The following is a 461,373-nucleotide window of genomic DNA, read 5'->3' on the forward strand; positions in this document are numbered from 1 at the left end:
TAGTATTTACAACTACTGGATGTTCTTTATATTTACGAGCAAATTCTGTCCCAATTTCAACGTGACTACCTTCAACCTCACGGTCAATTGCTTTCCCCATATCATGTAAGAAACCAGCACGTCGAGCTAGTGCTACATTTTCACCAAGTTCACCAGCTAAAATTCCAGCTAACTTACCAACTTCAACTGAATGTCGAAGGACATTTTGCCCATAAGATGTTCTAAATTGAAGACGGCCCATAATTTTAATTAAATCAGGATGAAGATTTGGTGCTCCAATTTCATAAGCTGCTGCTTCACCATATTCACGAATCCGGTTATCCATTTCCAAACGGTTTTTCTCAACCAATTCTTCAATCCGAGCTGGATGAATGCGACCATCTGCAATCAATGATTCCAAAGTCATTCGAGCAATCTCACGACGAATCGGATCAAAGCCTGAAAGGACAACAACTTCCGGTGTATCATCAATAATAACATCAATACCTGTGAGGCTTTCAAGTGTACGAATATTGCGTCCTTCACGACCAATAATACGACCTTTCATGTTATCATCTGGCAAATGAACACTTGTTATCGTTTGTTCAGTGACATACTCTCCTGCCATCCGTTGCATAGCTTGTGCTAGCAAATCTTTAGCTGTCTTATCAGTTCTATCTTTGATTTCACGTTCTGCATCACGAATACGTGTTACAATTTCCTGAGATAATTTATTCTCAGTTTCCATCAAGATTACTTCGCGAGCTTCAGCAATTGTCATCGCTGCTACACGTTGTAGTTCTTCTTTTTTCTCTTCTTCAAGTTTTTCAACTTGTGTTTGACGCTCATCAATATGTTTAGATTTATCGGTCAGACTTTGTTCTTTACTATCAAGAACCTTCTCTTTAGTTGACAAATTTTCATCTTTTCGGTCAAGAGAAAAGGCACGTTCGGTTAAACGTGTTTCTAACTGTTTAAGCTCTTGTCTTTCAGATTTAAATTCTTGTTCAATTTCTTCACGATATTTTCTTGATTCTTCTTTTGCTTCCAAAAGCATTTCTTTACGACTCGCTTTTGTTTCACGTTCTGCTGTTTTCTTAATTGTAGAAGCTTCTTCTTCTGCTTTGCTTCGGATATTTACAGCTTCTTGTTCTGCATTTAAAAGAGTCAAGTCTGCATTTTCTTTCGCTGATTTTAACTTAAGCGAAATAATTACATAACCTAGTATCAAACCAATGAGGGTACAAACAATTAATAAAATAATATTAACCATCATATATACCTCAATTTTTATTAGTTTCCTCATGGAAAACTATAATTAAGTTTACCACAAAATGGCCTTTAAAACAATTCCAACACTTAAAAGCGTTAACAAAAATGATACCTAATTTAATTATTAATATCGTTATTTAGAAAAGATTGAAGATGACTATCCATTATACAAGCTTCTATTTTACTATACCTAACTTTTCGTAGTCATGTTAATTGAACCTACCAAATTCTCGTTTGTTTCATTCTGATACAGTCGATATCACTTGAAGTATATTTATAAGTAATCTATCTCGGAAAATTGAGCAATACATTATGATTATTATCAGAAACATTCTTTAGATGTTGATGAAGTCTCACAAACATCTGATTGTATTCAATAAGTCCGCTTTTGCCATCCTTAAATTAATTTTGTCCATTATAAGTTAACCCAACTATTCTTCCTTTTCTCTTTTAAAGAAATTTAAACCCTCGCACTTTTCAAAATCAGTAATTACAATACTTAAGGTAGATTTGGAAATAAAAAGTAGTTCTGCAACTACAAAAGCTTTATATTACAGCCATTTATGGAAATAAAGTACCTAATTTGATTAATACCCAATTAAACCTTCCTTTTATTTTATTCTTGTTTTTTATTACATATTAAGACACGTTTTTAAGTTTTGAACAATTGAATGCCTATCAAAAATTTTTATAGGACTATAGAAAAACAATACTGCCTATTTACCATAAAAATTAACATATTAGTCTTACAGAAATCTCACTAAAGAATTAACATGTCGAATAAGACAAAAGAACTCCAAAAATTTTTACAAATTAAACTTAGGAATACATTAAAATTCCCTTTTTTTAAGTCGAATTTCTATCGTCATTTACTAAAAATATTTATAAAATATCGACTTACGGATGAAAACGTAACAAAAGAAATGGCAATTCAAGAAACTATATCTCATATAAAAGAGGGCGATACGATAAATAGTTGGTGGATTTATGATAAATGAAAGCCCGTGAAAGATAAATGGTGCTCTAATCGAAAGAAGAATAATGGATATAACTTTTATTTGTAATGACACCGGTTTTCCACATAATAAAAGAAAAATTTCGATCGAATTGTTAATATGGTTACAATTTATGTGTGGTTGACTTTACTGACAAAGTAGCCTAATATTCTGCAAAATATTGTATCAAATACCTTTAAAGGAACTATTATTACAGTTTCTGTAAGTACGTTTTTAGCCGAACTTGTCATCATAGCTACTAGCTACTTATAATTTGCTCTGCATTTTCCAAAAGTGAAATGGTCAATACTCAATAATGACCTATTTTATGGTATGATAGTATCAAAAAATGAAGAGGAGTCTTTGCATGGTAAAAGAAGTTATTGTAGAAAGTTTTGAATTAGATCATACAATTGTCACAGCACCGTATATTCGATTAATTTCGGAGGATAAAGGACCTAAAGGTGACATCATTACTAATTTTGATATACGTTTAGTCCAACCAAATCATAATTCTATTGAAACTGCAGGACTGCATACAATTGAACATTTGTTAGCCAAACTGATTCGTCAAAGGATAGACGGAATGATTGATTGTTCACCCTTTGGTTGTCGTACAGGCTTTCATTTGATTATGTGGGGGCAACACTCTGCATCGGAAATTGCCAATGTGATTAAATCTTGTTTAGAAGAAATTGCTGATGAAATTACTTGGGAAGATGTACCTGGAACAACAATTGAGTCTTGTGGAAATTATAAGGATCACAGCCTCTTTTCTGCCAAAGAATGGGCAAAATTGATTCTCTCACAAGGTATCTCGGATGATGCTTTTAATCGTCATTTTATCTAAAAAAGATAGAGAATTTTCTCTATCTTTTTTCTGTCTTGACTTGATAATGTTTAGCAAAATAGTAGCACTGATAATCTAATGATTTATTGCATCAAAGCAGTCTCCAATATAGGCATTTTGATACATATGATAGCCCGCAAAGCCACCACCAGCAGTATAACCAATCAAACCATTTTTTGTATTTGTAGAAGCATCTGGGTCAAGCCCAACCATAAAATTACGAACATAATTATCAATCCATTGGAAATAATTTCTTTCAAAAGCCGCTGGAACCCGCTTTAGTTGTGCTCCCTCTTTTGAAATTTGCCAAACTTTAACAAGTTTATTCTTATAAAATACTTCCTTAAAAACCTCCGAAGAATATGTTGGGTAATCAAACGAAGTGTATCATTTACTGCCTGATTATGAACGATTCATCCTAAACGGTTAATATACGACCTAAACTGTCATAAAATAAAAAAGAGAAGTTTCCTTCTCTCTTTTTTAATAATCTAAACCGTCTGAATGTCCTTTGGCGTTACCCACAAAGAATCCAGTTTTGCAGTTGATAGAGAACAAATAAGTTCCGTCAGCTTTAAACATATTGTAGTAACCATTACCATTTACAATGTTTACTGGTTCTAAGATATAATTATTTCCTGAAATATAACCACGAGCTTGAGCTGTTGCAACAATTTTTTCTAGAATACCTGGGCTAAATAGCCAAGCAGGATTAGTTGTATCTGCGATCACAGCGCTATTATAAGGGACACGAGATAAATCTCGTTGAAGACCTGAATAGTTACCTGAAGGAATTTGTGTACTTGGAGCTGCATTATTGGTATTTGCAGATGAACCATTGTTAGTGGTTGAACCTGCAGCTTGATTAGCACTTGCAGCAGCGTTTGCTTGACCTTGTTGTTCTGCAGCATCAGCAGCTTTCTTATCTTCTTCAGCTTTTTTGCTTGCAGCCGCCTTTTCTGCCTCAGCTTTTTTACTCAATTGATCACGACCGTCTTTAATTGCCGATTGAATTAAGAGATCTAAACTTGGATTACCAGTATTAACTAAATCATCTTTCAAATCATCAAACTTGGCATTTGACTTAACGGTAGCGCTAATTTTCTTACCATCTTTAATGGCCTCAGTAGAGAATTTACCATTAACGGCCTCGATAGCTGTAACTTGCTTTTTCAAAGCATCAAATTTTTCTTTAGCTTTGTCGTAATATGCAGTACCTTTTAAATCTTTAAGAGCTGTTTCCAAATCGCCTAATTTTGCAAAAGATTCATTTTTCAACTTATCTTTTTTCTCATCAGTAAAGAAACCGGCATAACCATCTGTAAATGCTTTGTTTTTCTTTTTGGCTATTGCTGCGCTTGACGATTTTTCTTTTTTACTAGTAGTTTGTTTTGTTGAAGGATCTGTCTTTGTACTTGTGGATGACCCTTTTAGATAATCCATTCCAAAGAAGATAGCTAAGATTAATAGAATTAACGCGAGCAAACTTGCTAGAATTTTTTTCATCTTGCCAGAAGATTTTCTAGGTTTTTCATTATCAGCAAGAATACTTTGTCTTGACTCAGTTGATTCTGACACTGCTTCATTTTTATCTTCAGCAACTACTGGATCAGAAGCGAGAGTTGATGCACCAATTCCAGCACCAGCGCCAGCGATTGCTGCGCCAGCAGCACCTGAATCTTCTTCAGTTTGATTTGGCTCTTCTGAAATTATTTCTTCTTGTTCAGATTTCGACAGTTCTTCTCGTTGTTTTTTAATAAAGTTATCAAGTGTTTCTGTATCAAGCGTTTCTAAGTCAGAATATTTGGTATCAAATTTTTGTGATGCCACTTCTTCTCTATGCTGTTTAATATACTTATCAAGGATATTATCATTTTCAGTCACGCCTGCTTTGATTTCTGAATCCTTACGAACTGCTTCACCAACAGTCATATTTTTAGCTTGATCTATATCAAGGGACTGACCTTCTTGGTTAATTTCAAGATCTTTATTTTCTTCTGACACGATATTACCTCTCTGCAAGATTTCTCTTCACACGCTCACCATAAAATTGATATAAATCTACTTTTAAGGTGCCGTTATAAAGTTTACGTTTTTTATCCGCTTTTCTTCCAAATTTCTTTTCAAAATTTTCATCACTAGTTAATATGAATTGGCTCCATGTTTTTAGTGGTGCAAAGGATTGACCCATTTCATTATACAAAATGTCAACAGCTTTGTCATCCAGTAATCGTTCACCATATGGTGGATTAGAAATCAGTACTCCATTAACTTTATCAGTTTTCAAGTCTTGTAAACGCATCTGTTTAAAGGTAATGACATCTGCTAAACCTGCCTCAACAGCATTTTCTTTAGCAATCTCAATTAGACGGGCATCGATATCAAAGCCTGAAATATCTAATTTAACATCGTAATTAGCTTGTTCGTCTGCTTCATTTCTGACTTTTTCAACTAAGTCTTTATCTACCCAATTCCACTCTTCACAAGCAAATGAGCGATTAAATCCTGGTGCAATATTCATCCCAATTAAAGCTGCTTCAATACAAAATGTACCAGAACCACAAGTTGGATCAATCAAGGGCTTATCAGGGTACCAATTTGTTAAAGCTAAGATGGCTGCTGCCATATTTTCTTTAATTGGTGCGCCACCTTTTTGACTACGGTACCCACGCTTAAATAAACTTGTACCAGTTGTATCAATCATAATTGTCGCCACATCTTTAAGAATGGAAACTTCTAATTTGAACTCTGCACCAATCTCTTGTAGAGGGACACCCTCGGGACGATGGTAATGTTTCTGAAGTTTTTTAACAACAGCTTTTTTGGTAATAGCTTGAACACTCGGTTCGTTATGCAATTTAGATTTAACACATTTCGCTTTAGCAATTGGAAACTTAGCTCCCAGTGGAATATAGTCTTCCCAATCTAAATTGGTTACCCCTTGAAAGAGTTCTTCAAAAGTACGGGCTGGAAACTGACCAACGATAATTTTAATTCTATCGGCAGCACGTAACCATAAATTGGTTTTAATGATAGCTTCTACATCACCATCAAAAAAGACCTTACCATTTTCAACTTTACAATCAAAACCAAGGTTTTTGATTTCTTTTCCAACTACAGATTCAAGACCTGCGGCAACTGTTGCAACCAGTTTAAAATTTTGTTTCATTTCAAATTTCTTTCTCTTAATTAAATAAAAGCTAGCAATAGCTAGCTTAACCTATTATGCAATTTTCTATAAGCCATGTTTTGTTCCAGAGATGACTAGGTATCATCTCCTTCGATAATCATCTGTCTACCGTATAACAGTCAGAATAGCTCGTTCTTGTTTCCAATCTATTCCATGCCCCGACCAAAGTTTGGGTTGCTAGCTTGAGGGGTTTACCGCGTTCCATTTCCTACGTTTCCATAGAAACTGCGTCACTGTGGCACTTTCAGAAATACTAAAACATATCCGAAGACTTAGCTCGTTCTTTCGCCGTAATGCATTTCTGCATCCCTAGGCTTATTTTTTCGCCTAGCACAAACACTACCGGCATCACAGCCGGTGCTAGCATGGACTTTCCTCATAGTATTGAAATACTACGCGATTATCCAAAAATTGCACATTAGCTTATTACTCTACAATTTGTTTGCCAAAAACTTCTTTTTCAAGTCGGCTAATGCGTTTTAATATATCAAAATTAGTGGCTGTTTGAGTCACTCTAGTTGGTTGAACAGGAGCAGGACGTTCTTCTTGAATGTTACTTCGAGCTTGATTTCCTTGGCGTTTCAACTGTTCAATTTCAGATTTCAATCCTTCAATTTCAGCAATATATGTTTCATAATCTTTGATAACATTGTCTAAAAATTCATCAACTTCTTTTTTATCAAAGCCCCGCATACTTGTTTTAAATTCTTGTTCAAAAATGTCCTTTGGACTATAAATAATACTTGTCATTCTATACTCTCCGACCGGTCTTTCTTCTCTGATGTCAGAATTCTGATATCACTATTAATCATACAGAAAAACAAACTAAAAAGCAAGTATTAAAATAGTTATTACTATTAAAATAAGATTACTGATCTTCTACTATTTCATTAAGTCGTTCAAAGGTTAACGAATCAACTAAATAGCCTGGTTGTGCTTTTAAAAATTTAACTAGATACTTCAAATTTGTGACATTTTCTTCATCATAAAAGATGTAAGCTTTATCTGTATTATCCGCTAAAAACTGATTGTATTGTTTAAACTGGCCTGGATTTTCATATGACGGAAAACAATATTTAACAAAATCAACTTGACGAAAGACACGTAACTTATTCTGGTTACTCTCGTTCCAATTCTCACCGTGATTTTCAAAGATAAATATTGTTGCCAAATTAATAGGGTAATCATTTTTTAATTCTTGACAAACCTCAAGAGCCCAATATTCAAATCCTAAGTTACCAGTAAAGATAAACCATTCAATTCCTTCTTCTATATATGCAATAATATCTTTCTTTATAGCTATTTTGATATATGGAATTCGCTTATCTTTATCTTGAAATATTCCTAAATCGGAACTCCTATAGCCACTGATTAGAATTGCAGTCATTTTATGTAAACCTTTCAGAAATTATGATATAATAAGAATGCTTAAATTTCTCATTAAGTCAATGAAGATAGGAGAACAATGGTTAACTACCCTCATCATCTTAAACGGAAAAATGCAAGCCCTGTTCAAACAAAGAAAAAAGAGTCAAAAGTTGATTTTGCAAATCGTGGGATGTCATTTGAAGCAGCAATTAATGCCACAAATGATTATTACCTCTCTCGACATCTTGCTGTTATCCATAAAAAACCTACACCAATACAAATTGTCAAAGTTGACTATCCACATCGAAGTCGAGCCAAAATTGTCGAAGCTTATTTCAGACAAGCTTCCACTACTGACTATTCCGGTGTATATAAAGGGTACTATATAGATTTCGAAGCCAAGGAAACACGGCAAAAAACGGCCATGCCCATGAAGAATTTCCATGCACATCAGATAGAGCATATGGCTTCGGTTTTAGAACAAAAGGGAATTTGCTTTGTCCTTTTACACTTTTCAACTCTAAAAGAAACATATTATCTTCCAGCTGAAAAATTGATAGCTTTTTATCAAATTGATAAGGGCAACAAGTCAATGCCACTTGATTATATCAAAAAAAACAGTTTCCCGATAATTATTGGAGCCTTTCCTCAGGTTCCTTACTTAGATATTATAGAAGAAAATTTTATAGGCGGTGATTAAAATCAAAAATCCAACAGTTAGAAAAATACTAAAATATGCAATCGCAGGTATCCTTAGTTTTATCATTATTTCAATTCTTTTCGGCGGACTTTTATTCGCATTTTATGTAAGTTCAGCTCCAAAACTTTCAGAAACATCACTTAAGTCAACTAATTCCAGCTTGGTTTATGATGCAAACAATAAATTAATTGCTGACCTCGGGTCCGAAAAACGAGAAAACGTTACAGCTGACAGCATTCCGTTAAATTTGGTTAATGCCATCACTTCAATTGAAGATAAACGTTTCTTCAATCATCGAGGAGTGGACTTATATCGTATCCTGGGAGCAGCTTTCCATAACTTAACAAGCTCTAGTACTCAAGGTGGTTCAACTTTAGACCAACAGCTTATCAAGTTAGCTTATTTCTCTACTAAGGAATCTGACCAAACATTGAAACGTAAAGCTCAAGAAGTTTGGCTATCACTTAAAATGGAGAGAAAATATACTAAGCAAGAAATCCTAACTTTCTATATCAATAAAGTTTATATGGGAAATGGGAACTATGGTATGTTAACAGCTTCTAAAGCATATTATGGGAAAGACTTAAAAGATTTATCTTTTGCTCAACTAGCTTTACTTGCTGGGATACCACAAGCACCTAATCAGTACGATCCATATGCAAATCCTCAAGCAGCAACTACTCGCCGTAATGTGGTACTGCAACAAATGTATCACGATAAAAATTTAACTAAATCAGAATATGATGAAGCAATTAACACACCTGTCAATGATGGATTAAAACCCTTAAAACAGACTTCAAGTTATCCTAAATATATAGATAATTATTTGAAGCAAGCAATTGCACAAGTTAAATCCGAAACTAATAAAGATATTTTTACATCAGGTCTTAAAGTTTATACAAATTTAGTTCCTGATGCCCAACAACGTCTTTATGATATTTATAACACTGAGGATTATGTTTACTACCCTGATGATAAATTCCAAGTAGCTTCAACAATTGTAGATGTAACAAATGGACATGTAATTGCTCAGTTAGGTGGTAGAAATCAAGATTCAAATGTTTCATTTGGAACAAACCAAGCTGTTCTGACTGACCGAGATTGGGGTTCAACTATGAAACCAATTTCTGCTTATGCTCCAGCAATTGAATCTGGAACATATAATTCAACATCACAATCAACAAATGACTCCATCTACTACTGGCCTGGAACACAAACACAACTATATGACTGGGATCGTAAGTACAATGGTTGGATGACCATTCAAACTGCTATCCAACAATCACGTAATGTTCCAGCAGTTAGAGCACTTGAAGCTGCAGGTTTAGAAACAGCTAAATCATTCCTGAATGGTTTAGGTATTGACTATCCTGAAATGAATTATTCAAATGCTATCTCAAGTAATAACAGTGGTACTGGAGACAAGTATGGTGCAAGCAGTGAAAAAATGGCTATAGCCTATGCTGCATTTGCAAACGGTGGTACATATTACAAACCTCAATACATCAACAAAATTGAATTTAGTGATGGTACAAAAAAAGTCTTTGAAAATAAAGGCTCCCGTGCTATGAAAGAAACAACGGCCTACATGATGACAGATATGATGAAAACCGTTTTAACTTATGGTACAGGGGTTGATGCACAGATTCCTGGCGTTGTTCAAGCTGGTAAAACAGGAACTTCAAACTATACCGATGATGAGCTTGCAAAAATTTCGGCAGAAACTGGACTATATCCTGATTATGTTGGAACAATGGCTCCAGACGAGAACTTTGTCGGATTTACTAATAAATATGCCATGGCAGTTTGGACTGGTTATAAAAGCCGTCTAACTCCAGTGTATGGAGAAGGCTTGAAGGTAGCAACAAGTGTATACCGCAATATGATGGCTTATGTCACTGAAGGATATAGTGAAGACTGGTTAATGCCAACTGGTTTATATCGCAGTGGTGGCTTCCTCTATTTAAGTGGAACATACACCACTAATAATAATTATGGTAGTTCAGTTTACAATAACATCTATGGTAATTCAAGTAGCTCACAAGCTTCATCAGATTCAAATTCAAGTAATGCTAGTGCTTCTACACCTGAAAGTTCTGATTCATCGACTGCATCTGAAACAGATCCCAGTACTACGCCTCCTACGAGTGACACTACTCCTAGCGTAAGACCAGGAAATGGTAATGGAACAGCTGGTCAATAAATAAAAAAATCGGAGGAATGGCACTGCACCCCAATAGTGGGACAGAAGAAAAACACTCTTATGAAACCAATTTTCTGAATTGAACAGGAGATTGGTTTTTTAAATGACGTTGAATTCTAGTTTCATTATAAAATGTTATGTAATTTTTAACAATATTTGTTATACTAACTTTGTTGTGTTTTCTCCTATCTTGGAGATAAAAGGTTTCAGTCTTTAAAGCGGAGTGAAACCATTCAATACAGGCGTTATCTGCAGGTGTCCCTTTTCGAGACATTGAGCGGGTAATGCCTTTTTCAATACAAGCGAGATAGTAAGCATGTGATGTATAGACAGATCCTTGATCACTGTGTAATAGGACTCCTGATTCTAAATCAAGTTGATTAAGGGTATCAAGTACAAGATCATTGTCCTGTGTATCTGAAATAGTATAGGCCACAATTTCACGATTATAAAGGTCCATAATAGATGACAAGTATAAGGTAGTTTTTCCAAAGTTGAGATAAGTAATATCTGTAACTAGTTTTTGTAATGGTCTGGTTGCCTTAAAGTCACGGTCTAGCTTATTGTCTGTGACGTAGTATGGCCTACCTAATTTAGGGGACTTCTTTATTCTAGTGCGACATAGCCACCCTCTGCTCTTCATGATACGATAGACTTTCTTTACATTGGCATTAATCCCAAACTCTTTCTTTAGAAGACTTGTAATGGTTCTATAACCATATATAAACTTATATTTTAAGCAGAGCTCTTCAACTTTTTCGATAAGACTATCATGAATAGGAGGCTTGATATTAGATTTCCACCGATAATAGGTTGAGCGTGAGACCTTAAAACAGTCCAGAATAAAACCTAATGGATACTGATATCTGTAGTAATCAACAAGCTTGATGAGTGTTACTTTATCGATTTTCTCATCAAGCTTTGATACTTTTTTAAAAGTTCAACTTGTAGTTTTAATTGCTCAACTTCTGATAACTGTTCCATTCCTTGACCGTAAGTATATTGCTTACCTACAGGTTGATGAAAACGATACGTTTCTCCTTTTTGATACCAGCGCCACCATGTATATATCTGGCTTTTATTTTTAATACCAAGTCTATCCATAATAACTTTTTCGGGCTTACCTGATTTCTTCATTTCAATACAGGCTAATTTGGTTTCTAACGAGTAAGCTTTTTTGACCATAATAAAACACTCCTGATTCTATTTTACTAGAATTCTACAGGAGTGTTTTTCTTGTGTCTCATTTATTGGGTGCAGTGCCGAATCTCCGATTTTTTTATTTTGCTAAAGCTCCCATTGGGTCCCAAGGTGCTAATACCTGAGCTTCTCCTTCAAAAGCAGCTAATTCATTTTCTGCTAAAAATTCTTTTCGAACAACAATTTGATAAGTGTACTCATCCATCCAGGCATCTGAAGCAACAAAGTAGCCCTTTTCACCAACCTTATCTCCCCAAGAATTTTCTACCTTCCATTTAATTGGAGTACCATATTGATCTAAATCAACTCCTGTTAAAACCATAGCGTGTGTCATTAAACTTTCACTATAGTCTAGTCGACCAGCTTTATCTTGACTCAAAACAATATCCATACTTGATGTAAAATCATAAGTATTTGTTGCTAAGATTCCCTTTTGTCTATCCGATACTTGACCAACATCTGAACCAAACCAAACAGTTTCGCCACTTTCCATTTGTTTAATAGCTAATTCTTTGAATCTGTTCATCTCAACATTTAAGTAACGAACTTCTGGACCACCTACAACATTTCCAAGCATTTCAACCGTATATGCCTTTCCATATGGTTTATCAGCTGTTGGCGCATTAATAATAGAAACATAGTCAGATAGCTTTAATCCCACATATTTTTCATAGAATGCTTTAGGTGTAATTGCTTTTTCTGCTTGATAATTATTATCTTTATCACGGAATGCAAAGTCAAATTGACGAGGAGGTAATCCGAGGTTGATAGCTAAGAAATTGAATATTTCTGTTAGTAGTTCTTCTTTCTTATTCTGAATAGTCTCCTCTTTTTGACCAGACGAAATTAGCTCACGCAAAATTTGAGCATCTTGTCTCAATAACTTATTGAGATATTGATTCAATTCTCGACTATTACTTGATGAAATAGATTCTGGATAAACTGATTTTGGAACAACTCCATATTTGTCAAATAAAGCTACTACCATATCCCATTGACCACCGTCTTGTTGAGGTACATCTAAAAGAAATTTAACTTTACGACTAGTTAACTCTTGGTCTGCTGTTGCAATAACTTGTTCCATAAACCAATTTGATTTTTCATATTTATCCCAGAAGAATGTATGAGCTTGAGAAAGCTCAAAGTTCTCTAATTGGAAATCTGTGATTAATTTGTGACGGAATGTATTTAATGCGGCAAACATCCAGCATCTTCCGGATGCTTTTTGATTTGATACTTCATCCTTGGTTAAATCAATTGAAAAAGCAAAATTATTGTCAATTTCACTTTGTCTAGTTTCTAGTGATTTTAACAAGCCATTATGAGTAACTGCATTTTCTACTGCTGAAAATTTAGCATTTGTCTCATATTGATTGAACAATTTTTCTGTGAAGTTTTTTGTAAGTTCTGTCATAGTGTCCTCCATTTTTATTTACTCTTCTATTATATTCCTTATTTAAATTTCTTCAATACAAAAAAGTTAGGTTTCCCTAACTTTTTACTTTTTATTTCCAGAAATCATCAAAAATTGTAATTGGTAAATGCCGTTTATGTTTGCCTTTATTCCACCAAGATTCAATTTTATTCTGAGCATCTTTGCTAATTTGCTTACCTTCTAAATAATCATCAATATCATTGTAGTTTACCCCCAATGCTACCTCGTCAGCAATACCTGGTTTATTTTCTTCCAGATCCGCAGTCGGTACTTTTTCATAAAGTGATTTATCAGCGTCCAGCTCTTTCAATAAGGCTCTTCCCTGACGCTTGTTCAATCTAAACAATGGTAAGATATCTGCACCGCCATCACCAAACTTAGTAAAGAAAGCAGTAATATTTTCAGCTGCATGATCTGTTCCAATCACTGCCCCACTGGTTTGTCCTGCTATAGCATATTGGGTAATCATCCGTTGACGTGCCTTGATGTTTCCTTTGTTGAAATCAGAAACCACAACTCCTGCTTGTTCTAAAGCTTCAACTTGTGCATCAACTGCCTCTTTAATATTAACAGTTAATGATTGGTCAGGCATGATAAATGATAATGCTTTTTGAGCATCCGATTCATCCGCTTGAACACCATATGGTAAACGAACTGCGATGAATTGGTAACTACTGTCATTTTGTTCTGCTCTTAATTCAGCAATTGCAATTTGAGCTAATCGGCCCGCAAGGGTTGAATCTTGTCCACCAGAAATCCCTAAAACAAGTGTCTTTAAAAAGCTATGTTTAAGCATGTATGCCTTTAAAAAGTCCACAGATTTTCTAATTTCCTCAAGTGGTTCAATTGTCGGTTTAACACCTAGTTGTTTGATGATTTCCTCTTGTAATGTCATGTTAAGTCACCTGCTCCCAATGCTTCTTTACGAATTTTGTCAATGAGTGCCATTTTATTTTCCCAAACATCACGCGCTAAGTCAACTGGATAATCTTGCGGATTTAAAATACGTTTATACTCATCCCAAAGGTTATCAAATGCTCTGCGTGCATAATCTTGAATTTCTTTCAAACTTGGTAAATCATAGATTCGTTTACCATCCACAAAGATGTCAACCAAAAGCGGAACTGCATCGAAATCTTTTACGGTTTTATTGATATAAGTATAGGTCGGATGGAACATTTCAATTTCTGTTAAATGATTAACATCAATATCTGTAAAGGTTAGATAATCACCTTCTGATTTCCCTTTAGCACGACTTGTAATCCGCCATACTTGTTTTTTACCTGGAGTAGAGACTTTTTCAGCATTGTTGGAAAGTTTAATAGTATCACGCATGTTTCCATTATCATCTTCAATAGAAACAATTTTATAAACAGCACCTAAAGCAGGTTGATCGTATGCAGTGATAAGTTTTGTCCCAACACCCCAAACATCAATTTTTGCTTTTTGCATTTTTAAACTCAAAATCGTTTCTTCATCTAAATCATTTGAAGCATAAATTTTTGCATCTGGAAAACCAGCCTCATCCAATTGTTGGCGTACTTTTTTTGACAGATAAGCCAAATCTCCTGAATCTAAACGAACACCTAGGAAATTAATCTTATCGCCCATTTCCTTGGCAACTTTTATTGCATTAGGTACACCCACACGAAGCGTATCATAAGTATCCACAAGGAAGACACAGTCCTTATGACTTTGAGCATAAGCTTTAAAAGCTTGGTAATCATTGCCGTAAGTTTGAACTAATGCATGAGCATGAGTTCCTGAAACAGGGATATCAAAGAGCTTACCAGCACGTACATTACTAGTCGCATTTGCACCACCAATAACAGCTGCGCGGGTGCCCCAGATAGCAGCATCTAATTCTTGTGCACGTCTAGTACCAAATTCAAGTAAAGGTTCGTCTTCTATTACGGAACGAATACGCGCTGCTTTTGTAGCAATCAAGGTTTGAAAATTAACAATGTTCAATAAGGCTGTTTCGACAAGTTGACACTGCCCAAGAGGTCCTTCGATTTGAACAATTGGTTCATTGGCAAAAACTAAATCTCCCTCTTTAGCAGAGCGAACAGTCAATTCCAATTTCATATTTGACAAATAATCAAGAAAAGCCTGATTATAACCTAAGTCCATTAAGTAAGCCAAATCTGTTTCTGAAAATGATAAATTTTCCAGATAGTTTACGACTCTTTCTAAACCAGCAAAAACAGCATAGCCATTTTCAAATGGTTCCTTCCGAAAATAGACTTCAAAAACCGCATTTTTATTATGGATGCCTTGCTCAAAATAAACTTGCATCATATTTAACTGATATAAATCAGTATGAAGTGTTAAACTGTCATCTTTATACATTGAGGTGACTCCTTTAAATTATTGTTAATATTATAACACAATTTTGACAAGTCTTTAGTTCTCTTGGTTTATATATTAAAGTTTTTATAAAACGCCGATTGTAAAATTAAGCTAGACAAATAAAAAAGTCATTTGTGCTACACTCAAGATAGTTCCCGCAAAAGAATTATAAGGAGTGAAGACAAATGACCTATACCCATCTTACATCAAATGAACTTGCAATGATAGAGGCGTATTATAATAATCATCAATCTGTAGCTAAAACCGCAGTACTATTGAATAGATCTAGACAAACGATTCATAAAGTTTACCAATTTTTCAAAACAGGGCACAATGCTCTAGATTATTTCAATCAATACAAGAAGAATAAAACTCGCTGTGGCAGACGTCCTATTGTCTTATCAGATGAACAAACAGAATATATTCAAAAGAGGGTTGTTCAAGGTTGGACACCTGATGTGATTGTTGGCCGTGCAGAGTTTTCTATTTCTTGTTCTATGCGTACACTTTATCGTATGTTTAAACAAGGCGTATTTGAAGTGACTCACCTACCTATGAAAGGAAAACGTAAAGCCAACGGACACAAAGAAACTCGGGGAAAACAATCTTTTCGTCGATCACTTCGTGACAGAGGAAATGATTATTCTAAATTCAATCAAGAATTTGGCCACCTTGAAGGGGATACTATTGTGGGTAAAAAGCACAAAAGTGCTGTTATTACCCTCGTTGAGCGATTATCTAAAGTAATCATCACTCTTCAGCCAGAAGGCAGACGAGCTATAGATATTGAAAATCGTTTGAACCAATGGATGCAATCTGTACCTAAGCATCTATTCAAATCAATGACTTTTGATTGTGGAAAGGAATTTTCAAATTGGAAATCAATCAGTAATATAAATGATATTGATATCTATTTTGCAGATCCTGGTACACCATCACAAAGAGGGTTAAATGAAAACTCTAATGGTTTATTACGTAAAGATGGTTTACCAAAGCAAATGGATTTCAACGAAGTTGATGAATCTTTTATCCAATCTATTGCATCGAAAAGAAATAATATCCCTCGAAAATCATTAAACTATAAAACACCAATAGAAGTATTCTTGAGTCACATATGCAAAGAGGAATTGTCTAACTTAATTTGACAATTAATAAAATAAAAAAAGATGATAATTATCATCTTTTTATTTATTAAATCGTCTATTACAGTAGATCCCAAATGCGACAATCCAGACTGTGGCACCAATTGCTCCAATATATGTTGAACTTTGAAGGAACAATGAGATAAATACTAAGGCAAAGAAAACAAGTGTAATTGGAGTTGTAATTTTATAAGCTGGCATTATGAAACCATCTGGCATAAAGTCAGCAGACTGACGATATTTCCAATGAGCAATCATGGTAAGAGCATAGATAGCAATATATACACCTGATGATGATGCTGCAATTAAGGCAAAAGCATCAGAGATTCCAGGAATGATAGTAAAAATTGCTGATATACCAACAACAATTGCTGAAAAAATAATCGCACGACTTGGAACACCTTGTTTTGATAAGGTATTTAGTTTTAAATCTTTAGTTAATTTATTTGGATTTTCATTAGCTAATTGATACATATGACGTCCAGTTGAGTATAATACTGAGTTTAATGCAGATGCTGAAGACGTTAATACAACAAAGTTGATTAAAGCAGCAGCCCATTTGATACCAAGTAAACGAAAGACCATAACAAATGGTGACTGATTAACTGGTAAATCAGTCCAAGGAACAATTGCCATAATTGAAATTAGTGACCCAACATAGAAGATAACAATACGAACAGGAATATCTTTAATAGCTTTAGGTAAAACTTTTCTTGGATTAGCAGTTTCTGATGTTGTGATACCAACAAATTCAATGGCTTGGTAAGCAAAGAAAACCATTTGGAAGCCCATCAAGAATTTTAAGATACCATTCGGAAACACTGAGAAATGATTGCTAATATTAGCTAAACTAGCATGCCCTTCAGGTGTTTTAAATCCTGTCATGACCATAAAAATACCAGTTGCAATTAAAGATAAAATAGCCACGATTTTAATCATCGCGAACCAAAATTCTGTTTCCCCAAATAATCGAACCGCAATCAAATTGACTGATGCTAATATTGCAAGGAAAACTAACTGAATAAGCCAAGCATGCCAATGAGGGAACCAATACTGGACATAGGTACCAACGGCAGTAAGATCGGCCATACCGATACAAACTAATGAAACCCAATAAGAAAGACCGGAGAAATGTCCCCAACCTGGTCCAATATATTTTGTGATAAAGTTGATAAATGTGTGCTGATCTGGATCATAATACAACATCTCCCCAATAGCACGCATCATGAGGTACATGAAGACGCCTGTAAGGATATAAATCAATATAATTGAAGGTCCTGTTAAAGCAATTGAGCGACCCGCCCCCATAAATAAACCTGTTCCAATAGTACCTGCAATAGCAATTAATTGGACATGTCGATTCTGTAAACCACGAACCATCCCATTCTCAAGTTCATTATCTTCTGACTGTTTTTCTTTTGACATTCTTAACTCCGTTCAATAAAATATGATAATTATACTATATTTTCAGAAAATTGACAACATTAGCTAATCAAAAAGTATTGGTAAAGACCAATCACTTCTTCAATGACTGGTCTTTACTCTTACTTCTCTACTGGTAAATTTTCGATATAATGGTAAACACCTTGTCCTGCAATAGCACCATCACCCACTGCAGTTGTGATTTGTCTTAAATCTTTTTGTCGTACGTCACCGATTGCAAAGATTCCTGGCGTTTTAGTGCGCATATGGTCATCTGTTTCAATCCAACCTTCTGCATTACAGATACCCAAATCTTTAACCATGCTTGTCACTGGTATCATCCCAACATAGATGAAGACACCACCAAATTCAAGTTCAGTGACTTGCCCTGTTTTGACATTTTTTATAGCTACTGATGAAACTTTGATATCACTACCTTTTATTTCTTCAACAACTGAGTCCCAAATAAAGCTTACTTTTTCATTAGCAAAAGCACGGTCTTGCAAAATTTTCTGAGCACGTAATTGGTCTCTACGATGCACGACAGTGACAGACTTTGCAAATTGCGTCAAATAGATAGCTTCTTCAACTGCTGAATCTCCACCACCAACAACTAGTAGGTCTTGATTTCTGAAGAATGCACCATCACAGACTGCACAATAAGATACACCACGACTAGTATAAGTTTCCTCACCAGGTACACCTAAGAGCTTATATTTTGCCCCTGTGGCCACGATGACTGTCTTTGCATCATAATGTTCATCGTCTGCCCAAACACGTTTTACATTTCCTAAATCTTCGACCTTCTCAACAATCCCATAGATATGTTCGACATGGAATTTCTCAAGTGGTTCAAACATTTTCATTGATAACTCAGGCCCAGTAATATTGTCATAACCAGGATAATTTTCAATTTCTGAGGTATTATTCATTTGTCCACCTGGGGCACCTTGTTCAATAATACCAACTTTGAGATTACTTCTCGCTGCATATAAAGCTGCTGTCATCCCAGCAGGGCCAGAGCCAATTATTAGCGTATCATACATCTGTTTTTCTCCTTGTTTGTTTCTTTCATCATTTTATCAGTGTCTACATGCTAATGCAAAAATTATGATTTTAAGACTATCAAGATACTCATAAATGCAAAAGATACTATTGGTATCAGTAGGATGGCAATGGTGATCATTTCATAAAGAAAAGCTTGTTTTTCAGAAGCTGTTTTATCTTTCTTACTTCTAGCTCTTATCAACATCCAAAGGGAGCAAATAATGAGGACCGTAATTGATGATAAGAAAAGTCCTTGCACATAAAGACCAAATAATTCTTGTAACATAGCTTCCTTCTCCCACTTAACACTTTTTCTTTTTCCCGTCCTCTGACAAGAAAAAGCCCAGGTAAACCTAGACTTTACTATTATATCAAATTATTTGTAAAAAAAATAAATTATAAAATGGAATTTGAATATTTCATAAAGAATGCTTTGGTCCGTTCTTCTTTTGGTGAATTAAAAATTTCCTCAGGTGAGCCAGATTCAATCACTTTCCCTTGATCTAAAAATAGTACTTTGTCAGCTACTTGATAAACAAAATCCATATCATGACTTACTAAAATCATTGTCTGTCCTGATTGGGCGGCTAAGGCAATGGCTTTCTCTACTTCACCTACTAATTCAGGGTCTAGTGCTGAAGTTGGTTCATCTAATAATAAAACGTCTGGTTTCATGGCTAACGCACGCGCCAGGGCCACACGCTGTTTTTGTCCACCCGACAAATGTCTTGGGTAGTGATTTTGACGATCAGAAAGACCAACTTTTGCCAGTTCTTCCTGAGCAATCGCTGTCGCCTCTTTATCCGACATTTTTTTAACAACAGTTAAACCCTCTTTGACATTTGCTAGTGCTGTTCTGCGTTCAAATAAATTAAACTGCTGAAAAACCATAGCCAATTTACGTCTTAATAAGAGAATATCATCACCTGAAATTTTTTCTAAGTCAAATGTATTGTCGCCGATTGTTAGTAGACCTGAATCCGGTTTTTCCAAAAAATTTAAGCTCCTTAAAAATGTTGATTTACCAGCTCCAGATGAGCCAACTAAGGCAATAACTTGTCCTTTCTCAATGGTCAACGAAATATCGTCCAAAACTTTTTGTCCTGAAAAGCTCTTGCTTAAATGTGAGATGTTAATCATTAGCGTAGTTCTCCAATCATTTTATCACTGACTTGTTTCGGAGCCGGAATGGCCATTCGTCGCTCAATGTATGCGCCTAGCTGTTCGACAAAGAAACTAATTAACCAATAAACTAAAGCTACCGAAATATAGCGCTCAAAATAACGGTAATCCGACCCACCGAGAATTTGGGCTTGCGCAAACATTTCAACAATTCCTGCATTAAAGGCTAAAGATGTACCCTTGGTCAAGCCAATCAAGCCATTGATTAATGTGGGTGTCGCAACTACTGCCGCATTGGGAACGATAACCCTTTGATAGACTTGTTTATTGGACATACCCAGACTTTTAGCAGCCTCAATTTCTCCATCATCGACAGAAAGAATTGCTGCGCGAATAGTCTCACTCATATAAGCTGCCTCGTTAAAGGCAAAAGCTGTAATCGCAAAGAATGACGCAGGAATTGCATTTATATTCCAATTAAGCCCATATGTAAGGTTCAAATATTTTAGAAATAAAGGTATCCCATAATAGGTTAACATTAATTGAACAAGAATTGGTGTGCCTCTAAGAAAACTAACAAAGACCGCTTGAATCGGGTAGAGTACTTTTACACGGTTAATTTTTACAATAGCAAAAAGCAGTGCTAAAAGTAAGCCAATAATTGCACCAATGATTGTGAGCAACAAAGTAATTGGTAAGCGATTAATAATATCTGGAATAGCATCAAAGACAGCTCGCCAACTAAATAATTTTCCTTCTGGTATTTTTGCTGTTAACTGATGAAACCAATCCCATGAACTGGCTAAATATAAATGTGACATAGCAACTCCTTTTAATAATAGTACCCTATAGTCTATCATTGCCTCTTAAATCTGTAAAATATGAATATACTATGACCTTAATAGAAAAACCTTATCACCAACCAGTGACAAGGTTTTTAGTTATTTAATTGAGGAAACAAAGTCATCTTCAAAGAATTGGAGACTCAATTTTTTTAGTTGTCCAGATTTTTTTAGTTTCTTTAGTCTCTTATTGACGTAAATTTGTAGTTCTTTTCCTTTATCATCTTGAGAAAAGATAAAATACTCTAAGCCATCCTTTTCATCTCCTACTTGCCCTTTCAAGTTGGTTACTTTCAAATCAAATCCTTGGTCCTTAATTGCCGTTTTTAAAGAAATGGCATCATACAAAAGGAAATCTAATTGCCCATCTTCAAGCATTTGTAAACGTTGTGTATATGGTGTAGACGAACCAGCATACGTTAAACCAATCGGTTTTTTGTCTGGATTTTGTTTATTCCATTTTTCCATAATTTGCATATAGTTTGCTCCAGAAATTCCCTGCGTTTTCTTACCAGACAGGTCTTTCAAGTGTGATATATCTGTTTTGCCTTTAGTGGCTATTGCAAAATTAGATTTAGAAATTGGACTTGAAAAGAGATATTTTGCTTCTCTTTCTTTACTGAAGGCAAAGTCATTGGCAGCAATTTGGTAACGTCCCGCATCAATTCCTGTTAAGATTGATGGAAAAGCTACTGTTTGCACAGATAACTTATACTTTTTTGAGTCTTTGAAGACTGCTTTTAGTACCTCAATATCATATCCTGTGTCCTTTTTACCTTCTTTATATGTAAATGGTTTTGTCGCACTATCAGTGGCTACAATAACTTCTTCCTTAGTATCAGCCTTCACAGTTGAAATACCAATTGCCATTAGTAATAAAAGTATGCCCATAAATCCTGTTATCAATTTTTTCATTCTCGTAACCCCTTTTTTCTTATGTCACTATAGTAGCAAAAATTGAATTGTCTATCTAATACAGCTTTTCTATCAAGGCAATAATAAATTTTTATCACAAAAAAAGAGAGCCCTTTTGGACTATCTTTTTATTCAGATTAGAAACTTTGTTTCTTTGATTTACGTTCAGCACGACCCTTAGCACGGCCTTCCGCACGACGTTCTTTACGACGCTTTTCATCAACAACCCATTGAATTTTTTTCTTATAGGCTGGCTTAACTTTTTTCTTTTTCTTTTTAACAAGACCAATCATCTCAGTATCAAGCTTCTTATATGATTTTTCTCTTGATTGACGACGATCACGATCATAAGTATCTTCAAATTGCCCATTTTTCAACACTTTTGGTACAAACTGAATTCCTAATTTTTCAAGTTCTTTAATATCAGAATCATCACTAGGCTTATAAAGGGTGATAGCTGTTCCCGACATACCATTACGACCAGTACGACCAACACGGTGCACAAAGAATGATAAATCTTGGGGAATTGCATCATTGATTATGTGACTCACACCCTCAATGTCGATTCCTCGCGCAGCTAGGTCTGTCGCTACGATATACTGAAAGTCAAGCTTTTTAACTTGGTTCATAATCCGTTTACGTTCTCTTGGCGGAACACCACCATGAATTTTAGCTACTTTAAGTCCATTAGCAACAAGGAAAGAATGAAGTTCATCTGCTCTTTCTTTTGTATTAACAAATAGCATAGCTAAATAGGGATTCATGTTTTGGAGAATGGACAGAATCTGACTATTATTATCTCTACCTTTAGTTGACACTAACCAATTTTCGATGGTATCCGCAATCACTGTTTGAGTTTTAATTTGTTCAATAACTGGATTAGTTAGATATTTTTTCAAAAATGGTTGTAATTTTTGTGGGATAGTAGCTGAAAAGACTAAAATTTGTACCGCTTTGGGAAGAGCTGACGCAATTTTATCAACAGTGTCTAGGAATCCCATATCCATTGTCATATCAGCTTCATCAACAACAAATGTTGTTGCTTTATGAATTTCTAAATCACCTGATTTAACTAAATCATAAATCCGTCCTGGTGTCCCCACAACAATATGAGGTTGAGAAACTTTCAATTTTTCAATTTGACGGAGTTTATCTGTTCCACCAACATAGTTAACTAAACGAATTTCTTTATCTGAATGGCTTGCAATTTGTTTTGCTGCATCAAAAATTTGAGTAGCTAATTCACGACTTGGTGCCGTGATTAAAACTTGAACTTGTGCTAAATCTTCGTCCAATTTCTCAAAAATTGGCAACAAGAAAGTATGAGTCTTACCAGACCCAGTTTTTGATTCACCTACTAAATCACGACCAGAATTAACGATTGGAATAAGTTTTTTCTGAACATCAGTTGGTTCAGTAAACTTGATTGCATCCAGGGCATCCTGAATGTATTGTTTAAAATTATAATCTTTAAATGACATATTAACCTCTTTTTCTCTCATATTATAACATTAAAGCTAAAGACAAGCAAAATGCAGTGCATCATCTGCACTGCAAATCACTTTATAAATATAAAATTGCTAAAACAATTGAACTTGCAACTAAGCCAACTGACCATAAGAAGGCATCAACCTTCCATTCAGACCAACGGTCAGATTTGCCAGTTAGTCCACCTAATTCCAAGTGATGGTGGAAAGGAGTCATCCTAAAGATACGACGACCTTCACCAAATTTTTTCTTTGTATATTTGAAATAAGAAACTTGCATCATTACTGATGTTGTTTCGAAAACATAGACAATACCAATAATAAGTAATGTCCATTCTTGGCGTAAAGCAATTGAGATTGCTGCTAATAAAGCACCAAGCGCCAAACTACCAACATCGCCCATAAACACTTTAGCAGGTTTATGATTGAATAGGAAGAAACCAAGTAATGCACCAGTCATAACACCAATTAATAATAGGACATCAAACTGATTTTGGAAAAAAGCAATAAAACCATAGGCAATGAGCGAAATAACAACTGAGATTGAAGCTAAACCATCAATACCATCTGTTAAATTGACTGCGTTAGAAAAACCAACAACCCAAAAGAGTACAAATAAAACGTAGAAGATCCCTAATGGTAAGTGATAACCAAAGATATTTATTGCATCAATGCCGTTTGGTAAGACATGAAGGAAATAGAAAATTAAGCCTCCAATAATCTGTAATGCAAACTTTTGTCGAGCCGTTAAACCTTCATTTTTTTGTTTAAATATTTTCAAGAAATCATCAAAGAAGCCGATAAATCCGTAGATAACAACTACTGATAGAATCCCTGAAATCAGTCCAAAACTATTGCTTTGGCGATAAAATAGTAAAGCAAAAATAAATGATATTAGGGTCGCAACAAGGAGAAAGACTGTCCCACCCATCGTTGGTGTCCCAGCTTTTGCTAAATGTTGTTTAACATCTTCATGCATTTGTTGGCCACCAATTTTTTTCAATTGATAGTACTTTATAAAAAATGGCATGACAAGAGCAGTCAATACTAAAGATATGATTGCTGCTATGATAGTTAAAAACATGTTAATCTCCTAGTGTTATTGTTATTTTTTTAATTTTATGAAGTGCTTTACCAACTTCAATATTTTGTTTAATTACAGTTCCAGAATTCGAACCCTTATATTTTACTTCAATTCCTGTCCATTTGGCAAATTTTTTGACGTTTGATTTTGTCCAACCATACATATCTGGTAAAGTTGTAAATTTGTCAGTCAAAACCAGGATTTGTTTATTTTCAGTTAATTTCGTTCCTTTTGACTTAGAAACCTTAACAATTTTCTTACCTGTTCCCAAAACAACTGGTTGAATTAAATTACGCCGTAATTCATCAGCTGTATTTCCAGGATTTTGACCTATGAAATCAGGCAGCTTATATTCAGAACCGCTAGTGGCATCTGGAACTGGTTCAGTTAGAGTTTCTTGCATCAGATATGCTTCTTCTAGGACTGGATTAACCACATCTTGCCAAAACATCCCACTCCAGTGTTCTGGTTGTTGAATTGTTACATACATGACAAAATCAGGATTATCAGATGGGACCATTGCAACAACTGAATAAACATAGTTGGTTAGACCGCCATCAAGATAACCACTTCCATTTTCTGCAGCAATTTGGGCCGTACCAGATTTAACAGCTACAGGTAAATCTCCAACTTTAATAATAGGTCCAGTGGATTTTGAATAAAGTGTCCCAAATACAGGATCTGTTCCTACAGTGACCATATAATCTCTAGTTTCACTAGCAGCCCTTTTCGATACTGGTTTTCCGACCACTTCTTTTTGAGAAGTTCGGTAACTGCCATTGTTTGGATCATATATCTTGCTAATAAATTTTGGCTCTAGCATAACACCATCATTAGCAATTGCCGAGAAGGCTCTTAACATTTGAATTTCTGTTACAGAAATCCCTTGTCCAAAAGCACTCATTGCCTGTGTAACAATGTTATCACCTGGGAAAATACCAGATTCTTCATCCCCTATACCAAAACGAGTTGGGAATCCAAATTTAAATTTCGAAAGGTAATCAAGCCAAGTCTTTCCACCCATTTTTTGTTCTAACTTTGTCATCCCAACGTTACTTGAAAAGGCAAAACCTTGGGCATAAGTCATATATTGACCAGTTGAAATTCCTTCATTGACATTCCAGTCTTGAATAGTGGCATCGGCAATAGTAAGACCATTTACACTACTATAGACATCATTTGGCTCAAAAACACCATCATCAATTGAAGAGGCTAAAGTCATAACTTTCATTGTTGAACCAGGTTCAAAATTATTCTGATACAAGGCACTTTTCCAATTATAGTCTTTATTATTTAACCCTTCCAAAGTATCCGCATTATAACTTGGTCTTTGAGAGGTGGCTAAAATTTCCCCTGTCTTTGCATTTACCAAGGTAGCACTTGATAAGACCCCTTTAGTTTCTTTTTGGAAGACATCCATTTGGGCTTCTAAGAAAGTTTGAATTGGTTCTGAAATAGTTGTATAAACATCTTTCCCGTCAACTGCTTTCTTTACTGTTTTTCCTGTTCCAAGCAAAGTATTCCCATTCTTATCTTTTTCATAAGTAATAGTTCCATCTCGACCTGACAGTATATCATTCATGGAAGATTCTAAACCAGTTTTACCAACTAAACTTTTACTACCATCTTTGTTTTCATTTAGCGAAGCTAGTCCAATTAATTCAGAAGCAAATGTCCCATTAGGATACATTCTACCCGGACTAGTTGTAAAGGCAACACCTTTTATCTTAGCTTTTTCCATCTCACGACGAATGGTAGTCATCTTACTATAAGAAATACCCGAACCAGTTGTTCCAAAAGAAACTTGGAATAGGCCTTTTTGTTTTAGTTGCTTGATAACATCAGTCTTCTTCATTTTCAATTGCTTGTTTAAAATTGAAGCAACAGTGTCAAATTGTGATGGTTGAACATATAACTTTTCACCAGTTGCTGAAACAAACGATTTGTCTAAAACAGCATAAATACTATATGTCGTTGAGTCAATAGCTATTGCTATCCCATTTCGGTCATAGATTGTTCCACGTTTAGCTTGAACTGTTACCGTTTCTTGATAAACACTCTTCGCCCCTTCAGAAAGGTTAACACCAAATTTTTTATCAGTTCCAATAATAATCACAAAGTTAATGATAAAGACAAAAAAGAGAAAGATACTTAATATCATCATGTTTTGTCCAACATGTTCTCTGTTTTTCACAGGTGTTTTCCGATCACGTACGGCGTAATCAATAAAACCTTTAATAAACTTATTCATCTACTATTTGACCTTCTTAATATTATCATTCTGGATACTCAAACCACCTTTACCAGCAATATCAATAATACGATCACGTCGTGATAATTCATTAACTTCTTGTCGTGCATTATTGAGTTCTGTTTTTTTATCATCGATTTTTCTATTTAAAGCGGTAATATCTTGTTGCAGTTGCAATTTTCGACTCTGTAAAAAAATAATACTTACTGACATGGTAATAGCTGTCAAAATCAATGCAGTATAAAAAGCTTTCTCAACTCGAGAGAAAGTTCTTATTCTCTTTTGTAAGGCAGAAGTAACTTCTTGACTTCTTTTTTCATTATTCATAGTTTATACCCGAATTTTTCTTGCGACACGCAATTTTGCCGAGTGGGCGCGGTTGTTTACTTCTAATTCCTCAAGACTAGGCAGAATCGGTTTTCTTGAAACCAATTCAAATTTTGGTTGCAGATGTTCTGGAATAATTGGAATATTCTTTGGAACATCAACTGTACTTGCTTCTTTAAATAATTGTTTGGTTAATCGATCTTCAAGGGAATGGAAGGTAATGACAGAAATTCTTCCATCCAAAGCTAGGATATCCATTGCTTGTTGGATAGATTCTTCTGCAGCACCTAATTCATCATTAACCTCAATCCGGATTGCTTGAAAGATTTGTTTTGCAGGATGCCCTTTTTTCTTCAATTCCTTGGCTGGTTTAGCTGATTTGATAAGCTCCGCTAATTCAGCTGTCGTTTCAATCGGTTTAATTTCTCTGGCTTGTTCAATTTTTCTTGCGATCTGTTTAGAAAATTTATCCTCACCGTATCGGAAGAAAATACGCACCAAATCATTAAAGGCATAATGATTAACAACCTGATAAGCAGTCAATTCAGCTTCTGTGTCCATTCTCATATCAAGAGGTGCATCTTGACGGTATGAAAAACCACGTTCTCGTTCATCAAGTTGCGGACTAGAAACACCTAAATCATACAGAATACCATCGATTTCAGTAACACCTAAACTAGCTAATCTTGACTTAAGATTCCTAAAGTTATCTTTTATAAAAGTTACTTGTCCTTTATCAATAAAGGGTTTCAAAAAGACCTGTGCATTATCGATTGCTTTTTGATCTTGGTCAAAACAATACAAATGCCCATTTTCATTTAATTGAGATAATAAATATGCTGAGTGACCAGCACCACCTAGAGTAGCATCAACATAGATACCATCAGGCTTTACATTTAACATATCGACGGTCTTGTTAAGAAGAACTGTAATATGGTGGAATTCTTTTGTCATAACTTTAATTTTAACACATTTTAGTTATTAAGAAAACAAAAAGAAAAACTGTAAGCGCTAGACTATACAGTTCTATTTTTTATTCTCTGGTTTGACCATTGCCATTAATATAATACTTACTACTTGTCAGTGCCTCAAGACCCATGGGACCTCTGGCATGCATTTTTTGGGTAGATATTCCAATTTCAGCCCCTAAGCCAAATACAAAACCGTCAGTAAAGCGAGTCGATGCATTGACATAGACAACTGCAGCATCAACGAATTCTTGGAACTGCTCGGCTGATTCCAAATCCTTAGTAATAATTGACTCAGAATGATGACTACTGTAATGATTAATCCAGTCAATAGCTTCATCTAAAGATGAAACGATTTTAACTGACATAATATAATCTAGAAATTCACTAGCATAGTCTTCCTCTTTAGCCAGTTTTGCATTTTTAAATAAGGAGAGGGCTTTTTGATCGACACGAAACTCAACAGAATGGACCTTAACAATTTCTGTTTCTAATTGCGCGATAAATTTTTCAGCTATGGACTCATGAATGACTAATCCTTCAGCTGCATTACAAACACTAGGTCTTTGCGTCTTAGCATTTATAACAATTTCTGTCGCCATATCAAGATCCGCAGATTGATCGATATATATATGGACATTCCCAACCCCAGTTTCTATGACTGGAACTTTTGCCTTGTCCTTAACTGTCTGTATTAACCGTGCACCACCACGCGGAATTAACACATCGATATAGTCAGTTGCTTTCATTAATTCCTCTGCTAAAGCATGTGAAGGGTCTTCAAGTAATTGAATGGCATGTTCAGGAAGACCGGATGATTTTAGTGCTTTTTTTACCACACTAACTAAAGCCATATTAGAATTTAGAGCATCCCTGCCACCCCTTAAAATAATAGCATTGTTAGTTTTAAAAGCTAAACTGAAGGCATCAATAGTAACATTTGGACGACTCTCAAAAATCATAGCAATAACGCCAAGTGGAACACGTTTTTGAACAATCTTCAGACCATCAACATTTGTATAACCTTTAATCACTTGCCCAATGGGATCAGTTAGATCAGCAACTTGTTGTAGCCCTTGACACATGGCCAAAAGTCGGTCTTCTGTGAGTAAAAGTCGGTCGAGCATTATTTCGGAAATGCCATGCTCTTTCGCTTTTTCCATATCCATTTTATTTGCTTCAAGTATTGATGTGCTTTCAGCTTCTATCGAAGTTGCTAGTTCAAGTAAAAAATGATTCTTTGTTTGACTTGAAACTCTTAATAGTTGTTTACTTGCTTCTTTAGCTTGTTTGCCAAGTGTTTCAATAAGTGTCATACATTACTCCTAACTTTTAATAAACCAAGTTCCAATCAATTGACCTTCTAAGGCATTTAATATATCTCTTGGATTTGCACCATTCATTAGTACCATTTGACCATTATTTTCGAAAATAATTTGAGCTGATTGAATTTTGCTCAACATACCCCCAGTTCCGAACTTGCTACCAGCCCCACCAGCTTGAGAAATAATTTCATCTGTAATCTCATTAACTTGACTTCGAAGAATGGCATCATCGAAAATAGTAGGATTTTTATCAAACAAGCCATCAATATCCGACAACATGATTAGTAAATCAGCATTTGTAATTTTTGCAACAATTGCTGATAGTCGATCATTATCACCAAATTTTGTGGCATGGTCCATTTCATCCACACTAACAGCATCATTCTCGTTGACAATTGGTACAATTCCCATTGATATTAATGATTCAAAAGCATTAGTTACATTTAATAAACTTTCAGGAAAGACTACCACATCTTGCGTTAATAATATTTGCGAGACGTTAGTTTGATAGTGTGAAAAAATTTGAGAATATAAACTCATCATCGCCACTTGTCCAACACTTGATACTGCCTGTTGTTGTGCTAAATCGCTAGGACGCTTGTCCATCTTTAAGATATCGAGTCCAAAACCCATTGCTCCGGATGAGACTAAGATAACTTCTTTTCCTTTATTAACCAAACTTGAAATAACAAAGGCTAATTGATCAATTTTTTCTAAATTTATTTTTCCACTACTTTGGACTAGGGAACTTGTCCCGATTTTAATAACAATCCGTTTTACAGATTCAAAATTTCGTTTCTTCATAATTTGATTATAACAAAAAATCAGTCTTTGAGACTGATTTTCTGATTATATTCTCTTATTCTTTAATAGTATATAACTTATCCCAAAATTTCACCTTGATAATAAATTGACTAATACTCAAGATACTGACAGAAATGATAAAGAAAGTCAAATTGATTATCAAAGCTTGTTTTAAATAGAAAGATAGGAAAATCATTAAACCAATTAATGCACTACCAAAAATCATTGCACCCATCATTATTCCCATCATTAACCATTGACTGTTACCTCTGGTGAATAGTTGAGAGATGTCTTGCCAGTGTAAATTCAGATTATCGTAGTCTCTCTTAAACATGAACTGACCTTGAATCCAAGCTTGAATCATATAGCCAAGAGCAAACATTAGAGTAATAAAAATATTCAATTTTAGAACAAATAAGCTTAATATCAAATAGAAAAGAATCGGTACACTTACTTGTGCCAAATATAAGACAGTGAATTTTTGCAGTATAAAATTTTTCATATTAAATGGCAAAGCCTTGATGAAAGTAAAGTTTTCCTTTTCTAATGAAATTCCTACTCCTAAAAAGGTGGCTGGTCCTGTACCCATAACGGCTAGCATAAGACCAGCAATAAAAGCAAGACCAAAATAAGAAGGACTTAAGAAATGGCTGAGATTTGTACCACTACGTAATAAGGGTACGGCCAATGAAACAATAAATATAAAGGGCATAATGTAAGTTTGTGTAATCAGAACTGCATTTTGTATAGAGCCAAGATGATGCCTAATCATCACTTGTTTCAAACTTTCACCTGAATAATTTCTTTTTACAACTTTCTTCTTAGTAGAATCATTTACTTTAGGCGCACTATACAAGGCTTCTTGGAAATAACGTGGCATAATATTTTTCACAATTCCAATAGTCATTATGACGAAAATTAGAAGGGGAAGCCAAAAATTAAGTAAAGCTTGGCTAGAAAATGGTGATGAAATCACATGATAATAGCCTGAGAAAAATGGAATCTGACTTCTATCTAACAACTTATTCTGATTTATTCTATTATTATTTGTGATATTCAAAAAAATAATCAAGCCAATTGATCCTACAGCAGACAATGACATTAGGATAGTCGAAATTAATTTCCGCTTTGAAGATCTAAGGATAATTTTACCAACCCAAGAATTAATGTAGAGAGATAAGACTATTGAACTAATTAGCATAATCAGAAAAACAATCAGTGCTATTGGAATAGCCAAAGCATTTCCTAAAATTTGCCAATAAGCAATTATAAAGAGGGATAAGAGAGGCATTAAAAACATAGAGCCCATCCCGAGTGAAGAAATAGTCTTTGCCATATATATTTCTGATGATTTGATAGGCATGTGCACATACAGTTTCAAATCATTACTCTCATAAAAAATCGTATAGAGAGCTGTAAAGGAGGTAATGGTTGCCATAATGAAAAAGAGGGCAATATAGAAAGAAAAGTATCCAGGATACTTATTAAAATCTATCCCCAGAAACATGAAAATATAAACAAATAAAAACATTAGAACCATCATTGCTTGTTGCTTTAGTGTTTCTTTATAAGCCACATAATGGCGTTGTGGATTTTTTTCTTGTTTCTTTTTAATGGCAGCTATTGTTTGCGGACTGGAATAAAGTAAATTGATTTTAACTAACTCCCAGATTGTAGACCAATTCATAATCAGTCCTCCCCTTTAGCATGACGTCCTGCTAACTCAAGATAAATTGTCTCTAAGTCCTTATCCGGATAGTTTTCTTTTAGTTGATCCATAGTACCTAGGAAAATCATTCTCCCCTGTTTCAAGATAGCTATTCGATCACAAAGTTGCTCTGCCACAGATAAAACATGAGTTGAAAACAGGACTATATTGCCAGAATCAGCATGTTCCCTCATCATCGCCTTTAAATCAAAAGCAGCCTGCGGATCAAGACCAGTCAATGGTTCATCTAAAACCCAAATTGCTGGATTCGAAATTAGTGCTCCGATAACAATTGTCTTTTGTCGCATCCCATGGGAAAAACTATCTATTGTGTTATTAAGTTCCTTTTGCATATCAAATAATTGACTTAATTGGTCAATTCGCATCTCAGTATTCTGTGGGGTAACGCCATAAATTTTAGCTAAGAAATGCCAATATTCACTTGCAGTTAAATTTAAGAAAACATCCGGTGAATCAGGAACATAGCCAATCTGTTTTTTAATAACATCACGATTTTCATTTAGCACTTGTCCATTAACTAAAACTTCACCATAAGATGCTTCAATAATAGAAGTTAGAATACTTAAAGTTGTTGTCTTACCAGCTCCATTATGGCCAATTAAACCAAATATTTCGCCATTATTAATGGTTAAGTTCAAATCACTTAATGCTTCCTTCTGATCATAAATCTTGGATACATGTTTAAATTCAATCATCTTTACTTTTCACTCTCTATATCTTTCTTTTCAATTAAAGATTGTTAATCACTAAACCTACTTAATAGTTTTTTCAATGCTACAAAGGAATCTGGTAATTGCAAATCATTCAAAGCTAAATAATGGTCAACTTGATAATTTAATTGTTGAGCAACTAAAATGGGATTTTTATTTTTAATCAACTCATTAGAGGCTGCAAGTAAGTAACTTGAAAGTTGAGAATTATTTCTAGTATCTGGGTTATTAAATGCTAAAGTAATTTGTTTGTAGATATCCTGTCTTGCTTTTTCCATAACATCTCCATTTTTGTATCTTTAACTTAATACAACTCTATAAACTCATCATATGCTTTTTTCTATCTTTTGTCAATAATTCTTAATAGTTGGAAGCAACCAAAAAAGACTGGTTTTCCAGCCTTTTTATTTATTAATTGCTTGATTATAGAGATTTATACAAGTTAAGAGCATTATCAACAGTGAATCCATATTCTTCAAAGATACGATCTCCTGGCGCTGATGCGCCCCAAGTATCAATTGTTAATAATGTACCTTGTAATCCAACATACTTAGCCCAACCAAAGCTTGATGCAGCTTCAATAGCTAAACGCTTTGTGATATTTGAAGGAAGCACTTCTTCTTTATATTCGGCAGATTGCTCGTCAAAGATATTTTGTGATGGCATTGAGACAACACGAACATAAATATCTTCTTTAGCTAATGCTTCTTGAGTATCAAGAGCTAACTTCACTTCAGAACCAGTCGCAATAATGATACCATCAATTTCGTCTTTAGCTTCTGATAAGATATAAGCACCTTTGTTTAATCCTTCTTCTGCTAATTCTTTTGTCCCTTCCAAAACTGGTAAGTTTTGACGAGTAAGTACTAACATAGTTGGTTTTTCAGTTTCTGCTAAAGCACGTTTCCATGCGGCATTTGTTTCGTTACCATCTGCAGGACGGATAACGTTCAAGTTTGGCATAGAACGCACACTTGCCAATTGTTCGATTGGTTCATGTGTAGGTCCGTCTTCACCAACTGCAATTGAGTCATGCGTCATGACATACATCGTTGGTAAGCTTTGGAGTGCTGCCATACGGACTGCTGGTAAGAGATAGTTTGAAAAGACAAAGAATGTTCCACCGTAAACACGTGTTCCACCATGAAGGGCAATCCCATTCATGGCTGCTGCCATGGCAAATTCACGAACACCAAACCAGATGTTACGTCCTTCAAATTGACCAGGTTGGAAGTCTGTTTCAACTTTAACCATTGTGTTATTTGAAGCAGAAAGGTCAGCTGAACCGCCCCAGAATGATGCGACTTGTTCAGAAATTTGTTGGATAGCTTCTTGGCTTGACACACGACTCGCTTTTGAAGTTCCCATTTCATGCGCAGCTAATTCTACAGAAACCGCTTCTTTAGAAAAGGCTTCTTTGTATGCTTTAGCAAGTTCTGGATATTCAGCTTCATATTTAGTGAATAGTTCATTCCAAGCATTCTCAGCTTTTTCACCACGGATTTGTAAGCCTTCCGCAAAACGTGCTTTAACTTCTTCTGGTACAAAGAAGTCTTCGTAAGTCCATTTATAAGCATTTTTAGTAAATTTAATGCCTTCTGCGCCAAGTGGTGCACCATGGACTGCAGATGTGCCTTGTTTTTCTGAGCCAAAACCAATGATTGTTTTAACTTCAATGATTGTTGGTTTTTCTGTTTCCGCTTTTGCTTCTGTGATGGCTTGCTCGATAGCTTCTAAATCATTACCATCTTTGACAAGGATATGTTGCCATCCGTATGCTTCAAAACGGCCTTTGACATCTTCAGTAAAGGCTTTTGATGTTGGTCCATCTAGTGAAATGTCATTTGAATCATATAACATAACCAATTTACCAAGTTTCAAATGTCCAGCAAGACTTGCTGCTTCTTGGCTGACACCTTCCATAAGGTCACCATCACCATTTAAGGCAAAAGTATAATGATCAACAATATCAAATCCTGGTTTGTTATATTTTGCCGCTAGATGTGCTTCAGCCATTGCCATACCAACTGCGTTAGCAATCCCTTGTCCTAGAGGACCAGTTGTTGCTTCCACGCCATCTGTGTGGTTTACCTCAGGGTGACCTGGTGTTTTAGAGCCCCATTGGCGGAAGCTTTTTAAATCATCAATAGTTAGATTGTAGCCTGCAAGATGCAATAAGCTGTATAGCATTGCTGATCCATGACCAGCAGATAGAATAAAGCGGTCTCTGTTTGTCCAGTTACGACTTGTTTTTGGGTTTACGTTCATAAAATTGTTCCAAAGAACATAGGCCATTGGTGCTGCTCCCATTGGTAATCCGGGGTGGCCTGAGTTTGCTTTTTGAATCGCATCCATTGAAAGTGTGCGGACAGTATTTACTGCCAACTGGTCAACTGCATCGAATGTCATAATCTTAAAAAACCTTTCTGTTTTGCATCAAATAGTTTAATTTCCTTCAACTATTGTATCATATTTCATTTAAGTTTTCGTCATAAATCAGGATTGTGTCCGATATTATTTAGAAATTTAGTAATTTCTTGGTAATAACTTGAAACCTAGCCAATCTGTGACTGCTAGGTTTCTAAGAATTATTTTTTGAAGGATTCCCAGTCTTTCATAAATTGAGCAATACCATTTGTTGTCAAAGGATGTTTGGTCATCTTTTCAAAAATGTTTTCTGGTATAGTGGCAATATGTGCACCTAACTTAGCTACTGACTCAACATGTGCGGCATTTCTAATACTTGCTGCAATAATTTCTGTATCGAAACCATATAGATCAATAATTTCTCTTAATTCTTCAATCAATTGATATGGGTCTGATCCAATATCTTCCAAGCGACCAACAAATGGGCTAATATAGGTCGCACCTGCTTTCATAGCCATTAAACCTTGTGAGACAGTGAAGACTAAAGTAACATTAGTTTTGATTCCTTCTTTAGAAAGAATATTAGTTGCTTTCAAACCTTCTGTTGTCATTGGTATTTTGACAACGACATTTTTATGCCATTTTGCAAGAACACGAGCTTCTTCAACCATTTCCTTTGCTTTTAAACCAGTGACTTCAGCTGAAATTGGGCCATCGACAATCTCACAGATTTCTTTAATAACTGTTTCAAAATCTCTTCCTTCTTTTGAGATGATGGTTGGATTAGTTGTTACACCATCTACAAGACCAAGTTCATTAATAGCTTTGATTGCTTCAACATTTGCTGTATCTAAGAAAAATTTCATCATTTCCTCCAATTTTTGATTATGTACTTTTTCTATTTTTATTATATAACTGTTATCTAATACAGTAAAAGTCCAAGTCTTACACCATTCTGTGTTCAACTTTAGACTTTTTTGTTAAAGATAACTTTCCAGTTCATTTTTTTCTTTTAATTTACTTGCTAAAAATTCCTCCATCTCTTTTAATTCGTGACGTGAAGTATATGACTTCAGGTGAAAATAGGAAGATAATCTACTTGTTTTATGATTCCCATAAGAAATAATACAATCATAGGTGTCCTGCCCATCAACTGAATAAAATTGATAATTAAGATTATTGTCTAAGAACTTTTTTAGTGTCAATTTAATAAGCTCAATTTTAACAGGATTTTTTCCAATATCAAGGCCAATTTTTAATGGTTTTTGATGTTTTTCAATTGAAAAAATTAACAATTCAACTAATTCGAATTCCAATTCATTTAATGTTTCAGTATGTAAGCGAGCGTTATAATCAACCAGACCAAAAAGGTGGGGCATGACTAGATCGATTTTCATTCGATCTTCTTGTGAAAGCAATTGTTTTAAAGACTCACTATTTTTTGAATTCGAAACAATTGTCCCCTTTAAAAAATGAAGGTGAGAAAAAAAATGACTTAAGCCATAGATGACTTCTTCTTTTGTTTTTTCACCAATAATTTTGGCTTTCCTTAATATCCAAAGAGCTTCTGAAATTTTATCTGAAATTGGTCCCCCAAATCCCAAAATGTACTCCATCGAGGGAATGGGTAGGACGGTATGAGTGTGTAAAAATATGATTAAACATTGTGATTCAAAACGATCGAATTCAATTGCAAATCGACTCAGATAACGAATCATTAATCTTTCTAATCGTAAATAAAATACATTTTCTTGAAAATAATTAGCTAAATCAGTTTTTGCAATCCGTTTCTCTTTTTCAAAAAAGAATCGATGACGGGATATGGCTAACCATAAGGTCAAATCTTCTACCTGGGTAGTATCCAGAGGATGACCAGTCAATTTTTCTGCTAGATTCTTCAAATGACTATGATTAATAACATGCATGAAACTTTTTTTCTCAGACTGGCTCAGGCTTATGCTCAGCAATTTATAGAAAAAATAACGCCATTGCAATTCACTACCTTGTTGTTTGCCTTGTGTAATTGAAATATCAAACTCTACCAATAAGGTATTAATCAATGCTAGTTGTCTATTAAAAGTTGCTTCACTAATCATTAGTTCCTGCGAGAGTTTTGTAACATGAAACGTTTCATGACAACAAAAATATCGCAACATCTGATAGGGAATTGAATCTTCTAACAAGATTGAAATAAGGTCCGACCATGTAAAATGATAGTCTTCTTTTAATTTGATGCAATCATCAGTCAGTAATAAACGACAATTAATAGCTTTATTTTCAAAGAGATCATTGATATGCTCAATATACTTCAGAAGTGTCACTCTGGAAAGATTCATTGCGACTAAGCTATCTTTCAGCTGAATAGCTTCTTCTGAATCATATAACAATTTTAGCAGCTGATACTGAGCATTCCTTTCTTTGTTCATTAACTGTTCAATTTTCATTTTAGGCTCCTTTTTTCAAAAAGAGCCAACATTGCTTGATGTAATGTATAAGCTAATGTCGTTTTACCACTTGAATAGATAAAATCCTGAAAAGCTAATTCCACGTCCTTTAATTTGTGCTGTAGAGCTTGGGAAAGTTGATTTGTTAAAAGAAAATGATTTTCTCTTGAAATAATCTGCGCCCCCATAAGGATACCTGACTCTTTTTGTGCTATTAATTTTATCCAAATAGTAGAATTATCTTGATTTTTTATTTCTGTTTTATAAATAAGACTAACTAGATCATGGTATAAACTGCCTTCTTCTTCTGTTAAACCAACACTTGAAACATAATAACCAAAGTAATAGGAGCCCATAACTTTAGTAATCTCAATTTTGGGAATCCTTATACCTGCTAAATGATAAGCTAATTTTTCACCTGTTTTGATTGCTTTGTTAATTAAAGGATTGTAATAAGGCCCATTGATTGTTGTTAAATTTAATGCAATTAAATCACCTATTGCATAAATATCCTTGATTGGGGTTTGAAACTGGTCATTTACTTTTACAGTTCTATCAAAGTGACATAACTGATGTTCTTCCAATAACTCACTATTAGGTCTAAAATTAACGGCCAATATTACCATATCAGATGTAAATTCTTGATAAGTATCCGTAATGACAGTTAAAGAATCATCACTTTTTTGAATTTCATTGACTCTCGCATTCGTTTTAATCTTAACTGAACTTTTTTTTATATTTTCAAGTATGGGTACAATCATCTCTTTATCAAGCTGACTAAAATTAATATCATCAGTTGCTTCAAGGATTGTAACATCTTTACCAGCTAAATCTAAACTATAAGCTAATTCCAAGCCAATTATTCCAGCACCAATAATTGTTATACTTTGCTTTTGTTCAATCAATTCTAAACATTGCTTGGAGTCAGTAAATGACTTGGTCGTCATTACGCCTTCTATGTGGCTTCCTTTTATGTAATTAGATTTGGCAGTTGCTCCCATTGCACAAACTAAAGTTTGGTAAGTTTCCATTTTTTCTTGGCCATCAGGAGTGCGTAATTGGAGATATTTGTTATCTGTATGGATACGGATAACTTCTGCAGTGATTCTAACTATATTGAGCAAAGTTGTTGAACCATCATCCCATGTAGATTCTGACAGATGTTTTATTTTTTGTTGCAATAGCTCATTCAAGCCATTTGGGATGTACTCTGATTGCTCTTCCTTATCAATGATAACAATAAGATAATTTGGCAATAATGTTGCTAGCTTCCTTGCACATGCCATACCGGCAAATGAAGCACCAATGATATGTATTTTTTTCATATATTTATTATATAATTATTTTTCAAAAAGCACTAAAAGCTCAACCAAAGATTGAGCTTAATAGCTTAGTGATTAACTAATCGCTTGAAAGAGTAATACAGCCAAGACTGCTCCGATAACTGGGCCAACAATTGGAACCCAAGAATATGACCAGTCGGAATTTCCTTTATTTTTTATAGGTAAAATAGCATGTACAAGTCGTGGTCCTAAGTCCCTGGCTGGATTAATCGCATAACCTGTCGTTCCACCAAGTGAAACACCAATCCCAACGATTAAAATACCAACACTTAATGTTCCTAATCCTGGAGGCATTTTATATGTACCAATTGATAATATTCCTAACATTAAAACAAATGTTCCAAAAATTTCACTCAATAGATTAGATGTTGTATCTCTTAAAGCGGGTCCTGTTGCAAATGTTCCCAGAATGTCAGCGGCTTCTTCTGTAATCTCATAATGAGGCTTGAATTGTAAATAAACGAATAATTGACCAACAATTGCACCTAAAATTTGAGCAAGTGTATAAACCATCGCTGTTCCCCATGTAATAGTATGATTGAGTGCAAAACCAATACTTACTGCTGGGTTCAAGTGTGCTGGTGCTATTCTTCCTGAAATGAATGCAGCTACTGCAACTGCAATACCCCAGCCAATCGTAATAACAATCCATCCTGAATTATTATTTTTTGTTTTAGGTAAAACAACACCTGCAACAACACCATTACCTAATAAAATAAGCAATGCCGTTCCTAAAAACTCTCCAAATACATCCATTAAATCAATCTCCTATTTTCCTTTTAGTCCTGACAAGTCATTTGCTGACAATGTCTCACGTAATTCTTTTTCTTGCTCTTCTCTTTCTTGTTCAGTCCATTGGTAATGCTTTGCCATTTCATTAATGACTGGCGAAATAACTGCTTCAAGTTTATCACGCATAAATAGAATGTAATTTGTTCTTCTTAGTAAATAATCAGTTGGCGATAAGGCCATTTCGTAATCCATTGCATAGTGGAGTGAAATTGTTTCAGCTAATGATAACCCTTCCGCAGCTTTAATTTTACGTGTTAAAGCGTATACTTTAGGGGCATTTGAGCCGTAAAGATTTGCGATATAACGTGCTTCTTCCATAGTCAAACCGCTTAGAGTTCCTAATTGAGCATACGCTTCTATCTCAGAATCAACATTTGCAGGATTAATCTCACCACCAGAAACAGGATAAGTGGTAGAATTAATTAGTTTAAACTGACGATTATGTTCAGTTTTGAGCACATCTATTATTGTTTTTAGAGCTCCTTCTGCCATTTTACGATAATCAGTTATTTTACCACCGGCTAACGTAAATAGACCATTATCATCACGTTCAAAGCTTGAGCCCCTTGATACAGCTGAAGGATCTAATTCTTTTTCTGATGAGCTCGTTTCAACTGAATGAATGGCTTTTTCGACAGCTTCACGATTTGTTTTGTGCTCAACATACTCTTGAACTTTCTCAATAAGATTATCAAAGCTATCATCAGTTAGTTTGCCACTATTACCACCATTATAATCAGACGCACTATTACCAGATAATAATGGTCGTAAACCAGCCCATGAGCTTTCGATATCGTCAAGTGAAAGCTGAGCTTCAGGGAATCTTCTGTTGACAATTTCAAGCAAGTAGTCAACATCTTCTTGAGTAACAGTTGGATTTTCTAAATCACCTGTATAGTCAGTATCCGTAGTTCCAAAATAGGTTTTTTCTTCTCTTGGAAGAACAAAGACCATACGTCCGTCATTAAGTCCAGTATCAATATAGACAGGTTGTGATACATCTAATTTTTGACGGTCTACAACTAAATGTACTCCTTTTGTAGGACGCATTTGTTGAATTGGATCTTCAGTTCTTGAAAAGTTTCTTACTGTATCACTCCAAGGACCAGTTGTATTTATCACAACTTTCGCATTAATCTGAATTTCTTCTCCAGAAAGTAAGTCCCGAGCAATAATACCAGTAATTTTACCATTATCATTACTAATGAAATCTTCTGCTTTAACATGGCTAGCAATTAAAGCGCCATCACGATTTGCACGTTTAATATTTTCAATGACAAGTCGAGAGTCATTGTTTCTAAAATCAAGGTAAACACCACCACCCAAAAGATTTTCTGATTGTAAATCAGGTTGGCGTTTCAATACTTCCTCTTTAGACAAGACCTTGTTCGCTTGTGGAGTATTGGTCACACCAGCTAACAAATCATATAGGTCCATAGCCACTTTAAGTCGAAACATACTAAATGTACTACCAGGTTCATCATAGACTGGCAATAACATTGGATCTGGTTTAGGAATATGAGGAGCAATCTGTTGAACAACGGCACGTTCTGATACCGTATCAGACACGACTTCAACATCAAATTGCTTGAGGTATCGTAAACCACCATGAACTAATTTAGTAGATCGACTTGAAGTTCCCTCAGCAAAATCTTGCATTTCAATGAGTCCAGTGTCTAAACCGCTTGCTGCAGCTTGTAAAGCCACACCTGCTCCTGTAATCCCCCCTCCAATGATTAGTAAATCTAAGGAGCGTTCTTGCATCTTTTGAAGTGCTAATTGTCTTGTTTCTCGTGAAAATTCCATTCTTTCCTCCTAATTATTCATCCTCGTCTGTAGCAAATAATTGTGTTGCTTTAACTGCTTTCTTCCATCCCTTGTATAACTTTTCTTTTCTTGATTCATTCATACTTGATTTGAAGAGCTTACCAGTCGCATTTAATTCTTTCAGAGAATCTAAATCTTCCCAATAACCTACCGCCAATCCTGCTAGGAAGGCTGCACCGAGAGCTGTTGTTTCTAAATTTTTTGCTCTAGCAATATCGATTCCGAGAATATCAGCTTGGAACTGCATTAGTAAATCATTCATTGCAGCACCCCCATCAACACGAAGTTGAGGAATATCAATTCCAGATTCATCTTGCATAGTATCAATAACATCACGGACTTGATAGGCAATAGATTGCAGTGTTGCCTTGACAAAGTCCTCTTTTGTGGTACCACGTGTCAAGCCAAAGACCGAACCACGTGCATTGGAATCCCAATATGGTGCACCGAGCCCAGTAAATGCTGGAACTACATAAATCTCATCATCACTTTTTGATAATTTGGCTAATTCTTCTGACTCAGGTGAGGTTTCAATCATACGTAATCCATCACGTAACCATTGAATTGCACTTCCCGCAATAAAGATTGAACCTTCCAATGCATAATAAACTTTACCATTAATACCGTAACCAATTGTTGTTAAGAGATTATTTTCAGATAATTGCATCTCTTCACCGGTATTCATAATAATGAAAGAACCAGTTCCGTATGTGTTTTTAACCATCCCTGGTTCAAATGCTAATTGTCCAAATAAAGCAGCTTGCTGATCCCCAGCCATACCCGAAATTGGTATTTCTCCACCATAAAAATGGAAAGGAGCTGTTTTCCCATATATTTCTGAATTTGATTTAACTTCTGGCAACATTGCTTTAGGAATATTTAAAATAGAAAGAATCTCATCATCCCACGATAAATCTTTGATATTATAAAGCATAGTACGAGCTGCATTAGAATAATCTGTTACATGAACCGCACCGTCAGTTAATTTCCAAACCAACCAAGTGTCAATAGTACCAAATAATAGTTCACCTTTTTCAGCACGTTCTTGCGCCCCGGGTACATGGTCTAGAATCCATCTAATCTTTGTTGCTGAAAAGTACGCATCGATGACCAAACCTGTTTTTTCATGAATTAAGTCAATATGACCATCTTGTTTTAATTGATCTGCGATTGGCGCTGTTTGTCGAGATTGCCAAACAATAGCATTGTAAATCGGAAGTCCTGTTGCCTTGTCCCAAACAACTGTTGTTTCACGTTGATTGGTAATTCCGATTGCTTCAATTTGTCCAGGTTTGATACTTGATTCAATAAAAGCACCTGCAATAACAGATTGAACAGAATTCCAAATTTGGTTAGCATTGTGTTCTACCCATCCTGCTTGTGGAAAGATTTGAGGAAACTCTTTTTGGCTACTAGCAATTTTCTCGCCTTTTTTGTTGAAAATAATAGCTCTTGAGCTAGTAGTTCCCTGGTCGATGGCCATAATGTACTTTTCTTCTGTCATGAAATTTAACCTCCAAAGTAAGCGTTTTCTTTTTGATGATTCTATTATAACTGAATTTTATATAAAAGTATTATCAAAATATTAATAAAGATGGAAAATTCGTGATAAAAAGTTCGAAAATGTTATCAGAATGCTCATTTTGTTGAAATTAGCATATCACAATCAAAAGCAATTTCTTTTGATTATATTAATTGTCAAATTAAGTTAGACAATTCCTCTTTGCATATGTGACTCAAGAATACTTCTATTGGTGTTTTATAGTTTAATGATTTTCGAGGGATATTATTTCTTTTCGATGCAATAGATTGGATAAAAGATTCATCAACTTCGTTGAAATCCATTTGCTTTGGTAAACCATCTTTACGTAATAAACCATTAGAGTTTTCATTTAACCCTCTTTGTGATGGTGTACCAGGATCTGCAAAATAGATATCAATATCATTTATATTACTGATTGATTTCCAATTTGAAAATTCCTTTCCACAATCAAAAGTCATTGATTTGAATAGATGCTTAGGTACAGATTGCATCCATTGGTTCAAACGATTTTCAATATCTATAGCTCGTCTGCCTTCTGGCTGAAGAGTGATGATTACTTTAGATAATCGCTCAACGAGGGTAATAACAGCACTTTTGTGCTTTTTACCCACAATAGTATCCCCTTCAAGGTGGCCAAATTCTTGATTGAATTTAGAATAATCATTTCCTCTGTCACGAAGTGATCGACGAAAAGATTGTTTTCCCCGAGTTTCTTTGTGTCCGTTGGCTTTACGTTTTCCTTTCATAGGTAGGTGAGTCACTTCAAATACGCCTTGTTTAAACATACGATAAAGTGTACGCATAGAACAAGAAATAGAAAACTCTGCACGGCCAACAATCACATCAGGTGTCCAACCTTGAACAACCCTCTTTTGAATATATTCTGTTTGTTCATCTGATAAGACAATAGGACGTCTGCCACAGCGAGTTTTATTCTTCTTGTATTGATTGAAATAATCTAGAGCATTGTGCCCTGTTTTGAAAAATTGGTAAACTTTATGAATCGTTTGTCTAGATCTATTCAATAGTACTGCGGTTTTAGCTACAGATTGATGATTATTATAATACGCCTCTATCATTGCAAGTTCATTTGATGTAAGATGGGTATAGGTCATTTGTCTTCACTCCTTATAATTCTTTTGCGGGAACTATCTTGAGTGTAGCACAAATGACTTTTTTATTTGTCTAGCTTAATTTTACAATCGGCGTTATCATATTTGCTAGATATAGTTGTCATTAATAATATTCATTAATCGTCATAATGTTAAACTTCTCTGACTTTTCACAAAACTTAAAATTACCTTGGCTCCAGTCTAGGACAAATTCACCTGATGAAAGTAAATAAGCGAAGACAAGTTACCTTGTCTTCACTTTTTATTTCTGCCTATAAGGATTAATTATTCATTAATAGCTTCTTTTGAATGGTCAATAATCTTGCCTGAATAAATATCAATGCTATAACTGTACTCATCCTTACCATTTTCAAATTCGACTTCATAGACTATTTTATCATCGTCTTTATCTTTTTGACAGTTACATTTTTTGAGTCTACGTCTTTAACTTTAGCCTCATCAAATACAATCTTTTTAGCCTTCTTCTCTGAAATTTCTTTTTGACTGGTTTGCTTAGGCTGTTCATTTCCATTAGCACTTTTTGAATTGGTACTTTGACAAGCACCTATACTTAAGAGTGATAAGGAAGTCATTGCTAGGAGTATATATTTTTTTCTCACCATACGATACCTTCGTTCTCTTATTTATTTCAATATACTAAAATATTAATCATTAATCTAAGAAAAGCATTAGAGATTAGGGGCTATTAAAAATAAAAAACTAGGATTTAACCTAGTTTCTCTAATGTTATGACTCAGGATTATCTAATGAGCGACCATGGAGTCCTTTCTCCCGTTGAACCTGTTTTAATTTTTCAGGAGTTACATCATTGCCTTCTTCATCAACCACTTTGATACCTTCAATGTGGTGACGGACTGAACGACGGTATCCTTCGATATATTCTTGTCTAAGTTCTGCCTGTTCGACTTTTTCTGGACCAGTTAAGCCTTCTATTTTTTTCTTTCTGGCTAACTCATTGATGCGTTCGATTTTTTTAGGATCCATCAACATTACCTTCCTTCTACTATTTTGTATTGAGTTTATTAAAGCTTGCGACACTCTTGGCTTTCTCAACCAAACTTACTAATAAGGCTAGACGATTGGCTTTAAGTTGAGCATTATCTGACATAACCATTGTGCTATCAAAGAAGTTTACAATATAGTCATTTAAGGCAAACAATTGATTAATTTTCTCACTAGCATTGCCATGTAGATCTAGTGAATTCACGGCTTGATATAATGCTTTTTCTTGATCATTTTCCAATAGCGATGAATCAACGACAACTTGCTCTTCAGCTTTTTCAGCCAGGTTAAAGGCACGAGACAAGTTTTCAACAGCTGATTTATATGTAGAACCCTTAGAAGCTTCAACTAGTGCTTGAGCTGTTTCGAGCATTTGTGGAACTTGGAAGATAGTGCTTGCGAGGACGGCTTCTTTGATGTCTTTTGGAATGGCTGCGCCCATCATCTTTTCAATCCGTGCAGAGATAAAATCCATGACTTGACTTTGATTGTCATAGCTTAAGCTGTCAAATGGAAGATTGTAGCAATTAGCAATTAATTGGTCTAATGGAATATTCCAGTGAAAAGCATCAAGGATACGAACAATCCCTTGTGTCGCACGGCGAAGAGCATATGGGTCGTTTGATCCACTTGGAATAAGTCCAACTGAGAAGAATGATAAAAGTGTATCTAATTTATCAGCTAAGGCAAGGACAGCACCTGCTTTGCTTTCAGGTAGTTCACCTTCAGCTGAATTTGGTAAGTAGTGTTCACGGATAGCTTGCGCAACCTCTGGGTTTTCACCAGCAAGTAGGGCATACTTTTCACCCATTAAACCTTGTAACTCATCAAACTCACCAACCATACCAGTTAATAAGTCAAACTTATAAATTTGACTAGCACGAGCAAGTACTTGACTATCTTGACTTGACAAATCTAATTCTTGGGCAAGAGAGTCTGCAATCACACCTGTCCGCTTCATATGATCTCTCAATGAACCAATTTTTTCATGGAATGTCACTTGATCAAGTTTATTAACCAAATCTTCAATCTGTAATTTTTGGTCCTCACGCCAGAAAAATTCACCATCTTCTAGACGAGCAACAAGTACTTTTTCATTTCCTTTAATGACATTCTCAATATGTTGGTCATTACCATTTCTGACTGAAATAAAGTTTGGTAATAACTTACCAAATTGATCACGGACTACAAAGTACCGTTGATGGTTTTTCATTGAAGTGACAAGTACTTCTTCTGGAACTTCTAAGTATTTTGAATCGAAGCTTCCCATAAATGCAGTTGGAAACTCAACCAAATTTAGTACTTCATTCAATAAATCTTCATCAATATCAACTTTGACATTAAATTTAATTTCTAATTCATGAATTTGGTGAACAATCATTTCTTGACGTTCTCTAGCATCAGCAATGACATATACACGCGCAAGATCTTGTTCATAAGAATTTGCTGAGGCAATGGTTGTTTCTTCTCCTAAGAAGCGGTGACCACGTGATACACGGCCAGATGAAATATCTAAAAAGTTCATATCAAGAGCTTGATCATCCAATAATACAGTTAATGTATGTACCGGACGAATATACTCAAAACTATTTGAAGCCCAGTGCATTGATACAGGGAATGATAAACTTGCTAGTACTTGCGGAATTCCCTGTAAAACTTCTTCTGTAGCTTTTCCTTCTTCATGCTTTGTCACATATACATATTCTTCGCCCTTAATTTCACGGAACTCAATGTCATCTGTAGTTAGACCTTTTCCACGAACAAACCCTTGGGCAGCTTTTGAATAATCACCTTCAGCATCCAAAGCAATTTTCTTTGAAGGTCCTTTGAAATCTTCTGTTAAGTCTGACTGTTTATCAGCAAGACCGGTTACTCGTACAGCTAATCGTCGAGGAGTAGAAAATGTTTGAATAGTTTCAAATGTTAATCTGTTTTCTGTTAAGAAAGCAGCCATTTTTTCACCAAATTGTTTTTCACTTGAACTAACAACATACGCTGGCAGTTCTTCTAATCCTAATTCTACTAATAAATTTTTTGTCATTATTCTGCCTCCTCTTTAAGCAAGTCAGCACGACTCGCTTCATCCAATAATGGGAAACCTAATTTCTTACGTTCAGCAACAAATGTTTTAGCAACAATACGAGCTAAGTTCCTGATTCTTGCAATGTAACCTGCACGTTCAGTAACTGAAACGGCACCGCGAGCATCAAGTAAGTTAAAAGTATGAGAACATTTCAACACATAATCATAAGCTGGGTGAACTAGTCCTTCTTCAAGGGCACGTCCTGCTTCTTTTTCAAATTTTTCAAAGTTTTCTAAAAGCATTGCTTGATCAGAAATTTCAAAGGAATATTTTGAGTGTTCATATTCAGGTTGCAAGAAAATTTCGCCATATTTTACACCTGGTGCCCACTCAATATCATAAACTGAATCAACCTCTTGAATATAAGAAGCTAATCTTTCTAAACCATATGTAACTTCTGAAGTCACAGGACTAGTTGCCAATCCACCAACTTGTTGAAAGTAAGTAAATTGTGTAATTTCCATCCCATCTAACCAAACTTCCCAGCCAAGTCCTGCTGAACCGGTTGAAGGATTTTCCCAGTTATCTTCAACAAAACGAATGTCATGTTCAAGAGGATTAATACCAAGTTTTTCAAGTGATTCTAAATAGAGCTCTTGAATGTTTGATGGTGAAGGTTTCATAACAACTTGGAATTGATGATGTTGATAAAGTCTATTTGGGTTTTCACCATAACGACCATCTGCTGGACGCCGACTTGGTTCAACATAGGCAGCATTCCAGGGTTCAGGACCAATTGCACGAAGGAATGTATATGGACTCATTGTCCCAGCCCCTTTTTCATTATCATATGCTTGCATCAGCATACAACCTTTGTCATTCCAATATTGTTGCAAGGTTAAAATAATCTCTTGAAAGGTTAGTTTGTTACTCATTTTTGCCTGCTTTCTAATGTGTCTTACTAACAGATAATACTATATCAACAACTATAGTCTATCTCATTAAAGGAAATTTTGGTATCAGAAAAGGATGCAACCACACCAACTCCTATACCATTACTGGTATAGGGGCGTTGATACGCGGTTCCACCCTAGTTTTTCACTTCATTAATTTGTTTAATTGTAATAGAAAGTGCCATCAAATTATCATATTCATCTAGCTTCCACCACCTCTAGACTCGCTTAAGAAACCTTAATAATTTACTTCTTTCTTGTAAATCATTGTAGCATAATTCCGTTTGCTTGTCTATTGCTACTAGAGTCCAGCTGAGAATTATTTGCTAATGTAGCCGTTCGGTTTAATGACTTCGTCAATCAATCTATTTTCTTCGATTATCCTAATTGTTAGAGCAATGGTATAGAATGGAAACAGTAGCATGGCAGTGATTTGGGTATGACAAAGTAAGACAAGCCCAATCAGTTCCGGACAAATATTTAAAAAATAATTTGGATGCTTAATATAACGGAATAACCAGTGATCGACAAATTTGTGATTTGAAACTATCATTAGTTTTACTGTCCAAATACCAGATAAGAGTTGTGTAACCTTGTACAAGACAAATATGGAAAATGTTATTAGGACCATTCCAATTATCCCCTGATTGTCTAGCTTAATCATTTTTAAATAGGCTTCTAAGCTAGCAAAAAAATAAATCATTATATGTAGCAAAGTAATAAATTGTGAATTCTTGATCCCAAATTCTCTTCCACCTGCTGCCTTAATAGCTTTTTCATTAGCAATCGATATTTTTAAAAAATATAATCTGATTACAAATAAGCAAAGAACAATAAACAATACCACTTTTCAAAACTCCTTTAAGTCATCATTACTTTGACGAGTATATTAAAAAGTTAGCAACTAAGTCAAATCAATAATAAAAAGCCCAGTTAAAAAACTGAACTTTTTGATTTAGTCTTACTTAAAAATCTTTTGTATCAGGATCAGGAATTTCAGTCATTCCATCAAGATTTTTAATTGTTTCAGCATCTTCTTCACTTAATTCAATATCAAAGAAATCCATATTTTCTTTAATTCGATCTTCATGAACTGATTTTGGAAGTGGTAAAAATCCTTGGTAAACTGACCATGCAAGAGCTAATTGCGCTACTGTTTTACCATATTTTTCTGCTAAGGCTTGCATTTCCTCATTTGTAAAAATGTCACCTTGTCCTAGTGGACCCCATGCTTCAAGGATAATGTTATGTTCTTTACAATAATCAACTACTTCAGTTTGATAACATCCTGGTGCTAAGCGAATTTGGTTAACAGCGGGGGCAATTTTAGCGGTTTCAGCTAAAGCTTCTAAATGATGAACTAAGAAGTTACTGACGCCTATGGTTTTTACTAAGCCAGCATCAACAGCTTCTTCCATATATGACCATGCTTGGGCATTAGCTTCTTTCCAATTATCACGGTATGCTTTAGGATTAGGCCAGTGAACCAAGTATAAATCGACGTAATCCAGTCCTAGACGTTCAAGTGAAGCAGCTAAGGCTTCTTTAGCTTTATCATAAGAATGTGAGTCATTCCAAAGTTTAGTAGTAACAAATAATTCTTCACGAGGGATACCACTATCTTTAATTGCTTTACCGACACTAACCTCGTTTTTATAAACAGCAGCTGTATCAATATGACGATAGCCAGCTTTGATAGCAGCCAAAGTTGATTGGTAAGCTTCTTCACCATCTGCTGCTTTAAAGGTTCCAAATCCTAATAATGGGATTTCCAAACCATTGTTCATTTTTAAAGTTTTAACCATAGAATAGCCTCCTTATTTTAGAAATATTGTATCATAATTTTAATAATAACTCCTCAAAAAAAACTGAGTCGTCGACTCAGTTTTTATGCTTGATATACCTTTTTTCCATCTAAAAAGGTAGCTTTTAATTCTAATTCTTGATCTAAAACGATAAAGTCAGCCGCATATCCTTCTTTAATCTGACCACAGACATCGTCGATTCCGACGGATTTAGCTGGTACATAAGAAGACATGTGAATAGCTTGTTCCGCATTTGCAATGCCCCATTCAACTACGTTTTTGATACCATCTTTCAATTTAAGAATAGATCCAGCTAAACTGCCATTATCTTTCAAACGAGCTGTTCCGTTTTCAACGATAACTGGAAATTCGCCGAGCATGTAATCTCCATCTGCTGCACCACCTGCTCGCATACAGTCGGTAATCATAGCAACTTTTTCGTAGCCTTTTTGTTGCATTAGAATATCACAGGCAACTGGATTAACATGGTGCCCATCACAAATTAGTTCAGCAAAGGTTCCTTCAATATTATACATCGCTCCAACCATTCCTGGTTCACGATGGTTTAAACCACGCATACCATTATAGGCATGGACCCAGACACTAGCACCTGCCTGAACCGCTGCTTGTGCTTCTTTGTAGGTTGCATTTGAGTGTCCTAGTGCAACTGTGACACCTTCTTTGGTAACTGTCGAAACAAACTCTTCAACTCCTTCACGTTCAGGAGCAAGAGCAATTTTCTTAATTAATCCATGTGCAGCTTCTTGCCATTGTGCAAATTCTTCTAATCTTGGATTTTTCATATAAATTGGGTTTTGTGCCCCTTTATATTCTTCTGTAAAATAAGGTCCTTCAAAGTATATCCCTTGAATCTTAGCACCTTTTACAGAGTCCGCTACAGAAGCAATTGTTTCGGAAACCTTTTTCAACTGTTCGAAATCAGAAGTTAAGGTTGTCGGCAAGAATGATGTCACTCCTGTCGATAATAATCCCTCACTCATTTTATGGATACCTTCGGCAGAATTATCCATCACATCTGCTCCAGCAAAACCATGAATATGGGTATCAACTAACCCTGGAGCAATTTGATATCCTGTATAATCAAGAATTTCTACCGATGAATCAACAGATTCATGCCATTGTCCAAATTTCTCATCTGTAATTTCTAAATAACCTTTATCTTTTCTATGATCTGAGTAGTAAAAACAATCTGCTTTAATATAGCTTGTCATCGTAAGTCCTCCCTTTTTCTACATTATACGCCTATTCTAAAAATTTGTAAATGGTATATACCGATTCAAATATTAATTTTTATTATTAATAAGCATCTTTAATAATTCTTACTTTTCTTGTATAATAGAGCTTGTCAGTATTCAAAGAAGTATTAGGAGATAAGTATGAAACAGGAAAAAACAGAACGACTCTTTCTCGTTCTAAGCGTAATCACCTTGATTATTGCGGGTGGAATTTATTTTATTTTTGGTGACATGGCTAATGTTAACTCAAGTGAAAATGCAGTGCAGCCTACCCATAAAGTCGTCAGCAAAAATAATAACCTTTCAGAAGCTGTTGACCTCATAGCTAACGCCGAGAAAAATCCAAGTAAGGATGCTATTGAAAAGGCACAGAAGAAACTAGACAAGCTCAAAAACACAGATACAAAAAAACAACTTCAAAAAAAATTAGACCAAATCAAGAGTGATTTTGAGACCTATGAAAAAGCTCAAAAAGCTGTTGAAGAAACTAAAAATAATCCGACAACTGAAAATAAAGATTTAGCTCAAGCAGCAATTGATAAAGTTAATGATGAAAAGAAAAAAGCTGATTTACAAAGCCAATTAGATGCTATTGTCATTATAGATACCACTGTGATTGAATCTGATTCAATTCCCAGTGTACCTGCTACTGATACTACAGTAGACGCGGGTCAAGCTCCAGCCGAGAGTTATATTCCTCAAGCACCAGCTTCCGCACCAATTGTACCCACACCACCAGCACCAGAAACAAGTGCACCTGCTACTGATACAACAAATGGAACAGGTACTGATGGAACAACAGGAACTTCTGGTCAATAGTTAAAAAAAGCTGACTCAATCAATTGAGTCAGCTTTTTTGTTAGGCTTTTTCATATCCAAGGAGAATACCTTCTTCTTCAGCATAGAAACTGCATAAACCAGATGTTTCAGCTACTTCCATTGTTGCTGTAGGGTATTTCTCTTTAAGATTCTCTAAAATTTGTTGACAGATCTTCTCATTTTTACGATGACAAATAAATGTTTTGCCACCTTCATAGCCAGCTTTTTTCATTTCATCAACTATTGATAAAACAGCTTTCTTCTGACCACGGGCTTTCTGTAGTAATTCTAGTCTTCCTTCCTCACTGGCACAACCTACCATGCGGATGTTCATTAAACCAATGACTTTTCCTAAAAGTTTACTAACACGACCATTTTTAACTAGATTATCTACTTTTGCTAAGGCAAAGACTAAGCCCGTCTTGTTTTGATAAGCTGTGATTTCTTCAACCACTTGTTCAAATGAAAGTCCTTGAGAAATTAATCTTTCCAGTTCTAAAACGATTAAATCCATTTCTCCACCAGCAGACAAAGAGTCAATTACGTGGATATTAAGATTTGGATTCTCTTCCAATAACATTTCTTTACCGAGACGAGCACTGTTATTACTTCCTGATAAAGTACCAGTGATGGTAATCGCAATGACATTATCTGCTCCTTTAAAGGCCTGCATAAAAGCATCTGGGCTTGGGCAACTAGATGTAGCAGCTTCGGAAGTAGCATACATCTTAGTCATCATATCATCTACGTCGAGAGCAAAATCATCTGTAAAAACTTCTTGCCCAATTCTAATTGTTAAAGGCACGCGCTCAAATTCTATTTGATTATCACTGTTTTTTAAGGCTAATAAATCACAGCCTGAGTCAGCTACAATTTTCCAAGTCATATTTTTTCCTCTTTCGTTCTGATATGCTTTTAATCTATTGACATTTTAAAGCTTTTCACCTAAAATTATATCATCATTAGCCTATTAATAGCTAGTAAAAATAGTCCGATGTCACAGTTGAAAGGAAAGTGTAATGACCGATAAAGTAATCGCTAAAAATTCCTTAAATAATTTAATGAAATTTAATAAAGAAACTCGGCAATTAACCAGGGAATCCCTAGAAACTGCCCTATTAAATCTTCTCAATCAAAAATCAATTGCTCAGATTTCAATTTCTGAACTTGTATCCAAGGCCGGAGTGTCGAGAAATGCATTTTATCGCAATTTTTCATCGAAAGAAGAAATTTTAGAAAGCTATTTATCTGGTGTATTGCGTCGTATTTTTAAAGGAATTAAGTCATTTGATTTAAATACACAGGCCAGTCAAGCTTGGCTTTACCTTTTTACTGAAGCAAAAAAAGAAGAAACACTTTTTAAAGCTATTTTCAAACAGCATATGCAACAATTGCTAACACAGATGGTTACAAAACGATTAAAAGCCTATCAACGTTGGAAAAAGGCTAAACAATCCCATTATTCACGACTCTTTTGGAGTAATGCCATTGTCTCTGTTTTATCGACTTGGATAAAAGATGGTATGAAGACGCCAGCTGAAGAAATGGCTAAAATGGGCTTACCTCTTTTACCATAAGAAAACCAGTTCAGAACTGACTCATTATGATGAGTTCTAATTCTGACTGGTCTTTTTTTATTTCAGTAAGGCATACTTATCAATCGCTTCTGCCACCCCTGCTTGGTCACAATGACTGGTAATATGATTTGCTAGGACTTTGATTGATTCACTGGCGTTGCCCATTGCTACGCCTGTACCTGCAAAGGTCAGCATCTCTATATCATTTGGCGCGTCGCCGATGGCCATCACTTCTTCAGCAGAGCAATTCAAATCATCAGCCAAAGCCTTAAGAGCATAGGCCTTTGTGACGTCTTTAGGCATAACTTCAAGAATATAGTCTTGACTGCGGACAACACTGAAATCCTCCACAAGCTGCGAGCGAACTGCTTTTTCAAACTGATCCAAAATTTCTGACGGTCCCATATACATGGCTTGGAAAATGATTTCTGGCTTTTCTTCTAATGATGAAGTGGCAGTTTCTTTCACCTTAGTAAAAACTAATTCTCCATCCATAGCAACTAAATCTGGAACATTGTCACCTAGAACATAATAATTTTCTTCCGTTGTCAACGTTAAGTGAACTTCTGGATAAGCACTACTTAATTTTTCAAGTTTTTTGACATCGTCAATCGTTAATTCATGATGATGAATTAAGTTCCACTCCAAACTGGTATAAGTGCTACAGCCATTATTTAATATCAGAAACTCATCTTCAGATAAGTACAGCTGATCGAAGTAAGGTTTTGTTCCACTTTTCGGACGTCCAGTACATAGAACTATCTTAGTGCCATTAGCAGTCGCTTCCTGAATCGCTCTAATATTTTCTTGCGGAATTTCTTTCTTACTATTTAATAAAGTTCCATCCAAATCGATGGCAATTAGTTTGATCATTTTTCTAACTCACTTTCCTAATAGGTAACTCATTTTTCACATACAATTAAGTCTACCTTTTAAGTGTAACATTTTTAAAAAATCAGTCAAACAACTATCTATAATTTTCAATCATATCTAAAAAGGAACCTCAACATGAGGTTCCTTTTTTTAATTCTTTTCAATGGTAAATTTGGTGCCTTTCAATGCACGTTTTAAGGCAAAGCTAAGGGGTTTTCCTGTTACTTGGGCAGTGCCTTTTTCCAAATCGACCGAAACTGCTTCAACACCTCTGACTGCTGAAAGTTTTTCAGTAACTGTATCTACACAGCCCTGACATTTCATTCCTGTAATTTTATATGATTTTTCCATTTTATTTCTCCTTTAATGGGATTGCTTTAAGTCTAAGAGCATTTAAGACGACTGATACAGAGCTAAAACTCATAGCGAGGCCGGCTAACATTGGGTTTAATAGGGGCCCACCAAATAAATAAAGCACTCCCATAGCAATAGGTATCATTAAGATATTGTAAATAAATGCCCAGAATAAATTTTCTTTAACAACTTTAATAGTTGCCTGACTGAGTTGAATGGCCTTCACTAAATCGAGCATCTGCGGTTTCATCAAGATGACATCCGCCGCTTCAATAGCTATATCTGTCCCAGAACCCAATGAAATCCCGATGTCTGCAGCAGCTAAGGCAGGGGCATCATTTATCCCATCTCCAATCATGGCTACTGTATGTCCATCCTTTTGCAGCGATGCTATGATGGCTTCCTTCTGATCTGGAAGAACCTGACTATAGACTTGGTCAATTCCAACAGCGTCAGCAATTTCCCTTGCCGTGTCTTCTTGATCCCCCGTCAGCATAACTGTTTTGATACCACGCGCTTTTAGAGCTTGGATCGTTGCTTTACTATCTTCCTTGAGTTGGTCAGCCACATTAAAGCTTGCCACTAATTGCCCATCTTTCGCCATATACATGAGACTTGAGTCTTCAACTGTCAGACCATAATCTTCCATCAAACGACTATTTCCGACAAGGATAGCCTGTTTATCAACCATCCCTTTCACCCCTAGTCCTGTGATAGACTCAAACTCAGTAACTGGTAAAAGATTCAAATTTTCTTCTTTTGCTTTATTAAGAATAGCTCTGCTGATAGGATGTTCGGAGTCCTGCTCTACTGAAGCCATTTCAACCAGAACCGATTGTTCATCTCCACTAAATATGGTTAATTTTGTTAACACAGGCTTTCCTTGAGTAATCGTTCCTGTTTTATCAAAAACGATTGTATGGACATGATGAAGGTTTTCAAGGTAATCTCCACCTTTAAACAAAATACCATTTTCTGCTCCGCGTCCAGAACCAACCATAATGGCTGTTGGAGTAGCCAAACCAAGGGCACAAGGACATGCAATAACTAGAACTGCTATTGCAGTTGTTAATGAAAAGGTGAAGGTCTCTTTCATGACGAAGAACCAAAATATGGCTGTTAAAAGAGCTAAAATCATCACTATTGGTACAAACTTCCCAGAAACGATATCAGCAATTTTAGCAATAGGGGCTTTATTGCCTTGCGCTTCTTCGACCAATCCAATAATTTGTGCCAAGAAGGTTTCATTTCCAGTTTTAGTGACCTGAACCGTTAGACTACCTTGTCCATTAATTGTTCCGGTGTAAACAGGGTCTTCTTGATTTTTTTGGTTAGGTTTACTTTCACCTGTCAACATAGATTCATCAATATATGATGACCCTTGGACAACTTGACCATCAACAGGGACCTTTTCACCGGGTTTAATTAATACCAGATCACCAACATGAATGCTTTCAACTGGCACTAATTTGGTCGAGTCATCTTTGATTAAATGAGCTTCATTGACCTTTAACTGCAACAATTTTGAAATAGCTTGTGATGTGCTACTTTTCGACCGACTTTCGAAATAGTTCCCTAATGTGATTAAGGTTAGGATAACTACTGCTGATTCAAAATACAAATGACCAGCATAATGGAAAGCTCCTCTAAAAACTTGAATAAAGCCAAAGATGCTATAGAGTAAAGCTGCTGAGGTGGCTACTGCCACTAAACTATCCATGTTAGGATGACCTCTGAATAAGGCCCTGAAACCATTTGTATAGTATGATTTGCCCATATAGATAACTGGCAAGGTAAGAAGTAATTGAAGCCCTACAAAAAATTTAGCATGTGTAATTGGTGATAAAAACTGTGGCAGAGGAAGTCCTACCATTGGTCCCATAGCTATATAAAGCAAGGGAATGGTAAATAGAGCAGACCACACAAACTGATGCCATAAAGCTCTAGCATGTTCTTCTTGACGAACTGGTGTAGATTGACTATTTTCAGGATGATAAGGACTAGCTTTATAACCTGCTTCTGAAACTACTCTCTCGATGGTTTCAGATGTAATCGGAGCTTCAGAATTAATTGTTAACTTTTCAGTTGTTAAATTAACTGAAGCTTGATCAACATCAGGTAAGTTTTTGACGGCATTTTCGACAGTTAAAGCACAGGAAGCACAGGTCATCCCCTCAATCAAATAAGTATCTTTAGTCATAAGTCATCTCTCCTTTGACATGGCAGGCACATTGTCCCGGTACACAGTTACAAGCAACTGATTCAACCGTTTTCTTTCCTTGTAAGAGTGAAATAAATAATGCCACTTCTTGGGAAGTCATTGGTAAGTCATCTAATAGTTGGTAAATAATATCACTATGTTGTCGTTGACAAATTTTATCAAAGTCTTCTCTTATTAATGCCTCTTGATAAACTTTTGGTCCTTCAATAGCTCGATACAGATAAGCGCGCCCATCTCTTTTACTCGTTACCAATTTTTTATCAACTAATCTTCCTAGCAAGGTTTTAATAGTAGATGGAGACCAGTCAAACTTTTCTTGCAAGATTCTTATGATATCACTACTCTTTTGTTCTTCACTGGCCCAGAGCACTCGCATGACTTCCCACTCTGAATTTGATATTTGAGTCATAATTCCCCTTTCTTTGTTTACATTTGTAAATTTATTCTAACACAACGGTCTACATTTGTAAACTAATTTGCCTTAAAAAAACTCGAACTGGATGATTATTATCGAGTTCGAGTTTTTTGTATTTACAATTAATCTTTTTGATCAAGGTTACGAAGAAGTTCATCAATTTTATTACCATAAGCAATAGAATTATCTTTTTCGAAAATCAAATCTGGAATTTTATACATAGAAAGGCTTTTACCTAATTCACGTTTAATCGTTCCAGTTGCTTTTTCCAAACCAGTTTGGGCTTTCTGATTATCTGAGGCTAAGTCACTCATTAGAGTATAGTACACTTTGGCAGCAGATAAATCACCAAGCATTTGAACTTCTGTAATGGTAACTCCTTGAACACGTGGATCACGAACTTTTTTTTGTAAAATGTCATTCACTTCACGTTTGATTTCCATTCCAACACGGTCAATACGATGATTTGCCATAAGAAATTCCTTTCTAAAACTATCTGTCAATCTTATTATGGTTAACAGATTAGGAGAGACGATTCCTCTCGACTTTGAGCCTAGTGGGGTGATTAGGAAGACCGCAATATGGCGGCTTCCGTCTACCAAAGAGAGACTTCAGTCTCCTTTGGTAGTATCACTTACGAATAACTTCTTCCATAATATATGCTTCTAAGATATCATCCATTTGAAGGTCATTGTAGTTTTCAATCATCAAACCACCTTCTTGGGCATTACCGACTTCTTTAACATCATCTTTATAATGTTTAAGACTGCCTAATTTACCATCAAAAATAACAACACTATCACGAATTACGCGGACGCTAGAGTCACGAGTGATTTTACCACTTGTAACCATAAATCCACCAATTGTACCAACTTTGGATACTTTAAACGTTTCACGAACAATAGCTTCACCAATGATTCTTTCTTTGTAAACTGGATCAAGTTTACCTTTCATTGCTTCTTCTACTTCTTCTATCACTTTGTAAATGATGCTGTGAAGACGAATTTCTACTTCGTCAGCGTCAGCTTGTTGACGAGCTTGAGGTGTAGGACGAACGTTGAAACCAATAATAACAGCGTTAGAAGCCTCAGCCAATGTGACATCAGACTCATTGATAGCACCAACAGCCGAATGGACAACATTTACACGAACGCCTTCAACTTCAATTTTAAGAAGTGATGTTGCGAGAGCTTCAACTGAACCTTGAACATCAGCTTTGATGATAACATTAACAGTTTTAATTTCACCTGCTTTAAGGGTATCAAAGAGGTTATCAAGGCTAACACGTTGTGTATTTTGACGTTGTTTTAGAAGGGCACGTTTTGCACGTTCTTCACCAGCTGCACGCGCTGCTTTTTCATCTTCATAAACAGCAAAGTGATCACCCGCCATTGGCGTTTCATTCAACCCAGTGATTGAAACTGGTGTTGATGGTAATGCATATTTAACGCGACGCCCTAGGTCATTTGTCATCGCACGAACACGACCGAATGTATTCCCAATAACGATTGGGTCTTGAACATGAAGCGTTCCTTGTTGAACTAGAAGAGTTGCAACAGCACCTTTACCTTTGTCAAGACGAGCTTCGATAACAGTACCAATGGCACGGACAGTTGGATCAGCTTTAAGTTCTTCAACTTCTGCTACTAATAAAACAGTTTCTAAAAGTTCATCAATATTTTTATTGAACTTGGCAGAAATTTCGACAAATTCACAGTCTCCACCCCAAGCAGTTGAAATAATTCCATGTTCAGCTAATTCAGAAATAACACGTTCTGGATTTGCTCCTGGTTTATCAATTTTGTTAATAGCAACAATAATTGGAACTTCAGCAGCTTTTGAGTGATTAATTGCTTCAATTGTTTGAGGCATAACACCATCATCGGCAGCAACAATTAAGATTGTAATATCAGTTACAGATGCTCCACGAGCACGCATACTTGTAAAGGCCGCGTGTCCAGGTGTATCTAAGAAAGTAATCTTCTTACCAGCTTCTTCAATTTGGTAAGCTCCAATATGCTGAGTGATACCACCCGCTTCACCTGTAGCAACACGTGAGTTACGTAATGTATCTAAAAGAGTTGTTTTACCATGGTCAACGTGTCCCATGATTGTAACAACTGGTGCACGTTCAACAATGTTTTCTGGGTTAAGGTAAGTTTCGTCTTCGAAGAAACGTTCAATATCGGCATTATCAACTTCAACTTTAGCAATCGCTTCTATACCATAATCTACCATTAACAATTCAATAGCATCTCCATCAAGAGATTGGTTTTGAGTTGCCATAATTCCCATCATGAAAAGTTTTTTAACAATTTCAGCAGGTTCACGTTTAATACGTTTTGCAATTTCAGCAACTGTCATACCTCCAGTATACTCAAACTCTTTTGGCAATTCATGGAATTTACGCTCTGTTACTGGTTTTGGAGCTGAATTGTTATTTCTGTTGTTTTTACCTTTTTTAGGTCTTTTATTCCAGTTACTATTTCTTTGATTTCTCACTTGGCTCTGATTATTCCAACTTTTCTTATTTTGCTTTGGTCCATCTTCAGTTCGAGGGCTTTCACCTTGACCTTTTTCTGGACGGGATTTTTTACGACGTTTATCAACAGGTTTGGCAGTACTTGTTTTAGCTACTTCAGGAATACCTTGGCTAACCTTTGCTGTCGGTTTTACTTTTGGTGTTTCTTTTTCCAATCTTGCTTTTTCAGCTGCTTCTTTAACTGCTAAACGTTTTGCTTCTTCCTGCGCTTTTTCAGCTAATCGCTGTGCTTCTTTAGCTTGACGGAAGTCATCTTCTCGTTTACGAGTGTACTCAGCATTTTGTTCTGCTTTTAAAGCTGCTGCTCTTGCTTTGAAATCAATCTTGCCAGCTGCTGGTTTAGAAGCTGTGTTTTGATTGTGATTACCTTGGAAACGATCTCGATTATTATAATCTTTTTTGAATCCTGGTTTGTTATCTCTAGATTGATTGCCATCTCTAAATGATTGACGATTATCTCTAGACTGATTTCCTTGTCTAGTGTTACCTAGTTGATTGTCTCGGTTTGAAAAACCACCTTGCTGACGACTTCTGCTTTCCCCTTGACGACCATTAGTCGCTTGTTGTCCGTTCGCTCTTCTGGCATCCTGCTCTTTAGCTCTAGCTTCACGTTCAGCTTTAAAGTTACGACTCTTTGGTCTTGGTGTTGCTGATTGAGAACTTAATGGTGAACTTGCTACTTGCTCGTTAGTCTTATTTAACACATCTTGCTTCACAACTTCTGCAGTTTTCGTATTTTTTACTTCAGCTTTTTTTTCATTCGATTTTTCAGTTTTTTGAACTGAGTTAGAAACTTTCTTTTCAACAGGATTTGATTTTTGAAGTTCAGATTTTTCAACTTTTGGCGTTGAAAAACTTGAAATTATTTTCTTTGCGTCCGAATCTTCAACACTTGAAGCATGACTTTTAACGTCTAAACCTAAGTTTTTTGCGTGATCCACAACTTCTTTACTTGTTTTACCAATTTCTTTGGCAATTTCATGTAATCTTCTTTTTGACAATTTGTGTCCTCCTACTCGTCTATTCCATAAGAGTCCTCATTTTCTTTGAAAATCCAGCGTCTGCAACTGCAACAACTTTACGTGGTTTGCCTAGTGCAGCACTTAATTCCAGTGCATTAAACACTGTGGAGACTTCTACATTATAATATTTACTTTTATCTGTTACTTTTTTTGTCACATTTGGTCCAGCATCATTTGCTAAGAAAACTATATTAACTGCTTCATGCTGAATAGCTTTCACAACCATCTCTTCCCCAGAAATAATTTTCCCTGCTCGTTGAGCGAGACCGATTAGATTGGACAATCTTTGTAAATTATTCAAGACCTAACTCTCTTCTTTTTACTTTGTGATCAACATAAGCAATCAACTCATCGTAAAAACTTTCCGGAACGTCCATAGAGAAACTACGATTAAAGACTTGTTTTTTCTTTGCCTGCTTTGCCTCCGCATTATCAAGTTTAATATAGGCACCACGACCATTTTTCTTCCCTGTCGGGTCAATAAATATCTCGCCTTCTTTTGTTTTAACAATACGAAGCAAATCACGCTTATCAATTATTTCACCTGAAACAAGTGACTTACGTAAAGGTATTTTTTTTTCTTTAGGCATAAAACACCTCTTTTCTTATTCTTCCTCGTTTGTAGGAGCGATAGTCTCTTCTACAAGCTCAGTTGATTGGTTTTCTTGCTCAGCTTCCATGCGCTCATAATCACTAGCAGATTTAATATCAATTCTGTAACCAGTTAGATGAGCTGCTAAACGAACGTTTTGTCCACGACGGCCAATCGCAAGTGATAATTTACTATCCGGAACAACGACCGTTGCACGTTTAGAATCAGCTTCATCAAACAATACCATATCAACTTCTGCTGGTGCAATAGCATTGTAAATGAATTCTGCTGGATCATCAACCCATTGGATAACATCGATGTTTTCTTCAACTGGAATTTCAGCTCCGGCTTTTTGATCAAAACGTTTTGGATGGAATTTACTAATAACTTTTTTAATGTTGCTACCACCCCGTCCAACAATAGTACCAATAGCGTCAACATTTGGGTTATGGCTACGCACCGCAACCTTAGTACGATCACCAGCCTCACGTGAGACACTCATAATTTCTACAGTTCCATCAAAAACTTCTGGAATTTCTTGTTCCATGATGCGCTTGATAAATTCTGGATGGCTCCGGCTAACAAATACATTGACGCCTTTAGGATTGTTTTCTACTTTGTAGACATAAACATCAATTCGATCATGTGATTTGAACGTTTCACCAGGAATTTGATCTTGATGGGATAACTGTGCCTCAAGCGAACCTAGGTTAACATAGATAAAGCGTTGGTCAAAACGTTCAACCGTACCCGTCATAATTTCACCTTCATGTTCTTTGTACTCATTGAAGGTTACTTCACGCATTTGACGTCGCATTTTTTCCATAATTGTTTGTTTAGCAGATTGAGCTGCAACCCGTCCAAATTCTGCTACTGACTCTTCAAAACGGATTTTGTCGCCTAATTCATAAGCTGAACTAATTGCCAAGGCATCTTTTAGACCAATTTCTAAACGGCTATCAAAAACTTCCTCAACTACTTCACGAACTGTGAAAACTTGGAAATCTCCAGTTTTTTCATTAAACTCAATAACACATGATTCAGACTGACCATAACGACGTTTGTAAGCAGATTTTAATGATTCAGTTACTGCCTCAATTATATCACTTTTATTAATGTGTTTTTCTTCTTCCAAAATGCGGAAGGCTTCTAGCATTTCTTTGCTCATAATTTTTACGTTCTGGTTAAAAATCCAGAACAAATTTCCTTTCTGAGATAAATTGCAAATCTCTCAAAAGCATAATAACAGTATACTCTTACAGCTTTACTGCTAGACGTGCTTTTGCAACAGATTGATAAGGGATTTCAACAGTCTTCTGACGATTTTTCTCCAAATAGTTAATGGTTAAAGTTTGGCCATCAAATGCCACTAAATCACCTTGAAAGACTTTGATTTTGTCGATTGCTTTATAAAGACTAACATTGATGTAAGAACCAACAGCATTGGTAATACTTTCAGCGGTTTTCAATGGTCTTTCTAAACCAGGGCTAGACACTTCTAACATGTACTGTTCAGGAAATGGATCTGGTGTTATCTGATCGAGTACTGGACTGATAATTTCAGTTAATGCCGTAGTATCTTCAACAGTAATCCCTCCATCCTTGTCAATAAGAATACTTAAAACGTAGTCGTTTCCCATTTTTTCATATTCAACATCGACCAATTCAAAAGGTGCTAGGATTTTAGGCGCTACCGCTTCTGTAACGGTTTCAATAATTGATTGATTAGCTATTGTCATGACCTCCTTTTTAATTAACTAGAACTAAAGAATATGTCCTCGTTACAAAATTTCAATACAAAAGTGGCGAGAAGTTTTCCCACCACCTTTCTGTATTAGTTACTTGTATTATACCACAAAAACAGGGTAATGCAAATGATATTGCTATTTCTGCTAAAATTTGCACATTAAATAAAAAAATGACCAAATTATCAAGGACATTTTTTATATTCTATAATTTTGTGGGTGTATAGTGGGCGAACCACTTCATAACACTGATATATCAGCAGGATAAAGGAGAGGAGGGGATTCGAACCCCCGAGCCCTGTTAAGGACTACACGCTTTCCAAGCGTGCGCACTCGGCCACTATGCGACCTCTCCATAAGGAAGTTGTCTTAACAACTTCTAAATAGTTAAAATTGTGCTTCTAGGCGGTAAATAACTTGGCCTAAACTTGAGAATTTTGCTTCATATTCGGTCATCACATTATCCGGATAATCACTTGCATGTAAATCGAGCCAAACTTGATTAAGTGTCATGCCATACTGTGACATACTAGCTAGACTATATTCAAACAAGCCACGATTATCTGTCTTAAAGTGGACTTGACCGTTTTCTGGTAAAATTTGTTGATAAGTCTTTAAAAAGTCCTTATAGGTTAAGCGACGTTTTTCATGTTTGGTTTTTGGCCATGGATCAGAAAAATTGAGATAAAGTAAATCAATCTCACCATCATCAAAGTAGTTGGTTAAACTTGAGCCATCAACCCTTAATAATTTCACATTAGAAACACCTGATTCCAATACCTTATCCAGTGCATAACTAAGGACAGAGAGTTGAATATCGATTCCAATGTAATTAATATCAGGATTTTTTTGGGCCATTCCAGTCACAAATCCACCCTTACCAGATCCTACCTCAATATGAATCGGATTATTGTTTCCGAAAACTTCTTTCCAATGTCCTTTAGACTCTTCAGGTGTCAAAATGACATAATTTGGATTGTTTTCAAGATGCTCTTCGGCACCTTTTCGTTTTCTAACTCGCATTATTTCTTTCTAAATATCTCTCTAAAACGTCGTAACGCATAAATTTCTTGGTTAACATGTTCCATATCTCGTTGATCAAAACATCTCAGGATTTGAGTCAAATAAGACAACTGGCCATACCATACAATCTTACTCATGACTTTTTCATTGTTCTTATAGCCATAATAAGATAACCATTCTGGCCAACGTGATTGTGGAATGTAATGGCTTAATAAATAAGCAACATCATACATTCTGTCAGTCAATCTAACAGAGTCCCAATCACATAAATAAATCATGCCACTAGTTGTAATAACCCAATTACTATGTTTAATGTCACCATGAACAATAGTTGCTACTTCCGCTCTAAAAGCAGGAAGGCTTTTTTTCAATTCTTTAACAATATCTTGTAGATAAGAATTTTGTTGAATTTGAAATGGTGCGTTTTGTTCAAAATCAATTAATAAATCGTAAGGGTTCTCAATTTTATAGTTTAGTTGCAAGAGTTGATTAACTAACTGCTTCGATTTATGAAGGCGACTTAAGATCTGAACAATCTGTTTGCTATTCATGTCTCCACGATTCAAAATTCTGCCATCCAACCATTCTTGAGCACTCATCATATCTCCGTTACCCAAGCGTTTTGCCCACAATAATTGAGGAGCAATTTGTTCTTTTGCTAAGGCCGGAAGGATTGGTGTGGTATTCAATTTAATAAAAACATTATCACCATTCGGATATGTTCCCTTATAAGCTTTCCCACTTTTCCCTTTTAAGGGCGTTAATGTTAGGTCCTGATCTGTTGTTGTCAAACTGTCGCCCTCCTTTTCTATTTCTAATCACTTATTCTTATTTTACTTGTTTTGACTTACTTAGTCAATTATGTTCTTTAACTTATAAGGCAAATAGAGATTGCCCATTACCCCAAAGAAGATAGTCATGATTACAGCATTTATGAAATTGCCTGTAAATCCAATCTCTATGATCAATAAAACCAAAGATAGCCCTCGTAATAATTTGAGTAAATCAGCTTTCTTTTGCTTACTATCTTCCGGATATAAAATTGATAAGTAATGATAATCAAAATGATGATATAGTGACAGCAATTGAAATAATAAAAGGTAGTCAAAAATCAACGCCAAAGCCATTGATAAATAATCATTACTAATAAATATTAGTGATAATAATGCTAAAAAGGTTAATCTAATATAGAGACCAAGATAATCTGAGCTTCGCAAAAAAGCACGCGCAAAGAGATTGAGCCAATGTGAGCCTGATTTTTTTTCAACAGTTCTTAAAAGCGGATTTAAGTAAGATCTTTCTTTTACACTGGTGGATACACCCTTGACATTTACAAAAAGGGAATAAAACTTCAGAATTTGTTGCTTTCGTCTTTTCTCACTGACAATACTAGCATCCCAATTCAAGCCACTATCGGCCATCAGCGCAGCTACTTTCCTTTTCTGGATCAACCACTTCAAACCAGCTAAGAGTACCAACATGAGAACAAAGAGCGTCAGCGATAGGCCAAGTCTTGCGAAGATGGGGAATAGCAGAGCTAAACAAACGCTTTGAATCACAGTTCCACTAACAAATGAGTGACGCCCAGCTCTGTCTATATAGGTAATCAGTTGATTTTCTTTGGCAAGCAAGAACTGACGGTCAGCCTCTTCCAAATATGTCGCCACAGAGCCAACCTGTAATAAAAAGAAGGTTAAGAAAATTAGACAAATAATAATTGGCCAGTGATTTTCAGGAAAATGGCGCAAGAGTTGGCTATATTGATATAAAACATAGCCTAATAAAAAGACTAATACAAGCACAAAATGATCATTCAGAACATAGGGGAGGTACTTACGATGAAGTTTTTGAAAGTCCTGCTTTCGTTTTTTAAACAATTCTTCCATGATTAAGCCTCTTTGGTCAAGGCTAAGTATATATCATTTAGACTAGCCTGGTTATCACCAAATGTAGTTCGTAAATCGTCCAAAGTCCCTTGGGCACGGATTTGTCCATGATGTAAAATGACAAACCGATCACACATTTTTTCTGCAGAATCGAGAACGTGTGTACTCATCAAAATTGACTTGCCTTTCTTTTTTTCCTCGTCCAAATAGGCAATTAAGTCAGCAATTGCTAACGGATCTAGGCCAAGGAATGGTTCATCTAGAATAAATAACCTAGGATCAATAATAAAAGCACAGATAATCATTACTTTTTGTTTCATTCCTTTAGAAAAATGAACGGGATACCAATCCAATTTATCCTCCAAACGATATGTTTTCAATAAAGGTTTTGCTCGATCATGTGCTTCTTTTACTGGAATGTCGTAAGCCATGGCAATTGTTTCAATGTGTTCAGCCAAGGTCAATTCTTCGTAAAGACTTGGTGTTTCGGGTATAAAGCCAATTTTCTTCCTGTAGGCTGTTTTGTCATCTATCAAGGAGATGCCATCAATGGTAATGCTACCTTTATAAGGTCTTAACAAACCAATTATTTCATTGATTGTCGTTGATTTTCCTGCACCATTCAAACCAATTAATCCTACTAATTGACCAGCATCAACGGAAAAAGAAATGTCCTTCAAAACAGGGATATTAATATAACCACCTGTCAGATTTTCAATTTTTAACATAAGTACTCTTTCTAAAGTTTTCGTCTGATACCCATTATACCAAATTCAAATCAAGAAGGTGACAGAAAGATACCTTAATCCTCTCCAAGATTAGAGATAGTAATAATCATTTTTTTAAAATATTATAAATTTTTGATTCAAATCCAAGTTTAGTCTCTTGAAAAAGGGTGAAAGCGCTAAGCAAATAATTTAGATTATTTAAAGATTTTGATATACTAATAACAGTTACATTTATTAAATTAAGAAGCGTAGGTGAATAAGATGGATAACTGTATTTTCTGTAATATTATCTCAGGTAAGATTCCTTCGTCCAAAATATACGAAGATGACCAAGTTTTGGCTTTTCTTGATATCACACAAACCACACCTGGCCATACTCTTCTGATCCCAAAAAAACATGTTCGTAACGTCCTCGATATGGACGCCGAATTAGCTAGTAAAACTTTTTCACGTTTGCCTAAGATTGCTCGCGCACTGCAAAAAGCAACCGAAGCGCCAGCTATGAACATCATCAACAACAATGAGGAAATTGCTGGTCAGTCTGTTTTTCATGCCCATATTCATTTGATTCCACGCTACGGTTCTGAAGATGGAATTGACATTACTTATACAACACATGAGCCTGACTTTGAAGCTCTCGCCGTATTAGCCCAAAAAATCCATAAGGAGATAACCGAATGAGAATCAATTCACTGATTACTTTTGGCGTCGCTGCCTACACATCCTATAAAGCTTATGAAAACCGAGACAAAATCAAGACCGGCCTCAAAGAATCAAAAGAGTCAAAAGATGCTATTCAAAAGGATGTTGATCGCATTAAAGTAAACTTGGCCGTGATTAAATCTGAAACTAGTAAAATCGAAAAAATTAATAAAGATTTATCTTATAAATTTAGAGCATTTAATCAGGAAACTGAGCCCTTAATGCAACAAATTAAAGAGCGAATGGAAAAATATCAAGAAAAACCTGAAGAAAAGTAAAAGAGATCCGAAAGGATCTCTTTATTTCTTTATTATTGTACAGGCGCAACTGGAGTTGTACCTGTACTTGGTGAAACAGGAGTTATTGGTGCAGGCGCTGATGGCACTGGAGCAACCGGCACTGTTCCTGAAGTTGTAGGTTCACTTGATGGATAAGTTTGAACTGGAGCACTACTTTCTGGTGGGATAATCGTGATATTGTTATTTGAATTATAATTACCTTGATTAGTGTTGTCTGAATAGTTTGTATAATTATCTTCTTGAATTGAAGCAGGAACATCAGTTTGCTCCTTTTCAACCTTACTTGTTCCATTTAATTCTTCGATGGTAATTGCACTTGTTTTCAACACCGTAACTTCGGCTTTACCTAATTGTTTACGAATTTGATTTTGAATTTTAAGTAAGTGGTCCTCGGTAACAATTTGATAAGATCCACCATCTGCTAAGGTAGCATCTTCACCCTTTAGCTGGAATGCCTTTACTTTTTTCAGCGCATCAGAGTATGCCAAAAGTTTCGGAATAGTAGCTGATGATATCTCAATATTCGTTTGCATGTTGTTACTTACAGCATGCAAAATTTTTCGATAAGAGCTTACACTCTCTAAAGCTAAGATTTTTTGTAATACCTTTTGAATAACGATTCGCTGACGTTTTTGTCGTCCATAATCACCTTCAGGATCATCATAACGCATCCGTGCATAAACTAAGGCTTGTTCGCCATTAATTTTATGTGTCCCTGGTGCTACTGTGGCTTTATACTCAGGCTCATTCTCCGATATTGAAATTGGAAAATCAAATTCATTCGTAACCGTTATTCCACCTACAGCATCGACTAAATCAACCAACCCTTGCATATTGATGCGGACAAAATTATCAATCTTTATATTCAATAAATCTTGAATGGTCATTATTGCCATTTGAGCACCACCTGAGGCATATGCAGCATTTAATTTTGCTTCTTCACCATCCATTTCATTTCCTTCAGGTCCAGATAATTTAATTAAAATATCTCGTTCTAAACTTGTCATGGTCGTTTTCTTAGTTTTAGGATTGATTGTCACTAAAATCATAGAATCGCTATTTCCTGCCCACTTTGATTTTCTTTCAGCCGATCCTGTATCAACACCCATAAGCAATATTGAAAAAGGTTTTGTTTGTTTAATTGCTGTACTTTTCTTTCCACTAATTGAAAAATCTTTAAAAGTTTTTGCTAGTTCATCAGTTGAAAAGTGATATGCACTTGTTGCATAAACCCCCAAGGCTACAACCGTAGTAATTAAAATGGCCGATAACATGAGGAGTATTTTTTTTCCGATTTTCATTCGTTTCCTTACTTGTCTAATAGTTTGCCCATTAAATAGACATCTGAGTATTTTCCATTGTGTAGTTTTACTGCATGTTTGCGAGTGCCTTCAATTTCAAAGCCAAACGACTGATACAATTGAACAGCAACTTCATTAGCAATTTGTACTTCCAATTCAATCTTTTTAATTGAAGGTGTTTGTTCTGCCCAATCTAGGGCAATTGCCATTAGTTCTTTTCCCAAACCTTGTCCTCGAACTGAGACATCCAAAACAATAAAAAGCTCGCTAATATGATTAGTATCAACAGTAGAGCCTGATGACATGCTGATTAAGCCAACTACTTGCTCATTGACTCTTGCTAATAAACAAATACTGTCTACTTTGTCGTTTAATTGCTCAAGTGCATAACTAAGTTTTTCTTGGCTTATTTCCAAAATAGCTTGTGTTTCAGAAATAAAGTTGGTTTCTAGACTAAGTTTTCTTAGGAGATTTTGAATTGCTGGCGCATCACTAGCTTGTGCTTCTTCAATACTAAGCTCATAAGTTGGCATCGAACATCTCCTCAGCTATCGCTTCTGATCTTTTCCCGTGAGACTTTAGAGTAACAGAGCGACCAGAATCGACTTTGTCAATAATAATTTCTAAGAAGTCATTAAGCAAGGAAGCATCAAGCAACTCTCCCCATTCAATAACTGTAACACCTTGCCCATAAATGAATTCGTCCAGATCAATTGAGTCTGGGTCGTCACCAATTCGATAAACATCCAAATGATACAAAGGAAAACGGCCTTCGTATTCTCGAACAATTGTATAGGTAGGACTTTTTATCATTTGAGCAATGTTCAACCCTTGCGCAATACCTTTTGTTAAAGTTGTTTTCCCAGAACCTAAGTCACCTGTCAGAACAATAAGATCTTCTTTTTGTAAAGCTTGTCCTAATCGTTTACCAAAGGCAATTAGTTCATTTTCATTTTTAGTATAAAACATAAAGTTATTATAGCATTAATCAAATTTTCTTCCAAGAAGAATTTGTTTAGAAATAAAAAAAGAGATGGCAAAGCATCTCCCTCGTTAATTATAAAATGGCTAAAATGACAAAGTTTAGGATGAATAGGAATGTTGCTCCCCAAAGGATTGGGTGAACTTCCTTAGCTTTTCCTTTAACAATTTTCACTAGGCAATAGAAAATAAATGCGCCAGCAATTCCGTATGAAATTGAATAACATAAAGCCATGAAGAAAGCTGCAAAGAAGGCTGGTAGCGCATCTTCGAAGTTGCTCCAGTCAACGTCTAAGAATGATGAAACCATCATTACCCCAACAATAATCAAGGCTGGTGCAGTTGCCGCAGCGGGAACAATACCGACTAAAGGCAATAGTAAAATTGAAAGTAAGAAACATACTGCAGTTGATACAGCTGTCAGACCTGTACGACCACCTTCGGCAATACCTGCTGCAGATTCAACATAAGTTGTTGTGTTTGATGTTCCAAATAATGCACCAATTGATGTTCCAATTGCATCCGCAAAAAGGGCTCGGTCCATTTTTGAACTAAATCCTGTACTGTTTTCAAGTGCTTCTTCGTCAGCTTCTGTGAATATTCCTGTACGACGTCCAGTACCAATAAAAGTACCAATTGTGTCAAAAGTATCTGACAAACTGAAAGCAAAGATTGTCATTAAGACGAGAGGTAAACGACTTGAATCTTTAAAGAGAGATCCCATGCCACCAAATGCTGCTAAGAAAGTTGTGCCAAGTTCTTTGAAAGCTTGACCAATATGATTTGCTCCAAAGTTGACTGCTGAAAGATCAACTACACCCATTGGAATACCAACAAGTGTTGTCACGATAATTCCAATTAAGATGGCTCCACGAACATTTTTGATAACTAAGACAGCCATTAAGAGCAAACCAAAAATCGCTAAAAGAACACTTGGTTCTGTAAATGTTGAAATAGCAGGTACAACGCCTCCATTTGCATTTACTGAAAATACACCATGAGCAAACGTTTTGGCAGTTGCTTTCGCAGGTTCAACGCCATTTACAGCAACAATATTTTGTGCTGATAACGAGAAATCAATAATATTTGCATTTTTGAAACCAAGGTAGGCTACAAAGACACCAATACCACCACCAATTGCATGTTGAAGGCTAAGCGGAATAGCTTTGATAATGCTTTTACGGAATTTAGTTACCGTGATAAAGATATTAAATAAACCACAGATAAATACCATACCTAGTGCTTCTTGCCAAGTAAAACCTAGACCAAAGACAACGGTATAAGTAAAAAAAGCATTTAATCCCATACCTGGAGCAAGTGCGTATGGTACATTAGCAAATAATCCCATTATCAAAGTCGAAATTGATGCAGCAATGATTGTCGCTAAGAAAACTGCCTTAGTTGGCATACCTGCAGCACCTAAAATACTAGGGTTAACAAACAGAATGTAAGACATGGCGAAGAAAGTTGTCAAACCTGCAACAATTTCAGTTGAAACAGTAGTTCCACTTTCTTTTAACTTAAAAAATTTATCCATTTTAATGGAGTCTCCTTAAAAATTATAAAACTAAATCAAAAAAGCGTCATCACTACTGATGGGCTTCGTCAATAAGTAAATTATTATCGTTTTATGAACGATGTAACTATTATACTATTTAATCGTTCAATCTTCAATAATCATTTCTTAGTTTTTATATTTTTTATCCATAAATCTTATTTTTTCCTTTATATAAGCATAATATTTGTTATAATCTAGCTATGACTAAAAAGATTATTGCAATTGATTTAGATGGTACTTTACTCCGTTATGATAGTACCATCTCCAACTACACAAAAGAAGTTATCAGTAAAGTTCAAGCAAAAGGACATCAGGTTGTTATTTCAACGGGACGACCTTATCGTATGGCTTTAGATTATTATCTTCAACTTAATTTGAAGACACCAATGATTACATTTAATGGTGCCTTAACTCATATGCCTGAACAAAAGTGGGAATATGAACATAATGTTACATTAGAAAAAAACTATTTATTAGATATTTTAAAACATAAAGACGATTTTCAAATGGATTTCATTGCTAGTGAATATCGTAAGAACTTCTATATTACCATGGAAAATCGTGATAAAATTGATCCTCAATTATTTGGTGTCGAAGAATTAACAGAGGGTATGACCTTAGAGATTCCCAAAATCACTCGTAACCCTAATGCATTATTGACACAAACTCATCATCAGGATAAATATGCTTTAGCTAAGGAAATGGAAGCTTTCTTTAAGCACGAGATTGAAGTTGATTCTTGGGGAGGCCCACTCAATATTTTAGAAGTTTCTTCTAAGAATATCAACAAAGCTTACGCACTCAATTACCTACTCCGCATATTTAATAAGGATCAAAATGATTTGATTGCCTTTGGCGATGAACATAATGATACTGAAATGCTCAGTTTTGCAGGAACAGGTTATGCTATGAAAAATGCTAGTCCAGTTCTTTTACCATATGCTGATCAACAGTTAATCTTTACTAATGAGGAAGATGGCGTTGCTAGAAAACTGGAAGAGCTTTTCTTATAAAGGCAAACGAAACCACTTTTTATTCTAATCGTGGTTTTTTGTTCGCATATTTTCGAGAAATTACAAGCGTTTTCTGAAAGCGTTATGTATTTGTATGCTTTATTTTTGAATATTTTTTGTTCAAAATCATAAGATAATATTATTTTTATCCTTAAGCTGATAATATCCTACTAAATTCTGAAAATTTTTTCATATTCTATAAAATTATTGAAAAAGGTATTGCTTTTTCATTGAAAACGTTTTAAAATAAAGACGTTCTTGAATTTCGTTTTTTTGAAAAAGAATTGCCAAAATTAATTTTGGAAGGAGATTATTCTTCTTCAAGTTAACGAAAAAAAATATTAAAGGAGGAAGAACAAGAATGGGTATCGGTATTATTATTGCCAGCCACGGTAAATTTGCTGAAGGTATTCATCAATCCGGTTCTATGATTTTTGGCGAACAAGAAAAAGTTCAAGTCGTAACTTTCATGCCAAACGAAGGACCTGATGATTTGTATGGACACTTCAACAATGCTATCCAACAGTTTGATGCTGATGATGAAATCCTTGTCCTAGCTGACCTTTGGAGTGGTTCTCCATTTAATCAAGCTAGTCGCGTTATGGGAGAAAATCCTGAACGTAAAATGGCTATCATCACAGGTCTTAACTTGCCTATGCTAATTCAAGCTTACACTGAGCGTCTTATGGATGCTGAAGCAGGCGTTGAAAAAGTTGCAGCAAACATTATTAAAGAGTCTAAGGACGGTGTTAAAGCACTTCCTGAAGAACTCAATCCAGTTGAGGTTGCTCCTACAGCAACTGCAGCTCCTGCTTTACAAGGTGCTATTCCTGAAGGAACAGTTATTGGAGATGGCAAACTTAAAATTAACCTTGCTCGTATCGACACTCGTCTTTTACACGGACAAGTTGCAACAGCATGGACACCTGCTTCAAAAGCTAACCGGATCATCGTTGCTTCTGACACAGTTGCTAAAGATGACTTGCGTAAACAATTGATTAAACAAGCTGCTCCTGGTGGAGTTAAAGCAAACGTTGTTCCAGTTAGCAAATTAGTTGAAGTTTCTAAGGATCCTCGCTTTGGTAATACACAAGCTCTTATCCTTTTTGAAACTGTTCAAGATGCACTTCGTGCTGTTGAAGGTGGTGTTCAAATTGAAGAACTTAATGTTGGTTCAATGGCTCACTCAACTGGTAAAACAATGGTAAACAACGTATTATCTATGGATAAAGATGATGTTGCTGCCTTTGAAAAACTCCAACAATTAGGAGTTGCTTTTGATGTTCGTAAAGTTCCAAATGATTCTAAAAAGAACTTATTTGAACTGATCAAAAAAGCTCACATTCAATAAGAACTTTCCTTTAGTTTAAGATTAAAAGGAAGCGTTTAATACTCAAATTTATCGAAATTTAAATGCTTAGATTTCGTTAGATACACTTCGAAAGGATAAGAAAATGTCAGATATTTCAATTATTTCTGCTATCTTGGTCGTTGTGATTGCCTTCTTCGCAGGTATGGAAGGTATCCTTGACCAATTTCAATTCCATCAACCACTTGTAGCTTGTACGCTTATCGGTCTTGTAACTGGTAACTTAGAAGCAGGTGTCATGCTTGGTGGATTTTTACAAATGATCGCTCTTGGTTGGGCAAACATTGGTGCTGCAGTTGCACCTGATGCTGCTTTAGCTTCAGTAGCTGCTGCTATCATCATGGTTAAAGGTGGTAACTTCACTTCTCAAGGTGTTGCAGTTGCAACAGCAACAGCTATTCCTTTGGCAGTTGCAGGTTTATTCCTTACTATGATTGTTCGTACACTTTCAGTAGCCTTAGCACATACAGCTGATAATGCTGCTAAAGATGGTAATATTGCTGGTGTTGAACGCGCTCACTTCATCGCATTGATGATGCAAGGTCTTCGTATTGCTATTCCAGCTGCACTTCTTATTGCTATCCCAGCTAGCGCTGTTAAAGATGCTTTAGGAATGATGCCTGACTGGTTAAACGGCGGTATGGCTGTTGGTGGTGGTATGGTTGTTGCCGTAGGTTATGCTATGGTTATCAACATGATGGCTACTCGTGAAGTTTGGCCATTCTTCGCTCTAGGTTTTGCTTTCGCAGCCTTAAGCGACTTAACACTTATCGCACTTGGTGTAATCGGTGTATCTATGGCCTTAATCTACCTCAACCTTTCAAAACAAGGTGGTAACGGTGGATCAGGTAACGGTGGATCAAACGATCCTATCGGCGATATCCTAGAAGACTACTAGAAAGGGGCCTAACATGACTGAACAAATTAAATTATCAAAAGCTGATCGCCAAAAAGTTTGGTGGCGTTCACAATTCTTGCAAGGTTCATGGAACTATGAACGTATGCAAAACTTGGGTTGGGCTTATTCTCTTATTCCAGCAATCAAGAAATTATACACAACTAAAGAAGATCAAGCGGCTGCGCTTACTCGCCACTTAGAATTCTTCAATACTCACCCTTATGTAGCTGCACCTATTATGGGTGTTACCCTAGCTCTTGAAGAAGAAAGAGCTAATGGTACTGATATCGATGATGCTGCTATTCAAGGGGTTAAAATCGGTATGATGGGACCTTTGGCCGGTATCGGTGATCCAGTATTCTGGTTTACAGTTCGTCCAATCTTGGGAGCTCTCGGTGCGTCATTAGCACAATCTGGTAACATCATGGGACCAATCATTTTCTTCCTTGGATGGAACATCATCCGTATGGCCTTCTTATGGTATACACAAGAATTTGGTTATAAAGCGGGTTCTGAAATCACTAAAGACATGTCTGGTGGTATCTTACAAGACATCACTAAAGGTGCATCAATCCTTGGTATGTTCATCCTTGCAGTATTGGTTGAACGTTGGGTATCAATCAAATTTACTGTAGATCTTCCTTCAAAACTTTTATCAAAAGGTGCTTATGTTGAATTCCCTAAAGGAAACATCAACGGTGCTGAATTAAAAGGTATTTTAGGACAAGCTATTGGTGGTATGAGCCTTGATAAATATCAAGCACAATCTCTTCAAGGACAACTTGATTCACTTATCCCTGGATTAATGGGTCTTGCACTTACATTCTTATGTATGTGGTTACTTAAGAAAAAAGTGTCTCCAATTACAATCATTATCGCTTTGTTTGTCGTTGGTATCCTTGCTCGTCTATTCGGTATCATGTAATAGACTTAAACCTGGGATTAAATCCCAGGTTTTTTTTGATAGGTTATATGATTACTCTTCATATGCTATAATATTTTTAACTCAATGAAGGGAGATTCACTTTGGCAAAATCAATGAATACTACGGTTGACTTCCAAACGAAGGCTACTTCTTACTTAGGTATGGGGGGCAAAGTTGGAAAAATTTTAGTTGGTGATAATGCATTTGAATTTTATAACGACAGAAATGTTGACGATTATATTCAAATTCCATGGTCATCGATCAATCAAATCGGTGCCAACGTTTCGGGTAAAAAAGTAAGTCGCCATTTTGAGATTTTCACCGATCAAGGAAAATTCTTGTTCGCTTCCAAAGATTCTGGAAAAATTTTAAAAATTGCTCGAGGTTATATTGGCAATGATAAAGTGATAAAACTTCCTACTCTGATTCAAATGATGATTCAAAAATGGTTTAAACGTAAATAAAAAACTGTTAGATTTTCTAACAGTTTTTTATAATTCCGTAAATGGGAATTTATCATCAATCCAATGACTAATTCGAGCCACTTGAAAAATTTTAAAGACTTTAAGTCGAATTTTTTCAACTATAAATGCTATCAGATAAATTATGATACTAACTCCTAATATCAAAAATGGATAGACCAGAATTGGTGCTTTAACAAATGGTTCGGCAAAATCTCGAATAACAAAGCGAACAAGTAAAGGATGAAGGTGAGCTAAATAAACACCTAATGTCGTTGGTGAGACAATTGCAATAAACTTTAGGAGAGCTTTATTATTTGGCATTTTCATTTTAGCAAAAATGATAAATAATGAAATGGCTCCCATACTAAGACTTGGTGAGACATACCAGTACCAAATGTTACCTACAATAAATTTCATACTGTAAGTAATCAACATACAGATAGTATAAATTGTTAATAATTTTTTTGTACTATATTTTTTTAAATCAATTCGATGTAAATACGCCCCAACGATATAGAGAATTATTAACCATGTCATTTCAAAACCTTTACTCAGTGAGAACTCATTAACACGATTATTCATTAGAGCTGGTAAGAATGAAAAGAATATGCCCATAAGTACAACAAGATTTCTTAATTGTACATCCGACATCGACTTAAGTCCACCGTTGATGACAGGCATAAAGATTAATAAGCCAAAATAAGCAGTCATGTACCAATATTCGCCACTGACTATTGGAAAAAATGTGTGCCGCCAATCATTTAAGGTCACATGGTAACCAAAAAGGGCAAAAACAGTGGTAATGGTGAAAGTATAAAAGAATACTTGTAACCAAATATTTAATAATTTTGAATATTTATATGTTGAGCAAGCTCCAACATAACCAGAAATTAAGGCATAACAATTTACTGCTCCATAAACTAATACTTGAATCACCCAAGTAACAACGAAATAAGAATCAGACTCACCGGCACCAGCAACTGAAGACCTTAAGCCACCCTTACCTAGAACATGGGTAATAACAATCATAAACATAGAAATAATACGGAGTAAATCAAGCCCATAGTGGTGCTCTCTTTTTCGTTTTTTTATCAATTCTGTCATGAAATAAGTTTATCATAAGTCTTATATTTATGCTATTTTCAACTATTCAGAGACAATTTTAGGGAAAGAGTTTACTTTTTTTCTTTTTTTGATATAATGATTTTATCGGATAAGTAATATTTACTAAGCTTTCAGGAAGTCTGTGGTCGCTGTGAACAGATAGATTAGCAATATGAAATTCTACCGACACATATAATCAGATATTAATTAAGTGCACAGATTGTGAAGCTGGATGGAACCGCGCAAAAGCGCTCCAGCGATAACATAATCTGTGCTTTTTATTTTATATACTAAAGGAGTAAAACTATGTTAGATTTAAAACGTATTCGTACCGATTTTGATCAAGTCGCACAAAAACTAAAAGTTCGTGGTGTCAAAGAAGATGTTCTTGCTAATCTTAAGGAACTTGATGAAAAGCGTCGTCATTTATTAATTAAATCAGAAGAATTAAAAGCAGAACGTAATATTGCTTCAGCTGCAATTGCTCAAGCTAAACGTCAAAAAGAAGATACTAATCAACAAATTAAAGATATGCAAAAAGTTTCTGCAGATATAAAAGCAATTGATACTGAATTAGCAGAAATTGATGAAAAAGTTACTGAAATCATCACAGTTTTACCTAATACACCTCATGACTCAGTTCCAGTTGGTGCTGACGAAGACGAAAACGTGGAAGTACGTCGTTGGGGTACTCCACCCGAATTTGGTTTTGAAGCTAAACCTCATTGGGAAATTGGAGAAAACCTCGATATCCTTGACTGGGAACGTGGAGCTAAAGTAACCGGAGCCCGCTTCTTATTCTACAAAAACTTAGGCGCCCGTTTAGAACGTGCCATCTATAACTTTATGTTAGATGAACATGGAAAAGAAGGCTACCAAGAAATTATTACACCTTACATGGTCAACCATGACTCAATGTTCGGTACAGGACAATATCCTAAATTTAAAGAAGATACATTTGAATTAAAAGATACAAACTTTGTTCTCATCCCAACTGCTGAGGTACCATTGACCAACTACTACCGTGGAGAAATTTTGGAAGGCAAAGAACTACCAATATACTTCACAGCAATGAGTCCATCATTCCGTTCTGAAGCCGGTTCTGCAGGACGTGACACACGTGGTTTGATTCGTCTGCACCAATTTCATAAAGTAGAAATGGTAAAATTTGCTAAACCAGAAGAATCTTATGAAGAATTGGAAAAAATGACAGCTAATGCTGAAAACATACTTCAAAAACTTAATCTTCCATACCGTGTTATTACACTCTGTACAGGAGATATGGGCTTCTCAGCAGCTAAAACTTATGATATAGAAGTTTGGATTCCAGCTCAAAACACCTACCGTGAAATTTCAAGTTGTTCAAACACTGAAGATTTCCAAGCGCGACGCGCTCAAATCCGCTACCGCGACGAAGCTGATGGCAAGGTTAAACTCTTGCATACCTTGAACGGATCAGGTTTGGCCGTAGGGCGCACCGTAGCAGCAATCCTTGAAAACTACCAAAACGAGGATGGATCTGTAACAATTCCCGAAGTACTACGCCCATATATGGGTGGGGCTGAAGTTATTGCACCAAAATAAAATAAACAAAAAAGACAAAGCCTTAGCTTTGTCTTTTTTGTTTTAATGGTTGTTTTGTATTAATTAGTATAATCTCCACCAGGTACACCATAGTACTCTTCTAAGGTTTTGCCAGATTTAGCGATGTCAGCTGCTTCTTTACCAACATAACGAATATGCCAGCTCTCTGCCTGATAACCCGTAGAGGACTCCTTACTAGGCAAATAACGCAAAATGAAACCATAATCAGGCGCATGTTCCAAAAGCCACTGAGATGCTTGTGGTTCTTCTAATAAATTTCCCTGACCATCAAGGATATCAAAAGCCAAACCGGATTGATGCTCACTGTAGCCAGGTCTTGCAGAATAGCGATCTGCTTGAGCTTGTCCGTCCCGATTGACATAATTTTGATAGAGTTCTGTCTGTGTATCATAGGACCTGAACCCACTATATTGCTCACTAACTGAAAAACCTTGATTTCTCATCGCAGCTAAAACTTGTAAGAAAGCTTCCTTAGCTTGAGGGTCCTCCCCAGGATTATAGTTCTTATCTAATGGGTGTTGTTTATTAACAATAATTACTGGTCCATATTTTCCTTCTACACTATAATAAGAACCGTTGTTTGTAACCTTAGCAGACTTACTGTTTTTGCTAGCCACTTTCATTTTCGACTGTGAAGATTCTGTAATTTTTTCAGAATCTTTCGTTTTACCTTGTGATTGGTTCTGTTGACATGCTGCTAAAGTGAACAAAAGAGGAATTAAGAGTAAGTAAGAATATTTTTTCAAGCAAGGACCTCCTAGTCATCAAAAAAATCCTTATAAAAAGGATTTTAAAATAGTCTAAATTTATGATAACGTTTTTCCACCAATTGGTCTAGTGTCAATTTTTTTAATTCTGTAAATTCTTTGATCAACTGGTCACGTAAGTTATCAATTATTTCAGATGAAAAATAGCCTCGTTCAGCTATAATATGATCAATCACCCCCATCTGCAATAACTCCCGAGATGTAATTTTCATTAACTGAGCCGCTTCGCTGGCGCGCGAGCCATCCTTCCAAAGAATAGAAGCAAAACCTTCCGGACTCAAAACTGCATAAATGGTGTTTTCAAGCATCCAAACCTTATCAGCGACAGCTAAGGCCAATGCTCCTCCAGAACCTCCCTCACCGATGATTACAGCAATGATTGGAACTTTTAGGTCGCTCATTTCTAAGAGATTACGGGCAATAGCTTCTCCCTGCCCACGTTCCTCAGCACCAATCCCTGGAAAAGCACCCGCTGTATTAATTAAAGTGACAATTGGTCGCCCAAACTTTTCAGCCTGTTTCATTAATCGCAAAGCTTTACGATAGCCTTCAGGATGAGGCTGACCGAAATTGCGGTGGAGATTATCATGAAGGTTTTTACCTTTTTGAATCCCAATAATAGTAACAGGAGCCTGACCAAGGTGTCCAATTCCTCCAATGATAGCACCATCATCCGCAAACTGCCGATCACCATGTAATTCCATAAAATCTGGACAAAGCACTTTAGCATAGTCTAAAGCAGTCAAACGACTCTGATCACGGGCTTCTTTTAAAACTCTAGCTGTATCTGTCATTTGCTACCTCCATGTAAGTCAAGTAATTTGTCAATCGTTCGTCGTAAATCAGTTCGTTTCACAATAGCATCGACAAAGCCGTGACTTAAGAGAAATTCGGCTTTTTGGAAATCCTCCGGTAAATCCTGTCTGACGGTTGTCTCAATCACACGACGTCCCGCAAAACCAACCATGGACTGAGGCTCCGCTAAGATAATATCACCTTGCATGGCAAAACTGGCGGTCACCCCACCAGTTGTTGGGTCTGTCAGAATGGTCAAGTAAAAAAGCCCTGCTTTCGAATGCTTTTTAATGACTGCCGAGATTTTCGCCATTTGCATTAAGCTAAAGATTCCTTCTTGCATACGAGCACCACCAGAGGCAGTGAATATCACCAGTGGAAGAGATTCTTCAATCGCTAACTCAATTAATCTAGTTAATTTTTCACCAACAACCGTCCCCATACTAGCCATAATAAAATGACTATCCATAATTGCTAGGGCCACGTTATTTCCTTTAATTGATGCTTTACCAGTGAGAACAGCTTCATGTAAACCAGTCTTTTGTCTTGCTTGACTAATTTTCTTCTGATAATCAGGAAAATTCAAAGGGTCTTTGGTCTCAATATCATTAAACAACTCACTAAACGAGTCCTTATCAACAACCATTTCTAATCGTTCTTGAGCAGAAACCCTAAAATTATAAGAACATCGAGGACAAATTTTAGTCAATCCTAAATCTTTTTGGTAAATCAGATGTTTACAAGACGGACATTTAGCAAAGAGTTCATCAGGTACTTCTGGGACAAGATTACTAGTAGCACTGGACGCAGAATGATTAGGAGTGATACGAATATATTTGTCTTTTTTTCTAAATAATGACATATCTACTCCTATTCTTTATTATAGTTTGGTAAAAATGTTTCCATCAAAAATGACGTGTCATAATCTCCAGCAATAACTTGTTTATCAGCAATAAGATCCAATTGGAAATTAATATTGGTCGAAACACCTTCAATCTCCATCTCATAGAGAGCTCTTTGCATTTTCATCAAGGCGTCAAAACGATTCTCACCATGAACAATAACCTTAGCAATCATACTATCATAGTAAGGCGGGATGGTGTAACCCGGATAAACAGCTGAATCAACCCTTAGTCCAACCCCACCACTTGGCAAATATAAATCACTAATCCGCCCAGGACTTGGTGCAAAATTAAAGTCTGGATTTTCAGCATTAATCCGACACTCAATAGCATGCCCACGAAACTGAATATCTTCTTGTTTTAGCTCCAATGGGATGCCCGCAGCAATTTTGATTTGTTCTTTTACCAAATCAACACCAGTCACAAATTCAGTCACTGGGTGTTCCACTTGTATTCGAGTATTCATTTCCATAAAGTAAAACTGTCCACTAGCTTCGTCCAGTAAGAATTCAATGGTTCCCGCATTTTCATAACCAACAGCTTTGGCAGCACGCACCGCCGCATCACCCATTTCCTGTCTTAAGCTTCTCCCAATAGCAATTGACGGACTTTCTTCAAGCACCTTTTGATTATTTCTTTGCAATGAGCAATCACGTTCACCCAAATGAATAACATGACCAAAAGCATCACCTAAAATTTGTACTTCAATGTGTCTTGCTGGGTAGATAACTTTTTCCATATACATAGCACCATTACCAAAAGCACTGATTGCTTCTTGGGATGCAGAATTGAAGGCAGCAACTAAGTCAACTTCTTGTTCAACCTTACGAATGCCTTTACCACCGCCACCAGCTGATGCTTTAAGCATCAGTGGAAATCCAATTGAGGCTGCTAACTTTCTTGCTTCTTCAACTGTGTGAATTTGGCCATCTGAACCAGGAATGACAGGTACACTTGCCTTAATCATTTCAGCACGCGCATTAATTTTATCACCCATTTTATCCATAATGGATGCAGAAGGTCCAATAAACTTAATTTGCATTTCTTCACACATTGTTGCAAATTTTGAATTTTCACTCAAAAAACCAAAACCAGGATGTATGGCTTGTGCTCCAGTAATTATCGCTGCAGACAGCACAGCACTCATGTTTAAATAAGATTCAGTTGATTTGGCCGGTCCGATACAAATGGCTTCATCCGCCAAAACCGTATGAAGGGCATCCTTATCTGCCTCAGAGTAGACAGCTACTGTGGAAATTCCAAGTTCTCTAGCCGCTCGGATAATACGCACAGCGATTTCACCGCGATTAGCAATTAAGATTTTTTTAAACATAACTTCCCCCAGAGAGACTTTCTATTTTTTAGTTTCCAATTGCAAAGGTTAAGGTGCCACTTGCGGCTAATTTCCCATCAACTTCTGCTTTTGCCTCGACAACTGCAATAGTGCCACGGCGTTTAACAAATGTCGCAGTCATGATTAATTGATCACCTGGAACAACTTGTTTTTTAAATTTAACTTTATCCATACCTGCGTAGAAAACTAGTTTCCCTTTGTTTTCTTCTTTTGATAATTCTAGGACACCTGCTGTTTGTGCTAAGGCTTCCATGATAAGAACACCAGGCATTACTGGATAGCCCGGGAAATGCCCTTCAAAAAAAGGTTCATTGATTGTAACATTTTTCAAAGCTATAATCTGATCATCTGACACTTCCAATACACGGTCAACTAGAAGCATTGGGTAACGATGGGGCAAAGCTTCTTGAATAGCTTTAATATCGATCATTTAATTCTCACTAATCCTTTCCCAAATTCGACTAAGTCCTCATTGTTAACAAGAATTTCAGTTACTATTCCATCACATGGGGCTGGAACTTCATTCATCACTTTCATGGCTTCGATGATTAAGAGTGTTTGTCCTTTTTTAACCTGGTCACCAACTGTAACAAAATTGTCTTTCTCAGGTGCTGAAGATAAATAGGCAACACCCACTAAAGGACTATTCACTACCTGACCTTCTGCACTTGTTGATTCTTCCTCTGAAAGATTGCTTCTTGAGCTATCAAATGTCAATTCAGTCTCCGACTTTTCACTAAGTTGTTTTGATGGACTTTGTGGTACCTCAAATTCTCTTTTTTGATTTTCTATTTTAACTTCATTTTTACTAAATGAAATAGCTTCTTCTTTGGTTTGGTATGTAAATTCTTTAAGACTTGAATCATCAAATTGTGCCATCAAATCTTTAATATCTTTGATTTCCATTAATTATTCTCCCACTTTTTGAAGGCTAAAACAGCATTGTGTCCGCCAAATCCAAAAGTATTTGAAATAGCATACTTAATTTCTGCTTCTTGTCCTTGTCCCATAATGACATTTGCTTCAATATCTTCAGATAATTCTTGAGTTCCAGCAGTCATTGGGATGTAAGAATGTTGCATAGCTTCTAAAGTTGCAATAGCCTCTACTGCACCAGCAGCACCAAGTAAGTGACCTGTAAATGATTTAGTTGAAGAAACCGGAACTTGTTTTCCTAAAGTTGCAACAATGGCACTACTTTCACCTTTTTCGTTGGCTGGTGTAGAAGTTCCATGAGCATTTACATAATCTACTTGATTAGCTTCAATACCAGCTTCATTTAAGGCTAGTATAATTGCCTTACGCGCACCGAGACCTTCTGGATGAGGAGAAGTCATATGATAGGCATCACAAGTATTCCCGTAACCGACTACTTCAGCTAAAATAGTTGCTCCACGTTTTTGGGCATGCTCTAAACTTTCAAGCACAAGCATCCCAGATCCTTCACCCATAATAAATCCATTACGATCTTTATCAAATGGAATTGAACTGCGTTTTGGATCTTCTGTAGTAGATAAAGCCGTCAAAGCCTGGAAGCCAGCGATAGCAAATGGTGTGATTGCTGCTTCTGCACCACCGACAACCATGATATCTTGTAAACCAAACTTAATTGTATGGAAAGCATCACCAATGGCATCGTTTGAAGAAGCACATGCTGTATTAATTGATTTACAGATTCCTTGTGCTTTCAAACGCATTGCCACATTTCCAGCAGCCATGTTTGGTAAGGCTTTTGGTAATGTCATTGGTTTCAAGCGTCGTGGTCCTTTTTCATGAAGTCGAATAACTTGATCTTCAATTTCTTTAATCCCCCCAATACCTGTCGCTACTATAACACCAAAGCGATCTGGATCTAAACTATCTAAATCTAATTTAGCATTTTCAACAGCTTCTAATGAGGCATAAAGGGCATACAATGAATACATGTCAAAACGATTCAAATCTTTTCTGATAAAATATTTATCAAAAGGAAAATCATCTATTTGGGCCGCATTTTTCACTTGATAGTCACTGCTGTCAAATTTGGTAATTGGTCCAATCCCAATATTTCCTTCTTTCAAGTTAGTCCAAAATTCTGCTGGTGTATTTCCAATTGGTGATGTTACACCATAACCTGTAATTACAACTCTAGTTCCGTTCATTCTCATTCCCCTATACTTATTGCATGGTTACGCCACCATCAATGGCGATAACTTGTCCTGTAATATATTCTTGACTGGCTAAAAAGAGAGCTAACTGTGCTACTTCTTCTGGCTGACCAATGCGTTTCATTGGAATTTGACTTAAAATCGATGTTTGCATTTTTTCTGGTAGTGCACCGGTCATGTCTGATTCAATAAAGCCTGGTGCAATTGCATTAACAGTTACTTTACGACCAGCAACTTCACGCGCAACTGACTTTGTAAAACCAATTAAACCAGCTTTTGAAGCAGCATAGTTAGCTTGGCCAACATTACCTGTTAGACCAACAACGCTTGAAAGGTTAATAATTGCACCTTGTCGAGCTTTAGTCATGGGTTTCAAAACAGCCTGGGTCATATTAAAGACACCAGTTAAATTGATTTTTAGGACTTGTTCAAAATCCTCTTCTGTCATTTTTAAAAGAAGTTTATCATTGGTGATTCCAGCATTGTTAATCAAGACATCAATTGTCCCTAATGATTGACTAGCTTCTTCAACCATCCGTTTTGCGTCATTGTAATCTGACACATCACCAGAAATCGCCAATGCTTGTCCAGAATAATCTTTAAACTGACTTAATAAATCCTCCGAAATTTTTGAGCGACCATTAATGACAACATTAGCACCTGCTTTTGCAAATTGATGGGCAATTGCTAGACCAATGCCTCGTGTTGAACCTGTAATAAAAACATTTTTCTCTTTTAAATCCATTAATTTACCTTTCTATTGATTAAGATACTGTTTAAGACTCTCAACCGAGTCGATACTTATACATGATAAATTTTTGTCAATTTTTTTAACAAATCCAGTAAGTACTTTTCCTGGACCAATTTCAACAAAATGGTTAATTCCCATTGAACGAATGGTCTCAATACTGTCATAGAATCTAACTGGTTCCATTACCTGTCTAGTTAACAACTCCTTAATTCGACTTGATTTCATAACACTTGCTTCTGTATTACCTACAAGTGGAACCATTATCTCTTTGAAATCTTGTTTTTCAAGAACTTTTGCCAACTCTTGACTTGCTGACTCTAGCAGTGCCGTGTGGAATGGACCAGATACATTCAAAGGAATCATTCGTTTAACCCCTTCTTCTTTCAGCAATGCCAAAGCTCGTTCAACTGCCTCAACTTGACCACCAATCACAATTTGATTTGGTGTATTGTAATTAGCAGGAGCCACGACTCCTAAAGAAGACGCCTGCTCACAGGCAGTCTCGATTATAGATGCATCCGTGTTCAAAATAGCAACCATTTTACCAGTTCCGGCAGGAGCAGCTTCTTCCATTAATTGTCCTCTTTTTTGGACCAATTGCAGAGCATCTTCAAAAGAAAGTGCATCAGTAGCTACCAGTGCAGAATATTCGCCAAGTGACAAACCAGCAACTAAATCAGGATGAATCCCCTTTTCGACTAGGAGTCTGTATATAGCTACTGAAGTCGTTAAAATGGCTGGTTGAGTATATCTGGTTTGATTGAGCTTTTCTGAATCTTGATCGATTAAAGAACGAATATCATAACCCAAAACTGAATTGGCCTGCTCAAACGTTTCTTTAACAATTGGATATGTGTCATACAAATCTCTAGCCATGCCAACTGTTTGAGCACCTTGTCCTGCAAATAGAAATGCATGTTTCGTCATCTTTTTTCCTCTTTTTCCAGTCTAGATTCTGCTCACTGAAGCCCAGCGCTGTGCTTCTTTATTGATAACATCGGCAGCTGTGTAGAAAATATCTTCTAGAATTTCCTGACATGTCTCTTCTTTGTTGATTAAACCAGCTATTTGCCCAGCCATAACAGAGCCATTAACAACATCACCGTCAACAACCGCATCACGTAATGATCCCGCACCCATTTCTTCAATATCCTCAACCGTTTTTAAATCAGAAAGATATTCTTTTTCTGCTTTTGCATAAGCTGAAGTTAGTTTATTTTTGATTGAGCGAACTGGATGTCCAACAACTTGAGCAGAAACAACTGTATCAATATCTTTGGCCTTGAGGATTTTATCTTTGAAATTTTGGTGCGCATTTGATTCGGTTGCGATGGCAAATCTTGTTCCAACTTGCACCGCTTCAGCTCCCAGCATAAAGGCTGCGGCCGCGCCAGCTCCATCACCAATTCCACCAGCAGCAATAACGGGAATTGAGATTGCTTCTACAACTTGACGAACTAAGGTCATCGTTGTTAATTTTCCAATGTGCCCACCAGCTTCCATTCCTTCAGTGATAACAGCATCAACACCTAGTTTTTCCATTCGTTTTGCTAATGCAACACTTGGAACAACTGGAATAACTTGAATTCCTGCTGCATGAAGGCGCTCCATATAACGACCAGGGTTACCCGCACCAGTAGTAACTACTTTTACACCTTCTTCGATAACGAGATCGACAATGTCGTCTGCAAAAGGCGAAAGGAGCATAATATTAACTCCAAAAGGATTTGAAGTAATTGACTTTACTGTATCAATATTAGCTTTGACAACTTCCTTGGGTGCATTTCCCCCGCCAATAATACCTAAACCACCAGCATTTGAAACAGCCCCGGCTAAATCACCATCTGCTACCCAAGCCATACCCCCTTGGAAGATTGGATATTTGATATTTAATAATTCAGTAATACGTGTTTTCATTAATTTTTCCTACTTTACTCAAGAAAATAGTTTGATTATCAAACTATTATAAAAAAAGAAAGAGTGAGTTAGGTCCAATAAAGGGGCTAATCTCACCCACAAGTCAAAGATAATCTTATTAGTAAGCTAATTTTAGATGAACTTTTATCTGTTTTTCTTATTTAGTTTTTGATTCAACATAGGCAACTAAATCACCTACTGTTTTAATGCCTTCTTCAGTTTCAATTTGGATGTCGAACGCATCTTCAATTTCAGAGATAACTTGGAATACATCAAGTGAGTCAGCATCCAACTCGTCAAAAGTTGTTTCCATTTTCACTTCTTCTGCTTCTTTACCAAGTTCCTCAACGATAATTTCTTGAACTTTTTCAAATACTGCCATTTTTATTTTCTCCTTAAGTAATGTAGATGTTTTTTATAAATGTGCTAGGCACATGATATAACTAGATTTTAACAATTAGACTTCCCCATGTCAAACCTCCACCGAAACCGGCAAGCAAGATTGTTTGGCTACCATCTAATTTAATTTTCCCATTTTTAACTGACTCTGAAAGCAAGATTGGGATACTTGCTGCACTGGTATTTCCATAAGTCATCATATTCTCAAGAAATTTTTCTCGAGGTAAAGCGATCTTTTGAGCCATTTTATCTAAGATACGTCGATTGGCTTGATGGAAAAAAACATAATCAATTTCTTTTTTGCAAATAGCAGAGCTATTAATCAATTCAGAGACGCTTTTTGAGACATCTCGAATGGCAAAGTCAAAAATTGAGCGACCATCCATAGTCAAATAAGGATTTGACTGGCTAGTTTCAGAATAAGGTGAAGCCAATGGCTTCTGATCAGCTTGTAAACTCTGACCACGTGACCCGTCAGTATGTAGTGATTCAGCCAAAAAATGTTTTTCTTGACTCTCTTCAAGTAAGACCCCTCCAGCACCATCACCAAATAGTACTGCAGTCGTTCGGTCTGACCAATCAATTGTTTTTGATATAACTTCTGCCCCGATAACTAGTCCCTTTTTGTACTGTCCTGAAGCAATCAATTTCTCACCCATCGCTAAAGCATATACAAAACCACTGCAGGCAGCAGATAAGTCAAAGGCAAAAGCATGACTTGCTTTTATTTTCGCTTGAACCAAGGCTGCCGTAGAAGGCATCATCGAATCAGGCGTAATCGTTGCCACAATAATAAAGTCAATTTGATCTGAATTAAGTTTAGCTCCTTCGATTAATTGAAGAGCGACCTGACTAGCTAGATCACTTGTATTCTCATTAAAGCTAATAAAACGTGATTCAATTCCTGTCCGTGATTGAATCCACTCATGACTTGTATCAAGAATTTGACTTAGTTTATCATTTTCAATTTTTTGGTCTGGAACATAGTGTGCTACTTGACTGATTTTTGCAAAAGGCATTAAATCAAGTCCTCCAAGAATTGATGTAAGTTTTTGAGACCTTTCAATAGGGCTTCCATGCTTTCCTCATCCATACCTTCAGTCACATGACCGACCATATTTTTATGAAATTTAGCATGCAATCTATTGAGTAGTCTTCCCCGTTTTGTCAGAGATAAAAAAACGACGCGACGGTCGTTGACTGACCTTGTCCGATTAATATAACCTTTTGCTTCAAGTTTATTTAAACTAGTTGTGACTGTACCTAAGGTAACCATTAGTTCCCTAGCTACGTCACTTGGTGTGACATTGTCATATTTTCCGATAATCTCAATGGTATGCATTTCTTTTAGTGAAACATCGTTAAATTGACTAGTCTTTAAACTAATTTCTTCAATTACTAAAATCCTATTAAAGACGTCGACTAAGTAATCATTGATTTTATTGTATTCCAATTCTACACCTCCCAGCAAATAAGCTTTGATAGTCAAATTATATCAAACACCAAAGTATTTTGCAAGATGAGTTACTTATTGCCCCATAAAGTTAGGTCTTCTTCTTTCAGCATAGGCTATAACACCTTCTTTAAAATCTTCCTTAAAGGCTAGGTCTTTTTGGCTTTGCAATTCTTGTTTAGCATAAGCATCCCAATCTGAGAAATTACTTTGCCAAATCAACCCTTTCATTGCTGCATAAGAATTAGAAGATCCTCTTCTAAGTCGTTTTAGCAATTGTTCCAATGCTCTATTTAGTTTTTCAGGCTCTACAGCTTTATAGACAAAGCCATAATCAAAGGCTTTTTCAGCAGTAACGCTTTCACCTGTCATCACCAAATGAGTTGCTTTATTGACGCCAACAGCTCTAGTTAACAAGTATAAGCCTCCAGCATCAGGAGCTAATGCAACATTTACAAAAGCTTGGACAAATTTGGTATTAGTGCTTGCCAGACAAAAATCAACAGCTAAAGCAATATTGAATGCTGCACCAGCTACTGCCCCATCCGCAGCTAAGATAACAGGCTTGGGTAATTGCTTAATCTCAAAAGAGATATCTTGAACAAGCTCAGCTATTTTCACTAAAGAATTAACATCATCCTGCTCGACTGCTTCTTGCATTTGCACCAAGTCACCACCAACTGAAAAAATTTTCCCCTCAGCTTGGATAACAAGAAAACGAACTGCTTGTTTTTTTTTGACAATTGCTAGCGCATCTAAAATTTCTTGACACATGGGGATATTAAATCCATTGGCTACCTCCACTCGATTAAATGTAAGGTAGGCTGTATCTTCATCAATTTCAAAAAGAATATGCTGATAATTCATGACTTCTCACTTTCTAATACACAAATTATTTTATACTCAAATAATTTGATTATCAAACTATTTAAATGTATTTTACACTACTTGAAGAAATCATGCAAGAAAAATATAAATATTATTTTGAAATCTTTGCTAATTCCATACAAAAAAAGATAGAGAGTTAGCACTCTATCTTTTTTAAATATCCTCAATGACATCTTTCATTTTATCAAAGAAACCCTTTTTCTTAGGGCGTGAAATACTTTCACCACTTGCTGCGGCGAAGGCTTCCAATGCTTCTTTTTGTTGATCATTTAATTTTGTCGGTGTCACAACATTAATGGTTACATGTTGATCACCTTGGCCAGCTCCGCGAAGTTTTGGAGCCCCCTTGCCTTTGAGTCTAAAGACTTTACCTGTTTGTGTTCCTGCTGGGATAGACATTTCTACCTCTCCGTGCACTGTCGGGATATCAACATTTGCTCCCAGAGCGGCCTGAACAAAGCTGATGTTCATTGTGTAATAGATTGTAGAGCCATTTCGTTCAAACTGTTTGCTTGGCAATACATTTAAAATAACAAAAAGATCGCCATAAGGCCCACCATTTGTTCCAGCTTCACCTTGTCCTTGAAGGCGGATTTGTTGACCAGTTTCAACTCCTGCAGGAATTTTGACAGAAACTTTATGTACTTCTTTTTCATGACCTGTTCCGTGACAAGTTTGACATGGTTCTTTGATTTCTTTACCTGTTCCGTGGCAGACATCACATGTAACTTGGCGACGCATCATACCAAGTGGTGTCTGTGTGTCCACATTGATAACACCTGCACCATGACAGCGTCCACAGGTTACAGGACTTGTACCTGGTTTAGCTCCAGAACCATTACATGTTGAACAACTTGACTCACGGTTATAAGTAACCTCTTTTTCGGCACCAAAAACAGCTTCCTCGAAACTTAGATTGACACGGTATTGAAGGTCATCACCTTGACGAGGCGCATTAGGATTACGCATGCCACCGCCGCCGCCGAAGAAACTTGAAAAGATATCTTCAAAGCCACCAAAGCCAGCCCCATCAAAACCGCCACCAAAACCGCCTTGTCCTCCAAAGCCGCCTTGCGCACCAGCTGCACCATATTGATCATAGGCAGCTCGTTTTTGCGAATCACTTAATGTTTCATAAGCTTCTTGAACATCTTTGTATTTTTGTTCAGCTCCGGCTTCTTTGTTAATGTCTGGATGATATTTTTTAGACATTTTTCGATAAGCTTTTTTTATTTCATCCGAGGAAGCATCTTTTGATACCCCAAGACGTTCATAAAATTCAGTATTATTCATATATTTAGTTTCCTCCCTTCGATGACTAAGTCCTTAAGGCAGGTTAATTTCCTCTCTATGTTATAGACTACTTCAAATTTCACACAAATCATTTGATAGCCTTTTATTATGGTTGCCAAGAAATCCAATAATGATAGAAAGATTTCTTTTTAGTTGACCTATAGTAGCCAAAACAGACGGGGCGAGGCGCCCCGCCTTTTTGGAATACTACTATCGTTCGTTGAATTGAACTAGTTTTTGCCCCTCGCTTCCTATTTCTAGGCTCGCGGGATAAAACAGTCCACAGGACTGTTTTATTTTTCCGTGAATTCACCATCTACAACATCATCACCATTTGAAGCTTGGTCTGTAGATTGAGCGCCTTCAGCGCCTTCAGCACCTTGAGCTGCTTGTTGGGCTGCTGCAGCTTGTTCATACATCTTAACTGCTAATGCTTGAGCTTTTTCATTTAATGCTTCAAGTTTAGCTTTCATTTCTTCAAGGTTACCTGATTCTTGAGCAGCTTTTAATTCATCAAGAGCTGATTGAGCAGCATCGCGTTCTGTGTCGAATCCTTTGCCTTCGGTTTCTTTAATTGTTTTTTCAGTTGCGAAAATAGCTTGGTCAACTTCGTTTTTAAGGTCAACTTCTTCTTTGCGTTTCGCATCTGCTTCAGCATTAGCTTCAGCATCTTTCATCATACGATCGATTTCATCTTCACTCAAACCATCATTTGATTTAATAACGATATGTTGTTCTTTTTGAGTACCTAGGTCTTTTGCTTTAACAGAAACAATACCATTTTTGTCAATATCAAAAGTTACTTCAATTTGAGGGATTCCGCGTGGTGCAGCTGGAATATCAGTCAATTGGAATCGACCAAGTGTTTTGTTATCTGCTGCCATTGGGCGTTCACCTTGAAGTACATGGATATCAACAGCTGGTTGGTTATCTGCTGCTGTTGAGAAGACTTGTGATTTAGAAGTTGGAATGGTTGTGTTACGATCAATTAGTTTAGTAAATACACCACCCATTGTTTCAATACCAAGTGATAATGGAGTTACATCTAAGAGTACGACATCTTTAACATCACCAGTGATAACACCACCTTGAATTGCAGCACCCATCGCTACAACTTCATCAGGGTTAACTGATTTATTTGGTTCTTTACCAGTTTCAGATTTAACAGCATCAACAACAGCTGGGATACGGGTTGAACCACCAACTAAGATAACTTCATCAATTTCCGATAATGAAAGACCAGCATCTGATAATGCACGACGAACTGGTGTTTTAGTACGTTCTACTAAGTCACGTGTAAGATCATCGAATTTCGCACGAGACATACTCATTTCTAAGTGAAGCGGGCCAGCGCTACCAGCAGTAATAAATGGCAAGCTAATTTGTGTTTGAGTAACACCTGAAAGATCTTTTTTAGCTTTTTCAGCAGCATCTTTCAAACGTTGTAATGCCATTTTATCTTGTGAAAGGTCAATACCGTTTTCTTTTTTGAATTCTTCAACTAAGAAATCAATAATTTTTTGGTCAAAGTCATCCCCACCAAGTTTGTTATCACCTGCAGTAGCTAGTACATCAAAGACACCATCACCTAATTCAAGAATTGATACGTCAAAAGTACCACCACCAAGGTCAAATACTAAGATTTTTTCTTCTTTATCAGTTTTATCCATACCATATGCTAAAGCTGCTGCTGTAGGTTCGTTAACAATACGTTCAACTTCTAAACCAGCAATTTTACCAGCATCTTTGGTAGCTTGACGTTGTGCGTCGTTAAAGTAAGCAGGTACAGTGATAACGGCTTTTTCTACTTTTTCACCAAGATAGTCTTCAGCATAACCTTTAAGGTATTGAAGAATCATTGCTGAAATTTCTTGTGGAGTGTATTCTTTACCATTTGCAGAAACTTTTTCAGAAGTACCCATTTTAGATTTAATAGAAATTACTGTTTCTGGATTTGTCACTGCTTGACGTTTTGCAGCATCACCAACGATGATTTCACCATTTTTAAATGATACTACTGAGGGTGTTGTACGATTTCCTTCTGGGTTTGCAATAATTTTTGATTCAGTACCTTCAAGTACTGCTACAGCTGAGTTAGTTGTACCTAAGTCAATACCAATAATTTTAGACATAATTTATACCTCTTTACTTTTTTCTAATACTTGTCTAGTTTAACGACTTGGCGGTCGAAATAATAATTTCGATTTTATATTAATTAGCTGAGCACAGGCTGAAATCTTAGTGAGATTGGATAAATCATATAGGAAATCAGGATTTTCTATAGATTTCCTATTTTCTTCCAGATTTCTAACGCCCTTTGCATCCTAGTTGTAAACTACTACCATTGCTGGTCTTAACAAGCGTTCGTGGAGTTTATAACCCTTTTGAAAAACTTGAGCAATAGAATCAGCTGGATGGTCATCATCGGATGGCATAGTTTGAATAGCCATATGCAAGTTGTGGTCAAATGTTTCAACAGGGACTTCTTCAATGCCTTCTTCTTTAAGGGCATTAAGTAGACTTTCTTGAACCATTTCTATACCTTTTTTAACATCTTCTGTCAAGCCTTCAACAGCCAGTGCACGTTCTAAGTTATCTAGACTTGGCAAGATTTTTTTAGCAAGGTCTTGCGAACGATAACGTTGAATCGTTTGGCGTTCTTCAGTAGCTCGACGTTGGATATTTTGCATTTCGGCATGAGCTCGAAGGTATTTATTTTCAAATTCCTCAGCACGTTCCTTAGCTAAGTCAAGCTCACTTTTTTCAGGAGCTTTTTCCTCTTCAGGAACTTCCTCAACTGTTTGATCAGTGTCAACAACTTCTTCAGTTGTTTGATTTAAATCCTCATTCAGTTCTTCGTTCAGTTCTTCGTTTTTGATGTCATCATTTGTATGTTTTGACAATTCAAGCACCTCTTTTCATATCTGTATCTATTAAAATTCATTAACTTCATAGTGGTTACTATTAAGATAACGGTAGTAGTCTCGCAATTTCATAGCTAATATCCGTCCAACAACATTAATTAAGCTGACATTCCGACGATAATTCATGTCAATTGGACCAATCAAGCTGAGTAAACCAAACCCTCTATAAGGAATTAAGAATTTGTAAGTAAGTAAACTTAAATCGGCTAAAGCAGGTTCACTACTATCAGCTACCTGAACAGTAGCCATTTCATTCTCTGCCATCCCCTGCCTGATTGAAATTGCTAGAGCTTGTTCACTATCTAAGAATTGATAGGTTTCAATTCCCGCATATCCAAGAGCATTTACCTTCCCAGAAACAAAAATCGTTTCCTGAAAAAGACTACTGAAAATATAATCAAATAAGTCGGAAACATTATCCGTAATTATGAAATATTTCTGTAGAACTTGAGGGATTTCAGTCCTTAGCTTATAATGCACATCTAACAAATCCCGACCCGTCAGCCGTTCGTCAACAATTTCTTTTAACTTGAGCAAATCACGCGCCAAGAAATTTTTCGGAATTGCAAACTGAACAGTTAGTGCTTTGGAGTCATCTAAGTTTAAAACAGCTAAAGCATCATGCGTCGACAATTGAACGATGTCAAACCCCGTCAATTTTTGTCGTGCCGGTTCCACATCAAGAATGGCTACGCTGTAACCCGTAATTTCTGCTAGAACCTGACTGGCTTTTTTTAAGATATCCTCTAAATTGAAAGCTTCGAAATCAAAAGCTTTAACCATCTGATAAACATCATGTTCGTCAATGCTATCAAGACTCAAAGAATGCTCTACAAAAAATTTAAAGCCAGCTGGACTCGGCATGCGTCCGCTAGAAGTATGAGCTTTTTCAAGTAATCCCATTTTTTCTAGTTTAGCCATCTCGTTCCTAATAGTTGCACTGCTTGATTCGATACTGGCTTGGAGCGCTTTTGACCCAACAGGTTCATGTGTTTGAGTAAAGAGGTCAACAATTAGATTAAGAATTTCATTTTGACGTTCTGTTATCATTAACAATCCCCCTTTTTACATTAGCACTCTACTAGCTAGACTGCCAACTTATATTTCTATTATACTCTTAAAATGAACCTTGTCAAGAGAAAAACACAAAAGATTAGCACTCTTTTTTTAGAGTGCTAATCCCCTTAATCATATTTTGTTAAATCTTTTTCTTCAATAACTTTAATCAGTTTTGCAGCATAATTGTTATCATAAGAATAGATGTATTTTTCCAAAGACTGAGCAGGCAATTTATAACCTTCAAAAGTAGCTAATTCACGATATAGTTGCTGGTCCCAAACCTGTCCCTGACTTAAACTCGCAAAGTAATCCGCAATAGATTCTTTCCAACTTGGATAAGTTGCAAATTTTAATTTTGTGGTTGTCGGATTATTTAACACAGGTTTTGTCGTCTCTAAAATAACGTAATTATCACCAGGTTTTGCCAACATTGAAAAGAGATTATGATATTTTGCTGATAAGATACTTTGGCCACCTTGGCTATCAATTAAAATTTGACCAATGATAATTGAAGGACGAACTCCATAGGCTTTGGCATAGGGTTTAACTTCCTTAGCAACATCATCAATAAAAACCTTCTCTGAATAAGGCACCTTGATTAATTGACTGGAATTAGGTGTCTTAGCATTCATGATTAAAGGCATGATCATGGCAAAGATAAAGAAAAAGAGCAAGATTAAAAATGAATTTAATTTTAAACGTGATCTCATTGATTCTCCTTCAATAAGGTAATGTATTCTTCTAGCGTCAGCTTATGCCTAGCCATGTACTTAGCAGATGCTTTTCCCACATAACGGTAATGCCAATCCTCATAACCAACGCCTGTGATGTTCTCTTTCCCTTCAGGAAAACGCAGAACAAAGCCATAGTCAGCAGCAAGAGCAACAATTTGTTTAACTGTCTCAGCATGACTTTGATTCAGATAATTGGAAGTCCCCATATCCATGGCTAAACCAGTCATATGTTCACTGGCCCCAGCTGGTTGGGAATAGGTTTGTACTAACTTTTCAGCCTCAGCATCGGTTAAGTATGGGTTATTCGCCTTCTCTTGATCGATGTAAGACTGATAAAGTTGCGCTTGGGTATCGACACTTCGGTATCCTGAAATGACATGTTCTTCGGGGTCAATGGCTTGCGCAGCTGCTAGAAATCCGGCCGCATCCTCAACAATTCGTGAGTCTAACTGAATGCCATTAAAATCAGCAACTGTCGGATTCATTTCCTCTGTCGGATGGTCCCTATTAACTAGGACTAGTTCCCAGTCTTTCGGCGACACCTTAGGTAGCCCAGTAATTTTCTTGTTACTTGTTGTATGCTTTTTATCTTTGGTTAAATTAACTTTGTTCTGACGTATGGTCTGATTAGGATTATCTTCTCTAATAAAGAGGTACAGACCACTTAAGAACAAGAAAACAACAAGGATTTTTCCTGCTAATAGGACTAAGTTTTTATTTTTCATTTAATTCTTCTATCATTTGACGACCACGCAGACGGTAGGACATATCTCCGACTGTATTAATGGTAAATTTGCCGTCCTCAAAATCGACTACTGTGATACTACCATTATCAATGAATTGTTTTTGTCGGTTTGGATCAATCAACCACATGAAGGTCCCAATGGTCATTCCGTGACTAACAACAATGGCATTCCCACCACCACCATTTTGAATGGCTAAAGCAATTGCTTCAAAACCTTCATAAATCCGTTTACTCAATACTTCCCATGGTTCAGCCCAATTTGCTGTATCCACTTCGACAATACTTTGAGCTAATTCTGAATAAGGAACTTCTGACATATTTTCCTTGCCTTCAAAGGCTTTTGTCCGTGGTAGAACACCAAGGAACAATTCTGAGTCATAGGCACCATCTAAACTACCAAAGCACCACTCACGGATACGTTTGTCTCTAGTATAAGGTAGAAACTCATTTTCTGACTCACGTAAAACAATCTCCATCGTCTGCATAGTTCTGCCAGAGTCACTTGAAAAAGCCGCTTGAAAAGGAATAGCCGCATCTTTTAAGCCCAATCCTAGTTCTCTAATACCTTCTTCACCTTTTTTTGTTAATGGTGTGTCGCTCCAACCTTGGGCACGACCAATTGTATTAAACATTGTTTTCCCGTGGCGAGCAATATATAATCTTGTTTTTGTCATAGTAACCTCCAGATTCTCTTTAATATTATAGCATTAAATAGGGCTTTCAGACAATTAATCAAAGTTATTTGATTAGGCTAACTGAATTTTTAAGCATCATCAAAAAAAACACCTGCAAAAGCAAGTGTCTTCGATTTAATTTTTAAAACTATGGATTGGTGCCGGGATTTGTCCGCCACGGGCAATAAAGTCTGCTGATGAGTTCTCGTTAACGGACATTACAGGAGCTGTTCCTAATAGACCTCCAAACTCAATCATTTCTCCAACTTTACCCTTAGGAATAATCCGAACAGCTGTTGTTTTTTGATTAATAACACCAATGGCTGCTTCGTCAGCAATCATGGCAGCAATCGTTTGATAAGGTGTATCCTCAGGAATAGCAATCATATCTAAACCTACTGAACAAATCGCCGTCATGGCTTCTAATTTCTCCAGGTTCAGAGATCCATTCTGTACAGCTGCAATCATCCCCTCATCCTCAGAGACTGGTATGAAGGCACCTGACAGACCTCCGACCTGGTTGCAGGCCATTACACCACCTTTTTTTACGGCATCATTTAGTAAGGCAAGCGCAGCAGTCGTCCCATGAGTCCCAACCATTTCAAGACCCATCTCTTCGAGCACGCGCGCCACAGAGTCACCAACAGCTGGTGTTGGAGCAAGAGACAAATCAACAATCCCAAACTTAACGCCTAGACGCTCACTGGCCATTTGACCAACCAATTGACCAATCCGAGTAATTTTGAAAGCTGTCTTCTTAACTGATTCTGCCAACACATCGAAGCTTTCACCACGCACTTTTTCCAAGGCACGCTTGACCACACCAGGACCCGAAACACCGACATTAATCACGACATCTGCTTCACCAACACCATGAAAAGCACCCGCCATAAAAGGATTATCCTCAACAGCATTAGCAAAGACGACCAGTTTGGCTGCACCTAAGTCAGAAAGTTGAGCAGTTTCTTTAATGATACGGCCCATATCAGCTACCGCTGTCATATTAATTCCAGATTTAGTGGAACCAATGTTTACTGAGGAACAGACTTTTTGGGTCTCAGCGAGTGCTTTAGGAATAGAATTAATTAAAATCTCATCACCCTTTTGGTAGCCCTTTTGAACTAGAGCTGAGAAACCACCGATAAAGTCAACACCAATTTCATGCGCGGCTTTATCTAAAGCCTTGGCAAGCGGCAAATAGTCCGTCGCATTAGTTGCTGCTCCAATTAAGGCAATAGGTGTAACAGAAACGCGTTTGTTGACAATTGGAATACCTAATTCCGCAGCAATTGCATCCCCGACAGCAACTAAATTAGCTGCCTTAGTCACTACTTTATTGTAAATTTTTTCAGCTGCACGGTCAATATCAGGATCAATACAATCAAGGAGTGAAATCCCCATTGTAATTGTCCTAATATCAAAATGCTGCTCTTCAATCATGTCGATAGTTTCTCGAACTTGTTTGATATCCATTTAGGGCTCCTTATAAATTATGCATAGCGTCAAAAATAGCTGTACTTTGGATGTTAATCTTCACTTGTAAACTATCACCATAATCTTTAAAAACTTGACGTAAGACCGTGAAGTCTTGCTTATCTGGACTTGAAACCAAGGCCATCATTGTAAAATAGTCATCTAGGACAGTTTGCGAAATATCATCAATATTTAAACCAAGTTCAGCAATCTTACCAGAAACACCTGCAACAATTCCTTTACTGTCTTTACCAACAACTGTGATTATAGCTTTCATATGAAGCACCTCCTAATATTTGTTAAATTTTACCACAAAAAGCCGTACAATTCTAGCCAATTCCTTCTTATACGTTAATTCATTTCAAGCAGATGACAACTACAACATTAAAGATGAAAATTGTCACTCAATTGACACCAAATCACCACACTCTTCCTCTATAATGATTATAGCAACCAATAAAAGATAAGACAATTTTATGTTGCTTAAAAAAACAACACCATTAGAATCCTTTATTTAATAAGGATTCTAGGTGTGTTTTTTTTAATAGAAAATATATTTATAAAAGAATTTATTTAGTTGACAACGGTTACAAAAGTGCTATAATTCCTCTTATATTAAGAAAAAGGTGGTACTACCATGGCAATCATTGGACAAATTCCAGCAACTAAAATGCGTGGATACAACTATTCTATAAATATTAAAAATACAGACCAAGTTATTGAGTTAAAAGATAATTTTACTATCATGGAGAACATCAAGATTATTTCTCATTCTAGGGGAAATAATGTATATACTGTATTATCACATCTCAATGATAAGGAATTAAGAGAACTTATCATGTCAGAATACAATCTTAAGCTTAATCAAGTCATTATTACGTCACTTCAAAACTCAGGTCCGCTAGGGGCGATGTAAAGGGCCTACATCAAGTTAACATTCAAGACAAAAGACATTCATCCGAATGTCTTTTTTTATATACTTATTTATTAAAAGTAAAATCTTTTCCCATTTTGACTAATTCTCTTGAATATTACGAATGATCAGAGTATCAGTCACTTTAACAAAACAATGCGAGGTTCTACTTTGGCAGCTATCATGATTATTATTCTAACTGGCGTCTTTGCTTGGTCTTGGACTGTTATGGGGAAGTACCCGCAAGAGGATATTGATAGAAGGAAGACTAAAGATGAAAAAGATAAATGATATAAAAAGTATTCGGCTAATCAAAATAGTCCAAATCATACTTTTTTTATTAGGAAATGTCCTATTAAGCAAAGGATTTTCAAGTTATTTTAGTTATGGCATATTAATAGTAATATTACTCCTAGCCATTCCAATTCCAAAGCAATATAAGTGGGGTTTCACTGCTGAAAAAACTACATTTTTAAGGAATAATAATGCTGTCATCGAAACTGCAATTTCATTGATTATTATCATCAGCTTAGCAATTTTGATTGGAATTTTTATTTGATTTAGTCCAACCCCTACTCCTCCACCCTCCTGAAGGGGTGGCTTTTGCCGATTGATTTGACCATGCGTGCTACGACTGCTTGTCTTTTCATTCTATATTTTTCTTTCTTTTATGACATTCTTGACATTAATTATGGCATAACTAATGGATCAAGCAAAAAACCGTTAAACTGATTAACGGTTTTTATTTTTTCCCTAAAAGGGCAGAGATGAGTGCGACAACGATACAGGCACCAACAATTGATGGTAAGATTGCCATGCCAGCTAAATGTGGTCCCCAATTACCAAGTAATCTTTGACCCACATATGAACCAGCTAAACCAGCAAGGATATTAGCCAAGCATCCCATTTGTCCACCTTTATCTGTAATTTTCCCTGCAATCATTCCGATGATAGCCCCAACGATTAATGATCCAATCATAGTAAACTCCTTTTATTTTTCCTAATTATAACATAGTTTCAAACTGAGTAAAGTGCAAGGCTCAGCTTAAGTCTTGCAGCCGTTTTTGCCGTCTTAACAAAATGAAATCCCGTAATGAAATCAAAAGCACAGCCATCATAATAAAAAACATGCCAATCAAATCCATAGGATAGAAAAACTCGGAAAGAAGAACCACTGCAAATAGCACGGATGCAACAGGTTCAACTGCGGCAAGAAGCGTTCCTTTAACGGGACCTACTAGACTTGCTCCCTTCAAGAAAAAGGTATAAGCAAAGATGGTGCCAATTGCAATCAGGCCAAAGAGGGCAATGCTGTTGCCAGTTGTCAGATACATATGATAGCGCCAAGGCCGAACGATGACGGTGAAAAGCGACCCCGAAAAAATCATGGCTAGGCCAATCACGACCAGACTTCCCCATTTTTCAATCAAGCGCGCCGGCATCAAAACATAGAGAGTGGCGGTGATAGCTGAAATAAGTCCCCAAACTAATCCCTCCGGGGTAATGGCTAAGCTGCCTAGCTGACCATGAGTGGCAATCACGGCCGTCCCCAGAATAGCAAAAATAATTGAAAGACCTTCTGCTACACTTGGCATACGTTTTTCATTGATCGCAACAACTGACATAATTAAAACCGGTGACAAATATTGAAGAACAGTTGCTGTTCCGGCATTGGTATGCTTAATTGCATTCATATAGGTATACTGATTCATCAATAATCCAAGGATACTAAACATGAAAATGTTAAGCAGGATATTTGGACTAGCAAGCACACGTAGCATTTTTTCTTTCTGTGTCATAAAGGCCATTACACAGAGCACCGTCCCTGAAATCATCAGACGAAGAGATGTTAGTAAATTCACCTCTACTCCATGTGACATCAGATATTGTCCTGATACGCCTGATAGACCCCAAGCAATTCCTGCAAACAAGACCATTAAAGAACCTTTATTTATCACCATAACCACCATTCTTTATCTATTTTCATAACTATTGTATCACAGAAATGGTTAGTCAGTTCAGCTTATTTTTACATATAAAAAGAGTCCATCAAGGACTCTCTTTTTGACTAACCTAAAAGCAATTTTTCTAGATCTAATGGAAGAATACACTCACCATCTTTATAGGCGCGCATATTGCCACCTGAAATTTCATCAATGAGAGCTACTTTACCATCAATTTCACCAAATTCAAATTTGATATCATAAAGTTCCAAGTCTTTTTTAGCTAATTCAGCTTTGACAACTTCACCAATTTGCAAGGCCAATTGTTTCAATTCATCATATTGAGCTAACGATAAGATATTTAAAGTATCTAAAGCATCAGCTGTAATTAATGGATCATTACGTTTATCATCCTTCAATGTAACTTCGACATATGGAGGAATTACTGTTCCTGATTCAATGTAATCACCGTAACGACGGATGAAAGAGCCCACAGCACGATAACGTACAATAACTTCTAAACCTTTTCCAAATACCTTTGCTTTGCGAACAACAGCTTCATTTTTTGCTAAATCAGCTGAAACGAAATGTGTGTTTAGTCCTAGCTCATTTAATTTTTGATAAAAGAATTGTGTCATTGAGATAGCAGAACGTCCTGCTCCTTCAATTTGTAAACCAACTTGATTTTCACCTGGATCAAAAACACCATCTTTACCTGTCACATCATCTTTAAAATGTAAAAGAACGGTTTTATCATCAATTTCAAAAACATCTTTAGTTTTTCCTGTGTAAATCTTTTCCATATCTTCCTCCGAAGCTTTTTGTTATTGTTCCTTTATTATAATACTTAATCAATATTTTTCAAGATATATTATTTAAAATACAGTAATAAACGAACATTATCTGGAGCGCAATCACAAAATACAAAAAAAGAAGACAAATGACTTTGTCCTCTTACTTAGAGAGTTTCATACTCGTTTTGATTAATCTAATAATTTTTGTAATTCTTGAGCTAATAACTGTTGAGCTACTTGTGGGTTAGCCTGTCCTTTAGTTGCTTTCATCAAGAAACCAGTAAAGGCTTTATCCGCATTACGTTTACCTGATTTAAAGTCAGCCACTGCTGCTTCATTGTCAGCAAAAACTTGATGAATTATTGGAATCAAGACTTCTGGGGCAGAAATTTGTACTAAACCAGCTTTTTCAACATATTCTCTAGCTGAACCACCATTTTTTGCTAAGTGAACAAAAACTTTCTTAGCAATCTTCGATGAAATCGTACCATCAGCAATAATGGCAATCATTTCAACTAAGTTTTCTGGTGTTAATTCAATTTGGCTAATTGTCTTACCTTCAGCATTCAAGAATTGAGCCACTTCACCTTGTAACCAGTTAGAAACTTGCTTGGCATCACCACCAATAATAACAGCTGCTTCAAAGAAATCTGACAAATCTTTAGTAGCTGTTAACTGACTAGCATCATAATCTGATAAACCAAGTTGGCTGACATATTTGTCACGACGCTCAGCAGGGAATTGTGGTAATTGACCACGCATTTCCTCAATCCAAGCTTGGTCAATTTCATACAATGGTAGGTCAGGCTCTGGGAAGTAGCGGTAATCTGCTGCACCTTCTTTGACACGCATTAAGATAGTTCCCTTATTGGCTTCATCATAACGACGTGTCTCTTGACGGATAATCCCACCAGAACGAAGAATCTTAGCCTGACGCTCAACTTCATGTTCTAAACCTTTTCGAACATTTGAGAATGAGTTTAGGTTTTTCAATTCGGTTTTGGTACCAAATTTTTCTTGTCCATAAGGACGTAGAGAAATATTGGCATCCACGCGCATTGAACCTTCTTCCATCTTAACATCCGAAATTCCAGTATACTGAATGATTTCTTTAAGAGCTGTTAAGTAGGCATAGGCTTCCTCAGGCGATCTCATATCAGCTTCAGAAACGATTTCGATTAATGGGACACCCTGACGGTTTAAGTCAACATAACTATAGCCATCAGTTCCGTGCGTGTTTTTACCAGCATCTTCCTCTAAGTGGGCACGTTCGATACGAATTTTCTTCTTAGAGCCATCTTCCAACTGCACTTCGATCCAACCATTGTAACCAATTGGCTCATCAAATTGAGAAATTTGGTAGGCTTTGGGATTATCAGGGTAGAAATAATTCTTGCGGTCAAAATGCATTTCTTGGTGGATATCCATATTTAGTGCCAGCGCAGCTTTGATACCCGCCTCAATGACACCCTTGTTAATGACTGGGAGAACCCCTGGGAATGACCAGTCAATAACATTGGTGTTTGCGTTAGCTTCGTTCCCAAAGTGGGCAGATGAAGGTGAGAAAATTTTTGAATTTGTGTTTAGTTCAACATGGACTTCAAGACCAATGATTGTTTCAAAATTCATTACTTGTCACCTCCGAAAATACTTGGTCGTTTGGTATGATAATCTGTCGCAGCTTCAAATGCTGCCGCAGCTTGGTAAACAGTTTCTTCGCTGTACTTAGGTCCAATCAATTGAATACCGACTGGTAAGCCATCAACGAATCCTGAAGGGATTGAAATGCCTGGGATACCGGCTAAGTTAACTGGAATAGTTAAAAGGTCAGCAAGATACATTGAAACTGGGTCATGGTTAAGTGTATCAAGTCCAAAGGCTGGACTTGGTGTAGCTGGGCCAATGATTAAATCATAGTTAGCAAATACTTTTTCAAAGTCTTGAATAATCAAAGTACGGACACGTCCTGCTTTTTTAAAATAGGCATCATAATAACCTGAAGACAAACTAAAGGTTCCAAGCATAATCCGTCGCTTAACTTCATCACCAAAGCCTTGACTACGTGTTTTAACATAGATGTCATCTAGACTTTTTGCATCTTCGGCACGGTAGCCATAACGAATACCATCGAAACGTTGAAGATTTGATGATGCTTCAGATGAGGCAATAATATAGTAAACAGCTACGCCGTATTTGCTATGTGGTAGACTAACTTCTTCAACCGTTGCACCAAGTTCTTCAAATTGTTTAGCAGCTGCTAAAACGTTGTCTTTGATTTCAGGGTCAATACCTTCACCCAGATATTCTTTAGGAAGGGCAATCTTCATTCCTTTAATGTCTTGTCCAATTTTAGAAGTAAAATCAGCAATTCTGACTGGTGCTGAAGTTGAATCTTTTTCATCTGGACTAGCTAAGACATTCATTAATTGGGCATTTTCTTTAACTGTTTTCGAAAATGGGCCAATTTGGTCTAATGAGCTACCAAAAGCAATTAAGCCAAAGCGTGAAATGGTTCCGTAGGTTGGTTTCATCCCAACTACCCCATTGAAGGCTGCAGGTTGACGGATTGAACCACCCGTATCAGATCCTAAAGATAAAGGAGCTTGACCGGAAGCAACTGAAGTGGCTGAACCACCTGATGAACCACCAGGTACTTTAGTGTGGTCCCAAGTATTTTTTGTTTTCTTAAAATATGATGTTTCGGTTGAGCCTCCCATAGCAAATTCATCCATGTTTGCTTTCCCAATGATTATCATATCTTTAGCTTTGGCATTAGTAATAACTGTAGCATCAAAAATTGGTTCATAATTATAAAGCATTTTTGACCCAGCTGTTGTTAAGATATCTTTTGTCGAGATGTTGTCTTTAACAACCAAAGGAATCCCTGCCATCACATTTTCAGGATCAATCCCTTTTTCATCAATGGCATCAGCAGCAGCAAGTGCTTGATCTTCAGCAATTGTGATAAAAGAACCAATTACTTCCTCACGTTCTTTAATATCAGCAATAGTAGCTTCAATTAATTGACGAACAGTAATTTCTTTGGTGACGAGGAGTTCATGTAATTGGTCAACAGTAAAGTGATTATATGACATTATGCATCTCCTCCATCTTCTAAGATTGCTGGTACTTTGATAAAATTATTTTCTTTTTCTGGTACATTTTTAAATAACAAATCAAGGTCAGTTCCTTTTTCAGCAACATCTTGACGCATAACATTTTTACGGTCTGCCATTGTTGATGTAACGGCAACACCTTCTGTATCAACTTCATTTAACATTTCAACCATTTCAACAATTTTTGTCAAGGTTGTGGCAAATTCACTTGTTTCTTGGTCAGTAAATGATAATTTTGATAGTGTCGCTACATGGCGAACTTCTTCTTCAGAAATTTTCATGTTTACTCCTTAGGTTTCAAATTGACATAGTCTAAGTTATTATAACACATTTCAACTCATTTTTTCAGCCAACTAACTGATTCTTTTAGGCTTTGCACATCTAAAAACCCTTAATTGATTACATTAGTAATCAATTAAGGGTTGACTTTATTTATCTACATGAAGGCTTGAGCCTTGGCCTTTAATTTTGGCTTGTGCAGCCGCTAATTTTGCAATAGGCACACGGAAAGGTGAACATGACACATAGTTGAGACCTTGGCGGTAACAAAATTCTACTGTGTTGGGTTCGCCACCATGTTCTCCACAGATTCCAAGTTTAAGATCAGGTTTCACTCCACGACCAAGTTTTACGGCCATGCTTAATAAACGACCAATCCCTTTTTGATCAAGAACTTCAAATGGATCTTTTTCGAAGATGTTCTTGTCAACATACTCACCTAAGAACTTGCCGGCATCATCACGAGAGAAACCGAAGCCCATTTGAGTAAGATCATTGGTACCAAAACTGAAGAAATCAGCAACTTCTGCAATTTCATCAGCAGTTACACAGGCTCTTGGAATTTCAATCATTGTACCAATTGTGTAATTCATTTGAATATTAGCTTCAGCTAACTCTTCTTCCACTGTATCTTCAATTAATTTTTTTAAAATTTTAAATTCTTCGACGATACTTACAAGTGGGACCATAATTTCAGGACTAACTTTCACGCCTGCTTTATGCGCTTTAATAGCTCCTTGGGCAATTGCTCGCGCTTGCATGATACACATCTCTGGATATGTAATTGCTAAGCGGCAACCACGGTGACCTAACATCGGGTTAAATTCTTCAAGTTCCTTGATGCGTTTTTGGAGATCTTTAACTGACATCCTTAACTGGCTAGCAAGACTTTCAATAGAAGCCTGATCATGTGGCAAGAATTCATGAAGTGGCGGGTCTAAAAGACGGATAGTACAAGATTTGCCATTAAGAACCATGAAGAGTTGATAGAAGTCATCTCTTTGGTGAGGAAGAAGTTTATCAAGTGCTTTAACACGATCATCCACATTGTCAGCAACAATCATCTCACGGACAAGAGGGATACGTTCTTCATCAAAGAACATATGTTCTGTACGGCATAAACCTATACCTTCTGCACCAAATTCCAAAGCTTTTTTGGCATCCCGAGGTGTATCAGCATTGCATCTAACCATCATGTCACGTTCTTCATTGACCCATTCCATGAAAGTAAGATAGTCTTGATCAAGTGCTGTCGATGCCATTGGTACTTGATTAAGATATACTGATCCTGTTCCACCATCAATAGATAAAAATTCACCTTCTTTGATGACTAATGATCCACAAGTTAATACTTTTTCTTCTTCATCAACCATTAACAAGCTACTTCCAGCTACACAAGGCTTACCCATACCACGAGCAACAACTGCAGCATGAGAAGTCATTCCACCACGCGCAGTAATGATTCCTTTGGCACTAATCATACCTTCGATATCCTCAGGAGAAGTTTCTTGTCTTACTAAAAGAACGGTTTTACCTGCATTTTCTTCACGGACAGCATCTTCTGCATGGAAGTAAATTTGACCACAAGCTGCACCTGGTGAAGCAGGAAGTCCTTTTGCAAGAAGTTCTGCTTTTTCCAAATCTTTTTGATCAAATGAAGGGTGTAACAATTGTTCCAATTGACGAGGTTCAATGCGGAGAAGAGCTTCTTCTTTAGAGATTAAACCTTCATTAACTTGATCGACTGCGATCTTAATAGCTGCCTTAGCTGTACGTTTACCATTGCGAGTTTGGAGCATGAATAAACGTCCTTTTTCAATGGTAAACTCAACATCTTGCATATCTTTGTAATGCTTTTCAAGAATGTTAGTAATTTCAACAAATTGGTCATAAATCTCAGGTATATCTTTTTTTAGTCGATCAATGCTTTGAGGAGTACGAATACCAGCAACCACATCTTCCCCTTGTGCATTAATCAAATATTCGCCAAAGAGGTGTTTTTCACCTGTTGATGGATTACGAGTGAAAGCAACCCCTGTTCCGCTGTTATCACCCATATTTCCATAAACCATTGATTGGATATTAACTGCTGTACCAAGTGTATGTGAGATATCATTTAAGCGACGATAAACTTGGGCTCTTGGATTATTCCAAGATTTAAAAACTGCTTCAATCGCAAGCATCAATTGTTCTTTTGGTTCTTGTGGGAAAGCATTACCAGTTTCTGATTGGTAAATATCTTTGTACACGCTTACAATTTTTTGTAAATCTTGACTTGATAAATCTGTATCATCTTGATAGCCTTTTTCAGCTTTTACTTTATCAAGGACAGATTCAAATTTGTATTTTGGAATTCCAATAGCTACATCTGCAAACATTTGGATGAAACGACGATAGCTATCATATGCAAAGCGTTCATTTTTCGTTGCTGAAATTAGTCCAAGGACACTAGTATCATTTAAGCCAAGGTTTAGGATGGTATCCATCATACCAGGCATTGAAAAAACCGCACCCGAACGAACAGATACTAATAACGGATCTTGGTCACTTCCTAATTTTTTACCTTGTTCAACTTCCAATTTTTCTAAAGCTGAATCAATTTGGTCTAAAATGATATCTCGAATTTGACTACCATTATCATAATAATCATTACAAGCCTCAGTTGTAATAGTAAATCCTTGGGGAACAGGCAAGCCAATGCTTGTCATTTCTGCCAAATTAGCTCCTTTCCCACCTAAAAGACTGCGCATGTCTTTATGACCTTCAACAAAACGATAAACAAACTTAGTTTCCATGTGTGCCTCCATTTTTATAAATCATTATTTTTTAAGATTTCAAGTATGATTGTTGCTGTTTCTTCAATTGCTTTTTCCGAAACATTGATAATTGGGCAATTCAGCTTTTTCATAACATCTTCAGCATATGTTAATTCTTCAAAAATGCGTTCCATATTAGCATAGCTTGCTGAACTCGATAAGCCCATGGCTCTTAGCCGTTCTTTTCGTACTTGACCTAAACGCTCAATCGAATTGGTTAAACCAATAATTTTTCTGGAATTAATTTGATAAAGTTCCTTTGGTATCGGAATCTCTGGGATTAAAGGAATGTTTACGACCTTGAGATGTTTATCTGCAAGGTACATACTTAAAGGTGTTTTTGAAGTTCTCGAGATACCTAATAAGACTAAATCCGCAGCAAGAATTGCTCTTGGATCTTTCCCATCATCATACTTAACTGTAAATTCAATTGCTTCAACACGTTTAAAATACTCTTTATCCAATTTACGTAAGAGACCAGGTTGCCCAAGTGGCGCTATCCCAGATACCCTTGACATAGCCTTAATGACATTAGTTAATAAATCAACGTAGACCAAGTCTTCTTCTTCACATCTTTTCTGAGCATAAGTTGCTAAGTGATCATCGACTAAGCTGTACATGATACAAACATTTTTATCCTTAGCCTCATCTAAAACAGTCTCTAACAGGGCCTCAGTGTTAATATATGAAAAACGTTTAAATTGCCATTCTCCCTGCATAGGAAATTGTTGTATGCAAGCATTTGCGATTACACGTGCCGTTTCTCCTAACGAATCTGATACAATATATATTTCTAATTGATCGTCCATAATACCTCCACCATTCTACTTTTCCTTTATCTCAAGGAAAAGTTTGGTAATAATCGTTTTTGATAGTTTACCTATCACCTTCATCTTGCCATTTTCTAATTGTTCGACAACAGGTAAACTATCAACCTCACGGGCAACCAACTTTTCTGCTGCTGAGAGCACATATTCGTCTTCACTAACTGTTGAAATATTTGGTACTCGGGTCATAATCATGCCAATAGGAATCTTGCTTAAATCACCACTACCAATTGTAGCTTTTAATAGATCCTTCCGAGAAACCAAACCACATAAGTAATCTGACTCATCCAAGATAAAGACACCACCAGAATCTTCCATAAAAATTTGAACAATAACGTCGTATACGGAATCTTTTTGATGTGCCATATGGGGTATTCCCATAATGTCTGACACTTTCATATCTTTATACAGGTTATATTCTGAGTTAGACTCTTTACGACCTGCATAAAAATAGCCAACCTTTGGTTTGGCGTCCAATACACCAAGCATTGTTAGGACAACTAAGTCTGATCTTATGGCAGCTCTAGTGACTTTCAATACTTCCGCGATTTTTTCACCAGTTATCGGTTCTTTTTCTTTTACTATCGAAACAATCGATTTTTGTCTAGCGGAAAATTGGATAACAAACACCTCCTATTCTCTAAATGTGATACACTATATCCTTATGTAGTATATTATATACTCTTTATTCGGAATATCAAGTCAAAAATATAAAAAAATATTATTTATGACTAATATTGTATTTAATTTGACTTACATTTCAGTTACACTGCATCCGTAACCGTTTTTAGAATATTTAGGAGGTCAAATTTTGTCAATTAAAAAAGTTACTGGCGCAGGAAGCGACGTATTAGGAAATCAAATTGCATTTCAAACAGCTTACTAAGGTTTTGATGTTACTATCTATGATATTAATGACACAGCACTAGAACAAGGTAAGTTGCGAATACAACGTTTAGTGACTGTTTATTCTGAAGAAAATAAAACAACTAAAAACCATGCTTGAAAGTGCTTTTCCAGAGAAAATATATCTGAGAACCATTTTACATAGCGACCAAGGTTGGCAGTACCAACATGCGTTTTATCATAAGTTTCTTGAAGACCATGGTATGAAACCCTCATTGTCTAGTAAAGGCAATAGCTTAGATAATGGCATATGGAATCTTTCTTTGGAACATTAAAAACAGAAATGTTTTATGGTTTTGAGAAAAGTTATTCTTCACTTGAAGCATTGAAATCCGCTATTACGGAATATATTGACTACTACAACAATAAACGAATTAAACTAACATTAAAAGGACTGAGCCCTGTACAATACAGAACTCAACCCTGGAAAGTCAACGAAAAACTAGACACGGAGTTAAGAGAATTTAAGAATTATATTTTTCAAAGTCTTTTGGAGACTTGTAATCAAGACCTGAATGCATCCTTTTTGTATTGTAATAGGTCTCAATGTATTTAAATATTTCTTGAGTAGCCTCAGCTCTTGTCTCAAAATGAGCATCATTAATAAGCTCCCTCTTTAGCGTCTTATAAAAAGACTCCATCATTGCATTGTCATAGGGATTTCCTTTACGACTCATGCTAGATTGAGCACCGACTTGACGAAGAGTAGATTGATAACGAGAGCTTGTATATTGACTCCCTTGATCAGTATGGACAATCAAGCCAGGCTGAGGATGTTCTTTCCCACAAGCTTGTAATAAGCAATCCCTCACCAGTTTATCTTGCATCCGTGAAGACATTGACCAGCCTACAATCTTACGTGAAAAAACGTCGATATTCACGGCTAAGTATAAGGTGCCTTCTTTGGTAGGGATATAGGTCATGTCTCCCAGCCATACTTTATTAGGAGCTGTTGCTTTAAAGATCTGATTAATTAAATTGGGTCTTGAAAGCGAAGCTCCTTTTCTGTTGTAATGTTTATATTTATAACGGCTTCCCTTGGCATAAAGTCCCATCAAGTGCATCAGTTTCCCAACACGTTTCGTGTTGGTCATAATACCAGTATTATGAAGTACCTTGGTAATTCTAACCGCACCATAGCGTCCCTTATGCTCATGAAAGACAGCTTTTATCTTCTCTGAGAGAATTTCTCTCTCCACTTGTTGTTTTGAAGGACGACGATGCATGTATTCATAGAAACCTGAGCGAGAAACCTTAAGAACTTTTACTGCATGCTTAATTTTTATCTTCCCATGATGTTTCAAGAGAAATTCAAAACGTTTTACTTGCTTCGCTTCAAGAAGACCCGGAACTTTTTTAGAAGTTCAAGTTCCTCCTGAAGATAACGATTTTCTTTCTCTAACAATTTAATCTTATGTTGGGCATCAGCCAGGGCTGTCCCATTGCCTGGAAAAGCACTTTCTCCATATTCTTCAACTTCTTGAACCCAGCGATAAAGACTATTGGCATGAACCTCAAGCTCTTGGCTGACTTCTTTAACAGAGTAACCCTCTTCAAGAATGAGTTTTACTGCAGAATTTTTAAATTGTTTATCGAATTTTCTTCTTGCCATAATAAACCTTTCCACGATTTCTCTTAACTTTGTGTCTAGTTTATTATAACCTTTCCACCCTTAACTTAAATATACTGTCTAACTTTTAGGGATCACTTCAATTCTTCCTAAGGTTTTTTTACTAATCTAATTTACCTGTCCAGGCTCCAGTTCCACCTTCAACATTTGTCACATCTTTATACCCTTGATTTACAAGAAATGTTGCAGCTTGGGCTGAACGACCTCCAGATTGACAAATAATATGATAACTTTTGTTTTTATCTAAGGTCTGATAGGTTTCTTCAAAATGACTTAATGGCATATTGGCTGCACTAGGTACGTGCCCAGTTTCATATTCAAAACTTTCACGAACGTCAATCAGGTTAATCTGATCTTGTCTCAATAATCCTTCTAATTCAACAATTGATTCTGATTTAAACATGGTTAATCCTTTCTGGGTAAACACTTTTGTATAGAGAGTAGGCACCGTCCAAGTTTTGAACAGTAAAGCCTGCCTGTATTAAAATGCGTTCTGCTAAGTATGATCGCAATCCACTGTGGCAACTTACAATATAAGCTTGATTTTTATCAAGTTCATTAAGACGACCGCGCAAATCATCTAATGGAATATTAATGCCATCAGCAAAGTTCCCTTTTGCAAATTCAGTTGTGGTACGAACATCTAGTAGTTTTTTACCTTTAGCTAGTTCTTCTTCTAGTTGATACCATTGGATTGTATCACTGGTTCCTTCCATAATATTAATAGCAACATATCCTGCCATATTGACTGGATCTTTGGCCGCGCCAAATGGCGGAGCATAAGTGAATTCTAACTCTGGCAAATCCTCCACAGTCAACCCACCCTTTATAGCGGTAGCTATGATATCAATTCGTTTATCAACGCCTTTTTGCCCAATAGCCTGCGCTCCATAAATACGGCCACTATTTTTACTAAAGACCAATTTAAGTGTTATATCGGTTGCTCCTGGAAAATAGGAAGCGTGATCCTTTCCGCTTGTATGGAGAACAGCAACGTCGTCAAAGTTTTGTTTAGCCACACGTTCACTGAGGCCAGTAGATGCAGCAGCTAAACCGAAAACGCGGACAATCGCAGTTCCGATGCTGCCTTTGTTTTTGCGACTCAAGCCAGCAATAACGTCAGCAACTTGACGACCTTGACGGTTAGCAGGACTAGCAAGTGAAATCAATGCCTCTTGTCTTGTAATTTCTTGTTTAACAATAATAGCATCGCCAACAGCATAGATATCCTCGATACTTGTTTGATAATTATCATCAACCAAGATTCCATCCTTCATGCCTAATTTAATGCCGGCATTTTTTGCTAAATCAGAGGCTGGCATCACGCCAACAGACATAATTGTCAAATCAGATTCAATGCGGTTGCCATCTTCTAAGACAATAACTTGTCCTTTTTCTTCAAAAGAGCGGGCTGATTGGCCTGTAATGACAGTAATTTTATTCTTTTCTAACTCTGCTTGAACAAAGCTGGCCATTTCTTCATCTAATGGTGGTAAAACATGTGGTGCTTTTTCAATAATTGTAACTTGATAGCCTTTATTTGACAAGCTTTCAGCCATTTCTAGACCAATAAAACCTGCACCAATAACGGTTGCTTTACCAACTTTTTGCCTCTCGATTTGAGCCATAATTTTATCCAAATCAGGAATATTTCTTAAACTGAATACATTTTCTGCTTGCTCTAAGCCTGGCATTTGGGGAATAAATGGTTTTGCACCTGGAGATAGAATCAGTTTATCATAAGTTTCAGTGTATTTTTTTCCTTCGTGACGTGCTGTAACTGTCTTCTCTTGCGTATTGATAGCAATGATTTCTGTTTCTGGTCGCACATCTAATTCAAAGCGAGCTTTAAGTCTTTCTGGTGTTTGGACTAATAAGCTTCCGCGTTCAGCGATTTCTCCCGAAACATGATAGGGAAGGCCACAGTTAGCAAAAGAAACATAAGGTCCCCGATCAAATACAATAATTTCTGCATCTTCCATTAATCGTCTAAGACGAGTTGCTGCTGACATACCACCAGCAACGCCACCAACAATAATAATTTTAGTCATTTTTACTCCTTTACGCATTCTTAATTTGTTTTAGGACCTGTCCATGCAGACATGCCACCTTTTATATTTACAGTTTGATACCCCATTTGATTCAAGGTTTTGCATGCTTTTTTGCTTCGCATCCCAGACTGACAAATTAGGTAAATCTTTTTATCTTTTCTTCCTTGATAAGATGAAATAGAAGATAATGGATAGTTTCGAGATTGCTTAATATGTCCTGATCGAAATTCATTACTTGTCCGGACATCTAGTATATCAATGTTTTTAGTTTTTAAGAGTTCTTCCAACTCTTGAGTCGAAATTGTTTCTTGTTTTTGTTTAGCAAAAAGTTTATTAAAAATCATTCTCACTCCTTATATACCCCTTGTGGTATTTTTAGAATAGCACGCGAAACTCCGAAAGTCAACTAATAAAATTTGGTTAAAAATTGACAAAGTGTCTTAAGCCAAGTATAATTATTCTTCAGAAGTGAGGTTTTTATGAAAACAAAAAAGAAGGATATTATTAATAGACTTAAACGGACCGAAGGACAAATCCGAGGAATTCAAAGGATGATTGAAGAAGAAAAATCTTGCTTCGATGTCATTACTCAGTTGACTGCCATTCGTTCAAGCATTAATAGTACAATGGGTGTAATTATTGGGGAAAAAATTACACAAGTCATCGAAAATCCATCAGATGACCCACAACTTCAAGAAGAACGTATCAATCAAGCAATAAATTTAATTATCAAGAAATAAGCAAAAAGACGTGGATTTCTCACGTCTTTTTTATATAATTTTTGCACCAAGAACTGACTCAAAATGATTGAGTGCCCATTGGTTATTTTCTTCAGTGATGCTCGCAACTGCATTTTTAACAACTTCAATTTTATAACCTAAATTATAGGCATCAATTGCTGTATGCAATACACAAATATCAGTTAATACGCCTGTTAAGATGAGACTAGTTACACCACGCTCTCTTAAACGAATATCTAAATCTGTTCCTGAAAAAGCAGAATAGTGTCTTTTATCCATCCAAAAAACAGAATCATCCTCTTTAATAGACTCATATAGGTCAGCTAAGGGCCCAAATAAATTACGGCCACTTGTACCGTTAACATTGTGTGGTGGGAAAAGTTTTGATTCAGGGTGAAATTTATCATCTAAATCATGACCATCAATGGCAAAAAAGATATAGTCTCCATCATCATAGGCCTTCTTGATCACTTGGAAAATTGCTTCTGAAATAGCTTGCGCTAGTTGACCAGCAGTTAACTTGCCATTATCAGCAACAAAATCTTGTGTATAATCAATTGATATTAGTGCTTTGGTCATCTTAATACTCCTTTAGTTTATCAAAGATACCTTCATTAATAACTTTTAAATAAGTTCCCTTCATACCAAGTGAGCGACTTTCAATAATCCCAGCACTTTCAAGCTTACGTAAGGCATTAACAATAACAGAACGCGTAATTCCAATACGATCAGCAATTACTGATGCTGTTAAACGTCCTTCGTTACCATCTAATTCACCTAAAATAGCTGCGACAGCTTTCATTTCAGAATAAGATAGGGTATTAATTGCCATATTTACAGCAGTTTGTTTACGTATTGTTTCTTCAAGGTTTTCTGTTTGTAAGTTAAGTAATTGAATACCTACAACAGTACTTGAAATTTCAACCAAAATCAAATCATCATCATCAAATTGTTCATCATTACGCCAAATAATTAATGAACCCAATCGCATACCGCCACCATAAATTGGGGCAATTGTTGTCAATCCCTCTGGAAAGTCATCTTTAGATTCAACTGGAAAGATTGTTAACTCGTTCTCAACAGTTAAGTTTGCTTCTGTATCATAAACACGACTTGCTGCTTTAACATATGAATCTGGAAATTGCTTCGCTTCAAAGAACTCTTCAACGCGGTCATTATTTGTTTTATATTTCATGGCATAACCCAATAGAGTTCCACCACCATTAATAATACAAGCATTACAATCAATAATATCTGCTAAACGAGATGCCATTGTATTGTATGGTAGTTCAGTATCTAAACTATCAACGGAACGCTGTAGAATGGACGTAATCTTACGTGTTTTTTCTAATAAATTTGGCATTTTTCACCTTTTCCTTTGATTTTATTGCGCTTCAATTATATCAAAGGTGAAGCGATTTCGCAAGGAATTTTCAGAAAATTGTTTATTATTTCTACAATTCCTATTTTAATCTTTTTTTTACTTCATTAATAAAAAAAGAACTTGTAAATATTCCAAGTTCTTTTAATTTTATTTGATTTATTAACGTTTGTATTTGCTTAGCACACGTGTTATTTTTTCCTGCACATCTGCTAGCTCTTCCACCCTTGGAAGGTAGACTATTCGGAAATGATCAGGGTCTTTCCAGTTGAAACCACGACCATGGACAAGCATCACCTTCTCTTGTTTTAATAAATCTAATACAAAGAGTTCGTCATCATCAATATTATACATATTGCGATCAATTTTAGGGAAAATGTAAAGTCCAGCTTGTGGCTTAACAGCAGATAAACCTGGAATATCATTAATTGCTTTATGAATAAAATTACGTTGCTCATAAATCCGTCCACCAGGTAATAACAATTCATCTACAGATTGATAACCTCCTAGTGAGGTTTGAACAACTTGTTGAGCCAATACATTTGAACATAAACGCATATTAGCTAACATATTTAGTCCTTCAATATAGCCACGGACATTTTTTTTGGGACCAGATAAAACCATCCAACCAACACGAAAACCTGCAATCCGATGTGACTTAGATAAGCCATTCATTGAGACACAGAATACATCTGGTGCCAGACTAGCAATAGCAGTATGTTCACCACCATCCATCACTAACCGATCATAAATCTCGTCAGCGAAGATAATCAATTCATTTTCTCGTGCAATTTGAATAATATCTTCTAATATCTCATCAGGGTATAGAGCACCTGTTGGGTTATTAGGATTAATAACGACGATTGCTTTAGTCTTATTGGATACTTTTGATTTAATGTCTTCAATATCAGGGTACCAATTTGACTCTTCATCACATAAATAATGAACAGCTTTACCACCTGATAGACTGACACAGGCCGTCCATAGTGGATAATCAGGCATCGGTACTAGCACTTCATCCCCGTCATTAAGTAAAGCTTGCATAGACATTGAAATTAATTCTGATACACCATTTCCTAAATATATATCATCAATATCAACATCTGGAAATTTTTTAAGCTGACAATATTGCATAATTGCTTTACGGGCTGAAAATATTCCTCTACTGTCAGAGTAGCCTTCACTTGCACGCGCATTGACAATCAAATCACGAATAACTTCATCTGGGGCTTCAAATCCAAAAGCAGCTGGATTTCCAGTATTTAATCGCAATATTTTTTCGCCATTTGCCATCATGCGTTCTGCTTCTTCTAAAACTGGACCACGGATATCATAAGCCACATGATCTAATTTCGATGATTTTTCAAATATTTTCATAGCAAACTCCTTTTGCTCTATATTATAAACAAATATTGTTAAAATAGGAAGAACTTATTAATAATTAAAATAATGAAATTATATCATAAAATCATTTCAGGAAAACGCGTGAAACGCTTTCATAATTAACTGATATGGTGTATAATATTACTATAAAGTATACTTTATTAGTTTAACATAGGAGGACAAGATTATGTCACAAAAGTATGAACACGTAATGGTTGCCGTCGATGGTTCATTTGAATCTGAATTGGCTTTTAACAAAGGTGTAAACGTCGCACTTCGTAATAACGGTGAATTAATTCTAGCTCATGTTATTGATACACGTGCATTACAAAGCGTTGCCACTTTTGATACTTACATCTATGATAAGTTAGAACAAGAAGCCAAAGAAGTCTTGTCCGAATTAGAACAACAAGCACGCGCCCAAGGCCTAACACAAGTACGCCAAGTAATTGAATTTGGCAATCCGAAAAACTTACTTGCCCATGAAATTCCAGATCGCGAAAACGTTGATCTCATAATGGTTGGGGCAACTGGGCTTAATACTTTTGAACGCTTACTTATTGGGTCTTCATCAGAGTATATCCTACGCCATGCAAAAGTTGACCTATTAGTTGTTCGTGATAGTAAAAAAACCTTATAATAAAAAAGACTTGATCATTCAAGTCTTTTTTATTTTTCTAATTTTTGCAGTGATTTTTGAAGTTGCTTATCTAATTCTTTTTTTATTGCTGCCTCTGGGGCGTAGTGTTTCTCCCAATCAGCCGGTTTTAAAACTTTATGGGTCACAGGATCAAAATGGGCCTTCCCATCGGGAAACATTTTACCCATATTGGACTCATGCACTGTTTCAAAAATCGGTTGTGGGTCAACACCCATTAAAACAAAGGAGCCATAAGTAAAGTAAAGTAAATCTGTCAAAGCATCAACTTGACCGACCATTGGGGTTTCAGGATGTTCTTTGGACTGTACTTTTATGGCTGCGCGGTCAATGGCAGAGTGTAAATCCATCAAGGATTGAGTAAATTGACCCTTTTCACCCTGGCTAGCCGCATATAAGAATTCAACTAGTTCTTCAACCTTAAAGTCAGCTCGATGACTAGCTTCCTTCAGAGAATAGCCGCGCGGTGTTTCGACAGTATCACCATCCATAACGCGGTGGAAATCTTTAACCTTGTTAAAGTTCTCATCACGACTCTTAAAGCTTTTTTCAACATCTAAATGAATCAAGCCGTAATGCGCAAGAGCTTTTGAAATACCCCCATTATTATTTGAGGCTGTAACAAAGTGAGCACCTTCTTTAACTAACTCATCGGCATTGCCCATGGCAACTCCGACTCCCACACCATTTAACATCTCCACATCATTATCGGAATCGCCAAAGGCCATTACTTCAGATAATTCAAAACCAAACATTCCACCTAGGCGTTCAATCCCTTTGATTTTTGATTGCTCCATCGAAATGAAATCAATGGAATAGGGACTACTTCTGGTAATTTTGACGTAGGGAAATTTTTCGATAATTTCATTTGTTTCTTCCACTGAAGCAACCATAACAACCTGATAAATTGGTTCACGCATGATTGTGACAAGGTTAGTGAAACTTTGTGGTTTAACCCGACGAATCAAGTTTTTAAAACTGCTCTCAACTGTTGTGACCATACTCTTGGGAACAATACTTGAGACAACCTGTCCAAACTGACTTGTCCCCATATCAATAATTCGAGAACCGGCTAAACCAGCTACTGTACCTAAAGAGACCTCTTTTTTCTTTTCACTGGCATAACGAATGATTTTATAGACTAGTGATTTTGGTAATTGATTTTGATAGAGAATTTTATCCCGTGTTAGAATAATTTGACCATTATAAGTTACCGCGAAATCTATCCCAAAGTTCTCAAGAAAAGGCTGCACAAAACCAGGCCCACGACTTGTCGCTAGGCCAACCATGATCCCTTGACTTTTTAAACTTCTAATAGCTTTCTGAGTTGTTTTTTGAACATTTTTTCGGTCATTCAATAATGTCCCATCAATATCAAAAAAAACGGCTTTAATTGTCAAAACTTATTTTACTCACTTCTCTTTATGATAGAATAGATTATAACATAAAATTGAAGGAAGTATGACAAATAATGAAACAAATTTTGGTCTTACATACTGGTGGAACAATTTCTATGCAATCTGATGCATTTGGAAAAGTCGCTCCAAACCAAATTAATCCAATGACCCAAATTGGAATTGAACTTGAAAACATCCAATTAAGTGTTGTTGATTTCTTAAACTTACCAAGTCCTCATATTAGACCTGTTCATATGCTTGACCTTTATCTGAAAATTAAAGAAGTGGGGGATAACTACGACGGCGTCGTAATTACCCATGGAACGGATACCTTAGAAGAGACAGCCTACTTCTTAGATACCATGAAAATTCCCAATATTCCCATTGTCATTACTGGTGCAATGCGGAGTACCAATGAAGTTGGGAGCGATGGCATTTATAACTACTTAACCGCACTGCGAGTTGCTAGCCATGACAAAGCAAAAGATAAAGGAGTTTTAGTCGTTATGAATGACGAAATCCATGCCGCCAAATATGTCACAAAAACACATACCACCAACATCTCGACCTTCCAGACACCTACCCACGGACCTCTAGGTGTGATCCTTAAAGACGATATCCTTTTCTTCAAAACTGCTGAACCGCGCGTCCGCTTTGACCTTAAGCAAATTTCTGGGACTGTACCAATCATCAAAGCATACGCCGGAATGGGCGACCAAAGCATCCTCAGTCTCTTAACACCAGATAATATTCAAGGCTTAGTCATTGAAGCCCTAGGCGCTGGTAACATTCCTCCATTAGCTGTCCCCGAAGTTCAAAAATTACTGGAGTTAGGCATCCCCGTTGTACTTGTCTCTCGTTGTTTTAATGGAATAGCAGAGCCTGTCTATGACTATATTGGTGGCGGAGCTAGCTTACAAAAAGCAGGTGTTATGTTCGTCAAAGAGTTGAACGCACCAAAAGCACGCCTAAAACTATTAATAGCTCTCAATGCTGGTTTAGAAGGCCATGAACTGAAAGAATACATTGAAGGCTAGTCTTTTATAATAACAAAAAAATTGAGACCAAAAGTCTCAATTTTTTTGTTATGGTAATGAATTACCAGCACTTCGGTAGATATCATACCACTCTTCACGAGTTAGTTGAACATCATATGCACGTGCAATTTTTGAAAGTCGTTCTGGATTCATTGAACCAGCAATAGTTTGCATTTTCGCTGGATGACGTAGTATCCAAGCCATGACAATTGCCTCATCAGAAACTTGATATTGAGCAGCTAAATTAGCAATGGTTTGATTTAACTCTTCATAATCTGGGTTACCAGCAAAGAGACCCTTGTCCAAATCAATTTGGAAAGGAGACCAAGCTTGGATAGTAATCTTATTCAAACGGCAATACTCAACAACACCATTGTCATGATCAATTGACGCTTGATTACGCATATTAACATTGAATCCAGCATCAAACATAGGCGTATGAGCAGGTGATAATTGCATCTGATTCACTGCTAATGGTTCATTCAGATAAGACTGTAATAAAGCAATTTGATGTGGATTTTGGTTGCTGACACCGAAGTGTTTCACTTTGCCAGCTTTTTCTAATTGAAGGAAAGCTTCTGCCACCTCTTCAGGTTCAACAAGTGCATCTGGACGGTGCAAGACTAAAATGTCTAAATAGTCTGTATCAAGACGTTCTAAAATACCATCAACAGATGATAGAATATATTCTTTAGAAAAGTCATAAAAGCCTTTTCTTATCCCACACTTAGATTGTAGAAGATATTGGTCACGCGAAAGTCCAAGATTCTTAGCAGCATCTCTAAAACGAATTTCAGATTCCCCACCTCCATAGATATCAGCATGATCAATGAAATTAATCCCTTCATTAATTGCTGTTGAAATTACTTTTTTAGCCTCTTCTACTTCTAAAGCCGCCATTCTCATACAGCCAAGTGCAATACGCGATCCCTCAAGACCTGTTTGCCCAATTATCTGATTGCTCATAGTAGTCTCCTTTTCATTTAACTAGTCTTATAAGTATACCATTTTTTGAAATCGATTTCCCACTCTAGCCTTTAGTCTGAAAGATTAATCAAAGCTACCTTTTTCACTAAGATTGGGAAGAATAGCTTGCCAACGGTCATCCTCTTGCCAAGCCACTTGCGAAACAATTTCACTGGCAATTCTTCTAGCTTCTTCTAAGATATTGTAATCTTCGACAATATCAGCGGTCTTAAATTCTGGTATCCCTGACTGGCGCGTTCCAAAAATTTCACCAGAACCACGCATCTTCAAATCAGCCTCCGCTAAAACAAAACCATCTGTCGTTTCTGTCATAATCCTCATCCGTTTTTTACCAGAATCAGTTTTTGGATTTGCCACTAAAATTGCATAGGACTGCTTATGACCACGTCCTACCCGACCACGAAGCTGATGTAATTGACTAAGACCAAAACGGTCAGCATCCATTATCATCATTATAGTTGCATTCGGAACGTTGACACCAACCTCAATAACAGTCGTTGACACCAGCAAATCAGTCTCTTTATTCTTAAAGGCTTGCATGATAGCATCCTTGTCTTCATTCTTCATTTTCCCGTGCATCAAGGCAATTCTGGCAGACTCTTTAAAGTAGTCTTTCAACTCACTCTCAAGAGCGACAGCATTTTTTAAATCCAGTGCCTCGGACTCTTCAATCAAAGGAGAGATGACATAGACTTGAGCGCCTTGGGCAATTTCATCCATAATCCAAGGCAAAACCTTATCTAACTCTTGATGTTTGACCCAACGGGTCACAATCGGCTTGCGCCCTGCAGGCAGTTCATCAATGATTGACACATCCATCTCGCCGTAGGCGGTAATGGCTAGCGTACGAGGAATGGGCGTAGCCGTCATCATAAGGACGTCTGGATTGTCACCTTTTTCTCTAAAAATTCGTCGTTGCTTAACCCCGAAGCGGTGCTGTTCATCGGTTATTACTAGTCCCAAGTGGTGATATTGAACAGCATCTTGAATCAGCGCGTGGGTACCTACAATCATATCCACTGATCCGTCAGCAATGGCTGCTAAGGCTGTTCGTCGCTCAGCTACCTTCATTCCCGATTTTAAGATAGCTATCGAAAGATCAGGAAATAGTTGGCTTAGACTGTCATAATGCTGCTCAGCGAGGATTTCTGTAGGAACCATTAAGGCTGATTGAAAGCCGGCAGTGTATGCGGCATACATGGCTAGACTAGCAATAACTGTTTTCCCTGAACCAACATCTCCCTGTAAAAGACGGTTCATATGTAGGCCCGATTTCATATCGGCTAAGATTTCTCTAAGACTTTTATTTTGTGCGCCAGTTAATGGAAAAGGTAGGTTGGTAATGACGGCATTAACAGCTTCCTGCGAAAAGTTGATGGCTAAACCTGAGCTTTCAGATTTATTAGCCACTTTTAACAACTGTAAATGCATTTGGAAGTAAAAGAGTTCTTCAAATTTAATGCGACGAAGAGCTAATTTGTATTCCCTTAAATCTTTTGGAAAATGCATGGCTCTGATTGCATCTTGTCGAGGCATCAGTTTGTATTTTTGAAGAAGTAATGCTGGAATATTTTCTTTAATTTGGTCCAAGACATTTGCATCAAATGCAGCTTTGATTGCTTTAATTAGAGCAGTTTGGCTAACTCCTTGAACTGTGTGATAAACAGGTTGCAAATCATCTTCTAGAGACATCAGAAATTTCATGCCTGTAAGCGCAGCTTTTTTCTGATCCCATTTCCCAAAAATAGCTACTTCCTTATCAATTTCAACCTTATCAGCTAGATAGGGCTGATTAAAGAAATTGACCGCAATCACTAGCTCGTCTTGTTTAATTTTAAAGGAAAGACGATTCCGTTTGAAGCCATAATATTGGACAGTTGCTGGCGTCACCACTTGTCCAGTTAAGACAGCCTTCTCACCATCTTGCAAGTCGAAAACTGACTTACTCTTGAAATCTTCATAACGAAATGGATAATAGATCAATAAGTCTTCAATGGTATATATCTCTAATTGATGAAATTTTTCTGCAGACTTGGGGCCAAGCCCTTTCAATTCTGAAATTGGTGATTGTAAATTCATATATCTCTTATACCCCTCATCATTAATAAAACTCTTGTACCTATTATACAAGAGTTTTGCCAACTTTTCAGTTAAAAGTACTTTCTAGGCACACGGTCACTTAAGACACAGAGAACTTCATAATTGATTGTTCCACGTTTGTCTGCGACATCCGTTGCTGAAATTACGGAAGACCCATCTTGCCCAATCAAGGTTACCTTGGTTCCAATTGGATAAACCTTAGGTAATCTGATGGTTACCTGATCCATTGACACGCGTCCGATAATCTCACAGGCTTGTCCATCAACTAAGACAGAGAAACCTTGCATATCACGCGTCCAGCCATCGGCATAACCAATTGGAATTGTTCCAACTACTTCTGCTTCTTTGGCTTGATAGGTGGCCCCATAACCAACTGTATCACCTGCATTAATTGTCTTCACATGGACTAAACGAGTTTCCAAAGACAGCGCAGCAGTTAATGGATATGGTAGGTCTAAATCAGTTCCACTCGGGTTCAATCCATAAATCACAATGCCTAATCGGACTGCATTAAAAATGGTTTCACTATGCCAAAGACTCGTTGCTGAATTACTAGCGTGCACCAGCGCAGGCTTATGGTCCAATGATTCTACTAACTCTGTAAAGAAGTGTAACTGTTGTTTGAATTTGTCAGCGTCAGCTTCATCGGCTGTTGCAAAATGAGTGAAGACGCCATCAATATGGCTATCTTCAGCTAAGAGCGCAGCAATCAAGGCGTTAGCCTCAGAAAGACTACGAACTCCAATCCGACCCATGCCAGAATCAACCTTGAGATGGACATGCAACTTGCTTAGGTCTGCTCCGCTTTGCTTAGCATCTTCAAGCCACTCCAGACTTGAAACAGTTAATGTCACATTGTTCTCAATTGCCAAGGCTAGCTGATCAGCTAAGATAATCCCTAAAATTAGAATTTCTTTTGTGATACCAGCCTGGCGAAGCTCCAAAGCTTCATCCAAGTTGGAAACACAATAAGCATCTATATCTGGATCAATAGCTTTAGCTACTTCGACTGCTCCGTGTCCATAGGCATTTGCTTTGACTACTGCATAGGCTTTTTTGCCCGTTGGGATATGAGATTGAACTTGCTTAATATTGTCTTTTATTGCATTAAGATTTACTTTGGCCACAGTTGGTCGATGTAAACTTGAAATCATTACTCTTCCTCCAAAATCACACTTGCTTGAACATAATCACCACTATGAGAAATACTAACAAAACTATTTCCATTAAATGGAGACCGACTGATGTAAGGGCGTCCCTTTTTATCAGATAATACTTCAATATGATGGAAACTTAACTTGCCAATACCTGTTCCTAATGCTTTGGAAAAAGCTTCCTTAGCTGACCAACGTCCTGCTAAATAAGTGATTTGGCGCTTACCAGTTAATCCATTAAAGATAGCAAGTTCATTTGATGTTAGAACTTTCTGGGCAAAACGTTCATTTCGTCTAAAAGCTTTTTCAACAGCAGAAATCTCTTGTAAATCTATACCATGTCCAATAATCATTTTTTATCCTAAATCAATGTATTTGTGATGATAAACCTCGGAAGCTGGGAATTTTCCCAGCTTCCTTTGTCTTATGTGTTAGAAAAATCTGGCTTGTCTTAGTAGTTTTTTCTTCCATGACAATTTTTAAATTTCTTACCTGAAGCACATGGGCAAAGATCATTTCGTTTAACACCAGAAAAATCAAGAGCTCCCTCAGATTCTTGACCATTACCTTGCGCAGCAATATTGTGAGCTGCTGTCGTTGTTGCATGATGGGTTGAACGTTCACGTTCTTGTTCATGAATCTGTGCTTTCATCATCGTACGTGTTACATCAAATTCAATTGCTCCAATCATTGCTTGGAACATCATGAACCCTTCAGCTTGGTATTCGACAACCGGGTTATTTTGCGCATAACCACGTAAACCAACTGCATTACGTAATTGATCAAGAGCATCGATGTGTTCTGTCCATTTGTTATCGACAATCATTAATAACAAGACTTTTTGGAACTCTAAGATAGCTTCTTTATCATGTAATTTTGCAATTTGACTTTCATAGATAGCCAAGGCTTTCTCGTAGAGATAATCCTTAATTTGCTCATCTTTCATGTCACGAATATCTTTGACTGAAATACTTTCTTCAGGAACAATATTAGTTCTTGCAAAAGCAACAATAGCATCCAAAGCATCTTTACGGTTGCTCCGTGAATGTGCTTCTAAGGTACGTTTAATAGTACGCTTAATCATTGCTTTTATTTCTGGACCAAGGTCACGGTTTGCTGTGATAACATCACGACGGTTAGCATAAATGATTTCACGTTGTTCACGCATAACATCATCATATTGAAGGACTTGCTTACGCGTGTCATAGTTATTACCTTCAACACGTTTTTGTGCTGACTCAACTTGGCGTGCTAACATGCCTGATTTAATAACAGTATCTTCTTCATCAAGGCGCATGCGATCAAGAACTGATTTAATTCTATCAGAACCGAAACGTCTCATTAAGTCGTCTTCTAGTGATAGGTAGAACTGAGACTCACCTGGGTCACCTTGACGACCTGAACGTCCGCGCAGCTGATTATCAATACGGCGACTTTCGTGACGTTCGGTACCAATCACACAAAGTCCACCTAATTCACGAACACCTTCACCTAGCTTAATATCTGTACCACGACCGGCCATGTTGGTTGCAATTGTTACTGCTCCACGTTGTCCAGCATTCATAATGATTTGAGCCTCTTTAAAGTGATTTTTAGCATTCAATACTTCATGAGGTACGCCTGCTTCAACCAATTTTTTTGAAATATAATCACTGGTTTCAACGGCGACTGTACCTACAAGGACTGGTTGACCTTTTGTATGGCGCTCTTTTACGTCGGCAATTACTGCTCTAAACTTAGACTCTAATGTTGGATATAATAAATCAGTATGGTCAAGACGAGCTACTGGACGATTTGTCGGAATTGGAATGATGCGCATATTATAAACTTCGCGGAATTCTTCTTCCTCAGTTTTTGCTGTACCAGTCATCCCTGCCAATTTTTTGTACATACGGAACATATTCTGGTAGGTAATTGATGCGCTAGTCTTAGATTCTTCTTGAATCCGAAGACCTTCTTTAGCTTCAATTGCTTGGTGAAGACCATCAGAGAAACGACGACCTTCCATTGTACGACCAGTAAATTGGTCAACAATTAAGATTTCCCCATCTTCACTAACCACGTAGTCAATGTCTAAAAGCATGATATAGTTTGCACGCAAAGCATTGTCTACGAAGTGGGTGAGTGCAACATTCTCAATGTCATAGAGGTTATTAAGTTTGAAATAATTTTCAGCCTTATCAATCCCAGAGTCACTTAAACCAATTGTTTTGGTTGGAACATCAATAATATAATCATCCTTAGACAATGTTTTAACAAACATATCTGCATGCATATATAATTGGTTAGTTTCTGAACTAACAGCACCTGAAACAATCAATGGCGTTCTAGCTTCATCAATTAAAACTGAGTCAACTTCATCGACTAAAGCATAACTAAGTGGTCTTTGAACCATATCTTCTTGCCGAACAACCATGTTATCACGAAGGTAATCAAAACCAACTTCTGAGTTTGTTGAATAAGTGATGTCACATAAGTATGCTTCACGTTTTTCAGCTGGAGATTTAGCAGCCAAGTTAATCCCAACTGATAATCCTAACCAACTATAAACTTCACCCATTTCAGTCGCATCACGTGTTGAAAGGTATTCATTTACGGTGATAACGTGAACACCTTCACCGGCAAGAGCATTAAGGTATACAGGCATAGTCGCTGTTAACGTTTTACCTTCACCAGTACGCATTTCAGGGACGTCACCATTATGGAGGACAACACCACCCATGATTTGGACACGATATGGATAAAGACCAAGAACACGTCTTGCTGCTTCGCGAACAACTGCAAAAGCTTCTGGTAATAAGTCTTCAAGACTTTCACCATTTTGATATCTTTGTTTAAATTCGGGTGTTTTAGCTTGCAAATCTGAATCAGATAGAGCCTCCATTTGATCAGCATATGCTTCAACTTTTTTTGCTATTTTTTCTAGTTTTCTTATTTCGCCTTTGTCATTTTCAATGACTTTGCGTAAAATATTGGCCATCCTAGTTCCTTTCGAGTGTCTTATCAGTTCATTCTAACATAATTGGGCAGTCAGTTCAAGAAATCCCACCAATTGAAAAGAGAAAAGAGCCTTGTTATCATCCCTTTTCTCATCATTTTCATATTACAAAAAATTTTAATCTTTACTTTTGATTTGGATGACTAACAATCAACTCCAGCTGACCTTCAAACGACCAATTCTTAACATCATTTGGAAGGATAAAATGCATCCCTTTTTCTAGGGGGTAGGACTTATCACCAACTGCTAAGTGGCCTTGACCAGATAATACTGAGACAAGTAAATAAGGTGCTGTTTGACGCATACTAACAATCTGATTAATCGACCATTTATAAACTGTAAAGAACGGATTAGATACTAAAGTAGTAGTAACAATATTGTCCATCACCATTGTGGCTGGAACACTATTTTCTGGTTTACCAATCGTTAAGACATCAATTGATTCTTTAATATGTAAATCTCTTAAATTACCCTCTGAATCCTTACGATCAAAGTCATAAACACGATAGGTTGTATCACTCGATTGTTGCGTTTCAAGAATCATAATGCCTTTGCCGATGGCATGCATTGTTCCACTCGGCACATAGAAAAAGTCACCAGCTTGAACAGGAATCTTCGTTAATAACTGATCCCAAGCTCCCGCTTCGATTAATTGAGCAAGCTCTTCTTTTGATTTTGCATTATGACCGTAAATTATCTCTGAACCTGGCTCCGCTGAAATAATATACCAACATTCTGTCTTGCCAAGTTCGCCCTCATGTTCCAAGCCATAAACATCATCAGGATGCACTTGAACACTTAACCAATCATTGGCATCAAGAATTTTGGTTAAAAGAGGAAAGACTTTTTCACTAGGATTACCAAATAAGTCAGGATTTTCAACATAAACTTGATCCAATCCTTGTCCTTCAAATTTCCCATTAGCAATTTTTGAAACCCCATTTGGATGAGCTGAAATTGCCCAATACTCCCCAGTTGTTTCAGTTGGAATTTCGTAATTAAAAATTTCTCTTAATTTAGTCCCACCCCAAATTTTATCATGCATACAAGAGTTTAGAAAAAATGGTTCTGCCATAATATACCTCATTTCATTGTCATCTATAATACGTCTATTATATCATTTTTTTATAGAGTCAGCTTGATCGATCTGAATTTGAATAAGTTTCGAATAGAATCATTAACAATAAATTAGTTTCTAACCTTAAAAGTCTAGACCAATCTATTAGAATTTCAAATATTATCTTTTAATTTTACAAAATTCTAAAAGGAGTAACATCACGTTACTCCCCGTCTTGTTTGGACTGCATAAGAATTTTCTCTCTCCTTAAAATTCTTATACAATTTAATAATAGCCTAAAATTGTTAGTATGTTAAGTAAAAAAATATTTTTAAAGGTGAATGCTCAAAAATGATTGTTTGCAATAATTTAAATAGTTAATTTTTGTCATTTATCACCCATTTTTACTAGCTTAAATTAGTCCGCAATGATGGTTTCATCAATCTCGTAAGCACTCTTATCTGCCACTTCTTTCATCCAGTAACCTGATTTTTTTAATGCTTTGACTTGTGTGTGGATATTATTTGTCACCAGACCATAACGGTTACGATAGGCATTAGCCCAACTCCAACAATCAATTGGTGTCCACAAGTGATAGCCTAGACAGTTACTACCTTCTTCCATTCCTTTGTGAAGCCAATAGAGGTGTTCTTTGATGAATTGAATCCGGTAGTCATCTTCAATTAAGCCATTTTGGTTAATATAGCGTTCTTCACGAGAAACACCCATTCCATTTTCACTGATATACCAGTCGATATTGTCATAATTATCCTGAATATCCTTAGCAATATCATATACAGCCTTAGGATAAATTTCCCAACCCTTATCAACATTCATTCGAGCCATTGGCATTTCATAGGATTGCCAGAATTTTGTCGGAAGAAAATCAACTGCTAAACTATTTGATGAATATTTTGGTCTTTGTACACGATTTGGATGATAGAAATTAACACCTAAGATATCAATGGTATTTTCCTTAATAATCGCCAATTCTTCAGTATTTGTTTGCCAAAGAGCACCTTCTTTAATCAAGATATCAACTAATTCTGGAGTGAACTCACCTTTACTACTAGCATCCATAAAGAGACGGTTATACCACAAGTCAGCTATATGAGCTGCTTTAAGGTCTTCTGCTTCTTGACTAGCTGGATATGCTGGCGTCAAATTAAGGATAATCCCAATTTTTCCGTCCAAATTCAATTGACGATATTTGGCAATCGCTTTGCTGCTAGCAAGCTGGAGATTGTAGGCAACTTGAACTGCCGCTTTACCGTCGACTTTTTTAGGATAATGGAACTGTTCATAATAACCACCTTCAACAACTACTAAAGGTTCATTGTGTGTAAACCAATATTTGACACGGTCGCCGAACAGCTGGAAACATTTTTCTGCAAACCCTGCAAATAATTCAACAACATGCTTGTTCTCCCAGCCTCCGTAAGTGTGCAATAATTCAACAGGTAAATCAAAATGGTGTAAGTTCATGAATGGTGTTATGCCTTGGGCTATGAACTCATCAATAACAGCGTTATAGAAATCAACTGCATCTTGGTTAACGGTGTTGGTTTCCAGATCATCAATCAACCGAGACCATTGAATAGATGTACGGACAGTGTTGAGGCCACAGTCTTTCATCAATTTGATATCATTTATGTAGTCATGGTAGAAATCGGAAGCTGTGTCAGGTCCAACTTGATTGTAAAAGTCTTGAGGACTAGTCGCATACCAATAGTCCATCACATTTTGGTGTTTTTTTTTGAAATTTCCTTCTGACTGAGGTCCACTTGTTGCAGCTCCCCACCAAAAATTCTCTGGAAATTGTAATGTTTTCATAGTTTCTCCTTAAAAGAGGAAGTCGATGTCATGTCAACTCCCTCTTGATATGTATTATAACGATTGGTCGCTACGATCAATCATTTTGAGGAATGGGAACCAAATTAATCCAATCACAACAACTTGAACCAACTGCAATAATGACCCCATAATTGAGTTAGTAGCTAAGAATCCTGAAATAAAGATTGGCATTGTCCATGGTACTTGAGCACCTGTTGTTAGAGGCACTATACCACTAGCAAACCCTAGGTAAGCAATAATGACTGAAACAATTGGTGCTAATAACCAAGGGATAAAGATGCTAGCATTCATAACAATTGGTAAACCAAAGATAACTGGTTCATTTACGTTGAAGATACCAGGTCCTAAGGCAAAGCGACCAACTTCTTTATATTGTTTATGCTTCATAAAGAATGCCATAATTAAAACCACTATTAAGGTCGAACCAGAACCACCTAAACCAACTGTAAAAGTATCCATGAATGATTTAGTAACAATATGACCATGTTTAGCTAAAGCATCAGCCCCTTGCTGGGTTAATTGAGCATTATCTAACATGTTTGTTTGCCAAAACGGCTCAAATACAGAATTGACAATAACTTGTCCATGCAAACCAAAGAACCATAAGAATTGAACAAAGAAGAGAGCTACAATTGTCGCTGGTAAACTTGTTCCTAAACCAGTCAATGGCTTTTGGATAAGATTATAAATGACATCATGTAGATTGGTTTTAAACAAGCCAACCATAATGGCATTAACAATTAAGAAGGAAAGTAATGTCCCAATTGCTGGAATTAAAGCTGAGAAAGATTTTGAAACTGCTGGTGGAACACTCTCAGGCATTTTAATCGTAAAGCCTCGTTTTGTTAAATAGACAAACAATTTAGCAGCTAAGAATGAAGCAATAATACCTAGAAACATCCCTTTGGCACCAAGGCGATCAAGACTCAAGGCACCATTTGCAGTTGCAGCAACTTTACCATCTTCACCAAAGACATCAAAGAAAAAGGGTGTTAGAACTAAGAATGAAGCTAGGGAAACAACTGCAGCATAGATACCTTCTTCCATTTCTTCTGCTTTAGCCATATAATAACCAATTCCTAATGAAACAAAAACAGTCATAATCGACATAGTTGCACTTTGACCATTTCCAAATAGAGTTGAAAATTGTGCTTTTAAACTATCTGGCCAAAACGGTAGATTATTGAAAACAACAATCAAAGAACCAAACATTGTCAACGGAAAAGATAGCATGAAAGCATCACGAAGGACTAATAAGTATTTATTATTCCCTAAAACTGTTGCCACAGGCAAGACCTTTTCACTTAGCATATCCATAAATTTATTCATGGTAATCTCCTTTAAACTAGTGAATAGTATTTTTTATGTAAGGCTATTATACCATGTTTGAAATTTATTTCAATACTAATTTTTATATTGGAATTTATTTTAATTCTTGATTGACATAAGCTGCTAATATTTCAGAGAAAATTGAAAACTGAAGACGATTATCCAATTGATAGAATTCACCGCTAGTATTGGTTAATTGTTGCAAATTCGAAGGTAACACAAATAAGTGGTCAGCAAAGTCACGGACATATGGATTATCGACCATAGTTAAGATAATTATTTTAGCACCTACTTCTTTTGCTGCTGTAAATAATTCTTGAAAATCCTTATTACCCGAAACAGTATAAAAAATCAAAACATCATCTGCACTTAAATTACGAGCTAGATAAAGCATCTTGGTCTTACTAGTAATACTTTCCGTATAAACATCCTGATAAAGCAAGAGATAAACCAACTCCTCGGCCCGCAAACCCGAACTCCCAATTCCGAGAATTCTGACTCTACTAGCTTCAAGAATAATTCGTGCCACCTGCTGTAAATCTTCTTCTTTCAGATGCCCCTGAATGACATCAATAGTATCCCGATAGTTTGACAAAACTTGATCACGGACCGTTGCACCTTCAGCAAGCTCCTTGCCTGGTTTGTCTTTTGCATAATTTTCTAGGTCCATTTTGAAATCGGCCAAGCCTTTATAACCAATTTTTTGGGCTAGACGAACCAATGCAGCTGGCGAGGTATTCATCACCTTAGCTGCCCCTTGTACACTATTTTCCGTTAAAAATTCTGGATTTTGTATTAAATAATTAGATATTTTCTTATCTGTTTTAGTCAGATTTGTAAATTGAACAGATATACGTTCTTTAAAGTCCATTTCTACTCCATTAGTCATTTTATACTAAAATAGTATCATCTCTTGGAAACAAAAGAAAGAGAAAAACCACTTAAAATACTGTTTAAGTGGTTTTTCTGATTATTGACCAGCTACTAATTTAGCTAATGCAAAATTTCCAAGAGTAGCGGAGCCATTTTCAGCAATTGCTGGTGTAACAATGTAATCTTTCAAGTCAGGAACAGGTAAGTAGCCTTGCATTAATTCCTCAAAAGCTTGATGAACCCGAGTGACCATATGTGACTGTGCCATCACACCGCCACCAAAAACAATCACTTGTGGACGATAGAGCATGGTCGCTTGCAATGCTGCTTGAGCAATGTAAAAGGCTTGAACATCCCAAACGGCTGAATTTTCTTCAATTAGCTCGCCACGAATTCCAGTTCTTGCTTCCAAACTTGGTCCAGCTGCCATGCCTTCCAAGCATCCTTTGTGGAATGGGCATACGCCAGTAAAATTAGTTTCAATATCATTTGTATGAGCCATCACATAAGTATGACCAGCTTCAGTGTGGCCAAGCCCCCCGATGAAACGTCCATCCTGGATAGCCCCAGCACCAATGCCAGTTCCAATAGTATAGTAAACTAAGCTATCAACACCTTTACGTACCAGCATTTCTCCATATGCCGAACTGTTAACATCAGTTGTGAAATAAACGGGTACTTGTAAGGCATCTTTAATTTTTCCAAGTAAATCAACATTTGCCCAGTTTGGCTTAGGGGTTGTTGTAATGTAACCATAAGTTTCTGATTTTTCATCTATATCAATCGGACCAAAAGAACCAATGGCAAGCCCTACCAAATCATCTTTAAAGTCTTGGAAAAAAGCAATAGTTGCAGCAATGGTTTCTTCCGGATTGGTAGTTGGAAACTGTCCCTTAGCAACTATTTCTAAGTCATCATTACCAACAGCACAAATAAATTTTGTCCCACCAGCTTCTAAACTTCCGTATAATTTTCTCATTTTATCTCCTTTTATGAAGCGTTTTCTTCTTTTTATTATAGGTGTTTCACTCATGTTAGGCAAGTTAATATCAAAAAATTTTCATAATAAAATTGCTAAATAGATAACAAAAAGGCTAGTTTCCTAGCCCTTCTATTACTTTACAGTGATAATTTCTTGACCTGTTGTTAAAGCTTCTGAGTCATGAAGTATAACTTTAGCATAATCTGCTGTATTTGTAACAATCACCATTGTCGTGTCATCAAGACCAGCTGAAGCAATTCGAACTGAATCAAAACGACCTAATAAGTCACCTTTTTTAACTTTTTGACCAACCTTAGCTACTGCTTCAAAACCATCGCCTGCCATTGAAACTGTATCAATACCAATATGAATAAGTACCTCTGCACCTAAATCAGACTTAATTGCAAAAGCATGACCTGTTTCGAAAGCAACTTCAATAGTTCCATCTACTGGAGAGTATACAGCATCTCCGCTTGGCTTAATAGCAATTCCTTTACCCATCGCTCCTGATGAGAATACTGGATCAGTTACTTGATCAAGGGCTTGATAAGTTCCTTCTAAAGGACTAACAATTGTTTCTTCTTTTAAACTTGACTGTGCATTTTCAGCAATTGGTGCTTGTGCTTCTGATGATAAAGCAACAGTTTCTGTTGCTTCCTCTTCCTTGTAACCCCAAACATAAGAGATAGCAAAGGCAACTGATAAACCAGTAAGAAGAGTAATGATATAAGGAATTAATTGTCCATTTAAGTAAAGTAATGTTCCTGGCAATACTGTAATACCAAAACCAGTCCCAGCAAGATTAAATAATCCGGCAACCCAACCAGCTACTGCACCACCAAGTAAACCTGAGACAAATACTTTTGGATAACGTAAGTTAACCCCAAAGATAGCTGGCTCTGTAATACCTAGTAAGGCAGAAAATGTAGAAGGGAAAGCTAATCCTTTAAGTTTAAGTGATTTTGTTTTAACACCAACTGCTAGAGTTGCTCCAGCTTGTGCAGCAGTAGCTGCTGTTAAGTAGGCATTAAACGGATCTTTTCCAGTATTGGCAATTAATTGAGCTTCAAGGAAATTGAAGATATGGTGAATACCTGTTACTACGATTAACTGTTGGATACCACCAATAATCAAACCAGCAATCCCAAATGGTAAATGGAGAACTGCTTGAGTACCAGCTAAAACAACATTTTCAAGTGAGTGGAAAACAGGACCAATAACAAATAAACCAAGGGCACTCATAATCGCAAACGTTAAGAATGGTGTTGCTAATAAATCTAAAGCTTCTGGTACTTTTTTATGTAACCATTTTTCAAGCTTGGCACCAACTAAACCAACGAAGAAGGCTGGTAGGACTGTTCCTTGGTAGCCAACAACGGGAATAAAACCAAAGAAAGTTAAAGGTTTAACATCACCACCTGAGGCAACAACCCATGCATTTGGTAATTCATTTGAGACAAGCATCAAACCAAGTACGATACCAATTAGTGGATTCCCACCAAAGACACGAAAGGCAGACCAAGCAACCAAGGCTGGTAAATAAACAAATGCTGTATCAGTAAGGATGCGTGTATACATTAAGAAGTTTTCACCATAATGATGAATACCTAATAAATCCATAATTGCAGGTTGTGTAACTAAACCACGAACTCCCATGAATAAACCAGTCGCAACAATTGCTGGAATGATTGGGACAAAAACGTCACCAAAGGTACGAATTGCACGTTGGAACATATTTCCTTGTTGGGCAGCTTCGGATTTTTGTTCACCAGTAGATGCAGTTGGTAAACCAAGTGCTGCCACTTCATCATAAATTTTGTTAACAGTACCTGTACCAAAAATCATTTGATATTGACCAGAGTTGAAAAAGGCACCTTTGACTTTTTCAATGTTCTCAGCTTTTTCTTTATCAATTTTGTTTTCATCAATAACCATGACACGTAAACGCGTTGCACAGTGTGCGACACTTCTAACATTTTCACGACCACCAATTGCATTAATGACTTCTTTTGCAATTTGTTTGTTGTCCATTCTGCAAAATCTCCTTTAATTTTTAAGTGAAACCGTTTCACCTCTTGTATATTATTTTAGCATGTCAAAAATATATGTCAAGCGTTTGACATATATTTCTTTATTTAGCTATTTATTGTTGATTTTACGGAGGAAAACGTTTAATATAATAGTATATAATAAAATGAAAGAGAGCCAATATGGAATTACCAAAAGAAGTCCGTTATAAGCCCTATGACCAATGGACAAGAGCAGAAATTGAAAAAATAGAGGAACGTGTCAGTCAATCTCCTTGGCACTGCACCTATCATATTGAAGCAAAAACTGGCTTGTTAAATGACCCTAATGGCTTCTCTTATTTTGATGGGCAATATCATCTCTTCTATCAAAACTGGCCATTTGGTGCAGCTCATGGATTGAAACAGTGGGTTCATCTGGTGTCTAAGGATCTTGTCCATTTTACTGAGACAGGAAGTAAATTGCTGCCTGACCATGCAAATGATAGTCACGGAGCTTACTCTGGATCAGCTTATGCTATCGGCGAAAAACTCTTCCTTTTTTATACAGGAAATGTTCGTGATCAAGATTGGGTCCGCCATCCCTTACAGGTTGGGGCTTTTATGGATAAAGAAGGTCATATTGAGAAATTCGATCAGGTCTTAATCGAACAGCCTGGAGATGTGACAGATCATTTCCGCGATCCCCAAATTTTCAAATTTCACGAACAATTCTACGCTATTGTCGGCGGTCAAAATACAGCTAAGCAAGGCATTATCAAACTGTACAAAGCTGTGAATAATCATGTTGATAACTGGCAATTTGTGGCTGATTTGGATTTTGATAATAGTGGAACAGCCTACATGATTGAGTGTCCAAACTTGGTTTTTGTTGATGGGAAACCAGTACTCATCTTTAGTCCACAAGGCTTGTCACGAGAGGAGTTAAACTATACTAACATCTACCCAAATACATATAAGATTTTTGAAAGTTTTGATCCAGAAAATGGGAAATTAATTGGCCCAGGAAATTTAGAAAATCTAGATTTTGGATTTGAAGCCTATGCTACGCAGGCTTTTAACACGCCTGAGGGAAAAGCCCTAGCTATTTCTTGGATTGGTTTACCTGATATCAACTATCCAACTGATCAATATGACTATCAAGGCGCAATGAGCTTGGTCAAAGAATTACATATCAAAGATGGTAAACTTTTCCAAAAACCTGTTGAAGCAATTAAATCCTTAAGAGGAAAAGGCCAAGAATTTGTCAAGCAAACTTCAACATCAAATTGCTATGAATTAGAATTACAAATTCCTGCCAATCAGACTACTCAGCTAAACCTTTGTGTAATGGGTAATAATCGTGGGCTTAAGCTAATTGTTGATACTGCATCAGGTCGATTACAATTAGATCGTAGTCAAGTTGGTCAACAATATGCATTAGAGTTCGACACTGTAAGAACTTGCCAAATTCCTAAAGAAGATGTTACACTTAATATCTATCTTGATCAGTCAACCGTTGAAATTTTTGTCAACAATGGACAAAGTGTTTTAACAAGTCGTGTCTTTCCATCAAAAACAGAAACAGGAATTTCAGTAATAGAAGGTCAAGTTTCAGGTAAATATTACGAAATGAGGAAATGATTTTGGTTGCAAAATTAACTGATGTAGCTGAATTAGCTGGTGTTAGCCCTACGACTGTTTCTCGGGTGATAAATAAAAAAGGTTACCTTTCTCAAAAAACAGTTGATAAAGTGAAAGCGGCAATGAAAGAATTAGGTTATCAACCTAACAATCTTGCCAGAAGCTTACAAGGAAAATCTGCTCAATTAGTGGGATTAATTTTCCCAAATATCAGTAATATTTTTTATGCAGAGCTTATCGAGTATCTTGAAATAGAGCTTTTTAATCATGGTTTCAAGACAATTATCTGTAACAGCCAAAGCAATCCCCAAAAAGAAAAAGAATACTTGGAAATGTTAGCAGCCAATCAAGTCGATGGCATCATTTCATCAAGTCATAATTTGGGTCTAGAGGATTATGAGCGAGTAGAGGCGCCAATAGTTGCTTTTGACCGGAACCTAGCTCCCAATATTCCGATAATCTCCTCAGATAATTTCCAAGGTGGAAAATTAGCTGCGCAAACCCTACAAAAGTACAAATGTCAAAAAATCATCATGATTACAGGGAACGATAATTCTGATTCACCGACTGGTCTAAGACAATTAGGTTTCTCTTACCAATTAAAAAGAAAAGCTGAAGTCATAAAATTACCAAACAACTTATCGACTATTCGACGAGAAATGGAAATTAAGTCTATTTTAGGAACAAGACAACCTGATGGTATCTTTGCTTCTGATGATTTGACAGCGATATTAATTATGAAAGTCGCTCATCAGTTAGGTCTTAAGGTTCCAGAGGATGTAAAAATAATTGGTTATGACGGCACAGCTTTCATTGAAAATTACTATCCACAACTGACAACAATCAAGCAACCTATCGAGGAGATAGCAAAATTATCTGTCGAAATATTGCTTAAAAAAATGAATAAAGAAAAAACCAGTAAGGATTATATCTTACCCATAACTCTCTTACCTGGTTCAAGTATATAAAAAGACTGAGGATAAAATTACTTATCTTCAGCTTATTTGTTATTTAAACAAAATAAATATTATTACTTTTCCTAGTATCAGGTATGTCTTGTAAATTCGTCTTGGAGTTTTTTAATACATTCACTGATTTCTAAAATGTTTTTTTAGAGAATAAATGAATACTAAAGGTTGATTTTCACACCTTCTTGTGAATCCGAAATTTCAGAAATATCTTCAATATTTTTCTTCAATAATCAATACTTATAAAGTTCTTTATTATTTTTTTCTAATACGAAATACCATAAGGTATAGACAAAATACTTAACTCGTAATGTTTATTTGCATTCTTCTATTAAACCATGATGACATTTTTTTCAAAGAGGCTGGACGGGAAAAATCACTTTGAGGAAACATATAGTGAACTAGACATCCGTATTAAAATAAAAAAGCAGTAACTACAAGAGCTACTGCTTTTTTTTATTCAGCTTTTACAAATTGGCTGAGTAAGCCGTTTATAAATTTTGCAGATGTTTCATCAGAATATTTTTTGGCGATCTCAATGATTTCGTTCAATGCAACACGGTCAGGCGTTTCTTCAAAATATTTAATCTCATAAAGACCTAAACGTAACATTGTTTTATCTGACAAAGTAAGTCGTTCAATTGACCAACCTGTTTTAAGGTTTTCTGTGATTAATTGATCCAATTCTACTTTATGGTCATTAACACCATTTACTAAATTTAATAAGAAAGCAGGGACATCTGATTTCTCCCCTTCTTCTACAATCTTATCATAATCATATGCAAACTGAGAAGCTTCTAAGAATTCGCCTCCTATCTCCATATTGAACAAAGCTTGAAAAGCACGTTCTCTTAAATCACGTCTCGAATTTTGAAAACTTTTAGTCATCCAAAAAATCCTCATCGAACAATGATTTCATATCTGGTTTTGGCATTTTTTCTGGAACAATTCCTTCAACATGAATATTCACTGTTGAAATTGTTACTTCTGCCATATCATATACTGCCGATTTAACTGATTTTTGAATAGCAACTGAAACAGTTGGTACTTTTACACCATATTGAAGATACACATAAATATCTGCATTAACAGTTCCATCTTCTTCAGTACGAAGATAAACACCTTTTCCTAGACTAGATTTATTAAAACTATCTGCCATTTTTTTGTTATGAAGTGAATGAACGCCATCAACTTGTGTTGCGGCAATCCCAGTAATCACTTCAAGAACGCGAGGTGAAATTACGATTTCACCGATATTTTCACTGATCATAGCATTTCCTTTCTGTTCACAACCTATTGTTGATGAAACAATTAAGCACGAGAAACGTAAGTACCTTCTGTTGTGTTGATTACAAGTTTTTGTCCAACTTCGATAAAGTCTGGTACGTTAACAACAAGTCCTGTTTCAAGAGTTGCTGGTTTACCTGAACCAGTAACTGTTGCACCTTTAATAGATGGTTGAGTTTCTGCAACTGTTAATTCAACAGTAGTTGGAACTGTAACACCGATTACTTCATCTCCGTAGAATTGGATTTTTACATCTGAGTTTTCTAAGATGTAAAGCAATTCTTGCTCAACGTTTGCTACAGGAATTTCATATTGATCATATGTATCTGTATTCATAAAGTAAGCTGTATCATCCATTTTATATAAGTATTGAGCTGGAACAGTTTCAATAATTGCTTGTTCGAATTTTTCATCAGGACGGTAAGTTGTATCAAAAGTTGATCCAGTACGTACATCACGTAATTTCATACGCATGATAGTGTTACCTTTACCTGGTTTATGGTGACTTGCATCAAGAACGCGAATTAATTTGCCTTCTGATTCAAAAGTCATACCTGCTCTTAGCTTACTTGCTTCAATCATTATTATTACCTCTTACTAAAATATTTATCATCTCATTTTACCACAACTAGTGACTATTCTCAAATCTTTTATGTCCATGGAAGCATTCAAATAACACTTTCATCATTACCCTCTGCATATGAATCAACTTAATTCGACTCTTCGCCACCCAGCTTAATTTCTGGGACATCATGTTGTTGGTAAACAACGCCTTTTTTCTCCATCAACTCAATTGCAAATGGGTGAGGGCGATAATGGGCCTTATAGGTGATGGCCTTAATTCCTGCTTGTAAAAGGGCCTTGGTACAGTTGATACAAGGGAAATGAGTCACATAAAGTTCTGTTCCAGCAGTTGAAATCCCCTCTTTGGCACATTGAATCAAAGCATTCATCTCAGCATGAACCGTCCGAATGCAATGCCCATCCTCCATATAATGACCAGCTTCATCACAATTATCAGTCGCCGAAACACCACCATTATATCCGGTCGCAATGATTCTATTATCCTTAACTAAGACAGCCCCAACATAAGCCCGATCACAAGTCGAACGTTTAGAAATTAACTCGGCATTAGCCATGAAGTAATCTTGCCATGATAATCTTTCTTCCATCTTTTTCCTCTTTCAAATTGCAGAGCTGATTAGTTTATCACAATCAATTCTTTTGGTGCTAGTGTTAAAACTTGGCAACCATCTTCAGTTAGCACTAAATCATCCTCAATTCGGACACCATAGAGATTATCCAAATATATTCCAGGCTCGTCAGTCACAACCATACCAGCTTGTAAAATCTTGTCACTTTTCGTAAAATATGGATTCTCGTGGATATCAAGTCCGATGCCATGCCCAATCCCGTGTGTGAAGTTGGGACCATAGCCAGCATTAGAAATGACCTCACGTGGAATACGGTCGAAGTTGGTGTAGGTCATGCCAGCACGCGCTTTTTTGATCAAAGCCTTATTGGCCTCTAAGGTAATCTGATAAATTTCTTTTTCTTGGTCTGTCGTTTGACCAATATGGATGGTCCGCGTCATGTCACTGACGTAATGGTCGTAGTAACAACCAAAATCCATGGTCAAGCTATCACCATTATCAATAACTTTATTGCTGGCACGGCCATGTGGCATTGCTGAACGATGACCTGATGCTGCTATCGTTTCAAAGGAAGTTCCTGAAGCCCCATAATGACGCATTTGAAAATCAAGAAAGTTTGCGACATCCAATTCTGTTGTTTGCCCTGGTTTAATGTAATCAAGAACATCAATAAAAGCCTTATCTGAAATTGAACAAGCTTTTGCAATTGTTGCAATTTCACTAGCATCTTTAATGATACGTTGTTCTTCAATATAACCTGACTGTGCTTGTAATTCTATCCCTGAAAATTGAGCTTGTAAACTTTGATAAAAAGCAAAGCTAATTTCGTTTTCAAAAGCTAAGTGCTGACACTTATCAGCTCGTAAAATAGTTAGAATCTCTTTTAATGGCGTCCGACTTTCAATAATATCAAAATGTTTAACCTTGTTTTTGGCCATCAAGGTGTACCGGGCATCTGTAATAAAAATACTTCTCTTTGGTGTCACTAATACTGTTGCTGCCGTTCCTGAAAAACCAGTTAAATAATAAATATTTTTAAGATTTGTAATTAAGATAGCTTCTAATTGACTACTTACTAATCGTTTTTTTAAAGTCGCTAAACGACCACTTAAAAAGTCTTCCATTTTTATTCTCCTGTACACATTACTTCCCTTTAGTTTACCATGATTTAAAAGCTTTTGAAAGTTATCTTCCGTCGTTTTTAAAGAATGTATTATAAAATGAAGACAAAGGACTTTGTCTTCATTTTATAATACTTTTCTTGATGGTCCAGACTTGGTATGGGCTCTTTCTGATTACTAGAAGTGCAATTAAAATGGTCCACCGGAGTATTTTAATCATCGAAATTTCATTGTTGAATTTTTAATTTATTATGATTTTCTAAATGATTCTAAAGTTTATTAGTAAAAAGAAATATTAATATCATTTCAACACTTTGTATACAATCTTATATTTAATCATAATAAAGCTTAGCAAAAATATACTTTTCAATGTGGTGTTAATACTTGAAAACAAGAGTTTTCAAGTACAGGGATTTTTTAGAACTACTAAAAAGCTAGGCATGGAATTTCTTGATTTTCTTACCCTGACTGGTTAACCTACCATCCCTCACAACATATGAAAAGTATATAATAAATCATTTTTAGATTGACTCGTATTTTAGATAAGGTCCAATTTATCTTTCAAATAATAACCAGTATAACTTTCTTTAACTTTAGCAATCTCTTCTGGTGTCCCAGTCGCAATAATCTGACCGCCACCAACACCACCTTCCGGACCTAAGTCAATAATATGATCGGCTGATTTAATGACATCTAGATTATGTTCAATCACAAGAACAGTATTTCCTTCGTCAACAAAACGTTCTAAAACAGTCAAGAGCCGGGCGATGTCATCAGTATGTAGACCAGTTGTCGGCTCATCCAAAATATAAAGGCTCTTACCCGTTGACCGTTTATGCAATTCAGAAGCTAACTTCATCCGTTGAGCCTCCCCACCAGATAGAGTTGTTGCTGGCTGACCTAGGGTGACATAACCGAGACCAACATCCTTAATTGTCTGGATTTTACGAGCAATCTTCGGAATAGCAGAGAAGAATGGCAAGGCATCATCAACTGTCATATCCAAGATTTGGGCAATATTTTTTTCTTTATAATGCACTTCTAAAGTCTCTGAATTATAACGACGTCCATGACAAACTTCACATGGAACATAAACATCAGGTAGGAAATGCATTTCAATCTTGATAATCCCATCTCCAGAACAAGCCTCACAGCGTCCGCCTTTGACATTAAAGGAGAAACGCCCCTTCTTGTAGCCACGAATTTTAGCCTCATTAGTTTGGGCAAACAAATCACGAATATCATCAAAAACACCAGTATAAGTGGCTGGATTTGAACGCGGTGTTCGACCAATTGGACTTTGGTCGATATCAATCAAGCGTTCAATATGTTCTGTTCCTTCAATGGACTTGTATTTCCCCGGTTTCTCAGAATTACGATTGAGTTTTTGGGCCAGCGCTTTTTTCAGAATCGAATTAATTAGCGTAGATTTTCCTGATCCGGAGACACCTGTCACAGCAATAAATTTGCCTAGAGGGAAGCGAACATCAAGATTTTGCAAGTTGTTTTCACTGGCCCCCTTTATTTCAATAAAGTGACCATTGCCCGAACGGCGTTCTAATGGCACGGGAATTGACTTCTTACCAGATAAATACTGACCAGTAATTGATTTCCGATTGCGCGCCACTTGTTTTGGCGTTCCCGAAGCAATAATTTGGCCACCAAAGTCACCAGCTCCTGGACCAACGTCAATCAGCCAATCCGCCTGCATCATCGTATCTTCATCATGTTCAACGACAATCAAGGTATTGCCTAAATCACGCATTTTCTTCAAGCTCTCAATCAAGCGATCGTTATCTCTTTGGTGGAGACCAATTGATGGCTCATCCAGAATGTAAAGAACTCCCGATAGGTTAGAACCGATTTGCGTTGCTAGTCGAATCCGCTGACTTTCCCCACCAGACAGAGTTCCCGAAGCACGAGAAAGGGTCAGGTAATTAAGACCAACATTATTTAAGAAGGTCAGACGATCTTGAATTTCTTTGACAATTGGTTTAGCTATTGTTGATTCATTTTCTGTTAGGTGAATTGTCTCTATATACTCTAAATGATCTGCAATAGATAGTTCTGATAACTGTCCAATATTTAAGCCACTTTCTCCACCGACATGGACACATAAGGCTTGATCATTTAAACGATAACCATGACAAGTTGTACATTTAAGAGCATTCATGTAGCCGCGCATTACATTACGAGTATACTCGCTGTTGGTTTCATGATAACGACGATTAATATTAGTCACAACACCTTCAAAAGCAATATCAATATTGCGTTCACCACCAAAACCATTCACATAGTGGAAATGAAATTCTTTATCTCCCGAACCATATAAAATGATATCCTTTTCTTGGTCAGTTAAATCTTGATAAGGTGTATCCATGCTAATACCAAAAGCTTTCATAGCTTGTTCAAGCATAGTCGGATAATAATTGGATGAAATCGGATTCCAGGGTGCAAGAGCACCTTGAGTTAAGGTTAAACTTGGATCCGGAATGACCAAATCCATATCAACTTCTAATTTAATTCCAAGTCCATCACAAGTTGGGCATGACCCAAAAGGAGCATTAAAAGAGAATAATCGGGGTTCCAATTCAGGAACAGTAAAACCACAGACAGGACAAGAATAATGTTCTGAAAAGAGCATTTCATTACCATCCATAGTGTCAATCACTAGATAGCCATCTCCTAAACGAAGTGCTGCTTCAACTGAGTCAAAGAGACGACTTCGAATGCCATCTTTATTGACCAAACGGTCAATGACCACTTCGATATCATGCATTTTACTTTTAGACAATTCTGGAACTTCTGAAATATCATAGATATCCCCATCAACACGGACACGAACATAACCATCTTTTTGTATTTTTTCAAAAATAGATTTATGTTGACCCTTCTTCCGACGAACAATTGGAGACAAAATTTGCATTCTTGTCCGTTCTGGCAATTCTAAAACTTGCTCTACAATCTGTTCAACAGAAGAAGCTGTAATTGCCCCATGCCCATTGATACAGTATGGCGTACCAACACGCGCATAAAGCAGACGCAAATAATCATTGATTTCTGTCACAGTACCGACCGTTGATCGTGGATTCTTACTAGTCGTTTTTTGGTCGATTGAAATGGCAGGGCTGAGACCATCAATTGAGTCAACATCAGGCTTCTCCATATTGCCTAAAAATTGGCGTGCGTATGCTGAGAGACTTTCAACATAACGACGTTGACCCTCAGCATAGATAGTATCAAAAGCTAAACTTGATTTCCCAGAACCAGACAAACCCGTCACAACAACAAGTTTATCACGAGGAATCTCCACATCTATATTTTTTAAATTGTGAGCTCTCGCTCCATGAATAATTAATTTATCTTGCATGTGATAGTGCTTGTCAGCACACCTCCCTTGAAATTTCTTATATTATACCAAAATTTTAAGATATAACAGACTGAAAAGATTTTCAACCTCTTTCTGCACAGTTAGAAAATTTAACTGCTTTCACTTCAATCCATCAAACTATCTTGAAACATATTAAAGTATGATATTACTTGAAAAATGATATATATTTTTTTAAAACGTTTTTTAGTTCAAAATGAAAATTTTATCATTTTATACTACCCCCAAATTTAACTTTTTGTAGTATAATAGTAAAGTATTATTGCCATTTTTAGAGAATTTTCTGTGGAACCTAGGATTGATAAGTTTTCGCAAATTTTCAAATCATAAAATGCTAGTAATCATCAACATAAACTTTAGAAAAAGGAGGGCTTGTCATGAAACAAATGTTTCTTTCATCGGCAATTGAATTCAAAGAAATAGAAACATTCGAGCCAGGGGCTTGGATTAAATTGGTTAACCCTTCCCAGGAAGAATCAGTTGAAATCGCCGATCAATTTGATATCGATATTTCTGACTTGCGAGCTCCACTCGATATTGAAGAAACCTCTCGTATCGCAGTTGAGGATGATTACACCCTTATCATTGTCGACGTTCCAACCTATGAGGAACGAAATAATAAAAGTTATTATGTGACGGTTCCGCTTGGTATAATCGTTACAGAAAATGCTGTTATTACAACCTGTTTAAATGACTTAACACTCTTTGACCATTTTCATAAAAAACGCGTTAAAAACTTTTTCACGTTTATGAAGACGCGTTTTGTCTTCCAATTACTTTACCGCAATGCTGAGCTATTTCTTACCGCCCTACGCACTATCGACAGACAAAGTGATCGTTTGGAAGCACAGCTAGAGGCTGCAACCCGTAACGAAGAACTAATTGACATGATGGAACTTGAAAAATCAATTGTCTACTTAAAAGCCTCCTTAAAATTCAATGAACGAATTGTTAAGAAATTGTCTAGCAGCACTAGCTCATTGAAAAAATATATTGAAGACGAAGACCTTTTAGAGGACACTTTGATTGAAACACAACAGGCCATCGAAATGGCGGGCATCTATGAAAATGTCTTGAATGCCATGACTGATACCACCGCCTCTATCATTAATAATAATCAGAATACAATCATGAAGACACTTGCTTTAATGACTATGACTTTGGATATCCCGACGGTTATTTTTTCGGCCTACGGAATGAACTTCCAAAATAACTGGATGCCTTTAAACGGCTTAGAACACGGCTTTTGGGTTATTGTCCTACTGGCAAGTGCTTTGTCATCATTAATTGTTTTATACTTTATCCGCAAAAAATGGTTCTAATTTGCTCCGGAATATTATCAACATTGAAGTTGTAAAACAATCTACATTACTTTTAACAAGAAGAAATTTATCTAAGGAGATAAAATGGATTTTCAAAACTTAACTAAGAAAAATCAAGAATTCATACATATTGCTACTAACCGTCTTATTGAAGATGGTAAATCTGATCAAGAAATCAAGGCCATTCTTGAAGAAACTGTTCCAACAATCCTTGAGAAGCAAAGACAAGGGATTCCTGCCCGTTCATTTTTGGGAGCACCAACAGCTTGGGCTGGCTCATTTACTGAAAGAAAAGACAGCAAGAACGGTAAAACCGAAGAAAAACCAAAAAATACTAATCCATGGTTAATGTGGTTAGATACCTCTCTCCTATTTATTGGTGTTGTTGCTTTGCTAAACGGCATGATGACACTCTTTAATTCTCATGCTACAGTGACTGGAATTATCTCACTTCTTGCCCTTGGTTTCGGTGGTGGTGCATCTATGTATGCAACTTACTATTTTGTATACCGTCATATGGGCAAAGACAAAAGTCAACGTCCAAGTTGGTTAAAAATCATCGGTGCTCTTTCTTTAGCTATGGCTGTTTGGGTTGGTCTTTATACAGCAACAGCTTTCTTACCAAGATCTCTTAACCCAATTCTCCCACCATTCGCCCTTGTCGTTATTGGTGCCTTAGCCTTCGCTACTCGCTACTTCTTACAACGTAAATACAATATTCTTAATGCAATGGCTGCGCAACAACGCTAAGTTAGAAATAAAATCAAGTATTACAAAAGAACCGACAATAAAGTCGTCGGTTCTTTTTTTATCAATTTTTCCTTAGTTTAACTGCCTAGACCGTTTCACTATTTACCAAAATCAAGAAAGATAGTTATTGTTAAAATAAACGAGGACAAGAATCGCTAATATTAAGGGATTGTGCTGTCTCTTTACAGAGCCATCACAATCTTTCCATCAAAAAAAGAGCTTGCGCTCTTTTTGATTTAATCTTCGTTTACGTAAGGCATTAATGCCATAACTTGCTATATGATTGTGACTATCCCTTCGGTCCTGTCACAATCAAATTCTGTATTTCCATATCTTGCTAAGGGATTGTGCTGTCTCTTTACAGATCCACCACAATCTTTTCATCAAAAAAAGAGCTTGCGCTCTTTTTGATTTAATCTTCGTTTACGTAAGGCATTAATGCCATATCTTGCTATATGATTGTGACTATCCCTTCGGTCCTGTCACAATCAAATTCTGTATTTCCATATCTTGCTAAGGGATTGTGCTATCTCTTTACAGAGCCATCACAATCTTTCCATCAAAAAAAGAGCTTGCGCTCTTTTTGATTTAATCTTCGTTTACGTAAGGCATTAATGCCATAACTTGCTATATGATTGTGACTATCCCTTCGGTCCTGTCACAATCAAATTCTGTATTTCCATATCTTGCTAAGGGATTGTGCTGTCTCTTTACAGAGCCATCACAATCTTTCCATCAAAAAAAGAGCTTGCGCTCTTTTTGATTTAATCTTCGTTTACGTAAGGCATTAATGCCATAACACGTGCGCGTTTGATCGCTGCTGTTACTTTACGTTGGTTTTTAGCTGATGTTCCTGTTACGCGACGAGGTAAAATTTTACCACGTTCTGAAACGAAACGGCCTAAAAGTTCAGTGTCTTTGTAATCAACATATTCAATTTTATTAGCTGCGATAAAGTCAACTTTTTTACGGCGTTTGAATCCGCCACGACGTTGTTGAGCCATGTGTTTTCTCCTTTTATATTATCTTTGTGACCTGATTTGTTATCAGTGTCTGAACTCTATTGAGTTCTTTTTTCCAAACCCACTCTAATTAGAATGGTAGATCGTCATCTGAGATATCCATTGGATTTGAATTACCAAATGGGCTATCATCGCGACCAAAATTAGGTGTTTGTTGAGCAGGGGCTGAGTAACTATTGTTTGATGATGAAGAATTATTATTTAATCCACCACCATTATAAGAGTTAGATGAACCACCTTCACGTGTAGCACGGCTTTCCAACATTTGGAAATTATCCGCAACCACTTCAGTTACATAGACACGTTGCCCTTGTTGATTTTCATAATTACGAGTCTGAATACGACCAGTAATCCCAACTAAAGCACCCTTTTTAGCCCAATTCGCTAAGTTCTCAGCTGGTTGACGCCAGATTACACAGTTAATGAAATCTGCTTCACGTTCCCCATTTTGACTTTTGAATGTACGGTTAACAGCAAGTGTAAAAGTAGCTACTGCCACTTGACTTGGTGTGTAACGAAGTTCTGCATCTTTGGTCATACGACCAACTAGTACTACATTATTAATCATAAACTACCTTCTTATAAGTCTTAAGCGTCAAGTTTAACGATCATGTGACGAAGAATGTCACCGTTGATTTTTGATAAACGGTCAAACTCATTAAGAGCGACAGCATCAGTTGCTTCAACGTTAACGATGTGGTAAAGGCCTTCGCGGAAATCATTGATTTCATATGCAAGACGACGTTTTTCCCAATCTTTTGATTCAACGATTGTTGCACCGTTGTCAGATAAGATAGAGTCAAAGCGTGATACCAAAGCATTTTTAGCTTCTTCTTCAATGTTTGGACGAATAATATAAAGAATTTCGTATTTTGCCATTGATTTTTCCTCCTTTTGGACTAATGACCTACAACTTTGTTGCAGGTAAGTGAGGTATTCTCACAGATTACTATTATACTCTAAATTGAGCTCAGAAGCAAGAAAAATTTCAAAAAATATAAAGACATCCAATGCACACTTTTGGATGTCTTCTTCTTTTAAATAATTCTTATAGGATATATTCCTTTCTCATTCATTTCATAAGGAGTTAACTGTCAATTTTCCTTTATAAAAGGAAATAAATCTTATTTTTATTCTGATAGGTTTATTCTCCTTTCTTTTGATGAAATGGTTTTAAAATATAAACTATTTAATTTTCACATAGTTTGTAATTTCGTTCTTATGGATTTTACATTATTTCACTCTTTTGGCTATTTTTACAATAGCCAATTGTGTCTCCGTTTTTGTATCTTGCAAGATTCATAAGATCCTCCTATTAAAGAAAAACTCATTTTCCTGTGCGCCAATAACAATATTTTAATAAAATTCTATACCCTGAGTGACAATAACAATCATAAATTTTAACGTTTTCCCTGAGTGACAATAATATTGTTACAATTTTTGATTGCCTAATCTAGAATTTCTGGCTACAATAATTGCATATTTTAGTCATAAAAAGTTAACTATTACCTTTTATGGTTAGAGAATTTAAACTTATACTGTGTAGAGCGCTCCTTTGGCCAAATCACTCGAACTAGAATAAGTTTAACAATGTGATCACTTTGCTAACATACGTAAAATTTGGTTTGCCTACCGTTGTCGGAGCTACTTAGTCTCCGTTTTTGTACCGTGCGACATGTAGATTAATCATAAGATTACCTCCTATAAATGTCTTCTAAAATGCCATCCTTCTTTATACTTTTATTATATTGTAAGCGGTTACCTTTGTCAAATAAAAAGGTGATGCTTTTTATAAGCTTACATTTTATGTATGTCTCATTGCTTTTCTTTTCCACAAACTTGAAATATCTGCTACAATATGAACATGTTAGAATTAAAAGATTACGGTGTAGAGATGTGGGATCCAGAAAAAATTCAATCCTTTCGACGCACCCTCCTCAATTGGTATGACCAAGAAAAACGCGACCTGCCTTGGCGTCGCACAAAAAATCCCTATTTCATATGGGTTTCCGAAATTATGCTGCAACAAACGCAAGTTCAAACCGTCATTCCTTATTATCACCGCTTCATCGAGTGGTTTCCGACTATTGAAGAATTGGCTAGCGCCCCTGAGCACAAACTTTTAAAGGCTTGGGAAGGACTTGGTTATTACTCTCGTGTAAGAAATATGCAGAAAGCTGCGCGACAAATCATGACCGAATTCGATGGGACTTTCCCATCACGGTTTGAAGATATATCAGAATTAAAGGGCATCGGCCCTTATACTGCTGGCGCAATTGCCAGTATTGCCTTTAATCAAGCACAACCAGCAGTTGATGGCAATATCATGCGGGTTATGGCCAGATTGTTTGAAGTAGAATACGATATTGGTAATCCTAAAAATCGAAAGATTTTCCAAGCCATCATGGAGGAGTTAATTGATTCAGAACGTCCTGGAGATTTCAATCAGGCACTAATGGATCTGGGCACTGATATCGAATCTGCAAAAAATCCCAGACCAGATGACTCTCCAATAAAGTTTTTCTGCGCAGCCTATTTACATGGAACCTACGACAAGTATCCAATTAAATTACCTAAGAAAAAGCCGCGTCCAATGGTAATTCAAGCTTTTGTCATTCGAAATGCTGAAGGCAAATACTTAATTGAGAAAAACAATGCTGGACCCTTGCTTGGCGGATTTTGGACATTCCCAATTATTGAAACAAGCTTTCAAGCTAAACAGATTGATCTATTTGGAGATGCTCAGGAAATTTTAGAGACGCTATCACAAAAGGACGCCTTTCAAGAGCAGTATCAGCTTTATCCAATTTGGCAAGATACGGTTCATAAGAAAGTTACCCACACCTTTAGTCACCAGAAATGGACAATCGAACTTTTTGAAGGTCGAGTTAGTGATAATCAACTTCCTGAAGGGTTAGAACTGCAGTGGCTAAGTCTCGAAGATTTTGAAAACTTCCCAATGGCAACACCCCAGAAAAAAATGATTGCTCAATTGCTTAAATAACAAATTTTAATAAGTCTGATTGGCTAACTATTATCTAGTCATATTTTTGATTCATTCCAAAGAAAGTGAAATTATGTTACTCATCTTTTTCCAAACTAATTTATATACTATTGTTGGTGAAATTACAGTCCTCTTGTTAGTAATTGGGTTTTTCTATCAAAGACATCTTTTGAAAAAAAGTAAGTCAGCAAATGATAAGCATAAATATAGTATTCTTATTGTTTTCAAGGACAAAGAAAGAAACATTGCTGACTATCCTGAGATAGCTCAATTAACAGATTGGCACTACAATGACAATCTTAAAGGCTATACTGGTCTTTGTCTAGAAAACCCTAAAGAGCTTACCTTACTTTTTAATAATAAATACAATATGAATAAGAAACAAGTGACCGTGGGACTCAACCGATACAGCCTTTTCGAACTAGCTTACAAGTAAAAAAATCACAAAACAAAAAAGCCCTTCTCTGGGCTTTTTTGTTAGCTTAATTCAGCAATGATTGCTTTGATTTGATCTTTTGTGTGAACACCGGCTACTTGTTTAACAACTTGGCCATCTTTTTTGAACATTAGTGTTGGGATTGACATAATGCCAAAAGTTTGCGCTGTATTTGGATTTTCGTCAACGTCCATTTTAACGATTTTCAATTCATCTTCATCAAGTTCTTCAGATAATTGTTCAAGAATTGGAGCTTGCATCAAGCATGGACCACACCATGTTGCCCAAAAGTCAATTAAGACTAATCCTTCTTTAGTTTCTGTTTCAAATGTTGCATCTGTTACGATCTTTGTCATCTGATTATCTCACTTTCTTTTGTTTTATAACCCTATTTTAGGGCAATTAAGTTAAGAATGCAAAAATCTGCTACGGAGATTAATATACCTGCCCAGGTAACAACAGTCTAACCAAATGTCACAATTGTACAACCTGACCCTCCCGCATTTTGCGGAGCGTAAGCAAAACTCTTAACATGTTTGTTGCGTCTCAAATATTTAGTAACTGCTTCACGAATAACCCCAGTACCAATCCCATGAATGATATCAACTTGACTCATGTTATTAACTAAAGCTTGGTCAATAAAGGTATCCAGCTCTTGCATGGCTTCTTCATAACGTTTGCCACGTAAGTCAAGACGGGCTCTAGGTCCAGAACCTGTTGCTGCTTTCTTAATGACATTAACCATTTGTTTTTTAGGTTTCTGGCTTTTTTCAACAGCCTTAACCAAGGTAAATTCATCCTCTTTGAGGGTCATTTTAATTAACCCCACTTGTGCTTCCCATTTTTGATCTTTTAATTGATTAATTAAAGTACCACGTTGACCATATGCAGAAACAATGATATTATCACCAACACGCGCAGCTCTTAACTTCTTAGCCTGTTTCAAAACTTTATTTTTGGATAAATCAGTTTGAGGTACTAACTTTTTCAATTGTGTCTTAGCTTCAATGACTTCATGTGGTTTCAATTGCGACTTGTCATGTAACTTAGCTAAGATAGACTCACTTTCCGCCAAGGCCAAATCAACAATCTCTTGCGCCTCTTTAGTAACCTTTTCCATTTCCTTATCACGCTCATGAGAAAACTCATTATACAGCTTTTTAACAGCACGATTGAACTTAAGGTTATCCTGCTCGACCTCTTTAATATGTTCAAGACGTTTCCGACTCTCCAAAGTCTGACTTTCTAACTTTTCAATAATCCGATTGACGTCACTATCCGTATCAGTAAAATTCTGAGCGTCCGTCACAATATGACTGGCAAGGCCCAACCGTCTTGCAATTTCAAAAGCATTAGAACGACCAGGCACGCCTTGCATAAAACGATAGGTTGGCTGAAGACTATTACTATCAAACTCCATACTAGCATTTTCAACAAACTCCGACTCAATCCCGTAAGCTTTCAACTCAGGATAATGGGTCGTCGCCATGGTCTTGATTTCTTTCAAGCGAAGTTCTTCTAGAATGGCCATCGCTAAGCTAGCACCTTCTTGCGGATCGGTACCAGCACCTAGTTCATCAAAGAGAACTAGACTATCTGCTGTCGCTTGGTCAAGAATTGACACAATGTGGGTCATATGACTAGAGAAGGTCGACAAGCTTTGTTCAATCGATTGCTCATCGCCAATATCAGCAAAAATTCCATTGAAAACAGCAATCTTAGAACCGTAGTCAGCTAGAATTGGCAAACCAGACTGTCCCATTAACTGAGCCAAACCAAGGGTTTTTAACATGATTGTCTTACCACCCGTATTAGGACCCGTAATAACAATAACTGTTAAGTCTTTAGAAAAGTGTAGGTCATTAGGAACTGGCTTTTGCAAGAGAGGATGACGAACATTCAACAATTGCACTGATTTATCAGCAGTGACAGTTGGAATAGTCGCCTTCTTCTCCTTCATATAAAGATATTTTGCTCGAACAAAATCTAAATGTCCTAGTAACCAAGCATTATTGGCAAGAGCACGACTATGTGGACGAACCATGGCTGAGAGTTCTTTAAGAATCCGTGCCATTTCATGACGTTCATCAGCATGCAACTGGGTTATTTCTTCATTTAATTGGACCAAAGCTCGTGGTTCAATATAGACTGTATTCCCAGATGCTGAGATATCGTGGACAACCCCTGCGATTTTGTTTCTAAAGGTGTTTTTAACCGGAAGCACGCTACGGCCGTTCCGACTGGCAATCAATGATTCTGACAGATAGTCAGCATGTTTCTTGAGCACATCCTGAAGCGATTGACGAATTTGGTGTTCACTATTAAAAATCTTGCGACGGATGGCTTCCAATTCTGGACTGGCAAAATTTTCTATGAAGGCCCCATCGTTGATGGCTTGCAGGCTTCCCTGCAACTGAGGAAAAATTTCTAATTTCTCAAATAATTTTTTTAGGGCAACCAATTCAACATTTTCTAAATTCATAAAAAAACGACTGGCTTCGGCAGAGACAAGCAAGAGTTTTTTGATATCTAAGAGTTCCGAAATGTTCAAATCAGCATCCAACTCAAGGCGGTGGAGGCTGTCATTAACATCCCGTAAGCTCCCCATGGCAAAATGATGATTCTCAATGAAAATCATCTCCATTTCTGAAATTTCCGTAAAATAATCTTTAATCTTTTCGGGATTGTCTGTTGGAACTAGCTGTTGGAGTTCCACTTTCCCTTGTTCAGTTTGAAGGTAGGTTTGAAATTGTTCTTTAACCTTTTGAAATTCTAACTGTTCTAAAATTTTTATATCCATAAGCTTCATTATACCCTAAATTCCCTATAAAATGAATGAATAAAAGACCAGATGATTTATCTGATCTTATAAGACTTTTGTAATCCATAAATTGCGAATCATTGTTGTCACTGGTGGACAATGCTCAATTAATAAGCGTGTTAAGAAATGATTATGTAGTTGCGTTTGAATACTTTCCATTGGTACAGTTGCTAAAATGCTTAACCCTATGGAAAAAACTAAGACAATAACCAGACTGGCAATGATTCCACTGGCAATATTTGCCTTTTGATTATCATAGTAATCAATTGGGAAAAAATGGGTTAAGATACCAATTAAACGGACGGCGGCATAGGTTGCTAGAAAAATTACAAAGAAAGCAATCCCTGCATAATAGATTTTGCTTAGTTCAAAGATATTGATATCCTTGAAAAAAAGCATCTTTGCACCTTCAGTCGGACTTGAATAAGGCACCCAGAGTGCAATTTTTTTGGCTAAATCAAGATAATGCTGACTTGCCACAAATAATGAAGTTAAGATGCCAACAAAATAAAAGGCTTGTAAGATGATACCACGATTATAACCAATATAAAAATTCCAGAGCATGATAAAAATGATGAGAAGTGATAACATAACTACTCCTCATCCATATCTGCTTGATAAGCTTTTTCTTGTAGACCTTCTAAAGCTCTTTGACGCAATTGATTAATTTCTTGTTCAATTTTTTCGACTTCAATCTCACGTTTTAATTGTGTTGATAATGAATTAATGGCCATTAAAATTGCAACCGTTTCAGGGTCTGCTTCTGGAAGTTTCTCTTTAATGGCATTATACTTTTCAGTAGCAACGCGTTCGACTTCTTCCATGAAGAGATTGTCTTTATCAGTCGTTAATGTTAATGTCTTTTCACCAAAGGTGAACTTGTAACGATTCTTACTATTCATAGGATACCTCTTTATAGCATTATACCCTAATTTCAGCCTTTCGTAAAATAACAAATTTAATCAAATTGTAAGAAGATTGATTACCCTGGACAGCCAAAATTATGTTAAAATATTTCCTATGGAAACCATTGTGATGAAAATGGACGGTTCTCAAAAAGCCAAGCTTTTAAACCGTCTTAATGCCTATCAAACTAGTAATAACAACCCCTATGTTGCCTTTTCAGCAAAGTATAAAGGGGTAACCATTTTATTATACACATCAGGCAAACTGGTTTTCCAGGGGGCTGCGGCACTAGCGGTTGCTTCGGAGTTTGGTTATCAAGCTCCTGATTCTTCATCTAGTAGAATAGATAGCTCTAAAAATCAAAACCTTGCCCTCATAGGCAGCGACGAAGTTGGCAACGGCTCTTATTTTGGGGGCATCGCCGTAGTAGCAAGTCTTGTGACCCCAGAAGATCATACCTATCTGAAAGAATTAGGGGTTGATGACTCAAAAAACTTAACTGATCCCAAAATTCGTCACATTGCACCATTGTTGGAGGCTAGAATTCCTCATAAAGCTCTGCTATTGTCACCCAAAAAATATAACCAAATGGTCGGACCAGATAAGCCTTATAACGCTGTCTCTGTTAAAGTCGCGCTCCATAATCAAGCCATTTTCTTATTGCTTCAAGAGGGAGTCAAAGCTGACAAAATTGTGATTGACGCCTTTACCAGTCAAGCCAATTATCAAAAGCACTTAAAAAGGGAAAAGAACCAATTTACGAATGTCCTGACCTTTCAAGAGAAAGCTGAGAGTGACTTCCTAGCTGTGGCTGTCAGTTCAATTATTGCCCGTAATCTTTTTTTAGAAAATTTAAAGGAGTTAGGGGCAGAATTAGGCTATCAGTTGCCAAGTGGTGCTGGGAAACAATCAGACCAAGTTGCTGCTAAGCTACTTGAAGCTTACGGCATGCCTGCACTAGAATTTAGTGCCAAATTGCATTTTGCAAATACCAAGAAAGCTCTTAGTTTAGCTAAGAAATTACCATAAGGAGTATCATGAAAAATTTTATTAAAGAATGGGGTCTCTTCACATTATTTATGTTAGTCTTTGGCTTCAGTCGTATTTTTATCTGGCAACCAGTAAAGGTCGACGGACACTCAATGGACCCTACCTTATCTCACGGCGAACGCTTAATTGTGTTTAACCAAGCAAAAATTGATCGCTTTGATATTGTCGTTGCTCAAGAAACTGAAGATGGTGTTCAAAAAGAAATCGTTAAACGGGTCATCGGAATGCCTGGAGATAAAATCGAATATAAAAATGATACACTTTATGTCAATGGCAAAAAAACTAAAGAATCTTATTTGAAGAAGTTTATTGCCCTCTTTAAAAAAGATCGTCTTCAAAAAACCTATTCATATAATAGCCTCTTCCAAGAGTTAGCCCGTAACTCAAGTGCCTTTACAGCTGATAGTGAAAACCGAGCTACCTTTAGCATTGACGTGCCTAAAGGTCAGTATTTATTACTTGGGGATGACCGAATTGTTTCTAAAGATAGCCGTGAAGTCGGAACCTTCAAAGCCAAAAATCTGATTGGTGAAGTAAAATTCCGTTTCTGGCCATTTAATCGCATTGATCTTTTAAAATAAAATGAAACCTGCCTGAGGCAGGTTTTAAATTAGACAATTCCTTAGAAAGGATTTGACATGGAATACTTTTTTTCCGGGACTGTTGATCGCATCATTTTCGAAAATAGCAGTAACTTTTTTAAAATCTTAAACCTAATGATTGAAGATACCGACAGTGACTTTGATGACTTTGAAATCATCATTACTGGAACCATGGCTGACATCATGGAGGGAGAAGATTATACCTTCTGGGGGCAATTAAGCCAACATCCCAAATATGGCCAACAACTGCAACTCAGCCGTTACCAGCGAGCTAAACCAAGTTCATCTGGTCTAATCAAGTACTTTTCCAGTGATCATTTTAAAGGAATTGGGAAAAAGACCGCCGAGAGAATTGTCTCTTTATACGGTGACAATACGATTGATAAAATTCTTGACGACCCTAGCAAGTTAGAGGATATCAACGGCTTTTCAAAAGCTAACCGAGAAGCCTTTGTAGCTAAGCTAAGAATCAATTACGGAACAGAACAAATCATCGCTGCACTGGTAGAATTAGGATTGTCTAATCGGATGGCCTTCCAAATATACGATCAATATAAAGAAGAAGCTGTCGAACGGGTTAGGACTAATCCCTATCAACTCGTAGAAGACATCCAAGGCATCGGCTTTAAAATGTCTGATAAATTAGCTCAGGAAATCGGTATAGCTGATTCTGCACCTGAACGGTTTCGGGCTGCTCTATTACATAGTTTATTGGAACAATCAATTAGCCAAGGTGATACCTACATCGAGGCGCGTGATTTATTAGCCTATGCTATTGATTTGTTAGAAGACTCTCGACAAATTGAATGTGATCCTGCGCAAGTTGCCCAAGAATTAAGTCATTTAATTTCTGATGAAAAAGTTTATAATGCAGGTACTAAAATATTTGATGCCTCTCTATTTACAGCTGAAGAGGGAATTAAAAATCAACTTCAACGTTTACTAGATACCCCATTTGAGAAACAAATCAGTCAAGATAAGATTGAAAAAGAAGTACAAGCAATTGAGAAGGAATTTGCCATTAGCTATGATCAGGTCCAAAAGGACGCAATTTATCAAGCATTGACCAGCAAGGTCTTTATCTTAACTGGTGGTCCAGGTACTGGTAAAACAACCGTTATCAGAGGAATTCTAGAAGCTTATGCTCGGATTAATGACATTGATTTAAATAAAAAAGATTTACCGATTGTTCTAGCAGCGCCTACTGGTCGAGCTGCTCGTCGGATGAATGAATTAACTGGCCTACCAAGTGCCACTATTCATCGTCATTTAGGCTTAAATGGTGACAATGATTACCAAGCCATGGAAGACTACTTAGACTGTGATTTATTAGTTGTTGATGAATTTTCTATGGTTGATACTTGGTTAGCCAATCAATTATTAGGTGCCATATCATCGAATACCCAAATAATCATTGTTGGTGACAGTGACCAGTTACCGTCTGTAGGACCAGGTCAGGTTCTAGCAGATCTTTTGAAAATTACCAGTCTACCACAAATCGCCCTTCGTAAAATTTTCCGTCAATCAGCTGATTCAACCATCGTTGATTTGGCAAATCAAATGCGTCAAGGCATATTGCCAGTAGATTTTCGAGATAAAAAAGCAGACCGTTCTTACTTTGATGCCATGCCTCAACATGTTCCAACTATGGTCACAAAAATTGTCGCTTCTGCTGTTAAAAGTGGTATCCCAGCTGATGAAATTCAGATTCTTGCTCCCATGTATAAAGGACAAGCAGGCATCAACAATCTCAATCAGCTTATGCAAGAGCTTCTCAATCCATTAGATAATGGTACAGAATTTGTCTTTAATGAGATACATTTTCGAAAGGGAGATAAAGTCTTACACTTAGTTAATGATGCCCAATTGAATGTCTTTAATGGTGATATTGGTTACATTACAGATTTAATTCCAGCCAAGTACACCGAGTCCAAACAAGATGAAATTATGATGGATTTTGATGGGTCAGAAGTAACTTATCCTCGCAATGAATGGTTAAAAATCACCTTGGCCTATGCCATGAGTATTCATAAGTCGCAGGGGAGTGAGTTCCAAGTGGTTATTCTTCCAATCACCCGCCAGAGTGGGCGCATGCTTCAACGGAATCTGATTTATACAGCTGTCACAAGGTCAAAGAGTAAATTAATTTTACTGGGTGAGCACTCAGCTTTTGATTATGCAATCAAAAATGAGGGTGATAAACGAAAAACTTTCCTAGTGCAACGATTTGACCAAGACCTGACAACAGAATCAAACGACCAATTAGCAAAAATTGATACAGTTGAAAACAGTTCGGACAGTCTAGGACAAGCCCAAAATACTATTGCAAAGCCCTTAGAATCTGAAGAGCCAACGATTTTAACGACAGCAAATATGTTATCTATTGATCCACTGATTGGCTTGACTGATGCTGATTTTAAAAAATTTTTTAAAAAATAGGCAATTTATAGTGGACAAGTAGAGTATCTGTGCTATACTTGTCTTGTATTATCAAATGCATACAAATTGGAGGTTTTATGATTTCATATGAAAAGGTGCGTCAGTCACTTAAAACACTAAATATATTTATCATTGTCCTTAACACGATTATTACAATCTTTTCAGTCATTGGTTTGGTCTCAATTATCCTATTTTTAGGTAATGATGAATTCAAAGCAGCCATGCCTGCTGATAAATTAGCTATTATGGAACAAGCAATGACACCATTTGCCATTTTCATTTCAGCATTAGCAATTCTACTAACAATCGCAATTATCGTTCTAACTTTTATGAACCAAAAGAAAATCAAATCTAACCAAGAAATTTCGATTTTACCTTATCTATTAGGTTTTGGATTAGTTGTCGTCAACTTGATTTCAATTCTCTTGTCACAACCAACTATCCTCTCAATCGTCATCCAACTTGTCTTCCTAGCCCTTTATTACTTTGCCTTTTCAAAAGCGAAAACACTGAATGATAAAGAAAATGAATAAATTATAAAAAAAAACGCCTATTGGCGTTTTTTTTATAATTCCAAGGAAATATCAGCTTGCTTGTCAGCCAATCCTGACATGGTCACACCTAACAGGCGCACACCACTGTCATTGTCAGCCAAGCTTTCAAAAATTTCAATTGCTGTGAGATTAATCAGCTTAAAATCCCTAGTCAGTCTTTCCAAACTAACCCGTTTGGTCAAGGTCGTAAAATCAGAATAACGAACCTTCAAAATAACTCTTTTTCCTAATTTATCATTTTTTTCCATTAAATCAGCTACGCGTTTAGCATTTTTGGTAATCTCAGCCTTAATGTCTCCATCACTAAATAAGAGTTTAGCATAAGTTCGCTCACTACCAATTGATTTTCGAATACGATTTGGTTTGACTGGTGATTGACTGATCCCCCTAGCTTTGCGATAGAGGTCATATCCGAAACGACCAAATTGGTCGATCAATTGCATCTCTGTCAGAAGTAACAAATCAGCCCCTTTATAAACCCCCATATCATGCAACTTCTCAACCGATTTTTTTCCAACGCCATGAAATTTTTCTATTGGTAAGTCGGATAAAAAGCTCAGCGCATCATCAGGCAAAACTAGTGTCAATCCCCGAGGCTTCTGATAATCACTAGCTAATTTTGCGAGGAACTTATTGTAAGAAACTCCAGCTGAACACGTTAAATGTAATTCTGTCCAGATATCAAGTTGAATCAGCTTGGCAATTTTCAATGCAGACTTAATCCCTAATTTATTTTCTGTCACATCAAGGTATGCTTCATCAATCGACATGGGTTCGACTAGGTCGGTATATCTTTTGAATATCTCACGAATTTGAAGGCCAATTTCTTTATATTTACTGTAGTTTCCGGAAATAAAAATCGCTTGTGGACACCGCTCATAGGCTTCTTTTGAACTCATAGCAGAATGAATACCAAATTCTCTTGCTTCATAGCTACAGGTGGAAACCACCCCACGACCTCCAGTTTCTCGCGGATCTTTTGCAATAACTACTGGTTTGCCTTTTAATTTAGGATTATCGCGAACTTCCACTGCAGCAAAAAAAGCATCCATATCGATATGGATTATTTTGCGTGATGTATCATTAATCAGTGGAAAAATCAGCATAATATACCTCTATCTGTATTATACAATTATTGCTCAAAGTTGCAAATTTAAATCATATAATACAGTTTGTGATTGATTTTACAACTGTATTATAAAAGAATCTTAATTTTGTCAAGAAATTTGCTTGGGAAACCGTTTCCTATATGTTAAACTATTGATATATAAGTAACAGAGAGTCTGTTACCTGATTATTAAGGAGAATCTTATGGCAACTGTAAAAACTAACACAGATGTTTTTGAAAAGGCTTGGGAAGGCTTTAAAGGAACAGACTGGAAAGAAAAAGCAAGTGTTTCACGCTTTGTTCAAGCTAACTATAACCCTTATGATGGTGATGAATCATTTTTAGCTGAAGCTACTGAACGTTCATTAAAAATTAAAAAAATTATCGAAGACACTAAAGAACAATACGAAGCAACTCGCTTCCCATTTGACACTCGTCCATCTTCAATCGCTGGTATTCCTGCAGGATATATCGACAAAGAAAATGAACTTATCTACGGTATTCAAAATGATGAATTGTTCAAATTGAACTTTATGCCAAAAGGTGGTATCCGTATGGCGGAAACTACTCTTAAAGAAAATGGCTATGAACCTGACCCAGCTGTACATGAAATCTTTACTAAATATGTAACAACAGTTAATGATGGTATCTTCCGCGCTTACACTTCAAACATCCGTCGCGCACGTCATGCTCACACTGTAACTGGTCTTCCAGATGCATATTCACGTGGACGTATCATCGGTGTTTATGCTCGTCTTGCTCTTTACGGTGCAGACTACTTAATGCAAGAAAAAGTAAACGACTGGAACTCAATCAATGAAATTGATGAAGAATCAATCCGCTTACGTGAAGAAATTAATTTACAATACCAAGCACTTGGTGAAGTTGCAAAACTTGGTGATCTTTACGGAGTTGACGTTCGTCGTCCAGCTGAAAACGTTAAAGAAGCTATCCAATGGGTTAACATTGCATTCATGGCAGTATGTCGTGTAATCAATGGTGCTGCTACATCACTTGGACGTGTGCCAATCGTTCTTGATATTTTTGCAGAACGCGACTTAGCTCGTGGAACATTTACTGAATCAGAAATCCAAGAATTCGTTGATGATTTCGTTCTTAAATTACGTACAGTTAAATTTGGTCGTACTAAAGCTTACGATACACTTTACTCAGGTGACCCAACATTTATCACCACTTCTATGGCTGGTATGGGTAACGACGGTCGTCACCGTGTTACTAAAATGGACTACCGTTTCTTGAACACTCTTGATAACATCGGTAACTCTCCAGAACCAAACTTAACAGTTCTTTGGACTGACCAATTACCATATGCTTTCCGTCGCTATTGTATGACAATGAGTCATAAACACTCTTCAATCCAATATGAAGGTGTAACAACTATGGCTAAAGAAGGATACGGCGAAATGTCATGTATCTCATGTTGTGTATCTCCACTTGACCCAGAAAATGAAGATCAACGTCATAACATTCAATACTTCGGCGCTCGTGTTAACGTTCTTAAAGCACTTCTTACTGGTCTTAACGGTGGTTATGATGACGTTCATAGAGACTACAAAGTATTTAACGTTGTTGAACCTATCACTTCTGAAGTCCTTAACTACGATGAAGTTATGGCTAACTTCGAAAAATCTCTTGACTGGTTGACTGATACATATGTAGATGCTCTTAACATCATCCACTATATGACAGACAAATACAACTATGAAGCAGTTCAAATGGCCTTCTTGCCAAGTAAACAACGTGCTAACATGGGATTCGGTATCTGTGGTTTCGCAAATACTGTTGATACATTGTCAGCAATCAAATATGCAACAGTTAAAACTATCCGCGACGAAAATGGCTACATCTACGACTACGAAGTAACTGGTGAATTCCCACGCTTCGGTGAAGATGATGACCGTGTTGATGATATTGCTAAATGGTTGATGGAAGCTTACCATACACGTCTTGCAAGCCATAAACTTTACAAGAACGCTGAAGCTTCAGTATCACTTCTTACAATCACATCAAACGTTGCTTACTCTAAACAAACTGGTAACTCTCCAGTTCACCGCGGAGTATTCTTAAACGAAGATGGAACAGCTAACACAAGTAAAGTTGAATTTTTCTCTCCAGGTGCAAACCCATCTAATAAAGCTAAAGGTGGATGGTTACAAAACTTGAACTCATTAGCTAAACTTGACTTCTCACACGCTAATGATGGTATCTCTTTAACTACTCAAGTTTCACCTCGTGCACTTGGTAAAACATTTGACGAACAAGTTGATAACTTAGTAACAGTTCTTGATGGTTATTTCGAAAATGGTGGACAACATGTTAACTTGAACGTTATGGACCTTAAAGAAGTTTACGACAAAATCATGGGTGGAGAAGATGTTATCGTACGTATCTCTGGATACTGTGTAAACACTAAATACCTTACACCTGAACAAAAAGCTGAATTAACTCACCGTGTCTTCCACGAAGTACTTTCAATGGACGATGCAGTAACAGAAGTTAGAAGCAAATAATCATTCACAAAAAGACGTTGTCAATTGACAACGTCTTTTTTTTCGTTAAAATATAGGTATGATAATAAGACAAAGCCGAGATACACTCTCACCAACCTACATAGATGCCGTTAAAATTAGACAGAAAGTTTTTGTTCAAGAACAAGGCGTACCACTATCAATTGAGATTGATGATAAGGAAGCCCTCTGTCTTCACATTGTCGCCTACGACGACAAAGATATTGCCTGTGCAACCTGCCGAATCTTACCTGATTCCAAGTTTAACAAGGTAACTCTACAACGAATGGCTGTGCTTGCTAACTACCGAGGACAAAAACTAGGCCAATTCCTTATGCAAGAAACCATTGCCTACTGCAAAAAGCAAGGCTTCAAAACAATGGAATTACATGCACAACTAACTGCCAAACCATTCTATGACAAACTAGGATTTACTTCCCAAGGAGACATCTTCCAAGAAGCTGGAATTGATCATCAGACAATGGTAAAAGAGCTTTAAAAATAAAAATTAGGAAGATTAATGATGAAAACTTCACAAAAAGCATTTCTATCAACTATTATCATAATTAGTATTAATATCTTGATTGGCTATTGCCTTAGGGTCTCTTTGTTTTCAATTTTATTTTTGTAATTCATGTCTTTCATTGTTTATATAATCGTTTATTTTGGAACAGCCCATTATAAAAATAAGCCTACAAATTACCATCAAATCATGCAAATTATGCAAGCTCACTTAAAAATACAATATAAAGCATTAATCGTTTTATTTATTTTAAGCCTTTCATTAATGTTTTACTCTCCTTATCCCAATAATTTCTATTTTGTTTGCAATTTATTATTTGTTATGCTCCAATCACTTCACATGGCAGCCCTCAACGGTCTTACACCTAAAAAATAAGCCTTCCTAACTAGGGAGGCTTATTTAAAACTGTCTTTAATAGCTTGCATTAATATGTCACGTTGACTAATCCAATGCGCTCGGTCATCTTTGTCATAAGTTCTATTAGTTAAAAAAACAGCAGCTTGTTTACGATCATTGAACATAATGAAGGGTCCAGTATAGCCTGTATGGTCTAACCAATTATTTTTTTCAAGTCGCCATGCAATAGATCGTTCTTTAACTTGTTGGCTGTAATTTTGAAAAAGATTTTGAGCAAAGTCATCTTCCATATAATGATTCAAAAATAATTCTAAATTCTTAACAGTAGAAAAGAGTCCAGCAGATCCTGCATGATTTTCTAAGACTTTGGCTTTAGGATCATGAACAAAACCATCATTTACTCCATTAACTGTTGGAACAGCTTCTGTTCTTGGTCCGAAAGTTGTTTTGGTCATCCCAAAAGGTTCAAAAACTTCTTCTGTAAAGAGTTGATCCAAACTTTTACCTGTCACTTCTTGCAACATAAAGCCAAGTAATAAGAAGTTCACATCTGTATAATGAAATGTCTTATCAGAAGTAACTGTCAACTGATTCATGGTTTCTTTTAATTGAACAGCATCCAGTTGGTCTCGGTTAGGGATGTAGGGATCCAGCCCGCTGGTATGAGTTAATAGCTGGCGCAGCGTCACCCGATCATCATGAAAACTAGGATAATACTTGGTTAAAGAAGCATCTAAGTCCAAAGCTCCGCTATTAATCATAAAAATACAAATAGTTCCGACGCCGACAACCTTGGAAACACTGGCTAAATCGTAGACTAAGCCAGGCTTGACAGGACATTTCCCATCGGTGGTACCAATGTAGTACTCTTGCCATTTTCCCTGGTCAAAAAGGGCTAAAGTAGCCCCATGATATTCTTTGTCTTGAATCTGTTGTTCAATTAATTGCAACAGCTTTTTTCTCATTTTGTAAACCATAATTCAATCTTACTTAAATCACTGACCACTAGAATTTTTTCTTTTTTATCAAGATAAACTTCTAGTCCTTTTGCTTCCAGTTCTTCTTTATAAGCTGCCAAGTCCATTTCAACTGGCACGGCCATTTCAATGATTTCTAGATCCCAAGCAATTTGTGGCTCAATTTCCAAATCTGGTCCTTCTGCTGCCATGAATTGGATATCAATTGGTAATTGTCCTTGGAAAGTATCTTGATAAAAAGCTTTAGCTTTTTCTTCATTTGGTACATTGATGACAATTGTTTCAAAGGAGAAATCTGGTAGGCCTTTAAAGTTGTCATCTGCTGTTAATTCTGGCATGTCAGCAACTTCTAATTGGCTGATATCATCTTCAGAGTGCAACAAATAACGGTCTCCTTCTGGGGAAACTGTCTCAAAGGCGTAGCCATTTGTTCCTTTAAATAAATTATCAACGCTTGCACCATTTGCCAAAAGGCTTTGAATCGCATTAGCATCACTGGTTTTAATTACAATAGTGTTCAGTTTTTTAGTTCCAACGACCGCACGTGTGCGAACTGATGGTGACTCTTCAATGACAAAACGTTCCTTGCCTTGTCCATATGATGAAAAAATAGCAATGGCATTTTCTTCAGAAACCAAACGCATTCCTAAACTTTGTTTGTAAAAATCGATATTAACTTGACGATTATTGACTCTAACTACCGGAGTAATAAAGCTTACATTCTTTAATAATGTCATGAAATCCTCCTAATCCTCTGTTATTATAGACAAAAAATGGTTATTTGACAAGAAATTATGCGCTAATTAGCCAATTGACCGCAGGGACTTTTTTTTGTAAACTATTATTTATGAATGAAAACTTAATTCTCCACCTAATTCAAGTTTTGCTAGTTCTAGCAATTCTTTTTATTTCTGTCACACTTGTTCGTCATCTTAAAGAACATCAGATTAATCCCTCTAAACGATTCTTCACCGGATTTTGGATTGGCCTTATTACAGATGCACTGGATACACTTGGCATCGGCTCATTTGCGACAACGACCTCCCTCTTTAAAATGACTAAATTGGTTGAAGATGACAGCAAACTTCCAGGTACCATGACTGCCGCACACGTCATTCCCGTCCTAATTCAGTCCCTCTGCTTTATCTTTGTCGTTAAAGTCGAAGTATTGACTTTGGTCTCAATGGCTGGCGCAGCCTTCCTAGGAGCCTACTTTGGCACAAAAATCACCAAGAACTGGCATACACCGACAGTTCAGGCCATCTTAGTATGCTTACTCATCCTAGCATCCTTAATTATGACTTTTAGAATGATTACCAACCCTGGCTCTGACATCGTACATTCACTCCATGGTCTCCATGGTATCTGGCTCTATGTTGGGATAGCTTTTAATTTTACAATTGGAGTCCTAATGACTATGGGACTTGGAAACTACGCCCCTGAGCTAATTTTCTTCTCTTTGATGGGACTAAGCCCAGCAGTGGCCATGCCCGTCATGATGCTAGACGCTGCCATGATTATGACTGCATCAAGCCGACAATTTATTAAAGGTAACCGCGTTTCTTGGACAGGCTTTGCTGGTATCGTCATTGGTGGTGTGATTGGCGTTTTAATTGCCGTCTTTTTCCTAACAAACCTTGATATCAATAATCTAAAAAAACTAGTTGTCCTAATTGTTATCTTTACAGGGATTATGTTAATCCGCTCATCAATTGCCTCTAGGAGACAAGAAAAAATCCAAGGACTAGTTGAAATTGAGTCATAAATTGTCATATAATCAAAAAACTAGAACTGCTAAGCAGTTCTAGTTTTGCGTTAATTAACAAAAAAAGAAGACAATGTTTGTCTTCTTTTGCTTATTATTTGATGTATAGGTATTTGAATAATGCTACCGCAACAATACCTGCAAGGATTGGAGATAAAACCGGAACCCATGCATACCACCATTTTGAATCACCTTTTGCTTGACCTAAAACTGATTTAGGTAAGAAATGGTGAACAATACGAGGACCTAAGTCACGTGCAGGGTTAAGTCCAGGACCAGTAGGTCCGCCTAGTGAGGCTACTAAAGTCATAACTAAGAAACCAATACCCATATGAGCTACAGCAAGTGAGCCTGAAGTAAATGGTGCCACTTGTGTTTCAGCAGCTGCTTTATCATAACCAGCAGCTACTAATTTACCAACTAATTCTGAACCAAAGAAGTTTTTAGTCAAAGCCATAGCTCCGAAGAAAAGGATAAATGAACCAGCAAACTCGTTTGCAAAACCATTAATGATTGAAGGTTTACGACTTTCAACTGAACCATCATCAAGTGCAGAGATAGTTGAGAATGATCCTAAAATTGGATTTGGATTTTCAGTTTTACGGAAATATGGACCATAAACACCAACAACAACTAATTGACCAAAGATAGCACCGAGCAATTGTGCAATGATATAAGGTGCAACATGTGCCCAAGGGAAAAATCCTGATACCGCAAGTGCAATAGTGAAGGCTGGGTTAATGTGGTTACCAGAAACGTTACCAAACATCAATGCTGGCATCATAACCCCAAATCCATAACCAAAGGCAATGATAATCCAACCTGAATTATGTCCTTTAGTTCCTTTTAAGTCAACATTTGCAACAGAACCATTACCAAGAATCAATAGTAAAGCAGTTGCAAGAAATTCTGTGATGTACTTCACAGCCCATGTAATTTCCATTTTTTTTAAAATCCTCCAGATTTTTATTAATTTAGACAAGTACCATTTTATCAAGTATAATAGACAATGTAAAGTTCATCCAACAAATTAAAACGTTTACTAGGAGGTAGACTAAATTTTATGAAGTATAATCAATTTTCTTATATACCAGTTACAAATGACCAAGCCTATTCTGAACTCACTGCATTAGGCTTTACAATCACCAAAGAAATGACTAACAAAGAAGCTCTTCAGTCATTCGTATCCACTTGCTATCTTCATCAGCCTGATAAAGATTATGCTTTTTCACTCTTACTTGCTGATCAAGACACTGATTTATTAAGCTTTTTCCATTCAGATGCGGTGCTAACTGCGGAGATTTTTTATTATGTGACACTACAACTCCTTGAATTCGTTCCTGGAGTGGATTTCACTGTCTTAGACCAATTTCTCAGTCAACTGGACTTCCCAATTACCTACAATGCAGATGAAATTCTAGTTAATCTGCACCAGCTATTGGCTACAAGACAAAAAAATGGGATGACTCTGATTGACTACTTGGTTAGTCAAGGCTTTCTATCAATGGATAATGATTACCACTACTTCAACGGTAAATCGTTAGCTACTTTTGACACTAGCAGTTTGATTCGCGAGATTGTCTATGTTGAAGCACCAATTGATACAGATAATGACGGCAGAACAGACTTGATTAAGGTCAATATTATTAGACCCAAAACGAGTCATAAAATTCCAACCATGATGACGGCTAGTCCATACCACCAAGGTGTAAATGAAGTCGCTAATGACAAGAAGCTCTACCAAATGGAAGGGGAACTTGTTGTCAAAGAAGCCCATGAAATTCACTGTAAAAATCAATTAATTGAAAAAATGCCGACCACTGATGCAGCACTTCCAGTTACTGGCAGTCAAGAAAGCTTTACTTATATCGACTCATACACCCTCAATGATTACTTTTTAGCACGTGGATTTGCTAATATCTACGTCTCTGGCGTGGGGACTGCAGGTTCGGATGGCTTTATGACGAGTGGGGATTACCTTCAAATTGAAAGCTTTAAGGCTGTTATTGATTGGTTGAATGGCCGTGCAAAAGCCTTTGCTAGCCACAAACGCGACAGCTATGTACTTGCCACCTGGTCAAATGGATTAGTGGCAACAACAGGAAAATCCTATCTGGGGACCATGTCTACCGGGCTGGCAACCACCGGAGTTGATGGCTTGAAAGTTATCATAGCGGAAGCTGGCATCTCATCTTGGTACGACTACTATAGAGAAAACGGTTTGGTTTGCAGCCCTGGTGGCTACCCAGGGGAAGACTTGGACGTACTGACAGAACTAACTTACTCCAGAAGCCTCTTGGCTGGTGACTATCTCCGTCAAAAAGATAAGTACCAAGCCATGTTAGCAGACCAGTCGCAAGCTTTAGACCGTACCAGTGGGGACTATAACCAATATTGGCACAACCGCAACTATCTCTCGCATGCTGACAAGGTCACTTGTGATGTGGTTTATACACATGGTCTTCAAGACTGGAATGTTAAACCAAAACAAGTTTACAACATTTTCAACGCTCTTCCTGCTTCGATTAAAAAACATCTCTTTCTTCATCAAGGACAACATGTTTATTTACACAACTGGCAATCCATTGACTTTAAAGAAAGCATGAATGCCTTGTTATGTCAAAAATTATTGGACCTTGAAAATGAATACCAATTGCCAACAGTAATTTGGCAAGATAATAAAGCAGCACAGACTTGGAAGACTTTAGAATTATTTGGTGGTTCAGACAGCCTCCAGTTACCACTGGGAGAAGGTTTAGCGACTATTAACAATAATTATCCAGATCAAGAATTCACAGCATATGGTAAAGATTTTAGGACATTTAAGGCGAGTCTATTCTTAGGGAAGTCAAATCAAATCCACATCGATCTGACATTGGAAGAGGATCTCTTGATAAATGGGCCTGTTACTCTAGACCTAAAGATTAAATCTTCAGTCAATAAGGGACTTTTATCAGCTCAGCTATTGGACTACGGAAAAGCCAAACGACATAGTGATTTGCCTAGTGTTTTAGAGCTAAGAACTATTGATAATGGTCAGAACTTTGCACGTGAAGATCTAAAAGAATTGCCTTTCAAAGAGTCGGACTACCGTGTAGTTTCTAAAGGGGTTATCAACTTGCAAAATAGATCTGGGCTTTTGCAGATTGAGGAGGTTATTCCTGACCAATGGATGACCCTTCAATTTGATTTGCAACCAAGTATTTATCAATTAAAAAAAGGTGACCAGCTACGTTTAATTCTTTACACAACTGACTTTGAACACACAGTTCGTGATAATGAGGACTATCAGTTGACAGTGGATTTAGAGGCATCTAAACTAAAGATACCGAAATAAGTACAGAAACATAGGAGAGAAACATGAAACAAGTCGCAAAAGAAAAATACGGCAATAGCTTTCATTTTTGGTACCAAGCAGACTTGATGTCTGACCATGAATATGGCAAAATTTTTAATACAGATTTTGCCAACTTAGATCAAGTTAAAGAAGTAATTCTTGCTGATATAGGGCAGGCTCAAGATAATCAAGTCTACTATTGGTATTTTGGAGAAACTCTAGAAGAGACAGTTCTAATGGTCAAGATTACTAACCAACAAGTTGATGCTCAAATCAATCTAAAAGACTTTGATTTTGCCCTCAACTGGGATGCTATCAAATTCTGGAAAGAAGATTTAGAAAAAAATCTATTCAACTAAAAAATAAGGTATCCTTTGGATACCTTATTTTTTATGTTAGGAAAGGAGATATTGAAGCAAATTCATAAATTCCGAAGTTTACCCTAAAAAAATATCATCAACTGTGACTGATAAGACTTCGGCAATAGCTTTTAATTTCTCATACTTAGCTCTTCGTAGAACAGCTACATCTTTTTCATAGCGGGCAATAGTTCTAACTGAAATATCAGTTTTATTGGCTAACTGTTCTTGCGTCAATTTTTTAGCCAATCTCAGTGATTTGAGAGATGTTTGTGACAATTGGTGACCTCCTTTTTATTTATTAAGGAATTATGATATCTATATTATAAACTTCGGTTTTTATGAAGTCAATACTTTCAGACAAATTTTTTTCAAAAACTTCCGATTCTAGGTGCTTTATGATATGATATGATTTAGAAATAGTTGGAGGTCAAAAATGTCAGGACAAAAAAGTCTCTTTGCTCGAAATTTAAAATATCTTAGATTAAAAAATAAGATGGAACAATTAGAACTTGCTGAGTACCTTGGCCGTAAAAGTTCCTCTTCTATTAGTGAATGGGAAAAAGGGAAGTATACTCCAAAAACAGATATCCTTGGAAAAATTGCTAATCTCTTCAAAGTTTCTTTAACTGAACTAATGGAGGTCGATTTAGCAGATCGTCAAAACTATCCCCTCCCGAAACGTCATTTGCATGACCTACAAATGATCTCTGAACAGCTCGATGAGTCCTATTTTAAAAAATTATTGGACTTTGGCGAAGAACTACTAGAAAAACAAAATACTAATAACAAAAAATAGCCTCTTTATGTACTGACCCCCTGGAAAGGTTATAATAAACTAGACACAAAGTTAAGAGAAATCGTGGAAAGGTTTATTATGGCAAGAAGAAAATTCGATAAACAATTTAAAAATTCTGCAGTAAAACTCATTCTTGAAGAGGGTTACTCTGTTAAAGAAGTCAGCCAAGAGCTTGAGGTTCATGCCAATAGTCTTTATCGCTGGGTTCAAGAAGTTGAAGAATATGGAGAAAGTGCTTTTCCAGGCAATGGGACAGCCCTGGCTGATGCCCAACATAAGATTAAATTGTTAGAGAAAGAAAATCGTTATCTTCAGGAGGAACTTGAACTTCTAAAAAAGTTCCGGGTCTTCTTGAAGCGAAGCAAGTAAAACGTTTTGAATTTCTCTTGAAACATCATGGGAAGATAAAAATTAAGCATGCAGTAAAAGTTCTTAAGGTTTCTCGCTCAGGTTTCTATGAATACATGCATCGTCGTCCTTCAAAACAACAAGTGGAGAGAGAAATTCTCTCAGAGAAGATAAAAGCTGTCTTTCATGAGCATAAGGGACGCTATGGTGCGGTTAGAATTACCAAGGTACTTCATAATACTGGTATTATGACCAACACGAAACGTGTTGGGAAACTGATGCACTTGATGGGACTTTATGCCAAGGGAAGCCGTTATAAATATAAACATTACAACAGAAAAGGAGCTTCGCTTTCAAGACCCAATTTAATTAATCAGATCTTTAAAGCAACAGCTCCTAATAAAGTATGGCTGGGAGACATGACCTATATCCCTACCAAAGAAGGCACCTTATACTTAGCCGTGAATATCGACGTTTTTTCACGTAAGATTGTAGGCTGGTCAATGTCTTCACGGATGCAAGATAAACTGGTGAGGGATTGCTTATTACAAGCTTGTGGGAAAGAACATCCTCAGCCTGGCTTGATTGTCCATACTGATCAAGGGAGTCAATATACAAGCTCTCGTTATCAATCTACTCTTCGTCAAGTCGGTGCTCAATCTAGCATGAGTCGTAAAGGAAATCCCTATGACAATGCAATGATGGAGTCTTTTTATAAGACGCTAAAGAGGGAGCTTATTAATGATGCTCATTTTGAGACAAGAGCTGAGGCTACTCAAGAAATATTTAAATACATTGAGACCTATTACAATACAAAAAGGATGCATTCAGGTCTTGATTACAAGTCTCCAAAAGACTTTGAAAAATATAATTCTTAAATTCTCTTAACTCCGTGTCTAGTTTTTCGTTGACTTTCCACCCAATTGTTAGATTTTATGTCTAACTTTTAGGGAGCAGTACATTATAGGAGACTATTTTTTTATTCAATAAAATCAGGACTGTAAGTTTTCTGATTTGTTTAGTAGCTGAATATCATTTAGTAAATATAATATTAATTATTTTCAAGATCGATTTTTCTGGCCAGGTAAAAATTACCTACAGTGGCACTCCCGTTATTCTCAATGATTGGTGTCACGATATAATCCTCTAAGGGAGGGACTGTAATATAATCATTTAAGAGTTTACTAAATTGTTTTCTAACTAGTTGTAAAACATGATTTTGTGACATTACACCTCCTCCTAAAACAATAATTTCAGGTCTAAGAGTTAACGTAGTCTGTAAAAGAGATTGTGCAATATAATATGCTTGAATTTCCCAAACAGAATGATTCTCTGCAATATTTTCCCCACGAATACCCGTTCTTGCTTCCAGACTTGGTCCAGCAGCCAGTCCTTCTAAGCAATCCTTATGAAATGGACAAATTCCAACAAACTCTTGATCTTTTGGATGTTTTGCTACAAGAATATGTCCCATTTCGGGATGCCCAATTTGACCAATTTCCATACTTGCTTGAATTGCTCCCGCTCCGATACCTGTTCCAACAGTATAATAAACTAAACTATTGATGTCCGATCGCTGTGTCATTTCACCCTGAGCAGATGCGTTTACATCAGTTGTCACATGAATGGGAACTTGTAAAGATTCTGTTAAGAATCCAAAAAGATCTGTATGTGACCAGCCCATCTTTGGTGTGTCTTGTATACAACCATAGGTTTCTGATCCTTTAATAATATCTATTGGCCCAAATGAGGCTAGAGAAATAGCCTTTAAGTCAGATGTAAATTGTTTAAAGTAATCAACTGTTTTAGTTAGAGTTGATTTTGGATCTTCAGTTGAAAATTGCACACTATCAATAATGTTCAAAAGCTTGTCACCAACAGCACAAACAAATTTAGTCCCGCCAGCTTCGATACTTCCATATAATTCATTTGCCATCTCTTAGTACTTTCCCTTCATTACTCATTTGTGACCCACTTAGACTTGGCACTGCACCCAATAAATGAGACACAAGAAAAACACTCCTGTAGAATTCTAGTAAAATAGAATCAGGAGTGTTTTATTATGGTCAAAAAAGCTTACTCGTTAGAAACCAAATTAGCCTGTATTGAAATGAAGAAATCAGGTAAGCCCGAAAAAGTTATTATGGATAGACTTGGTATTAAAAATAAAAGCCAGATATATACATGGTGGCGCTGGTATCAAAAAGGAGAAACGTATCGTTTTCATCAACCTGTAGGTAAGCAATATACTTACGGTCAAGGAATGGAACAGTTATCAGAAGTTGAGCAATTAAAACTACAAGTTGAACTTTTAAAAAAGTATCAAAGCTTGATGAGAAAATCGATAAAGTAACACTCATCAAGCTTGTTGATTACTACAGATATCAGTATCCATTAGGTTTTATTCTGGACTGTTTTAAGGTCTCACGCTCAACCTATTATCGGTGGAAATCTAATATCAAGCCTCCTATTCATGATAGTCTTATCGAAAAAGTTGAAGAGCTCTGCTTAAAATATAAGTTTATATATGGTTATAGAACCATTACAAGTCTTCTAAAGAAAGAGTTTGGGATTAATGCCAATGTAAAGAAAGTCTATCGTATCATGAAGAGCAGAGGGTGGCTATGTCGCACTAGAATAAAGAAGTCCCCTAAATTAGGTAGGCCATACTACGTCACAGACAATAAGCTAGACCGTGACTTTAAGGCAACCAGACCATTACAAAAACTAGTTACAGATATTACTTATCTCAACTTTGGAAAAACTACCTTATACTTGTCATCTATTATGGACCTTTATAATCGTGAAATTGTGGCCTATACTATTTCAGATACACAGGACAATGATCTTGTACTTGATACCCTTAATCAACTTGATTTAGAATCAGGAGTCCTATTACACAGTGATCAAGGATCTGTCTATACATCACATGCTTACTATCTCGCTTGTATTGAAAAAGGCATTACCCGCTCAATGTCTCGAAAAGGGACACCTGCAGATAACGCCTGTATTGAATGGTTTCACTCCGCTTTAAAGACTGAAACCTTTTATCTCCAAGATAGGAGAAAACACAACAAAGTTAGTATAACAAATATTGTTAAAAATTACATAACATTTTATAATGAAACTAGAATTCAACGTCATTTAAAAAACCAATCTCCTGTTCAATTCAGAAAATTGGTTTCATAAGAGTGTTTTTCTTCTGTCCCACTATTGGGGTGCAGTGCCATCGGCTTGTTTTTTATTCTTCTCTTCTCTTAATCTTATAAAGTTGGTGTCTTTTAAATAGACAAATGTAGATGCAAAAGACTAGCCAAAGAATAAAGATAGTTTCTTGATGGTGGGTGAAACATAAGGCTAAGCTTGTTAACACGAGTAACATTAAGACATAGACGACCGAGCTAGCATTTGAGACAATAAGTTGGAGGTCGTTTGTCTCTTGATCATTGATGTAAAAAGTATTGCTAGTAAAACCAAGGACATCTTTAATTCTTATTTGGTGCCTTCCTTTAGTTAAATCAAAGGTCAACACCTTCCCTATAATCAATTTCCCCTTTTTAATCTGATCAACTTCCAGGAAGAGTAAACCTCGATCATTGACTAGACTAACCTGTCTATGGATACTTACTCTTACCATATGCTTCCTCCAGGCCCATCTGTGCTTTGGTTTTATTAATATTTAATTCCACCTGTGAATGCTTTAACTAAATCTTTGTAAGAGTAGTTTAAATCTGCATCTGATGAATCAACAGTCCATTTTCCTGAATCAACATCTTTTGAGATATTGATATCATAACCATCGCCAGACATGTATTTTGGTGTATTAATAGCTGCTGAATCATAACGACTTCCTAGGTTTTCTAAGATGTATTTTTCAGCTTCTTTATATTTTGTTTCGTAGTCAGCACTTGAATTGCCATGTTTTTCAACATAGTCATTAGCTAAACCTTCAAGGTCCATATCATCAAAGTTGATAACAGATGGTTTAACTGTGATAGTTGCTGATGTTGGAAGGTATGACTTAACAGTGTATTCCATTTTGGCACGTTTAGAGTTAGCATCCACATAACCTTTGGCAATTTTTTCAAGATCCGCATCACTTGGTTGATAGTAACGACATGAATCCTTGATATCTTTTTTGAATTCGTCCATATATTTCTTTTGGTCTTCTTCAATTTTGTTAGCTAATGTAAAGTCTTTTGATAATTTCTTATCTGCATTTTCTGCACCTGGCAAGAAAGTTTGTTTAACATAGCTGTCTACTAAATCTCTAATGTTTTCTGTATTATCTTTATATTTTTTTGCATTAACTTTGAGTTCAATTGGATCTGCTTTTTCAGAAGTGTTAGGATCAATTGTTAATTTATAACCTTTTTCACTCTTATCAACTTCAAAAACAACATATTCTGTTTTTGAGCGACCTTTTGATAATTTTTCATAGCCAATTGTTTTAAATTTGTTAGTTGAATCGTAAGCATGTTCTGGTTCTAAATCTTCATCCTCACTATTAAGTGTGATGTCTGACTCACTATAAGTTAGAGATTTGTCACCAGTATTTTTTAGTTTAAGTTGTAATGCTAAGAAGCCATTTTTACTACTTGAAGTTTTCATATCATATGGTTGTACGTATTCACCGTCAACGACTTTAACTTGTAAACCATTTGATGCAACGGTACCATCTTTAGTTTCTTTATTGCCACCACAAGCAGTTAATAAAAAGATTGACGATAATGTAACCATGCTAATTGCTAATTTTTTCATATTCCTTACCCTTTTCCATCTTCCTATTTAGCTAAAGAGTTCTAGACCCTTCCTCATAACATACCAACTTTGATTCTTACAGGACTTCTCCTCATCCTTTTTCATTCTTGATGAATCGTTGCACTATTTAGTCATTTTCTGATTTAACAAATCACTAGTAGACCTTTTAACTGACTACAAAGCTGACGCAATTCCCAAAATAAAGAATCAGCTTTCACTTTTTATGAAATAATTGTTAATTTTACCCTAAGTGTTCTCCTCCTGTATCCACTTAATTGTTATCGCTATCTCATTATAATCTTAGAGAATCAGACATTTTTTTACTTCTTAAAATAATTTTATTATCCCAAAACAATAATGTCAACGCTTACACATATTCTTGTGAAAGTTTTTGGTCTCTTACTATTAGTTTTCTCCTCTTTTCAGTCTGGACATTTTATATTATAATAGTCACAGTTATGTAATTTGAAACTAAAAACTGGAAAGCCCACTCATGTCAAAGTCAACTAAGATTCTCTGAACAATCGTTTTCATTACACTAATTGTGATGGATTTGATGGGGATATATTTCAGTGGACAATTTTTGATTGCTGCTGTTTTCCCAGAAAGTTTAAAGACCTTCCTCTTCCATGCTGATCCTTGGTATGATTTCAAATAATTTCATGGATGGGAAAAACCGATGATTGGAATAGCAATTGCTATTAATATCTTTTTATTCTTCTTTATCTTTTTCATTGTCCAGTTACTAATCTTAAATAGGCTGAGAAGTGTTTTCTTTAGAAAAGCTAATTTAAAGATGTTGTCGCATATTTTCATATTTATGAACTTTTCATCTGTTCAAATATTATCAATTCTGTACTGATGGAAAGACTCTATTTAAAACTAGATATGACGATTCTGATGGAAACGGGATTGAAATTGACACGTGATGTCGTTTTCTTGGGATTCATTTACATTATTTATATTTTATTTAAAGAAGGTCTGAAATCACAAGATAATTCAGATCAGATCATTTAAAGGGGGATTGCAATGATCTCAGTAAACCTTGACCAAGTCCTTCTCAAAAGAAGAATGACCTCCAAGGAGTTGGCTGAAAGGATTGGCATCACTCAAGCCAACTTATCTATATTAAAAACAGGGAAAGCAAAAGGCATCCGTTTTGAAACCCTTGAGAAAATCTGTTTGATTTTAGATTGTCAACCAGGAGATATATTATCTTATGAAGCAAGAGAAAAACAAAGATAAGATAATAAAATAAATAAAAGAATAGCCTATAAGCTATTCTTTTTTATGTATAAGGGTATTAGTTTTTCTGTAAATGAAGCTGGTTTTGTTTTGACTTTTTCTAGTAACACTTGTGCTACTTCCTGTACAGGTATAGGAGAAAGTACGGTAACTAGTTTCCCAAGGAGCGGTAGTTGATTACAGTATCTACTGATTTGTCCAATGATACTGGCAAGAGGACGCTCAGTTCCATAAATTAACCCGGATTGTAAAATCCCATAAGTTAGTCCTGAAGCTTTTAACAATTCTTCAGCTTCTTGTTTGCTTTTTAAATAGGCTGGGTACCCAACTCGTGCCGATAAGTAAATAAGCTGTTCAATCTGATTTTCCACAGCTAGTTTTATGACCCCTCTCATCGCTTGCACATTTAAGAGTTGTAAATCATTTGGTTTGATTGCTCCGACCAAATGAACAATGACATCATAATTATTTGGGAGTGTCATTTTCTGATTTTTTACTAAATCTACTTTGATATGCGTCACCATAGGATTCTCAAAAAGCTTACCTTGTCCTTCATGTCTTGATAAATATGCCACTGTATGCCCCTGCATAAGCGCTTGTCTGATAACTTCTTTTCCTACAAAACCACTGCCACCAGTAACTAATATCTTCATCTTCCACACCCCTTTATTAGGCTTAAGTATAGTAAGTACTATCATAACTGTCAAGAAATTACTTTGATGTACAAAAAAGGTAAGTCTGAACTTACCTTTTTCAATTCTATTATAAAACTTCACCATTTGAAGCTGTTACTTGTTTGTACCAGTCATATGAATCTTTCTTAGAACGTTCAAGTGTTCCCTTACCTTCATTATCACGGTCTACGTAAATGAAGCCGTAACGTTTTTTCATTTCACCTGTTGTAAATGACACACAGTCGATACAGCCCCAAGGAGTATAGCCCATTAGTTCAACACCATCTTCATTGATTGCTTTTTCCATTTCTTGGATATGAGCTTTAAGGTAATCAATACGGTATTGGTCATGAATTGAACCGTCTTCTTCTTTGACGTCAACTGCACCAAAACCATTCTCAACGATGAACATTGGTTTTTCATAACGTTCATAGAAAATGTTAAGAGCATAACGCATACCAACTGGGTCGATTGCCCAACCCCAATCTGACTCCTTGATGAAAGGATTTTTAACACTGAAAGGATTAGAAGCTTCAATGGTTTTTGACATGTCAGCTTGTTCTTTTTGAGAATCAACCACATTTGTCATGTAATATGAGAAACCAATATAATCTACTGTTCCTTCAGCTAAGACTGCCTTGTCTTCTTCTGTAATTGGAATGTTAAATCCTTTTTGTTCAAACATCTTAAGAGCATAAGCTGGGTAATGTCCTCTTACTTGAACATCACAGAAGAACCATCTGTCATGCATAGCCTGATTAGCTAGAAGTACATCTTCTGGACGACATGAGTATGGATAAATTGGTACCATGGCAATCATATTCCCAATTTGAAAATCTGGATTGATATCTTTACCAATTTTAACAGCGCGTGCTGAAGCTAGCAACGTATGGTGACCACAGATGTACATCGCTTCTTCGGGATTTTCATACTCACCAAAATGCGCACCAGAGTTTGTCCAACCAAAGATGTCATTACGATAATTCATTTGATTGTTAATCTCATTAAATGTCATCCAGTATTTAACTTTATCTTGATAGTGCGTGAAACAAACTTCTGCAAATCTAACGAAAGCATCAACTGTTTCTCTACTCATAAAGCCACCGTTTTTCTTAGCTAACTCATAAGGCATTTCAAAGTGAGACAAAGTAATAACTGGCTCAATTCCATATTTCAATAATTCATCAAAAACATCATCGTAGAATTTAAGTCCTTCTTGATCCGGTTCATTTTCAAAACCAGTTGGGAACAGACGTGTCCAAGCAATTGACGTGCGAAAAGCTTTAAAGCCTAGGTCCGCAAACATAGCAATATCTTCTTTATAACGATGATAAAAATCAATTCCGACGTGGTTAGGATAATAGCTCCCTTCAACCACACCATCCGTAATCACACGAGGAACCCCATGGGCGCCAGCCGTCATAACGTCCGCAACGCTCAAGCCTTTTGAACTTTCCAGAACTCCACCTTCAAATTGGTGTGCAGCAAGGGCTCCGCCCCATAAGAAATCTTTTGGAAATGACATATGATTTTCTCCTTTTGTTTGTTAAGTCTATCATATCAAACCTTATTAAAGTTATCAGACATTTACCTTATTTTAGAACATAGTTCCTGTTTTTATTGTGGAATATCTTGAATTTTGTAAACAGAGTTCCATTGTTAAAAGCTAACCTTAACGTGAAAAAAGTTTCTCCTGGTTGCCGCTTGGTAAATTAAGCAGAGCAACCATCACAAAGATAACTGTTAATACTGCTACCAAGACCCAACAAAGGACAGTATAGGTTGACACTTCCAGAATTTGTCCAGCAATGCTTTGAAAAATAATTGAGGAAAGATTACGTGCAGTCTGAATAAGTGCTAAAGCTGTAATCAAGACATGACGATCAACAAGTGATGCAACAATTTTGATATTAAGCATAATGAATAACATTGCAGCAGCATGTTTAGCCAATAAAGTGACGGCAACTGTTGAAGTGATATTAATATGTAAGGCATAAATGAGATATTGTAAGAGTACAAATCCTACAGAAACCAAGAAAAGTTGCTTACTTTTAAACTTATCCATGAAGAGATGAGAAAAATAAATCAAAGGAGATTCACAAATAACTGAGAGTGAGACAACTGTAGTCGCTAGACCAACACTAAGACCATCTGCTTCAAGCATGGCTGGTAAATAAGTGTGTCCAGTATTCATCACTCCAGAAAAGAGCATGACAATAATCATATAGAGCAAAAAGGTTTTATCTTTTAGAATTTCTTTAAAACTTGTTCTATTTTTTTCAGTCAACAAGTCAGTTTGTGGCTCAATTGTATTCTGACGAACTTGAATCCCCATTGTCCCGATGATAGCAAGTAGCATGGTGCCAACAAAGATAATATAGATAGCCTGTGGAGAAATGAAATCATAAATCAATCCTGCTATCTGCGTTCCTAAGGCATAGCCAATAGTCCCCCAAATACGGATTTTCCCATAGTGGTATGGACTTGACGTGGCTAATTGCTCCATAACAGGGTTGGTCCCATTAATCAAAAGTAAGACTAAACTATATGAAATAATATAAAACCAAATCGAATTGGCCAACAAAAATAAAATAGCTCCCAATATGGTCAATGCAAATGAAATAATAGTCACTGTTTTAACATTGTAACGGTCATTCAACGCCCCTATAAATGGCTGTGCCAACATAGATGTAAAAAATGAAACAGAAACAACCAATGACACTTGACTCGGTCCATACCCTTTGTCCAATAAATAGACAGATATTAGAGATGAAAAGAGGGCAAAAGATAAAAAGTAAAAGGTATACATGAGAAAATAACTCAAATAGCTATTTTTATAATTTTTCAACAAAACAAACTCCTTCGTTTACTAACTAGTAATCTAAGTCTACCATGACCACCCCCATAAACGAACCCTTTTTCCAATAATTGAAACAAAGTTTACAAAAAATTGATTTAGAATTAAACCCAAAAGAAGAATCAGGTTGTAAAAAACCACTCATTTGAGTGGTCCTTATTTCTGGCTCTATAATTTCTGTAGTGGGTAAATCCACTGTAGAGATTATGGAGCCTTTTTGAGTATATACAAAAAGTCCCATATGACCTATAATGAAAAGTGCTCAAACTATCATTTTAGAAAGACTCATATGGAACAACTAAATCTTATCACAAATTTTCTCAGAATTAAAGACAAAAATATCACTATCACTGATGAATATGATATGGGAACTCACTTAGAACTCCACGGTCACTTGGACTACACAGCCCCTAAATGCCCAAAATGCAAGGGACAAATGGCTAAGTACGACTACCAGAAAACTTCTAAAATCCCCTACTTAGAAACTGCTGGCTACCCTTTACTTATCCGCCTTAGAAAGCGTCGTTTCAAGTGTAAAGATTGCGGAAAAATGGCGGTCGCTGAAACTCCTCTTGTCAAGAAGAACCACCAAATCTCTGTCGCTGTTAACCAGAAAATCGCACAATTACTCATCGAAAATCAAGCAATGAAACATATTGCACACAGGCTATCAATTTCAACATCGTCAGTTATGAGAAAGCTCAATGAGTTCAAGTTTGAAACGGATTGGAATACCCTACCTGAGGTGATGAGTTGGGACGAGTATGCCTTCAAGAAGGGGAAAATGAGCTTCATCGCTCAAGATTTCGACTCCCTAAATGTCATCGCCATTCTCGACGGAAGAACTCAAGCAACCATCCGAAACCACTTTCTTCGCTATCCTAGAAAGGTTAGAAATCGGGTCAAAGTGATTACCATGGATATGTTTAGTCCCTATTATCAACTTGCTAAACAACTTTTTCCGAATGCAAAAATTGTACTCGATCGCTTTCATATCGTGCAACACCTTAGTCGTGCTATGAACCGTGTCCGTATTCAAATTATGAATCAATTCGACAGAAAATCGCAGGAATACCGAGCCTTGAAACGTTACTGGAAATTGATACAACAAGATAGCCGTAAACTCAGCGATAAACGATTTTATCGTCCTATGTTTCGAATGCATTTGACTAACAAGGAAATCCTAGAAAAACTCCTGTCTTTCTCCGAGGAACTACGACAACACTATGTACTCTATCAGCTTCTCTTATTTCATTTCCAAGAGAAGAACTCAGACCATTTCTTTGACCTCATCGAACAGGAAATAGCCATCGTTAATCCTATTTTCCAGACGGTATTGAAGACATTTTTAAAGGATAAAGACAAGGTTGTAAACGCCATGGAATTGCCTTATTCCAACGCCAAACTGGAAGCTACCAATAATCTCATCAAAGTCATTAAGAGAAATGCCTTTGGTTTCAGGAACTTTGAAAACTTTAAAAAACGGATTTTGATTGCATTGAACATAAAGAAAGAGAGGACGAAGTTCGTCCTCTCTAGGTGTTAGCTTTTCATCTACCCACTACAGTTGACAAAGAGCCTTATTTCTTTCCTCCTAGTTTTTTGAAAGCTAGGTTCTTTTTCTTTGTTTCTATGGCATTTTTTGTAAAGTCTTCTTTATAAATCAATGAAAATAACAAATTTAAGACATAATCTATGGCAATTTGTGAGAAGAAGGTGCTTATTTTCCCTTTGTCACCTTCACCCTTTGGTAAGGAAATGACAAAATCACTATAGCTACGTAACTGATCTTCTCGGCTTGCTGTAATTAATGCTGTTTTTACTTTATTTCGCCGTAACTGTTTTAAATTATTTGCCATACTTTGGGTATGACCACCATAGGTCACGAATAAGGCGATATCTCCCGTTTGAGCATTAAGAGTGTGCCAAATTTCTTCACTATAGTTATCAGCTACAATGGCGTAGATGTTTAGTTTCATTAATTTATTTTGGAAACTATTGATTCTGATTTGAGAGTCACCAATACCATATAAAAAAATTCGATTGCTTTTTGACATTACCTTGGCAAGCTCTTGTATTTCCTTTGTATTGATATGATTGGTAGTTTCAGTAATTGCCTTGATAGATAAATCTGATAATTTCTTACTAATCGCATTTACGTTATCAGTCACATCAAAAGGAAAATTAGGATCTACTGCACTAACTTGAGTAAAACTTGCTTGAATATCTTTAACAAGTTGAATCTTGAAGTCCTTGAATCCCTCGAAACCTAATTTTTTGGCAAGTCTTATAATTGATGCATTAGAGGTATAAGCTCCTATACCAATGTCATGAATAGTCATGGCTGAAAAATTTTCTAATTCTTGCAATATATAATCTGAAACTCGCGCTTCAGTTCCTGTAAAATCAGACTTTTCTTGCAATTGGTAAAGTAATGTCATGGTCTCACCTAGTTTTTATTTTCATTATACCATAACTTAACCTATAGTAATTCCAGTGCCTTCAAAGGCTTGCTCAACAATACTGATAACTGTTTTACTTTCCTGCATTTGTTTTGTCGCAAAGTCAAAATCTTTTTCCTCAATTAAGCAAATAAATTGTTTAAATTCATCAAACATGCGGTGACTATGGTTTTTAACATCAATGATTTCTTCCTGCTCATATAATAAATTTAGACTAAAACTCTCTAAAAAGTTAACTGAGCCATTAACTTGTACAGTGCCTTTAGTCCCTTGAACTTTGGCAAATGACTGTGATGAGGAATCCTTTGCCCCAATACAAACAGCCTTAAATTCTGGATAGGATAGGACCAAAATTCCAGAAGTATCAACCCCATTTTCAATGTTTGGAAAGTAATTGACAGAGTCGGGAGCTCCATAAAGACCTACGACAAAGTGAATGTTGTAAATGTTGATATCCATCAAGGCTCCGCCACCAAATTTAGGATTAAATGCTGGCAGAATTGTTCCTTCTTTGAATAAATTATATCGAGATGAATATTGTGAATAATTGCATTCCAAAAGTTTAACAGTCCCAATCTGAGCGATTGATTCTTTTAAAAGGTGATAATTTTTGAGATATAGAGTAGTAATTGCTTCAACTAAAATTAAATGTCTCTGTTTAGCAAGCTCTTCTAACTCTTCCAATTCTTTCAATTTTAGTGTAAATGGTTTTTCACAAATAACATGTTTTCCAGCTTCTAAAGCCAACTTTGAAAACTGATAATGCAAGTGATTGGGCAAAGCTACATAGACTGTATCAATCTCCATTGTCTCTAATGCTGATTGGAAGTTCGTACTAACTTGTTCAATACTATATGTTTCACTCAAGTGAGTCATTATTTCTATATCTTGCTCAATCCCAACAATTCCAACTAATTCAATATTTTCCAAATCTTTTGTCATTGTTAAAAAATCTTTGACAATCATTCCTGCGCCAGCAATTAATAATTTCATATTATTTCTCCTCTTATCTAATAGATAATCTAAGACTTGTACTGATAACAAGTTCTGATTATATTTTATAGCAGAGGGACAGAATAATATATAATTAGGTCCAATATAGATTTAAAAGTACAAGATATATTTATATTTTTGAACTTTTATGAACAAAAAGTTCATTACTGTTTTTGGATAATGATTAATGCTTATTCCGCAATGTTTTTCTCAATTTATAGAGGGCGTTGGCTGGGTAGTAAAGTGGGTTAACGGGAATATTAAATTCTCCAATGAATTCTTCAATGGTTGGGTTAAAATTGGCTTTAAATTTTGTTAAGCCATCATCTAGGCTACCTTCTACACCGCCCATATTTGCCCATGCAATCCCATTATCAAAAGCATCTTGAAAGACTTTTGGATAAAGCAGGTATTGTGGGTAGAATTTCTTAAAGTCTTCATTCATACCAGCATAAAGCATTTCCATAGATGTTCCATAACCTATGGATAAAATACCAGCAATAACGACTTCATCTGGATATTTAACAGAGTATCTTTCAAATTCTGAAATGTATTTTTTAAGTGATTCTTTTTGATCAGATAACTTTTTGATTCTTTTCACCTGATGTTCCAATGTTTCACTTAAGTCTTTTTCAACACGCGCAAGCTCTGATTTAAATGTAACCAAATGCTCTGCAATGTTAACCGTAGCTAAATGAAGATAGGCGTCATCTCCATAAATAGTCATCAGCTTTTTAAAATAAGCTTTGTTTCTTAAGGCAATTTTTTTGCGTTCCTCAGTTAAGGCGACAACATTTGCAAAGACGTCAATTTCACTTATATCTGAGCGTTTGACTTTTACACCTCGTCTAATCGCATCTTTCATCAAACGTTTCGTATGTTTTGGAAAACTTGTTTCTAAGTTATCATGGAGATAACGATTGGCCTGGAAGCGGGGCTGAATACTGTCAGCAATTTCCATTGTCAAACCGGTCCATTTTGCACCAGCTGAAATAATATTATAAATTATTTCCTTAGCCTTCTCTGACTCAGTTCCCACTTCATTAATACTATATTGCTTATATAGAATTGCTGGATCAAACTTGACAAAAATAGCTTTCTTTTCTTTCCCGATTTTCTTGAGAATTCCAAAAGTGTACCCCAATAATTCTTTGTCCGAATAGTCTAAAACTGGTCCCCTTGGGATGTAGATAATACTTTGTTTCAAAGGTAATGGCTTAATAAGAATTGACATGGAGGCTACTTGTTCATTGCCTTTGTAAATACCAATTCGTTCACTAGCCCAATTACTTTTAACTTGTGCCCAAGCGCTACTTTGTAGCAAGTTTGTTTCACTGCTTGCTTTCACAAAGGCATCGTGTTCCTCAGTGCTGATGCCCATTTTATAAGAAAAATTTGTACCCATAAAAATTCTCCAATATTTTAATTTCTTTTACATTACATTTATTTCATTTGTGTTACAACTATTTCAGTTTAACAAAAATCATGAGAGATGTAAACAATTATTTTCATCTTTTTAATTCTTATTTTTAATTTTTTAATAAAAAAAGGCCTGCTACAATTTCATCCTATAATATCTTGAAATAGTTGAATTAACAGTTTAAAGGAGTGGCCTTATATTTGATAAAATTGCCAAAATAGCGAAGACTTGCTCATTCTCTTGGAAAGTCTAAACAGTCTGAAGCTTATCAAGCTAACTTTGACTTTAAAAATCTTATAATCTCTGCTATAAATTAGTTTAAATTGAGTAACAATTGGATAGTAGAAATGGCATCTTGAAGATACAGTTGGATATATAATAGTATTATATGAAAATAAAAGAGAACACTCCTAATAACTATTAGCCTAGTTTTCAGGAGTATTCTCTTTTATAATTAAATTTATTATTTTTATAGCTTAGATTAGTCTTTTTTCAATTTTAGATTTTGATCATGGGAAATTACTTCTTAAACATTTAAAAGCTATTCTCTATTTTTTAGTTATCAAACACTTTTGATAACTTCTAATAAATTCATTTGCATTTTGGGTAATTAGTTCAAAATCATCATTTTTTCCAATGGAATATAAACTTGAACCAGCACTAACTATTGTCGCTCCTGCCTTCATCCAATCTTTAATATTATCTGCATTTACCCCACCTGAAGGCAAAATATTGAGATCTGGGAAGGGACCTTTTAAATCCTTAATCATATTTGCACCACTAATATCACCAGGGAAGAGTTTGATGACTTCTGAACCATATTCTAATGCCGTTTTGACTTCCGTTGGTGTAAAAATTCCAGGTATATAAGGAATTTGATATAAATTACATAATTTTGCTACTTCTCTTTCAAAGCAAGGACTGACAATGAATTGAGCTCCTGCAATAATGGCTAATCTTGCAGAAATAGGTTCCAAAACTGTTCCCGCACCAATTGTTACACCAGAACCTTGGTATTTATCAACTAATTCTTTGATAACGTTATTAGCCTGAGGAACTGAGTAAGTTAACTCTATTGATTTAATTCCACCTTCAATAATTGCATCTACAATTTTTATTGCTTTTTCTGGACTATTAGCCCGAACGACAGCCACAACGCCCGAATTTATCATTTGTTGTAAAATATTATATCGTTTCATATTGAGCTCCTATATTTGATTTTTGAAAAGTATCCAGTTGTTTTCGTGTTGGATAACCATCATTGTCTCCTTGAGTCATTACAGCTAATGCTCCTATTGCACAGCCTCTTTTTACTGCTTCTTTTAATGTTAAGCCTTCAATTAATCCTGTTAGAACGCCCACCGCAAAGCCATCACCAGCTCCTACTGTATCAATAACTTTTTCAACTCTATAACCAGGAACTAAATAACTCTCACCTTCTACTGTTTTTACAAAGGCTCCACTAGCACCAAGTTTAACAATAACAATTTTTGTAATATGACTTTGAGAAAGATAAAAATTGGCAATCTCCTCTGGGTCCTCTGACCCAACTAAAATCTTCCCTTCACCAATTCCTGGCATTACAATTTCACCAAATTTTGCTAATTCATTGAGGGTATCTCGCATCTTGGCCTCAGATTCCCAAAGTGCAGGCCGCAAATTTGGATCAAAAGTTGTATGTATACCATTTTCTCTGATTCTAATTAACAAGCGTTTAAACATTTGTAAAGCTTGTTCTGAAATTGCTGGGAATATTCCTGAAAGATGCGCCCATTTGACATCACTCAAATCAACTTGATCAATAGTTTCCTCTGAAATATGTGCTGCTGCTGAACCCTTCCTAAAGTAAAATGTTTTTGGATCTCCTTGATTTGTAAATTCTTTCAAATAAAAACCTGTCCAATATTTTGAATCTTTACCAATATAGGAATTACCAACACCCTGTTTTTCAATTTCTTTAACCGTAAATTGACCAAATGGATCCTCACCCACTTGAGTAATATATTCCGTTGAATGTCCTAAACGTGATGCACCAATCATAACATTTAATTCCGCACCACCTAAAATCTTTGAAAAAACTGAGGTATCAACTAAATTTTTGTTTAAATTTTCAGAAGCTAGTACCACTAGTGGTTCGCCTATTGTAATAATATCTGTCATGATAAAGTCTCCAAATATGTATTTATTGTTTCCAAATCACTATGAATGTCTTCATTATTTTCCATTGGATACTCAATGGCAAGGGGATAATCACTTAATAAATCTCTAAGTAGTTTTCTCCAATCTAATTGCCCTTTGTCAATTCCAACAACAGTAAGTTCCGAATTACTTGTTTTTTCAATATCTTTTAAGTGGATATATCTTGTATATGTTTTCAATTGTTCCTTAGCCGTTTCAGGAGATTCAGAAACGAATAGCCAATTTCCAATATCATATACAAAACCAATATCTAATCCTTCATTACTTACTTTTACAAAGAACTTCTGAATAGGTGCTATTGTCCCATTTTCTTTTGATTGGTCATTTTCAACATTAACTTCAAACGAGTTATCAAGTATGAAAGATAATTCTTCTTTCATATTTCCTTTAAAATTTTGAAAATCGCCAATATTACATTTAATTTTAGAAACACCAAGATCTTTAGATTCAGAAATATAGTTTTTGAATGCCTGATTTACTTTACCATCAACAAAAATTTTATCAGGAATACTATAATAAAGTTCAAAATTATTTTTCATACGAAGAGTTTTGATCTCTTCAATTTCTTCATGTATGTTAAAGAAGTATTCTCTTCTAATTTCAATAGCTGAAAAACCAAGTTCTAAAGCCTTTTGAATTAATTCACTTTGTTTCTCACCATTTTTCCACTTATCTTCAAAAATAAGTAAGTTTGCTACAATTTGATTATTCATATTTAATCTCCATTATTAAGAGAACAGTACTACTTAATAGTACTGTTCCAACTCATAGTAGTTATTAGGGTTGTTTTCCAATATATGCCAAAATTCCGCCATCAACATAAAGAATATGTCCATTAACAAAATCAGAAGCCGAGGAAGCAAGGAAAACAGCGGGTCCTTGCAAGTCTTCTGCATCTCCCCATCTTTCTGCAGGCGTTTTAGCGATGATAAATGAGTCAAAAGGATGCCTTGAACCATCTTCTTGTAATTCACGAAGTGGCGCTGTCTGTGGTGTTGCAATATAGCCAGGACCAATGCCATTACATTGGATATTATACTTACCGTATTCTGATGCTATATTCTTAGTCAACATTTTTAATCCACCTTTAGCTGCTGCATATGCGGAAACTGTTTCACGACCTAATTCAGACATCATTGAACAAATGTTAATGATTTTACCACCACCATTTTTTATCATTCCAGGAATAACTGCTTTAGAAACAATAAATGGTCCATTTAAATCAATATCAATTACTTGTCTGAAATCTTTTGCGGACATTTCAGTCATTGGTATCCGTTTGATAATCCCTGCATTATTAACAAGAATATCAATTTTCCCAAATTCACTTTCAATTTCACTTGTCATTTTATTGACTGCATCTTCATCAGTCACGTCACAAACATAACCTTTAGCATTGATACCTGCTTCTTGATAAGCTTTTTCTCCTTTTGAAAGAGCATCTGTATTGATGTCATTAAAGACAATTGTTGCACCAGCTTTAGCAAATGCTGAAGCGAGGGCAAAACCAATACCGTAACTTGCTCCAGTAACTAGGGCAACTTTTCCTTTTAGTGAAAATGAATCTAAAATTGTTTCTTTCATTACTTTCTCCTTAATTAAACTGAGGCTTGCTTAATTGCATTAATCTCTTTTAAATATTCATCTTTTTTAGCGGCTACATTTTCAGGTAAAACATTACGACCCAATCTTCTTGCACGTTTCTCCATGTACATCGTTACAATAGGAGTAACTACAGCTGTGACTAAGACTGAGGTTGCTACGATTGCGGTTGCTTGACCAGCAATTGGTTCATATTGAGGGGCCAATTGTGCAATTGCACTAGGTACTGCGACTGCTGCACCAGCTGTTGATGAAGCCGCCCAGCCAGCGACACCATCTGAACCTGTGATAAAACGATCCAGAAATGACAGAACTCCTCCAGAAATTGCTACTACTGCAACACCCATTAACACACCAATCATTCCTGATTTAAAGATAGCAGTCAAATCAATAGCAAATCCTAGTGTTAATGCAAAGAAGGGAATCATTGCAGGTACTACTGGTGCAAAAAATTTACGAAACTCAATATCCAGAGATCCAAGAATAATCCCAATTGTAAATGGAATTAAAGTTGAAATAAACGCTGTAATTGGAAAGGAAGCCATACCAGCCACACCCATTGTGACCATTGTCATAAATGGGCCGGATTCAATTGAAATAAATGGAAATCCTGCCGCATCTTCATCACGTTTTAATGTCGTCATAATCCCCATATAGAGACCACCGTTGGTTTCATTAAAAGAAGCAATAACAGCAAGTGCTGATAAACCAGCAAAAGCTCCACTTGTAATTCCATTGCCAGGTAGTAATTTCCCAACTATTACACCCAGAAGTCCAGCTAATAACACCTTACCAACTAATAATGTTAAACCTTTTTTAGCAACGTATGCGGAAGTTTTTAAATTAATTGTTGCCCCTACACTTACGAACCAAATAAATAAGATTACACCTGTTCCTGTTAAATAACTTCCAGTAAACCCTGGTAAAAATTCAGTAGGCATTTGCGGATTAGGATAAAATACTCTAATAATAGCACCAATAAACAGTGGAACAATCATCATTCCAGCAGGGATTTTTTCGATAGTACTTTTCAATTTCATTTTGATCACCTTTAATTGTTTGATTGAAAATCAGTTTTATAATGACAACACTACTTCAATTCATTGATAGGCACAATATCCATATCATCATAAGTAATATTTTCACCTGCCATCAACCAGATAAATGAATAGTTACTTGTTGCTACACCCGCATGGATAGACCAACTAGGACTGATTGCACCTTGTTCATTATGCAAAACAACATGCTTTGTAGCATTAGGTTTACCCATCATATGGAAGACTGCATCTTCTTCTGGTAATTCAAAATACATATAAACTTCCGCGCGTCGTTCATGTGTATGACATGGCATTGTGTTCCAAGAAGAACCTTTGGCTAAAGATGTTAATCCCATTTGTAGCTGACAAGATTCAACTTGATTTGGATGTACATATTGATTAATTTTGCGCTTATTCATATGCTCATCATCCCCAGGAGTAAGTGGAATAATATTTGCCAAGGCAATTTTTTTACTTGGGTATTTTTGATGCGCTGGGGCAGAAGCCACATAAAATTTAGCTGGATTTTTTGGGTCCTTAGATTTAAAAATAACTTCTTTAGTCTCTTTTCCAACATAATAACCATCACGATGCAAGACTTCATCTTCAACACCGTCTATGATAACGCTTCCATCTCCGCCAATATTAATAAAACCTAATTCTCGACGTTGTAAAAAGTAGTCAACTCCTAAAACTTTATCCAAAACGATTTCCAACGGCTCATCTAAAGGTTCTACACCACCAAAAATAAGACGATCGTTATGAGTATATGTTAGATGAATCCACCCTGGTTCGAAAATACTTTCAATGACAAATTCATTTCGCAATTCCTCAGTACTAAAATGTTCAATATCATTTGGTGCATGTGTATATCGTGTTTCAAAAGTTTGTTGTCTCATTTTATTTCTCCTAAAAACATTAAAAAATTTATTTTTACCAAAGAATTGTCGACTTTTCTTGGTCAATCGGTTTACGAAACCGGTTTACATGAATATTATAACGCTTACATTTTAAATGTCAATAGTTTTTTTTGTGCTTTTTTACACAATAAAGCATCTCAATTAATGAGATGCTTTATTTTTATATTACCTTTTTATAGCGATTTCCGATTGTTTAACTTAGAATCAATACAGTACAAGTCAATTAGAATGTCCTTCCCAGCCATCGTATTCAATAGAATATCTGCTGCCTTATGCCCAATTTCCACAGGATTTTGTTCTATCGAGGTAATTTCTGGATTGAATAAATCTGTTAATGCTCCATCATCATAACCAACCAAGCCAATTTTATCAGGAACAGGAATATTTTTTTCCTTTAAAAGTCTGATTAACCCATAAAGTAATCCGCCATTGAAGGCATAAAGTACCGTTTTGACATCATCGTAAATATATTGCTTCATTTGATCCCAAATATCAATATCCCTCGCAACGATGTCTTTTATCTCATTAGTAGTAACAATTATAACCTCAACATCATAATCAGCTAGACCATTTTGTAATCCTTTATAACGGTTTATACGAGGAGAGACATTTTTTATTTCTGGAGTTAATATAATAACTCTCTTATAATCATTTTCTGCGATAATTCTGCCCAAATTTTGTGATTGAAGAAAATTATCTGATACTACTGCTGGCCATTTCAATGGTTCAACATACCTATCAATTTGAACAAGTGACATTCCTGACGGAATAAAGTCATATTCCAATGAGGACTCACCAATCGGTTGAATGACAATCCCATCAACTTGTTCATCTATTAATTTTTTAATATTATTGGCTTCTCTTTTTGTATTTAAATCAGAATCCATAATGATAGTATGATAGTCGGTACTATTTAAACGATCCATAACACCTTTGATCATACGCGAAGTATATGAATTCGAGATATCAGCTACGACAATACCAATTATTGATGAGTACTGTGATTTTAAAGCCCTAGCTTGACGACTTGGTCGATAATCTACCTCTTCAATCACTTCTTGTATGCGATTCCTGGTTGCTTCAGACATGCCTTCATACTTGCCATTTAAATAACGAGATATTGTCGTTTTGGAAACTCCAGACAAATTTGCAATATCTGAAATTGTTACTTTTTTATTCATTCTCTTACCTATCTTTAGTATTCAATTTATCTAATTTGATTTTACCACCATATTAGTTCATAAACCATATTACTTTTATAATTTTTTTCTTTCATATTACTTATATTTGTATATTTATAATATAAGTATATCAAAAAATTTAATTCCTATGATATAATTATCTATATTAAACCTTAGGAGAATATTATCTTATGATGAATATGCAAAACTTGTTTCACAATTTTTTAAGTCTTGTAATCGTCAGAAAGGTTGATTTTAAGTCTTTTAAAATTTACTAAGACCAACTAAAATCAATTAAATTTATTACACTAAGACAAAAAATAGACAAAGACAGTATCTGAAAGTACATAAAAAAGTCCAACAAAAAGTTTGGACTTTTTTGAATTATCTTAAGACAGTTAGAATGATTTAATTGATTAGCTACCAAAAACTATCTTGATTGTTGTATCAAGTTATTAATAGCAGTATCGATGTCAAAAACTGTTCCCATACCATCGTACCATCTATCCCAAAAATTAATGGTTGAACTCTTCGGTTCTTCTTTTGGTTTATCTAAATTAATTTTTGTCGGTAGTTTAATAGAATCCCCCACAACAATACATTCCCCAACATCTAAATTGGGTAGTATATCTACTAAACCAATTAAAGAATCTGTCAGCATTGTAGCAACCGCTGACTTATCTCTATCATTTGTTATCTTCAAACTAATAATATTATTACATTGAGATATGATTGTTGTATTCAATTCGGCCGGTCTTTGAGAGACGATAACTAGAGAAACACCATATTTCCTTCCCTCCTTAGCTATTTTTTCAAATATTTCAAGAGATTTTTTTTCTACTGCTTTCATTTTGGATGTATCTTTTGGCATGTACAAATGAGCTTCATCACAAATAAATGCTAATGGGTGTCTAGTTTCACCGGTGGTAGGAGTCATCCAAAATTGTACGTCATAAACTAACCTTGTAACTATTCCAATAACAATAGAAAGCATATCAGATGGAATTTCAGACAAGTCAATTACTTTAATTTTTTTATCATTATTCATAATTTCAGATACAAAACGATTCAAATAATCTGCTTGATTTGTAAATTCTTCATTAAATATAAAATTATATTTTTTATCATCCATTTTAGTCTGAAGGCGGGTAATCAAATTTGTCAATTTTCCATAGTATTGACCTTGCTTTGTCTTTTCTTGTCCTTGTTTATCTCCTGATTTATAGACACCGGTCTTTATTTCTTTTATATTTTCTTCTTCAAGATACTCCTTTAATGCAATTGCGGAAAACGGAACAGGTGTATCAGCTGTAATTATCTCTGAAGAAACAAACTTCATTGACTCTTCAATATATTTCTTTTTATTCTCTAAAATATATTGAATAACAACTGCTCTCTGATTTGATGATGTTCCCTCTGCAGATTCAATAAATAGTGAGTGAATTTCTTCGTAGTTGAAAAACCAAAGTGGGACATGCAGACCACCGTTATCATTTATTTTTATTTGCTTTGCATATGAAAGCTCATTGTATTCTCCATGTAAATCAAAAACAATTATGTTTGAATATCCTAGTTCATTAGCTTTTTCTAAAATATTAGCAACCGTAAAGGATTTTCCACTACCCGTACTGCCAACAATTGATGCATGACGTTGAAAAAATTTATTACCATCCAATATTGCTTCCACAGACTTATTACTAGCATAATTACCTATAGACAAACCTTTGTTACTTTCAATTTCACTATCCAACGAATTCATAATAATAGATAGTGCTTCACTTTCAGCTAGATAAACAGGGCTGTTTATCTCTGGATATGTATTTACAGTTCGTCTAAATATATTTTTTTTGTAGAAGATAATTTAACATAAAAAGTACCAACCAAAGTTACATTACAAAAATTTGATGAAAATAAAGGATCTTCTTCATTTTCATCAAAGTCAAGTCTTTTCTTACTAACTTTCGTAACCATTCCAATTAACTTCTCATCAGCGTTATTCCCCGATAAAATAAGTAAATCATTAATTTTTAAACGGTTAAGTATTTCTTCTGAATCGACACTAACAGAAATTTTTTGTGTATCTACAATTTGAACAGTTCCAACGACTTTTGTTAAATATTCCTCAATATGACTCATAAAAATCTCCTTCAATTAACCTAAGAATTCCTCTGAAAATTTTTCCATATCCCATAAATCTTTATCAATAGAATATTTTTTTCCTCTATGCACCATATAGGAGACTTCATCCTTAATTTCTTCCCCTATTATATTTTTATAAAATATTGTCCAATTACGATTGACTTCTGCTTTTGTAACTATCTCTTGCTTGATATCTTTTGTGAGTACAATAACATTCTTAGTGGTTTTCTCAAAAACTGTATTAAAATGTTGGTCATTGAATCCATAACCATAAATAAAAATAGAAAAACTTGTACTATTATCAGAAATAAGATCATTAAATGTTTCACGATGAATTCTAAAAAGTTCATGAGTAAGTCCATATTGATACTTCATACTTCCTGGTGTAATAATTTCAATATTTTCAGTTTTTGATTTTAAATAGCTAAAATCATTTATTTGAGTAACAATTCCATCACTGTTAACCCAGTTTATAGAGCCGTGTGGCTTAAATATCCTGACTATCGGGATTTCCTTCGTAATATACTTATGTGGATTTCTTAATCTATCCGAATTAAAATTTTGATACAGAGAACCAAAGAAACCTAAATCTATTTCTAATTGTAACTTGTCAGATATTAACTCAATTAATAAATCATAATTTGGAGTCATTATATCAATGATTTTCTCATTTACACTGACTGTTTGTGATAAAAATTTTAACAATTTTTCAAATCCAGAAATACTAGACAATACTCTTTTTCTATTTGTATAGTCAGAGTCTAAAATAAATTCTGCAGTAATTTCTCGTATTTTTTCAACAAATCTTTCTTGATTTGGACTTATATTAAGTAGGGCGGCTTCTAATCCTTCAGAATGTACAGTTTTTTTATACTGTTCCCATATCGGTAAAAATTCAGCATTCTCTTCCTTTTTAAATTTTTCTTCTAATTCACAGGTTAGACCTTGCATTCCAGGAACTCCCAAACTTATTGACAGTCCAGATCCTATAAGTAATTTCGGGAAATTCGCTTGAGATAAGTACCTATCTTTTATATCCGCCGATTGTAAAATTAAGCTAGACAAATAAAAAAGTCATTTGTGCTACACTCAAGATAGTTCCCGCAAAAGAATTATAAGGAGTGAAGACAAATGACCTATACCCATCTTACATCAAATGAACTTGCAATGATAGAGGCGTATTATAATAATCATCAATCTGTAGCTAAAACCGCAGTACTATTGAATAGATCTAGACAAACGATTCATAAAGTTTACCAATTTTTCAAAACAGGGCACAATGCTCTAGATTATTTCAATCAATACAAGAAGAATAAAACTCGCTGTGGCAGACGTCCTATTGTCTTATCAGATGAACAAACAGAATATATTCAAAAGAGGGTTGTTCAAGGTTGGACACCTGATGTGATTGTTGGCCGTGCAGAGTTTTCTATTTCTTGTTCTATGCGTACACTTTATCGTATGTTTAAACAAGGCGTATTTGAAGTGACTCACCTACCTATGAAAGGAAAACGTAAAGCCAACGGACACAAAGAAACTCGGGGAAAACAATCTTTTCGTCGATCACTTCGTGACAGAGGAAATGATTATTCTAAATTCAATCAAGAATTTGGCCACCTTGAAGGGGATACTATTGTGGGTAAAAAGCACAAAAGTGCTGTTATTACCCTCGTTGAGCGATTATCTAAAGTAATCATCACTCTTCAGCCAGAAGGCAGACGAGCTATAGATATTGAAAATCGTTTGAACCAATGGATGCAATCTGTACCTAAGCATCTATTCAAATCAATGACTTTTGATTGTGGAAAGGAATTTTCAAATTGGAAATCAATCAGTAATATAAATGATATTGATATCTATTTTGCAGATCCTGGTACACCATCACAAAGAGGGTTAAATGAAAACTCTAATGGTTTATTACGTAAAGATGGTTTACCAAAGCAAATGGATTTCAACGAAGTTGATGAATCTTTTATCCAATCTATTGCATCGAAAAGAAATAATATCCCTCGAAAATCATTAAACTATAAAACACCAATAGAAGTATTCTTGAGTCACATATGCAAAGAGGAATTGTCTAACTTAATTTGACAATTAATAATCATAAAAAATTTGTTCGAATTTTTCATCTTCAACTTTTATTAACTCATACATTCCTTTATTCTCCTAAAAAATTACTTCACTTATTATTAAACAATTGTATACCTAATCGATAGCGTTTTCAACAAGATGTAACAACTTTTTATAATAGTTTGCATATGGATTCTTTGAAACCATAATCATTAATTTTTTATCCAAACAGGAGTTTTTATACCAATTTTTAGTTAAAAAACAGAAAATGATGCAATTGAAAATGGTTTATATTCATCAGTTATTGATACAAAAACACGCTGATTTAAAGACAAAATTTTTTTAGGATTTCATTAAATCTTGTAATTGTAAGAAATGTTGATTTAAATTCCTTTATCATTATCATAATGAATCCAAAATCACAAAAACTTATTTCAATATGATATAAATAGCCAAGACAGTTTCTTCTATACACAAAAAGAATCGTTTTACTTAACAATGCAAAACGATTTTTGATTGTCTGTAAATGTTCTTATTACGTCTATTTAATAAAGAGACAAATGATAAATTTTATAGAGGATAATTTTTTTCATCTTATTAAATAAACTAAATTTATTAGGATTCGATATTAGCAATATCTGCCACGAAGGAAATGTGATTTTTGGTTTTATTAAATAATACAATTTGAATAGTTTCTGGTATTAGTGGCATTTTTTCAGAATAAAGAAGCTCTGTGCTATAGATAAATTCATCACCCTGAAAGTAATTAATTATTCTTTCAGATAATATTTCATAATCATTCATTGATAATTGAAAATAATTTGGATTGTTATCATTTTCATCGTTGCTTATAAAAGTTACATTATTATTTCTTAGCTCATTAATATCAAATTTAGTGAACCTATTATATAAATATATATCTATCTCTTTTTCATCTAATATATAAGGATTTTCATTATTTTTGTAATTGTTTAAAAATTCTTCCATTAAGTTATTAGCAATTAGACTATGTTCACTTTTTGATATTTCTATTTTTTTGTTATTGACTATACGGGTACCTCCGTTTGCATAAGAAGTACCTGAAAAGGTCAGCCCTTTTGTTTGACCTTCATCTAGTGAAAATCGAAAAGTAATAGTATGTGCTCGTTCCCAAAGATTATGGAACGCTCCATCACTATCATGAAAGCCACGCTGTTTAACAGAATCGTAATACGGAATTTTAATACTTTTTCGTAACTGATTATTTCTTTTAATAATGTTGTTATTAAATAAATCGATATGTTCTTGCAAAATTGCTTTATTAATGGTAACTAAACTTCCTACTGGTCGATGATAGGAGACATCGATAGGTTCAAATTCGATTGAAACCAAATGATTTAAAGGAATGCTTGAAATGTTATTTGTCTTCTCAGTTTGAAACCATTCTCTATTACCAGTAACTATCTTGTGTATATATTTATCTGATATATCTTCTTTTGTTACCTCACTTTTACTAAACACATCATTTTTGTCAGGAATTTCTATGTATCTAGTATAAAGAATTCCTTTTTTTCCCATGAAAATCACAAAAATGGCCCAACTGGCGTATCCGATTATTTTGACTATGATTTTAGTAGATTCACTTGGAGGAACGATTAGAAATTCATCTAAGAGCGAAAATACGATTCCTAATAGAATACCTCCTAACCAAAAAGGTCTATCATAAGGTCGAATCCAATTGATTGATTTTTGCTTTATGGCATAATTTGAATAAATAAAAAGTATTAGCAGTATTAATAAAAACCAGTTGGTTGTTGAAGACCAATAAAGAAAGAAAAAGAAAATTATAATATAAAGCTCTGCCATTTTAAATAACCTATCTATTTTAAATATTTAGAATTAGTATTCCAGAAAATTTGCTAAATTAGAAAGCACTTGTCTTTGCTTTTCATTACTTAACTACCATTTAACTATTTTTTGAAGTTATACAATGTATAGTAAAATGGCATTTGAATGAGGAACAGTTGTTTTATTTGATCATTCAAGGTTAAGTTCGTCAGCCTGTTCTGCGGAAAATCAAGATTTTTTGTTCATATCTTCTTGGTAGTGCTTGTGCTTTAGCTAAATTATCTTTTGCTATGTTAAGATTTGCCAAAGCAGTATTATAAGTGTTTGTTGCCTGAGCAAGCAATTGTTGCGCGGCTTGATTATCAGAATTTGCTTTATTATAAGCGGTTTGTGCCTGTGCTAAAGTGTTAAGGATAGCCGTACTATCATAAGGGTTAGCTAATGCTGTGGTGTTAAATGTTGAACTCGGTCCAAAATCACTTGGAACATTAAAATTCACATGAATTGATACAACATCCCCTCTTTCAGACAGGTCTGCCCCCACATACCAAGCATTTTCTGTATCACGAAGTCCTGTAATCGACTCAGCATGAAGCCATTCTTGTCCGTTGTATAGAAAATCTAGTAACGATTCATAAGCTAATCGTTTTAAATCATCCAATGATAATGACTTATATTGGGTTTTCCAACTATTTAAATCTTCACCAGTATAAACAACACCCAATGAAGTTCCAGCGTTATTTAAAGCATTAATATCATGTCCAATAGTATCGATTTTATTCCAATCCCAATTATCAGATACATAAATATCAGTGACATTATCGCTTATTACCAAAGAACTTGGTGTTACAGTAGCTAGAGTTGTCCCAAATTGTTTACGAATTTGGTTAATCAAATCTGCCATAAACAATGATAAATCCTGACGTGTTGCCGTATCTAAATTGTTTAAATCTGTTTAAATGACAGCTTTATCATTTGGATTGGATTTATAAGTGTTCATCGCTCTAACTGATGCATTGATTTGTTTTAATTTAGCAATGGCATCATTATATTGAGTCGTTCCAGGCATACTATTAGCATACACTTTCATAGCATCAATATATTCCTGAGTAGTCACCAATGTATTGATAGCATTAGCCGCATTTTGAGCACTAGTTAAGGCAGTATTCGCAGTATTTAAAGTTGTTGCTGTTTGATTAGCTACTGTTTGAGCTGTGTTAAGTTCAGTTTGTGCGCTAGAAAGATTTGTATTTGCAATATTTACTAATGTAGTCGCGTTATTGATAGCTGTTGTACGTGCCGCATCAGAGGAAACAGCATTAGATAAATTTGTTTGTGCTGTTGTAACTGCTTGTTGAGCTGAGTCTACAACACCTTGTTGAGTTGCTACTTGATTATTTACGTCTGTTAAATTTGTTTGAGCAGCAACAACATCAGATTGTGTCGGTACTGTTTGAGTTGGTTGTGAACTAGCAGTCGTTGTGCTAGTCTGTGTAGTAGGTGAAGGTGCTGTTGTAACTTGAGCTGCTTCAACTTGTGTTGTTGAAGCAGTTGCTAATGCTACTGCTCCTAGCCCCAAACCAGTTAACAATTTTTTATCCATAATTAAATCTCCTATTAAAAATATATAGAAAAATCACCATAGCTTTATATCTATAGTGATTATTGACGGTGTTTATTTTATATTTTTATTTTTATTTCCTTTAAAATACAAATATCATCAGCCAATAATGTCCTTCGGAATTAAAAATATTCAGATATATAAAAATCATTGATTTAAATATATATTTTTAAATCTCTCCATTAGCTATCCAATTTATCTAAGTTACAATAAGTATATCAAAACAATCCTTATTAGTCTATATCAACTGTCCTTTTGAGGTCTGTTATTTAAATTTAATATCTTTATCCTAATATCTAAAGGAGTAAATTATGACTTTAGATAAATTAGTAGCTAAAAGAATCAACTTATTGCGTAAAGAACTTAATTTAACACAAGAGCAACTCGCTGAGCAGTCAGAAATTGATGTTTCATCAATAGCAAAAATTGAAAGAGGCGAACGTTCAAATATTACGCTCAATACTTTTGAAAAAGTTGTTAATGGTTTAGGAATATCTTATGAATCTTTTTTTAATTTTGATAATACTCTTAACAATCATGTGAGTGCTGATAAACTTCTTAATAACTTTAGTGAATTACCCTTACATAAACAAAATAAATACTTGGAAATATTTAACTCTATACTTGATCTTAATGAAAAATAGTCTTTAAATTTCTTAAACAGGTAAATATTATTTTTAAAAAGAAAAAATCCTCTAAAAACTAAATTATTTAGAGGATTTTTTGAATAGAGTCTATTATTTTTTACAGAGTTTTGGACAGATACTACTTTTATTAACTTTCTGTATTTTTTTTTTGAAAAATTATCTTATGTAGTTTAACAAAAAGAATTAATATCAACTTAGATAGTAAATCCTTTTTTTATTACTTCACGTTGGCGCATTCTACCATTATAGTCAAGAAAAGCTTGAAAAAGATCCTTTTTCAACGGGTCACTTTCTTCTTCAAAAGCTTTTATTAAACTAACCTCATCAAGGCGTTGAACGTCTTCAATAATTTTTTCAAACATATACAGTCCTCCACTGATTAATCTAAAAATGGTAGTTACATATGACTTAAGTAAAATCAATTCTCTTAGAAGTCTCCTCCGACACCTTTGTACTTTTCAACCAGTTGACTGATTTTTTCAAATACCGTTTGCTTTTTGGTTCGATAGGCTGGGTTAAGGGGGCTTAATTTTGGAAGAGTTTCATTGAGTTCTGTTCCGTTTTCACTTGCATACTCGCGTTTTAGTGAGGTTTTGATATAGCGTTTTGCATTTGCTTCGTTGAGATTTTCATCTTTGATAAGCTGTTCCACCTCTTTTGCTTGTTCTTTTCTGGCAAATGCGAAAAACCTTTCAATGATATCTGATTTATCTACAATCGAATCAATGTCCGTTTGATGGATAAAATCAACAATGAGATCTTCTTTAGCTCTATTACCAAGGCTAGCTCGAATCGTGCGAGTTATTTCTTCTATCAAATCAGATTTTGTGGAGACTTTCTTGTTGGTCTCAAGAATTAACTCTAGAATATAGTCTAAATTGATTTCTTGTGACTTAAGCAATTCAACTTCAAAGGTAATCTCATCCCAATTAACTTTTGATTTCTCGTCCTCTTTATTTCGTCTTTCGTTATTATACCAGTCTTTAATATCGTTATACGTTGAACGGTAATCTTGAATCTGTCTTGGTGTTGGGAATGGAGCATCTATTAATAGGTCTAATTGCTCTTTGTCCAATTGATATTTTTGGACAAAAGCATCTAGTTGACTTTGATCTTCCACATCAATTGTTTGTAATACTTGTAATTGTGTGTATTCATCATAATTACGAAGGACGTTATCTAATTTCAAGAATTGGCCAAAAAGCTTCACGAATTCTTTTTTATCAGCTTCTTTGACAATTTCTTCTGGATGTGGAAATCTTTCTTGCAATTCTTTGACAACTTCTAGATAACCACTTTTAGCTTCACCACTATCAGTGTAACCAGTCATGTAATCTTCGAATTTTCGTTCTAAAAGAATTTCAGCTGTTTGCGTTTTCCCAAACAGTTTTATAGCAGCTGTCGTTGCTTCTTCAAGGTCACGGAAGGTAACAATATTTCCAAATGATTTGGTGGCATTATAGATTCTATTGGTTCTTGAAAAAGCTTGGATAAGACCATGATATCTCAAGTTTTTATCAACAAACAAGGTATTCAAGGTTGGAGCATCAAATCCTGTCAAAAACATTCCTACAACAATGATTAAATCAACTTCTCGATTTTTAACTCGTTTGGCTAAGTCACGATAATAGTTTTGGAAGTCATTCCCATTAATCGTAAAAGTTGTTTGAAACATCGTATTGTAGTCGTCGATACAAGCACTTAGGAATTCTTTACTACTTTGATCTGCCATATTATCAGGCGTGAATGTTTCGTCAAGAATATCTCCTAAGGCTGCTTGTTCTTCATTAGCCGCATAAGAGAAGATAGTCGCAACCTTCAAAGGCTTGTCATGATTGCTTTGTTGCTTTTTAAATTCTTGATAATAGAGTTTTGCGGCTTCAACACTAGATACTGCAAACATGGCATTAAACCCATTATTACCTGTACGATGTGTTTTAATGTGATAGTTTTCTAAGATATAGCTAGTAATTTCTGAAATGCGAGTTGGATGAAGTAAGGCTTTCTTATTTTCTGCCGCAGATAATTTTTCCAAGTTCTGTTCCGTCTCAATGGACTGAAATTGTGGTCGAACGTCGTTGTAATCCACCATGAACTTGAGTACTTTTTGATCACGAATGGCATCTGTAATAACATAAGAATGCAATTCATCGCCAAAAACCGATTGTGTTGTTTCAGATCCTAAGGCATTTTCTACCATAATAGGTGTGCCTGTAAATCCGAACTGAGAATAGCGTTTGAATTTACGACGTAGGTTCTTTTGAGCCTCACCAAATTGGGAACGATGGCATTCATCAAAGATGAAAACAACTTGTTGGTTGTATACCTCATGGTTCATTTCAGTCTTCATAAAATTATTGAGTTTTTGAATGGTCGTGACAATAATTTTATTATCTGTTTTTTCAATATTCCGTTTTAGACCGGCTGTATTTTCTGAGCCATTGACCGAATCTGGTGAAAACCTTTGGTATTCTTTCATGGTCTGATAGTCTAAGTCTTTTCTATCAACTACGAAGAAGACTTTATCAATACCTTCCATTTCAGTTGCCAGTCGGGCAGCTTTAAAAGAAGTTAGGGTTTTACCAGATCCAGTGGTATGCCAAATATAACCACCTGTCTCAATACCACTCTTTAGTTTACCCTCAAGTGTGGATTTTATTTTCCAAATGATACGCTCAGTAGCTGCGATTTGATACGGACGCATAATAAGCAATGTATCACTGGTATCAAATACTGTAAAATTAATTAAAATATTCAATAAAGTATTTTTACTTAGAAAGGTTGCCGTAAAATCCTTCAAATCCTTAATGGGATCATTATTTTTCAAGGCCCAATTCATGGTAAAGTCAAAGGAATGTTTTTCTCTCTTTGTCGTATTAGCAAAATAACGGGTATCTGTTCCATTTGAAATCACAAAAATTTGAAGATATTTGTATAGGGAATTGCTTTCATTGAAACTTTCCTTTGTGTAGCGATGCATTTGGTTAAAAGCTTCGCGGATGGCTACACCTCGTTTTTTCAACTCAATTTGAACCATAGGTAGGCCATTAATCAAGATAGTCACATCATAGCGATTAGAACTTGTCCCTATCTGAGTCATTTGATTGATGACTTGGACCTTGTTTCGGTTGATATTCTTTTTATCAAGAAGATAAATGTTTTGGAGGTGGCCATCATCAAAGGTGAAGTCATAGATAAAATCGTCATGAAGTCTCCGGGTACAATCAATTAAGGTATCGCTTGGTTTATTGATGTACTCAACTAATAATCTTGACCATTCATTATTGGTAAAGGTTACTCCATTTAGGTTTTCGATTTGTTTTTTAAGATTAGTTAATAGAGCTTCTGGTGTGATGACATAATTTAAATAGTCATAGCCTTGTTTTTGAAGATCAGCTATTAACTCACGTTCTAAATCAGCCTCTGTCTGATAGGTTGAGGGGTGGACTAACTTGGTATATTTTTCTAAGACAATAAATTTATTGGTTTCAGCAATTGTCGCTGTTTGTGTTAAGTGATCCATTCTTACTTCTCCACTATCTGTAAAAAAGATTAGTCAACCGACAAAAGCTTGTCTCGATAATACTCATATTGTTTCTGACGAAGTTCAATTTCTTTCGGAAGACCATTACTAATATCATTTATAATAGTTTCAAAATTATCTAAAACTTTTACTACTCTATTTTGTATCTCTAATGAAGGTAAAGGTATCATTATTTTTCCAATATCTCCCATATTGATTTTGATCGGGACGGCAGTGTGCAGAATACGCTTATTTAGCTCTCTTCTACCCAATGTACTCTCTATATAGTATTTCAAATAATAAGGATTAATATAATCAGTATCTGGTCTTATTAAAGCTAGCGAAACATAATATGCTAAATCTTCGTCTCTGTCAACCACTGTACAGGTTCCGACATCACCAATTCTTGTCATAAAAATATCATTTATTTTTGGCTTAATTTTGAATTTTTTATAATCATCATTTGAAATATGTTTTAAAGTACTATATAGGTTTTTTATATTTTCAACACTTACAAAAGGAACACCCTCATTTGTATATTTTGGAGTTTGATGTGTTCCATCATAAATTTTACAAATTTTTGACAACTTAACCAGTTCCACTTCTATTTTGTCTAATAAAAGAAGTTTATCTCGATAATAGTTATATTGCTTTTGGCATATGGTCAATTCTGTGGTCAATTCTGTGGTCAATCCTGTAACATAATCAGTGAATTTGTCAAGGATTTTGACGATTTCTTTTTGAATTTCAAGGGGAGGAACTGGGATTTTTATTTTTTTAAAACCACCCATATCTACAGTCGGGAAACTAGAAACACTGGTATTTGTTTTACACCATTCGTCAATTATAAACATATAATAATAAAACCATTTCATGTCTATTTTATTTACAAACTCTTGTTTTAATGAAAGATTGGTAAAACGTTGATTACTTAAATGATCAACAGTCACTAATGCATGTTCCCCAATTGTTGCTGAAGTCGATAATAAAATTGAGTTTGCTGGAAATAATTCTCCTTTAACAGCCTCAATTGTTATTTTTTGAATACTGTAAGATAAAACCGACCCGTTCTCTCTAATATCCTCCATTCTAAACCACGGAATTGACGCTTTTTTTACATCCCAAAATTCTGGGATATTTTTCCTTGGAGTATAACCGTTTCGAATATTAAAGACATCACTAATGACTTTCCACTCAACTCCATTTGGACAAAGTTCTTTGATTAATGTTTCAATCTTATTCATGACTTTCTCCTTATTTGCTTAAATCGAGAACGATTTTGTTGATTTCGAGACGAAGTTGATCAATTTTTAAGACTGTTTCTTTGATTTCATTATTGAGAGCATCAATGTCAATCTTTTCTCTGGTATCTTCTTTTTCCAGATAAGTTGAAACAGATAGATTGTAATCTCCTTCAACAATGGTTTCGTATGGAACGGCTTGAGCAAAATAATCTTTATTTTCCTTATTTTCAATGCTTTCCAAAATTTTATCAATATTTTCTTCTGTTAAAACATTGTTGTTTGTCGCTTTTTTAAACTCAGCACTAGCATCAATAAATAAGGTATCGGTGTTAGTTTTATTTTTGGCTAAGACTAAAATACAGGTTGCGATGGATGTCCCAAAAAATAAATTATTCGGGAGCTGAATAATAGCTTCAACGAAATTATTATCGACAAGATACTTACGAATCTTCTGTTCTGCACCCCCACGGTATAATATCCCTGGAAAAACAACAATGGCTGCTCGGCCTTGTGGTGAAAGGTAAGAAAGAGAATGCATGATAAAGGCAAAGTCAGCTTTAGATTTAGGTGCTAACACTCCAGCAGGGGCAAAGCGGTCGTCGTTAATCAAGGTTGGGTCATCTTTTCCAATCCAGTTGATCGAATAAGGAGGGTTAGAAACAATGGCATCAAAGGGTTTGTCATTTCCGTGCTTTGGATCTGTTAGTGTATCTCCACGCTGAATATTGAATTTGTCGTAGTTGATGTTATGCAAGAACATGTTCATGCGAGCTAAGTTGTAAGTGGTCAAGTTGATTTCCTGACCATAGAAACCATCCTCGATGACATGTTCTGTAAATTGTTTTTGAGCTTGTAATAATAAAGAACCTGATCCACATGCTGGGTCATAAATTTTATTGATTTTGTTGCTTTCACTGCGTCCAAGCATGACAATTTTGGCTAAAAGTTTTGAGACATTTTGTGGGGTGAAAAACTCACCACCTGATTTCCCTGCATTTGACGCATAATTGGAAATGAGATATTCATAGGCATCGCCAAAAAGGTCAATTTTATTGTCTTCAAAATGACCAAAATTTAAGCTAGCAATACCTTCTAAGATATCTGCTAAACGTTTATTTTTTTCAGGAACTGTATTTCCAAGTCGATTACTGGTTGTATCGACATCATCAAAAAGTCCTCTAATATCATTTTCACTTTCATAACCAATTGCACTGGCTTGAATGTCATCAAAAATAGCTTTTAAATCCGTATTTAAATTATCATTAGTCCTTGCACTTTTGACGATATTTGAAAAGAGCTGATTGGGCATAATAAAATACCCTTTTGTTTTAACGGCATCATCTTTTATGTCATCGGTAATGAGAGATTCTGGTACATTTTCATAGTTAATGTCTGGATCGCCAGCTTCCATGTAATTTTTGAAATTTTCGCTGATGAAACGGTAAAATAGGATTCCAAGGATATATTGTTTAAAATCCCATCCATCAACTGCCCCACGGACATCATCAGCAATTTTCCAAATTTTTGAGTGTAATTCTTGTCGTTGTGCTTGTTCTGACATTTTAATACTCCTTTATCCTAATATTCCTATTATAGCATGATTGCCTTATCAAAAGAAGATGGATGAAAGGGAATTCTAGGATTGAGATGAGAAAAACCACTACAATTATCATTGCAGTGGTTTATTTCTAACTAGACAAACTAGTTAGAGGAAATTATTATGATAAGTTAAGTTTATCAATTTTCAATTACATTTGCAAACAGAATACGTCACATTATTTTCTTTATTTTGTCTTTTAGTTATCGTTCCATAAAACTCAAATAGTTTATGATATAATAGTGACATAAAGTTATTTACTTGGTCTGTTCCAAGAGTTAGTGCTAGTCGTCATTTTTTATTAGAAATAATTGAAATGTCTTCCTAGTAGTTCGCTAACGACCAGTCTTTTTTACAACAGTCTCCATGAGAAGTTAAAAAAGAATGCAATAATAGAAGTTGTTTTCATGGTAACAGTGAAACACGATTTGCCACTCGTCCTAGTCTATTATGAAATGACCATTATGTCACGAGCCTTACTATTATGTCCAAGTCTTTTCTGCGGAAAAGCAAACTGCCAATTATGAAACGAGTCTAGAATTGAGCTAGACACCTTGAAAGTAAGTCCTTTATGGACGAGCCTGATACTTGAAAAAATTCGAGTAGAGGGTAGGCTTTTTTGTGGTGTCCTCAATTCTTTTTTGTCTCTTGGTTAGGATCTAGTCGGTAGTTAGACAAGCGCGGTATCGTGCAAAGCTAACCTAACTTAACTACTAAACAAGCGCGGTATCGTGCAAAGCTAACCTAACTTAACTACTAAACAAGTGCGATGTCGTGCAAAGGTAGTAGTCTAAAAATTATGGAAGGCCCTTCATAGAAAAGGAAGGAAAAAAGAGGAAACAATTATGTAAAATAACAGAATATAGTACATAGCCAATATTTTTTTATTATTGGTATATTCTGTAAAATAAGGCAACTATTATGACAATCTAACGGAACGTTGTTCATAGTTTATAAACATCAAAATGGCATTTTTTGATGTAATGATTAAAGAAATTTTTGAGGATAGCAACTAATTTCTTTAGTCATAAAATGTTTTTTTGGTGTGCAATTAAATTATGAATAAGAGAAAGAAGTAACAAGAAATTGTTGCTTTTTTTGTGTCTGAAAAAGAGGAAACTTGTTCTCAACTGATTGTTCTATATTGAGAATGTTATGAATGAACATGATCTATTTAAAAATTGTTGCGTTGAATAGAGTATATTATAAGAGATAATTTTATGATCATCTATGTAAGATCATAAAGCAACAAATTTCAAAAAAGGAATTTGGAACTTTATGAAAAATAGTTTAGATTTTGCTATTTCATATTATCGAAAAAAAATTGGCATGTACATTGAAAGTGAATTTTTAAATTCTTTTAGTGATACCGTAAATTCACTGCTCAGAAATGGAAAAATTCAGGACGGAGGAATTAAATTTCTAACTAAAAATCGCATTAAGCAATTACTTCAATGCAATGAAAATATTGATACTAAAATTATATTTTTTCCCATGGAAAAATTTACAAAAGAATTGCTAAAGCATGTTATTTCTACAATATATTTAGATAATAACTTTATGTCAGATCCAATCAGAAGGAAATTGGAAAATTTAATTGACAATTATATTAATCAAAATTATCCAATTTCCTTATGTCCTGAAGCAAAAGTTTTTCAATATCTTAATGACAATATTGATAAAATGCTGCAAACAATTTATCTTTCAATCAATTGCATTGATGAAACTTATGACTCAAAAAAAGTTGAAGAAAAAGTCATTAAAGAATTTTTTTCATATGATTTATTCTTAATTTAACTATTGTTTACAAGAGTTGCAAGTATTTTGCTACTCTTTTTTTCTTTTTCTATAAAACTTAATATTATATCGAAAACTCTTATAGAATAAGATAGATTATACTAAATACAGTTAAGCGCTTAACAAAAAAAAATTTAGAGGTGCATTTTATGAAAACACACAATCGAAAAGCTGGATATTCTATCAATACTGCAAATGAGTATATTGACTCAAAAAAAGCAATTTTTTGCTTGAGTACAGAACTAATCCCGCAGATCAAATTTGAGGATGGGAAATCTACTGGGGAAATTATCTCTTACAAGGCTTGGTTCTCGCAAGAAGGCTTACCCCCATTTCAGGTGAAATTTAAATCTGTAATCTCACTTCCCCCATTCTTGTCAATGGTAGAACTTGAACACTTAGAAGCATGTGAGGTCAACAATAATGTATACTTCCGCGCTAATAATCTTAAAGTAATTAAATGATGACTGATAAAGATCTAACACAATACCTTTTGCAAAATCTTAACATGGGACTTGGCTCACTTATACAAGGAGAGACTAGTTACACTAACAGCTTTGACATCAAAGTTAAAAGTGATGGTTTCTTATTTATCCCCCGACTACCAGCTGGATATATAATCGACGATAATCTTTATCAGAAGATTTTTCTCATTGCAAACGCGGCTCTTTATCCGCGATACACACTTCTCAAACAAAACTCAGCTTATTTCATACCTTTAGATACGGATGATATTCACGTCCAACGTGCTCTCTTTTTCCCCTGGAAAGAAGGTATTTCTGAAAGACTAATTATTCCCGATTTGGAAATTTTTGCTGCGGCTCAGAAAGAAAATCACATTCCAATCATGAAAAATTTGACACTTGACTATAATAAAGTCACGTCAATTGCAATTGCAGGAAATAGTGGATCTGGAAAATCTTATGTATTAACCTATTTTTTAACTCTATTGCACAATTTTTCAGAGCTAATAATAGTAGATCCTAAATTTGACATACCCTCTCGTTGGGCAAGAGAGAATAATATTCCTGCCATACACCCTCAAAAAAACCGTTCAAAATCAGACTTTGTTTCTGAGATAAATGAAAATCTTAGTTCTTGTCTTAATCTTATACAAGAGCGCCAAGAAATTCTTTATCATAACCCTAATGCTAATTTTAATCATTTAACCATAGTAATTGATGAAATATTAGCTCTTTCTGAAGGTGTAAACAATACTATAAAAGACTCATTCTTTTCTCTGCTTGGGCAACTCAGCCTTCTCGGCCGTTCTTCCAGAGTACACCTGGTCTTAGTTGGACAACGTTTTTCTCATAATTCGATTCCGGTATCAGTGCGTGAACAACTAAATGTGGTTATTCAAATTGGAAATATCAATAAAAAAACTACGCAGTTTTTATTTCCCGACCTAGATCCTGAAGGTATTGTCATTCCGATTGGGAAAGGAACAGGATTGGTTCAAATTATTAACAATGAACATCCCTATCAAGTTCTACCATTATTGTGTCCCACTTACTTTACTAAGAAAGGAATTTTATGACTAGAAGACAAACTTTCTTTCAAATGACTTATTTTATTATTACAAGATTTCTTTACTTAGGTTTTTTCGGGTTTATTTTCAGCCAATTTATTAATCTGATTGAGAGAAAAAATAATAATCACGAATTCCCATTTTTAAAGACTCTTTTGTTAAACCTAAATAGCAAAATTAGTGAATTTGGACATGTTTTGAAATTATTATCTATGACGTTTCTTATAATAGCAACACTCTTAATCGTTTTAGAAATCATCAATCGTTTAATCTCGGATTCAATATGGAATTATTTTAAATCAGTCTATCAAACCATAAGATTACATCAATTCTTGTTACAGGAAGTACAATCAAAATCTATAGCTAGCATTAATTTTCATCAAAAAATTGAAAAATTCAATCCAATTTTGAATACTTTCAATAGTGCAATTTCAAGATGTACTGTTGACGTTCGAAATAATTCAGTAACTGTAATCATCAAGTATCCTCAAAGTCAGCAAGCACAATCTTTATTGAGAAAAATGGAATCCCTCATTAAAGAAGAGATTTCAAATAATAACCCAAATTTCTTCTTCTCTTCAGCTTTTAGGGTTAGAAATAAACTTATATTCAAAGCAACGAGAAGATAACATAAAGGCAGTACATGGCTCACAAAGTGAATGCCATATGTACTGCCTTTTATCTAAACAATTAATTAATGTAATGGGGGTTACTACGACCCCCCATTACATCAATAATCAACAATCAAATTTTTTAACGAGGTGTTACTAATGGTAAAAGATAAACGTTCTAATAAATGGGCTTTCTTGATTTACAAAGAAAGTGTCCCTAGTAATTATTTAGATATTTTAGAATCACTACATATCCCTTTTATTTTAAGTCCTTGGCATGATCAGGATATTAATATAAAAACCGGTGAATTAAAGAAATCTCACAAGCATGGAGCACTATTCTTTGATTCTCTTAAAAGTTACTCTCAGGTATCTGAATTACTAACTGAGAAGTTAAATGCACCAGCTCATGTAGAAGTTGTAATGTCTCCAAAAGGAATGTATGATTACTTTGTTCATGCAGAAAATCCAGAAAAAACACTATATTGTCTCGAGGATATTGAATCGGGTTGCGGCTTTGAACTAGAAAAATTTCTTATCAATAACAACAATGATAAGTTTTTATCAAATGTCATTGACATAATTGAAGAATATAACTTCACAGAATTTAATAAATTAGTTTACTATGCTAGACAAGAAGATTATTTTTTACTGAGTTTCATCATTGATAAGACATACTTCTTTGCAAAATATCTAGACTCAAGACGTCATGATAAAGGGGGAAAATACCATGATTAAATTAGTAAACAAAACCGATATCATGAGATTAACCGGATTATCTGAAAGTCAAACCAAAAAACTTATCCGAGATGCTAAACAAAACCTAATTTCACAGGGATTTGATTGGTACTCTAATAAACGAGTTGGAAAAGTTCCTTTAAAGACCATCGAAGAACTTCTTGGAATTGAGTTATCAAGTGAAAATGATATAATAAATATCGTACAGAAAGATACTGTCTTAAAAAGAGAGGAGTCTCTATGACAGTAACTAGACAAAAAAATAAAAAATGGAAGGTGGATATAAGTGATGGTTATGACCCTGTAACTGGGGAACAGCGACGTCATAGAAAATCTGATTTTAAGTCAAGGCGAGATGCTGAGCAATATGAAGCTGACTATCGTCTAAATAAACTTCATCAAGTATCCTATAAAGATAAAATATCAATTCACTATCTTTATAGTTTAGTAAAATATGAAGATGAAATTCGTGGAAACAAACGAGGAACTATAGACACTCAAGAGTCCTATTTTAGACAATATGTTTCAACTTATTTTGCTAAAGCTGATATGAGTAAAGTTACTATATTTGATATAAAAGATTATAGGGATTGGTTACGTTCCCAACCTAGTTTAAAAGGCGGAACACTTTCAAATAGTCATATCAATCAACAAATGATTTTTATACATAAACTATTTGAAGTCGCTATTAGCAATCAATTAAGGCAAGATAATCCCTGCTCTGGTATACGTCGATTACCTGAAAGACATAAGGAAATGAGCTTTTATACACCTGAACAATTTAAACTATTTGATAGTTTGTTCAATGAGGATGAGTATTCATTTCAATTATTATATAGAGTTCTTATGTATACAGGCATAAGGATGGGGGAAGCTCTTGCATTAACTTGGAATAATGTCAATCTTGTTGAAAAGTATATTGATATTAAATATTCAGCTTACTTTAGAAATAATGAGTTACATATTGGTTCAGTAAAAACTACTCAGTCAAATAGAAGGATTTATATCCATGATTCTTTTGTGACAGAATTAGAAGAGTGGAAAAATGTCCAAGCAAATTTACTTGGGAATTTCACAACAGATTTAGAGAGCTTACAAATTTTTCAAAATACACCTCAAGTGTTAACTACACCAAATGTTTCAAACTTCAGAACGATTTTGAAAAAAAGATTACCTCCAAATTTAAAATTAATTCGTAATCACGATTTTAGACATTCTCACGCAGCATTCTTAGTTTCAGAGGGACTTCGAAATGGTGAGGGAAAGGACTATATCTTCTTTACTTTAATGAAAAGACTGGGACACTCATCAATTAACACAACAATAAATGTATACTCACATTTATTTCCTACACAACAAAAAGAGATTGCATCTGCTTTTGATAATTTTTAACAATAAGGCAGTGTAAGGCAATTATAAATTAACAACAGGGTCTAAACCCTTGATACGAAAGGAATCTTAGAAATCTTATGATGAATATGCAAAACATGATGAAGCAAGCGCAAAAGCTTCAGAAACAGATGGAACAAAAGCAAGCTGATTTGGCAGCAATGGAGTTTGTTGGTAAATCTGCTCAGGATTTGGTGATGGCTACTTTTACTGGTGACAAGAAATTGGTTTCTATTGACTTTAAAGATACTGTTGTAGATCCTGAAGACATTGAAACTTTGTCTGATATGACGACACAAGCCATCAATGATGCCATGACGCAAATTGAAGAAGCAACCAAACAGACACTTGGTGCCTTCGCTGGCAAAATGCCATTCTAAATAGCAAAAGACTCTCAATAAAGAGAGTCTTTTTTAATCAAATAATCCGCCTAAAGCTGCAAAAGGGTTATCCCCCGAACTCATCTTCTCCTCCTCTTGGTGGTCAAGATAAGTCTTATTGTCATCGAATTCCAAGAAAGTTTCATAGACACGAGCCGTCATTCGGGCGTCTTCCAGGCTGTTGTGCCCACGCCCTTTGATGCCTAGGAAGTCCGCCACTGTCGTTAGTTTTAAATTGGCGATGCCGTTTAAGTCGGTGCTACGTCGTTCAAAAGCTTCGTCATAGAGGTCAACTTTGTACTGGCTTGTCAGGTCCAAGCCATTTTCTGCCAAGATAGGCAGATCTGACTTGTGAGAATTATAACCGATGAGGGATAGGTCTCCAACGAAACTTGTAAAGTCCGAGATAACCTGATCAACCTTTGGAGCGCCAGCAATTTTATCCGCTGTAATGCCTGTTAAACCATTGATAAAGCTTTGTAAGGGCACAACGGTGTAAACATAGGTGTCAAAGCTGTCAACTTCTTTGTGATTTTGACACTTGATTGCTGAAAGTTGAATTAGGTGGCTTTTGTCATCGACGGTGTTAAATTCCAAATCAAAGGCAATATAGTTTGCTAGATTTTCCATTTTTTCTCCTTAGAAAAAGGCCCATTTGGGCCTTGCATTACTCATGATTTATTTAGCAAAAAGACGTGCAAAGAAGCCTTTTTTACCAACTGTTTGGTCTTCGACTTGGCTACGCGCTTCGTCAACTTCTGCTTTTGCTTCCTCAAGTTCTAACTTAAGAGTTTCTTTGTCTGCCATTGCTTTAGCAGTTAATTGTTGTTGCTGATCTAATTGTTTATCTTTTTCAGCAATCTGCACGTCTTTTACGTGCATTTGTTCATCTTTAGCAGCTAACTGGTCATCTTTGGCTTTTAATTGGTTATAAAGACGAGTGATCTCAGTGTTTTTTTCGTCAACTAATATTTCTAACAATTCACGTTGTTTAGTTTCTTCACTAATTGGCTCATCATCAAAAATAGTTTTTTTATAAATTTCTTCCAACTTAATAAGGCCACTACGTTTAACCACAGTGACACCCTTGTCATTCTTATCAAGATCCTCATCTGGAAGAGCTTTTACACGATTATTAACGGCCTGACGGCTAACTCCCAAAATTTCAGCTAGCTCACTAACTGTCTTTTCTATTGCCATATTTTCCTCTTTAATATATTCCTGAATATTCTTACAAGAATAGTAACATAATACTAGTATTCTGTCAATTTCACTATATTATTAGAGTATTCTGGATATAAAAATAAAGCCGTTTTACTGTACGGCCAAGACAGAGATAACGGGATCACCTTCCTTTCAGTTTTCAGTCGGTTTCAAGGAAAACACCCTCCAATCTTTGTATTCTATTTTTAGGTAAGAAAAAACCGATGGACTTCTCTTACTACTTCTATTATAACCTTAAAAATTTTATCTGTCTCCTTTTTGCCTATCAAAAATCAGATGTCACTTTAGTAACAATTACAGCCACATTATGATATGATTAAGATATGAATAAGTATGAAACAATTGTAATTGGGGGTGGCCCAGCCGGAATGATGGCAGCCATTTCCAGTAGCTATCACGGCTACAAAACTCTGCTAATTGAAAAGAACAAACGCCTTGGTAAGAAGCTGGCCGGAACTGGTGGCGGACGTTGTAATGTGACTAACAATGGTACACTTGAAGAACTCTTAGCTGGCATTCCAGGCAATGGTCGCTTTCTTTATAGTGTCTTTTCGCAATTTGATAACCATGACATTATTGCTTTTTTCCAGGATAATGGCGTTGCTTTAAAAGAAGAAGACCATGGACGAATGTTCCCGACCACTGATAAATCAAGAACAATCATCGGTGCCTTGGAAGCGAAAATTCAAGCCTTAGGTGGTCACATTTTACCCAATACAGAAGTGATCTCCGTTAAGAAAATTGATGATGTCTTTCACGTCAAATCTGCTAACGAAGAGTTCACCTGTGACAAATTAATTGTAACAACGGGTGGCAAATCTTATCCCTCAACTGGCTCAACCGGCTTTGGCCATGAGATTGCCAGACATTTTAAGCTGAACATCACCGAATTAGAGGCAGCAGAAAGTCCACTCTTGACTGACTTCCCTCACAAGGCGCTCCAAGGCATCGACTTGGACGACGTGACACTATCCTATGACAAACACGTGATCACTCACGATTTGCTCTTCACCCACTTTGGTTTATCAGGACCAGCTGCCCTTCGCCTGTCTTCATTTGTCTCCGGCGGGGAAATTGCTACACTGGACTTTTTGCCCAAAATGACTCAGGATGACTTGGTCCATTACCTAGAGGATAACAGAGATAAGTCTCTAAAGAATGCCCTCAAAGGATTAGTCCCAGAGCGGGTGGCAGAATTTATTGCCACTGGCTACGCGGAGAAGGTCAAACAGTTGTCACCAAACGAATTGGAAGAAGTTATGGATAAACTCAAGAAAATGCCAATTCCCATCACAGGTAAAATGTCACTGGCTAAATCATTCGTGACCAAAGGCGGTGTTGACTTGAAAGAAATCAATCCCAAAACCTTAGAAAGCAAACAAGTCCCAGGACTCCACTTTGCCGGAGAAGTTTTGGATATCAATGCCCACACAGGTGGTTTTAACATCACTTCCGCCCTCTGTTCAGGCTGGGTCGCAGGAAGCCCTCATTATTAATGTAGAAAGTCTTGAAATTCAAGACTTTTTAAAAATGCTTAACTAGTTACATATTTTCTTGATTTTTGAAAATGATGTTGTATAATAGTTATATGTTTCCTTAACTGGTTATGTACCAGTTAAGGAAACAGGGTCTGATAAGCCCAATGATTACAAGAATATAGAAGGAGAAAGCAATGGCAAAGAAATCAAAAATTGCTAAGTACCAGAAGCAGCTCCAACTGATTGATCAGTATGCTGACCTTCGTCGTGAACTTAAGGCTAAAGGCGATTATGAAGCCCTTCGTAAATTGCCACGCGATTCAAACCCAAACCGTTTGAAAAACCGTGATCAAATTGATGGTCGTCCCCATGCTTATATGCGTAAGTTTGGTGTTAGCCGTATTAACTTCCGTAACCTAGCTCACAAAGGTCAACTACCTGGCATCACAAAAGCTAGCTGGTAAGCTTTACCACCTAAGTGATAAGTCATCTTCCCCGATATTTATCATTGTTCGGTAATCATAGAAGCCAATTATTTATCATTTTAAGTCCGGTATGCCAAGATGCCGGGCTTTTTTTACCAAAAGTTGATTATCCTTGGAAAACATTTATTTTCTTAACTATCTTGTTTGTGCATAATATATTACTTTTTTCTCTCTCCTGTCCATGTGAGAAATTATCATTTATGCAGAAATAATAATCAACTAAAAAGACAAAGACTTTAACTTCACCTTTCTTGATATTTTTCCTTATGATTAGTCAGCGCGTTTCTCTCATTTTATTTCACAAGGAGAATTCAGATAATTTATGATATCAAGTTGTCTTTCTATGCCTAAAATATGATTCATTATTTATTATTTGTCTTAATTTATTGCTTGCTTTAAAGACAAGTAAACTAGTATTTTCAGTCCTTAAAGGTAATAATTCTTCAGACTATAACTTGTACAAATAACACTTTTAATATATTCAAATTGAATTTATTTTTACACTTTTCATTTATAATAAAGGATAGTATCTAATCAAGAAAATACCCCCTTAGTTTCTCTAAGGAGGTGTAAATTGTTACTTTAATTCTCTAAATAACTAAAAGCTAAACTTGGTTTGGCGTTGAGATCCATTTGGGCAAAGTGACCTTTGTCGTACTCAACAGCTGCGGCAAGGGCGATCATGCCGGCATTATCTCCACAGAGTCTTAGTGGTGGAATGACCACTTCTGTTTCAGTGATATCTGTGGCTAGGCGTTCACGTAAGCCTTGGTTGGCTGCTACGCCACCTGCTACAACCAACATTTTAGATGGATACTTAGATAAGGCTTTCTTGGTTTTGACAATCAAGATATCAAGGACGGCAGCTTGGAAAGAAGCACAAAGGTCTTCTAAGACCAACTCTTCCCCTTTTTGCTCAGCATTGTGATGCAAATTGATAAAGGCTGATTTTAGTCCTGAGAATGAAAATTCCAAATGGTCTTCTTTAATCATCGCCCTTGGGAAGCTGTAGGTATCTTTACCTTGGTGTGCTAACTGGTCAATTTCTCGCCCGGCTGGGTATGTTAAGCCCATGACACGGCCTACTTTGTCGTATGCTTCGCCGACTGCGTCATCACGAGTTTCCCCGACGATATGGTAAGCACCAGGTTCTGTCACGTAAACTAACTCTGTGTGCCCTCCGGAAACCAGTAATGCCATCAGCGGATAGCTCAGTTCATTCTGCTCACGCGCAGCCATCAGGTGGCCTGCCATGTGGTTGACTGGGATTAATGGGAGTTGGTTAGCCCAAGCAAAGACTTTTGCAGCAGCTATTCCAACCAAAAGCGCCCCAACAAGCCCAGGTCCATAGGTTACAGCAACTGCTGATAGGTCTTTAGCTGTGATGCCAGCTTCCTGCAAAGCGTCTTCAAAGCAGGTCGTTACCACTTCCACATGGTGACGGCTGGCAACTTCTGGCACCACGCCACCAAAGCGTTTATGGCTGTCAACCTGACTGGCAATGATATTACTTAAAAGTTCTCGGTCATTCTTAAGAATTGCGACACTTGTCTCGTCACAAGAACTTTCGACCGCAAGAATGTATCTATCTGTCATTTCTTCCTTCTTTTTTCATTACAACGGCATCTTCCACCGGATTATGATAATAGTTTTTGCGAATGGCTAGTGCAGCAAAGCCACATGACTTATATAGAGCTTGCGCTGCTGAATTAGAAGCACGCACCTCTAGAAAAATTGGCAAGTCATAATCAAAGAGGTGTGTCATTAGCTGTGCTCCGATGCCTTTCCCTTGATATCGACTTTTTACTGCAATATTGGTTAATTCTAACTCACCCACTAATTGCTGGACTGAGAGAAAGCCAATCAATTGCTCTTGGTCGTAAGCAAAGAAGTAGTCGTTATTGGGCGAGCTTAAATCAGCTTCAATTTGCTTGAGATTCCAAGGCGATTGACCCTGGTAGGCATCGTCTAGAATGGCATAAATGCTTTGCGCTTTTTGCATAAGCTTATACCCGTTTTATGTAGTTGTCTTGATTACCTGCTTGATGCGTTTTCAACCAATTTTCTTCAGCTTCAACTTTTTTCAAGTATTCTGGGACAAAGGCATCGACATCTACTGGTACCATCATTTGACCGACTTTACCAATTTGGTAGGCTGATGGTAGTGTCGCTTGAATCTTGGCATCTGGCAATTTTTCTGCTATTTCCTCTGCAAAGGCCTCAACCTCGCCGACAAAACAAATTTTTTGGCTAGGGTCTAAACTTGCTAATAATTCCGAGATAGCAATATGTTGGTCAGGTCTTGCAGATTGGTTATTTTGGTAAAATCCTGCATAAACATTGCGACGTCTTGCATCAATTAAAGGAATAATTAAAGCATCTTTTTGCATAGCTGTTGCAGCTAATGCATAGAGTGAAGATACGCCAACTAGTTCAATTGCTAAACTGTAGGCCAACATTTTTGCTGTGGCTACCGCCACTCGTAATCCTGTATATGAGCCTGGACCTTCTGCCACCACGATACGGTCTAAGTCGCCTGGGGCTATTTCTATAGAATCCATTAAAAACTCGATATGAGGCATAAGGCTGACACTGTGATTTTTCTTTACATTTAAAGTTGATTCTGCCAATAGCTCCTGATCCTCGAGAATAGCCACTGATAGAGCTTTGTTAGACGTGTCAAATGCAAGTATATTCATTTTATCCACTTTCTTCATTGAATTTCTATTCCCAATTATATCATAAAATTGACTGACCAACAAAAAAACTCTATATGATAGGGGTTTCACTCTATAAAATCGTCGGTCAATGCTTTTACTATCGGCTAATATTATGTTATAATTTTAGTAATTGCAAAGAATCAGGTTTAATCTATTACACAAATAATCAATAATACTTAGTTACCATTTTAAGATGGTCTTATTTCTTATTGTTTGGATAATTGATTCATTAGGAAAGGAATTTTTAACACATGATTTTTAAAGTTTTCTATCAAGAAACAAAGAACCGTAACCCACGTCGGGAAAACACTCAAACACTCTACATCGATATTGATGCTGAGACAGAACTAGAAGGTCGCATTAAAACCCGTAAACTTGTTGAAGAAAAAACAAGTTACAACGTTGAATTTATTGAACTTCTTTCAGATAAACACCTAGAATATGAAAAAGAAACTGGTGTTTTCGAATTAACGGAGTTGTAATATGTCAAATATCGATTTAAAACCTAATGAAGTCGGCGTTTTCGCCATTGGTGGTCTAGGGGAAATCGGGAAAAACACATATGGCATTGAGTATCAAGATGAGATTATCATTGTTGATGCTGGTATCAAATTTCCAGAAGAAGATCTTCTCGGGATTGATTATGTAATCCCTGATTATTCTTACATCGTTGACAATCTCGACCGTGTTAAAGCTTTAGTTATTACGCACGGCCATGAGGACCATATTGGTGGGATTCCATTCCTACTTAAACAGGCTAATGTTCCAATTTATGCTGGGCCATTGGCTTTAGCCTTAATTCGTGGAAAATTAGAAGAGCATGGTTTGCTTCGTGATACAACCCTTTACGAAATCAACCACAATACTGAGTTAACCTTTAAAAACTTGAGCGTGACTTTCTTCCGTACAACCCACTCGATTCCAGAACCTTTAGGGATTGTTATTCATACGCCTCAAGGGAAAGTTGTTTGTACTGGTGACTTTAAGTTTGACTTTACGCCTGTTGGTGATCCTGCGGATATCCATCGGATGGCTGCGCTTGGTGAAGATGGCGTGCTTTGTCTCTTGTCAGATTCGACAAATGCGGAAGTTCCTACTTTTACTAACTCAGAAAAAGTCGTTGGTCAATCAATTCTGAAGATTATTGAAGGCATTCATGGAAGAATTATCTTCGCCTCTTTTGCTTCAAATATCTACCGTTTGCAACAAGCTGCTGAAGCTGCTGTTAAAACTGGTCGTAAGATCGCAGTCTTTGGACGTTCAATGGAAAAAGCGATTGTAAACGGGATTGAACTTGGTTATATCAATGTTCCTAAAGGGACAATTATTGAACCAAATGAGTTGAAAAATTACCATGCTAATGAAGTTTTGATTATGTGTACTGGTAGCCAGGGTGAATCAATGGCTGCGTTAGCACGTATTGCTAATGGTACGCACCGTCAGGTTACACTTCAACCAGGTGATACAGTTATCTTCTCATCAAGTCCAATTCCTGGTAACACCACTAGTGTTAATAAATTGATTAACGCTATCCAGGAAGCTGGTGTTGAAGTAATTCATGGTAAAGTAAACAACATCCATACTTCAGGACACGGTGGTCAACAAGAACAAAAATTGATGCTCCGTTTAATGAAACCAAAATTCTTTATGCCTGTTCATGGTGAATACCGGATGCAAAAAGTCCATGCTGGTTTAGCAATGGATACTGGTGTTCCTAAAGAAAATATCTTTATTCTTGAAAATGGTGATGTTCTTGCCTTAACAAGTGATACTGCACGTCGTGCTGGTCATTTCAATGCGCAAGATATCTATGTTGATGGTAATGGTATTGGTGACATTGGCACAGCTGTTCTACGTGACCGTCGTGATTTATCTGAAGACGGTGTCGTTTTAGCAGTTGCGACTGTTGACTTTAAGTCACAAATGATTTTAGCTGGTCCAGACATCCTCAGCCGTGGATTTATCTATATGCGTGAATCAGGCGATCTGATTCGAGAAAGCCAACGTGTCTTATTTAACGCAATTCGAATTGCTTTGAAAAATAAAGAAGCAAGCATCCAATCTGTAAATGGTGCAATTGTTAATGCTTTAAGACCATTCTTATATGAAAAAACAGAACGTGAACCAATTATTATTCCGATGGTATTAATACCAGACGAAGAGTAATTGGAAGCCTGATTGAAATCAGGCTTTTTTTGTTTGAGCAATAAAAAAACAGCCTAAGCTGTTTTTTATTTATTTGAATTTGCTTTGTAAGCTACTGCTTCTTCTTCTGTTGAAAATACGAAGTGACCTGGTGTGATTTCACGCATTTCACGTTCTTTTCCATCCAATTCAATACTTGGATCATAAATTTCCGCAACACGTTGGCGTTCATAATCTGGGTCTGGTTCAGGAATAGCTGATAAGAGACTTCTTGTATATGGGTGAATTGGGTTATTATAAACATCTTCAGATGTCCCAATTTCTAACATTTTACCCCAGTGCATAACACCAATACGATCTGAAATGTATTTAACCATTGATAAATCATGGGCGATAAACAAGTAGGTTAAACCACGTTCAGTTTGTAATTTTTGCATCAAGTTAACAACCTGTGCTTGGATAGATACGTCCAAAGCAGAAATTGGTTCATCAGCAATGATAAATTTGGGTTTTACAGCCAAGGCACGGGCAATACCAATACGTTGACGTTGTCCTCCTGAAAATTCATGTGGATAACGAGTCACATGGTCTTTATTCAAACCAACACGGTCAAGTAGTTCTTGAACACGAGCTTCACGTTCTTCCTTTGTTTTAGTTAAACCATGAATATCTAGTCCTTCAGCAACGATGTCTCTAATTTTCATCCGTCCATTAAGACTTGCTTGTGGATCTTGGAAAATCATTTGTGCATCTTTACGGAAATTATGAAGTTCTTTTCCTTTTAGTTTAGTGATATTTACACCATTGAAAATAATTTCGCCATCGGTAATTTCATAAAGTTTTAAGATAGCACGGCCAACTGTTGTTTTACCAGAACCTGATTCCCCAACTAATCCAAAGACTTCACCTTCATAGATATCAAAACTGACATTATTAATGGCCTTGACTTCGTTGCTTTTCCCTTTATTAAAGGTTAAAGAAACGTTTTTTAGTTCAACTAATTTTTTACGTTCTTCAGTCATTAAATTTGTCCTTTCTTCTTATTCCATTTAGCCCAACGTTTTAAAATTGGTGCAGGTGGTGTTACTTGTGGTGCACGTTCATCTAACAACCATGTTGCAGCGTAATGTGTATCAGAAACTTTAAACATAGGAGGTTCCTCTTCCAAGTCGATATCTAAGGCATACTCATTACGAGCAGCAAAGGCATCTCCTTTTGGAGGATTCAACAGGTCAGGAGGTGTCCCTGGAATAGATTCAAGGCTTCCTTCTTCGGTATCAGTTGTAGGCATAGAGTTCAAAAGGCCCCATGTGTAGGGATGTTGTGGATTATAGAAAACTTCATCTACTGTACCATATTCAACAATTTTACCTGCATACATGACAGCTACACGATCAGCCATACCAGCCACAACCCCAAGGTCATGGGTGATAAAGATAATTGATGAAGAAATTTGTGATTGCAAACCTTTCATCAATTTCAAAATTTGGTTCTGAATTGTTACGTCTAGGGCAGTTGTAGGTTCGTCAGCAATTAAAATTTCTGGATTTGCAGCAAGTGCAATAGCAATGACAGCACGTTGACGCATACCACCAGACCACATATGTGGATAATCATTGATATGTTCTTCCGCATTTGGAATCCCAACTTGATTCATCAATTTCAATGCACGTTCCAAAGCTTCACTTTTAGAAACATTTTCATGGATTAGAATCGCTTCTGCAATCTGCATGCCAATTTTCATTGTAGGGTCAAGACTTGTCATGGGATCTTGGAAAATCATGGCAATTTCTTTACCACGAACTTTAACCCATTCGTCTTCATTAAGCTCAATTAATTTCTTACCTTTGAAATCAATATCTCCAGTGATACTTGCATTCTTAGCGTTTAGCCCCATCAAAGTCCGTGTCGTAACGGATTTACCAGAACCTGATTCACCAACAATGGCTAGTGTCTCACCTTTATATAAATCAAAATTGATATTACGGATTGCCTTAACAGCTCCAGCATATGTTTTAAAATCAACATGGAGGTCTTTGACACTTAATACTTTTTCTTTAGTCATATTAATTTTTCCTCCTAGTCGTTACTTGATTTTGGATCAAATGCGTCGCGCAAGCCATCACCTAAAAGAATGAAAGCAAGTGAGATGAATACCAAAGCCATAGCTGGAAGCATAACTTGGTAAGGGAAGTATTGTAAGTTTTCCTGAGCATCTGTGATCAATGACCCAAGAGAAGCCGTCGGTGGTTTAACACCAAGGTTGATAGCTGACAATACTGATTCATACATGATTGCACTCGGAACAGTCATCATAATTTGAACGATGATAATCCCAGAAATGTTTGGCAAGACATGTTTGAAGGCTATTTTATAATTGCTTTCGCCAAGTGCACGAGAAGCAAGTACGAAATCACGCTCACGGTAAGAGAGAGTTAAGTTCCGAACCTGACGAGCCATTGAGGTCCAGCCAACAATCGCGATCGATATAATAATTGACATAACACCATTACCAAGCAAAAGTCCAAGCATGGTTACAATAACCAAGTTAGGAATTGAAGAAATAATCTCAATAATACGTTGCATAATTGTATCGATTTTCCCACCAGTAAAACCAGATACTAAACCATAGGTTACTCCGATGATTAAGTCAATTATAGTTGCTACAATGGCAATTAATAATGAGATACGTATACCAACTGTAATACGCTTACCAATACTACGACCTAAGCTATCAGTACCCAACAAGAATTTCTGATTCTCAGGAACGCCTTGGTCTGCATAAGCATCATTAGCTTCAGTATTACCAGCATATGTAATGCTACCATTCCAAAATGGCAATGATGAACTAAGTTTAGGTGGTAAGTTACGATAGACACTAACTTGTTTACTATCAAAGCTGTTTGCATCATTTTTAGTAACAATAAAACTAGATCCTATAGCATAAATCAATAAACTTGCTAAAAAGACCATTGCTACTACAGCTAATTTGTTGTGTTTTAATCTGCGCCAAGCATCCTCAAGGAAAGACAATGCCGGCTTTTCAATTTTTTCTTGTGTGTCAGAATTACCTGCACCGACAAGAGTAAAAGTTTTCTTTTCTTCTAGCATGTTACTCTCCTATCCAAGACGCACGCGTGGATCTGAAATACTGATGATAATATCAGTAATCAAAATTGCAACCATCAGCATCACGGCATAAACAATTGTAGTCCCCATAATAACAGGGTAGTCTTTAGTTGGAATTGATGAGACAAATTGTTGACCAATTCCTGGGATTGAAAAGATTTGTTCTATCAAGGCTGACCCAGTCAAAATATTAGCCGCCATTGGACCAACAAGGGTCAAAACAGGAATCATTGAGTTACGGTAAGCATGCTTATTTGTAACTTGACGATTTGTTAAACCTTTGGCACGGGCTAATTGAATGTAATCAGAATTCAAAGTTTCAATCATTTCACTTCGGAAGAAACGCGTAACCTGTGCAAAAACGGGAATCGCTAAACCGAGTGTTGGTAGAATAGTTTGTGCAAATGTTCCCCAACCAGATAATGGTAAAAGACCCCATTTGAAACCAAAATAATCTAATAACAAAAGACCAATGATGAAAGCAGGTACAGAAATACCAAGTGTTGAAACAACACTTAAGAAAGCATCAATTTTATTATTTTTATTACGAGCTGAAACGGCCCCAACTAATAAGCCACCTGTGATACCGACTACTAAAGCCTGAATCCCTAAATGGACAGAAACGCCTAAACGTTGTGCAATCAATTTAGAAACAGATTGATTGATTGATTGGTAAGATGTTCCAAAATCACCATGTAGAATATCTACTAAGTATTTTAGATATTGAGCCCATAATGGTTTGTCTAAGCCATATTGCTTATTCATCATTGCAATCATTTCTTCGGTTAATTTTGGTGAGTTGTAAGGTGTCCCAGGCATAATCTGCATCAGGAAGAAAGATAAGGTTACAACAACCCAAAGTGTAGCAATTAAGATAGCTACACGTTTTAATAAGTATTTAGTCATATTGTTCCTCTAACAAAAGCAAGAACTGGTCCATAACCAATTCTTGCAATATTACATTACTAGTGCTTCAGGTGCTTATTTTTTGTAAGCGTAAGTGAAGTCAACATTCAAACCAGTTGAGTTACGGATTAAGCCTTTGATACTTGGATTTTGTAATCCTTCTCCACTACGGAAGTAAATTGGATTATAGTTAGCCGCTTCATAAAGTGCTTTTTCACCATCTTTATAATCATCAGCTGCTGCATTTGTATCAAGTGCATCAGTTGTTAAAGCTTTTTCGTAGGCTTTATCAAATGTTTCATTTGTAAATTTACCGTAGTTATAAGCTGAACCTGATTTCATCAAGCCATAGAAAGTAGAACCTTCTGGATAGTCACCACCCCAAAGTACAAGTGCAACTTCAAAGTTTTGATTTTTTGTATCTTCTAAACGTTGTTTGAAGGTTACAAATTTTTCTTCAACAGTTAATCCAGGAAGAGCTTTTTCCCAAGTTTCTTTAATATAGTCAATTGACGCTTTGGCAACAGGACTATCAGCATCCGCTGTTACTGTTACTTTAAGACTATCTTTACCTAGTTCTTTAAGACCTTCTTTAAAGAGTTCTCCGGCCTTCTTCTCATCATATGAGTAACCAGGAGCAACATGTTTTGTTAAATCTGTACCATCTTTAAGTTTTGCAAGTCCTGTTGGAGCAATAGCTGTCGCTGGTTTAGAACCAGTATCTACTGCTGCAGAAACAATACCTTTACGGTCAGTTGCAAGATTAAGAGCTTGACGAATCTTCGTATTTGATAAACCTTCTACTTTACCAGTTTGGTTATAAACCATATAAGCTGTAGTTGCTTCTAAAACTGGTGTAACATCTTTATTTTTCTTGTTAGCATTGTAAATCGCTGAAGTTCCTGAAATGTTTGCATAGTCAAGTTTACCTTGTTTGTACATTTGTACAGCAGTATCAGGTTTCTTAACTGTTTGAACGTTGATTGTTTTAGTTTTAACGTTTTTAGCATCCCAGTATTTAGTGTTTTTAACAAGTTTGAAAGTACCACTTGTACCATTCCAATCTTTAACTGTATAAGGCCCAGAGTAAACTTGTTTTTCTGAAGAAGTACCATAATCTTTACCAGCTTTTTTCACAAAATCTTCTTTTTGTGGAACAAAGTTAGCAAATGATAGAAGACTCTTGAATTGTGGAGCTGGTTCTGACAAAGTAAAGATTACTTTATTACCTTCAGCTTTAACACCTAGAGCAGTTAAATCTTTATTTTTACCAGTATTGATATCTTCAGCATTTTTCAAATGTGATTCAGTTGCAAGATAGGCATACTCAGAAGCAGTTGTTGGATCAACCATACGTTGCCAAGTATAGACGAAATCTTTTGCAGTTAATTCACTACCGTCTGACCATTTCAAACCATCACGTAAAGTTGCTGTATAAGTTAAGCCATCTTCTGATACGTCAACTTTTTCAGCTAAATCTGGTTGGAGTTTCCCCTTATCATCAACTCGTAGTAAGTTACTTCCTGAGTTACCAATAGCAAGTGATGAATACGTATCAGTATTTTTTGAAATGTCTAAAGTGATTATTTCAGTTGGTGTGTACCAATTGATTTCATTTTTATTATCATTAGAAGCAGTTGATTTATTTCCACATGCCATTAAAACTGCTGCAGAAGCTAAAGTCAACGTTCCAAGACCAACACGTTTCCAATTAGTGCTTTTTGAACTTGTCATTTGAGAGACCTCCTAGTCAAACATTCTTATTAAGTTTAATACATTAAATTATACCACAATTCAGAAAAAAGGGAACAAATTTATCTGAAAATTTTGATATTAAATTATTATGTACAATGTCTTGTAAAAATGCTGTCAAGTATGACTTTGCAAGTATTTTTGTTAATAAAAACTCAACAATTTTGAATATTTTCATTAAATATTCAAAAAGCCACACTCGAAAGTGCAGCTTTTCTAATCTTAGTAACTATGAATATAGTTATCAATTTCCCATTGTGAGACAAATGTCGCATAAGAAGCCCATTCAATTCTCTTAGCTTCAATAAAATTTGTAAAGATATGTTCACCAAGAGCACTTTTAACAACATCATCTGATTGAAGTGCTTTTAAAGCATTATGTAAAGTTGACGGTAAGTCAACAATACCAGCCGCTTCACGTTCTTCTGCCGTCATTGTATAGATATTAGCCTCAACTGGTGTTGGAGCATCAATTTTATTTTCAATACCATCAAGACCTGATTCCAATAGGACAGCTAATGCTAAATAAGGGTTAGCTGTTGGATCTACTGAACGTAATTCTAAACGAGTACCTTGTCCACGTGACGCTGGTACGCGAATAAGTGGAGAACGATTACTACCTGCCCAAGCAACATAAACCGGCGCTTCATAACCAGGTACAAGACGTTTATAAGAATTAACAGTCGGATTCATAATAGCAGTATAACTGTATGCATGTTTCATTAAACCACCTAAGAAATAATAGGCATCTTGAGACAATTGCATACCGTTCTTATCTTTTTCATCAAAGAAAGCGTTATTTCCCTCTTTATCAAATAATGACATATTACAATGCATACCTGAGCCATTAATGCCAAATTTAGGTTTTGCCATAAAAGTTGCATACAGACCATCTTTGCGTGCAATAGTTTTTACGACTAGTTTAAAGATTTGAATGTTATCACATGCTTTAAGAACATCATCATATTTAAAATCAATTTCATGTTGTCCAACAGCCACTTCATGGTGACTAGCTTCTACTTCAAAGCCCATTTTAGTTAATACATTGACAATTTCACGTCTTGTATTATCAGCCAAGTCAGTTGGTGCTAAGTCAAAATAACCACCTTGGTCATTTACTTCAAGAGTTGGATTCCCATTTTGATCCATTTTGAAAAGGAAAAATTCAGGTTCTGGTCCTAAGTTAAAAGACTTATATCCTACTTTTTCCATATGTTTCAAAGCACGTTTTAAATTGCCGCGAGGATCACCAGGGAATGGTTCACCTTCTGCAGTGTAAATATCACAAATTAAACCTGCGACAGCACCATTCTCATCTCCCCAAGGAAAAACAAGCCATGTATCTAAATCTGGGTAAAGATACATATCAGATTCATTAATACGCACAAACCCTTCAATTGAAGAACCATCAAACATTGCTTTATTTGATAAAACTTTATCTAATTGTTCATCTGTTGCAGGTATTTCTACATTTTTCATGATTCCCATAATGTCTGTAAACATTAAACGGAGAAAAGTAACATTTTTTTCTTTTACTTCACGTCTAATATCTGCTGCTGTGATTGTCATAAAATAGGTCTCCTTATTTTTTAAACCTTTTTCGTATATCAACTAAATACGAAAATTCCCCAAAGATTGCGAGGGAGTTGAAAATCCCCCTTGATTTAAAAGTTCATCATGAAGAATACGACGAACATCAGCATCTGTCAATGTGGCTTGTTTATGCATTGATTTTTCCAAACGGTCAGCATATTCTCTTTTAATAGCAGCAATATTTAAGCCATCATCCAAGAAATCCTTAATTTCAAGTAATCTGTCCATGTCATTTAATGAAAACATACGACGATTACCATCAGTTCGTTCCGGTTTAATCAATTCCTGATCTTCATAATAACGAATTTGTCTAGCAGATAAATCTGTCAATTTCATTACAGTCCCAATAGGAAAAACAGCCATTGAACGTCTGAGTTCTTTTTCTTTCATGAAAACTCCTTTCACCTGTCTATTATATGCTCAATAAAGAAAGAAGTCAAGAAGAAATGTTAGGTTTTCTAACATTGCTTCAATCGTTTTTCTTATTCAACTTGTTTTTTATTATATCAATATCTGTATTAATCAATATGGCAATGAATACACCACAGAAGGTTTCAAATATTCTCGCAAATACATAAGCTATTGTTTCACCCGATGAAATAGATAGGGTGATAATCAACAAAGCTGCGACGGCACCAATAATACCAGATTTATTATTAAAAGCGACATTAAACATAATTGTTAACATGGTTAAAATAGGTACAAAAATTAAGGTAATAATAAAATGATGATTAAAAGCTGCTTGTAATAAAAAGAATATTAAGGAAAAGAAGCCACCAATGCTATTTCCGAGGATTCTTGAGCTACCAAAAGATACCGTCTTATCAAAATCTTCTCTCAAACTAAACACAGCTGTCAGGGCACCAATTTGCAAACCTTGAAAGCCAAAAATATGGAATAACAATAAGACAAAAAAGACAGCTAAGCCAGTTTTAAACGTACGCATACCTAATTTTAATTTTTTAGGATCAAAGTAAAAATTCATAATTTCCTATCTTTCACATCAATATATTTCAGTTTAACATGTTGTGAATAGTTTGTCATGCTTTTACTGATGGTAGTTTATTTTCTAAGCTAAACTGTGTAAAATCACTAAAATATCTGAGTTTGATTCCACAATTTTGACAAGAAATCGCACTTTTCACCTTGTAAATATTTTTTCCTGAGATTCCTAACCAAGTCCTAGAATATAAGAAAAAGGCCACACATGCGGCCTTTTTCGGCTCTATAATTTCTGTAGTGGGTAAATCCACTGTAGAGATTATGGAGCCTTTTTGAGTATATACAAAAAGTCCCATATGACCTATAATGAAAAGTGCTCAAACTATCATTTTAGAAAGACTCATATGGAACAACTAAATCTTATCACAAATTTTCTCAGAATTAAAGACAAAAATATCACTATCACTGATGAATATGATATGGGAACTCACTTAGAACTCCACGGTCACTTGGACTACACAGCCCCTAAATGCCCAAAATGCAAGGGACAAATGGCTAAGTACGACTACCAGAAAACTTCTAAAATCCCCTACTTAGAAACTGCTGGCTACCCTTTACTTATCCGCCTTAGAAAGCGTCGTTTCAAGTGTAAAGATTGCGGAAAAATGGCGGTCGCTGAAACTCCTCTTGTCAAGAAGAACCACCAAATCTCTGTCGCTGTTAACCAGAAAATCGCACAATTACTCATCGAAAATCAAGCAATGAAACATATTGCACACAGGCTATCAATTTCAACATCGTCAGTTATGAGAAAGCTCAATGAGTTCAAGTTTGAAACGGATTGGAATACCCTACCTGAGGTGATGAGTTGGGACGAGTATGCCTTCAAGAAGGGGAAAATGAGCTTCATCGCTCAAGATTTCGACTCCCTAAATGTCATCGCCATTCTCGACGGAAGAACTCAAGCAACCATCCGAAACCACTTTCTTCGCTATCCTAGAAAGGTTAGAAATCGGGTCAAAGTGATTACCATGGATATGTTTAGTCCCTATTATCAACTTGCTAAACAACTTTTTCCGAATGCAAAAATTGTACTCGATCGCTTTCATATCGTGCAACACCTTAGTCGTGCTATGAACCGTGTCCGTATTCAAATTATGAATCAATTCGACAGAAAATCGCAGGAATACCGAGCCTTGAAACGTTACTGGAAATTGATACAACAAGATAGCCGTAAACTCAGCGATAAACGATTTTATCGTCCTATGTTTCGAATGCATTTGACTAACAAGGAAATCCTAGAAAAACTCCTGTCTTTCTCCGAGGAACTACGACAACACTATGTACTCTATCAGCTTCTCTTATTTCATTTCCAAGAGAAGAACTCAGACCATTTCTTTGACCTCATCGAACAGGAAATAGCCATCGTTAATCCTATTTTCCAGACGGTATTGAAGACATTTTTAAAGGATAAAGACAAGGTTGTAAACGCCATGGAATTGCCTTATTCCAACGCCAAACTGGAAGCTACCAATAATCTCATCAAAGTCATTAAGAGAAATGCCTTTGGTTTCAGGAACTTTGAAAACTTTAAAAAACGGATTTTGATTGCATTGAACATAAAGAAAGAGAGGACGAAGTTCGTCCTCTCTAGGTGTTAGCTTTTCATCTACCCACTACAGTTGACAAAGAGCCCCTTTTTCTAACACTTCAGTTTTGTTTCTTTTTATACAAAATCAGGATTTTGCAGAGACTTTCAACAGATGTATATTTATTTCTCTGTTAATGCAGATAACCCTGGTAACTCTTTACCTTCTAATAATTCCATAGATGCTCCACCACCTGTTGAGATCCATGAAAATTTTTCTGCACGGCCTAGGTTAATTGCTGCTGCTGCTGAATCACCACCACCGATGATAGATTTAACACCTGGTTGTTTAACAATGGCATCCATAACACCGATTGTTCCTGCTTGGAAGTCTGGGTTTTCAAATACACCCATTGGACCATTCCATACAACTGTTTTAGCACCTTCAAGGGCTTTTTCAAATTCAACAATTGATTTAGGACCGATATCCAAACCAAGGAAACCTTCTGAAATTGCTTCACCATCAGTATCGTGAACTTCAGTGTAATCAGCAAAAGCATTAGCTTCTTTAGAGTCAACTGGAAGGATTAATTTACCATTTGATTTTTCAAGTAGTTCTTTCGCAATATCGAGTTTATCTTCTTCTACAAGTGAGTTCCCAATTTCAATACCTTGAGCTTTGTAGAATGTGTATGTCATACCACCACCGATAAGGACTTTATCAGCTTTATCAAGTAAGTTTTCAATAACACCAATTTTATCTGAAACTTTTGAACCACCAAGAATAGCTATAAAAGGACGTTCTGGAGTTTCAACAGCTTCTTTAATGTATGCAATCTCATTTTCAAGTAAGAAACCAGCAACAGCTTTTTCTACATTAGCAGAGATACCAACGTTTGAAGAATGAGCACGGTGTGCTGTACCGAAAGCATCATTTACAAAAATACCATCTCCAAGTGATGCCCAATATTTCCCTAGTTCAGGATCATTTTTTGATTCTTTTTTGCCGTCAACATCTTCAAAACGTGTGTTTTCAACAAGTAAAACTTGTCCATCTTCAAGAGCTTCAATAGCTTTTTCAAGTTCTTCACCACGTGTTGAACCTGGGAAAATAACATCTTGACCAAGCTTTTCAGCTAAGTTCTTAGCTACCGGTGCAAGTGATTTGCCTTCTTTATCTGCTTCTTCTTTAACACGTCCAAGGTGAGAGAATAAAATTGCACGACCACCGTTTTCAACAATATATTTAATTGTTGGAAGTGCTGCAGAGATACGGTTATCATTTGTGATAACACCATCTTTTAAAGGAACATTAAAATCAACACGTACAAGGACTTTTTTTCCTTTTAAGTCGATGTCTTTTACAGTCATTTTAGCCATTTGGATAGACTCCTTAATATTTTTTTATACAGACTATTATATCATATTTATTTTCAATAATCTAAAATATGAAAACAATAAATTAATTATTTCACAATTTTTTCATAAAAAAAAGGAAGAGAAATCTCTTCCTTTCATGCTATATAACTAATTATTTAGCAATTTTTGCGAAGTACTCAAGTGTACGAACAAGTTGAGCAGTGTAAGACATTTCATTGTCATACCATGAAACAACTTTAACTAATTGATTTCCATCAACAGTTTGTACTTTAGTTTGAGTAGCATCGAATAATGAACCGAAAGACATACCAACGATATCAGATGATACGATTGGATCTTCAGTGTAACCATATGAATCATTAGCTGCAGCTTTCATTACTGAGTTAATTTCTTCTACTGAAGTTTCTTTATTAAGAACTGCTACTAATTCTGTTACTGAACCTGTTGGAACTGGTACACGTTGTGCAGCACCGTCAAGTTTACCATTTAATTCAGGGATAACAAGACCGATTGCTTTAGCAGCACCAGTTGAGTTAGGAACAATATTGTTAGCACCAGCACGGGCACGACGTAAGTCACCACCACGGTGAGGTCCATCAAGAAGCATTTGATCACCAGTGTAAGCGTGGATTGTAGTCATTAAACCTTGTTTTACGCCAAAGTTATCTTGTAAAGCTTTAGCCATTGGAGCTAAACAGTTTGTAGTACATGAAGCACCTGAAATAACTGTTTCAGTTCCATCAAGGATATCATGGTTAGTGTTAAATACAACTGTTTTCACGTCATCTCCACCAGGAGCAGTGATAACAACTTTTTTAGCACCATTTTCATGTAAATGTTTTTCAGCAGCTGCTTTTTTAGCAAAGAAACCAGTTGCTTCAAGAACGATTTCAACACCGTCAGTTGCCCAGTCAATTTGTTCTGGATCTTTTTCAGCAGAAACTTTAATGAATTTTCCGTTAACGTCAAATCCACCATCTTTAACTTCTACAGTACCGTCAAAACGACCTTGAGTTGTATCGTATTTTAACAAGTGTGCAAGCATATTTGGATCTGTAAGGTCGTTGATGCGAGTAACTTCAACACCTTCTACATTTTGAATACGACGGAAAGCAAGACGTCCGATACGGCCAAAACCGTTAATACCAACTTTAACTACCATTAGTGATTTCCTCCTTATGAAAATCAAAAGATTTATTATACAAGGGATACTCCCTTAACTATATTGTGAAAAGATTAACTTGAAGATATCCCCAGTAACCTTTCAACAGAACTATTATATAACTATTTCATAAAAATTGCAAATGATTAAGTCATTTTCAATAAGCATACAAAGCGGTCTAGCCCCATTTCGCTATAAATAATGTAAGCATTTCCACTGTTATACATCAAGCATTTTCACGCTTTCAAAATGCAAAAAAGACTAGGAAATAAATCCTGATCTTTTTCATATTAATGGTTATTCACCACGATTTTTTTTGATAATTTCTTCTTGAACTGATTTAGGAACATCTTCATAATGGTCAAATACCATCATAAATGTACCACGTCCTTGAGTTGCAGAACGAAGAATTGTTGCATAACCAAACATTTCAGCAAGTGGAACAAATGCACGAACAACTTGTACATTTCCGCGAGCTTCCATACCGTCAACACGTCCACGACGAGCTGTAACATGTCCCATAACATCTCCAAGATTATCTTCTGGAGCTGTAATAGTAACAAGCATCATTGGTTCAAGTATAGCTGGGCTAGCTGATTTAGCTGCTTCTTTAAGTGCAAGAGATGCTGCAATTTTAAAAGCAGTTTCTGATGAATCGACATCATGGTATGATCCATCATAAAGTTTAGCTTTAACGTCTACGATTGGGTATCCAGCAAGAACACCGTTAGACATTGATTCAACAAGACCTTTTTCAACAGCTGGGATAAATTCACGAGGGACAACACCACCAACGATAGCATTTTCAAACTCGAATCCTTTACCTTCTTCATTAGGTGTAAATTCAATCCAAACATCACCAAATTGTCCTTTACCACCTGATTGGCGTTTGAAGAAACCACGAGCGTTTGTAGCTGAACGGAATGTTTCACGGTATGATACTTGAGGAGCACCAACGTTTGCTTCAACTTTGAATTCACGACGCATACGGTCAACAAGGACATCAAGGTGAAGCTCACCCATACCAGCAATAACAGTTTCACCAGTTTCTACGTTTGTTTCAACGCGGAATGTTGGATCTTCTTCAGCAAGTTTTTGAAGGGCAACACCCATCTTGTCTTGATCTGCTTTAGATTTTGGTTCAACCATTAATTGGATAACTGGTTCTGGAACTTCAATAGATTCAAGAATAACTTTTGATTTTTCATCAGTTAATGAATCACCAGTAGTTGTATTTTTCAAACCAACTGCCGCAGCGATATCACCAGAGTAAACTACTTCAATTTCTTTACGAGTATTAGCATGCATTTGTAGAATACGTCCAATACGTTCACGTTTGCCTTTTGAAGTATTCATAACGTATGAACCACTTTGAAGAACACCTGAGTAGACACGGAAGAAAGTTAGACGACCTACAAATGGGTCAGTCATGATTTTAAACGCAAGCGCTGCGAATGGCTCTTCATCTGACGCAGGACGAGTTTCTTCTTCTTCAGTATCAGGATTGATACCTTTGATTGCAGGGATATCAAGTGGGCTTGGTAAGTAGTCGATAACTGCGTCAAGCATCATTTGAACACCTTTATTTTTAAAGGCTGATCCACACATAACTGGGAAGAATTCAACGTTAATTGTAGCAGTACGAATAGCTGCCATCAATTCTTCATTAGTGATTTCTTCACCTTCAAGGTATTTCATCATTAATTCTTCATCAGTTTCTGCAACTGCTTCAACTAATTTTTCGCGGTATTCTTGTGCTTGTTCTAAATAGTCAGCTGGAATATCTTCTTCAAGAATATCAGTACCAAGGTCATTAGAATAAACTTCAGCTTTCATTTTGATTAAGTCAATAATTCCCGTGAAGTCATCTTCTGCACCAATTGGTAATTGAATTGGATGTGCATTTGCTTGAAGTCTATCATGTAATGTACTTACTGAGTAAAGGAAGTCAGCACCGATCTTATCCATTTTGTTAGCAAAAACGATACGTGGAACTCCATATTCAGTAGCTTGACGCCAAACAGTTTCAGTTTGAGGTTCAACACCTGATTGAGCATCAAGAACTGTAACAGCTCCATCAAGTACACGAAGTGAACGTTGAACTTCAATTGTAAAGTCCACGTGTCCTGGTGTATCGATGATATTTACACGATGACCATCCCATTGTGCAGTTGTTGCTGCAGATGTGATTGTGATACCGCGTTCTTGTTCTTGTTCCATCCAGTCCATTTGAGAAGCACCTTCATGTGTTTCACCGATTTTATGAATTTTACCAGTGTAATAAAGGATACGCTCTGTAGTTGTTGTTTTACCAGCATCAACGTGAGCCATGATACCGATATTACGAGTTTTTTCAAGTGAAAATTCGCGAGCCATTAGGTTATTTCTCCTATATTTTTATTTGATATGAATATTATATCATTATTTATAAAAAACGGATAGGCAGGACCTACCCGTAATTACGACATTGTTTAGCGACATTTGATTTAAGCTAACTCAAATCTGAATGTCATAATCCTACCAACGGAAGTGAGCAAATGCACGGTTAGCTTCAGCCATTTTGTGAGTATCTTCACGTTTTTTAACTGATGCACCAGTGTTGTTTGCAGCATCCATGATTTCTTTAGCAAGACGATCTTTCATAGTATGTTCACCACGAGAACGTGATGCATTTACTAACCAACGTAATCCTAAAGTAGTACGACGTTCTGGACGAACTTCAACTGGGACTTGGTAGTTTGATCCACCAACACGACGTGCGCGTACTTCAAGTACAGGCATAATGTTGTCCATAGCTGTTTCAAACACTTCAAGAGCATCTGTTCCAGTAGATTCTTTGATTGCTTCAAAAGCATCATAGACGATAGTTGCAGCAGTACCACGTTTACCATCAAGCATAACACGGTTGATAAGACGTGTTACGATTTTTGAGTTATACAATGGATCTGGTAATACTTCGCGTTTAGGCGCTTGATTTTTACGACTCATTCTTTCTTATCCCCCTTCTATTATCCTTTAGGACGTTTAGCACCGTATTTAGAACGGCCTTGTTTACGATCAGCAACACCTGCAGTATCAAGTGCACCACGAACGATATGGTAACGTACCCCTGGAAGGTCTTTTACACGTCCACCACGGATAAGTACCACACTATGCTCTTGCAAGTTGTGACCAATACCTGGGATGTATGCAGTAACTTCAATAAGGTTGCTCAAACGTACACGAGCGAATTTACGAAGGGCAGAGTTAGGTTTTTTAGGTGTCATTGTTCCAACACGAGTTGCAACACCACGTTTTTGTGGTGCAGAAATTTTAGTGTGAACTTTTTTGTGGCTGTTGTAACCGATGTTTAAAGCTGGTGAATCTGATTTTTCAACTTTAGATTTACGAGGTTTACGTACCAACTGGTTAATTGTAGGCATCTACATTCTCCTGTATTTTTTTATTTTTGGTTGATATAGCGCTTGGTGACAGCCTATATCCGGGTGTACTTTTTGCAACAATTGTCAGCACGTCTCTGTACACTTTTGAGAGACCAAAAGTAAAAAGTACCGTCTACTATAGTAACATAGACGGCACTTAATTGTCAATAATATTTTAAATGATTTTTACTTATTTTTTGCCTTGTTTTCTGAGTTTAAATCCAGTTAAACCGACTGCCGTAAGCATAACGATACCAGCTTTGACAGCTCGTTTTGTGCTTTCATCACTTGCTGCCGTCACTTTACTTACAGTAGTTGAACCATAGTTAGAAGACTCTGAATTATTATTTTCGCTAACACTCTTAGCAACTTTGTTTAAGATACTTTGAGCTGGCATTGTTTCCGGAACAACTTCAACAACCCCTTGAGCAATCTTATTAGCTTCATTTGTTAAAACTTTGTTAGTTTCCGCAATAACAGTTGATGTTGCAGTAGCAATTTTTTCAGTAATAACTGCCTTAATTTCAGCAATTTCTTGTTCCGTTTTTTGTGCAATTAAACTTGTACTTGCAGACATACGTTCAGTTTCAGAATTAATTTGGCCTTTCTCACTTGTATCACTGATTTTTTCTTTAGTAATATCAGCTGATGTAAGATCTGACGAATCTTTCTCATTGTACTCGATTGGTTTAGCAGCAATAGATGAAACCGATTCTCCACCGTGAACTACTGGTGTTTGTACTTTAGTAGGTTTCTGTACTTTACTTTCGTCACCTTTTGTATTAACAATTGCTTTCAAAAGAGAAATTTGGTTTTCAGATAACTTAATTGCATCTTGAAGCTGAGTTCTAGTATCGAACAAATCAACTAGTACTTTGTTACTTACAATTAACTTGGCATTTGTTTCAGCTAAATCCTTCTTGGCTTGAGCAAGTGCTTCTTTTGCTAACTCAACACGCTTTGGATTTTGTTTTAATTCAAGCATTTTTGCCAAGTTTACTTTTTTATCAACTAAACTTGTAACTTGTGCTGCTGCTTGCACAAGTTTTGTTTCAAGTGTTTTAAGTGAACGCTTAGCGTTATTTAAACTAACAAGAGTTTCGTCAAGTTTTGCTTTTACATCTGCTTGAATAGTCTTAGCTAACGCTAGTTGAATTTGCAAGCCATCTTTAGATTTCTTGGCTTGGATTGCTTGTGTTTCAAGTTTAGCAAGACTTTGTTTTGCTGCAGATAGTTTAGTATTAAATTTAATTACCTGTGCTTGAGCTGTTTTAACAGCTTCTTCAGCGGAAAGATTATTCAAACGTTTTTCAATAGTAGTAATATTCCCCTTAATAGAAGAAATACCCGATTTCAAACTTTGAATTTTTGCTGAATTATTAATTGTTGTCTTACCAGCAGAAACAGCTTTGGTACTAAATAAAGTTTTATTTTGAATATTTGATTTTGGAATTAATAGGAAATGCGTATCTAAGCCACCAACAGATTCTGTTGAGAAACCAAGATAAATAGGATTACTTGCATTCGCTTTGTCAGTACGTAGAAAGTTAACCGCATGTCCCCAAGTATTGCCATGTAAGTCATCGGTGAACAACATATACTTAAGAGTGTTGTAAATACTTCTCTTAATACCATTAACAGTAGGAAGATCATTAAACATACCAAAATTTTCATACATGTTATCATCATTAGCTTTCAAACCAACACGAGTTGCCGAGCTTTCAATGATTGTGCGGTCATGTGGGCCAATTCCGGTGTGTCCTCCAGCACCAACTTGACCATAAGAAAAGTCTGGAATTGTTGAACCGTGAGTTGCTTTATATTGAGTTGTAATTAGACGAGCAAATTGTTGTGATCCTTCAGTTACTTCAATTTTAGACAAGTTCAATTGCGAACGAACAGAATTTAACATTTGAGCTGTAAATAAAGCTAACTCATTTTGGACATCTAGAGATAAGTTGTCTAAATTAACTTGGCGATTTAAATCTTTAGCAATATTTTTATAGCTATTTAGAGTCATTCCAGCGCGAGCTTTTGAACTGATAGCACTTTCAAGTTTATTAAAAGCTGAAATATAGCTCGGTGAACCAATATATCCACTATCCGCTAAACGTTTTAATTCTGCAAATGGGTAGTTTGATGGCAATACAAATGTATTTTCACCAGCAATATTAACTGTCTTTGTAGAAGTTTGTGATTGAGCAGCATTTAGTTCTGCTTGTTTTGCAGTAAGTGCTGTCTTGTTAGAAGCGAGACTTGTTGTTAATGCAGTCTTAGTTTCTTGCTTAACTGTTGCTAAATTAGTCTGTGCTTTTGTTAAGTCTGATGCTGCAATTTTAACGGTGTTTTGAGCATCTTTAACTTGTGATGCAATCATTTCAGGTTGATTAACAACTTTCGTCAAATCTGCTACAGCTTTATCAGCAGATTCTGCTTCTTTAACGAGCGTTTTAGCTGCTTCACTTTGAGTCGCAACAACTTGAGTTTGCTTTTGAACGTCAGAGCTTACTGTTTGTGCACTTGTTTGTGCTTGACTTAGAGCTTTATTAGTTTCAGCTAGTTTAACTTGGTTTTCAGTTACAAGTTTTTCAAATTCTGCATCATTTGAAGTAGAGACTGTAGTTAAAGTTTCTTGAGCAGCTTCTACAGCTTTTTCTTGAGTTACAATTTCTGTTTTCAAATCTGAAACTTCAAGGCTTGAATTTTTGATATCTTTATTAACTGCAATAAGTTCATTTTGTTGACTAGCTAATTGTGTCTCCGCAGTTTTCACTGCTGCAGTGGCATCAGCAACCGTTGCAGTAGTTGGTAATAAAGGGGATTCATTATTTGAGTTTTCAGCTCCGGTTGGTGATAAGTCATCAGCCTGTACTTGATGTGAAACCCCAACACCAGCCCCTAGCAATGCAATTGTTGATGTTAAAGCAATTGTGGTTTTAATGTGGTTTGTTTTCCCGTTTTCCAATTCCATGATAAGTCTCTTTCCTCTCAGTGGTTAATCAAAGATATTCCCTAGTTCAACAACGACGTTGTTGTTTTTGACATCTATTTCAGATACTTTTAACAATGACTTGTAAGCCATTTGTTCTCTCTCTTCTTGCGCATTTTCAGCAAAGACAGCTACACCTACTAAAGTACTGTCGAATTCTGTCAATAGACTAATCATACCTGTAATTGTACCGCCACCTTTTAAGAAGTCGTCCACAATTAAAACACGGCTATTCGGTTGTAAACTTCTCTTTGACAGAAACATTTTTTCAATGCGGTCACTAGATGCACTGGCATAATTGACTGATACTGTTGACCCTTCCGTAATTTTCAAATCACGTCGAACAATTACAAAAGGCACATTCAAAATGTTGGCAACAGCATTTGCTAAAGGCACACCTTTAGTTGCTACAGTCATAACTGCATCAACTTTTTGACCTCTAAAAGCGTTCGCAATAATACGCCCAATATTTTGCAAAGTCTTGGGTGTACTTAGAATATCAGATAAGTAAATGTAGCCTCCTGGAAGGATTCTATTATTTTCTGATAACTGTTGACATAAGTCTTCCACGATGGCAATTGCTTCTTCTTTAGAAATAGTCGGTGTAAAGATAACTCCTCCACTAGCACCAGTTAGTGTTTCTATTTCTCCAATATTAGCCTCTTCAAAGGCTTTTTTTATAATTGCTATATCTTCAGAAATTGATGATTTTGCTGCTTCATATTTTATTGCAAATGTATTTAAACTTGTTAATTTATAAGGGTTGTTTATCAGATAATTTGAAATGACAACCATACGTTCACTACGTCTTAATTTCATATTTTCCCCATTTTAAAGTACTTTTAAATAAGTATAACATATTGAACAAAAAAGACGAACGTTCAGGAAAAAATATGTTCATCTTTTAATATTTAACATATATTTGTAACATAAGCGGATGTTGACTGAATAAAACTAAGGTTTAAGCCTGTTAAATTTCCATTTCGAGAAATTTTCATTATTTAGAAAATTAAAAATCTACTTCCTCAGTGAAGTAGATTCTAGCGTCTTTCTTTTCTAACTCTTGAACCTGCATTATTTGTTGCAAAATCATGTATCTTTTCGTCAGTAATATTTAGCATTAACTCATCAAAATAAATTTTTGGAATATCTTGAAAACGATGAATATATCCATTTAAAAACTGTATCTCAACAATTTCATTTTCCCAACCTATACTTTCAACAAGTTGAGAGGGTATTTTTTCTCTTTTCACTACTCTTCCCCCATATCCTGTCGGTTTATTAATTAAATTAGTTAACACTTGAGATGATGTTAGAATAAGAAATTTTAGACTCTTTAAGTATATCACAGTTTGACAATTAAACTCTTAATATTTTTAATAAATGTACTTCTATATATCAAATTAAATTAATAAAAACAGACCTCGATGAGACTTTCATTGCAGCTCTATATAGTTTTGATGTCTATTGTCTTTAATGTTCGTCGCAAAGCAATTCAAAAAAAACTGACTACAATACAATGTGAAACTAGTTTACTCTTAAGATGTCTCTTAATATTTGGGTTTGTAAAAAGAGCGATTATCCATAGCAAAAATTTTATTGGTCATTTCGCCCTCTGATACACGATTTAGAGCAGTTGTCATCATCATCATATTGGCATCAATATTATCAATCATATGCAAAATTTCTGCTTCTAAAATACGCGGACGTACTGGGCTACCATATTCCAATTGACCATGATGACTTAAAATCAAGTGACGAAGAACAATGACTTCTTCTTTTGTGTCATCAATATTTAGATCGGCTAGGACTTTTGTAATTTCTTCATTTATAAGTGAAATATGTCCAATCAAATTACCTCTAATTGTATACTCAGTATGATCAGGACCAGTCAATTCAATTACTTTTGCCAAGTCATGAAGCATAATTCCTGCGAATAAAAGACTCTTATTTAAGTCAGGATAGATATCGCCGATACTATCAGCTAGTCGCACCATTGTCGCTGTATGGTAAGCTAACCCGGCTTCAAATGCATGGTGATTGGTTTTTGCAGCTGGGTAAGTATAAAATTCTTTATCGTACTTACGGTATAAGGCACGAACAATCCGTTGCCATGTTGCATTTTCAATTTTGAACAGCATTTGCTCCAAGTAATCTTTGACTTCACTGGCACTAACGGGTGCTTTTTCTTTGAAATCTTTGGGATCATTTGGTTCACCTTCGCGAGTCTTGCGAAGAGAAATTTGATTAACTTGTGGGGTGCCATTGTAAACTTCACGACGCCCTTTCATATAAACAATTTTACCAGCAACAAACTCTTCGACATTATATGTTTGAGCATCCCAGAGATTCCCTGAAATTTCGCCAGAATCGTCTTGAAAGGTAAAAGCAATAAAGTCTTTCCCCGCTCTTGTTTTTCTGACTTCTGCAGATTTAATTAGGTAAAAGCCATCAAATAGCTGATCCTTTTTCATTTGGCTAATCTTCATTATAAACCTCTTCTATAGCTGGCATGTTCAATAATGCCTCTGTATCTTTATCTTGATATGTTTCAACTTCGGCTAGTGCTCTGACAATAGCATTTGTTCTAGTTGAGATTAATTTATCTAAAGTTGAATTTGCTGTATTGATTTGTTTTTGAGCTTGAACTAAAATACCACCAAATTTTTCAAATTCTACTTTGACATTTCCTAAAATCTTACTGATATCATCAGCATTTTTTTGTAAATTCAATGTTTTAAAGCCAACTGATAAAGAATTTAATAGAGCGGACAAAGTGGATGGTCCTGCCACAACAATATTATCTTCTCTGCGGAGTGCATCAAAGAAGGCGGCATTTCGAACCACTTCTGAATAGAGTCCTTCAGTTGGTAAAAACATAATCCCAAAATTAGTTGTTTCTGGTGGGTTAAGGTACTTTTTATTAATATCTTTAGCAAAGCGTTTAACTGCTCCTAAGAGAGCCTTACGAGATAAGTCAATTTGAACCTTATCAGCCGTCTCATATGCTTCTTCAAGACGGTAGTAATCCTCCAAGGGAAACTTAGAGTCAATTGGTAAATAGATGTAATCTCCCTGCACAGTACCCGGGAGCTTAACAGCATACTCAACCCGTTCAGTCGAACCTTTGATAGTTGAAAACTCACGTTCATATTGCTGAACTGTTAGGATATCTTCAATAATTTTCCCCAACTGGAGTTCCCCCAAAATACCACGTGTTTTGGTATTGGATAATACCTTGTTAAGGGTTCCAACATCTTTAGCCACATTGCGCATCTCACCCAAACCTTGGTTGACACTCTCCAATTGTTTAGAAACCGTTTCAAAAGATACCTGCAAACGATTTTTTAGGGTTGCTTCCAGTTTTTCTTCAACAGTATGACGCATTTCTTCTAAGCGTTTTTCATTAGACTCTTGCATTTCTTTAACAGAACGACCAAGTTGTTGGGAAATAGATTCTAAACGTTGATCAGAACGATCACGATTTTCGGTCAAGTTTTGATGAAGGACCATTTTCAAGTCATTGAGTTGCTGAAACAAATCAGTCTGTTGGCGATTCATCAAACTAGAAATTTCGACAATTTGATTTTTACTAAAGGTTTCTAGCTGATAGCTGAGCTGGTCAGATAAGTTGTCAGCATTATTTTCTAAGGTCTTGCTAAGTTGATCTTGCAGGTGTTGTACTTTAAAGAAGAGAACAACTGCTAAGACAAGTACTGCAAGAAGAATTAACAACATAAGAATGTCCAAGCTATCTCCTATCTTTACTTTGAATTATAATAACATAGCCACTAGTAACAGTGACTTTTATAGACTGACCGATAAACTCATTACTTGAATATATCTTCTTTTTAAAGAAATTTCCTTCGTTGAGGTCATACTTAGCTCCTGTAATAGTCAAATCTTGATCACCATCAGTCATAAACGAGACATATCTCATATCGGGATTTTCTTCAACCAAATGACTACCGGCTGGTTTAAATGAGATGACATTTTGCCCATCTTTGAGCTCAATTTGTTCCATAAAAGGGGCTAACTCAGGATCGCTTGGCAGAAACAGATTAGACATCAAGTGGTCTAGTCTTCCTCCGAAAGCACCAAAAATGGTAATCTGTGCTTTGGGATATAAAGCAAACACACTCTTTAAAGCAAGCTCTGTATCTGTGTCATTTTTTTCTGCTGGTGACACGATGGTTTTTTTGGCCTTCTCTTTTATATTCGTAAATTCTTGGAGAGAAACAGAATCAAAATCACCAATTGCCATTTCTATTGGTAGCGCATGCTCTAGTAGAAACAAATTACCCCGATCTATACCAACGTAGTAATCAAAATCTGTTTGGTAGTAGGACAATTCTCCCCCAGCAAAAAGAGCAATCTTAGTCATTTAAAGCCTTTCTTAAAGTTTGAACTTGCCTAACCAAATCATCAGCTTTAAATAGATATGAGCCGGCTACAAAGACATTAGCTCCTGCTTGAGCGCATGCAGCAATAGTTTTATCATCAACACCGCCATCAACCTCAATATCAAAGGAATAACCACCAGCTTGACGCAAATCAACGACTTTTTTGACTTTATCTAAGCATTCTGGAATAAAGGATTGACCTCCAAAACCTGGATTAACTGTCATTATTAAAACTTGGTCTACTAATGGTAAGACTGGTTCAAGTGCAGAAACTGGAGTCCCAGGATTAATAACTACACCAACCTTCATACCTGCTGCTTTAATTTTTTGGAGTGCTCCATGAATATGCTGAGTGCTCTCAGTATGAATTGTCATAATATCTGCACCTGCTTGTGCATAGGCATCAACATACCGTTCTGGATTAACTACCATTAAATGACAATCAAAAACCAATTTGCTATGTTTACGCATACTAGCAACCACGTCAGCACCAAAGCTAATATTTGGAACAAATTGTCCGTCCATAATATCAATATGGACGTATTCCGCATCAGTTTCTTCAATGCGTTTCAATTCAGAAGCAAAATTAGCATAATCTGCTGCTAAAACGGAAGGTGCGATTTTGTAACTTGTCATTAGATAGACCTACTTTCTTTTGATTACTTTTTTAAAGGTTTCCCGACGATTTTCAATTTCACTAAGAAATTGTAAAAAATTATCATAACGAACTTGCCAAATGTCACCCGCTTCGACCGCTGCCTTTACAGCACATTGTGGCTCATGTCGATGACTACAAGACCTAAACTTACAGTCATGACTAAAATGCCTTATTTCAGGAAAGGCCTCACTCAAGTCTTCAGCATTATCAATAGCATAGTCTAAGTTGGAAAATCCTGGCGTATCAGCAATTTTTCCACCATTAACATCATAGAAACTAACAGCACGCGTGGTGTGGCGTCCGCGGCCTAAGCTATCAGAAATCGTTGCCGTCTCCAAGCTCAGTTCTGGCGAAATTTTATTGAGCAGTGTTGATTTGCCAACCCCTGTTTGGCCCATAAAGACTGTAATCTTATTGGTTAAATGGGGAAGTAATTGATCCAAGGACAAAGCAAAATCATAACCGATAGCCTTATATTTTTGGCTAATAGCCTCAATCTCAGTTAAATCATCAAGCAAATCTAGTTTAGAAATATAAACAATTGGTTTGATGTGTTTATTTTCTAACAAGACCAAAAAGCGATCTAGGAGATTACTATTGAAATCCGGTTCTTTCGCCGACATAACTACAACAGCCTGATCGATGTTAACAATTGGGGGTCTTACCAATTCATTTTTACGCTCATGAATAGCTAGAATATAACCTTCTGAATTATCTTCTGCAGAAAAATCAACAAAATCTCCAACATATGGGACTTGCCCTTTTTTTCTAAAATTTCCACGCGCGCGTGTTTGAAATACTTTTCCTTCTGACTCAACATAATAAAAGCCAGCTAAGGATTTAACAATTCTTCCTTGCAATTGAACTCCTCTTAACTATAATAAGTTCATTATAGCAAAAATACGACATTTAATCAGTAGATTTACATTTTTTTCATCTCCTACAAACTGGCTTAGACCCTAAAAATTTTTTGAAAAAAGGTACAAAATTCTTGCAGGAGTTTTTCACTTATGATATAGTTCTCAGGGTAACTATTTTATTTTCTGAAAATGTAATGTTGTTTCAGAAAAATAAATATTATGAACAAAGGAGAAAAAATGTCTACAGATTATACTGTTGATATCCACGGCAAGCACTTTAATAGAACCGCAATGGTTATTTTATTATTAGTGGCAACATTTGCCGGGATTTTAAATCAAACAAGTCTTGGAACTGCTATCCCTACACTAATGGATAGTTTCAACATCAACTTAGCGACAGCACAACAGGCAACAACCTGGTTCTTATTAGCTAATGGAATTATGATTCCCGTTTCTGCCTATTTAGCTACTCGCTTCTCAACCAAATGGCTTTATGTTTCTGCCTATGCTATTTTGGTTATCGGGTTATTGATAACTGCATTAGCACCAACATCTAACTGGACACTATTCCTTTTTGGACGAATCGTTCAAGCCATCGCCGTTGGGATTACTATGCCCTTGATGCAAGTGGTTATGGTAAACATCTTCCCAGCTGAACAACGTGGTGCAGCTATGGGGCTTAGCGGATTGGTCGTTGGCCTTGGCCCTGCTATCGGCCCAACTTTTGCTGGATGGCTGTTAAAACATGATGTCATCCTCTTAGGACACAATTTATCCTGGCGCGCTATTTTTGTATTGCCCTTGATTATTTTATTTATTTCATTCCTCTTATCACCATTTTTGATTAAAGACGTCATTCCAAACAGAAAAATGACCCTAGATGTCCCTTCATTTATTTTATCAATCGTTGGTTTTGGACTTTTCCTCTGGGGATTCACCAATGTTGCCAGCGATGGTTGGGGCGATGTCAAAACCGTAATCACACCAATTTTAGTCGGTCTTGTCTTCATCGCAATCTTTATTCACCGTCAATTAATTTTAGATGAACCCTTCCTTGATATCCGAGTTTTCAAGGTTAAACAATTCTCCATCACGACACTTGCCATTGCCCTCTCCATGATGGCTATGATGGGGGTTGAGATGATGCTTCCTCTTTATTTACAAAATGTCCATGGACTTTCAGCGCTTGATTCAGGGCTTGTCCTATTACCCGGAGCATTAATGATGGGATTAATTAGTCCAATTGCTGGAAGTATCTACGATAAAGTTGGTGCTCGTCGCCTAGCTCTCATCGGATTCTCTATCCTAGGAATTGGAACAATTCCATTTGTTTTCCTAACAGCTTCAACACCAGACCACTACATCACTCTTCTTTATGCTGTTCGTATGTTTGGTATCGCTATGATCATGATGCCGTTGACAGCTTCAGCTATGAGTGCATTACCACCACATGAAGCCGCTCATGGAACTGCATCTAATAATACAGCACGCCAAATCGCTTCTGCTATTGTTGTTGCTCTTTTATCAAGTGTGACACAAAATGTGATCAACAATAATAAACCTTCAAAACTGTTACAAGATCAAAATCCATTAGAATATGCTGCTAAAATGTTAGATGCTAGCCTAAAAGGCTTCCACGTCTCATTTGTCATAGGTCTATCATTTGCCATCATTGGTTTTGTAGTTGCGCTCTTCCTCCGCAAAGGAAAAGTTATTGAAGTAGAAAAGGAGCTCTAAGATGATCTTATTCCTTATAATCATTTCAACAATCCTATCCTTTATTACCTGGATGTATATTCAAAAAACAGGCCTTAGATATTTACTAGGAAGTCTTTCTTTACTCTTACTTTTAGCAAGCACCTTCATATTGACAGACCATTTTGTTAATCATACTGGTATGAAAACTGAAACTAAAGTGACTGAGAAAGCTATATACACAGCAGGAGATACTAAAGCAGCTTTTGGACTTCTACTCAATCAAAAAATTGGAAGTAAATCAGATCACCATGTTCTCATTTACAGAGATCAAAAAAAGCAAGAAAAAGCAAAAGCTCACTTTATTCCAAATAAAAAGAAAATTAGTCAAGCTATCAAAAAAACAGCCAACTACAAGATGGCTGACACAGATAAAGCCATCGTCATAACAACTACTAAACGTTATGTTTGGGCATCAGATTTTGCAAAAATGATGTATGGTTTTGGTGATGAGAACCATGAACTGATTTCAGAAAAAGCGCAAGTCATTGTTCCCAAAGATACTTGGTTAGTCTTAACAACAAAACAAGCTAAAAAATTGGCTAATCTTGTACCGCAACTCAAAGCACAGCAAGAAAAAGCAATGAAAGCAAATCCTAAAATGGCTATGCAAATGCAAGCTCTAGCTAAGAAGGATCCAAAAGCATTTACTAAAATGCAAGTTGAGCAATTGAAAAAAGCTCTTGGTATTACAGAATAGAAAATAGCCTTTCCTAAATAGGAAGGGCTATTTCTGAAATAAGAGGTAAGTCATTTATTTAAATAGGAAACTATCCTGCCATCATAACTAGAAAAACTAAAAGTCAACGTCATTTTAAAAAAACAATCTTCTGTTCAATTCAGAAAATTGGTTCCATAAGAGTATTTTTCTTCTATCCCATTATTGAGGTGCAGCACCTCTAGCCTGTCTTTTTTTATTTCGCTTTTGCGACTATTAGTATGGCGGAAACTGTGATCTGTGTGACATCTGAGAAATCAATGGCTTCCTTATTAACATTGAACAGTAATGGGGTCATCTGAATAAAAGCATCACGTTCTTCTGGACTACAGGTCAATGTCGCTGTCAGCTCTTGTTCTTCAACTATCTCAAGTGATTCCTGCAGATGATTAAGGATTTTCTGATTAGAATAGCCATCGCCTTTAAGAAGATGAGCTACCTTGCCTCGCAACTCCTGAACATGTTTTTCAGTCGGCACAACCTTTAGCAAAAGGCCTTGTTCAGTCAAGACACGCTTAAATTCCCCATAGTTGGCCGGTGAAAAGATATCTAAAATACAATCGATGCTTTTCTTTTGAATCGGCAGGTGTACCAAATCAGAAACAAACCATTTAACCAAGCGGCTCTGATCGCTCCTAGCGGCTATCTGGACAGAGTCTTTAGAAATATCAAAAGCCAAGAAATCCTTGTCCAACTGATCAATCAACTGGCGTGAGTAGAACCCTTCCCCACAACCAACATCAAGTACAGAGCCAAGCTCTGAATGAGCTTGCAAAAACGCATGAATTCCATCCAGAATATGGTCATAATAGCCACGTTCCAAGATCAATTGGCGATTTTCAAATGATTCTTTACTGTAATGGTCATCCACTTTTTTACCACCAAGCAAATTGACATAACCAAATTTAGACAAATCAAAAGTGTGATTATTAGCACATTTCAGGCTATTATGGACTTTCTGAAGTGGATTCTGACAGTTAGGGCAGGCAAAAAAGCTGTGACTATCTTCAAAGCGGAGCCTTTTGTCAATCATACTTAAAATCCTACTTCCCTAAGGGCGTCCGCTAATTTCCCAAATTGCTCAATGGATAAAGCTTCACCACGGATGCTTGGGCTAATTTCCGATATCTCTAAGGCTTTTGTTAAATTAGCTTTGATTTCTTCAGTCTTGCCAAAATGACTAGTCAAATTGTTCCACAGGGTTTTACGACGGTGCACAAAGCTAGCTTTGGAAACTCTAAACAAGAAATCCTCATCTTGAACAGCAACCAATGGTTGGTCGCGACGTGTCATTTTTAAAATGGCAGAGTCAACATTTGGCGCAGGAACGAAGACCGTTCTTGGGACTATAAAGGCCACCTTTGCATCCATATAGTACTGAACAGCAATTGATAAAGAACCATAAGCTTTTGTATTAGGCTCTGCGGAAATTCGATCAGCCACCTCACGTTGCATCATGACAACGAACTCTTGGAATGGAATTTTGCTGTCGATTAAGTGCATCAAAATTGGTGTCGTGATGTAGTAAGGCAGGTTAGCTACTACTTTAATTGGTAATTCTGGATTTTTGAAAGCCTTAATCTGAGTTTGTAAATCGGCTTTTAAGATGTCTTGATTAACCAACTGAACATTATCAAAGTCTCTCAAGGTATCTTTTAAAATCGGAATCAAACGATCATCAATTTCAAAGGCCATTACTTCCGCCGCATTCTCAGCTATAAATTCAGTTAAAGCACCAATACCAGGACCAATTTCAATAACATTGACATTTCGATCAATCTCAGCCGTGTCAACAATTTTTTGTAAAATATTGGTATCCGTCAAAAAATTTTGACCGAAAGATTTTTTAAATGTAAAGCCATGATGTTCTAAAATAGCACGGGTTACATTATAGTCTGCAATTCTCATTTAATATTATTTCCCACTAATTTGTTTTCTCTATTGTAGCATAATTACAAGGACTAGCTTTTAAAATTTTGCCATAGCATCTTCAACTTCAGTTAAGCTGATCCCAAAGAGTTCTAGTCTTGACAACAACTGTTTACCGTTACAATAACCAATTCTCAGTGTCTCCCCCAGATATTCTCGACGTTTGCGACTGTCTCCACCCAAGAGCAGTCCAAGTTTAACCAGGTCTTCTTTAGTGATATCAAATTCATTTGGGTCATCATAGGTTTGGGTAACTTTGGACAAGGCTTTTTGTAAGTCTTCAAATGAGGCATGCTCGACACCTAATGAACGCCCTTTTGATTTAGACCCTGGTACGGCTTCATCACGGTTTAAAAAGGCATGGCGAACTGTCGGTACAGCTTGCATGATGATTTTACGAATGCGTTCGCCATTGTAGTCTGGATCGGTGAAGACAATTACGCCGCGCAGCTGATTGAGGCGGTCAATTCTCTCTAGGTCAGCTTCGTTAATTGCTGACCCTCTTGTTTCATAAGTGTCAACTTCATAGAAACGTCGGAGATTAGCAGTATCATCCTTACCTTCTACAACGACGACTTCTTGAATCTTAATTTTTTTAGTCAATGTTAAATATCCTCTTGGCATTAGCTGTCGTTACTGCTGCAACTTCTTCAGAAGTCAGCCCACGTAGCTGGGCAATTTTATCAACCACGTAACGGGTATAGGCTGTATGGTTCTCGCGACCCCGTTTTGGAACCGGCGCAAGATAGGGCGCATCTGTTTCAACCAGCATTTTATCTAGGGGAATGGCTTGCGCAGCCTCTTGAATATCGGTTGCTTTCTTAAAAGTTACTACACCAGAGAATGAAATCAGCATTCCCAGCTCGATAAATTTTTGTGCCATGTCCAAGCTGCCACTGTAAGAATGCATGATGCCTCCGCAAGGTCCTACGCCAACTTCTTTAATCACCTGATAAGTATCTTCCAAGGCATCACGAGTGTGTACAACAAAGGGAAGATTGTAATCTTTTGATAATTGAATTTGACGTTTAAAAACCTCTATTTGGACTTCTTTAGGATCTTCCATCCAATGATAGTCTAAGCCAATTTCACCCAAAGCAATGACTTTTTCATTTTCCAAATTAGCAATTATCATCTCTTCAATGTCTTTCGTATAGGAACCAGCCTCAGTTGGGTGCCAACCAATGGTGGCATACACCTCTGGGTACTTGTTTGCTAAAGCTAAGGCGCCTTCAATTGTCTCTTTGTCAAATCCAACAACATTGTGAGCCGTCACCCCCATTTCCTTAGCCAAGGCTAGCTCTTCATCTTCTTTACCAATGAAATTCTCCACATTCAAATGGGTATGGGTATCAAATATACTGATCATTTCTGGCATCCTTTCATTCATCCTTCCTCTGTTTGTTTCTTGGGAATGGCTGTGCTCTAAAGCAAAGCTCTGTTTTGGGAAGGTTTCTCTCGGCTCTTATTATACCATATCTAGATTGGAATCACTGCGATAGCAATTGAATAAGGCCAGACAGTGTCTGACCTTATTCATAGGAGGATAGAAGACTCAATAGTTCCAGGACATTTTTGGTTTGACAGAGTCGTTCGAGTAAGCGACTGTCTTTTGCAATGTAGTGAATCAGGGAGAATAATTTTTTGAATTCCTTATCTTTGAGTTGGTCTTTGGTAACAGCAATCATAATTACGAGAGAAATTGCTTCACCATGCCAATCAATAGATTGAGGTAAGCTAGCAATTGAAATAATCGACTTTTTAACATAGTTGGGATTGGCATGTGGCAGGGTAATAAATGGTGCAACACGGGTACTCGAAACCCTGTCTCGTGACAAGAGTTCATCAACAAATTGAGCTTCTGTATAGCCATTAGCCACTAAATTGTTTCCTAAAAAGGTTAATATGTCCTCTGGATTTGTCAATTTGAGTTGGGGATAGATTAAAAATGGTTGGGTGAAGCGGGCGATATCAAAATTTTTCTTTTGTTGGCTAGGACTGTTCTCAAGCATATACTTTTCAATCGCTCTTAGGTCTTTATCACTAATCATCGGCGAAATGGGTAAAACAGCTACTTCTGGGTGAGAAAATGGGACTGTTGACAAGATAAAATCAATCCCCGTAAAATCTCTTTGAGGTGAGAATTCTTTATATTGAACTAATTCTTTGACCTGTAATTCTGGTAACTCTCTTTGTAAGCGAGCTTCAATAAAGGTAGCCATTGCTTTAGAGTACTCACTAACTAAGACAACTTGGTAATTTCTGTGCTTACGATATTTTTGTCGTTCAATTGCTGATTGAAAATGAATGGCTAAGTAGGCAATTTCTTCTTGTGGAACAAACTGTTTACGTTGTTTAAAGTAATCATCCAAAGTCAATTGAATTACTAAGAATAATTGGGGAAAGGCTCTAAAGACATCTTCTGTTAAGGGATTGGTAATGGATAAGCCATAATTCAATCTGAAATAGGTCGATGATAGATGAGATAAGAGATTTTTTTTGAGTAGGTCATCTTCTTTTAACTGGTAATTAAACATCTCATCAACTTGGCCAACAAGATAGTCCATTAATTGAGTTGCTTCAGCATCAAAGGTAAATGCTGATCTAACCGACGGAATGGTGCTAGCTATTCTAATAGCTAGATAATTTATTTCGCCTGGAGAGAAATTAATGGGATAAATGGTGGTTAATTTAGCTAAGACTTGGCTACTTAATTCTTGCGCTTTACTATCCTCAACGGCTTCAATTTCGGACTGACTCAGTAAGATATCACGTTCCAATTTCATCCGTTCTAACATAAAATAGATGTGTATTTCAATGTTGGACAAATCACTGACCATGTCAACCTGATTATCAGTTAATACTTCTTTCAAGCAGTCTTGAATGACCTTAAGTCGGTCCTGTTTAAAAAACTCTTTTAAGCTAGGACTTTTTGAGCCTGATTGTTTGATATTAGCTAGGGTCTTGACGAGAAGCCTACGCTTGTCTTGTTCTTTGCCAATGACTTGAATTCCAACACCTGGTTTTGAAAGTAATTGTAAGTGGTACTGTTCAAAATAACTTCTTAGTACCTTAATCTCATCTTGAATGACTTTCCGATTAACAAATAGCTGATTGGCTAAGTCTGTCAGACTTATTTTCTCATCTGGAACCTGTAACATATGGAAAATTAATAAATCTTGTAGTTCTTGATTAATCATTGAGTTAGCCTGATTTTTCAAAAGAATCTGCTGGAACTTTTCTTTATCGTAGGACAATCCTCTGAATAAAATTCCTGTTCCTTTTTTTCGATCAAGGCTAATTGGCAATTTAGTGTCTTGCATCATCAACTGCAGATGATTTAAGTCCTTTTGCAAAGTTCGCTCAGAAACTGCTATTTGTTGACTGAGTTGACTAACAGTCAGATAGCCTTCTGCTCTAATTAAAATTTCTATCAGGTTAAGCTGTCTTGAATTAATCACTTTACTACTCTTTCTATACTTGAAAATCGATATGCTACTATTTTAGCATATCGATTTTGCTTATAAACTATTTAATAATGCTTTGACGTCTTCTTTAGTTGGCGCATCTAGTAAAGACTGACGGAAATCGTTATCCATCAATTTACGAGATAAACGTTGAAGAATTTTTAAATGAACATCATCTTTATTATCAGCTGGAACTGCAATCATAAAAACTAAATGAGCTAGCTCATTATCAAGTGATTGCCAGTCAACACCTGCTGTTGAACGTCCAAATGCTAAGGTTGGTTTCTTAACATAGGTTGATTTAGCATGAGGTATAGCAATTCCCATACCAATACCAGTTGTACTTTCACCTTCACGACCATAAATATCAGCTTCTAGTCCTGCTTGCTCTGTCACATTTCCAGTTGATACAATACGACTTGCAAGATCTGAAATAACTGCTTCTTTACTTGTATTCGGTAAATCTAAAGTAATTGTTTCATCTGATAATAGTTGGGAGATGTCACCGAGAGTTGATTCTGACATGTCTTCGTGTTTTTCTTGGTTGGCTACTGGCTCAGCAGATACAGAGCCTACACCTACTGGAACCACTTGAAGTGTTGGTTTTAAGAAGTGAAGCATGATCACTGTCACTGCAATTCCGACAAGGACAGCAACGAAGAACATTAGGACATGGTCAACGGCTCCGAGTACAGCGACAATTGGGCCCCCGTGCGCAACGTGGTCAGTAACACCTGACAACATGGCAACAACGCTACCGGCCATTGAGCCTACGACGATACTTGGTATAACGCGAATTGGGTCAGTTGTGGCAAATGGAATGGCACCTTCGGTGATACCAAATAGTCCCATTGCAAGTGAGGCTTTACCAGCTTCTCTTTCAGCTTTGTTAAATTTGTTTTTTAGAACTATTGAGGCAACACCTAGCGATAATGGTGGGATACAGATAGCTACAGCAATTGGACCCATAATTTTATAATTACCATCTGCAATTAAGCCTGAACCAAAGAGGAAAGCAACTTTGTTGAATGGACCACCCATATCAAAGGCAATCATCGCACCTAGAATCATTGCTAAAATAACTTGACTACCACCTTGCATGCCTGCAAGGAAGCTTGTTAACGATTTAAAGAGCCAAGCTACTGGTCCGCCAATGACATAAATGAATAAGAAACCAACAATAAAAGTTGATAAAATTGGTATAACAATGATTGGCATAATTGATTGAATAGTTTTGGGTACTGGCCATTTTTTAATCCAAAGAGCTACAAAACCAGCTAGGAAACCAGTAATAATCCCACCAATAAAGCCAGCATTAGCAGTTCCACCATATAAAGAGGCATTAGCAGCTAACATCCCACCAACAAAGCCAGGAACTAAACCGGGACGGTCGGCAATACTATGTGCAATAAAAGCTGATAAAACTGGAACCATCAAGCCCATTGCTGCGCCACCAAGTGTTAATAAAGTCGCCCAGAAAGTACCTGGAGGAACTTGCAAACCACTTGCTGTAGGTTTGCCACCAAGTGAAAGAGCAACGGCAATCATCAACCCTCCAGTTACAACAAATGGTACCATATAAGATACACCATTCATTAAACTTTTGTAGACTTTCTTACCAAGTTTTTCTTCTTTTTCTTCTTGAACTTCCAATTCTGCACCAGTTGCTACATAGGCTTTTGCATCCTTATTAAGAATTTTTTCAATCAATTCTTTACTATGATGGATGCCATCTTGGACCCCACGTTCAACCAATAATTTACCAGCAAAACGTGACTTGTCAACATTAGTATCCGCCGCAATGATTACACCTTCGGCTTCAGCAATGTCAGCAGCAGTCAATTCATTTTCACGACCAATTGAGCCATGTGTTTCAACCTTAAGTTCCACACCAAGTTCTCTACCTGCCTTTTCCAAATTTTCCGCCGCCATGTAAGTGTGGGCAATCCCCACCGGACAAGACGTAATAGCAACAATCTTTTTCATCTGTTTCTCCTTTTATGAGATATTCATTACTATTTAAGTATAGCAAAGCCTTTACATGAAGTTAAGAGGAAACAAGTTCCGTTATAACGGAACTTTTTGACATAAGTGGACTATAAACACATATAAATTCTAATAAATTTGATATAAGCTGTAAGAATTACTAAAACGGTTACTTTTTATGATATGATTATTTTAGACTTTTAAATTCCATAAAAAGGAGCATGCTTATGACTAAAAAACTACAAATAAAAGCCAAGATTGAAGATGCTTTCTCGCAAATGACACCTCTTGAGATGAGTATTGGTCACTTTTTTATTGATAATGATTTGGACGATGCACACATTTCATCGCGTCTGATTGTTCAACGTCTGCATGTCTCACAAGCCGCTCTGACCCGTTTCGCCAAGAAATGTGGCTACTCGGGCTATCGGTCCTTTACCTTTGACTATCTCCAAGCAATCCAAGCTTCCGAATCAACATTCCAAGACATCAACCGCGACGTCACTAAACGCGTTCTGGTCGACTATGACACCCTCATTAATAAGACCTATAGTTTGGTCGATGAGGAAAAATTGCAGAGCTTGGCCGAACAAGTTGACCAGGCTGAACGGATTTATTTCTATGGGAAGGGTTCCTCTGCCTTAGTGGCTCAAGAAATGAAGCTGCGCTTTATGCGTCTTGGTATCATCTGTGATGCCTACTCTGACACCGATGGATTCACTTGGGCCAATAGCTTGGTCAATAAGAACTGTCTAGTGATTGGTTTTTCTTTATCAGGAAATACCACCTCAGTTATCAAAGCTTTGGAAAAAGCAGCTGCTAATGGCGCCAAAACAACCCTCATTACCACGCGCAATCAGAAGTACTTTTCTGATCAGTTAGACATTATCAACGTCTCTTCGACCCATCAGCTCAACTATGGCAATCGGGTTTCACCGCAGTTCCCCTTGTTGATTATGATGGACATCATCTACGCTTATGTGCTGGAAATCGATCGAGATAAAAAAGAGCACATCTTTGAAAAAACAATCATCAATTAAAAAACTCCCAAAATCAAATTTTGAGAGTTTTTTTGTTTAGGAGGAATGTTAGTTGGTAATTATTCTTCACGATTTAATAATTGGTTTATTTCTTGACTATAGAGAATAGCTTTACCACCATAGATAGCCTGTATGCCATTTTTAACATCAAGGACAGCTGTAGCTCCAATTGATTTCAAAGTTTCTTTATCAACTTTACTACTGTCTGCTAAAGAGACTCGTAATCTTGTGGCACAAGCAGTCACATCTTCAATATTACTATCACCACCTAGGGCTTTAATAATTAATAAAGAAAGATCACGTAAATTACTTGATTTGCCTTGTTCATTAACTTGGTTATCAGAATTTGTTTCAGTTGTCATTTCCATCCCTGGAACCAGAACATGAAATTTACTTACACAGAATCTAAAAACAAAGTAATAAATAAGGAACCAAATAATACCAACAGGAATAACTAGCATCCAATTTGTATGCGAATTACCTTGCAAAACGCCAAAGATCAGAAAGTCAATCAAACCTCCAGAGAAGGAATTACCAATCCGAATCTGAAGTAAATCAGCAACTAGGAATGAACAACCATCTAAGAAAGCATGCACAATATATAACCAAGGGGCAACAAACAAGAAAGCAAATTCAATTGGTTCAGTAATCCCTGTTAACAAGGAAGTTAAAGCACTACTTGAATAAAAACTACCTACTTTTTTACGGTTGATTTTTGGAATTGAATGGTACATAGCAAGACAGGCTGCTGGTAAACCAAACATCATTGTTGCAAAACGTCCTGCAAAGAAACGTGTCCCATAAGTAAAGAGACCAGTATGATGAGAATCAGCTAGTTGAGCAAAGAAGATATTTTGAGCTCCAACAACTGTCTTCCCAGCAACCTCTTCACTACCACCTAATGAGGTATACCAAAACATGGGATAAATGGTATGGTGAAGTCCAACTGCTCCAGTTAAACGTAGAAAGAATCCATATAAAAATGTTCCAAAACTGCCCATAACAGCAATTTTTTCTCCTAGAACAACAAGTCCATTTTGAACTGGTGGCCAAATAATATAGAAGATTGCTCCAATTGCAATTGCTGTAAAAGAAGAAATAATTGGGATAAAACGAGAGCCTCCAAAGAAACCTAAGAAGGCTGGCAATTCAATTTTTCGATATTTATTATGTAAACTTGCAACTACTAGACCGATCACCAATGCACCCAAAACTCCTGTGTCAATTTTAGCATCTTTTGCTGAATATAAAGTTAAAAACCCACTAATCGTTGCAGTGAAAACTAAGTAAGCAACTCCACCAGAAAGTCCAGCTGTTCCTTTGTCAGCATCAGCTAGCCCAACGGCAACACCAATAGCAAAAATTAAAGCAATATTAGCAAAGACTGCATTCCCAGCAGTGCTCATTATAGTGAAAATTGCTTGTAACCATGGTTGGTCTAAAACAGGAAACTGAGCAATTGCGTTGGCATTAGAAAGTGCACCACCAATTCCTAACAATAAACCTGCCACAGGTAAGATTGAAATTGGTAACATAAATGCTTGACCTAATTTAGAAAATTTTTTAAAATCCATATCATTAATCTCCTTTTCTCACTGCTTCAATAAACCGTTCAGCGATTTCTTTTGGCCGAGTGATGGCGCCTCCAACAACAATACCAAAGACGCCTAAATCCTTGATGGCTTTGGCTTGTTCAGGATAATGAACCTTCCCTTCAGCAATCACGTCAATGCCAGCTTGGCACAATTGATCAATCAGCTCTAAGTCAGGTCCATCGGATTGCCGACTATAACTAGTGTAGCCTGAAAGGGTCGTTCCAACAAAATCAACACCGGCCTCATAAGCTTCTTTTCCTTCCTCGAAAGTCGAAACATCAGCCATCAGTAGTTGATTGGGGTACTTGTCTTTGACTTGCTGAATGAATTCACGGATGGTCAAACCATCATAGCGGGGACGCTTGGTACAATCTAGCGCGATGACTGCAATCTCAAGCTCAGCCAGCTGGTCAACCTCGGCCATGGTCGCTGTGATAAAGGGCTCTTGAGGTGGATACTCTTTCTTAATAATTCCGATGATTGGCAAAGCCGTCACAGCTTGTATCTCTTTAATGTCACGAACGGAGTTAGCTCGAATCCCAACAGCTCCCGCTTCCTCTGCAGCCTTGGCCATCAGGGGCATAATGCCACCACTGTCAGAATACAAGGGTTCTCCTGGCAGAGCCTGACAAGAGACGATGATGCCATCTTTGAAGGCAATTCGCAAATCTTCTTTACTTGTTTGATGTAACATGTGTCATCCTTTCTTTTGCTTTGTTTCTTTCTTAACAATCTTCATTATATCAACTATAAAATCGTTTTCAATAGGTTGTAGCCATTTAGAATTGACTTTCAAAAGCAGCAAAAATTGGCAGCTTTTCTTAAAACTAGTTTCAGAGCATACAAAAAAACCAAGAGTCTCGAGCACTCTTGGTTTTATTTGTTTGTATTCGTATCAATTGCAATTAAGCTGATAATACTTTGCGTCCTTTACGACGACGGCTCGCAAGCACGCGACGTCCGTTTTTAGTTGCCATACGGTGACGGAATCCGTGTTTACGTTGACGACGGATTTTACTTGGTTGATAAGTACGTTTCACAGTGAATACCTCCTCATAGATTTTCGTATTCGTTTAGCCGGCTATTTTTGTGATATCAGTTACTAAACATACCTTAATATTCTATAACATATAGGGTGGCTTGTCAAGATAAATTTAAAATATCTCGAGTAGTTCCTCTTTTTCAACGATCTTATAAGATCATTGAAAAAATCCTCCCATTGGAAGACTTTTTCTGTGCTAAATAAATTCTATTGTTTCTTCACACGCTTTTCTTTCAACTTTTTATTAATTGTATTGCTTGTACTATAGTTGAGATAGAAAACGATGGCCCAGATAATTAGATAAATAATGAGAAACTGGATGAAAAAACCAAGATATTGATTAGGGTTCAACCAACCATTGTAAATATTCATTAAGTAAACCAGACTACTGATACTAATTAAATGAATCAAACTTTTATATAGAAAGGGGAGTTTTTCTATATCATAAATCAGTGATGCTAATCCCATAAAGCCACTGATAAATAAACAAGAGACAATGTTTGAAATAGTTTGCGAATTTACATCACTAAAGAGTAGTGATAAGGAATAAATAATCCCTCCAATACCAATCCCATAGATATAAGTATTTATTATTTTTTTCATGATTTTTCCTCCTAAAGTCCCAGACTTTTTTCTAATTCTTTGACGTAGCGACGACTAATAATCACTTTATTTTTTTGACTTAAAATAGCAAGCATATTTCCAGAGAAAGAAGCTTCCAATCGGATTAAATGATTAATATTAATCAGACTTTGCTTTGAAACCTGGATAAAATTACTGCTTGGCAATTTCTCCTTCAGTTTATATAAGCGTTCCCTCGTATGATATTGCCCTTGGCTCGTCATGATATCTAAGTAATCACCGTCAACTTCTACAGCAATAATTTCAGTTAATTTAAGCAGTTGAATACTATCTTCTATTTTAACTGCTAAAACATCAGCTTTCATAGCTTTAAATCCTTGTAAATAATCCACTAGGGCAGCCACTTCTTGATCATAACTTTCTTTAGCAATGACAAGTTCAATCTCTTCTTTATTAGGATTTTCCTTAAACAACCATTTCATTTTGATACCTCATGCTTTATTTCTTTACTTGTATCATATCAGAAATGATATGGCTTGTAAGCAGAAACTTGGTATCAGGTAAGATTATGAGGATAAGTGGTCTCAATCAGTTAATTTATTCTTTCTTTTAAGCATCAAGATGATGGCTAAAATAAGTAACTGCCCTGCAATAATTGCTAAAACAATCTGATAATCCTGGACTTTCGTTGTTAACTTATCCCACTCCAAGCCAATACCCATGAACTTGCTGAAATGAATTCCCGCTTGACCAAAGCTCTCAACTTTAGCATCCAGCAAGATGTGACGGAACAATGATGCAACATATGCACCAGGTACAAATTTGACTAATTGCTGTGCTGAATCTGGTAGGACACCTATTGGCATATAAACCCCAACCAAGAAACCGGAAGCCGTTCCAACCAAGGTTGAGAGGCTACTTTCGAGGGACATTTTGTTGACAAATTGCAGAACAGTGGTCGCAAACAGAGAACCTTGAAGACTAGAGAGTAAGGCAACCTGTAAGAGTTGAGGAATCAATTTTGTCGATATGACCAATCCGTCTTCCTGCTTGAAGTAGAAAGCCATGACCAACCCAACTAAAATTTGCATTATGAAACTGATGAGGCTGGCGCTGAGGATATAACCCAGTGTGATACTTAACGGACTAACATCTGTTAGAATCAAATCCTGCCAAACATGACGTTCTTTATCTGAGACGATCCGAGAAAGGGCAGCCCAACTGGTTGTAATGCCTGTTACAGTAAGTACACCCCCCATAATCCAGAGATCTAAGATTTTTTCAGGTTTGGGCATACTATCTTTCCAACTGATAACTAAGTTGTTTTGGAGAAATAGAATGTAAAGAACGAAGGCTAGTAAGGCCCCAAGTAAGGAGAAGAAGACTCCTACTTTACTACTAAAATATAATTTCAAGTGACGCTCAATTGTTGCTTTCATGCTTGGATTTCCTTTCCTGTCAGAGTTAAGAATGCTTCGTTCAAAGTGCCTTCTTGGAAACTGAAGCTACTAATTTCTTTTTGGTATTGATTGAGTAGGGTGATAACTTCTTGTGTTTTTAAACCTTCTATAAAGTAACGGCCCGGTTCTAGCTCTATAAATTCTTGCTCAGGCATTGCTTCAGCGCTAGTCATTTCCAAAATCAATTGCGATTTGGCATAGTCCGCAATTAATTGACTAGGTTTGCCACTAGCTAAGATGTTTCCATTGTCAATAACATAAACTTTGTCAGCTGTTTCCGCTTCTTCCAAATAGTGAGTTGTTAAAAAGATAGTTAAACCTTCTTCTTTTTGTAAAGTATTAAATAAATACCAGATCAATTCACGGCTTTGAATATCCAATCCTGTTGTTGGCTCATCTAAGAAAAGGATATCAGGCTTATTAATTAATGCTCGAACAATGTCAACCCGTCTTTTTTGACCACCTGAGAGACTTTGATATTTTTGCTTTAGGATTGGTTGAATCTTGGTGATCTCAATCAAATGCTTAAGCCAGTCCTTATCTGCTGCTTTGTACATATGCAATCTATTTTTTAGGTTGGCAGCGACACTCAATTCACCATCAAGGACACTATCCTGAAAGACCATCCCCATTTTAAGGTGTTTATCTCTAATGACTTGTCCTGAATCTAAAGCCAACAAACCTGATAAGATATTGATAGTCGTTGACTTGCCTGCACCATTGGTTCCTAAGTAAGCAACCATTGACCCTTTTTCAATTTCCAGATCTAAACCTTTTAAGACTTGTTTTTTGCCATACGATTTGATAATATTTCTTGCTGTAATTAACATCTTTCGTCCTCCTTGGTACAAACTAATCTTACCAAGGAAAAGACTACCTGTGACAACTTTTATGCTTAGTGGTAAAAAAAGGACGCTAAGAGGTGAAATCGTAGTTGGAATAGATTTGCTGAGAATCCCATGCACAGCTGAGCAATCTTTTTCTAAAGTTCCAATTTTAAAAAGTGCCCTTGTCATAATTGCCTCATCTTGTTAGAATAGACTAATGAACAAGAAATTATTACCGACCGAAACTGGTTACACATTAACATTAACATATGACATTAAGGGTCATATCGACGACTTCTGGAGCTTATTAGCCACTACTTCTGGTTTGCAGAAATGGTTCCCAGAATTGACTCGGCAAGAGAATAGCTTGCGCTTCTTAGCCGGCCAGTCTGATGTCAGCTTAGCTATTCTCAAAGAAGAAAAAGCCTCAGCTTTCGCTTTTGACTGGTTTGGTGCCACAATCACATTTATAATCAGTAAGAATGACACAATGAACTGCCATCAAATTTCCTTTACAGAAGAAATACCAAGCACATTTGAACATGCTTCAAGAGATTTAGCCGGTTGGTATAACCAAAACCATCGTTTAATGATTTATGCCAACACAGGTCACTTACCTAATATGATGGCCCTTTACCAAGACTCACAAGATTGGATTAATAACCAACTACGCAAAAAAAGATAAGCTCATTAGCTTATCTTTTTTACTAGAAATAGAATATAGATTCATACATAAGAAATCTAACTATCGGAGCTTTAAATGATTAAAACTCGAGAAAAAGAATTAAAAAAGAGAACAGATGAAATCTGTCTTCTTTTTTTAATTTTCTAAACTGACAACGACGTAGCGGTTTGGATCGTTTCCTTCTGAATAACTTGTTACGCCTTCGATTGTAGAAATTGTTTTGTGGACAATTTTACGTTCACTGTTACTCATTGGGTCCATAGTATAGTCTTCTTCACTTTCCAGAACACGATTGGCCACTTTTTGTGTGAAGTCAATCAAAGTTTCTGTGCGGTGTTCAACGTAATCATGGACATTCAAATTAACAGCAAAATTTTTTGAATAATGATCATGTAGAAAGTTTTGAGCTAATAATTGTAATGATTTCAAGACTTTTCCATGGTAACCGATTACACGTCCTGCTTCTTGTGTCTCAACTTGAATGTTGATTTGACGACGATTATAACTTGTCTCTAGACTAGCCTCGATATCCATTTCATAGATAATCTTTTTAACATAGTCAGTCACATCTGCTGAAGCTTTTTCAATATCTTTACTGATTGTATCCTCAGTAAATTCTTGAGCTACAAATTCTTCAAATGACTGTTCTTTTGTTGGTTCTTCACTAACTGCTGATTCAGAAATCTTTTCTTCAACGACTGCTTCTTTTTGAACTGGTTTACTTGGGTTGACAACTGGTGCATTCTGACGGTTAATTTCGTCGGGCACGCCACTGACAGCTTTTTTATCAGCCTTGTAGACTGTCCTCTCGTTAATCCCTTCAATATCAACCTGTGCTAACTTTTTACCAAAACCTAAAAAGCCTTTTTTTTCTTTTGAAATAACTTTAATATGGGCTTTTTGGCGTAGCAATTGCAATTCTTGAAGCCCCTTTTGGATTGCTTCTTCAACAGTTTTACCTGTATACACTACCATAATTAACTCCTATTTCTTTTGTCTACGCGCTTTTTTACGGGCACGTCGTTCTTTACTTTGTAATAGTTTTTCTGCTTCCGCCTCACGTCTACGCTCTTCAAGAATCTTGAATGGATTATTTAAAAGCAAGAGTTGGAAGACTTGGAAAGCATTGGACACAGTCCAATATAAGACAACCCCACTAGCCAAGCTAATTCCCATGAAGAAAATCATTAAGGGCATTGCATAGGTCATCATTGTCATCACCATGTTCTTTTCCTTAGCGGCAAGGTTAGTTAACCATGTTGATAAGAACGTGAACAAAGCGGCCAGAATTGGCAAAATAAAATAAGGATCTGCTTTTGCTAATTCAATCCATAAGAAGGAACCTTCTCTTAAAAAAGGAACACGTGACAAGGCTTGGAATAAAGCAATCATCACTGGCATTTGAATTAATAGTGGGAAAATACTAGCATAGGGATTAACACCGTTACGCTTATAGAGAGCCTGACTTTCCTCAGCTAAGGCCATGCGGCTTTCTGTGTCTTTCCCAGCATACTTAGTTTGCAACTCTTTTAATTCAGGTTGCAAATCTTGCATGCGCTGACTTGATTTAATTTGAATATTAAATAAAGGCATCAGCAAAATTCTGATAATTAGGGTGAAAAGAATAATCCCTACACCAATACTACCATTAAAGGATAGCCATTGGATGGACTTTCCAAAAAAATAAACCAATTGGTCCCATCCATTAGATGAGTTGGCTGAGACATTACCTCTTCCACAAGCAGCTAATAATAGTGCTAAGGGAACGAGACTTGCAATTTTAATCTGTTTCTTCACTTTCAAAACCTTCCTCGAGCAAATGTGCTAGTTTTAAGACATGTTTTAGATTTTGTCTAACTTCCTGATACTCTAACTCTTCTACGCCTTTGCGGGCAATGATGACAAAATCGGTTGGCTTCAGACTTTCTGAAAATTCCATGATGACATGTCGTATTTTTCTTTTAACAGCATTTCGTGTTACCGCATTACCTAGGCGTTTGCCTACTGATATACCTAAACGAAAATGGTTTTGGTCTTCTTTTTCATTTAAAAAATAAATGACAAATTTACGATTTGCCGTACTTTCTCCACCATCAAAAATGGCTTGAAAATCTTTCTCACGCTTGACACGATAGGATTTCTTCAAAATTTAACTCCAACTATCTATATTATTACTATTATACCATAAAAGTGAAAAAAGCCTCAACCTATAGAGATTAAAGCTTTCATACTAATTTTCAAGTTCACTTAGAGCTTTTTTAATTTGTTCTGTCACTTGACTAAATGCTGTTCCACCTAAAGACGTTCGACGAGCGACAGCTTGTTTGGAGCTTAGTTTGTCGTAGATGTCTTCTTCTATAACTTCCGATATCTTTTTATAATCATCAAGAGTTATATCCTGCAGGTAGTAACCACCTTTTGTAGCCTCTAAAACTAGTTTCCCAACTATCTCATGGGCTTTTCTGAATGGAACTCCCTTAGACGCCAAATAGTCTGCTAGCTCAGTCGCATTTGAGAAGTCCTTCTGCGTGGCGCTAGCCATTTTTTCCTTATTAACCGTCATCGTTGACAACATCCCAGCCAGGATATCCACGGCCACCGTAATTGTCTCTGCCGTATCAAACATGCCTTCTTTATCTTCTTGTAAGTCTTTATTGTAGGCCAATGGCAGAGCCTTCATGACAGTCAACAGGGAGAAGAGATTGCCATAAACCCGTCCTGTTTTCCCCCGAATTAGCTCTGCCATGTCGGGATTTTTCTTCTGAGGCATAATTGAAGAACCCGTAGAAAAAGTATCGGAAAGGGTGATAAACTGATATTCAAATGAGGACCAGTTAATAAGCTCTTCACATAAACGACTCATATGCATCATCAAAAGGCTAGAATTAGATAAAAATTCTAAAATGAAATCACGATCTGAGACAGCGTCTAGAGAATTACTGTAGATTTTCGAGAAGCCCATCAAATCAGCTGATAGTTCTCTTTCGATTGGAAAAGTTGTGCCTGCTAGAGCAGCCGCTCCTAATGGAGATAGATCTGTATGTTCCATATTAAAGGCAAACCGTTGACTATCTCTGGTAAACATTTGATAGTAAGCCATTAAGTGATGCCCAAACGATATTGGTTGGGCATGTTGCAAGTGCGTATAACCTGGCATAATGGTTTCCACATACTCTTGGGCAAGTTGCACCAATACTTGTCTTAGCTTCTTCAATTTGTCGTCCACTTGTTTTAACATATCTACTAAGTACAGATGCATATCTGTGGCTACTTGGTCATTACGTGAGCGAGCAGTATGCAATTTGCCCGCAACTGGTCCAATTTTCTCAGTCAGTAAACTCTCAATATTCATATGAATATCTTCGTTACTAATATCAAAAGTAAGTTGGCCAGATTCAAATTCTTTTAATAAGGCTTTTAGACCTTCTTTTATTTGACTTGCTTCATCTGAAGATATAATATCTGTTTGTCCCAACATGGTAACATGTGCAATAGATGCCTTAATATCAAAAAGTGCTAATTTTTGATCAAAAGAAATTGAAGCTCCAAAGGTCTCAACCCACTTCTCCAGGCCAGCTTCAAAACGTCCACCCCATAATTTATTATTGTTTGTCATTATTACCTCTATTTTTGTATGAAAATAATAAGCATTGCCTTATTCTTTATTATTAATTTGGTTCACTTGTGCATTCACTTGAGTTGGTAAGCCCCATAATTTAATAAAGCCAATTGCCGCATCTTGATCAAAGCTATCCGCAGCTGTATAAGTAGCCAAGTTTTCATCATATAATGAATTTGAAGATTGACGAGCCACAACCTGCGCTGAACCTTTATATAGTTTGACTTTAGCTATACCATTAACATTTTTTTGTGTTTGTTTAATATAAGCTTTGATAGCATCAGTTGCTGGATTAAACCAGAGACCATTATAAATAAGGTTGGAAATTTCATTTTCCAGAATTGGTTTAAAGTGAGATAATTCGCGAACCAAGGTAATATCTTCAATTTCTTTATGTGCCGTCAGCAAAGTAATCGCTCCGGGGCACTCATATATTTCACGAGACTTAATACCGACCAAACGATTCTCAACATGATCAATACGACCAACGCCATGAGCACCAGCTATTTTATTTAATTCTAAAATTAAGTTGGCCAAAGGCATATCTTGCCCATTAATAGCAATTGGTTTACCTGCTTTAAAGGTAATATCAACAAATTCCGGCTCGTTTGGTGCCTTTTCAGGAGAAGTTGTAATGCCAAAGGCTTCCTCAGGAGCTTGATTCCATGGATTCTCGAGAACACCACATTCATTAGCACGGCCCCATAGATTTTGATCGATTGAATAGGGACTGTCTAAATCAGCAGGAACCGGTACACCATTTTCTTTTGCGAAATTAATTTCTTCCTCACGCGACCATTTCCATTCCCTCACCGGAGCAATAACTTTAATATCCGGGTCAAGTGCAGCAATAGCTACCTCAAAACGAACTTGGTCGTTGCCTTTTCCAGTACAACCATGAGCAATTAAACTTGCATTTGTTTGATGGGCAATCTCTACTAACTTCTGAGAAATCAATGGACGACTTAAGGCTGAAATAAGAGGATATTTTTGTTCGTAAAAAGCATGTGCTTGCAATGCTGGCAATACAAACTCTTCTGCAAATTGATCTTTAACATCAATCACAAAGGATTCGACAGCACCAACCATTAAGGCCTTATCATGGATAAAGTCTAAGTCTTTTCCTTCACCAACATCCATACAAACAGCAACAACATCATATTTTTCTTTTAACCAAGCAATGGCAACAGAAGTATCCAAACCACCTGAATAAGCTAAAATTAGTTTTTCTTTAGACATAGCATTTCTCTTTTCTAAATAATATTAGTGTTTATACTAATGTATATTTATTTAAATGTCAATAGTTTTTGGTATTTTTATTCTAAAAAATCATAAATATGTCCTTGTAACCGTATTATTATTTCATTTACCATTTTTATACGTCAGCTTAGTGAATATTTTTACGCGAAATAATGTATTGTTATACAAATATAGGCAAAAAAAAACTCGGATGGGAGGCACTGCACCCAATAAATGAGACACAAGAAAAACACTCCTGTAGAATTCTAGTAAAATAGAATCAGGAGTGTTTTATTATGGTCAAAAAAGCTTACTCGTTAGAAACCAAATTAGCCTGTATTGAAATGAAGAAATCAGGTAAGCCCGAAAAAGTTATTATGGATAGACTTGGTATTAAAAATAAAAGCCAGATATATACATGGTGGCGCTGGTATCAAAAAGGAGAAACGTATCGTTTTCATCAACCTGTAGGTAAGCAATATACTTACGGTCAAGGAATGGAACAGTTATCAGAAGTTGAGCAATTAAAACTACAAGTTGAACTTTTAAAAAAGTATCAAAGCTTGATGAGAAAATCGATAAAGTAACACTCATCAAGCTTGTTGATTACTACAGATATCAGTATCCATTAGGTTTTATTCTGGACTGTTTTAAGGTCTCACGCTCAACCTATTATCGGTGGAAATCTAATATCAAGCCTCCTATTCATGATAGTCTTATCGAAAAAGTTGAAGAGCTCTGCTTAAAATATAAGTTTATATATGGTTATAGAACCATTACAAGTCTTCTAAAGAAAGAGTTTGGGATTAATGCCAATGTAAAGAAAGTCTATCGTATCATGAAGAGCAGAGGGTGGCTATGTCGCACTAGAATAAAGAAGTCCCCTAAATTAGGTAGGCCATACTACGTCACAGACAATAAGCTAGACCGTGACTTTAAGGCAACCAGACCATTACAAAAACTAGTTACAGATATTACTTATCTCAACTTTGGAAAAACTACCTTATACTTGTCATCTATTATGGACCTTTATAATCGTGAAATTGTGGCCTATACTATTTCAGATACACAGGACAATGATCTTGTACTTGATACCCTTAATCAACTTGATTTAGAATCAGGAGTCCTATTACACAGTGATCAAGGATCTGTCTATACATCACATGCTTACTATCTCGCTTGTATTGAAAAAGGCATTACCCGCTCAATGTCTCGAAAAGGGACACCTGCAGATAACGCCTGTATTGAATGGTTTCACTCCGCTTTAAAGACTGAAACCTTTTATCTCCAAGATAGGAGAAAACACAACAAAGTTAGTATAACAAATATTGTTAAAAATTACATAACATTTTATAATGAAACTAGAATTCAACGTCATTTAAAAAACCAATCTCCTGTTCAATTCAGAAAATTGGTTTCATAAGAGTGTTTTTCTTCTGTCCCACTATTGGGGTGCAGTGCCGGATTCCGAGTTTTTTTACTGATGTAAAAATCAGTCAATATGTTATCCAAACAAAGACAACTGAATTAATCATTAGTTTCAGAAGAGTCAGATCAAAAATACTATTTGTTTATGGAGAGAGAGAGAAAACAATATTTTGATTGAATTGGGGATTGACTCTTATAAACTAGTGACGTTAAGTCTTTATTTACATTATTTATTATAGCCAATATTTCTCAATGTGCATGACTTTTTCCTGAAATGTTGATTTTTCATCCTAAAATGTTATTTTTTTGTATTTTTAGTGTAATTCTTGCCATTTTTCAATTAAACTTTTCATTTTGAGTCGTGAGACCATAACATCATCACCATTTTCAAAATAGACTAATTGATTAAATTTATCAATTCGAACAACATTATCAAGATTAATCAAGTAAGAACGGTGACAGAGAAATAACTCTGGTGCTACTTCTTGAATTTCAGATAATTTACCATAAAACTCGAGTCGTTCTGTTTGTGTCCACAAACAAACTTTATGGGGTGTTGTTGAAGTTGCAAAGTAAAGGATATCCTTTAGTGGCATTTTTAGTCTAGTTTGAGGTGTCTCAAAAATAAAGAGATCTTCTGGTTCGTTTTTTGACATCATCTCATTCGTGTAAAAAATACATTCTTGTATTTGTTCCTTAAATTGCTTAGTATCAACCGACTTATCAATAAAATCAAGTGCTGACACTTTATATTTATAGGAAATTGGAGCAAACTCTGAATGAGTCGTCACAAAAACAATAACTGCATTTGGATCTTTTTGACGAATTTCAGTTGCTAATTCCAAGCCCTTGCGTGATTCTCCTTGAATTTCGATATCAAGGAAAAAAATCTGATGGTCACCTTTTTCTAGGATGGCATCATACAGCTTTTGGGGATTTGAAAAAACTTCCATAAATTTGCAGCTTATATTATTTTCTTTGAGGATACTTTCAATTGCTGATTCTATTCGAGTTTGCTGGATAAAATCATCTTCTAATATAAAAATGTTCATTACTATAGTCTCATTTCTAAGATTTGTCGGAAGCGATAATGATTGCTTCTTGTTGAAAAAGTTGAGGCTGGATAGTCATTTAGAATAGCTACAAAGCGTGATAAACTCTTTTGGTAACTTTCCATATCAGTTGATTCACTAGTATTATATAATTTTGACATATCAACAATTTTATTTTTACTAGCGTTTTCAATAATTAAAAATTGTTGGTCCCCTTCTTCAAACGTTGCAATTGAAATAAAGGGGCGCAAACTACCTTTAGCTGTTTCAATAGCATTATCTAATAAAATTGAAATCAATACAACTAAATCTAGTAATTTAATGTGATAAGAATTAATTTTATCTGGAATTTCTAAATAGACTTCCATTCCTAGATGGTGTGCTTCGTAGATTTTAGCATTTAATAAACTTCGTACAACACCTTCTTCAATATTTTCTAAATCTTGATAGCCTGAAGATAGATCCAAGAATTGACGAGCAGATTGTTGAACCACTGTATGATAAACTCTTTCAATTTCTTCCTTACTACCTTTATCAATACTATCTTTTAAACTTATTAAAATATTTTCAGAGTCATGTTTTATCGTTCTGATTTCTTGATAGAGGCCCTCAATATAATTATTGTAGTTCTCTAAATTGTTGATTCTTTCTTGCTGAGCCAGCTTTAATCTTTGATGAAGCTGTTGTTTTGCAAAGCGATCCAGTTGCATAATAAACCAGATAAGGACTATCATGTATACTAAAGTAATGTGTGTACGGTAGGTTTGGAAAACCTCTGGTAAAATTCCTAGTTCTTTAGGAATGAAATTGACGATAATCAAGTATGAAAACATGATGAGATTCATTCCAACTACAAATTTTGAAAATCGTTCATTATTAATATGTTTAATTAATGTGATATCTACATTGAAAAGATATGATACTAGGCTAAAGACGGGTAAAATTGCTAAATAAACAACCACTTTTATCCAGAGTTGGGCATTAATTTCAGATAAGGTTATTGAAAATAAAATTGGCATAACTAACAAGGCCATGAGCCTAAATATGATCTCACATAAAATAATCGAAAATAAACCATAAAAAATATGATGTGACCATTTTTTATCTTTTCCGCAAAAATATGAAAGAGCTATAAAAAATAATTGATTGAAAAGTATACTATTATTGAAAGTAACATTTAAAACTAAAAACATTATGTATGTTAAAGCTAGTTCCCACCAAGATTTGGAAATGCCCGATACTATCGAAAAGAAAAACCAAACATCAAAAAAAATCAAACTATATAAAACAAGGGTTGGTAATAATTGTTGCATTTAAACATCCCCATTCTCTGGCAGTGTAAGCACGTGACTAAACAAATAGGCTGAGCTTTTTGTAGCTAAAATCACTAGCGGATATTTCTCCAAGATCTTTTCAACATTGGCCAAACCGATTCCACGTCCTTGTCCTTTAGTTGAAAAACCATCACCAAAGATAGTCGTAATATCTACTTTCTCTTCCAAAGTGCTATTTTCAATAACGAAGTATTGCTTTTCATCCATCGTGAAATAGGCGATGGATATTGTTTTTCTTTTGGATAATTGCGCTGCTTCAATGGCATTATCAAAAAAGACAGAAATTAATAGAAGAAAGTCTAATTCTGAAATATTGGAATGCGTGATATAATCTGGAATTTCTAAGGATACTTCAAGACCTTTATCCTCAGCTTCAATAATTTTTGCTGAGAGTAAACTCTTTACAGAAGAAATCGAGATAGCTCCCAATTTAGAGATGTTATAATGCTTCTGATCCCAATAATGATTAGCCTTCTCAACAATCTGATAATAAACAGACTTGACATGATCTAGGTCATTTTCTTTTAAAGCATAGCCTAGTTTATTTAATCGGGCTAAATAATTTGCTTGAAATTCTTTGCCATCTCTATATAAGGAATCTAAGTGATGGCCGTAAGCCTCTAAATTTTGAATATACTCCTCTTGTTCTTTTTTTAAGTCTTCTTCCATATATTCCTTTGATTTATAATTAAAATATGACAACATATAAAGAAATAATAAAGTAAAAGTAAAGAACAAGATTTTATAAGAAGGTTCAACCTTCATAGGATGTTTATAGTAGATAAAAGGATCCACAATTCCCAATACCAAGAAAATATCAACATAATAAGCCACCATGAAAATGATGAAGATATTATAGAAATTTTTTGCCCGATCGGTATTTTCCATTCGAAAAATATGCCTATAATCATTACCTGACGTTAAGTCAAGTTTTTAGAGTAACAAACGTAGAATTTTAATCTATTTATTTTAAGCACTTACCTTTTCAAATTGATTAGGTGTAAGATACCCTAAACTTTGATGGATTCGTTTTGAATTATAAAAGGCTTCGATGTACCAGAAAATACTCTGATAGGCTTCTTCAAAGTTCTTATATTTAAATTGATACACCCACTCTCTTTTTAAATGTCCATGCCAAGATTCAAGACTGGCATTATGATAAGGGTATCCCCTTCGACTGAAAGAGTGAGTCATCCCATAATACTTAAGCAACTCTTCATACTCTAGACTCGTATACTGGCTTCCTTGGTCAGAATGAAGAATAACAGCTTCTGGATAGTCTTGTGAGTTAATGGCCTTATTTAAAGTTCTTTGCACTAATTCTACAGTCATTCGCTTGCCCAAATCCCAAGCAATGACTTTTTTAGTATAACGATCCATAATGGTTGAGAGATAAGCCCATCCTTGTTGAGTAGGAATATAAGTAATGTCGGTTGACCAAACCTTATTTTTCTTTGTAGGTTCAGTCTGTATGAGATTTTTTCGATTGATGTGATCACTTAGTGAGTATCCAGGCTTAAATTTCTTAATGACTGCAGACTTGAGTTGAAGTTGCTTCATTAGCTTCTGTACCAGTTTTAACCCGACTTTTTCCCCTTGTTTAAGTAGAAGATGATGAATTTTAGGAGCACCATAGATTCCTCGGTTAGCATTGAAGAGTTGAGAAATTTTGAGTGACAGGTATTGTCTCCTTAATTGAGTTTTAGATGGATGTCGGTTAATCCGTTCATAATAACTTGATTCAGGAACATCAAGGAGTTGACAGCTTAGTCTGACATTGAGTGCTAAAGTTTGTATGGTTTGAGCCATATCCGCAGCACTCACTTCTTTTTCTCGGCGAATATGGTCAATACTTTTTTTAAGATGTCTCGTTCTTCCTTAACTTTAGCCAGTTGTCTTTTTAATTCTAGAAAATCAGCTTTAGAGACGGAGCTTTCATTAGATGTAGAGTAGAGGTCTATCCATTTATAAATTGTTGCAGGGGCCACGTCGTATTCTTTAGACAGCTGGGTGACGGATTGACCAGAATGATAGAAGGCGATAAGGGTTTCTTTAAATTCTTTTGAGTAGCGTTTTTGCATGTTTTTGTCCTTTGTCTAAATTATACAATAGTGACTCTAAGATTTAAGGATAACATCACCCTTCGTATCATTTGATAGTCAATATGAAGTAAGTAGTGAACTAAATAATAAAATGGAAAAACCAAGATATAAGTCACAAAGAGATAGCGGTAATCACTAGATATAGTGTCCGTACTAACTTGAAAAATAGTCGGTAGTATAACATAGCCAAGTGTACGAGATAATAGTTCCACAGTAGTTACAGCATAGAAACTATAAAAAACATGATGGATTATTGGTGAATTTCTTTTAGTGAAAAAAGAAAAAACAATGAGATAAACTGGATCAATCATAATTGTAAAAAAGTCTAAGACATAAGTACAAAGCGACCCTATGACAAAATAAGATAGAACAGGTAAAACTGTAACTTTCCGATTAGTAATTCTTTGAAAAACAAATAAGTAGGCTGATAAGACTAAAATGTATACTAAAAATGAACGAATCAATTCCATCTTATTTACCCCCAATCTTTTCTAGCGGTTCTATAATTACTTGCTGAACAATCACACGATCAAACTGTTTGACCCGGTAAGTAAGCTTATCATATTTTGCTAGCAAACTTATAAATGTATTCCGGACTTGTTCGATTTGATCCAGAACTTCCTTACGCTCTGGACAAATAATTTTTCAGCTCCAGTTTCTATTACTAAATTAATACCTTCACTTTGTGTCAAATCATAACGAACCTTAATTAAAACTTCTTGCGTGTCTTGAACAAGGTTAATAGCTAAATCACTGACAGCAGATAATAGGACCATATCATCTGCACTATCTAGAAAAGGAACATCTAAACTTCCAGAAATATCAATTTGAGTGTCTATTCCAATTTGCCTTGCTTTATAAACTTTTAAAGCTAAAAGTAACCTTAAGTTGAAGTCTTTTACTTTTGAAAATTCATTTAAGCGCAAAGATAAATCATCATCCATAATTTTTTCAACTTTATTTAAAATTTGAGTATAGATTGTTTGAATTGTTTCAAAATCTCCACTATCAATACTTCCAGATAAACTAATTATGATATTGTCATAGTCATGTCTAAATGAGCGAATATTTTTATAGAGTTTTTCTAAATACCGATTATAATCTTCCAAGAGTCTTAAGTGATTCTCTTCTTCTTCGCGAATCCGATTTTTACTCGTTTGGATAAAGTAATTATTTAAAAAAGAAAGCAAATACAAGAAAATAAAAAACGCAATAATAATTATTAGTTTTTTAAAGCTATGAATATCTTGGAAAAAATTAAGATGACTATATATTAAGATATAATAAATGATAAAAGTGACTTCCGTAAAAATGACAAAACGGTTAAAAACTCTTGTATTAAATCTAATAAATTTAAAGTCGTCTATGGAGAAGACTTTGGACGAAAAGTTCAAAACTGGCATAACTAAAAGATAAGCTAAAATCAAATAATAGTAATTTGAAACTGTCTCAGACATACTCGAATTGCTAAGGAAAGGTATGACAAAAAAGAGCATAACCTTGGAAATTAAATCAGTTGCAACAACAGGAAATTGTGAGAAAAAAAATGATGTAACATTTTGTCATGAGGAAATTTCATGTAATGATAGATAAACATCAAAAGCGGCTCATTTAGCAGGTACCAAGGTCCGACAAGACCAATGATTACCATTTCAAGTACGACAAATAGCCCTAGCGTTAGCCAAGGCATTTTATTTTTTTCAGAGTCGACTGAATACTCCATGTCAAAAAACATGAACCAAGCCACCCCAAAACGTACAATAAAGATTATCATTATTAATAAAGAATCAGTCATTCAACGTTCCCTCTCACAAACCGATTTCTTATAAATCATACTATACCTATCTCTTTTAATCAACGACTTACCATTGAAATTTTTCACAATTAAATTTTAAATCCCCCAATTGTTACACACAAAAGGGGGATTTAAAATTAGGCTCTATAATTTCTGTAGTGGGTAAATCCACTGTAGAGATTATGGAGCCTTTTTGAGTATATACAAAAAGTCCCATATGACCTATAATGAAAAGTGCTCAAACTATCATTTTAGAAAGACTCATATGGAACAACTAAATCTTATCACAAATTTTCTCAGAATTAAAGACAAAAATATCACTATCACTGATGAATATGATATGGGAACTCACTTAGAACTCCACGGTCACTTGGACTACACAGCCCCTAAATGCCCAAAATGCAAGGGACAAATGGCTAAGTACGACTACCAGAAAACTTCTAAAATCCCCTACTTAGAAACTGCTGGCTACCCTTTACTTATCCGCCTTAGAAAGCGTCGTTTCAAGTGTAAAGATTGCGGAAAAATGGCGGTCGCTGAAACTCCTCTTGTCAAGAAGAACCACCAAATCTCTGTCGCTGTTAACCAGAAAATCGCACAATTACTCATCGAAAATCAAGCAATGAAACATATTGCACACAGGCTATCAATTTCAACATCGTCAGTTATGAGAAAGCTCAATGAGTTCAAGTTTGAAACGGATTGGAATACCCTACCTGAGGTGATGAGTTGGGACGAGTATGCCTTCAAGAAGGGGAAAATGAGCTTCATCGCTCAAGATTTCGACTCCCTAAATGTCATCGCCATTCTCGACGGAAGAACTCAAGCAACCATCCGAAACCACTTTCTTCGCTATCCTAGAAAGGTTAGAAATCGGGTCAAAGTGATTACCATGGATATGTTTAGTCCCTATTATCAACTTGCTAAACAACTTTTTCCGAATGCAAAAATTGTACTCGATCGCTTTCATATCGTGCAACACCTTAGTCGTGCTATGAACCGTGTCCGTATTCAAATTATGAATCAATTCGACAGAAAATCGCAGGAATACCGAGCCTTGAAACGTTACTGGAAATTGATACAACAAGATAGCCGTAAACTCAGCGATAAACGATTTTATCGTCCTATGTTTCGAATGCATTTGACTAACAAGGAAATCCTAGAAAAACTCCTGTCTTTCTCCGAGGAACTACGACAACACTATGTACTCTATCAGCTTCTCTTATTTCATTTCCAAGAGAAGAACTCAGACCATTTCTTTGACCTCATCGAACAGGAAATAGCCATCGTTAATCCTATTTTCCAGACGGTATTGAAGACATTTTTAAAGGATAAAGACAAGGTTGTAAACGCCATGGAATTGCCTTATTCCAACGCCAAACTGGAAGCTACCAATAATCTCATCAAAGTCATTAAGAGAAATGCCTTTGGTTTCAGGAACTTTGAAAACTTTAAAAAACGGATTTTGATTGCATTGAACATAAAGAAAGAGAGGACGAAGTTCGTCCTCTCTAGGTGTTAGCTTTTCATCTACCCACTACAGTTGACAAAGAGCCTAAAATTAGAGCATATTATTAATATGTTCAATAGATTTTTCGCGGCCTAAAAGATAGATGGTGTTAGGTAATTCTGGACCATGCATTTCACCTGAAACAGCAATCCGAATTGGCATAAAGAGATTTTTCCCTTTGATACCTGTTTCCTTTTGAACAGCTTTGATTTGTGGGAAGATATTGTCAGGCTGGAAATCTTCATCTGACATAGCTTCTAATTTTTCTTTAAAGGCTTTCAAGACAGTCGGAACTGTTTCACCAGCCATTACTTCTTTTTCTGCCTCAGTCAATTCAGGGAAATCAGCAAAGAACAAGTCTGTTAGTGGCACAATTTCATCTGCAGATTTTAATTGAGGTTGATACAATTCAACTAATTTTTCGGCTTTTTCGTTTAATCGCCCTGCTTCTTCCAAGAAAGGTTTACAGAGAGCAAAAACAGTTTGGAAATCGGCATGTTTAAGGTACTCGTTGCTCATCCAATCCATTTTCTTCTGATCGAAGGCAGCTGGAGATTTGCTAAGACGAGTTTCGTCAAAGAGGTCTATTAATTCTTGGCGGCTGAAAATCTCATCTTCACCACCGGGATTCCATCCCAGCAAAGCTATGAAGTTGAAAACTGATTCTGGAAGGTAACCTTTTTTACGATAGTCTTCAATAAATTGAAGTGTGTTAGTATCCCGTTTAGACAGTTTTTTCCCAGTTTCAGAATTGATAATCAAAGTCATATGTCCAAATTCTGGTGCTTCCCAGCCAAGTGCCTCATAAATCATCAATTGTTTTGGTGTATTAGCAATATGGTCATCCCCACGAATAACGTGTGAGATCTGCATATCATGGTCATCAATCACAACGGCAAAGTTGTAAGTTGGGTAACCATCTTTTTTCTGGATAACCCAGTCTCCACCGATGTTGCCACCTTCAAAGCTGATGTCGCCTTTAACCATATCAGTCCATTGGTAAATACCAGCTTCATTAACAGCAAGACGGACTGTTGGTATAATACCAGCTGCTTCACGTTCAGCAATGTAGTCTGCTTTTTGGTCTGCAGACATACCAATAAATTCATTAATGTAACGAGGCGTTTCACCAGCTGCTTCTTGGCGTTCGCGTTCAGTAGCTAGTTCTTCTTCTGTTACATATGACTTGTAAGCTTTACCATCAGCTAATAACTGATCAATATATTTTTGGTAGAGTTCTAAGCGTTCAGATTGACGGTAATTTTCATGTGTTTCCGGACTTTCATCCCAATCCATTCCCAACCATTTTAAGTTTTCAAGCTGTGAACGTTCACCATCTTCAACATGGCGTTTGCGGTCAGTGTCCTCAATACGAATGATGAAATCTCCACCATGATGGCGAGCATAAAGGTAGTTAAATAGGGCTGTACGGGCATTCCCGATATGTAAAAGTCCAGTTGGACTTGGTGCGTAACGCACACGAATTGGTTTAGACATTCTTCTTCTCCTATTACAAAGTACATTAAGAAACCTGTGGCATGAAAAACAAGCAACAAATTGCTATTTGAGCTTGCTCCAACCAAATTAGTTTCCTATAAAATCTTACGATTTAAATCTTTATTATTATAGCATATTTTACAGCCTTAGGCGAAAAAAATCAGCCTAGAAAGGCTGATTCTATGTTTATCTTATTAATTTGAATTTGTTGGTAGGTAGCGTTTAAGGGCACCAGCAAATTGTTCAAGGTTTAAACTTTGAATATAAACTTCTCCGTGACCTCTAAAGGTATTGACAACACCTTCACCAGTTCCAATTGACTGCATAAAGCCATTTTCTAAATGAATATCATAGTCAAGTTCTCTACTCCATGCTACTACATGGGCATTATCAATAGTCATTGTACCACCTTCGAGGGTAATTTTCTTAATTGAACCAAATGAGTTAGCTAATAAGGTTCCTTGTCCATCTGTGCTCATTACAAATAATCCACCTTGACCACCAAACAGCGCTTTACCAATATTTTGGCGTTCCATTTTGTACTCAGCTGAACCATCTAAGGCTAGAAAAGCACCATCATTTAGGCGGTATTGTTTTTCGCCTAATTCTAATGCAACAACTTGTCCTGGAGTATTTGGAGCAAGTGCTAGCTTTCCTTCACCATTGGAAATAGCTTGTGTGATAAACATTGACTCGCCTGAAACCATCGAACGACCAATAGCTCCGACTAATTTTCCTAAACCAGATCCCTTACCGTTCAATTTAGTATTTAGGGTCACATTTTCAGTGTGATAGACCATACTACCTTGTTGTAAGTATACTGATTCCCCATGTTCCAGTTCAATCTCAACTAATGGAAACTGCATGTCTTGATCAATCGTAAATCTCATCCTATTGTCGACCATCTTACTCTCCTTATTTGTATGAAAGACTTGATACAATTATTATAACGCTTTCCTTATTCTTTGTCTAATATTTTCAGTAATCTTTAAAAATAAAAAAAGAGCTGAATTCAGCTCTGCAAAAGGTTATGAATTATTCCATTACTTGCGTCATTCGGCCACTGTCAACATCATAGACCGCGCCATTGATCACAACATCTTCAGGAATTAATGGTGATTTTCTGAGAATAGCCATGTCCTCGCGGACGCTATCTTCCACATTTTCAAAAGGTAGGAAGTCTTGACCGCTTACATCGACACCTAGCTCTTTGTGAAGGTGAGCAGTGAAACTTTCATTGGTAAAAGTCTGTGCACCACAGTCTGTATGGTGCAGAACAACAATTTCGCGGGTCCCCATCTGCTGTTGCGAGATTGTTAAAGAACGAATCATATCATCTGTAATCCGACCACCGGCATTTCTTAAAATATGAGCATCCCCAAGGGCAAGTCCTAGTGCTTGCGCTACGTGGAGACGAGAATCCATACATGTGACTATTGCTACCCGCATTTTTGGACTATTTGGCAAATGTGTAGTCCCATGAAGTTCCACATAAGCTTGATTGGCTTTCAAAAATTGTTCAAAGTATGACATAATTCCTCCTAATTGTTGCACCTAAGTGGTTTGACTATCAGATTTCTTTTAGTTTATCACGATTTTTATAAAAAATCAGTTGTCCAAACTGTAAACTTTACAATGTTCGGAAAATAAGAACCATCCCAAGAGATGGTCTATTTATTTCGAAAATACAGCATTTAGGACTTGTCCTACTGTTGCTACCCCAATAACTTCAATACCACTAGGAATTTTAATCCCTTGTAAAGAGTTCTTAGGCGCATAAACCTTCGTAAAGCCTAATTTGGCTGCCTCATTTATCCGCTGTTCAATTCGCGTCACTCGACGAATCTCTCCCGTCAAACCTATCTCACCTAAGAAAGCTTCTTGAGGATTAGTCGGCTTTTCCTTATAGCTGGACGCAATGGCTACCGCTACAGAAAGGTCAATAGCTGGTTCATCAAGCTTGACTCCCCCAGCAGACTTGAGATAGGCGTCCTGATTTTGCAGGAGAAGTCCACAGCGTTTTTCCAAAACAGCCATAATCAAACTGACCCTGTTAAAATCCAAACCCGTTGTCGTCCGTCTGGCATTACCAAATACGGTTGGTGTTACAAGTGATTGCACCTCTGCAAGAATTGGCCGACTACCTTCCATTGTGACGACAATGGCAGAACCAGTAGCTCCATCCAAACGTTCTTCTAAGAATACTTGGCTAGGATTAAGCACTTCTACTAAACCAGCCGATTGCATCTCAAAGATACCAATTTCATTAGTCGACCCAAAACGATTTTTGACAGCTCTTAGGATCCTGAAGGTATGATGCCTTTCTCCTTCAAAATAGAGAACCGTATCCACCATATGTTCTAGCATCCGTGGACCTGCCAAAGTCCCTTCCTTAGTTACATGACCAACAATAAAGGTGGCAATGTTATTAGTTTTGGCTAATTGCATCAATTCAGCAGTCACTTCTCTTACCTGACTAACAGAACCTTGGATACCAGAAATTTCTGGACTCATCATCGTTTGAATCGAGTCAATAATTAAAAAATCAGGCTGAATCCGTTCCACCTCTACACGGACATTTTCCATATTAGTCTCAGCATAAAGATAGAATTCATTATCAATGTCACCAAGACGTTCACTACGGAGTTTAATTTGCTCTGCCGATTCCTCACCAGAAACATAGAGAACCGTCCCCTTGTTCGCTAACTGGGTCGATACCTGTAAAAGCAAAGTTGACTTCCCTATCCCAGGATCACCACCAATTAGAATCATGCTCCCAGGAACAACACCACCACCAAGCACACGATTAAACTCATCCATATCAGTCTGAGTGCGAGCATAGTGTATATTATCCACATCTTTCAGTTTAATCGGTTTCGATTTCTCTCCAGACATGCTAACACGCGCATTCTTGACTTCCTTAACTTCAACTTCTTCAACAAATGACGACCAAGACGAGCAGTTAGGGCAGCGACCCAAATACTTAGGCGACTGATAACCACACTCCTGACAGACAAATGTTGCCTTTTTCTTTGCCATCTTTAGGCCTTTCCTTTTTAAGAATTGCTGCGCTGATACAACTTAACGACCTGTTGACCCAAATCCACCTGTACGGACGCCATCAGCTTGATCGCCATCAACAAGTAAAAACGGTACAAAAACAGCTTGGACAATGCGTTCTAGAGGTTCAAGAACAACTGATTGGTCGCTGATGTTCTTCATCTGAGCGAAGATGTGCCCCTCATTGTCCGGATTTCCGTAGTAATCACCATCAATTACACCCACAGAATTAATCAATACTAGTCCTTTTTTGCGAGGATTTGATGAGCGGTCAAACAAAAAGAGTACTTCGCCAGCTTGCATATAGGCTTTGACACCAGTTGGGACCAATTTAATCTCACCTGGTTTAATAGTAACAGGCTCTGCTACTTTCAAATCATAACCAGCAGCATGTGTTGTTTCACGTTTTGGTAATAAATTCTCATCTGTATATGCACTAACTAATTCAAATCCACGATTTTTCATTTTAATACTACCAAGTCACCTTTAAAAGGGGACCTTTTCCTTTTCATTTTTAACAATGTCTCTATTATAATTTATTCGAAAAAGAATAGCAAAAAATGATGACAGCTTTGCTATTCTCATAAAGAAAAAATCCCAACCAGAGTTGAGATAAATTATGACTAATTTCCAGGTACGAACTTAAATAGGACAACTGACATGATTGCTGTCATGCCAAAGAACAAAATCTTCATCCATACGAACGGAGCAAAAATAATAGATATTCCCATTAATATCCAAACTTGGATACATATTTTCTTTTTGCGGTCCCTAGCAATTGTCCGCGTTTCTAAATAGTCACCGACGTAGTATTTATAAACTTTTGTGTTGACCAACCAACTGTTAAAACGATCTGAACTTCTGGAGAAACAAAATCCTGCAAGTAACAAAAGGGGTGTTGTGGGTAAAATTGGTAACGGTATCCCAATAATTCCCAATACGAAACTTATTAAACCAACCGTAATATATATTATTTTTTTCATGATAATCCTTTTTCTTAATTTTTTACCATTATATCAAATTAAGAGAAAATCTCTTGGTTATTAGAAAAGAGGAAATACTATGAAACTGATTAGTATCGTCGGAACTAATTCAAAAAATTCCACTAATCGTAAGCTTCTCCAATATATGGTTAATCATTTTGCGGATAAGTGTGATATTGAAATAATTGAAATCAAGGATATACCAGTCTTTAACAAGCCTGCTAACAAGGTTGTCCCTGAAATAGTAAAAGAAATCGCATCAAAAATTGAGGCTGCTGATGGTGTCATTATCGGTACACCTGAATATGACCACTCTATTCCTGCCGTACTGATGAATGCACTAGCCTGGTTATCCTATGGAATTTATCCACTGTTGAAAAAACCAGTCATGATTACTGGTGCTTCATATGGAACTCTCGGTTCTTCTCGTGCACAACTACAATTACGTCAAATCCTAAATGCACCAGAATTAAAAGCAACTGTTATGCCAGATGAATTCTTACTATCTCATTCCCTTCAAGCATTCGATAATGATGGTAATTTATTTGACCTAGAAACTATTCAAAAATTAGATGCCATCTTTGATGATTTTCGTATTTTTGTAAAAATTACCGGTAAGTTGTCTAATGCTCAAGATCTTTTGAAAAAAAATGCTGAGAACTTTGACTGGGAAAGTTTATAAGAAAAGAGGAAGTCAAATATGAAATTTGTAGGTATCGTCGGCTCAAACGCTGAACAATCATATAACCGTATCTTACTTGAATTTATTAGACGTCAGTTTAAAACAAAATTTGATCTTGAACTATTAGAAATCAAAGATATTCCTATGTTCAACCAAGATGACACAAATCAGTCAAATGAATTTGCGGTGCAATATATGTACAACAAAATCACTCGTGCTGATGGTGTAATCATTGCCACTCCTGAACATAATCACACCATTACACCTGCTTTGAAGAGTGCTTTAGAATTGATGTCTTTCAGTCTTCATCCACTTGAAAATAAGCCCGTTATGATTGTGGGAGCTTCTTACTATGACCAAGGAACATCACGCGCTCAGGTACATTTACGTAAAATTCTGGATGCTCCAGGTGTCAATGCTTACACATTACCAGGAAATGAATTCTTACTGGGTAAAGCTAAAGAAGCTTTTGACGACAAAGGAAACATCATTAACGAGGGAACTGTGAAATTCTTAGAATCTTGTTTAGATAACTTCATCAAATATGTTGGTGTCGTTTCTGCTTTAAAAAAACCTAAAGCAATTATGCCTGAAGATTTAGATGCTAGTAAACCAATTGCTACTACGATTACTGAAATCGATCCAGATGATCCAGATTGGTTAGAAAAAGCTTCTAAAGTTGTCAATGCAGTTGAAGGGGACACTTATGTCAAACTTGATAATGGTCTCTTGACAGTTGATCAAATCAATATGTTCTTGAAAGCTATGCCATTCGAGCTAACCTTCGCTGATGACAATAATCAATTCCTCTATTACAACAATGCCCACCAAGACCCAGAAACAATGTATGCTAAACGTGTGCCTGCACAAGTTGGGAACCGTATGTCGACTGTTCACGGAAGTCTTCCTCCAAAACGTATGAAGAATGTTGAATGGGTTATTGGGACACTTCGTAACGGTAACCAAGAGTATGTTCGGACAATTGTACCTGGTTCCCCAGCAGAAATCATTAATACACACAACTACCAAGCAATGTACTATCCTGATGGATCTTATGCTGGTATTAATGAAATTGTCTTCAACTTTAAACCATGGTTAGACTGGTACTTAAAAGAAACAGGCCAACATTTAGCCGGTGGTAAAGCAAGTGCAATGCCTGCAGCTGCACACGCTCATGCCGATGCTAGCTCAGGTGCTTCAGACACCGGAGATGCTGCAGCTGTTGTTGCTGAAGCAGATGCAAATTCTGGTGCTTCTGAAAGCTAATTATTTGAACTTAAAAAAAAAGACTCGATTTTAAAATCGAGTCTTTTTTTACTCAAACACAAACTGGTTGTGGTAGAGTTCTGAGTAGAATCCTTTTTGTCTGAGGAGCTCGTGATGATTTCCTTGCTCGATGACTTCACCGTCTTTTAAGACAATAATCTCATCAGCATTTAATATCGTTTTTAGTCTGTGGGCGATAACAAAGCTTGTTCGACCTGCGACAATAGCTTCCATAGCTTTCTGAATCTTACTTTCTGTAACAGTATCAACGTTTGACGTTGCTTCATCTAAGATGAGAACCTGTGGATCTGTTAACAGGGTCCGGGCAATTGAAATTAATTGCTTTTGACCTGTTGAGAAGATGTTTTCATCATCTGTTACTAGTGTATTGTAACCTTCCGGTAAAGACATGATAAAGTCATGAATATGGGTTGCACGCGCAGCTGTTTCAACCATTTCTTGACTAATGGAATCATCTCCAAATCGGATATTATCTGTAATTGTACCTGAGAAAAGGACTGATTCTTGTAATACAATTCCGACATTTTTACGAAGGCTATCCAGATCATAGTCACGAATATCAATACCATCAAAAGTAATTGAGCCAGCATCAACATCATAGAAACGGTTAATAAGGTTCATAATAGTTGTTTTACCAGAGCCAGTTGGCCCAACTACGGCTACCATTTTACCTTTTGACGCAGAAATTGAAACGTTCGATAAAACTTTTTTATTTGGTAAGTAGGCGAAATCAACATTTTTTATTTCAACGCCTTCTTTTAATTCTGAAAAGACAGGTCCATTCTCTGGACGGACTTCTTCTTTTTCATCGAACATTTCCTGTATGCGGCTAGCTCCAGTAAAGGCTAACTGTAACTCCCCCCATGAAGCTGCAATTTGCATGATTGGTTGATAGTACTGTTGTGAATACTGAACAAACATCACGACCAAACCTAAACCAGCTGCCATTGAAATTGACTTATCGTCTAGGACAATTTTCGAACCAAGGAAGATAACAATGGCTGTGTTTACGAGGCTCATCCCGTTCATAACAGGGAAGAGTAGTCCTGAGAAGAGGCGCCCTCTAAAGGTTGCTTGACGAACTTTTTCATTATGCTCTAAGAAACCATTAATCGTTTTTGCCTGAACACCTTGGACAATAATAGCTTTTTGACCAGAAATTTTTTCATCCATGTAGGCATTTAATGCTGAGACTTCTTTTTGTTGAATATTAGTGTATTTGCGAGCTAAACGGATAATGATAACTAAGAAAATCAAAGCGACAGGTGTTGAGGCAACAGTTAACCAAGCAAGACGTGTGTCCTGTCTAAACATCATCCATACTAAACCAATATACAAAGCAACGTTAGTTACAACCTGTACCAAAGATTGATTAAGTGAGTTTTGAATATTATCAAGGTCACTAGTGAAACGAGATAAGATATCACCATCTTTATGTTGATCAAAGAAAGCAACTGTAAGACGTTCCAATTTCCCAAATAACCCTTTTCTCATACGGTTCGTTGAGTGAGCAACGATTCTTGTAAAGAGTAAACTATAAACAAGGTTAGCAAGAGCTGTAAAGATATAAGCTAAAAGCAATTTCCACATTACAGCCATAAAATCTGACATATCTGGTTTAAAACCAGTTTGCCCAGCCATTTTTGCCATATAGTATTTTTGACCAATTTTACCCATTTCAGTTAGGGATTCCCCTAAGAAAACAGGTGCTTTAACTTGTAGGTAAGTGGCTAAAATAATAGCTACAAAGATAAAGAAAAATGATAATTTAAAACGTTTAAAATAAAACCAGAAAAAGCGTGCTGTTTTCATTAGTCTTCCTCCTTACCTTTCTGTGTATCATAAATTTCACGGTATACTGCATTATTTGCTACTAATTCAGCATGGGTTCCTTGACCAATTAACTTACCTTCATCTAAAACTAAGATAGTATCGGCTTTAACCACTGACGAAATCTTTTGTGCAATGATAATTGTTGTTGTATCTTTCAAGTCCTTGTTTAAAGCTTCTTGGACTAGTTTCTCTGACTTAGCATCTAAGGCTGACGTTGAATCGTCCAAGACTAAGACCTTGGGATTACTGATAACCCCACGAGCAATGGACATCCGTTGTTTCTGACCACCAGAGAAATTATTTCCACGTTCTTCAACTTCACTTTCGTAGGCTAAATCCATTCGGTCAATAAATTCTTGAGCTTGCGCGATTCTAGCAGCACTTTCCATAGCTTGTAAATCAGCTGTTAAATTTCCTTGGCGAAGGTTATCTGCAATAGTCCCCGAAAAGAGAATAGCTTTTTGCAAAACAATTGAAACTGTTTCGCGGAGTGTTTGTTGGCTGAGTGTTTTTAAATCTTTACCACCAATTGTGATTGTACCCTCTTGTGGGTCAAATAAACGAGGAATTAATTGAGCCAAGGTTGATTTTCCGGCACCTGTTGCGCCAACGACACCAACCATTTGCCCAGATTTAATAGAGAAGGAAATATCTTTTAACATAGCATCTTCTTCATTTGGATATGAGAAAGATACATGATCAAAAACAATATCGCCATTTAAATCTTCAACTTCTTCAGTAGCAAAAGTCATTGCAGGTTCTGTCTCTAAAACTTCTTTCAGACGACCAATTGAAATAAAAGCACGACTAGCTTGCATCCCCATGAATCCAACCATAATAATTGAAAACATGATTTGCATCATATAAGTCATGAAGGAAGCAATACTACCTATAACTGTTGGATCTGTTTTTACCATCTTGGAAACTAATAAGAGTGATACAAAAACAGCTAAATACGAAACTAGCATTAAAGCTGGTTGCATCATTGAAAAACCGTACCCAATAAACATATTAAGATCTAATAGTTCATTTGATGTCTCTTTGAATTTAGCATATTGTTCTCTTTCTTGAACGAACGATTTAACGACACGAACACCACGTAGATTCTCTTTAGCAATACGATTAATTTTATCCATCAAGGTTTGGAACTTCCCAAAACGTGGGCCCATTTGACTCATAACAAGGGCCATAATAATAGCAATTAATACAACCATCAGGATAATAACCCACCATAGTTTTGGTAAAGTGTTAACCGCCATAATAAAGGCACCTATAAATAAAATCGGTAAACGGAGCAAGACTTGGAAAATCATCATCACCAAGTTTTGGATTTGGTTAACATCGTTGGTCATACGAACAACTAAATTACCAGCATTAAATTCCTCAACATTAGCATATGAAAAACTTTGGATTTTTCTAAATACCTTCTCACGGATATCAGCTGATACACCTTGAGCTATCTTAGCTGCTAAAATGGTATTGACAGTACCGGCAATTAAACCAACTCCTGCAATAATCAATAATATCTGTCCAACTTCTGTAATTTTATCTGTGTCATTTTTCATGACTGCACTTAGCACATCTTTCAGATAATGAGGTTGTAACAATGCACTTGCTACAACTGCTATGATCATTAAGACAGAACCTAGGGCATACCATTTATAACGCATGATGGCATTTTTAAGCATTTTTCTCTCCTTTGTATTCAGCAATATTTAGTTTTAGCTGGTCTATGACATGCTTGACTGTCATAAAGTCATCTTTTGATATTTCCTTGAAAAAATAATTTTCGATAGCCTTCCGGCATTCATGCAACAAAGGAATCTTTTCTTTTCCAACCTCTGTTAATACGACTTGTTTAAAACGTTTATCTGCTATTGAAGGAACTACTTCAATAAAACCATTTTTTTCCATGCGTTTAACTAAATTACTGGAAACTGATTTTGAGATATTTAATGTTTTTTCAATATCTTTAACAAAGATTTCTCGGTCCTGATTTCTTTCCAAGAAAACAAGTACATGGCCTTGAGGCCCAGCTAACTGGTCAATATGGTAAGCTTGCGCAATTTCTTCAGTGATTTGTTCAATTTGATGAGTCAAATCACGAAGATCAGCAATAATACGTGACATATTTTTCCTCCTTAGTTCTCATGGTGACTATTTTAGTTCTCTTGGGAACTATTGTCAATGAAAATAGCTTATTTTTTTCAAAAATTTTAATCTTTTTTATGAAAATGATTACATTTTTGAGCCCATGTATGCCTTTTCTATTAGATGAATAAAAGCATCTGTGTTATAATAAAATTGACTAACTCTAAATTACGAGGAGAAAAAGAATGAATAAACAAAAAGTTGCAATTTTAGGTCCCGGTTCTTGGGGGACTGCTTTGTCTCAAGTCTTAATTGATAATGGACACCAAGTTATCCTTTGGGGAGACTCAGAGCAACAAATTACTGAAATCAATACAGAGCATACAAATACACGTTATTTCAATGATATCGTTTTAGATGAACGCATTACTGCGACTACTAACTTGAAAGAAGCTTTAGCTGAGGTAGATGCAATTCTTTTTGTAGTGCCAACAAAAGTTACTCGATTAGTTGCCAAACAAGTTGCTGAAGTTCTGGACCATAAAGTAACTATCATGCATGCTTCTAAAGGTCTTGAACCAGGAACCCACGAAAGACTATCAACTGTTATCTCTGAAGAAATTCCTACCGAGCTACGCAGTGACATTGTCGTTGTATCAGGTCCTAGTCATGCGGAAGAAACAATTGTTCGTGATATTACCTTGATTACTGCAGCATCAAAAGATTTGGATTCTGCTAAATATGTCCAAAGTTTGTTTAGTAACCGTTATTTCCGTCTTTATACCAATTCTGATGTAATCGGAGTTGAAACAGCTGGTGCTCTTAAAAACATCATAGCTGTTGGTGCTGGTGCCCTTCACGGTTTAGGCTATGGTGATAATGCCAAAGCTGCTGTCATTACTCGTGGTTTAGCTGAAATTACTCGTCTTGGGGTTAAACTTGGTGCTAATCCATTAACTTACAGTGGTTTATCTGGTGTAGGTGACTTAATTGTTACTGGTACTTCTGTTCATTCACGAAACTGGCGTGCTGGTGATGCGCTTGGTCGTGGCGAAAAACTGGAGGATATTGAACGTAACATGGGAATGGTCATCGAAGGAATTTCAACAACTAAAGTTGCATATGAAATTGCACAAGAACTTGGTGTCTATATGCCTATTACAAGTGCTATCTACCGAGTTATCTATGAAGGTGCTGAAGTTAAAGCAAGCATTCTTGAAATGATGTCAAATGAATTCCGTTCTGAAAACGAATGGCACTAATAAGTAATACTGGAGGCACAAATGACTAAAGTAAGAAAAGCAATTATTCCTGCCGCAGGACTTGGAACAAGATTTTTACCAGCCACAAAAGCACTAGCCAAGGAAATGTTGCCTATCGTTGACAAACCAACAATTCAATTTATTGTTGAAGAAGCATTAAAATCTGGGATTGAAGAAATCCTGATTGTTACTGGTAAAGCAAAGCGTTCCATCGAAGACCACTTTGATTCCAACTTTGAATTAGAGTATAACCTAAAACAAAAAGGGAAAACTGAACTCCTCAAATTAGTTGATGAAACAACTTCAATCAATTTGCATTTTATCAGACAAAGTCATCCAAGAGGCTTGGGTGATGCCGTCTTACAAGCGAAAGCTTTTGTTGGAAATGAACCATTCATCGTTATGCTTGGTGACGATCTTATGGATATCACTGACAACTCAGTAATTCCCCTAACAAGACAATTAATGAACGACTTCGAGACAACCCATGCGTCAACAATTGCCGTTATGAAGGTTCCTCATGAAGATGTTTCTTCTTACGGGGTAATCGCTCCGCACGGTAAAGCTCACCATGGTTTGTACAGCGTTTCAACTTTCGTAGAAAAACCAAAACCTGAAGATGCTCCTAGTGATTTAGCTATCATTGGACGCTATCTCCTTACCCCTGAAATTTTTGAAATCTTAGAAAATCAGGCACCAGGTGCAGGTAACGAAATCCAATTGACTGATGCTATTGATACATTGAACAAAACGCAACGCGTCTTTGCTCGTGAATTCACTGGGAATCGTTATGATGTTGGTGATAAATTCGGCTTTATGAAAACTTCTATCGACTATGCTTTGAAACATGAGCAAGTTAAAGATGATTTGAAAAAATACATTATCCAATTAGGTAAAGAATTGGAAGGAAAAACAGAAACAAAATAAAAAGTGCCTAGGGGCACTTTTTTTATGTTAGATAAGTATAAGTTAGGATTGCGACTACAAGAAAGACATATAGAGCTAGCGATGCTAATCGATATTGTCTCTCAAATTGATTTTCTGGTGCTTGGCTAGGCAAGAAAAGTGCTGCTAAAGCACCACCGACAATCCCACCAATATGTCCTGCAATACTAACATTAGGCATAAAAATATTCATCAGTAAGTTGACAAAAATTAGTGACTGGTAAGACTTAGATAAAGCTTTTAATGATAAATTTTGACTAAAATAACCCAAAACAGTTATGGCCGCAAATAGTCCAAATAAGGACGTTGATGCACCTGCAGCTACGGTTGAAGGTGTAAAAGCTAAAACAAATAGGTTACCCATAATACCAGATAAGAGATACAAGAGCAGAAAATGACGTGCTCCCCACAGTTTCTCAGATAACTGACCAACAAATACCAATGTTAGCCCATTGAGTAAAAAATGTTCCCAACCAATATGAACAAAGATGGCACTAACTAGACGCCATAACTGAGAAGGTAGGGCTTTTACAGCAACTCCATACATGCCACCAAATTGGTAAATAGCCTGAACTGATCTAGCAAACTGACCATAAAATACTTGCATGGCTAAAAAAACCAGTGCGGTCAGAATTAATAATGTTAATGTAACTGGATTCTTTCGCAAATCATATATCATAAGGCATAAACCACTTCCACTGCAACATCATGTGTGGCAGGTTGAAATTGAGCTTTTTGACACTGATAAATGGTCGAAAAAGTATGACCCTGGTAATAACTTAGATAACGATCATAATAACCGCCACCATAGCCAATCCGGAATCCTTCTTCAGTAAAAGCAACTCCTGGCACATGAATCAGATCAATTTGATCTTTTGTCACTTCCTCTTCGCTTATTGGCTCCATCAATCCATAAGACGTTCTTTGTAAGTCTTTTGGATTATAGTGTACAAAAATCATTCGACCTTTCCCGTATGTTTTAGGGACGACAATTATTTTACCATCAGCCAATGCACGCTTGATGAAAAGGGTTGTTTTGTATTCATGAGGCATGCCTAGATAAGTCGCAACAATTTTGGCATCTTTGTATGCTTGTGAATCACAAACTAATTCTAGTAACTGCAAGTCTTTTTGACTTTTTTCTTTTTTATCCATCTTTTTCATAGATGAAATTACTTGTGTTCTTAATTCCTTTTTTTCCATATGATAAGTTTACCACAAAAAATGTCATTTGCCTTTTTTGGATAGTTATTGCTATTTGTTATGACAAAAGTTAAAATATAAAAGAATTTACAATTTTTTTATGGAGTTTAGGATGCAAAATTTAACAAAAGGTAACCCTTTAAAAGTTATCTTGATTTTTACCCTACCTTTACTAATAGGTAGTTTTTTTCAACTTGCTTATAATTTCGCAGATAGTATTATCGTTGGTCATACTTTAGGACAAGATGCCTTCGCAGCTGTTGGAGCGACAGGAAGTATTATGTTTCTGGTAGTCGGTTTTGCGATGGGGCTGACTTCTGGGCTGACTATTGTCACCTCACAGCGATTTGGTGCCCAAGATTTTATTGGAGTCAAAACTAGTTATGTTCACGGACTATTTTACTCTGTATTAGTCAGTTTTATCCTTACAGTCATTTCTGTAGTTTTCTTAAAACCACTACTCTATTTAATGCAAACCCCAGAAAACTTAATTGATAATTCCTATCAATTTCTTCTTGCCATGTTTTCGGGATTAATCTTCACTATTTTATTTAATTACTTATCAAATGCAATAAGAAGTCTAGGTAACTCTCGAACACCATTAGTTGCCTTAATCTTGGCTAGTATCCTTAACATCTTTTTGGAATTTCTTTTTATATTAGGTTTTAAGATGGGCGTTTTAGGAGCTGGTATTGCAACCATTACAGCGCAAGCTTTTTCAGTTGCTTACCTATTCTATTATATCCACAAAAATATTCCCTTTTTCAGATTGACCCGAGCAGACTTGGTCATTGATAAAGATAATCTTAACCAACACGGACGACTAGCAATTCCAATGGGCTTTCAAGCCAGTATTATTGCTATTGGTGCCATCACCTTACAAGTCACAATCAATAAGCTAGGAACTCAGGCTATCGCAGCGCAAGCCATTGCTAGCAAAACTGACCAATTAGCCATGTTACCAATGATTAATTTAGGTTTGGCCGTTTCAACTTTCACTGCACAGAACTTTGGTGCAAAAGAATTTAAGCGTATCTTTGAGGGACTCAAGAGTTCCCTTATCCTGGGAATAGGATGGGCAGTCTTTTTCGCCATCCTTCTCATTTCATGCCACCATTTCTTTTCTTCTTTATTTATCGCTGATGCAGACCCAGAAGTTTTCCATTTAGCATTACTTTACTATCTGATTAATGGGTCTTTCTACTGGCTCTTAGCAATTCTCTTTATTCTACGCAGCTTTATTCAAGGCTTGGGTTACGGATTTGTACCAACGGTTGCTGGAATTATGGAATTGGTGATGAGAGCTGGTGTAGCTATTATTGGTTTAATTTATTTTGGCTTTGCTGGTATTGCCTCAGCCAATCCTGCAGCTTGGATTGGCAGCGTCCTAATCTTAATCCCTTCAACTTTTATTTTGTTAAAACGACTTAAAGAACAAGAACTACAAGAATTTCTGTCAGTTAAGGAAATTTTAAGCTAAGTGTATTATCATAGTTATATCCTAAACAACGGTTTACCCAGACCGTGGGGTAGAAAGAGTAATCTGACCTACCCTTTTCATAAATCTCCAGGACACCTCCCTCATAGGTGTCCTATTTTTTTACAAAAAATTAATCAATTCCGAAAATATCTCGCGTATATACTTTATGGCCAACATCAGCTAATGAACGATCAAAGCGATTAGAAACAATGATTGTAGATTCTTTTTTAAAGCTATCTAAATTTTTAGTGACCTCATAGTCTAGTTCCTCTTCCAACATTGGTTCATAAATTAGCACTCGGATTTGATAAGAACTTAATAAATCCATCACGTCTTTGATAGCACTTTCTCTAAAGTTATCTGAGTTACTTTTCATAATTAAACGATGAACCCCAACAGTTGGTTGCTTGTCATTTTCATCTCGATCCTTTAGCAGTTCCTTAATCCGCTCGGCAATAAACTCCTTACGTTTTTGATTTGAAGCAACGATGGCAGATATTAAAGCTTGCGGTGTATCTTTGTAATTAGCTAATAACTGCTTAGTATCTTTTGGTAAGCAATAGCCACCGTAACCAAATGATGGATTATTATAATGTTCACCAATTCGTCTATCGCGACAGATACCTTCAATAACACGTTGTACATCCAAGCCTTTTGCCTCAGCATAGGTATCTAATTCATTGAAGTAAGAAACTCGCATAGCTAAATAAGTATTGGCAAATAGCTTAACCGCCTCGGCCTCATCAGTTCCCATAAAAAGAAGTGGGACTTCCTTAGTTAAGGCAGCTTCTTTGAGAAGCTTTCCAAATTCTCTAGCAGCTTCTATTGTCGCAGCTGAATCCTCTTTCTCATAAGAAACAATAATTCGACTGGGATGTAAATTATCATGTAAAGCTTTTGATTCTCTTAAAAATTCTGGACTAAAAATAATTCTATCTGTCTTAAATTGTTCTCTGACTTGTTTGATAAAGCCCATCGGGATGGTTGATTTAATAACAATAATTGCTTTATCATTGACTTTTAATGCCTGTGAAATAACGGCTTCAACATGTTTTGTATCAAAGAAATCAATATCACTATTGTAATTTGTTGGTGTGGCAACAATAATTAAATCTGCTTGGCTATAAGCCGAATCACCATCTAAGGTAGCGGTGAGAGATAAAGGCTTTTCAGCTAAATAACTTTCGATTTCCTTATCTTGAATTGGTGATTTTCTTTGATTAATTAATTTTACTTTTTCTTCAACAATATCAACGATGGTTACGGGATTAGTTTGTGCAAGTAAGACACCTAAGGATAAACCAACATATCCGGAACCGGCAACAGTAATTTTCAATTCTTTTTTTCCTTTCTACGAATAATTAAGTAAGAGATTCTTTTTTTCGAGTTCCCCAGTCAGCATTTCTAATGGTTAATAGTGAATAGAGCTTAAGTGGCTGCAAGACAAAAAGGTGAAGCAAGCCATAAAAAGGTGATAATAGAAATGCAAGAGGGTGCTTAACCATGTAATGAACGTTTCGGCACAGGGCGACAATAAAAATGATTAGTAGAAAGGCTAGTAATTTTTGCCATGAAAAAGCTTGTACTTCACCAATCACTAAATTACAGATTGAATAGATCAACATGATAAACATTGATACTTCAACAGTTGTCCAAACTGCGACCAGTGGACAAGATAATAGTTTTTTAACTGAGATTAATGATTCTCTAAAGAAAGATTTATTCCAACGATTCTGTTGTTTTAGGTATGTTTTGAACTGATGAGGAACATCTGTATCGCAACGAGCAGTTGATTGATAAACGGTCTTCCCTAAGTCAGTTGCATAATTGGTTAGGCACCTGTCATCACCAATGCTCACCGGAACACCTAAGAAAGTTTGACTGGTATAACGTTTGATGTTAGGAACAACAACTTGGCGACGATAAATACTTAAAGGCCCCGAACAAACTAAGATATTCCCTGTCACAGATTGAGCCGCACGCTCGACACCAAAGGCATTGTCATAACGGATATCTGTTAAACGTGTTAATAGGTTAATATCTCGATTACGAGCGTTTAGATGCCCAGTTGCTGCATAAACTCGATTATCATTGAAGGTCTTTAATAGCTCTTCTAAGGCATTTGGATAGATATAGGTATCTGAGTCAACTGTTAAGAAAACATCTGCTTTTGATCGTTCAAAAGCCCAAGACTGAGCATGACGCTTCCCAACATTTTGTTCCAGTCGCTTAACGATAATTTTATCAGCTTTATTGTTACTATTTACATAGTCTTCAATCTTACTTATTCCTGATATATCCGCACTTCCATCATCAATCACATAAATTTCTCTGATTGGGTAATTTTGCGCCTCAACACTTTTCAGTGTTTCAAGTAAAGATTGTCCATCTTCATTATAGGAAGGGATAATTGCCGCCACATGATACTGACCAGCTTGTCCTTTATAAGGACGATAGAGAAATGATAGACCCATCTTAACAGAAAGATAAACCATTAAGACTATACCATAAACAGCTAGACTTCCTTTTGTCCCAAAAACAAAGACATTGAGCATTATTAAAAGCGTCCACAATACTATGAAAGTGACGAAAGTAATTGCATTTTTAATTTTTTCCATTGTTACCTCTCTTTATTTATTTTGACTCCATCAGCAAACGAAGTCACAAACTAAAAATTATTATAGTAAAGAGACAGGCGACTTTCAAACCAAGTTTTGATGTAAAAATTTAGAACTTGACCTTGTCATTTTTTTAAAAAATAATATAAAAAACTACCTAGTTTGATATAACTAGGTAGTTTTTTTCATTATCCATTAATTAAGTTATCTAGAAATGCACCTACTTCTTTGACCGCAAAAGTAAGGGCCTCTTCGTTTGGACTCATCTTAGCATGGTGCAGTGGAAAAGGGGTTTCAACACCGAGCCAGAACATCACTCCTGGAATTTTGCTCAGTAAGAAGCCAAAATCTTCACCAGTCATCGCTGGTAAACATTCAATTAAGTCTACAGATTCACGTTTTTTGAAAAATGCCATCAAGTTCTTAGCTAACTCCGGATTGTTTTCAACTGGGAGATAACCTCCTTGTTTTAATTCAATCTGAACTTCCAAATTAAAGCTGGCTGCAACGCCTTCTGCTATGGTCTGAATTCGTTTTTGTGTTAATATACTCATCTCTTGCGTTAAGGTACGGATTGTCCCATGTAAGTCCGCCCGTTCAGAGATAATATTGTTGGTCGTTCCTGCATGCATTGATCCAAAGGTCACTACAGCGCCTTCGATTGGGTCAACGTTGCGACTAACTATGGTTTGAACTTGTGTCAGGAAATATGCGGCAGCGATTAAGGCATCATTGGAATGATGAGGAAATGCTGCATGCCCCCCTTTTCCAAGAAAGGCAATTTTTACTTCACAGGTTCCCGCAAATAAAGTAGATGTATTAGTCGCAATTTGCCCAACTTTAAGATCTGGTCTAACATGGAGTGCATAGCATTCATCAGGAATCCACTCGTTTAAGGCACCATCTTGATACATAAGCATCCCTCCAGCCTCATTTTCTTCAGCCGGTTGAAAGATGAAAAGCATATTATTTTTGGGTTTATATTTGGATAAGCGTTCAAGTAAGCCTAAGGCTACTGTCATATGGACATCATGTCCACAGGCATGCATATTGCCTTCATGTTGGCTAGAAAACTCTAACCCCGTCTCTTCTTTTACAGGAAGGCCATCTATGTCAGTCCGCCAAGCAACTGTCTTTTCAGGATCGTAGCCACACAAATAGACTAAAATTCCGGTCTGCCAGGTTTTAATCGTAATAAATGGCTTATTATCACTAATTTCCTTAATAATGTTCAGTAAAAATGCCTGAGTTTTAACTTCCTTTAGCCCAATTTCTGGAATCTGATGTAAGTGTCGTCTCGTTGCTAGCAAATCTATCATATCGTACTTCTCTTTCTTAGATTAAACGGAGTGCCTCTTCTAGTGCTGTTTTTTGTTGGGTTTGGGCATCAATTTCTTTGATGATTCGCGCTGGGACACCAGCAACAACAACGTTTTCTGGTACATTTTGGGTAACAATAGCTCCCGCAGCAACGACTGAACCGTCACCAATTTGCACACCCTCGATGATAACAGCGTTTGCACCTACTAAAACGTTATCACCAACTCGAACAGGTTCTGCCGAGGCCGGTTCAATAACGCCTGCTAAGACAGCACCAGCACCGATATGACTATTTTTCCCAACAGATGCTCTTCCTCCAAGAATGGCACCCATGTCAATCATCGTTCCTGCACCAATCTCTGCACCAATATTTATAATTGCACCCATCATGATAACGGCATTGTCATCAATCGTAACTTGGTCACGAATAATCGCCCCTGGTTCAATCCGTGCATTGATAGCTCGTTTATCTAGTAAAGGAACCGCAGAATTACGACCATCTTGCTCTAGAACGTAATCTTTGTTCTCTGTTAAGCCAGCTAGTAACGGTTCAACATCTTTCCAATCACCAAATAAAACATTACCTAATTGTAAAACAGATTCTGGTAGTGGAACTGCCAATTGGCCTTGATAAGTTACCTTGACTGATGTTTTCTTTTCTGCGTTCCCGATAAATGCAATAATTTCCTGTGCTGTCATTTTTTGTGCTGTCATATTTCCAACTCCTCGTGCTTAGTTTTCTTATTATAACAAATTATCAGAAAATTTGGGAAATAAGTTATTTAACTTCTATAAAAAAACTAAAAACCTACAGGTCTATTTTCGACCTGTAGGTTTTTAGTTCAAATCTCGGTAAAAGTATTGTTTCTACTAACAGTCTATTTGAATTATTGATCCAATTTCTAAATGCGGACTATTGACTCCTTTTACATGCAATGTGCCAGGTAATGAAGCCTCTTCACTCCCATCGAAGGAAAGTGTAATGTGACCTAGACTTGATAAATTTTTTTCAACAACTTTTCCGACTGCTGTGATGGTATACTTTTCTTCCCCGATAATTACCTTACCATTCTTGATGATGGTTCCAGTCAATTCTTTATTATTAATTGTAAAACAAAATTCTGATAAGTCAGCTGGAGCCCCTTCACCAAATAGAATTAACATATTTGTGTTTTCAATCATATTTTGAGCCTCTGACCCAATTTCCAATACTTTAGTTTCAAATACTTTTACCATTTTATTTTCCTTTTCAAATTTTATTTTATTATACTTCTTTTACTGATAAAGTCCAATACTTGCAATCCAAGCTACCACAACACGAGGTACCCCATTTAAGAAACGAGAATAAAGTACAGAAGGTACACCTACTTCAACTGTCTCAGCATCTGCTTCAGATAAACCTAAGGCAACTGGAATAAAATCACATCCATTTTGTGTGTTAATGGCAAATAGTGCAGGTAACGCCATCTGTGGTGGAATATTACCTTTCCCAATCTCAACACCAATTAGTGTTCCAATAATTTGTGATATTACTGCCCCAGGCCCTAATAATGGTGATAAGAATGGCAATGAACAGATAAAACCAATTAAAATTAATCCCCATATATTTCCAGCAAGTGGAATCATTAATTTAGCTAACCAGTTACCTACCCCAGAACCTTGTATAAAACCAATTAATAATGATACAAAAGCCATAAATGGAAGAATTGTATTGATGAGTGTTTGAATAGCTTCTCGAGCGGCCTGATTAAATGTTGCAACAACTTTACCAGCGCCCATTCCAATCCTAGCTACAAAACTGCTTTCAGCTCGTTGCTCAGTGATTTTTTTACTAGTATCAAAAGTTGGTTTTTTCTTTTCTTCGATAGTACTAATATTTTCAACTTTACTTTCTTGCGTAGAAGTAATTTGATTCATACCTACAGAAGAAACATAAATATCTTCATTAATGTATTGTGCTAATGGGCCACTTTTTCCTGTAGCGACTATGTTGATCGTTGGAATTCCTTTTTTGGGATAAATGCCACAACGTAGTGTTCCACCACAGTCTACAATAGCTAAAGCTACTTCTTCATCTGGAATCGATGTTTTAAAACCATTAACAGCTTCCATGCCAGTTAATTCAGAAATTTTATCAACAATTTCCGGTTTTTCGCCTCCACCAGTAATATAGATAAATTTATGTTTTTGTTCAGTTGGTGTTATGATTAGTGGTCCACCATATCCGCCACTTCCTTTTTCAACTCGAATACTTGAATATGTCATTTTAAAATCCTCACTTATCTAATTCAATTGTTTTACTTAGGGTAACACCTTGTTGCTTAGAAACATAAGCTGTCGTAAAATCGGTCACCCAACCACTGACAAAGTTCATGATCAAACCTACTAATAAGTATCTAATAGCAAGTTCCATCTGACTCAAACCTAATGTCTTTATTCCTGAAGCAATTCCCATCCAAACAAATAATTCTCCTGGATTGATATGAGGGAAAACACCATTTGATGTGTGACAAAATTGCATTTGAGAGGCAACATAACTTGGTTTGTAGTACTCTGGCATAAATCGTCCCATACTAATAGCCATCGGATTCCCTAGCATAAATGCTGATATAAATGGTAAGATCATATAGCGACTAATTGGATTTCGTGCAGATACCTCAGCAAGTTTATTTACTTTTTCTTCTCCCAGTAATCCTATAAGCGCGTTCATAGCTACTAATAACATCAATACTACAGGTACAATTCCTGTCATCCAGCTGACAAAGGTTTCTCCACCTAGTTGAAAAAGTTTCATAAAACCTTCAGCAAATTTAGTAATATAGTCCATCCTTAACCCCTTTTATTTATTAATTGTAATTTTAGTCTTGTAATTAAACCTTTAACGTGCAAGTTCATATCAAATGCTGATCCGTATTTAGACACGTCTTCATATGACCCTGCTTCCGTTCTTAAGAACAACTCCTGTGCGTCTTTAATTGCTGCTTGTAACAGTTTGTTTTCTTGTCTAACCAATGGATTATGATGATCCAGATAATGGATATCTTGCCCAATATAGTTTGGCATATCTTTAAACATAGAAATTATTGTAACACCTTGCATTCTTTTAGCTTTTAAAACTTTTCCACTATTATCAACTGCAAACATAACAATAGTTCCAGCCTTTATTTTTCCAGATCGTTTTCCAATAGCAACTTTTCCAGCTTTTCTTAACTCAGAATAAGTTTCATTGAAGTTTTTTAATTGTTTTAATCCAAAAATTATTTGAAGAATATATGCAATTACCATTACTAAACCAAGTATTATCATATTACTCATTAGAATACCTCTCTATCTTTTGTAAAACTAATAAAGCTTTCTTCATTATCAATTTTTCTTAGTTCATTTTTTAAACTATCACTACCTGCAATCCTAAAAATATCATCATAAAGTTCAAGTAATTCCGCTTCTTTTATGCCTTCAATTGTTTTTGGAATTGCAAGCATGAAAATAAATTCTACTAAGTTGTTAGTTCCCTTGAAAGGTTCCTCTAATAAACCTAACATTAGAATAATATTACCGTCTATGTGGTTAATAGTATGCGGAAATGCAACAAGATTACCAAATTGAGTTGTCTGTTTTTCTTCTCTTTTTAGAATTCTATCTTCAAATTCAAAATCAACTAACTGAGTCTCTTGTAAATGTTTAGCCATTTCTTTCAAATAATCTTGATAAGTTTCTCTAGGCTTTAACCTTAAAAATTTAAAGGTGGTCGTTTCCAAATTTTTCTGATGAAAATGGTTGACACGTTGCCATTCATTCTGCAACCATTGATCGTCAAATAAGTTTGTAATTTGCACTACTGGAGATTTTAAGTTTGCAAATTTTAATGGAATGGTTGTAAAAATGGCAAAATAGTTATCATCTAATTCAGGATTAAAGTCCTCTTCAGAGAACTGAGAAATAGCTATGTCCCTTCCCAATACTTGAGTTAGTCTTCTACAAATCATATTCGCAGTCCCTCTACCTGTTGTACAAACAACTGCTATTTTCTTTGTGGTGGTTTTAATAATTTCATTCTTTTCCCTTAAAACCATTTCAAAATATAATGCTAAGTAGCTTCTTTCAGAGAGTTGTAAAAGATAACCAAATTCTTCTTCCAACACTTCTGATGCTACATTAGCCATTTCAAAAGCTAAAGGGTATTTATATCTGATTTCACCATGAAAGATATCATTGATTTGAAAATGGAAAATCAGTCTATTGATTAAGTACTTTAAATGTGATTGAATATCAGAAAATAGTATCTTTTCATCAAAATTAATGTATAGTTTACTTTTTACTCTTTCCACTGCTTTATGATAAATTGAGAACAGCTTATCATCATAGTAATCACTATAACTTAGCCCCTCAATATACTGAACATTCAAGGGGAAATTAATGAAATTTTTTTCAAATTGACTTAACGAAATCTGATAATTCATTTCTAGGTAAAATAATAACTCTTCCATCAATTCGTTAGATTTAACCTCATTACTATAAAGTGAAATTGGTTTATCAAAATGATGATTATTTTTTATCCTAAGGATAGCTACTGAAATTGATTTTGTTAACAATTCTTGAATCTTTTTGGGGATTTTAAATGTCGCCGATTGTAAAATTAAGCTAGACAAATAAAAAAGTCATTTGTGCTACACTCAAGATAGTTCCCGCAAAAGAATTATAAGGAGTGAAGACAAATGACCTATACCCATCTTACATCAAATGAACTTGCAATGATAGAGGCGTATTATAATAATCATCAATCTGTAGCCAAAACCGCAGTACTACTGAATAGATCTAGACAAACGATTCATAAAGTTTACCAATTTTTCAAAACAGGGCACAATGCTCTAGATTATTTCAATCAATACAAGAAGAATAAAACTCGCTGTGGCAGACGTCCTATTGTCTTATCAGATGAACAAACAGAATATATTCAAAAGAGGGTTGTTCAAGGTTGGACACCTGATGTGATTGTTGGCCGTGCAGAGTTTTCTATTTCTTGTTCTATGCGTACACTTTATCGTATGTTTAAACAAGGCGTATTTGAAGTGACTCACCTACCTATGAAAGGAAAACGTAAAGCCAACGGACACAAAGAAACTCGGGGAAAACAATCTTTTCGTCGATCACTTCGTGACAGAGGAAATGATTATTCTAAATTCAATCAAGAATTTGGCCACCTTGAAGGGGATACTATTGTGGGTAAAAAGCACAAAAGTGCTGTTATTACCCTCGTTGAGCGATTATCTAAAGTAATCATCACTCTTCAGCCAGAAGGCAGACGAGCTATAGATATTGAAAATCGTTTGAACCAATGGATGCAATCTGTACCTAAGCATCTATTCAAATCAATGACTTTTGATTGTGGAAAGGAATTTTCAAATTGGAAATCAATCAGTAATATAAATGATATTGATATCTATTTTGCAGATCCTGGTACACCATCACAAAGAGGGTTAAATGAAAACTCTAATGGTTTATTACGTAAAGATGGTTTACCAAAGCAAATGGATTTCAACGAAGTTGATGAATCTTTTATCCAATCTATTGCATCGAAAAGAAATAATATCCCTCGAAAATCATTAAACTATAAAACACCAATAGAAGTATTCTTGAGTCACATATGCAAAGAGGAATTGTCTAACTTAATTTGACAATTAATATGTTTTAAATAAGTTCAATAAAAACGACAATGTTTCATGATTAATATTTTCAATTTCAAAATGACTATACACTTTATGAATATAGATTAATCTTAAGTTTAATTCTTCTCCAGAAATTTCAATTCCCCTATTAGGTTTACTCAAAATTTCAAGTGAAAAATCTTTTGCTATCTGTTTTACTATTTTTAAGTCCTTATTGATTGTCCCTCTACTAACAGATATCTCTTCAGCTAAATCATCAATAATTAATGGTTTTATACTATCTACTAGACGTTTTATGATATAAGCTATCCGTTTTGTCGAAGAATTAAAATCACTTGTTTTTCGTAAACTGCCCCCTAAAATACTTTCAAGTCTAGAATAATCATAAACTCTAAGTTCAAGTAAATTTTTCTTTTGAACGATTTCAACATCGTTATCTAGAATGTCATTTAATTGAGCTACACTTTTTAATAATGTTTGTTGACTGATATCTAGTTCCTGAATTAATGTATCAATTTCGACTTTATGTTGCGCCACCAAAATGTCTATAATTTTATACCAGCGATTAACTAATGTCACAACTCTCTTCTTTCTTTGTTTATTTATCCTCTCGTTTTACCACCTGCTACATTAGTTGTAATTCCGGTAATATAACTTGAACGATCAGATATATAATAAGCTACCAAATCTGCAACTTCTTTTAATTTTCCACTTCTACCAAGAGGTGTAGTGCTAGTTGAAGCATATCCTGCTCTTATTTCTTCAACTGTTTTCCCTCTAGTATATCCTAATGATTCTTCATAAGCTAATGTTCTCAGACCTGTTGCTTCCATTATTCCTGGAGCAACACCAACTACACGAACACCATGTTTCCCTAGTTCTTTTGCCCAAGAACGCGTGTAACTATAGACTGCTGCTTTCGTTGCCGCATAGGCACTTTGACCTTCAGAGCCTTCCAAACCTGCTTCTGAGGCCATATTAACAATAACACCAGAACCTTTTTTTACTAATACTCGTCCAACCGCTTGACTGACTAAGAACAATCCCATTTGATTAATCATCGTAATTTTTTCAAATGTCTTGTCATCTAATTCATATTGTCCATGTGGATCATTTGGATCAACTAGAAGGCGAGGAACATTAATACCAGCATTATTAACAACTGCATCAATTGTTCCAAAAGTTTCGATAATTTTATCAACCCCAGCTTCTACTTCTTTTCTAGAAGTGACATCTACTTTTACAAATAAATAGTTGGGATGTTCTAAATTATTATCCGCAATATCAAAATTGACGACATTAACGTTTAGTTCTAATAGTTCATCCACAATTGCCTTACCAATTCCAGACGATGCTCCGGTAACTAAAACTGTCTTACCTGAAATATTTAACCAATCAGTCATTTGTTTCTCCTTAAATCTTTATTTTATAAGGCTAGTTTAAAACGCTTTCACTTTTTAATTAAGTCAGTCTTTTTTTGAATTGACATTATAAAACTATACTAATCACCTTTTGATTTAAAAGAGAACCCAAAAACAGACTATCAAATAGATAATCTGTTTTTTTTATATGTTGTTTAAATTATAAACGAGCGTTTAATTCCGCGCTTAATTCTTCAAAACCTGGTTTACCAAGTAATGCAAACATATTTTTCTTGTATGCTTCTACACCTGGTTGGTCAAATGGGTTGACACCATTTAAGTAACCTGACATGGCGATTGCAATTTCAAAGAAGTAGATTGTGTATCCAAGAGTAAATTCATCTTGTCCTGGGATAGTTAAGAAAGTGTTTGGAACGCCACCATCTGTATGGGCAAGTAAAACACCATCAGTCGCTTTTTTGTTAACAAAATCTACATCTTTTCCTTGTAAGTAGCCAAGTCCATCAAGGTCAGCTTCTTCAGTTGGGATTGTAATGTTTTTGCGTGGGCTTTCTACACGAATAACAGTTTCAAATAAGTTACGGTAACCTTCTTGGATGAATTGACCAAGAGAGTGTAAATCTGTTGAGAAGTTAGCTGATGTTGGGTAGATTCCTTTTTGGTCTTTACCTTCAGATTCTCCGGCTAATTGTTTCCACCATTCACCAAAGTATTGTAGTGATGGTTCGTAGTTAGCCAATACTTCCGTGACGTATCCTTTACGGTAAAGGATATTACGTAATACAGCGTATTGGTAAGCTTCATTTTCAGCAATTTTTTCTGAAGAGTAAGCGTTACGAGCTGCATTAGCACCTTCCATCAATTTAGTGATATCAGCACCTGATGCAGCAATTGGTAATAAGCCAACAGGTGTCAATACTGTGAAACGTCCACCTACGCTATCTGGAACAACGAAAGTTTCCCAGTTATTAGCATCCGCTTCAACTTTAACGGCACCTTTAGCTTTGTCTGTTGTTGCGTAGATACGACCATTTGCTTCTTCTTGTCCATATTTTTCAATTAATAATTCTTTGAAAACGCGGAAAGCGATAGCTGGCTCTGTAGTTGTTCCTGATTTAGAAATAACATTAACTGAGAAATCTTTATCTTTAACATACTCTACTAAATCAGCAAGGTAGTTTGAAGAAATTGAGTTTCCAGCATAAAGAATTTGTGGTGCTTTACGTTCGTCAGCAGTTTGTAAATTTACAAATGATGAACTTAAGAAATCAATAGCAGCACGCGCTCCTAAATAAGATCCACCAATCCCAATAACAACTAGGACTTGGCTATCTGATTGAATTTTTTCAGCTGCTTTTTGAATACGAGCAAATTCTGCTTTGTCGTAGTCTTCTGGTAAGTTTAACCAACCAGTCATTTCAGCACCTGGACCAGTTGCTTGACGCAAAGCAGCATCTGCAACAGAAACATGCATTTGCATATAGTCCAACTCATGTGGTGCAACAAATTGACCTAATACTTTTGAATAATCAAATTTAATGTGTGACATAATTTACCCCTTTTATTTTTTCCGTTCACCTACTATATTAACTCTTTGCAAGCTTTTTTTCAATCATTTTGAATAATCTTTCACAAAAAGGAAAGGAATTTTCAAACAAAATTGAATTTAGTAATCAGTTGGTTATTCCTATTATTTCGCGATTTGTAGCTATATTTCATCTTTAAAAATCAATTTCTAAGTAATAAATCGTTTATTTTCAGAATTTATCATTTCTGAAATATGCACATTTGTCAAAACTACACTTTAAGTGTATAATGGTTTTCTTGAGAAAACGTGAGGAGAAAACATGTCAATTTTAGCAGAAAAGATCAAATTTTTCAGAAAAAAATGTCATTTGACCCAAAAAGAATTAGCTAACTTATTAGAAATCGCACCAACTGCTGTTTCTGCTTGGGAAGTCGGGCGAAACAAACCCTTAGTTGACCATATTGACCAAATGGCCAAAATTTTTCAGATTAAGAAATCACAATTGTTAGGAGAAGAGTCTTCTCCCAATGTGGATTCACAAGTGTTTACTCAGAAAGATCAGTTAACTGATCTTTTTAAAAATCTCAATAGCGAAGATAAAAATAAATTATTAGAAATGGCCCAAGAAATGCAAGAAGATACAAGTGAATATTATGAAATAACCGTAACAACAAAATTAGCGGCTGGTATCGGCTATGCTTTTAATGATTACGATCAAGAAAAAGTTATCGTAGGAAATCGACCACCTCGCTATGATGTTGCTTCTTTTGTCTTTGGTGACTCCATGGAGCCCAAATATCACAGCGGTGATATTGTCTATCTTGCTGATCGGGGCCTCTCAAGTTATTCTGGTGAAGTTTGTGCTGTTGCTTATGAAGGCAAAACATACATTAAAAGACTTTATACAGAGGCAGGTTACTTGCGTCTGGAATCCTTAAACCCAAAGTACGATGATATCTTTATTGATTTTCCACCTCAAGATGGGGGTTACATCAAAATTTACGAGGTCATCGGCTCAGATACTTCAATTCCTGCTTAAAAACCCAGTATATTTAATTAAATAAAATAAGCCCTTATGACAAAATCTCACAAGGGCCTTTTTGATACAAAAAAATAGAGCACACACCTGAAATCGCTTAGGGCTGCTGGATTCCTCCCCTGACCCACTTCACGCACAAGTGTTGCTCCGAATTATATTGTAACATAAATTGGTATTATTGCAAGTTAGGACTTTTCAGCCTCTTGGGCTAGTCGTTTAGCTTCCTTTTTGCGCAAGCGATTTTGCCGAAAGAAAGATTGCATAATGGCTGCACAGTCAGCTTCTAAGACACCTGTTTCAAGTTCGACACGATGATTAAGACGCTCATCGGTCAAAATTTGATAGAGACTTTGCGCACCCCCGAATTTTTGATTTGCAGCACCATAGATGACCTTAGGAATTCGCGCCAGACCAATAGCACCACTACACATGACACAGGGTTCAATGGTCACAAACATGGTCGTCTCAAGCAGGCGCCAATTACCTTCGTGAGCATTTGCTTGACTAATGGCCATCATTTCGGCATGCATAATGGCTTGATTTAACTCCTCACGCGCATTATGCCCCCGGCCAATGATTTGCCCATCCTTCACAATCACACAGCCAATTGGAATTTCCTCCTTAGCTAATGACTTCTCAGCCTCACGAAGAGCCTCACGCATAAAATTTTCTTTTTCTTCTAGACTGTACTCCATTACTTTAACGACCCCAAATCCCATGACAGATGTGGCATGGCCAAGTCAACAGGAATAGATCCAGCATATTTCACTGTTTCAGCCTTTAAAAGGGCCAAATGGTTTTCGGGGTCAATCCCTTGCGGTGCCACAGGGGGCATATGGGTTAAAACAAGTTTCTTAACCCTAGCTTGCTGAGCAATTTGCCCTGCTTCTTTACTCGTTAGATGAGCGAAATGATTCTCATTTCCTTCATATAGATAAACATCTGCCAGAAATAGATCCGCACCTTGAGCAAAGTCAGCTAATTCATCAAAGTAACCTGTATCACCCGTGAAAACAAAAACTTGGCCAGTTTTACGCTCAACAATCCGGAAAGCATAACAAACAACTGGATGAACCGTTTTGATAAAAGCAATATCAAAAGGACCAATTGATTGTGTCCCTGTAACATCATAGGCAATCCCAACAGATACCTCTGGCAACGTTAATTTCGCAAACTCAAATTGATCTTCATTATGACCATAAATGGGTAAGGCTTTGGGTTCCCACAAATGCTTTGGATACAATTGACGGTAGTGTCTGAGCACCCCTAAATCAGCAACATGATCCGGATGATAGTGGCTGATGATGACCGCATCTAAGTCCAATGGACTAATTTCTTTTTCTAATTCATTTAAAGCTCGGCTCCCAGCATCCATCAGCAGTTGAAAACCATTGTCACCAGTAATTAAATAAGAGGTTGTCCCACCATCTTGATAGGGATAGCCTCCCCAAGACCCTAAAGTTGTCACTTTCATCTGTCTACCTGCCTTCTTCTTTTCCTCATATTATACCAAAATCTGATAAATTTTGGTTTTGAGGAGACAACTAGGCTAAGCTTTTTTTAGGACTTGTTGATTCTACCTTGACGCGACTGGCTACTAAACAGGCCAAAATAGCTTTAATGGTGTCCCCAGGTACAAAAGCTAAGTTAGATAATAAGGCTGTTTTCAGTGGCATGCCCAGTTTGAAGGCTAGGCCAATTGACCCCAAAACGTCAACCCAAAGAACGCCGGCAAGAAAAATAGCTAAGAAAATCCAAACTGGTTTTTTTGTTGGTTGATTTGCTGTAAAGAGGCTATATAGGATTGGCACAAAGAGCCAAGAAAGGACATAGCCGACAGTTGGTCCAGCAAGGACTGGCAGCAAGGTGTTCCCTCCTGTAAAAGCTGGAAGGAAAACACTAATGATTAAGAAAAGGAATATTGAGATACTTCCTTTTTTCCATCCTAATAGCAGGGCTGCCATCATAATCCCTAAGTTTTGAAGAACAATTGGGACAGGGATAAAGCCAAGTGGGATAGGCGGGATAAATCCCAAGACAATAATCAGGGTTGTCATCAAGGCAATTTGAGTCAGTGTGCGTGTATCTTTCATGAAGTCTCCTTTTGAAAATAGATCGATTTGTGAAGTTGACATTTGGGATTGAATTGACTAAGGCAAGAAGGGCAGTACCCCTTAGCATAACTTTCTTGAGACAAAGGTGTTTGACAGATGCCACAAAAAACTGGGAACCATTCCGAACTTGGATTAGCTTGGAAAAGATGGTCCTCTAAGCTATCATGACATTTGTAGCATGCATAATACTTTTGACAGCCGTGACATTTTAGTGCCACAATATCTTGCTCGGTGTGATAATGCTGGCATCGTCCTGCAGCATCTAATTGCAATCCATAAATAATCATCACTTCTCCTTACTTTGTCAGTTTAAAAAATTTTAGGTATTCTGTCAACCCAATTTTTCAAACAGGTTAACAAAAAGACACTAAAAAAACAGAGACTAGCTCTGTTTAAAAATTACGACTTGATTTATTATAACCATAACGTTCCAAGAAATCTTCACGGAATTCTAGTAAGTTATCATCCATGATAGCTTGACGAACTTTTTTCATCAAGTTAACTAGGAAGTAAAGATTATGATAACTTGTTAAACGGATGCCAAAGGTTTCATCTGCTTTTAGCAAATGACGGATGTAAGCACGTGTATAATTTTGACAAGTGTAACAGTCACAATCATGGTCAAGTGGGGTAAAGTCTTCTGCAAACTTAGCATTCTTAACCACTAGTCGACCCTCACTCGTCATACAAGTTCCATTTCTGGCAATCCTTGTTGGTAAGACACAGTCAAACATATCAACACCACGAATAACGCCATCAATCAGGCTATCTGGTGCACCAACACCCATTAAATAGCGTGGTTTATTTTCTGGTAAAAGCTGTGTTGTGAAGTCCAGTACAGCATTCATTTCATCATGGGTTTCACCGACAGCAAGTCCACCAATTGAATAGCCAGGGAAATCCATTGACACTAAATCAGCTGCTGACTGACGACGCAAGTCTTCAAAACCAGCTCCCTGAACAATCCCAAATAAACCTTGGTCATGTGGGCGACGGTGAGCATTTAAGCCACGTTCTGCCCAACGACTAGTCCGCTCAATTGATTTCTTAACATAATCATATGGTTGGTAGAACTGAGGGCACTCATCAAAACTCATCATAATATCTGAACCCAAATTATTCTGGATAGAGATGGCTTTTTCTGGAGAAAGAAACATTTTTGAGCCATTCAAATGGTTTTTAAAGGTTACACCCTCTTCAGTAATATTTCGTGAATCTGCTAATGAATAAACCTGAAAACCACCTGAATCGGTTAAAATTGGTTGATCCCAGTTCATAAATTTATGGAGTCCACCAGCTCTAGCAATTAACTCATCACCAGGGCGGAGCCATAAATGATAGGTATTAGATAGGATAATTCCTGAACCCATTTGCTTCAATTCTTCAGGAGATTGTGTTTTAACCGTGGCTTGTGTACCAACTGGCATAAACATCGGTGTTGGGAAAGTTCCGTGTGGTGTGATGATCTCACCCAGACGAGCACCAGTTCGTTTGTCTTTTTTGATTAATCTGTATTTAATTGGATAATCTGTCATTGTTTCCTCGCTTTCAAGATAAACAGTCTTGAGCATTTATTAATTAATTGGTAAAGGCCAAATATCTGTATCGTATAGCCTTATTATTCTACCAAATTTACATCAGCTTGTCATACGTTCTGACAAAATTTTTACAAGTCAGAGTCTATTTCTAATCTGATTAGACTGTGTTATAATGATTTAAAGGAGAAACTATGTCAATTTCACAAATAAAAAAAGAAGCAAAACAAGCTTTGAAAGGACTTCCTGGGAAAACAGCCTTGTTCCTTGTTCCAATATTAATCCAATTTGCCTTAATTTTCATTCAAGTCCGTGAAGGGATACTTCAAAGACAAGGGGTTGAACCAACTTTTGCAGCCTCCCTCTTTCCATTGATTCTCAATATTATTTCGGCATTCTTCATTACTTCTGCAGCATTTACCATGCTACAAGTTCTCAGAGGCCGTCGCACTGAAGTTTCCTTTCAAGATGCTAGTATTACACTTTCTAGTCAACTTGTCTGGAAATTGATTGGCTTGTTCCTTTTGCGTTTCTTACTCTTATTACTCTGGATCATTATTTTCATCGTTGGGTTAAGCATGTCAATCATCGGATACACTATCTTAACAACTGAGGGAGCTTCTGCTATGGCAATTGCCTTGCTCTTTATTGGGGTACCAATTGCGCTTGGAGGCCTATATCTTTCTATCAATCGCCAACTGGCTTACGCTATGGCAGAATACGTTTTATACGACCAAACAGTCACAGAAAGTTACCAAGGTGCAGTATCTGCTATAGATAAAAGTAAAGAACTAATGAAAGGTTACAAATGGAAATTCTTCCTCTTGCAATTAAGTTTCATCGGTTGGTATATCCTAGTTTTCTGTAGTTTGGGTCTTCTATACTTCTACGTTACACCATATTTCACAACTGCATGCGCTAATTTCTACCGTCATCTAGATGATAAACTAGTAGCCGTCCCAGTTGAAGAAATAACTGACAAGGAAGAGAAAACTGACCCTATATATAAAGAGCCCAAGGTCGATGTCTTACCACCAATCGAACCCAAAGCTGACTCAGCAAATGCTCAAGAAGAAAATTAGGTTCAACATAAACCAAAAACACTAGATAAAACTGAACAAGAATATAAAGAGTCATCTAAAAAAGAGCCTATCATTTTGTTAGGCTCTTTTAAAATAGTCTTTTTTTAGATTTTTGACAATCTGGACAAATTCCATAGGCAATGATTGGAATACGTGTTATTTGGTAACCAGTTTGCTCATGGGCCTCTTTAGAGACATCCATTACATCCACATCCATAAAGTCAGCAATTTTACCACAGACCTCACAAACGACATTTACGTGTTGGTGCCCCATAAAGTCATAATAAGTTGTTAAATCATTTGAAATTTTAATTTCAGACACAAATCCTTCATCAGCTAAAACTTTCAAATTATTATAAACAGTTGCTAAACTCATATTAGGATAGTCATCTTTTAGATCACGATAGATTCTATCTGCACTGGGATGTTCAGTAGACACAATCATATAGGAAATAATAGCCTTACGAGTTTCCGTAATTCTGATGTGTTTTTCGCGCAAATGCTCTAAGACATTTTCGAACATGTCCAAAGCTTGTTGATTATGTGAGTGAACGTCCATTGGCATCTCCATTTCTATCGATTATTTTCGATTAAAAGAATTAATCTAATTGGTGCATTAGTGAGCGGTATTCAATTTTAAGGCATTTATTCATGACAACATTATGACGATTTGCACCACGAAGAATAGCTTCAGCATCTTTATTTTCTAAGCCTAACTGTGCCCAAAAAATCTTAGCATCAGTATGAATAAATTCTTTAGCCACTTGTGGAAGAGCTTCACTTGGACGGAAAACATCAACCATATCAACTGGGAAAGGAATATCAGCTAAAGTCGCGTAAACTTTTTCACCAAGAATTTCTTGGCCAACCATCCCTGGATTAACAGGAACGATTTCATAGCCCATAGCTTGCATGAATTTTGCCACACTATAAGAAGCCGCTTCCGGTTTACTAGATAAACCAACCACAGCAATCTTATGTGTTTTTCTTAAATAATCAGCGATGACATCATCACTTGGGTTCTTAAATTGATAAGTCATTGAAATCTCCTTTGTCTTGCCTTTTCGATCTCATTTGTTTCTTATTATAACACAAAAACATTAAATCAAAAAGATTTCCTTAATCTACTTAGCTTCATACCAAGTTTTACCAGTATTTTCATCAGCCAATAATGGAACAGCTAAATCAACAGCACCTTCCATCGTTTTCTTCACTAAAGCCTTAATAGCCTCTAATTCGTCATTTGGAACTTCCAACACGATTTCATCATGAACCTGAAGTAACATCTTAGCTTTAAATTGACCTTCATTAAGCGCTTTGTCCAAATTAATCATTGCGATTTTTAGGATATCAGCTGCGCTACCTTGAATTGGCGAGTTAATAGCTGTCCGCTCCGCAAAAGAACGAATGTTGAAATTACGGGAATTGATATCCGGTAATTCACGACGGCGATTAAAGAGCGTCTCAACATAGCCAGTGTCTCTGGCATCACGCACAACAGTTTCCATATATTCTTTTATGCCTGGATAACGTTCAAAGTAAGTTTCAATGTAGTCTTTTGCTTTTTTACGTGTAATCCCTAAATTATTTGACAAGCCAAAATCAGAGATGCCATAGACAATTCCAAAGTTAACTGCTTTGGCATTACGACGATCATTTGGCGTAACATCTTCTTCTTTTTCAATACCAAAAACACGCATGGCAGTTGAGGTATGAATATCAGCATTTTCTTTAAAAGCAGCAATCAAGTGTTCATCCCCAGAAATATGGGCAAGCACACGTAATTCAATTTGTGAATAGTCTGAACTTAACAAGACCGCATCTTCCGAGGATGGCAAGAATGCTTTTCTAATTAAACGGCCTTGTTCTAAACGAACTGGAATATTTTGCAAGTTAGGGTCTGAACTAGACAGACGACCTGTCTGGGTCAAATCTTGAATGTAACGGGTATGAATTTTCCCGTCAGACATGATGTAGTCTTGCAAACCAATGACATAAGTCGATTGTAATTTACTGATTTGACGGTAGTCTAAAATTTTTGCAACAATTGGTGCAATTGGAGCTAGTCGTTCCAAAACATCAACAGCTGTCGAATAACCAGTCTTTGTTTTCTTAGTCATCTCTAGTGGCAATTGCATTTTTTCAAATAAAATTGAACCTAATTGTTTTGGTGAGTTTATGTTAAACTCTTCGCCAGCCATCTCGTAAATTTCTTCTGTTAGGCTTTCAATGACCGCTTTATTTTGCTCAGCCATTTCTTGCAGGGCTGTTTTATTAACCGTGATCCCTGCAATTTCCATCTTGGCTAATACGTTGGCCAGTGGCAACTCAATATCAAAATAAAGGTCTTCTTCTTTATTAACTGCCAACTTATCTAAGATGACCGCTTTGCTATCAACCAAAACCTGAATCTTCCGAGCTAAATGGTCAAACAAAGCCTCATCTTCAGGGAAGGCCCGTTTAACACCTTTTCCGTAAACCACTTCATCGGCTTCCATATTTAGATTGGTGTGTAGGCGCGCAATAGTCGCTAGCTCATTGTCTTCAATGTTTGATAAGAGGTAATTGGCTAAGCGAGCATCATAATTAGCTTGAGGCAAATCAATTCCTAGGTGACTAAGGAGCACTTTACTACGCTTAAAATCATAGGTTGCAATAGGTTCTGCCAGGCGTTTTGTGAAACTTGGACCAGTCAATAATGCAGAATCTTTGGAGACGTAGATATAGTCACTATTGCCCCATGCAAAAGCATGGATATCTTCTCTGTGATAATTATCTTTGAGAATTTCAAAGTAAAAGAGGTCTTGGTCAGTAAAGACAATTTGGTCTTCACTAGTGACAACTTCAAAAGAAATTTCAGCCTTTTCTTGTGGCACTTCTGTTTCAAGTCCAGCTTTAAGTTGTTTAAAGTCCATTTCATCATAGAATTCCATTAAAACTTGAACATTGGGTCCATGATAAACTAAATCTTCTAACCCTATCGTGATAGGAGATTCCGTATTGATTGTTGCTAGAGTTTTAGAAAGGAAGGCTTGTTCTTTATCGTTAATCAAGTTTTCTTTCATTTTAGAAGCTTTGAAGCTATCGATGTTTTCATAGATACCTTCTAGACTGCCAAACTCATGAAGTAGTTTCAGTCCTGTTTTTTCACCAATTTTGGTTACACCTGGTATATTATCTGATTTATCACCCATCAAGGCTTTCAGGTCAATGAATTGCTCCGGTGTTAAACCCATTTTCTCCATCAAATAAGCTGGCGTAAATTCTTCAAAGTCAGTTACACCCTTACGAGAAATTTCAACAACTGTGTTAGCATCGGTCAGTTGGATTAAGTCTTTGTCTCCACTAACTATGGTAACATCAAAGGGAACCTCTGTTTTCTCAGCCATTTTATCCAAGGTTCCAATTATATCATCAGCCTCATAGTTTGCTAAATCATAAAAAGGAACACCAAGTGCTGTTAACATTTCTCGGATATAAGGGAATTGTTCTCTGAATTCATCTGGAGTCTTTGCACGCCCAGCTTTGTAATCAGCAAACATTTCTGTTCTGAATGTTGTTTTGCCCGCATCAAAAGCCACTAAAATATGAGTTGGCTGTATGCGTTTCATCATATGATCCAGCATTAAGTGGAAACCATAAATAGCATTAGTATGGAGGCCACTTTGATTTTTAAATCGATCAATTTGACTATATAAAGCAAAAAAGGCACGAAAGGCTACTGAAGAGCCATCAATTAATAATAATTTATTCTTCTTTTCCATAGTCCCATTATAACACAGTTGTTGTTTATTGCTTCAAAGAAGGCGCTCCATGATACAATAAAAACCCTCGTCTTGAGACGAGGGTTTTAGGAGGTCAATTCATTATTTATTTTGTCCACTCAGCAACTTTTTCTGGATTTGCTTTAATCCATTTTTTAGCAGCGTCTGCAGGATCCATGCCTTCATTCATATCAAGCATGACAGACTCCATATCTTGAGTTGTCCAATTAAACTTATCAACAATTTTGTAGAGTTTTGGTTTGTCTTTTTTCAAACCAAGACGAGCAATTGTGTTAATATTTTCTGAACCACCTAAGGTTTTCTTAGGATCCTTCAAATACTTCAATTTATATTTTGAGAACATCCAGTGTGGTGACCACCCAGTAACAACAATTTCTTTTTTATTTTTGTAAGCTTGATCAAGAGATGTTGTCATTGCTCCTGTTGACGAAAGGATAAGTTCCCAATCTGACAAGTTACTATAAGACTTCATTGTTTTTTTAGTGGCTGATGTAATACCAGCACCTGGTTCAATACCAGTAATTTTTTTCTTCGCTTGATCAGATAGATCTTCAATGCTGTTCACATCTTTCATATAGGTTGGAACGACTAATCCTAATTTAGTACCTTTTAAGTTAGGTCCTAAATCTTCTAGTTGATCTTTATATTTCTTCATATGTTCAGCTTGTGTAACTGGTAACCAAGGACTAACTGAAAAGTCAGCATCGCCATTAGCGACGGTTTGCCACATAACGGCATTATCTAATGGTGTTATTTCAACTTGGTAACCTTTTTGTTTTAAAAGTTCAGCAATAACATTTGTTGAGGCAATTTCAGAGTCCCATTGCATGTATGAAATTTTAACCTTTTCACCTGTTTCAGTCGAACCTGATGCCATATTAACAAAAGTGTGACCTAAAGCCGCAATGACAAATACAGCAATTGCAGCAAGACCAACAAGTTTGTTCGTTTTACCTGACTTAGCTTTGTCCTCTTGATTAGTATTAAAACTTTGTGTCGTACGGTCTAATATAATTGCTAAGATAACTAAGGCTAAACCTGAAACAAATCCTGTACCAATATCAGCATGTTGAAGGGCAGATAGTACTTTACGTCCTAAACCTGGAGCTCCAATCATAGACCCTGTTACAACCATTGAGAGGGCAAGCATCATGGTTTGGTTAATACCTGCCATGATTGTATTTTTAGCAAGTGGTAATTCTACTTTAAATAGCTTTTGTTTACTTGTTGAACCAAAACTATCTGCTGCTTCTACCAATTCAGTCGAAATTTCACGAATACCTAAATTTGTGAAACGAACAGTTGGTGGTAGGGCGAAAATAACTGAGGCAAAGACCCCAGGTACCATCCCAATACCAAAGAAGGCTACGGCTGGAATCAAATAAACAAAGGCTGGCATGGTTTGCATAAAGTCCAATATGGGATTGACAATATTTCTCACAGTGGAATTCTTAGCCATCCAAATGCCTAAAGGAACACCAATCACAATTGAAATTAAACTAGCAACAACAACTAAGGTGAAGGTGTTAATCAATTCTTCCCATAAGCCTTGATTATAAATAAACAATAAACCAAGGAAAGTAAAGACTGGCAGTGGCCATTTTTTCTTTGATAAAAAAAATACAGCAATAGTAACCAATAAAATGAATAATAAGGCCGGTATGAATAACATGGTATTAGTCATCCAATCCATTAGATAACTACCTACTTTTTGCATCAAATCAAACAGACCAGAGAATGTGTTAGTTAACCATTCTGTTAATTTTTCAACCAGCTGTGCAACTGGTAATTTTGTTTGTAATAAATTCTCCAAAATATCTTCTCCTTCTGATTAATTTTGTGCTTGTAGTGCTTGTAGGGCTTGTAATTCTTGTTGCTCTTGTTCAAGCTCTTTAGTAACCCCTGAATGTTCACTTACTGGATCATTGTCATCTTCATCAGAAATATTTGCTAGAGCTTCAATCACACGACCACGGATAATAACACCTAATAATCGATTATTCTCGTCAGTAACAGCAATTGGTGCTGATGAGTCATAAATTAATGGCATAATATCTGTAATGACCGTATCTTTGCTGACTGTGCGAACGTCACGATCAATAACTTCTGACAGTGGCAATGCTTTTTTACGAGCTTCTAGTGCTGCATCGGCAGTTACGGTACCAACTAGTTGGCGACGACGGTTTGTTGCCATCAACATTGAAACTTCTTCGGTGTGCATACGATTAAGAGCCACTTGTGGTCCGTCAATTTCAACATTAGCCGTAAATGGCTTGATCATAATGTTTTGTGCGGTTAAGACCTTCGATCTGTCGACGTCTTCAACGAACTCACGAACAAAGTCATTAGCTGGATTAGTCAGAATTTCTTCACCTGTGCCAATCTGCATAATTTCTCCATCTTTCATAAGAGCAATGCGGTCACCAATGCGAAGAGCTTCGTTCAAATCATGACTGATGAAAATGATTGTTTGTTCAGTTGATGCTTGTAGTTCAACCAGCTCATCTTGCATATCACGACGAATTAATGGGTCAAGTGCTGAGAAGGCCTCATCCATTAAAAGGATTTTAGGTCCGTTAGCCAATGCACGAGCTAAACCAACACGCTGTTGCATCCCACCTGACAATTGATTTGGATATTGGTCTTTAAAATTAAGTAGACCAGCATTGTCCAAGGCTTTTTCTGCTCTTTCTTGACGTTCTTCTTTTGGAACACCTCTTAATTCAAGACCAAACTCGGTGTTTTCGAGAATGGTTCTATGTGGAAAAAGGGCAAAGCTTTGAAAGACCATGTTAATATCATGGCGTCGAACTTCTCTTAAACTTTCTGGATTCATTTTTGAAATGTCTTTCCCAGATAATTGAATTGAACCTGCTGATGGCTCGATTAACCGGTTAATCATTCGAACCAAAGTAGACTTACCTGAACCAGACAAGCCCATAATAACGAAGATTTCACCTTCTTTAACATCAAAACTTGCATCATAGACACCAACCGTGGCACCTGTTTGTTTTAAAATTTCTGTCTTACTTTTTCCAGCTTTAACAAGTTCTAAAGCTGCTTTTTGTCTTTTACCAAAAATCTTTGTTAAATTTTTGACTTCTAAGATATTTGCCATCTGTATTTTTCTCCCAATCTGTGTATTTCCTACTAAAAAAACAAGGTATTTTCACTTGTTTAGGAATCATTTTTAATTATGTAAAATAATTTTTCTAACAGAACATCTCTATGATATCACGTGTGGTCACTTTTTGTCAAGGATTTTGCAGTGGCAAAACCCATTTGAATCAAGGAAAACGATATCATTATTATCTATTTAGTGGAAATTTTAGAAATATACTACGCTATTTTTCTACAAAATAGAAAAAAGAACAGCTCTAAAAACTGCTCTTATTTTTTAATCTTTTTTACAAGTATAAACTTTAATATGTCTTGGAAGAATGGCAATTGAGACAGGTAACATATCTCCTGGATCCCCATCTACATTTGTTTCTAAGTCAGCAAATTTTACAGAAATATTAACCTTTTTTGCACGTTTGTAAGATACTAAAGGTTCATCTGTCTGTTCTTTTTTCAATAAAGCAGGTAATGCTTCCAAAGTTTCCAGGAAGTTTTTATCCTTGGTTAAGATTAAATGTAAGTAACCATCATCTACCTTAGCGTCTGGAGTAAGATTATTGTAGCCACCGATTGAATTTGTTAGCGCCACTAATAAAAGTGAACCTTCTACTCTGCTCCTCTTGCCATCATGAACAACTTGGAATTCATAGCTTTTGTTGGTTAGGGCATGTTTTAATCCTGAAATGAAATATGCCACTGGACCAAGCTTCGTTTTTAACTTATCATCCACATTATTGATGGACTGAGGAATATTACCTATAGCTACAACATTAGTAAAGTAAGATTGATTAACTTTACCAATATCTAAGTCTTGTGTATTATCAAGATTCATATTATCAATTGCTTCTTGGGGATCAACTGGAATACCTAGCGCTCTAGCTAAGTCATTGACTGTCCCTAATGGGAAAAAACCAAAGTTAGGTTTGTATCCCTGCTCTGCAATTCCACTAATTCCCTCATTGACAGTGCCATCTCCACCCATTACAAAAATACTGTGGTAACCTTCTTCAGCTGCTTGGCGAGCAAATGCTTGACCATCACCAACTTTCTCAGTCAACTTAACATCAACTTGATCAAAGTGACTATCTAATTTCTTTTTAGCTGCTTCTTGATAAGACTTTGCCTCTTCTCCACCTGAAGCAGGATTAACAATCAAAAGTGCATTTTTCATAAAATATTTCCTTTCTCTCATTCTATTATTGTTTTAATTTTAGCACAATCATTCCTATTTTCAGAAAACAAACCTCAAAAACTAAAAAATACCAAGTAAACTTGGTATTTTAACTTATTCTTATAATAGTGATTTAAATTGAATATTTGATTCTTCTAGGAAGCAATCATCAAATCCTCGTGGGTGATGGTATTCAATTCGATCTTGATCTTGTGGGTAGGTATATTTGCCACCGACTTCCCAAATAAATGGATGGAAATCATATTGAAGTCTTTCCTTACGCATTTTCCATAGTTGAAGAATTTCATCTGTTGAAGCCATGAAGTTTGACCAAATATCATAGTGAACTGGAATAATAACTTTTGCTCTCAAATTCTCCGCCATACGGAGTAAGTCAATTGAAGTCATTTTATCTTGAATCCCTAATGGGTTCTCACCATAGTTATTGATAGCAACATCGATTTTATAATCACGACCATGTTTAGCAAAATAATTTGAAAAATGCGAATCTGCCCCATGATAGATTGTACCACCCGGTGTTTCAAAAATGTAGTTGACAGCTTTTCGAGCCATTTCATCATCTGAAATAGCTAAACCAGCCAATTCACTATCATTTTCCTCTGCTCCATCAACAGGAAGTGTTACTAGACAAGTACGGTCAAATGATTCGACAGCAGTGATAGTCATGTCTTTAATGGTAAATGTCTCACCAGGTTTGATAACCATGATACGGTCCTCTGGGACTCCCCATTTTTTCCAAATTTCACCACATTCATAAGGACCTACAAATTTAACATGATTTAATTTTGGATTATTAATAATAGCTGCAGCCGTATTGATATCGATGTGATCACTGTGAAAATGAGATACAAGATAATAATCCAGTTCATTAATTTTAAAAGGATCAATAACCATTGGTTGAACGCGTAAATTAGGTTGCAATTTTCTGACACCAGCCATATTAGCCATTTGATGACCACGAACCATGTCTTTAACTTTTTTAGTTGATTTGCCTCGATTTGACCAAAGGTCCATGACAATATTTGCTCCACCAGGTGTTTTTATCCAAACGCCACAATTTCCTAACCACCACATTGCAAAATTATTTGCAGGAACGACTTCTTCTTCAATTTCTTCATTTAACCAAGTACCCCATTCAGGAAACGTACTTAAAATCCATGATTCACGTGTAATATCTTGAACCTTTGCCATTATTATTCCTCCGGTATTAATAAGTATAGTTTTAGTATAGTCCCATCACAAGCTGATTAAAAGACCAAGTCTCACACAGCATTGTGTTCAAAAATGGATATATAACTAAATTTTCATTCAGACACTAAAAATCCCCAGCATGGCATTGATTGCTGAGGCCTACACTTATTGATGTGGGTGATAAACTTGGATAGATGTGACCAATTCATCCCACAGAAGTTTTTCAATTTGATTTTTTATGGCGAATTGCTCCGCCTCACAAAGGTTTAGTGGTGCTACAATTTGATTGATTTTTTCAGAGAAATCCAAATTATCAACCTGGGATGCTCGGTTAATCGTGTTCACTAAATGGACAATATTATCATCTGTCAGAATTGGATTAACAACGATGCTCGATTCATTACTATCTAAGTCATCATTAGTCGTGATAATATAATCAACTGAAAGCAAATCCTCGATACTCTTATATTGTTCCGTTGTTAGCACGGCGTCAATCTGACTATTAGTTAAAAGTTGCTGACATTGTTTATAGAGTAACTTTTGAATACCAATCCCATCATCTGAAATAATGACTAATCGTGTAGGCGGTGTCAAACTTTTACTATTTCTTAATTCACCCCCTAAGTGAATCGTTATATAGGCAATGTCATCTTCAGCTAGACTAAGTTGCCAAGCTTCCTCTAGAATACTGGCTGCCGAATGGCAGCATTGATAAAGGTCGGCATATTTTTCCTTGATATGCTTAGTCATCGGATTTACTGAGGAAATACCATAATGTTTTCTATAAATCAGAGCTTTACAGTGTCTGATTAATTGTTTGACAAGTTCTTGTTCATGGGTAAATTGTAAGTGGTGCCGATCTTCGAGCACTTTAATAAAATGATATAAGGTTACCCTCATCTCATCATAATCAGGACTGTCAACATGATTATCCTTATCTTTTCTAAAAGATAATAAGAGCATCGCGACCAAACCTACTTCAATATCATCCAAAAATAACTTGAAATTTATAAAAAGTTGATGGGCTAGATCCTTTGCAATGTAGTACTCTTTTCTCTTCCAGATTAAACTAAAATCTTTTTCAAGAGTCTCTTTTACTTGCTTACCATATTGCATATTACGGTAACTTAGTAAAACAAAGGGAAGGATTTGAACCATAAATTGACTATCTGGACGAGTTAACTTTTTTCCTAGATTAGCTTGAGAAATAGGTAGATAATTCCTAAAGAAATCCTGCACTTCCTGAGAAAAATAGGTTGTTGTCCCTAAAAAATGATTTGTTTTCTTATCAAATATCTCGATGAAAGTGGTATTAGTACCCCTGTAGATATCATCGAGCAAGGTATGTAAGAATTGAATATAAGATAGAGGATGACAGTCAAAGTAATAGCCTTTGGCTTTTTTTGACAGCAAAGATATGGAGTAATCTTTTTGAGAAAGTTGTTCCCTTAATTCATTCAAGTCATTTAAAACCGTGTTTCTTGAAACATCTGTCAACTCCATTAAAGTATCAATCGTTACCCGTTGAGTAGATGTTGCAATACAGATTGCTGATAACTTCATCCGCTCGTCACACTTCAAAACATAGTAATAATCACTGACATTTTTCAATAAATCCTTACATGATTTAACTTGGGTCAAACTGAGTTGAATGCCGACTCTTGGGATAGCTACAATTTTTGGAACAGTCTCTGGAAGTGAATCATTAATTTTCTCAAGATGATAATAGATTTTTCGACGTGATTGGTCCAGATTTTTTGAAATTGTCATTATAGTCTCTGGTTTTTCAAGCTTGATAAGGTAATCTAATAAATCATAACTCTTTTTATCTAATAGCATGTCATCACCTCTATTTTTTTAATATCTTTTAAAAAAATATTAAATTTTATATTTAAACATTATATCAAAAAATGCTTGGCGTATCCAAGATACCCCAAACATATACTATTTTTGCTTCTATTTTGAAATAATTTTAAGATTGTTGCCCATAATAAGCATTCGGACCATGCTTTCTCAGATAATGTTTATCCATTATGTAAGAAGGTGCTGGCTCAACCCGAGGATTGATTTGTTGGCTCTATAATTTCTGTAGTGGGTAAATCCACTGTAGAGATTATGGAGCCTTTTTGAGTATATACAAAAAGTCCCATATGACCTATAATGAAAAGTGCTCAAACTATCATTTTAGAAAGACTCATATGGAACAACTAAATCTTATCACAAATTTTCTCAGAATTAAAGACAAAAATATCACTATCACTGATGAATATGATATGGGAACTCACTTAGAACTCCACGGTCACTTGGACTACACAGCCCCTAAATGCCCAAAATGCAAGGGACAAATGGCTAAGTACGACTACCAGAAAACTTCTAAAATCCCCTACTTAGAAACTGCTGGCTACCCTTTACTTATCCGCCTTAGAAAGCGTCGTTTCAAGTGTAAAGATTGCGGAAAAATGGCGGTCGCTGAAACTCCTCTTGTCAAGAAGAACCACCAAATCTCTGTCGCTGTTAACCAGAAAATCGCACAATTACTCATCGAAAATCAAGCAATGAAACATATTGCACACAGGCTATCAATTTCAACATCGTCAGTTATGAGAAAGCTCAATGAGTTCAAGTTTGAAACGGATTGGAATACCCTACCTGAGGTGATGAGTTGGGACGAGTATGCCTTCAAGAAGGGGAAAATGAGCTTCATCGCTCAAGATTTCGACTCCCTAAATGTCATCGCCATTCTCGACGGAAGAACTCAAGCAACCATCCGAAACCACTTTCTTCGCTATCCTAGAAAGGTTAGAAATCGGGTCAAAGTGATTACCATGGATATGTTTAGTCCCTATTATCAACTTGCTAAACAACTTTTTCCGAATGCAAAAATTGTACTCGATCGCTTTCATATCGTGCAACACCTTAGTCGTGCTATGAACCGTGTCCGTATTCAAATTATGAATCAATTCGACAGAAAATCGCAGGAATACCGAGCCTTGAAACGTTACTGGAAATTGATACAACAAGATAGCCGTAAACTCAGCGATAAACGATTTTATCGTCCTATGTTTCGAATGCATTTGACTAACAAGGAAATCCTAGAAAAACTCCTGTCTTTCTCCGAGGAACTACGACAACACTATGTACTCTATCAGCTTCTCTTATTTCATTTCCAAGAGAAGAACTCAGACCATTTCTTTGACCTCATCGAACAGGAAATAGCCATCGTTAATCCTATTTTCCAGACGGTATTGAAGACATTTTTAAAGGATAAAGACAAGGTTGTAAACGCCATGGAATTGCCTTATTCCAACGCCAAACTGGAAGCTACCAATAATCTCATCAAAGTCATTAAGAGAAATGCCTTTGGTTTCAGGAACTTTGAAAACTTTAAAAAACGGATTTTGATTGCATTGAACATAAAGAAAGAGAGGACGAAGTTCGTCCTCTCTAGGTGTTAGCTTTTCATCTACCCACTACAGTTGACAAAGAGCCGATTTGTTCTGTAAACCGGTCCATTTTAGCTACTTCTTCCAATACTACAGAATGATAGACTGCCTGTTCTGGCGTTTGACCCCATGTAAATGGTCCATGATTTCTGACAACAATTCCTGGCACCGCTGATGGGTTAATTCCACGGTTATTAAATTCTTCAAGAATAACTGTCCCAGTTTCTTTCTCATAAGCTATTTCCACTTCATTAGCCGACAAAGATCTAGCACATGGTATTGGTCCATAAAAATAATCAGCATGAGTTGTCCCATAAAATGGAATATCTCTGCCAGCTTGTGCCCAACCAACAGCTTCCGTCGAATGGGTATGTACAATTGCTTGAATATCTTCCCATGCTTTATATAATTGAACGTGAGTAGGCAGATCCGATGAAGGATTCAAATCACCTTCCAGGATATTACCGTCTAAATCTGTCACTACCATATTTTCAGGCGTTAATAACTCATAGTCAACCCCTGATGGTTTGATAACAATACGTCCTAATTCCCGACAAATCTCAGAGACATTACCCCATGTAAATTTGACAAGACCATGGTCAGGCAATGACTTATTTGCATCACACACCCGTTGACGCATTTCTTCTAAATTTTTTGGCATTTAGTTTAACTCCGCTTCTTCTATCAGTGGATACAAAAAGTTTTGTGCTTCTTTAATAGCAGTTTTTGTTTCCTCTATACTGTTACAATTTTCAGTCCACATTTCGATTAAGAATGGCCCCATATATCTGGTTTCCTTCAGAATTCTAAATAATTCTTTCCACTCAACACAACCTTTTCCAAATGGAACATCCCTAAATTGGCCACTACATGTCTCTGAAACTGCATAGGTATCTTTTAAGTGGAGCGCAGCAATTGACCGGTGGCCTATATAGAACTCACTCCAAAGATCATTGTGCCAAGCTGAGAGATTGCCAGTATCTGGATAGACGAACAAGTAAGGAGATTGAATTGCTTTTTCGACGGCCAGATACTTTCCGATTGAGTTGATAAACGGATCGTCCATGATTTCGATGGCTAAGACGACTTGAGCTTCTTCTGCCCAGTCACAGGCTTGTCTCAAATTTTTGAGAAAGCGTTGACGAGTCTGAGGCGACTTTTCTTCATAGTAGACGTCATATCCTGCTAATTGGATCGTTCTGACTCCTAAATCTTGAGCTAATTCAATACACTTTTTCATTAATTCCAAAGATTTTTCTTCTAAAATAGGATTATTTGACCCAAGTGGGTACCTACGATGACCTGAAAAACAAATACTTGGAATTCGTACACCAGTTTGATAGATTGCTTTAACAAGTTCTAAACGTTCTTCCTTTGACCAATTTAGCCGTTCTAAGCGGGCATCAGATTCATCAATTGACATTTCAACAAAATCAAAACCCAGTTCTTTGGCAAACTCCAGTCTTTCTAACCAAGAAAACTGTTTTGGGGTTGCTTTTTCATAAATTCCAATTGGTCGTCCCACTGACTTACCCCCAGATACGTTTGATTTCATCTTTAAATTCACGCGCAGCCTGAGCTGGATTGTCTGCCTCAGTTATGCCACGGCCAGCTATAAAGGTGTATACATCTACCCCTTCAAATAATGATAAAGTCTTAACATTTAAACCACCAGTAACTGAAACACGGAAACCCATCTCAATCAAGCGTTTAACTTTATTTAAATCTTTTTCACCCCAAGTTTCCCCCGCTAAGAGTGCATCTCGTGATTGATGGTAAATAGCTTGTGAAATACCAGCATCTAACCACATTTGAGCCTGTTCAAAAGTCCAATCCCCGTATAACTCAATTTGGATCTCACCCTTATCTCCGCGTTCCTCTTTGATGGATTTTAAAGCTGCCTTCATTGTTGGAATTGTTGCACAACAAATACATGTCATCCAATCCGCACCACGTTGGGCATTATTAGCTGCTACCGTACCTCCAGCATCCGCACATTTGGTATCTGCAACTAGTATCTTGTCAGGGAAAAGATTTCTTAAAATCTCCACTAATTCACTACCAACCTGCAATAAGCAAACTGTCCCTGCTTCAATAATATCTACTTCTTGACCTACTGCAACTGCAGCTTTGATTGCTCCTTGCATATCAGAGTGGTCTAATGCTACTTGTAAATTTGGAATTGTTCTTGACATATTTTCTCCTATCATAACCAATCGATCCGATTAACTGTTTAAATCCATGCCTTCAAGGTAAGGACTATTTTTTGACTCATCAACTAAACTTAGGACTTCTTCAATTGTTTGACAAGCAACTAAACGTTCAATAGCATTCTCTAAATCAAATAAGGCAATAATTTGAGGAATGGCTACAGATGCATGTATAGCTGAACTAGTTGCTGCAAGTGCTAGTAAAACTTGTACTGGCTTACCATCAGAAAAAACTACAGGTTCTTGTAAGGTAATTAAAGAAAAGGCATCTCTAATCACACCTGCTTCTGGTCTTGCATGTGGCATCGCCATACCTGGCATTAATATATAATATGGTCCATACTCTTCAGTCGAGTCAATAATTGCTTGATAATATTCATCTTTTACTGCACCACTTTCAATTAATGGTTCTACAGATTTCTTAACAGCTTCCTGCCAACTGTCAGCAGTTTCACCAAGACGAATTGAATTGTTCTCAATAAAGGCTTGTTTTAAATTCACGTCGTTTTCTCCTTATCTTGAAAAGGTACCAAGAATAGTTATTTTTAAATTGAGAGTTGTCACAATGGCAACTCTCAATGGATTCTTATAATACCTTTTGTAATTTTTCTTTGATTTCTTTGTCATCCATCAGATTATCTAAGCCCACAAGATGACCTTTTGTTCTTCCCTCTAGTTCATGAATTAAGTGATTTGAAGCAACCACAATATCATAACCAGAAGCCAAACCTTTTGCTTCACCAACAGAACAAGATGCTGACTGAATATCTGTTACTCCTAGTTGACGAAGTGCATTTTCAACTTTCATTTTGATTACCATTGATGATCCCATGCCATTTCCGCATGCTGTAAGAATTTTAACCATTATAGTCTCCTTTTATAATCGATTGTGTTTATTATTGTGCTTCACCACGATAATATGCTTCTTTATCTTTTGCGCGAGCAAATTGTAAATGTGGAATAGCTAGGAAGAATAGGCAAACAAGTGCATAACCTGCTATACCAAGGTATTTGAAGAGATAGCCGAATGCTAACCATGGGAATTCAAAGTCGATATTACCATGATAACCACCCGCTAGTCCAAGTAAGCCAACAGCTACTGCTCCTAGAGCCACCTGTATTACACCAGAGATAAAGGATAGAGCGACTGCAGCTTTCCAACCACCCCGTTTATCGGCGAAGACAGCGATAGCAGCATTATCGAAGAATACTGGAACGAAACCAGTGATAATCAAAATTGGATTTTTAAAGATAACTAATAATGTAATTGTCAACAATTGACCAATTAATCCAAAGGCAAATCCAGATAGAACGGCGTTGGAAGAACCAAAACCAAAGGAAGCTGCAACATCGACCGCAGGGAATGAACCTGGTAACAGTTTGTTTGAAATCCCTTGGAAGGCATTGGTTAATTCAGAGACGAACATCCGAACCCCTTGCATTAAGATGAAGAGATAAACTGAGAAGGTAAGGGATGTTTGTATTATATACATGAAGAAGGCTTGCTTAGCTGGTACATAGGCACCGGGTCCAATCAATTCAACATTAGACATGATTTCTGGGCCAAGGACAGCTAAGATACCACCAAAGAAGACCAACATTAAGGTCGCTGAAGCTACAACTGTATCATGGAAGATACTTAAGAATGAAGGTAATTTTAAGTTGTCTAGGCTTTCTTCTTTCTTACCAAAGAAAGGTGCAACTTTGTCTACAAACCAAATCGCAAATTGTTGTTGGTGTCCAATCGCGAATCCGCCACCACCAGTTAAGCGTTGGGTTGCTTCTACTGTCATGTTAGAACTAACAGCCCAATAGAGACCACAGATGATACCAACCGCCCATGCACCAAAAGCATTTTGGAATTGAGGAATTAAAAACAAAACAAATACTGAAATGGTTGCTGCTTGTTGAACCATAATGTGTCCAGTAATGAACAGTGTCCGAATTTTAGTCACCTTGCGAAGAGCAACCAAGAGAATGTTCACCCCAAAACCAATCAGTAAAGCTGTAGTAGCGACTGAAATGAAGCCCATGCCTTCTAATTTCGCATTTGCAGCTGCAAGACCAAAGTAAGGGTCAATAACAGCAGCCTTTAGTTCAAACTTCTTAGCCAAGGCAACTAAGATTGGACGGAAAGTATTTACCAAACCTCCTGCACCGACATTTAAAATTAAGTAGCCGACAGTTGCTTTGATAAAACCTGCAAAAACCTCATGGAAAGGTTTATTTAAAAGAATGTAGCCTATTAATACTAATAGACCGACGAAGAAAGCTGGATTTTGCAAGATATTTTGCGAAAACCAGTTAAGTGGCACTAGGAAGAATTGCATGATAACTACCTCATTAAGCTTTTTATTTATAATTCAATTATAGGTTTTGAAAACGCTTTAAAAAAGACCAAGTATCACACAGCCCAGTGTTCAAAATTAGACTTGATAAAAAATTGACAAACAAAAAAAAGCTAAGTTTAACTTAGCTTATTTCTCTTTCTCAATTAAAAATGCTCGACCTTCTTGTCACATAAATAGTTCAGGTCCATGGGCGATTTCTTCTTCATAGGTTGCTTTTGCCTGATTGTTTTCTGCGATCAATCTAATTTGATCAGAACTGAAACCATGCTTTTCCTCAGCAGTATTATCTGAATATAAATCAATTATGAAGAGTTTTCCTTCTGCATCCTATGCTGTGAGTAATTGACTTAGGACATCTTCGACATCTGGTATATGATGTAAGACCAAAGAAAGTGCTAAATTACCCGTTCCTCCTCCAAAATCTAAAAGACGATCCAGATGTTAATCAGCTAGTTGTTGTGCAATTGCCTTGCTAAATTTGTCAGCTAAAGTTATTTGATGCTCTGAATCATTAGTGACGGCTTTGTCATCAAATTTATTATGCTTTCCCCTTACTCCCTCCAGTAGCGTGCCTTCATGATATTCGTCATGGTGCGTTCTAAGTTAGACAGAGTTTTCTCTTTGAACATGGCTTTTCTGAGGTCCAAAAATTCTCTTTGAATTGGGAAAGTTGCTGTAAACAGTTGATCAAGTTCTGGGCTATCTTCAATGGCACCACAAATAGCTATGGTTGGTTTATTGAATTTTTTAGCAAGACGGCTGATGGCTACAGGCACTTTCCCAGCCTGACTTTGAGCATCCAAATTCCCTTCCCCAGTGATAACCAAATCCGTTCTATTGATTGACTCTTCTAACCTAATCATTCGGGCAATGGTCTCAAAACCTGGCTTTATTTCTCCGCCAAGGACGGCAATGGCTGCGCCAAGTCCACCAGCAGCCCCTGCGCCAGCTATGGATTGTAAATCCAATCCCCTTTGCTCTTTGATTCTATTAGCAAAAGCGCAAGCTATATTGTCCATTGCTGCAATTTCCTCTTGATTACCTCCTTTTTGCAATCCAAATGTTGGAGCAAAGCCATTTGGACCATAATAAGGATTAGACACATCTGCTAAGCCAACTAAGGTTAGCTGACTAAAGTCAAGGTCTGACTCCAATTGGCAAGTGTCGGGGTTAAAACCAAGGCTCTTCAGGAAACCAAAGCCCCCATCAGAGGTGCCCGTTCCACCAAGACCAATAAAGATCTCAGTGCAGCCACGCGCCACTGCATCTTTAACCAATGCTCCCAGCCCATAGCTACTGGCTTTGACAAATGTCTCAGGTGAAGGTGTGATTTTATCCAGACCTATAATCTTAGCCGATTCAATAACAGCTAGCTTATCAGCTAATAGGTAGTCGGCCTTTATTTCCTGTCCTATCAAATCGACTGTTTCTACGGAAACCAATTGCCCATCTAAATGCTCAGAAAAGGCGTCAAGTGTCCCCTCACCTCCATCAGCTATCGTAAATGTTTCAACCCATGCTGAGGGCATAACTTTCTTAATAGCCTTTAAACTTGCTTCATTTAAGGCTTTTGAACTTGCAGATCCTTTAAAAGAATCAATGGCCACGACTATTTTCATCTTGCTCCCCCTTGCTTGACGGTCATGATAGCAAAAAAACACATAATGTGTTTTTTTGCTTATTTTACTACTATGTTGACTAATTTGTTTGGTACTGCAATAACTTTAATGATTTCTTTTCCAGCAATTTCTGCTTGAACTTTGTCATTAGCTAAAGCAATAGCTTCCAATTGGTCTTTCGAAAGGTCTTTGGCTACAACTAACTTAGCCTTCACCTTACCTTTAATTTGAACGACAATTTCCACGTCATTTTCAATAAGTTTTGTTTCATCCCAAATTGGCCAAGCCTCATAGGTCAATGATTGACCAGAGCTCGTTAGGACCTGCCATAGCTCTTCACCTAAATGCGGTGCAAATGGCGCAATTAATTGGACGAAGCCTTTGGCATAGTCTACAAATAATTGATCTTCCTTGTTGGCTGCATTAACAAAAATCATCAACTGTGCGATAGCAGTATTAAATTTCATGCTATCAATTTGTTCTGTCACTGCTTTGACCGTTTCGTGGTAAACCTTGTCAAGGGCTCCGCTATTCTCCGCAATAATCTCTTTGCTTGTAATCAAACGATAAACGCGATCAAGGAATTTGCGACTACCTTCGAGTCCTTCTTCTGACCAAGCAATTGAAGCATCGAGTGGTCCCATGAACATTTCATACACACGAAGGGTATCGGCACCATATTGTTCAACCACATCATCAGGATTAACTACATTTTTGAGTGATTTAGACATTTTAGCTGGCGCTTGTTCTAGCTCTTCACCTGTTTCAATGTTAAAGAATGAGCCGTCACGTTTTTCAACTTTGTCACTTGCAACCAGTGCACCACGGTGGTCACGGTAGCTTGTCCCTAGAATCATTCCTTGGTTATACAATTTTTGGAATGGTTCCTTAGTTGGCACCACGTCTAAATCATAAAGGACTTTGTGCCAGAAGCGAGCATAAAGCAAGTGAAGCACGGCGTGTTCTGCACCACCGATATACATATCAACAGGCAACCACTCTTTGAGCAATTCTGGATCTGCCAAGGCTTGGTCATTATGTGGATCAATATAACGAAGGTAATACCAACTTGAACCTGCCCATTGTGGCATTGTATTGGTTTCACGACGGCCTTTAACACCATCTTCACGAACAACTTCTAACCAGTCAGTAAGGTTAGCTAATGGAGATTCACCAGTTCCTGAAGGACGAATGTCTTTTGTTATTGGAAGAACAAGTGGTAAATCTTGTTCAGGAACAGCCGTTGATGTTCCGTCTTCCCAATGGATAATTGGAATTGGTTCACCCCAATAACGTTGGCGTGAGAATAACCAGTCACGAAGACGATAAGTAACTTTCTCATTACCGACTTGATTTTCTTCCAACCATTCTACCATTTTAGACATGCCTTCAGCTTTATCTAATCCGTTCAAGAAATCAGAATTAATATGTAGACCATCTTCAGTGTAGGCTGCTTCTTGAACATTTCCACCTTCAAGGACAGGAATAATCTCAAGATTAAATTGTTTAGCAAACTCCCAGTCACGTTCATCATGAGCCGGTACCGCCATAATAGCTCCAGTACCGTAGCTTGCAAGGACGTAATCAGCAATCCAAATTGGCATTTCTTGACCATTAACGGGGTTAATCGCATAAGCACCCGTCCAAACACCAGTTTTTTCCTTAGCCAAGTCAGTACGTACTAAGTCAGATTTTAAACTTGCCTGACGTTTGTAGTCAGCAACAGCTTGTGATTGCTCAGGGCTGGTAATTGTATCAACCATGGCATGTTCTGGTGCTAAAACAGCATAAGTAGCTCCAAATAAAGTATCAGGACGAGTCGTGAAGACAGTAAAGTCTTGATCAGTGTCTTTTACTTTAAATGTAACATTTGCCCCTGTTGATTTACCAATCCAGTTACGTTGCATATCTTTAATTGATTCTGGCCAATCAACTTCTTCTAAATCTTCTAATAATCGTTCTGCGTAAGCAGTGATTTTCAACATCCATTGTCGCATAGGCTTGCGCACAACTGGGTATCCTCCACGTTCAGAAGTACCATCTGGTAGGACTTCTTCATTGGCGATGGCAGTCCCTAATTCTTCCACCCAGTTGACTGCTACTTCAGCTTCATAGGCTAAGCCTTTTTCATAAAGCTTTGTAAAAATCCACTGTGTCCATTTATAATAATTGGGATCAGTTGTATTAACTTCACGGTCCCAGTCATATGAGAAACCGAGGGCGTTAATTTGACGTTTGAAGTTAGCAATGTTCTCTGCTGTAAATTCAGCTGGGTCATTACCTGTATCCATAGCATATTGCTCAGCAGGCAAACCAAAAGCATCCCACCCCATTGGATGAAGGACATTATAGCCTTGTGAACGTTTGAAACGACTCAAGATATCCGTCGCTGTGTAACCCTCTGGATGTCCCACGTGGAGACCTGCTCCTGAAGGATATGGAAACATATCTAAAGCATAAAATTTTGGTTTACTTTTATCTGTTCCAGTTTTGAAATTTTTGTTAGCTGCCCAATAGGCTTGCCATTTAGGTTCAATTTCTTTGTGATTATAAGTTGTCATGTGAATTCTCCCATGTAAAAAAGTCTAGTCTTCTTATTATAGCATGATATCAAGCTTTTAGGAATGTTTTATCACTGTAAGTTCCACTCATTTCAGGATAAAACAAAAAGATGAGACAAGTCTCATCTTTTTGGAAAGTGACATTTTAATTTTCTTTACGTTTGGTAGAATATGCCACCATACCGGCAGATGCAATGATACTTAAAGCAACTCCTGTAAAGAATGGATTTACTTTTTCACCAGTTACCGGCAAGTGTTGATCCGCTTTTTTAGTTTCTTCAGCTTTTACAGGTGTTTTTTCTTTAGTTGCTTCCATTGCAGTTTTTTTTGCATCTGTTTGCACAAATGGTGCCGATGCTTTTCCTTCAGTGTCTGCTAGAACAGATTTGCCTGTTGCTTGTCTTTCAACATCTTTGTCAGTGTTAAGGATTTCACTTGATTCAGTGTCTGTCTCAACACCTTCTGGCATTGGATTTTCAGAACCCATTGGTGCTTCTTCAGAAACTTCCGGAGCAACTTGATCTGCTTCTTCTTTTGAAAGAGTTGCTTCTAATGATGGAGTTGCTTCTGCCATTAAGGTACGAATATCTTCAACTGTTTTAGCATTTTCAACTAATTCTTTCAGATGATCAGTTGCACCAAGTTTTTCTAATTTTTTAAGCGCTGCATTTTTAGCATTAGTGAGAATAATATCCTTGACTGTATCTTCTGCAGAACGTTGTGATTTTAAGAAATCAGTTAAGCCACTTGTAGCTTTAACTTTCATTGCATGTTCAAGACTAGGACGTGTGATAGCCATAAACTCTTTGATGCCTTCTACTGTTTTAGCTGTTGAGACAATATTCTTCAAGAGACGACCTGCACCAAGATGATCTAACTCAGTCAAAGCAGTACTTCTTTCTTTTTCAAGTCGTTCTTTAGCAGCTTTTGCTTCACGTTCTTTTGTCTCAGCCATCAATTTATCACGCATTGCTTGACGAGATTCTTTTGTTTCTTTTTCTTTTGGACTTGGAGTAATGTTGATTTTTGGATCTTCTTTATTACCCTCATTTTCGTCTACAGAATCTTCTTCTTCATCCTCATTTTCGTCTTCGTCTTCTACTGCATCTTCATCTTCGTCTTCTACTTCATCTTCGTCTACTTCATCTTCGTCTTCTTCATCTTCGTCTTCTTCATCCTCCATATCTTCCTCAGCATTAACATCGGCTTCAGCATCACTTTCCTCAGACACAGTTTCTACGTCGTCTTCCTCAGCATCTTCTGTAGTTTGGTCTTCATCTTCAGAAATTTTTGATTTTTCTGCATCCTCTGCTGCTTTAAGCCATTCAGCGTCACTGCTTTCATCAGTCATAGAAATACCACTGTTATACTCTTCACTTGCTAGGATATGTGCATGATTTACTGCTGCTGCGATAGCATCCAAGGTTTTAGCTTCTGTCAATTCTTTAATAGCAGCTTCTAATCTTGTTGGATCATGAAGTGTTTCTCCTAAACGATTAATTTCTCTATAAGCTTCACGGTCTGCATCCATAATTTCAACACCTTGAGAAGCTGTTCTTGTAGCCAAAACATCACTGTTAGCTAATACTGCTGTATAGGCGTCCCTATTTGCTGAATCACTTTCTGATAATGCTTTTAAGGCATTATCAACTTCACTAGTTGTCTTTAATCCTGACAGTTTTTTCATCAGGTCATTACTATCAACTTTATCAATATTATCCGCGATTGATTCAATATACTTGTTTGTACTTGCTTCATCAGCAGATACAAAACTTCCTCCGACAATAAATGCTGCAGATACTGATGCTAATCCAAAGATTGACTTTCTGAGAAAGTACTTCATTTGTTTGTTTTCTTTCATTTTTACTCCTTTATATTAAAGAATGTCTTTTTCGGCAATATCGATTCCCGTCAACAATAACTTTATTATATTTTAGCCATTAAATTAAGTCAATATGATAAATGCATTAAATTCAGTTCATTTTTTGAAGTGATTATATATATTTTGGATATAAGTCTGCACAAAAAAAGACCACATCTGTGATCTTTTAATTTAATTATTAAAGCTCTGCGATTTGATACAGTTCAACTTCTGCAATTGTTTCTGAACCAAACATGTTAAGCATAAGCTTAACTTTATTGTTTTCGATTTCAACAACGCGTCCTTCTTGTCCCATAAAAGCACCATCGATAATTTGGACCACGTCACCTACTTTAATATTAGTGTCAAAGACATCAACAGTTTGACCCATTGAAAGGAGGATAGCTCTAATTTCATCTTCTAATAGTGGTGTTGGTTTTGAACGGTTTCCATGAGATCCGACGAATCCAGTAACGTTAGGTGTGTTACGTACAACGAACCAAGCTTCATCTGTCATAACCATTTCAACAAGGACATAACCTGGGAAGCGATTTTCTTCAATTTCTTTACTTTGTCCATTTTTCTCAACATTTACTGTTTGAGTAGGAATTTCAACACGAAGAATATTGTCTAACATGTTATAAGTTTGGGCACGTAATAATAAATTTTCTTTAACTTTGTTTTCGTAACCTGAGTAAGTTTGTAAGACAAACCAACCTTTATCAAAAGAGTCTAACATAAAATTTCCTTTCATCAGAAAAAAGCCTTCAGCGGCTTTTGGAATGGTTTTGTTAGTTTCATTATAATCGATGAACCTAGGTCTGTCAATCATTTGTAAGTTGGACTACAAAAAAAGACCTAGTCTTTGACTAGGTCTACTTTTTCAGTTTAGAAATAATTAATAATGCTTAAGATACCTTTTGATAATAATTGGTCAAAGATAAAGATAATAACTGTAAAGAAAGCTGTATACTCAAGTACTGAGATAAAATCTTTCCAACGTTGTTTTTTATTTGGCCAAGTTGTATCTTTTAAAACTTTAAAAATACCACCAAAAAATCCCATCAGGCTCTCCTCTAACGTGTTTCTTTATGTAAGGTATATTTCTTACAATGTTTACAAAATTTATTAACTTCTAGTCGTGTCGGTTTAGGCGTACTACTGACCGAAATCGAGTAGTTTCGGCTTCCACAATCCACACACGCTAGGCTTGCTTTTTTCTGTGCCATAACGCCTCCGTAGAAATTATTCTAACACGATTCAGGGAAATACGCAAGTTATCTGAAGTAGTCTATAACACCATCCCAGAGGTTCTTAGCTTTTTCCTTGAGACCATAATTATCAACTACATCTGATATTGATTTAGAAGCATCTTCTGCTTGTTTGCGAATGTTATCGATAATATCTTGCGAATCACGCGCAGTCTCCGTATTGGTCTCATTAATACCATAAACTGCTGAAATCCCATTTTGCGCATATGCATTATCAACCTCGAACTGACTTCCTTTTGTATAAGGAAGGATATAGGAAGCTTGAGTTGAGAAAATGGTTGAAGCCGTTCCTGCACTAGATCCAGTTAAATAGTGATTTTCATCTGTTTTATTGAAACCAATCCATTGACTAATAACCACATCCGGTGTGTAACCAATAACCCATTGGTCGCTAGATAAATCAGGGTTAAAATCTGTTTCTGTCGTACCTGTTTTACCAGCCATTGTATAACCATAGACATTAGCATTCACAGCCGAGCCATTTGAAAAGGTTCCTAGCATCATACTGGTCATTTTATCTGAAACAGATTGACTAATGACACGTTTTGATTGATCCTTATGTTCTTTAATGACCTTACCACTTGCTGTTTCAATTTTAGTAATAAGATGAGCTGTGTGCATGACACCGTTATTGGCAAAAACAGAATATGCTTGGGCCATCTCAAGTGGGTTGGTTGTGACACCTCCACCTAATGCAATCCCTAATTCTTTTTGTGCGGCATCCATATTAAGCCCAAATTTATTTCCATAGGAAACGGCCTTATCGATTCCTAATTCTTTGACAGTCGATACTGCTGGTATGTTATAAGAATTGGCCAATGCCTGATACATTGGGACGTCTTCAGACTCAACGTTACCATAGTTGTGGGGCTTGTATCCATCAAAGTCGGTAACAGTATTTGGTAGTGTTTTATCAATTGACCAGCCTGAAGCAATAGCTGGAGTATAGGCAATCAATGGCTTAATTGTCGAAGCCGGACTACGGCTAGCTTGAGTAGCATAGTTAAAACTCCTAAAGCTTTGTTCTCCATCACTATTAACCCGTCCAACTAGGCCTCGAACACCCCCCGTTTTAGGATCCAAAGCAACACTTGCCCCTTGAGCAGATGTGCCATCTTGCTCCGAAACAGGGAAAAGACTAGCTGTATTAAAGGTCGTTTGCATGCCGGTTTGGTAATTCTGGTCAAGTTCTGTATAAATTTTATAACCATTGTTAACAATATCTTTTTCAGAAATGCCATAAGTAGTCGTTGCCTCATTGATAACAGCATCAAAATAGGAAGGAAACTTATAATCATCTGATTTTCCGACATAGGTATTGTCTAATCGGTCTCCCATCCCAACAAGCTCAGCTTGACTTGCTTGATCTTTAGTAATTTTACCAGCATCTACCATGACAGAAAGAACTGTATTGCGACGGTTTGTAGCATTTTCAACAGAATAGTAGGGATTGTATATCTCTGGCCCTTTTAGCATTCCGGCTAGGGTTGCCGCTTCATCGAGAGTCAGATTAGCTGCGCTAGTCCCAAAGTATTTTTGACTGGCATCTTCAACACCCCAGACTCCATTTCCAAAGTAAGAATTATTGAGATACATGGTCAGTATCTCATTTTTACTGTACTTCTTGGTTAACTCTAAGGCTAAGAAAAATTCTCTTGCTTTTCGTTTAATGGTCTGATCTTGTGATAAATAGGCATTTTTTGCTAATTGTTGGGTAATCGTCGATCCGCCACCAAACTTACCTAATGTTACAACAGCAAGTAAAAATCGTTTAATATTAATACCATTGTTACTATAAAAAGTTCTATCTTCCGTAGCAATAGCAGCGTTCTGCATATTAGGTGAAATAGTATCTAATTCGACATAAGTTCCTTTTTGTCCTGACAGTGAACCAGCATATTCATTTTTCTTGTCGTAAATAACCGTCGTTGCTTTTAATGCATTTTGCAAATCTGAAACCTTGGCTGTTTTAGACAAGTAAAAAAGATAGGAGCCAATCACCAAAACCACCAAACTGACCATGATTAGGATAATTTTCCCAATATGATAACGACGCCAAAAGCGTCTAATCGGATGTTGTGGTGATGGTAAAATAGCTTCTATTTTTTTTAACCATGCTGGTTGGTTTTTGTGTTGCTTTTCAGTATCGTGACTTCTTTTAAAGCGTGAAGTCGTTTGTTCCGAAGCATCTTGACTACTAGCTTCTGTAAAATGACTTCGATTTTGAAAAGCTTGATGATTCTCAGCAAATCCACTTTGTTCTTTTTTTTGTTGTTTCTCCTGATAACGTTTGGGAGTAAACTTTTTTTGCAATAATTCTAAAAATGTCATAGAGATATTATACCACTATGGTAATTTTCCTGCTATTCACCTGAAATCACGACTGGTTTTGAGAACGCAATACCATCAACTTGAAAGAGAAGCCCTTCTGAGCCACCTTGGTGTGCAAATTCAGTTTGAATTGATTTTCTTGCAGGGTATTTACCATTAAATCTTTCTTTAATTACTTTTTCCATGATTGGCAGATTCCACACATCTCGGAAAAGGCAGTCCATTTTGACAACTGCTTCTAATGTTAATCCAACCAAACCTAAACGGCGCTCCATTTCATCAAAAGCCCCATTGATTTGATCTTCAATTGGTGCTCCAATTTCGCCAACACAATAATTGAGAAAATAAAAATCGCCAGCTTCTACCAATCCTGTATGAGCCCATTCTTCATTCACATCATAACGTCTAATACTTTTCATTTCTCTTATCCTCACCTAAGATTTGATTACACCATATTATAGCAATAATTTCCTAAAAGCTATACAAAAAAAATGTAATTTTTAATCTAGCTGTCACTTTGTAAAGATTCTCATTTTTAGAGAATTAGACTGACTATCCCAAATAGTATATCAAAACCAATTTTGCCATCAAAAAATGGTATAATAACAATATCTTGAAGGATTTATCTTAAGTATATTTAAATGAAGAGGAAATAATATTATGAAAAAATTTGATGCTTTTAAAGAAACTTTATCTGCTGAAAGCTTGAAAGCTATATATGACGAAACTCGCTTGGAAGTTGCTAATGATGAACGTGAAGGAACTGAAGCTTTCTCAGCTGCTTTAGCAACTCAGATGGCAATTAATTTAGTAGAAAAATACCATGATTGGCTTAATGAAAACTAAAACCACCCCAAACAAAGGATTTACTGTATCATTTCCGAATCCCTATCCCGATACTAGTGTCAAAACTTTATTAGAAGAGCACCTCTTGATCCCTCGCAAGATTAGACATTTCTTGCGCACTAAAAAGAATCTACTCATCAATAACGAGAGCATCAATTGGCAAAGCCCAGTAAAAAAAGGCGATCTAATAACACTTGACTTTGATCCAGATGATTATCCCGAGAAATCCATTCTTTTGGGTGATGCTACTTTAGTGGATTGCCTTTTCGAGGATGAAAACATTATTGTGGTTAATAAGCCTGAGGGGATGAAAACCCATGCTAATCAACCTGAAGAATTAGCTTTGCTCAATCATGTTAGTGCTTTTTGTCAGCAAACCTGTTATGTCGTGCATCGTTTGGATATGGAGACCAGTGGAGCCATTGTCTTTGCTAAAAATCCATTTATTTTACCAATTTTGAATCAGCTTTTAGAAAAGAGAGAAATTCATCGGGATTATTGGGCCTTAGTTGGCGGACAGATTCCTCAAAAAAGTTTGGTTTACAAAGATAAAATCGGTAGACATCGTCATGATCGACGCAAGCGAGTTGTTGATCCCAAAAATGGTCAGACTGCCATTACCAATCTCACGCGACTAAAAGTCTATCCTTCTAATCGAAGTTTGGTTAATTGCCAATTAGAAACCGGTCGGACGCATCAGATTAGGGTTCACTTAAGTTATCACGGTTTTCCTATCATTGGCGACCCTTTATATCAATCTCATCCAAATAAGGAGCGGTTAATGTTGCACGCCCATCAATTGCAACTCGTTCATCCTTTAACTTTAGAATTGATAACGGTCCAAGCCAAATCAACCAGCTTTGAAGAACTACTTAAATAAAAAAAGTTAGGAATAAATCCTAACTTTTTATTGTTTCTTCAAGGTTAATCCTGGAAGTGGTTTACTGAAATCAAATTCAGAATTCATAGCCGTTTGCCATACAACTGGTGTCAAACTGTCTCCTGAGAGATTGAAACCATAAGTATACTGGATACCTGCTCCTCCAATACCGCCGCCAATTACCATAATACCACCGTCAGTTGGAGTTGCGAAAGTTAGATGATAATTGCCATTTGATTTATCCTCAGAATTGGTAATTTTGGCAACCTTATTTTCATCTGGTTTCTTCGGATCTTTAAAATCAACTTTACGTGTAACTGTGCCATCTTGAGCAATTGTTAAAGTATAGGTGATATCATCTTTTTCACCTTTCCAAGTACCAACTACGCCATCTGGCAATAAGGCAGGTTCCTTAATTTGGTTCTTCTCACTAGTTACACTTATGTTTTTAGCTCCTTTTTGGCTAACAACATACCCATTTCCAGATTTCTTTAAGACAAGTTCTCCAGTTAGCTCCTGTAGGATATGACCAGAAGAACCTTTTTCCTTATCCGTTTCCTTATTATAGGTATAGTCATACGTAGCAGCAAAATCAACTAAAAAGGATTCTTTACCTACTTGCGCTAACCCATTAAGGACGATATTGGGAATTGCAAAGCTGGAAGCCAGACGTTTATCGGTTTCCATTTTTGATTTGATACTTTCTTTCAACCCTTTATAAAAATCATTATTAGCTCCGCCTTCAAATATAGTTTCTAAATTAGCAGGGTCTTGTCTGTTAGAATTATAAATCATCAATTGGTCAAAAACAGATATTAAATATTGTCCTGCCTTAGCTTGATCCAACTGATTTTCAAAGTCTAGTGCGACCTTATCATTCTCTTTTATGTCTGATAGTTTAACTTTTTTTGAAGTAACATCCCCATCAGCAAATGATTTTTTTAAATAAACATCTGCTATTTCTGTCATCGGATAATCTTTGACATCATAGGAACCATCTTTAAGCATACCAATTGGGCTCTCGTTGACAAACAATTCACCCTCTTTTGAATTACTTGTTACAGAGAAATTTTTAAAGACTACCGTTAAATCAATGAGTTTTGAAGAACCATCATAGGTTTTACTCACTTTTATTAAACGATTTTTATATTGCCCATCCAAACTAGCTACATAATTAGAGACTGGAATACGTTCCAATTTAGCTGAAAAGTTTTCTGAATTAGATGTCGTTACCAACTTCTTATTCAGCATAATATCTACCGATGGAACATTTGTTTTTATTTCTAATTGAATAGGTCTTATGGCAATCCGATAATCTGGGAAAATGAGAAATTTACGGCCGACCGACTTGACATAATAATCATCCTCAGCTGTCGCATTTTTTAACTTATTTTCCTGACTTTTTAGCTCATTACGATCAAACTTTTCGAAGTTAGCATATTGTGCTTGGTCATTGGTTACTTTTTTATTGGTATCTGCCCAAACTAGATATTCTTTGATATTTTCAAAAGCTGCCCCTTGCTTATTACTTCTTGCTGATACGTAATTATGAATCACTGCAGATTTTGAAGTAAAATAAGCACCAACAGCCACTAGTACAAGCATTAAGGTTACTAAAATTGCTGAAGTTACCTTAACCCATTTTTTCTTAAACATATTGCTCATATCTAATCACCTCACCTTTTTCATTATTATTATATCAAAATTTAATCATCGGAACTGTGGAAAATGTGAGGTAAATAATAAAAATAGGTTTTAAAATTTAGATAATTTACAAAATGAAATAATTTAAGAAGCCTATTGAAAAATAAACTAAAGTGTACTATAATAACTATGGAAGCGCTCACATATTTTATTTGGAGGTTTATGATGAACACGAGAAAAATAACTTTAGGAGCTGTAGCATTATTAACAGCATTCACTTTGCAAAGTTCAGTAGATGCCTGTACTGGTTTCATCATTGGTAAAGATTTAACCACAGACGGCAGTACACTCTATGGTCGTACGGAGGATTTAGAACCAAATCATAATAAAACTTTTGTTGTTAGAGAAGCAAAAGATAATAAAGATGGTGATATATGGAAAGATAAGTCCAATGGATTTGAATACCCATTACCAAGTCATTCTTATAAATACACTGCTGTCCCTGATGTTACTCCAAAATATGGTGTATATGATGAAGCTGGTATGAATGAATTCGGTGTATCTATGTCAGCTACTGTATCCGCATCAGCAAATAAAAAGATTCAAAAGAAAGACCCATATGTTGAAGACGGAATTGCAGAATCGTCAATGCCAAGTGTGATTTTACCAAGCGTAAAAACCGCTAAAGAAGGTATTGAATTAATTGCTAAGATTGTTGATGAAGAAGGCTCTGCCGAAGGTAATATCGTAACTATCGCTGATAAAGACGGTATCTGGTACATGGAAATTTTATCTGGCCACCAATATGTAGCGATGAAATTCCCAGACGATAAATTCGCAGTATTCCCTAACACTTTCTATCTAGGTCATGTTGATTTAACTGATAAAGAAAATGTCATTGCTTCAGCTGATGTTGAAAAGCTTGCTAAAGAAGCTAAAACTTATAAAGAAGTTGATGGTCAATTCCATATCTCTCAATCATACAATCCACCAATGGATGATGCAAACAGATCACGTACCTTCTCAGGTATTAAATCTCTCGACCCAGATTCTAAAGTAACCTACAAAGATGATAATTTTGAATTACTTCAAAGTACTGATAAAAAATTCACATTAGAAGATGCCATTAAACTTCAACGTAACCGTTTTGAAGGTTTAGAATTGAAACCTTTAGATCAAATGGAACTTGATGGCAAAGGAAAACCTAAATCTAAAGAGGCTGTCAAAGGCTATGCTTATCCAATTTCAAATCCAAACGTTATGGAAGCACATGTTTTCCAACTTAAAGATGGTATTCCAGCAGAACTAGGTGGTGGTGTTATGTGGTTATCAATTGGTAGCCCAAGAAATGCACCATATCTTCCATACTTAGGAAATATCACTAAAACTTATGAAGCATATCAGGAAACTAGCACTAAATACAATAAAGATTCTTGGTATTGGACAATTTCACACATCAATGATATGGCTGCTAAATATCCTAAAAAATTCGGCACATCAGTTGTTGATGAAATGAAGGAATTAGAAAAAACTTGGATGACTGAACAAGATCAAATTAACAAAGAAGTTAGTGATTTACAGCAATCTGATCCAACAGCCGCTCAAGAAAAAGCAGACCAATCTTCAATGGACCGTGCTGAAAAAACATTCAAACGTCTAAAAGAAATTGAAAGCAAAATGAAAAAACAAGTTCAAAAAAAACATAAAGTCAAATAAAAAATAAACAATAAAAGCCCTTAAGAATTCTTAAGGGCTTTTAAGGAGGTTATGAAATTTTTCTCCTTGGTAATGCAAGAAGAAATAGAGATAACCTAATTATAGGCAGACTGACTTAAAGTTAGCTTAAACTTTTAGTTTCTATCTTTTTTTAATTTTTTTGATAAAGCTAAGCCGGTAACCAAGAGAATTGAACATGAAACAATTGCAGAGAAACTAGAAGCTTTGTCTCCGGTTGTTGGAAGCTGCGCTTCTTTAACAGGAGTTTTCTCTTTTGGAGTTGCAACTGTTAGAATTTCCTTCTTAGTATCTTTCACAACCACAGGTTGAGGTTTAGCTTCTGGTTTTGAAGGCTCTGCTGGATTTTCATCTGGTGTTTCGGGAGCAACATAAGTTCCTTCTTCAATCATTCTATTTTGAGCATCAATAATTACAGGATTACCATATTGAACATTAGTAAAATGGCTATTTGCTCCATCTTGGATGAAATCATAAGATTGAACAGGCTGAGTAGTTTGACCATCTTCACCAGGAGTCACAACAACTTGTGTACCTTTTAGTAAAGTTGGATTATCACGATACTCTGTTTGGTAAGCAATTGCTGTTACTTTATCAACACCAACTAATTTATTAAAGAGACTAGCAAAGTAGAATTCAGTAGCTGCAAATGGACTATAGCCTGTCCCATTACCTGGATCATATGCATCACCAGTATATGGATTTGGAACATAAGTAGCATATGGTGAACCAAATAGACGGTGCATAATATACTGACTTAATCCTTCAGCAAACGCTTCAGAACTATTATCTCTATAGTAAGGCCAAACATCACTACGATCAAAATAGGTATGGTAGATATCTAAAAATTCTTGTGTATCAGATAAGGCCGGAACAGTGTCAAGAGTACCATCAGTATTTCTATCACTTGTCTCAACATATAAACCACTCTTGAAGTCGATAATATGAGTCATTTCATGGAGAACAGTTTCCATCAAACTAGTATTGCTTGCCTCATATTTCAAAGCAATTGATTGGGCAGCTGAATTTGCTAAACCTAAGGTTCCCGTACCCATACCTGGAATTTCATTGTCATAAATTACCAAGTCAGCAATGATACGCTGTAACTCCTCAGGGAGAGCATGAATTCTGGCTTCAAAATCAGCTTTTTGTGTATCAGACATCATTGTCGTATTACTGTAATCAATTGACGTAGAAATACTGCCTTTATAATTATTATAGCGACGTGTTAATGAATTGAACTGGTCAGTAATCATATTCATATCTGTCTGCTGTTGAGTTGTCCATGAACCAAGTGCTTCTAACTCTTGTTCAGCTAGTATGGCACGTTGATAATCTGCCTTGATATCAGCATAAAAGGCATCATTTATAATATTACTGTTATCATATCTCAAAAAGTCATCTGTCGATGTTGATAAATCTTCTGGTACCATTTCTATACCATAGTCTTGTGCAGATGCTGTCCACATATCTTCTTGAGCTGTTGTCAACAAACGTGAATAGAATGCCGCATCATCTGTCAAACCAAGCAAACTACGTAATTGTGTATCTGTTGGGTCTAACATTTCAGCCGTGATTGTTCTAATATATCTTGTTTGTGTAGTTGTTCCATCAGGATTGGTTACTGTTAGATACTCATATATATAGTTCTCACTGTATTGAGCAAGTTCACGAACAGTTGATTCAGTTGTACTATAATCAGCTGTCAACGGAGGTCTATCCACAAACAATGTATCAACAACAATCCGATCACTTGGTAATGTCTGAGTTGTATCAACATGATAGAAAGGTTGGTCTATCCATTTATAACTATCATCATAGACAGCCTGGCTGGCTGGAGCTGTTGTTTCTGTTTGAATAATATTAGTTGTTGTAGTTGTTTTAGTCCCATCTTGGCCAGGAATAATTACATCGGTGCCAACTGGTTTTGTGACATCAATACTATATTCAGTTATAGCTGGTGCAATCACCTCTGTCGTTGTTGTTGGCATTATCCCCATCACAATAACAGTTTTCTGTAGGCTCAATCCGTTGGACTGTAGACACGCCATTTACTGTAGTTGTAATCAATTTTCCATCAGTTCCTTGAGTCTGTACTGCTTGGTAACCTACAGGCTGAGTATCATCAGATACATAACGAATAGGACTAGCAATGACCGTTTCTGTAACAACTGAATCACCAACTGCAGCAGCTGTAACATCTGGACTAAGTGTTGTAGCTGCCGAAGTATCTGTTAGGGTAGTTGTTGCAGCTTTCTCAACTACTTTAGTGGTTATTGCAGGCGCCTCAGCGACGAGGGATGGGGTGGTTGCTACAGTAACGTCTGCAACAGTTTCCTCAGCGGCTATCACTTGTGTTGTTAGCATAACACCTAATAAAACACTTCCTACTCCAAGAAGCGTTTTTCTAATGCTAAAAATTTGTTTTTTATCCCTAAACATGGCGGTCTCTCTCCATTTTTAATTTTTCTATTTATTCACTTTGATTGTAGCACATACCACTACCCTTTACAAAATAATTTAAAAATAAAATTAAAAAGAAGTCGCATTGTGCAACTTCTTTTATTATAGTAATAAATTCTTATTAGATACTACATCATTCCACCCATCATATTAGGGTCCATTCCACCTGGCATAGCTGGCCCAGCTGGCTCTGGTTTAGTAGCTACAACTGCTTCAGTAGTAAGAATAAGACTGGCCACTGATGCTGCATTTTGTAATGCAGAACGTGTTACTTTAACTGGATCAATAATTCCTGTCTCAATCATATCAACCCATTCACCATTGGCAGCATTGAAACCAGTTCCTTTAGGACTGTTTTTCAAACGATCAATGACAACTGACCCCTCATAACCTGCATTATAAGCAATTTGACGAACTGGTTCTTCAAGGGCACGAAGGACAATGTTACGACCAGTCGCATTATCACCTTCAAGTTCTAGAGCTTGCACTTTCTCAATCACTGAAATAAAGGCAGTTCCTCCACCAGCTACGATCCCTTCTTCAACAGCAGCACGAGTAGCATTCAAAGCATCTTCAATGCGGAGCTTCATTTCTTTCAACTCAGTTTCTGTCGCAGCACCAACCTTGATAACTGCCACACCACCCGCTAACTTAGCTAGACGTTCTTGCAATTTCTCACGGTCGAACTCAGACGTTGTTGTTTCTAATTGGGATTTAATTAGGCCAACACGATTGGCAATAGCATCCGCACCGCCAGAACCTTCAACAATAACTGTTGAATCTTTATCCACAGAGATTTTAGCTGCTTGGCCTAGCGCTGCTATTGTCGCATCCTTAAGCTCTAAACCAAGATCTTCAGTAATCACAGTTCCACCTGTTAGAATGGCAATATCCTCTAACATAGCCTTACGACGGTCGCCAAATCCTGGTGCTTTAACGGCAACAACATTAAATGTTCCGCGAATTTTATTTAAAACTAATGTTGGTAAGGCTTCACCATCAACATCATCAGCAATAATCAATAATGGGCGGTTTGTTTTTAAGACTTCTTCTAAGAGTGGAAGAATTTCTTGAATGTTTGATACTTTTTTATCAGTGATCAAAATAAATGGATTTTCTAAGTCAGCAACCATTTTTTCGTTATCTGTTACCATGTATTGAGAAAGGTAACCACGGTCAAACTGCATTCCTTCAACTACTTCTAGCTCAGTTTCCATTCCACGTGATTCTTCAATAGTGATGACACCATCATTGCCAACACGTTCCATGGCTTCGGAAATGTACTCTCCAACTTTTTCTGAACGTGAAGAAACAGCCGCAACTTGCGCAATGGCTTCTTTTCCTGTAACTGGTTGGGCAATTACTTTTAGTTCTTCGACAGCTGTCGCTGCAGCTAATTCAATCCCACGTCGAATACCAATTGGATTGGCACCTGCAGTAACATTCTTTAGTCCTTCACGAACAATTGCTTGAGTCAATACAGTTGCAGTTGTTGTTCCATCACCAGCAATATCATTGGTTTTTGAAGCAACTTCTGACACCAGTTTTGCTCCCATATTTTCAAAATGATCTTCTAACTCAATTTCTTTAGCAATTGTAACACCATCATTAGTGATCAATGGTGATCCAAATGCCTTCTCAAGAACTACATTACGACCTTTAGGGCCTAATGTAACTTTGACAGTGTCAGCTAAAATATCGACACCTCTGACCATTGCTGCACGCGCATCTGCTGAGAATTTAATATCTTTTGACATAATTATCCTTCTTTCTTATCCTTATCTATACTGTATATTAGTCAATAATGGCTAAAATATCTGATTCACGAATAACAGTTACAGTCTCCTCATCGAGGATAACATCCAAACCAGGATTCTCAACTAAAACTTTGTCACCAACTTTGACAACTGGAGGAACTAAATCACCTGTAATGGTTCGCAATCCTGTCTCACTAACAGCAAGAACCGTAGCTTTTTTAGTTGATTCTTTATGAGCTCCAGCAAGAACAAAGCCGCCAACAGTTTGTTCTTTTTCTTCTTCAAATTTCACGACCACGCGGTCACCTAAAGGTTTTATCATGTGTATGCCTCCTATTAATTACTAGAAATTTAGCACTCTCGTATAGATAGTGCTAACTTACTCTATTATTTTATCACTTGGTCAAAAATAGTCAAGAAAAAAATACTTAGTTATAAAGCAAAAATTTCAATAGTTTAAATATTTTGGTTTTTCCAACTAGACAAAAAGACTGAGTGTCATCCTCAGCCTTTTATTTATTCTATGTCAAATTTTAATTTGCCATGGGACATTCCTATTTTCAACTGGTGTCCACTAGATAAGTCGCCAGAAAGAATCAATTCTGACAGTTTATCTTCAATATGCGTTTGTATCGTTCTTCGGAGTGGTCTTGCCCCCATCTCCACATCATAGCCTTCCTCTGAGAGATAGTTGAGGGCCGATGGTTGAATTTTCAGACTAACGCCTTTTTCCGCCAAATTAGTAACTAATGGTTTAACCATAATCATCACTACTTCTTTCATATCCTCTTGACTGAGGCTATGGAAGACTACCTTCTCATCTATCCTGTTAATGAATTCTGGTCTGTAGGATTTCTTCAATTCTTCCAAAATTCGTTTTTCCATGGCTTGGTGGTCTTGAGAAATATCTTTGGCACCAAAACCAACTGTTTTATCATCACGTAAGGCCGTCGCGCCCAAGTTACTAGTCATAATAATAATGGTGTTTGAGAAATCAACGCGACGCCCGCGACTGTCTGTTAACATCCCATCATCTAGAACTTGCAATAGGACATTAAAGATATCCGGATGGGCTTTTTCAACTTCATCAAATAGTAGAACAGAATAAGGTTTATTTCTAACCTTTTCTGTCAGTTCGCCACCTTCTTCATAGCCGACATAGCCTGGAGGTGCCCCATTTAATCGACTAGCTGCAAATTTTTCCATATACTCGGACATATCGAATCGAATTAGTGCTGACTCATCATCAAAGAGAACTTCTGCTAAAGCTTTTGCTAATTCTGTTTTACCAACTCCCGTTGGCCCTAAGAACATGAATGAACCAATAGGTCGTCTGCCTGTTCTAATTCCTGACTGATTGCGACGAATTGCCCGTGATATTGCTGATACAGCATCTTCTTGACCAATCACACGCTTATGCAATTCTTTTTCCAAGTTAAGATATTTTTTGCTATCTGCTTGGGTTAGTTTTTCAACAGGAATTCCTGATAACTTGCTTAGTGTAGACATGATATTATCTTCAGTCACTAGTGTAGGCTTTGCAGATTTGTTATTAACTTGAGCTTTCAATAGTTTTGAAACTGTTTTGAAATCCTTCTCTAGAATTGCTTGATCAATTGGTGTTAAGATGGAAGCTTTTTCTTTTTTGACTAACCCTTGAACCGTTGCACTTGCTTCATCTAATAAGTCAATGGCTGAATCAGGAAGATTTTTACTGGTTAAATAGCGATGAGCTACCTTAACAGCCGTCTTGACAGCTTGGTCTGAAATTGAAACATTATGGAAACGTTCATAAGATCCTTTTAGTCCTAACAAAATTTGATAAGCATCTTCCAAATTTGGTTCTTCGATAAGCACTTTCGCAAAACGACGAGATAAAGCTGCATCTTTTTCAATATGTTTTTGATACTCTTCTTGTGTTGTCGCACCTACCATATGGAGCGTTCCACGTGATAAAGCAGGTTTTAAAATATTTGCTGCATCTAAAGTACTGTCAATCCCACTACCAGAACCCATGATTGTATGTAGTTCATCAACAAAAAGAATAATCTGACCATCCGTCTCAATATCGTCGATGATTTGATTCATTCTTTCTTCGAAGTCCCCACGGAAACGTGTACCCGCAACAACACTCATCATATCTAATTCCAAGACCCGCATATCTTGCAATTCATAAGGAATTGATCCATTGGCAATCCGTTGAGCTAGTCCATAAGCTAAGGCTGTCTTACCAACACCAGCATCTCCAACTAGTACAGGATTGTTCTTGGTTTTACGACTGAGAACCTGAATCATCCGTGTGATTTCTTTATCTCTGCCGATAACTGGTTCTAATAGTCCTTGGTTGGCCATTTCCGTTAGGTCTCTGGTGAAATCTGACAAGTCTCCAGCTGTACTAGCCGGCTTCATCATGTCAGAAAAAGATCCAGCACCTTTGGCTTTTTTAGGTTTTCGTAACTCATGAATAGCTTTAATTGTTTCTTTACTATATGCCGCCTGTATTTCAATAGCTTTTCTGAGATCAGCAAGCTTTGGTTGTCCTTGTCCATCATCCTTAATTTTGAAGCCAGCCATCTCTAAGAGTCGGGCAGCCATAATATCTGGATTTAACAAAATTGCAAAAAGAACATGCTCTGAACCTACTTCAGAAGCATTTGTAACCAAACTTATCATTTCAGAAAACTTAAGAATATTGGTTAAAGTCTTGGACTGACCTAAGAAATGTACTTCTTTAATATCATCTTGAGGACTTTTTCCCACGGCCAAAATTGCAGCTGCTTCATATTCTTCTTCTGAAATTTTATTATTAAATTCACTAAAAACTAATCCTGCTAGGGAACCTTCTTCTTTCACCATTGCTAAGAGAATATGCCAGGTCTCCAAATGCGAACTGCCAAAGCGAGCTGCTTGGTACTGGGCCTGTTTAAATATCTCTTGCATCTTTATTGAGTAATCAATCATTAATGCTTCCCTTTCTATCAATACGACGTAACAAACGATATAGCATCTTTGCACGGATGCTTGGAGCATCTTCACCTAATACATCGTCCGTCGCCATAGCAAGAACAATGTTTCCTTCTCGCTCAGTAATAAGATTTTCATCAAAAAGCATTTGAATCGAATCTGTAAACACTTGTTGGCTAACGCGTTCACCAAGCATTGCATTCATGGAACCAATTAATTGGTGCTTATCTGAAAAATGCACCTTGGCAATACGAATATAACCGCCGCCACCGCGTTTGCTCTCTACTTCATAACCACGACTTTCAGTAAAGCGCGTTTTGATGACATAATTTATCTGACTAGGTACAACCTGAAAAGAGTCAGCTAATAAAGACCGTTTAATTTCTGCAATCCCAGATTGCTCCAGAAGTTCTTTGATATACTCTTCAATACTATCCGATGTGTTTTTACTTGGCATAATCTCACTCCCTTAATTAATACTTACTCATTCACAAGGTTGTTTCCCTATTTGACTAAAACTGACTTTAATTATAACAAATTGCTATCCTTAAAAGCAAATGGAAATATCTGACTATATTAAACAAAAAAATGAGCACCAGAAGGTACTCATCATTTATGCATGTTTAATTGTAAATTACAATTTAACGATGTTTACTGCTTGAGGGCCACGTTGACCTTCTTCAACATCAAATTCCACTTTTTGTCCTTCATCTAAAGATTTGAAACCATTAGATTGGATAGCTGAAAAATGTGCGAAGACATCTTGCCCGTTTTCAGTTGAAATAAAACCGAAACCTTTTTCAGCGTTAAACCATTTAACTGTACCTTGTGCCATAATCATCTACTTCCTTTCCATAAATTCTTGTGTAAAAATAGAGAGAAACGATGATGTGGAACACATATACTAACTCACAAACTAATTTACTAGTCAAGTATATCAAACTGTTATAGTAAAGTCAAGAAAAAACATTAAAAGCGCTTTTAAAATAAAGTGAATAGAAAACGCTTTTTTATTTTGCTAGAGTTTTTTCTTGAGTTAATTTATTTTCTAGGCTAAAATGTGTCATAAAGAGATTAAATTTGTTTTATTTTAAAAACAAGTTATTATCTAAAATATATTATAGTTATAAGGAACAGAAGATTGTTTCTAGGGAGTACAAATATTGACAGAGTCAAATATTATTAGTCTTGTTCAAGAAATGCGTCAAAAATACCTTTACGATAAAATGGAAACAGCTGACTGCGGAGATTTCACTTGCAAAGATCTTAAAAAAGCTAAGAAAATCAAGAAAAAATTGATTGGCTTAGAAAAAGAGCGTTGTCACAAACTGATTGAGCATGAGGATATTTCATTAATTGATCAAAAGATTGCTTTGTTAAAAGAAGAATTCCGCAAAGAAAGTAACTCTAAACAAGGTCAGGACACCCCTTAATATGTCAATTCCAATACTGGTCATTACCTTCCTCCTTTCGCTCATTTTATCAAATGTGATTAATCGGATTTTTCCACAAATCCCCCTACCTGCCATTCAGCTCTTTTTCGGAATCCTGTTTGGCATTTTTAATAAAGGTCACCATTTAATCATTGATCCAGAAATCTTCTTAGCCTTTGTCATTGCCCCCCTTAACTTTCGAGAAGGTCAGGAAAGTGATGTCAAAAGCTTTATCCGTTCAAGAGGTTTAGTTCTCTATTTAATCTTACCTGCTGTCATGATTAGCACAATTGTTATGGGTTATGGTATCAAAACCTTACTTCCGGTCGAATTACCATTAGCCCTCTGTTTTGCCATGGGAGCGGCCCTAGCGCCAACCGATGCCGTAGCCTTCCTATCCTTGGCCAAACGCTTCAAATTCCCCAATCGGATAAAAAACACCTTAACTTCTGAGGGTTTGTTGAATGATGCTAGTGCACTTGTTGCTTTTCAGTTTGCACTAACAGCCTTGGTCACAGGCTATTTTTCCCTAGCCGATGCAGGCTTAAATCTACTTTTTTCAATTTTGGGTGGAATTGTTATTGGTTTAATCTTTGCTCTACTCAACAGAATCTTTCTGTCGGTGCTTGAAAAATTTGATGCAGCAGACGTGACTGGTGCGCTTCTGTTAGAATTAACTCTCCCATTTGTCGTTTACTTCATTGCACACATGCTTCATGTCTCAGGTATCATTGCCGTCGTTGTAGCCGGTGTGATGCAAGCAAATCGGATTAAAAAAGTTACCCTCTTTGATGCGCAAGTTGACCGCGTCACAAATATTATCTGGGAAACCATTAATTTTATACTAAATGGTTTAGTCTTCATTATTTTTGGCGTCGAACTAACCCAATTTACTGGGCCCCTTTTAGCTAGTCCAAGTTATAGCAATGTCTACCTACTTTTTATCGTGGTTATTTTGACAGCTTTGCTATTCCTTATAAGATACCTAACAATTATCATTTACTTCTTTTTCAGAAGTCGTAAGTACCACAAAGCTTTTAAAAAATACTTACCTACTGTTAATCTTCTGACTTTTTCAGGAGTTAAAGGGAGTGTTTCTTTAGCGATTATCCTTTTAATTCCGCAGATTGATACTTACAAAAATTCATTGACTTTGTTTACAGTCGGTGCAATTACATTGCTTAGTTTTTTGATTGGCTTACTGGTTCTACCCCGCTTAGCGCCTGTTGCTCGGTCGACAGAGAACTATTTAACTAAGATTGATATTTTAACGTCAGTTGTCAAAAAATTAGAGACAGAAGGACAAAAAGCTCAAGCAAATCAAGCTGGATTATACTATGTCTTAGATGCCTATAACCGTCGGATTGAGAATCTAATCTTGGAACAAGAGCCAAATAATGTCAAGGAGGAATTAGCTGAGTTACAACTGCTGATGCTTGCTATTGAAAATGAAGGACTAGAACACGCCTTTCGCCACAAAGATACTACAATTTTTGAGTATCGGATTTATCAAACCTACATAAAATCAATGGAACGTCAAGTTAACCGAAGTTTTATCTCAAGTTTTAATTATTCCTTTACCATTTTGCTCCGTGTTATTCGACATGTCATTCATGAGATGTGGTCTGTCGGTAGCGACTTGAAATCGAGTTTGACCAGTTTACAAAAAGCTAGAATCCGTTTATCTGAAGAAAATCGGGACCATTTGACGGATTTATATTTAGCTAATACAGAATTAATCCTCGAATCACTGGAAGACTTAGAAGGCTTTTACAATTCGTCATTAGTTAATTTTTTACAGAATCAAAGGATTCAAAATGCTGAATTGATGAAGTCTGGACTTTTTGTTGAGCGGGTGATTGCTAACTTTATCCCAGATTCTAGCGGTGAACGGATTCATGGTTACTATCTGGAACGACAAACGATTCATGAATTTGAAGTTGCTGGTCATATCACAGCTAGAGAAGCACAACAACTTCGTGATGAAGTTAATGAATTAGAAAGCTATTCTCTGCGTGATAATTCACCAAACTTTGTCTACGATATCATAAATTATCGACACCAATTGAAGTAACTTGAAGTTACTTCTTTTTTTTGATGAGCAAATCTTTTGTTTTATTACTAATTAGTGATAATATATAGGTAGAAAAAAGATTTGTTATATTAGGAGGTAATATATGACTCAAACAAACTTACTTGGCATCCATCATGTTACGGCGATGACCAATAGTGCTGAAGCAAATTATCGTTTTGTGACGGAAATTTTAGGAATGCGTCTGGTCAAAAAGACTGTTAATCAGGATGATATTCATACTTATCATACATTCTTCGCAGACGACATGGGTTCAGCTGGGACAGATATGACTTTCTTTGATTTTCCCAATAATCCAAAGGGCGTCCGTGGTACAAACGGAATTACCCGGATTGGACTTCGAGTGCCAAATGACGCAGCACTAGATTATTACTTAAATCGTTTTAACCAGTTTGGAGTCAAACATGATGGTATCATCGACCTATTTGGTCATAAAGCTCTCCCATTTGAAGAAGAAGATGGCCAACGCTATCAATTAGTTTCTGATCAACACAATTCGGGAGTTCCTGCTGGTCAACCTTGGAAGAATGGTCCCGTACCTTCGGATAAAGCAATCTACGGCTTAGGACCAATTGAAATCACGGTTTCTTACTTTGATGACTTCAAAAACTATTTAATCCAAGTCTATGGAATGCGTATCCTGGAAGGTGAATCAGATTACGCTATCTTAGAAGTTGCCCAAGGTGGACATGGCGGGCAAGTTATCTTACGTCACAAGGAAAGTGACCAACAAGAAATGCAAGGTTATGGTTTGGTCCATCACGTGGCCTTCCGACTTGCTGACCAAGAAGCTATCAAACATTGGGCCGAAAAATATAATGCCTTGGGTATCATGAGCTCAGGACTAGTTGATCGCTTCTATTTCCAAGCCCTCTATTCGCGAATTGGTCATATATTACTTGAGCTTTCTACTGATGGACCAGGCTTCATGACAGATGAACCCTATGAAACTTTAGGCGAAGCCTTATCACTTCCGCCATTTTTAGAACCAAAACGTCATTTTATTGAAGCGGCCATTAGACCCTTTGATACTAAAAGATCCTAAGTAGGCAAAGGATGCCCACAATCACATCAATTCACCATATTAGTGCCATGGTTGGCGACGTTAACGAAAACATCCACTTTTACAGAGACTTGCTCGGCCTAAAACTGGTCAAACAGACCGTCAATTTTGACGACCCTAGCCACTACCACCTCTATTACAGTAGCCCCCATAACCACCAAGGTTTGCTAACTTTTTTCCCTTTAGGAAATAGCAAAGCTGGTCAAATCGGTAGTGGACAAGTCGGACGTATTGCTCTCAGTGTTCCCAAAAATGCATTAGATTTTTGGCGTCAAAAATTGAAGAAGGCTAACATTGCTTTCCAAGAAAGCCAATGGGGAACGAAGCCTGCCTTGTTCTTTAGTGACCTTGATAACCTAGATATAGCCCTAGTAGCAACAAGCGACAAGAGTCAGAATCCATCAATCACCGGACTCCACGGTTCCTATTTACTCTCATCTAACTATAAAGCTAGTCAAGAATTTCTCCAAAAAAACTTGGGGCTTGCACCTGCTTTTGAAGACGGTTTAACAATATCATTCACCTTTAAAAGTGATTCTGAACGGGAAATCATTATTCCCAAGGTTAATTATCAACGAGGAGAAATGGGACCAGGAACCGTTCACCATATTGCTTGGCTGGTCAATGATTTAGAAGAGCTGAAAGCAAAACAAACGCAACTAACCGACCAAGGTTTCAATGTCACTGTTATCCGTGACCGCAAATATTTCCAATCCATTTACTTAAGAGAACCTGGTAAGGTAATCTTTGAATTCGCCACAAAAGTTCCAGGTTTGACAGTTGATGAGGCTGTCGATTCTTTGGGTCAAAACTTACAACTGCCATCTAGACTTGAGCAGAAGCGCCAGCAACTGATTCAGAATTTGGAGCCACTTGATTTATAAACTTAGAAAGGATCCTTATGATTTCTATTGAAGCATCTCAATTATCAGCCAAAGATCAATATAAGATTTTGATTGGTAGTGTCATTCCTCGGCCAATTGCCTTTTTATCAACTCTCTCTGCTGAGGGGATTGTTAATTTGGCTCCTTTTAGCTTTTATAACATTGTCTCTTATGATCCAGCTATCTTATCCGTCAGCATTCAACGCAAAAATGGTCAACCCAAAGATACCACTATCAATATACTTGAGCGTGGCGAAGCTGTTATTCATAGTGTGTCCAGTCATAATTTAGAAGCTGTCAATCAGGCTGCAAAAGAGCTGGCGCATAATGAAAGTGAACTTAATCTAACTGGCATGACCATGATTGACTCCTCGACAATTAGAACGCCTGGGGTTAAAGAGTCAGCTATTCGTTTTGAGACTAAGCTTTACCAACACGTTCCAATCAAAGGGGCGGATGAGCAGATTATAGCGGACCTCCTACTACTGTCGGTTCAAGCTTATCATTTAGAAGATGCCTTATATCAGAAAACCCACGTCTTAGCTGATCAACTCGATCCTATCAGCCGTTTAGCCGGAAATGACTATGCCAAGCTTGGTCAAACCCTGACCATCCCACGACCCTAGGAGGAATTTTGAAATCACTCTTCAAATCTGGACAACCAAATCAACCCACCTTAGTGCTCTTGCATGGAACAGGTGGTGACGAAAAAGATCTATTACCAGTTGCCAACTACCTCAATCCTAATGCTACGGTCCTCTCCCTGCGGGGCGATGTTTCGGAGAATGGTGCTCTGCGCTTTTTTAAACGAAAAGCGGAAGGACAGTTTGATCTGGATGACCTTGAGATGCGAGGGCAAAGCCTAACAGAATACATTATCACCAAAAGCCAAGAAAAGGATTTTAAACTAGATAACCTAGTCCTCGTCGGCTTCTCAAATGGTGCAAATATGGCAATTAATTTATTATTGCAAGAAGATAGTCCTTTTAGACAAGCTATCCTGATGGCTCCCATGTATCCACTGGAGCCCAGACATAGCACGCCCTATGTTAAAAAAACACAAGTCTTCATTTCAATGGGTCAAGATGACCCTATTGTTTCACTAGCAGACAGCCAACATGTAGTCGATCTTTTTGAAGAAAGACAAGCTAAAATCATTAGTTTTTGGGTTCGCAGTCACCAAATCACGCAAGCCAGTTTGCAAGCTGCCAAAGAATGGCTAAACAAACTATAAAAAAGTCTGGACTTAGGGGTCCAGACTTTTTTATTCATTTAAGGAATGATGTTTGCCTAAGCTGATAGCATCTGCTTCTTTCATCTCAACAACATTTTCAAGTTTAGTTGTTGACGGCATGCTTTCTTTATAATACCAATAAGCATCTGAAGTCCCATGGCTAGCTACATAGACAATTCGATTTGGATCTTGAGCTGGTGCTTGTGCTTCCAAACTAGATGAAGGCTGAGCTGGAACAGTTTGATTTTCGACCTCTTGAGCTTTTGCGACTAGGCCTTGGGCCTTCCCATCAACATAATTAATGGTTGCATTCGGAGACTGATTTTCTAAAACTACTTTTGTAATGCCGTAAGCATCCACTGACTCTTTGTCGCCACCTAAAGAAATTTGTAAAAGCTGGCCCTCCTGATCAATCCCAACATACTGCAACTCAACTTGACGCGGAATTAATTCATCTCCTTGATAAATAGCCTTAACCTGGTAGTCTAACCAATAATTAGGGTGATTAGCTAACCAGCTGTCAAGAAGATTTTCATAATAGAGAATCCCATCCTCATTGCCAGAATCCATGCCCGCATAATTCCCCGAATTGAGCCAAGCAGTCATTGGTACGAGATTCTTACCATCCTCTTCTAAGCCACTGAATTGATAACCCACTAAGTGCCCACGATTCATTAACCAAGCTTCCTTAGTTCCATCACCAAATGGAAATTTAAAGTTATGCCAGCCAACTGGATTATAAGAAATGCGGTTCTTACGTTTATTCACCGGCTCATCAGCATCCCGTAACTGAATGTGCCCCAAAGTTGCACGGCCCAAGCGATCCAATGGAGCTAAATAAAGCTGTTTTTTCTTTGTAAATTCTAAAAGGCCATTACTTTGGAATTGACTCGCGCTGATTTGACTTTCTTCTTTATTTATAGAAGACGAACTAGTATTTAGCTGACTAGAACTAGTGGCAGTGCTAGTAGAATCAGTAGAGCTACTTTCAGGCTTACTACTACTAGAAACTAGGTTTGACTGATTCCAATCCTTATTCTTGCCTGAAGTTGTTTGAGAGTTTGACACTAATCCTGTCAGAGCAAAGCAGCACAAAGCTGCTACCAAGACAGCGCCTGCTCGCTTCCAATTTTTTTGAAACAGCGCAAAATAGGTACTTGCGGCTAGGCCAATCGCCCCTAGAAAAGGTAATAGTACAACTAAAAGAGACAATAAAAAAACCCAAAGAATAATTTTCCCAAGTCCTAACTGTGATCTCCCTGATTTTCTTTTCATAATCTAACTTCCTAATAAATAATAGAAAAAATAAAAAAAAGCATCCCGACGGATGCTTGGATGAAGGCGGTAGACGGATTTGAACCGACGATCAAGCTTTTGCAGAGCCGTGCCTTACCACTTGGCTATACCGCCACAACAGTAATAATTTTACCCTAAATTCCAGTAAAGGTCAAGATAAATTTAACTTCAATATAGGATCAAAAAAACTTTTGGAATTTTTTTCTAACCTAGTCCAATATTTTTAACAATTAGAATCATTCTAAATATTGCAACAGTGCTATTTAAATTATTTCTAATTTAAGAACAATCTCATACCAATAGAATTTTCTGATAATTGCCCTGTTTTACTAGCTTTTTTCAATAGACTTTTATTATTTCTTTGCCTATAATACAAGTATAAAAAAGAAGGAGGACTTGTAAATGTCTTTAGTCGGAAAAGAAATTCTTGAATTTTCAGCGGACGCATATCATAATGGCGAGTTTATCACTGTTACTAGTGAGGATATTAAAGGGAAATGGGCAATTTTCTGTTTCTACCCTGCAGATTTCTCTTTTGTTTGTCCAACTGAACTTGGTGACTTACAAGATCAATATGCATCTCTTAAATCATTAGGTGTTGAAGTCTACTCAGTTTCTACAGATACTCACTTTGTCCATAAAGCATGGCATGATGACTCTGAAGTTGTTGGAAAAATTGAGTATACAATGATTGGTGACCCTTCACATAAAATTTCAGAAGCTTTCGAGGTCTTATCAGAAGACGGCTTAGCTCAACGTGGAACATTTATCATTGATCCAGATGGCATCATCCAAATGATGGAAATCAATGCCGATGGTATCGGACGTGATGCAAGCACTCTAATTGACAAAATCCATGCTGCTCAATATATTCGTCAACATCCAGGTGAAGTATGTCCCGCTAAGTGGAAAGAAGGATCTGAAACATTAACTCCAAGTCTAGATTTAGTTGGTAAAATTTAGTTAATTTTTTTCAATAGATAAGGAGGGAATTTATGTCGCTTACTCCAGATATTAAGAACCAAATCAAACAATACCTTGATCTATTAGAATCTGATATTGTCTTTCAAGTAAACCTTGGTGATGATCAAAATTCTAAAAACGTAAAAGAGTTTTTAGAAGAAATAGCAAACATGTCTAGTAAAATTACAATCGAGGAAAAATCACTAACTCGACAACCCAGTTTTAAAATTGCCCAATTAGATAAAGAAAGTGGTGTTGAATTTGCTGGTATTCCACTCGGACATGAATTCACATCATTTGTTTTAGCTTTGTTACAAGTTTCTGGTCGACCACCAAAGATTGAACAAGAGCTGGCGAATCAAATTAAAGCAATTGATAAAGAGCTTCATTTTGAAACTTATGTTAGTTTATCATGTCATAATTGTCCTGATGTAGTACAGGCATTTAATATCATGTCAGTCTTAAATCCTAAGATTTCACACACCATGATTGAAGGTGGCATGTTCCAAGACGAGGTTAAAGAAAGAGGAATCATGGCCGTCCCAACGGTCTACCTAGATAACCAAGTCTTTTCTTCAGGACGTACCACTGTTGAACAGCTATTGGAAAAGATTACCGGCCCAGCCTCTGCTGACAATTTTTCAGAAAAAGGCGTATATGATGTCCTTGTCATTGGCGGTGGCCCTGCGGGCAATAGCTCTGCAATCTACGCTGCGCGTAAAGGACTGAAAACTGGCCTTCTAGCTGAAACTTTCGGTGGACAAGTAATGGAGACTGTCGGCATTGAAAATATGATTGGTACTCTTTATACTGAAGGTCCTAAATTAATGGCCCAAATTGAAGAGCATACAAAATCTTATAATGTTGATATTATCAAAGTTCAGTTAGCTACTTCGATTGCTAAAAAAGAAGATTTAATTGAAGTAACACTTGCTAATGGTGCTGTATTACAAGCTAAAACAGCAATCCTAGCCCTTGGGGCAAAATGGCGTAACATCAATGTTCCAGGTGAAGATGAGTTCCGTAACAAAGGGGTGACCTACTGTCCACATTGTGACGGACCACTATTTGAAGGAAAAGATGTTGCTGTTATAGGTGGCGGTAATTCAGGTATGGAAGCTGCTTTAGACTTAGCTGGTTTATGTAAACAAGTAACTGTCTTAGAGTTTTTACCTGAAGTAAAAGCTGATCAAGTCCTTCAAGATCGCGCTGCAAAAACAAATAATTTAACCATTATTACTAATGCAGCAACGAAAGATATTGTCGGTCAAGATCATGTAACAGGTCTCAACTACACTGACCGAGAAAGCCAAGAAGAAAAGCATATTGACTTAGAAGGTGTCTTTGTCCAAATTGGACTTGTACCGAATACCCAATGGCTTAAAGATAGTGGAATTGAATTAACTGACCGAGGCGAGATTGTCGTTGACGGCCATGGTTCTACAAATATTCCTGGTATCTTTGCTGCTGGTGATTGTACAAACTCTATTTATAAACAAATTATCATTTCTATGGGGTCAGGAGCAACTGCTGCCATTGGCGCATTTGACTACTTAATCCGTCAATAATAATTCAAACTACTCTTTAACTAATCACAGTTTCTGAGTAGTTTTTTGTTTTATTAAAGTGAGATTGACTTGCATAAATTGAATATTTTTGATAGAATGGTCATGTCGTTTGTGCGACAAATACTCATCTTAAACCAATTGTTGACTTGTTGCCCTTTGGGTTAGTCTGCAAGCTGAAGTTTAAGAGAGGAAAAAAACATTATGAAGGAGAAACTACTCATGGCAGTAATTTCAATGAAACAACTATTAGAGGCTGGTGTTCACTTTGGCCACCAAACTCGTCGCTGGAACCCTAAGATGGCTAAATACATCTTTACAGAACGTAACGGAATCCACGTTATCGACTTACAACAAACTGTTAAATTAGCTGACCAAGCTTACGAATTTGTTCGTGACGCTGCAGCAAATGACGCTGTTATCTTGTTCGTTGGTACTAAAAAACAAGCTGCTGAAGCTGTTGCAGACGAAGCAACTCGTGCTGGTCAATACTTCATCAACCACCGTTGGTTAGGTGGAACTCTTACTAACTGGGGAACAATCCAAAAACGTATCGCTCGTTTGAAAGAAATCAAACGTATGGAAGAAGAAGGAACTTTTGAAGTTCTTCCTAAAAAAGAAGTTTCACTTCTTAACAAACAACGTGCACGTCTTGAAAAATTCCTAGGTGGTATCGAAGATATGCCTCGTATCCCAGACGTAATGTACGTTGTTGACCCACATAAAGAACAAATCGCTGTTAAAGAAGCTAAAAAACTTGGTATTCCAGTTGTTGCTATGGTTGATACTAATGCTGATCCAGATGATATCGATGTTATCATCCCAGCTAACGATGACGCTATCCGCGCCGTTAAATTAATCACTGCTAAATTAGCTGACGCTGTTATCGAAGGCCGTCAAGGTGAAGATGCAGACGTTAACTTTGAAACTGAAGCTAAAGCAGATTCAATCGAAGAAATCGTTGAAGTTGTTGAAGGCGACAACGCTTAATTCACTTAAGATTTTGAATGATTAGTCTTTGACAATCGAAAAACCAAACGGGGCAGAAGCAAACCGCTCTGTTCCGTTTTTTTAAATTGATAAAAAATTATTTTTGGAGGATTTTACTAATGGCAGAAATTACAGCAAAACTTGTAAAAGAGTTGCGTGAAAAATCTGGTGCCGGCGTTATGGACGCTAAAAAAGCACTTGTTGAAACTGACGGAGACATGGACAAAGCAGTTGAATTACTCCGTGAAAAAGGTATGGCTAAAGCTGCTAAGAAAGCTGACCGTGTTGCCGCTGAAGGTTTAACTGGTGTTTACGTAAATGGTAATGTTGCTGCTGTTGTTGAAGTTAATGCTGAAACAGACTTTGTAGCAAAAAATGCTCAATTCGTTGAATTAGTTAACGAAACAGCCAAAGTTATTGCTGAAGGTAAACCTGCTAACAACGAAGAAGCACTTGAATTAACTATGCCTTCTGGTGAAACATTAGCTAATGCATATGTAAATGCAACTGCTACTATCGGTGAAAAAATTTCATTCCGTCGTTTTGCACTTATTGAAAAAAATGACGAACAACACTTTGGTGCGTACCAACATAACGGTGGACGCATTGGTGTTATCACTGTTATCGAAGGTGGCGATGAAACTCTTGCTAAACAAGTAGCAATGCACGTTGCAGCTATGAAACCAACTGTTCTTTCATACACTGAACTTGATCCTCAATTTGTACACGATGAATTAGCACAACTTAACCATGCTATTGAACTTGATAACGAATCACGTGCAATGGTTGATAAAGCTCCACTTCCATTCTTAACTTATGGATCAAAAGCTCAATTATCAGATGAAGTTATTGCTAAAGCTGAAGAAGATATCAAAGCTGAATTAGCTGCTGAAGGTAAACCTGAAAAAATCTGGGATAAAATCATTCCAGGTAAAATGGATCGTTTCATGCTTGATAACACAAAAGTTGACCAAGCATACACACTTTTAGCACAAGTTTACATCATGGATGACAGCAAAACTGTTGAACAATACCTAAACTCAGTAAACGCAAAAGCAATCTCATTTGCACGTTTTGAAGTTGGTGAAGGTATCGAGAAAAAAGCTAACGACTTCGAATCAGAAGTTGCTGCTACAATGGCTGCTGCTCTTAATAACTAAGAACCACAAAAACCTTGAACTCAACTGGTTCAAGGTTTTTTTCTCTCATAAAAAAGGTTGAGCTTAGGCTCAACCTTTTCTATTACCAAATAATAACCCTATCTTCAGGACGACGCCACATAAAGTCTCCTTCAGTTACGCCGAACTCTTGATGGAATTCATCAAAGTTTGTAAGCGTAACATTTGTACGCCATTCTCCTGGTGCATGCACATCAACTGTCGCCATCATTTGCATAAATTCAGGGCGAGCTTTCATCCGCCAAATACGAGCAAAGTTAACAAAGTAATCACGCGCTGAGAAGTCAGCCTCTTTTTTGGCAGCTTCCAAAGCACAAGCCACACCACCAAGGTCTGCTACATTTTCAGAAACAGTTAACTTACCATTAACCTTGGCTCCATAGGAATCCAAACCTTCAAATTGGTCAACAACCTTATCAGTTCTTTCTTTAAAGGCTGTGTAGTCTGCCTCAGTCCACCAATCTTTCAATGATCCATGTTCATCGAAGGAAGCACCGTTAGTATCAAAGGCGTGTGAAATTTCATGGGCAATAACAGCTCCAATACCGCCATAGTTGGCTGAAGAACTTTGTTCTAATGAGTAGAAAGGTACTTGTAAGATGGCCGCAGGAAAGACAATTTGATTCTGTTGCGGATCATAGTAAGCATTGACCATATGAGCAGGCATATGCCATTCTTTCCGATCAACAGGTTGATTCCATTTACTCCAACTGTGAGCGATTGAAATAGCCGCTAATTTTTGCGCATTTTCAACTAATGATAGACTCTCATCGATAATTTTCTTAGCATAAGTTTCAGGTAATTGTTCCGGATAACCAATGTGTGGTGTAATCACATTTAGTTTAATAATCGCTTTTTCACGTGTAGCTGGTGCTAGCCAATCAGCGGCTTGTAAACGCGATTTGTAAACATCGATCATCGTAGCAACTTTGTGCTCCACATCAGCTTTCGCCTCAGGTGAGAAGAACTTATCAGCATACCATAAACCAATTGCTTGACTGTAAGGTCCTTGTGCGAGATAGTAAGCAGCTTTTTTCTTATTCATGGCTTGAGGTGTTCCTGAGAGCGCACGGCCATAAACACCAGATTCAACCCTAATCGCATCTGTTAAATAGGAATTATAGGCATTGGCAGCACCAATGATTAAATCAGCTTTCAACAAGTCCCAATTTGCTTCAGAATAATAGCGAGAAGCAAATTTCGTCCAAAAGCGTTCCTCAGGAACAATAACCTTATCTGGAACCTGACCTAAGATTTGCGTAAAGATAGCATCTAATGGCAATTCTGGAGCTAATTTGCTAAAGTCAGCCCATTCGTATGGATGATAAAGCTTAACATATTCAGACGCTTCTTCTTGCGAAAGAACATACTGTGCCAATTGCTTATCTAGTTCAAGTGTTTTATCTAATAAGTCCGAAATTTCTTCGTCTGAAAAATTAAAGTTCCGCAGAATTTTTTCTTGTGACTGACGCCAAACCTGACGCAATTCATCAGCTTTTTCGTGCCCTTCTTCATAATAAGTTGTATCTGGTAATAAAATAGATGGTGCTTCTGCCCAAAGCACATTTAACTGAGCATTCATAAAGTCAGGTGCTACACCAAATGGGAAGAGGTTTGGTTTACCTGTCATTTCGAATTCAGCAATCTTAGAGGCAAATTCTTCAAACGAGTTTAAATTTTGGTATTCTTCAATCAAAGGTAAAACAGGTTGTACACCTACTTCTTCACGTTTAGCATAATCTGATGTCATTTGGTGAAACTTAATAAAGTTTCCTAAAATAGCATCTTGAGGTTGTTCTTGCCCTGCTAACCATTTGTCTGTTGTCTCTAACATGAAATTTTCAATTTCATCAGCTAAGTCTGAAAATCCACCAGTTCTAGGTTTATCATCAGGGATTACAGCTGTTTCAGCCCATTTACCATTAACAGCGTGATAAAAATTTTCTTTATAATCGACCATTATGTCTCCTCCTAATAGTTACTGCTATTACTTATTAAAAAGCAGTGTAATCTCTTACATTGTACCAAATTTCTAGTAAAAAAACTAAGAATATTCAGCTTTAAACACCATTTTAAAAAATGAGCAGCTTCGTATAAGCTGCTCATTTTTTTCATAAGGACATGACTGTTTCAACAATGTGATTAGTAGATAAGCCATAAACATCAAGTAGGTAATCACTTTTTCCGACTTGACCAAAGGACTCTTTTACACCCATTCGAGTAACAGATGTATTTTTCTCTGTTGATAGTGCTTCACAAATAGCAGACCCAAGACCACCAATTTGATTATGATTTTCTACAGTAACAATTGTTTTCCCAATAAGATTAGCTATTGATGATTCCGGTAATGGCTTAATTCTAAAGAGGTCAACAACTTCAACTTCTTTTCCTTTTTCTGATAAGAGCTCTGCTGCTTCCATTGCTTTTGCGACCATGATACCAGAAGCAACAATTGTTGCATCCTTGCCACTACGAAGAACTTTGTACCCTTGTGAGAAATCTTCGCCAGCTTCATATATCGGAAGTGGTTTTTTACGAATCGTTCTAATATAGGATAGTCCTTAAATACTTAATGTTTCTTGCAAAACAGCCTCAAATTGGATGTCATCACTGACTTCATAAACAGTAGCTTTTGGAACCAAGCGGAGTAATCCTAAATCTTCAAATGGCATATGTGTTCCACCATTCATCTCAGCACTCACACCTGCATCTGAACCAATAATTGTCGCTTGTAACTGTGCGTAACCAAGGGAGATAAATAGTTGGTCAAAAACACGTCTAGAAGCAAACGGACCAAAAGTATGTATATAAGGATGGTAGCCTTTTACGGCTAATCCGGCCCCTAATCCAATCATCTGCGCTTCCATTATTCCCAAGTTGACAAAACGTTTGCCTAACCTCTGAGATAAGTTGTTAGTAGCCATTGAACTTGATAAATCTGCTTCAAGTGCTGCTACTTGAGGATGACTATCACTCACTTCGGCTAAAAAGTCACGATAAACATGGCGCATTTCTTTTGTTTGTCTAGTCATTAGTCAACCTCCAATTCTTTTCTCAAATCATTTGCTGCAGAACTTAAAGCGGAGAGTTGTGCCTGATCTGGTCTTAAATGGTGGTTAGAAGTCATATTTTCAATTAATGATACACCTTGACCTTTAATTGTATCTAAAACAATGCACTTAGGTTTAGAACTATTAGATAATTTTAAAGCTAATATTGCATCATAAATTGCTAGAATGCTACTACCATCGACACGGACAGCTTCAAAACCAAAAGCTTCAAATTTTTGAACATAATCACCTGGTTGACAGATTTCTTCAGTCAAACCATCCAATTGTTTTTTATTGTCATCGACGAAAACAAATATGTTTGATAATTTTTGATGCGCAGCAAATTGGAATGCTTCCCAACACTGTCCCTCATTCAATTCACCATCACCAACAATTGTATATGTGAAGTGGTCTGATTTTTCAATCACTTGGGCATATGCAATACCGGTGGCTACACTCACACCCTGTCCCAATGACCCTGTTGTCATGTCAACTCCAGGTGTTAAATTTTTATCAGGATGTGAAGGAAGTCGTGTTCCATTTGCATTTAAAGAATGAAGAAACTCTTGATTAAAGAATCCTTTTAGGTACAAGGTACTATAGAGGGCCGGCCCAGCATGGCCTTTTGATAAAACAAAATAATCACGATCTTTCTTGCTAAAAAGCTCTGGGGTCATTGGCATGATTTCACCATAGAGAACTGCCAATGTTTCAACAATTGACAAACTTCCACCATAGTGACCAAAGCCCAAATGGTTCAGCGTTTCTAATATATTCACTCTAATCTCTAGAGCAAACTGTTCTAGTTCTGCTAGTTTTGCTTCACTTAAGGTCATTCATTACGCCTCCTTAGATTGTTTTCCTACAAACGAGAATGCTACGAGGGTTACTAAAATAAGAACAAGTCCAATAGCAATAGCAGTCGCACCACCGATTTTATTAAGCATGCCAAGAACGATACCTGATAAACCAAAGTCTGCATCAGAGAAGGTTGTTCCTTTAAATCCTAGTCCACCAAGTACTGGCATCAAGAAGATTGGAAGATAACTAATTAATACCCCTTGCATAAATGCACCTACAGTTGCTCCTCTAACACCACCTGCAGCATTACCAATAACACCTGCAGTAGCTCCACAGAAGAAATGAGGGACAACTCCTGGTAAAATAACTGTTGTACCAGTCATAATCATCACAGCCATACTTACTAACCCACCTGCAAAACTTGAAATAAAACCAAGTAATACTGCGTTAGGTGCATATGGATAAACAATTGGACAATCCAAAGCAGGTTTTGAATTTGGAACCAATTTTTCTGAAATACCTTTGAAGGCAGGGACAATTTCACCCAAAATGAGACGAACCCCTGCAAGAATTACAAAGACACCTGCAGCAAATTGTCCAGCTAATTGAAGAGCAAACACAAGTCCGTGTGTTCCATTACTCAATTCTTTAGCAATCCATCCTGGTCCAGCAAAAATCGCAACAATCAAGTAAATTATGGTCATTGAAATAGTAATACTTACTGTACTATCACGTAAGAAAGATAAAGATTTTGGAAATTTAATATCTTCAGTTGATTTAGATTTGTCACCAACTAAACCACCGATAGTTCCACTTAGCCAGTAGCCAAGTGAACTAAAGTGCCCCAAAGCTACTTTATCATTACCTGTCAATTGAATCATAAATTTTTGAACAAATGCAGGAGAGACACTCATAATAATACCTAATGCTAAACCGCCAAAGATGATAAGTGATGCTGACTTAAATCCAGATACACTCATTATCACAGCAATCATACATGCCATATAAAGCGTATGGTGACTAGTTAAGAAAATGTATTTAAACTTTGTAAAGCGGGCAATAAGAATGTTGAAAATCATACCTGCAAACATGATTAGAGCGGTTGCTGAACCATATTTTGTCAAAGCAACAGCCACAATTGCTTCATTATTTGGTACTACGCCTGACAGATGGAAGGCGTGTTCAAACATTGTTCCAAATGGATTTAATGAACTTTGTACAATACCGGCCCCGCCAGATACAACAAGGAAGCCAACGAAAGTTTTAATACCACCCTTGACAATATCAGGTGTTGCTTTTTTTTGAAGCAAGAGACCAATAACCGCAATCAAGGCAACCAAAATAGCTGGTGTACTGGCAATATCAACTAAAAATTTCATTTCTCTCTCCTCCTAGATTAATCCTTTTTCCTGACAGATAGCTGTAACCAATTCTCTTAATTCATCCATATCAATAATACTGTTCAGGATACGAACATCCCCAAGGTGCCCAGCAGAATCTTCTAGGTCACGTCCCAAAATCCATACATCAGCTGCAGAAGGATCTGCGCCTCCTAGGTCATAATGCTCTACTTCAACATCAGTGACACCAAGATCTTTAAGAATAGATTCGATATTCATTTGTACCATAAAACTTGAGCCCAACCCTGAGCCACATGCTGTACCAATTCTTAACATTATATTACGCCTCCTGATTAATAATTTTTTTTATTTCCTGGTAGTTACGTGAAGCAAGTAATACCTTAACATGCTCATTATCTCTTAAAATTGTGGTTAATTGTGACAAAGCCTTTAGATGGGTTTCATTATCCACAGCAGCGATACAAATCAGTAAATGGATTTCTTGCTTGGGATCATCCAAAAGGTAAATTGGCTGTTCAAGGACTAACATGGACATACCCACATCGACGACACCATCTTCGGGTCGGCATGTGGAATGGCTATCCCTTTCCCAAGATTGATAAATGGTCCAAATTCCTCCACCTTTTCAATCATTGCTTGGGAATAATGGTCCGTAATTTTTCCTTGATCAAGCAATGGCTGAGCAGCCAGTTTGATTGCTTCTTTCCAATCTAGCTTTTGTGAGCTGGTTTGATAAGTCTGTTCTGTAATTAATTCGTGCAGCAAGGGTCTCACGTCCTTTCTTAATAAATCTTGTTTCAATATTTTACGCAATGCAATCCGTAGTTCTTTTTCCTTAGTCACTGTAGCGTAATGCTTAATAGTAGTAAGTATTTTTTCAACTTCTAAATCCTCATCAGCAAGATTTGGAAAATCTTGACAAACCAAGTCAACTAGTTGAAAAGATTGTTCTTCGGTCATTATCATTGGTACTAAGTAACATGGCTTTTTTCTATCCAAAATGATAGTCGAAAAAATCATGTCATAATCATTTGGGTCGATACCATCTAACTGATCAACTCGTGAAATACCTTGAAAACTGAGCTGAGGAAAAAGGATTTTTAAATTTTCCTTAATGATTAAGGAGGAACTAACCCCATTAGGACAGATAATGACTGCCCGATATTTGCTTTCAACGACTGATTTTTGCTGGTGTAAGTAGCCACCAAAATGTAAGACAAAATAAGCAATTTCACTGGATGGAATTGGATAACCCACTTCTCTTTCAAGTGGTTGCAAGGCTTGCCGAACCATGGTAAAAAGCTCTGGGTAATCCTGCTTAATCCGATAAGCATAATCATTTGATGAAGATAAACCAAATTGCAGTCGATAATAAGCTGGAATCAGATGACGCTTCATGGTTGCCAACATAGCTCCCTTATCTTCAAAGCGCAACAATGATATGCCTTCCAACTGATTAATGATTTCTAATGTCAACTCACTAAAATAATAGTCATCACTATCCTGGTCACCTTCAAAAGACCCCAAAAGCAAAAGTCGCAGATAGTTTTGTTGAGGATCTGTGAGCTCTAAATCGACCTTCTCCTCTTGCTTAACCTCATTTGCCACCAAACTAATCAGATCTTCTATTTCCTTGGAAATCGGTGTCCGGTTATCTTCGATTCGAATAACAGAACGCTGATAACGACTAAGGATAAAGATAATAATGTAGAGACACTCTTTCAAACGATCGAGAATTGGTGTCATTTGGAAAGTCTGATAATAATCAGTGACTTTCTGCTCCAGTAACTCATAAGAAACCTTATAATCCCACTCAGATAGAATGTAGTCAAGGGCCCATCGTCCATTGGCTGATTGAATCAAATCCGTGATTATCTTGATAGCCATCCGGTGTTTATCTTGTTCTTTGCCTCTTAAGGTATAGCCAAGTTGACGAGAGTAGATTAACTTCAATTGGTAACTGGCCATTAAGGAACGTAAAGCCTTGATATCCGTTAAGGTCGTATTTTTACTGACTTTCAAAAAATATTGATAGTGAGTATTGGATACAAAATCTTTCCGACAAAAGGTATAAAGGTAAATAAAAGCTATTCTTTCTTCTTGTCCAAGAAAAATATGCTGTGAATTTAATAAGTTAAAAATTAATTGTGACTTATTTTCTAACTTTTTTGAAAGGCTGTAGTTGCCATTAGAGATGACAAGTTGGGGAAATTTATTTGCTTCTAACAACTGATTGATTGTTGCTATTTCATCTTTTAAAGTTTTTATGGAAAACTTTGTCTTTACAGATAATTCATAAAGAGAAAGTTGTTGATTTCTAATCAACGTCATCAATATTACTAGTGATTTATTATCAACCATAACCTTACCTTTCCTCTTTCATTTTAGACTATTGACTGAGAGCTTCCTAGTCCCTATTGGGCACAATTTAATCTATCTATTATTTAAAATACTTTGTGCTAAAGTCAGATAATCCTATTATACAATGCCTCTAAGCAGATGAGAACACAAAAAAGCCTAAGCAAAACAGGTATCATCTACCTCTTTCCTTAGGCTTATATTTTTATTTCTATATTATTTAGCGAGAATTGCAATTGTTTGATAAGCTTCTAAAGTTAGATTTGTACCAACTAAGTCGACCTCATAATTACTAATTAACACTCGTCCATTTTGATACTCAATTGGCAGTTCAACTTGAGCTTGATCAGAATAGAAATTATTTAGGACTAATAATTTTTGTCCATCCAACTCACGTTCAAAGGCATAAATGCGCTCACTATCTTTGAGAGCTGCTTTATAATCTCCCTCAGAGATTAATGGCATTTCTTTACGTAATTGAATTAATTTTTGATAGAATGGGAAAATCTTTCCATTCTTCTCTGCTTCAACATTAATTTCTTTGTAAGTCTTACCTGATTTGAGCCATGGAATTCCAGTAGTAAATCCAGCATTTTTACTGGCATCCCATTGCATTGGTGTACGTGAATTGTCCCGAGATTTTGCACTAATAATTGTAAAAGCTTCTTCTTCAGTCTTACCTTCATCTAGAAGCATTTGATAGGCATTTAAACTTTCAATATCAACGTAGTCAGTCATGGTATCATAATCAGGATCAACCATACCAATTTCTTCACCCATATAAATATAAGGCGTTCCACGTGATAAGTGAATTGAAGCAGCAAGCATTGTCGCACCTTCCTCACGGAAGTTTTGGATATCTACAAAACGATTCAATGCACGTGGTTGGTCGTGGTTATTGTAGAATAAAGCATTCCAACCATTACCAACACTCATTCCTTCACCCCAAGAATGGAAAAGGTCACGCAAGGTAATAAAATCAAAATCCATTAAGGTCCATTTTTGACCATCTTTGTAGTCAACTTTTAAATGGTGGAAATTAAATGCCATTGATAATTCTTCCCGTTCAGGAGCTGTATAAAGAATACAATTTTCAATAGTCGTTGCAGACATTTCACCAACTGTCATAAAGGAATCATCTTTACCAAAGCTGGCATTATTCATCATCTTTAGGTATTCGTGCGTAATTGGTCGGTCAGTGTAAGCAGGTTTACCATCATTGATAGCACAATCTTCTAAGACTTCATCTTTACCAATCAAGTTAATAACATCAAAACGGAAACCTTTTACGCCTTTATCTTTCCAGAAATTAACAACTTTAAAGAGTTCTTCGCGAACATTAGGATTTCTCCAATTCAAGTCAGCCTGTGTCACATCAAATAAATGAAGATAATATTTGCCAGTATCACCAAACGGTGCCCATGCATTACCACCAAATTTTGATAACCAATCTGTTGGTTGATCTCTTAAAATGAAGAAATCTTGATAGTATTTATCACCAGCTAATGCTTTTTGGAACCACTCGTGTTCCGTAGAACAATGGTTTAACACCATATCTAACATAAAGTCAATCTTATTTTCCTGACCAACTCGGATTAGTTCTTCAAAATCTTCCATAGTTCCAAAATCAGGGTTTACAGCAGTGTAATCTGCTACATCGTAACCATTATCTCGTTGTGGACTTGGATAAAAGGGATTTAGCCAAACCATGTCAATTCCTAATTCACGCAAATAAGGAATTTTTTCAATAATGCCACGTAAATCACCTACGCCACTTCCATCAGTATCTTTATATGATTTTGGATAAATTTGATAGACAACTTTTCTTTTGTCAATAGCCATATCTCTTCCTCCCTAGAAATGGAGACAGGAACTGCCTCCAGTTCCTGTACTCTCTATTTGAATTCTTTTATTTTTTAACAGCAGTCATTAATGGTTGTTTACGAGAAATCTCAGATGGCAAAGTAGCATCTACAGTAACATCGTAAGCATCTTGATTTGTGACAACAAATGGTGTTTCAGTTGGATATCCAGCAGCTTTAATTGCTTCCATATCAAATGAAATTAATTTGTCGCCAGCTTTAACAATATCACCTTGGTTAACGTGGGCTGTGAAGCCTTGGCCATCTAGGTTAACGGTATCCATACCAATATGCATTAAAATTTCAACGCCATCAGTAGAAACAAGTCCTACAGCATGTTTAGTTGGGAACAATACTGACACTTGTCCATCAACTGGTGAAACTAATTCACCTTCGGTTGGTTGGATCAGAACACCTTGTCCCATTACTGCTTGTGCAAATACTGGGTCAACAGCTTCACTTAAAGGTTTTACTTGACCTGTAAGTGGGCTAACCATTTCAACTTTAGAACCTGAAGTAGCAACAGTTGATGTCGCTTCAGTAGCAACAGGAGCCGCTACTGCTGAATCAGCTAAACGATCAGCAATTGCTTCATCTTCAGCTTTAGTCATGATGTTTGATTTACGGAAAAAGAAAGTTAAGAACATTGGAATTGCAATAGCAACTGCCATACAGATAAAGAATGGAATCATTGATTTAACGTGGATTGCCATGAAACCTGGAAGTCCACCAACACCAATAGAGTTAGCTTGAACGTTCATTGTTGTTGCAAGTAAGCCAGCAACACCAGAACCAATCATACCAGCAACAAATGGATAAACATATTTCAAGTTAACCCCAAATAATGCAGGTTCAGTTACACCTAGGTAAGCTGAGATTGTAGCTGCTACAGAAACTTCTGCTTCGCGCTCATTATGACGGTTCATTAAGTAGTAAGCAAATACAGCAGAACCTTGTGCAATATTTGAAAGTGCAATCATTGGCCATAGACCTGTTGTATGAGTTGCAGTATCTGCAATCAATTGAGTATCAATGGCATTTGTCATATGGTGCAAACCAGTGATAACAAGTGGCGCATATAAAGCACCGAAGATAGCACCGAACAACCATTTCACTGGACCAGTTAAACCAGCAAGTACTACAAATGAGATACCTTTACCAATTGTCCAACCTAAAGGACCTAAAACCGTATGGGCTAAGATAATTGCTGGAACTAATGATAAGAATGGTACAAAAATCATAGAAACTACTTCTGGAATACGTTTACGCCAGAAAATTTCAAGATAAGCTAATGTTAAACCGGCAAGTAAAGCTGGAATAACTTGAGCTTGATAACCAATACGGTTAATTGTGAACGATCCAAAATCCCATACCCAGTTTTTAGCAATTTCAGAAGCTGGAGTGCTTGCAACTGCATAGGCATTAAGTAATTGTGGAGAAACCAAACAGATACCTAGAACGATACCTAAGATTTGAGTTGTCCCCATTTTACGAGTTACCGACCAAGTGATACCTACTGGTAAGAAGTGGAAAATTGCTTCCCCTGGTAACCATAAGAATGAATCAACACCAGCCCAGAATTTTGAAACTTCTACAATTGTTTTCCCATCAAGGAAACTCCATGGAACACTATCAATAACGTTACGGAATCCTAAAATAAGACCCCCAACGATAATAGCTGGAATAATTGGTGTGAAAATTTCAGCCAACATTGTCATAACACGTTGGAATACATTTTGATTACTTTTGGCTGCCGATTTAGCAACTTCTTTCGAAACGCCTTCTACACCAGAAACAGCTGTAAAATCATTATAAAAAATTGGAACATCATTACCAATGATAACCTGGAATTGACCAGCATTTGTAAAAGTTCCTTTTACAGCAGAAATTTTTTCAATTTCTTTGACATTAGCTTTGCTATTGTCATTCAAAACAAAACGCATGCGGGTTGCGCAGTGTGTAACAGCTTTGATGTTTTCTTTACCGCCTATGGCAGAAAGAAGTGTCTTAGCTTCATTTTCAAATTTTCCCATTTGATTTCCCCTAGTTTTTCCATAATTAAAACCGACTGAATAATTCAGTTGCTTTCAATGAATAAGTGATGTAACAGACCAATATTAAATTAGCTTATACTTTAATTGTAATCGATTCCAAACTTGTATGCAAGTTGTTTGCTTGAAAATCAGGATATTTCTGTTAAAATAAGATAGGTTGTCCGTAAAAAAATAGACAAATGAAAGAAACAATTACGATTATGAAAAAATATGAACGCATTTTCAAAGATTTAGAAGAAAAAATTGCCAAAGAAATTTATGCTATTGATGACTTTTTACCAACTGAAATTGAACTCTGTAAAGAGTATGATGCAAGTAGAGATACTATTCGTAAGTCACTGAACCTTCTAGCGAAAGCTGGACTAGTTAAAAGCCAACAAGGTCGTGGAACTCAAGTCATCAAACACCATCAAATATTATTCCCCATTTCTGAATTAACGAGTTATCATGAGTTAGTTTCCTACTTCAATATGGATTCGAAAACAAATGTTATTGCTATTGATAAATTAATTGTAGACAAATATGTTTCAAAATTAACTGGCTTCAAAGAAAATACAATTATCTGGCGAATCACCCGTCAGCGTGTTGTTGATGGCGTTGCCTCAGTTTTAGACATTGATTACTTGAATAAGGATATAGTCCCTACAATCTCAAGAGAAATTGCTGAAGTATCACTTTATCAATATTTGGAGAAAGAACTCCACTTACCAATTGATTTTGCCTTAAAAGAAGTTACAATTGACCAAATCAATGATCGGGATAAAATTTTACTAGATTTAGGATCTGACAAACATGTTGTCTCTGTGAAATCAAAAGTCTATTTGTCAAATAATGAACAATTCCAATTTACAGAAAGCCGGCATAAATTAGAAAAATTCAAATTTGTTGACTTTGCCAGACGAAATCCAAAATAAAAAAGAGGTGCCTAGCACCTCCTTTAGTTAGTCAGATATTTTTCTTGGTAGTTTTGCCCCCAAGCTAGCATTGAATCGATGACCGGTTCTAGACTAAGGCCCGTTTCAGTCAGTGAATATTCAACACGAGGTGGAATTTCTGCAAAGGCTTCACGGTGAACTAGACCATGGGCTTCCATATCACGTAATTGACTGGTTAAAACTTTTTGACTGACCTTGCCAATTGATTTTTGCAACTGACCAAAACGCATGGTCCCCTTCAACAAATCCCTGAGGATCAGAATCTTCCACTTATCCCCAATTAAGGATAAGGTAGTTTCCACAGGGCAAACTGTATTTTCTTCTGACATGGGGGTACCTCATTTCATTAGTATCATTTTGTAACTTACTTTACATTATATCCTAAAAAACTTTTTGTGACAAGTAGGTTAAAAACACTTAAATTACACATTTGTTACTTATAAGTAACTTACTTACTAAATTGTGCCTACTTTTCATTTAGAAACTAAGGCGATAAAATATACTTATTACCAATACAGGAGATTTTAAATATGACTTACACATACAATTCAGCTATTCGCTTAGGAATGGTCTCACTAAATGTCAAAGACCTGACAAATATGACTAACTTTTACACAGAAATTATTGGCTTATCCATTCTTAGTCAAGACGATAACAAATCATTACTAACTTTTGACGGCAAAGAAGCCATTATTGAACTTCGCTTAGTTAACTCCGACCAAGAAGCAACTTATGGACTTTACCATACTGCCATCTTAGTTCCAAATCGTAATGCTCTCGGCCTTGCCTTACGGCAAATCTTGGTTACGCAAGCGCCACTTGATGGTGCCGCAGATCATGGTTACAGTGAAGCCATTTACATTAGCGACCCCGAAGGAAATGGTGTCGAAATCTATCGCGATAAAGATGTTTCCGAATGGGATATTAAAGAAGATGGGCAAATCATCGGTGTGACAGACCCAATGGATGGTCAAAGTATGCTTGATAACTTAACTGAAATTCCTGAGGTTTACAAGTTAGACCCAGCAACAATAATTGGTCACGTTCATCTTAGTGTCCATAACGCCTTAGCGTCGTCTCAACTTTATCAAAAAGTTTTCCAAATGGGCAACAAAATGACGATTCCAACTGCCTCATGGATCGCCTCAGGGCAGTATCACCACCACCTAGCCTTCAATAATTGGGGTGGACCTAGCTTGCAGAAACATCAAGAGAGCAATCTTGGCCTAAATTACCTAACAATTGAGTATAGTGATCAGATTTTTTTTGATGCGACATTTAAAAAAGCTCAGCTTCATGGCATGATCGTCATTGAAAAAGAAAAGAATAATTATCTTCTTGAAGACTTGGATGGGATAAGAACACACGTTACTTTAGTGAAATAATTCAGATAGTCCACTCTTGACAAGTGGGCTTTTACTTTACTACAATGAAGTTATGTTAAAATTCCTGATTCCAACGGCCAAGGAAATGAAAGTGCCAACAGAAAGTTTTCCACCACTTATCCCCAAGTTCAGCCAGCCAATTATTGCAATGATGGCAGAGCTGACTTTGGAGGAACTTGCCTCAGTTTACAAAATTAAGCCTGAAGCTGCGCAAAAAGAATTAAATCGAATCAGGGAAATCCACCAAAATCAGGCCCTAACTTATCCCGCTTATAAGCTCTTCAATGGCTTAATGTACCGTTATATTAAACGCGAAAACCTCAGTAAAAAAGAGGAAAACTATTTAACCAAACGGACTTATATTACTTCATCTTTATATGGTATTATCCCCATGGATTTCCCAATTGCAGAGCATCGACTTGACTTCCAAACGAAAATAAAAATCAATGGTCAAAATTTAAAAACTTATTGGCGTCCACGTTACGACCAATTTTTATCACCTGAGGATGTTTATATCTCTTTACTTTCTAGTGAATTTGAGGATATATTCTCCACAGATAAACGAAAACTGTGGATAAGTATCACCTTTTTAGAAGAAAAAGACGGCATTCCCAAAAGCCATTCCACAATTTCCAAAAAAGCTCGAGGCGCATTTTTAACCGCAGCCATGAAAGCAAATTGCCAATCCTCATCACAGTTAAAATCCTTGAAATTCAATGGTTTCAGCTATTTTTCTGATTTATCTAATGCTGATCATTTTGTTTATATTAAAAAAGAGGCCTAGGCCTCTTTTTAGTTTATTCACATTTTTTATGACTTATGCACAAGCTGTGGATAAGTTTGAGGATAAATTGAGGAAAATTGCTTCAGATCCTTTGATAATCTCATTCTCAAGATTATTTTAAAGTAAATGATCCCGACTGACTTGCTCAAAAGATGCATCACCATCATTTAGCTTATCCCATATATGAACTTGTCCTTGGGCCAGTGATTTTTTGACATCAATAATTCGCTGATTTGAAGAGCCACGAAATTGTAGCATTAAATTTTTCTTACTAATATCAAATCGCCCATCGACAAGAATATCAATCAAAGAAAGCATCTCTAATTTATCTTCTGTCTCTTGCATCATTTCTTCCCAAGTATATCCAGTCCAGGACCAAATATCTTTTTCTGGCAATTCTCTTTTAATTCGCTTAATAAGTGGTAATAAGAAACTTGTATTTAAAAATGGTTCCCCGCCAAGGAGCGTTAAACCTTGTACATAAGGTTGAGCTAAGTCGGTCATAATTTGCTCTTCCAATACGTTGGTATAGGGTATCCCTGCTCTAAAAGACCAAGTGGCAGCATTATAACAACCTTTACAGTGAAACATACAACCTGATACATACAAAGAATTTCGAACACCCTCACCATCAACAAAATTAAAAGCTTTATAATCAATCACTCGTCCTTGGCTAAGTTCTTCACTTTTCCATTCTTTAGCTTTAGGTGTATTCCATGTTGTTTCTTCCATTATTACCTCACTTTTTAAGTAATCCAATACCGTTCTACATGATTACGGATATCTTCTAATTTACCAAAATTAGCCATGATAACTGCTCGACTAGCCGGATTATTGTCATGACATGTTATTAGGACATCTTGGATATTTTTTTGCCTAGCAACTTTTATCCCCTCTTTTAACATCGATTTTGCAATGCCATTATTCCTCTGACTTGGTCTGACAGAATAACCAATATGACCACCTAATTCTATAAGGTAGGCGTTTAAACGTAATCTCAAACTGAGAAACCCAAATGCATTTCCATTCTCATCAAAGGCTACAAATTGAATCGAGGGAACCCTATTTGGGGGTAAATTTAATCCTACTTCATTATCATAGTTTTGCTGTAACCAATTTGAATAATCAAACTCCTCATTTGACCAAAAACCACCATCATGTGCAGAATCATGTTCTTCAAATTCAGCCATCATTTCCATGACAGAATCCTTATCATCTATATCAGGTCTTCTTAATTGCATCTTTTAACCTCAACATTGGTAAATTTATGTCTAACTCTCCAAAACTCATTTCTGACTTATTGATTTGGTCACAAATCCAATGACTTAAGAGACTAGTCTCAGGTGACACTGGATTTTGTTTGCTTTCGAGCGCCTCTATGAATTCTTTGATAATTGACTCAAAGCCACGTTTATAAAGCGTTGTATCCCATGAAGTAAATCCTATCTGATGACTATTGGTTCCTTCAAAGACGGTTAGTTCATCTAAATTTTCCAGATGATATGTCTGCTCTGGTGATTGAACTTCAATGACTTCTCTGCGACTACCTGAGCGAAGATTCATGCCAACATGTATAATTTCATTGCTTGTCACAAGATTTACTGCAACTTGACAGATTTGATTTTCTTCTCTTTGAACAATAAAATTACCATGTAAGAGTTTCCCATCAGCTAGAAATAAAGCTGTGTCTAGTGGATGAATAAAGAAATCAAATAGTTTAAATGTAGTTTGGCCAGGCCTATTAATATCATTCTTCTCAACATAAACTTTACACTTATTTGACAAGGTTGACATCTCCTTGACACGGGGTGCAAAGCGTCGATTAAAGCCAGCCATTAGAAAAGTCCCATTGTCAGCTGCCATCTGATAGAGATCTTTACTCAATTGATAGTCTTCTGTCAATGGTTTATCCATATAAACAGGAATGCCTTTTTCTAAGAAAACTTTAGCAATCTGATAATGTGCCGATGTTGCAACATGGATAAAAACTCCATCCAATTTTACACTAGCTAAGTCATCAAGGTCAGAATAGACAGAGGCATTTCCAAATAAATTAGCAACTTCCTGTCTAACTTGTTGGTTACGAGTTGATAAATGCCAGTGAATATTTGGTAATTGACGCATATAGGGTAAATATGCTTTCTGAGAAATCCCACCTAGTCCTACAATTCCTATTTCCAACATAATAAACCAACTTTCTCAGTTCTTTATTTTTTCGCAGCTTTTTTAGCTTTTTCAAAAAATTGAGCTTTCAAATCTTTTCCTGCTAATTTTTTTGATGCTGTTTTAGTTGAATTTTTTTCATGAAATCGTTCAACTTGTTGCATCCCTTTATAGTCTAATTGAAATTTTCCCATTGTTTTTTCCTTTTCTTGATAAATAAAAGATTGCTTGCTATAAGCAACCTTAATATCATAACATCTTTTATCAGTTATCCAAAGTTATTTTATAGGCCTGGATATTTAATTGTTGAGCCATTCATATGTTTTACACGTGATGTAATTTCTTTATGACGTCCATGAACCATTGGTCGTGCTTGTGGATTACCTAAATAACCACAGGTTCTTTTAACAACGTCAACTGTTTTAGGATCATTATTACCACAGTTAGGACAAGTAAAACCACGTTCGGTAGCTTCAAAATCACCTTCAAATTGACACTCATAGCATCTATCAATCGGAGTATTGGTACCAAGATAACCAACTCGGTCGTAAGCATAGTCCCATACAGCTTCTAAAGCTTTTGGATTTTGTTGCAATACTGGGTATTCACAATAATGAATGAAACCACCTGAGGCTCCAGATTCTGGATATACTTTTTCAAAGTCTAATTTCTCAAACGGAGTGGGATTTTTACGAACATCATAATGGAATGAGTTGGTGTAATATTCTTTATCCGTAATGTTTTCAATTTTTCCAAATTTTTCTGTATCTAGACGACAAAAACGATCAGTTAGGCTTTCAGAAGGAGTTGAATAAACTGAGAAGTGGTAACCATACTCATCCGACCAATCTGCACAAGCGTCTTTCATTGCTTTAATGATTGAAACTGTGAAATCTTTAGCTTCTTGATTATCTTCCCATTCGCCGCCATAAAAGACAGAAGCAACTTCATATAGACCAATATAACCTAGTGAAATTGTTGCACGGCGATTTTTAAATAAATCATCGACATTACCATCTTTATCAAGACGTTTGCCAAAGGCACCATATTGATAAAGAATTGGTGCATTAGCTGGTGTAGCTTCTTTGACACGACCTACTCTATAAACAAGAGCATCTTTCCCGATTGATAGGCGTTCATTAAACAATTCCCAGAATTTTTCCATGTCGCCATTTGATTCCATGGCAATACGAGGTAAATTCAAGGTTACCACACCTAAATTCATACGACCTGAATTGACTTCAACCCCGTTTTCATCTTTCCAACCTTGAAGGAAAGAACGACAACCCATAGGCGCCTTAAATGAGCCTGTAAGGTCGATAATCTTGTCATATGATAACATATCAGGATACATGCGTTTAGTGGCACATTCCAATGCTAATTGCTTAATATCGTAGTTTGGTGAATCCTCTTCTAAATTCAATCCACGTTTAACAGTAAAAATGAGTTTAGGAAAAATTGCTGTACGATGTTCACTACCCAAACCTTTGATCCGAATTTCCAAAATCGCTTTTTGAATTTCACGTTCAAACCATGATGTTCCTAAACCAAAACCAAGTGACGTAAATGGTGTTTGCCCATTTGACGTAAATAAGGTGTTGATTTCATACTCAAGGGACTGCATTGCATCATAGATGTCTTTTTGAGTTTTTTCATAAGCATATTCTTCTTGCTTATCTTCAACAACCCATTTTTCAGCATCGGCCATATGCTTCTTATAATTCAATTCGGCATATGGGGCTAAAAATTCATCGATGCGATCTGCTGTACAACCACCGTACTGACTAGAAGCAACGTTGGCAATGATTTGGGAAATCTGAGCTGTCGCTGTTTGAATTGATTTAGGACTTTCAACCTCAGCATTACCAATTTTGAATCCATTGGCTAACATTCCTTTAAAATCAATTAAACAGCAATTAGTCATTGGTGTATATGGACTATAGTCCAAATCATGGTAATGAATATCCCCTTTTTGGTGGGCATTGGCCACGTGAGGTGGTAACATCTTCAACCCAATTGATTTGCCGACAATCCCTGCAGTTAAATCACGTTGCGTATTAAAAACATCACTGTCCTTATTGGCATTTTCGTTAACTACAGATTGATCCTTATTCAATAATTGATCAATTGTGAAATTAATGTCAGTTGCTTGAGAGCGCGCAAAATCACGTTGGGTACGGTAATTAATGTACTCCTTAGCAATAGCATATTCATTAGCTGCCAACAATTCATGTTCTACGATATTTTGAATTTCGTATATTTTAATATTATTTGGGAAACGGTCGCGGATTTCGGCAATGACACGCTCCGATATTGCTTCTAATTTTGCTTCAAGTACTGGTGACATTTTCGTCACTTCCACACTTGCCTTTAATAGGGCGCTATAGATTTTAGTGGTGTCAAAATTCACGAGACGACCATCACGTTTAATTACTCTTATATCTGGCTGTTCTAAAACTTTTTCTTGTGTCATTAGTCTAAATCTCCTTACTTGAACTATTATATCACCCAAATAAAAAAAATCAATATCTTGTGTTATCATTTTTTTGAAAACACAAGATATTGATATTGGCTATTTCTTTTTGTAGATTGCAAAGCCTGATAGATTAACCTTTTCATCTAATTTCAGATTTTTTCTGAGAATTTTTTTTACTTTTTCAGGAACTTTTAACTTTTTATTGACAATTATGTATTTTGCTTTGTTCTGTAATAATTCATCATAAAGCATCTGTTTATTTTTCAGATTATTAGTATTTATTACAGGGGAAGCAAAATGTGATGCTGATTTTGCAACTGTTTGCTGATAAATGATTGAATTTGTATCCCAAACATAAATAGCTTGACCTGGTTGGATTTTTTTCTTCAGAGTTTGAACAATCTGATGACGTTCTTTATTGGCAGTTATTTCTTTAGAAATTGTCATATATTGGAAAGTCAAAAGTCCAACTAAGAGCAATATTGGCAAGTAAAGACACTTTGTAAAGTAAAATTGTAATACTGGTCCCATTCCTTTTTTACCACGGCTTCTGCGATGATTCCCTTGATTCAATGAGATATTAAATTGATGTGCAATCGGCACTGCCGTCAGAATTAAACCAAATGGTAATAAGAATAATTGGTGGTAGGCAATGACATCACCAGATAGCACAGCCATTAGCAAATAAATCAAGATCGAGGCTAAAATGACCCATTTAACCATCGCATCTGCGTCACTCTTATGTTTTTTCATGAAATAGATAGGACCAAATAAGAGTCCCGATGCCAAACAAATAGCAAATTGGACAAGGATTCCTATCACTAGTGGATAGGTACCAAGATTAAAGTTAGTAAATTGATAGACAAATGCTTGTTTAAAATATGGGCCGAGAATTTGCAGATTTAAGATAAAATAGCCGGCAATATAAAAGATAAGCAGCATTCCAAAAAGGGCTGCTAGTAATTGGTAAAAACCTCTTGCCAAATGTCTGTTCTTACTATTAAAGACAATAACTGCAATACTTGATAGGACAAAATAGACCAGTGTCTTTGGTTCAATTAACATGGCCATAGCACCAGCTATTCCTAATAAAATAAAGGCTTCATCTTTAATCAATCCTGCAAAGTATTTTGTTAAATTCCATAAAGATACTAAGATTAATGGCATTGCAAACTGGATTGGATAAAGTCCTCCAAAACCAAATACAAGATTCATCACAAAAAAGAGGAATGTAAATGTTGCTGCAATCTTTTGGCTACTAGCAAAATAATTAACTAATTTATAAAAATAAACCCCAGCTAGGTAAAAGCACAATACTTCTACTAATACTAGCCAAATCGTTGATCCTAAAAAGTAGCTTAAGGCAATCATCACAAAATAGAGCATCCCACCAGTGGTAAAAATGTCACTATAAGGAATTTGTCCTTTTGTCAACATCATTCCAACATAGAGATTTTGTGATTGCAAATTATTCGCAAATTCTGTCAAAAAAGGCGTTGCTACACTGAGTAAGGCCACAATGATGCTATAGAAAAAAATATGAAATTTATGTAAACTCGGTACTTTTGTTTCATATTTAGTAGTATGGAGGGTTGACCCATCATAGGCATAATTATTCCCTAATCCATTGTTATTATCTGTTCTAATTTGGCTCACGCAACTTCTCCTTGAAATGTCATACAAACAGTATAACAAAATCTAACCTAGAGTTAAATATCCAAATTCTTTTATCCCAATTATTTCATTCGTTTTTTGCATAAATAAAAAAGAATAGCCACTAGCTACTCTTCTTATATCTGATTTTTTATTCTTCGTCTAAAAAGCTATTGAAGACTTCTTCAATCATATCCCATTCAGCATCTGAATCTTCAGGGATTGGTTGTAAATCTCCTTCTGTACCATCTTCATTTTCTGTAAATGAATAAGCTTGAATTTCAATTTCGCCAGCTTCATCTTCTTCAGACCCAGCAGGTACTAATAATACATAGTTTTTACCGAATTCTTCACGTCCATCAATTGTTAACAAGATATCGAATAAGGATTCATTTCCTTGTTCATCAACTAATGTAATTACTTCACGTTCGTGGTCATGATCGTGATCATGTTCATGATTTTGTGCCATACTTTTCTCCTTAATAGATTCTATCTAAATAATTTTGTAAAATTAATTGGGCGGCTAATTTATCAATGACTTTTTTTCGCTTCCCACGACTAATATCTGCTTGTTCAATTAACATACGCTCTGCTTGTACAGTCGTCAAACGTTCATCCTGATATTCAACAGGAATATTGAACTGTTCTTGAATAAGGTTTCCATATGCCTGACTTGCCTCAACTCGCGGACCACTTGAATTGTTCATATTCTTTGGTAAACCAACTACAAACTTATCAACTTTATACTGATTTACTAATTCTTCAAGTCTAGCTAAACCAAACTCTTTCTTATCTTCATCAATTTTGATAATTTCAAGTCCTTGAGCAGTAAAACCAAGTGGATCACTAATGGCTACGCCAACAGTTTTTGAACCAACATCCAGTCCCATTATTCTCATTTAAAATCAATTCCATTTCCTTGCAAATAATAGCGTACAAGTTCTTCTACAATCTCATCACGTTCATATTTACGGATTTGATTTCTAGCATCGTTGTAACGAGGAACATAAGCTGGGTCGCCACTTAATACATAACCTACAATTTGATTTATTGGGTTATAACCTTTTTCCTCAAGGGAATGGTAAACCGCAGTAAGGGTTTCACTAATTTCCTTTTTATCACCATCATCTAATTTAAAGCGAACTGTTTCATCTGTAAATCCCATACTTACACCTTCTTTCTAACTTTAGTGCTATGCTTTATTATAGCATAATTTAGAATGAATTAACAAGAATACTAATTAAGACATTATAAAAAGCCCAAATAAATTTGAGCTTTTTATAATGCCGCGCGCAAACGGGCTTCGGTATTTTCAATATTACGGATTGAACGAGGTAAGAAAGCACGAATATCATCTTCCTTGTAACCAACTTGAAGGCGTTTGTCATCAATTAATATCGGACTTTTAAGAATACGAGGATTGTCCTGAATTAAATCAATCACTTCACTGACACTGAGTTCATCGATATTGCAGTTTAAAGCTTTAGCATAACGATTTTTGGATGATACAATACTTTCAACACCATTTTCTGTTTTAGAAAGAATGGCAATAATTTCTTCTTTTGTTAGTGGTTCTTTACCTAAGTTTTGTTCTTTATAAGGGAGCTTGTGACCATTTAACCATGTTTTAGCCTTTTTGCAGCTCGTACAACTTGAAATCGTATAAATTTTAATCATGTTGTTGTCTCACTTTCTATTTCGTGATATGTATATATTGTAGCATAGAACATTTTTAGGGACATAGGTCTTCGGACCTATTTTTGATAATTTTTAAGCGATTTTATAAATTTGTAGTTCTCTGCAAACTCTTCAAAACACTGATATATCGGCGTCCGCAGAGATTATGTAAACTGACCATATTTGCTTAAAATAATGTTGTCTTTTTTTGTAAAAACAAATTTTTTTGTCATATAAACAGGTTTTTGAATGTCAAAACGATAAATTTCTTCTTAAAATAATAACCCAACGGAACTCTATACTCACTCTCTTGTTTCTAAGATCGTGAAAAAAAGACCCACTGGGTCTTTTTTTTAATCTTCAATTTCAATACCGTTATCCAAATCAAGGACTAGGTTATCTGATTCTACTTCTTCTTGTTTTTCTGGTGCTTCTTCTGCTTGGTCATCTGCAATTAAACCAACTTGTACACGTACTTTATGGTCAATTTCATCAAAGATTTCAGGATGATCAGCTAAGAATTTCTTAGCATTTTCAGACCCTTGTCCAATTTTCTCACCATTATATGAGAACCATGCGCCAGCTTTCTGGATAATGTCTAAATCAGAGGCGATTTTTACTAATTCTCCTGTACGAGAAATACCTTCACCATACATGATTTCAACTTCTGCCACTTTAAATGGTGGTGCAATTTTATTTTTAACAACTTTAATTTTTGTTTCTTTACCGATACTACTGTCTTTTTGATCACCAGTACCTTTAATTTGAGTATTCCCACGAACATCTAAACGAACAGATGCATAAAATTTCAAAGCACGTCCACCAGGAGTTGTTTCTGGATTACCAAACATAACTCCAACTTTTTCACGTAATTGGTTGATGAAAATAGCAATTGTTTTGGTTTTATTAATTGATGCAGACAATTTACGCATTGCTTGACTCATCATACGTGCTTGTAGACCAACGTGACTATCACCAATGTCTCCATCAATTTCTGCACGTGGAACTAAAGCTGCTACTGAGTCGATAACTACTAAGTCAACAGCACCAGAATCAATTAATTTACCAGCAATTTCAAGTCCTTGTTCACCAGAGTCTGGTTGTGATAATAGCAATTCATCAATATTAACACCTAGAGATGCTGCATAAGCAGGATCCAAGGCATGCTCAGCATCGATAAAGGCAGCAATTCCACCTTCTTTTTGTGCTTGTGCCACTGCGTGTAGAGCAACAGTTGTTTTACCAGATGATTCTGGTCCGTAGATTTCAATAATACGACCTTTAGGGTAACCACCAGCACCTAGGGCAATATCCAATGCAAGACTTCCTGAACTCATGACTTGAACTTTTTGTTCGGCACGTTCGCCAAGACGCATTACTGCACCTTTACCAAAGTCTTTCTCAATATTTTTTAAAGCATCATCAAGCGCTTTACGACGATCATCACCAAATTTTTTTGTGATTTCTTCTGTTTTTTTAACTTTTTTTGCCAATTCATTCTCCTCTTTTTGGAAGTAATTTAAAACCAAGACATGATTTTTATCTAAAGACTATTACTCCATACGTATTACATTATAACAAATTTTGGGTATTTAATAAAGTTTTTCGGACTAGGTTGAAGGCATGTAAGCAAGCTATATATCTGACATCTGAGCGACTCCTGCCGCCAATTAGTACCTTATATGATTCTACTTTTTCTTTTGTCGAAATACCAATAAAAACTGTTCCTGCTTGTTGTCCTTCCAAGAAATCCGGACCAGCAACGCCAGTTAAGCTAACACCAATATCACTTTCAGTTAAGAGTCGTGCTTGATTAGCCATTTGTTTAGCAGTATAATCACTAACAACACCTTTTCGTTGTAAATCAGCAAATGGAATCTCTAACATTTTTGCCTTTTCTTCGATACTATAGGTAACAAATCCACCGTTAAAAATACTGGATGACCCTGGAAAATCAGCAATTTTAGATTGGAATAGCCCTGCTGTTAAACTTTCTGCAGCTGTAATTGTCTTATCTGCTTTTTTTAACAACTGGAAAGTCTCACGCGCCAGGCTATTATCCTCACCATATCCATATAATAAGTCTCCTAATAATTGTCCATCTATAGTTGAAATGGCCTTAATCTGACTTTCTAATTGATCCAATTTTTGATAAGCTAGCTCTTGAGAATCAGACTTAGTTGACAAGCGCAATGTTACCTCGCCGATTTTGGCATAGGGAGCAATTGTTGGGTCTGATTGATTTGCAATAAGATCAGCTAAAATAGTAACTAATTGGCTTTCTCCAATTCCAAAAAAACGTAAAACACGAGAGTAGAGTTTAGTTTCCTCATTCAGCAACAGTGGTAGTAGATACTGATTAACCATTGGTTTCAATTCACTAGGCGGTCCAGGTAAGACGACATAAGTTACACCAGCTTTTTCGATTAAACCACCAACAGCTAGACCTGTAATGTTTTGAATAGGTTTGGACCCTTCAATCAACTGTGCTTGCCTCTCATTATTTGGAGTTCTAGAACTCTCAGACCGAGAGGAAAAAAATTGGTCCAGTTTTTGACTAGCTTCTCTGTCAAAGACCAATGACAGACCTAAAAACTTAGCTAGCGTTTGTTTAGTAAAATCATCCTCAGTAGGTCCCAAACCGCCACATAATATCACTAAATCACTACGTTTACTTGCAACTTCAAGGATATTTAATAATCTGATTTCATTATCGCCTACTGCTGTATGATAATAGACATCAACTCCAATCTCTGCCATTTTTTCTGATAAAAACTGTGCGTTCGTATTAACTATTTGACCGGTCAAGATTTCTGTTCCGACTGCGATTAATTCAGCTTTCATTTTGCCCCCTACTTACTTATCCGATATATTTCTACATTTTATCAAAATAATCTTTATTTCACGAATAAAATAAGGATTTTTCTTTTCTCTTACTGACAAGTCTACAATGTCAGTCTTAGTACATTGGTATCAGTTCTTTCTTTTTGAATGAGATAACTACTTCACCTCACTTTATCATTCGAAAAGACATACCAATTTTTACCTAAAAAACGAAATTTATGAGATGACAATTGTTCCTAAATGATTTAAATAACTATAATTCAGAAAATCCGAGTCTGCACCTATACTATATCCTATCCTATTTTCAAAATCAAGAACATCTCTGTCACAAAAAAAGTCATATGTCTTCTTATAGTTAGCCTGTAATGCTGGACATATAACATATTAATTATTTAAAATGGCAAGTACTTTCATGATCATTGACCATGCCTGAAGCTTGCATAAAGGAGTAGATTGTTGTTGGGCCTAAAAATTTAAAGCCTCGTTTTTTAAAATCCTTTGCTAATTTCACTGATAAGTCAGTTTGAGTTGGAACTGTGTGCTCTTGGTTGACGAGGTTGTCAATTGGATTTCCACCAACAAAGCTCCAAAGATAGGCATCAAAACTTCCAAATTCAGCTTGAACTTTTTGCACCGCCTGAGCATTGTTGACAGTTGCTGACAGTTTCAACCTATGGCGGATAATTTGTGGATTCTGCAAAGCGGAAGCCATTTCCGCTTGACTAAACTGAGCGACATAATCAATGTCATAGTTATGGAAAACAGCATTGAAGGCCGGCCTTTTCCTTAAAACAGTCAGCCAAGAGAGGCCTGACTGATAGGACTCTAAACAAAGGAGCTCAAAAAGAGCTTGGTCATTATGAAGAGGTTTCCCCCATTCCAGGTCGTGGTAATTACAGTAGAGGGGGTTATCTAGAGGTACCCAAGAACACCGTTTCATCATTTAACCTTTCATCAACATTTTAAGAGCTGATTTAATATACTGCTCAGCTGTTTCATCTGTTCCTTCAAAGAAAGCTCGAATTTTCTTCAATTCTGTTGCTTTGTAGCCCAGTGCAAGTAGTGCTTCAATAGCTTCATCGAGTTGTAGATTGCCACCCGCGTTTGCTTTACTTGTTGGGGCACTATCTTTAGGTGCCTCAACAAACTTACCAGCTAAGTCTAAAATCATTTGTTGAGCTGTTTTCTTACCAATTTTAGGGAATTTCATTAAGTACTTGATATCACTGTTGTCAATGGCCATGACTAAGCCTTCATTATCGTCGACGGCGACAATCGCAAGCGCAGTCATAGGACCAATTCCAGAAACTGAGATGAGTTTCAAGAAGACATCTTTTTCCTCTTCTGTATGAAAACCAAATAAGAGGTGAGCGTCCTCACGAATAACTTGGTGTAAATAAATAGTGACCTGTTGATTGACACTGTCAGAAAAACTATAAGGATTAGCAACATAGATAATATAGCCTAAACCATTAGCTTCGACCACAATATATTTAGCAGTAATTTTAGTTAATTGACCTTTTATATAATCAAACATGTTAAACCTTTTTCTTCATTTTGGCTGAGAGGACAATTAAGTAAAGTCCTAAAGTGGCAATAATAATAAACGCAATTTGGACCCCTAAACGACCCGTAAAGTGACTGATGGAAACTGTAAAAGCAGCTAAAATAGCCCCTAATGGTTGAGCCATCGAGATAAATCCTGTATAAGAACCAATTTTCGACTGGTCCATCATTTCTGCCCGTAGGACTTGATTGGCCGGAACATTTATCATTTCTCCAACTGTAAAAATAAGGACTGCAATCCAGATCCAAATAAACTGGTTAAAAGAGAATGATAGTAACATGCCAAACGAAAATACCAAAGAACCAATGATTAGTTGTTGTAATAAATCCCATTTTTCTGTCAATTTATTAACAAAGGCCATTAAAGTAACTATTAAGACAGTGTTTGTCAGAACCATCAAAGACAACATCTTAGCACTTGTAATGGTATAGCCAAAAATTGCCGTTGGCTGGAAATATAATTTGAGGTGTACTGGGACATAGTTATCCATCTGCATCCAGATACATGAAAAGAGAATTGACCCTAAGGTGAAAACTAGAAAGGCTTTGTCAACTAGCACTTGTCGATAATTCTTAAAGGTCCCAACAATACCGGTCTGATGCTCAAATTGCTGGTCAGCTGGCTTAGTCTCTCCAAATTTATAGTAGGCAATAAAGAAACATCCCAAATTAACAATAAAGAGTGCTATCAATAATTCCCAAAAATAGTGGTCATAGAATAATCCGGAAATTCCGGCTCCAAACATGACCGCAATATTAATGAACCAATAGTTTATGGTATAGACAAAACGTCGGTTACTAGCATCAGTTAGGTCAATAAGCATGGCTTCATAGGCTGGGGCATAAAAGGCAGATGATAGCTCTACCAATAGGATCCCAACAAATGTGATCCAAGGGAAAGGATGCCCAGGTACATTAGCGATGATTGTAAAAAGCCAACCAATCGTTGAACCAATTGATCCGATAATGACAACCTTTTTACGGCCAATGGCATCAGATAAATGTCCGCCATAAAGACTGCCTACGAAACCTGTCAAACTAGTCACCATCATCAAAAGCCCAGTCCAGAAGGTTCCAAAATAGGTCGTGTAATACATGGCCATAAAAGGGAAGATGCTGCTACCCAAGGTTATGGTGATAAAACGGACAAGCTGCCTAATCTGAATATCTTTTGGCAGTTTGAAAAAATCTTTCATTGTCTTCTTTCTAATATTTTCCTAAATCTCTCAAGCTAGTATGATTTTCTTGTATCCGTCGGAACATTTTTTCCATATCCGCTTTACTAAAATTAATCAAGACAGGTCGCCCATGTGGACAGTTATATGGATTTTTACATTGTGCCAGTTGCAATAGTAATTGCCGTGCTGAATAGTCATCTAGACTATGATTTGCTTTAATTGATCGTTTACAGCTCATCATGATGGCTAACTCTGCACGATAAGTTTTAATGGACACATTATTTGTCAACAAAAGCATATCACACATTTCATAGACACCAGATTCAATTTCATTTTCCTTCATCCAAATTGGATGTTCGCGGAGAATGAAGGTATTTTGTCCATATTCTTCTAGATAAATGCCAACTTGATTTAGTAAATCCATCTTTTCTTGCAGATTAATAAAATCTGACCCAGAAAATTCAAAGAGATAGGGAACTAATAATTGTTGCAAACTATTGTCGACCTGACCAATTTTTTCTCGATAATACTCATATTTAACACGCTCTTGAGCAGCGTGTTGATCAATGATAAACAATCCACCATTCCCCTGAGCAAAGAGATATGTTCCATGCATTTGCCCAAAGTAATCTAACTCTGGGAAAACCGAAGTTTCTTCGTTCTCTAAATTTTCAATCAGTTTTGTTAATTTTTTCTGATTAGATAAATCCAAATCTGGATGATTGGCATCATCCACATCACTTATCGTGCGACTAGCATGCTTGACAGAGAATGTTGGACTTGTCTCTTCAACTAAAGGCTGTACTTGGTCACCTATCTTTACACCGCTGTCAACTATATTACTTTGACCAGGTTGGTTAGAGGGCTCTTCTTTTCTATTATCAACTGTAAAGAAATCACCTTTTTCTTTATCATAGTAAATTTTATTGGCTTGTAAAGGTAGACTTGTTTGTTCAAATTTATTATTGTTTCTTGTCGTTGACTTGGCTAAATTTTCCAAGGCATCAGGAATCAAATCCTGTAAACGGAGACTCTCTGAAATTGCTGAACTAATTAAACTCATTAATTCACGTTCTTTTGAAATCCGCACTTCCTGTTTAGTTGGGTGGACGTTTACATCAGCTAAATAAGGATCGATTTGAATATCAATAACGACAATTGGAAAGCGTCCAACCATTAATTTTGATCCATAACCATCTAAAATTGCCCTGTTCAAGAGAAAGTTTTTGATATAACGCCCATTGATTAAAATAGTTATGTAATTTCGATTTGCCCTTGTTAATTCGGGTAAACTAACAAAGCCCGAAACCTCAAAGTCTAAATCTGCCGTTGAAATCTCGACCATTTTCTTCGCAGTGTTAATACCATAGATACCTGCAATAGCTTGTTTTAAATCAGCAGTTCCTGAGGTCTTAGTTAACTCCCTTCCATCACAAATCAATGTAAAGGCTACTTCTGGATGAGCTAAGCTAAGACGATTGACCACATCGACAATATGCGCAAGCTCAGCTTGCAGACTCTTCATGTATTTTAAACGAGCAGGCGTGTTGAAAAAGAGATTTTCAACTTTTATCTTTGTTCCAACTGGCGTTGAGACTGGTTCAATTGATTCAACTTCTCCACCCTTGGAGATTAGTTGATTGCCATAGTCTGCTTCAGCTGTTGCTGATTTAATTGTCAGTAAACTGATAGAAGCAATTGAAGGTAAAGCCTCACCACGGAAACCCAAAGTTCTAATTCTGAAAAGATCACTTTGATTTTTTATCTTACTGGTTGCATGACGTAACAAACTAAGGGGTAAGTCTTCTTTTGACATCCCATCCCCATTATCAGTTATAGTAATTGATTTAAGCCCTGATTCTTCAATCTCAATTGTAATTTGACTGCTTTTGGCATCAATAGCATTCTCGACCAATTCTTTCACAACACTTGCTGGCCGTTCAATAACTTCACCAGCCGCGATCTGATTGGCGAGAACCTCTGGTAATTCTACAATCTTTTGCATATATTTTGTTTTTATCCTCTCTAAACGCTGATATATCAACATATATGACTATTTATTTTTAAGTGTAAATATCGATTAATCACTTTTTTTGTAACTTTATAAACCATTCATGGCTTTTTCGAAGTAGGAAACTGCTTCTTTTTCTTTGTCTTTTGACAAATGAGAATAGATATCTAAAGTCATAGAAATATTTGCATGACCTAACCTATATTGTAATTCTTTATAACTGATACCAGCATTCAATAGTAAGCTAGCATGAGTATGTCTGAAAGCATGAAAAGTAAATCTAGGTACTCCTGCTTGACCACACATTGTATCTAAAGCACATTGTCTAGTAGCATTATCGAAATACTCTTTAGTTGGTGTTGATAACACGATTCTAGGACTATTTGAGCCTAGTTCACTGAATAATTGTCTTTGTCGTGCTTTATAAAGCTTCATAAGATTCACTGTATCTTTTCCGATACTAATTATTCTATTACCAGATTTTGTTTTTGTGGTACTGATTATTTTTAAGCTCTTATTAAAAGTTTTTGTAACTGCTATTGTACCATTTTCTAAGTCAATATCAGACCATTCCAATGCACAAGCTTCACCAATTCTTAAGCCAGTTGCTAATAGGAGATTATATAGAACGTAATCAAAATATAAACCATATCGACCATAGCTTTTCTTTTCGATATGATCTAAGAATTTCTTCAAGTCTTCCTTTTCAATAAATTTTACTTTATTATTTTCTGTTTTCTGTTTTCTTGGCAAAATAATATCTCTTGCAGGATTGCTTGGAATCAAATTTAACAAGACGCCTTGCTGAAGTATTCTACTAATTATAGAACGTATCATAACAAAGCTATCTTGCTTTCTAGATAAATCATTAATAAAAACTTGAATCATACTAGCATTAATCTTATTAAGCTTCATATGGCCAAAATAAGGCCGTATATGGCAATCTATCTTGCTGATAGTGTTCTTATAACTTTGTGGCTTAACGGTCAGTTTGTAGCTCTCTAGCCATAATTCTGTTAGTTCATCGAAAGTATCTATATTTACTGATTTATAAATGGTTGACCCATTTTGTTTAAAATCATACTTCTTTTGAGTGGCAAGAAGTTTCACTTCTTTTTTGGTTCTGGCACTTACACTTGTTTTTACTTTTTTACCAGTAACAACATCGATACCTAAATAAACTTGCGAACGGTACACAGTTGCACCGTTTTTCTTTTTGTATTCTGTAATTTTCATATTAAAACCTTTCTAACATCAGCAGGCAAGCATCAGGGCGTTAGATTGGTTTTAGTTTAATGACAGTTAAATCGAAAAAATTATCTTAGAACGGTAATGGACCATGATGCCACTCTTCGACATCAGTTTTTAAAACAAATTTTATTCTGTGCTTATCACTATGCACATCAAAATCTAAAAGTTGAGAAGAAACTGTAGAATTTTTTTTAAAAGTAAACTCATCTTTAAATGTTTCTGTTAAATTTGTTTTGATATACAAACCTAAAACATTGTTGATTTCATTTAAAACAATATTTTGAAAAGGTGCTGAAAGACCATAGAATTCGTCACACTTTTCTTGATCGTTATTAACTAAATAAAACTCAACAAGTACTTTTTCAACACTAGTGTAATTATCTTTTATTTTTTCAATTGTTAAATCTTCCAAAAATTCAGGTTTATCCATATTTACATAGTAAGAAGCATCTCCAGAAAATTCAAGAGTACAGATTTTTATGTCGTATTTTAAAACCTTAAAATAAAGAAAAATTTTATCAGATTCTTCGTCTTTTAAACAAGAAACTTCAAAATCAATAGGAGAATATTCAAAAAAATCCTCTGGTGTAATTCTTAAGTTATTGCATATTGTATTGATAGTAGAGTAATCAACTTGTTTAGATTTGTTTGAAGTAATCTTTGAAATTGTAGATTGGGCAATTCCTGTATCTACCGCAAATCTAGATCCACTCAAAGACCTTTCCGCTAGTAATACTGACAGTCTATTAATTAACATATATTCCTCGCTTATTTTATTTAATTACTATTATAGCGTATCAGCTAAAAAAATGGAACATTAAACTAAAAAGAATATTGTTGACACCATAATATATTTTTGTTATCATAAATATAAGTTAACGTGATTACGCTATAACTTATATCAAAACAAGAAAGGAATATATCGTATGGTAAAAAATTATTTGCGCTTGCAGATGGCTAAAAAAAATTATAATTCTAAAAAAATTTCATCATGCACTGGTATTTCAGAATCAACTATTTCAAAGTTTTTGAATGATAAGACTGATGTGAAATTATCTACATTAATAAAAATTTGTACATTTTTAGATTGTAATTTATCGGAATTAGTTGAATTCATTCCATCAAAAAAGTGAGTGAAGTAAAATGTTCCAAAAAAAGCCTAAGCAGACGGCAATCAGCAAGGCTTTTAATCACAGAACACTAAGCACAAAATTTTGCAGGCAAGCGAAAATTAAGGGCGTTAGTAATTTTATTTATATAGTAATTGTACTATATATATCACACAAAGTCAAGCTACAACGGGAGTTTGCCAGTATCTCATAACTGGTTACTACAATACAAAAATGGAGAAATTAAAATGAAACAAGAAAAAAATGAAGTGTTATTAACTACAAAAGACCTAACCAAGCTAGGTGCTGAATTAAATGAAATCATGCAACAGATAGATATGGTTAACATTGCCATACAAGGACTAGAGTTTGCTGAACGTAAAGACGACTTAACTTTTCAATGGATAGCTAGACAATTCTTTACTACTAATTACACATTAAACGAAAACATTTCAAAAAAGCTAGATGAAATTGCTTGTTATCTTTTAAATGCTGACAATGAAAAAGAATTAAAGGTACTTAAAAATGATTAATGAATTGAATCTAACACCCTCTCAAACCGCCATATTCTTCATTATAAGCGCAGTTATCTTATTGGTAATGATATTATCCAAACAAACCATAGACTTTGTACAGGACTTCAATAAAGCTTGTGACGACAACGAGAAAGCATGTGCTGACTTAATCAAGGCTAATGAAGAATTGAGACAAACTATAATTGCAAGCCGTCAAGGCGCATATTTACAAATTGAGCATCATTAGGAGGTGCAGTATATGAACTTATTTAGCAACGAAACAGAGCAAGACTTGAAGATTCAAATTGCATCTATCGTAAATAATGCAGTCGATAATTTACAAAAGCCTGAACCTAGATTATTAGGTTTGATAACTAGAAAGCAACTCAAAGAAGAATTAGGGATTTCAACTCCCACCATTGAAAAATTTGAGAGACTTGGACTGAAAGTCTATCAGCCACCTTTAGAGGATTCAAGAACTAAATTTTATAAAGTTACTGACATACTCTCTTTTCTTGGCGTGGAGGGTTAGCATATGCAGATGATTAACTTACAAATAAATGCTGAAGTACTGCCAGCTTTCTCATTCTTGAAAGACAACCCAACACGATTGCTACAAAAAGATAACCATTTAATGTTGACCTATTGGAAACCTCCTAATGTCGAATTAGTCAATTATTCCTATAAAGGAGTGAAACTTGAGATAACAGAACATGATCAGATTGAAAAATTGATTGCAGATGGTTGGGAACAAATCAGGCCATTTAAAGTTTCTGCTGCTAAAAGAGAGTTAGTAGAAGCATTAAATCAAATTGAAACTAAAATATTAGCCAAGTCAAGGGTTGGTTCTGGAATTGTCATTGATGGACTCGTTTTTAATTGGATAGCATATGGAATTAGAGAGCCAAGCGATGTTATTAATTTTGTAAAACTGTTCTTCATCTGTGGTTATTCTTATGAGGAAGTTGTCCAACTATTTACTAATTTAACGATACCAAACAAAGAATTATTAGCATTATTTTTAGAGAGGATGAATCAGATGTATGGAATTGGGGAATAAAAGCATAAGTGTTTTGGATGCACTAGATGAATTAGTACCAGATATTGGAATAATCGGAAGTGAGATGGAGAGAGAACAGACTAAGGAAACTGTCCCAGAATACCGAAGTATATTTAAAAATTATAGACAAGGAGGATACTAGTTGGGAAATGAGTACTATGACATCAAACAAATAATTTATAAAATTTTTAGATCCAATAGGTGGGGAACAACGAAGTATGGAACATCCTCCTATAAGGCAGAATATCGGCGTAGCATCAGCTACTTACAACCACTTGACCAAGATTACAGAGTCCCAATCAAAGAGGCTGAATTTACTGGCGCAATTGCTGATAGTGATATATCCTACATAACAACAAATGGATTGAAAACTTATGAGTTCGCTTTTGGCTATCTTCAAGAAAACAAGAAAACTAAAATAAAAGAATTTGTATCAACCAAAGTTAGCCATCCTCCATTGCTTAAATTGATAGCAGATTATATCATTGGATGCTTTGCTATTGTTGATGGAAAGATTTTTGATATCAGTCAAGAATCAATTTCTGAATTAGATGACTACAGGCTTCAATTGAGATATGACTTGAAAGGTATTGACCATGCTAGAGAGTTATTGCTTGGCATCCATGATGAGTTTAATATAAAGCCAGTTAAGCAGATGGAACGCTACATTATTGCTTGTAATGACTTTCTGATTGATGTCAAGAACTCATGCATCATTGATCAGATGGCAGATAATAAAGTGTGCTATTTCAAGAGATTGAATGTCAGTAAATCTGATGTTGAACCATCAAAAGAAATTGCAGATAGATTTTTAAAGATGGTTACCAATGATGACAATAGTTATTTCAATGCTACACTTCAAACGTGGTATATGATGCAAGTTGCATCTGGAGTTAGAGCAAAAACCAATTTCTTTGTTTCAAAATCAAAGGTAAGGACTGGTAAAGGTTTAAGACATATTGCATTACAAGCGTTATTTGAATGTGTACCAGTTGAATTAGATGTCCTAACTGGTGGCAGTTTTGAAGCTATGCAAGGCTGGTCATTGTTCTCAGGTGGAGAGATGGCACTAGCAACAGAGCAGGGTGATATTCAAGGATTAAAGTTGGAACGTGTCCTTAAAATCATAGCAACTGAAAAAAGTCATGTTACCCGAGGGATTGGGCAGAATATTTCTAAAGTAAATCTTACCGCAGTTCTATGCGTTGACACAAACCGAACCGTTGCTTTGTCTGATGAAATGAATGGACGTAAAGTGCTGATTCAGTTCAGAGATAGACCAGACGGCGAGACGGATATCCAAAGGGAAGATATTTTTAGACCATTTTGGGAGGCATTCACAGATGATGATAAGGAACCATTAATTTATGGATGCATCGGATTTCTGTTAAACGCTATGGAGTTATTCCAAAAAGAAAACTATCAATATGTCTGGCGTGAAGTTGAGCTTATCAATGAGTTTGAACTAGATCCAGTTCAACTGCAACTTGTACAATTACTTCAAAAAACTGATTATATTTTGAGAAACGATGATATAGCTATCGACATACAAAAGACTTACAAAACCACCAACCTTTTTGGCAAAGCAATTTCAGAAATTGGTGTTGGAGCATACAAGAAAAAAATAGATGGAGAACCAAGACAAGCTTATAAAATTGTAAATAAAGAACGATTTAACAATATTGTAAGTCAATTTGAGTAACTTGGTAACTATCAAAGTAACTAAGTAATGATGTTTGAAAGTTACCGTTAGAATGCTATAAAATCAACCGTTTTAAGCTAAAAATACTAAAAGGTAACTAGGTAACTATCAAATTAAGGGGTTGAACTTCTAGATAAATATAAATAGTATTGCTCTCTAGTATGTGTTTTTGATAGTTACCAAGTTACCGTTCGGTTAAACCCCTTGGGAGAGTAAGAACAAAGCGGTAACTAGGTATGAAAGTTACCACAAGTTACCATAAAGGAAAATTAGGAGAAAAAAACATGAAAAACTTAGAAGAAAAAATTGAACCAGTTGTAATTATCCTCGATGAAGAAGATGATTTTGACTTTGAAGAAACAGATGATGAAATCCAAGCTCAATATGAAGCAGAGTGTTTAGAAGATGATACCCAAGATGTTATCAATTGGATTAACGAAAGTAATACACTTGCTGAATATGTCTCAATGGAATTTGAGAACATGAATCAAGACGACTTAGGAGCTTCTCTTGAAAATGCTAGTCAGTGTTTAGATGCTATTGTTGGAATGTTAGAAAATGGGACTTTAGCCCTAGCAGGTGGCAAACATGAAAATTAAAACATTTTATCAATACAATAATGAATCACCAGAAGAATTTGATACTAAGGTAAATCAGTTTATTCAATTAGTTAGAGTATTAGATATTATTTCAAGCTCAGCGTCTGGAGGTAGTTCTGACTGCTTAGCACCTAGAAGCACACTAACAGTAGTTTATGAAGAAAAGGACTACTTCAATAGCAGCCTCATTGGTAGAAAATATTGAGGTACTAGATGCAAGTTAAGACAAAAATATTCACTACACTCTTAGCTAGTTACGATGACAATATCAAATTAGATGAGACGGTCAATAACTTCATTGCTAACAAGGACTTTGTGTCGGTGGACTTCCACATGATGCTCGTAAGTTCTCCAATGGATTGCATCAGGTACACTGCTTTTATTACTTACCAAGAATCAAGGTAAGCTCCATAAATTGAAAGGAGTGATGCCATCGATCTAATAAGCAAGTACAGTGGGAAGCTAGTAACCCTATCACGAGGTAAAACGTGAGCCAACTGGTAGGGTTGCATTTAAACGTTAATATAGAAAGTAAAATGCAAATGAAGTTACTAACTGAGTGCAATAAACAAATTGAAGAACTTGTGTTCTTAAGGATGAAATCATGAGTAAACATAAGAGTATCCAAATTTATAGAGATAACAAATCAGTAATTACAAAAAATAAATCTGAGACATTTGAGAAAAAGAAAAAGCAAGAACGGGTAACCCGCTTCAAGCGAATTAGAAAGCGCCGTAAATGATTTTGATTACATAGTTAACTAGAGAAATACGAAAGTCTAAATTAGTTTTCAGAACAAGAATAATAAAAAACAAACAAAAGAATTGGAGAAACAAAGTATGGTAGAAATTAAAGAAATCAAACAACAAATCGAAAAAGTGAAAAAAGAACATGAAGATTATTCTATTTACACTTTTCAAATAAAAAAATTACAAAATGAATTGGATGAATTAAACAACAAAGAAGACAGCCCAGGGAAAAAAAGTAAGGTTCTTAGACTTCAAAAAGAAATTGCTAAATTAGAAATACAAGAAACTGAGAATGCTATGGAAGCTTATCAAGAATTGGTTTCCAGTTTTAACGCTATTCCCTCATTAATAGGCATCTACTTTTCCGAACAATTGAACAACGACAAAGAAGCCCAGAGGCTAGGGCAAGAATACAATGAGACAAAGGAAAAGCTTATTAATCTGGCAGTTGAACATAACGTAAGATTGAAAGAAAAACTAGACCAACTAAAAAAAGAAATTGTAGCCACAGGTTTCTATGAATTAGATAGAGAAATCTCAGATAATAAAATTGTCGGACAACTTGGCTATCGTACACCTGAAACAAATTATATTAGGTTCTATAAGTCAGATGATAAAGAGCTACGCGTCCCAAATCAGCTACTTGGATTATATGAAGAAGCATTGCGAAAACGTGAAGCTGTTAAATGTAAAAAGCCAAAGAGTGGATTATTAAGTAAATTAATGAAGTAAGAAAGAGGGATAACATGAAACGAAAATACACAGTTACCACTAATAATGCTGAAGTAACAAAGCAATTGAGAACTGCACTTGATGGCTATATGATAGGTACATATGTGGACCCAGTGTTTAACATTAACTACATGGATAACAAGGCAGGCTTAACCATAGAGTATGCAAGTAGCATGGACTTAACCGAAGTATTCGATAGGATAACTAATCCATATCTTCTAAAGAAACCTGAAGCAATTGCCAACTCAAAGCTAACAGATGACGAAGTCAAAGAAGCTGTGAACTATTACTCAAACAATATCATTTAACTATCAAGGGAGTGACTTCGGTCATTCTCTTTTTAGTTATCTTATTAACGATATGAAAGATGTTTGTTGTTAGTAATATAAGTTATCACATTAACTATTGAAGTGTCTTAGAACGCAAGTGAGAACGTCTCACAGTGTGTGAACAGTAATCTTATTCTATTGAAATGATTGAAGCTTGTATATCGGAAATAATCAGAATTGTTTTGTATCATATAAATAATACAATAGTATTAGTTTGGCTACTATTTAACCAGTTTTTAAATGAGCGTTACATACGATAATACCAGAGTACCCCCGTCTTATTTTAACGGGGCTATGATTAAGTTTAAACAAAAGAACGCGCCCTCTTTTGTGCAAAAAATTCCCTTTTTGAAGTTTTCAAAAAAATATAAAAGCCTATAATAAAGGCTTTTGTGAGACTTTTACAATCGATAACCTACCCCAAAGGATAGCAAAAAAGCCGCATGGATAACCACACGGAAAAAAATTGGGGTAGTTACAGCTTTCCTAAGTTGTTTTGGAGTGAGAAATAGAGAGAAACTGAAACTTCTTTTTTCTGAAAGTATACTACTTCCTTTGTTATCTGTAAACACTTTATAATTTCTGTCTAGGTTAGTGTAACCTATTCAAAATTTGAAGAGTTCAAAAAATTAAATAGAGATTGTAATGCAGAAAAAAATGAAAAATGAGTACATAATAAACAATTGAGGTTTATGAAGGCACATCCTTGAACTCTTTTGGCCGAAAAAGAGGTATTGTATAAATTTAGAGAGTGACTTAGATCGCTTTCGTTTTATTTCCTGATTTCATCGAGAAAATAGGGCGATTTGAAGCACAGTTCTTTTAAGTAATATAAACTATCAAGACTTTAATTAAAAGTCGCTTTGCTTTTGAAACTAGCAAAGTTCAAGTTTATTAAAAAAAAGCAGGCACTCAATGCTTGCTTTTTGCGTTTACTATTCTCTAACATTTTCTACCCAATAGTTATAATTTGAAACAAGCCCGTTATCCGTATGGCCGGTTGGTGCTACTTGTCTTATCCATGACAAAAATGCTCTAGAATCATCCCCATCAACTAATACTTGTTCTGTTTCATTCCCATTTGTATATTGTGCAATTACTTCATTTGGACTTACCCAAGCTGGAGAGACATAAAATCCATCACGATATTGTTTCATCATTTCGGGGTTTTGTACAGATGGCCACAATTCACTAGGATATGGCTGATTTGTTAATGCTGGTTGAGCAACCGCCGGATCAGCGGATGATGGAGTAGTGCCTGTTTGTGTAGATGATTCTGTACTACTCGTTTGAGCGCTTGACTTATCAGAACTAGAGGCACTTTCAGAAGAACTTGAACTTGATTTTTCTACACTTGAAGAACTCTTAGAAGTTTTAGCAATTTTATCTTTACTACTAAAATTTTTATCTGTAGTATTTTTGTTCCCATTAGAACATGCAGTCAATAAGATTAGTGAAGATAAAATTATAAGTGATTTCTTTTTCATTATGAGTACCTTTGGTTTTATTATTTATTGATTTTGTTTTAACTATGAATATATTTTACTACTTTATTATTTAAAAGGCTATACTAATTAGTTGTATTAAATAAAAAACAAGTTTTAAAAGTTGCCTACAAAATGTAAAAAACCATTAACTTTTGGTGGTGGTTTTTGTATATTAAAAAAGCGCCCCACGAAAGAGCGCCATTGGTATTAGTTCGTAACTATATTATACCATAAGGAGACATGATGAATAGTGTAAATGCAGTCAGAAAGTTAAATGAATTTAGAAAATGGCAAAACATAAGTGGTAGATTTGAAATAAAATATGATAGCAATTTCATTTTAGAATTGAATTGCAACTCAAATCCCCCATATAAGCGCAGGAATAAGCTTTCTATTAATCGTGAGTGTGCACTAGAGGAACTCAACGCAATCATGCACGCTATTAACTGCATTAGTGTAAGAGCACTTAGGCAAATACTGATCCTGAACTATCTGATTTCAGACAAGCTAAAAAATTACGACATCTATTCCATGATGAAAAAATCTGAATCGTGGTATTATCCAAAGAAGAAACAAGCACTTGAAGAATTTTCAAAGCATTATAGGGAGTCTTGTTTGATGGATAATTAGTAATCACTTAAATACTTTACCTTAGCTTAGAATGGCAATGTCAGCACTAAAGAGGGATAATCTTTTCATTATTTTTTCATTTCTAATGAGCTTATAGCTGAAAAGAACGCAACCATTGACAAGATATATAATCTAAAGGACAATGAGCAAATTAAGGTTATGCTACTTAGATATAGCGAGGATATGACTTGGGATGAGGTAAGCCAAGAGATTGGACTATCTAGGAGCAAAGTTTTTTAAAGTACATAAGCAAGCAATGGCTAAGCTAAATAACTAAAAATCACATAATAGATTTAATAAATTCAAAGTTTATTTTACATATATTAATTGTCAAATTAAGTTAGACAATTCCTCTTTGCATATGTGACTCAAGAATACTTCTATTGGTGTTTTATAGTTTAATGATTTTCGAGGGATATTATTTCTTTTCGATGCAATAGATTGGATAAAAGATTCATCAACTTCGTTGAAATCCATTTGCTTTGGTAAACCATCTTTACGTAATAAACCATTAGAGTTTTCATTTAACCCTCTTTGTGATGGTGTACCAGGATCTGCAAAATAGATATCAATATCATTTATATTACTGATTGATTTCCAATTTGAAAATTCCTTTCCACAATCAAAAGTCATTGATTTGAATAGATGCTTAGGTACAGATTGCATCCATTGGTTCAAACGATTTTCAATATCTATAGCTCGTCTGCCTTCTGGCTGAAGAGTGATGATTACTTTAGATAATCGCTCAACGAGGGTAATAACAGCACTTTTGTGCTTTTTACCCACAATAGTATCCCCTTCAAGGTGGCCAAATTCTTGATTGAATTTAGAATAATCATTTCCTCTGTCACGAAGTGATCGACGAAAAGATTGTTTTCCCCGAGTTTCTTTGTGTCCGTTGGCTTTACGTTTTCCTTTCATAGGTAGGTGAGTCACTTCAAATACGCCTTGTTTAAACATACGATAAAGTGTACGCATAGAACAAGAAATAGAAAACTCTGCACGGCCAACAATCACATCAGGTGTCCAACCTTGAACAACCCTCTTTTGAATATATTCTGTTTGTTCATCTGATAAGACAATAGGACGTCTGCCACAGCGAGTTTTATTCTTCTTGTATTGATTGAAATAATCTAGAGCATTGTGCCCTGTTTTGAAAAATTGGTAAACTTTATGAATCGTTTGTCTAGATCTATTCAATAGTACTGCGGTTTTAGCTACAGATTGATGATTATTATAATACGCCTCTATCATTGCAAGTTCATTTGATGTAAGATGGGTATAGGTCATTTGTCTTCACTCCTTATAATTCTTTTGCGGGAACTATCTTGAGTGTAGCACAAATGACTTTTTTATTTGTCTAGCTTAATTTTACAATCGGCGTAACAAAATACTCGCTGAATAGCTTTATATCCACGTTCTTAGACTTGTTAGGATTTAATAATCGATATCCCCACTTTAAAATAATAGGTAAAATAATAATCCTTGAAACCGCTGGAGAGGGTCGTCTAAAGAAAAAATATTTCTCTTACACGTAAGGGGATAAAAAATACCTCTCATTTAGAATTGACATTTTATAGAATTAATAATACAATATATTCAAAAATAAATTTGAATGAGGTAAAAATGATAAATACAATAATTACTGGAATAATTCTTTATACAGGAACTGCAGTTGATTTATTAATTATTTTAATGATATTTTTTGCTAAGCTAAAAAAGAAAGATGAAATTAGACAAATTTATTTAGGACAATTTCTTGGATCTGGATTTCTAATTTTTTTAAGCATGATTTTCGCATATCTTCTCCATTTTGTACCCAATAAAGAACTTTTAGGCTTATTAGGTTTAGTTCCAATTTTTTTTGGGCTAAAAGTACTTTTAGGTGGCGAAGAGGGTGGCGAGGAATTGGCAAATGAACGCCTAGAACAGCCTAAAAAGATCAATATCGTTTATACTTTAGCTATGATCACAGCAGTAAGTTGTGGAGCTGATAATATTGGGTTGTTTGTTCCTTATTTCATAACTTTAAATTTTCAAAAACTAATTGTAACCTTAATTACTTTCTTTGTTATGATTTTCTTGCTGGTTTATTCGGCACAAAAAATAGTTAACTTACCAAAAATCGGAGAATTCTTGGAAAAAAATAGTAGGTGGTTTATTTCAATAGTATATATTGTTTTAGGTATATTCATTCTAATTGAAAATAACTCCATTGAATTATTTAAAACCCTATTTTAAAAAAGGAAATCACTAATGACTAAAGAATTAATTTGCGAAAATATTGTAATCGAAGAAGAAAAAGTTAACAGAGTGTTAGATTATTTTGAAATGGATTCTTCTAAAAGATATTTGAGAATACTTTCAAAAATAAGTGATGAAAAGAAAGTAAAAATAATACTATCACTAATAAAAGAAGAAAAACTTTGTGTTTGTGATGTAGCCTTTCTTCTAAATATTAGTATAGCTTCAGCGTCACATCATTTACGAAAGTTATATAAACAAGATGTTTTAGATTTTTCCAAAGACGGTAAAATGGTTTACTATTTTATAAAAGATGATGAAATAAAAGATTTTTTCTCATAAGAATGAATTGAATTTTTTTGAAAAAATAAGCACCACTTAAGGTGCCATTTCTTGCCTGCTGAACTCATTTTTAGTGACTTTTTATATAGTTTTGATTTTGTTTTATTTTCATCTAACTGTAAACCAAATCATCACAAACGCTTATATATCAATGAAGTTTACTGTAAATTTACACTGTTTAAATGCTAGGTTTAATTCTACAATCTTTTGCATCTTCCATTTTCCTCGCATTCTTATGGTCTATTATAACATAAAGCAAAAGGGCAATCTCCTCTCAGATTGCCACTTTTTTATAAGTTCTTTTTCAGTTCATAGAGGGCAGTCATAGCCTCCATTGGGGTCATATTGATAACATCCATGGCTTTCAATTGCTCAATGACTTGGTTCTCCTCAGCATCTGGGGCAAAGAGTTCCAATTGTTGATTCTTGTCGGTCTGTGCTTGTTGGGATTCCTCTGCATTGGCAACTAGTGTCAACTGAGTCGATTGGTTCTCTAATTTTTGGAGAATGGCATCCGCACGTTGTAAGAGTTCTTTTGGCAGCCCAGCAATTTTGGCCACGTGGATGCCGTAGGATTTATCCGCCGGTCCTTGGGCAATCTTATGAAGGAAAGTCACTTCGCCATTTTCTTCCAAGGTTGCGACATGGACATTTGTCAGGCTTTTTAGGCGGCTTGACAGGTCTGTCAACTCATGATAATGGGTGGCAAACATTGTTTTTGCTCCCACGTGGTCATGGATAAACTCAATAATTGATTGAGCTAGCGCCATGCCATCATAAGTAGCTGTTCCTCTTCCTAATTCGTCAAATAGAATTAAAGACCGTGGGCTTGCGCCTTTGATTGCTTGGTTGGCCTCCATCATTTCGACCATGAATGTCGATTGTCCAGAAATCAGGTCATCTGCTGCGCCAATTCTTGTAAAGATAGCATCAAAAATGGGAATTTCTGCAAGGTCTGCTGCCACATAAGAACCAAGTTGGGCCATAATACTGGTTAAAGCTAACTGCCTCATATAAGTTGATTTACCACTCATATTAGGTCCTGTAATGAGCTGGATATTCGTTTCTTGACTAAATTGAATGGTGTTGGGAATATATTCTTTGACGCTCATCACTTTTTCAACCACTGCATGGCGACCATTAATGATATTAATTTCTTGATGGTCGGTGAAACTTGGTCTGATGTAATGGTTTTTCTCAGCCACAACTGCTAAACTTTGGAGGACATCGACGGCAGCAATTGATTTGGCAAGTTGTTGAAGGCGATCAATATAATTTTCCACTCGTGAGCGCAATTGCATAAAGATATCATACTCAAGAGTTGAGGATTCTTCTCTAGCTTCCAACATTTGTCCTTCAATTTTAGCTAATTCCATGGTTCCATAACGCTCAGAATTTTTTAAGGTTGCTTTCCTAAAGAAATGGTCCGGAACAAGGGATAAATTAGAGTTTGTGACATGGAAATAGTAACCATCTTTTTTATTGTAATCAATTTTAAGATTGTTAATACCACTTGCTTGGCGCTCTTTCATTTCAATATCTGCTATCCAGCCCGTGCCTTCTTTCATGACCTTCCGATAATGATCCAATTGTTTGTCAAAACCAGTTTTGATGATATTACCTTCACTAATTGTTGCAGGCGCATCTGGATCAATAGCTGATTGAATTAGGTGTTCTAACTCAAGGATTGGGTCGATACCAGCAATGAGTCCCTCTAAGTGAGGACTATCCATACTTTCCAAAATGGCTTTAATTGTTGGCACTTGAGCTAAGGTATGTCCTAGTTGCAATAAGTCTTTGGGATTAACCTTACCGAAAGATACACGACTTGAAAGTCTTTCAATGTCATAGACACCTTTTAAGCTATCACTTAAATCAGAACGCTCAATGAAATTATCAAGTAAGACTTGAATAATTTCTTGGCGCTGGATTACAGCTTCTTTACTAATTAGAGGACGGTCAATCCAAGCACGCAGTAGTCGCATCCCCATTGCTGTCTTGGTTTGATCTAATAACCAGTATAGACTGCCATGTTTTTTCCCGGTTCGAGCATTTTCTAGTAGATCTAAGCTTGATTTAGTAGCATAAGACATTTGTAAGTAATCGTTTATCTCATAGTGAACGACTTTTTGAAGGTGAATTAGGTCGCGCATTTGCGTATGGTGCACATAAGCTAATAACTTACTTGCGACCATTTTTTCAATGATTGACAAATTATTATCTAAAAGTTTACTGTCATCAATTTCTTCCTTTTCATAAGATAGTAATAGATTATATTGTTTTACTAAAATTTCTTCTTCTTGGCCACTTAAGTCATATCCAACAAGAACTTCTTTAGCTTTCAAATTTAAGATTTCACTGCAAATACTTGCGAAATCCTCCAGAGCTGTCACAAAGAATTCACCAGTAGCTAGGTCCATATAAGCCAAACCATAATTGCTACCATTATAATCAATCGCAACTAAGAAATTATTTGAACTGGTTGGTTTAGCTGAATCGACAACAGTTCCGGGAGTAATCACTTGAACCACTTCACGTTTAACAACGCCGACAGCTTTTTTAGGATCTTCCATTTGTTCAGCAATGGCTACTTTATAACCTTGCTCAATTAAAACATCAATATATTGTTGTGCTGAATGGTGGGGCACTCCCGCCATGGGTATTGGGTTTTCAGCATTCTTGTTGCGACTGGTTAAACCAATTTCTAATATTTGAGCTGCTTTAACAGCATCGTCATAAAATAATTCGTAAAAGTCACCCATCCTAAAAAGCAAAAAAGCATCTGGATAATTTACTTTTATGTCCAGATACTGTTGCATTCCAGGAGAAACTTTAGGCTCTGTCATCCTTTATCTCCTTATTAATTTTCTCTTCAATGGTTTTAGTTACATATTGAATTAAATCACTGGCATCTTGCATTTTTTGTCTATAATCATTAATTAATGGCTGAGCTTCTAAACTGTCTTGCAATTTCCTTGCCTCTATGTTTGATTGTTTAGCAGCGTTTGTTTTTTCAAACTTTTCAAACAAGAGAGCATTCTGTTGATTTAGTTTCATTAAATAAGCATCGTTCTTATATTTTTCTAAAAACTGATTATTTTGACTAATAGCTTTAAAATCCTTGATACTGCTATGATTTTCAACGGCTTCGATCAATTGCTTTAAAGATTCTTGACAATGTATCATAAGCTGGCAGCCAGATCTTTTTCATACCTTTGGGCAATTTCTTCATTACGACAGATTATTAATAGCGTATCTGCGCCAGCAATTGTCCCCAAAACATCTGCTATATTATCACTATCTACTAGATTAGCCAAGACATCTGCCTCTCCTAAACTAGTATGTAAGACCAACATAAATCCTGCTCGGTCGACACTTTGAATATAGTACCGGACATCAGGGCTAAAAGGTGTCGCCATAGGTTCTGATAGACTATAATATAATTTTCCCTTTTCATCACGCAACTTGAGAAGTCCAATCTCTCTTAAATCTCTAGACAGTGTTGCTTGAGTAACATTAATTCCATCATTCTGAAGGAAAGTTTTAATGTCTTCCTGGGTTCCAATATGCTGAGCTTGAATAATCTGCTTTATATGATTTTGACGCTCAATTTTATTCATAAGATTCCACCCCAATTGTATAATTATCCTCTAGATTATATCAAATTTCTTACTTTATATCATCCAAATCCATCACAATTTTAGAATTTATGAATAAAATTTATAGATATAAGTCCCTTTTTTATCTCTTTTTTTAAAAATATTTATTTTTTTAACTAATTTATTAACTTTTTTTAAATTGACTGTTTTACCTTTTAGATTTATGGTATAATTTCTCAATCGAACTCTCGTTTATTTTGTTAAAATGTGATAAAATGAAATGACAAACTATTTTAGGAGAAAACAAATGGATACTAAAACACTCGTTGCAAATGAAATTGCAAAAGTTGTTCCTGAGTTGGAACAAGATACCATTATCAATTTAATTGAAACACCAAAAAATTCTGAAATGGGTGACTTAGCCTTCCCAGCTTTCAGCTTGGCAAAAGTCCTTCGTAAAGCCCCACAAATGATTGCTAGTGACCTTGCTGAAAAAATTAATGCTGACCAATTTGAAAAAGTTGTTGCTATTGGTCCTTACATTAACTTTTTCCTTAACAAATCACTTATCTCTCAAGATGTAATGAAAGACGTTATTACTGAAAAAGCTGATTTTGGTCAACAACATATTGGTGATGGTCAAAACATTACCTTAGATATGTCTAGTCCTAACATCGCAAAACCATTCTCAGTTGGTCACCTTCGCTCAACAGTTATTGGTGATTCTATTGCTAGTCTTTACTCTAAACTAGGCTATAATTTATTCCGTATTAACCATTTAGGTGACTGGGGTAAACAGTTTGGGATGTTGATTGTTGCTTACAAACTTTGGGGCGATCCAAAGGCTGTTGAAGCTGACCCAATTGCTGAACTTTTGAAATTATACGTCCGTATTAATGCCGAAGCGGAAGAAAAACCTGAACTTGATGAAGAAGCTCGTCAATGGTTTAAAAAATTGGAAGATGGCGACAAAGAAGCTTGGGATTTATGGCAATGGTTCCGTGATGAAAGTCTTGTTGAATTTAACCGTATCTACGAAAAACTAAATATTACTTTTGACCATTACCATGGGGAAGCCTTCTATAATGATAAGATGGATGAAGGTCTTCAAATTCTTGAAGATAAAAACCTTCTTCATGACTCTAAAGGTGCTAAAATTGTTGACCTTGAAAAATACAACCTTCCACCAGCACTTATCAAAAAATCTGATGGTGCTACCCTTTATATCACGCGTGATATGGCCACAGCAATGTACCGTAAACGTACATTTGACTTTGTTAAAAATATTTACGTTGTTGGTCAAGAACAATCACATCACTTCAAACAACTAAAAGCAGTTCTTAAAGAAATGGGATTTGACTGGTCAGACGATATGGTTCACGTTTCATTTGGTCTAGTTACTAAGAATAAGAAAAAACTATCAACTCGTAAAGGTAATATCATCTTACTTGAACCAACTTTAGACGAAGCCGTTTCTCGTGCCCTTACGCAAATCGAAGCAAAAAATCCTGATTTAGAAAACAAAGAAGAAGTTGCTAAACAAGTTGGTATTGGTGCCATCAAGTTCTATGACTTGAAAACAGATCGTGACAATGGTTATGACTTCGACTTAGAAGCAATGGTTTCATTTGAAGGTGAAACTGGTCCTTATGTTCAATATGCTTATGCTCGTATTCAGTCAATTTTACGCAAAGCTAATTTCACTCCAGATGCTAGTGCTAACTATTCATTAAACGATACTGAAAGCTGGGAAATTATCAAGTTGATTCAAGCCTTCAGCAAAACTATCCAACGTGCGGCTGAAAAATATGACCCATCAACCATTGCTAAGTATGCAATCCAATTGGCTCAAGCCTTTAATAAATACTATGCACACACACATATCCTTGATGAAAGTGACGAGCGTGACAGCAGATTAGCATTATGCTACTCAACTGGTATAGTCCTTAAAGAAGCCCTTCGTCTACTTGGCGTTGAAGCTCCTGAAAAAATGTAAATATATAAAAAAACAGTTCCTTGGGCACTGCACCCAATAAATGAGACACAAGAAAAACACTCCTGTAGAATTCTAGTAAAATAGAATCAGGAGTGTTTTATTATGGTCAAAAAAGCTTACTCGTTAGAAACCAAATTAGCCTGTATTGAAATGAAGAAATCAGGTAAGCCCGAAAAAGTTATTATGGATAGACTTGGTATTAAAAATAAAAGCCAGATATATACATGGTGGCGCTGGTATCAAAAAGGAGAAACGTATCGTTTTCATCAACCTGTAGGTAAGCAATATACTTACGGTCAAGGAATGGAACAGTTATCAGAAGTTGAGCAATTAAAACTACAAGTTGAACTTTTAAAAAAGTATCAAAGCTTGATGAGAAAATCGATAAAGTAACACTCATCAAGCTTGTTGATTACTACAGATATCAGTATCCATTAGGTTTTATTCTGGACTGTTTTAAGGTCTCACGCTCAACCTATTATCGGTGGAAATCTAATATCAAGCCTCCTATTCATGATAGTCTTATCGAAAAAGTTGAAGAGCTCTGCTTAAAATATAAGTTTATATATGGTTATAGAACCATTACAAGTCTTCTAAAGAAAGAGTTTGGGATTAATGCCAATGTAAAGAAAGTCTATCGTATCATGAAGAGCAGAGGGTGGCTATGTCGCACTAGAATAAAGAAGTCCCCTAAATTAGGTAGGCCATACTACGTCACAGACAATAAGCTAGACCGTGACTTTAAGGCAACCAGACCATTACAAAAACTAGTTACAGATATTACTTATCTCAACTTTGGAAAAACTACCTTATACTTGTCATCTATTATGGACCTTTATAATCGTGAAATTGTGGCCTATACTATTTCAGATACACAGGACAATGATCTTGTACTTGATACCCTTAATCAACTTGATTTAGAATCAGGAGTCCTATTACACAGTGATCAAGGATCTGTCTATACATCACATGCTTACTATCTCGCTTGTATTGAAAAAGGCATTACCCGCTCAATGTCTCGAAAAGGGACACCTGCAGATAACGCCTGTATTGAATGGTTTCACTCCGCTTTAAAGACTGAAACCTTTTATCTCCAAGATAGGAGAAAACACAACAAAGTTAGTATAACAAATATTGTTAAAAATTACATAACATTTTATAATGAAACTAGAATTCAACGTCATTTAAAAAACCAATCTCCTGTTCAATTCAGAAAATTGGTTTCATAAGAGTGTTTTTCTTCTGTCCCACTATTGGGGTGCAGTGCCTTGGGAACTGTTTTTTTATACTGGTTTATCATAATTTTTGCGACGTATTTTAAAGTCCGAACTAATTACTTCGTCAACATCAACAATTGAGATAAAGGCATCTGGATCAAGATCAGCCAAGATTCGTTTGACTTCACGGACCTCATTAGGACTTAAAGTGATGTACATAACATTGTACTCATTACCAGAATAAGCTCCCTCACCTCTCAAGTAGGTAACCCCACGATTGATTTCAGTTAAAATCTGTGCAGCTGCAGCTTTTGAATGCTTAGTAATGATAATCATACCACGAATTGTGTAACCACCATTTTGAACAACTGTAATGACTTGACTAAAAACAAAGGAAGCTACTAAGGTGTAAAGCATATGTTTGAGGTCAATATAGGATAAAGAGGCAATTAGAACTAAAGCATCTATAAAAAGCAACGTTTGTCCTAACTTAATGCCCAATTTTTCTTCAGCAATTCGACCAATGATATCTGTTCCACCAGTAGTTGCACCATATCGAAAAACAATTCCACTACCAAGACCGGCGCATAACCCCCCAACAACTGCCACTAACATCATATCGTGTTCCAGTCCCATGGCAATAGGAACCTTCTGCCAAAGCCAGATAAAAATTGACATTGTTACAGTGCCATAGATTGTAAGGAATAGCGACCGCTTACCAAAAATTTTCGCTCCCAAGATAAATAAAGGAATGTTTAGAATCAGAGAAGAATAGGCTGGGTTAATCCCTATCATTGCATGGAGTATTAAAGTAATTCCAGCTACACCACCTTCTGCCAATTTGTTTGCCATATTAAAATTTACAAAACCAAAAGCATATATTGCTACCCCAAGAGTAATGAGGACTAATTCTTTTAGCCTATTTAAACGTTCTATATTGTTCATCATTTCACCTCATTCTTTCACAAAAAACTAGCCGCTTCATGTAGAAGCAAACTAGCTATTTTTTCTTTTTCCGATTTTTCGGTTTATTAATAAAGAAATCAGGACTATTAATTTCATCCATATCAAATATTGAGATAAAGGCTCTCGGATCAATTTCATTAGCCATTGCTTTCAACTCGCGAACATCCGTTCGACTTAGAGCGGCATAAATGACTTTCTTTTCTCTTGCTGAATAGGCTCCTTCACCATTCAAATAGGTTACTCCTCGCCCTAATTCCTCCATGATAAATGTTGCAATATCAGAATAATTTTCTGAAACAATAATTGTTCCTCGAACAGAATAACCACCATTTTGCACCAAGTGAGCAATTCGACCATACATAAAACTTGCTATTAAAGCATACATCATATCAGGCAGTGAAATATAAGTTAGGGAAACAATCATTACAAAAACATCAATCCCTAATAGTGCTTGGTTTAATTGTAAACCAAATCTATTTTCAATCATTTTTGCAATAATATCAGCTCCACCAATTGTTCCACCAGTTCGAAAAACGATGCCCCCGCCAATACCACCAATGATACCAGCCATTAACGACACTACCAGACTATCATGGTCTAAATCGATGATAAATGGAATTTGTTGGAAAACCCAAACAAATAAATACATGGCAACAATTCCTGTGACAGTGTAAACTGTTGATCGCTTACCAAAATATTTTACTCCAAGAAAAACTAAGGGCAGATTAATCAAATAACCTGTGATTGTTGGATTAATATTAAAGAGTGCTTTGGCAACTAATGTTAAACCTGCTAAGCCATTTGCGGCAATCCTGTTTGCCATATAGAAATAAACAAACGCAAAAGCATATATACCTGCTCCTAAAATAATGAAGAAGAAGTTTTTAATTTGTAGTTTATTATCTATGGGCATAATCCCTCCTGATTTTTCTAATCATCCTCAACGAATCGACCAATGATTCGAACATTTTCTGCAACTGATATAAAAGCTTTCGAATCGGCCTTGGCCATAATCCATTTAAAATCATTGTATTCTTCCTGGGTTAAAATGGTAATCAGGACAGACTTATGTACATGTTTATAGGTTCCTTCCGCATCATTAATACAGGTTACCCCACGATGCAGTTTTTTATGGATTGCTGCAATAACACGATCTGGATGCTCCGTTACAATCATGGCTTGGATTTTCTTCTGTTTCGTATACAGAGCATCTGTCACACGACTAGATACAAAAATAGAAACCATTGAGTAAAGAGCATATTGCCAACCAAACAGAAGTCCAGCAATCGTCAAAATAACCCCGTTAATAATTAATGCAATAACTCCAACATCTTTACCAGTGGATTTTCTTAAGGTTAAACTAATTATGTCAGTCCCACCACTAGAAATTCTTGAGCGTAATGAGTAGCCTATGCCGAGACCCATAAACAGACCACCAAAGATAGCATTAATCAAGGGGTCAGTCGTTAAGGTAATCTGAGGCATCAATTGGATAAAGAGAGAGCTCATTGAAACCGTTATGAAGGTAAAGACTGTAAATTTATGCCCAATTTTATACCAAGCTAATAACATCAAAGGCATATTAATAAGGTAGTAGGCCACTGATATAGGGAAAACAAAGCCAAAAAAGCGATCTGATAGGGCAGATATAATCTGTGCTAAACCAGTTGCTCCACTGGCATATACATGCCCTGGCTGATAAAAAATATTAACAGCTATACTTGATAATATCCCATATAAGAGTGAAGCAGATATTTTCTCTCCATACTTGTCTCTGGAAATACTTCTCAACGTGTTTAGTAAACCGACACGTTTGGCACCTCTACCGATGACATACTTCACTCGTTTTTTATAGGGACTTTTCTTATAATCAGGTTTTTTATAAGCAGGTTTTTTAATCATGATCTTGTATTTGTAGACTCAATTCCTCTAATTGTTTTACTGAAACTGTACTTGGAGCTTGTGTCATTGGATCTGACGCTTTATTATTTTTAGGAAAGGCAATAACTTCACGAATATTATCTTTACCTGCTAGCAACATGACAAAACGGTCGAGTCCAATTGCTAATCCACCATGTGGCGGGAAACCATAATCCATTGCTTCTAACAGGAAGCCAAATTGTTCTTTGGCGTCTTCTTCTGTAAAGCCTAAGGCTTTGAACATGTTAGCTTGCATATCTTTTTGATTAATCCGAAGGCTACCGCCTCCTAATTCATAACCATTAAGAACGATATCGTAAGCAACGGCACGAACTTTGGCAAGGTCGCCATTTAAGTATTCTACTGTCTCTTCAGTTGGTAAGGTGAATGGGTGATGTGCTGACATATAGCGATTTTCTTCTTCAGACCATTCAAACATTGGCCAATCAATAACCCATATGAAATTGAACTTATCAGCGTCAACTAAGTTTTGCTCCTTAGCAATGCGTGTTCTTAAGGCGCCTAAAGTATTGTTAGCAACTTCTAAACTATCTGCTACAAAGAGAATTAAATCTCCCTCACCAGCATCTAAGTGACTTGTTAATTGATCAGTAATTGGCACTAAAAATTTAGAAACAGGACCAGTTAATTGCCCATCAACAACTTTGGCCCATGCTAAACCTTTGGCACCAAATTGTTTAGCATACTCTGTCATTTTATCAATGTCTTTACGTGAGTAGCTATCTGCTTTACCTTTGACAACAATACCTTTTACTGTCTCTGCTTGAGAGAAGACTTTAAAGTCAACTTCCTTAACAACTTCAGTAAGATCTTGTAATAGCATCTCGAAGCGCGTATCTGGCTTATCAGATCCATATCGGTTCATTGCTGTATCATAAGCCATACGTGGGAAAGGAAGTGTCACTTCAATTCCTTTCGTTTCTTTCATAACTTTAGCAATCATGCCTTCAACAATCTCTTGAATCTCATATTCATCAAGGAATGATGTTTCTAAGTCAACTTGGGTAAATTCTGGTTGACGGTCACCACGAAGGTCTTCGTCACGGAAACATTTAACAATTTGATAATAGCGGTCAAAACCTGAATTCATCAACAATTGTTTTGTGATCTGTGGACTTTGTGGTAAGGCATAAAAATGTCCTTGACTGACACGACTTGGTACCAAATAGTCACGCGCGCCCTCAGGTGTTGATTTAGTTAATATTGGTGTTTCCACATCAATGAATTCTAAGTCATCAAGATAATTACGAATTGAATGTGTTACTTTAGCACGTAATTTAAAGTTTTCTAACATCTCTGGACGACGCAAATCAAGGTAACGGTAACGTAACCGTGTTTCATCACTAACTTCTACTTGATCTTTAATTTCAAATGGCGTCGTTTTAGAAGTATTCAAAATTGTTAAGCTTGTTACTTTAAGTTCAACTTGACCAGTTGCTAAGTTGTCATTGGCTTGTTGACGAGCCTCAACTTGACCAGTTACCTCAATCACATATTCACTACGTAAGCCTTCAGCCATTGCCATGAGCTCACTTGATACTTCTTCTGGATTAATAACAAGCTGCATGATCCCTTCACGATCTCGTAAGTCGATAAAAATAAGACCACCTAAGTCTCGACGACGACTTACCCACCCTTTTAGGGTGATTTCTTGTCCGATATGTTCAGATCGGACACGTCCTGCATACATGCTTCGTTTCATTCTATTACTCCAATACTTTTTTAGTCCCTACCATTATAACAAAAAGGCCATAAAAACCCCACCTTTTGTGAGGACTTTCTGAAAATCGCTGAGAAATTTTGGGTCAAAATTTCAAAGATAGGAAAAGACGTGAAAGTTTCCACGTCCTATTCTTTTAGTTTAATTTTGCTAGCACAGCTGCAAAGTCATTTGTTAGTTCTTCAAAAGTCACTTCTAACTCTTGGCGCGTTTGATTGTTTTTGATGGTTACCTTACCTGCTTCAACTTCACTTTCACCTAAAGTGATAATGGCTTTAGCTTTAAAGACATCCGCAGACTTAAATTGCGCTTTAATCTTACGACCAAGATAATCACGTTCTGCTTTGAATCCTTGACGGCGGATAGCTTGAACAAGCTCTAAAGCTTTGCTATTTGCTCCATCCCCAAGAACGGCCATATATAAATCAAGATTTTCTTCAATTGGAAGCTCAATCCCTAATTTTTCGATAATCATCAAGAGACGCTCTAAACCTAGACCAAAGCCAAATGCAGCAGTTTCTGGCCCATCAAAGTAAGTGACTAAGCCGTCATAGCGACCCCCACCACAAACGGTTAATTCAGAATCTTCAATTTCGGTAATGACTTCAAAAATCGTGTGATTATAGTAGTCCAAACCACGAACCATGTTGGTGTCAATTGTGTAGGAAATTCCTAACATATCTAACATGTCGCGTACCCCATCAAAGTGAGCTTGACTTTCTTCATCCAAGAATTCCAAGATTGATGGTGCATTTTTTACAGCCTCGATATCTTCTTTTTCTTTAGAGTCTAAGACACGTAATGGATTTTCTTCTAAACGACGTTGGCTATCTTTTGATAACTTATCTTTTTGTGGTGTTAAGAAGTCGATTAGGGCTTGGCGATAAGCTGCGCGACTTGATGGATTTCCAAGACTATTGATTGACAGTTTCAAATTCCCAATTCCAAGTGCATTAAATAAATCATAAGCCATAGCAATTGTTTCAACATCTATAGCGGGATTGGCTGAACCAAAGCACTCTACCCCAATCTGATGGAATTGACGAAGGCGACCTGCTTGTGGACGTTCATAACGAAACATTGGCTCGATATAGTACATTTTTAGTGGTTTTTGCACTTCTGGAGCAAAGAGTTTATTTTCCACATATGAGCGCACAACAGGAGCTGTTCCTTCTGGACGTAACGTAATGTGACGGCCACCTTTGTCATTAAAGTCATACATTTCTTTGGAAACAATATCTGTTGTATCACCGACTGAGCGGCTGATTACTTCATAGTGTTCAAACATTGGTGTTCTAATTTCACCATAATTGTACTTTTTAAATGTTTCACGTGCAACATGTTCAACATACTGCCATTTGGCAGCTTCAGCAGGAAGAATGTCCTGAGTTCCCTTTGGTTTTTGTAATTTCATTTGATAAGATACTTGGAGTCCTTTGGTTTTCATCAGTTATTGGTTAATAAATTTTTGATATAAAATAGCTAGGACTCTATCCTTTCTTTAACATTTAATCATAACTATTTTACCACAAAAAAGATTGACTAGCATTTATCACAGCTAGTAAATTACGCTTTCATCAACTGAATTCTTGCTTTTTGTTTTATGTAGAAAATAACTTTTGAAAAAAGTGTCAAGTAACTTTACTTTACAAAAAAGATATGATATCATGTTAAAGTTGATGAAAATCACGTAAACTAAAAATGAATCAGGGTTGCTAGTAACTCAAAATTCTCATGAACCTTTTTGATTCAGAGCATTTAAATCGCTACTACAATAAACCCTACATAATTTAATCGGAGGATAGAAAAAATGGCAGTTCCTGCACGTCACACGTCTAAAGCTAAAAAGAACAAACGTCGTACACACTACAAATTGACAGCTCCATCTGTACAATTCGACGAAACTACTGGAGATTACTCACGTTCTCACCGTGTATCACTTAAAGGATACTACAAAGGACGTAAAATCGCTAAAGCTAACGAAGCTAAATAATAGAAGGGAGATACCATGCGCGTAAATATTACACTTGAACACAAAGAATCTGGTGAACGCTTGTACCTTACTTCAAAAAACAAACGTAACACTCCAGACCGTCTTCAATTGAAAAAATATTCACCAAAATTACGTAAACACGTAACTTTCACTGAAGTTAAATAATTAAAACAAAGAAGAGCCAATGAAATCTAATTCATTGGCTCTTCTTTGTTTTATCTTAATCTATTTTTACCCTTCTAAAACCTTTTCGAATAGAATAGTTTCTTTTACTACCATTTCAATTATTCTCTAGATTTTTTATTAATGACATTAATAATTTATCGATTGCCACACTTTAAGTGTTTGACTATATTCTTGATTGAAAGCTTGTCTATTTTTCTCAATAAAACGTTGAGCATTTGCCTCTTTAATACTCCCCTCAAAATGATCAAAATGAAGGGCATTATCTTTTCTAATTTCTGATTTTTTAAGTTTAGCCAAAAAATGAAAATCTTTAGGCAGTTCCAGCGTACTTCCGTCTTTATTATACTTATCATTTTTGTAGACATTGATGTATACGTAATCACCAGTGATATGTATATTAAAGGGAGCTTCTCCTTCTGTGGAAACATTGATTGTTCTATTTTTTAAACCTAATAGATAATCTATCTTGTTAGCCGTATAATGTAAGCCCCCCTTGTTTAATTTATAGATGTTATCACTTTGCTGCCAACTATTTAATTTTGTATTCTTAGGATATATCACCATAAACCAATAAAGATTATATAGGCAAAATAGTCCTACCAACATTAAAGTTAACTTTTTAATAAATCGATAATGTTTTAAAGCTCGTCGTTCAGTTTTAATGTTTTTCATAATTTGTGGATCCTCTCTTAGTAATTGATCTAAGGAGAGTTGGTAGAGATCAGCAAGATTAATCATTCTCTCGATATCTGGAAAGGTTCTACCAGTCTCCCAACTTGACACAGTTGTACGAGAGACATTTAATCTTTTAGCCACCTCCTCTTGGGTAAAGCCTTGTGTTTTTCGATATGTTTTTAATTTCTCACTAATAGTCATACTTTTCTCCTTACCGTCCATTCTATTGTGATTTCTAAATTATGCTAGCCACAATTTGTAACATTATGTAAATACGACAATTCATCACTTTATAATGTCCATCATATCATAATCTGAATGGACAATACTCGTGAAAAATAATATTACATGCTATAATTTATCAATATGATAAATTATAAAAAGAGGTATTCCAGTGAATAAATTTTGTCAAGAATGTGGGTATGAATTAATTGAAAAAGAGCTTGAACATGAAGGACTTGCGCCTTATTGTCTCAAGTGCGCTACTTTCCGTTTCCCCATGTATAATGTGGCAGTGAGCATCATTACTATCAACAAAGCCAATGGAAAAATTCTGCTGATACAACAGTATGATCGTCCTAAAAAAATTCTGGTTGCAGGCTATGTTAACCATGGTGAACGTGTTGAAGACACTGTTCTTCGTGAACTGAAAGAAGAAACCGGCTTAAGTGCTAGCTTAATTCAATTCAACCAGACTCATTTTTTTCAACCATCAAATACACTCATGTGCAACTTCACAGCTTTTGTTGAAGATGACACTGATTTCTCACCCAACCATGAAATTGATAACGCAAACTGGTACAGCCCTGAAGAGGCTAAGGTTAATATTTTTCCAAATAGCCTTGCTGAAAAGTTTTTGACCGCCTACCTTAATCAAAACATGTAAAAGAGACCAGAACTGGTCTCTTTTTTTGCTGTAAACTTGAGTTGATTCTATTCATCTTTGTGCTCTTTTTCTAAACTTAATTGATAGAGGCGGTAGCTAAGGTAACTGACAAATAGTGCTGCGCATGCTATATAGAAAACAGAATCTTTAAGGGACTTAAGATATAGGACCAAAAGCAATGTCAGAAGACACTTAATCAATAAAGTTAGGCGCTTATCTTTGACTTGGTTGAGATTAAATAGGCCATAGCGGAGCAGAAGAACAGCTGGCGACAAGAGTAAAACTAATGCAAGCCTGACAGCTTGTTCCTTGCCAAACAAACTCTGTGTTATGGTCTTTTGTGTTTCTGTTTCTATATGAAGTTCCTTATATAGCAGATTTAAGGAAACCTGATCAGGGATGCTTTTGCCCAGTTCCCATTTCGAAATGGTTTGTCTGGTCACATAAATCTTATCCGCTAGGGCTTGCTGTGTCAGGCCTTTTTTTGACGGGATGTTTTAATTAATTCTGAAATTTCCATTCTTGCCCCAATAATTTGTTTTTTGTTTTTGCTAAATCATACGCTATAACTAAAATTATTAAAAGATCTAAAAGTATCAGATGTGGATTGTAAATCATGGTTGCTAGTATCATACCTATAACGATGATACGGCTTAATCTTGGATATGCATTCATAAATTTAACTAAATAATCAAAAATTGAAGAAATCACTACTCCAGCAAGTCCAAATAAGATAACCCAAATAAGATATTTTTTGTTTACTTTAATAAATTGTAACATAATGTAAAACCCCTTTCCTATGCTTAAGGCAAGTATAGTTTAGATCATTCAAAAAATCACGCAACGTAAGAGGAAATAGGCGCAACAGTTACAAAATACACAATTTTATTACCATTCAGAATCTATTTCGATCATTTGAGAATTTTCAATAAATCATATAAATTTTCTGTTAGAGTATATTTATGGGTGCATCCCAAAATTTTTGGAGGAATCTCAATGGAAACACTAAAATCTAATAACGATTCAGTTCTCTCTTCTGATTTTTAGAATCAATTATTGGAGGAAAATGGACAAGTGATGGAGGAGCCACACCGGCAACTCCACAAATCTTTTATTACTTTTGTCTAGGTAAAATACTTATCGAAATATTTTTAAGAATATGCTAAATAGAAGAAAACTGATTCTAATTACTTACCCTTTCCTCCTTTTCATTATACATTTCTATGGCAATGGCTAATTAATTCATCTTTTGTTACCACTATTAGATAAGACATTCTCTCAATTTAATATTGCCGGACTTGTTTTGATAAATTATTTAGTAATATGTTAAATTGGATTAGGTATCTTTTGTCTCAACGAAGTGGAAAAAGATACATTTTTAATTAACAAAATCTATTTTTCTCCATACCATTGTTCACATGACAATCAACCTAGTATCTCCAAGGAAGTGATTGTATATCTTTATTATTGTTTTTTATATTCGATAAATTAATAGTAATTTATTATCACAATTGTTTCATCTAACAATAACTGTTAGTTTGAGCTCTTAAATGAACTATATAAGCTTTTATGTTACAATAAATTTATTATTGTTTAGGAGGTTTACATGGGTTCATTTTTAGGTCGTTTAGTTAAAGGGATGATTATTGCTCTAGGCTTTATTTTACCAGGCGTTTCTGGTGGTGTTTTAGCTGCTATTTTAGGTATCTATGAACGCTTGATTAACTTTTTAGCGCACATCCGTGATAATTTTATGCAAAATTTACTCTACTTTCTTCCTGTAGGGATTGGTGGCATCATCGGGATTGCTCTTTTTTCATTTCCAGTGGAATTTCTCTTAAAACATTTCCAAGTTCCTGTACTTTGGGGATTTGCCGGAGCTATTGTTGGGACTATACCAAGTCTTCTTTCTGAGTCCACCAAAAAATCAAAACGAGACACAGTTGATATTATTTGGTTCATCGGCACTTTTGTCATTTCAGGGCTCTTGCTTTATTTCCTAGATGATATAGTGGGTACCTTACCTGTCAACTTTATTACCTTTATGCTAGCCGGTATATTAATTGCTTTAGGTGTCCTTGTTCCTGGACTTAGTCCATCTAATCTACTACTTATTTTAGGTATCTATTCTCCAATGCTTCGTGGGTTCAAATCTTTGGATCTTCTAGGAACCTTCTTTCCAATAGCAGTCGGTGGAGTTATTGCAATGGTGGCCTTTTCAAAAGCCATGGATTATGCCTTACAAAACTATCATTCTAGAGTTTATCATTTTATCATCGGTATCGTATTATCAAGTACTTTACTCATTCTCATTCCCAATACTGGAAGCAGTGAAGCAATTTCATACGCGGGTGCTGGATTCTTAGCCTGGGGAATGGCTCTGCTATTATTCGGACTTGGAATCTGGCTCGGCCTATGGATGAGTCAACTGGAAGACAAGTATAAATAAATAAGTAATAATTAATTGATAACAAAAAAAGAGCTTGGACCAGATCCAAGCTCTTTTAAAATAGCCATTTTATTACAAATGCTGTGAGCACAACCATAGTAACTGAAAATAAGGCAAATCCAAAAACAATCAGTGGCTTCTGATAAGGAAATTTTGCCTTTTCCTCTGCTCTTTCAAGCTGACTTAAAGGAATCCCCTGATCAAAAGCAATTAGTTCTTTAAAGGTTCTTATGTTATTCGCTTTCTTAAATTTTTCAACCCGATTTGCATATATCATTGCAATTCCCCAAAGAAAAGCGAAAATTCCGACGCCATACCAATCCCAAAAATGAAATAGGGGATAGGCAATTATAGGTAATCCTATTAACAAGACAGAAAAAATAAGGCTATCTTTCTGGTAATGTCCAATTTCTACTTTATTAACTTCATTCTTCATTTCTGCAAGATCTCCTTGAATTAGTTCTTCAAGTGACATATGAAACAATTGACTCAGCAATAACAAGCTTTGGATATCAGGATAAGTTTTGTTAGTTTCCCAGTTTGAGATGCTTTGTCGACTCACAAATATTCTATCTGCCACTTGTTCTTGAGTTAACCCCAACAGTTTTCGACGCGTTGCGACTTGTTTCCCAAGTTCCATAAATACCTCCTTTCCTATATCATATAATTCAATGATGATATATTCTATCAAAGGTCTTTGACATTAGCCAAATTGGGTATTTCCAATGTATTTGTCACTGTAAACTCTCTGTCAAGTTTACTCAAAAACACTCTGTCCATAAAGATCAAAAAGATGATAAGCAAGTATAAGATTAAATTGATTTCGCTGTTGATTAATATCCATTTGTAGTAAATCAGAAATTTTTTCCAGCCTGTAAAGCAAAGTTGATCGATGAATAAATAACTGAACAGCACTTGCTGTAATTTGTCCTTGATTTTCCAGATACACTCTGAGAGTTTGGAATAAGTCAATTGATTGATTTTGTGACTGTTCCCACAGGAGACCTAATTGTGCTTTAACAAACAATCCAGTCTCGTTATTTTGAGTCAAAGTATGCAGTAAAGAATAAGATCCCAGTTCTTCAAAACTACCGTAGTGTTTTTTAAAGCCAGTATTTTGCATGACATTTAAAACATGCAAAGCTTTACGATAGCTATCCCGATAGTCAACTATCTTGTCAACTTTACTTCCGACAGCTAACCAAATTTCAATATCACAATTTTGAGTTGACTTGACAAAGGTGTAAAGATTCCCCCAATAGTCTGTCTGCCCTTGTTCCAAAGGTTTAAATAAGACTAATTTACCTTTAAAAATTGCAGAAATTAAATTATTATCAAAGGACGCTAATTGATAGTTTATCTCATTCATGATTTTATTACGTTCAATCCGTTGGTTTATGATATCTTGTGGGTTGACAGCTTGGCTGTATAAATCAATTACAGCTATCATATGGGAATGATAGATGTCAAAATTAAAATAGGCAGCATAATCAATGATTTGATCCATCTCTTCTCCAGCTTTACTTGATAATAGGGCCCCTACAAAGTTATTCTTTAATTGGTTGACAGCATTTCTTTCAATCTTATATTTCATAAAGAAAGTGGCATAAATACTAATTGCCATGGAAATAGCTAATGAAAAGTTTTCAAGCATATCATTACTATCAGATTTTAGATAAACTAAGTAGCCCAATACATCATGTCCACCCTCAATTTTATTAAAGACAAATTCTTTGCCATCAACAACTATTGAAAAGGGACTGACCTTTTTAACATATTTAGTTTTATGAGCTATAACTTGCTTGACAAGACTGTCAACTATCGTTTGATTACTTTCATTACCATGCCATGAATGAAGATTTAGCAGTTGGTCAAATACTAATACATCACTAGAAATATACTCAGATAACACTTTGTCCATATCATCAACATTAACCTGATTAATAGATTTTTTAATTAAATCATTTTGTAGATTTAGTAAATCTTCTAGTGCTTTACTTCGGTCATGTTCTCTTTTTCTCAGTGAAAGATTCTCATACATAGCACTGAAATAATTAGAATAGGTTCTCAGTAATTCAAAATCTTTTTTGGAAAAAATTTTCTCTTCTGATTTTTTACAAACCATCACTCCTACTAACAAATCATTAATAACAATTGGCAAAGAAATTTGAGAGAACCCTATCTGTTCAACGTGAGGAAAATAATTTCTTAATTCATTCCCTTTGTGTAAAGGAATGTAACTGTCCATGGTCACATAACCAAAACTTGGCTTTTGTAATAAGAGGGCGTCTCGTTTTTCGTCTAGTAGATATATGCCTGAAAAATGTGTTTTGATTTCTCTACCAGATAAAGTCACAACATTTTCTAATAAATCATCAATTGAATTTTGCATCATTAATTGATGTGCTGAATGTGTAATTATCCTAAGGTCTTTTTGATTACTCTCATTTTTCTGAATCATGTCAATTGCAATTGCAATATATTCACCCAATTCCTTAAAAACTTGTCTCATCTCATCAATAAATGGACGCCCATCATAGTAACCGGCAATAATAATTCCAAGATTAGATCCATTCTGAGTGATAGGGATTGTAAACCATGAGTCAATCTGGCGATCTTCAAAATATTTACTGAGAATCGAGTTCGTTGCTAAAGCATTATCATCTGATTTGATACTCTGGTGATATAGAATTTGATTAACTTCTTGGGAAGGATAGGGGAAGATTGAGCGTAATTCTTCTTCACCAGACAAGTATTGTGGTTCTAATAAATCTTTACGATTTAAAGCAATACAAACGAAATCCGAATACAATATCTCCTTGAAGCTTTGCCCAACTATGGTCAGAATTTCTTCTCGAGAATTCATATTTAAAACCTGACGCGAAGTCGACTTCAAATGTTTTTCAATTTTTTTAATAAACTCATTGGTATCTTTTTTTCCGATTATTTTTTTCATATCATTAATCCTATCTATTCCCTTCTATTGTATCCAATGAAAGCTGTTTCAACAACTTTTGTGCATTAAAAACCATAGATAATAAATATCTACGGTTTTATCTTATGCTTGCTCTTTAGAATCAATAATATTTGCTAGGCGACCCCATTCTTCACAGAAGATACCTTTATCCATTTCTTTCAAATCCTTAGAAATCATTGGTTCAAATTCCATTTGATCCAGAATATCTTTTTGCAACTCTACACCGGGGGCAATTTCAATTAAGCGTACTTTTCCTTCATGGAGGTCAAAGACTGCTCTTTCTGTAACATATAAGACTTCTTGTTCAGACTCTGTTGCATATTCTCCAGAAAAGCTAACTTGCTCAACATCTTTAATGAATTTAGGTCCTCTACCTTGGTCATCAATGACTAGTTTTCCTTCTTCACAGTGAACTTTTCCACCAACAGTGAAAGTCCCAATAAAGACTATACGCTTCGTATTTTGAGAAATATTAATAAATCCACCAGGTCCAGGTACTTTGGGTCCAAATTTCGTAACATTATTATTTCCATATTGGTCAATTTCACCTATTCCTAATACTGTTAAATCAAGTCCATTACCATCATAGTAATCAAATTGATTTGTCATTGGAATGGCTGCCTCATGATTAACAGCAGATCCAAAATCATTTCCTACTGCTGGAATCCCACCCCATAGTCCCATTTCAAGGGTAGCATGGTAACGATCACTAACACCTTCTTCAGCAGCTACTTGTGCCACCATATCTGGTGAACCAAAGCCAAGGTTAATCGTATCACCAGGACGAAGTTCCATTGCTGCACGACGGGCTGTAATTTTTCTCGTATTAAGTGGTGCTGGTTTTACTTTCCCATGGTTAGTCGGTACACGAATATCACCACTAAGTTTTGGATTACTGAAGGTACCTACTGTTTGATAATGGTATTTATCTTCAGCAAGAACAACATAGTCGACTAATCCAAAAGGAATTTGAACATTTTTTGGATGAATCTGCCCATTTTGAACAATTTCTTTAACTTGACAGATAACAATTCCACCTGAATTTTTAGCAGCCATAGCTAACTCTAATTGTTCTAATTTACATGTTTCATCTTTAAGACTGATATTACCATTTTCATCAGAGTAAGTACCTCTGATAAAAGCAACATCAATATTTAAAGTTGGATAATGAAGCCATTCTTCACCACCAAATTCTACTAGGTCAATAATATCCTCTGTTGTTTTCTTTGTCGATCTAGATCCAGATAAACGAGGATCTACAAATGTTTTTAATCCGACTTTAGTTAAATATGGTTTTCGGCCAGCAATTGCACGATATAATTGTGTAATAACACCCTGAGGCCAAAGATAAACTTCATACTCATTATTTACAATTTTTTCAACCATACCTGGAGATGAACCTACATGCCCTGCAATAACACGTTTAACTAATCCAGGTGCAATCATATGGTCAGCACCACGACCATATTGACTGTTCCCAATACCACAAGACCACATAAATGTAATGTCTTTTGGATGTTGTTCCTCAGCATAACGTTCTTCCACACCCACTAATAATTGTTCAGGAAGTCCTCCTAGACCAAAGGTTAGGGTTGCTAACAAGTCACCATCTTTAACTAAATTAGCTGCTTCTCTATAAGTAATTAATTTATCCATATATCTATCTCCAAGGCTTCTATTCTTTTACATAATGATTTGTAAAGCTTTCTCTTCTTCTTGATGTTGAGCTTCTTTTTCACGTGCCATTTTCTCTAATGCTTTGCGATCAATTTTACCAATTGGTGTTTTTGGAAAATCATTTAAAAAATAATATCTTTTTGGTGTTTTATATCCTGCTAAATTCTCTTGAACATGAGGTTTTAAAGAGTCAAGAATCTGAGGATTGGCTTCTTTAAGAATAATTGCCGCAACTACACTTTCTCCCCATTGTGCAGTTGGTAAACCAAAGACAACGGAATCCATTACTTCAGGATGTTTATTCAAGACGTTCTCTACTTCACTTGGATAAACATTTTCACCACCAGTAATAATCATTTCCTTACTGCGACCAACAATAAAGTAATCCCCATCTGGATCCTTTTTTGCTAAATCACCAGTGTAAACAAAATTATCAATAATTGCCTTATCAGTCTCTGCTTGATTATTCCAATAGCCACTAAAACGTGCCTCACTATTAATAATCAATTGACCAACTTCACCATCTGATACTTCTTGACCATTTTCGTCAACCAATTTGACTGTGTTAAATAATATTGGTTTTCCAACAGCAGTTGGTTTTATACGCTGTATTTCTGGTGTTATAAAAAAATTGTTTGGACCAACTTCAGTTAACCCGTAAGAATTAACTAATGGTAAACCTTCATCAGCAAACAATTGAAAAATATTTTCTGATAGTGGGGCTCCCCCAGAAATAATAAATTTCAACGATTTAAAATTCTCTTTTTTAAATAATTTTGAATCTGCTAACATATAACACATTGTTGGGACAAAGAATGCTTTTGTTGGTTTAAAATCACGAATTATTTCTATCGTTTCGTCAGTATAGAAGAAACGTTGAACAATAATCTGTCCACCAGCCATCAGAATTGGAATAGTGAAACAGAATAATCCAGCAGTATGAAACATTGGTGTTGTTGTCATCCCTCTATCTGATGCACTAATATTCCAACTTGGTATACTAACTAAAGCATTGTGACGGATTGCCTTATGACTAATCATTGCTCCCTTAGGCTTACCAGTTGTTCCACTCGTATATATTAATACAGCAGTATCTTCATCTGGAAAATCTCTAATTGGAATACTTTTTGAGGTCTGACTAACTACAATTTCTTGGTAAGCCTCAGAATCAATATCTAAGTCAAATAAATTTTCATCTATTAAGGTCAGTCTCGTTTTATGTATTCTTGAGTAAGCTAGTAATTTAGGGTCCGCATCCTCAACTATTTGCTTAATTTCTGTATCTCTAAGTCGCCAGTTTAATGGAATAAAGATTGCTCCTATTTTCGTGCAAGCAAAGAGATAGTCAAAATGTGCAATATCATTTGAAGAAAACAAGGCTACGCGATCACCCGCCTTAACACCACGTAATAGTAAATAATCAGCTAAATTGATGGCCCTTTGATTCATTTCTTGAAACGTCCATTGATGACCTTTTTCAGCTTCGATGATTGCTGTTTTTGAGCCACTTAGTTTCGCTCTTTCAGATAACCAGTCGTTTTTCACATTACTACTCCTTTAAGGTTTCGATAGGTAGTAGCCTAATTCTCTTAAGCTAATTTACTGTAATCAGGACGTTGTCCTGCAAGGGAAGCTTCTAAACCAATCAAAGCTTCTTTCTTTCCAAAAGTTTGATTTAGTAAGCCTAATTCATAAGCAATACCTTCATCCAAATTCATGTTTGCTTGTTGATTAATCATTTCAGGAATTTGTTTGCTAATACTAGGGGCTTTATAAGAAATTGTTTTACCCATTTTAGCAGCAAACTCTGGACTGACACCTTCTGATGGTAGCCCATTAATTGTATTGTTGAAGTTATCATCAGAGAAGGCAACTTTCACTTCTTCAAATTTAGCTGGAACAGCACGTTGACGATATTTATCAGGACGGCCTTCTTTAATTAATTCTTCAATACCTTCATTGATATGTGCTGAATCTACTAATTTGGTTACAATTCCTAAGTCATGTGCATCCTTAGCTGAAATTCCACGTCCTGACATGACAAAGTATTTAGCTAATTCTTTACCGATTTGGTGATTTGTACGAAGCATGCCTCCAAGTCCTGGATAGATTCCAAGGCCACTTTCTGGGAAGCCCATTGATCCTTTCTCAGTTGCAATAATTGCTTGACAGGCTAAAGCTAATTCTGAGCCGCCGCCTAGGGATAAACCATCTAACAAGGCAATAGTAAATTTTTTGCTCAATTCAATACGACGGAGCAATCGATGTCCACCCGCCGTAAAGGCATAGTTTTTATCTAAGCTATCAGTTTTGATTGCATCGACGAAGAATTTCAAGTCAGCTCCAGCGACAAAGGCTTTACCAGCTCCTGAGAAGACAATAGCACGAACGGCATCATCAGCTTCAGCTTTATTGAAGGCTTCTTCAATTTGGCCAACAACTGTTGGATTCAGAGCATTCATAGCTTCTGGACGGTTAATGCGAATTTTAGCAATTCCATTTGAAATACTATAATCAACAAAGCTAAAATTAAATGCTTTATCTAAATCTGCTTGATTTTTTAATGTTTGACTAACTTCAAAACCAGGACGTTTCTCAGCTAAAGCTTCCGTCATTTGATAAGCTTTCTTAACTCCTAATTGATTAGCTAATTGGAAAGGTCCAACTTTCCAACGCAATCCAACAACAGCTCCTCTGTTGACATCTTCGATTGTAGCTACACCTTCATCGACAAGTTTAGCAGCAATACTGATTACTGTTGCTAATAGATGTTCTTGAACCGCTGGGAATTTACTCTCATCAATTGGTCCATCTTCGATATTCCATAATTCTTTAGACTCAACTTGTGCTTTGAGAAGATCAGATGGGTAATAAGAGTCAGATACTTCACGTCCCAATGTATTTGCAGAATGGTAAGCTACTGGGATACCTGTAGCATTCATCAAGGCAAATGGACCCATACCAATTTTGAAAGCAGCACGCGCCGCTGCATCGATTGTTGCTTTATTAGCAACTCCTTCTTCAAAAAGTTTAACAGCTTCAGTTAACCAAGGAACGAAGAAACGGTTTACCGCAAAACCAGGAGCATCTTTAACAGTAATAGCTGTTTTACCATGCATATCAGAGAATTTATTAGCAATTGCGACAGTTTCTGGACTTGTTCCTTCATGCGAAATGATTTCTAATAAACGGTTTTTAGCTGGGTGGAAGAAATAGTGCATTCCAATAAAACGGTCTGGACGGTTAGTGGCTTTAGCCAAGTTTTTAATATAGAAACTTGATGTGTTTGAACTTAAAATTGTTTTTTCATCACAAATTTGATCCAGTTTAGCTAAAACATCTGCTTTTACTTTTTCATCTTCAAAGACGGCTTCAATGATAAAATCAACTGATTTTAAATCTTCGTAATTTGTTGTTGGGATTAAACGAGCTAATGTATTTTCTACAAATGTTTCTGTAAATACTTTGCGTTCTTTACCTTGATCAAGCATTCTTTTGATAATACTCATACCACGGTCAACTGCTTCTTGGCTTACATCAACTAAATAACAAGTAATTCCTTCTTGAGCAATTTTTTGAGCAATACCAGAACCCATTGTTCCAGCGCCAATCACGGCAACTTTAAATTCTTCATTCATAATCAGTCTCCTATTATTTTCCTGTGTAATAACCATTTTCTAACAATAGAGCAATTCCTTGTCCGCCACCGATACATGCTGAAGCAATAGCATAACGTTTGTCAGGGTTATTTTTAAATTCATATAGAAGTGATGTAATAATACGTGCTCCAGACATACCAAGTGGGTGTCCTAAAGCAACTGCACCACCGTGTGGATTAAATTTATTCTGATAGAAGTCAGTATCCATATCAATTCCAAGTTCAATTAGGCAACCAATTGTTTGACCTGCAAAAGCTTCATTGATTTCTAATACATCAATATCTTTAACTAAATCCATTCCTTGGCGTTCTAACAAGTCATTAATAGCAAATACCGGACCAAGTCCCATTGTTTCAGGAGCACAACCAGAGATTTGATAATCTACAACACGCGCCATTACTTCAAGGCCTTTTTCTTTTGCAAGTGACTCAGTAGTGAAGATTTCAAATGCTCCACCATCATTTAAACCAGATGCATTACCTGCAGTTACAGATCCATCTTTCTCAAATGCAGGTCTTAGTTTAGCTAAGCTTTCTAAGGTTGTATCTGCACGTGGATGACCATCTTTTTCAACAATAGTAACTTTACCTTTACGTCCTGGAACTTCAACTGGTACAATCTCTTGAGCAAAGCGACCATTATTCATCGCTTGAGATGCTTTCATTTGAGACTCATAAGCAAATTGATCTTGTTTTTCACGAGAAATATTGTATTTACGAACAACATTTTCTGCTGTATTTCCCATGTGTTCAATGCCAGAATCACGACCTGATGCAGAACGGTGACCTTCTAAGTTAGCATCAATTAATTTAACATCACCTAAACGGAAAGCTTGGTAACGAGCACTGTCAGGTAATTGATAAGGTGCACGTGATAGTGATTCTGCACCACCAGCTGCGATGATTTTTTTATTAGAATGAAGTAATTCTAAAGTTGCTGAAACTGCTGACTGAATACCTGATCCACAAATACGGTTTACAGTCATCCCTGTTGATGTTTCTGGTAAACCACTATTAATACCAATAACATTTCCTAAGTTATTTGTTGTTTGTGATCCTGTAACATGACCGACAATAACTTCGTCAATATCGTTTACAGTCAAGTTAGCACGTTTTACAGCTTCTTTTAAAGCTACTTCCCCAAGAACTTCAACTGGTACAGTTTTTAAATCACCAAGAAATGCTCCAACAGGAGTTCTAGCTGCACCAACAATAACAATTTCTTCTTCTTTAGTATGTAACATTTTATTTCCTCTTCTAATCTTTCCTTATCATAAGATTGGTCGAACCCGAAGGCCCGACTCAAACCTTTTCTTAAATAAATGCTGAAATTCCAGTGTAATGTCTTCCAATAATTAATGAATTAACTTCGTGAGTTCCTTCATATGTATACATACCTTCGATATCAGCGAAGAATCTTGGAATATCATATTTCAACAAGATACCATTTCCACCACCAACTTCACGAGCCAAGGCTGCTGTTTCACGGGCACGGAAACCGTTATGCAGTTTAGCCATAGATGATGCTTCTTCACGGTAAATACCTTGTTCTTGTTGTTCAGCTAGACGAACAGCGATAGCCAAAGTTGCTTGAGCGTTCATGGCCATACGTGCTAATTTTTCTTGAATAAGTTGGAAGCTTGCAATAGGTTTACCAAACTGTAAACGTTCACGTGTGTAAGCTAGAGCTGCTTCGAAAGCTCCCGCAGTCGCGCCAGCCAATAACCATGCAACATCCGAACGTGTGTTACGTAAAATACTTGCACAATCTTTCCAAGAATTCACATTTTGTGCACGTTGTGATTCATGAACTCGAACATCTTTGTAAATAATTTCTGCATTAGGCATTGATCTAAAGAATGCTTTTTCAGGTGTTACAAATGTTTCTACCCCTTCAGATTCACGCTCTACGTAGAACAATTTAACTTGATTATCATCAACGTCGCGTGCAAAGAATGCATGCCATTTTGCAAGAGTTCCTGCACCAATCCATTTCTTATGACCATTTAGAATCCAATAGTCGCCATCACGTTTTGCAGTCGCAGCCATTCCCCCTGCAATATCCGAACCATGTTCTGGTTCAGTCATAGCGAGTACGCCTAAGCCTTCCCAAGAATAAACACCTGGCATTAATTTATCAATTTGTTCTTGACTTCCACCTATTCGGACACATTCATGGAAAAGTCCACCATTTGCAGTATAGAAAGTTCCTAATACTGGGTCAGTTTTTGCAAGAGTATAAGCACGGAATCCTCTAAATAATTCGGAGATACGACCATCTTCGCGTCCTTCTAGTAAACGTGGGTCATCCATTAAATGTAAATCAATAACTTTTTTGAATTGCTCTAATGGGAAAGTTGCATTATGCCAATTTTCAGCAAGAACTGGTTTTAAATCATTTTTTAAAACTTCTTCCAATTCTTTTAAGACTTCTTTTTCCCCTGCAGTTAATCCATCTGCAAAATTATATAAATCAGAAAAATACATTTCACCTTCATTAAATAATTTATCTGCTCTTGATTCTTTAACCATTATGTATAGCCTCCGTTAGGTTTGATTTTTTTATGTATTATTTATTTTTTATCGTAGTCGTAGAAACCTTTACCAGATTTTTTACCATTACGACCAGCACGAATCATGTTTTTCAATAATGTTGGTGGAGTCCAACGGTTATCCCCAAATTCTTTTTCAAAGTAATTCATTACATGGTAACCAATATCAACACCTGCATAGTCTTGTAGTTCAAATGCTCCCATTGGATGATTCAAACCATAACGCATTGCTTTATCAATATCTTCTTTTGAAGCAATTCCTTCTTCAAGAACTTTAATCGCTTCAATAAATTGAGGAATCATGATACGATTTACAATAAATCCTGGAACGTCTTTTTTAACAATAACAACTTCTTTACGAATGCTTTCAGCAAGTTCTTTAACGATAGCGATTGTTTCATCACTTGTTTCTAATCCATAAATGATTTCACATAATTTCATTACTTGGGCTGGATTGAAGAAATGCATTCCTGCAAAACGCGATGGATTTTTTAAAGCACTTGCAATTTCAGTAATAGATAAAGAAGAAGTATTTGTTGATAAGATAACATCTTCACGAACAATGCCTTCTAATTCTTTAAATACTGATTGTTTGATATCCATACGTTCAATAACGGCTTCAACTACGAAATCCACATCTTTAAAATCTTTTAAATCTGTAGTTGTTGTAATACGTGCAATTGTTTCGTCCATTTCTTCTTGACTTAATTTTCCACGTTTAACACTACCTTCCATAAATTTTGTGATGCGTTGCATACCAGTGTCGATGAAACGTTGTTCAACGTCACGAAGGATAACGCGATATCCATTTTGTGCAAAAAGATTGGCGATTCCGCCACCCATAGCTCCTGCTCCAACTACACCGACAGTTTTAATGTTAGTCATTTGATTTCTCCTTTGATGATTATTAATCTTTATGTGTCCATTATACAAATTTAAGTAAACGTTTTCATCGACATAAATAAGGAAAGAAAATAAAATTTTCCAACATTATGTAGGACAACAAAAAAAAAAGACCCAGTCCTAGTGAGTCTTTCCTATTAAAAATTTTCGGCAATAACTTCTTTTACCTCATCAACTGTTAAAACTTTACCATATGAAACAACATCTTCATCTAAAACCAAAGCCGGTGTTTGCATCACGCCATAGGCAGCAATCTCTGAAAAATCTTTTACATACTTGATGTTGACGAGTTTATTCATTTCTTTACAAGCTTGTTTTACATTTTCCTCTAAAGTTATACACTTCTTGCATCCTGATCCCAAGACTTTAAAGGTATGGTCAGATCCCTCAAGAATGTTATCTTGTGATGCTTTACCACATTTGCAGTTTCCACATTGACAAGTCTTTTCTTCTTTATTTCCAAATAATCCCATTTTTTCTCCTTTATACTATAAATGTTTGTAACATATTAAATAAATATCCAATTACAATAATGCCGACAGTGCATATTCCAATAAATAATCCGAATAATTTCGGTTTGACTGCTTTTTTCAACATAATCATGGAAGGTAGGCTCAAAGTCGTAACTGCCATCATAAATGCTAAAACCGTTCCTAGTTGGGCTCCTTTTGTTAAAAGTGCTTCCGCTACGGGGATTGCACCAAAGATATCACCATAGATTGGTACCCCAATCAAAGTGGCTACTATCACACCCATAGGATTTTTAGTACCTAGAATACTTGTAATCAAACTTTGAGGAATCCAATTATGAATGATTGCACCAATCCCTACACCGATTAGAATATATGGAAAGACCTTTTTGAAGGTATCTACAACTTGCCTCTTTGCAAAAGCTATCCGGTCTGCCACCCTTAACTCTTCACCTTCCAAAGCAATAGGTTTGGCACTCTTGATAAAATCTTCAATATAAGCTTCCATCCTGAATTTCTCAATCAGACTACCACCTAAAATTGCAAGAACTAATCCAAGTATGACATAAACTAGAGCTACTTTAAGCCCAAAAATACTAGTCAAAAGTACTAAACTTCCCAAATCAACCATCGGAGATGATATTAAAAAAGAGAAAGTAACCCCAATAGGAAGACCTGCACTTGTAAATCCCATAAATAATGGAATTGAAGAACATGAACAAAATGGTGTTACTGTACCTAGTAAGGCTGCAACTATATTGGCCCATATACCATCAAATCGACCTAGTATTTTCTTACTTCTTTCAGGTGGAAAAAATGACTGAATATAGGAAATGAAGAATATCAAAAAGCAAAGCAAAAAAGTAATCTTCAAAACATCATAAATAAAAAAATGAAGACTAGCTCCTATCCTATTACCAATATCAACTCCAACAGATTTCAGTAGTTGTCCTATAAAATCATTTAGCCACTTCATCCCCAGTACTTGATTTTGGATAAATAGGCCAATTCCGTTCATATTATACTCCTTTACACTGATAGCTTGACAGTTTATTTACAGAATGAAAATATTTATCAATCTTACTTTGTAATTGCTCATTAGCATTATCATTTAACTGATAATGTTTCCATTTTCCAACCTGTTCACTTTTTACAAGTTTAGCCTGACAAAGAATTCTCATATGATATGACAAGGCTGTCTGGGGAATTCCAAGATTATCAGATAAATCACAAGCACAAGATTTTCCTTTTTTTAGGTAGTCAAGGATCCTTAATCGATTTGAATCTGCTAAAGCTTTAAATACTACTAAATCACTTGAAATATCAAGCATCCTAGTCTCCTCATATCAAAATATTTTTATATGTTTAGGATACACCTTTGTGCACTTTTTAGCAATTAGAAAAACAAAAAATAAAATATATAAAATTTTTATATATTAGTGTTGACAAACCGAATTTTTAATCTTATACTTAATATGTAAAATATTTATATATAAAATTTCTACACATTATTAATCAGGAGGCTCCTATGTATTTTCCTACATCAGCAACCTTGATTGAGTATTTGATTATAGCTATTGTTAATAAGGAAGATTCTTATGGTTATGAAATTAGTCAAACCATTAAATTAATAGCAAATATTAAAGAATCTACACTTTATCCTATCTTGAAAAAATTGGAGAAAGAAAACTACCTGACAACCTATAGTCAAGAGCATCAAGGCAGAAAACGTAAATACTATGCCATCACAACAGAAGGCAAAGAACAATTTAACTATCTAAACCAGGAATGGCAAACCTATACAGAAAATATCACAGCTATTATACAGGGGAGATTAAGACATGACAAAGACTGAGTATCTCAATCAACTAAGTAAATACCTCAAAAAGCTTCCACAAAGTGATTACGAAGAAACTATGGAGTATTACACTGAATATTTTGAAGAAGCCAATCCAGAGAATGAAACTCAAATAATTGAGGAACTTGGCTCACCTAAGGAAGCAGCTAGCGAAATATTATCAAAGTTACTTGATGAAAAAATTTACCAAAGTAGTAAAACTCCAAAATCAACAGTGACTATCATTTGGATAACAATATTAGCACTATTAGCAGCACCTCTTGCCTTACCAATTGCTATATCTATCTTGGCTTTAATATTTGCTGCTATTATCTTAGTTGCAGCACTCATCTTTACCTTGATTGCATTAGGATTAACTTTCCTTATCAATGGAGGATACATGATTATGGATAGCTTTTCATATCTGTCTACCTCTTTATCAAGCACATTGTTAAGCTTTGGAATTGGCCTAGCCTTGGTAGGAGGATCTTTTCTTTCTATTATGTTAGGTTTTGATGCAGTAAGGGAAGTTATTCAAGCTAGCGCACGCGTAATTAACTGGTTGATTAAGAGAGGTAGAAGATGATGAAAACTTGGAAAAAGGTAGTATATGGTTCTTCAATTGTATGTCTTATTTCAGGAATAGCATTAGGTACATATGGCTATCAAACTGGGGGGATGGATCATGTTGCACAATCAAAAATTGAAAAAAGCAATATAAAAGAAAAATTTAAAACATTGGATAGTGTCAACCAGATTGACATCACAGCAAATGTTTCTAGTGTGAAAATTGTAGAGACTAATGAAAAGAAACCGAGTGTTCTATATTATTCTGATAAAAAGGTCCCAGTTGAAGTTACCAATACTGATGGCACTTTATTAGTTAAAGAAACATCTAAATTAAAACATTTCAAAGGAAAATTTAACTTCATCAACTTGAGAGATATTGCTAACTTTACAGGAGAGTTTACAATTGGGATGGACAGTCCTTATCACATTACCGTAAAAATTCCCAAAGATACAAAATTAAAATCATTAAAAACAAAAATTGCATTAGGCGAACTTTACCTAAAAAATATAAGAAGTCAAGTAAATAGTCTCAGTTTAAATGTTGGTGAATTAACTCTTACTAATTGTATACTTACAAATGGTGATGTTGATCTTAAAGTAGGAGATGTCAATGTAAATGACTGTCAACTAACAGACTTAAACTTTACACAACAAACTGGTGACGCTTCAATTTCCGATTCCCAATTGGATAATACCACCTATAAACTCCAAATGGGCGATTTTGATGGTAGTGCATTAACTTATCTCAATAAAAATAGTCTAAAATCTCAAACCGGAGATATTTTCATTGCATTAGACAAACTTGATTTGACTGTAAATCTAACCAATACAGTCGGTGATACAAGTATAACCCCTAGTTTGAAAGATAGTTCAATTAACAAACTTGATATTAAAGCACAAGTAGGGGATGTTGAAGTCCAATAAAAAACAAGGAATAATTTCCTTGTTTTTTACAATATTAGTAAACTAATTAATGCTAGTATTGCAAATCCACCCTGTTTAACGAGTATCTTATAGTCTACAGTGATAGCACCATAAATAGCTGCTAGAATAACATTTATCAAAAATAGTGCAACAATTTCACCACTATGAGCAAAAAACAAACCATATAAAATAAATGCTCCTATGATGCCATTGTAGATTCCCTGGTTCATAAAAAGTGAAACTACTGTTTCATTAGCAATTTCTTTCTCAGATAAATTAAAAACTCTTTGTGTAGCTTTTGACTGCGTAGCAAACGTTTCGATATACATAATATATAATTGCTCAACAGCAGCAAGACTTGCTAAAATAATTGTTATAGTTGACACTATATTTCCTCTTCCTAAATTATCTTTACCATTTCAATAAAATTAAGAAAAAAGAAAAGACAATAGATATGGTAAAATATATTATACTAGGAAGTTAAAAGATAGCAAGTAAATTGCATTAAAAAGACAACTAACCACAGTATTAACAAGTTTAAAGGAGATCCCCTTGTCAAATAGAAAAGAAAATACAAAAAAAGCACTACTTGATGCGATGGTTGAATTACTCTCAAAAGAAAGTTTCGATGACATTACTACTAAACGACTTGCTGAAACTGCTGGTATAAGTCGATCAAGTTTTTATACACATTATAAAGACAAATATGAAATGATTGATTCCTATCAACAAATGCTTAGTCATAAATTGGAGTTTGTTTTTGAGAAAGACTATGGTAATAGAGAGCAGATATTCCTTGAAATATTTAAATTTTTAGCGAGAGAAAAGTTATTATCTGCACTAGTATCTGCAAATGGAACTAGGGAGTTGCAAAGTTTTATCATTAATCGTGTAAGATTGCTAATAAAAACCGATTTACAAGAAAAGATTACCAACCATAATATGACCGAACAAGAAAAGGATTATCAAAGTATATATCTGGCTTATGCATTCTTTGGAACCTGTCAAGCATGGGTTGCAAAAGGAAAAAAAGAAAGTCCGGAAGAAATGACACAATTTGTATTAAAAATGTTATCTATAACTGATTAAAAGGTTGACAGTTTACAATTCTGTCAACCTTTTTAGATTACTTTATACATCGTAGCAGATAATTCAAGTAAGTCCCCTAAACAGTCATTGTGTTGACCAATCAAATCGAATAATTGATTTTCATCTAAAACATCAAGTCGATTGTTCTCGGTTGTTTCTTTGTAAAGAGATTGCCATTCGTCACTATCATAAAAAGTACGCAACTCTCTATAATCCTCATATACTGCCTGTAAACCTTCGATACTCTTCATCAATTTTTCAATTTTTTTTACTATGTTTATGTTTTTTTTATAAATCATTCATTTCTGATTTATTATATAGTTTCATCCAGAACTCCTTTACAACCTTAGATAGAAGGTATTGTTTACAGTCTTGTCAATCAAAATAGACTTCCCAATTAATATTATTTTTAGTTTTGAAGCATAATTCAATTTGTTTAAAAGTATTTTTTTCCGTAGCTAATTTTGGTAACTGATTTATAGTAAAATATTCAGATTCAGTCGTTTCACTATTAGATGTAAATTTACCGCCAAGAACTTGACTCTCCACAAAGACTTTTGTAACTCCATATGGGTATAAAGGTTGGTTATGTTTAGCACGATCCATTATAGCGATAATTCTATCAGCTTGGACATCCATCTAGTCCTGCTTCTTCTTTAACTTCCTTAATTGTACTTTCCATAATGGATAAATCTACATCTACCCAGCCACCTTACAAAGACCAAGTTCCATTATTTTCTTTAACCAGAAGAATTTTATCCCCTTCAAAAATAACTGCTCGTGTATCAAGCTTTGGAGTTTGGTAGCCAATCTCATTACAGAATAAATCGGAAACTTTTTCAGGTGATAAATCGGTTTGATTTACAATCATATCTCTTGCTATATCTCTAATAGCTTGATAGCGTTCCAAATCAAATTCTTCCTTACTATAATATAAGCCCGCTTGTGCGATACTCTGTAATGAAATGGCCCAATCTACCCATCTATTTTTTTCCTCAGTCATATACTTCACTCCAAGAGAAATTATCCGATACTGTCAACTTGACAGCAAAAAAACTAATTTAATGGCATTAATAGGTTTACAGTTTACAAATTGACATAAGACTCTTAATTAATTATACGTAAAAATTACCATCTGAATCGGCTGGTTGCAAAATAGCCATTATTCCCTCAATAAACCCAATAATACCAGGTATTGCTGTCCAGCAGAAGATTAAGTATAATATTCCAGTTGATGTTTTTCCAGCATAAAATTTGTGAAGCCCAAATTCTCCTAAAAATAAGGCTAATAAGACATAAATAACTTTATTTACTTTTCTCATAGTATTCTCCTTTAGTTTGTTATATTAGTTCTTCAATTGACCTTATTATACAACAAAACAATCAAATTTCCTTAAATAAAAATTCCACAAAAATTAGTGGAATTTTTATTTTTATAGTTTATTTTTCAAATCTTCCACAGGTTCTTTTTCTTTACCAAGTTCTTTTTCAATTAGACCTTCGACTTCTAATTTTTTATCACCAAGAACTTTACCAGCTGCTTCTTTAGCTTCCCCTTTGACTTCTTCAAACTTAGCTTGTTTTTTATCTTCAGTCATACAAAATCCTCCTTTTTCTATATATTAACACCATATTTAGGAGTAGACAAATATTAAACACAATTTATAGAGGCTTTTTTTTATTTTTAAAAAGCTGATATTGTATTATATAAAACAAAAAAAGCCTATTAAATAGACTTTTAAAGTGTTTAATGTAAGAATTAAAGAATTTTGTTGTAGAATTCAACGACAAGTGCTTCATTGATTTCTGGATTGATTTCATCACGTTCTGGAAGGCGAGTTAATGAGCCTTCAAGTTTTTCAGTATCGAATGAAACGAATGCTGGACGTCCAAGAGTAGCTTCAACAGCTTCAAGGATAGCAGGTACTTTCATTGATTTTTCGCGAACAGAGATCACTTGACCTGGATCAACGCGATATGAAGGAATATCAACACGTTTACCGTCAACAAGGATATGACCATGGTTAACGAATTGACGTGCTTGTCGACGAGTAGTTGCTAAACCTAAACGGTAAACAACATTATCAAGACGACGTTCTAAAAGAACCATAAAGTTGAAACCTAGAGTTCCTTCTTTAATTTTTATTGCCTGAACGAATAAGTTACGGAATTGTTTTTCACCTAAACCGTATGAGAAACGTAATTTTTGTTTCTCAGCAAGTTGCAAACCATATTCAGAAAGTTTGCTACGGTTGTTAGGACCGTGTTGACCAGGTACGTAGTTACGACGTGCCAATTCTTTACCTGTGCCTGTAAGTGACAAGCCAAGGCGACGTGATTGTTTCCATGATGGACCAGTATAACGTGACATATTTAATGTCCTCCTCTAAATTTTTGAGGAAATAACTGTTTAAAAAATCCTGATTCGTGCAGGGGGTTTTCGCCTAAACAGCAAAGGTTACTTGATTAGATAACCACCTGTTGACGAGCTTCATATTTTTCTGCTGTTATTTCGCACAAAGAATATTATAACATAGTATTTTTACTTTGTAAATGTAATATTTGATTAAACGATAAAAGTAAGCTGTGTTTACTTTTATCGTTTAATCAAAATAGCGGATTAATGTTTTTTCAGTTAATATATCTGAATATGTATAAGATTCTACATATGAATTACTAATTGCTCCTGGTTGATCCGCCCTGTCATTGTATTGGATGATAAATAATGAAGGATAAACTTCGATTAGACGACCAATCTTAGTTTTTTCACGTTTTCTACCATTTTCTAGAGTCAATTCAACTAATTGACCTTCATGAGATTTAATATCTTCTTTAATTTTCTTCATTTTTGCTACGTCTGCAAATGCATCACTCATTATTTATACTCTCCTATTTATCCTTCATCAAATTGTGCAATTGTTGAGAATTTATTATATTCTTTTTGAAACATTAATTTAACTGTTCCACGGGCACCCGACCGGTTTTTTTCTAAAATTACTTCAATTGTATTATCTTCTACAGCATCCTCTGGATCTTCACCTTCTTTACGGTAGTAATCATCCCTATATAAGAAAGCAACAATATCAGCATCCTGTTCAATTGATCCTGATTCGCGAATATCTGAAAGAACTGGTCTTTTATCCTGACGTTGTTCAACACCACGTGAAAGCTGACTGAGGGCTATCACAGGCACCTTCAACTCTTTCGCTAAAATTTTTAATTGTCTTGAAATATCTGAAACTTCCTGTTGTCGATTTTCAGGCTTTGTACCAGTTATCAATTGGAGATAGTCAATTACAATCAAACCAAGTCCATCAACTTCTTGAGCTAATTTTCTTGAGCGTGATCGGATTTCGGTAATTTTTATACCAGGTGTATCATCAATATAAATTGGGGCTTCTGCCAAAGCACCTTGAGCAATGGTCACATTATTCCAATCTTGTTCGGTTAATTGACCAGTTCTTAAACTATGAGAATCAACCATTCCTTCAGCTGCTAACATCCGGTCAACTAAACTTTCAGCTCCCATTTCTAAAGAGAAAACAGCTACTGGTTTCTTTTGTTTAGTTCCAACATTCTGAGCTATATTTAAAACAAAAGCAGTTTTACCAACAGCTGGTCTGGCTGCAAGAATAATTAACTGATCAGGGTGTAAACCTGTTGTAATTTTATCAAGATCTCTAAATCCTGTCGGTAAACCAGTTACATCACTTGTTTGTTTTGAACGAACTTCTAGATTTTCATAGTTAACTTTTAGAACATCTGAGATTTTTCTGAAACCACTACGATTACTATGTTCATTAATCTCAATCAAAGATCGTTCTGCACCAGCTAAGATATCCTCGGAATCATTTGCACCTTCATATGCTAAGTTGACAGACTCTGTCAACCTAGAAATGATATTTCGAAGCATAGCTTTTTCGCCAACAATCTTAGCGTAATACTCAGCATTGGCACTAGTTGGCACACTGTTGACAAGTTCGACAATGTAAGATAAACCACCGATGTTTTGTAAGTCACCTTGGTCATCTAATATAGTTCGAACAGTTGTTGCATCAATTGCATCATTTCGGTCACTGAGGGTAATCATTGCCCGAAAAATAATTTTGTGAGAATACTTATAAAAATCATCTGGGCCAATAAATTCTCTGACCGTGATCAGTTTATCAGGGGAAATAAAGATTGACCCTAGAACAGATTGTTCGGCAAGTAAATCTTGGGGTTGAACGCGTAGTTCTGGAACTTCAGGCAAGTTTAACACCTCCTTTATCATTTAATATATACAATTAGGCTTGATCAATTTTTAATTTTATTTCAGCAGTGACTTCTTTGTGTAATTTTACAGGAACCTCAATTAACCCAATTGCTCTAATTGGGTGATCAAGAACAATATGTCTTTTATCAACTGTAATTCCAAATTGTTTCTTCAATTCTTCTGAGATTTTCTTAGCAGTAATTGATCCAAAAGTACGACCGTCTGGTCCAACTTTTTCTATAAATAAAACACGAGTTTTTTCTTCGTCTAATACTTTTTTTGTTGCTTTAGCATCAGCTAAGATTTCTGCCTGCGCTTTTTCTTCAGCTTTTTGTTTACCTTTTAATTCACCAATTGTTTGAGTAGTTGCTTCTTTAGCTAGATTTTTTTTCAATAGGAAGTTTTGAGCATAACCAGTTGGTACTTCTTTAACCTCGCCTTTTTTTCCTTTTCCTTTAACATCTTGTAAAAAAATTACACGCATTTATTCTACCTCACTTGTTTCTTTCATTGTATTTTCGATTGTTTCAATTAACATTTCTTTTACATCAAGTAAACTATCATTGTCAATTTGACATGCAGCTAAATTAAAGTGTCCACCACCGCCAAGTTTTTCCATAATACGTTGAACATTGATTTTACTTCTACTTCTTGCTGAAATAATCACTTTATTTTGTTTTGTTTTGACAATAGCAAAGCTAGCTTCCACTCCTGCCATCAATAACATGGTATCTGCAGCTTTACTAGCAATGACATTTGTGTAAAGCGAATTGTCAAGTCCAGTTGCTACCATGATAGTATCATGTAGACGATTTGCTCGCAAAATAATTTCATTAATTTGACGATACTCATCAAAGTCTGTAGCTGAAATTTGTTGAATTTCAACACTGTCACTACCTTTATTGCGCAAATAACTTGCCACATCAAAGGTACGACTAGTAACCCGAGTTGAGAAATTTTTTGTATCTAACATGATACCAGCCATCAAGATACTTGCTTGAATTTTACTCAAACGTTTCTTAGAATTTTGGAACTGAATTAATTCTGTTACTAACTCGGCAGCGCTACTTGCTCCACTTTCAATAAAAGTTAAGATAGCATTTTCTGGGAAATCATCATCACGTCTGTGATGGTCGACGATTATAACATCCTTAAACATTTTGTAAAACTCTTCTGATAATGTTAAAGAAATTTTTGAGTGATCAACTAAAACTAAAATCGATTTAGAAGTTACTAATCTCATTGCATGATGAACACTAATTAAACGAGTTTTCCCATCTGCTTGTAATCGCTCAATGGCACGTTCAATATCTGGTCCTAGTTCATCTGGGTCATAGACAACATAAGAATTTTCAATAATATTTGAAGCAAAGAACTGCATACCAACAGCTGAACCTAAAGCATCCATATCTAACTTCTTATGTCCCATAATAAAGATATTATCAACAACTTTTATTCTATCTGAAATAGCGGTCATCATGGCACGTGTTCTTGTCCGTGATCGTTTTACTGTTGATACCGAACCTCCACCGAAGTATACGGGATTTTTATTCTCATCGTTTTCACGAATTACAACTTGGTCACCACCTCGTACTAAAGCAATATTAAGGTTTTCAAGAGCAACTTGTCCAATTTCATTATGATTTTTTAAACCATATGAAATCCCCATACTTAAAGTTAAGCGCAATTGTTTTTCTTGAGCTTGAGTTCTGAATCCTTCTAAAAAGGCAAACTTATCATCCATCAAATCTTTTAGAGTGTGAAAATCGGTAAAGAAATAATAACGATCCATATTAACTCGTCTATAGAAGATATGCTTAGATTCCATGAAATCAGCAATGAAATTGGCTACAAAACTATTAATAGCTGATACATCTGCGTCTGTTAAATTATCTGTAATGTCATCATAATTATCAATTGAGATAATCCCAACCACTGGTCGCAACATGCTTGAATCAACAGTTTGACGATTGCCTACGTAAACATCAAAAAAGTAAAATATTCCATTGGCTTCATCAATATAAGAAGAATAACGATTCCCCGATATTTCGAAAGTTTGTGAAATGTTACCTTCAAGCTTTTCATCAATTATCTTTTCAATAATATGATTATCGAAATTGCCATTTTCATCTGTAAATATTAATTCCGAATAAGGATTATACCAAAGGATTGCTTTAGTTTCTTGGTCGTATTGAATAACCCCAACAGGCATTTTATCTAACAAAGTTTTAAGATTATTTTCTGTTTGTTCATTCAAAATTTCTATGTGATCAAAATCTGACAATTCATAAACTTGTTTTTGATACCAAAGTAAGGCAACAATAAATAAGAGTACCAGAAAAATAGCTACTAAAATTAGTACCTTTGATTCCATTATTCTTACACAAAGGGCGAGTAAGCCAAATAATATTAATCCCATCATAATTAAATGAATGGTTTCAAAACGAAATCTTTTCATCTTTTAACCTCTTAAGCAATTATTATACCACAAAACAGCCCTGAAAAACAGAGCTGCATTGTCCTATTGAGGTTACATTTTCATGACCTTTTAGATTTTTCTTCTAGCTTTGCCATTTCCCTCAATGTAGACCATTAAGATTGAAATATCAGCTGGATTGACACCAGAAATTCGACTGGCTTGACCAATTGTTTCTGGATTAATTTTTTTGAATTTTTGACGAGCTTCTGTTGCAATTGAATCAATAGCATCCCAATCAATATTTTTAGGAATTCGTTTTTCTTCCATGCGTTTCAGCTTAGCAACTTGATCCAAGGCCTTATTGATATATCCCTCGTATTTAATTTCCGTTTCTAACATATCAATGATTTTTGGATTTAAATTTTCTGCAGCAGGACCGACGAAAGAAACAGCTGTTTGATATGAAATTTCAGGCCTTCTCATGAACTCTTTAGCCGTCATTGCATCAGTCAAAGGTTTAAACCCTAAAGCCTGAACTTTTTCGTTTGTTTCCTTGATAGGTTTCAGCTTAATACTATCTAAACGTTTTAATTCATTTTCAAATTGATTTTTTTTAATTTGGAAATTATCCCAACGAATATCATCAACTAAACCGATTTCGCGTCCAATCTCTGTTAAACGCATATCTGCATTATCGTGACGTAAAATTAAACGATACTCTGCTCTCGAAGTTAACAAGCGATAAGGCTCTAATGTCCCTTTAGTCACTAAATCATCAATCATCACACCGATATAGGCGTCACTTCTCTTCAAAATTAGCTCTGGTTTTCCTTGTACTTTTAAGGCTGCATTAATCCCAGCGACTATTCCTTGTCCAGCAGCTTCTTCATAACCAGAAGTTCCGTTTGTTTGACCTGCGGTAAATAACCCTGAGATAAGCTTAGTCTCAAGTGTTGCCCTTAATTGATGTGGTAAAACAATATCATATTCGATGGCATAGCCTGTCCGCATCATTTCTGCATTTTCCAAGCCTTTGATTGAATGAATTAAATCCTTCTGAACATCCTCTGGTAAACTCGTTGACAAACCTTGAACATAAACTTCTTCAGTATCTCTACCTTCGGGTTCTAGGAATAATTGATGTCTTTCTTTATCAGCAAAGCGCACAATTTTATCCTCAATCGATGGACAATATCTTGGTCCAACGCCTTTGACAATACCTGAAAACATTGGTGCCCTGTAGAGATTTTTATTGATAATATCATGACTGGTACTGTTTGTATATGTCAACCAACATGGAATTTGATCCTGTAAATAATCTTCATCTTTACTTAGGAAAGAAAAATGGTTTGGAGCTTGATCACCGGGTTGAATTTCTGTTTGATCATAATCAATCGAAGAAGCTTTAACACGAGGTGGTGTTCCAGTTTTAAAACGACCAATTTCAAGTCCTAATTTTTTTAAATTATCTGCTAAGGTAACGGAAGCTAAACTGTTATTTGGTCCAGATGAATATTTTAATTCACCTAGAATGATTTCTCCGCGAAGAGCTGTACCAGTTGTAACAACTACAGACTTAGCAGAAAATTTTTGTTTTGTGGCAGTTAAAACACCTACAACTTGACCATCCTCGACAAGAATATCATCAATAATAGCTTGACGGAGTGTTAAATTTTCTTGTTTTTCAACAGTATGTTTCATCTCACGAGAATACAAGTTCTTATCTGCTTGAGCTCTTAAGGCACGAACAGCTGGTCCTTTACCTGTATTCAACATTTTCATCTGGATGTATGTTTTATCAATGTTTTTGGCCATTTCTCCGCCTAAAGCATCAATTTCCCTTACCACTATCCCCTTAGCTGATCCACCAATTGATGGATTACAAGGCATAAATGCTAACATATCCAAACTAATTGTCGCAAGTAATGTGTTACACCCCATACGACTAGCCGCCAAAGCTGCTTCAACACCAGCATGACCGGCCCCAATGACAATTACATCATAGACCTCAGTAAATTCATGTTTCATCTTATATTTCCCTTTTCCTACTTAATTTCTTTATTAATTATATGCTTAAACTGTCTATCCCAAATAGGAAGCTCCTGCTTCAAAAACTCGGGAAATAAATTAATATTCTTTCATGCATCAAAAGCTATCCATTTACATTGTCGTACTTCACCTGATTCATTCATTTGTAATGAGGGTTCTTCAGTAGTATTTACAATATAATGAAATTCAATATTATGCCATTTTTGCCAATTTATACTAAAATGTTTTCCACAATGAATGCTAACTGCAGATTAAAGACATCGATTCCAATTTCTTCCCTTGTTTCACGTGAAACAGTCTCAATAGATGTTTCACCAAATAGCAAAGCCCCGCCAATAGTATAGAAATTTTCGTCTTGCACAACTAAAACTATTTCTCAATCCCTAACGAGTAATACAGAACTTCTAACTTCCATTGCATAATTAGAATTCACAGTCAGAAAATCTGGTGTCATATTAATCCCCTAAGATAGAAAAAAGTCAAAACCCGAGGAAAGTGTATGTCAAAAAGACCTACAATCTCCATGAGCTTTGACCATCATGATATTGTTAAATTAATTCTATCAAAAATATTATACTTGTCAATATCAATTGTACTGACTCGTGTCAACTATAGTAAAGATGATGTAAACATAATTGACAACATCTTTACAGAATCAGCCTATTAAGGCCATATATTCAATGAGATGTCAATTAAATATATTGACAAGGTTGACCGTTTTTGAAAGCCATATCGATAATTCCCCCACCAAGACATTCTTGTCCATCATAGAAGACTACAGCTTGACCAGGAGTAATTGCTCTTTGTTCCTCGTCAAAAATTACTTCTGCTTTATCACCTTTTACATGTACTGTAACTTTCGAATCTGGTTGACGATAGCGGAACTTAGCTGTACATTCCATTGTAAATTCTTCTGGCATTTCCTTTGTAAAATGAATAGTTGATGCATCAAGGCTTGTTGACATTAATGATTCATGATAAAATCCTTGACCAACATATAGAATGTTTTGTGATAAATCTTTACCAACTACAAACCAAGGTTGGTTATCTCCACCATGTTGACCACCAATACCAAGTCCACCACGTTGGCCAATTGTATAGTACATTAAACCTGCATGTTCACCCATATCACGCCCATCAACTGTTAACATGCGTCCTTTTTGAGCCGGTAAATATTGACTTAGAAATTGTTTAAAGTTTTTTTCACCAATAAAACATATTCCTGTAGAATCTTTTTTCTTTGCTGTTGCCAAGCCTGCTTTTTCAGCAATCGCTCTCACTTCAGGCTTTTGCAAATGTCCGAGCGGAAAAAGTGTTTTTTGTAATTGCTTTTGAGATAATTGACTTAAAAAGTAAGTTTGGTCCTTACCATTATCAACTCCACGTAACATATGGACTGTGCCATATTGATCACGTTCAATCTGAGCATAGTGTCCTGTTGCTACATAATCTGCTCCTAAAGTCATAGCATAATCTAGAAAGGCTTTAAACTTAATTTCTTTATTACACATGACATCTGGGTTTGGGGTGCGTCCTGCCTTGTATTCAGCAAGAAAGTACTCAAAAACACGATCCCAATATTCTTTTTCAAAGTTTACAGAATAGTAAGGAATTCCAATTTGATCAGCTACAGCTGCTACATCCTTGTAGTCCTCAGTTGCAGTACATACACCAAGTTCATCGGTATCATCCCAGTTTTTCATGAAAACACCGATGACATCATAACCTTGCTCTTTTAAAAGCAACGCTGTTACGGAGGAGTCAACTCCTCCACTCATTCCAACCACAACGCGTGTGTTTGAATTGTCCATAATTAATTTCTCCCATCTTTTCGTTAAACGTACAATTTGAAGGTCGTCGTTTTATCAAAAGTCGATTTGAAGGTCGATTTTGAAATGCATTTTTAATGCTCACCTATTATAACAATTTCTCTATAAATTGCCAATAAATTCAATGTGACGATAATTTTTTATCATTGCAATAATTTTTTATCTTTTTTTACTGACATTTGACATTTTTCTGTTATAATAAACTTATATTATAAAAATTGGAGTTGCATATGAAAACACAAAAATTTCAATCTGTGTTCGATATTATCGGACCTGTGATGATTGGTCCATCTAGTAGTCATACGGCAGGAGCTGTTAGAATTGGAAGAGTGGTCCATTCCATTTTTGGGATAATCCCTGATGAAGTGACTTTCCATCTCTATAATTCATTTGCAAAAACTTATCAAGGTCACGGGACAGATAAGGCTCTTGTTGCAGGAATTATGGGCATGGATACAGATAATCCAGATATTAAAAATTCTCTTGAAATTGCTCATCAAAAAGGAATTAAAATCTATTGGGATATTTTGAAAGACAGTAACGCTCCACATCCTAATACTGTAAAAATTTCTGTAAAGAAAGATGACAAAGAGATGAGTATCACTGGTATTTCTATTGGTGGTGGAAATATTCAAGTTACTGAACTTAATGGTTTCTCAGTTTCGCTATCAATGAATACACCAACAATTATTATCGTCCATCAAGATATTCCGGGTATGATTGCACATGTAACTGATATTCTTTCAGACTTTGATATTAATATTGCGCAAATGAATGTAACACGTGAAGCTGCTGGTGAAAAAGCAATCATGATTATTGAAGTTGATTCACGCGACTGTCAAGCAGCAATTCAACTTATTGAAAAAATTCCACATTTACACAATGTCAACTTCTTTGACTAGAAAGAGAATTTATGTTTTATACTATAGAAGAGTTAGTACAACAAGCTGAAGAACAACACTATGGAAATGTAGCAGAATTAATGATTGCTACTGAAATTGAAATGACTGGCCGTTCGCGTGAAGATATTGTTAGTATCATGGAACGTAATTTACAGGTCATGAGAGAGTCAGTTGTCAATGGATTGACGCCATCAAAATCTATTAGTGGATTGACCGGTGGGGATGCACTCAGAATGGATAACTATATTCAAGCGGGGAAAACTATTGGTGATACAACAGTCTTAACTGCTGTTCGAAATGCTATGGCTGTAAACGAGCTTAATGCTAAAATGGGATTAGTTTGTGCAACACCAACCGCAGGAAGTGCTGGCTGCTTACCTGCTGTATTGGCGACAGCCATAGATAAATTAAATCTCAATAAAGAGCAACAACTAAATTTCCTATTTACTGCTGGTGCATTCGGTCTGGTTATTGGTAATAATGCCTCCATTTCAGGAGCTGAGGGGGGTTGTCAAGCAGAAGTAGGTTCAGCCTCAGCAATGAGTGCGGCTGCACTAGTTAAAGCTGCTGGTGGAACAGCCTATCAAGCTAGTCAAGCTATTGCTTTTGTTATCAAAAATATGTTAGGATTAATATGTGATCCTGTTGCAGGTCTAGTCGAAGTACCATGTGTAAAACGGAATGCTCTTGGCGCAAGTTTTGCTATTGTAGCTGCAGACATGGCTCTGGCTGGCATTGAGTCTCAAATTCCAGTTGATGAAGTTGTAGATGCAATGTATCAAGTTGGCTCTGCTTTACCTACTGCTTTTAAAGAAACAGCAGAAGGTGGCTTAGCTGCAACACCAACAGGTCAAAAGTATATGAAACAAATTTTTGGAGAATAAACTCCAAACATTTTTGGAGGAAAGATGACAGCTATATTATTTGATCTAGACGGAACATTGGTAGATTCAAGTCAAGGAATTGTAAATGCCTTTACACATACTTTTACAACCTTAAATATCACACCACCAGACATTACTACACTGTCAACCTATATCGGTCCACCATTAGAAACAACATTTTTAGACTATTTTCAAGAAGCTAGTGAAGTAGAAGAAGCTATTAATCATTTTAGAGCTTATTATAAAACGAATGGTGTTTATCAAGTTCACCTTTACAAGGGTATCAAAGATTTATTAAATGAACTGATTAATTTAAATTATGATTTGTATGTTACAACTAGTAAACACCAACCCATGGCAGAAGTTATGTTAAAAGAATTAGACATCTATTCTTCTTTTAAAGTAGTTTATGGTTCTGAGAAAAACCGTTTCCTAAAAGTAGATGTTATCAAGGCCTGTTTAAAAGAAAATAATATTTCCTTAGATCAAGCTATCATTATCGGAGATACAAAGTTTGATATGATAGGTGGTAAAGGTGCGGGTATAGATACTCTAGGTGTTACTTGGGGTTTTGGTAGCAAAGAAGACTTACTATTAAATGGTGCTAACTTAATTGCTGATACACCAAAAGAAATAATTAAGCTATTATCAAAATAAAGACAAAAAAGAAAAGAGCTAATAAAAGCTCTTTTCTTTTTTGATTAATAACCCCAAGCAGACATCCCTTGGGTATTGTATGCTTTAATTGCTGAATTAACTTGATCTTGTACTGTTGCTGTCGAACCCCAACCCGGCATTGTTTGGAATAGTCCTGATGCACCAGATGCATTTGCTACATTTGGATTACCATTAGATTCACGTGCAATGATTGTTTCCCATGTTGCTTGTGGGACACCAGTTGCTGCTGCCATTTGAGCTGCTGCTTGACTTCCAACAACACCAGCTGTGTTACCGTTTGATGGGTAAGCTGGAGTAGAAGCGTATTGTTGTACTTGTGTAGCTTGAGCAGGAGCTACAGGTGCTTGAGCAACAGGTGCAGCTTGAACTTGTTCAGCTGGAACAGTTTCTTCAGTAGCTGGTGCTACCTCTGCTGGAGTTGCAGCAGTGGCTTCAATTGAAGAAGATTGTTCTGTTTGACTTGAACTTGCTTCAGGTTTCTTTTTTTCAGAAGAAGATGATGACTTTTCAACTTTTGATTTAGTAACTTTTTTCACGACTTTTGTTTCAGATTTTTTAGCAAATGATTCAGTATCTACATTTTTACTTGAAAATGTAAATACTAAAGCTAACAATCCAATTGCAAATGCTAGAACCCCAAAACTAACATAACTTTTTTTCAAATTTTTAATTCTATACATAAAAATACCTCATTTTCTCTAACTAACATATTAACCTAAGTATATTACCTAAATATATAAGTTATATTAAAAATGTTACAGAGATATTTTATTTTATAAGAAATTCTGAAATTATTAGTCTATATCTAGTTGATATCTGGATTTTTTAACAAAAATAACACTATACCTAGGATGAGAATTAATAATATTGCAATTGTATCCATTGTTTTCCACTTCAAAAGACGGAATTTAGTTCTGCCGTCACCACCTCGATAACCACGAGATTCCATTGCTATGGCTAAAGCGTCAGCTCTTTTAAAGCTTGATGCAAACAAAGGAATCAAAATTGGTATAATCGATTTTACTTTTTGCAGAAGATTCCCTTCCCCAAAATCAACCCCTCTAGCCTTTTGGGCGTTCATAATGCGAGTGGTATCATCCATTAAGGTTGGAACAAAACGTAAGCTAAGGGACAACATTAGTCCAATTTCATGTGCTGGAATTTTGAGAGGCTCAAATGGTTTCAAAAGAGACTCAACGGCGTCAGATAAACTGAGTGGAGTAGTAGTTAAAGTTAGTAGGGTTGAAAAGAAAATAATCAACACAAATCTCATGAAGATTAATAAGGCTTGGCTTAAACCAAAATCTGTTATCTTAATAATCCAAAATTGAGCCAATACATTTCCGGATTGAGTAAAAAACATTTGAAATAGTGTCGTAAATAGAATGATTCCAATCATTGGTTTCACACCATTTAAAAAAAATGAAAAGTTGATTTTTGAAAGGAAGACAATTGCTAATGTAAAAGTTAGCATAGTCAGATTTGTCACTAGATTATTAGCCCAAAAAATAATAATGATGTAAACAATCATAGCCAATAATTTGCTACGAGGATCTAATCGATGAATGATTGAATCCCCAGGAATATAGCGTCCAAGAATTAGTTTATCCATGATTAATTACCTCCCTTAACTCATTTAGAGTAATTGGTAGATAAGGTAAATCTAATCCTTTTTCAACCAAATTTTGAGCAAATTTTGTTACTTTTGGAACACCTAATTGTTTTTCTTCAAGTAATTTGACATCTTGAAAAATATTTTTGGGCAATCCACTTGTAATGATTTTACCAGACTCTAAAATATATACAAAGTCAGCAAAATTTGCCACATCATCCATTAAATGAGTAACTAAGACAATTGTCATTCCTGAATGATGAAGTTTTTTAAAGAGTGACATTAATTCACGTCTTCCTTTAGGGTCTAACCCTGCTGTTGGTTCATCTAAGACTAACACTTTAGGCTCCATGGCTAGGATACCAGCAATGGCAACTCGTCTCATTTGCCCCCCCGATAGTTCAAATGGATTTTTTTCAAATAATTCTTCTGAAATACCAACCATTGTTAGTTTTTCACGCGCGAGTTGTTCAGCTTCCTCTTTAGATACTCCAAAATTTTGAGGTCCAAACGCTACATCCTTCAGAACAGTTTCTTCAAAAAGTTGACTTTCTGGAAATTGAAATACTAAACCTACATGCTTTCTAACCATTTTGATATCTTTATTTTTGGATTGATGTGTAATTTCTTGACCATCTACAATTACTGTTCCTCTACTTGGAACTAATAAACCATTTAACAATTGCATTATTGTTGATTTTCCAGATCCAGTATGACCAATAAAAGCAGTATAAGAACCATCAGTTATCTCAAGGTTAACGTCAAAAAGAGCACGCCCTTCAAATGGTGTCCCTTCCTGATAAGTATAGCTTACATTTTGGAAATTAATTGCCATAACTGATTTTCTAATTCCTTTTCTGAAAGATAATCGCCTTCAATGGGATAATTTTCTTCTTTTAATAATTTAATTACAGAATTTGAAAATGGAACATCAAGTCCTAAATTCAATAAATCTTCACCACGAGAAAATAATTCCACTGGACTTGAACTGGACTCAATCTGACCATTTTTCATAACCAATACTCTATCACTCAAAGCAACTTCATCTAAATCATGCGTAATCGAAATTACAGTAAGATCATATTCATGTCTAATTGATTGGATTGTTTTAATGAGTTCTAGACGACCTTTTGGATCCAACATACTAGTTGCTTCATCTAAGACAATTATCATTGGCCTTAGAGCAACAGCTCCCGCTATGGCAACTCTTTGTTTTTGTCCACCAGATAAGCGAGCAGGCTCACGGTCTTTAAACTGACTCATGCCTACTAAATCTAATGCTTCTTGAACCCTAACAACCATCTCAGCATGATTGACACCCTTATTCTCTAGACCAAAGGCGACATCGTCCTCGACAGTAGCTCCAACAAATTGATTATCAGGATTTTGAAAGACCATTCCAATCTTTTGACGAATTTCCCAAACGTTTTTTTCAGATAGTAGGTCACCGTCAACCACAATTGTACCAGATTCAGCTTCTAAAATACCATTTAAAAGTCTGACAGAAGTTGATTTACCTGAACCATTATGTCCAATAATAGATAACCATTCTCCACGTTTCACGTGAAACGAAATATCATTTAAAGTGTAATATTCCTGTTCCTCATGGTATTTAAATTTAATATGTGATACTTCAATAATATTTGTCATGATTACTTAAAGGTGTCTTTGAATAAGAAACCAGCTCCTTTAAAGTAGTCATATCCTGAATAAATCGTAAAGAATAAGGCGATATATAATAGAATATTGCCAATAAGCGTTAAATGACAGAAAAGAAAAATGATAGAGAACATTTGTGACATGGTCTTGATTTTTCCAGGCATAGCAGCAGCAAGAACTGTACCACCAGATTCAACTAGAAGCAAGCGTAAACCTGTCACTGCTAATTCACGACAGATAATGATTGCAACAATCCACGCTGGTGCTAATTCTGCACCGACTAACATAATGAAAGCACTCATAACAAGCATTTTATCTGCTAAAGGATCGGCAAATTTACCAAAATTAGTAACTACTTCCCACTTTCTAGCTAAATAACCATCCAAGTAGTCTGTCAAACTGGCTATAGCAAAAATAACTGCAGCAACAATGTGCCATGTTAAAGACTGCGATAAACTTGTAATAAGCAAGAAAATTGGAATCATGATAATTCTAATTAGGGTTAATAAATTTGGTATATTTTCTTTTTTTGTCATTTTTATTCCTTACTATTGAAATTTCAAAGTGATATAACTTGTATCTGTAACAGTGATAGGACTTAAATCAAGTGGTTCCCCATCGATAGAAACAGATAAGCCTTTGGTTATTCCTAGCGTTAATAATGCTTCGCTTACATCTTTATCAAGTGTTGCCGTGTAAGTTGGGGTTTCTTTAGTTAGTGTAGTCCCAGCTTCGCCAATATCTGAATTTGTAAGAGAAATCCAAGCACTTTCAGCATCCGTTAAAGTGATGGTCACATCAACCGATTCATTTGCCTTTTTAACAGTTGCTTCTAAATAATTATCTTGTCCTTGACTTGTAATTTCTGTTTTTGGCTGACTGCTACTTGAAGTATTTGTCTTACTTTTAGAAGTTGTTTTGTTAACTTGACTTGTTTGGACTTCTTTTGCTTTATTTTCTTTGTTCATCTGTTTCCAAACAGCAAAAAACATAAAGACAAAAATTAATAGAGCAATAAAGGTTAATAAGACAATGATGAAAATAGATTTTGATCTTTTTTCATTATGACTCAGACGACTATGTCTCGAACTTTCAAAATAAAACTCATCATCTTCATCTTTCGAATTATCAACTAAAAAATTAGCTTGAGTATTTTTTTTAGTTGAAGTATTCTTTTCTTCTTCATCGAATGATTTAGCTTGTCTTGAAAAATTAACTTTATCTTCAACACGATGACTTAATTTATTTTCAACAATTTGAGTTACACTTGGATTTTTATTTTCCATTTTTGTAGACATTTGTTGATTATATTTATTTTTCAAATAATGAAATTCTAAACCAACAATCTCGCCATATTGTTTCAAAAACTGATCAATCTTATGCTCTGGAATAATTTTATATTGATCTAATTCCATTGCTAATAAATAATGCGAAGATATACCACTTTTAGTTTCAATATAATCTAATGTAATATTCTTCTCTATGCGGGATTCACGTAAAATCTCACCAAGACTTTTATCTCTCATACAGGTACCTCGAATTTAATGTAATAAATCAATTATAGCAAACTTTTAACTATTTTGGAAAGACAGTAAAATCTGATTTTTCAGCTTGTTTAAAAA

At 36.0% G+C, this 461,373-nt stretch carries 445 protein-coding genes, 2 tRNA genes, 2 other RNA genes and 9 pseudogenes (2 of these 458 cut by a window edge); 114 read left to right on the forward strand and 344 right to left on the reverse strand.

The genetic code is table 11. The features are described from left to right. A protein-coding gene (locus tag MKY69_RS08070) for a ribonuclease Y (protein ID WP_004234999.1) crosses the window boundary here: on the reverse strand, positions 1–1,252 show its 5' portion. 356 nt of this gene lie to the left of the window's left edge; 1,252 of the gene's 1,608 nt are visible here — the first part of the coding sequence; its start codon is at positions 1,250–1,252; the stop codon falls past the left edge of the window. 1,361 nt (positions 1,253–2,613) lie between these two features. On the opposite strand from MKY69_RS08070, the gene MKY69_RS08075 reads away from it, so the two are divergent. After that, positions 2,614–3,096, forward strand: a complete 483-nt coding sequence (locus MKY69_RS08075) for an S-ribosylhomocysteine lyase (protein ID WP_003105588.1) — start codon at positions 2,614–2,616, stop codon at positions 3,094–3,096. A gap of 75 nt (positions 3,097–3,171) precedes the next feature. Here MKY69_RS08075 and MKY69_RS08080 read toward each other — a convergent pair whose 3' ends face one another. From MKY69_RS08080 to MKY69_RS08105, 6 genes are all read right to left on the reverse strand, one after another. Beyond that, complete coding sequence (locus tag MKY69_RS08080; protein ID WP_003107500.1) at positions 3,172–3,309, reverse strand: hypothetical protein; 138 nt, start codon at positions 3,307–3,309, stop codon at positions 3,172–3,174. 270 nt (positions 3,310–3,579) lie between these two features. Next, complete coding sequence (locus tag MKY69_RS08085; protein ID WP_045407605.1) at positions 3,580–5,100, reverse strand: cell division site-positioning protein MapZ family protein; 1,521 nt, start codon at positions 5,098–5,100, stop codon at positions 3,580–3,582. A 4-nt stretch (positions 5,101–5,104) separates the two neighbouring features. Beyond that, the gene (locus MKY69_RS08090) at positions 5,105–6,265 is read right to left on the reverse strand and encodes a THUMP domain-containing class I SAM-dependent RNA methyltransferase (RefSeq protein WP_003104991.1); all 1,161 of its coding nucleotides are present in this window, start codon (positions 6,263–6,265) and stop codon (positions 5,105–5,107) included. Positions 6,266–6,329: 64 nt separating this feature from the next. After that, positions 6,330–6,698: RNase P RNA component class B (gene rnpB / locus MKY69_RS08095), an RNA gene on the reverse strand. A gap of 14 nt (positions 6,699–6,712) precedes the next feature. After that, positions 6,713–7,036: a cell division regulator GpsB gene (gene gpsB, locus MKY69_RS08100; protein ID WP_003107503.1), complete on the reverse strand. Its 324-nt coding sequence runs from the start codon at positions 7,034–7,036 to the stop codon at positions 6,713–6,715. A gap of 118 nt (positions 7,037–7,154) precedes the next feature. After that, positions 7,155–7,673 carry an SLOG family protein gene (locus tag MKY69_RS08105; RefSeq protein WP_003103895.1) on the reverse strand — a complete coding sequence of 173 codons (519 nt, stop codon included), beginning with the start codon at positions 7,671–7,673 and terminating at the stop codon, positions 7,155–7,157. Between the two features lie 78 nt (positions 7,674–7,751). Between MKY69_RS08105 and recU the strand changes: the two genes are divergently transcribed. Beyond that, positions 7,752–8,354 (forward strand): Holliday junction resolvase RecU, encoded by a 603-nt coding sequence (recU, locus tag MKY69_RS08110; protein ID WP_003105133.1) that lies wholly within the window; start codon positions 7,752–7,754, stop codon positions 8,352–8,354. Then, positions 8,347–10,557, forward strand: coding sequence for a penicillin-binding protein PBP1A (pbp1a, locus tag MKY69_RS08115; RefSeq protein WP_340791381.1), 2,211 nt, complete (start codon positions 8,347–8,349; stop codon positions 10,555–10,557). Before recU ends, pbp1a begins: the two co-directional genes overlap by 8 nt. A 58-nt stretch (positions 10,558–10,615) precedes the next feature. Here pbp1a and MKY69_RS08120 read toward each other — a convergent pair. The 4 genes from MKY69_RS08120 to MKY69_RS08135 all read right to left on the reverse strand — a co-directional run bounded on the left by MKY69_RS08120 (position 10,616) and on the right by MKY69_RS08135 (position 15,544). Beyond that, positions 10,616–11,745, reverse strand: a protein-coding gene (locus MKY69_RS08120) for an IS3 family transposase (RefSeq protein WP_445684232.1) whose coding sequence is annotated in 2 segments (ribosomal slippage) — positions 10,616–11,472 and positions 11,472–11,745 — 1,131 coding nt in all. Because the reading frame shifts where the segments join, the coding sequence is not laid out codon by codon here. A 91-nt stretch (positions 11,746–11,836) separates the two neighbouring features. After that, a complete protein-coding gene (gene pepC / locus MKY69_RS08125) occupies positions 11,837–13,171 on the reverse strand; it encodes an aminopeptidase C (RefSeq protein WP_003103731.1) in 1,335 nt (444 codons plus the stop codon). A 91-nt stretch (positions 13,172–13,262) separates the two neighbouring features. After that, on the reverse strand, positions 13,263–14,087 hold the full coding sequence (gene nadE, locus MKY69_RS08130; protein ID WP_003108114.1) for an ammonia-dependent NAD(+) synthetase: 825 nt from the start codon (positions 14,085–14,087) through the stop codon (positions 13,263–13,265). Further along, positions 14,084–15,544, reverse strand: a complete 1,461-nt coding sequence (locus tag MKY69_RS08135; RefSeq protein WP_003105446.1) for a nicotinate phosphoribosyltransferase — start codon at positions 15,542–15,544, stop codon at positions 14,084–14,086. Before MKY69_RS08135 ends, nadE begins: the two co-directional genes overlap by 4 nt. Before the next feature lie 185 nt (positions 15,545–15,729). Between MKY69_RS08135 and MKY69_RS08140 the strand changes: the two genes are divergently transcribed. Continuing rightward, positions 15,730–16,689 (forward strand): IS30-like element IS1062 family transposase, encoded by a 960-nt coding sequence (locus tag MKY69_RS08140; RefSeq protein WP_002360751.1) that lies wholly within the window; start codon positions 15,730–15,732, stop codon positions 16,687–16,689. Positions 16,690–16,728: 39 nt separating this feature from the next. Here the strand turns inward: MKY69_RS08140 and MKY69_RS08145 are convergent, their stop codons facing one another. The 32 genes from MKY69_RS08145 to nagA form a co-directional block, all read right to left on the reverse strand. Next, positions 16,729–18,111 carry an amino acid permease gene (locus tag MKY69_RS08145; RefSeq protein ID WP_003107508.1) on the reverse strand — a complete coding sequence of 461 codons (1,383 nt, stop codon included), beginning with the start codon at positions 18,109–18,111 and terminating at the stop codon, positions 16,729–16,731. 119 nt (positions 18,112–18,230) lie between these two features. Then, positions 18,231–19,154 (reverse strand): thioredoxin-disulfide reductase, encoded by a 924-nt coding sequence (gene trxB / locus MKY69_RS08150; protein WP_003107510.1) that lies wholly within the window; start codon positions 19,152–19,154, stop codon positions 18,231–18,233. A 62-nt stretch (positions 19,155–19,216) separates the two neighbouring features. Then, complete coding sequence (locus MKY69_RS08155) at positions 19,217–19,441, reverse strand: DUF4059 family protein (RefSeq protein WP_003104578.1); 225 nt, start codon at positions 19,439–19,441, stop codon at positions 19,217–19,219. A 110-nt stretch (positions 19,442–19,551) separates the two neighbouring features. Then, a complete protein-coding gene (locus MKY69_RS08160) occupies positions 19,552–20,295 on the reverse strand; it encodes an amino acid ABC transporter ATP-binding protein (RefSeq protein WP_003107511.1) in 744 nt (247 codons plus the stop codon). Then, positions 20,295–21,098 carry an amino acid ABC transporter permease gene (locus MKY69_RS08165; RefSeq protein WP_003106039.1) on the reverse strand — a complete coding sequence of 268 codons (804 nt, stop codon included), beginning with the start codon at positions 21,096–21,098 and terminating at the stop codon, positions 20,295–20,297. The genes MKY69_RS08160 and MKY69_RS08165 overlap by 1 nt, the downstream gene beginning before the upstream one ends. Before the next feature lie 120 nt (positions 21,099–21,218). Next, positions 21,219–22,034, reverse strand: coding sequence for a transporter substrate-binding domain-containing protein (locus tag MKY69_RS08170; protein WP_003103348.1), 816 nt, complete (start codon positions 22,032–22,034; stop codon positions 21,219–21,221). Between the two features lie 137 nt (positions 22,035–22,171). Next, complete coding sequence (locus MKY69_RS08175; RefSeq protein ID WP_003103994.1) at positions 22,172–23,515, reverse strand: DEAD/DEAH box helicase; 1,344 nt, start codon at positions 23,513–23,515, stop codon at positions 22,172–22,174. 82 nt (positions 23,516–23,597) lie between these two features. Further along, complete coding sequence (gene mraY / locus MKY69_RS08180) at positions 23,598–24,605, reverse strand: phospho-N-acetylmuramoyl-pentapeptide-transferase (RefSeq protein WP_003107512.1); 1,008 nt, start codon at positions 24,603–24,605, stop codon at positions 23,598–23,600. Between the two features lies 1 nt (position 24,606). Further along, a complete protein-coding gene (pbp2x, locus tag MKY69_RS08185) occupies positions 24,607–26,856 on the reverse strand; it encodes a penicillin-binding protein PBP2X (RefSeq protein WP_003107513.1) in 2,250 nt (749 codons plus the stop codon). A 3-nt stretch (positions 26,857–26,859) separates the two neighbouring features. Continuing rightward, the gene (ftsL, locus tag MKY69_RS08190; protein WP_003104409.1) at positions 26,860–27,183 is read right to left on the reverse strand and encodes a cell division protein FtsL; all 324 of its coding nucleotides are present in this window, start codon (positions 27,181–27,183) and stop codon (positions 26,860–26,862) included. Positions 27,184–27,186: 3 nt separating this feature from the next. Beyond that, positions 27,187–28,137 (reverse strand): 16S rRNA (cytosine(1402)-N(4))-methyltransferase RsmH, encoded by a 951-nt coding sequence (gene rsmH, locus MKY69_RS08195; RefSeq protein WP_340791391.1) that lies wholly within the window; start codon positions 28,135–28,137, stop codon positions 27,187–27,189. A 79-nt stretch (positions 28,138–28,216) separates the two neighbouring features. Next, positions 28,217–29,467 carry a glutamate-5-semialdehyde dehydrogenase gene (locus MKY69_RS08200; RefSeq protein ID WP_340791392.1) on the reverse strand — a complete coding sequence of 417 codons (1,251 nt, stop codon included), beginning with the start codon at positions 29,465–29,467 and terminating at the stop codon, positions 28,217–28,219. A 9-nt stretch (positions 29,468–29,476) separates the two neighbouring features. After that, positions 29,477–30,280, reverse strand: a complete 804-nt coding sequence (proB, locus tag MKY69_RS08205; protein ID WP_340791394.1) for a glutamate 5-kinase — start codon at positions 30,278–30,280, stop codon at positions 29,477–29,479. 55 nt (positions 30,281–30,335) lie between these two features. Further along, on the reverse strand, positions 30,336–31,967 hold the full coding sequence (locus tag MKY69_RS08210) for an ABC transporter permease (protein ID WP_340791396.1): 1,632 nt from the start codon (positions 31,965–31,967) through the stop codon (positions 30,336–30,338). Positions 31,968–31,969: 2 nt separating this feature from the next. Beyond that, a complete protein-coding gene (locus tag MKY69_RS08215) occupies positions 31,970–32,704 on the reverse strand; it encodes an ABC transporter ATP-binding protein (RefSeq protein ID WP_003106114.1) in 735 nt (244 codons plus the stop codon). 44 nt (positions 32,705–32,748) lie between these two features. Beyond that, positions 32,749–32,997 (reverse strand): bacteriocin immunity protein, encoded by a 249-nt coding sequence (locus tag MKY69_RS08220; RefSeq protein ID WP_003105120.1) that lies wholly within the window; start codon positions 32,995–32,997, stop codon positions 32,749–32,751. A 145-nt stretch (positions 32,998–33,142) separates the two neighbouring features. After that, entirely contained in the window at positions 33,143–35,128 is a 1,986-nt protein-coding gene (gene tkt, locus MKY69_RS08225) for a transketolase (RefSeq protein ID WP_003107519.1), read from the reverse strand. A gap of 179 nt (positions 35,129–35,307) precedes the next feature. Next, complete coding sequence (gene fsa, locus MKY69_RS08230; protein ID WP_003103969.1) at positions 35,308–35,952, reverse strand: fructose-6-phosphate aldolase; 645 nt, start codon at positions 35,950–35,952, stop codon at positions 35,308–35,310. 114 nt (positions 35,953–36,066) lie between these two features. Next, a complete protein-coding gene (locus tag MKY69_RS08235; protein WP_099567486.1) occupies positions 36,067–37,530 on the reverse strand; it encodes a helix-turn-helix domain-containing protein in 1,464 nt (487 codons plus the stop codon). After that, the gene (locus MKY69_RS08240) at positions 37,527–38,855 is read right to left on the reverse strand and encodes an FAD-dependent oxidoreductase (protein WP_099567485.1); all 1,329 of its coding nucleotides are present in this window, start codon (positions 38,853–38,855) and stop codon (positions 37,527–37,529) included. Before MKY69_RS08240 ends, MKY69_RS08235 begins: the two co-directional genes overlap by 4 nt. Before the next feature lie 72 nt (positions 38,856–38,927). Next, positions 38,928–39,629 carry an MIP/aquaporin family protein gene (locus tag MKY69_RS08245; RefSeq protein ID WP_003102570.1) on the reverse strand — a complete coding sequence of 234 codons (702 nt, stop codon included), beginning with the start codon at positions 39,627–39,629 and terminating at the stop codon, positions 38,928–38,930. A 12-nt stretch (positions 39,630–39,641) separates the two neighbouring features. After that, positions 39,642–41,471, reverse strand: a complete 1,830-nt coding sequence (gene glpO / locus MKY69_RS08250; protein ID WP_003108104.1) for a type 1 glycerol-3-phosphate oxidase — start codon at positions 41,469–41,471, stop codon at positions 39,642–39,644. Between the two features lie 13 nt (positions 41,472–41,484). After that, the gene (glpK, locus tag MKY69_RS08255) at positions 41,485–42,996 is read right to left on the reverse strand and encodes a glycerol kinase GlpK (RefSeq protein ID WP_003105149.1); all 1,512 of its coding nucleotides are present in this window, start codon (positions 42,994–42,996) and stop codon (positions 41,485–41,487) included. A gap of 194 nt (positions 42,997–43,190) precedes the next feature. After that, entirely contained in the window at positions 43,191–44,150 is a 960-nt protein-coding gene (locus MKY69_RS08260) for an IS30-like element IS1062 family transposase (RefSeq protein WP_002360751.1), read from the reverse strand. Positions 44,151–44,432: 282 nt separating this feature from the next. Further along, positions 44,433–44,540 carry a PepSY domain-containing protein gene (locus tag MKY69_RS10580; RefSeq protein ID WP_080610139.1) on the reverse strand — a complete coding sequence of 36 codons (108 nt, stop codon included), beginning with the start codon at positions 44,538–44,540 and terminating at the stop codon, positions 44,433–44,435. Further along, positions 44,537–44,770 (reverse strand): hypothetical protein, encoded by a 234-nt coding sequence (locus tag MKY69_RS08265; protein WP_003108103.1) that lies wholly within the window; start codon positions 44,768–44,770, stop codon positions 44,537–44,539. The genes MKY69_RS10580 and MKY69_RS08265 overlap by 4 nt, the downstream gene beginning before the upstream one ends. A 124-nt stretch (positions 44,771–44,894) precedes the next feature. Further along, positions 44,895–45,152, reverse strand: a complete 258-nt coding sequence (locus tag MKY69_RS08270; protein WP_003107525.1) for a DUF896 family protein — start codon at positions 45,150–45,152, stop codon at positions 44,895–44,897. A 19-nt stretch (positions 45,153–45,171) separates the two neighbouring features. Next, positions 45,172–47,211 (reverse strand): glycine--tRNA ligase subunit beta, encoded by a 2,040-nt coding sequence (gene glyS / locus MKY69_RS08275; RefSeq protein ID WP_003107526.1) that lies wholly within the window; start codon positions 47,209–47,211, stop codon positions 45,172–45,174. Further along, on the reverse strand, positions 47,211–48,128 hold the full coding sequence (gene glyQ / locus MKY69_RS08280) for a glycine--tRNA ligase subunit alpha (protein ID WP_003103911.1): 918 nt from the start codon (positions 48,126–48,128) through the stop codon (positions 47,211–47,213). Before glyQ ends, glyS begins: the two co-directional genes overlap by 1 nt. Positions 48,129–48,465: 337 nt before the next feature. Continuing rightward, complete coding sequence (locus tag MKY69_RS08285) at positions 48,466–48,993, reverse strand: isoprenylcysteine carboxyl methyltransferase family protein (RefSeq protein ID WP_340791410.1); 528 nt, start codon at positions 48,991–48,993, stop codon at positions 48,466–48,468. Positions 48,994–49,111: 118 nt separating this feature from the next. Then, the gene (locus tag MKY69_RS08290; protein ID WP_003107530.1) at positions 49,112–49,951 is read right to left on the reverse strand and encodes an aldo/keto reductase; all 840 of its coding nucleotides are present in this window, start codon (positions 49,949–49,951) and stop codon (positions 49,112–49,114) included. Between the two features lie 83 nt (positions 49,952–50,034). After that, a complete protein-coding gene (nagA, locus tag MKY69_RS08295) occupies positions 50,035–51,183 on the reverse strand; it encodes an N-acetylglucosamine-6-phosphate deacetylase (RefSeq protein ID WP_340791412.1) in 1,149 nt (382 codons plus the stop codon). Between the two features lie 165 nt (positions 51,184–51,348). Between nagA and MKY69_RS08300 the strand changes: the two genes are divergently transcribed. Beyond that, positions 51,349–52,026 (forward strand): hypothetical protein, encoded by a 678-nt coding sequence (locus MKY69_RS08300; RefSeq protein WP_340791414.1) that lies wholly within the window; start codon positions 51,349–51,351, stop codon positions 52,024–52,026. 40 nt (positions 52,027–52,066) lie between these two features. Here the strand turns inward: MKY69_RS08300 and MKY69_RS08305 are convergent, their stop codons facing one another. Then, complete coding sequence (locus MKY69_RS08305) at positions 52,067–52,912, reverse strand: DegV family protein (protein ID WP_003105082.1); 846 nt, start codon at positions 52,910–52,912, stop codon at positions 52,067–52,069. Between the two features lie 133 nt (positions 52,913–53,045). Between MKY69_RS08305 and MKY69_RS08310 the strand changes: the two genes are divergently transcribed. Continuing rightward, positions 53,046–53,603 (forward strand): TetR/AcrR family transcriptional regulator, encoded by a 558-nt coding sequence (locus MKY69_RS08310; RefSeq protein ID WP_003107535.1) that lies wholly within the window; start codon positions 53,046–53,048, stop codon positions 53,601–53,603. A gap of 57 nt (positions 53,604–53,660) precedes the next feature. On the opposite strand, the gene MKY69_RS08315 is transcribed toward MKY69_RS08310, so the two are convergent. The 15 genes from MKY69_RS08315 to MKY69_RS08385 form a co-directional block, all read right to left on the reverse strand. Further along, a complete protein-coding gene (locus MKY69_RS08315) occupies positions 53,661–54,476 on the reverse strand; it encodes a Cof-type HAD-IIB family hydrolase (protein WP_062806819.1) in 816 nt (271 codons plus the stop codon). A gap of 150 nt (positions 54,477–54,626) precedes the next feature. Beyond that, complete coding sequence (locus tag MKY69_RS08320) at positions 54,627–54,827, reverse strand: heavy-metal-associated domain-containing protein (RefSeq protein WP_003107539.1); 201 nt, start codon at positions 54,825–54,827, stop codon at positions 54,627–54,629. 1 nt (position 54,828) lies between these two features. Then, complete coding sequence (locus tag MKY69_RS08325) at positions 54,829–57,030, reverse strand: heavy metal translocating P-type ATPase (protein ID WP_003107540.1); 2,202 nt, start codon at positions 57,028–57,030, stop codon at positions 54,829–54,831. Continuing rightward, positions 57,023–57,460, reverse strand: coding sequence for a CopY/TcrY family copper transport repressor (locus MKY69_RS08330; protein WP_003103261.1), 438 nt, complete (start codon positions 57,458–57,460; stop codon positions 57,023–57,025). Before MKY69_RS08330 ends, MKY69_RS08325 begins: the two co-directional genes overlap by 8 nt. A 128-nt stretch (positions 57,461–57,588) precedes the next feature. Continuing rightward, the gene (gene rbfA / locus MKY69_RS08335; protein WP_340791420.1) at positions 57,589–57,939 is read right to left on the reverse strand and encodes a 30S ribosome-binding factor RbfA; all 351 of its coding nucleotides are present in this window, start codon (positions 57,937–57,939) and stop codon (positions 57,589–57,591) included. Between the two features lie 157 nt (positions 57,940–58,096). Further along, the gene (gene infB, locus MKY69_RS08340) at positions 58,097–61,009 is read right to left on the reverse strand and encodes a translation initiation factor IF-2 (RefSeq protein WP_340791422.1); all 2,913 of its coding nucleotides are present in this window, start codon (positions 61,007–61,009) and stop codon (positions 58,097–58,099) included. Positions 61,010–61,028: 19 nt separating this feature from the next. Beyond that, entirely contained in the window at positions 61,029–61,331 is a 303-nt protein-coding gene (locus tag MKY69_RS08345; protein WP_003103628.1) for a YlxQ-related RNA-binding protein, read from the reverse strand. Continuing rightward, positions 61,324–61,620, reverse strand: a complete 297-nt coding sequence (rnpM, locus tag MKY69_RS08350; RefSeq protein WP_003104517.1) for an RNase P modulator RnpM — start codon at positions 61,618–61,620, stop codon at positions 61,324–61,326. Before rnpM ends, MKY69_RS08345 begins: the two co-directional genes overlap by 8 nt. Positions 61,621–61,635: 15 nt before the next feature. Next, positions 61,636–62,790 (reverse strand): transcription termination factor NusA, encoded by a 1,155-nt coding sequence (gene nusA, locus MKY69_RS08355; protein ID WP_037621358.1) that lies wholly within the window; start codon positions 62,788–62,790, stop codon positions 61,636–61,638. An 88-nt stretch (positions 62,791–62,878) separates the two neighbouring features. After that, positions 62,879–63,361: a ribosome maturation factor RimP gene (gene rimP, locus MKY69_RS08360; RefSeq protein ID WP_003102760.1), complete on the reverse strand. Its 483-nt coding sequence runs from the start codon at positions 63,359–63,361 to the stop codon at positions 62,879–62,881. 274 nt (positions 63,362–63,635) lie between these two features. After that, a tRNA-Ser gene (locus tag MKY69_RS08365) sits at positions 63,636–63,722 on the reverse strand. 32 nt (positions 63,723–63,754) lie between these two features. Beyond that, complete coding sequence (gene trmB / locus MKY69_RS08370) at positions 63,755–64,390, reverse strand: tRNA (guanosine(46)-N7)-methyltransferase TrmB (RefSeq protein WP_003107546.1); 636 nt, start codon at positions 64,388–64,390, stop codon at positions 63,755–63,757. Then, positions 64,390–65,181: a cell cycle regulator CcrZ gene (ccrZ, locus tag MKY69_RS08375; protein ID WP_003107547.1), complete on the reverse strand. Its 792-nt coding sequence runs from the start codon at positions 65,179–65,181 to the stop codon at positions 64,390–64,392. The genes trmB and ccrZ overlap by 1 nt, the downstream gene beginning before the upstream one ends. Before the next feature lie 60 nt (positions 65,182–65,241). Then, the gene (locus MKY69_RS08380) at positions 65,242–66,276 is read right to left on the reverse strand and encodes an ABC transporter permease (RefSeq protein WP_340791430.1); all 1,035 of its coding nucleotides are present in this window, start codon (positions 66,274–66,276) and stop codon (positions 65,242–65,244) included. A 2-nt stretch (positions 66,277–66,278) separates the two neighbouring features. Beyond that, positions 66,279–67,004 (reverse strand): ABC transporter ATP-binding protein, encoded by a 726-nt coding sequence (locus MKY69_RS08385; RefSeq protein WP_003107549.1) that lies wholly within the window; start codon positions 67,002–67,004, stop codon positions 66,279–66,281. A gap of 261 nt (positions 67,005–67,265) precedes the next feature. Between MKY69_RS08385 and MKY69_RS08390 the strand changes: the two genes are divergently transcribed. Beyond that, a complete protein-coding gene (locus MKY69_RS08390) occupies positions 67,266–67,685 on the forward strand; it encodes an HIT family protein (RefSeq protein ID WP_003103589.1) in 420 nt (139 codons plus the stop codon). Continuing rightward, positions 67,682–67,984, forward strand: a complete 303-nt coding sequence (locus MKY69_RS08395; RefSeq protein ID WP_003104696.1) for a hypothetical protein — start codon at positions 67,682–67,684, stop codon at positions 67,982–67,984. Before MKY69_RS08390 ends, MKY69_RS08395 begins: the two co-directional genes overlap by 4 nt. 32 nt (positions 67,985–68,016) lie before the next feature. Here MKY69_RS08395 and lytR read toward each other — a convergent pair whose 3' ends face one another. The 4 genes from lytR to MKY69_RS08415 form a co-directional block, all read right to left on the reverse strand. Continuing rightward, positions 68,017–69,306: a glycopolymer--peptidoglycan transferase LytR gene (lytR, locus tag MKY69_RS08400; RefSeq protein ID WP_340791433.1), complete on the reverse strand. Its 1,290-nt coding sequence runs from the start codon at positions 69,304–69,306 to the stop codon at positions 68,017–68,019. An 8-nt stretch (positions 69,307–69,314) separates the two neighbouring features. Then, positions 69,315–69,839: a GNAT family N-acetyltransferase gene (locus MKY69_RS08405; RefSeq protein WP_003102412.1), complete on the reverse strand. Its 525-nt coding sequence runs from the start codon at positions 69,837–69,839 to the stop codon at positions 69,315–69,317. Continuing rightward, entirely contained in the window at positions 69,826–70,275 is a 450-nt protein-coding gene (tsaE, locus tag MKY69_RS08410; RefSeq protein ID WP_003103132.1) for a tRNA (adenosine(37)-N6)-threonylcarbamoyltransferase complex ATPase subunit type 1 TsaE, read from the reverse strand. The genes MKY69_RS08405 and tsaE overlap by 14 nt, the downstream gene beginning before the upstream one ends. An 88-nt stretch (positions 70,276–70,363) precedes the next feature. Further along, positions 70,364–71,824: an NCS2 family permease gene (locus MKY69_RS08415; protein WP_003104259.1), complete on the reverse strand. Its 1,461-nt coding sequence runs from the start codon at positions 71,822–71,824 to the stop codon at positions 70,364–70,366. 221 nt (positions 71,825–72,045) lie between these two features. On the opposite strand from MKY69_RS08415, the gene MKY69_RS08420 reads away from it, so the two are divergent. The 5 genes from MKY69_RS08420 (at position 72,046) to MKY69_RS08440 (ending at position 76,514) form a co-directional block, all read left to right on the forward strand. Then, positions 72,046–72,858, forward strand: a complete 813-nt coding sequence (locus MKY69_RS08420; RefSeq protein ID WP_003103714.1) for a Cof-type HAD-IIB family hydrolase — start codon at positions 72,046–72,048, stop codon at positions 72,856–72,858. Positions 72,859–73,219: 361 nt separating this feature from the next. Beyond that, the gene (locus MKY69_RS08425) at positions 73,220–74,209 is read left to right on the forward strand and encodes a PTS sugar transporter subunit IIB (RefSeq protein WP_003107555.1); all 990 of its coding nucleotides are present in this window, start codon (positions 73,220–73,222) and stop codon (positions 74,207–74,209) included. Between the two features lie 103 nt (positions 74,210–74,312). Next, positions 74,313–75,125 (forward strand): mannose/fructose/sorbose family PTS transporter subunit IIC, encoded by an 813-nt coding sequence (locus tag MKY69_RS08430; protein ID WP_003107556.1) that lies wholly within the window; start codon positions 74,313–74,315, stop codon positions 75,123–75,125. A 13-nt stretch (positions 75,126–75,138) separates the two neighbouring features. Beyond that, positions 75,139–76,050, forward strand: a complete 912-nt coding sequence (locus tag MKY69_RS08435) for a PTS system mannose/fructose/sorbose family transporter subunit IID (RefSeq protein ID WP_003107557.1) — start codon at positions 75,139–75,141, stop codon at positions 76,048–76,050. Positions 76,051–76,151: 101 nt separating this feature from the next. Then, complete coding sequence (locus MKY69_RS08440) at positions 76,152–76,514, forward strand: DUF956 family protein (protein ID WP_003105332.1); 363 nt, start codon at positions 76,152–76,154, stop codon at positions 76,512–76,514. 27 nt (positions 76,515–76,541) lie between these two features. Here the strand turns inward: MKY69_RS08440 and MKY69_RS08445 are convergent, their stop codons facing one another. Continuing rightward, positions 76,542–77,618 carry an acyltransferase gene (locus tag MKY69_RS08445; protein WP_003102969.1) on the reverse strand — a complete coding sequence of 359 codons (1,077 nt, stop codon included), beginning with the start codon at positions 77,616–77,618 and terminating at the stop codon, positions 76,542–76,544. Between the two features lie 306 nt (positions 77,619–77,924). On the opposite strand from MKY69_RS08445, the gene serS reads away from it, so the two are divergent. Then, complete coding sequence (gene serS, locus MKY69_RS08450; protein ID WP_003107560.1) at positions 77,925–79,202, forward strand: serine--tRNA ligase; 1,278 nt, start codon at positions 77,925–77,927, stop codon at positions 79,200–79,202. 59 nt (positions 79,203–79,261) lie between these two features. On the opposite strand, the gene ldcB is transcribed toward serS, so the two are convergent. The 23 genes from ldcB to MKY69_RS08565 all read right to left on the reverse strand — a co-directional run bounded on the left by ldcB (position 79,262) and on the right by MKY69_RS08565 (position 99,775). Continuing rightward, positions 79,262–79,969, reverse strand: coding sequence for an LD-carboxypeptidase LdcB/DacB (ldcB, locus tag MKY69_RS08455; protein WP_013793662.1), 708 nt, complete (start codon positions 79,967–79,969; stop codon positions 79,262–79,264). Positions 79,970–80,013: 44 nt separating this feature from the next. Continuing rightward, the gene (locus MKY69_RS08460) at positions 80,014–80,784 is read right to left on the reverse strand and encodes an acetyl-CoA carboxylase carboxyl transferase subunit alpha (RefSeq protein ID WP_340791444.1); all 771 of its coding nucleotides are present in this window, start codon (positions 80,782–80,784) and stop codon (positions 80,014–80,016) included. After that, the gene (gene accD / locus MKY69_RS08465) at positions 80,781–81,647 is read right to left on the reverse strand and encodes an acetyl-CoA carboxylase, carboxyltransferase subunit beta (protein WP_340791446.1); all 867 of its coding nucleotides are present in this window, start codon (positions 81,645–81,647) and stop codon (positions 80,781–80,783) included. Before accD ends, MKY69_RS08460 begins: the two co-directional genes overlap by 4 nt. 8 nt (positions 81,648–81,655) lie before the next feature. Beyond that, positions 81,656–83,020: an acetyl-CoA carboxylase biotin carboxylase subunit gene (locus tag MKY69_RS08470; RefSeq protein ID WP_003105768.1), complete on the reverse strand. Its 1,365-nt coding sequence runs from the start codon at positions 83,018–83,020 to the stop codon at positions 81,656–81,658. A 28-nt stretch (positions 83,021–83,048) separates the two neighbouring features. Then, positions 83,049–83,471 (reverse strand): 3-hydroxyacyl-ACP dehydratase FabZ, encoded by a 423-nt coding sequence (gene fabZ, locus MKY69_RS08475; protein ID WP_003104549.1) that lies wholly within the window; start codon positions 83,469–83,471, stop codon positions 83,049–83,051. Beyond that, positions 83,468–83,947, reverse strand: coding sequence for an acetyl-CoA carboxylase biotin carboxyl carrier protein (gene accB, locus MKY69_RS08480; RefSeq protein WP_003103660.1), 480 nt, complete (start codon positions 83,945–83,947; stop codon positions 83,468–83,470). The genes fabZ and accB overlap by 4 nt, the downstream gene beginning before the upstream one ends. Then, positions 83,947–85,182: a beta-ketoacyl-ACP synthase II gene (gene fabF / locus MKY69_RS08485; RefSeq protein ID WP_003103325.1), complete on the reverse strand. Its 1,236-nt coding sequence runs from the start codon at positions 85,180–85,182 to the stop codon at positions 83,947–83,949. Before fabF ends, accB begins: the two co-directional genes overlap by 1 nt. Before the next feature lie 16 nt (positions 85,183–85,198). Beyond that, positions 85,199–85,933, reverse strand: a complete 735-nt coding sequence (gene fabG, locus MKY69_RS08490; RefSeq protein ID WP_071519197.1) for a 3-oxoacyl-[acyl-carrier-protein] reductase — start codon at positions 85,931–85,933, stop codon at positions 85,199–85,201. A gap of 12 nt (positions 85,934–85,945) precedes the next feature. Beyond that, positions 85,946–86,866, reverse strand: coding sequence for an ACP S-malonyltransferase (gene fabD / locus MKY69_RS08495; protein ID WP_340791453.1), 921 nt, complete (start codon positions 86,864–86,866; stop codon positions 85,946–85,948). Between the two features lie 21 nt (positions 86,867–86,887). Further along, positions 86,888–87,856: an enoyl-[acyl-carrier-protein] reductase FabK gene (gene fabK, locus MKY69_RS08500; RefSeq protein WP_340791455.1), complete on the reverse strand. Its 969-nt coding sequence runs from the start codon at positions 87,854–87,856 to the stop codon at positions 86,888–86,890. Positions 87,857–88,013: 157 nt separating this feature from the next. After that, entirely contained in the window at positions 88,014–88,238 is a 225-nt protein-coding gene (locus tag MKY69_RS08505) for an acyl carrier protein (RefSeq protein WP_003102750.1), read from the reverse strand. 61 nt (positions 88,239–88,299) lie between these two features. Next, complete coding sequence (locus MKY69_RS08510; protein ID WP_003105070.1) at positions 88,300–89,274, reverse strand: beta-ketoacyl-ACP synthase III; 975 nt, start codon at positions 89,272–89,274, stop codon at positions 88,300–88,302. After that, entirely contained in the window at positions 89,274–89,708 is a 435-nt protein-coding gene (fabT, locus tag MKY69_RS08515) for a fatty acid biosynthesis transcriptional regulator FabT (RefSeq protein ID WP_003107571.1), read from the reverse strand. Before fabT ends, MKY69_RS08510 begins: the two co-directional genes overlap by 1 nt. A 75-nt stretch (positions 89,709–89,783) precedes the next feature. After that, positions 89,784–90,575: a trans-2-decenoyl-ACP isomerase gene (gene fabM / locus MKY69_RS08520; protein ID WP_003107572.1), complete on the reverse strand. Its 792-nt coding sequence runs from the start codon at positions 90,573–90,575 to the stop codon at positions 89,784–89,786. A 174-nt stretch (positions 90,576–90,749) separates the two neighbouring features. Then, positions 90,750–91,889, reverse strand: a complete 1,140-nt coding sequence (dnaJ, locus tag MKY69_RS08525; protein ID WP_003105587.1) for a molecular chaperone DnaJ — start codon at positions 91,887–91,889, stop codon at positions 90,750–90,752. A gap of 293 nt (positions 91,890–92,182) precedes the next feature. Then, complete coding sequence (dnaK, locus tag MKY69_RS08530; protein ID WP_003107573.1) at positions 92,183–94,021, reverse strand: molecular chaperone DnaK; 1,839 nt, start codon at positions 94,019–94,021, stop codon at positions 92,183–92,185. 192 nt (positions 94,022–94,213) lie between these two features. After that, on the reverse strand, positions 94,214–94,792 hold the full coding sequence (gene grpE / locus MKY69_RS08535) for a nucleotide exchange factor GrpE (protein WP_003105282.1): 579 nt from the start codon (positions 94,790–94,792) through the stop codon (positions 94,214–94,216). Positions 94,793–94,822: 30 nt separating this feature from the next. Continuing rightward, the gene (hrcA, locus tag MKY69_RS08540) at positions 94,823–95,863 is read right to left on the reverse strand and encodes a heat-inducible transcriptional repressor HrcA (protein ID WP_003102500.1); all 1,041 of its coding nucleotides are present in this window, start codon (positions 95,861–95,863) and stop codon (positions 94,823–94,825) included. Positions 95,864–95,997: 134 nt separating this feature from the next. Continuing rightward, the gene (locus MKY69_RS08545; protein ID WP_003107575.1) at positions 95,998–96,582 is read right to left on the reverse strand and encodes a glycoside hydrolase family 73 protein; all 585 of its coding nucleotides are present in this window, start codon (positions 96,580–96,582) and stop codon (positions 95,998–96,000) included. After that, positions 96,579–97,331, reverse strand: coding sequence for a M15 family metallopeptidase (locus MKY69_RS08550; RefSeq protein ID WP_340791464.1), 753 nt, complete (start codon positions 97,329–97,331; stop codon positions 96,579–96,581). The genes MKY69_RS08545 and MKY69_RS08550 overlap by 4 nt, the downstream gene beginning before the upstream one ends. Continuing rightward, positions 97,321–98,025, reverse strand: a complete 705-nt coding sequence (locus MKY69_RS08555) for a histidine phosphatase family protein (protein ID WP_340791466.1) — start codon at positions 98,023–98,025, stop codon at positions 97,321–97,323. Before MKY69_RS08555 ends, MKY69_RS08550 begins: the two co-directional genes overlap by 11 nt. Positions 98,026–98,160: 135 nt before the next feature. Beyond that, entirely contained in the window at positions 98,161–99,498 is a 1,338-nt protein-coding gene (locus tag MKY69_RS08560) for a PFL family protein (protein ID WP_340791468.1), read from the reverse strand. Positions 99,499–99,508: 10 nt separating this feature from the next. Next, positions 99,509–99,775, reverse strand: coding sequence for an ACT domain-containing protein (locus MKY69_RS08565; protein WP_003103097.1), 267 nt, complete (start codon positions 99,773–99,775; stop codon positions 99,509–99,511). A gap of 360 nt (positions 99,776–100,135) precedes the next feature. Between MKY69_RS08565 and MKY69_RS08570 the strand changes: the two genes are divergently transcribed. The 3 genes from MKY69_RS08570 to MKY69_RS08580 all read left to right on the forward strand — a co-directional run bounded on the left by MKY69_RS08570 (position 100,136) and on the right by MKY69_RS08580 (position 100,970). Next, the gene (locus MKY69_RS08570; protein ID WP_003107583.1) at positions 100,136–100,414 is read left to right on the forward strand and encodes a hypothetical protein; all 279 of its coding nucleotides are present in this window, start codon (positions 100,136–100,138) and stop codon (positions 100,412–100,414) included. 108 nt (positions 100,415–100,522) lie between these two features. Next, positions 100,523–100,702, forward strand: coding sequence for a hypothetical protein (locus MKY69_RS08575; RefSeq protein ID WP_142379010.1), 180 nt, complete (start codon positions 100,523–100,525; stop codon positions 100,700–100,702). Next, positions 100,686–100,970, forward strand: coding sequence for a hypothetical protein (locus MKY69_RS08580; protein ID WP_003107585.1), 285 nt, complete (start codon positions 100,686–100,688; stop codon positions 100,968–100,970). Before MKY69_RS08575 ends, MKY69_RS08580 begins: the two co-directional genes overlap by 17 nt. A 183-nt stretch (positions 100,971–101,153) precedes the next feature. Here the strand turns inward: MKY69_RS08580 and MKY69_RS08585 are convergent, their stop codons facing one another. The 9 genes from MKY69_RS08585 to MKY69_RS08625 form a co-directional block, all read right to left on the reverse strand. Next, the gene (locus MKY69_RS08585; protein WP_003105245.1) at positions 101,154–101,390 is read right to left on the reverse strand and encodes a GlsB/YeaQ/YmgE family stress response membrane protein; all 237 of its coding nucleotides are present in this window, start codon (positions 101,388–101,390) and stop codon (positions 101,154–101,156) included. A 61-nt stretch (positions 101,391–101,451) separates the two neighbouring features. After that, positions 101,452–102,372 carry a DMT family transporter gene (locus MKY69_RS08590; RefSeq protein ID WP_003108086.1) on the reverse strand — a complete coding sequence of 307 codons (921 nt, stop codon included), beginning with the start codon at positions 102,370–102,372 and terminating at the stop codon, positions 101,452–101,454. 107 nt (positions 102,373–102,479) lie between these two features. Further along, positions 102,480–103,157 carry a phosphoribosylaminoimidazolesuccinocarboxamide synthase gene (locus MKY69_RS08595; RefSeq protein WP_076751620.1) on the reverse strand — a complete coding sequence of 226 codons (678 nt, stop codon included), beginning with the start codon at positions 103,155–103,157 and terminating at the stop codon, positions 102,480–102,482. Between the two features lie 180 nt (positions 103,158–103,337). Beyond that, the gene (gatB, locus tag MKY69_RS08600; protein ID WP_003107588.1) at positions 103,338–104,777 is read right to left on the reverse strand and encodes an Asp-tRNA(Asn)/Glu-tRNA(Gln) amidotransferase subunit GatB; all 1,440 of its coding nucleotides are present in this window, start codon (positions 104,775–104,777) and stop codon (positions 103,338–103,340) included. Then, positions 104,777–106,243, reverse strand: a complete 1,467-nt coding sequence (gatA, locus tag MKY69_RS08605; RefSeq protein WP_013793649.1) for an Asp-tRNA(Asn)/Glu-tRNA(Gln) amidotransferase subunit GatA — start codon at positions 106,241–106,243, stop codon at positions 104,777–104,779. The genes gatB and gatA overlap by 1 nt, the downstream gene beginning before the upstream one ends. Next, a complete protein-coding gene (gene gatC, locus MKY69_RS08610) occupies positions 106,243–106,545 on the reverse strand; it encodes an Asp-tRNA(Asn)/Glu-tRNA(Gln) amidotransferase subunit GatC (protein WP_003102441.1) in 303 nt (100 codons plus the stop codon). The genes gatA and gatC overlap by 1 nt, the downstream gene beginning before the upstream one ends. A 147-nt stretch (positions 106,546–106,692) precedes the next feature. Further along, positions 106,693–109,338 carry a pyruvate, phosphate dikinase gene (gene ppdK / locus MKY69_RS08615; RefSeq protein ID WP_340791489.1) on the reverse strand — a complete coding sequence of 882 codons (2,646 nt, stop codon included), beginning with the start codon at positions 109,336–109,338 and terminating at the stop codon, positions 106,693–106,695. Positions 109,339–109,352: 14 nt separating this feature from the next. After that, positions 109,353–110,168, reverse strand: coding sequence for a pyruvate, water dikinase regulatory protein (locus MKY69_RS08620; RefSeq protein ID WP_003107590.1), 816 nt, complete (start codon positions 110,166–110,168; stop codon positions 109,353–109,355). Positions 110,169–110,183: 15 nt separating this feature from the next. Beyond that, entirely contained in the window at positions 110,184–110,816 is a 633-nt protein-coding gene (locus tag MKY69_RS08625) for a helix-turn-helix transcriptional regulator (protein WP_003107591.1), read from the reverse strand. A gap of 350 nt (positions 110,817–111,166) precedes the next feature. Between MKY69_RS08625 and MKY69_RS08635 the strand changes: the two are divergent. Continuing rightward, a pseudogene (locus tag MKY69_RS08635) lies at positions 111,167–111,513 on the forward strand (IS3 family transposase); the annotation flags it as partial. Positions 111,514–111,556: 43 nt separating this feature from the next. On the opposite strand, the gene MKY69_RS08640 reads toward MKY69_RS08635, so the two are convergent. The 4 genes from MKY69_RS08640 to MKY69_RS08655 all read right to left on the reverse strand — a co-directional run bounded on the left by MKY69_RS08640 (position 111,557) and on the right by MKY69_RS08655 (position 115,117). Continuing rightward, positions 111,557–112,704, reverse strand: a protein-coding gene (locus tag MKY69_RS08640; RefSeq protein WP_096368445.1) for an IS3 family transposase whose coding sequence is annotated in 2 segments (ribosomal slippage) — positions 111,557–112,452 and positions 112,452–112,704 — 1,149 coding nt in all. Because the reading frame shifts where the segments join, the coding sequence is not laid out codon by codon here. Positions 112,705–112,825: 121 nt separating this feature from the next. Beyond that, positions 112,826–113,125, reverse strand: coding sequence for a rhodanese-like domain-containing protein (locus MKY69_RS08645; RefSeq protein ID WP_003105267.1), 300 nt, complete (start codon positions 113,123–113,125; stop codon positions 112,826–112,828). Further along, positions 113,118–114,773, reverse strand: coding sequence for an FAD-dependent oxidoreductase (locus MKY69_RS08650; RefSeq protein ID WP_004347392.1), 1,656 nt, complete (start codon positions 114,771–114,773; stop codon positions 113,118–113,120). Before MKY69_RS08650 ends, MKY69_RS08645 begins: the two co-directional genes overlap by 8 nt. Before the next feature lie 20 nt (positions 114,774–114,793). Continuing rightward, positions 114,794–115,117 (reverse strand): rhodanese-like domain-containing protein, encoded by a 324-nt coding sequence (locus MKY69_RS08655; RefSeq protein ID WP_003107595.1) that lies wholly within the window; start codon positions 115,115–115,117, stop codon positions 114,794–114,796. Positions 115,118–115,252: 135 nt separating this feature from the next. Between MKY69_RS08655 and MKY69_RS08660 the strand changes: the two genes are divergently transcribed. Next, a complete protein-coding gene (locus MKY69_RS08660) occupies positions 115,253–115,513 on the forward strand; it encodes a metal-sensitive transcriptional regulator (protein ID WP_003103711.1) in 261 nt (86 codons plus the stop codon). A gap of 30 nt (positions 115,514–115,543) precedes the next feature. Here MKY69_RS08660 and MKY69_RS08665 read toward each other — a convergent pair whose 3' ends face one another. The 3 genes from MKY69_RS08665 to MKY69_RS08675 form a co-directional block, all read right to left on the reverse strand. Beyond that, entirely contained in the window at positions 115,544–116,092 is a 549-nt protein-coding gene (locus MKY69_RS08665; RefSeq protein ID WP_003107596.1) for a cysteine hydrolase family protein, read from the reverse strand. A 1-nt stretch (position 116,093) separates the two neighbouring features. Next, entirely contained in the window at positions 116,094–116,876 is a 783-nt protein-coding gene (gene codY, locus MKY69_RS08670) for a GTP-sensing pleiotropic transcriptional regulator CodY (protein WP_003103534.1), read from the reverse strand. A gap of 180 nt (positions 116,877–117,056) precedes the next feature. Then, positions 117,057–118,271 carry a pyridoxal phosphate-dependent aminotransferase gene (locus MKY69_RS08675; RefSeq protein ID WP_003107597.1) on the reverse strand — a complete coding sequence of 405 codons (1,215 nt, stop codon included), beginning with the start codon at positions 118,269–118,271 and terminating at the stop codon, positions 117,057–117,059. Between the two features lie 193 nt (positions 118,272–118,464). On the opposite strand from MKY69_RS08675, the gene MKY69_RS08680 reads away from it, so the two are divergent. After that, entirely contained in the window at positions 118,465–118,917 is a 453-nt protein-coding gene (locus MKY69_RS08680) for a universal stress protein (RefSeq protein WP_003103948.1), read from the forward strand. Positions 118,918–118,946: 29 nt separating this feature from the next. Here MKY69_RS08680 and MKY69_RS08685 read toward each other — a convergent pair whose 3' ends face one another. Beyond that, positions 118,947–120,335, reverse strand: coding sequence for a Cof-type HAD-IIB family hydrolase (locus tag MKY69_RS08685; protein ID WP_003107598.1), 1,389 nt, complete (start codon positions 120,333–120,335; stop codon positions 118,947–118,949). A gap of 71 nt (positions 120,336–120,406) precedes the next feature. Between MKY69_RS08685 and MKY69_RS08690 the strand changes: the two genes are divergently transcribed. Further along, positions 120,407–121,369, forward strand: coding sequence for an asparaginase (locus tag MKY69_RS08690; RefSeq protein ID WP_003106022.1), 963 nt, complete (start codon positions 120,407–120,409; stop codon positions 121,367–121,369). A 48-nt stretch (positions 121,370–121,417) separates the two neighbouring features. Here the strand turns inward: MKY69_RS08690 and MKY69_RS08695 are convergent, their stop codons facing one another. From MKY69_RS08695 to MKY69_RS08745, 12 genes and pseudogenes are all read right to left on the reverse strand, one after another. Continuing rightward, positions 121,418–122,335 carry an aldo/keto reductase gene (locus MKY69_RS08695; protein WP_003107599.1) on the reverse strand — a complete coding sequence of 306 codons (918 nt, stop codon included), beginning with the start codon at positions 122,333–122,335 and terminating at the stop codon, positions 121,418–121,420. Between the two features lie 84 nt (positions 122,336–122,419). Next, entirely contained in the window at positions 122,420–124,462 is a 2,043-nt protein-coding gene (recG, locus tag MKY69_RS08700) for an ATP-dependent DNA helicase RecG (protein ID WP_340791908.1), read from the reverse strand. A gap of 44 nt (positions 124,463–124,506) precedes the next feature. Beyond that, on the reverse strand, positions 124,507–125,610 hold the full coding sequence (gene alr, locus MKY69_RS08705; RefSeq protein ID WP_004347379.1) for an alanine racemase: 1,104 nt from the start codon (positions 125,608–125,610) through the stop codon (positions 124,507–124,509). Further along, positions 125,610–125,963 (reverse strand): holo-ACP synthase, encoded by a 354-nt coding sequence (acpS, locus tag MKY69_RS08710; RefSeq protein WP_003102702.1) that lies wholly within the window; start codon positions 125,961–125,963, stop codon positions 125,610–125,612. Before acpS ends, alr begins: the two co-directional genes overlap by 1 nt. 98 nt (positions 125,964–126,061) lie before the next feature. Beyond that, positions 126,062–128,590, reverse strand: a complete 2,529-nt coding sequence (gene secA, locus MKY69_RS08715; protein ID WP_003107601.1) for a preprotein translocase subunit SecA — start codon at positions 128,588–128,590, stop codon at positions 126,062–126,064. Positions 128,591–128,732: 142 nt separating this feature from the next. Then, entirely contained in the window at positions 128,733–129,683 is a 951-nt protein-coding gene (gene manA / locus MKY69_RS08720; RefSeq protein ID WP_003107603.1) for a mannose-6-phosphate isomerase, class I, read from the reverse strand. Positions 129,684–130,082: 399 nt separating this feature from the next. After that, positions 130,083–131,498: a glycoside hydrolase family 1 protein gene (locus MKY69_RS08725; protein WP_003107604.1), complete on the reverse strand. Its 1,416-nt coding sequence runs from the start codon at positions 131,496–131,498 to the stop codon at positions 130,083–130,085. A 54-nt stretch (positions 131,499–131,552) separates the two neighbouring features. Continuing rightward, on the reverse strand, positions 131,553–132,848 hold the full coding sequence (locus MKY69_RS08730) for a PTS sugar transporter subunit IIC (RefSeq protein WP_062806807.1): 1,296 nt from the start codon (positions 132,846–132,848) through the stop codon (positions 131,553–131,555). A 94-nt stretch (positions 132,849–132,942) separates the two neighbouring features. Next, the gene (locus tag MKY69_RS08735; protein WP_003103815.1) at positions 132,943–133,719 is read right to left on the reverse strand and encodes a MurR/RpiR family transcriptional regulator; all 777 of its coding nucleotides are present in this window, start codon (positions 133,717–133,719) and stop codon (positions 132,943–132,945) included. Between the two features lie 99 nt (positions 133,720–133,818). Then, positions 133,819–134,700: a fructokinase ScrK gene (gene scrK, locus MKY69_RS08740; RefSeq protein WP_003104428.1), complete on the reverse strand. Its 882-nt coding sequence runs from the start codon at positions 134,698–134,700 to the stop codon at positions 133,819–133,821. A 135-nt stretch (positions 134,701–134,835) separates the two neighbouring features. Beyond that, positions 134,836–135,294, reverse strand: a pseudogene (locus MKY69_RS10585) (PTS sugar transporter subunit IIA); the annotation flags it as partial. A 68-nt stretch (positions 135,295–135,362) separates the two neighbouring features. After that, positions 135,363–136,734: pseudogene (locus MKY69_RS08745) on the reverse strand (sucrose-specific PTS transporter subunit IIBC); the annotation flags it as partial. A gap of 179 nt (positions 136,735–136,913) precedes the next feature. On the opposite strand from MKY69_RS08745, the gene MKY69_RS08750 reads away from it, so the two are divergent. Both MKY69_RS08750 and MKY69_RS08755 read left to right on the forward strand, forming a co-directional pair. Then, complete coding sequence (locus MKY69_RS08750; RefSeq protein ID WP_003102626.1) at positions 136,914–138,353, forward strand: sucrose-6-phosphate hydrolase; 1,440 nt, start codon at positions 136,914–136,916, stop codon at positions 138,351–138,353. A 2-nt stretch (positions 138,354–138,355) separates the two neighbouring features. Further along, positions 138,356–139,321, forward strand: a complete 966-nt coding sequence (locus MKY69_RS08755) for a LacI family DNA-binding transcriptional regulator (RefSeq protein WP_037620040.1) — start codon at positions 138,356–138,358, stop codon at positions 139,319–139,321. Between the two features lie 456 nt (positions 139,322–139,777). Here MKY69_RS08755 and nusB read toward each other — a convergent pair whose 3' ends face one another. The 6 genes from nusB to uvrA form a co-directional block, all read right to left on the reverse strand. Then, positions 139,778–140,209 carry a transcription antitermination factor NusB gene (nusB, locus tag MKY69_RS08760; RefSeq protein ID WP_340791519.1) on the reverse strand — a complete coding sequence of 144 codons (432 nt, stop codon included), beginning with the start codon at positions 140,207–140,209 and terminating at the stop codon, positions 139,778–139,780. After that, positions 140,202–140,591, reverse strand: a complete 390-nt coding sequence (locus MKY69_RS08765) for an Asp23/Gls24 family envelope stress response protein (protein WP_003102745.1) — start codon at positions 140,589–140,591, stop codon at positions 140,202–140,204. The genes nusB and MKY69_RS08765 overlap by 8 nt, the downstream gene beginning before the upstream one ends. 41 nt (positions 140,592–140,632) lie before the next feature. Further along, entirely contained in the window at positions 140,633–141,190 is a 558-nt protein-coding gene (gene efp, locus MKY69_RS08770) for an elongation factor P (RefSeq protein ID WP_003104307.1), read from the reverse strand. A 128-nt stretch (positions 141,191–141,318) separates the two neighbouring features. Then, positions 141,319–141,780 (reverse strand): deoxycytidylate deaminase, encoded by a 462-nt coding sequence (locus MKY69_RS08775; RefSeq protein ID WP_003105453.1) that lies wholly within the window; start codon positions 141,778–141,780, stop codon positions 141,319–141,321. 29 nt (positions 141,781–141,809) lie between these two features. Then, entirely contained in the window at positions 141,810–142,886 is a 1,077-nt protein-coding gene (locus MKY69_RS08780; protein WP_340791523.1) for a M24 family metallopeptidase, read from the reverse strand. A gap of 535 nt (positions 142,887–143,421) precedes the next feature. Beyond that, the gene (gene uvrA, locus MKY69_RS08785; protein ID WP_340791526.1) at positions 143,422–146,253 is read right to left on the reverse strand and encodes an excinuclease ABC subunit UvrA; all 2,832 of its coding nucleotides are present in this window, start codon (positions 146,251–146,253) and stop codon (positions 143,422–143,424) included. 395 nt (positions 146,254–146,648) lie between these two features. Between uvrA and MKY69_RS08790 the strand changes: the two genes are divergently transcribed. Together MKY69_RS08790 and MKY69_RS08795 are read left to right on the forward strand one after the other, a co-directional pair. Next, positions 146,649–147,593 (forward strand): magnesium transporter CorA family protein, encoded by a 945-nt coding sequence (locus MKY69_RS08790; RefSeq protein ID WP_003105810.1) that lies wholly within the window; start codon positions 146,649–146,651, stop codon positions 147,591–147,593. Positions 147,594–147,677: 84 nt separating this feature from the next. After that, positions 147,678–148,343: a DUF1129 domain-containing protein gene (locus MKY69_RS08795; RefSeq protein WP_003107615.1), complete on the forward strand. Its 666-nt coding sequence runs from the start codon at positions 147,678–147,680 to the stop codon at positions 148,341–148,343. 764 nt (positions 148,344–149,107) lie between these two features. Here MKY69_RS08795 and rpsR read toward each other — a convergent pair. The 3 genes from rpsR to rpsF form a co-directional block, all read right to left on the reverse strand. Continuing rightward, positions 149,108–149,347 carry a 30S ribosomal protein S18 gene (gene rpsR, locus MKY69_RS08800; RefSeq protein ID WP_003102945.1) on the reverse strand — a complete coding sequence of 80 codons (240 nt, stop codon included), beginning with the start codon at positions 149,345–149,347 and terminating at the stop codon, positions 149,108–149,110. An 88-nt stretch (positions 149,348–149,435) separates the two neighbouring features. Beyond that, the gene (locus MKY69_RS08805; RefSeq protein ID WP_003103409.1) at positions 149,436–149,933 is read right to left on the reverse strand and encodes a single-stranded DNA-binding protein; all 498 of its coding nucleotides are present in this window, start codon (positions 149,931–149,933) and stop codon (positions 149,436–149,438) included. A gap of 20 nt (positions 149,934–149,953) precedes the next feature. After that, entirely contained in the window at positions 149,954–150,244 is a 291-nt protein-coding gene (gene rpsF, locus MKY69_RS08810; protein ID WP_003104479.1) for a 30S ribosomal protein S6, read from the reverse strand. Positions 150,245–151,229: 985 nt separating this feature from the next. On the opposite strand from rpsF, the gene mutY reads away from it, so the two are divergent. Both mutY and MKY69_RS08820 read left to right on the forward strand, forming a co-directional pair. Continuing rightward, positions 151,230–152,369: an A/G-specific adenine glycosylase gene (gene mutY, locus MKY69_RS08815; protein ID WP_037622077.1), complete on the forward strand. Its 1,140-nt coding sequence runs from the start codon at positions 151,230–151,232 to the stop codon at positions 152,367–152,369. 73 nt (positions 152,370–152,442) lie between these two features. Next, positions 152,443–152,805 carry a hypothetical protein gene (locus MKY69_RS08820; protein ID WP_003105722.1) on the forward strand — a complete coding sequence of 121 codons (363 nt, stop codon included), beginning with the start codon at positions 152,443–152,445 and terminating at the stop codon, positions 152,803–152,805. Positions 152,806–152,846: 41 nt separating this feature from the next. Here the strand turns inward: MKY69_RS08820 and trxA are convergent, their stop codons facing one another. From trxA to zapA, 4 genes are all read right to left on the reverse strand, one after another. Continuing rightward, positions 152,847–153,161: a thioredoxin gene (gene trxA, locus MKY69_RS08825; protein WP_003102914.1), complete on the reverse strand. Its 315-nt coding sequence runs from the start codon at positions 153,159–153,161 to the stop codon at positions 152,847–152,849. Positions 153,162–153,268: 107 nt separating this feature from the next. Continuing rightward, the gene (locus MKY69_RS08830) at positions 153,269–155,605 is read right to left on the reverse strand and encodes an endonuclease MutS2 (protein WP_340791535.1); all 2,337 of its coding nucleotides are present in this window, start codon (positions 155,603–155,605) and stop codon (positions 153,269–153,271) included. 66 nt (positions 155,606–155,671) lie between these two features. Then, positions 155,672–156,217 carry a CvpA family protein gene (locus MKY69_RS08835; protein ID WP_311982263.1) on the reverse strand — a complete coding sequence of 182 codons (546 nt, stop codon included), beginning with the start codon at positions 156,215–156,217 and terminating at the stop codon, positions 155,672–155,674. Positions 156,218–156,219: 2 nt separating this feature from the next. Then, entirely contained in the window at positions 156,220–156,528 is a 309-nt protein-coding gene (gene zapA / locus MKY69_RS08840) for a cell division protein ZapA (RefSeq protein WP_003105645.1), read from the reverse strand. 118 nt (positions 156,529–156,646) lie between these two features. Here zapA and rnhC point away from each other — a divergent pair, with 118 nt between their 5' ends. The 4 genes from rnhC to MKY69_RS08860 all read left to right on the forward strand — a co-directional run bounded on the left by rnhC (position 156,647) and on the right by MKY69_RS08860 (position 161,156). Next, positions 156,647–157,561, forward strand: coding sequence for a ribonuclease HIII (rnhC, locus tag MKY69_RS08845; protein ID WP_037620056.1), 915 nt, complete (start codon positions 156,647–156,649; stop codon positions 157,559–157,561). A gap of 8 nt (positions 157,562–157,569) precedes the next feature. Beyond that, positions 157,570–158,163 carry a signal peptidase I gene (gene lepB, locus MKY69_RS08850; protein ID WP_003107623.1) on the forward strand — a complete coding sequence of 198 codons (594 nt, stop codon included), beginning with the start codon at positions 157,570–157,572 and terminating at the stop codon, positions 158,161–158,163. A 57-nt stretch (positions 158,164–158,220) separates the two neighbouring features. Further along, positions 158,221–160,623, forward strand: coding sequence for an SF1B family DNA helicase RecD2 (gene recD2, locus MKY69_RS08855; RefSeq protein WP_340791538.1), 2,403 nt, complete (start codon positions 158,221–158,223; stop codon positions 160,621–160,623). 77 nt (positions 160,624–160,700) lie between these two features. Further along, complete coding sequence (locus MKY69_RS08860; RefSeq protein ID WP_003107625.1) at positions 160,701–161,156, forward strand: hypothetical protein; 456 nt, start codon at positions 160,701–160,703, stop codon at positions 161,154–161,156. Positions 161,157–161,188: 32 nt separating this feature from the next. Here MKY69_RS08860 and dinB read toward each other — a convergent pair whose 3' ends face one another. Beyond that, positions 161,189–162,283, reverse strand: coding sequence for a DNA polymerase IV (gene dinB, locus MKY69_RS08865; RefSeq protein ID WP_340791539.1), 1,095 nt, complete (start codon positions 162,281–162,283; stop codon positions 161,189–161,191). Between the two features lie 205 nt (positions 162,284–162,488). Between dinB and pflB the strand changes: the two genes are divergently transcribed. Together pflB and MKY69_RS08875 are read left to right on the forward strand one after the other, a co-directional pair. Continuing rightward, complete coding sequence (pflB, locus tag MKY69_RS08870; protein ID WP_003103702.1) at positions 162,489–164,816, forward strand: formate C-acetyltransferase; 2,328 nt, start codon at positions 162,489–162,491, stop codon at positions 164,814–164,816. A 58-nt stretch (positions 164,817–164,874) separates the two neighbouring features. Further along, on the forward strand, positions 164,875–165,312 hold the full coding sequence (locus MKY69_RS08875; RefSeq protein ID WP_003102732.1) for a GNAT family N-acetyltransferase: 438 nt from the start codon (positions 164,875–164,877) through the stop codon (positions 165,310–165,312). A gap of 419 nt (positions 165,313–165,731) precedes the next feature. Here MKY69_RS08875 and MKY69_RS08880 read toward each other — a convergent pair whose 3' ends face one another. Continuing rightward, positions 165,732–166,658, reverse strand: coding sequence for a serine hydrolase domain-containing protein (locus MKY69_RS08880; protein ID WP_340791541.1), 927 nt, complete (start codon positions 166,656–166,658; stop codon positions 165,732–165,734). After that, a complete protein-coding gene (locus MKY69_RS08885; protein WP_003105403.1) occupies positions 166,655–167,407 on the reverse strand; it encodes a CppA N-terminal domain-containing protein in 753 nt (250 codons plus the stop codon). Before MKY69_RS08885 ends, MKY69_RS08880 begins: the two co-directional genes overlap by 4 nt. A gap of 110 nt (positions 167,408–167,517) precedes the next feature. Between MKY69_RS08885 and MKY69_RS08890 the strand changes: the two genes are divergently transcribed. Beyond that, positions 167,518–168,435, forward strand: coding sequence for a TSUP family transporter (locus MKY69_RS08890; RefSeq protein WP_099567468.1), 918 nt, complete (start codon positions 167,518–167,520; stop codon positions 168,433–168,435). Positions 168,436–168,529: 94 nt separating this feature from the next. Here MKY69_RS08890 and gla read toward each other — a convergent pair whose 3' ends face one another. Continuing rightward, positions 168,530–169,378 carry an aquaglyceroporin Gla gene (gla, locus tag MKY69_RS08895; RefSeq protein WP_003104815.1) on the reverse strand — a complete coding sequence of 283 codons (849 nt, stop codon included), beginning with the start codon at positions 169,376–169,378 and terminating at the stop codon, positions 168,530–168,532. Positions 169,379–169,498: 120 nt separating this feature from the next. Between gla and MKY69_RS08900 the strand changes: the two genes are divergently transcribed. Both MKY69_RS08900 and MKY69_RS08905 read left to right on the forward strand, forming a co-directional pair. After that, positions 169,499–171,772 (forward strand): Xaa-Pro dipeptidyl-peptidase, encoded by a 2,274-nt coding sequence (locus tag MKY69_RS08900; RefSeq protein ID WP_100084096.1) that lies wholly within the window; start codon positions 169,499–169,501, stop codon positions 171,770–171,772. A 23-nt stretch (positions 171,773–171,795) separates the two neighbouring features. Beyond that, a complete protein-coding gene (locus MKY69_RS08905) occupies positions 171,796–172,131 on the forward strand; it encodes a hypothetical protein (RefSeq protein WP_003107631.1) in 336 nt (111 codons plus the stop codon). A gap of 78 nt (positions 172,132–172,209) precedes the next feature. Here MKY69_RS08905 and MKY69_RS08910 read toward each other — a convergent pair whose 3' ends face one another. Next, positions 172,210–172,410 (reverse strand): helix-turn-helix domain-containing protein, encoded by a 201-nt coding sequence (locus MKY69_RS08910; protein WP_003102601.1) that lies wholly within the window; start codon positions 172,408–172,410, stop codon positions 172,210–172,212. Between the two features lie 157 nt (positions 172,411–172,567). Here MKY69_RS08910 and MKY69_RS08915 point away from each other — a divergent pair, with 157 nt between their 5' ends. Both MKY69_RS08915 and MKY69_RS08920 read left to right on the forward strand, forming a co-directional pair. Beyond that, positions 172,568–172,930 carry a helix-turn-helix domain-containing protein gene (locus tag MKY69_RS08915; protein WP_003104960.1) on the forward strand — a complete coding sequence of 121 codons (363 nt, stop codon included), beginning with the start codon at positions 172,568–172,570 and terminating at the stop codon, positions 172,928–172,930. A gap of 78 nt (positions 172,931–173,008) precedes the next feature. Next, a protein-coding gene (locus tag MKY69_RS08920) for an IS3 family transposase (RefSeq protein ID WP_096368445.1) occupies positions 173,009–174,156 on the forward strand; the annotation gives its coding sequence in 2 pieces (ribosomal slippage) (positions 173,009–173,261 and positions 173,261–174,156; 1,149 coding nt in all). Between the two features lie 173 nt (positions 174,157–174,329). Here MKY69_RS08920 and scrK (MKY69_RS08925) read toward each other — a convergent pair. Beyond that, positions 174,330–175,214, reverse strand: a complete 885-nt coding sequence (gene scrK / locus MKY69_RS08925) for a fructokinase ScrK (protein ID WP_003107634.1) — start codon at positions 175,212–175,214, stop codon at positions 174,330–174,332. A 126-nt stretch (positions 175,215–175,340) separates the two neighbouring features. On the opposite strand from scrK (MKY69_RS08925), the gene MKY69_RS08930 reads away from it, so the two are divergent. Then, positions 175,341–176,467, forward strand: a protein-coding gene (locus tag MKY69_RS08930; protein ID WP_233847614.1) for an IS3 family transposase whose coding sequence is annotated in 2 segments (ribosomal slippage) — positions 175,341–175,611 and positions 175,611–176,467 — 1,128 coding nt in all. Because the reading frame shifts where the segments join, the coding sequence is not laid out codon by codon here. A 52-nt stretch (positions 176,468–176,519) separates the two neighbouring features. Here the strand turns inward: MKY69_RS08930 and MKY69_RS08935 are convergent. Both MKY69_RS08935 and MKY69_RS08940 read right to left on the reverse strand, forming a co-directional pair. Next, positions 176,520–176,915, reverse strand: coding sequence for a hypothetical protein (locus MKY69_RS08935; RefSeq protein ID WP_003102589.1), 396 nt, complete (start codon positions 176,913–176,915; stop codon positions 176,520–176,522). 35 nt (positions 176,916–176,950) lie between these two features. Continuing rightward, entirely contained in the window at positions 176,951–178,039 is a 1,089-nt protein-coding gene (locus MKY69_RS08940; protein ID WP_003107655.1) for a DUF4352 domain-containing protein, read from the reverse strand. 1,029 nt (positions 178,040–179,068) lie between these two features. Between MKY69_RS08940 and MKY69_RS08945 the strand changes: the two genes are divergently transcribed. Then, positions 179,069–179,284 (forward strand): helix-turn-helix domain-containing protein, encoded by a 216-nt coding sequence (locus MKY69_RS08945; protein WP_003106019.1) that lies wholly within the window; start codon positions 179,069–179,071, stop codon positions 179,282–179,284. Positions 179,285–179,310: 26 nt separating this feature from the next. Here MKY69_RS08945 and MKY69_RS08950 read toward each other — a convergent pair whose 3' ends face one another. The 3 genes from MKY69_RS08950 to MKY69_RS08960 form a co-directional block, all read right to left on the reverse strand. Further along, complete coding sequence (locus tag MKY69_RS08950; RefSeq protein WP_004347304.1) at positions 179,311–179,937, reverse strand: SDR family oxidoreductase; 627 nt, start codon at positions 179,935–179,937, stop codon at positions 179,311–179,313. Positions 179,938–180,046: 109 nt separating this feature from the next. Continuing rightward, positions 180,047–181,483 carry a 6-phospho-beta-glucosidase gene (locus tag MKY69_RS08955; RefSeq protein WP_003103468.1) on the reverse strand — a complete coding sequence of 479 codons (1,437 nt, stop codon included), beginning with the start codon at positions 181,481–181,483 and terminating at the stop codon, positions 180,047–180,049. Positions 181,484–181,630: 147 nt separating this feature from the next. After that, positions 181,631–182,809 (reverse strand): MFS transporter, encoded by a 1,179-nt coding sequence (locus tag MKY69_RS08960; protein WP_004347302.1) that lies wholly within the window; start codon positions 182,807–182,809, stop codon positions 181,631–181,633. Positions 182,810–183,104: 295 nt separating this feature from the next. Between MKY69_RS08960 and MKY69_RS08965 the strand changes: the two genes are divergently transcribed. Next, complete coding sequence (locus MKY69_RS08965) at positions 183,105–184,361, forward strand: ISL3 family transposase (protein ID WP_017768237.1); 1,257 nt, start codon at positions 183,105–183,107, stop codon at positions 184,359–184,361. A gap of 34 nt (positions 184,362–184,395) precedes the next feature. On the opposite strand, the gene MKY69_RS08970 is transcribed toward MKY69_RS08965, so the two are convergent. The 13 genes from MKY69_RS08970 to MKY69_RS09030 all read right to left on the reverse strand — a co-directional run bounded on the left by MKY69_RS08970 (position 184,396) and on the right by MKY69_RS09030 (position 197,833). Beyond that, on the reverse strand, positions 184,396–185,256 hold the full coding sequence (locus MKY69_RS08970) for a MurR/RpiR family transcriptional regulator (protein WP_003107664.1): 861 nt from the start codon (positions 185,254–185,256) through the stop codon (positions 184,396–184,398). A 36-nt stretch (positions 185,257–185,292) separates the two neighbouring features. Continuing rightward, entirely contained in the window at positions 185,293–186,270 is a 978-nt protein-coding gene (locus MKY69_RS08975) for a Gfo/Idh/MocA family protein (protein ID WP_003107666.1), read from the reverse strand. 184 nt (positions 186,271–186,454) lie between these two features. Further along, the gene (locus MKY69_RS08980; protein ID WP_003107667.1) at positions 186,455–187,675 is read right to left on the reverse strand and encodes an aminoacyltransferase; all 1,221 of its coding nucleotides are present in this window, start codon (positions 187,673–187,675) and stop codon (positions 186,455–186,457) included. Positions 187,676–188,238: 563 nt separating this feature from the next. Next, a complete protein-coding gene (locus MKY69_RS08985; RefSeq protein ID WP_003107668.1) occupies positions 188,239–188,889 on the reverse strand; it encodes a bifunctional 4-hydroxy-2-oxoglutarate aldolase/2-dehydro-3-deoxy-phosphogluconate aldolase in 651 nt (216 codons plus the stop codon). Further along, positions 188,876–189,850 carry a sugar kinase gene (locus tag MKY69_RS08990; RefSeq protein WP_003107669.1) on the reverse strand — a complete coding sequence of 325 codons (975 nt, stop codon included), beginning with the start codon at positions 189,848–189,850 and terminating at the stop codon, positions 188,876–188,878. Before MKY69_RS08990 ends, MKY69_RS08985 begins: the two co-directional genes overlap by 14 nt. Continuing rightward, the gene (locus tag MKY69_RS08995; protein WP_003103265.1) at positions 189,847–190,602 is read right to left on the reverse strand and encodes a sugar phosphate isomerase/epimerase family protein; all 756 of its coding nucleotides are present in this window, start codon (positions 190,600–190,602) and stop codon (positions 189,847–189,849) included. The genes MKY69_RS08990 and MKY69_RS08995 overlap by 4 nt, the downstream gene beginning before the upstream one ends. Before the next feature lie 64 nt (positions 190,603–190,666). Further along, positions 190,667–191,473 carry a gluconate 5-dehydrogenase gene (locus MKY69_RS09000; protein ID WP_003103636.1) on the reverse strand — a complete coding sequence of 269 codons (807 nt, stop codon included), beginning with the start codon at positions 191,471–191,473 and terminating at the stop codon, positions 190,667–190,669. 14 nt (positions 191,474–191,487) lie between these two features. After that, positions 191,488–192,531 (reverse strand): 2-keto-3-deoxygluconate permease, encoded by a 1,044-nt coding sequence (locus tag MKY69_RS09005; RefSeq protein ID WP_003107670.1) that lies wholly within the window; start codon positions 192,529–192,531, stop codon positions 191,488–191,490. A 50-nt stretch (positions 192,532–192,581) separates the two neighbouring features. Next, positions 192,582–193,427 carry a 5-dehydro-4-deoxy-D-glucuronate isomerase gene (gene kduI, locus MKY69_RS09010; protein WP_003104156.1) on the reverse strand — a complete coding sequence of 282 codons (846 nt, stop codon included), beginning with the start codon at positions 193,425–193,427 and terminating at the stop codon, positions 192,582–192,584. A gap of 194 nt (positions 193,428–193,621) precedes the next feature. Beyond that, positions 193,622–194,629 (reverse strand): LacI family DNA-binding transcriptional regulator, encoded by a 1,008-nt coding sequence (locus tag MKY69_RS09015; RefSeq protein ID WP_003107671.1) that lies wholly within the window; start codon positions 194,627–194,629, stop codon positions 193,622–193,624. A 430-nt stretch (positions 194,630–195,059) separates the two neighbouring features. After that, complete coding sequence (locus MKY69_RS09020; protein WP_340791564.1) at positions 195,060–196,379, reverse strand: ATP-binding protein; 1,320 nt, start codon at positions 196,377–196,379, stop codon at positions 195,060–195,062. A gap of 71 nt (positions 196,380–196,450) precedes the next feature. Further along, a complete protein-coding gene (locus MKY69_RS09025) occupies positions 196,451–196,765 on the reverse strand; it encodes a hypothetical protein (RefSeq protein WP_340791566.1) in 315 nt (104 codons plus the stop codon). 15 nt (positions 196,766–196,780) lie between these two features. After that, on the reverse strand, positions 196,781–197,833 hold the full coding sequence (locus MKY69_RS09030) for an SIR2 family protein (protein WP_340791568.1): 1,053 nt from the start codon (positions 197,831–197,833) through the stop codon (positions 196,781–196,783). Between the two features lie 66 nt (positions 197,834–197,899). On the opposite strand from MKY69_RS09030, the gene MKY69_RS09035 reads away from it, so the two are divergent. Then, positions 197,900–198,859, forward strand: a complete 960-nt coding sequence (locus MKY69_RS09035; RefSeq protein ID WP_002360751.1) for an IS30-like element IS1062 family transposase — start codon at positions 197,900–197,902, stop codon at positions 198,857–198,859. Positions 198,860–199,453: 594 nt separating this feature from the next. Here MKY69_RS09035 and MKY69_RS09040 read toward each other — a convergent pair. From MKY69_RS09040 to MKY69_RS09050, 3 genes and pseudogenes are all read right to left on the reverse strand, one after another. Further along, positions 199,454–200,683, reverse strand: coding sequence for a hypothetical protein (locus tag MKY69_RS09040; protein WP_340791570.1), 1,230 nt, complete (start codon positions 200,681–200,683; stop codon positions 199,454–199,456). 190 nt (positions 200,684–200,873) lie between these two features. Beyond that, positions 200,874–201,605, reverse strand: a pseudogene (locus MKY69_RS09045) (SEC10/PgrA surface exclusion domain-containing protein); the annotation flags it as partial. 15 nt (positions 201,606–201,620) lie between these two features. Next, positions 201,621–202,268 carry a hypothetical protein gene (locus MKY69_RS09050; protein WP_340791572.1) on the reverse strand — a complete coding sequence of 216 codons (648 nt, stop codon included), beginning with the start codon at positions 202,266–202,268 and terminating at the stop codon, positions 201,621–201,623. 329 nt (positions 202,269–202,597) lie between these two features. On the opposite strand from MKY69_RS09050, the gene MKY69_RS09055 reads away from it, so the two are divergent. Continuing rightward, complete coding sequence (locus MKY69_RS09055; RefSeq protein ID WP_340791574.1) at positions 202,598–202,930, forward strand: helix-turn-helix domain-containing protein; 333 nt, start codon at positions 202,598–202,600, stop codon at positions 202,928–202,930. A gap of 197 nt (positions 202,931–203,127) precedes the next feature. Here MKY69_RS09055 and MKY69_RS09060 read toward each other — a convergent pair whose 3' ends face one another. The 4 genes from MKY69_RS09060 to MKY69_RS09075 form a co-directional block, all read right to left on the reverse strand. Next, on the reverse strand, positions 203,128–203,295 hold the full coding sequence (locus MKY69_RS09060) for a hypothetical protein (protein ID WP_340791576.1): 168 nt from the start codon (positions 203,293–203,295) through the stop codon (positions 203,128–203,130). Between the two features lie 65 nt (positions 203,296–203,360). Next, positions 203,361–206,456, reverse strand: a complete 3,096-nt coding sequence (locus MKY69_RS09065; protein ID WP_340791579.1) for a type I restriction endonuclease subunit R — start codon at positions 206,454–206,456, stop codon at positions 203,361–203,363. A gap of 29 nt (positions 206,457–206,485) precedes the next feature. After that, positions 206,486–207,700 carry a restriction endonuclease subunit S gene (locus MKY69_RS09070; protein ID WP_340791581.1) on the reverse strand — a complete coding sequence of 405 codons (1,215 nt, stop codon included), beginning with the start codon at positions 207,698–207,700 and terminating at the stop codon, positions 206,486–206,488. 10 nt (positions 207,701–207,710) lie between these two features. Continuing rightward, the gene (locus MKY69_RS09075; protein WP_340791583.1) at positions 207,711–209,261 is read right to left on the reverse strand and encodes a type I restriction-modification system subunit M; all 1,551 of its coding nucleotides are present in this window, start codon (positions 209,259–209,261) and stop codon (positions 207,711–207,713) included. Positions 209,262–210,575: 1,314 nt separating this feature from the next. On the opposite strand from MKY69_RS09075, the gene MKY69_RS09080 reads away from it, so the two are divergent. The 8 genes from MKY69_RS09080 (at position 210,576) to MKY69_RS09115 (ending at position 215,743) form a co-directional block, all read left to right on the forward strand. After that, on the forward strand, positions 210,576–211,094 hold the full coding sequence (locus MKY69_RS09080) for a hypothetical protein (protein WP_340791585.1): 519 nt from the start codon (positions 210,576–210,578) through the stop codon (positions 211,092–211,094). 149 nt (positions 211,095–211,243) lie between these two features. Beyond that, the gene (locus MKY69_RS09085; protein WP_340791587.1) at positions 211,244–211,558 is read left to right on the forward strand and encodes a hypothetical protein; all 315 of its coding nucleotides are present in this window, start codon (positions 211,244–211,246) and stop codon (positions 211,556–211,558) included. Further along, the gene (locus MKY69_RS09090) at positions 211,558–212,634 is read left to right on the forward strand and encodes an AAA family ATPase (protein ID WP_340791909.1); all 1,077 of its coding nucleotides are present in this window, start codon (positions 211,558–211,560) and stop codon (positions 212,632–212,634) included. Before MKY69_RS09085 ends, MKY69_RS09090 begins: the two co-directional genes overlap by 1 nt. Beyond that, positions 212,631–213,254 (forward strand): hypothetical protein, encoded by a 624-nt coding sequence (locus MKY69_RS09095; RefSeq protein ID WP_340791588.1) that lies wholly within the window; start codon positions 212,631–212,633, stop codon positions 213,252–213,254. The genes MKY69_RS09090 and MKY69_RS09095 overlap by 4 nt, the downstream gene beginning before the upstream one ends. Before the next feature lie 141 nt (positions 213,255–213,395). After that, entirely contained in the window at positions 213,396–213,974 is a 579-nt protein-coding gene (locus MKY69_RS09100) for a replication protein (protein ID WP_340791590.1), read from the forward strand. After that, entirely contained in the window at positions 213,967–214,218 is a 252-nt protein-coding gene (locus MKY69_RS09105; RefSeq protein ID WP_247212094.1) for a DUF3173 family protein, read from the forward strand. Before MKY69_RS09100 ends, MKY69_RS09105 begins: the two co-directional genes overlap by 8 nt. Further along, positions 214,215–215,366, forward strand: coding sequence for a site-specific integrase (locus tag MKY69_RS09110; protein WP_037592648.1), 1,152 nt, complete (start codon positions 214,215–214,217; stop codon positions 215,364–215,366). The genes MKY69_RS09105 and MKY69_RS09110 overlap by 4 nt, the downstream gene beginning before the upstream one ends. A gap of 77 nt (positions 215,367–215,443) precedes the next feature. Further along, complete coding sequence (locus MKY69_RS09115; protein ID WP_037620069.1) at positions 215,444–215,743, forward strand: YbaB/EbfC family nucleoid-associated protein; 300 nt, start codon at positions 215,444–215,446, stop codon at positions 215,741–215,743. Between the two features lie 33 nt (positions 215,744–215,776). Here MKY69_RS09115 and MKY69_RS09120 read toward each other — a convergent pair whose 3' ends face one another. After that, complete coding sequence (locus MKY69_RS09120) at positions 215,777–216,373, reverse strand: 3'-5' exonuclease (protein WP_003104702.1); 597 nt, start codon at positions 216,371–216,373, stop codon at positions 215,777–215,779. A 48-nt stretch (positions 216,374–216,421) separates the two neighbouring features. Beyond that, a complete protein-coding gene (locus MKY69_RS09125) occupies positions 216,422–216,943 on the reverse strand; it encodes a DUF536 domain-containing protein (protein ID WP_003105729.1) in 522 nt (173 codons plus the stop codon). 347 nt (positions 216,944–217,290) lie between these two features. Here MKY69_RS09125 and MKY69_RS09130 point away from each other — a divergent pair, with 347 nt between their 5' ends. Continuing rightward, a complete protein-coding gene (locus MKY69_RS09130) occupies positions 217,291–218,463 on the forward strand; it encodes a BaiN/RdsA family NAD(P)/FAD-dependent oxidoreductase (protein ID WP_003103366.1) in 1,173 nt (390 codons plus the stop codon). A 176-nt stretch (positions 218,464–218,639) separates the two neighbouring features. After that, complete coding sequence (rpsN, locus tag MKY69_RS09135) at positions 218,640–218,909, forward strand: 30S ribosomal protein S14 (RefSeq protein WP_003102422.1); 270 nt, start codon at positions 218,640–218,642, stop codon at positions 218,907–218,909. Between the two features lie 603 nt (positions 218,910–219,512). On the opposite strand, the gene tsaD is transcribed toward rpsN, so the two are convergent. The 3 genes from tsaD to tsaB are packed head-to-tail and all read right to left on the reverse strand — an operon-like array spanning position 219,513 to position 221,629. Continuing rightward, positions 219,513–220,526 (reverse strand): tRNA (adenosine(37)-N6)-threonylcarbamoyltransferase complex transferase subunit TsaD, encoded by a 1,014-nt coding sequence (gene tsaD / locus MKY69_RS09140; protein WP_340791603.1) that lies wholly within the window; start codon positions 220,524–220,526, stop codon positions 219,513–219,515. After that, positions 220,516–220,932 (reverse strand): ribosomal protein S18-alanine N-acetyltransferase, encoded by a 417-nt coding sequence (gene rimI / locus MKY69_RS09145; protein ID WP_003105855.1) that lies wholly within the window; start codon positions 220,930–220,932, stop codon positions 220,516–220,518. The genes tsaD and rimI overlap by 11 nt, the downstream gene beginning before the upstream one ends. Before the next feature lie 4 nt (positions 220,933–220,936). After that, a complete protein-coding gene (gene tsaB / locus MKY69_RS09150; RefSeq protein WP_340791606.1) occupies positions 220,937–221,629 on the reverse strand; it encodes a tRNA (adenosine(37)-N6)-threonylcarbamoyltransferase complex dimerization subunit type 1 TsaB in 693 nt (230 codons plus the stop codon). A 272-nt stretch (positions 221,630–221,901) separates the two neighbouring features. Here tsaB and MKY69_RS09155 point away from each other — a divergent pair, with 272 nt between their 5' ends. Together MKY69_RS09155 and rnjA are read left to right on the forward strand one after the other, a co-directional pair. Further along, positions 221,902–222,132, forward strand: coding sequence for a DNA-dependent RNA polymerase subunit epsilon (locus MKY69_RS09155; RefSeq protein ID WP_003102975.1), 231 nt, complete (start codon positions 221,902–221,904; stop codon positions 222,130–222,132). A 1-nt stretch (position 222,133) separates the two neighbouring features. Next, entirely contained in the window at positions 222,134–223,816 is a 1,683-nt protein-coding gene (gene rnjA, locus MKY69_RS09160; RefSeq protein WP_003107714.1) for a ribonuclease J1, read from the forward strand. 65 nt (positions 223,817–223,881) lie between these two features. Here the strand turns inward: rnjA and MKY69_RS09165 are convergent, their stop codons facing one another. From MKY69_RS09165 to MKY69_RS09200, 8 genes are all read right to left on the reverse strand, one after another. Continuing rightward, positions 223,882–224,817 carry an ABC transporter ATP-binding protein gene (locus MKY69_RS09165; protein ID WP_003105521.1) on the reverse strand — a complete coding sequence of 312 codons (936 nt, stop codon included), beginning with the start codon at positions 224,815–224,817 and terminating at the stop codon, positions 223,882–223,884. Next, the gene (locus MKY69_RS09170; protein ID WP_003103717.1) at positions 224,817–225,860 is read right to left on the reverse strand and encodes an ABC transporter ATP-binding protein; all 1,044 of its coding nucleotides are present in this window, start codon (positions 225,858–225,860) and stop codon (positions 224,817–224,819) included. The genes MKY69_RS09165 and MKY69_RS09170 overlap by 1 nt, the downstream gene beginning before the upstream one ends. A 14-nt stretch (positions 225,861–225,874) precedes the next feature. Beyond that, positions 225,875–226,906, reverse strand: a complete 1,032-nt coding sequence (locus MKY69_RS09175; protein ID WP_004347296.1) for an ABC transporter permease — start codon at positions 226,904–226,906, stop codon at positions 225,875–225,877. Between the two features lie 9 nt (positions 226,907–226,915). Continuing rightward, positions 226,916–227,830 (reverse strand): ABC transporter permease, encoded by a 915-nt coding sequence (locus MKY69_RS09180; protein ID WP_004347295.1) that lies wholly within the window; start codon positions 227,828–227,830, stop codon positions 226,916–226,918. A gap of 75 nt (positions 227,831–227,905) precedes the next feature. After that, on the reverse strand, positions 227,906–229,564 hold the full coding sequence (locus tag MKY69_RS09185) for a peptide ABC transporter substrate-binding protein (protein ID WP_003107719.1): 1,659 nt from the start codon (positions 229,562–229,564) through the stop codon (positions 227,906–227,908). Positions 229,565–229,804: 240 nt separating this feature from the next. After that, the gene (gene glnA, locus MKY69_RS09190; RefSeq protein ID WP_003107721.1) at positions 229,805–231,151 is read right to left on the reverse strand and encodes a type I glutamate--ammonia ligase; all 1,347 of its coding nucleotides are present in this window, start codon (positions 231,149–231,151) and stop codon (positions 229,805–229,807) included. Positions 231,152–231,193: 42 nt separating this feature from the next. Continuing rightward, positions 231,194–231,565 (reverse strand): MerR family transcriptional regulator, encoded by a 372-nt coding sequence (locus MKY69_RS09195; protein WP_003103527.1) that lies wholly within the window; start codon positions 231,563–231,565, stop codon positions 231,194–231,196. A 79-nt stretch (positions 231,566–231,644) separates the two neighbouring features. After that, complete coding sequence (locus MKY69_RS09200) at positions 231,645–232,160, reverse strand: FUSC family protein (RefSeq protein WP_340791615.1); 516 nt, start codon at positions 232,158–232,160, stop codon at positions 231,645–231,647. 361 nt (positions 232,161–232,521) lie between these two features. On the opposite strand from MKY69_RS09200, the gene MKY69_RS09205 reads away from it, so the two are divergent. Continuing rightward, complete coding sequence (locus MKY69_RS09205) at positions 232,522–233,778, forward strand: ISL3 family transposase (protein ID WP_017768237.1); 1,257 nt, start codon at positions 232,522–232,524, stop codon at positions 233,776–233,778. 110 nt (positions 233,779–233,888) lie between these two features. Here the strand turns inward: MKY69_RS09205 and MKY69_RS09210 are convergent, their stop codons facing one another. The 13 genes from MKY69_RS09210 to rsgA all read right to left on the reverse strand — a co-directional run bounded on the left by MKY69_RS09210 (position 233,889) and on the right by rsgA (position 248,579). Beyond that, positions 233,889–235,085 carry a phosphoglycerate kinase gene (locus MKY69_RS09210; RefSeq protein WP_003103991.1) on the reverse strand — a complete coding sequence of 399 codons (1,197 nt, stop codon included), beginning with the start codon at positions 235,083–235,085 and terminating at the stop codon, positions 233,889–233,891. Between the two features lie 151 nt (positions 235,086–235,236). After that, on the reverse strand, positions 235,237–236,247 hold the full coding sequence (gene gap / locus MKY69_RS09215) for a type I glyceraldehyde-3-phosphate dehydrogenase (RefSeq protein ID WP_003103042.1): 1,011 nt from the start codon (positions 236,245–236,247) through the stop codon (positions 235,237–235,239). A 297-nt stretch (positions 236,248–236,544) separates the two neighbouring features. Beyond that, positions 236,545–238,623 (reverse strand): elongation factor G, encoded by a 2,079-nt coding sequence (fusA, locus tag MKY69_RS09220; RefSeq protein WP_003107724.1) that lies wholly within the window; start codon positions 238,621–238,623, stop codon positions 236,545–236,547. A 141-nt stretch (positions 238,624–238,764) separates the two neighbouring features. After that, positions 238,765–239,235, reverse strand: a complete 471-nt coding sequence (rpsG, locus tag MKY69_RS09225) for a 30S ribosomal protein S7 (RefSeq protein ID WP_003102391.1) — start codon at positions 239,233–239,235, stop codon at positions 238,765–238,767. A 20-nt stretch (positions 239,236–239,255) separates the two neighbouring features. Further along, positions 239,256–239,669 (reverse strand): 30S ribosomal protein S12, encoded by a 414-nt coding sequence (gene rpsL, locus MKY69_RS09230; RefSeq protein ID WP_003103558.1) that lies wholly within the window; start codon positions 239,667–239,669, stop codon positions 239,256–239,258. 190 nt (positions 239,670–239,859) lie between these two features. Next, positions 239,860–242,640: an SEC10/PgrA surface exclusion domain-containing protein gene (locus MKY69_RS09235; protein ID WP_340791619.1), complete on the reverse strand. Its 2,781-nt coding sequence runs from the start codon at positions 242,638–242,640 to the stop codon at positions 239,860–239,862. Positions 242,641–242,664: 24 nt separating this feature from the next. After that, the gene (gene purR, locus MKY69_RS09240) at positions 242,665–243,477 is read right to left on the reverse strand and encodes a pur operon repressor (RefSeq protein ID WP_003102585.1); all 813 of its coding nucleotides are present in this window, start codon (positions 243,475–243,477) and stop codon (positions 242,665–242,667) included. A gap of 221 nt (positions 243,478–243,698) precedes the next feature. After that, entirely contained in the window at positions 243,699–243,911 is a 213-nt protein-coding gene (locus tag MKY69_RS09245) for a KTSC domain-containing protein (protein ID WP_003103884.1), read from the reverse strand. Between the two features lie 297 nt (positions 243,912–244,208). Continuing rightward, a complete protein-coding gene (locus MKY69_RS09250) occupies positions 244,209–245,147 on the reverse strand; it encodes a 3'-5' exoribonuclease YhaM family protein (protein ID WP_003104011.1) in 939 nt (312 codons plus the stop codon). Next, the gene (rmuC, locus tag MKY69_RS09255; RefSeq protein WP_372696762.1) at positions 245,137–246,396 is read right to left on the reverse strand and encodes a DNA recombination protein RmuC; all 1,260 of its coding nucleotides are present in this window, start codon (positions 246,394–246,396) and stop codon (positions 245,137–245,139) included. Before rmuC ends, MKY69_RS09250 begins: the two co-directional genes overlap by 11 nt. A 13-nt stretch (positions 246,397–246,409) precedes the next feature. Beyond that, on the reverse strand, positions 246,410–247,042 hold the full coding sequence (locus MKY69_RS09260; RefSeq protein ID WP_003107727.1) for a thiamine diphosphokinase: 633 nt from the start codon (positions 247,040–247,042) through the stop codon (positions 246,410–246,412). Next, complete coding sequence (rpe, locus tag MKY69_RS09265) at positions 247,035–247,697, reverse strand: ribulose-phosphate 3-epimerase (protein ID WP_003107728.1); 663 nt, start codon at positions 247,695–247,697, stop codon at positions 247,035–247,037. The genes MKY69_RS09260 and rpe overlap by 8 nt, the downstream gene beginning before the upstream one ends. Positions 247,698–247,706: 9 nt before the next feature. Continuing rightward, complete coding sequence (rsgA, locus tag MKY69_RS09270) at positions 247,707–248,579, reverse strand: ribosome small subunit-dependent GTPase A (protein ID WP_003107729.1); 873 nt, start codon at positions 248,577–248,579, stop codon at positions 247,707–247,709. A gap of 237 nt (positions 248,580–248,816) precedes the next feature. Here rsgA and MKY69_RS09275 point away from each other — a divergent pair, with 237 nt between their 5' ends. Both MKY69_RS09275 and MKY69_RS09280 read left to right on the forward strand, forming a co-directional pair. Further along, positions 248,817–250,316 carry an MDR family MFS transporter gene (locus MKY69_RS09275; protein ID WP_003107731.1) on the forward strand — a complete coding sequence of 500 codons (1,500 nt, stop codon included), beginning with the start codon at positions 248,817–248,819 and terminating at the stop codon, positions 250,314–250,316. A 1-nt stretch (position 250,317) separates the two neighbouring features. Further along, a complete protein-coding gene (locus MKY69_RS09280; RefSeq protein ID WP_340791627.1) occupies positions 250,318–251,034 on the forward strand; it encodes a DUF4811 domain-containing protein in 717 nt (238 codons plus the stop codon). Between the two features lie 214 nt (positions 251,035–251,248). On the opposite strand, the gene MKY69_RS09285 is transcribed toward MKY69_RS09280, so the two are convergent. The 6 genes from MKY69_RS09285 to MKY69_RS09310 all read right to left on the reverse strand — a co-directional run bounded on the left by MKY69_RS09285 (position 251,249) and on the right by MKY69_RS09310 (position 258,434). Next, positions 251,249–252,085: a putative RNA methyltransferase gene (locus tag MKY69_RS09285; protein ID WP_004347281.1), complete on the reverse strand. Its 837-nt coding sequence runs from the start codon at positions 252,083–252,085 to the stop codon at positions 251,249–251,251. A 2-nt stretch (positions 252,086–252,087) separates the two neighbouring features. Further along, complete coding sequence (gene rsmA / locus MKY69_RS09290) at positions 252,088–252,960, reverse strand: 16S rRNA (adenine(1518)-N(6)/adenine(1519)-N(6))-dimethyltransferase RsmA (RefSeq protein WP_003107736.1); 873 nt, start codon at positions 252,958–252,960, stop codon at positions 252,088–252,090. 60 nt (positions 252,961–253,020) lie between these two features. After that, positions 253,021–253,605: a ribonuclease M5 gene (rnmV, locus tag MKY69_RS09295; RefSeq protein WP_003105878.1), complete on the reverse strand. Its 585-nt coding sequence runs from the start codon at positions 253,603–253,605 to the stop codon at positions 253,021–253,023. Beyond that, a complete protein-coding gene (locus MKY69_RS09300) occupies positions 253,577–254,350 on the reverse strand; it encodes a TatD family hydrolase (protein ID WP_003107739.1) in 774 nt (257 codons plus the stop codon). Before MKY69_RS09300 ends, rnmV begins: the two co-directional genes overlap by 29 nt. Positions 254,351–254,513: 163 nt before the next feature. Next, a complete protein-coding gene (locus MKY69_RS09305) occupies positions 254,514–256,442 on the reverse strand; it encodes a BglG family transcription antiterminator (protein ID WP_003103531.1) in 1,929 nt (642 codons plus the stop codon). A 60-nt stretch (positions 256,443–256,502) separates the two neighbouring features. Next, a complete protein-coding gene (locus tag MKY69_RS09310) occupies positions 256,503–258,434 on the reverse strand; it encodes a PTS fructose transporter subunit IIABC (protein WP_013794456.1) in 1,932 nt (643 codons plus the stop codon). Between the two features lie 227 nt (positions 258,435–258,661). Here MKY69_RS09310 and MKY69_RS09315 point away from each other — a divergent pair, with 227 nt between their 5' ends. After that, on the forward strand, positions 258,662–259,474 hold the full coding sequence (locus MKY69_RS09315; RefSeq protein ID WP_340791633.1) for a MurR/RpiR family transcriptional regulator: 813 nt from the start codon (positions 258,662–258,664) through the stop codon (positions 259,472–259,474). A 59-nt stretch (positions 259,475–259,533) separates the two neighbouring features. On the opposite strand, the gene MKY69_RS09320 is transcribed toward MKY69_RS09315, so the two are convergent. From MKY69_RS09320 to MKY69_RS09350, 7 genes are all read right to left on the reverse strand, one after another. Further along, positions 259,534–261,048, reverse strand: a complete 1,515-nt coding sequence (locus MKY69_RS09320; protein WP_100083714.1) for a PTS transporter subunit EIIC — start codon at positions 261,046–261,048, stop codon at positions 259,534–259,536. A 4-nt stretch (positions 261,049–261,052) separates the two neighbouring features. Beyond that, the gene (locus MKY69_RS09325; RefSeq protein WP_076751653.1) at positions 261,053–261,763 is read right to left on the reverse strand and encodes an N-acetylmannosamine-6-phosphate 2-epimerase; all 711 of its coding nucleotides are present in this window, start codon (positions 261,761–261,763) and stop codon (positions 261,053–261,055) included. A gap of 211 nt (positions 261,764–261,974) precedes the next feature. After that, positions 261,975–262,109 carry a 50S ribosomal protein L34 gene (gene rpmH / locus MKY69_RS09330; RefSeq protein ID WP_003102296.1) on the reverse strand — a complete coding sequence of 45 codons (135 nt, stop codon included), beginning with the start codon at positions 262,107–262,109 and terminating at the stop codon, positions 261,975–261,977. A gap of 209 nt (positions 262,110–262,318) precedes the next feature. Then, positions 262,319–262,714, reverse strand: a complete 396-nt coding sequence (locus MKY69_RS09335) for a DUF3021 domain-containing protein (protein WP_003107750.1) — start codon at positions 262,712–262,714, stop codon at positions 262,319–262,321. Between the two features lie 11 nt (positions 262,715–262,725). Further along, positions 262,726–263,175: a LytTR family DNA-binding domain-containing protein gene (locus MKY69_RS09340; protein WP_003102885.1), complete on the reverse strand. Its 450-nt coding sequence runs from the start codon at positions 263,173–263,175 to the stop codon at positions 262,726–262,728. A 102-nt stretch (positions 263,176–263,277) separates the two neighbouring features. Next, positions 263,278–264,132, reverse strand: coding sequence for an ABC transporter permease (locus tag MKY69_RS09345; protein WP_003107752.1), 855 nt, complete (start codon positions 264,130–264,132; stop codon positions 263,278–263,280). Beyond that, the gene (locus MKY69_RS09350; protein ID WP_003103907.1) at positions 264,129–264,983 is read right to left on the reverse strand and encodes an ABC transporter ATP-binding protein; all 855 of its coding nucleotides are present in this window, start codon (positions 264,981–264,983) and stop codon (positions 264,129–264,131) included. Before MKY69_RS09350 ends, MKY69_RS09345 begins: the two co-directional genes overlap by 4 nt. 214 nt (positions 264,984–265,197) lie before the next feature. Here MKY69_RS09350 and MKY69_RS09355 point away from each other — a divergent pair, with 214 nt between their 5' ends. Continuing rightward, positions 265,198–265,665 carry a hypothetical protein gene (locus MKY69_RS09355; RefSeq protein WP_071519102.1) on the forward strand — a complete coding sequence of 156 codons (468 nt, stop codon included), beginning with the start codon at positions 265,198–265,200 and terminating at the stop codon, positions 265,663–265,665. Between the two features lie 135 nt (positions 265,666–265,800). On the opposite strand, the gene jag is transcribed toward MKY69_RS09355, so the two are convergent. The 5 genes from jag to MKY69_RS09380 form a co-directional block, all read right to left on the reverse strand. Further along, positions 265,801–266,640 carry an RNA-binding cell elongation regulator Jag/EloR gene (jag, locus tag MKY69_RS09360; protein ID WP_340791652.1) on the reverse strand — a complete coding sequence of 280 codons (840 nt, stop codon included), beginning with the start codon at positions 266,638–266,640 and terminating at the stop codon, positions 265,801–265,803. A gap of 9 nt (positions 266,641–266,649) precedes the next feature. Further along, complete coding sequence (locus tag MKY69_RS09365) at positions 266,650–267,462, reverse strand: YidC/Oxa1 family membrane protein insertase (RefSeq protein ID WP_003105313.1); 813 nt, start codon at positions 267,460–267,462, stop codon at positions 266,650–266,652. Next, positions 267,446–267,811, reverse strand: a complete 366-nt coding sequence (gene rnpA / locus MKY69_RS09370; protein WP_003106032.1) for a ribonuclease P protein component — start codon at positions 267,809–267,811, stop codon at positions 267,446–267,448. The genes MKY69_RS09365 and rnpA overlap by 17 nt, the downstream gene beginning before the upstream one ends. 84 nt (positions 267,812–267,895) lie before the next feature. After that, positions 267,896–269,281 carry an argininosuccinate lyase gene (argH, locus tag MKY69_RS09375; protein ID WP_071519100.1) on the reverse strand — a complete coding sequence of 462 codons (1,386 nt, stop codon included), beginning with the start codon at positions 269,279–269,281 and terminating at the stop codon, positions 267,896–267,898. A 39-nt stretch (positions 269,282–269,320) separates the two neighbouring features. Then, entirely contained in the window at positions 269,321–270,523 is a 1,203-nt protein-coding gene (locus MKY69_RS09380) for an argininosuccinate synthase (protein WP_003107761.1), read from the reverse strand. Between the two features lie 296 nt (positions 270,524–270,819). Between MKY69_RS09380 and MKY69_RS09385 the strand changes: the two genes are divergently transcribed. Further along, positions 270,820–271,946, forward strand: a protein-coding gene (locus MKY69_RS09385; protein WP_233847614.1) for an IS3 family transposase whose coding sequence is annotated in 2 segments (ribosomal slippage) — positions 270,820–271,090 and positions 271,090–271,946 — 1,128 coding nt in all. Because the reading frame shifts where the segments join, the coding sequence is not laid out codon by codon here. Between the two features lie 319 nt (positions 271,947–272,265). On the opposite strand, the gene MKY69_RS09390 is transcribed toward MKY69_RS09385, so the two are convergent. The 7 genes from MKY69_RS09390 to MKY69_RS09420 form a co-directional block, all read right to left on the reverse strand. Beyond that, positions 272,266–273,003, reverse strand: coding sequence for a response regulator transcription factor (locus tag MKY69_RS09390; RefSeq protein WP_003107762.1), 738 nt, complete (start codon positions 273,001–273,003; stop codon positions 272,266–272,268). 2 nt (positions 273,004–273,005) lie between these two features. Continuing rightward, positions 273,006–274,316, reverse strand: coding sequence for a GHKL domain-containing protein (locus tag MKY69_RS09395; protein WP_071519098.1), 1,311 nt, complete (start codon positions 274,314–274,316; stop codon positions 273,006–273,008). Then, complete coding sequence (locus MKY69_RS09400; protein ID WP_340791659.1) at positions 274,317–275,225, reverse strand: GHKL domain-containing protein; 909 nt, start codon at positions 275,223–275,225, stop codon at positions 274,317–274,319. A gap of 81 nt (positions 275,226–275,306) precedes the next feature. Continuing rightward, a protein-coding gene (locus tag MKY69_RS09405) for an IS3-like element IS981 family transposase (protein ID WP_340790963.1) occupies positions 275,307–276,418 on the reverse strand; the annotation gives its coding sequence in 2 pieces (ribosomal slippage) (positions 275,307–276,202 and positions 276,202–276,418; 1,113 coding nt in all). Positions 276,419–276,438: 20 nt separating this feature from the next. Beyond that, the gene (locus MKY69_RS09410; RefSeq protein ID WP_340791662.1) at positions 276,439–276,909 is read right to left on the reverse strand and encodes a hypothetical protein; all 471 of its coding nucleotides are present in this window, start codon (positions 276,907–276,909) and stop codon (positions 276,439–276,441) included. A gap of 108 nt (positions 276,910–277,017) precedes the next feature. Then, a complete protein-coding gene (locus MKY69_RS09415) occupies positions 277,018–277,896 on the reverse strand; it encodes a hypothetical protein (RefSeq protein WP_340791663.1) in 879 nt (292 codons plus the stop codon). Between the two features lie 50 nt (positions 277,897–277,946). Further along, complete coding sequence (locus tag MKY69_RS09420) at positions 277,947–278,234, reverse strand: hypothetical protein (RefSeq protein WP_257616465.1); 288 nt, start codon at positions 278,232–278,234, stop codon at positions 277,947–277,949. 265 nt (positions 278,235–278,499) lie between these two features. Here MKY69_RS09420 and MKY69_RS09425 point away from each other — a divergent pair, with 265 nt between their 5' ends. After that, on the forward strand, positions 278,500–279,756 hold the full coding sequence (locus tag MKY69_RS09425; RefSeq protein WP_017768237.1) for an ISL3 family transposase: 1,257 nt from the start codon (positions 278,500–278,502) through the stop codon (positions 279,754–279,756). Between the two features lie 39 nt (positions 279,757–279,795). Here MKY69_RS09425 and gltX read toward each other — a convergent pair whose 3' ends face one another. From gltX to MKY69_RS09455, 6 genes are all read right to left on the reverse strand, one after another. After that, positions 279,796–281,241, reverse strand: coding sequence for a glutamate--tRNA ligase (gene gltX, locus MKY69_RS09430; protein ID WP_003103001.1), 1,446 nt, complete (start codon positions 281,239–281,241; stop codon positions 279,796–279,798). Between the two features lie 194 nt (positions 281,242–281,435). After that, on the reverse strand, positions 281,436–282,146 hold the full coding sequence (locus MKY69_RS09435; RefSeq protein WP_003105176.1) for a TIGR00266 family protein: 711 nt from the start codon (positions 282,144–282,146) through the stop codon (positions 281,436–281,438). Positions 282,147–282,276: 130 nt separating this feature from the next. Continuing rightward, on the reverse strand, positions 282,277–282,774 hold the full coding sequence (locus MKY69_RS09440) for a beta-class carbonic anhydrase (RefSeq protein ID WP_003104325.1): 498 nt from the start codon (positions 282,772–282,774) through the stop codon (positions 282,277–282,279). A gap of 141 nt (positions 282,775–282,915) precedes the next feature. Next, positions 282,916–284,280, reverse strand: coding sequence for a DNA repair protein RadA (gene radA, locus MKY69_RS09445; protein ID WP_003105352.1), 1,365 nt, complete (start codon positions 284,278–284,280; stop codon positions 282,916–282,918). A gap of 42 nt (positions 284,281–284,322) precedes the next feature. Further along, positions 284,323–284,766 carry a dUTP diphosphatase gene (locus MKY69_RS09450; RefSeq protein WP_004235137.1) on the reverse strand — a complete coding sequence of 148 codons (444 nt, stop codon included), beginning with the start codon at positions 284,764–284,766 and terminating at the stop codon, positions 284,323–284,325. A gap of 158 nt (positions 284,767–284,924) precedes the next feature. After that, complete coding sequence (locus MKY69_RS09455; protein ID WP_004235135.1) at positions 284,925–285,284, reverse strand: YbaN family protein; 360 nt, start codon at positions 285,282–285,284, stop codon at positions 284,925–284,927. Between the two features lie 79 nt (positions 285,285–285,363). On the opposite strand from MKY69_RS09455, the gene MKY69_RS09460 reads away from it, so the two are divergent. Beyond that, positions 285,364–285,966: an NADPH-dependent FMN reductase gene (locus MKY69_RS09460; RefSeq protein WP_003104239.1), complete on the forward strand. Its 603-nt coding sequence runs from the start codon at positions 285,364–285,366 to the stop codon at positions 285,964–285,966. 18 nt (positions 285,967–285,984) lie between these two features. Beyond that, positions 285,985–287,232 (forward strand): NAD(P)H-dependent oxidoreductase, encoded by a 1,248-nt coding sequence (locus MKY69_RS09465; RefSeq protein WP_062806781.1) that lies wholly within the window; start codon positions 285,985–285,987, stop codon positions 287,230–287,232. A 48-nt stretch (positions 287,233–287,280) separates the two neighbouring features. Here the strand turns inward: MKY69_RS09465 and MKY69_RS09470 are convergent, their stop codons facing one another. The 3 genes from MKY69_RS09470 to MKY69_RS09480 are packed head-to-tail and all read right to left on the reverse strand — an operon-like array spanning position 287,281 to position 291,216. Beyond that, positions 287,281–289,065 carry an ABC transporter ATP-binding protein gene (locus MKY69_RS09470; protein ID WP_340791671.1) on the reverse strand — a complete coding sequence of 595 codons (1,785 nt, stop codon included), beginning with the start codon at positions 289,063–289,065 and terminating at the stop codon, positions 287,281–287,283. Continuing rightward, positions 289,065–290,774, reverse strand: coding sequence for an ABC transporter ATP-binding protein (locus MKY69_RS09475; RefSeq protein ID WP_003107775.1), 1,710 nt, complete (start codon positions 290,772–290,774; stop codon positions 289,065–289,067). The genes MKY69_RS09470 and MKY69_RS09475 overlap by 1 nt, the downstream gene beginning before the upstream one ends. Continuing rightward, the gene (locus MKY69_RS09480) at positions 290,767–291,216 is read right to left on the reverse strand and encodes a MarR family winged helix-turn-helix transcriptional regulator (protein ID WP_003107776.1); all 450 of its coding nucleotides are present in this window, start codon (positions 291,214–291,216) and stop codon (positions 290,767–290,769) included. Before MKY69_RS09480 ends, MKY69_RS09475 begins: the two co-directional genes overlap by 8 nt. Positions 291,217–291,422: 206 nt before the next feature. Between MKY69_RS09480 and MKY69_RS09485 the strand changes: the two genes are divergently transcribed. Then, positions 291,423–292,439, forward strand: a complete 1,017-nt coding sequence (locus MKY69_RS09485; protein WP_003107779.1) for an NAD(P)H-dependent glycerol-3-phosphate dehydrogenase — start codon at positions 291,423–291,425, stop codon at positions 292,437–292,439. A 21-nt stretch (positions 292,440–292,460) separates the two neighbouring features. After that, positions 292,461–293,366, forward strand: coding sequence for a UTP--glucose-1-phosphate uridylyltransferase GalU (galU, locus tag MKY69_RS09490; protein ID WP_003103063.1), 906 nt, complete (start codon positions 292,461–292,463; stop codon positions 293,364–293,366). Between the two features lie 22 nt (positions 293,367–293,388). Here galU and MKY69_RS09495 read toward each other — a convergent pair whose 3' ends face one another. Together MKY69_RS09495 and MKY69_RS09500 are read right to left on the reverse strand one after the other, a co-directional pair. After that, positions 293,389–294,063, reverse strand: a complete 675-nt coding sequence (locus tag MKY69_RS09495; protein WP_003107780.1) for a rhomboid family intramembrane serine protease — start codon at positions 294,061–294,063, stop codon at positions 293,389–293,391. Next, the gene (locus tag MKY69_RS09500; protein WP_004235118.1) at positions 294,060–294,587 is read right to left on the reverse strand and encodes a 5-formyltetrahydrofolate cyclo-ligase; all 528 of its coding nucleotides are present in this window, start codon (positions 294,585–294,587) and stop codon (positions 294,060–294,062) included. Before MKY69_RS09500 ends, MKY69_RS09495 begins: the two co-directional genes overlap by 4 nt. Positions 294,588–294,699: 112 nt before the next feature. Between MKY69_RS09500 and MKY69_RS09505 the strand changes: the two genes are divergently transcribed. Next, positions 294,700–296,067, forward strand: coding sequence for an MATE family efflux transporter (locus MKY69_RS09505; protein WP_003105465.1), 1,368 nt, complete (start codon positions 294,700–294,702; stop codon positions 296,065–296,067). A gap of 130 nt (positions 296,068–296,197) precedes the next feature. On the opposite strand, the gene MKY69_RS09510 is transcribed toward MKY69_RS09505, so the two are convergent. The 9 genes from MKY69_RS09510 to MKY69_RS09550 form a co-directional block, all read right to left on the reverse strand. After that, the gene (locus MKY69_RS09510) at positions 296,198–297,403 is read right to left on the reverse strand and encodes a nucleotide sugar dehydrogenase (RefSeq protein ID WP_004235113.1); all 1,206 of its coding nucleotides are present in this window, start codon (positions 297,401–297,403) and stop codon (positions 296,198–296,200) included. Positions 297,404–297,428: 25 nt separating this feature from the next. Then, positions 297,429–298,685, reverse strand: a complete 1,257-nt coding sequence (locus MKY69_RS09515) for a glycosyltransferase family 2 protein (RefSeq protein ID WP_003105206.1) — start codon at positions 298,683–298,685, stop codon at positions 297,429–297,431. 188 nt (positions 298,686–298,873) lie between these two features. Then, positions 298,874–300,004, reverse strand: a complete 1,131-nt coding sequence (locus MKY69_RS09520; RefSeq protein WP_003107784.1) for an N-acetyldiaminopimelate deacetylase — start codon at positions 300,002–300,004, stop codon at positions 298,874–298,876. Between the two features lie 16 nt (positions 300,005–300,020). After that, on the reverse strand, positions 300,021–300,719 hold the full coding sequence (dapD, locus tag MKY69_RS09525; protein WP_003103502.1) for a 2,3,4,5-tetrahydropyridine-2,6-dicarboxylate N-acetyltransferase: 699 nt from the start codon (positions 300,717–300,719) through the stop codon (positions 300,021–300,023). A gap of 156 nt (positions 300,720–300,875) precedes the next feature. Then, positions 300,876–301,241, reverse strand: a complete 366-nt coding sequence (locus MKY69_RS09530; RefSeq protein ID WP_003107785.1) for a PTS glucitol/sorbitol transporter subunit IIA — start codon at positions 301,239–301,241, stop codon at positions 300,876–300,878. Positions 301,242–301,280: 39 nt separating this feature from the next. After that, complete coding sequence (srlE, locus tag MKY69_RS09535) at positions 301,281–302,270, reverse strand: PTS glucitol/sorbitol transporter subunit IIB (RefSeq protein WP_003106025.1); 990 nt, start codon at positions 302,268–302,270, stop codon at positions 301,281–301,283. A gap of 10 nt (positions 302,271–302,280) precedes the next feature. Then, positions 302,281–302,832, reverse strand: coding sequence for a PTS glucitol/sorbitol transporter subunit IIC (gene srlA / locus MKY69_RS09540; RefSeq protein ID WP_003103085.1), 552 nt, complete (start codon positions 302,830–302,832; stop codon positions 302,281–302,283). Positions 302,833–302,834: 2 nt separating this feature from the next. Then, positions 302,835–303,320, reverse strand: coding sequence for a transcriptional regulator GutM (locus tag MKY69_RS09545; RefSeq protein ID WP_311981901.1), 486 nt, complete (start codon positions 303,318–303,320; stop codon positions 302,835–302,837). Next, positions 303,320–304,654: a BglG family transcription antiterminator gene (locus tag MKY69_RS09550; RefSeq protein ID WP_340791680.1), complete on the reverse strand. Its 1,335-nt coding sequence runs from the start codon at positions 304,652–304,654 to the stop codon at positions 303,320–303,322. The genes MKY69_RS09545 and MKY69_RS09550 overlap by 1 nt, the downstream gene beginning before the upstream one ends. Before the next feature lie 66 nt (positions 304,655–304,720). Here MKY69_RS09550 and MKY69_RS09555 point away from each other — a divergent pair, with 66 nt between their 5' ends. Beyond that, positions 304,721–305,680 carry an IS30-like element IS1062 family transposase gene (locus tag MKY69_RS09555; RefSeq protein WP_002360751.1) on the forward strand — a complete coding sequence of 320 codons (960 nt, stop codon included), beginning with the start codon at positions 304,721–304,723 and terminating at the stop codon, positions 305,678–305,680. A gap of 6 nt (positions 305,681–305,686) precedes the next feature. On the opposite strand, the pseudogene MKY69_RS09560 reads toward MKY69_RS09555, so the two are convergent. The 3 genes and pseudogenes from MKY69_RS09560 to MKY69_RS09570 form a co-directional block, all read right to left on the reverse strand. Then, positions 305,687–306,250: pseudogene (locus MKY69_RS09560) on the reverse strand (HTH domain-containing protein); the annotation flags it as partial. A 23-nt stretch (positions 306,251–306,273) separates the two neighbouring features. Then, positions 306,274–307,074, reverse strand: coding sequence for an SDR family oxidoreductase (locus MKY69_RS09565; protein ID WP_003107788.1), 801 nt, complete (start codon positions 307,072–307,074; stop codon positions 306,274–306,276). Positions 307,075–307,252: 178 nt separating this feature from the next. Beyond that, the gene (locus tag MKY69_RS09570) at positions 307,253–308,602 is read right to left on the reverse strand and encodes a glucose-6-phosphate isomerase (RefSeq protein ID WP_311981902.1); all 1,350 of its coding nucleotides are present in this window, start codon (positions 308,600–308,602) and stop codon (positions 307,253–307,255) included. A gap of 298 nt (positions 308,603–308,900) precedes the next feature. Here MKY69_RS09570 and MKY69_RS09575 point away from each other — a divergent pair, with 298 nt between their 5' ends. Next, positions 308,901–309,620 (forward strand): XRE family transcriptional regulator, encoded by a 720-nt coding sequence (locus tag MKY69_RS09575; protein WP_003107791.1) that lies wholly within the window; start codon positions 308,901–308,903, stop codon positions 309,618–309,620. 65 nt (positions 309,621–309,685) lie between these two features. On the opposite strand, the gene ffs is transcribed toward MKY69_RS09575, so the two are convergent. The 6 genes from ffs to tgt all read right to left on the reverse strand — a co-directional run bounded on the left by ffs (position 309,686) and on the right by tgt (position 313,269). Beyond that, an RNA gene (gene ffs / locus MKY69_RS09580) (signal recognition particle sRNA small type) lies at positions 309,686–309,779 on the reverse strand. 26 nt (positions 309,780–309,805) lie between these two features. Next, positions 309,806–310,315, reverse strand: a complete 510-nt coding sequence (gene tadA / locus MKY69_RS09585) for a tRNA adenosine(34) deaminase TadA (RefSeq protein ID WP_003105197.1) — start codon at positions 310,313–310,315, stop codon at positions 309,806–309,808. Then, positions 310,315–311,094: an MBL fold metallo-hydrolase gene (locus MKY69_RS09590; RefSeq protein ID WP_100083724.1), complete on the reverse strand. Its 780-nt coding sequence runs from the start codon at positions 311,092–311,094 to the stop codon at positions 310,315–310,317. Before MKY69_RS09590 ends, tadA begins: the two co-directional genes overlap by 1 nt. A gap of 70 nt (positions 311,095–311,164) precedes the next feature. Further along, positions 311,165–311,713 carry a biotin transporter BioY gene (locus MKY69_RS09595; RefSeq protein ID WP_003102448.1) on the reverse strand — a complete coding sequence of 183 codons (549 nt, stop codon included), beginning with the start codon at positions 311,711–311,713 and terminating at the stop codon, positions 311,165–311,167. Continuing rightward, entirely contained in the window at positions 311,710–312,021 is a 312-nt protein-coding gene (locus MKY69_RS09600; RefSeq protein WP_037620093.1) for a CHY zinc finger protein, read from the reverse strand. Before MKY69_RS09600 ends, MKY69_RS09595 begins: the two co-directional genes overlap by 4 nt. A 105-nt stretch (positions 312,022–312,126) precedes the next feature. After that, complete coding sequence (tgt, locus tag MKY69_RS09605; protein WP_003107795.1) at positions 312,127–313,269, reverse strand: tRNA guanosine(34) transglycosylase Tgt; 1,143 nt, start codon at positions 313,267–313,269, stop codon at positions 312,127–312,129. Between the two features lie 194 nt (positions 313,270–313,463). Between tgt and MKY69_RS09610 the strand changes: the two genes are divergently transcribed. After that, on the forward strand, positions 313,464–314,351 hold the full coding sequence (locus tag MKY69_RS09610) for a DUF975 family protein (protein ID WP_062806773.1): 888 nt from the start codon (positions 313,464–313,466) through the stop codon (positions 314,349–314,351). An 88-nt stretch (positions 314,352–314,439) separates the two neighbouring features. On the opposite strand, the gene perR is transcribed toward MKY69_RS09610, so the two are convergent. The 9 genes and pseudogenes from perR to araD form a co-directional block, all read right to left on the reverse strand. Beyond that, on the reverse strand, positions 314,440–314,910 hold the full coding sequence (perR, locus tag MKY69_RS09615) for a peroxide-responsive transcriptional repressor PerR (RefSeq protein ID WP_340791689.1): 471 nt from the start codon (positions 314,908–314,910) through the stop codon (positions 314,440–314,442). 40 nt (positions 314,911–314,950) lie between these two features. After that, a complete protein-coding gene (locus MKY69_RS09620) occupies positions 314,951–315,391 on the reverse strand; it encodes a CoA-binding protein (RefSeq protein ID WP_003105084.1) in 441 nt (146 codons plus the stop codon). An 84-nt stretch (positions 315,392–315,475) separates the two neighbouring features. Further along, positions 315,476–318,115, reverse strand: coding sequence for a DNA polymerase I (gene polA / locus MKY69_RS09625; protein ID WP_003108536.1), 2,640 nt, complete (start codon positions 318,113–318,115; stop codon positions 315,476–315,478). A 106-nt stretch (positions 318,116–318,221) separates the two neighbouring features. Continuing rightward, the gene (locus MKY69_RS09630; protein ID WP_003108534.1) at positions 318,222–319,949 is read right to left on the reverse strand and encodes an ABC transporter permease/substrate binding protein; all 1,728 of its coding nucleotides are present in this window, start codon (positions 319,947–319,949) and stop codon (positions 318,222–318,224) included. Positions 319,950–319,967: 18 nt separating this feature from the next. Continuing rightward, positions 319,968–321,254: a quaternary amine ABC transporter ATP-binding protein gene (locus tag MKY69_RS09635; RefSeq protein ID WP_003107799.1), complete on the reverse strand. Its 1,287-nt coding sequence runs from the start codon at positions 321,252–321,254 to the stop codon at positions 319,968–319,970. 279 nt (positions 321,255–321,533) lie between these two features. After that, positions 321,534–322,427 carry a diacylglycerol/lipid kinase family protein gene (locus MKY69_RS09640; protein WP_003104256.1) on the reverse strand — a complete coding sequence of 298 codons (894 nt, stop codon included), beginning with the start codon at positions 322,425–322,427 and terminating at the stop codon, positions 321,534–321,536. Between the two features lie 120 nt (positions 322,428–322,547). Continuing rightward, positions 322,548–323,639 carry an L-ascorbate 6-phosphate lactonase gene (ulaG, locus tag MKY69_RS09645; protein WP_311981905.1) on the reverse strand — a complete coding sequence of 364 codons (1,092 nt, stop codon included), beginning with the start codon at positions 323,637–323,639 and terminating at the stop codon, positions 322,548–322,550. 165 nt (positions 323,640–323,804) lie between these two features. Beyond that, a complete protein-coding gene (locus MKY69_RS09650) occupies positions 323,805–325,478 on the reverse strand; it encodes a BglG family transcription antiterminator (RefSeq protein ID WP_003107801.1) in 1,674 nt (557 codons plus the stop codon). A gap of 133 nt (positions 325,479–325,611) precedes the next feature. Continuing rightward, a pseudogene (araD, locus tag MKY69_RS09655) lies at positions 325,612–325,716 on the reverse strand (L-ribulose-5-phosphate 4-epimerase); the annotation flags it as partial. Between the two features lie 121 nt (positions 325,717–325,837). Between araD and MKY69_RS09660 the strand changes: the two are divergent. After that, a complete protein-coding gene (locus MKY69_RS09660) occupies positions 325,838–327,094 on the forward strand; it encodes an ISL3 family transposase (protein WP_017768237.1) in 1,257 nt (418 codons plus the stop codon). A gap of 4 nt (positions 327,095–327,098) precedes the next feature. Here MKY69_RS09660 and MKY69_RS09665 read toward each other — a convergent pair whose 3' ends face one another. The 14 genes from MKY69_RS09665 to MKY69_RS09730 form a co-directional block, all read right to left on the reverse strand. After that, the gene (locus MKY69_RS09665) at positions 327,099–327,743 is read right to left on the reverse strand and encodes an L-ribulose-5-phosphate 4-epimerase (protein ID WP_340791696.1); all 645 of its coding nucleotides are present in this window, start codon (positions 327,741–327,743) and stop codon (positions 327,099–327,101) included. Further along, a complete protein-coding gene (locus tag MKY69_RS09670; RefSeq protein WP_340791698.1) occupies positions 327,744–328,607 on the reverse strand; it encodes an L-ribulose-5-phosphate 3-epimerase in 864 nt (287 codons plus the stop codon). Between the two features lie 4 nt (positions 328,608–328,611). Beyond that, entirely contained in the window at positions 328,612–329,277 is a 666-nt protein-coding gene (locus tag MKY69_RS09675) for a 3-keto-L-gulonate-6-phosphate decarboxylase UlaD (RefSeq protein WP_003106044.1), read from the reverse strand. A 30-nt stretch (positions 329,278–329,307) separates the two neighbouring features. Beyond that, the gene (locus tag MKY69_RS09680; protein ID WP_003102597.1) at positions 329,308–329,793 is read right to left on the reverse strand and encodes a PTS sugar transporter subunit IIA; all 486 of its coding nucleotides are present in this window, start codon (positions 329,791–329,793) and stop codon (positions 329,308–329,310) included. 85 nt (positions 329,794–329,878) lie between these two features. Next, the gene (locus MKY69_RS09685; RefSeq protein WP_003108527.1) at positions 329,879–330,157 is read right to left on the reverse strand and encodes a PTS sugar transporter subunit IIB; all 279 of its coding nucleotides are present in this window, start codon (positions 330,155–330,157) and stop codon (positions 329,879–329,881) included. A 31-nt stretch (positions 330,158–330,188) separates the two neighbouring features. Next, the gene (locus MKY69_RS09690) at positions 330,189–331,622 is read right to left on the reverse strand and encodes a PTS sugar transporter subunit IIC (RefSeq protein WP_062806767.1); all 1,434 of its coding nucleotides are present in this window, start codon (positions 331,620–331,622) and stop codon (positions 330,189–330,191) included. 572 nt (positions 331,623–332,194) lie between these two features. Then, positions 332,195–333,262, reverse strand: a complete 1,068-nt coding sequence (locus tag MKY69_RS09695) for a glycerate kinase family protein (protein WP_003108523.1) — start codon at positions 333,260–333,262, stop codon at positions 332,195–332,197. Between the two features lie 59 nt (positions 333,263–333,321). Beyond that, complete coding sequence (gene leuS, locus MKY69_RS09700; RefSeq protein ID WP_003107809.1) at positions 333,322–335,823, reverse strand: leucine--tRNA ligase; 2,502 nt, start codon at positions 335,821–335,823, stop codon at positions 333,322–333,324. Positions 335,824–335,968: 145 nt separating this feature from the next. After that, entirely contained in the window at positions 335,969–337,684 is a 1,716-nt protein-coding gene (locus MKY69_RS09705) for a YSIRK-type signal peptide-containing protein (RefSeq protein WP_340791704.1), read from the reverse strand. Between the two features lie 199 nt (positions 337,685–337,883). Then, positions 337,884–338,423, reverse strand: coding sequence for a transcription termination/antitermination protein NusG (gene nusG, locus MKY69_RS09710; protein WP_003104173.1), 540 nt, complete (start codon positions 338,421–338,423; stop codon positions 337,884–337,886). A 149-nt stretch (positions 338,424–338,572) separates the two neighbouring features. After that, positions 338,573–338,749 (reverse strand): preprotein translocase subunit SecE, encoded by a 177-nt coding sequence (gene secE, locus MKY69_RS09715; protein ID WP_003103586.1) that lies wholly within the window; start codon positions 338,747–338,749, stop codon positions 338,573–338,575. Between the two features lie 11 nt (positions 338,750–338,760). Continuing rightward, positions 338,761–338,913: a 50S ribosomal protein L33 gene (rpmG, locus tag MKY69_RS09720; protein ID WP_003100347.1), complete on the reverse strand. Its 153-nt coding sequence runs from the start codon at positions 338,911–338,913 to the stop codon at positions 338,761–338,763. Positions 338,914–338,961: 48 nt separating this feature from the next. Beyond that, positions 338,962–341,286: a penicillin-binding protein PBP2A gene (gene pbp2a / locus MKY69_RS09725; protein ID WP_003103424.1), complete on the reverse strand. Its 2,325-nt coding sequence runs from the start codon at positions 341,284–341,286 to the stop codon at positions 338,962–338,964. A 32-nt stretch (positions 341,287–341,318) separates the two neighbouring features. Then, a complete protein-coding gene (locus MKY69_RS09730; RefSeq protein ID WP_003102746.1) occupies positions 341,319–341,705 on the reverse strand; it encodes a RidA family protein in 387 nt (128 codons plus the stop codon). Positions 341,706–341,946: 241 nt separating this feature from the next. Between MKY69_RS09730 and MKY69_RS09735 the strand changes: the two genes are divergently transcribed. Both MKY69_RS09735 and MKY69_RS09740 read left to right on the forward strand, forming a co-directional pair. Then, positions 341,947–342,132, forward strand: a complete 186-nt coding sequence (locus MKY69_RS09735; RefSeq protein ID WP_003105537.1) for a hypothetical protein — start codon at positions 341,947–341,949, stop codon at positions 342,130–342,132. Further along, complete coding sequence (locus MKY69_RS09740; protein ID WP_003104974.1) at positions 342,110–343,012, forward strand: RluA family pseudouridine synthase; 903 nt, start codon at positions 342,110–342,112, stop codon at positions 343,010–343,012. Before MKY69_RS09735 ends, MKY69_RS09740 begins: the two co-directional genes overlap by 23 nt. Before the next feature lie 27 nt (positions 343,013–343,039). On the opposite strand, the gene MKY69_RS09745 is transcribed toward MKY69_RS09740, so the two are convergent. Further along, the gene (locus MKY69_RS09745; RefSeq protein WP_045406888.1) at positions 343,040–344,677 is read right to left on the reverse strand and encodes a zinc ribbon domain-containing protein; all 1,638 of its coding nucleotides are present in this window, start codon (positions 344,675–344,677) and stop codon (positions 343,040–343,042) included. A gap of 204 nt (positions 344,678–344,881) precedes the next feature. On the opposite strand from MKY69_RS09745, the gene MKY69_RS09750 reads away from it, so the two are divergent. After that, the gene (locus MKY69_RS09750; protein WP_311981910.1) at positions 344,882–346,372 is read left to right on the forward strand and encodes a C69 family dipeptidase; all 1,491 of its coding nucleotides are present in this window, start codon (positions 344,882–344,884) and stop codon (positions 346,370–346,372) included. A gap of 134 nt (positions 346,373–346,506) precedes the next feature. Here MKY69_RS09750 and MKY69_RS09755 read toward each other — a convergent pair whose 3' ends face one another. The 7 genes from MKY69_RS09755 to MKY69_RS09785 all read right to left on the reverse strand — a co-directional run bounded on the left by MKY69_RS09755 (position 346,507) and on the right by MKY69_RS09785 (position 354,409). Continuing rightward, positions 346,507–348,381 (reverse strand): G5 domain-containing protein, encoded by a 1,875-nt coding sequence (locus MKY69_RS09755; RefSeq protein ID WP_311981911.1) that lies wholly within the window; start codon positions 348,379–348,381, stop codon positions 346,507–346,509. Beyond that, the gene (locus MKY69_RS09760) at positions 348,338–348,832 is read right to left on the reverse strand and encodes a YSIRK-type signal peptide-containing protein (RefSeq protein WP_003107821.1); all 495 of its coding nucleotides are present in this window, start codon (positions 348,830–348,832) and stop codon (positions 348,338–348,340) included. The genes MKY69_RS09755 and MKY69_RS09760 overlap by 44 nt, the downstream gene beginning before the upstream one ends. Before the next feature lie 149 nt (positions 348,833–348,981). Beyond that, a complete protein-coding gene (gene groL / locus MKY69_RS09765) occupies positions 348,982–350,610 on the reverse strand; it encodes a chaperonin GroEL (protein WP_003107822.1) in 1,629 nt (542 codons plus the stop codon). A 37-nt stretch (positions 350,611–350,647) separates the two neighbouring features. Next, entirely contained in the window at positions 350,648–350,932 is a 285-nt protein-coding gene (gene groES / locus MKY69_RS09770) for a co-chaperone GroES (protein ID WP_003105909.1), read from the reverse strand. A 194-nt stretch (positions 350,933–351,126) separates the two neighbouring features. Then, positions 351,127–353,571: an ATP-dependent Clp protease ATP-binding subunit gene (locus tag MKY69_RS09775; protein ID WP_003102418.1), complete on the reverse strand. Its 2,445-nt coding sequence runs from the start codon at positions 353,569–353,571 to the stop codon at positions 351,127–351,129. Continuing rightward, the gene (locus MKY69_RS09780; protein ID WP_003103836.1) at positions 353,564–354,031 is read right to left on the reverse strand and encodes a CtsR family transcriptional regulator; all 468 of its coding nucleotides are present in this window, start codon (positions 354,029–354,031) and stop codon (positions 353,564–353,566) included. Before MKY69_RS09780 ends, MKY69_RS09775 begins: the two co-directional genes overlap by 8 nt. 177 nt (positions 354,032–354,208) lie before the next feature. Then, positions 354,209–354,409, reverse strand: a complete 201-nt coding sequence (locus MKY69_RS09785; RefSeq protein ID WP_003104168.1) for a cold-shock protein — start codon at positions 354,407–354,409, stop codon at positions 354,209–354,211. A gap of 328 nt (positions 354,410–354,737) precedes the next feature. Between MKY69_RS09785 and MKY69_RS09790 the strand changes: the two genes are divergently transcribed. The 6 genes from MKY69_RS09790 (at position 354,738) to MKY69_RS09815 (ending at position 360,280) form a co-directional block, all read left to right on the forward strand. Then, positions 354,738–355,007 carry a hypothetical protein gene (locus MKY69_RS09790; RefSeq protein WP_076752005.1) on the forward strand — a complete coding sequence of 90 codons (270 nt, stop codon included), beginning with the start codon at positions 354,738–354,740 and terminating at the stop codon, positions 355,005–355,007. Position 355,008: 1 nt separating this feature from the next. Next, positions 355,009–357,081 (forward strand): cation:proton antiporter, encoded by a 2,073-nt coding sequence (locus MKY69_RS09795; protein WP_340791728.1) that lies wholly within the window; start codon positions 355,009–355,011, stop codon positions 357,079–357,081. Between the two features lie 103 nt (positions 357,082–357,184). Then, positions 357,185–358,144 carry a VOC family protein gene (locus MKY69_RS09800; RefSeq protein ID WP_003107825.1) on the forward strand — a complete coding sequence of 320 codons (960 nt, stop codon included), beginning with the start codon at positions 357,185–357,187 and terminating at the stop codon, positions 358,142–358,144. 11 nt (positions 358,145–358,155) lie between these two features. Continuing rightward, positions 358,156–359,046: a VOC family protein gene (locus MKY69_RS09805; RefSeq protein ID WP_340791731.1), complete on the forward strand. Its 891-nt coding sequence runs from the start codon at positions 358,156–358,158 to the stop codon at positions 359,044–359,046. A 17-nt stretch (positions 359,047–359,063) separates the two neighbouring features. Further along, positions 359,064–359,672 carry a flavin reductase family protein gene (locus MKY69_RS09810; RefSeq protein ID WP_003105801.1) on the forward strand — a complete coding sequence of 203 codons (609 nt, stop codon included), beginning with the start codon at positions 359,064–359,066 and terminating at the stop codon, positions 359,670–359,672. Positions 359,673–359,680: 8 nt separating this feature from the next. Further along, a complete protein-coding gene (locus MKY69_RS09815) occupies positions 359,681–360,280 on the forward strand; it encodes an alpha/beta hydrolase (protein ID WP_340791734.1) in 600 nt (199 codons plus the stop codon). A 30-nt stretch (positions 360,281–360,310) separates the two neighbouring features. On the opposite strand, the gene MKY69_RS09820 is transcribed toward MKY69_RS09815, so the two are convergent. Both MKY69_RS09820 and MKY69_RS09825 read right to left on the reverse strand, forming a co-directional pair. After that, on the reverse strand, positions 360,311–361,555 hold the full coding sequence (locus MKY69_RS09820; RefSeq protein ID WP_003108961.1) for a DNA/RNA non-specific endonuclease: 1,245 nt from the start codon (positions 361,553–361,555) through the stop codon (positions 360,311–360,313). Between the two features lie 64 nt (positions 361,556–361,619). Then, positions 361,620–361,690, reverse strand: a tRNA-Cys gene (locus MKY69_RS09825). A gap of 288 nt (positions 361,691–361,978) precedes the next feature. Between MKY69_RS09825 and ahpC the strand changes: the two genes are divergently transcribed. The 4 genes from ahpC to tsf all read left to right on the forward strand — a co-directional run bounded on the left by ahpC (position 361,979) and on the right by tsf (position 366,254). Next, positions 361,979–362,539, forward strand: coding sequence for an alkyl hydroperoxide reductase subunit C (gene ahpC, locus MKY69_RS09830; protein ID WP_003107831.1), 561 nt, complete (start codon positions 361,979–361,981; stop codon positions 362,537–362,539). Positions 362,540–362,571: 32 nt separating this feature from the next. After that, the gene (gene ahpF / locus MKY69_RS09835) at positions 362,572–364,107 is read left to right on the forward strand and encodes an alkyl hydroperoxide reductase subunit F (protein WP_003107832.1); all 1,536 of its coding nucleotides are present in this window, start codon (positions 362,572–362,574) and stop codon (positions 364,105–364,107) included. A gap of 219 nt (positions 364,108–364,326) precedes the next feature. Then, positions 364,327–365,094: a 30S ribosomal protein S2 gene (gene rpsB, locus MKY69_RS09840; protein WP_003105621.1), complete on the forward strand. Its 768-nt coding sequence runs from the start codon at positions 364,327–364,329 to the stop codon at positions 365,092–365,094. A gap of 119 nt (positions 365,095–365,213) precedes the next feature. Continuing rightward, the gene (gene tsf, locus MKY69_RS09845; protein ID WP_003103092.1) at positions 365,214–366,254 is read left to right on the forward strand and encodes a translation elongation factor Ts; all 1,041 of its coding nucleotides are present in this window, start codon (positions 365,214–365,216) and stop codon (positions 366,252–366,254) included. Positions 366,255–366,336: 82 nt separating this feature from the next. On the opposite strand, the gene MKY69_RS09850 is transcribed toward tsf, so the two are convergent. The 8 genes and pseudogenes from MKY69_RS09850 to treP form a co-directional block, all read right to left on the reverse strand. Then, on the reverse strand, positions 366,337–368,232 hold the full coding sequence (locus MKY69_RS09850) for a M13 family metallopeptidase (RefSeq protein WP_340791738.1): 1,896 nt from the start codon (positions 368,230–368,232) through the stop codon (positions 366,337–366,339). A 151-nt stretch (positions 368,233–368,383) separates the two neighbouring features. Further along, positions 368,384–369,304: pseudogene (locus tag MKY69_RS09855) on the reverse strand (transketolase family protein). Beyond that, positions 369,304–370,158, reverse strand: coding sequence for a transketolase (locus MKY69_RS09860; protein WP_003107842.1), 855 nt, complete (start codon positions 370,156–370,158; stop codon positions 369,304–369,306). The pseudogene MKY69_RS09855 and the gene MKY69_RS09860 overlap by 1 nt, the downstream one beginning before the upstream one ends. A 3-nt stretch (positions 370,159–370,161) precedes the next feature. Then, positions 370,162–371,502 (reverse strand): PTS ascorbate transporter subunit IIC, encoded by a 1,341-nt coding sequence (locus MKY69_RS09865; RefSeq protein ID WP_340791740.1) that lies wholly within the window; start codon positions 371,500–371,502, stop codon positions 370,162–370,164. Positions 371,503–371,514: 12 nt separating this feature from the next. Further along, a complete protein-coding gene (locus MKY69_RS09870) occupies positions 371,515–371,799 on the reverse strand; it encodes a PTS sugar transporter subunit IIB (protein ID WP_340791742.1) in 285 nt (94 codons plus the stop codon). 4 nt (positions 371,800–371,803) lie between these two features. Next, positions 371,804–373,845: pseudogene (locus MKY69_RS09875) on the reverse strand (BglG family transcription antiterminator). A 213-nt stretch (positions 373,846–374,058) separates the two neighbouring features. After that, entirely contained in the window at positions 374,059–375,684 is a 1,626-nt protein-coding gene (gene treC / locus MKY69_RS09880; RefSeq protein WP_340791744.1) for an alpha,alpha-phosphotrehalase, read from the reverse strand. Positions 375,685–375,751: 67 nt separating this feature from the next. Beyond that, a complete protein-coding gene (gene treP, locus MKY69_RS09885) occupies positions 375,752–377,737 on the reverse strand; it encodes a PTS system trehalose-specific EIIBC component (RefSeq protein ID WP_003107846.1) in 1,986 nt (661 codons plus the stop codon). Between the two features lie 221 nt (positions 377,738–377,958). Here treP and treR point away from each other — a divergent pair, with 221 nt between their 5' ends. Beyond that, positions 377,959–378,672 (forward strand): trehalose operon repressor, encoded by a 714-nt coding sequence (gene treR, locus MKY69_RS09890; protein WP_037620338.1) that lies wholly within the window; start codon positions 377,959–377,961, stop codon positions 378,670–378,672. A gap of 23 nt (positions 378,673–378,695) precedes the next feature. Here the strand turns inward: treR and MKY69_RS09895 are convergent, their stop codons facing one another. Then, the gene (locus MKY69_RS09895; protein ID WP_003108945.1) at positions 378,696–379,022 is read right to left on the reverse strand and encodes a winged helix-turn-helix transcriptional regulator; all 327 of its coding nucleotides are present in this window, start codon (positions 379,020–379,022) and stop codon (positions 378,696–378,698) included. Positions 379,023–379,223: 201 nt separating this feature from the next. On the opposite strand from MKY69_RS09895, the gene MKY69_RS09900 reads away from it, so the two are divergent. Then, the gene (locus MKY69_RS09900; protein ID WP_003108943.1) at positions 379,224–380,078 is read left to right on the forward strand and encodes a VOC family protein; all 855 of its coding nucleotides are present in this window, start codon (positions 379,224–379,226) and stop codon (positions 380,076–380,078) included. 52 nt (positions 380,079–380,130) lie between these two features. Then, a complete protein-coding gene (gene yaaA, locus MKY69_RS09905; protein ID WP_003108941.1) occupies positions 380,131–380,862 on the forward strand; it encodes a peroxide stress protein YaaA in 732 nt (243 codons plus the stop codon). A gap of 117 nt (positions 380,863–380,979) precedes the next feature. Here the strand turns inward: yaaA and nrdG are convergent, their stop codons facing one another. From nrdG to MKY69_RS09995, 18 genes are all read right to left on the reverse strand, one after another. Continuing rightward, positions 380,980–381,594, reverse strand: a complete 615-nt coding sequence (gene nrdG, locus MKY69_RS09910) for an anaerobic ribonucleoside-triphosphate reductase activating protein (RefSeq protein WP_003104313.1) — start codon at positions 381,592–381,594, stop codon at positions 380,980–380,982. A gap of 14 nt (positions 381,595–381,608) precedes the next feature. Further along, a complete protein-coding gene (locus MKY69_RS09915) occupies positions 381,609–382,103 on the reverse strand; it encodes a GNAT family N-acetyltransferase (RefSeq protein WP_003108940.1) in 495 nt (164 codons plus the stop codon). Continuing rightward, the gene (locus MKY69_RS09920) at positions 382,084–383,046 is read right to left on the reverse strand and encodes a Gfo/Idh/MocA family protein (protein ID WP_340791751.1); all 963 of its coding nucleotides are present in this window, start codon (positions 383,044–383,046) and stop codon (positions 382,084–382,086) included. Before MKY69_RS09920 ends, MKY69_RS09915 begins: the two co-directional genes overlap by 20 nt. Before the next feature lie 23 nt (positions 383,047–383,069). Further along, positions 383,070–383,219, reverse strand: coding sequence for a hypothetical protein (locus MKY69_RS09925; RefSeq protein ID WP_003108936.1), 150 nt, complete (start codon positions 383,217–383,219; stop codon positions 383,070–383,072). 89 nt (positions 383,220–383,308) lie between these two features. Continuing rightward, positions 383,309–385,498, reverse strand: a complete 2,190-nt coding sequence (nrdD, locus tag MKY69_RS09930; RefSeq protein ID WP_003102395.1) for an anaerobic ribonucleoside-triphosphate reductase — start codon at positions 385,496–385,498, stop codon at positions 383,309–383,311. A 99-nt stretch (positions 385,499–385,597) separates the two neighbouring features. Beyond that, positions 385,598–387,157: a hypothetical protein gene (locus tag MKY69_RS09935; RefSeq protein WP_003108934.1), complete on the reverse strand. Its 1,560-nt coding sequence runs from the start codon at positions 387,155–387,157 to the stop codon at positions 385,598–385,600. Positions 387,158–387,305: 148 nt separating this feature from the next. Beyond that, positions 387,306–387,623 (reverse strand): DUF1292 domain-containing protein, encoded by a 318-nt coding sequence (locus tag MKY69_RS09940; RefSeq protein WP_340791756.1) that lies wholly within the window; start codon positions 387,621–387,623, stop codon positions 387,306–387,308. A 10-nt stretch (positions 387,624–387,633) separates the two neighbouring features. Then, positions 387,634–388,053, reverse strand: coding sequence for a Holliday junction resolvase RuvX (gene ruvX / locus MKY69_RS09945; RefSeq protein ID WP_003105581.1), 420 nt, complete (start codon positions 388,051–388,053; stop codon positions 387,634–387,636). Further along, the gene (locus tag MKY69_RS09950; RefSeq protein WP_003104158.1) at positions 388,050–388,319 is read right to left on the reverse strand and encodes an IreB family regulatory phosphoprotein; all 270 of its coding nucleotides are present in this window, start codon (positions 388,317–388,319) and stop codon (positions 388,050–388,052) included. The genes ruvX and MKY69_RS09950 overlap by 4 nt, the downstream gene beginning before the upstream one ends. Before the next feature lie 113 nt (positions 388,320–388,432). Then, complete coding sequence (gene spx, locus MKY69_RS09955; protein WP_003104943.1) at positions 388,433–388,831, reverse strand: transcriptional regulator Spx; 399 nt, start codon at positions 388,829–388,831, stop codon at positions 388,433–388,435. A gap of 353 nt (positions 388,832–389,184) precedes the next feature. Next, complete coding sequence (gene recA / locus MKY69_RS09960) at positions 389,185–390,324, reverse strand: recombinase RecA (RefSeq protein WP_003102546.1); 1,140 nt, start codon at positions 390,322–390,324, stop codon at positions 389,185–389,187. 79 nt (positions 390,325–390,403) lie between these two features. Beyond that, a complete protein-coding gene (locus tag MKY69_RS09965; protein WP_340791761.1) occupies positions 390,404–391,675 on the reverse strand; it encodes a competence/damage-inducible protein A in 1,272 nt (423 codons plus the stop codon). 388 nt (positions 391,676–392,063) lie between these two features. Then, the gene (locus tag MKY69_RS09970) at positions 392,064–392,615 is read right to left on the reverse strand and encodes a DNA-3-methyladenine glycosylase I (protein WP_340791912.1); all 552 of its coding nucleotides are present in this window, start codon (positions 392,613–392,615) and stop codon (positions 392,064–392,066) included. 3 nt (positions 392,616–392,618) lie between these two features. After that, complete coding sequence (ruvA, locus tag MKY69_RS09975) at positions 392,619–393,212, reverse strand: Holliday junction branch migration protein RuvA (protein WP_003103584.1); 594 nt, start codon at positions 393,210–393,212, stop codon at positions 392,619–392,621. A gap of 1 nt (position 393,213) precedes the next feature. Further along, the gene (locus MKY69_RS09980; RefSeq protein ID WP_076751987.1) at positions 393,214–394,437 is read right to left on the reverse strand and encodes an MDR family MFS transporter; all 1,224 of its coding nucleotides are present in this window, start codon (positions 394,435–394,437) and stop codon (positions 393,214–393,216) included. A gap of 10 nt (positions 394,438–394,447) precedes the next feature. Next, positions 394,448–396,424 (reverse strand): DNA mismatch repair endonuclease MutL, encoded by a 1,977-nt coding sequence (gene mutL / locus MKY69_RS09985; protein WP_041828658.1) that lies wholly within the window; start codon positions 396,422–396,424, stop codon positions 394,448–394,450. Between the two features lie 96 nt (positions 396,425–396,520). Beyond that, complete coding sequence (locus MKY69_RS09990) at positions 396,521–397,666, reverse strand: tyrosine-type recombinase/integrase (protein WP_340791762.1); 1,146 nt, start codon at positions 397,664–397,666, stop codon at positions 396,521–396,523. An 85-nt stretch (positions 397,667–397,751) separates the two neighbouring features. Beyond that, positions 397,752–398,438 carry a helix-turn-helix domain-containing protein gene (locus MKY69_RS09995; protein WP_340791763.1) on the reverse strand — a complete coding sequence of 229 codons (687 nt, stop codon included), beginning with the start codon at positions 398,436–398,438 and terminating at the stop codon, positions 397,752–397,754. 169 nt (positions 398,439–398,607) lie between these two features. Between MKY69_RS09995 and MKY69_RS10000 the strand changes: the two genes are divergently transcribed. From MKY69_RS10000 to MKY69_RS10045, 10 genes are all read left to right on the forward strand, one after another. Then, entirely contained in the window at positions 398,608–398,814 is a 207-nt protein-coding gene (locus tag MKY69_RS10000; RefSeq protein ID WP_340791766.1) for a helix-turn-helix domain-containing protein, read from the forward strand. Positions 398,815–399,038: 224 nt separating this feature from the next. Further along, a complete protein-coding gene (locus tag MKY69_RS10005) occupies positions 399,039–399,323 on the forward strand; it encodes a hypothetical protein (RefSeq protein ID WP_340791768.1) in 285 nt (94 codons plus the stop codon). A 241-nt stretch (positions 399,324–399,564) separates the two neighbouring features. After that, on the forward strand, positions 399,565–399,837 hold the full coding sequence (locus MKY69_RS10010) for a hypothetical protein (protein ID WP_099567772.1): 273 nt from the start codon (positions 399,565–399,567) through the stop codon (positions 399,835–399,837). A 3-nt stretch (positions 399,838–399,840) separates the two neighbouring features. Then, complete coding sequence (locus MKY69_RS10015; protein WP_013794508.1) at positions 399,841–400,365, forward strand: hypothetical protein; 525 nt, start codon at positions 399,841–399,843, stop codon at positions 400,363–400,365. 142 nt (positions 400,366–400,507) lie between these two features. Continuing rightward, complete coding sequence (locus MKY69_RS10020) at positions 400,508–402,067, forward strand: phage resistance protein (protein WP_099567773.1); 1,560 nt, start codon at positions 400,508–400,510, stop codon at positions 402,065–402,067. A gap of 284 nt (positions 402,068–402,351) precedes the next feature. After that, entirely contained in the window at positions 402,352–402,666 is a 315-nt protein-coding gene (locus MKY69_RS10025; protein ID WP_340791773.1) for a hypothetical protein, read from the forward strand. Then, positions 402,656–402,871, forward strand: coding sequence for a hypothetical protein (locus tag MKY69_RS10030; RefSeq protein WP_003107878.1), 216 nt, complete (start codon positions 402,656–402,658; stop codon positions 402,869–402,871). Before MKY69_RS10025 ends, MKY69_RS10030 begins: the two co-directional genes overlap by 11 nt. Before the next feature lie 399 nt (positions 402,872–403,270). Next, positions 403,271–403,408, forward strand: coding sequence for a hypothetical protein (locus MKY69_RS10035; protein WP_340791777.1), 138 nt, complete (start codon positions 403,271–403,273; stop codon positions 403,406–403,408). Between the two features lie 97 nt (positions 403,409–403,505). Then, positions 403,506–404,147 (forward strand): hypothetical protein, encoded by a 642-nt coding sequence (locus tag MKY69_RS10040; protein WP_340791779.1) that lies wholly within the window; start codon positions 403,506–403,508, stop codon positions 404,145–404,147. A 14-nt stretch (positions 404,148–404,161) separates the two neighbouring features. Then, positions 404,162–404,455, forward strand: a complete 294-nt coding sequence (locus MKY69_RS10045; protein WP_340791781.1) for a hypothetical protein — start codon at positions 404,162–404,164, stop codon at positions 404,453–404,455. 956 nt (positions 404,456–405,411) lie between these two features. On the opposite strand, the gene MKY69_RS10050 is transcribed toward MKY69_RS10045, so the two are convergent. Next, positions 405,412–405,963, reverse strand: coding sequence for a hypothetical protein (locus MKY69_RS10050; protein ID WP_340791783.1), 552 nt, complete (start codon positions 405,961–405,963; stop codon positions 405,412–405,414). A gap of 243 nt (positions 405,964–406,206) precedes the next feature. On the opposite strand from MKY69_RS10050, the gene MKY69_RS10055 reads away from it, so the two are divergent. After that, entirely contained in the window at positions 406,207–406,593 is a 387-nt protein-coding gene (locus tag MKY69_RS10055; RefSeq protein WP_071519011.1) for an ArpU family phage packaging/lysis transcriptional regulator, read from the forward strand. A 330-nt stretch (positions 406,594–406,923) separates the two neighbouring features. On the opposite strand, the gene MKY69_RS10060 is transcribed toward MKY69_RS10055, so the two are convergent. Beyond that, the gene (locus tag MKY69_RS10060) at positions 406,924–407,883 is read right to left on the reverse strand and encodes an IS30-like element IS1062 family transposase (RefSeq protein ID WP_002360751.1); all 960 of its coding nucleotides are present in this window, start codon (positions 407,881–407,883) and stop codon (positions 406,924–406,926) included. A gap of 336 nt (positions 407,884–408,219) precedes the next feature. Between MKY69_RS10060 and MKY69_RS10065 the strand changes: the two genes are divergently transcribed. Together MKY69_RS10065 and MKY69_RS10070 are read left to right on the forward strand one after the other, a co-directional pair. Continuing rightward, positions 408,220–408,834, forward strand: coding sequence for a CadD family cadmium resistance transporter (locus MKY69_RS10065; RefSeq protein WP_003107889.1), 615 nt, complete (start codon positions 408,220–408,222; stop codon positions 408,832–408,834). Positions 408,835–408,849: 15 nt separating this feature from the next. After that, positions 408,850–409,179: an ArsR/SmtB family transcription factor gene (locus MKY69_RS10070; RefSeq protein ID WP_003108890.1), complete on the forward strand. Its 330-nt coding sequence runs from the start codon at positions 408,850–408,852 to the stop codon at positions 409,177–409,179. A 290-nt stretch (positions 409,180–409,469) separates the two neighbouring features. Here MKY69_RS10070 and mutS read toward each other — a convergent pair whose 3' ends face one another. Genes mutS through argR form a run of 3 tightly spaced genes read right to left on the reverse strand, consistent with a single transcriptional unit; the run spans position 409,470 to position 412,799 of the window. Continuing rightward, positions 409,470–412,025, reverse strand: a complete 2,556-nt coding sequence (gene mutS, locus MKY69_RS10075; RefSeq protein ID WP_340791788.1) for a DNA mismatch repair protein MutS — start codon at positions 412,023–412,025, stop codon at positions 409,470–409,472. Further along, positions 412,012–412,365, reverse strand: coding sequence for a YlbF family regulator (locus MKY69_RS10080; protein ID WP_340791790.1), 354 nt, complete (start codon positions 412,363–412,365; stop codon positions 412,012–412,014). The genes mutS and MKY69_RS10080 overlap by 14 nt, the downstream gene beginning before the upstream one ends. Further along, positions 412,362–412,799 (reverse strand): arginine repressor, encoded by a 438-nt coding sequence (gene argR / locus MKY69_RS10085; RefSeq protein ID WP_003105697.1) that lies wholly within the window; start codon positions 412,797–412,799, stop codon positions 412,362–412,364. Before argR ends, MKY69_RS10080 begins: the two co-directional genes overlap by 4 nt. 286 nt (positions 412,800–413,085) lie before the next feature. Here argR and argS point away from each other — a divergent pair, with 286 nt between their 5' ends. Continuing rightward, on the forward strand, positions 413,086–414,774 hold the full coding sequence (gene argS, locus MKY69_RS10090; RefSeq protein ID WP_003107896.1) for an arginine--tRNA ligase: 1,689 nt from the start codon (positions 413,086–413,088) through the stop codon (positions 414,772–414,774). Positions 414,775–414,873: 99 nt separating this feature from the next. Continuing rightward, a protein-coding gene (locus MKY69_RS10095; RefSeq protein WP_445684232.1) for an IS3 family transposase occupies positions 414,874–416,003 on the forward strand; the annotation gives its coding sequence in 2 pieces (ribosomal slippage) (positions 414,874–415,147 and positions 415,147–416,003; 1,131 coding nt in all). Between the two features lie 54 nt (positions 416,004–416,057). Here the strand turns inward: MKY69_RS10095 and MKY69_RS10100 are convergent. The 5 genes from MKY69_RS10100 to hisS all read right to left on the reverse strand — a co-directional run bounded on the left by MKY69_RS10100 (position 416,058) and on the right by hisS (position 422,032). Further along, complete coding sequence (locus tag MKY69_RS10100) at positions 416,058–416,936, reverse strand: YitT family protein (RefSeq protein WP_003102528.1); 879 nt, start codon at positions 416,934–416,936, stop codon at positions 416,058–416,060. Positions 416,937–416,991: 55 nt separating this feature from the next. Continuing rightward, positions 416,992–417,870: a YitT family protein gene (locus tag MKY69_RS10105; RefSeq protein WP_003107898.1), complete on the reverse strand. Its 879-nt coding sequence runs from the start codon at positions 417,868–417,870 to the stop codon at positions 416,992–416,994. Between the two features lie 17 nt (positions 417,871–417,887). After that, complete coding sequence (locus tag MKY69_RS10110) at positions 417,888–418,859, reverse strand: YitT family protein (RefSeq protein WP_340791793.1); 972 nt, start codon at positions 418,857–418,859, stop codon at positions 417,888–417,890. Further along, a complete protein-coding gene (gene aspS, locus MKY69_RS10115) occupies positions 418,852–420,600 on the reverse strand; it encodes an aspartate--tRNA ligase (RefSeq protein WP_071519003.1) in 1,749 nt (582 codons plus the stop codon). Before aspS ends, MKY69_RS10110 begins: the two co-directional genes overlap by 8 nt. A 154-nt stretch (positions 420,601–420,754) precedes the next feature. Beyond that, positions 420,755–422,032, reverse strand: a complete 1,278-nt coding sequence (gene hisS / locus MKY69_RS10120) for a histidine--tRNA ligase (protein ID WP_037620328.1) — start codon at positions 422,030–422,032, stop codon at positions 420,755–420,757. Between the two features lie 396 nt (positions 422,033–422,428). Here hisS and rpmF point away from each other — a divergent pair, with 396 nt between their 5' ends. Next, positions 422,429–422,611, forward strand: a complete 183-nt coding sequence (gene rpmF / locus MKY69_RS10125; protein ID WP_000290414.1) for a 50S ribosomal protein L32 — start codon at positions 422,429–422,431, stop codon at positions 422,609–422,611. Positions 422,612–422,626: 15 nt separating this feature from the next. Further along, complete coding sequence (gene rpmG, locus MKY69_RS10130; protein ID WP_002982147.1) at positions 422,627–422,776, forward strand: 50S ribosomal protein L33; 150 nt, start codon at positions 422,627–422,629, stop codon at positions 422,774–422,776. A gap of 147 nt (positions 422,777–422,923) precedes the next feature. Here the strand turns inward: rpmG (MKY69_RS10130) and MKY69_RS10135 are convergent, their stop codons facing one another. Further along, positions 422,924–423,673 (reverse strand): helix-turn-helix domain-containing protein, encoded by a 750-nt coding sequence (locus MKY69_RS10135; RefSeq protein WP_013794523.1) that lies wholly within the window; start codon positions 423,671–423,673, stop codon positions 422,924–422,926. Between the two features lie 193 nt (positions 423,674–423,866). Here MKY69_RS10135 and MKY69_RS10140 point away from each other — a divergent pair, with 193 nt between their 5' ends. Continuing rightward, a complete protein-coding gene (locus MKY69_RS10140; protein WP_003107909.1) occupies positions 423,867–424,358 on the forward strand; it encodes an NAD(+) diphosphatase in 492 nt (163 codons plus the stop codon). 47 nt (positions 424,359–424,405) lie between these two features. On the opposite strand, the gene MKY69_RS10145 is transcribed toward MKY69_RS10140, so the two are convergent. Next, positions 424,406–424,801: a hypothetical protein gene (locus MKY69_RS10145; protein ID WP_041828673.1), complete on the reverse strand. Its 396-nt coding sequence runs from the start codon at positions 424,799–424,801 to the stop codon at positions 424,406–424,408. A gap of 58 nt (positions 424,802–424,859) precedes the next feature. Continuing rightward, entirely contained in the window at positions 424,860–425,138 is a 279-nt protein-coding gene (locus MKY69_RS10150; protein WP_045407558.1) for a hypothetical protein, read from the reverse strand. An 826-nt stretch (positions 425,139–425,964) separates the two neighbouring features. Here MKY69_RS10150 and MKY69_RS10155 point away from each other — a divergent pair. After that, on the forward strand, positions 425,965–426,807 hold the full coding sequence (locus MKY69_RS10155) for a DUF368 domain-containing protein (RefSeq protein WP_003107914.1): 843 nt from the start codon (positions 425,965–425,967) through the stop codon (positions 426,805–426,807). A gap of 55 nt (positions 426,808–426,862) precedes the next feature. Here the strand turns inward: MKY69_RS10155 and MKY69_RS10160 are convergent, their stop codons facing one another. The 11 genes from MKY69_RS10160 to MKY69_RS10210 form a co-directional block, all read right to left on the reverse strand. Continuing rightward, positions 426,863–427,447, reverse strand: a complete 585-nt coding sequence (locus tag MKY69_RS10160; protein ID WP_003108876.1) for a helix-turn-helix transcriptional regulator — start codon at positions 427,445–427,447, stop codon at positions 426,863–426,865. Positions 427,448–427,564: 117 nt separating this feature from the next. Then, the gene (locus tag MKY69_RS10165; RefSeq protein ID WP_340791801.1) at positions 427,565–429,763 is read right to left on the reverse strand and encodes a helix-turn-helix domain-containing protein; all 2,199 of its coding nucleotides are present in this window, start codon (positions 429,761–429,763) and stop codon (positions 427,565–427,567) included. Between the two features lie 102 nt (positions 429,764–429,865). After that, entirely contained in the window at positions 429,866–431,440 is a 1,575-nt protein-coding gene (locus tag MKY69_RS10170) for an acyl CoA:acetate/3-ketoacid CoA transferase (RefSeq protein ID WP_311981946.1), read from the reverse strand. A gap of 27 nt (positions 431,441–431,467) precedes the next feature. Further along, entirely contained in the window at positions 431,468–433,006 is a 1,539-nt protein-coding gene (gene fadD / locus MKY69_RS10175) for a long-chain-fatty-acid--CoA ligase FadD (RefSeq protein ID WP_340791804.1), read from the reverse strand. Between the two features lie 44 nt (positions 433,007–433,050). Further along, positions 433,051–435,099 carry a 3-hydroxyacyl-CoA dehydrogenase/enoyl-CoA hydratase family protein gene (locus MKY69_RS10180; RefSeq protein WP_003108871.1) on the reverse strand — a complete coding sequence of 683 codons (2,049 nt, stop codon included), beginning with the start codon at positions 435,097–435,099 and terminating at the stop codon, positions 433,051–433,053. A gap of 13 nt (positions 435,100–435,112) precedes the next feature. Continuing rightward, positions 435,113–436,363 carry a thiolase family protein gene (locus MKY69_RS10185; RefSeq protein WP_003108869.1) on the reverse strand — a complete coding sequence of 417 codons (1,251 nt, stop codon included), beginning with the start codon at positions 436,361–436,363 and terminating at the stop codon, positions 435,113–435,115. A gap of 70 nt (positions 436,364–436,433) precedes the next feature. Next, positions 436,434–437,651 (reverse strand): acyl-CoA dehydrogenase family protein, encoded by a 1,218-nt coding sequence (locus MKY69_RS10190; protein ID WP_003107923.1) that lies wholly within the window; start codon positions 437,649–437,651, stop codon positions 436,434–436,436. Positions 437,652–437,692: 41 nt separating this feature from the next. Next, positions 437,693–438,556 carry a 3-hydroxyacyl-CoA dehydrogenase family protein gene (locus MKY69_RS10195; protein WP_003103360.1) on the reverse strand — a complete coding sequence of 288 codons (864 nt, stop codon included), beginning with the start codon at positions 438,554–438,556 and terminating at the stop codon, positions 437,693–437,695. A 155-nt stretch (positions 438,557–438,711) separates the two neighbouring features. Further along, positions 438,712–439,047 (reverse strand): thioredoxin family protein, encoded by a 336-nt coding sequence (locus tag MKY69_RS10200; RefSeq protein ID WP_003107925.1) that lies wholly within the window; start codon positions 439,045–439,047, stop codon positions 438,712–438,714. A gap of 10 nt (positions 439,048–439,057) precedes the next feature. Then, positions 439,058–440,062 carry a permease gene (locus MKY69_RS10205; RefSeq protein WP_003108865.1) on the reverse strand — a complete coding sequence of 335 codons (1,005 nt, stop codon included), beginning with the start codon at positions 440,060–440,062 and terminating at the stop codon, positions 439,058–439,060. Position 440,063: 1 nt separating this feature from the next. After that, positions 440,064–440,375 (reverse strand): ArsR/SmtB family transcription factor, encoded by a 312-nt coding sequence (locus MKY69_RS10210; protein WP_003103705.1) that lies wholly within the window; start codon positions 440,373–440,375, stop codon positions 440,064–440,066. A 197-nt stretch (positions 440,376–440,572) separates the two neighbouring features. Here MKY69_RS10210 and MKY69_RS10215 point away from each other — a divergent pair, with 197 nt between their 5' ends. Genes MKY69_RS10215 through MKY69_RS10225 form a run of 3 tightly spaced genes read left to right on the forward strand, consistent with a single transcriptional unit; the run spans position 440,573 to position 442,375 of the window. Further along, entirely contained in the window at positions 440,573–440,899 is a 327-nt protein-coding gene (locus MKY69_RS10215) for a PadR family transcriptional regulator (protein ID WP_003104268.1), read from the forward strand. After that, complete coding sequence (locus tag MKY69_RS10220) at positions 440,886–441,467, forward strand: DUF1700 domain-containing protein (protein ID WP_003103158.1); 582 nt, start codon at positions 440,886–440,888, stop codon at positions 441,465–441,467. Before MKY69_RS10215 ends, MKY69_RS10220 begins: the two co-directional genes overlap by 14 nt. Then, positions 441,464–442,375, forward strand: coding sequence for a DUF4097 family beta strand repeat-containing protein (locus tag MKY69_RS10225; protein WP_013794529.1), 912 nt, complete (start codon positions 441,464–441,466; stop codon positions 442,373–442,375). The genes MKY69_RS10220 and MKY69_RS10225 overlap by 4 nt, the downstream gene beginning before the upstream one ends. Before the next feature lie 26 nt (positions 442,376–442,401). Here MKY69_RS10225 and MKY69_RS10230 read toward each other — a convergent pair whose 3' ends face one another. Next, the gene (locus tag MKY69_RS10230) at positions 442,402–442,761 is read right to left on the reverse strand and encodes a DUF1304 domain-containing protein (protein WP_003105391.1); all 360 of its coding nucleotides are present in this window, start codon (positions 442,759–442,761) and stop codon (positions 442,402–442,404) included. Between the two features lie 166 nt (positions 442,762–442,927). Between MKY69_RS10230 and MKY69_RS10235 the strand changes: the two genes are divergently transcribed. Then, complete coding sequence (locus MKY69_RS10235; protein WP_003104678.1) at positions 442,928–443,464, forward strand: TetR/AcrR family transcriptional regulator; 537 nt, start codon at positions 442,928–442,930, stop codon at positions 443,462–443,464. Between the two features lie 32 nt (positions 443,465–443,496). On the opposite strand, the gene MKY69_RS10240 is transcribed toward MKY69_RS10235, so the two are convergent. The 11 genes and pseudogenes from MKY69_RS10240 to MKY69_RS10290 all read right to left on the reverse strand — a co-directional run bounded on the left by MKY69_RS10240 (position 443,497) and on the right by MKY69_RS10290 (position 452,548). Next, positions 443,497–443,763: a DUF4298 domain-containing protein gene (locus tag MKY69_RS10240; protein ID WP_037622075.1), complete on the reverse strand. Its 267-nt coding sequence runs from the start codon at positions 443,761–443,763 to the stop codon at positions 443,497–443,499. Positions 443,764–443,839: 76 nt separating this feature from the next. Then, positions 443,840–444,467 (reverse strand): annotated as a pseudogene (locus MKY69_RS10245) (NUDIX hydrolase N-terminal domain-containing protein). A 112-nt stretch (positions 444,468–444,579) separates the two neighbouring features. After that, positions 444,580–444,786 (reverse strand): TM2 domain-containing protein, encoded by a 207-nt coding sequence (locus MKY69_RS10250; protein WP_003104918.1) that lies wholly within the window; start codon positions 444,784–444,786, stop codon positions 444,580–444,582. 111 nt (positions 444,787–444,897) lie between these two features. After that, positions 444,898–445,062, reverse strand: coding sequence for a hypothetical protein (locus MKY69_RS10255; protein ID WP_003107931.1), 165 nt, complete (start codon positions 445,060–445,062; stop codon positions 444,898–444,900). Positions 445,063–445,223: 161 nt separating this feature from the next. Beyond that, positions 445,224–445,835 carry a 30S ribosomal protein S4 gene (gene rpsD, locus MKY69_RS10260; RefSeq protein ID WP_003105882.1) on the reverse strand — a complete coding sequence of 204 codons (612 nt, stop codon included), beginning with the start codon at positions 445,833–445,835 and terminating at the stop codon, positions 445,224–445,226. A gap of 232 nt (positions 445,836–446,067) precedes the next feature. Further along, positions 446,068–446,340 (reverse strand): Veg family protein, encoded by a 273-nt coding sequence (locus tag MKY69_RS10265; RefSeq protein ID WP_003107932.1) that lies wholly within the window; start codon positions 446,338–446,340, stop codon positions 446,068–446,070. A gap of 17 nt (positions 446,341–446,357) precedes the next feature. Beyond that, positions 446,358–447,716, reverse strand: coding sequence for a replicative DNA helicase (gene dnaB / locus MKY69_RS10270; protein WP_003103546.1), 1,359 nt, complete (start codon positions 447,714–447,716; stop codon positions 446,358–446,360). A 34-nt stretch (positions 447,717–447,750) separates the two neighbouring features. Continuing rightward, positions 447,751–448,203: a 50S ribosomal protein L9 gene (gene rplI, locus MKY69_RS10275; RefSeq protein ID WP_340791821.1), complete on the reverse strand. Its 453-nt coding sequence runs from the start codon at positions 448,201–448,203 to the stop codon at positions 447,751–447,753. Then, positions 448,204–450,177, reverse strand: coding sequence for a DHH family phosphoesterase (locus tag MKY69_RS10280; RefSeq protein WP_003108858.1), 1,974 nt, complete (start codon positions 450,175–450,177; stop codon positions 448,204–448,206). It abuts the gene before it with no gap. A gap of 90 nt (positions 450,178–450,267) precedes the next feature. Then, complete coding sequence (gene mnmG, locus MKY69_RS10285) at positions 450,268–452,166, reverse strand: tRNA uridine-5-carboxymethylaminomethyl(34) synthesis enzyme MnmG (protein ID WP_340791824.1); 1,899 nt, start codon at positions 452,164–452,166, stop codon at positions 450,268–450,270. Positions 452,167–452,398: 232 nt separating this feature from the next. After that, the gene (locus MKY69_RS10290) at positions 452,399–452,548 is read right to left on the reverse strand and encodes a hypothetical protein (RefSeq protein ID WP_003104968.1); all 150 of its coding nucleotides are present in this window, start codon (positions 452,546–452,548) and stop codon (positions 452,399–452,401) included. Between the two features lie 138 nt (positions 452,549–452,686). On the opposite strand from MKY69_RS10290, the gene MKY69_RS10295 reads away from it, so the two are divergent. Further along, positions 452,687–452,854: a hypothetical protein gene (locus tag MKY69_RS10295; protein WP_003107940.1), complete on the forward strand. Its 168-nt coding sequence runs from the start codon at positions 452,687–452,689 to the stop codon at positions 452,852–452,854. Positions 452,855–452,879: 25 nt separating this feature from the next. Here the strand turns inward: MKY69_RS10295 and mnmA are convergent, their stop codons facing one another. Further along, positions 452,880–454,034, reverse strand: coding sequence for a tRNA 2-thiouridine(34) synthase MnmA (mnmA, locus tag MKY69_RS10300; RefSeq protein ID WP_257865982.1), 1,155 nt, complete (start codon positions 454,032–454,034; stop codon positions 452,880–452,882). A 212-nt stretch (positions 454,035–454,246) separates the two neighbouring features. On the opposite strand from mnmA, the gene sdaAB reads away from it, so the two are divergent. From sdaAB to MKY69_RS10315, 3 genes are read left to right on the forward strand one after another with little or no spacing between them, the layout of a single operon-like run. Then, positions 454,247–454,918: an L-serine ammonia-lyase, iron-sulfur-dependent subunit beta gene (gene sdaAB, locus MKY69_RS10305; protein WP_003105469.1), complete on the forward strand. Its 672-nt coding sequence runs from the start codon at positions 454,247–454,249 to the stop codon at positions 454,916–454,918. An 11-nt stretch (positions 454,919–454,929) separates the two neighbouring features. After that, complete coding sequence (sdaAA, locus tag MKY69_RS10310; RefSeq protein WP_003105129.1) at positions 454,930–455,802, forward strand: L-serine ammonia-lyase, iron-sulfur-dependent, subunit alpha; 873 nt, start codon at positions 454,930–454,932, stop codon at positions 455,800–455,802. Between the two features lie 24 nt (positions 455,803–455,826). Next, positions 455,827–456,459, forward strand: coding sequence for an HAD hydrolase-like protein (locus MKY69_RS10315; protein WP_003104487.1), 633 nt, complete (start codon positions 455,827–455,829; stop codon positions 456,457–456,459). A 44-nt stretch (positions 456,460–456,503) separates the two neighbouring features. On the opposite strand, the gene MKY69_RS10320 is transcribed toward MKY69_RS10315, so the two are convergent. The 7 genes from MKY69_RS10320 to yfmH form a co-directional block, all read right to left on the reverse strand. After that, complete coding sequence (locus tag MKY69_RS10320) at positions 456,504–457,160, reverse strand: transglycosylase SLT domain-containing protein (protein WP_003108847.1); 657 nt, start codon at positions 457,158–457,160, stop codon at positions 456,504–456,506. Positions 457,161–457,285: 125 nt separating this feature from the next. Then, positions 457,286–458,092 (reverse strand): energy-coupling factor transporter transmembrane component T family protein, encoded by an 807-nt coding sequence (locus MKY69_RS10325; RefSeq protein ID WP_003107944.1) that lies wholly within the window; start codon positions 458,090–458,092, stop codon positions 457,286–457,288. Further along, positions 458,085–458,927, reverse strand: coding sequence for an energy-coupling factor transporter ATPase (locus tag MKY69_RS10330; protein ID WP_003103733.1), 843 nt, complete (start codon positions 458,925–458,927; stop codon positions 458,085–458,087). Before MKY69_RS10330 ends, MKY69_RS10325 begins: the two co-directional genes overlap by 8 nt. Then, complete coding sequence (locus MKY69_RS10335; RefSeq protein ID WP_037620286.1) at positions 458,903–459,742, reverse strand: energy-coupling factor ABC transporter ATP-binding protein; 840 nt, start codon at positions 459,740–459,742, stop codon at positions 458,903–458,905. The genes MKY69_RS10330 and MKY69_RS10335 overlap by 25 nt, the downstream gene beginning before the upstream one ends. A 2-nt stretch (positions 459,743–459,744) precedes the next feature. Then, the gene (pgsA, locus tag MKY69_RS10340) at positions 459,745–460,287 is read right to left on the reverse strand and encodes a CDP-diacylglycerol--glycerol-3-phosphate 3-phosphatidyltransferase (RefSeq protein ID WP_003105484.1); all 543 of its coding nucleotides are present in this window, start codon (positions 460,285–460,287) and stop codon (positions 459,745–459,747) included. A 12-nt stretch (positions 460,288–460,299) separates the two neighbouring features. Then, complete coding sequence (locus tag MKY69_RS10345; protein WP_003103025.1) at positions 460,300–461,277, reverse strand: helix-turn-helix domain-containing protein; 978 nt, start codon at positions 461,275–461,277, stop codon at positions 460,300–460,302. 49 nt (positions 461,278–461,326) lie between these two features. Then, positions 461,327–461,373, reverse strand: partial view of an EF-P 5-aminopentanol modification-associated protein YfmH gene (gene yfmH, locus MKY69_RS10350; protein ID WP_340791835.1) — the 3' portion only. It continues 1,234 nt past the right edge of the window; 47 of the gene's 1,281 nt are visible here — the last part of the coding sequence; its start codon lies beyond the right edge, outside the window; it ends in the stop codon at positions 461,327–461,329.

Origin of the sequence: Streptococcus sp. FSL R7-0212 (assembly GCF_038007985.1) — a bacterium.
GTDB classification, from domain to species: Bacteria; Bacillota; Bacilli; order Lactobacillales; family Streptococcaceae; genus Streptococcus; species Streptococcus parauberis.

Excerpts from the sequence above, each read along its gene's own strand:
- MKY69_RS09965 (WP_340791761.1), bottom strand. The coding sequence starts at position 391,675 with ATGAAAGCTGAATTAATCGCAGTCGGAACAGAAATCTTGACCGGTCAA.
- MKY69_RS08820 (WP_003105722.1), top strand. The coding sequence starts at position 152,443 with ATGTTACTCATCTTTTTCCAAACTAATTTATATACTATTGTTGGTGAA.
- ruvA (WP_003103584.1), bottom strand. The coding sequence starts at position 393,212 with ATGTTTGATTATATAAAAGGTCAATTAACTAAAATTACTGCTAAATAT.
- rpsR (WP_003102945.1), bottom strand. The coding sequence starts at position 149,347 with ATGGCTCAACAACGTCGTGGCGGATTCAAACGCCGTAAAAAAGTTGAC.
- MKY69_RS09095 (WP_340791588.1), top strand. The coding sequence starts at position 212,631 with ATGACTAGAAGACAAACTTTCTTTCAAATGACTTATTTTATTATTACA.
- MKY69_RS08805 (WP_003103409.1), bottom strand. The coding sequence starts at position 149,933 with ATGATTAATAATGTAGTACTAGTTGGTCGTATGACCAAAGATGCAGAA.
- fsa (WP_003103969.1), bottom strand. The coding sequence starts at position 35,952 with ATGAAATTTTTCTTAGATACAGCAAATGTTGAAGCAATCAAAGCTATT.
- MKY69_RS08830 (WP_340791535.1), bottom strand. The coding sequence starts at position 155,605 with ATGGATATAAAAATTTTAGAACAGTTAGAATTTCAAAAGGTTAAAGAA.
- MKY69_RS08175 (WP_003103994.1), bottom strand. The coding sequence starts at position 23,515 with ATGTCATTTAAAGATTATAATTTTAAACAATACATTCAGGATGCCCTG.
- MKY69_RS10170 (WP_311981946.1), bottom strand. The coding sequence starts at position 431,440 with ATGGATAAATTAATTACTTATAGAGAAGCAGCTAATTTAGTTAAAGAT.
- MKY69_RS10255 (WP_003107931.1), bottom strand. The coding sequence starts at position 445,062 with ATGACTGAAGATAAAAAACAAGCTAAGTTTGAAGAAGTCAAAGGGGAA.
- nusG (WP_003104173.1), bottom strand. The coding sequence starts at position 338,423 with ATGTTAGACTCTTTTGATAAAGGTTGGTTTGTCTTACAAACTTACTCA.
- MKY69_RS08330 (WP_003103261.1), bottom strand. The coding sequence starts at position 57,460 with ATGACTCAAATATCAAATTCAGAGTGGGAAGTCATGCGAGTGCTCTGG.
- MKY69_RS09335 (WP_003107750.1), bottom strand. The coding sequence starts at position 262,714 with ATGAAAAAAATAATAAATACTTATATCTATGGGATTGGTATTGGAGGG.
- gla (WP_003104815.1), bottom strand. The coding sequence starts at position 169,378 with ATGGAAATTACATGGGCTGTGAAGTACATCACAGAATTTCTTGCAACT.
- ruvX (WP_003105581.1), bottom strand. The coding sequence starts at position 388,053 with ATGAGAATAATGGGACTGGATGTTGGTTCAAAAACTGTTGGCGTAGCC.
- MKY69_RS08140 (WP_002360751.1), top strand. The coding sequence starts at position 15,730 with ATGACCTATACCCATCTTACATCAAATGAACTTGCAATGATAGAGGCG.
- fabM (WP_003107572.1), bottom strand. The coding sequence starts at position 90,575 with ATGAATTATCAGCATATTCTTTTTGAAATTGATGAAGATACAGCCTAC.
- MKY69_RS08405 (WP_003102412.1), bottom strand. The coding sequence starts at position 69,839 with ATGCCAACTTATGAGCTTAGTATTGAAGAAGCACAAGCTAGTGATGCG.
- MKY69_RS09105 (WP_247212094.1), top strand. The coding sequence starts at position 213,967 with ATGATTAAATTAGTAAACAAAACCGATATCATGAGATTAACCGGATTA.
- argH (WP_071519100.1), bottom strand. The coding sequence starts at position 269,281 with ATGACAAACAATAATAAATTATGGGGTGGACGTTTTGAAGCTGGCCTG.
- nrdD (WP_003102395.1), bottom strand. The coding sequence starts at position 385,498 with ATGACACAAGAAAAAGTTTTAGAACAGCCAGATATAAGAGTAATTAAA.
- MKY69_RS09075 (WP_340791583.1), bottom strand. The coding sequence starts at position 209,261 with ATGTCAGAACAAGCACAACGACAAGAATTACACTCAAAAATTTGGAAA.
- rpmG (WP_003100347.1), bottom strand. The coding sequence starts at position 338,913 with ATGGCACAGAAAAAAGCAAGCCTAGCGTGTGTGGATTGTGGAAGCCGA.
- rplI (WP_340791821.1), bottom strand. The coding sequence starts at position 448,203 with ATGCGTGTAATTTTTTTACAAGATGTTAAAGGAAAAGGAAAAAAAGGC.
- MKY69_RS08750 (WP_003102626.1), top strand. The coding sequence starts at position 136,914 with ATGGAATTACCAAAAGAAGTCCGTTATAAGCCCTATGACCAATGGACA.
- MKY69_RS10065 (WP_003107889.1), top strand. The coding sequence starts at position 408,220 with ATGATAAATACAATAATTACTGGAATAATTCTTTATACAGGAACTGCA.
- rbfA (WP_340791420.1), bottom strand. The coding sequence starts at position 57,939 with ATGGCAAATCATCGTATTGACCGTGTTGGAATGGAAATCAAACGTGAA.
- MKY69_RS09565 (WP_003107788.1), bottom strand. The coding sequence starts at position 307,074 with ATGACTGATTGGTTAAATATTTCAGGTAAGACAGTTTTAGTTACCGGA.
- MKY69_RS09005 (WP_003107670.1), bottom strand. The coding sequence starts at position 192,531 with ATGAAATTGAAAAGTACTATCGAAAAAATCCCTGCTGGAATGATGATT.
- MKY69_RS09280 (WP_340791627.1), top strand. The coding sequence starts at position 250,318 with ATGATCTTATTCCTTATAATCATTTCAACAATCCTATCCTTTATTACC.
- tkt (WP_003107519.1), bottom strand. The coding sequence starts at position 35,128 with ATGACATTCGATGCAGTTGACCAGTTGGCAGTAAATACTGTCCGCACA.
- MKY69_RS08215 (WP_003106114.1), bottom strand. The coding sequence starts at position 32,704 with ATGATTGAATTTAAACATGTATCCAAGATTTATGATCAGAAGGAAGCA.
- MKY69_RS09860 (WP_003107842.1), bottom strand. The coding sequence starts at position 370,158 with ATGACCTTAAGTGAAGCAAAACTAGCAGAACTAGAACAGTTTGCTCTA.
- glnA (WP_003107721.1), bottom strand. The coding sequence starts at position 231,151 with ATGACAATCACAGCAGCAGATATTAGACGTGAAGTAAAAGAAAAAAAT.
- MKY69_RS09780 (WP_003103836.1), bottom strand. The coding sequence starts at position 354,031 with ATGCCAAGTAAAAACACATCGGATAGTATTGAAGAGTATATCAAAGAA.
- recU (WP_003105133.1), top strand. The coding sequence starts at position 7,752 with ATGGTTAACTACCCTCATCATCTTAAACGGAAAAATGCAAGCCCTGTT.
- MKY69_RS10045 (WP_340791781.1), top strand. The coding sequence starts at position 404,162 with ATGAAACGAAAATACACAGTTACCACTAATAATGCTGAAGTAACAAAG.
- gpsB (WP_003107503.1), bottom strand. The coding sequence starts at position 7,036 with ATGACAAGTATTATTTATAGTCCAAAGGACATTTTTGAACAAGAATTT.
- rpe (WP_003107728.1), bottom strand. The coding sequence starts at position 247,697 with ATGACAAGTTACAAAATCGCACCTTCCGTTTTAGCAGCAGATTATGCT.
- MKY69_RS09940 (WP_340791756.1), bottom strand. The coding sequence starts at position 387,623 with ATGGCACAAAATCATGAACATGATCACGATCATGACCACGAACGTGAA.
- rnmV (WP_003105878.1), bottom strand. The coding sequence starts at position 253,605 with ATGCCAAGAGGATATTTAACATTGACTAAAAAAATTAAGATTCAAGAA.
- MKY69_RS10315 (WP_003104487.1), top strand. The coding sequence starts at position 455,827 with ATGACAGCTATATTATTTGATCTAGACGGAACATTGGTAGATTCAAGT.
- rpsB (WP_003105621.1), top strand. The coding sequence starts at position 364,327 with ATGGCAGTAATTTCAATGAAACAACTATTAGAGGCTGGTGTTCACTTT.
- MKY69_RS09380 (WP_003107761.1), bottom strand. The coding sequence starts at position 270,523 with ATGTCTAAAGAAAAACTAATTTTAGCTTATTCAGGTGGTTTGGATACT.
- radA (WP_003105352.1), bottom strand. The coding sequence starts at position 284,280 with ATGGCAAAGAAAAAGGCAACATTTGTCTGTCAGGAGTGTGGTTATCAG.
- MKY69_RS09735 (WP_003105537.1), top strand. The coding sequence starts at position 341,947 with ATGAAAAAATTTGATGCTTTTAAAGAAACTTTATCTGCTGAAAGCTTG.
- fabZ (WP_003104549.1), bottom strand. The coding sequence starts at position 83,471 with ATGATCGATATTAAAGCTATTCAAGAAGCTTTGCCCCATCGTTACCCA.
- MKY69_RS08990 (WP_003107669.1), bottom strand. The coding sequence starts at position 189,850 with ATGACAGATATTATTACAATAGGCGAACCACTAGTGGTACTAGCTTCT.
- hisS (WP_037620328.1), bottom strand. The coding sequence starts at position 422,032 with ATGAAATTACAAAAACCAAAGGGAACTCAGGACATTCTTCCTGCTGAA.
- MKY69_RS09705 (WP_340791704.1), bottom strand. The coding sequence starts at position 337,684 with ATGAAAGAAAACAAACAAATGAAGTACTTTCTCAGAAAGTCAATCTTT.
- MKY69_RS08385 (WP_003107549.1), bottom strand. The coding sequence starts at position 67,004 with ATGTTAAAAATTGAAAATCTGACAGGTGGTTATATTAATATCCCTGTT.
- MKY69_RS08675 (WP_003107597.1), bottom strand. The coding sequence starts at position 118,271 with ATGAAAATATTTGAAAAATCATCGAAATTAGATCATGTGGCTTATGAT.
- MKY69_RS09260 (WP_003107727.1), bottom strand. The coding sequence starts at position 247,042 with ATGACTAAGATTGCTCTTTTTGCTGGGGGAGAATTGTCCTACTACCAA.
- codY (WP_003103534.1), bottom strand. The coding sequence starts at position 116,876 with ATGCCAAATTTATTAGAAAAAACACGTAAGATTACGTCCATTCTACAG.
- MKY69_RS08165 (WP_003106039.1), bottom strand. The coding sequence starts at position 21,098 with ATGTCACATTTATATTTAGCCAGTTCATGGGATTGGTTTCATCAGTTA.
- MKY69_RS08245 (WP_003102570.1), bottom strand. The coding sequence starts at position 39,629 with ATGGATGTATTTGGAGAGTTTTTAGGAACGGCATTGCTTATTTTATTA.
- trmB (WP_003107546.1), bottom strand. The coding sequence starts at position 64,390 with ATGCGAGTTAGAAAACGAAAAGGTGCCGAAGAGCATCTTGAAAACAAT.
- MKY69_RS10165 (WP_340791801.1), bottom strand. The coding sequence starts at position 429,763 with ATGAAAAAAATAATCGGAAAAAAAGATACCAATGAGTTTATTAAAAAA.
- MKY69_RS09325 (WP_076751653.1), bottom strand. The coding sequence starts at position 261,763 with ATGTTACATCAAACAAGTAAAGAAGATTTGCGAATTGCCTTCAAAGAT.
- polA (WP_003108536.1), bottom strand. The coding sequence starts at position 318,115 with ATGGAAAAGAAGAATAAATTATTATTAATTGATGGCTCTTCAGTAGCC.
- MKY69_RS09285 (WP_004347281.1), bottom strand. The coding sequence starts at position 252,085 with ATGATTGACAAAAGGCTCCGCTTTGAAGATAGTCACAGCTTTTTTGCC.
- rsmH (WP_340791391.1), bottom strand. The coding sequence starts at position 28,137 with ATGACAAAAGAATTCCACCATATTACAGTTCTTCTTAACAAGACCGTC.
- MKY69_RS09530 (WP_003107785.1), bottom strand. The coding sequence starts at position 301,241 with ATGGTAAAAGTATTTGAAACTAAAGTATTGGAAATTGGGTCAGAGGCT.
- MKY69_RS09465 (WP_062806781.1), top strand. The coding sequence starts at position 285,985 with ATGAAATTTGTAGGTATCGTCGGCTCAAACGCTGAACAATCATATAAC.
- MKY69_RS09180 (WP_004347295.1), bottom strand. The coding sequence starts at position 227,830 with ATGACTAAATACTTATTAAAACGTGTAGCTATCTTAATTGCTACACTT.
- pbp2x (WP_003107513.1), bottom strand. The coding sequence starts at position 26,856 with ATGAATAAGTTTATTAAAGGTTTTATTGATTACGCCGTACGTGATCGG.
- MKY69_RS08695 (WP_003107599.1), bottom strand. The coding sequence starts at position 122,335 with ATGAGCAATCAGATAATTGGGCAAACAGGTCTTGAGGGATCGCGTATT.
- MKY69_RS08655 (WP_003107595.1), bottom strand. The coding sequence starts at position 115,117 with ATGATTTTTAATAAACTTTTTGCTAAACAAAAACAAGAAACAATTTCG.
- glpK (WP_003105149.1), bottom strand. The coding sequence starts at position 42,996 with ATGACAGAAGAAAAGTACATTATGGCCATCGACCAGGGAACTACTAGC.
- MKY69_RS08260 (WP_002360751.1), bottom strand. The coding sequence starts at position 44,150 with ATGACCTATACCCATCTTACATCAAATGAACTTGCAATGATAGAGGCG.
- MKY69_RS09475 (WP_003107775.1), bottom strand. The coding sequence starts at position 290,774 with ATGCTTAAAAATGCCATCATGCGTTATAAATGGTATGCCCTAGGTTCT.
- MKY69_RS10155 (WP_003107914.1), top strand. The coding sequence starts at position 425,965 with ATGGGTTCATTTTTAGGTCGTTTAGTTAAAGGGATGATTATTGCTCTA.
- MKY69_RS08945 (WP_003106019.1), top strand. The coding sequence starts at position 179,069 with ATGATCTCAGTAAACCTTGACCAAGTCCTTCTCAAAAGAAGAATGACC.
- rsmA (WP_003107736.1), bottom strand. The coding sequence starts at position 252,960 with ATGAGAATTGCAGACTATAATGTAACCCGTGCTATTTTAGAACATCAT.
- gatB (WP_003107588.1), bottom strand. The coding sequence starts at position 104,777 with ATGAATTTTGAAACAATCATTGGTCTTGAAGTCCATGTTGAACTAAAC.
- MKY69_RS09775 (WP_003102418.1), bottom strand. The coding sequence starts at position 353,571 with ATGATTGATTACTCAATAAAGATGCAAGAGATATTTAAACAGGCCCAG.
- MKY69_RS10050 (WP_340791783.1), bottom strand. The coding sequence starts at position 405,963 with ATGAAAAAGAAATCACTTATAATTTTATCTTCACTAATCTTATTGACT.
- fabF (WP_003103325.1), bottom strand. The coding sequence starts at position 85,182 with ATGAACGGAACTAGAGTTGTAATTACAGGTTATGGTGTAACATCACCA.
- MKY69_RS09600 (WP_037620093.1), bottom strand. The coding sequence starts at position 312,021 with ATGATTATTTATGGATTGCAATTAGATGCTGCAGGACGATGCCAGCAT.
- MKY69_RS09195 (WP_003103527.1), bottom strand. The coding sequence starts at position 231,565 with ATGAAAGAAAAAGAACTCAGACGTTCAATGGCTGTTTTTCCTATTGGG.
- MKY69_RS09110 (WP_037592648.1), top strand. The coding sequence starts at position 214,215 with ATGACAGTAACTAGACAAAAAAATAAAAAATGGAAGGTGGATATAAGT.
- zapA (WP_003105645.1), bottom strand. The coding sequence starts at position 156,528 with ATGAATAGTAAGAATCGTTACAAGTTCACCTTTGGTGAAAAGACATTA.
- gatA (WP_013793649.1), bottom strand. The coding sequence starts at position 106,243 with ATGTCATATAATCACTTTACTGTTGACCAATTACATGAACTCCTCGTC.
- MKY69_RS09275 (WP_003107731.1), top strand. The coding sequence starts at position 248,817 with ATGTCTACAGATTATACTGTTGATATCCACGGCAAGCACTTTAATAGA.
- MKY69_RS09800 (WP_003107825.1), top strand. The coding sequence starts at position 357,185 with ATGACTCAAACAAACTTACTTGGCATCCATCATGTTACGGCGATGACC.
- nagA (WP_340791412.1), bottom strand. The coding sequence starts at position 51,183 with ATGACAAGCTATATTAAAGCAGATTGTTTTTACTACTCAGATCATAGA.
- MKY69_RS09785 (WP_003104168.1), bottom strand. The coding sequence starts at position 354,409 with ATGGCACAAGGTACAGTTAAATGGTTTAACGCTGAAAAAGGTTTCGGT.
- MKY69_RS09310 (WP_013794456.1), bottom strand. The coding sequence starts at position 258,434 with ATGAAAAAGATTGTTGCTATTACGTCTTGTCCGGTGGGGATTGCCCAC.
- MKY69_RS09575 (WP_003107791.1), top strand. The coding sequence starts at position 308,901 with ATGTCAATTTTAGCAGAAAAGATCAAATTTTTCAGAAAAAAATGTCAT.
- MKY69_RS08380 (WP_340791430.1), bottom strand. The coding sequence starts at position 66,276 with ATGGAAGAATTGTTTAAAAAACGAAAGCAGGACTTTCAAAAACTTCAT.
- alr (WP_004347379.1), bottom strand. The coding sequence starts at position 125,610 with ATGATTTCAAGTTTACATCGACCAACTGTGGCCAAAGTAAATCTTAAT.
- spx (WP_003104943.1), bottom strand. The coding sequence starts at position 388,831 with ATGATTAAAATTTATACGATTTCAAGTTGTACGAGCTGCAAAAAGGCT.
- sdaAB (WP_003105469.1), top strand. The coding sequence starts at position 454,247 with ATGAAAACACAAAAATTTCAATCTGTGTTCGATATTATCGGACCTGTG.
- MKY69_RS08305 (WP_003105082.1), bottom strand. The coding sequence starts at position 52,912 with ATGACTTGGAAAATTGTAGCTGACTCAGGCTGTGATTTATTAGCCTTA.
- MKY69_RS10265 (WP_003107932.1), bottom strand. The coding sequence starts at position 446,340 with ATGAGTGATGCATTTGCAGACGTAGCAAAAATGAAGAAAATTAAAGAA.
- MKY69_RS09070 (WP_340791581.1), bottom strand. The coding sequence starts at position 207,700 with ATGAATAAGATTGAAACATTAATCAAAGAACTTTGTCCAAATGGAGTT.
- MKY69_RS09355 (WP_071519102.1), top strand. The coding sequence starts at position 265,198 with ATGAACAAGAAATTATTACCGACCGAAACTGGTTACACATTAACATTA.
- MKY69_RS08580 (WP_003107585.1), top strand. The coding sequence starts at position 100,686 with ATGAAAAAGATAAATGATATAAAAAGTATTCGGCTAATCAAAATAGTC.
- ahpF (WP_003107832.1), top strand. The coding sequence starts at position 362,572 with ATGTCGCTTACTCCAGATATTAAGAACCAAATCAAACAATACCTTGAT.
- rimI (WP_003105855.1), bottom strand. The coding sequence starts at position 220,932 with ATGCAAAAAGCGCAAAGCATTTATGCCATTCTAGACGATGCCTACCAG.
- MKY69_RS09455 (WP_004235135.1), bottom strand. The coding sequence starts at position 285,284 with ATGAAAAAAATAATATATATTACGGTTGGTTTAATAAGTTTCGTATTG.
- uvrA (WP_340791526.1), bottom strand. The coding sequence starts at position 146,253 with ATGCAAGATAAATTAATTATTCATGGAGCGAGAGCTCACAATTTAAAA.
- MKY69_RS09055 (WP_340791574.1), top strand. The coding sequence starts at position 202,598 with ATGACTTTAGATAAATTAGTAGCTAAAAGAATCAACTTATTGCGTAAA.
- aspS (WP_071519003.1), bottom strand. The coding sequence starts at position 420,600 with ATGAAACGAAGCATGTATGCAGGACGTGTCCGATCTGAACATATCGGA.
- MKY69_RS09795 (WP_340791728.1), top strand. The coding sequence starts at position 355,009 with ATGTCAATTCCAATACTGGTCATTACCTTCCTCCTTTCGCTCATTTTA.
- MKY69_RS09865 (WP_340791740.1), bottom strand. The coding sequence starts at position 371,502 with ATGAAATTTTTAGTTGATATTGCCAGTACACCAGCTATTTTGGTTGCC.
- MKY69_RS09730 (WP_003102746.1), bottom strand. The coding sequence starts at position 341,705 with ATGAAAAGTATTAGACGTTATGATGTGAATGAAGAATGGGCTCATACA.
- MKY69_RS09435 (WP_003105176.1), bottom strand. The coding sequence starts at position 282,146 with ATGGTCGACAATAGGATGAGATTTACGATTGATCAAGACATGCAGTTT.
- dnaK (WP_003107573.1), bottom strand. The coding sequence starts at position 94,021 with ATGTCTAAAATTATTGGTATTGACTTAGGTACAACTAACTCAGCTGTA.
- treC (WP_340791744.1), bottom strand. The coding sequence starts at position 375,684 with ATGGCTATTGACAAAAGAAAAGTTGTCTATCAAATTTATCCAAAATCA.
- MKY69_RS08310 (WP_003107535.1), top strand. The coding sequence starts at position 53,046 with ATGACCGATAAAGTAATCGCTAAAAATTCCTTAAATAATTTAATGAAA.
- mraY (WP_003107512.1), bottom strand. The coding sequence starts at position 24,605 with ATGTTTTTAACTATCATAGCAGCAATCATATCTTTAGTATTGACTGCT.
- MKY69_RS08290 (WP_003107530.1), bottom strand. The coding sequence starts at position 49,951 with ATGGTTAAAACTTTAAAAATGAACAATGGTTTGGAAATCCCATTATTA.
- MKY69_RS08955 (WP_003103468.1), bottom strand. The coding sequence starts at position 181,483 with ATGTCATTTCCAAAAGATTTCTTATGGGGCGGAGCCCTTGCTGCACAC.
- MKY69_RS08105 (WP_003103895.1), bottom strand. The coding sequence starts at position 7,673 with ATGACTGCAATTCTAATCAGTGGCTATAGGAGTTCCGATTTAGGAATA.
- argR (WP_003105697.1), bottom strand. The coding sequence starts at position 412,799 with ATGAATAAAATTGAGCGTCAAAATCATATAAAGCAGATTATTCAAGCT.
- serS (WP_003107560.1), top strand. The coding sequence starts at position 77,925 with ATGTTAGATTTAAAACGTATTCGTACCGATTTTGATCAAGTCGCACAA.
- MKY69_RS08270 (WP_003107525.1), bottom strand. The coding sequence starts at position 45,152 with ATGGATCCTAAAAAAATCGAACGCATCAATGAGTTAGCCAGAAAGAAA.
- rpsN (WP_003102422.1), top strand. The coding sequence starts at position 218,640 with ATGGCAAAGAAATCAAAAATTGCTAAGTACCAGAAGCAGCTCCAACTG.
- MKY69_RS08915 (WP_003104960.1), top strand. The coding sequence starts at position 172,568 with ATGTCAGGACAAAAAAGTCTCTTTGCTCGAAATTTAAAATATCTTAGA.
- MKY69_RS10325 (WP_003107944.1), bottom strand. The coding sequence starts at position 458,092 with ATGGATAAACTAATTCTTGGACGCTATATTCCTGGGGATTCAATCATT.
- MKY69_RS08795 (WP_003107615.1), top strand. The coding sequence starts at position 147,678 with ATGGATTTTCAAAACTTAACTAAGAAAAATCAAGAATTCATACATATT.
- MKY69_RS09460 (WP_003104239.1), top strand. The coding sequence starts at position 285,364 with ATGAAACTGATTAGTATCGTCGGAACTAATTCAAAAAATTCCACTAAT.
- accD (WP_340791446.1), bottom strand. The coding sequence starts at position 81,647 with ATGTCATTATTTAGAAAAAAAGACAAATATATTCGTATCACTCCTAAT.
- MKY69_RS08425 (WP_003107555.1), top strand. The coding sequence starts at position 73,220 with ATGGGTATCGGTATTATTATTGCCAGCCACGGTAAATTTGCTGAAGGT.
- MKY69_RS08560 (WP_340791468.1), bottom strand. The coding sequence starts at position 99,498 with ATGGATATCAAACAAGTTCGAGAAACTATCGACATGATTGAAGAGCAG.
- MKY69_RS08315 (WP_062806819.1), bottom strand. The coding sequence starts at position 54,476 with ATGATCAAACTAATTGCCATCGATTTGGATGGAACTTTATTAAATAGT.
- MKY69_RS09125 (WP_003105729.1), bottom strand. The coding sequence starts at position 216,943 with ATGGCAATAGAAAAGACAGTTAGTGAGCTAGCTGAAATTTTGGGAGTT.
- MKY69_RS09665 (WP_340791696.1), bottom strand. The coding sequence starts at position 327,743 with ATGCCAAAAAATTTAGAAGAAATGCGTCAACGGGTGTGTGATGCAAAT.
- MKY69_RS08975 (WP_003107666.1), bottom strand. The coding sequence starts at position 186,270 with ATGAAATTATTAATTGCTGGCGCAGGAATGATTGTCAAAGATTTTTTA.
- MKY69_RS09120 (WP_003104702.1), bottom strand. The coding sequence starts at position 216,373 with ATGGAAAATCTAGCAAACTATATTGCCTTTGATTTGGAATTTAACACC.
- MKY69_RS09155 (WP_003102975.1), top strand. The coding sequence starts at position 221,902 with ATGATTTTTAAAGTTTTCTATCAAGAAACAAAGAACCGTAACCCACGT.
- MKY69_RS08995 (WP_003103265.1), bottom strand. The coding sequence starts at position 190,602 with ATGAATAATCAAATTGTAGCAAACTTACTTATTTTTGAAGATAAGTGG.
- MKY69_RS08470 (WP_003105768.1), bottom strand. The coding sequence starts at position 83,020 with ATGTTTAAAAAAATCTTAATTGCTAATCGCGGTGAAATCGCTGTGCGT.
- MKY69_RS08730 (WP_062806807.1), bottom strand. The coding sequence starts at position 132,848 with ATGAATAAATTTATGGATATGCTAAGTGAAAAGGTCTTGCCTGTGGCA.
- fabG (WP_071519197.1), bottom strand. The coding sequence starts at position 85,933 with ATGGATTTAAAAGAGAAAAATGTTTTTATTACAGGTTCAACACGAGGC.
- nrdG (WP_003104313.1), bottom strand. The coding sequence starts at position 381,594 with ATGGAAGAAACAACATGGAATACACCTAAAGCTAAAGAATGGAAAAGT.
- MKY69_RS08420 (WP_003103714.1), top strand. The coding sequence starts at position 72,046 with ATGACTAAAAAGATTATTGCAATTGATTTAGATGGTACTTTACTCCGT.
- MKY69_RS09100 (WP_340791590.1), top strand. The coding sequence starts at position 213,396 with ATGGTAAAAGATAAACGTTCTAATAAATGGGCTTTCTTGATTTACAAA.
- MKY69_RS08570 (WP_003107583.1), top strand. The coding sequence starts at position 100,136 with ATGGCAATCATTGGACAAATTCCAGCAACTAAAATGCGTGGATACAAC.
- MKY69_RS09920 (WP_340791751.1), bottom strand. The coding sequence starts at position 383,046 with ATGTTGGAAATAGGAATTGTAGGACTAGGTGGGATTTCTCAGAAAGCA.
- scrK (WP_003107634.1), bottom strand. The coding sequence starts at position 175,214 with ATGGCAAATGAATTATATGGAAGTATCGAAGCTGGCGGGACTAAATTT.
- MKY69_RS09515 (WP_003105206.1), bottom strand. The coding sequence starts at position 298,685 with ATGGAAAAAATTAAAAATGCAATTACTTTCGTCACTTTCATAGTATTG.
- MKY69_RS08445 (WP_003102969.1), bottom strand. The coding sequence starts at position 77,618 with ATGACAGAATTGATAAAAAAACGAAAAAGAGAGCACCACTATGGGCTT.
- accB (WP_003103660.1), bottom strand. The coding sequence starts at position 83,947 with ATGGAAATCAAAGATATTAAAGATTTGATGGCACAATTTGATGATTCA.
- treP (WP_003107846.1), bottom strand. The coding sequence starts at position 377,737 with ATGGGAAAATTTGAAAATGAAGCTAAGACACTTCTTTCTGCCATAGGC.
- MKY69_RS10040 (WP_340791779.1), top strand. The coding sequence starts at position 403,506 with ATGGTAGAAATTAAAGAAATCAAACAACAAATCGAAAAAGTGAAAAAA.
- MKY69_RS08415 (WP_003104259.1), bottom strand. The coding sequence starts at position 71,824 with ATGGATAAATTTTTTAAGTTAAAAGAAAGTGGAACTACTGTTTCAACT.
- MKY69_RS10015 (WP_013794508.1), top strand. The coding sequence starts at position 399,841 with ATGCAGATGATTAACTTACAAATAAATGCTGAAGTACTGCCAGCTTTC.
- mutY (WP_037622077.1), top strand. The coding sequence starts at position 151,230 with ATGTTAGAATTAAAAGATTACGGTGTAGAGATGTGGGATCCAGAAAAA.
- MKY69_RS08590 (WP_003108086.1), bottom strand. The coding sequence starts at position 102,372 with ATGGTGATAAATAAAGGTTCTTTAATGGTCTTGTTTGCAGGAATTGCT.
- MKY69_RS10150 (WP_045407558.1), bottom strand. The coding sequence starts at position 425,138 with ATGTTACAATTTATTAAAGTAAACAAAAAATATCTTATTTGGGTTATC.
- MKY69_RS09250 (WP_003104011.1), bottom strand. The coding sequence starts at position 245,147 with ATGAAGATTAGCCAAATGAAAAAGGATCAGCTATTTGATGGCTTTTAC.
- MKY69_RS10320 (WP_003108847.1), bottom strand. The coding sequence starts at position 457,160 with ATGTATAGAATTAAAAATTTGAAAAAAAGTTATGTTAGTTTTGGGGTT.
- tsaE (WP_003103132.1), bottom strand. The coding sequence starts at position 70,275 with ATGTTTTATACTAAAAATGAAAATGAACTAATTGCCTTTGGTAAACGA.
- rnjA (WP_003107714.1), top strand. The coding sequence starts at position 222,134 with ATGTCAAATATCGATTTAAAACCTAATGAAGTCGGCGTTTTCGCCATT.
- fabD (WP_340791453.1), bottom strand. The coding sequence starts at position 86,866 with ATGACGAAACATGCATTTCTATTTGCAGGACAAGGTGCTCAAACAGTT.
- MKY69_RS10200 (WP_003107925.1), bottom strand. The coding sequence starts at position 439,047 with ATGGGATTATTTGGAAATAAAGAAGAAAAGACTTGTCAATGTGGAAAC.
- MKY69_RS09500 (WP_004235118.1), bottom strand. The coding sequence starts at position 294,587 with ATGGAAAAAAAGGAATTAAGAACACAAGTAATTTCATCTATGAAAAAG.
- MKY69_RS08680 (WP_003103948.1), top strand. The coding sequence starts at position 118,465 with ATGTCACAAAAGTATGAACACGTAATGGTTGCCGTCGATGGTTCATTT.
- MKY69_RS08775 (WP_003105453.1), bottom strand. The coding sequence starts at position 141,780 with ATGGAAGAAAGATTATCATGGCAAGATTACTTCATGGCTAATGCCGAG.
- MKY69_RS09235 (WP_340791619.1), bottom strand. The coding sequence starts at position 242,640 with ATGGAATTGGAAAACGGGAAAACAAACCACATTAAAACCACAATTGCT.
- MKY69_RS09520 (WP_003107784.1), bottom strand. The coding sequence starts at position 300,004 with ATGATAGATTTGCTAGCAACGAGACGACACTTACATCAGATTCCAGAA.
- MKY69_RS09685 (WP_003108527.1), bottom strand. The coding sequence starts at position 330,157 with ATGGTTAAAATTCTTACAGCATGCGGAAATGGCATGGGATCATCAATG.
- MKY69_RS09740 (WP_003104974.1), top strand. The coding sequence starts at position 342,110 with ATGATTGGCTTAATGAAAACTAAAACCACCCCAAACAAAGGATTTACT.
- rpmF (WP_000290414.1), top strand. The coding sequence starts at position 422,429 with ATGGCAGTTCCTGCACGTCACACGTCTAAAGCTAAAAAGAACAAACGT.
- MKY69_RS08435 (WP_003107557.1), top strand. The coding sequence starts at position 75,139 with ATGACTGAACAAATTAAATTATCAAAAGCTGATCGCCAAAAAGTTTGG.
- MKY69_RS08885 (WP_003105403.1), bottom strand. The coding sequence starts at position 167,407 with ATGACATTATTAAAGAATGTAAGCTTTATTACTCCGGTAGTTAGAGTC.
- tsf (WP_003103092.1), top strand. The coding sequence starts at position 365,214 with ATGGCAGAAATTACAGCAAAACTTGTAAAAGAGTTGCGTGAAAAATCT.
- fabK (WP_340791455.1), bottom strand. The coding sequence starts at position 87,856 with ATGAAAACACGTATTACTGAATTATTAAATATCAAATATCCAATCTTC.
- MKY69_RS10330 (WP_003103733.1), bottom strand. The coding sequence starts at position 458,927 with ATGGCAATTAATTTCCAAAATGTAAGCTATACTTATCAGGAAGGGACA.
- MKY69_RS09750 (WP_311981910.1), top strand. The coding sequence starts at position 344,882 with ATGAACACGAGAAAAATAACTTTAGGAGCTGTAGCATTATTAACAGCA.
- gltX (WP_003103001.1), bottom strand. The coding sequence starts at position 281,241 with ATGTCTAAACCAATTCGTGTGCGTTACGCACCAAGTCCAACTGGACTT.
- MKY69_RS10100 (WP_003102528.1), bottom strand. The coding sequence starts at position 416,936 with ATGAACAATATAGAACGTTTAAATAGGCTAAAAGAATTAGTCCTCATT.
- MKY69_RS09610 (WP_062806773.1), top strand. The coding sequence starts at position 313,464 with ATGTCAATTTCACAAATAAAAAAAGAAGCAAAACAAGCTTTGAAAGGA.
- pepC (WP_003103731.1), bottom strand. The coding sequence starts at position 13,171 with ATGACAGAACTTACAAAAAACTTCACAGAAAAATTGTTCAATCAATAT.
- MKY69_RS09450 (WP_004235137.1), bottom strand. The coding sequence starts at position 284,766 with ATGAAAAATCGTGGATTTGAATTAGTTAGTGCATATACAGATGAGAAT.
- MKY69_RS08860 (WP_003107625.1), top strand. The coding sequence starts at position 160,701 with ATGATTTCATATGAAAAGGTGCGTCAGTCACTTAAAACACTAAATATA.
- MKY69_RS10195 (WP_003103360.1), bottom strand. The coding sequence starts at position 438,556 with ATGACTAACATTAAAACTGTCGGTGTAGTTGGAGCAGGAGCTATGGGT.
- jag (WP_340791652.1), bottom strand. The coding sequence starts at position 266,640 with ATGGTAGTGTATACAGGTAAAACTGTTGAAGAAGCAATCCAAAAGGGG.
- MKY69_RS09760 (WP_003107821.1), bottom strand. The coding sequence starts at position 348,832 with ATGTTTAGGGATAAAAAACAAATTTTTAGCATTAGAAAAACGCTTCTT.
- MKY69_RS10190 (WP_003107923.1), bottom strand. The coding sequence starts at position 437,651 with ATGGTTAAAGAATCAAGAGCAGATAAATTATTTAATGAAGGTGAAATG.
- MKY69_RS10025 (WP_340791773.1), top strand. The coding sequence starts at position 402,352 with ATGAAAAACTTAGAAGAAAAAATTGAACCAGTTGTAATTATCCTCGAT.
- scrK (WP_003104428.1), bottom strand. The coding sequence starts at position 134,700 with ATGAGAAAATTATACGGAAGTTTAGAAGCTGGTGGGACAAAATTTATT.
- purR (WP_003102585.1), bottom strand. The coding sequence starts at position 243,477 with ATGAAATTAAGACGTAGTGAACGTATGGTTGTCATTTCAAATTATCTG.
- MKY69_RS08645 (WP_003105267.1), bottom strand. The coding sequence starts at position 113,125 with ATGTTTAAATCAGAATCAATTGTTGAATTAGAAGGATTATTGAGACAA.
- MKY69_RS09205 (WP_017768237.1), top strand. The coding sequence starts at position 232,522 with ATGGAACAACTAAATCTTATCACAAATTTTCTCAGAATTAAAGACAAA.
- MKY69_RS10080 (WP_340791790.1), bottom strand. The coding sequence starts at position 412,365 with ATGATACATTGTCAAGAATCTTTAAAGCAATTGATCGAAGCCGTTGAA.
- pflB (WP_003103702.1), top strand. The coding sequence starts at position 162,489 with ATGGCAACTGTAAAAACTAACACAGATGTTTTTGAAAAGGCTTGGGAA.
- MKY69_RS09025 (WP_340791566.1), bottom strand. The coding sequence starts at position 196,765 with ATGAGTCATATTGAGGAATATTTAACAAAAGTCGTTGGAACTGTTCAA.
- glyQ (WP_003103911.1), bottom strand. The coding sequence starts at position 48,128 with ATGAGTAACAAACTAACCTTTCAAGAGATTATTTTAACCTTGCAACAA.
- MKY69_RS09695 (WP_003108523.1), bottom strand. The coding sequence starts at position 333,262 with ATGAAAATAGTCGTGGCCATTGATTCTTTTAAAGGATCTGCAAGTTCA.
- MKY69_RS09915 (WP_003108940.1), bottom strand. The coding sequence starts at position 382,103 with ATGCAATTAAGAAGACCTGATATAGATGATAAGGATTCTGTCATGGAA.
- MKY69_RS08965 (WP_017768237.1), top strand. The coding sequence starts at position 183,105 with ATGGAACAACTAAATCTTATCACAAATTTTCTCAGAATTAAAGACAAA.
- MKY69_RS09820 (WP_003108961.1), bottom strand. The coding sequence starts at position 361,555 with ATGAAAAGAAAATCAGGGAGATCACAGTTAGGACTTGGGAAAATTATT.
- MKY69_RS09805 (WP_340791731.1), top strand. The coding sequence starts at position 358,156 with ATGCCCACAATCACATCAATTCACCATATTAGTGCCATGGTTGGCGAC.
- MKY69_RS09690 (WP_062806767.1), bottom strand. The coding sequence starts at position 331,622 with ATGCAATTCTTCCTAGTGCCACTTAACTGGTTTTCGCAAAATATCTTG.
- MKY69_RS09315 (WP_340791633.1), top strand. The coding sequence starts at position 258,662 with ATGACTAAAAAACTACAAATAAAAGCCAAGATTGAAGATGCTTTCTCG.
- rnpM (WP_003104517.1), bottom strand. The coding sequence starts at position 61,620 with ATGCCTAAAGAAAAAAAAATACCTTTACGTAAGTCACTTGTTTCAGGT.
- MKY69_RS10280 (WP_003108858.1), bottom strand. The coding sequence starts at position 450,177 with ATGAAAAGATTTCGTTTTGAAACCATTCATTTAATTATGATGGGATTA.
- perR (WP_340791689.1), bottom strand. The coding sequence starts at position 314,910 with ATGGACGTTCACTCACATAATCAACAAGCTTTGGACATGTTCGAAAAT.
- MKY69_RS09185 (WP_003107719.1), bottom strand. The coding sequence starts at position 229,564 with ATGACAAGTTCAAAAAGCACTAATTGGAAACGTGTTGGTCTTGGAACG.
- MKY69_RS09755 (WP_311981911.1), bottom strand. The coding sequence starts at position 348,381 with ATGCCAACAACAACGACAGAGGTGATTGCACCAGCTATAACTGAATAT.
- MKY69_RS09850 (WP_340791738.1), bottom strand. The coding sequence starts at position 368,232 with ATGGTCGATTATAAAGAAAATTTTTATCACGCTGTTAATGGTAAATGG.
- MKY69_RS09395 (WP_071519098.1), bottom strand. The coding sequence starts at position 274,316 with ATGCAACAATTATTACCAACCCTTGTTTTATATAGTTTGATTTTTTTT.
- MKY69_RS10295 (WP_003107940.1), top strand. The coding sequence starts at position 452,687 with ATGTCAAAAAGACCTACAATCTCCATGAGCTTTGACCATCATGATATT.
- MKY69_RS08240 (WP_099567485.1), bottom strand. The coding sequence starts at position 38,855 with ATGAAAAAAATACATATCATTGGTGCTTCATTTGCCGGTATGGCATGT.
- MKY69_RS08160 (WP_003107511.1), bottom strand. The coding sequence starts at position 20,295 with ATGATTAACATCTCACATTTAAGCAAGAGCTTTTCAGGACAAAAAGTT.
- MKY69_RS09415 (WP_340791663.1), bottom strand. The coding sequence starts at position 277,896 with ATGTCTGAGACAGTTTCAAATTACTATTATTTGATTTTAGCTTATCTT.
- pgsA (WP_003105484.1), bottom strand. The coding sequence starts at position 460,287 with ATGACAAAAAAAGAAAATATACCAAATTTATTAACCCTAATTAGAATT.
- MKY69_RS08145 (WP_003107508.1), bottom strand. The coding sequence starts at position 18,111 with ATGTCAAAAGAAAAACAGTCAGAAGATAATGAACTTGAGAATGGGATG.
- MKY69_RS09440 (WP_003104325.1), bottom strand. The coding sequence starts at position 282,774 with ATGTCATACTTTGAACAATTTTTGAAAGCCAATCAAGCTTATGTGGAA.
- MKY69_RS09340 (WP_003102885.1), bottom strand. The coding sequence starts at position 263,175 with ATGAAATGGTTGTTTAAGGAAAATCCTAATAAAGAAGAGATTGAACTT.
- nusA (WP_037621358.1), bottom strand. The coding sequence starts at position 62,790 with ATGAGCAAAGAAATGCTAGAAGCCTTCCGCATTTTGGAAGAAGAAAAA.
- MKY69_RS10345 (WP_003103025.1), bottom strand. The coding sequence starts at position 461,277 with ATGAGAGATAAAAGTCTTGGTGAGATTTTACGTGAATCCCGCATAGAG.
- MKY69_RS08545 (WP_003107575.1), bottom strand. The coding sequence starts at position 96,582 with ATGAGATCACGTTTAAAATTAAATTCATTTTTAATCTTGCTCTTTTTC.
- MKY69_RS08565 (WP_003103097.1), bottom strand. The coding sequence starts at position 99,775 with ATGAAAGCTATAATCACAGTTGTTGGTAAAGACAGTAAAGGAATTGTT.
- MKY69_RS09675 (WP_003106044.1), bottom strand. The coding sequence starts at position 329,277 with ATGTCAAGAACAATTCCAAATTTACAAGTAGCATTAGACCACTCTGAT.
- MKY69_RS08265 (WP_003108103.1), bottom strand. The coding sequence starts at position 44,770 with ATGGTGAGAAAAAAATATATACTCCTAGCAATGACTTCCTTATCACTC.
- MKY69_RS09495 (WP_003107780.1), bottom strand. The coding sequence starts at position 294,063 with ATGATATATGATTTGCGAAAGAATCCAGTTACATTAACATTATTAATT.
- MKY69_RS08665 (WP_003107596.1), bottom strand. The coding sequence starts at position 116,092 with ATGACCAAAGCACTAATATCAATTGATTATACACAAGATTTTGTTGCT.
- treR (WP_037620338.1), top strand. The coding sequence starts at position 377,959 with ATGAAAAAATATGAACGCATTTTCAAAGATTTAGAAGAAAAAATTGCC.
- MKY69_RS08940 (WP_003107655.1), bottom strand. The coding sequence starts at position 178,039 with ATGAAAAAATTAGCAATTAGCATGGTTACATTATCGTCAATCTTTTTA.
- MKY69_RS08900 (WP_100084096.1), top strand. The coding sequence starts at position 169,499 with ATGAAGTATAATCAATTTTCTTATATACCAGTTACAAATGACCAAGCC.
- MKY69_RS10210 (WP_003103705.1), bottom strand. The coding sequence starts at position 440,375 with ATGCTTGATATTTCAAGTGATTTAGTAGTATTTAAAGCTTTAGCAGAT.
- MKY69_RS08555 (WP_340791466.1), bottom strand. The coding sequence starts at position 98,025 with ATGACAAAAACAAGATTATATATTGCTCGCCACGGGAAAACAATGTTT.
- MKY69_RS08835 (WP_311982263.1), bottom strand. The coding sequence starts at position 156,217 with ATGTTATCACTTCTCATCATTTTTATCATGCTCTGGAATTTTTATATT.
- MKY69_RS08170 (WP_003103348.1), bottom strand. The coding sequence starts at position 22,034 with ATGAAAAAATTGATAACAGGATTTATGGGCATACTTTTATTACTAATG.
- MKY69_RS09035 (WP_002360751.1), top strand. The coding sequence starts at position 197,900 with ATGACCTATACCCATCTTACATCAAATGAACTTGCAATGATAGAGGCG.
- MKY69_RS10220 (WP_003103158.1), top strand. The coding sequence starts at position 440,886 with ATGACAAAGACTGAGTATCTCAATCAACTAAGTAAATACCTCAAAAAG.
- MKY69_RS08505 (WP_003102750.1), bottom strand. The coding sequence starts at position 88,238 with ATGGCAGTATTTGAAAAAGTTCAAGAAATTATCGTTGAGGAACTTGGT.
- MKY69_RS09505 (WP_003105465.1), top strand. The coding sequence starts at position 294,700 with ATGCAAAATTTAACAAAAGGTAACCCTTTAAAAGTTATCTTGATTTTT.
- MKY69_RS09425 (WP_017768237.1), top strand. The coding sequence starts at position 278,500 with ATGGAACAACTAAATCTTATCACAAATTTTCTCAGAATTAAAGACAAA.
- MKY69_RS08390 (WP_003103589.1), top strand. The coding sequence starts at position 67,266 with ATGGATAACTGTATTTTCTGTAATATTATCTCAGGTAAGATTCCTTCG.
- MKY69_RS08660 (WP_003103711.1), top strand. The coding sequence starts at position 115,253 with ATGAAAACAAAAAAGAAGGATATTATTAATAGACTTAAACGGACCGAA.
- MKY69_RS08075 (WP_003105588.1), top strand. The coding sequence starts at position 2,614 with ATGGTAAAAGAAGTTATTGTAGAAAGTTTTGAATTAGATCATACAATT.
- MKY69_RS09410 (WP_340791662.1), bottom strand. The coding sequence starts at position 276,909 with ATGGAATTGATTCGTTCATTTTTAGTATACATTTTAGTCTTATCAGCC.
- MKY69_RS09570 (WP_311981902.1), bottom strand. The coding sequence starts at position 308,602 with ATGTCACACATTAAATTTGATTATTCAAAAGTATTAGGTCAATTTGTT.
- MKY69_RS09470 (WP_340791671.1), bottom strand. The coding sequence starts at position 289,065 with ATGAAAACAGCACGCTTTTTCTGGTTTTATTTTAAACGTTTTAAATTA.
- leuS (WP_003107809.1), bottom strand. The coding sequence starts at position 335,823 with ATGACAACTTATAATCACAAAGAAATTGAACCTAAATGGCAAGCCTAT.
- mnmG (WP_340791824.1), bottom strand. The coding sequence starts at position 452,166 with ATGAAACATGAATTTACTGAGGTCTATGATGTAATTGTCATTGGGGCC.
- MKY69_RS10225 (WP_013794529.1), top strand. The coding sequence starts at position 441,464 with ATGATGAAAACTTGGAAAAAGGTAGTATATGGTTCTTCAATTGTATGT.
- MKY69_RS08875 (WP_003102732.1), top strand. The coding sequence starts at position 164,875 with ATGATAATAAGACAAAGCCGAGATACACTCTCACCAACCTACATAGAT.
- MKY69_RS08650 (WP_004347392.1), bottom strand. The coding sequence starts at position 114,773 with ATGACTAAAATTATTATTGTTGGTGGCGTTGCTGGTGGTATGTCAGCA.
- MKY69_RS09900 (WP_003108943.1), top strand. The coding sequence starts at position 379,224 with ATGACTTACACATACAATTCAGCTATTCGCTTAGGAATGGTCTCACTA.
- MKY69_RS10215 (WP_003104268.1), top strand. The coding sequence starts at position 440,573 with ATGTATTTTCCTACATCAGCAACCTTGATTGAGTATTTGATTATAGCT.
- MKY69_RS09620 (WP_003105084.1), bottom strand. The coding sequence starts at position 315,391 with ATGACTTATCAATTTAAGAACCCAAGTGATGATGTCATCGCTGATTAT.
- MKY69_RS09590 (WP_100083724.1), bottom strand. The coding sequence starts at position 311,094 with ATGAAAGTGACAACTTTAGGGTCTTGGGGAGGCTATCCCTATCAAGAT.
- MKY69_RS09970 (WP_340791912.1), bottom strand. The coding sequence starts at position 392,615 with ATGAAACGGTGTTCTTGGGTACCTCTAGATAACCCCCTCTACTGTAAT.
- MKY69_RS09635 (WP_003107799.1), bottom strand. The coding sequence starts at position 321,254 with ATGGCAAATATCTTAGAAGTCAAAAATTTAACAAAGATTTTTGGTAAA.
- MKY69_RS09300 (WP_003107739.1), bottom strand. The coding sequence starts at position 254,350 with ATGATCAGTATATTTGATACCCATACCCATTTGAATGTGGAGAATTTC.
- MKY69_RS09200 (WP_340791615.1), bottom strand. The coding sequence starts at position 232,160 with ATGAATTTTTACTTTGATCCTAAAAAATTAAAATTAGGTATGCGTACG.
- MKY69_RS09480 (WP_003107776.1), bottom strand. The coding sequence starts at position 291,216 with ATGTCACGTATTATTGCTGATCTTCGTGATTTGACTCATCAAATTGAA.
- tgt (WP_003107795.1), bottom strand. The coding sequence starts at position 313,269 with ATGACAGATTATCCAATTAAATACAGATTAATCAAAAAAGACAAACGA.
- MKY69_RS08210 (WP_340791396.1), bottom strand. The coding sequence starts at position 31,967 with ATGAATTGGTCTACAATCTGGGAGTTAGTTAAAATCAATTTACTTTAT.
- MKY69_RS09165 (WP_003105521.1), bottom strand. The coding sequence starts at position 224,817 with ATGACTGAAGAACGTAAAAAATTAGTTGAACTAAAAAACGTTTCTTTA.
- MKY69_RS08585 (WP_003105245.1), bottom strand. The coding sequence starts at position 101,390 with ATGATTGGATCATTAATCGTTGGGGCTATCATCGGAATGATTGCAGGG.
- MKY69_RS08790 (WP_003105810.1), top strand. The coding sequence starts at position 146,649 with ATGAAACAAATGTTTCTTTCATCGGCAATTGAATTCAAAGAAATAGAA.
- MKY69_RS08430 (WP_003107556.1), top strand. The coding sequence starts at position 74,313 with ATGTCAGATATTTCAATTATTTCTGCTATCTTGGTCGTTGTGATTGCC.
- MKY69_RS09650 (WP_003107801.1), bottom strand. The coding sequence starts at position 325,478 with ATGCTATTAGATAAAAAGAGTTATGATTTATTAGATTACCTTATCAAG.
- MKY69_RS09350 (WP_003103907.1), bottom strand. The coding sequence starts at position 264,983 with ATGTTAATTACAGCAAGAAATATTATCAAATCGTATGGCAAAAAACAA.
- MKY69_RS08890 (WP_099567468.1), top strand. The coding sequence starts at position 167,518 with ATGAATGAAAACTTAATTCTCCACCTAATTCAAGTTTTGCTAGTTCTA.
- MKY69_RS09015 (WP_003107671.1), bottom strand. The coding sequence starts at position 194,629 with ATGAATAAAAAAGTAACAATTTCAGATATTGCAAATTTGTCTGGAGTT.
- rpmG (WP_002982147.1), top strand. The coding sequence starts at position 422,627 with ATGCGCGTAAATATTACACTTGAACACAAAGAATCTGGTGAACGCTTG.
- dapD (WP_003103502.1), bottom strand. The coding sequence starts at position 300,719 with ATGACAGCACAAAAAATGACAGCACAGGAAATTATTGCATTTATCGGG.
- MKY69_RS09050 (WP_340791572.1), bottom strand. The coding sequence starts at position 202,268 with ATGGATAAAAAATTGTTAACTGGTTTGGGGCTAGGAGCAGTAGCATTA.
- srlA (WP_003103085.1), bottom strand. The coding sequence starts at position 302,832 with ATGGACTATATTACTAAATTTGCTGAAGGTTTTATGAAACTTTTTCAA.
- MKY69_RS08320 (WP_003107539.1), bottom strand. The coding sequence starts at position 54,827 with ATGGAAAAATCATATAAAATTACAGGAATGAAATGTCAGGGCTGTGTA.
- mutS (WP_340791788.1), bottom strand. The coding sequence starts at position 412,025 with ATGACAGAGCCTAAAGTTTCTCCTGGAATGCAACAGTATCTGGACATA.
- MKY69_RS09990 (WP_340791762.1), bottom strand. The coding sequence starts at position 397,666 with ATGAAAATTACAGAATACAAAAAGAAAAACGGTGCAACTGTGTACCGT.
- MKY69_RS08550 (WP_340791464.1), bottom strand. The coding sequence starts at position 97,331 with ATGAAAAATAAAAACTTAGTCCTATTAGCAGGAAAAATCCTTGTTGTT.
- MKY69_RS08135 (WP_003105446.1), bottom strand. The coding sequence starts at position 15,544 with ATGTATAAAGATGACAGTTTAACACTTCATACTGATTTATATCAGTTA.
- MKY69_RS09950 (WP_003104158.1), bottom strand. The coding sequence starts at position 388,319 with ATGGGATTTACAGATGAAACAGTTCGCTTTAAATTAGATGATGGTGAT.
- srlE (WP_003106025.1), bottom strand. The coding sequence starts at position 302,270 with ATGACATATTCAAGTATTCGAGTTGAAAAAGGAAGTGGCGGATATGGT.
- MKY69_RS09170 (WP_003103717.1), bottom strand. The coding sequence starts at position 225,860 with ATGACTAAAGAAAAAGTATTAAGTGTCAAAGACCTCCATGTTGATTTT.
- MKY69_RS09060 (WP_340791576.1), bottom strand. The coding sequence starts at position 203,295 with ATGTTTGAAAAAATTATTGAAGACGTTCAACGCCTTGATGAGGTTAGT.
- MKY69_RS09870 (WP_340791742.1), bottom strand. The coding sequence starts at position 371,799 with ATGTTAAGAATTGGTACAGCATGTGGCTCAGGGTTGGGCTCAAGTTTT.
- yaaA (WP_003108941.1), top strand. The coding sequence starts at position 380,131 with ATGTTAAAATTCCTGATTCCAACGGCCAAGGAAATGAAAGTGCCAACA.
- fusA (WP_003107724.1), bottom strand. The coding sequence starts at position 238,623 with ATGGCTCGCGAATTTTCACTTGAAAAAACTCGTAATATCGGTATCATG.
- MKY69_RS09485 (WP_003107779.1), top strand. The coding sequence starts at position 291,423 with ATGAATAAACAAAAAGTTGCAATTTTAGGTCCCGGTTCTTGGGGGACT.
- tadA (WP_003105197.1), bottom strand. The coding sequence starts at position 310,315 with ATGGAGTACAGTCTAGAAGAAAAAGAAAATTTTATGCGTGAGGCTCTT.
- MKY69_RS08985 (WP_003107668.1), bottom strand. The coding sequence starts at position 188,889 with ATGAAACGATATAATATTTTACAACAAATGATAAATTCGGGCGTTGTG.
- efp (WP_003104307.1), bottom strand. The coding sequence starts at position 141,190 with ATGATTGAAGCAAGTAAGCTAAGAGCAGGTATGACTTTTGAATCAGAA.
- groES (WP_003105909.1), bottom strand. The coding sequence starts at position 350,932 with ATGATAAAACCTTTAGGTGACCGCGTGGTCGTGAAATTTGAAGAAGAA.
- MKY69_RS08235 (WP_099567486.1), bottom strand. The coding sequence starts at position 37,530 with ATGAAAATTGAACAGTTAATGAACAAAGAAAGGAATGCTCAGTATCAG.
- MKY69_RS08970 (WP_003107664.1), bottom strand. The coding sequence starts at position 185,256 with ATGACATTACTTTACCAATTGCAAGAAAAGTCTGATTTTACAGGAACT.
- rmuC (WP_372696762.1), bottom strand. The coding sequence starts at position 246,396 with ATGTTGTTAATTCTTCTTGCAGTACTTGTCTTAGCAGTTGTTCTCTTC.
- galU (WP_003103063.1), top strand. The coding sequence starts at position 292,461 with ATGACTAAAGTAAGAAAAGCAATTATTCCTGCCGCAGGACTTGGAACA.
- MKY69_RS08765 (WP_003102745.1), bottom strand. The coding sequence starts at position 140,591 with ATGATCAGTGAAAATATCGGTGAAATCGTAATTTCACCTCGCGTTCTT.
- MKY69_RS08510 (WP_003105070.1), bottom strand. The coding sequence starts at position 89,274 with ATGCCTTTTGCAAAAATCAGTCAAGTAGCACACTATGTTCCAGACCAA.
- sdaAA (WP_003105129.1), top strand. The coding sequence starts at position 454,930 with ATGTTTTATACTATAGAAGAGTTAGTACAACAAGCTGAAGAACAACAC.
- trxB (WP_003107510.1), bottom strand. The coding sequence starts at position 19,154 with ATGTATGATACGCTAATAATTGGCTCTGGCCCTGCTGGGATGACAGCA.
- groL (WP_003107822.1), bottom strand. The coding sequence starts at position 350,610 with ATGTCAAAAGATATTAAATTCTCAGCAGATGCGCGTGCAGCAATGGTC.
- MKY69_RS09595 (WP_003102448.1), bottom strand. The coding sequence starts at position 311,713 with ATGAAAGATACACGCACACTGACTCAAATTGCCTTGATGACAACCCTG.
- MKY69_RS09925 (WP_003108936.1), bottom strand. The coding sequence starts at position 383,219 with ATGGGAAAATTTCAATTAGACTATAAAGGGATGCAACAAGTTGAACGA.
- ftsL (WP_003104409.1), bottom strand. The coding sequence starts at position 27,183 with ATGAATAATGAAAAAAGAAGTCAAGAAGTTACTTCTGCCTTACAAAAG.
- MKY69_RS09065 (WP_340791579.1), bottom strand. The coding sequence starts at position 206,456 with ATGGATCACTTAACACAAACAGCGACAATTGCTGAAACCAATAAATTT.
- MKY69_RS10055 (WP_071519011.1), top strand. The coding sequence starts at position 406,207 with ATGAATAGTGTAAATGCAGTCAGAAAGTTAAATGAATTTAGAAAATGG.
- MKY69_RS08325 (WP_003107540.1), bottom strand. The coding sequence starts at position 57,030 with ATGACTAAAGATACTTATTTGATTGAGGGGATGACCTGTGCTTCCTGT.
- hrcA (WP_003102500.1), bottom strand. The coding sequence starts at position 95,863 with ATGATAACAGAACGTCAAAATGAAATTCTTAATCTAATTGTTGACCTC.
- MKY69_RS10000 (WP_340791766.1), top strand. The coding sequence starts at position 398,608 with ATGGTAAAAAATTATTTGCGCTTGCAGATGGCTAAAAAAAATTATAAT.
- MKY69_RS10185 (WP_003108869.1), bottom strand. The coding sequence starts at position 436,363 with ATGTTACATACTAAAGAAGAAGAAATTGTTATTGTTGGTGCAGCTAGA.
- MKY69_RS08220 (WP_003105120.1), bottom strand. The coding sequence starts at position 32,997 with ATGGAAAAAGCAAGACAGGATATCTACAAACAAATTACTTTAGCATTT.
- MKY69_RS08200 (WP_340791392.1), bottom strand. The coding sequence starts at position 29,467 with ATGACACTTATTGAAACACTTGGCAAACAAGCTAAAGAAGCAAGTAAA.
- proB (WP_340791394.1), bottom strand. The coding sequence starts at position 30,280 with ATGAAGAAACGAAATTTTGAATCTGTAAAACGGATTGTTATTAAAATC.
- MKY69_RS08950 (WP_004347304.1), bottom strand. The coding sequence starts at position 179,937 with ATGAAGATATTAGTTACTGGTGGCAGTGGTTTTGTAGGAAAAGAAGTT.
- MKY69_RS08980 (WP_003107667.1), bottom strand. The coding sequence starts at position 187,675 with ATGGGTACAAATTTTTCTTATAAAATGGGCATCAGCACTGAGGAACAC.
- MKY69_RS08735 (WP_003103815.1), bottom strand. The coding sequence starts at position 133,719 with ATGGACTTTAAAGAACGTATATCTGTTCAATTTACAAATCTGACTAAA.
- MKY69_RS08935 (WP_003102589.1), bottom strand. The coding sequence starts at position 176,915 with ATGGTAAGAGTAAGTATCCATAGACAGGTTAGTCTAGTCAATGATCGA.
- MKY69_RS08725 (WP_003107604.1), bottom strand. The coding sequence starts at position 131,498 with ATGAAAACATTACAATTTCCAGAGAATTTTTGGTGGGGAGCTGCAACA.
- rpsL (WP_003103558.1), bottom strand. The coding sequence starts at position 239,669 with ATGCCTACAATTAACCAGTTGGTACGTAAACCTCGTAAATCTAAAGTT.
- rnhC (WP_037620056.1), top strand. The coding sequence starts at position 156,647 with ATGGAAACCATTGTGATGAAAATGGACGGTTCTCAAAAAGCCAAGCTT.
- MKY69_RS10250 (WP_003104918.1), bottom strand. The coding sequence starts at position 444,786 with ATGAGAAAAGTAAATAAAGTTATTTATGTCTTATTAGCCTTATTTTTA.
- MKY69_RS10240 (WP_037622075.1), bottom strand. The coding sequence starts at position 443,763 with ATGATTTATAAAAAAAACATAAACATAGTAAAAAAAATTGAAAAATTG.
- ulaG (WP_311981905.1), bottom strand. The coding sequence starts at position 323,639 with ATGGCAAAGGTTCAAGATATTACACGTGAATCATGGATTTTAAGTACG.
- ppdK (WP_340791489.1), bottom strand. The coding sequence starts at position 109,338 with ATGGAAACTAAGTTTGTTTATCGTTTTGTTGAAGGTCATAAAGACATG.
- secA (WP_003107601.1), bottom strand. The coding sequence starts at position 128,590 with ATGGCCAATATTTTACGCAAAGTCATTGAAAATGACAAAGGCGAAATA.
- ahpC (WP_003107831.1), top strand. The coding sequence starts at position 361,979 with ATGTCTTTAGTCGGAAAAGAAATTCTTGAATTTTCAGCGGACGCATAT.
- MKY69_RS09555 (WP_002360751.1), top strand. The coding sequence starts at position 304,721 with ATGACCTATACCCATCTTACATCAAATGAACTTGCAATGATAGAGGCG.
- glpO (WP_003108104.1), bottom strand. The coding sequence starts at position 41,471 with ATGGAATTTTCACGAGAAACAAGACAATTAGCACTTCAAAAGATGCAA.
- MKY69_RS09390 (WP_003107762.1), bottom strand. The coding sequence starts at position 273,003 with ATGAACATTTTTATATTAGAAGATGATTTTATCCAGCAAACTCGAATA.
- secE (WP_003103586.1), bottom strand. The coding sequence starts at position 338,749 with ATGGGATTTTTTGGTGGTATTTTTAAAGTTTTAAAAGATACAACTTGG.
- MKY69_RS09080 (WP_340791585.1), top strand. The coding sequence starts at position 210,576 with ATGAAAAATAGTTTAGATTTTGCTATTTCATATTATCGAAAAAAAATT.
- MKY69_RS09130 (WP_003103366.1), top strand. The coding sequence starts at position 217,291 with ATGAATAAGTATGAAACAATTGTAATTGGGGGTGGCCCAGCCGGAATG.
- MKY69_RS10030 (WP_003107878.1), top strand. The coding sequence starts at position 402,656 with ATGAAAATTAAAACATTTTATCAATACAATAATGAATCACCAGAAGAA.
- MKY69_RS09545 (WP_311981901.1), bottom strand. The coding sequence starts at position 303,320 with ATGAGTAATATGATAATACTTGGTTTAGTAATGGTAATTGCATATATT.
- MKY69_RS09210 (WP_003103991.1), bottom strand. The coding sequence starts at position 235,085 with ATGGCTAAAATGACTGTAAAAGACATCGACTTAAAAGGAAAAAAAGTC.
- MKY69_RS10105 (WP_003107898.1), bottom strand. The coding sequence starts at position 417,870 with ATGCCCATAGATAATAAACTACAAATTAAAAACTTCTTCTTCATTATT.
- MKY69_RS10160 (WP_003108876.1), bottom strand. The coding sequence starts at position 427,447 with ATGGAACTTGGGAAACAAGTCGCAACGCGTCGAAAACTGTTGGGGTTA.
- MKY69_RS10110 (WP_340791793.1), bottom strand. The coding sequence starts at position 418,859 with ATGATTAAAAAACCTGCTTATAAAAAACCTGATTATAAGAAAAGTCCC.
- MKY69_RS10180 (WP_003108871.1), bottom strand. The coding sequence starts at position 435,099 with ATGAATGAAGAATTTAAAGTTGCCGTGATTGGCGCTGGAACAATGGGT.
- rpsF (WP_003104479.1), bottom strand. The coding sequence starts at position 150,244 with ATGGCAAAATACGAAATTCTTTATATTATTCGTCCAAACATTGAAGAA.
- MKY69_RS08880 (WP_340791541.1), bottom strand. The coding sequence starts at position 166,658 with ATGAGAAAAAAGCTGTTGCAATTAATTGAACAACAGATTCAAGACAAA.
- dinB (WP_340791539.1), bottom strand. The coding sequence starts at position 162,283 with ATGCTGATTTTTCCACTGATTAATGATACATCACGCAAAATAATCCAT.
- MKY69_RS08395 (WP_003104696.1), top strand. The coding sequence starts at position 67,682 with ATGAGAATCAATTCACTGATTACTTTTGGCGTCGCTGCCTACACATCC.
- MKY69_RS08620 (WP_003107590.1), bottom strand. The coding sequence starts at position 110,168 with ATGGACGATCAATTAGAAATATATATTGTATCAGATTCGTTAGGAGAA.
- lepB (WP_003107623.1), top strand. The coding sequence starts at position 157,570 with ATGAAAAATTTTATTAAAGAATGGGGTCTCTTCACATTATTTATGTTA.
- MKY69_RS09000 (WP_003103636.1), bottom strand. The coding sequence starts at position 191,473 with ATGAAAGAAACAATTTTAGATTCATTTTCACTAAAAGGAAAAGTTGCC.
- MKY69_RS09810 (WP_003105801.1), top strand. The coding sequence starts at position 359,064 with ATGATTTCTATTGAAGCATCTCAATTATCAGCCAAAGATCAATATAAG.
- MKY69_RS09400 (WP_340791659.1), bottom strand. The coding sequence starts at position 275,225 with ATGGAAAATACCGATCGGGCAAAAAATTTCTATAATATCTTCATCATT.
- MKY69_RS10070 (WP_003108890.1), top strand. The coding sequence starts at position 408,850 with ATGACTAAAGAATTAATTTGCGAAAATATTGTAATCGAAGAAGAAAAA.
- trxA (WP_003102914.1), bottom strand. The coding sequence starts at position 153,161 with ATGACAAAGATCGTAACAGATGCAACATTTGAAACAGAAACTAAAGAA.
- MKY69_RS08690 (WP_003106022.1), top strand. The coding sequence starts at position 120,407 with ATGAAACAAATTTTGGTCTTACATACTGGTGGAACAATTTCTATGCAA.
- MKY69_RS09995 (WP_340791763.1), bottom strand. The coding sequence starts at position 398,438 with ATGTTAATTAATAGACTGTCAGTATTACTAGCGGAAAGGTCTTTGAGT.
- MKY69_RS09345 (WP_003107752.1), bottom strand. The coding sequence starts at position 264,132 with ATGAAAGCAACAATTGAGCGTCACTTGAAATTATATTTTAGTAGTAAA.
- tsaB (WP_340791606.1), bottom strand. The coding sequence starts at position 221,629 with ATGAATATACTTGCATTTGACACGTCTAACAAAGCTCTATCAGTGGCT.
- rpsD (WP_003105882.1), bottom strand. The coding sequence starts at position 445,835 with ATGTCACGTTATACTGGTCCATCATGGAAACAATCACGTCGCCTTGGC.
- MKY69_RS09175 (WP_004347296.1), bottom strand. The coding sequence starts at position 226,906 with ATGCTAGAAGAAAAGAAAACTTTTACTCTTGTCGGTGCAGGTAATTCT.
- glyS (WP_003107526.1), bottom strand. The coding sequence starts at position 47,211 with ATGACAAAAAATTTATTAGTAGAATTAGGATTAGAAGAACTGCCAGCG.
- MKY69_RS08595 (WP_076751620.1), bottom strand. The coding sequence starts at position 103,157 with ATGGAAAAGATTTACACAGGAAAAACTAAAGATGTTTTTGAAATTGAT.
- mutL (WP_041828658.1), bottom strand. The coding sequence starts at position 396,424 with ATGCAAAAGATTGTAGAATTACCAGAGGTTCTCGCCAATCAGATCGCG.
- MKY69_RS09420 (WP_257616465.1), bottom strand. The coding sequence starts at position 278,234 with ATGACTGATTCTTTATTAATAATGATAATCTTTATTGTACGTTTTGGG.
- MKY69_RS09660 (WP_017768237.1), top strand. The coding sequence starts at position 325,838 with ATGGAACAACTAAATCTTATCACAAATTTTCTCAGAATTAAAGACAAA.
- MKY69_RS09745 (WP_045406888.1), bottom strand. The coding sequence starts at position 344,677 with ATGAGCAATATGTTTAAGAAAAAATGGGTTAAGGTAACTTCAGCAATT.
- MKY69_RS08080 (WP_003107500.1), bottom strand. The coding sequence starts at position 3,309 with ATGGTTGGGCTTGACCCAGATGCTTCTACAAATACAAAAAATGGTTTG.
- nusB (WP_340791519.1), bottom strand. The coding sequence starts at position 140,209 with ATGACTAAAAGTTTTCAAAATTCGAGACGTGATTTAAGAGAACGTGCT.
- MKY69_RS09085 (WP_340791587.1), top strand. The coding sequence starts at position 211,244 with ATGAAAACACACAATCGAAAAGCTGGATATTCTATCAATACTGCAAAT.
- MKY69_RS10135 (WP_013794523.1), bottom strand. The coding sequence starts at position 423,673 with ATGACTATTAGTGAGAAATTAAAAACATATCGAAAAACACAAGGCTTT.
- kduI (WP_003104156.1), bottom strand. The coding sequence starts at position 193,427 with ATGAGACAACAAACTTTTGAAACACGATATACACATGCACCAAATGAT.
- MKY69_RS09895 (WP_003108945.1), bottom strand. The coding sequence starts at position 379,022 with ATGTCAGAAGAAAATACAGTTTGCCCTGTGGAAACTACCTTATCCTTA.
- MKY69_RS09640 (WP_003104256.1), bottom strand. The coding sequence starts at position 322,427 with ATGAAAAATGCACTTTTGATTGTTAATCCTGCTTCAGGTGGAGAAGAG.
- MKY69_RS10060 (WP_002360751.1), bottom strand. The coding sequence starts at position 407,883 with ATGACCTATACCCATCTTACATCAAATGAACTTGCAATGATAGAGGCG.
- MKY69_RS08155 (WP_003104578.1), bottom strand. The coding sequence starts at position 19,441 with ATGTTACAAGAATTATTTGGTCTTTATGTGCAAGGACTTTTCTTATCA.
- recD2 (WP_340791538.1), top strand. The coding sequence starts at position 158,221 with ATGGAATACTTTTTTTCCGGGACTGTTGATCGCATCATTTTCGAAAAT.
- tsaD (WP_340791603.1), bottom strand. The coding sequence starts at position 220,526 with ATGACAGATAGATACATTCTTGCGGTCGAAAGTTCTTGTGACGAGACA.
- MKY69_RS08300 (WP_340791414.1), top strand. The coding sequence starts at position 51,349 with ATGAAACAGGAAAAAACAGAACGACTCTTTCTCGTTCTAAGCGTAATC.
- MKY69_RS09980 (WP_076751987.1), bottom strand. The coding sequence starts at position 394,437 with ATGAAAGATTTTTTCAAACTGCCAAAAGATATTCAGATTAGGCAGCTT.
- MKY69_RS10335 (WP_037620286.1), bottom strand. The coding sequence starts at position 459,742 with ATGACAAATATTATTGAAGTATCACATATTAAATTTAAATACCATGAG.
- MKY69_RS09115 (WP_037620069.1), top strand. The coding sequence starts at position 215,444 with ATGATGAATATGCAAAACATGATGAAGCAAGCGCAAAAGCTTCAGAAA.
- pbp2a (WP_003103424.1), bottom strand. The coding sequence starts at position 341,286 with ATGACATTTTTAGAATTATTGCAAAAAAAGTTTACTCCCAAACGTTAT.
- MKY69_RS10005 (WP_340791768.1), top strand. The coding sequence starts at position 399,039 with ATGAAACAAGAAAAAAATGAAGTGTTATTAACTACAAAAGACCTAACC.
- MKY69_RS08780 (WP_340791523.1), bottom strand. The coding sequence starts at position 142,886 with ATGGAAGACTTTTTAAGTGGTCGTTTAGCGACTTTAAAAAAACGATTA.
- rimP (WP_003102760.1), bottom strand. The coding sequence starts at position 63,361 with ATGACAATAGCTAATCAATCAATTATTGAAACCGTTACAGAAGCGGTA.
- dnaJ (WP_003105587.1), bottom strand. The coding sequence starts at position 91,889 with ATGAATAATACTGAATTTTATGAACGTCTTGGGGTATCAAAAGATGCT.
- MKY69_RS08090 (WP_003104991.1), bottom strand. The coding sequence starts at position 6,265 with ATGAAACAAAATTTTAAACTGGTTGCAACAGTTGCCGCAGGTCTTGAA.
- gap (WP_003103042.1), bottom strand. The coding sequence starts at position 236,247 with ATGGTAGTTAAAGTTGGTATTAACGGTTTTGGCCGTATCGGACGTCTT.
- MKY69_RS09320 (WP_100083714.1), bottom strand. The coding sequence starts at position 261,048 with ATGGATTTTAAAAAATTTTCTAAATTAGGTCAAGCATTTATGTTACCA.
- MKY69_RS09040 (WP_340791570.1), bottom strand. The coding sequence starts at position 200,683 with ATGGCAGAGCTTTATATTATAATTTTCTTTTTCTTTCTTTATTGGTCT.
- acpS (WP_003102702.1), bottom strand. The coding sequence starts at position 125,963 with ATGATTATTGGACATGGTATAGATTTACAAGAGATTTCTGCTGTTGAA.
- MKY69_RS08905 (WP_003107631.1), top strand. The coding sequence starts at position 171,796 with ATGAAACAAGTCGCAAAAGAAAAATACGGCAATAGCTTTCATTTTTGG.
- MKY69_RS10010 (WP_099567772.1), top strand. The coding sequence starts at position 399,565 with ATGAACTTATTTAGCAACGAAACAGAGCAAGACTTGAAGATTCAAATT.
- lytR (WP_340791433.1), bottom strand. The coding sequence starts at position 69,306 with ATGAAAATCGGAAAAAAAATACTCCTCATGTTATCGGCCATTTTAATT.
- MKY69_RS10205 (WP_003108865.1), bottom strand. The coding sequence starts at position 440,062 with ATGAACGGAATTGGCCTATTTATCCAAAATCAAGTACTGGGGATGAAG.
- MKY69_RS09090 (WP_340791909.1), top strand. The coding sequence starts at position 211,558 with ATGACTGATAAAGATCTAACACAATACCTTTTGCAAAATCTTAACATG.
- MKY69_RS08460 (WP_340791444.1), bottom strand. The coding sequence starts at position 80,784 with ATGACAGATACAGCTAGAGTTTTAAAAGAAGCCCGTGATCAGAGTCGT.
- rpsG (WP_003102391.1), bottom strand. The coding sequence starts at position 239,235 with ATGAGTCGTAAAAATCAAGCGCCTAAACGCGAAGTATTACCAGATCCA.
- MKY69_RS10035 (WP_340791777.1), top strand. The coding sequence starts at position 403,271 with ATGAGTAAACATAAGAGTATCCAAATTTATAGAGATAACAAATCAGTA.
- argS (WP_003107896.1), top strand. The coding sequence starts at position 413,086 with ATGGATACTAAAACACTCGTTGCAAATGAAATTGCAAAAGTTGTTCCT.
- gatC (WP_003102441.1), bottom strand. The coding sequence starts at position 106,545 with ATGAAAATTTCTGAAGAAGAAGTTCGCCATGTAGCGACACTATCAAAA.
- nadE (WP_003108114.1), bottom strand. The coding sequence starts at position 14,087 with ATGACATTACAAGAGGAAATCATCAAACAACTAGGTGTTAAACCGACA.
- manA (WP_003107603.1), bottom strand. The coding sequence starts at position 129,683 with ATGGCAGAACCATTTTTTCTAAACTCTTGTATGCATGATAAAATTTGG.